We start from the raw sequence: 461,373 nt of genomic DNA, 5'->3' as shown, positions 1-461,373 counted from the left end.
TGCATCCATGACAAGATCAGGTATCGTATGAGGAAAGACTTCATTCACATAATGCAAAGCAAAATAGACCATCTTTTCAAAACCATACGCTTTCGTTCGACGGACAAACAGCTCCACATTCAATAGATCTTCTCTCATAAACATGCCATATATATCAAGCAGCTTATAAAGCAGTAAATCTTTCATTGACTCGACTTCATTTAAATAAATCGCCTCTTTGTAGAAATGAATACATAAGAAAATCAGCATATCCTCTTCTTTTAATGACCATACAAGGTGCTCGTCAACAGACGTTTGAATTCGTCTAGACAGCATTTCTTGGACAATTGAATCTGTCCGGTTTCCTGTCATGAGGTCAACTGAAAACTGAACATCGATTTTATGACAGTCAATAAAGCGGCATTCTGGTGTAGGTTTCATGTAGGTGTAGGTTTGATGTGAGTTCATGATGAGGTAAAGAATGTCTTTTCGTTTCGCAGGTGTGACTGTCTCCGTTTCATAATTCCAAGAACCTTGAATATAGCCTAATTCTTTTAATACATGTCCAGTTTCTTGCAGCTGATCTTGTGAGATAAAGAGATCGTTGTCCCCAAATAAGCGAAGCCCTACATCGCCGTATGCCCACTGACCAATCACACTTCCTTTTACAATGGCATACTCAATTCCTTTTTGATCTAGTGCTTGGAATAACTGATCGTTTAACGTGATATTGTCTCGTGCCGTTTCTATTTGCCCCTTATACATAATCTCTAATGACTTTAAAAAATAAGTTGCTTTAAAATCTTTTCTTAAATGAATGGCGTAACGTTTAATATTTTTCCATGCAATACCTGCTGTCCGATGAACATGCAGCATTCCGAGAATGACATTCCAGTCTTGCTGCTGATATAGAAGCTCCTGCATCTCTTCTATCTGGCTGTCTTCTAAAAAGGGATTAGATAAAATGAGGGCTGTGTGCTCTTCTTGAGTCAGATTACTTTGCAGCATATTGCCCCTCCTTTATATGAAACATTTCATCCGGCCAATTCTTTCGATTTCGACCGTAAGTTTGTAAAAACACTTGAACCCATCGATCGATACCAAATGCGGCACAACCTGAATAAAGCGGCATATCATCTTCTCCCTTGATTTGGAACCTTTCACAAAGCATCTCTCCACAATCGTTAAATGAAGCGATCGAAACGTCTTTCTTTTCTGTCACAGCTACTAACTCATATTTGCTGTTCGCCATTAATTGATAATTCGCTTTATCCATATCATCATAAAAGAAAAAGGGATCATTTGCGGTGGTAACCTTTCCACTAAGGCCAAGCTGATGAAAACATTGCCATGTGTGTTCAAGAAGTGTTTTTCTTGTTTCGTTGATGTACTCGTTATCACCGATAAAGACAATTTCACGCATACTAAATTCTAGTTTCCTTAGAGGATCTACTTTCCAAGAAATTTCATGTCTAAAACACTGCCCAGCTGCTGTCATCATTTGATTGTCTGTATAGGTCTTCCCTTCCCATTCCTCATAGCAGTGATAACAAATACATGGCTGTAAAAAACGACCTGCTTGCTGGAAGTGTTCAGGCAAAAAACCATGATGCTTTTCTCGAATGTCATCAATAACCTGGTAATCATGAGGTATTTCAAAGACAGAATAAATATTTTGTGGGAAATTCGTATGGTATTTACACTTTTCCATTAATTCTTTACTCATCGTAGAAGGGTATCTTCTTAATTTGGCTCCAAGTGAAGCCCCCAAACTTAAGAATAATTGATCAAAATAGTGTGCGAGCTCCATTTCAATTTCATCATAGAAGGTTCTCTTTTGGTCATCCCCGTTTAGTTTCGAATGAACAGGCTCACTTTTTAAATGAATATTTGATTTCATTTCCTTTTCACGAAATCTCCGCAGTTGAGCTACATTTGACGATAATTTTAAAAACGCAGCTGATATTGCCTCTGCATCTCCCGTATGATCGACTGTTACTTCAATAACAGATTCCTCTTCAAGAAGATCAACGTGCAAAATGTGGGCAGATAGAAAAGAAACTCTTTCCACAAAATCCGGTATCATTGTATCTTCTAGTGCATCTGGTAAAGGCAGCTGAAGGGTTCTCAACTAAATTCCTCCCTTTTCATTGATCACTTCTGGTACTTCTAATGGTTGTAAAACTTTATCAAGATATTCATAAATAGACTCCCCCAGATGTACATCACATAACTCAATCGCCGATGGATGGCTATCTTGAACTGCCAGCCCCCACTTGGCCTTCTTCAGCAGCAGTCTGTCATTATGACCATTTCCAAAAGCAATCACACGATTTAAATCATTTTCTCCAAAACAATCTAATAAATGGCGTTCAAGCATATCTGCCTTACAAATTCCTTTCGGGGATATCACTTGTGCATTTAAAAACTGGGCATCCGCAACATCACAATGACAATCTCTTAATTGATGAGCGATATCTATTTTTTCTTTCGGTAAAATAAATAATTTTGTCACACGTTCAAATTTAAATTCTTTCTGATGACCAACCTCTATTTTTTCTCGTGGAAATGTGTAGAGCATGCAATATTTCAACTTAGCGCTTTTACTTGATGCCACATGCTTCCCGTGTGATTCCATGACAAATTCAGCTTGACCATCAAGTGATGAGATGACCTGCCGGCATATAGCAGCATCTAGATATTGTATAACTTCAAATGTTTTCTTTTGATGGTGGCAAATCACATTTCCATCATTCAGTAAAACATCATGATGAAATAAATCGAGTAAAGATGGATCTAAGTTCAGAGAGAAAAAAGAATCATAGGTTCTGCCTGTGACAATTATTGAAATAATGCCTCTTTGGCGCAGCATGTTTACTGCGCCATGGACATCACCAACAAGCCTGCCTCTGTCATCAATTAATGTTCCATCCAAGTCAAAAGCGGCAAATTTTATCTCGCAAAGATTTAGTTCTGCTACCACTGATCACACCTTTTTCAGCTGAGCATTTGCTACATATTCATTGAATAAACGCAATGATTCTGAATCTACTTGTCCAATTGGAGGGCTTTTGAATAAGAACGGGCAAACGTCATGTATGACACCGCTGTGATTCAAGTCTTTAGCTGCTTTTGCTACACGCATTGCGTTAGCGATAACACCAGCTGAATTCGGAGAATCTTCTACTTGTAAACGGATTTCAAGCGAAATGTCTGAATCTAAAACAGAATTTCCTTCCAATCGCAGGAAGCAGACTTTATGATCCCCTAAGTAGCTGACATAGCCATTTGGACCTGCTGCCACTTCGCTGGCATCAATACCAGAGGCAAATAATGCTTTTCTCTTCGATTTTTGTTTACTCGTTGATCTCATTGGGTTAGCAAGGTTTAAAAAGTCTGTATTGCCTCCGACATTCAATTGGTACGTATTGGTAATATCAATTCCTCGGGATTTTAATAGCTCAATTAACGCTGTATGCAGTGTTGTGGCACCTAAATGACTTCTTAAATCATCTCCAAGGAGCGGGGTATTCGACTCTTCAAACATTTTGACAAATTCAGGATCGTTTGCCACCGGTTCAGGTGTCGCATTAATAAAGGCAGTTTGCGCGTGTGCACACGCCTCTGCGTATACTCGAACAGCTTCAAATGAACCAGTCGGTAAGAAGCAGACTAGTACATCTGCCTGAACGTCCTTTAATCTTTGCGTCACATCATGTGTGTTCATTTTTAATGATTGTTCATGCGGCTGAATGCAGTTGGACAAATCTCCTTCAAGACCATCACACAAAGGACCTGCTTCAACGGGTACTTGGAAAAACGGAACATCAATATGTTTTACTGCAGCCGTTGGTTTAGTAAAAATAGCCTCTGATAAGTCTTTTCCTACTTTATTTTGATCTACTTCAAAAGCTGCAACAAATTCCACATCAGACAAGTGATAACCTCCAATGACATCATGCATAACACCGGAGAGCGTATCCATCTTTTCCTTTGCCGATTCTACAAATTGAACGATACTTGAAGCGCATGATCCTACTCCTGCAATTGCTACGCGAACTTTTGTCATTTTCATAACCCCTTTTTTTAGAATTTATAGAGCCAATTTTCGCTTTTGACGAGATTGAAAGATATACCATTCCTCGTAACCTAATTCCTTCAGCGTCTGTTTTACTTTCAGCCAATCATCTGCTACTCGGGCTGGCTGATGTGCATCTGAGCCAAACGTGACATCCACACCATAAAATTTGGCTCGCTCTAATAGATCCAATGATGGATACCAGCCACCGCAGTCTTTTGTTTTGCCAGAGGTATTCACTTCAATGACAGAACCACTCTCCGCAATTGCTTGCAGTGCATCATCGACAGCTTCTGTTTTGACATGAGCAATCTCTGGATAAAAACCTTTTAAGGCGTCAATATGGCCTAAAACGTCGAACATTCGACTCTCAGCAGACATTTTAATTAACTCGTAATACGTTTCTTTTTCAATGATGGCTTGCTGCTCTGTGATTCGTTCCCACCGTTTCCGGTTAAATAGGTCATATCCATTACTGACATGAACCGAGCCAATGATATAATCAAATGGATAATGTCGATACACGTCTCGGTAAAGGGCCTCGTGTTCTGGAAAATAGTCAGATTCGACACCTAACAGCACGTGAATTTTTCCGTCATATTCCTTTTTCAACTGCAGGACTTCCTCTATATATGATTGAAATTCACTTTTAGCCATCGCTACCCAGGGTTTAAAGTGGTCAGCCTCTTCACCAAAGAACGGGGAGTGATCTGATATTCCAATAAAATCCAGACCTAATTTGACAGCCTCATCGATATATTCTCTGATGTTCCCTTCCGCATGACCACAGCGTTGATGATGTGTGTGCAGATCAAATTTCATGCAATTTTTACTCCTCTACATGGCAGTATAGCCGCCGTCAACCATCAAATTTTCTCCTGTAATAAAGCTCGCTTCATCTGAAAGAAGGAAGATGACAGCAGATGCGATCTCTTCTGGATCAGCGGTTCGTTTCAACATGTGCATCCCGCCAATATCAGGATGCTGATTTGCTTGCTCTCTTGTCAAACCAAGCTCTTCTAAATGGAACCGCTCGTTATTTTTGTTCCATACCGTGCCTGGATTCACTGCGTTTACACGAATACCCGCATCCGCCAAATCCATTGCCATGCACCGCGTCATATTGACAACAGCTGCTTTTGTCGCGTTATATGTTAAATATTTCGGCTGGGCAATGTGGCCTGAAATGGAGGCAATATTTACAATCGATCCTTTTCCTATTTTCTCCATGTAATGCGCAGTATGTTTGACACAAAGCGCTTGTCCCATAATATTCAAATCCATGATGCGCCGCCATTCTTCAACGGTTGCTTCAAGACCCCGCATGATAAACACGGCTGCACAATTCACCAGCATATCAATTTTCCCAAAATGATTGGCTATTTTTTCGATCATTGAAACAATTGATGCTTCATCAGCAATATCAGCCTCTATAAACAAAACATCATATCCATTTTCTTTGAGCTGTTTTTCTGCTGCAATTCCGTAATCTACATGGTGATCAGCAATGGCGACTTGTGCACCTTCTTGTGCGGCTCGTTCTGCGACCGCATATCCAATCCCCTGAGCTCCGCCTGTCACAATAACCGTCTTTCCTTTCATACCTCGCATGTAGCTGCCTCCTCTTACCACTGAAGTCTTTGCCCGTCTCTCAACAATTCTCCTGTTGGTCCATCTCGGGGCAGCTGTGCCGCCCACACGATTCCTGATGCACCTTCCTGTATGGTTTTAACAGCCTCAGATGTCCCCATGTCCGTTTGTACCCAGCCAGGACACACCGCATTCGCAAGGATAGAATAGGGTGCCCCTTCTAAAGCGGTGACTTTTGTGAGAACATGCAGTGCCGCTTTTGACATCCGGTAGTAAGGGCCGCTTTTTCCGTCACGCCTGATATCGCTTGAAGCGTAGATCGCAGAGAGCCTTCCCATACCGCTAGATACATTGACAATCCGTCCATATCCAGCCTCTTTCATGTAAGGGAAAACGGCCTTGGTCATTCTGACTGCACCATACACATTCACATTCATCGTTTCTTGGAGTGTCGATACAGGAAGATCTAGAAAGGATGGAAATGTGTGATCCTTTATGTTGTCATGAAAGACACCCGCATTATTAATGAGCACATCCACTCTCCCGAACGAATCTTTCATAAATATCGAAAAGCGTTCAACCGATTCTTCATTTGTTACATCCAGCTGAAATGGCACAACATGCTCAGTCATTTCAGACGCAGCGATTTTGGCACTTTCAAGCTGCCGTGCAGTTAAAATAACAAGCATTCCACACTGCGCAAGCTGTTTGCATACTTCTTTACCTATGCCCCTATTTCCGCCAGTGACAACAGCGACCTTCATATTCTCATCTCCTTTTGGAGATACCAATCTTCCTTCAGCTGGTTGGATGCAGATTCTAGTGCTTCGAAAGACCAATCAATATACCAGTTTAGTAAGTGAGGTGTAAAGGTATGCAGCAGTGTTAAATACCGCTCTGTTGGAATATATAAAAGTCTGATAAAAGCAGATATAGAACGCCATTCATATTCGGATAAGTCATCTGCATATGCCTTTAAAAATTGAATCGTTTTCACAATATCTAGTTGAAACGTTCCTCTCTTGATTCTCGTTAACAAAAAAGCAGATATGGCTGCATCATATACTCGCGGTCTATAGCCTGCTGTATCAAAGTCAAGAACCATGGCAAGCTTTTTGTTACGAATTAACAGGTTGCCAGAATGAAAGTCACCATGTGTAACAGCATGAGGTAATGCTTCATATATACTAGGGTTTAGCAGCGTGATGATATTCATTAGTTCCCGTTCATATACTTTGAGCAAAGCAGCAGCCTTTTTAGAAGAAACAACCTTTTTTAGGGCGTAAGCCGTCTTGCCGAGCGTTTCGTCCGGAGAAGTAATCCAGTTCTTCAATTCGCAGTTTGGATTCACAGGTCCTTTCGGTAAGTTCTTCAATGAATGGAGCTGTTTTAATACCCGGATGGCTTCTTGTTCATCTGAACGATTTCCCATTTCATATGGTCTTCCTTCGAAATAGGGCCGCAGCTGCCAAAAGTGGTCTTTGAATAAAATGGTCTTACGACGGTCTTCTGCCTCCATCATAGGTTGAATCGGGAAGCCATGATCAAGCAGAGCATCTGTTAATTCTTCTAAATATTGAAGCCACTCCGCATCATGATTTCTCGCACATTTTTTTAAGACAAAACGGTTTTTGATCGTTTCGACAAGCCATCCTTCATTAGGGCTTCTCCCGTTTAAAGGTGTTAAACGAATCGGCTGTTCCGAAAACCAATATTTCAGGACATTATTAGCATCATCTAATGTCGTCATGTCCTCACCCCTTTTTCTCAAGGTTTTGGATTTTCATAAGCACCTGATCTGCCTCGTCCCGTTTGTCTATGCGCAAGCATTTCACATGAGATTCTTCTTTTAATTTGTGAAAAAGCTTTTCGTTTTGATGAATCACCTCTGGATAGACTTGAAAGGCATATGAGAAAAATTGGAGCGCGTTCCCCATTCGCTCCTTATTTCCATTCCAAAGTTTCTCCCTTGTGATGAGCCGTTTGAATGTCCTTTTCATGAGGCGGGGGAATGTCTGTCTTCTCTTTATATCAAGCCAAATGATCGTATCAGCATATTCAGCCAATATGTGATGAACAGATGAATATTGACCATCAACGACCCATTTCTTTTCTTTGACAATTTCATGGACACTATCGATAAACACCGTCTTATCTGTTTTTTTCCAATTCGCTTGCCAGAATAGGGCATCGAGTTCATAGTGAGGTAACGTTAACTCCTGCTTCAATTGATGTGCAAGGGTTGTTTTTCCAGATCCAGGCGGACCGACAATCCAAATTCGCTGGCTAGCTCCGTTATTATTCAAGTTGTTCCCTCCGTTACAGAACACGTTGATGCTTTTGAATGTCGTTTCTCACTTTTACTAGCAGATCAAGTGCTTCATCCCAATTTAGGTTTTCTGTTAATTCAAATACGGGCGTTTCGCTTGAATGAATGGACACATCTTTACATAATAGATCTAATGCTTCCGCCGAAAAGCCATTTTTCTTTAACAGCTGGCCAAAAAGTGTATGCGCGGGAGTCAGTCTTGTATCAGGTGTACTAAAATAGTGAATCATTCCCGCCATTGCTTCTACAGGACCCGGTGATAGGTGAATGCCATTAAACCGAGTACACATGTTAGATAAACCAAACCGTTTTTGCTCCGACAGCAGCATGTGTTTAAAAGAACCCGCTTTAGCCTCTTTAGGGTCCGTTGCACCGATGAAATCTTCTCTCAACATCCTCATTGGCTGCTTTGAAAAACATTCAATGACGATAATAGACTTTGCAGGTGCAGTGAACCACTCGATTTGACAAGGGTGGAATGAATTGAGCAGAAGCATTTTTTCTCCATCCACCTCGGCCTCTATGGCGTATGTGCCCGCACCCAGCTTGTCTACCTTGACGTTTCGGGTTAAAAGCTCTAAACCATACGGCGTGAGCTCTTTGTACTTTTGTAAAAATTGATGGCCTCCATATATGAAATGTTCCTTCTTTTGAAACTCTGGGTATTTCAAAGCCAGCATCTTTTTTGCTGCATCTGACACTCCACTCAGACCGTTTTTAGAAATTTTATTTAGCATCCCATATTGATTTTCAATGATTTTCTTTTCTTTCAAATATAAGGATGATATAACGCGCACGGCTCCTATTTCTACCTCACGATCATCTAATCGGTGGAGAAGTTCCTCTAGTATTAGATCAAGCTGTACACCTTTATTGATGCTTGTTAATTCAGGCTTTAGCATCAACAGAAGATGGTGCTGGTTCAATTGTTGTTGTTTTTCAATTTCATATGGATGAATGGTCACTGCCATAGGTTCTTTTGTATGAATACATGCATGAACGGCATCAATGACTCTTTTTTTCATCCTTTTTACCACATTGTCACGCCTTTAAAAATTAAATCTGTTGTCACATCGCCCATTGAATGAACCGCATTCATGACGAGGTCTTCAATTCTTTTTCTATCCACTTCATTTCCATCCCACTGCTGAATACGGACGGAAATTTCATCCGGGTTGTGGAGCGGTGCCTCTTTTGAAGTAAAGATATGCACTTCTGTTGGCTTTTGAATGGTCTCAAAAATTTGATCTGCCAGCCGTTGTGCGAGCACCCCATATAATTTTCCTGTATGATCAAGCGGGTTTTTCCCAGCCGGCGCTTCAATACTCATAGACCGCATTGGGGTGATCAGTCCATTTAATCGATTTCCTCTTCCAACAACTCCTACATCGCCGGTATCTGCTACAGAACCTAGCGCTGTTAAGTACGGACGGCCATTGCGATCTGTAGCGTTCAGCATGAGATCAGGCGTGAGGCCTAACGTTTCATGGATATAGCGAGCGATTTGATCTTGGCATTCTTTTTTGCGGGCAAAATACTCCTCGAGACTATGAATATCTTTAGCTAGAAATGGCATGTTCACAATGAGTTTAAAATCTTCATGACGTCTGCTTCCAAATATTTTCACATCCCATCCGGTATCTGGATTGACCTTTTTAAATTCTGGTCCATTCACATAACGCTCTGTATAAAGAACCAGTTTCTCAAGACGGCTTAACGGGGCATGAGCATGCAGTAAGTTACAGTCGTTTGACACAAGCTTTGGATCACCGATTTCAATCATGTCCGTTTCAACCATCGGACGATATCGTGAATTTTTGCGGCCTGCCCCCTGATGATCAACGATTCGACAGTCGATGACGAGATGTTCTTCAGGATCAAATCCTGTTGTCACCTCTGATAACACATCCTTTGCCGCATCGAAGAGAATCTTTTTAAGAGGAATGGGCTCATCACCGTATGCGTATGCGCCTTTTCCAGCAAACACAACTTGATACGGTTTGACCATTGTCCCTTTCCCATACGAAACATCAGCATCTCCGCCAAGAAGCATGACTTTGTCAAACCAGTGGTGTGCCACTCTGCCGAAATGCTCCATGCAATATTGAGAATAGTATTGAGAAGCTCTTTCTGCTATAGCGTCACACATCGTATCTGGATGTCCTACACCTTTACGTTCCACAAGCTCATATGGAATTTGTTCGATATCTTGTCCATCACCTTTTAAAATATCAAGAATGGTTTTTTGAATTGTTTTCATTATCTATCGCCCGCTCTCTTTTAAAATATAAAAATATTAATCATTCATCTTAAAACAACATGAAACATTTGGTAATATATATATATTCTGTATGAAAGAGGTGTCTATTTTGATCAATGAATCGATCGTGCAGCGTCTGCAAGATACAACCACCGATATAAGGAAATTATTAGAACAACGTCAAATTCCCGGCTGTTCCATTTGTATTTCTCATGAAGATGAGCACATTTGGTCGTGGCATGAGGGTCTCGCTGATATTGAAAGCGGCACCCCTGTTACAAAAGACACAACCTTTCGAATTGGTTCTGTGACTAAGCCTTTTACTGCAATGGTTATGATGAAATTGCGAGAGGAAGGATCTATTCAACTCGATGCACCCATTCATACTTACGAACCACTACTTTCTTTCATAAAAAGTCACTTGTCTGAACCAATTCCACTCACTTTCCGAATGATTGCCTCTCATATCTCAGGCCTGCCCAAAGCACTCGACAAAGCCAATCATTTACGAGATATGACTCTAGCTCAGTGTATTGAAATACTCACTATTTTCACACCGCCTTGGTCTATCATCAATTATTCTAGTCTTGGCTACTCTATATTAAGTAAAGTGCTAGAAAAGGTGAGTCATCAGCCATATAGAGAATTAGTGCACACCCATATACTAAAACCGCTCGATTTGAAGCAAACTGGATTTATTGAAACAGCATCCACAGCTAAAGGGTATACAGCTTCTTCCTCAGACCTGTCCGGCGTATCCTATCCAAGTGCTGAAACACCATCTTGGGAGGATGGTTCAAGCGGACTAATCTCCACAGCAGATGATCTGATTCAATTCATTCAAGATCAATACGGTGCAAACAGCCTGCTTCAACAGCATTCACTAAAAGAAATGCAAAGCCCCGTTATGGTTGAAGAAGATTTCAGCAGAGGTGTTGGTCTTTCATGGTTTTTGAGACCTTTTAACGGATTCACCTTGGCTGAACATAGCGGAGAAATTAGAGGGTTCACCTCCTATATTGGATTCATTCCAAAGAGAAAATTAGGTGTTTGCGTTCTAATGAACTCTGACGAAAGGCTCGCACGGCCAATTGCCGAAATGCTCTTTCAAATTTTGCTGCCAGCAGATCACGAGCAAATGAAAAAACGTGAAGACCGGCTCAAACGAATGTTTAGACAATCGTCTCTTTAAATCGAACTGACTTTTTTGTTTAACAGATCTGGAATTGCTTCTTGCAGGTGACGCGGATCACCCTCTAAATAAAAGCATGGCATGTTAAACAAGTGATGGATAAGCACAGATGCCTTTTGCTCCAGAAAGGTATCTGACACATGCCGAAGTCCGAGCCAGCCTTTTAAATAGTCGGGATCTTCTGGTTCTCTTATATTTGCTGCCATAATGTCTTTTGCTCTTTGATCATCTCTTTTTACTGGCACAAGCCTAATCTCACCAGAACCTATTTTGAGTGAGGGGAAAATCACCATATCTACTTTCGTAGAGCTTCTAATCGTTGTTCCTGTCATTTCAGCAGCTTCTTTTGGTGTAATTTCAAACTTACAGCCGCTCGCCCATTTTTCTTTTGCCTCTTCCTCTGTTGATATGGTTTCATCCCATATTCTTTTATCTTGAGACCGGCTGAATTTTTTGTTTTTCAGTTCCTGTATATTTGTTGTGGCTTGGACAGTTCCTACTCCAAGCGCCAAACACATCGGCCATCCATACACAGTAAGTTCCTGATCTTCAAGCACTGAAATGGAACGATCGTTTGTGATAAAATCTGCTCCTCCATAATGCAAAAACTGCCACATAGTAGTTGACTTCCCAGCACCTTTATCGCCGATAATGAGCGCTCCTTTTTGGCCATCTTCAAAAGAGACAGCTGCTGCGTGCGTAAAACAGCCACCTTGATTTTCTAATGTTCTAAGGGCAATTTCTCGAACGATCCGCAGTGGACAGCGTATCGCAGACTCATTATTGTTTTTTCCAATCACAGCATAACGCCCTTTATTGACCGCCACACTGTGCGGTTCGTCACCTTCATGTGAGGCAAATAATACTTGATCGTCTAATTTTAATCGTTTGTAGGTAAACTTCCTTTTTGCTGTAATGGTTTCACCCTTTTGAAAGCAAGCACTGCGAACAGACTGTTCAAGCTCCGGATCAATGATAAACCGTATCTCAATCTGTGAAGGGATATCTCCCTCGCGGCGATCCAATTCTTTTGGGATATAATGTTCAATATCTTCAATCGCCTGCAATTCCATTGATAGAATATGAAAATGAATACCTGCAAACACAAATGATTTTTCATAAGGAAAATCGTTCTTCGGCTTTTCAAAAAACGCTTTTATATCCATATCGAATCCTCCTCTTCAATTTGCTATTGCCTTTCAGGAAATAGCTGTATCGCTGGTTCCTCTTCAAGCTCATCGCGATTATCCAAGCTGAAAAAGCGTTCAACAAAAGATTTTTTCCATATTTTCAAAGAACCGAAATCATTCTCTCCATAGGCTTCTAAAAATGATTGGTCACTCATGTCTAGCTGCTTCAATTGGTCAATATAGTTCGTTTGATACAATAAATCTAAAAACGTAAACGTGTAAAAAAGTGCTTTCTCGGCCCCTAATTCCTTCGCTCTTACTTGCAAAGCATGCCAATCAAGCTGATTTTGCTCTTCAACAAACATGACGTACTCCCTTACATCACAAAACTTAATCAAATTAAGATCTGCATGTAAGTAGACATACTGTACGTTTGTTGCCTCCTTATATAGATGAAAGGCAAGATGGATAAGAAAATCTAACGGCTGAAGCAAATAGACATCTGTTTGAAAGAAGGATTTTTCTTCAGCAGCATCCAGCAAAGCATTTGTTGCTTCGTAGTTTTTTTTCAGCTCAACATCATAAGAGAAATCGACTCGGTGTACCTTTAGAAAATCTTCTCCGCTTCGTTTAATATGTGAATAAAGATTCCCGGCATTCATTCTCCACATCATTTCTTCTTCTCTTTCAATCGGTATTTCCTGATCGGCTGCCCAGTCATATTTCCCGATGATAAACCCTTCTTTCTTGAGCAATGATGAGGCACTTTTCCGGTCATCTGGATGAATTAAGAAATCAAGGTCTGACATCATTCGCAGTCCATAATCTTTGTACACAAGCGGGGTTAAAATGGCGCCTTTAAGGGGGACCGCTTTCAGCTTTGCATTTCGGAATGTTTGTAACAGACGCTTGAATTCTTTGAATCTCTCCACATTTTTTTGCCGATTCCCTATATAGTGATAGTGAAGCAAAAATTTGTATGTTGTCGTCATGCTCTTTTCATCATCAAGGCGAATTAAATGAGGTGTCATCAGCTGAAGTACCTTATGTCTTGATGCCAGTCCAATTAATTTAGGCATATCGATGCCATCTTTCAATAGAGCTCTAATAGACTCTTCTTCTTGTTCATTCAATTGAATACGTGAGCTAAGTAATAACAGCCTCTGCTCGTTTGAGAGAGTGGATTGATCAAAAACAGACTGCATGTTTGACTACTCCTTCCCGTAAAACGATTGATATCTAGTGATAAATCGAGAGCGCTTTCCTTTTCGATTGACTGGCATGTCCAAATCATCAGTTAGTGTATGAAACAATTGTTCTGCCTCATATGCTTTTTCACTGTCATATTCAATTTCCAGTTCATAATCTGTAATGCCAAGATAGCTGCTTTGATCCAAATCCACTTTGATGCCTTTCTCAATGTAAAAGGTTGTTCGTTCAGTGACTAATAGTCCTAACAATTCTGGCTGTTGAGTGATTGTTATCGGTAAAGACGTCATGATGTTCTGTATATCTAGTTTTTGCGGTAGCTCCTCAATAGGTAATGACGTCTCTTCTCTTACTCTTTTATAGCCAGACGTTTGACTGGGGCGTTTGATTTCAAGTGTTAGTTTGCCGCTGATTTGACGGATACGTACGGTATAGCCAAATCGTTTTAATAAAAAATCTGGTGTGTCGTAATAGTAATTGAAATTAAGTACATAAGTAGGGGTATGACTTTGTATGAACATGTCATATATGTGCTGAAAATCTGCTTGTGACAACAAATATTTGTACTCCTGCTCAACCATAACTCACCTCCAAAAAGTCTTACACGACAATGTCGGATTGTTCAAGAAGCTCTTGAATGAGGACAGTACCTTTCTCTAAAGAAGTAAATGCCTGCTTTAATGAATAACAAGGCACCTTTTCCGCTAGTGCGTTAAGAAATGGTTCTAGCTCTTCGGGTGTCGGCAATGTGAAAAACGGTAATAAGAATTCATTATGTCTTCCAGGATTAATGACTGCATGCTCGTTCAGACGTTTCGCTGCTTCATGCGGAGTCATTTTAGATAGTTCTGCACCAGTTTGCCCGTGAGGTAAAAATTCAGGAAACACAATCACATCGATTTTCCCCATTGTTTTGACTTCACGTGAAAACCATTTTTCTAACTCCTCTGGATATACAAAATGATAGCTTTTATCATCCTCATTAAAAGGATGACTCGATGTTTGGAGTCTGTATGAGGTACCAAGCTTTTCAATGGCTTCAAACGAATCTTTCCGAATGCTCATAGATCTCGGCCAGCCAGTTCCTGTGTACTTCGTGTTCGTATATGAAACACCGATATCATCGTTTGTGATATACCGGGCATCGGTTAATGATAATAAGGATAAGATGGTGGACGTTTTCCCTGCCCTTGATCCGCCTACTAGGGCTATTCCCTTTTGATTCATCTCCAGCATGCCCCCATGCAAATAGATGAGTCCATCCTGATAACACAAAAGGCGGAGCAAAACTCTAATTAACCGTAGAGCATGCTGGGCTGCCCATCTGACATCTTTTGGTTCATCTATGACAATGACTTTTTTCTCTCCGTCATATAGGTAGCGGCAGCGGGGCTCCATCTTCGTTTCGTAAAAGACTTCTTCAAGTGGTATTTCTTTTTGAATTTCTTGTGCATATTTACTGGTGAAAATCGTCCAAACGTCACCTTCATGTTTTTCTGTTATTTTGCTGCAATCAATATAGGGATGCACTTTACTTATAACTAAATTCTGAACTGATTCATCTGCACCTAATACGACACGAACATCATTTTTTTGATAGCTTACATATGACAATGGATGCCACCCCTTATGATAGATTTATAAAAACAATTGCATTTTTTTCCTTCATCAACCAAAATGTAACATATATCAATCTCTTAGAAAGGAGCCGCGGCATGAATGAATTGACACTAACTGAAGTTGAAGAAAAAATCGTCCAGCTTGTCATGAATAAGTTGTCTCTCAATGAGCAGCCAGGCCGGGATGATAGTTTAAAAGCTTTAGGATTAAATTCTGTCCAAATCGTCTCTTTTGTTATTTCATTAGAGGACACCTTTCATATTGCCTTTGAAGACGAAGAATTACATCCCGACCACTTCCGCACCTTAGATCGACTCTTCACTTTGGTTAAAAACAAACTGACTAAGACGCTGTAATCACCTGTGCCATAAATAAAGAGCGGTAAAGCGAGGAGGCTTCCATCAGCTCCTCATGAGTACCGCAGCTTTGAACAGCACCGCCTTCAAGTACATAGATCATATCTGCATTTTGTATGGTCGATAATCTGTGTGCAATAACAAGCAAGGTGCCGCCCCCTTTGGCATCATCTATCCCTTGTTGAACCTTCCTTTCTGTCTGCCGATCTAGCGCGGAGGTCGCCTCATCTAATATAAGTAAATCAGCCTGTTTTAAAAGTGCTCTGGCGATAGCTAAACGCTGTCTTTGTCCTCCTGATAGGGAAATCCCCCTCTCTCCAATGACTGTATCAAAACCTTTTTCAAGCCCTTTGATGAAGGAGAGAATTTGTGCAACTTCACAAGCCTGTTCAAGTTGTTCCTCGCTCACATCATTTAATCCCATGATTAAATTCAGGCGTATGGTGTCTGGGAAAAAATAAGGTTCTTGCGGAACAACGGCTATTCGCCTTAATAAATGAGATGGATTTATCTCTGATAGATCAATCCCATTCACTAAAATTCCCCCGCTATCTGGCTGGTAAAGTCCAAGTGTGAGCTTTGAGATTGTCGATTTCCCGCTGCCGCTCGCTCCAACAATCGCCACTTTCTTTCCCTTTGGAATATGAAGATTCAAGCCGTCTAAAGCGCCTTTAGAGGTTTGTTCATAAGAAAAGCAAACATCTTCAAACACCACGTCTTCTACAGCATCTATTCGTTTTGTTCCTTTTTCTTCGTTTTCCATTTGCAGCACTTCTGCGATTCGATGAACAGATGCACGCTGCTGGAAAAATTCAAATACATACTGGAATAACTCTTGATAACTCTTCATTAATTGAGATGCATATTGGTAAATGACGACAAATAAACCGATGGACATATTTCCTGCTGCTACTTGATATGTGCCAAACACTAGAACTGATAGTATCCCAAACCATTTCAATGGCTCTGTTAAAAAAAGAAGCTTGTTTTGAAACTTACCTTCTTTCATGACACGATCCATCATTTTGTTAAATAGCTTTTCATACAAACCGATTTCCCACTTGCGTCGATCAAATGCGACAACTTCTCTTGTGGAAGAAATTCCCTCTTCTACATGCACGAATAGGTCTGATTTTCTCTCCTGCACATCTTTTGCTATGTTTGTTGCCGTTTTCGCCATTTTTTTACCGATAATGAAATAACAAGTGCTTGCAAAGAGAAGCAAGAAAAATAAGACATAACTCACAGATAGTAAAACGATAGATAAAACAACGGCCATAAAAATTGTTTGGACAATTTTCGGTATATGTAAAGCAGCCGTGACAGCAACTGTCTTTACATCTTGATTAAGCTTGTGTAAATAAAAACTAACTGGGTGAATTTTATATGATCTCATGGATACTTGCTGAAGCTGATCTAACATCATTTTCTGCAATGAATGGTGGATGGTCAGATAGTTTTTATGCATCACATACGGGCTCGCCACAAACATCACAACATAGACAAGAAATATAATGGCAAACAGCATCAAGATCTGGGAAAAATGTGGACTGATACCACTATGCAAAAGAACATCATCAATGAGCCACTTTTGCAGTCCTATCATGGCTAAATTAGCTGCTGCTTCAATCAAAACGAGTAAAAGAGCAAGGAAGAGCATCCATTTTTGCCTTGTGATTAAAAGAAACAGCCAATTTTTTCTCATGTTACACCTGCCTCCTTTTCTGAGCGGTCAGACGCTAATTGGTAAAAATGCCCCTTTTTCCTCATCAATTCATAAAAAGATCCAGTCTCTAACACACAACCATCTTTTATAAAAATAATTCTGTCAAAATGTCTGACCGTTGATAAACGGTGTGCAACTGCAATGACAGTAGAATCCTTCAATGTTTGGTGTAATGCCTGCTGGACTTTTTGCTCACTGACATTGTCAAGAGATGCTGTGGCTTCGTCGAGTAATACAACACTTGGATTTTTAGCAAATAGCCTGGCAATCGCTATTTTTTGTTTTTGCCCGCCGGAAAGTTTTAATCCCCTTTCCCCGAGTATGGTGTCGTATCCATTTTCTAATTCTCTTATAAATGAATCACAGTCTGCTTTTTTTGCGGCTTCAATGATCTGTTGATCTGAAAGACTTGTATCTCCAAAACGAATATTGTCCTTTACACTCATATTGAATAAGAACGTTTCTTGAAAAACAAATCCCATCGCACCTCTTATTTGACTAGTAGGTAAATGGCGCAAATCTACCCCATTCAGTGTAATCATCCCAGCTGAGGGATCATAAAAGCGTCCCATTAGCTTAAGAAGTGATGTTTTCCCTCCGCCGCTCGTACCGACAAGCGCTACTTTTTCACCCTTCCGAATATGTAGATTCATCCCTTTTAATAAAGGAGGATGATTTGGATAATGAAAACTGACGTCATGAAACTCGATATCGCCTTCTACATGATCAAGGTGCACCGGCTGCTGAGGCTCTCTAATATCAGGTGTTTTTTTCATAAAATGATATAAAGGCTCAATTTGAAAGGTTAATATTCGTTGTTCTGTTAAAAGTGTGACAATGGAAGTAAGCATATGCATCGCTGAAAAATAATATAGGATATATGCTACAAAACCACCTGTCGTCAGCTGTCCAGTCTTTACAAGGTGGATACCAATACCAAAAGTGGCAATAGCGCCAATATAATAAGTCAGCCTGCGATTGCTTCCTCGTAAATAGGCGAAAAACACATTTTTCTCATGATCTTGGCGCACTTTTTCATGCAGTCGTTGAATTCGTTCCATATCCCATTTCATATAGCCTAAAATTCTAAGCTCTTCCATCGAAGCAAGACTTTCGTATAATTTTGTTTGTAGCGTGCGAAAACCTTCTGCACTTTGTCTACCGTAGATTGTTGCCTTTTTTTCAAGCCATGGTCCAAAGACATAGTAGAGAATAAAACTTGGAATGATGATGAGTGTGAGAAAAATAGAAATGTTTATCATAAAGTAAAGTGAGATGGCGATAAATAATGTCTGATTGATAAATTGTGGGAAGTATCGTCTGTAAATTTCTTGTACAGCTCGTGTCTGTGTGTTAACAAAGGAGAGTGTTTCACTAACAGAATGTTGTTCGTAGTATGAGAAACCAAGTTGACGAATTTGCTGGAAGGCAGCAAATTGTGAATCTCTTGAGGCTTGTTCAATTAATTTTCTTTGCCATAAATTTCGTGCGGCGGTCAGTATAATGCCAAGTACAATTAAGCCAGTCAGTCCTAACAATAAACCATTCATTTTTGAAAAGTCTTTTGCTGGCAAAATGGTCTCAATAAAATATTGAATAAATTTAGGTATTATGAGCTCACTCAAAGTAATAACGAAACCACTCATAATAACTAGAATCACTTTACCTGTATAAGGCTTTAAGAATGAAAGTGTCCATAAATAAACACGCCATAACTGCTTTGAACCCTTGTCGATTTGTTTCAATCCATCACCAGCCTTTTGCTCTTTTTCAACAAAAAACGGAATTTTTTTACATCTTTTTCGATCCTTGTTTGGATTATATAAAATGTTTTTAGTCATGACAATGTGTAATTTGTATCATTATAACAAAAAAGACAGTGACTTCCATCACTGCCTAATCGTCCTATATTTCACTGTTATCTAGTGATACGCGTATACCACTCAGGCTCTATTTCATTAAAATAATGATGATCTTTTAGCACATTTTCTAGTCTTTCAATCATCTCATCCATTTGACCCGGATCGAATTTAATGACCCACATAATCGATGAAAAGATACTCATTGCGACATAAACAGAGTAAAGCAGCCAAAAGTCATCTGGAATGTTCCCATCAAAATATCCATTGATTTGACCAGCCGAAAAGGCTTCACTAGTTTCTCTGCTGAAAAGAGCTACTTTATAAAAATCGTGAATGGGATCTCCCCAATCAAAATTGTTAAAATCAATAACACCTGCATATTTATTATTGTTTACTATAATGTTCCCTAAATGAAAATCATCGTGCTGAAATTGATTAGGCCTGCCTTTCACAATATCTATGTGCTTTGCAATAAACTGAGCCACTTTTTCATCCCCTTCAAGGGAGATACCGCTTTCCCGATAAGCCGTTAAATATCGATGATGCTTTTTCATGACACGATCTTCCCAAGGTTCGATGTGTGATGGTGCCGGATATTTATGCATATTTCGTAAATCTTGACCTGCACTTACCCCGAGAGCATACTGCTTTTCTTCAGTTAACTGACTCATGATTTCTTTTGCTTCCTGGCCTTCTATAAACGATAAAATATAGTACACTTGCTGTTTTGCTTCTAGAACACCGATGTCCACTGGATCAGCACACTGAACACCGTGACGTCTTAATTCATATAGCAGTTCAAACTGCGTCTTTATTTTGTCATACTGGTCTTGATCTGTGAATCGAAGGACATATTTTTCACCTGATACCGTAGTCATGACCCATTTTTCATCCCGAGAATACCCTTTATCAATCTGGTCTATGCTGACCGCTTCTTTTAATAAGGGAATGTGCTGCATAAGGTCTGTTTTATTCATGGATTGATTCATCCTTCCCAGTCTCTTTTCTTCTCACTCTACCAAATATTTCATTTGAATAGAATGATCAACAATTCCTATTTATGTCGAAACTGCTTTACAATGTTTTTCCATTCTAATATAGTTAATTTATGTAAATGATAGAAAATTTGTAAAAGGGAGCGTTGCAGATGAAAGAAACGACGGATGTCCTTTCACTTTCAAGTCAAGTAAAAGATTTGGTTCTGCGTTCTTTGGATGATAGCAGCAAGGTTTCTATTGGTGCAGATGAAGAATTAACAAATCACGGTCTCGATTCGATTAAAGCAGTTTCACTCATTTTGGAATTAGAAGAGGTTTTTGATATTCAATTTGCAGATGAGGAGTTACTAACAGAGCACTTTTCGACAATCAATAAAATTGTTCATCAGCTGCAAAACAAGTTAGCTGATTAATCTTTTTTGCATGAAAAAAAGGCATCTCTTTAAAAGACATGCCTTTTTTGTTTAAGCAGAAGGTACATCACCCGTCGGACTAATAAGCGAGAGCGCATAATCTTCTGTAAAGATGCGTTTAGATAAATTATTCACGCCGTCTAATGTGACGTGGTTGATTTCGTCAATAATTTCATCGAGTGTCCGATGTTTACCAAGGAGCAGTTCATTTTTACCGTTTCTGCTCATCTTGCTGTTTGTGCTTTCAAGGCTGAGCATAAGGTTGCCTTTCATTTGCTCTTTAGAGTTCTCTAGTTCTTTCTGCGTGATTCCCTCACGCTTTAAGACGTCTAATGTTTGTAAGATGGTCTCAGAGAGCAGGTTTAGCTGCTTCGCTCCAGTTCCGCCATAAATCGTCAGCATTCCATTATCTGCAAACGAACTGTGATAGCTGAAGACGGAATAAGCAAGTCCTTTGTCCTCTCTTACATCTTGGAATAATCGGCTGCTCATGCTTCCGCCAAGAACATTATTTAAGACGATTAAGTCATAGATGCCTTTATCTCCCGCTGGAAGGCCATTAAAGCCCAGGCATAGGTGCGCTTGTTCCGTTTCCTTTTTGCGTGTGAGCTTGTCATAATGAAATGCTGGAGCTTCGACAGGCTGCTTTTTCCCTTTTCCTTCATAAGAGCCAAATAGCTTTTCAACCTCACGAATAAAGGTCTCATCTACATTCCCTGCAACTGAGATCACGACGCGGTCCGGGGTATAGAATTCATCCATATATTTTCTAAGTGAGTCTCCGTTAAAGGTTGAGAGTGTTTCCTCTGTTCCTAAAATCGGATATCCTAATGAATGATCACCATAAATGGCTTTGCTTAATAAATCATGAACGATGTCATCAGGTGTATCCTCATACATTTTAATTTCTTCGTACACCACATTTTTTTCTTTTTTCAGCTCTTCTTCATCAAAAGCAGAGTGAAAGAACATGTCGCTTAATACATCGAGGGCGTAGCCAGCATGTGAATCAAGCACCTTTGCATAGTAGCAAGTGTATTCTTTTGATGTAAAGGCATTCACCTGACCACCAATGCGGTCAAAGGATTCTGCGATATCACGTGCAGATCTTGTCTTTGTCCCTTTAAAGAACATATGCTCTAAAAAGTGTGAGATCCCATTAATTTCAGGTGTCTCATGTCTAGAGCCTGTTCCAATCCAGACGCCAATTGCGACAGACCTTACAGTGGGATTGTTTTCGAGTACAATTCTTACTCCGTTTTGGCAAGTATACGTTTTGACCAAGTTTTGCTCCTCCTATTCAACAAACAGATCGCATCACGGATGTCTTTTTTCACTTAGGAGGTCAGAAACCGTCCCTAATTCATATCCTCTTTCCTTGATTTGAGTGATAAGTGCGTCAAGACTTTTCGCCGTTGCATCTGTTGGATGCATTAATATCATCGCCCCATTGTGAATTTTCCCAAGCACCCGCTTTTGTAAAACAGCCGGGGATGGTTTTTGCCAGTCGATGGTGTCTACTGTCCACATAATGGTTTCCATGCCTTCTTGTTTGGCAAGCTTGACTGTTTCATCTTTAAAGCTGCCGCTTGGAGGCGCAAACCATTTTGGTTTCTTCCCAAGGGATTCTTCAATTTGGCGATTTGTTTTCGTTATCTGCTCTAATGCTCGTTCTCTTGTCAGTGTGCGCATATCTGGGTGATTGTATGAATGATTTCCAATTTCATGGCCATCTGCCACGATTTTTTTAGCAAGCTCTGTGCTTTTTTTCACCCATTTGCCCTCTAAGAAAAAGGTCGCCTTTACTTGATGCTTTTCCAGCGTCTTTAACATGTTGATTAAATGCTCGTCACCCCAAGCTACGTTGATGAGGAATGCATTCATTTTTTTATCTGGATGGCCTTTATAAATTGGCTCAGCACCAAGTTCATGTAAATGAATAGATGGTTTTGTTTCATTCAAAACAAGCAGCTTTTCATCGAATGACCCCTGTTTCTTCATTTTTTCATAAGAGGCATCGATATCAACTGTCTGTCCATTTAAGCCAGGTATCTTTTTCCACACTTTATCAATCTTAGCATTTTGCGCCTTTACTTCATAGTCAGAAGACTTCGATTCAATCTCCTGATATAAAATATCTTTGGAAACAGATGCTACCTCGGCATGCTCTTTCATTGATTCAATATATGTAACAGCAGCCGGCTGCTTCATCGTTTGATATGACACGAGCAGTAAAAATACAAACACAATGAATGGTAACGTTTTTTTCAATGGTTGTCCCTCCCCTTTACCACAAATTATGATGGGGAGAAACAAGCTAGAACTATTGTTAGCGCAAGAAAAGAAAGAAGCCTGGCACGGATACCTGGCTTCTAACACATTTTATTTGATCTCATTAAGACTGCTTTTCTTCTTTTTCCTTTTCTTCACGTAAAACAGCTTTCCGAGAAAGGTTCACACGGCCTTGTTTATCGATTTCAGTGACTTTGACAAGTAATTCATCGCCAAGTTTCACAACATCTTCTACTTTGCCCACACGCTCAAGCGCAAGCTCAGAAATATGAACAAGTCCATCTTTTCCGCTGAAGATTTCAAGGAAGGCACCGAATTTTTCAATGCGTTTGACTTTACCTAGGTAAAGCTGTCCTACTTCAACTTCTCTCACAAGATCTTCAATGATTTTCTTCGCTTTTTGGTTCATATCTTCTTCTGTAGAAGAAATAAAGATTGTACCATCTTGTTCAATATCGATTTTTACACCGGTATCTTCAATGATTTTATTGATTTGTTTACCGCTTGGTCCAATAACATCGCGAATTTTATCTGGATTGATTGTCATCGTTAAGATTTTTGGTGCATAACGAGACAATTCTCCTCTAGAAGCAGGAATCGTTGACAACATGCTGTCTAGGATTTCCATTCTTCCTTTTTTCGCTTGTTGAAGAGCCTCTTCTAAGATGTCTTTTGATAGACCATCGATTTTGATGTCCATTTGAAGGGCTGTGACACCTTTTGATGTACCTGCAACTTTAAAGTCCATATCTCCAAGTGCATCTTCCATTCCTTGAATGTCTGTCAGTACTGTGTAATATTCCCCTGATTTCACAAGTCCCATTGCAATCCCTGCAACTGGTGCTTTAATTGGAACACCCGCATCCATCATCGCAAGTGTGCTTGCGCAAATACTTGCTTGTGAAGTAGACCCGTTTGATTCTAATACCTCTGAAACAAGGCGAACCGTATAAGGGAAATCTTTTTCGGATGGAATCACAGGTTCTAGTGCACGTTCACCTAGTGCGCCATGTCCAATCTCACGGCGGCCTGGACCACGCATTGGACCTGTCTCACCAACACTGAATTGCGGGAAGTTGTAATGGTGCATGAAGCGTTTTGATTCTTCAACACCTAGACCATCAAGAATTTGCACATCGCCAAGTGCACCTAATGTACAAATACTGAGCGCCTGTGTTTGTCCTCTTGTAAATAAGCCTGAACCGTGCGTTCTTGGCAGGAGTCCTACTTCTGAAGAAAGTGGACGGATTTGATCTACACCGCGTCCATCTGGACGTACTTTCTCTTCAGTGATCAGACGGCGAACTTCGTTTTTGACAAGCTTATTTAATACATCTTTCGCTTGTTTAATCGTTGCTTCGTCACGTTCTTCTGCTTCAAACTTCTCGACTACAGCTTTTTTCACAGCACTGATTGCATCCTCACGCGCATGCTTCTCATGTACTTGAATCGCTTTCAGCAGGTCTGCTTCAGCAAGGGCTTTTACTTCGTCTGCTAACGTTTGATCTACTTCATATAAAGGAATGTCGATTTTTTCTTTACCGACTGCCTTCACAATTTCTTCTTGGAATTCAATTAAGCGTTTGATTTCTTGGTGACCGTACATGATCGCTTCAAGCATTGTTTCTTCCGGTACTTCATCAGCACCAGCTTCTACCATGTTGATCGCATCTTTTGTTCCAGCAACTACAAGATTGATGTCACTTTGCTCAAGCTGCTCCACATTTGGGTTAATGATCAGCTTTCCATCCACTCGTCCTACTGTAACGCCGGCGATTGGTCCCTCAAATGGAATGTCAGACACACATAAAGCTAAAGATGAGCCAAACATTGCAGCCATTTCAGATGAGCAATCTTGATCCACACTCATGACGATGCTAATAACTTGTACTTCGTTTCTAAATCCATCTGCAAACAGCGGACGAATTGGTCTGTCAATTAAGCGGCTCGCAAGGATAGCCTTTTCACTTGGGCGGCCTTCTCTTTTAATGAAGCCGCCAGGAATTTTACCTACTGCGTATAGTCTTTCTTCGTAGTTCACAGTGAGCGGGAAGAAATCAAGTGGTTTTGGTTCTTTAGAAGCTGTTGCTGAGCTAAGCACAGCCGTATCTCCGTAGCGTACGAGGACCGCTCCGTTTGCTTGCTTTGCAAGCTGGCCAGTTTCAACAGTCAGTTGACGTCCAGCCCAGTCTATGGTGAAGACATGTTTCTCTTGTCCCATTCTGAGATAAACTCCTCTCTTATCGTAAAGTTTTAGTTAGTTCTTATTATGAACAAAATGATTTTCACATATCAATGTGAAAGCTGTATGTAGAAGGGTTTTTGCCATTCTTTCAACATTTTAACCATAAAATATTAGTGATTATACGATAAAAAAGCGGGAATCCTCCCGCTTTTTACGATTATCGACGTAAGCCTAGTTTGTTAATTAACTCACGGTAACGAGTTACGTCTTTATTACGTAGATACGTAAGAAGATTACGACGTCTACCTACCATTTTCAAAAGACCGCGACGTGAGTGGTGATCTTTCTTATGAGTACGTAAATGCTCGTTCAAGTTGTTAATTGATTCTGTTAGGACAGCGATCTGAACTTCTGGAGATCCAGTATCAGATTCGTGTGTTTTGAACTCATTAATTAATTGCGTTTTACGCTCTTGAGTAATTGCCATCCTGTTTCACCTCCAAATCATGTTAGCCCCATCTACCTCGCAACCGTCGGTGAAGTCGGTTTGCCAAGTAAGTGGTTTTAAAGCTACAGGAATAATCATACTAAAAATATGCTGAATTTGCAAATGGTAGAGCAGTTTTTCTATGATTTTTTTGTTTGTTTGAGCTGATCTTGAAAAAACTGAATCGCTTCTTCTTTATCTTGACTGATTTGAGCCGTCAGCTCCTGGATTCCGTTAAATTTTCGTTCACTGCGAATGCGCTTGAACCATTGTAATTTAATCGGCTGGCCATAGATTTCTTCGTTAAAATCAAAAAGGTTTACTTCAATGGCAGGCTGATCAGGACGCTTTTCATAGAATGTTGGTTTATAGCCAACGTTGCAAACGCCGTCATATTCTTTGCCTTTCACTTCTGCTCTTACTGCATATACCCCTGTTGGCGGAATAATGTATTCAGCTGATAAGCCGACATTAGCTGTCGGAAAACCGATCGTCCGTCCGCGTTTGTCTCCATGGATGACAATACCGCGAAGCTGATAAGGTTTTCCTAATAGCTCGCTCACATATTCAACATCCCCATTTTTTAATGCGGAACGGATGAGAGTAGAGCTGACTTTTCGGTCTTGATTGGACAGCTTAGGTACAATAGTTGCCGTGATACGCCCTTTTCCGTATTCATCGAACGTTTCCATTGTGCCTGCACCAAAACGGCCAAACGTAAAATCAAACCCCGCTACTGCGTGCTTCACATTCAATTCATCCAAATATTGATCCACAAACTCTTGAGGAGATAGAGCTGCAAAGCTCTCGCTGAATTGTACGATGTATAAATAGTCAGCGCCCAGCTGCTTGATAAAATCAATTTTATCCTCAAGCGGTGTAATTAAGTCTTTTGGTTCCCGTGCCTTTTGCAAAACATGTGAAGGATGCGGGTGGAATGTCATGACCGCTAAGGCCAATCCTTCTTTTTTCGCAATGCTTTTTGCTTCGTCAATGACTTTTTGATGCCCGAGGTGAACACCGTCAAAGTACCCTAAAGCCATGACAGACGGGACTTGATCCTTTTGATTCAATGTATGTGGGTGTGAAATATGTATAGTCTTCACGAGATGTCACCTTTTCTTTAAGATTGCTTGTCCTGAGATAAGATCTTCGCCGGCTTCATCAGGTTCTGTTTGGTCGGGTGCTTCATATATATCGCCAGACAACGACCTGAAGGAGCAAATACAGCGACACGATCCTCCTCTGCGAAATGAGCAAATTCATCAGGCATTGGCAGGACTGCACCGTTTTCCACTTTACTTGCTAATGTATCATTTATCTCCCATTTCGGCAAATGATTGAGCGCACGCTCGATCGGGACAAGGTGCTCATCTACAGTTCCTTCCTCGCTTATCTCTCGCAGCTCATCCAGCGTGATACATTCATCAAGTGTAAAATCACCAGATCCTGTACGAATGAGATGTGACATGTGGGCTGGAAACCCTAGTTTCTTACCGATATCAACCGCTAAAGTTCTCACATATGTTCCCTTTGAGCATAGTACGGTGAATCTAAATGACACCCTGCCATCCTCATATGTGACAGGTGTAGTCCGCTCGATACGGTGAATGGTAATTTCACGGCTTGGCCGTTCAATTTCAATGCCTTCTCTAGCATATTCATAGAGCTTTTTCCCGCCAATTTTCACAGCAGAAAACATGGGAGGAATTTGTTCAATGGTTCCTTCAAACTGCTTCAGCGCTGCATCAATGTCTTTTTCTGAGATCGGTTTTTCCACTTTTTTTTCTTCTACGATCTCACCTGTCTGGTCTTCTGTTGTTGTAGAAAAACCAATCGTGATTTCTGCATCATATGTTTTCGATTTATCTGTTAAGTATTCTACAATCTTCGTTGCTCTTCCGATACAAATAGGCAGAACACCTGAAACCTCTGGGTCGAGGGTGCCTGTATGTCCGACTTTTTTTGTGTGCAAAATTTTTCTTACCTTAAACACACAGTCGTGGGAGGTCATACCTCTTTCTTTATGTAATAAAAGAACACCATTTATCATCTGCGTTCTCTCCTTTCATAAACGATGAAAAAGGACAGACGATCATCGCCTATCCTTATTTCAACGTCTTATTCGTGATCTTTTGTGTTTAATTCAGCAATCAGGCTTTCAATTCGGTTTCCGTAATCCACGGATTCATCGAATTCAAAATGCAGTTCTGGTGTTTTGCGAAGTCTAATTCGATTGCCAATTTCAGAGCGGATGTACCCTTTAGCCTTTGCAAGGCCTTTTAAGGTTTCCTCTCTTTTCTTCTCGTCGCCAAGAACAGAAATGTAGACTTTGGCAATTTGCAAATCACCGGATACTTCGACATCGGTTACAGTCAAAAAGCCGATTCTTGGATCTTTTAGCTTTCTGCCTAGAATGTCGCCCAATTCTTTTTTCATTTGCTCACCCACACGGGTTGCTCTCATACTCATGATCTTATCACCTCTAATTAAAACCACTCAGTTTTCGTGATCGTTCGTTCAATTTCTGGAAAAGAATCGATAAAGCTTAATACACGCTGAAGTTCCTTTTCCACTTGAACCCGAGATGAGGAAATCACGGCGATTCCAATTGATGTACGCTGCCATGTATCCTGGTAATCCATTTCAGCAATGGTTACATTGAATTTATGACGCGTTCTTGTCAATATACGCTGAAGAACCGCACGTTTTTCCTTCAGTGAGGATGCATCATAGATCATGCACTCACATTCGGTATAACCGATCATTTTCTTTCGATTTCTTGCATAACGAATGATTCCATAACATCACCTTCACGGATATCATTGTATTTCTTAATGGTAATACCACATTCATAGCCTTGTGAAACTTCTTTCACATCATCTTTAAATCGTTTTAATACGTCAACTTCGCCTTCGAAAATAACGACGCCGTCACGGATTAAGCGGATTCCGCTATCTCTTGTAATCGTTCCTTCAGTTACATAGCCACCCGCAATTGTACCGATTTTAGATACTTTGAACGTTTGACGAACTTCAACTTGACCGATGACTTTTTCTTCATATTCAGGGTCAAGCATTCCTTTCATCGCTGCTTCAATTTCATCGATGACTTTATAGATAATACGGTGCAAGCGAATATCAACGTTTTCAGTCTCAGCTGTGCTCTTCGCATTTCCATCAGGACGTACGTTAAAGCCGATCACGATGGCATTAGAAGCACTTGCTAAAATGATATCTGATTCTGTAATCGCTCCAACACCCGTATGGATGATTTTCACTTTTACGCCTTCGACTTCAATTTTTTGTAGAGCTGCCGTTAATGCTTCAGCAGAGCCTTGCACGTCTGCTTTCACGATCAAGTTAATATCTTTTACGTCACCTTGTTTGATTTGCTCAAATAGGTCGTCTAGAGATAATTTTGCTTTGTCTGAACGCTGTTCGTCCAGCTGTTTAGAAGCACGCGCCTCACCAACTTGACGAGCTGTTTTTTCATCTTTGAATACGAGGAACTGATCCCCTGCATTCGGTACATCGTTTAAACCAGTGATTTCAACAGGTGTAGATGGTCCTGCTGTTTTCACGCGGCGGCCGATATCATTGACCATTGCACGTACACGGCCAAATGTATTTCCGACAACGATTGGGTCACCTACTTGAAGGGTACCTGTTTGAACAAGAAGGGTTGCAACAGAACCTCTTCCTTTATCAAGCTCAGCCTCGATAACAGTCCCTTTTGCCGCACGATTTGGGTTGGCTTTCAATTCTGCTACTTCGCTGACAAGAAGGATCATTTCGATCAATTCGTCAATGCCTTCACCTGTTTTTGCAGATAGTGGCACGAAGATCGTTTCCCCGCCCCAAGCTTCTGGTACAAGACCATGCTCAGTTAATTCCTGCATCACGCGGTCAGGGTTTGCTGTTGGTTTGTCAATTTTATTGACAGCGACAATGATTGGCACTTCTGCCGCTTTCGCATGGTTAATCGCTTCAATTGTTTGCGGCATGACACCATCATCTGCTGCAACAACCAGAATTGTCGTATCGGTTACTTCGGCACCACGTGCACGCATCGTTGTAAATGCTGCGTGTCCAGGTGTATCAAGGAACGTAATTTTTTTGCCGTTTTCTTCGATTTGGTATGCACCGATATGCTGCGTAATTCCACCTGCTTCGCCTTCGACGACTTTTGTCTTACGAATGCTGTCAAGAAGAGTTGTTTTCCCGTGGTCAACGTGTCCCATGATCGTTACAACTGGAGGGCGTACTTGCATATCTTCTTCTTTATCTTCAACTTCATACTTTTCAAGTTCAGTTTCTTCTAAAATAATGACTTCCTCTACTGGAACACCATATTCAGAAGCGATTAATTCAACTGTATCTTTGTCAAGTTCTTGGTTGATCGTTGCCATAACACCAAGCATCATCAGCTTTTTGATGATTTCAGCTGTTTCTTTTCCAAGCTCATCAGCCAGCTGGCCGACGGTCATTGAATTTGTAAATTCAATTTTTTCAGGAAGCTCTTTTTTAGGCTTCACAGGTCTAGCTTGCTGATGCTGCGGTTTGTTATTTCCACCGCGTTTATTTTTGTTTTTATTTTGGTTGTTGTTTTTTTTGTTTTTATTAAATTGATTATTCTGCACGTCATTCTTCTTTCTATCATTGTTTTTGTTAGATGATTGTTTTTTTTGTTCTGCGGGTTTCTCGTTAGCTGTCTCTTTTGCTTTGGCTTTTTTATAGATAGCGTCTAGCTTTTTCACAGTGTCGTCTTCAAGCGTCGCCATGTGGTTGTTCACTTCCACATTCATATCCTTAAGCGCTGCTATAATATCTTTACTTGAAACATCTATGGCTTTTGCGTATTCATATACTCTCACTTTAGCCATTCGTTCACCCCCAAATAAATTAATCGAGCAAGCTTATGAGCTTCTTAGCGAAGCCTTGGTCAGTGACAGCGACAACTACGCGAGCTTCTTTCCCAATAGAACGTCCGAGAACGGAACGGTCTTCAACTTTTCTAACCGGAACATTATAAAATTTGCATTTGTCAGATACCTTTTTTTCTGTGTTAGGTGAGGCATCTGCTGCAAGAAGAACCAGCTTGGCACGCGCATGTCTAATTTCTTTGATCACCAGATCTTCTCCTGACACGACTTTACGAGCTCGATTTGCTAGACCAAGCAAAGGATACCATTCAGATTCATTCATTAGGTTTTTTCACCTTTTCAGCTAGTTCTAGTAATTCTTCAAATATGTGTTCGTCAATCTGTGTCTGAAATTGCTGCTGTAAACTGCGTTTGTTCTTTGCCGCAAGAATGGTTTCTTTATCGAGAGAAAGGTAAGCTCCGCGTCCGTTCATTTTTCCGGTAGCGTCAACAGACACTTCTCCTTCTTTCGAACGAACAACACGGATCAGTTCTTTCTTTGGTTTCATTTCTCCCGTCACGACGCATTTTCTAAGCGGGATTTTTTTTCGGCTTTTCACCTTTTATATCACCTCTTATTCGTCAGATTCCTCAGCTACTGGTTCAGCCTCTAAGAAAAGAGATTCAGAGTCTTCAGTTCTTGGGAAAATACCGAGTTCCCTTGCATCTGTTTCGCTTTTAATGTCAATTTTCCAGCTGGTCAGCTTTGCTGCAAGACGAGCATTTTGACCTCTTTTACCAATCGCTAATGACAGCTGATAATCAGGGACAATGACTGTTGTCGCCTTGTCTTCTTCATTCACAATGACATCAAGTACTTTTGATGGACTCAGCGCATTGGCAACAAATTCAACCGGGTCATTAGACCAATGGACAATGTCAATTTTTTCGCCTTTTAGCTCATTGACAATTGCTTGTACACGCTGACCTTTTGGTCCAACACAGGAGCCAACTGGATCAACATCAGGATCATCTGTACGAACAGATATTTTAGAACGGTCTCCAGCTTCTCTAGCAACCGATTTAAGCTCTACAGTACCATCATAAATTTCTGGTACTTCAATTTCAAATAAACGCTTTAAAAGACCTGGATGTGTTCTAGACACATAAATTTGTGGTCCTTTTGTTGTTTTTTCTACTTTTGTAATGAACACTTTAATGCGGTCATGTGGTTTGTATTCTTCATTTGGCATTTGTTCATTGACAGGAAGAAGGGCTTCGATTTTGCCAAGTGACACGTAAATGAATTTACTGTCAATTCGCTGAACGATTCCCGTCATAATGTCTTCCTCGCGGTCGATAAACTCAGTGTAGATCACACCACGCTCTGCTTCTCTCACTCGCTGCGTCACAACTTGTTTCGCTGTCTGAGCTGCAATGCGTCCGAAGTCTTTTGGTGTGACTTCAATCTCAACGACGTCACCCACCATGTAATTCGGGTTAATATTGGCTGCATCATCTACAGAGATTTCAAGGCGAGAATCATACACTTCATCTACAACATCTTTTCTTGCGAACACACGAATCGTTCCCGTTTCGCGGTTTAAATCAACACGAACATTTTGTGCTTGATTAAAATTACGCTTATATGCAGAAATGAGTGCAGCTTCTATCGCTTCAATTATAATTTCTTTACTAATACCCTTCTCTTTCTCAAGAACAGTCAGGGCATCTAACAACTCACTACTCATTTTTATGGTTCCCCCTTATATCAATGAAAAGGTTAATTGAACGAAACTGCTAATCTTGCGTTAGCTATTTTTTCGTATGGAATATTGATCTCTTTCTTTCTTGTCTTGATCTTCACTGTCACTGTTGCAATCTCACCATCAAAGCTTGTAAGCTCACCTTCAAATGCTTTTTCACCATCAATTGGTTCATATGTTTTCATGAAAACATTTTTTCCAAGTGCTTTTTCAAAATCAGCTTTTTTCTTTAATGGGCGCTCCGCTCCAGGAGAGGACACTTCAAGAAAGTAGTTTTGGCTAATCGGATCTGCCTCATCAAGCTTTTCGCTCAAGGCTTCGCTCACTTTGGCACACTCTTCGATATCGACACCTTTATCAGAGTCAATAAACACGCGAAGGAACCAGTTTTGACCCTCTTTGACAAATTCAACATCAACGAGTTCAAGCTGTAAGCCATCTAAAATTGGCTGCACCATTTCGCTTACGACATCCACTACTTTTTTGCTCATTCTCTTCCTCCTTGTGCTTTCGATAAACGCTCTTATCAATCATTCTGCATAAAAACCCTGCTTTATGTGAGCAGGGGGAGCAGAAAACGGATGAATAATGTCGAGACAAAAATTGCCTGTTCAATACAAAAGAGCGGGTTTCCCCACTCTTGTCTCGGTAATCGTTAGCATTTCCATAAAAACTATACCATATCCAATTTTTTTATGCAAATGAAGTTCCTTATTCAGCAAGCATTCATCATCGGTTTTTTTCATTCATTCTTTTCGCATGTTCACTGATAAGTGCTGCCTCCCTGCTCCCTTTTATGATGCGGAATCCGTCATAATCCGGATAGAGCGAGTCATCGTCCTGAATGCTTGTTAAAATCCAAAATTGACTGCCAGCACCTCCAAGCCGCTCTACCGCTGACAGCCAGCTTTGATATACGTCGGGACGAGCTGATTGATTTTGGTAGCCAAACTCTTCTAACACAACTGGTTTTCCGATTGAATTTCCGCGGGTGATATGGTCTTCGATCCATTTCACTCCCCAGACAGCCGACTTGTTCCAGTGATCTGGGTACAAATGATAGGTTCCATAATCGATATTAGGAAGAGATGTTAGACGGTCCCAATCGACGCCTTCCCCTCCTCCGTAAAACCAATCTTCATGTCCTGGAATACGAAAGAATCCTTCATCTCCTACTGCAACAAGATGGTGACGATCAAGCGATTTGATCCATGTACTCATTTCATCTGCCCATTTGACTAGTACATTTCCCGTTGGATCTGACTGCATCCGCGGCTCGTTGGCTAATTCCCACGTCATAATAGCTGGATCGTCTTTATATTGAACACCTGTATACGTATTGGTTCTTTCTAATACATAGCGGACATAATTTTTGTAAGCCTTTTGAATACGAGGATCTGTATAAAAGGCATCATGCGATCCTGCCCCGAACCACTTCACATATTGATTCATACCGCCGAAGTCATCCCAATTATTCACTAGTGGGATGACAAGCTTTATTCCTTCCTGGCCTGCTTTATAAATCGCATAATCTAGTTTTTGAAAACCCGATTCTTCATAGACGCCTGGACTAGATTGTAAGACTGAGTTTTCTTGAGGGACCCCGTCGTGAAAGCCCCAAATCCGTATGACCTTTAAATTCATTGCTTTCATATCATCGAACACAGCATCTACCATTTTTTTAGATTTGTAATGGAAATAGTAATTATTTGTGCCGGCGAAGTAAAATGGTTGATTGTTCAGCGTAAATTGTGTACCAGACGTCTGCACATAAGCGGCGGCCTTAATCGTAAGCGAAAACCAGCCAGACCATATAGCGGCTATAAGTATGAAGCAAGATACTCTTTGAGCCCACTTTTTCATTTACATTCTCCTCACAATCTATCTCTATCCTTCTTGAGGCAGGATCACGTCTAGTTGAAACGGTGTTTGTTCATTTGAATCAAGTTCAATCGTCTGCTGTTTCAACATTTTACTTTCTTTACCGATTCGAATCTCATATGTTCCATGAAATGCTGGGCATCTCACATGGCCATGATCATCTGTTTTTTCAACTCTTTGGGTCGTCCACTCATTTAGAAGCTTTTCATAACGTCTTCCTGCTTCATTTAAAGACCAATCATAATTCACGATGGCTGCATTTTCCCCTCTCCAATGGGCACCTGCCCAAAATCCCCACATCAGCACACCTTTTACGGCTGGATGACTAAATGCAACGCGATATAAAGCTTCCAGGTTATCCGCTCTTCTATTAGGGTCAGGGTGAACAGAGTCGTACTCTGTGACCCATATTGGAAGACCAAGCTCAGCAAGCACATCGAGTCTCTCTTTGACAATGACTGGATCAACCCGTTCTTCAAAATGGCCTTGAACTCCAATCGCCTCAATAGGTGCGCCTAACTGACGCAGTTCATTGATATGCGCTTTATAGGCATGGTGTTCACCATATGAGATGACATTATAATCATTTACAAACAATAGTGCTTGAGGGTCAATTTTTTTCGTTTCTTCATACATCCACTTCCAAATATTTTTCCCAAAGCGATCTTTAAAAAATGAACCATGCATCATTTCATTGTTTACATCCCAATGACGGAATTTTCCCTTAAAGTGATTGCCCGCATGCTCAAGCCGGTTTTTCATGGCTTCATATACTTCGTGATTTGGCAGTGACCTCAGCCAGCTTGGATTCGCATCCTCTACCTCCCAAAACAAAGCGTGCCCCCTCACTGGAAGCTGATGTCGATCTGCAAAATTCAGCATCGCATCTGCTTTTTCGTAGGTGATTCTCCCTCTTTGTGGCTCATTCGCATACCATTTCGCCTCATTTTCAAAAACAGCCCAATTAAAATACTTCACGAAAAAATCAGCATATTGTTGATTAAATAACACTTGGTCATTCATAGCTGAACCAAAAGCGAATTCATGCCTGATTTGCTTAATTTCAATCTCTATACCTGCTATTGGCTTTTTATCGCCGTTTGTTACGTTGATCACAAGATCTCTTTGTCTATGCTCTGAGATTCGATCATCCGCCTCTTTTTTCCACATCAGATTGTCCTGTCCATTTTCGCCTCTATTGAATGAATGATGAAGAAAACTTCTTTCTTTGACCATATAAACTCACCCTTATCTTCATTGGATTCTTGATATTTTCTATTCAAACTGCCGGCTAGAAGCCGACAGCTTGAATTTGACCTTTGATCTCTTAGTTGATCAGACGATGATATTCAGCATAGGCAGTGGCCATATCCACTTGAGACCAGAAGCGGTGATAAGTGAAAACTGGTGCGCCATTCTCCCATTTGCCTGTAGCTTCATTAAATGAAGACTGATATTTACTTTCGAGTGAAGACCACGCTGGATCTTGTTTAATCTTCGGACGAAGGTCAGCAAAACTCGTATAGACCCCATTCCCTCCTCGCTGCGGGTCAGAAGGAACGGTGCTGGCTCCAGGAATCTGATTTCCTTGACCAAATGTCCCATTCCATCCATTTGGGAAATACACTTCTTTTCTAAAGAAACGGTCATAGTCTTCTCTATCTTCCTCGGTCACTATGCCGACGCCATCATTGTAATTCCATGCAACCTCTAGGAGCTGCGCGGCTGCATCTTTCGCTCTTGCACCAAGCGCTGTATAATCACCTGTTTCCAGCTTGGTGGCTGCAGCAAAGAAAATCAAAGCTTTGGCAAGACTCCCTAATACGCCTGTATCCTGAGTTGGATCTTTTGTGACAGCTGTTAAATTTGGATTTCCTGTTGCAGACTGGAACCCATTCCAAGTATCAGGCTGTCCGCTCCAAGCAATATTTCCAGGAAGCCAAAACTCTCCAGGCGCACTTGTTGTAGCAACCGAAACATTTGTTCCTCCTAGAATTCTCTGTCCTTGCTCATCTAAGAAATAACCCTCTTCATCCGACACAGGACGGCTGCCGATAAAAATGTAATCTAATGCATAGTTGACCCATTTTGTTATGGCAGATTTGGCCATTTGGACATTTTCAGATGTTTTGTCGCCATCTTTGACAAAAATATAATAAAGCTCTGCTACGCGCTCCATTGGCCACGCCTGCATTCCAAACCAGTTATTTGATGGCGGATCAAGGTAAACAGGCGCATCTTCATATGCCATATCGTAAAAAGTACTTCTTCCCGCCGGATAAGCGCTATAGTCTCCATTCCAGCTATTGGTTGCGCCTCCTGCTATGGCTCCTTCTTTCGATTGAAGCCATACGTAAAATTCAAGCTGTCTCTTTAAAGTTTTTTCCCAATCGCTTGCTCCGGTAGCAGAAGATGGCTTTAAGCCTCCTTTATCTGAGGATAAAGCATAAGCGGCGACAGGATTTTGATATCCCTGATGACAATGGCTCGCTCCGATACGCCATGACCAGTTTGCATACTCCCCAAGTCCTCCGCCCCAAGAGGTATACCAAGCCATTAAGTAATGACAGGCACCCTTTCCGTTTCCAGGATACGGATTCCCCTGCTTCCCGCTTCCAATCGTTTGAAAATATTTATCGTACATACCGTAACGGAGGAAATCCCCCATTTTTTTCGCTTTATCAAGATAAGCTGACTGATTATAGCCGAGCTCCTTCGCCCAATACATCGCTTGTATCGCACGTGCATCAGCATCTGTTGCATTCGTATAACGCCACTGAGCAGCTGGAGCTTGATTTTCTTTTGTGAACAAGCTCATAAAGCCTTCATTCGGCTTACCAAAAGATTTATCGTCCTGTGATGGATGAGGGATGGACTCCCATACAGATTCCTGTGGACCACGCTGGAATGTGTTCACATATGCGGCTGTATGTGATGGGTTGAGCAAGTTCCCATAGCCATACCAGTTATCTACGTCAAGGAGCCAGTGCATTAAATACGTTTCATTCGAGCCATAGGTTGATTTTAATTCACCATCAATTGGATCTTGACCAGCAGGACGGGCACCGGTTAATTGGCTTGGGTATTGATCCGGAAATGGTTTCTCTGCTGCGTATGTGGCTGGACTGGACGGATTATAAGCATTCATATGCGGCTGCTCATCATGCCCATCTTCATTGACTGGGATGATGTACTTCTCCATATTGTCCCAAGCTGCCTCTAATTTGCTCCAATCCCCTGTGTAATGTCCGTACAGCACCTCAAGCCATAGCCAATAGCTATACGCTTCTGAAGTTGTCATATGTCCGTAATCAGGCGCTTCGCAAATGAGCGTCTCGATTGAATGATACGGAATTCCTTCTGGTGAAAAATATCCATTCGCATCGCTTTTGATTTGATGATAAAGCGTTAAAAACCGTTCTTTATTTGACAAGACCTTCACCCTTTCAATAAAATCGTTGATTTTTATTTATCTGGAAGTGTGCCAAATACTAAAGCACCATCGTCAAAGACAGGAATCTTCGTTGTTTTTTGCATAGTGGATGTTAATCCTTGATAGGAATAATCATTTGAGGCATCCCATATATTCGATCCATTTGGAGCAGATATTCGAAATTGTATTTCCTTCTTATGCTCAGATTCTCCTCTAGGAGAAATAGCTACTCCGGTAAAATCGATTTCTGCAAAATAGACGCGGGCTGATGCGTCATATACCTTTAAAGGCGATAAGGAAGCGCCTTCATTGTAGGCTGCTGTCACCTGAATATCCTTTTCAGTCAATCCCTTTGCAAAGACCTCGCTCAGATTAACGTAATATCTGAAGGAGAGTGTTTGACTGGTTCTTGCCGGCCAGCCGGACCTGTTGTACAGCACTGCTTTCACTTGAGTAGATGTTGTATCGTTATGCATCACAGCTGCCTCTACAAAAAACTCATCCTCCACCTGTTCTTTAGGCGGGAAATTTGGCAGCTTTGATTGGCCTTGACCAAAGAGCTGCACCATTTTGGCGATATTTCCAGTAAAGGCGGCATTATAATCAGTCGCCACTTCGTTAGATACATAATCAGAGATGTCATCGTCATATTGATCCTGTGCATTAGGGCCTCCAACAAGCGCTCCATAAAGTGTGTGCCGGTGATTTGGAGGGTTTGTCAGCTGGTTAGACCATGAGCCATGTGCAGTACGATGGTGCGGGTGCTTCGGCGGATTCTGGCCAAACCCAACGACGTAGCTTCTATTCAGCGGATTATCACCTAACATATAGTGAGTTTGCTTGATCGCAAACGATTGGTATCGATTCTTCTTGTCTTGATCAGATACCCAATCAGCATAAACAAAGGCTAAAAATGCTGCATTGGCGGCATAACGAAGTGAACCCCATTGATCTAGCCATGCCAAACCGCCAGGCGTATAGGTGATTCTTTCTACTTTTCCATTTTGAACAAGACCTGTGGTCCAGTAATCAAGATTGCGCTCAGTGGATTCTATAAATCTGTTCTCTTTCGTGATTCTTGCAAGTAAGATTTGTGAAGCAAAAAAAGTATTGTCCCATGACATGGTAAACGTATAATCCCAATCCTCCGGCCATTCCTCTACCGCTTTTAATGCTTGGTTTAAATAAGTTTCTTCATTTGTCGCCAAGTACAGCCAGATTCCGCCCCAAATAAGTTCGTCAACATAGCCGCTCCAGGAGTTGTAAAATGGCTGCGCATTTGTGACACAATCTGAATATTTGCCGCGATACCTGTCAGCAAATGCATATAGCTGTTTGGCGTGCGTCAAAAGCTTTGCTGCATAAGACGCATCTGTTTCTTTAAAAATGATAGAACCTGCTGCTAAAGCCGCAGCAGTTTGTGCAGCTACTTCTGTTCCAGGACAATGTTCATCAATTTTAAAAGCTGGCCGGTTCATCGGCATCACTTCTGCTGGTCCCCACCAAGCATGATCAGCGTTTCCATCACCTACTTGCGCCCAAAATTCATTCGGTCCTGTATGTGCTTTCAAGAAATAATCCGTTGCCCACTTGATTTGATCTAGTATCTCATCAAGCAGCTCCGCCTCTTCATAAGCTTCCCGATATTCATATACTGTCCATGCAAGCACGGCTGCTGAGTAAGCCATCGGAAGTCCAAATTTCACATGATCTCCTGCATCATACCAGCCGCCAGTTAAGTCATGCCCAACATCCTTCCCGTCCTCTAGTCCAGAATCTCCCCGCCAGTTAAGGCGATTACTTTCCGGAAGCCGGCCTGACCGCTGCGCTTCATAAAAAAGCATGGATTTTTGTAAAACCTCTACATAGTTGTAAGATGCCATTTCTCTATTGCTCACCCCTTCTTTTTAGTGAAACATTGATCAATAGACGCACCGCCTCCTTTTGATACTTCGTTTCGTGATCTGTACAGTTTTGAAAAGAATCAAATATGTTTCAAAAATAAGCATAGTAAACAGCAATCAGCCTTACGCTCATCGAAGTTTTCTCTTGATTCTCCTTCTGACTGTACCCAGAATGATCATATGTCGCTTGAGAACATTTCAGACGGCGAAATTCTCTTTTGAGCTCTATTTGGGTAGAAAGAATGACATACAATCTCTTCTCTTAAAACATCACGCTAAATCAAGATATATGAATGGATATGAAAATAATTCCATTTGGTGAAAAATCTTTATTAGTTAACATAATAATATTATTGTATATATAGAAAAGAACGCCCTTTTAAGGGCGCTCTTATTCATCATATTAAAATAAAGAAAGCTGATTTTGATCAGGAAGTGCTTCTAAACAGCCTTGGCGATCTAAATACTCAAGAATAGTCTTTGAGACTTTTCCACGCTTTTGTAAATCTTCTTTTGAAAGGAATTCCCCATCTTGCCGCGCGCGGACAATATTTAACGCAACGTTTGTGCCGAGTCCAGGGATCGAGTTGAATGGAGGAATTAATCCGTCTCCATCTATGATAAACTCTGTTGCACTTGAGCGGTAGAGGTCCACTTTTTTGAAGTGGTAGCCTCTTTCACACATTTCAAGCGCAAGCTCTAGCACAGTTAATAGGTTCTTTTCTTTCGGTGATGCATCTAAACCTTTTGAATTAATATCATCCATAACGGCTCGAATTGCATTCGATCCTTTTGTCATCGTTTCAATATCAAAGTCATCCGCACGAACGGTAAAGTAAGCCGCATAGTACAGGAGTGCATGATGCACCTTGAAATAAGCAATACGAACAGCCATCAATACATATGCAGCAGCGTGGGCTTTAGGGAACATGTATTTGATCTTTTTACAAGAATCAATATACCAGTTTGGTACATTATTATTCTTCATTTCTTCTTCCCATTCAGGAGGAAGTCCCTTTCCTTTACGAACAGATTCCATGATTTTAAAGGCAAGTGACGGCTCTAATCCTTGATAGATGAGATAGACCATAATATCATCACGACACCCAATGACTTCACTTAGTTCACACGTTTTATTGTGAATGAGCTCTTGTGCGTTTCCGAGCCATACATCCGTACCGTGTGATAGCCCAGAAATCTGAACAAGCTCTGAAAAGGTCGTTGGTTTTGTATCCTCTAGCATTTGCCGAACAAATCTTGTTCCAAATTCCGGGATACCGAGTGTACCTGTTTTACAACCTATTTGCTCTTCTGTTACACCTAGCGGCTCTGTCCCTTGGAAAATCTTCATGACTTCAGGGTCATCTGTTGGAATCGTTTTTGGATCGATTCCGCTCAAATCTTGAAGCATACGAATGACCGTTGGATCATCGTGCCCAAGAATATCCAGCTTGAGCAAGTTATCGTGAATCGAATGGAAATCAAAATGTGTCGTCTTCCAATCAGAACCTGTCGCATCTGCTGGGTATTGAATAGGTGAGAAATCGTAAATATCCATATAATCCGGCACAACGATAATCCCGCCTGGATGCTGGCCCGTTGTCCGTTTTACCCCTGTACAGCCTTGTACAAGCCGGTCGATTTCAGCGCCTCTCATATGAAGGTTATGATCACCTGCATAGCCTTTCACGTAACCGTATGCTGTTTTTTCTGCAACGGTACCAATCGTCCCTGCTCGGTATACATACTCTTCTCCGAACAACTCTTTCGTATAGTTATGTGCTATCGGCTGATATTCGCCTGAGAAGTTCAAATCAATATCAGGAACTTTGTCTCCTTTAAAACCTAGGAACGTTTCAAACGGAATATCATGTCCGTCTTTTTTATACGGCGTTCCGCATTCAGGACAGTCTTTATCTGGAAGGTCAAAGCCTGAACCAACAGATCCGTCATTAAAGAACTCAGAGTGCTTACAGTTTGGGCATACATAATGAGGTGCAAGTGGATTTACTTCAGTAATCTCTGTTAATGTCGCAACAAGAGATGATCCGACAGATCCCCTTGAACCAACAAGATATCCATCATCAAGTGATTTTTTTACGAGCTTATGAGAGATTAAGTAAATAACGGCGAAACCATGACCGATAATACTTTTTAATTCTTTCTCAATGCGGTCTTCTACGATTTTCGGCAGGTCATCTCCGTAGATACTGCGCGCCATTTGATAGCTCATTTCCCGTATTTCTTCATCTGCACCTTCAATTTTTGGTGTGTAAAGATCATCTTTGATAGGTTTAATGCTTTCGACCATCTCAGATACTTTTTGCGTATTTGTTACGACGATCTCTTTCGCTTTTTCGTCTCCTAGGAAGGAGAACGCTTCGAGCATTTCATCTGTCGTTCTAAAATGAACTTTTGGCAGTTCATGTCGGTTCAGCGGATTCGCTCCACCCTGTGATGAAATTAAGATTTTACGATAAATTTTGTCTTCTGGATGCAGGTAATGTACATTCCCAGTCGCCACAACTGGTTTATTCAGCTTTTCGCCAAGTTTGACAATGTTTGTGATGATTTCTTTTAACGCACGTTCATCTCGAACTAACTCTAGCTGCAGCAGGTGCTGATACACTTCTGGCGGATGTACTTCTAAATAGTCATAAAATGCTGCAATGTCTTCCACCTCATCAGGTGACTTTTGCATCATTCCTTCAAATACCTCACCCTTATCACAAGCAGACCCAACAATTAAACCTTCTCGATATTTCTCAAGCTGTGAGCGCGGAATACGCGGAACCCGGTAGAAATAATGAATATGAGAAAGTGAAACAAGCTTAAATAAATTCTTAAGACCTGTCTCATTTTGAGCAATCAAAGTTGCATGGTAAGGACGTGAGCGCTGGTAAGCATTCGACTGCCCCATGTTTTCATTCAATTGATCGTGATAGGCAATCTCTTTTTCAGCCACATCTTTTAGCATCTTCAGCATGAGATAGCCTGTCGCCTCTGCATCATAAATCGCCCGGTGATGCTGCGTTAGTTCTATATCAAACTTTTTACAGAGGGTGTTCAGCCGGTGATTTTTAAATTCTGGGTAAAGGAACCGGCCAAGTTCAAGTGTATCAATGACAGGGTTTGACGCTTTATCTGTTTTTAAGAGGCGTTTATACGCTGCATTTAAAAAGCCCATATCAAAGCTCGCATTGTGCGCAACAAGAATATCTTGTCCAATCCATTCTTTGAAATCCCGTACGACGTCGACGACATCTGGTGCATCTCTCACCATATCATCGGTGATACCTGTTAATTCGATGGTTGTCGCTGATAACGGGTGATGGGGATTTGCAAATGCCTCAAAGCGGTCAATGATTTCCCCGCCTTTGATTTTCACTGCTGCCAGCTCAATGATCGTGTCATAAACGGCTGAAAGTCCAGTTGTCTCTACGTCGAATACGACATATGTCGCATCCTCTAACAAGCGGTGCTCTGGATTATATGCAATCGGTACCCCGTCGTCTACTAAGTTGATTTCCACACCGTACATCATTTTGATGCCATGCTTTTTACTTGCTGCATACGCATCCGGGAAGGATTGTACAACGGCATGATCTGTCAGGGCAATGGCTTCATGTCCCCATTTTTTTGCTTGTTCAACAAGCCTGCCGATGCCAGTGACAGCATCCATTTGGCTCATAGGTGAATGTAAATGAAGCTCCACACGCTTTTCACCCTCAGGTGCTGTATCTTCTTTCAGCTGCGGTTTCATTTCATTGACATCATTAGCGATCATGACAAGATCTCTGACAAACGTATCATTTTGAATGCTTCCTCTTGCTTTCACCCACATGCCTTTTTTCAATGATTTCATCAGCTGAGCATCTTCTTTTTCTCTTGCAAACATTTTGATCAATATACTATTTGTATAATCAGTGATCTTAAAGATACAAAGCGTTCTCCCGCTTTTCAGCTCACGCGTTTCTGCATCGAATACGTAGCCTTGAACGGTGATTCTTCTTTCCTCGTCCATGATACTGTCAAGCGTACGAATTTCTTCATTGTCTTTGATTTGATAGCCAATCATGAGAGGGCCTGACGGAGCTTCATCCTGCTCCTCACTTTCTTTCTTCTCCATCTCAGTGAGGGCTTGCATGGCTCTTTCTTGATCTTCAGCAAGCTTTTGTTCTCTGAACTTCTGAATCTCTTGATCTGATACAAAAATTTCTGTATCGAATTGCAGCTCTGGAAAACCTACTTGTTTAAATGCGGCCTGGAGCATCGGGCTGTACTTCTTCTTAATAGCGAGTGCCTCTGTTTCGCTTTTCGTTTTAATGATGATTTTATGACCAGACAGCGATGGCTTTTGCTGCTGAAGCAAACTGATGATTGGGGGAGAAATTCCTTGAAGTTCTTCCACACAATGTGACCAGTACGAGTGTACGAGTTCTTCAGAGATGTGCGGATCACTCACTTCAATCGTACAAGTAATTTGTGCAATATGAGAAAATGCATTTGTCAGTCTGCTGAGAAACATGGCGTATACTTTGTAAGGCAAAAGAGCCTTAAATTTAAAAAGGAAATGCCATGTTTTCGTCGCTTTGTGCACCGTCAATTTGACGATTTCCCCTTCTTCAAAGTAACGACTGAGGTCATCATCTGTCATTTGAATCTGATTGAGTAATATATGAAATTGCCGCCGTGTGATCGGTAATTGTTCATCCAAGACAGGACCCTCCTTTTTTCAATCAGAAAGGTACCTCTTTTCTACAGGAGGTACCTTCATTTTTTTGTTCGTTTTATGCTTGGCGTATAAATGAAATCAGATCATCAACAGATACTTCATGTGATTCACCTGATTTTCTAAACTTCACTTCAACAATACCTTCTTCTGAACGTTTACCGCAGCTAATGCGAATTGGCAGTCCAATTAAATCACTGTCTGCAAATTTCACTCCTGCACGCTCCTGGCGGTCATCGAAAAGTACGTCAAAGCCTTCATCTTCTAAGCGCTCGTACAACGTTTCAGCTAGTTCTTTTTGTGCATCGTTTTTCATATTTAATGCAAGGAGGTGAAGGTCATATGGTGCCACTGTTTCTGGCCAAATGATTCCTTTCTCATCGTGATGCTGTTCAACAATCGCTGAAAGAGTTCTAGAGATGCCGATGCCATAGCAGCCCATTATCATTGGCTGTGCACGTCCATTCTCATCAAGGTACGTTGCATCCATTGACTCAGAATAACGAGTGCCAAGTTTAAAGACTTGTCCTACTTCAATCCCTTTTGCAAACTGGATGGTACCTTCCCCGTCTGGAGAAACATCTCCTTCTTGAATCAAGCGAAGATCTGTGAATTCTTTCACTGACACATCACGTGCAGGGTTGACATTGACATAGTGATAATCCGCTTCGTTTGCACCAGCGACTGCATTTGTCATTCCCTTCACAGCAAGGTCCGCATAAATATCGACTTCTGCTTCCAGTTTAACAGGTCCAACAAATCCAGGCTCAGTTCCAATGACTTCTAGCACTTCTTCGCGTGATGCTAGTTCGACAAGCTGTGCTCCTACTAAGTTTTTCACTTTCACATCATTTACTTCATGATCGCCTCTAGTAAGGATGAGAACATACGCATCATCTGCTTTAAACAAAACAGATTTAATGCATGCAGAAGGATCAACTTCTAAAAATCCAGCCACATCTTGAATTGTTTTCGCTTGCGGCGTGTGGACTTTTTCAAGCTCTTTGAAGTCCGCAGGATTTGCTTCATCTCCGTGATATACAGCCTCAGCCATTTCAATGTTCGCAGCATATGAGGAAGTATCAGAATAAGCGATGGTATCCTCTCCGACCTCTGAGAGTGCCATGAACTCATGTGTATCTTTTCCGCCCATTGCCCCAGAATCTGCAATGACTGGTCTAAAATTGAGACCTACTTTTGAGAACACATTAGAGTAAGCTGTAAACATTTTGTTGTATGTCTCGTCAAGGCTTTCTGGTGAAGAATGGAATGAGTATGCATCCTTCATAATAAATTCACGTCCGCGCAGCAGTCCAAAGCGTGGTCTCTGTTCATCACGGAATTTTGATTGAATTTGATATAGAGTTAAAGGTAGCTTCTTATACGATTTCACTTCGCTGCGTACTAGTGATGTAATCACTTCTTCGTGGGTTGGACCAAGCGCAAATTCGCGGCCATGGCGATCCTTCATACGCATCAGTTCTGGACCGTATGTATACCATCTTCCTGACTCTTGCCACATTTCTGCCTGCTGCAGCACTGGCATTAACAGTTCAGCTGCGCCTGCCTTTTCCATTTCCATGCGGACGATGGATTGAATATGCTGAATGACTTTATGCGCAAGCGGCAGATAATGATAGATTCCACTTGTATTTTGTCTAATAAATCCAGCTCTTACTAAGAGTTGATGACTTTTTGCCTCAGCATCTGCCGGCACCTCTCGAAGAGTTGGAATGAAAGTCAGGGATTGTCTCATGTCGTTACACCTCATTTATGAAATAGGACTTCTCACAAAAACTCTTGTTTCCCGGAATGAGAAACAAGAGAGAATGGTTTTTATAAAAATAACCGCTGGATGTCATTCCACGTTACCACTAACATTAACAGCATGAGGAAAGCAACACCAATAAAGACAACAAGTGCTTCTTTCTCACGATTAATTGGTTTACCGCGAATGGCTTCAACAAATAAGAATAGTAAACGTCCTCCGTCTAATGCAGGAATCGGTAACAAATTCACGATGCCTAGGTTGATACTGAGGAACGCCCCAAACTGCATTAATGTTAATACACCTTGTTTGGCTACTTCTCCTGTCATGTCATAAATTCCAACAGGACCTGCTAACATATCTAGTGAAAATTGTCCTGTGACAATTTTTTGCAAGTTCGTTAAGATCAGACCTGCCGTTGAAATGACGGTTGTGCCTGAAGATGAAATGACTTTCAAGAATCCATTTTCCGTTGGCGGATATGATCCGAAACGGCCAATGCTTTTTCCGTCAGCTTTCACAGCTTCTGGTACAACCTGCACAGTGCTTTCTTTGCCGTCTCGGTCAATGACGACATTCATTTTTTTCTCAGGGTTCTTTTGAACTGTTTGAACGACGTCTGTCCAAGAATTCATTTTCTCGCCGTTAATCGAAACGATGTGATCTCCCTGCATCAGTCCAGCTTCCGCCGCTCGGCCGTCTTTCGTGAGCTTACCGAGTACAGGGTCATCAACGGTTACCCCTTGGATAAAGCCTAAAGCAACCAAAATCACATACGCCAGGATAAAGTTCATAATTGGTCCAGCTGCGATGGCTTTAATTCGCTGCCAAACCGTTTTTGAACCAAATTGACGATTGTATGGTGCAATTTGAATCTCTTCACCATCTGCAATATAGAAGCTTGTTTGGCTGACATTGTAGCCAGTCAGAATATCTTCATTTCCAGCTTCATATCCCGAGATTCTCATGGCATGATCTAAATCGATCTGCTCAACTTCGATGACAAGTGCATCAGGATATTTTTCTTTATCATTTAAAATGATCTTTTCTACTTCATTTTGCTCATTGAATAAGAGCCCCACTGTATGACCTGGTTTAATTTCAATGACTTCAGGGTCTTCTCCAGCCATTTTCACAAATCCGCCAATAGGGAGGAGTCTAATGGTATAAACGGTTTCCTTTCGTTTAAAGGAGAAAATCTTCGGCCCAAAACCAATTGCGAACTCGCGGCATAAAATCCCCGCGCGCTGCGCCATAATTAAATGGCCAAGCTCGTGGAAAAAAACGAGCGTTCCAAAAATAATAATAAACGCAATCACTGTATTCACGAACATACCACCTTATGTGAGGATTGATTGAACAAAGTCTCGTGTATCTTTGTCCACTTCATGGATATCTTGCAAACTAGGCGTTGAAATCACATGATGTCTAATTAGTGCCTTTTCAATCAATTCTTCAATTTGCAGGAACGTTACTTTGCCTTTCAGAAATGCATCAACTGCTATTTCATTTGCTGCATTGAGTACAGCAGGCATTGTCCCTCCTATTTTACCTGATTCATAAGCAAAATGTAAGCAGCGATACCTGTCAAAATCCGCTTTTTGGAAATTCAATTGTCCAATCTCCCAAAGGTTCAATGATTTCGCTTCTTGTAACGGCGCCCTGTCAGGATATGTGAGTGCATATTGAATAGGTACTCTCATGTCAGGTGTCCCTAACTGAGCCATGACGCTTTTGTCGTGAAATTCCACCATCGAATGGATAATGCTCTCTTTATGTAGCAGCACATCAATTTGTTCATAAGGGATATCAAACAACCAATGTGCCTCAATCACCTCGAGCCCTTTATTCATCATCGTCGCTGAATCAATGGTGATTTTCGCTCCCATCGACCAGTTCGGGTGGTTCAGCGCTTCTTCAACCGTAACACCTTCAAGTTCAGTTCGTTTTTTATCTCGGAAACTACCACCTGAAGCTGTCACGATTAAGCGTTCAATATTTTTAGCTTGTTCACCTTGCAGGCATTGAAAAATAGCGGAATGCTCACTATCGACAGGAAGTAAAGGTACATTATATGTTTTGGCGTACTCTTTTACTATATGACCAGCTGTCACAAGTGTTTCCTTATTTGCGAGTGCAATTGTCTTTTTTTGTTCAATGGCCTTTAGTGTTGGAACAAGTCCAACACTTCCTACAAGTGCATTTACTACAACGTCTACTGCATCATAGGTCGCTGCCTCGATGTTGGCTTCATCACCAGCAGCCAGCTTCACATCGTATGCAAATGAATGATTCTTTAGTGTGTGATAGGTTTCTTCGTCTACACAGCCGACGAATTCAGGCTGAAAGCGCTCAATGATCGGAATCGCCTTTGCTATATTTCTGCCAAATGTCATGGCTTTCAGCTGAAACTTGTCCGGGTGCTGCCTGATCACATCTAACGTTTGTTCTCCAATTGATCCTGTTGCGCCTAATAGCGAAATATATTTCAAATTGCCACTCCTTCTCTCGTTCAATAAGTTTCTATGAGGTTAGCTGGCAAACGTTGCGAGCAGTAAGTATAAAAACGGCAGAACGAATAAAAAGCTGTCAAACCTGTCCAAAATTCCGCCATGGCCAGGGAGAATTGTCCCTGAATCCTTCACGTGATAATGACGCTTTAAAGCAGATTCCACTAGGTCGCCAAGCTGTCCAAAGATACTGAGTAAAAGAGTAATAAACATCACAAGCAGATATGATGGCAAAAATCCTGTAACCGCCTGAAACACAAGTGACAACACGACCGCTGTGACGATTCCGCCGATAAATCCTTCTACTGTTTTGTTTGGGCTGATTTCTGGCCAAAGCTTTCGTTTCCCCATAGATTTCCCAATAAAGTAGGCTCCTGAGTCAGTAGACCAAATAATCACTGCTGCGAAGAAAATCGCACTCATGCCATATAAGCCTCTAATTTGGATAAAATAATAGAAACTAACGCCAATATATAATGTGGCTAATACAACAAAAGCAACCTCATCGAATGTGAAAGAGTTTTTGCTCAAAACTGTATAAGTTAAAAGTATTAAGACTGCGAATAAAGCAATCTGCATTTTTGATGCGTCCACGTTTGGGAAGAAACTGTTGTCTCCGCCCATTAAAAGCCAAAGCAATATTAAGCTGACAATACCAGGAAAGCTGAAAATCGAGATTTTTTTCATTCTTAAAAGCTCAAAGAGAGCGACACTTCCCATTAAATAAATCAGCAGGGTAAATGGCATCTGTCCATATATAACAGCAAGTAAAAAGACTGCAGCTGCCAAAACACCCGTCAAAATTCTTTGTTTCATCTGCACCACCCTCTAAATTCCACCGAACCTCCGGCCGCGGCGCTGGTACTCTCCAATAGCGCCTATAAGGTGCTCATCAGAAAAGTCAGGCCAAAGCACATCCGTAAAGACAAACTCGCTGTAAGCAATTTGCCAAAGCATAAAGTTGCTTAATCTAATTTCTCCACTCGTGCGAATGAGCAAATCCGGATCTTGAAGAGATTCTGTCATTAAATAAGCTGAAAACATCTCTTCTGTGATGTCTTCTGCTTGAAGCTTACCTTCTTTGACCATTTCAGAAATTTGTCTGCATGCGGAGACGATTTCTGTGCGCCCCCCGTAGTTGAGCGCAAAATTCAAAACGAGTCCGTCGTTATTTGCCGTACTCTTTACTGCATTCTCTACCGCTTTTTTCGTATGCTGTGGGAGGCCGTCTGGATCACCTGTTAAACGCACACGGACATTTTCCTCGATGAGTTCAGGTAGGTAGATGTTTAAAAATTCTTCAGGAAGTTTCATTAAAAAGTCTACTTCTAGTTTTGGACGTTTCCAATTTTCCGTAGAGAAAGCATACAAAGTCAGCACTTTGACATTCAGCTCATTTGCAAGCTTTGTCATGCGCTTGACGACTTTCATTCCTTCATGATGACCTGCTACCCGTGGAAGAGCACGTTTTTTCGCCCATCTTCCGTTCCCATCCATGATAATGGCGATATGTTCAGGAATTTCTCCATTTAATATGTCTTCTTTTGTCAGGCTTTCTAAGTTGGAAGCTGCTGTTTGCTGATTCTTCCAATTTTTGAGTATATTGAGCATGAGATTCCTCCATCACCCAAAAAGGTTGCGTTCCCGCTAATAATATAGTCATCAACAGTATTAACAAAAAAACCCCCTGTAAACATGAAGAGGGTCTTTTCACTATTATCTATTGTACATAGTTTTTTCTTAAACTTCCATGATTTCTTTTTCTTTATCTTTCGTCACGTCATCAATTTTAGCGACATATTCATCTGTCAATTTTTGGACATCCTCTGTTGATGATCTTAATTCATCTTCAGTGATCTCCCCATTTTTCTCAAGCTTTTTCAAATCATCGTTTGCATCACGACGAACGTTACGAACAGCTACTTTTGCTTCTTCTGAGTATTTTTTCACTACTTTCACAAGCTCTTTACGTCTTTCTTCTGTCAGCGCAGGAATCGCAATGCGGATCACATTTCCGTCACTTGTTGGCGTAATGCCAAGATCAGACTTTTGGATCGCTTTTTCGATATCACCGATTGCTGTTTTATCGTAAGGTGTGATAATCAGCATACGTGCTTCTGGCACTGTGATTGACGCAATTTGGTTAAGAGGTGTTTGTGCACCGTAATAATCAACTGTCACTTTATCAAGCAGAGAAGCATTTGCACGGCCTGCACGAACAGTTGCAAGCTCACGTCCGTATGCTTGTACGGCTTTTTCCATTTTTTCTTTCGTTTGGTTCAACACTTCTTTTGACACGTTATTTCCCCCTCACGATCGTTCCGATTGATTCGCCATTTACGGCACGTTTAATATTTCCTTCTTCCATAATGGAGAAGACAATTAATGGAATGTCATTGTCCATACATAATGAGGACGCAGTAGAATCCATTACAGCAAGCCCTTCTTTAAGTACATCAAGATATGAAAGCTTATCATATTTTACTGCATCCGCATCTGTACGAGGATCAGCACTGTAGACACCATCTACATTATTTTTCGCCATTAAAATGACATCTGCTTCAATTTCTGCTGCTCGAAGTGCTGCCGTAGTATCTGTAGAGAAATAAGGGTTACCTGTTCCAGCAGCAAAAATGACGACACGTTTCTTCTCAAGATGACGGATCGCTTTTCTTCTTATGTATGGTTCTGCAACCTGTCTCATTTCGATAGAGGTTTGCACTCTAGACTGAATGCCAAGCGTTTCTAGGCTGTCCTGTAACGCCAGTGAGTTCATCACTGTTGCTAGCATCCCCATATAGTCTGCTGTTGCACGGTCCATTCCTAGATCACTGCCTGTCTTTCCGCGCCAAAGGTTTCCTCCGCCTACAACGACCGCAACTTCAACATCAAGCTCTGCAATTTCTTTTACTTGCTTAGCAATGGACTGAATGACAGTTGGGTTAATTCCATTTCCAGCATCACCCGCTAGTGCTTCGCCACTTAGCTTCAGTACAATGCGATTATATTTCGGTTTGCTCATGATAACCTCCAAGTGTAAACTATACCGTCTCTTATTATGCGTAAGAAACTGCCTTTTGTAAATCAATATCCTCTAAAAAATAGGGAACACAGTGCTTGTGCTCCCCTAAAAAAGCCCCAGAGAGCTTTTCAAACATTATTTTTTCACTTGGCTCATAACTTCTTCAGCAAAGTTGTCTTGACGTTTTTCGATACCTTCGCCCACTTCATAGCGAACATAAGTTTGAACAGTTGCGTTTTTCGCAGCTACAACTTGTTTCACTTTTTCATCTGGGTTTTTAACGAACGCTTGGTCAAGTAAGCAAATTTCTTCGAAGAATTTGTTTAGACGGCCTTCTACCATTTTAGCTACGATGTTTTCAGGCTTTCCTTCTTGAAGCGCTTGCTGAGTTAATACTTCACGCTCACGGTTTGCTTCTTCTTCTGACACTTGATCACGAGAAATGTATTTAGGGTTTACAGCTGCAACGTGCATTGCGATGTCTCTTGCAAGCTCTTCGTCAGTTGTTCCGTTAAGAACAGCTAACACACCGATACGTCCGCCCATGTGCAGGTAAGAACCGAATGCAGCATTATCTTCTTTTGTGATGACAGAGAAACGACGTAGAGTGATTTTCTCTCCGATTTTCGCAATTGCAGATGTGATATGCTCTTCAACTGTTGAACCGTTTTCCATTTTAGAAGCATGAGCTTCTTCAATTGTTGAAGGTTTAGCAGCTAGCAAATGATCAGCAAGTTCGTTAAGAAGTGCTTGGAATCCTTCGTTTTTCGCAACGAAATCAGTCTCAGAGTTCACTTCTAGGATGACGCCTGTGTTGCCGTCAGTTTTGATAAGAGTTAATCCTTCTGCCGCAATACGGTCTGCTTTTTTCGCAGCTTTTGCGATTCCTTTTTCTCTTAGAAGGTCGATTGCTTTCTCGATGTCACCATCAGTTTCTGTTAACGCTTTTTTACAGTCCATCATACCTGCACCAGTTTTTTGACGCAGTTCTTTAACTAATTGAGCAGTAATTGCCATTTTACATTTCCTCCTTCTATGTTAAAACACGGATTACTAGGTGAAAAAAAGGTGATAAAAGGCATTTCCCTCTTATCACCTTTTGAATAGGTTACGCAGTTGTTGTTTCAGTTTCTGTCGTTTCTTCTACAACAGCTTCTTCTTCGCCTTGTTTAGACTCAAGAATCGCATCTGCCATTTTAGCAGTTAGAAGTTTTACAGCACGGATTGCATCATCGTTTGCAGGGATCACAACATCAATTTCGTCTGGATCACAGTTTGTGTCAACGATACCGATGATTGGGATATTCAATTTACGAGCTTCTGCAACTGCAATACGCTCTTTACGAGGGTCGATAATGAAAAGTGCATCCGGAAGACCCTTCATGTCTTTGATTCCGCCTAGGAATTTTTCAAGACGTTCTAATTCTTTTTTCAGTTGAACGACTTCTTTCTTAGGAAGAACTTCGAAAGTACCGTTTTCTTGCATTTTTTCAATATCTTTTAAACGTTTGATACGTTTTTGGATTGTTTCAAAGTTTGTTAAAGTTCCACCAAGCCAGCGTTGGTTCACATAGAACATACCAGAACGGATTGCTTCTTCTTTCACTGAATCTTGTGCTTGCTTTTTCGTACCAACGAAAAGGATTTTTCCTCCGTCAGCAGCAAGGTTTTTCGTGAAGTTGTATGCTTCCTCTACTTTTTTCACCGTTTTTTGAAGGTCGATGATGTAGATACCGTTACGCTCTGTAAAGATGTAACGCTTCATTTTTGGGTTCCAACGGCGAGTTTGGTGACCGAAGTGAACACCAGCTTCTAGCAATTGTTTCATAGAAATAACTGACATTTTGTTGCCTCCTAATATAATGGTTTTTTTTCCTCCGCTTAAGTCATGTTCACATAAAACTGCGCCACGGCAGCACCTTCATACGAATCATTAAGCGTGTGTATTTAACACCAAGAAATAATATAACACATGATGGACTGACAATCAAGAATCCTTTACAGCTTTCCGCTAAATTTTAATAAAAGCTCGATTTCTGTCTTGCCAGTTTTCATTTCTTTCGCTATTTCTTCTAGTGATCGCCCTTCATCATATAAGGTCTTCACTTGATCTTCGAATGTTTCTTCTATTTCACTTTTAGAAGGCAGAGAAGCCTCTGTTTCAAGTTGTGGAACGGGTTCGTTTACCTTCTCTTCCTGCACCTCAACTTCGCTAAGAAGAGCCGACAGGTGCTCTGGTACGGGATCTTCACTTTCGACCGATTGCTGGGATTCAATTGGTGGTTGTGGCTGCTTTGGTGTCTGAAGATCCGATTTCAGCTCTTCAGCAGAAAAATCAGGGGAAGCGGCTGCCACTTTTGTTAGTTTGTCATTCTCTTCTTTGACTTCCATCAAAAATGCAGCCAGGGTATTTTCCGTTTCTTCTAGAAGTTCTCGCTGTTTTTGTTCTGTTGCCTTCAGCGAATTCATTCTCGTATATAAAATAATCACAAAATAAATAAGTGCAGCATGAAGCATGAAGCTAATCAGCCATAACATATTTTTTCACTCACTAACTCTTTAAGATTGAATGGCTTTATCAAGCAGATGCTTAAGCTTGAACAAGGCCTTTGAATGAATTTGCGAAATGCGCGAGGTAGATAAATTGAGCACTTGACCGATTTCCGTTAATGTCAGTTCTTCTTTATAGAAAAGACTGATCACGAGCTTTTCTTTTTCAGAAAGCTCAGTGATTTTTTCAGAAAGCTGTTCAATTAATTCATCTTTCAGCATTTTCTCTTCTGGAGTCACAGACTTCTCGTCGCGAATCATGACTTGGACGTTTTCTCCGTCTTCTTGATCATGCAGCTTCTCATCGATTGAGAGCAGATTTGCAAAGAATCCTTCATTCATCGTTGTGACAACATCTTGTTCACTCATGCCGAGTTCCTCAGCCACCTCTGTCGGCGTCACATTACGCAAATAACGCTGTTCAAGCTTTTCAATAGCCGCTTCTACTTTTTTTGTTTTTTCTCTTGATGTACGAGGCAGCCAGTCCTCTTTACGAAGACCGTCGATGATGGCCCCGCGGATTCTGAAGGATGCATATGTATCAAACTTCAGATCTCTTCCGGGATCAAATTTTTCAAGGGCATCATATAAACCGAGCATCCCTAGACTGATCAAGTCTTCTTTATGCACTGACTTCGGGAGACCGATGGAAATTCTTCCAACATGATATGTGACGAGCGGCATATAGCGGCGCATAAGATCATCTCCAGCAGCAGGGTCTTTCCACTCTTTCCATCTAGCCCATAGCGCCTGATCTTCGTAATTTAAGGATTGCATCTTTATCCCCCTATACTTCCTTAGTTATATCTTCATAATGCCTTGCTTCACAGTACGGATCTCAAGCTCTGCCGTAAGCGGATCGAATTCAATCGTACGGCCACTGTTTCCGCCTGTATCCTCACTAATAATCGGGATATGATGAAGAGACAAATGTTCTTTCACAGCTGAAACGTTTCTAGGTCCAATTCTCATAAGATCATTGGTTGACTTAAACTTAAACATTTCCGCCCCGCCAGCAAGTTTTGCCTTTAGCGCATGTTTGCGTGCGCCTGCTTTTAGGAGCAGATCAATTGTATGCTTGACACCTGTATCTGCATATTTAGCCAAGTTCTCCACCGTCCCTTTTGAAAGAGAGGAGTCTGGAAGCATAACATGGACAAGGCCTGCCAGCTTTTTCTCTTGATCAAACAAGACAAGCCCTACGCAAGAACCAAGACCGGATGTCCGAATGCGGTCCGGTGTTTTGACAAGCTGAACATCCGCAATACCAACCTTTACAACTGCCGGAATTTGCACGTTCATTATAGGTTACCTAATGCTTTGAATAGTTTTTCAAACGATTCAAAGTCTGGTAATAGAAACATATTTCCTTTCAGCTCTTGCTTATTTTGATCATCAAAAATAGATGTATCAATCACAATCGCCTGATCGCCAAGAGGACTGAATTGCATTAACCCTTCACTAATGACAGCCCCGAACATATCGAGCGTGACATCTGGAACACTTGGGTAAAGCTGCAATTTTGTTAAATCAGCAAGGGCTGATAAATAAGAGCCCGCTAAAATATTTCCCAGTTCATGAAGTGCTGACGTCCCCATCTCATGTTCATGAATCGTATCAATATCAAATGCCGGATCCTGGACAAGCTCTCTTACAAATTGCTCCGCTTGCTCAAACGGCATAATGAAAAAGATTGACCCGGTTAAATCTCCTTCCATCCGCAGGAAAATGCTTGCAACGGGAAGATCTGCACCGCCAAAGAAATCCATTAAATCTTCAAACGAGAGAACCTTGACAAAAGGAACAGCCATATCAATTTTGCGATCCAATAGGTTGGCAAGAGCAGACGCTGCGTGGCCTGCCCCGATATTCCCAACCTCTCCTAAAATATCTAGCTGTTCATCTTTAATTTCGTTGAAAATGCTCATTTCACATCCCCCTTAATGAACAGGTGCACCTTGAACGCTCTTGTCGAGGACAGCACCGGCATGAATGATATTGAAAAGACGCTGATCATGCTTAATAATACCTGTCACCCATGACTGTCCTTCTTTTTCAGCTGATTCAGGAGAAGATTCTACTTCTTCCTGATGGACGGTTATGACATCATTTGCTTCATCAACAATCCAGCCGACTTCAATGTCACCTACTTGTACAATGATCATTCTTGTTTCATCTGTAATCTCGTTGTCAGTAGAACCAAGTCTGACTCTCAGGTCAATGACAGGTGTCACGACACCGCGTAAATTAATAACACCGCATATATAAGGGGCAACGCCAGGAACTCTTGTCGGCTGCTGCCATTTTTCAATGGACTTTACTTCTGATACTGAAATGGCGTATTCTTTTTTGTTTACGATAAACACAATCATCTTTTCGCCAGTTTTGATATCTGTACTCATTTCAGACCGCTCCTCTATTGTTTTTTACTTGATCAGTGCATTACAGTCAACGATGAGTGCAACTTGACCGTCACCTAAGATCGTTGCGCCGGATATCGCAAATACGTTTGGCAGATAATCTCCTAGTGATTTCAATACAACCTCTTGCTGACCAATAAATGAATCGACCACAAATGCTGTCAGCTTGTCTCCTTTACGAACAACAATGATGTGCAGTTCTTCCTCTAATTCATTCGCATTTGGTACGTGGAATTGTTTCTTCAAGTACACGACCGGTACGATAAATCCGCGGAAATCAATCACTTCACGATCATGCGTTTGCAAGATGTCACTTTTCTTAATGACAGCCGTTTCAATAATAGAAGAAATCGGAATCGCAAATGTTTCCTCTTCCAGTTTTACAAGAAGAACGGAAATAATCGATAGTGTCAGCGGAAGCTGGATCGAGAATAGTGAGCCCTGACCTTCTGTTGAGTTAATACTCACAGATCCGCCAAGTGATTCCAGTTTGTTTTTCACAACGTCAAGACCTACACCGCGGCCTGAGATGTCAGAAATCGTGTCAGCTGTAGAGAATCCAGCTGCAAAGATCAATGAATCAATTTGATGATCTTCAAGCGTTTCTGCTTCTCTTTCTGTAATAACCCCGCGCTCTAATGCTTTTTCAAGCACCTTTTTACGGTTAATCCCGCCTCCATCATCCTCTACTTCAATGAAGACATGGTTTCCGCTATGATACGCTTTTAATAGAACCGTACCTTTTTCCGGCTTGCCTTTTTTCACACGTTCTTCTGGTGATTCAATCCCGTGATCTAGACTGTTTCTAAGTAAGTGCAAGAGCGGATCTCCAATCTCGTCGATCACTGTTCGATCAAGCTCTGTCTCAGCACCCTCAATAATAAGTTCAATTTTCTTATTAAGCTCTTTCGTCAATTGACGAATCATACGCGGGAATCTATTAAAGACAGTTTCCACAGGTACCATTCTCATGTTCAGGATGATTGATTGCAGGTCTCCAGAAATACGTGTCATTCTTTCGACTGTGTCTGTCAGTTCGTTATTTTCTAATTCTTTAGCAATCTGTTCTAATCGGCCTCTATCAATCACAAGTTCTTCAAATAGATTCATTAGAGAATCTAGACGGTCGATGTTGACACGAATTGTTTTTGTTCCGCCGGCAGCTGCACCGTTATTGCCATTTGCTTTTGGTGCATCATTTGCTGGCGCTTTCGCAGCAGGAACGGAGACTTCTTCTTTTTTCTGTTCAGGCTGCGCCTCTTGTTTTTCAGCCGGAGCTGCTTCATCAAATGCGGAGACTTCAGAGATCTCAACCTTCTCAACCTCTGAGATCGCCGTGACGATTTTCTGCACTTCGTCCATCGGCAGTTTAGAAAGATAAGAAATGCTGAATTCTGATTCGAAATCTTCTGATTCTAACAGCTCTGCATTCGGAACGGTTTTGACAACCTCGCCTGCTTCATTTAGTCTTTCAAAAATCATATAGACACGAACGGCTTTTAGTAAGCACGCTTCGCTTAATGTCACGTTGAGTTCATAGCATTTGAAGCCTTGCTCTCTCGCTTCATCAAGAACCGTCCGTTCAAATTCGTTATAATCTAAGTCATTAGCAGCTGCTGATGCATCTGCTGTTTCAACGCTAGAAGCTGCCTCAGCATGGCTTCCTGTCACATCTAGCTTTTTACTAATCTCTGTGACATCACGTTTCCCGTCTCCTCCTTCTGCAATCGATTGAACCATTGCTTCAAGATGATCGAGTGCTTCGAACATCGTATCCATTGACTCAGGAGTGACAATCATTTGTTCATTACGGATAGCATCAAACATGTTTTCTAAATGATGCGTTAAGTGAGCCATATCATCAAAGCCCATCGTTGCACTCATGCCTTTCAATGTATGAGCTGCTCTGAATATATCATTCACTAGCTGCAAGTCGGTTGGGTTCTTTTCTAAATCAAGAAGTTTTTCATTACAAGTTTGTAAGTGTTCTCTGCTTTCATCTAAAAAGATATCTAAGTATTGGTTTACATCCAACGTGTTCACGCCCTCTCTTTTTTCATGGAGCTTATAATTGCATGTGCGATGTCATCCACATGCCTTGTCTCATGTGCAAGGCCTGCTTTAATGACTGATTTAGGCATTCCGAAAACAACACATGATTCTTCTTTTTCTGCAATGACTTTCGTATGACCGCTTGCGACCATTTTTTTGACACCTTCCGTACCGTCACTGCCCATTCCTGTCATAATGACAGCGATTTTCTCGTAACCCTTTATGCTGCTGATGGATTCAAATAAATAGTTAACAGACGGTTTGTGCCGGCTTTCCGTGTCTTCAGGGGACAGCCTGATAACAAGTGATCCCCCTTGGTCATGAAGTGACATATTCATTCCACCAGGAGCTATGTAAGCCACTCCATTTTTCGCGATGTCTCCATCTTGTGCTTCTTTAATCGTAATTTGTGATAAATGGTCTAACCTAGCAGCAAGTGATGCCGTAAATCCTGCCGGCATATGCTGCACAATCAATATAGGTGCCTCTATGTCCTTAGGCAGCTTCGTTACGACTCGTTGAAGTGCCCTTGGCCCTCCTGTAGATGTTCCAATAGAAATAATCTTTCGGAGTGAGGCGCCTTTTACTGTTTGCAGACGGGGTGCAGCCACTGGACTTGGCGGCTTTATCACCGGTTTAGGAGACATCTTCTCTTCAGTGCGTTTCCTTGACAGTCCTGCCGCAAGTACCCGCTCAACAATTTGCCCCCTCACTTTGTGCAAATCGAGCGAAATACTTCCCGAAGGTTTTGTCACAAAGTCGAAAGCACCGAGTTCTAAGCAATGGATGGTTAAATCTTTTCCTTGCTTTGTCTGGCTTGACACCATAATTACGGCAAGGTCGTGTTCAGCCAGAATTTGTTTTAATGCTTCTGTTCCATTTAAAACAGGCATTTCCACATCTAATGTGACAACATCTGGATTCAGTTCCTTGATCCGTTTTAAGGCATCTTCCCCATTTCGCGCCGTTCCGACGACTTCAATTTCTTGCTCAGCACTTAGAAAATCACTAATGAGTTTTCTCATAAAGGCCGAGTCATCTACTACTAGCACTCTAATCATGAGTCCACCTTCCTCCTTTTAAAAAAAGAGGACAACTTATCTATAAACGTATGCTGTTCTCTCCGTGCCTCTCTTATCTGCTGATGATATAGTGTTTCTGCCAGCATCTTAATGGTTTTACTCAGCCTTGAATGAGGCTGCTTCATATAAAATGGAATTTGTTCTGATACTGCTTTAGGAACCGCAGGATCATCAGGCACAGCGCCAGCAAATACAAGTTTTCTGTGAAGAAAAGATGTGACCACTCCTGCTAATTTCCGGTAGGTTTCAGACCCTTCTGACGGAGTTTTGCACCGGTTGACAATGATTTGCACAGACCGTTCAAACTGATGAATGGCTAAGTGTTTAATCGCGCTGTAGGCATCCATGATGGATGTCGGCTCTGGCGTAGTCACAACGACTACTTCCCCTGCTGATAAGACAAATGGCAGCTGATCTTTTGACAGGCCGGCACCCATATCAAAGAAAATACAATCGAAGCCCTGCATCATTTTTTCCATCTCTTCCAAAAAGAACGACCATTGATCTTTATCTAAAGAAAACAGCTGTTCAAGTCCACTTCCACCAGAAATGTAATATAGGTTATCCGTTCCTTTTGTCATAGCTGCTTGGAAGGATTTTTTTCTAACGAGAACATCTAATATAGAGCTAGCCGATGTTTTCCCTAGTAAAATATCAATATTCCCCATCCCAAAATCAAGATCGATCACTAACACTCTTTTGCCTGTGCTTGCGATAGACAGTGCCATATTCAGTGTCAAATTCGATTTACCTACCCCGCCTTTGCCGCTCATAACGGCAATGGTTTTTGCCTGTCCGCTGACGTTAAGAGGAGCCGGTGTGATCATTTGACTCTGCTGAACTAGTTTTCTTAGCCCTTCTGCTTGGTCGGGCTTCATGATTGTAAAACCATCCTTGTAAGTTCACGAGGAGAACCTTCAAGAATATCTTCAGGCACATTTTGGCCATTTGTTAAAAAACCAAGTTTGATTTGAGAGTCAGCAATGATTTGAAAAATGGTTCCCATCGTGTCCGTTTCATCTACTTTTGTAAAAATGAATTGATCGATTGGAACGTGTTCAAAGCGCTTGACCATGGCTTTCATGTCTTGATACTTCGATGTAGCACTCATCACGAGAAAACTTTGAATGCTCTCATCAAATGGAATAATGTTGGTCAGCTCTTTGATATACGCTTCTTCTTTAAAGTTACGGCCTGCTGTATCGATGAAAATATGATCATACTCTTTAAAGGTCTCTTGAGCTTTTACAAAATCCTCTCTCGAATAACAAACCTCAAGAGGTGCATTCAGCAGTTCAGCATATGTTTTCAGCTGTTCGATCGCTGCAATCCGGTACGTATCGGTTGTAATAAAAGCGATCTTTTTTTGCTGCTGAATGGCCGTTTTAGCAGCCAGCTTTGCAATCGTTGTCGTTTTACCAGCTCCAGTTGAACCGAACAGTACAATGTATTTTGAAGAGATCATCGGCTCATCAGAGGTTTTAGCTGGCAGCATATCTGTCAGCAGTTGTTCAAGTTCTTTTTCTATGTGATCTTCTTTAACCGCGCCCTTTGTTAAAAGACCTTTCAGGCATTCGTCTCGAATGGCATCATCAAGACCTTGATCCTTTAGCTTTTGATCGATTGCTATGAGAGGTTCGGGTAGAATACCAGCATGCCGTTCATTCCTCACATATTCTAAAGGCTGAGTATGAGAAGGTGCTGGTTTCGCCGCTTTGGGAGCAAAGGATGGCTCTTCGGGCTGCTTTTGAACTTGTTCCTTTTTTGGTAACACTGGAAGAGGCGGCACAGGGCTTAACCCTTTACCAGCTCTTTCCTCGAAATCTTGATCCAGCACTGCAATCACTTCGACCATTTGCTGTTTCTTCAAACCGAACAGTTTGCGTTTAACAACGGTTTTGGAATTTAAAATAACGGCATCTTTCCCAAGCTGCTGCCTGATTTGAATCGTTGCCTCCTGCATAGAATTTGCTGTGATTTTTTTCATTTTCATTAGATATCCACCACTCCGATGCTCTGTACTTCCACATTCGCTTCTAGTTCGTTATAAGATAGTACCGGTAAATCTGGGAAATATCTTTCTAACAACTGCTTCACGTACATTCTTATAGGAGGTGAGCATAATAGAACCGGCGTTTCCTGACGAAGCGAAAGCTGTTCAATTTCTCTCGCCACTGATTGAATCACACTTTCCGAGGATTCTGGATCTAACGATAAGTAGTTGCCATGCTCTGTCTGCTGAACGCTGTCTGCAATCACTTTTTCTACTCGGCCTGAGCATGTCACGACTTTGAGTGATTCATCTTCTCTTGCATACTGTGCCGTAATCTGTCTTGCCAGCGCCTGTCTGACATACTCTGTTAATAAATCTGTATCAGTTGTTAATTTTCCGTAGTCTGCAAGCGTCTCAAAAATGGTGACAAGGTTTCGGATAGAGACCTTTTCTTTCAGCAGCTTCGCCAGTACTTTTTGAATATCACCGACTGCCAGCGGATTTGGCGTTACCTCATCCACTAAGACAGGATAACTTTCTTTCAGATGATCGATTAATTGCTTCGTTTCTTGGCGTCCGAGCAGTTCGTGTGTGTTTTGTCTAATCTTCTCTGTGATGTGAGTAGACACGACAGATGCTGGATCCACAACCGTATAGCCTAGCATCTCAGCCTGATCTTTTTCTGCTTCGGATATCCATTTAGCCGGCAGTCCAAAGGATGGTTCGATTGTTTCAATACCTTCAATTGGATCATCATCAGGCGTTGGGGACATCGCTAAGTAGTGATCAAGCAGCAGCTCCCCTTTTGCTACTTCGTTCCCTTTAATTTTCAATCGGTATTCATTTGGGTTCAGTGCAATATTGTCCCGGATCCGGACGACTGGAATGACAAGACCCAGTTCGAGGGCAAGCTGCCTTCGGATCATCACAATTCGGTCTAACAGGTCACCACCCTGGTTTGCATCAGCGAGTGGGATGAGGCCGTAGCCAAATTCAAATTCAATGGCATCCATTTGCAGAAGATGAATAACGCTTTCTGGACTTTTCATCTCTTCTACCTCTGCCTGTTCCTCCAGTACCTCTTCAATTTCTTCTTGGTCTTGTTTGTTTTTCGACATCATGTATGCGCCAAGTGCAAGTAAACCTGCGATCGGTCCTGTCAAAAGTATGCCGATTGGCGTAAACAGCCCAAGAAGGAAGATGGTGCCCGCTGTCACATAAAGCATGGCCGGGAATGCGAAGAGCTGACCTGTAATGTCTGACCCAAGGTTTCCATTAGAAGCTGCTCTAGTCACAACAATCCCTGTGGCCGTTGAAATGAGGAGTGCCGGAATTTGCGAAACGATTCCGTCTCCTACCGTTAATAAGGTAAAGTGTGAGGCTGATTCTTGAATCGACATGCCTTGCTGAAGCATCCCGATAATGATTCCAAATATAATATTGATGATGACGATGATAATACCTGCGATGGCGTCCCCTTTTACGAACTTACTGGCACCATCCATCGCTCCATAAAAGTCTGCTTCTCTCGCTACTTTTTCACGGCGATTTCTTGCTTCACTTTCTGTCAGCATTCCTGCATTTAAATCTGCGTCAATACTCATTTGTTTACCTGGCATCGCATCGAGTGTAAATCTTGCCGCAACCTCTGATACACGCTCTGCCCCTTTTGTGATAACAATAAACTGAATGATGATCAGGATAAGGAAAACAACAAGACCAACGAGGATATTTCCTCCAACAACAAATGAACCGAACGTTTCGACAACTTTCCCAGCATCTCCTGTTGAAAGAATAGAACGTGTTGTAGAGATGTTAAGCCCTAAACGAAACAGCGTTAAGAGCAAAAGCAATGATGGAAAAATTGAAAATTGCAGTGGTTCTTGCATGTTCATTGTGGTGAGAAGCACGATAAGCGCAAGAGAAATATTAATAATGATTAAAATACTTAATAAAACGGGCGGAAACGGTATGACCAGCATCGCCACAATTAAAATAACACTGAATAAAACAGATAAATCTCTTGCTGACATGCCTGTTCTCTCCTTTTAAAACCAAAAATTCATAAAATCTTTTGTTTCGTTTTATAGACATAAGCTAAAATTTCTGCGATGGCCTTAAAGTATTCTTCTGGCACTGCTTGGTCGATGTCAACCTGATCATAAAGCGCGCGGGCAAGCGGCCTGTTCTCTACAGTCATGACATCATGTTCTTTCGCAATCGTTCTAATTTTCAAAGCCAAAATATCCGTTCCCTTAGCTACAACATAGGGCGCGTCCATTTTTTCTTCGTCATACTTTAAAGCAATGGCATAGTGGGTTGGGTTAGTAATGATGACGTCCGCTTTTGGGACTTCCTGCATCATCCGTCTCATGGCCATTTCCCGCTGACGCTGTTTAATCTTCGATTTGATGAGCGGGTCACCCTCTGATTTTTTATACTCATCTTTGATGTCTTGTTTAGACATCCGCAAGTTTTTTTCATAATCAAATTTCTGATACATATAATCAAGCCCTGCCAAGATTAGAAGAGCACCCGCAGCATACAGCCCCATAATCAAGGTCATATTTGCGACGAAATGAAGGGTTTCCTCTGCTGTTAATAAAGGAAGCCGCAGAATTTCATCAAAGTGCATCCAAAGAGCAATAAATGTCGCAAAGCCAACAAAGCCAATTTTCAAAATAGATTTTAATAGCTCTACGAGGGCTCGAATACTGTATATTCGTTTAAATCCTTTGATTGGGTCAAGCTTTTCTAATTTCGGTTGAATTACTTCTGTCGAAAAGAGAAAGCCGACTTGTAAATAGTTACTGATAACGCCCGCCAGCATGCCAACACCAAGGATTGGCATGAGGAGGAGCCCTGTTTCCTGAAGCAATTCCAAGAATAATTGATGAATATTAGATGTGCTAACCTTCATTAGCATGGTTGTTGAATAAAAACGTTCAATGAGCGCGATAATCCGCTCTTTCATAAAAGGCCCAATAAAAAAGAATGATAAAAAGATTAATAGAAATGAGATGGCTGTATTGACGTCGGTACTTTTGGCAACCTGTCCTTTTTTACGTGAATCCCGTCTTTTTTTCGGCGTTGCTTTTTCTGTTTTTTCACCTGCAAAAAATTGCAAGTCTAGTCTAAGTCTTGTCATCATGACGAACCACCGACCAATGCTAAGAAATTCCTCATGGTGAGTACAATCGTTTCAAATGTATTTTGGACAACACCGAAGATGACGCCCATACAGATGATGATCATAATAAAACTCACACCCATTTTAATAGGAAGTCCGACCACAAATACGTTCATTTGTGGAACTGTACGTGCCACAATCCCCAGTGCCAAATCGACTAAAAACAGACTTGCCACTACAGGTGCCGAGATTTGAAAGGCAATGATAAACATTTGGTTGAAGCTCTTTGCGATAAAGTAAGCAAAGGATTCACTGCCGAAATTCAGCGCGTATTGATCAACTGCAATGTATTGAAAGCTGTAATAGATTCCATCAAGCAGCAGGTGATGTGCGTTTGTTGCCAGCATCAACAGCAATGTGACCGTATAAAAAAACTGTCCCATCAGCGGCGTCTGCGCCCCTGTTTGCGGATCGATAATATTGGCAATCGCAAAACCCATTTGAAAATCAATGAATGAGCCGGCAATTTGAACAGCGGACACCATGATGTATGCAATCAGCCCAAGCAGCAGACCGACCATTGCTTCTTTCACCGCAAGCATCATATAAAGACCGTCTATGTCGAGTGCTGGCGGTTCCTTTATGGTGCTAAAACTAATGACAGCTAAAAACAGCGAGAATCCAACTCTGTGTACAGCCGGGATCGTTCTATGCGCTAAAAGCGGTACTGTCACAAAAAAAGCGGTGATCCGAATAAAAACTAATAGAAAAGCAGGAAATAATTCTATGATTGACATCGCTGGTTAACCTGCAAATCGATCTAAATTCGAGAACAGCTCTGTCGTAAAGGACACGATTGTTGAAAGCATCCATGGACCAAACACAACAAGCCCAATGAGTACTGCAACAATCTTAGGAATAAACGCAAGCGTTTGTTCTTGAATTTGGGTTGTCGCCTGAAACACACTGACAATCAGTCCCACAATGAGCGCGAGCGCTAGAAGCGGCCCACTCACAAGCAATACTACATACACTGATCTTTCAGCCATCGTAATGACAAATTCTGAACTCATGTTTTAAGCACCTACTCTAAAAGCTTTGCAGCAAAGATTTAACTATCAAATACCATCCATCGACTAAAACAAATAACAATATTTTGAAAGGGAGTGATATCATCACCGGCGGAAGCATCATCATCCCCATTGACATCAGAACACTTGCGACCACCATGTCAATAATTAAAAATGGAATAAAGATCATAAAACCAATTTGAAATGCCGTCTTTAATTCTGAAATGGCAAAAGCGGGAACCATCGCCGTTAATGGAATATCTTTAATCGATTCAGGTGTATCCATTTTTGCGTAGCTAAGAAATAAAGCCAAATCTTTCTGTCTTGTATGTTTACTCATAAACTCTTTAATCGGCACTTCGGCTTTTTCATACGCCTGATTTAACGTGATGTCATCATTTAAAAGCGGCGTGAGCGCCTCTTTATTAATCTGTGAGAACGTGGGTGCCATGATAAAAAATGTGAGAAACAAAGCAAGTCCAACAAGCACTTGGTTTGGCGGCATTGAGTTGGTTGCAAGTGATGTTCTGACAAATGAAAGAACAATCACAATCCGTGTAAAACACGTCATTAAAATGAGAATGCCCGGTGCAACCGAAAATACAGTTAAAAGTAATAGAAGACGGACAGATGTGCTGATATTTCCTGCACCGCTGGAATTAAATAAATCGATAAACTCATTCATTTTGTTTCGGGCCTTTCTTTCTGACTTCTGATTGGGTCTTTTTCAATTCGGCTAGCTGCGCCTTTAAATTGGCTGAAAAAGAAGAAGTGGTCGGCAGATCATGTTTCTTTACCTGCGAGGTGAATTTTTTAACCATTTTTGGTAAATCGGTCTTACTCTCCATCGCTTCTTCATATTGTTTTACGATTGCTTCACATTCTTGTTCATCATCAATTTCTTTTAGCAGCTGGATTGAATCTGCTACGCCGACAACTAATACTCGTTTGCCCACCTTGATCAGCTGGACTGAACGGTTTTGTCCGACTGTCGTTCCCCCAATATTTTCAACATAGCGAAATGGTTTGAGTAAGCGGTTTTGCTTACCAACAAATCTCACCAATCCATAAATAAGCAGGATGACAAATAGTAAGGCACCAATCATTTTGACAAAATCCATAATGGAGACAGAAGAAGAGGGAACTTCTTCTGCCGGATTCGTTTGATTGTCAGTGGTTTTCTTCTCTGTATCCTTTTTGCTTTCTTTCTCATCTTTGATCCAGTCATTCACTGTGCCATTCTCAGGATCTTTCGTTTCAGCAAACAGTGAGGCAGGCTGCATCGTCAAGAAAAGCATAAAACTGATCATTGCTATACATATCAAACGTTTTTTCAACAAATCTTACACCCTTTTTTAGCCTAACGTTTTATTAATTGCTTCAAGTACACGGTCTGCCTGGAAGGGCTTCACGATAAAGTCTTTTGCGCCTGCTTGGATCGCGTCAATAACCATTGACTGCTGTCCCATTGCAGAACACATGATGATTTTTGCAGAAGCATCGATTTGTTTAATTTCTTTTAGTGCAGTGATTCCGTCCATTTCTGGCATTGTGATATCCATTGTGACAAGATCAGGAGATGTTTCTTTGTATTTTTCAACTGCTTGTGCGCCGTTTTCTGCTTCTCCTACTACATCAAATCCGTTTTTTACAAGAATATCCTTGATCATCATTCTCATGAATGCTGCATCATCTACGATTAATACCTTAGTAGCCATTTACTTATTCTCTCCCTGTATGTTTGTTTATTTTAAATTAGAAAGTCTTTCTGACTGGCTTAAAATGTCAGTCACACGAACACCAAAGTTCTCATCAATGACAACGACTTCCCCTTTGGCGACGATTCGTTTGTTAACTAGAATGTCTACTGGCTCACCAGCAAGTTTGTCCAGTTCAATGATACTTCCAGCTGAAAGCTCAAGAACTTCTTTCACACTGCGCTGAGTTCTTCCAAGTTCCACCGTAATGGAAAGCGGAATGTCCATCAGCATATCAAGATTTCCAAGCTGGCTTGTTGTATGCTGAGGCTCACTGAACGCTTCAAATTCGACTGGCGCCACATTTACAGGTGCTGCCGGCTTCGCCTGTCTTTTCGGCGGTGCTGCTTGTTGCGCTGGGGCAGACTGCGTTTGCGGTGCTGCCGGCTGAGGTTCAGGTATGCTCACTTGAGCTTCTTGAACAGGCTCTTCTTCATTCGCAGGGACTGTTAATTCTGCGATTAAATCCTTCGCAAATGTAATAGGATAAAGCTGCATAATATTTGAATCGATCAGTTCACCTATTGTTAATCTGAAGGATACTTTGACAAGCATTTCTTCAGCTGGAATGCGGTCTGTCCCTTCTCCTTCTTTCACATCAAGTAATTCGACGCGCGGCGGAGAAATATCAATCTTTTTATTAAAGACAGTCGACATAGACGTCGCAGCAGAACCCATCATTTGGTTCATCGCTTCTTGCACTGCACTTAAATGAATTTCGCTTAAAGAAGGGTCAGCATTTGTCCCTTCTCCGCCCATCATTAAGTCTGCAATGACTGCTGCATCTGTTTGCTGGATAACAAGCAGGTTACTTGCGCTGAAGCCCTCCGTATAATTCACTTCAATAGCGACATACGGATGAGGAAATTCCTCATTCAGCTTACTTTTTTGAATTACTGTAACCGTTGGAGTTGTAATCTCCACTTTTTGATTTAATAGGGTTGAAAGTGCTGTTGCAGAGCTGCCAAATGAAATATTACCGATTTCTCCAATGGCATCTTGCTCCATTGCAGAAAGGATTGTATCAGGCTCTATATCGTCATTGCTGCCTCCTTTAAGGAGCGCATCGATTTCGTCTTGTGATAATTTACTTCCGTTATTCTCCATCTTCTTCACCTCTTATGTCGTGATCTAGAATTTGAATCGCCTGTTTCCGATTCACGCGGCCGGCCTGTCCCAAGAATTTCGGTTTATTTCCGACCATAACAGTAAGAGGCGCATTTACTGGTTTGTCCAAGGCAATACAATCACCAATTTCCAAATTCAAAAACTCTTCCACCGTCATTTCCGATTGTCCCAGCTCTGCGACTACCGGTATTTTTGCCTTCATAATCCGTTTTTCAATGGCCTTTGTCTCTTGCTGTTTTGGTTCATTTCGTTCAGACTGCATCCAGTAGTGTACAGACAGCTTCGGAATAATAGGCTCTAATACAACGTGAGGAATACATAGGTTAATAACCCCGCTTACCTCGCCAATCTGTGTATTAAGAGAAATGACGACAACTGTTTCGTTTGGTGACACCATTTGAACAAACTGGGGATTTACCTCGAAATCTGCCATTTCAGGCTCGATGTCGGTTATGGACTGCCACGCTTCTCTGTAATTTTCCAAAGCTCCCTCAAACATGTTTGAGATAATCTTTGTTTCAATTTCTGTAAGTGATTCTGTCTTATTATGACTAATGCCAATCCCGCCCATCAGCCTGTCCATCATCGCATAGCCGATTGTTGGGTTCACTTCAAGCATGATTCTTCCTTCAAGCGGGCTGACATAAAATAAGTTTAATAATGTCATATTAGGAATCGAACGAATAAATTCTTCGTATGGTACTTGGTCAACCGAGCTGACAGTAATTTGAATATATGATCTTAGCTGCGCTGAAAAATGCGTGGTGAGCAGTCTAGCGAAGTTATCATGAATCCTTGTTAAACTTCGAATCTGGTCTTTTGAAAAGCGCAGTGCACGTTTAAAGTCGTACACTTTCACTTTTTTCGTCGTTTCTTCTTTTTTCAGCTCTTCTGCATCCATTTCGCCTGTTGAGATGGCGGATAATAATGCGTCGATCTCATTCTGGGAAAGCACTTCTCCTGACATTTCTTCACCTCCATCGCGTTAATTAATCGCCTCTATTGCAGATTAAAGGAGGTTATATATACTTCTTTCACCTTGCCATCTTGCAAATAGTTATTCACTTTGTTTTTGACTTGTGTTTTAAAATGTTCTCTGCCTTTTTTGCCATCAAGTTCATCTGCATTCGTGTCTGATAAAATGTCGATTACAGCATCTTTTACTTGGAAACTTCTTTTCTCAAGCTCTGATTTTGCTTTTTCAGAGTCCGTTTCAATATTCAGGACAAGTTTGACAGCATTTCCTTCAGACTTTAAATTGGTGATAATCTCAGGAATTTCAACAGAAGCTTTTACAACTTCATCTGCTGTTGGCTCTTTTTCAGCTTTTGCTTCTTCTGACCCATTCAGCAGAAAAACGATGCCTGCTCCAATTCCGACGATGGCAATAATCAAGATTAGCATTACTACGACTAATTTCTTCTTCATTCAAATTCCTCTATTCCTTGATTCAATGAAATGACTTGGATTTTTCTGTAGAAAGAAATGATTTTCTCTTGAAGCTGCTCTTCATCTTCTTTCACAACGAATTTCTTTCCATTGGCCAAAGTAATGGTCGTGTCTGGAAAACTTTCGATTTGCTCGATATGGAGAGCATTCAGCATAAATCCTTTGCCATTTAATCTTGTCACTTCAATCATATTGAGCAGAGAAGCGATCATCCGCTCCCCCTACCTCCTATCGTTTCAGATTCACAAGCTCTTGCAGAATTTCATCAGAAGTTGTGATCGTCTTTGCATTCGATTGGAATCCGCGCTGCGCGATAATCATTTCGGTAAACTCGTCTGTTAAATCAACGTTTGACATTTCAAGTTTACCTGTTTGAAGTTCACCTGTTCCTTGACTTCCAGGAGCGATGGCATTACTTGGCGCACCGGAACTGAGCGTTTGGCGGTATAGGTTATCCCCAATCTTATCTAATCCTCCTGCATTACTGAATGACACAAGTGATATTTGCCCAACAGTACGAGAAACGTTGTTCTCAACAACAGAAACGGTCCCATCTGGCCCTACACTAACACTTGACACATTGTCGCTTGGAACGTTGATTCTTTGCCCATCCATGCCAAGTAGATAGTTTCCATCAGGTGTTGCCAAATCCCCATTTGAATCAGGTTTGAAATTCCCTGTTCTTGTAAATAGGATTTCACCTTGCTTTTGAATACGGAAAAATCCATCTCCATTAATATAGAAATCAAATGGTTCGTCTGTATTTTGAGAAGAACCTGATTTCATGATTTTATCAATAGAAGATAAAGATGATCCTAAACCAATTTGTTTTGAGTTGATTGAGCCAGAGTTGTTCGTTGGTCCACCTGAGCTTGAAATGGTTTGACTGACCATATCTTTAAACGTGATACGGCTTTTTTTGTATCCGTGTGTATTGACGTTGGCTACGTTGTTGGCTACCACATCTAATTTTGATTGGAAGTTTTTCATTCCGCTAATTCCTGAGTAAAGTGAGCGTAACATTTATTTTCCTCCTCGAATTACTTCGTTTTTTCTCCAACTGCTGTAACATCCCAAGGGCTGATTTTCGTTCCATCTTCCAAAATAAGCAAGTATTCATTATCTATGTTTTTAACAGACTTCACAGTGCCCGATATCTCTTTATCATCCAGCTTGCCCGATACTTCTTTACCAATCCAGCCTACATACGTCGTAAACGGATCTTGGTGTGCAACAAATGTAGACATGAGCTGATTCAGCTTGGTGATCGAATCGTTCATATTGGTTTGCTGTTCTAAAGATGAAAAAGTGGCAAGCTGCGTGACAAACTCACGGTCATCAAGCGGATTTGTCGGATCTTGGTTTTGAAGCTGCGTGAGCAAAATCTTCAAGAATTGATCTTTGCCGAGCGTATCTGTTTTCTTTTCTGCTTTTGAAGAAGTGTCTGTTTGTGCGGCTGTTCTATTCGTAGCATCAACTGTTGCCATTAGATCTCCTCCTCTTCTTCATCTGACCCAACAAGAGCATCCAGAACATCTTGGAATTCTGCTTCCTGTTCATCAGTCTGCTGGAAATTCTGTCCTTTTGGCTGCTGCTGCTTGTTTTCTTCACTAAACTGTCCAAATAACGGCTGCTCATTTGATTGAAGCGGTATATGGAAACGGTCCACTTGAACCGACATATTCGGAAGCGCCTGCTTGAGCTGCGGAAGGTGATGCTCTAACAGCTCTTTTGCTGCTTGCGTTGAGGCTGTAATTTTACTCGCATACATACCGTTTTGTTTCGTTAGCTGAATGGTAATAAATCCAAGATTTTCAGGATTTAATCGAACGGTAAACCGTCCGCTTGAATTGCCAAACGGCGTGAATTTCATTTGCTTCCACGTGTTTAGAATTTGCTGATCAACTGTTCCTGGCTTTTCATCAGTCGTTTGTGTCTGCTGAACAGGAGCCGCTGACTGCAGTTGGAAAAACTGCTTATGACCTGGCAGAAGCGAGTGGGTCATTATTTTTTCAGAAGCTGGCGCAGCAGTGCTTTGTCCTTTTACAACTTCTTTTTTGATGAGCCACTCAAGAGATGCATTCCCTTTTGCCGGAGAAGCGAGAGTAGATTCTTGTTTTGGAGAGACCAGTTCCTTCAACTCTCCTAGTGAAATTTTCCACTCTTTGTCAGATCCTTTCGCACTCGCCATCATATGATCGATTAACTGATTAAAGTGCTTTAGCTCACTTTGAGTCATCGAATTCAACTTTGGTGCTGAACCCTGCGAAAAGAACTGCTCTTTTACTTGCTGAATGAGTTTCTCATCTACCCCGTTTTTCGAAAGAAAGTGGATGAAGTCTTGACCTTTTCCTTCAATATCCTGCACAAGTTTCGCATCAAAGCTGAGCGGCTGTTGATTGAGCAATTGATAGATGAAAAAGTGGACTTGTATGAGCTGTTCACTATGTTCAGAACCTGGCTTTTCAGCTTGATCACCGTAAATGGAAGATTCCATTTTTTGAAATAATTCTTCAAGTGACTTGAGATCAGTTGCTTCAAGTGTTTGACCTTGTAGTGTTTGACCTTGTAGTGTTTGAAGCGCACTTAGTAGATCTGCGCTCATTCCTTCTTCAGGTGATTGCATCCATTTTTCAATGATCTGCATCGCATCATTGATAGAAAGTGAGGCAGCAGCGGTTGTCTCAGCATGAACAGGACCGCTTTGGGCGCCTGCTCCGCTAAGTAATTGTCTAAACAAACCGCTGGCAGTTGCCGCGCCGCCTCCCTTTGTTCCCGAGAGACCTTGAGAAGATTGCTGTAAGGCTGCAATATCCAATAGCTTCACTTATTGTCCACCCCCATTTTCACGTTCTTCTTTTTTGGCAAGCTCTTTTGTAAACGTTGCTGCCTTCTGAGGTGTCAGTTTTGCTAATATGTCTGTCAGTTTATTTTTGCTCAGCTCTTCAAGGATTTTTAACGCCTCTTTATCACTTAGTTCTGATAAAATTTTGGCGGATTTCCCTGGGTCCATGCTTTCATAAATGCTGGCGATCTTTCCTTTTGTCTGCTGATTAGAGGATGCCGCTGCATCAGAGGACTCCGCTGATGCGTTATTACCTGACGTATTATTTGATGAGCTGTTATTCGATGAACTGTCATTCGATGAACTGTCATTGGCTGGCGTATTCTTTGCATCATTTTCAGATGTTTTTTCAAGTGAGTTGATTTTTTGATTCAGTCTTTTAATTTCTTCATCACTTGTTTTCAAATCTTTTTGTGCAATTTCGAGTTCATTTTTTTGCTCTTTAATGGTCTTTTTCAGTTCTTTCAACTCTGCATCGCTTTGATCATTAGGTGAAGATGACGTTTTTGAGGTGTCATCTGAACCAACTAAGCTGCTGATCACCGGAATGTTTTGGAGCGGTTTCTTTAGATCAAAACCTGCCATATAAAGGATCGTGCCAGTGACAATCACAAGCACAATCAATGGGATGATGACAATAAACAAGATCCATTGAAATTTCCCGCCGCCTGATTCCTTCGTTTTTTCCTTCTTAGGCATTCTTCTCGACTCCTAATGTCCTTGAAACATGAATTGGCTGATAGAGATATCATCCATTTCTTTCATTTCAATTGCCTTATGTTCAAGGGAAAACTTTTCAAATTGCTTTTCTTTCATTTTTTCAAACTTTTTAAACTCAATGTTTTTTTCAGTTAAATCAGATTGTTTTTCATTCATTTGATGACGTTTCATGATCACAAGCTGCTGATAATGCTGAATGGTGTTATCTAAGTTGGTCACAAATTGCTGGTAATGACGCATTTCTTGAACACTCATTCCACTTCTCAGCTTTTCTTCTTTGCTTTTTTCCATTAGCTCTTTTTTACTCATATTTTCATAGAGTTTTTCAGCGACTTGCTCAAATGCCGAAACGGATTGTTGGTACGCTGCAAGTGACTTGTCTTTTTCACTTTCTTTCAGTTCTAAGAGCTTTTGAAATTTGTATTGATATCTCACTGTTTTTGTCAATCCTCTCTATTCATCAAACTGAGCAATAAACTCACACTGTCTTCAATAGATACAGCCTCATCTACATCCTGCTTCAAAAATGAAATCAGATGAGGGTAAGCCTGCATGGCCTCATCAATATCTTTGGAGGAGCCTTTTTTATACGCTCCAATATTAATGAGGTCTTCAGCGTTTTGATAAGTGGATAAAAGCTGGCGGAACCGGTTAGCCGCTTCCTTGTGATCATGACTTGCGATATTGCTCATGACACGGCTGATACTTTTCAAAATATTAACAGCGGGAAATTGTCCTTTGTTGGCTAAAGCACGATCAAGTACAATGTGGCCGTCCAGGATCCCCCTCACCGTATCAGCAATCGGTTCATTCATATCGTCCCCATCAACAAGAACTGTGTAAAACGCTGTGATGGAACCAAGCTGATTTGTCCCAGTTCGTTCGAGCAATTTTGGCAGTATAGCGAACACTGATGGTGTATATCCTTTTGTTGTTGGCGGTTCGCCAGTTGCAAGACCTATTTCCCTTTGCGCCATGGCAACCCTCGTAACAGAATCCATCATGAACATGACATTTTTGCCTCTGTCTCTGAAATATTCCGCAATGGCTGTTGCAGTATAGGCAGCTTTCAGTCTCGTCAGTGCAGGCTGGTCAGAAGTTGCGACGACAACAATTGATCGCTTCAGTCCTTCAGCACCTAAATCCTTTTCAATAAACTCACGAACTTCACGGCCACGCTCTCCAACAAGGGCAATCACATTGAGGTCTGCTTCTGTCTGCTTTGCAATCATCCCCATTAAGGTACTTTTTCCAACACCACTTCCGGCAAAAATCCCGATCCTTTGACCAGTGCCAACTGTGAGCAGACTATCAATAACTCTAACGCCGACACCCATCTTTTCTCGAATAGGCGGTCTGTCCATCGGATTTGGGGGTGATTGATCTGTCGAAACAGGTGCAAGTCCTTTCGGAAGCATACTGCCATCAAGCGGATCACCGAAGGCATCAACGACTTCACCAATTAATCCAGTCCCTACTTTGACCTTCAGCGACTCACCCGTCGCTTCCACAAGACTTCCTGGTGAAATATTGGATGCTTCTACATAAGGCATGAGCAGAATGTTTTCATCTCTAAACCCTACGACCTCTGCTTTTATCGGATGGTGCTTGCTCCCTTTTTTATGAATGAGGCACACGTCACCGATCGAACTCTCCGGCCCCTTAGATTCAATCATCAGCCCAACCACTCGGTTGACTTTTCCAAATCGTTTATAAGGATCAGCGGTTTCAATCGTTTCTTTTAACACATCCATTTTCATTTGTGATCACCTGAATCAATGACTTCTAATAATTTTTCTTTCAGCTGATTCAATTGGGTATCAACACTCGCTTCCACTTTTCCAAAACTTGTTTCTACGTAACAAGTTCCTTTTGGCGCTTTTTCATCCGAGTAAATGGCAAGATGTGTATCCTTTTGAAGGATTCTAATCAATTCGTCTTTATATTCCATCACATGCTCGTAATGTTCAGGGTCAACATAGATGGAAATATCGTTATATTCTTTCACTTCTGAAATGACCTGCTTCACAAGAGCCAAAAATTGATCTTTCGTCTCCTCAGCTGCATTCCAAACGCGTTTAGCGAGTTCAAAAGCAAGTTCCACAATTTGCTCAGCAGAGCTTTCAATTTTTTCTTCGTAGTCCTGCCTTGCAAGACCGACGATGTCATTTGCTTGATCAAGAATAGCTTGGTACTGCAAATTCGCATCTGCTTCGCCCTTTTGAAAGCCGTCTTGATAACCTGCTTGTTTCGCTTCTTCAATGAGCTGTATTCTTTCTTCTTCAAAATCAGTTCTGCGCTGATTGATTTCAGCCATTGTTTTTTCCAGCTCACTGTTTGCTTGTTCTAATATGCGGCTCGCTTGATCTTCTGCATCACTAAGTACAAGCTGCGATGCTTCGGTTTCATTGACAAGCTCTTCTTCGTGATGTTCTCTTTTAAACTCCACTTGCTGTAAAGGAATCGTTTGCCGTCCTTGTTCAGGAATAACAGATGTTTCATGTTTGATAATCCTAGACAATGATATCGTCTCCTCCGCCTCGAGCTATGACGATTTCTCCAGCTTCCTCAAGTCGTCTTACGATGCTGACAATACGGGTTTGTGCTTCCTCGACATCTCTAAGCCGGACAGGCCCCATAAACTCCATTTCTTCTTTGAATGTTTCGACCATCCGCTGTGACATGTTGCGGAAGACAATTTCTTTGACCTCTTCGCTTGCCACTTTGAGTGCGAGCAATAAGTCATCATTTTCAACATCTCTGATGACGCGCTGAATCGCTCTGCTGTCAAGAGTGACAATATCTTCAAAGACAAACATACGTTTCTTAATTTCATCAGCAAGTTCAGGATCTTGAATTTCAAGTGTGTCTAAAATGGTCTTCTCCGTAGCACGGTCTACACCATTTAGCACTTCCACAACCGCTTCGACTCCGCCTGTTTGCGTGTAGTCCTGCGTAAAGGTTGAAGACAGCTTTTGTTCAAGAATGCGTTCCACCTCATTGATGATCTCTGGAGATGTGCGATCCATTAAGGCAATACGTCTTGCAACCTCAGTTTGTACTTCCTCGCCTAATTCAGATAAAATTTGCCCAGCCTGCACTGGATCCAGGTAGGAAAGGATGAGCGCAATCGTTTGTGGATGCTCATGCTGGATAAAGTTCAAAATTTGTTCTGGTTCAGCCTTTCGAGCAAAATCAAATGGTTTGACTTGAAGAGAGGATGTTAACCGGTTTAAGATGCTGTCCGCTTTTTCCTCACCAAGCGCTTTTTCAAGCACTTGTCTTGCGTACATAAGACCGCCCTGCGATATGTAGTCCTGCGCGATGGCAATGCTGTGAAACTCTTCGATGATTTCATCTTTTTTAGCAGTATCTACACTTCGTACATTGGAAATTTCTAATGTTAATTTTTCTATTTCGTCTTCAGACAGATGTTTGTATACAGATGCTGACACGTCTAGCCCTAAGGAAATCATTAGGATTGCTGCTTTTTGTCTGCCTGTTAGTCGATTTGGATCTTTTCTCGACATGTGTATTCCTCCTAATCCTCGGACAGCCAGCTGCGTAGCAATTTAGCAAAGTCTTCTGGTTTTTCTTTTGCCATTTTTTCAAGCTGATTTTTTCTCACCATTTCTTCTGTTTCTGGTTCAGTGTCGATATCAGGAACATCGATTGGTGTACGTTCATCAAACTCAAACTCTTCTTCCTCATCTCTTCTACGCTTGCGTACAAGAAGAATGATAAGAGCGATAATTGCAAGTAGGAGCACACCGCCTACAATATAAACCCAGATTGGAATATTGTTTGAAGGGTTATCTGCCGCAGTTTGCTGTTTACCGTCTAATTTTGATACAGATAAAACGATTTTGTTATCTAAGTCTGCTTGAGTGAGCGCTTGACCATTTGTGTATTCTTTATCAATCGATGTGCTAATGATCGTTGAAAGAATCTTTTTGATATCATCTTGTCTTTCAGCTGTTAAAGAGTTTGCATCGTTTGCAGTTGGTGGTTCGACCAACGCTTGAATGCCAACATCTCTAATTTTATAAGGGCTTTCTTTGATATCTTTATGAATGCGGTTGACTTCATAATTGATACGATCTTCACTCTTTTCGTAATCTCCGCTTCCATTCGCTCCATCGGCACCTTGATAATTTGTGACATCATCGTCACCAGTTCCAGCGGTGCCTCCAGCTGCTGCTCCATTGCCTGAATATGTTTCAGCAATCTTTTCAGCGCTGACAGCAATCCCCTGCATGTTTTCTTTATCAACAGGTTCTACAAGGTCTTCTTTTCTTTTTTCTTCAGTAAAATCAATGTCTGTTGTGACCGATACAGCCACTTTATCTTGACCCATCATTGTTCCGAGCAGCTGCTGAATTTTTCTTTGAAGATTCTTTTCGATTTCCTCTTTTTTCTGCTGCTGTGCATCCATTCCACTTGCATAAGAATCGGAACTGGTGTTTAAGTCGTAGTAGTTGGAATCTTGGTCCATAATGACAATGTTTTCTGTTTTTAAATTCGGCACACTTTTTGAAATAAGATGATAAAGGCCTTTTACTTGCTGCGGCGTAAGCGTGTAGCCAGGCTCAACTTGCAGCACAATGGATGCTGATGCATTACTTTGCTCTTCTCCAACAAAAACGGAATCTTTTGGCAGGTTAATCATCACTTTTGAATCTTTAATCCCATCAATTGTATTGATCAGATTGGATAGTTCTGTCTGAGTTGCGTCTACTTTCAGAACATCAAATTCATTATCTGTTAAACCGAAGCCTGAATTGTTTGCAAAGAAGGAATAATCAATGTTGCCTGTCTTAGGAAGCCCTTCAGATGCGAGTGTTACTTTTAAAGAGTCTGCTTGCTTTTCTGGAACGAGAATCGTTGTTCCATTGTTTGCAAGTTCCGATTTAACGTTTTTGCCATCTAGTTCCTGTTTGATTTGTCCAGCTTCTGCCTCAGACAAGTCTCTAAAGAGCGGAACCATTTTTTCAGAAGAAGCAAAGATGCTAACAACCGTAATAATGATTGCTAGGGCAGCAACGCCGCCAATCATGAGTATTTTTTGTAATTTTGATCGATTTCGCCAAAACTCAACTGTTTTTGTTCTTAATTGCATTAAAGTACGATTCATCTTAACCCCCGGTCATTCCATTCAGTCTTTTTTTGTCCACCAGCACCTCCTACATCTGCATTCTCATAATCTCTTGGTACGCTTCGACTGCTTTATTTCGAAACTCTGTCGCAGCTGTGAGTGTGACACTCGCTTTTTGTGAAGCAATCATGACTTCATCGAGATTGACATCTTTTCCTTGTGCAAGCGCATTTGTATACTGGTCTGATTTCAGCTGTGATTGATTTAATGCCTCAATGGAATTCTTCAGCACATCAGAGAAATTCGTTTGACTTTTAGGTGCAGCCGCCTGCAAGGACGATGCATTCGTCAATTCACTTGCTTGCTGAGCGGTTTGAAGCTGGAAAGGAGATATTGCATTAACCAATTGTTTTCACCTTACTTTCCTATTTCTAAAGCTTTCATCAGCATGCTTTTGTTCGCATTTAGAGCAGTCACGTTTGCTTCATATGATCTTGAGCTGCTGATGAGGTCGACCATTTCTTTTAATGGATCGACATTTGGTGTTTGAACATATCCATTTTCATTGGCATCGGGATTTGTAGGATCATATTGAAGGTTGAATGGAGTTTCGTCTTCTGTAATCTTTGTTACTTTGACGCCGTTTCCTAATTTGCCGCTTGAATTCATACTTGAGTTCAATATAGATGAAAATGATTCACCTGACGGCTGTAATGTGACAAGTTTACGTCTATAAGGCTCCCAGTTGCCATCAACCTGTTTAGCTCTTGTTGTATCCATATTTGCAAGGTTTGAGGATACAACGTCCATTCTGAGCCTCTGTGCCGTTAATGCTGAGGCCGAAGCGTTCACTCCTGAAAAAATCGACATCACTTACCTCCTGTCAAAACTGTTTTAAGAGAATTAAATTTCCCGCTCATTCTTTCCACCAAAGCATTATACTGAATTTGGTTTTTAGCGAGTTCACTCATCTCTTGATCAATATCGACATTATTTCCGTTTTCTTGATATGAAGTACGGTTGCTAGAAACAACTGAATAATTAGACCCTGTTTTCGAAAAATCAATGTGACCTTGGTATGTTTTTTTAGCATCTAATTTGTTCGATGCGTCATTTAGCATGTCATGGAATGCGACGTTTTTCGACTTGTAGTTCGGTGTGTCTATATTCGCGATATTATTGCTTATGACTTTTTGCTTAACATTCGCTCTGCCCAAGGCATTCTCAAGGTTGCTTATCGTTCCAGAAAATATATCCAAAACCATATACCTCCAATCATATGTATTTCATTCCATTTAATCATGTCGAGATTTGTAAAACCATATGTTCATTGTAAGAAATAATAGGATTAAAGTCTATGATGTATATGTAAAAAAAACTCGTAATATATATCTATTTTACGAATAGGTATAAAGACCTAGATTCAAAGCACTACAGATTTGTAAGGGGTTTCTTGGAAAAAAGAGTGACATTTTTCGGACAAATCCTCATTTTTTCACATAAAAAAACCCTTTTCAGCATTTATTTCGGCCAAAAAGGGTTTTTGATTAATGAGATTTTAAATTTTCGAGTTCAATTAAAAATTTGTTATTTAACACTTTGATGTACGTTCCCTTCATTCCAAGAGAACGAGATTCGATTACGCCTGCACTTTCTAACTTACGTAAAGCGTTTACGATCACTGAACGAGTGATCCCTACACGGTCTGCAATTTTACTTGCGACAAGAAGACCTTCGTTTCCATCAAGCTCTTCAAAAATGTGTTCAATCGCTTCAAGCTCACTGTATGAAAGAGAGCTAATCGCCATTTGGACAACCGCTTTACTTCTTGCTTCTTCTTCGATTTCCTCTGCTTTCTCGCGAAGAATCTCCATTCCAACAACTGTTGCCCCGTATTCAGCAAGAATTAAATCATCATCTGTGAATGTATCTTGTAAGCGGGACAGGATTAACGTACCTAAACGATCTCCTCCGCCGATAATTGGAACAATTGTTGTTAAACCTGATTGGAATAAGTCACGGTTCTCAATCGGGAAAGCTGTATATTCACTGTTAATATCAAGGTTTGAAGACGTTTCTGGGACATTGAATAGACTCTTTGTATATTCTTCAGGGAACTGACGATCTTCAAGCATTTTTTTCATACGTGCATTTTCGATCTGTTGATTAATGGAGTAACCAAGAAGCTTTCCCCTTCTGCTTAATACGAAAATGTTTGAATCAATGACATCTCTCAGTGTTTCTGCCATTTCTTTGAAATTAACTGGTTTCCCCGCTGCATCTTGCAGCATTGAGTTAATAATCCTTGTTTTTTGTAGTAACGCCATAATAATGATCCTCCTAGATTACTTTATTCATTTGTTAAAGTATAAATTGACTTAAATCTTTGTTATTTGCAATCTTTCCTAGCTTCTCTTCGACATACTGAGGGGTAATGGTCACTTTCTCCATCGTAATATCAGGCGCCTCAAATGAAAGCTCTTCAAGCAGCTTCTCAAGTATGGTATGAAGCCTTCTTGCACCGATGTTATCTGTCTCCTGATTGACATGATAAGCCACTTCGGCAATCTTATGAATAGCATCGTCAGAAAATTCAAGAGATATACCTTCTGTTTCAAGTAAAGCTTTATATTGCTTTAATAATGCATTATCTGGTTCCGTTAAGATTTTCACAAAGTCTTCTATACTTAATTTATCTAATTCTACACGAATTGGGAAGCGCCCCTGAAGCTCGGGAATCAAATCTGATGGCTTTGCCATATGAAATGCACCTGCTGCAACAAAAAGCACATGATCAGTTTTAACGGCACCATATTTCGTCATCACAGTTGAACCTTCTACAATCGGTAAAATATCACGCTGAACCCCTTCACGAGAAACATCTGCAGATGATGCACCGCCGCTTTTGGCGATTTTGTCGATTTCATCGATAAAAATAATTCCTTGCTGCTCTGCTTTGTAGACTGCTTCCTGACTGACTTCATCCATATCAATCAGTTTTGAAGCTTCCTCAGCCGTTAACGCCTTTCTTGCTTCTCTGACAGTCAGCTTTCTGCGTTTTTTCTTTTTAGGCATGAGATTGCCGAGCGCATCCTGCATGTTCATACCCATTTGCTCCATACCCGAGCCTTGAAGCATATCAAACATGGAAGGCTGCTGTTCTTCTACTTCGATCGTGACGTAATGATCTTCAAGTTCTCCCATCGCCAGCTGATGAGCAATTCGCTTTCTTGTCGATTCGAGTTCCACTTCTTCATTTGAATGATCTCGATCACGGTCATCTTCATCTGAACCGCCAAACAGCATCTCAAAAGGATTTTTTACAGACTGGCTTTTTTTCTTACCAGGAACAAGTAAATGAACAAGACGTTTATTTGCTTGTTTTTCTGCTTCTTCTTGAACATCTTTCATTTTTTCTTCTTTGACGAGTCTAATCGCTGTTTCAACTAAATCTCTCACCATTGACTCTACGTCACGGCCAACATAACCCACTTCAGTAAATTTCGTCGCTTCGACTTTAATAAAAGGCGCACCAGAAATTCGAGCAATTCTGCGGGCAATTTCTGTTTTCCCCACACCTGTAGGGCCGATCATTAAAATATTTTTAGGAACGACTTCATCCTTTAGCTTATCATGTAAAAGACTTCTTCTGTAACGGTTTCTTAAAGCCACCGCCACTGCTTTTTTCGCATCAAGCTGACCAATGATGTATTGATCGAGCTTTTCAACTATCTCTCTTGGGGTGAACGGCTTTTTCTCCATACGTCTCATGTCCTTTCTATTCAAGCTCTTCTAAAGTGATTTGATCGTTCGTGTAGACACAGATTTCTCCGGCCGTTTCAAGAGCGGCCTTTGCAATTTCTCTCGCTGAGAGATGATCGCCTGCATGGGTTTTGAGTGCTCTCCCGGCGCTAAGCGCATAGTTTCCGCCTGAGCCAATTGCCAAAATCCCATCATCTGGTTCGATGACCTCTCCAGTTCCAGAGACGAGCAGGATGCTTTCTTTGTTCATGACGATGAGCATGGCCTCAAGCTGCCTTAGCATCTTATCACTTCGCCATTCCTTCGCTAGTTCTACGGCTGCCCGCTTTAAGTTGCCACCATATTCTTCAAGCTTTGTTTCAAACTTTTCAAAGAGTGTAAAAGCATCTGCTACTGAACCTGCAAAACCTGCAAGCACCTTGCCTCCGAAAAGACGGCGCACTTTTTTTGCTGTGTGTTTCATTACGACAGCCTGCCCGAAAGTAACTTGACCGTCGCCAGCCATTGCACTTTTTCCTTTATGTTGAACGGCAAAGATGGTTGTTGCATGAAATGATGACATGAAAAAACCTCCTTTTAGGATCGTTTAAAAGCCCTTGGGTGATGAGACATGTACGTGTTTCTTAAAGAATCTTTTGATACATGCGTGTACACCTGTGTAGATGATAAATTTGAATGACCGAGAAGTTCTTGAACACTTCTCAAATCCGCCCCCTCGTTTAAGAGATGCGTGGCAAAGGTGTGCCTTAACATGTGAGGATGGATATGTAATGTACCTGACGCTTTTTTCATTAATTCAGTGAGAATGAATCGAACACCTCGGTCTGTAATAGGCGTCCCGCGCTGATTCAAAAACACATGTGCATCAGCGCGGTCTTTCCCCTTAGATTTCAGCTTCTGCCTTCCATCCTCTAAATAAGTAATGAGCGCTTCATGAGCATATGACCCGAAAGGAACATACCGCTGCTTGCTGCCTTTCCCATGAACAAGCACTGTATCCATCGATAAATCAAGATCAGATTCTTTTAATGAACATAACTCACTGACCCTCATACCTGTTGCATAAAGAAGTTCTAAAATGGCTTGATTTCTTTGCCCAAGCGGTGTGCTGACATCAGAAACTGTAAAAAGCTCTTTTAGTTCCTCCTCATACAAAAATGAAGGAATCCGCTTATCCTGTTTTGGTAAGCTAACGAGTAAAAAAGGATTTTCTTTCACAAGCTGTTCTCTTAATAAAAATTTATAAAAGCTGCGAAGCGCAGAGACTTTCTTACTAATCGTTCTTCTTGTCAGGCCTTTTTCATAAGCTTCTGTTAAATAAATTCTCGTATCTTGATAGGATACCTCTTCAAAACCGTCTATTCCTTGAATGTTCATAAATCTGACAAACTCTTCAATGGCTTCTGTATATCCTGAGATCGTTAAAGCTGAATAGTTTTTTTCAATTTGCAGATATTCAATGAATAAGTGGACAAGACGCTGTTTATTCGTCATTTTTACACCTCTTTAAGGCTTTTAAATGGTATCACATATCTTGCTTTCCGTGCAATGTTTTACTACAGAGATTTCGAAATAGTTTGAATAGTTTCGATTGCGCGCTTAGCGTACTCTGCATAACGTTCTTGTTTGTTTTTAATTCGAACACCTAGATCTTTCAGCAAACCAAAATTCGCATTCATCGGCTGGAAGCTTTTCTTGTTTGTCGATGTGATGTAATAAGCCATACTGCCAATCGCCGTTTCCTCAGGAAGTGTCACAAGCTCTTCTCCTTTGACAAAACGAGCGGCGTTAATGCCAGCCACAAGTCCGGAAGCTGCAGACTCGACATACCCTTCAACGCCTGTCATTTGTCCGGCAAAGAATAGATCATCTCTATTTTTAAACTGATAAGTCGGTCTTAAAAGGCTTGGCGAGTTAATAAATGTATTACGGTGCATCACCCCGTAACGAACAATCTCTGCTTCTTCAAGGCCTGGAATCAAACGGAATACTTCCTTTTGATCGCCCCACTTCAGATGTGTCTGGAAGCCAACGATGTTATATAAAGTACCTGCTGCATCATCCTGTCTTAATTGAACAACAGCGTAAGGTCTTTTTCCTGTTTTCGGATCTTCCAGTCCTACTGGTTTCATCGGGCCAAACAGCATCGTTTTCTTTCCTCTTTTCGCCATGACTTCAATTGGCATGCAGCCTTCAAAGAAGATTTCTTTTTCAAATTCTTTTAATGGCACAGTTTCAGCAGAAATGAGCGCCTCATAAAAACGATCGAATTCTTCTTCTGTCATTGGACAGTTTAAATAAGCGGCTTCTCCTTTGTCATAGCGTGATTTCAAATACACCTTATCCATATCAATGCTATCTTTCTCTAGAATAGGTGCCGCTGCATCGTAGAAATAGAGATATTCTTCTCCTGTTAACGATTTTAATTCTTTTGAAAGTGCTTCTGATGTCAGCGGGCCAGTTGCGATAATTGTCGGACCTTCTGGAATGCTTTGCACTTCTTCTTGAAAGACCGTAACATTCGGATGATTTTTCACGCGATCTGTCACGTTTGCTGCAAATTCATGACGATCTACTGCAAGCGCGCCGCCCGCAGGAACTGAGCTTTCATCTGCCGCTGCGATAATGGCTGAATCTAAATGACGCATTTCTTCCTTTAATACACCTACTGCATTCGTCAAAGCGTTCGCACGCAGTGAGTTGCTGCATACAAGCTCCGCAAATTTATCTGTGTGGTGAGCCGGCGTTTGTTTCACAGGTCTCATTTCATATAAATTGACTTTAATTCCTCGTTTAGCGATTTGCCATGCAGCTTCACTTCCAGCTAAACCGGCCCCGATCACATTTACAAATTGACTCATTGGACAACTCTCCTATTTCGTAAGTTCTGTTTGATGACATAAAAAAGCAGGTGAACAAGGCTGCTCACCGCTATTTTTGTTGTTCCTCTTTATAATCACAGTTCACACATTGAACTTGAACGCCTTTTTTCAGCTTTTTCTCTACAAGCATATTTTCGCATTTTGGACACTTTCTTTCAATTGGTTTGTCCCAAGAAACGAATTCACACTCTGGAAAACGATCACAGCCGTAAAAAATGCGGCGTTTCTTCGATTTTCGTTCAACAATGTTTCCTTCATGACATGACGGGCATTTGACACCGATATCTTTCACAATTGGTTTTGTGTTACGGCAGTCAGGAAAGTTCGAGCACGCCATGAACTTGCCGTATCTACCCATTTTGTACACCATCGGATGTCCGCACTCTTCACAATCAACACCTGCGTATTCCGGCTCAATCTCAACTTCTTGCATTTCTGCTTCAGCTTTTTCTACCCGTTTTGCAAAGTCTTGATAGAAGCTGTCGATAATACGAACCCATTCGATCGTACCTTCTTCAACACTATCAAGTTCCTTTTCCATTTTCGCTGTAAATTCAACGTTAATGATTTCAGGAAAGAATTCGATGATTAAGTTGAGTACAATCTCTCCGAGCTCTGTCGGAGTAAATCGTTTATTATCAAGTGCGACATAACCGCGCTTTTGAATCGTATCTAATGTTGGTGCATACGTAGATGGACGGCCTATACCGAGCTCTTCAAGTGTTTTGACCAATCTTGCCTCTGTGTAGCGAGGAGGCGGCTGTGTGAAGTGCTGTTCAGGTTCGATATCTTTTGAAAGAACTGTATCCCCTTCTTTCAGATCAGGAAGCATTTTGTCCTTTTCCTCGAGCTGGTCGTCCTTTCCTTCTACATAAACCTTCATAAACCCAGGGAATTTCACTTTACTTCCATTCGCACGGAAAGTAAGACCATTATGATCAAGATCCACACTCATTGTATCAAGAACAGCCGGCGCCATTTGGCTTGCCACGAATCGTTCCCAAATCAATTTGTACAGGCGAAGCTGATCACGGCTTAGCACATGCTTGACATCTGCCGGTTTTCTTAACGTAGAAGTCGGACGGATGGCTTCGTGAGCATCTTGGGCGTTTTCATTCTTTTTAGCCGTTCGTTTTGTTGTATTTAAGAAATTCTTACCGTACGTCTGATCAATAAAAGCAGATACTTCTTCAATCGCCGTATTTGAAATACGTGTTGAGTCCGTTCTCATATAAGTGATAAGACCGACTGTACCTTCTTTACCAAGATCAATTCCTTCATATAATTGCTGTGCAATCATCATCGTCTTTTTCGCACGGAAGTTTAATTTTCTTGCAGCCTCCTGCTGTAAAGTAGAAGTCGTAAACGGAACAGCTGGATTACGCTTTCGCTCTTTTTTCGTTACTTTCTCTACAGAGAATTTGCTTCCCTTTAATTTCGAAAGGATTTCTTTTACATCTTCTTTTGTTTTCAGTGGATGCTTTTTCCCGTTGAGGCCAAAGAAACTTGCTTCGAAGCTTTCTTTTCCTTTGAGGAATGTACCGTCAATTGTCCAGTATTCTTCTGGTTTAAATTCATTAATTTCATTCTCGCGATCAATAATGAGTCGGAGTGCAACTGATTGAACACGGCCAGCACTTAAACCCTTTTTCACTTTCTTCCATAAAATCGGACTGATTTTATACCCAACGAGACGATCTAAAATTCGTCTTGCCTGCTGTGCATCAACTAAATCCATATCGATCATACGAGGATGCTTAAAGGAATCTTTAATCGCATCTTTTGTAATCTCGTTAAAAACAACACGGCAGTCAGAAGAGAGGTCAAGGTCAAGGCTATGTGCTAAATGCCAAGCAATCGCTTCTCCCTCTCTATCGGGGTCAGCCGCGAGAAAGACTTTCTTTGCTTTTTTCGCCGCTGTTTTTAATTCCTTTAGAACTGGGCCTTTCCCGCGAATCGTAATATATCTCGGTTCGAAGTCATGCTCAGTGTCAACACCGAGCTGACTTTTCGGTAAATCCCTGACGTGTCCCATTGAAGCCTTTACTTTATACTTTTTTCCTAAATAACGCTCAATCGTTTTCGCCTTTGCTGGCGACTCAACGATGACTAAATAATCAGCCATACTCAAAATCCCCCTTAAGAGGTGTTCTCTCTTTATACATTTCACAATTCATATTTATGTTAATTGCACCTATCTAACAGGCAATCATTAAAAATTCTTTATGATGAACATCATTATAAACACGAAAAACAAAGTGTAAACTTAAATCCTCACTATTATTAAATATTCCGATGTCTTTTGTCAAACGATATTTTTATGAGAGTTCAGTATATTGAACGCTGCGGAAGGAGAATTCCTCTAAAATATCCTTTGTGGAATGAACAAGCTTTGCCCCCTGCTGAATGAGTCTTGCCGGCCCTGTGGAATTAGGATCAAAGATGGATCCAGCAACCGCAAATACTTCTTTTCCTTGCTCAAGTGCTTGATAGGCTGTAATAAGAGAACCGCTCTTTTCTTTGCACTGAATCACAATGGTTCCTCTCGTCAACGCACTAATTAAACGATTTCTCATTGGAAAATGCCACTTTTCTGGTTTGACATAAGGCGGATGCTCTGACAAAAGCAAATGATGCTCGCCCATGTATTGAGCCATTTGCGCATGCTCTTTTGGGTATAAATGCTGAAAGCCGCCGGCTATAATGCCAATCGTTTTCCCTTTTTTCCTGATGCACTCTTTATGTGCAAGTCCATCGATTCCTTTAGCTAGCCCACTAACAATCATCCACTCTTCTTTGACAAGCTCACCAACAATTTTTTTCACACATGCTTCTCCATAAGACGATGGAAGTCGCGTGCCGACTACACCTAAACTTTTTTCTTCATTTAAATATGATACGTTTCCTTTTAGGAATAACACAGGGGGAGGATCATAAATATTTTTTAGTGTGCTTGGATATAAGGGTGATGTGATGGGAATCATGTGAATGTTTTGCTTTAAATAGGCTTGAACGATGTGTTGAAAAATGGGGAATTCATTTTCTTCAGCTTGTTTTAAGCTGGTAAAGTCGATCGTTTGTAATGCTCGATCCTGTTTAAAATGATGTGTTTCTTCATTTATATATAGCTCAGGATCGACTTTCCACCATTTTGTAAGTAATGAGGGTGAGATGAGGCCTTTTAAGCGGTGAAAAATCATTCTTTCGGACACGTTGTACATACCATTCCTCCAGTTTAAGATAGAAAGAAGAAGACTTGTCAAAGAACAAGTCTTCTTGTGTCATTAATGCGTTTTACAAGCTTCGAAGAGATTCTTCTCTTTTAATACTTTAATCAACGTTTCTCCCATGACAGATGGTGTTTCTGCCACTTCAATTCCACATTCACGCATTGTCTTTACCTTTTCATCAGCTGTTCCTTTACCACCAGAAATAATGGCACCAGCATGTCCCATACGTTTTCCTGGAGGCGCCGTTTTACCGCCAATAAAGCCTACGACTGGTTTAGTCATATTTGCTTTTACCCATTCAGCTGCTTCTTCTTCAGCCGTACCGCCGATTTCACCGATCATAATCACAGCATGCGTTTCAGGATCTTCATTGAATGCTTTTAACACATCAATAAAGTTTGTCCCATTTACCGGGTCCCCCCCGATTCCTACAGCTGTCGATTGACCAACGCCAGCTTCTGAAAGCTGATGTACCGCTTCATATGTAAGCGTTCCAGAACGAGAAACAACACCCACATGACCTTTTTTATGAATGTAGCCAGGCATGATACCAATTTTACATTCTTCAGGTGTGATGACACCTGGGCAGTTTGGTCCAACTAGTCTTGTTTTCTTACCTTCCATGTAACGCTTCACTTTGACCATGTCCAGAACTGGAATATGTTCTGTGATACAAATGACGAGATCGACTTCTGCGTCAACAGCCTCTAAAATGGCATCTGCCGCAAATGGTGCTGGTACATAGATAACAGAAGCGTTCGCTCCAGTTGTCTGAACTGCTTCAGATACAGTATTAAATACAGGAACTCCTTCTACTTCAGTTCCACCTTTTCCAGGTGTGACACCGCCAACAATATTTGTTCCGTACTCAATCATTTGTTTTGTATGGAACAATGCGGTTGAACCGGTAATCCCCTGAACAATTACTCTCGTATTTTTATTAATAAATACACTCATTTAGGTTCCCTGCCTTTCTGCTCTACTTGACTAAAGATACAATCTTTTCTGCCCCGTCAGCCATAGACTCAGCAGAAGTGATATTTAAGCCTGAATCACTCAGGATTTTCTTCCCTAATTCAACGTTTGTTCCTTCCAGACGTACAACAAGTGGTAATGTTAAGCCGACTTGTTTCGTCGCTTCAACAACACCTTCTGCAATGACATCACATTTCATGATGCCGCCAAAAATGTTCACGAAAATCCCTTTTACATTTTGATCAGATAAGATGATTTTAAATGCTTCCGTTACTTTTTCAGCTGTTGCACCGCCGCCAACATCTAGGAAGTTTGCAGGGTCCCCGCCGTAATGCTTGATGATATCCATTGTAGACATCGCAAGACCTGCTCCATTGACCATACAGCCAATATTTCCATCTAGAGAAATGTAGCTTAAGTCATATTTAGATGCTTCAATTTCTTTTGGATCCTCTTCATCAAGGTCACGGTATTCTAATATATCTTTTTGTCTATATAAGGCATTGCTATCAAAGTTTAATTTTGCATCAAGTGCCATGACTTTTCCATCGCCTGTTACAACCAGTGGATTAATCTCAGCAATTGAACAATCTTTTTCAATAAACGCATTGTAAAGGCTTGTCATAAACTTAACAGCTTGGCCAACTAATTTTGTTGGAATATTAATTTTAAATGCTACTTCTCTCGCCTGATAGCCTTGCAGGCCAATCGCTGGGTCGATGACCACTTTGACGATTTTTTCTGGCGTTTTTTCTGCCACTTCTTCAATTTCAGTACCGCCTTCTTCAGATGCCATCAATACAATTCTTGATGTCGCTCTGTCCAAAACTAGTCCAACATAGTATTCCTTTTGAATATCGCAGCCTTCTTCAATAAGTAAGCGTTTTATTTCGCGCCCTTCAGGCCCTGTTTGATGTGTGACAAGTGTCTTGCCGAGCAATTCCTCTGCAAACCCTTTCACTTCATCTTTCGTTTTTGCAATTTTTACCCCGCCTGCTTTACCACGGCCGCCTGCATGAATCTGTGCTTTTACGACATATACAGAGCTCCCTAGCTCTTCTGATGCTTTCACTGCTTCATCAGGTGTAAATGCTACTTTACCATTTGGAACTGAAACCCCATATTTTCTTAGGATTTCTTTTCCTTGGTACTCATGGATATTCATTTCCCATCCTCCCAACATATGTAGAAACAAAAATTATAAAATAGACTGCGCTTTCATTTTAAAGAATAAAAAAGAGAATGTCTAGGGTTCTATGTAAAATCGTAAAATCCTTCTAAACATTCAAACTTTTATTTTATTAAAAATATAAATTTTTCAGCCAAATCACTTATTTTACCTTATTTTTTCATTTTTTGATCTAACTTGTAGATAAACGAAAAAATTTCTGCTACAGTATCGTATAATGCTTCAGGGATCTCCTCATCTAGTGTTAAGTGGCGCATGAGTTCGACTAAATTACGGTCTTCCTGGATAGGGACTCCCGACTTTTTTGCTTCTTCAATAATATGATCTGCCACATAGCCGCTGCCTGTTGCAACGACTTTTGGCGCCTTTTGTTTTTCTTCATCGTAATGCAGAGCGACCGCTCTTCTAAGCGGTTTTGAATCCTTCATACTCGTAAGTCCAGCCCTTTCTCGCTGATTTTATGAAAGTGTTCATCTAGAAATTGAGACGGATCTACTGGCTCTTGTCTCTTTTTTGCTGTAATTCCCGTTAAACTGTATCCTAGAGCATTTAAATTCTCCCGAACAGCCGGAATCATCGGATTAATGGTTCCTTGCAGTTCATGGGCTGTCTCGACAGTAATTGACATGACCTTTTGCTGAATCGTACAGTCTATTAAGGTTTCTTCAAGGTTTTCCATGTTTAAGTAAAACATGAGGCGGCACTGAGAAATATCAATGGAGCCATCCTTTTTCTTATGTCCTTTTAGAATAAAGGTTAAATCTTGAACACTATGTTTTGAGAAAAGCGGATAGGAAACCATCATTTGACTGACGGTTTGGTTCTCCTGCTGCACAAATAACTGTCCATTCAATCTATGAAATAATTGATCCACTTCTTTTTTAACGTGCTCTGGTAAATCAGCCTGTCTCACATCATTTAAGGTAAGCTTTAATTGGTGCAGCTCCTGACTTTTGACATCCTGGCTGCCTTTTTCAAGCAGTTTCAGCATACCAATTTCATCACGCACACCGATTGCCTTTTTCATCGTCATTAGTAAATCGAGCACATCAGTTTTATTGCTTAATGTTGGTTCAGTCTGCTGCACCGCCTGAGCTAATGCTTTCGCCTCTGGTTTCGAAAGGAATGGAAACTCTTTTTGAAGCACAGCTGCTTTTGCGTCAGGCTGAGTGCCTGCCTGCTGGAGTCCGTGCAGCAATGCTGTGAGCTGTTTTACGTTGGGTTCTTGCTGCCCATCTGCACCTTGTTTCATCAAGCTGGCCAGTATCCGCTCAATTTGCTGAAGCGGGATTTGCAGCTCTTTTGGACTTGTTGACTGCTGCTGCGCGTTTGTCTGAAGAACTTGGGACGGCTGACGCTCTTGAACGATTGGGGCTTGGCTATTTTCTTTTTGCTGAGACGAGTTGAGCTGAGTCGTTACTGGTATATTACCGCCTTGCTTCGCCTCGCCTTCTCTCGCTGCTAGAAGGACTGATAAGAGCTTTTCTGCATGGATGGCTGTCTCTGCATCTACAACTGACCGAACGGCTTGTGTAAGGGTCTGTGTAGCATCTGTGTGCTTCGGAAGCTGTGTTAATTGATTTAGCAGCGCTGTTATATCCTGATGAAGAGCAGAGGATGATTTCACGGCTAAAATAGATTGAAGTACCCCTTGCTGGATCGGTAAATCTTTCTTTAAAGCAAAGAGGAGTGCTTGGAGCCCTTTCTTCACATCAGCTCCTTGAAGCTGTTCGATCCATTTCACTGCCGTTCTTAACTCTCCTTCATTAATGACGGACTTTTCCTTTAAAAAAGCTGTAGCTGTCAGCATGTTTTCAAGCCCATTTTTAAGTGAAAGTCCTTCTAATAGTTTGGCTGCTGCATCCTTTAACGTCTTAGGATCTTGATCAAATTGCTGAACGGGTCTTAGTTTATTGAGGCTGCCTCCGCCCTCTTGTTCAAATTGGAACCAATAAAATGCGTCTGCTTTCAGCTGGGCCGCCAGCTGCGCTTTTATTTTCGTTGAGCCTATTTGAACAAGGGCTGTATCATCTCCAAGCATTTTTAGTACTTTACCGAGAATCAGCCGATGAACATTTTCCTTCCCTTCGGTGTTTAATGGAACAGATTCAGCCGTATTCAGCCGGCTATTCAGTGCTGTATGTATGTCCTCAACTCTTGTCATCACAGGCAGCCTCCTTAGATTAAAATTTTGATATAACAGATTTCACTGGCGCAAACGATAATCGGTGGATTGGGGCCGCACCATGTGTTTGAATCGCAGCCAAGTGCTCTTTCGTTCCGTACCCTTTATGTTTTTCAAATTGATACTCAGGATACTTACGCCCATACTCTTCCATCATCTGATCCCTTGTCACCTTCGCAATACATGCACCTGCTGCAATGGATGCACTTTTTGCATCTCCTTTGATGATATTCTCTTGGTGAGTTGAAAGCGGGAGTGTCATGGCATCTATGAGCAGATCAATCAGGTGGATGAGTTAACTGCTCCACAGCTCTCACCATCGCCAGTCTTGATGCTTCGTAAATATTGATTTCATCAATCATAGCCGCATCAACAATGCCGATTCCGATATCAAGTGCTTCTTTTTGAATGAGGTCATAATAAGCCAATCTTTTTTTCTCAGATAATTGCTTTGAGTCGTTTAAACCGAGCAGGACTGTATCTTCCTTTAAGATAACGGCTGCTGCGACAACTGGGCCGGCCAGCGGTCCTCTGCTTATTTTAATACATATATCGGGTGACTGGACAAAAACATTAGACACCATAAGATTTCTGCTTAACTATCTAATAAATTTTGTCTGGGTACGTTAGCTCGAATTTGTCTAAGTATAACAAAGTAAACTCAGGTAATATTAAACCGTTTTTATACTGATTATGTATGACTTTTTTTAAAATACATTGAAGAGAATGTTTATTCAACTTTATGATTTGGTCACATAAAACTCTATATTATTATCGGCTAAATCAACTTCATTTTTTATACACTCAATACAATTTTCAGTAACTTCGCTTGTGGGTAGCTCAGTGTAAAACAGCTATCTCTAAAAAACTTCTCGAATGGACTTATTTTCATTTGGATTACTTGCTTCATTTATATTTTTATTCCCTTCTATTCTATATAACTATTTCTGATTACAGCCAAAGAAATTTGCAACTACTGTCATCTTTTTTACCGATTGAACAGATTTTTTAATTTGAAAATAATAATAGATCAGAAAATCTTTTTAGGCGTTTTCCTTTCAATTTTTAAGATTAATTTTATCACCTCATATTAATCCTCATTAATAAATAAGCAGACTATTTTAACTTTTCAGTTAACAATTACAACAATCGGGCCCAGCCATTCACAATCTTTAAGATGTTATTCAAGAAAATGACCCTTAAATTGAGAAACGTATATAGAAAAAGGACTGCTATGACAGTTCTCTTCTACTCCGTAATCGGCCCGATTGCTGGTTAAATGAAATGAAATAAATTTTTCTGATTGACATTTCAATGAAGATTATAATAATATATGAACATATAATCATATATTGAAACTAATTGTATTATGGGGGTGTAAAAATGGTGAGTGAAGAGCAGAAACATGAAGAGAATTTTAATGAAGGAGCGCAGCATTTGGATGAAGAGACGCTGTTTGTCGTTTCGCAAACGTTCAAAGCGTTAAGCGACCCAACTAGAATTCGTATTTTGAATTTATTATGTACAGGGGAGCATTCCGTCAATGATATTGCGGAAACGTTAAATTTAAGCCAGTCGAGTATCTCCCACCAATTGCGTTTCTTGAAAAATTTAAGATTAGTCAAATATCGAAGAGCAGGGACAACTTTGTATTATTTGGAAGATGACGTTCACGTTATGAATTTACTGAATCAGTCAATTGAGCATGCTACACACCATTAATTTAGGGGGAATCTAAAATGGGACACGATCATGGACATGACCATACACATGGTGCAAATAAAAAGACGTTAATGATAAGTTTTATTATTATTACAGGTTATATGATTATTGAAGCAATTGGAGGATTCATTACCAACAGCCTTGCGTTATTATCTGATGCAGGACATATGTTAAGTGACTCGATATCTCTTGCAGTTGCATTATTGGCCTTTACATTTGGGGGAAAAGTCGCTAACTATAGTAAAACATATGGATATAAACGATTTGAAATATTAGCAGCTGTTCTAAACGGGGTGACACTCGTATTAATTGCAATTTATATTTTTTATGAAGCAATTCAGCGTTTTCTAAATCCACCCGAAGTTGCTTCAACTGGAATGTTAATCATCGCTACAATTGGTTTACTAGTCAATATTCTTGTTGCGTGGATTATGATGCGCGGCGGGGATGTAGAAGAGAACCTGAATATGCGTGGAGCATACTTACATGTAATGAGCGATATGCTTGGTTCCATTGGCGCCATTATTGCTGCACTGCTCATGATATTCTTCAACTGGGGCTGGGCAGACCCACTAGCAAGTGTCATTGTTGCCGCACTCGTATTACGCAGCGGTTACTATGTTACGAAATCCGGACTCCATGTCCTGATGGAAGGGACACCACAAAATGTTGATGTGGACGATGTAATTCAAACAATTCAAAATAAAAAAGGAATTCATAGTGTTCACGACTTTCACGTTTGGTCGATTACAAGCGGATTAAATGCGCTATCCTGTCATGCAGTTGTAGATAAACAAATGTCCATTGCTGAAAGTGAACGATTGCTCCATCAAATCGAACATGACCTTGAACACAAAAATATTCACCATATGACGATTCAATTAGAAACGACTTCTCATGAGCATGATAGTACCATTTTGTGTAACGTAAAGGCTAATTCATCTGGCCATCATCATCACTGATGGGCAATTAAATGAACGAAACACTTAATACAAAATAAAGGTTAGAAGCGGTTTAGGATAAATGACACTTTGACTAAATAATTTACATGTATTTTAAAACTTTCTACATTCAACCCGGATACACTTTTATATGTGAAAGTGTATCCGGGTTTTTTAATTCTTGGTTTATATCCCAAAAACCTTTCTTAGTACTCTTTAACAGAATAAGATTACTTACTATATTTGTTCAATACTATTTTTCTGTACAACTAGTCTGTCTTCTTTTACATTTAATTCTTTACTATGTTTTTTATACAATTCTTTGAAGTTTAATCCAATGTCTGTTCCTAGAACTTTAATCAGAGGTCTGATAATTTTTTTGGAAGCGATAGCTTATTTTCTTTAGAAGTAAACTTGTCGAATAAAATCATTTCCCCATCATGTTTTAGTACCCTTTCCATTTCCTGAAAACATTTATCCGCGTTAGGTACTACTGATAGAATTTGACTGCCGATAGCCAAGTCAAACTGATGATTGTCAAAACTCATATCTTGAGCATCCTTTTCTAAAAACTTAATAGTGGAAGTTTTGAATTTCTCTCTTGCATTCCTCAAGTACAAGGTTGGTACTTTCATCAGATATATAATGATCGATAGATCCTACGTCATTATGACTTAGGTCTTCACCTTATGGACTAATTCATAGATATCAACTTTTTTGGTAACCTCTTTTCCTCTGTCCTATACTAAATAATCATTTACATATGATACAGTAGGCAAATACTCTCTTGCAGCAGCCCTTGAAAAGAATGAACTCTTCAGAAACATCCAGTGTTAGAGAGCTGACATTCAATGGTTCTTCAGACTGCTTTACCACCGTTTTCTTTAACGTCACTTTTTTTGCCATTAAAACAACTCCAATTGTTTCTCTAATAACTTGCGAATGGGAGCATATGTTTTTCGATGGATAGGGCAAGGTCCATATTTCTGTAATGCCAACATATGATCTTTTGTTAGATAACCTTTGTGCTTGTCAAAACCATATTGGGGATAAATTTGATGTAACTCTCTTATTACTTTATCCCGTTCGACTTTAGCTAAAATAGAAGCTGCACTGATAGCTGGGATCAAATCATCACCCTTCACAATGGCCTCTGCTGGAATATCGATGTTAGGTAATTTATTCCCATCGACAAGTACTTTATTAGGTTTTATATGCAATCCTTCTATGGCCCTTTTCATGCCAAGAAGTGTTGCGTTCAGGACATTAAGTGTTTCTACTTCCTCAAGGGATGCTATTTCGATCCTCCAGCTAAGAGCTTTATGTTTAATTTCTTCAGCAAGCTCTTCCCGTCGTTTAGCGGAAAGTTTCTTCGAGTCTCTTAAACCCTCAATAGGTTTGTTGGGATCAAGAATACACGCTGAAACCCATACCCCTGAAATTGCCGATCCTCTACCTGTTTCATCCACTCCACATACGAACATCACTAATAACTCCTCTTTTAACAGCTTAACTAAAACTTGCTTTATATCCAATATGAATTTATGGATTTATTCTCTGTAGACTCTTTGATTTATCCAGTTATTACTTTCTATCTTTACTAATTACAAAACCACATTTCTTTCTAAGTTACTTTATTGCAGAAGGTACTAGGTAAGATCTACTCTTCTCCAATAAATAATAATGAATATATACAGAATCTACATCCTTCACTAATAATAGAACTTAGTTCTATTCCCCAGAACCCAATACTCCCCCACTAAATAACCCAAAAAAAAATCACCTCTTCAGGTGATATATAACTATATTCATTCTAGATAATAACCCATAGTTAGTCAAACAAATTATTGGTAATATATTTTTGAGTTAGACACTCTTCTCTAAAGTCATATAACTCTTCCCGCTTCGTCTATTCCCGCAATACATGTGTATCCCTGCGCCTTTGCTTTGTTTTTAAATTGCAGCATGTCATCCCATGCCACGCGAAGTGCTTGCTGCTTTTCTCTCTCTTTGTGCCACTTTTCTATGAGTTTTTGGACACTTTTTCTCGTATCATCTTTCACAAGCTCACGAATGTATGACTCATCGCCTGCATGCTTTTCAATTAGTTCTTTTATTTGTTTCACCGTGTACATAGGCTTTTTCGCAGCCTCCTTCTTTATATCGGCAGTTTTTCGCAAAAAATAAAGACCCGCATGAGCTGCGTGTCTTTTAGCTTTCAGGCTTCTCAAAAGTGAGGGGACCAAATTTTTCTGTTCGAATATCCCGAATAATGATTTCGGTGGTTTTGTCATAGTTTATGAATCCCCCGCTCATTAGACAGCCGCGCTTAGTGCCAATTGCATCAAACAGCTCAACCGTATCTTCAGGTATCTCCGCTAGGTCATAGCGTTTTTTTAATCGCTCTGGGTAGTTTTCTTCTAGAAAACGAAGTGCATACACAGCGACATCCTGTAAGTTGATGATCGAATCTTTGATCGCTCCAGTCACCGCAAGTCTAAGTCCTACTTGCTCATCTTCAAACTTCGGCCAGAGGATTCCAGGGGTATCGAGCAGCTCTAGTTCTTTCCCTACCTTTACCCATTGCTGTGATGTCGTAATACCAGGACGGTCTCCTGTTTTGGCAATATTCTTTTTCGCTAAACGATTGATTAAGGTCGATTTTCCGACATTGGGAATCCCGATAATCAGTGCTCGAATGGCACGTGGTTTGACGCCTTTTGCTTTCATGCGGTCGAACTTTTCTTTTAAAATTTCTTTTGAAGTTGTGATGATCTGATTTAACCCTTGTCCATCAACAGAGTTAATAGCCAGTGACCGAACGCCTTGCTGCTCAAAATGCGCCTGCCACTCCTTTGTCATACGAGGATCTGCTTTATCAGCTTTGTTTAATAGCATGATTTTGGGTTTATTTTGAAGGATTTCTTCGATCATTGGGTTTCTAGAGGACATCGGAATTCTTGCATCGGTTAATTCAAATACGATGTCGATGAGCTTTAATTTTTCTGTGACTTCACGTCTTGCTTTTGCCATATGGCCTGGAAACCATTGAATCGTCATATGTGCACCTTCTCTCTTCTACCTGTTATCTTTATACATTGTACAAAAAAAGAGCCTGTTACAGGTAACAAGCTCTTTCCTTTGATATCATTATCGTCTGATTTCTTTGATACGAGCCGCTTTACCGCGAAGTTCACGTAGGTAGTAAAGTTTCGCACGACGTACCTTACCGTGACGTACAACTTCGATCTTAGCGATTTTTGGTGTGTGTACAGGGAATGTACGCTCAACGCCTACACCGTAAGAGATCTTACGAACTGTGAAAGTTTCGCTGATTCCACCACCACGACGCTTAATTACAACACCTTCAAAGATCTGGATACGCTCACGAGTACCCTCGACAACTTTAACGTGTACACGTAAAGTGTCACCAGGACGGAACGCAGGAAGATCAGTGCGTAATTGTTCTTTTGTGATTTCTTCAATCAAATGTTGCATCGTTTTCAACTCCTTCCAACAGATGCTCATGTCCTCTTTCTTCATTGCAGCGGAACATCGTTTTCAAACTTGGATCAGCAAGCCGTCCAAGTCACAAGTAGTATCATACCATACCTCTATGCCGTGTGCAATACAATCTAGTCATTATGAAGCTGCCAAAGCCATCTTTTTTCTTCATTCGTTAACGTTTTGCAAGAATCGATCAAATCTGGCCGTCTTGTATAGGTTCGTTTCAATGATTCTTTGCGCCGCCACTCTTCTATTTTGGCATGATTTCCAGAGAGGAGCACATCCGGCACTTTTAGTCCTTTATAATCCGCTGGCCTTGTATAGTGCGGGTGCTCAAGCAGACCTGTACTGAATGAATCTTCGATGTGAGACGCTTCTTTTCCAAGCACATGAGGCAAAAGCCTGACCACACTGTCTGCAATCATCATCGCTGGCAGCTCTCCGCCTGTGAGGACGAAATCTCCGATTGAGATCTCATCTGTGACAAGATGCTCCCTGATGCGCTCATCGTAGCCTTCATAGTGGCCGCAAATGAACATAAGATGCTCTTCTTTTGCAAGTTCTTCTGCCTTCTTTTGTGTATATCTTTCCCCTTGAGGACAGACAAGAATAACTCGGGGCTTCGTGCTTGCTTTCTTCGTTAAATCTTCTACCGCATCAAATACGGGCTGTGCTTTCAGTACCATACCAGCACCGCCGCCATACGGATAGTCATCCACTGTTTTATGCTTATGATCTGAATACTCTCTAAAATTGACGACTTGAAATGAGACGGCATCTTTCTCCTGTGCTTTTTTTAAGATTGATGAGTGAAGCACACCTTCGAACATTTCAGGAAAAAGAGTTAAGAAATCGATTTTCATTCGTCAATGAGTCCTTCCATCACTTCTATGTGTACGGTTTTGGATGAGATATCGATGTTTTTGACGACAGATGGAATATATGGAATGAGGGCATCTTTTTTGCCTTTTCTTCCAATCACCCAAACATCATTTGCCCCTGGCGTAAGAATTTCTTTAATTTGACCGATCAGCTTGTCCTCTTCATCGTATACTTCACAGCCAATAATTTGGTGAAAATAAAATTCTCCTTCGTCTAATGACCCAAGATGTTCTTTTTCTACCTTTAAGATTGACTCTTTCAGAAGCTCTGCTTCATTTAATGAGTTGATTTCTTCAAATGTGAGCAAATCAAATTGTTTGTGCTGGCGGTGTGATGCGACAGTCACTTTCAGCGGCTCTTTTTGACCCTGTTTAAAAATATAGAGCACGCTTCCCTTTTTGTATCGCTCTTCTGGGAAATCCGTCTTTGACACGACGCGTACTTCTCCGCGCACTCCGTGTGTATTGACGATCTTTCCAACATTCAACCATTCTAGCTCCATGTTCTCAATCACCCCTGACGTATTTCCACAATGGTGCCGTCTTTCACGACGATGACATTATCTTGCATTTTGTCATCCCATTTATCACCTATTTTTACTTCAACCAGTGCATCCACTTCTGTTTCTTTCATCTCACTTCCAAGCGGCAAAATATGAAGCTGCTCTACTTGAAAATCAATCTGCCTGATCTTCTCTTGCCTTTTATCGATCGCTTTTTGAAATTGAGGGATGGCTTCTTGCTGATGTGGTTCTTTTTCATGTTTTTTTAGTTGAAAATATAATTGATTGCATTCACGTTCTAGTCTTTCTTTTTTCTCCAAAAAAGTCGTTAACAGTTTGTCCTTACTGCTTTCAGTTAATACTTGCATCACGGTGACATGTTGAATGATCTGCATCTTCCTTTTTGTCCCCCTATCCGAAGGCATTTGTCCTCTACAGTATAACGAAAAATAGATTTAAACGTGTAAAAAAAGGGGAGGTCCTAAGCCCTCTCCCTTTTTAGTCAGCAATCTCAAGTTGAACTTTCTTAGAAGACTCTGCACTTGCTGCAAAAATGACTGTTCGTATCGCTTTTGCTGTACGTCCCTGCTTTCCGATCACTTTTCCGCTATCTTCAGCATTGACAGACAGTGTGTAAATCACCTGCTCATCTTTTTCTAATGAAGATACGTGAATATCTTCAGGGAAATCAACAAGTGGCTCGACGATGGACACAATCAATTCTTCCAAGGACAGCTCATTCATTATTTGCTGTTTTTCGCATTATGAAATTTTTCAAGAATTCCTTGGCTTGAGAAAAGGTTGCGAACTGTATCAGATGGTTTCGCACCATTTTGAAGCCATTTAAGCGCTAATTCTTCGTTGATTTTCACCTCAGCTGGTGATACCACTGGGTTGTAAGTTCCAACTGTTTCGATGAAACGACCGTCACGTGGTGAACGAGAATCTGCTACAACAATACGATAGAAAGGAGATTTTTTTGCTCCCATACGTTTTAAACGAATTTTTACTGCCATTTTACTAGCACCTCCGAAAATATTTCAACAAGATAGTATATTAACAATGATAAAAGGGTTTGTAAAGTGTTTTTTCTTAACAACGGTTTTATCATGTATAACCAATTACATAAATGGTAATTTAAAGCCCTTTTTCTTTCCTTTGGACATGTTGGTCATTTGCTTCATCATCTTTTTCATTTCATCAAATTGCTTTAAAAGGCGATTGACTTCCTGTACAGATGTTCCGCTTCCTTTTGCAATCCGTTTTCTTCGGCTTGCATTGATGACCTCTGGCTGTTCTTTTTCCTGAGTCGTCATTGATTTAATGATCGCTTCAATGTGATTGAGCTGCTTTTCGTCCACTTGGACGTTTTTGAGCCCTTTCATTTTACCGGCTCCCGGCATCATTTGGATCAGTTCATCAAGAGGACCCATATTTCGAACTTGGCCAAGCTGCTCGAGGAAATCATCGAGCGTGAAGCTCATTGTCCGCATTTTTTGCTCAAGCTCTTTCGCTTTATCTTGGTCGACGTTTGCCTGTGCTTTTTCAATCAGCGTGAGCACATCTCCCATGCCAAGAATTCTTGATGCCATCCGCTCCGGATGGAATGGTTCAATCGCATCAAGCTTTTCTCCTAGTGCAGCGAATTTAATCGGCGTATTGGTAACAGCTCGAATAGAAAGTGCTGCACCGCCTCTTGTATCACCGTCTAGTTTTGTGAGAACGACACCTGTTAAACCAAGCTGTTCATTAAAGCTTTTTGCGACATTGACCGCATCTTGACCTGTCATAGAGTCAACAACTAGGAAAATTTCTTCTGGATTCGCTACTTCTTTTACTTTCTGAAGTTCATCCATTAATTCTTCATCGATATGAAGACGTCCTGCTGTATCTAAAATGACATAATCATGGTGTTCTTCTTTCGCTTTTTCAATTGCCTGTTTGGCAATTTCGACAGGGCTGACTTGGTCACCTAATGAAAACACCGGCATATCAAGCTGTTTCCCAAGCGTTTGAAGCTGCTGGATCGCTGCTGGTCTGTAAATATCAGCAGCCACCATCATCGGCTTGCGATTATGTTTTTTGCGAAGTAAATTGGCAAGCTTCCCAGTTGTGGTTGTTTTACCTGCCCCTTGAAGACCAACCATCATAATGACTGTTGGAGATTTTTTCGCTACAGCGATCTTACTCTCTTCTCCGCCCATTAATTCAGTGAGTTCTTCTTTTACAACTTTAATGACCTGTTGTCCAGGGGTAAGGCTTTTCATGACCTCTTGTCCAACTGCCCGCTCACTTACTTTTTTCACAAAGTCTTTGACTACTTTAAAATTGACGTCAGCTTCAAGAAGGGCAAGGCGTACCTCGCGCATCATTTCTTTTACATCTTGCTCTGACACTTTTCCTTTGCCGCGGATTTTTGAAATCGTCTGCTGCAGTCGGTCGGCTAATCCTTCAAATGCCATACTGTGCCGCCTCCTAATCTAATTTCTCAAGCGATTCAATTAAAGCTTCTGCTTCTTCCGTTTGCGCAGAATCAGCTACAAGCTCTCTCATTTTTTTGAGAAGTTCTTTACGCTCTTTAAATTTCTTAAACAAGAGCAGCTTTTCTTCATATTGTTCAAGCATCGCTTCAGTCCGTTTAATATTATCATAAACAGCCTGCCTTGATACTTCATATTCATCCGCAATTTCACCGAGGGAAAAATCGTCTAGGTAGTAAAGCGACATGTAGCTCTTTTGCTTTGCGGTCAACAACGATTGATAGAAGTCAAACAAGTAATTCATTCTCGTTGTTTTTTCAAGCGTCATGGGCTCTCTCCCCTTTGTTAAGTTCATTCCCTTTACATCAACTAAGTTTACACGGTTCTCTTCTGTGTGTCAAGTTTTTATCTTGTCACTTCATGAAGCTACGTATAAATAAAAATGCCAGCAGTTTTGCCGGCATTTTTTTGTTAGTCTTGTTGATCAATTACGTCTGAGAATAATCCATACACATACGATTCTGCATCAAACTCTTGCAGATCGTCCACCTTTTCACCTAAACCGACAAGCTTTACTGGGATGTTCAGCTCATTTCGAATCGCAAGAACAATTCCGCCTTTTGCAGTACCGTCAAGCTTTGTTAAAGCAATCCCTGTCACATTTGTCGCTTTAGAAAATTCCTTGGCTTGTGCCATGGCGTTTTGACCTGTTGTCGCATCAAGGGCGAGCAATACTTCATGAGGTGCATCTGGAACCTCGCGCTCAATGACTCTCTTGACTTTCTCCAGCTCTTTCATCAAGTTGACTTTGTTTTGAAGTCTTCCTGCTGTATCGCAGATGAGAACATCTGCATTTTTCGCTTTTGCTGATTGAACGGCATCATAGATCACCGCTGCTGGATCAGAGCCTGCTGTTTGTTTGACGACAGGAACACCTGAACGCTCTCCCCAAACTTCAAGCTGCTCGATCGCACCGGCACGGAACGTATCACCTGCTGCTAAAATGACGGATTTCCCTTCATTTTTCAGCTTGTTTGCAAGCTTGCCGATCGTCGTTGTTTTCCCAACACCGTTGACGCCTACAAACAAAATGATATTCAAACGCCCGTCTTCAATGTTCAGCGCAGAGATTTGTTCCTCTCCGCTATTGTAGATGTCAACCAGTTTTTCAGAAATCACCGCTTGTACTTCACTTGGGTCTTGAATATTTCTTAATTTCACTTCTTTTTTCAGCTCATCAATCAGTTCCATCACAGTTGTGAAACCGACATCAGCACCGATTAGAACCTCTTCCAGCTCTTCAAAAAAGTCTTCATCGACTTTGCGGTAGCGAGAAATCAGTTCATTTACTTTTCCTTGGAAGGAGTTTCTCGTTTTTTCGAGTCCATCTTTAAACTTTTCTGATACTGAATCGGTTTGCTGCGTAAATTTTTCTTTTAATTTCTTAAAAAAGCTCATTGGTTCAAAAACCTCCTTTAATTACTGGACAAGCTCTTTCGTTTCTTCTAGTTTGACAGATACAAGCTTAGAAACACCTGATTCCTGCATGGTCACACCGTAGAGCACATCGGCTTCTTCCATTGTTCCCTTGCGGTGCGTAATGACAATGAACTGTGTTTCCTCGCTGTATTTCTTTAAATATTGCGCAAAACGGAAAACATTTGCTTCATCAAGCGCCGCTTCTACCTCATCTAATACGCAGAATGGAACAGGTCTCACTTTTAAAATAGAGAATAGTAAAGCGATCGCTGTTAAGGCTCTCTCCCCGCCTGAAAGCAGGCTTAAGTTTTGCAGTTTTTTCCCTGGCGGCTGCGCGACAATATCAACGCCAGAGTTGAGCAAATCATTTGGATCTGTCAGCTTAAGATCAGCTCTTCCGCCGCCAAATAATGCTTGGAATACAGATTCAAAGTGCCCGCGAATTTGAGAGAATGTCTCAGAGAAGCGCTTTGTCATCTCTTGATCCATTTCTTCGATGACTTGGAATAATGTATTTTTCGCTTCTGTCAGATCATTTCGCTGCTCAGTTAAGAAGAGATATCGTTCATTGACACGTTCATACTCGTCAATGCTGCCTAAGTTTACTGTTCCAAGCTCTTCAATCGCTAGTTTGATCAGCTTCACTCGTTTTCTCGCTTCATCTGGCGATAACGTCAACTGATACATCTCTTTTGCTCCTTCAAACGAAAGAGCATATTCATCGTTCAAATAAGCAATCAGGTTATCGAGCTCGACTTCCATACGGCCTAGCTTAATCTCTTCATCTTTTAAGCTTGTAGTGAGCTGCTTGTATAAACGCTTTTGTTCTTTAAGTTCACGTTCAGCGAATTCTAATGTTTCAGAAAGAGCAAGACGCTGCTTACGCCGCTCTGAAATGAGTGCGGTTGTTTTGTTTTTGTTTTCCAGCTTCTCTTTCGCCGCTTCTTCCAGTTGTTCGGCTCCGCTTGAACTAGATGACATTTCACTTGTTAAGAGTGACAGATCTTCTTTTGTTTCCATCAGCGTCTGTTCAGCCTCTTCTAATTCAGCCATTAAGCTCGAAAGCTTTTCTTGTTCATTGGCTAAGGACTGATCTTTTTTGGCAAGCGAGATTTTCAGCTCTGTTAATTCGGCAGAAATGGTTTCTTTCGTTGAGCTTTGCGTCTGCTTACGCTTTGTTAATGTATTGATCTCTTGATCAAGAGCCGTCAATTTTTCACCTATAGAGGCTTCAAGAGTAACCTGCTTTTTGTCCTTATCCGCAAGTTCAGTAGAACGCTGCTGCAATTCTTCTTTTTCTTGATCATAGAGCTCAAGATGAGCATTGATATTTTTTTCTGCGACTTGCAGTTCGTATAATTTCCCTTTGAGTTCTTGCTGCTTTTCACGAAGCGTTTCGCCGCGCTGGCGCAGTTCGTTTAATTGGCTTTCGTTTGCTCCGATCAATTGCTTCGTTTCTTTTGTTTCTTTTTCAAGGATCGTTGTTTTCTCTTCCATTTCAACGAGCTGCTTTGTTAACGTTTCGATCTCCCGGTTTCTTGAAAGAAGAGAGTTGTTCTTTTTCTTTACGCCGCCACCGGTCATTGAACCGCCGGGGTTTACGACATCTCCATCAAGGGTCACGATACGGTAACGATGTCCAAGCATTTTTGCCAATTCATTGGCGCCTTTTAAGTCTCTAACGATCAGCACAGTTCCAAGTAAATTCTGAATCACCTTTTGATACTTTTCGTCAAAGGAAACGAGGTGACTCGCTACACCGATAAATGCAGCGTGCTGCTCTGCTGTTTGGACATCTCTGAGCTGAATGGTTCTTTCTTTGATGACGTTCATTGGCAGGAAGGTTGCACGTCCAAAGGAATGCTGCTTTAAGTATCCAATCGCTTGTCTCGCAGCAGCTTCATTTTCTGTGACGACGTGCTGCGTGGCTGCACCTAGCGCAATTTCAATTGCTGTCTCATACTGCTGATCCGTTTGAATCAGCTCTGCAATGGCACCGTGAATACCGCCTAACCGTTCTTTTGCCTTTAAGACCTCTTTCACTCCTTGGAAAAAGCCTGAGAAGTCTTCCTGCATGGATTCAAGCATCTCTTTTTTGGATTTTGCCTGCTGTACGTATTGATAGGCTTGGTAAAGAGCCGTTTCTTTTTTCTCGTATTGACGTTTCATTTGCTCAAGCTTTTGTTCTGCTTCTCTAAAACGTTTGACTTGAGCCAGAATGTCATCTTCCAGTGCTGAAAGCTGCTGCTCAGCCTCTGTTTTCTTTTCTTTGACAGACACTCGTTCTTCGATATGTTTTTGGTTATTTTGCGTCAGTCGCTCTAGCTGCATCGCCGCTTGGCGCTGCTGTTCTTCTAGTAATTTACGTTCATTACGGATGGAAGCCTGTTCATTGAGCAGATCAAAATAATCGCTTTTCAGCTGTTCAATTTGACCTTCCACATCTTCGCTATGAAGCGACAGTTGATGCTGCTTTGTGTTCACTTCATCTTTTAGCTGCTGCACTTCTTTTTGCAAGCTGTCCCGCGTAATTTTCTGCTGTTCAATCTTTTCGGTTAACAGTGCCTGCTTTTCAGTTAAGCGAACGAGCGTTTCTTCTAGCTGCCCTTGGTTTGCGGCGGCATTTTTTTTTCGTTCTTTTAGCACTTCTTTTTTTCCTTCAAGCTTTTCTAATTCTTCACTTGTGAAAAGAAGAACTTCTTGCAGGTCATTAATTGATTCGTCAAGCGCTTGAATGCGGTCTCTCGACTCTTCAATTTTGGCTTCTTTTGCTTGGATATCTGTAGACTGCTTCATTTCATCTTGTTTGAAGCGCTCGACTGCTTCACCAAGTGTTGTCCATTTTTCATGAAGTGCTTCGATGTCATGGACAGTGAGGGCGATTTCGACATTTTCAAGCTCTTCTTTTTTTTGCAAATAGTCTTTTGCAATAGAGGCTTGCATTCTTAATGGTTCTACTTGATCTTCTAGCTCATGCAGAATATCTTCTACTCGGTTTAAGTTGTCCTGCGTTTCAAACAGTTTATTCTCGGCTTTTTTCTTTCTTGTTTTATATTTCAAAACACCAGCCGCTTCTTCAAAGATGCTTCTTCTCTCTTCTGCCTTACTTGATAGAATTTCTTCTACTTTTCCTTGGCTGATGATTGAAAAAGCTTCTTTTCCAAGACCTGAATCCATGAAAAGATCAATAATATCCTTTAAGCGGACAGATTGATTGTTTATGAGAAATTCACTTTCGCCTGACCGATAAACCCTTCTTGTCACACTGACTTCGTGAAAATCGATCGGTAAAAAGTGGTCTTCGTTATCTAATGTTAAAGTCACTTCAGCTAGATTGACTCTTTTCCTTGAGTCACTGCCTGCAAAAATGATATCTTCCATTTTTCCTCCGCGGAGGCTTTTCGCTGATTGTTCTCCAAGTACCCAGCGGATGGCATCGGTAATATTGCTTTTGCCGCTTCCGTTTGGTCCAACAACAGCTGTGACCCCTTTGACAAAGTCCACGGTCACTCGCTGTGCAAATGATTTGAATCCTATCACGTCTAAACGTTTGAGGAACATGAGAGTGATCCTCCTTATGTATTTAAAGTACTATCATCTTACCATATGAAGTGAAAAAAGATGATGGAAAACAGAGTGAAATCCCCCTGAATAACGAGGGGGATTTTATTGGTTCATATGATGTTTCTGCAATTTAGCAAGTGCTTCCTGTGCAGCGTGCTGTTCTGCTTCTTTTTTAGAGCGTCCATTTCCGATTCCGAGCACTTCACCTCGAAGGGATACATTTGCTTCAAATTCCCGGTTATGTGCAGGCCCTTTTTCATGCAGGATGCGGTATTCAAGCACACCTTTTCCATCGCGCTGCACAAATTCTTGCAGTTGGCTTTTAAAGTCCATGACGTGCGAGAACGCTCCATCATTAATTTTCGGATAAACGTACGCTTCTAGGAACCGTTCAACTGGTTCCAGCCCCTGATCTAAATAAAGTGCACCGATAAACGCCTCGAATACGTCCGCTAAGAGTGCTGGGCGTTTTCTGCCGCCTGTCATTTCTTCGCCTTTTCCTAAGAGAACAAGGTCACCGAAGGACAGCTCATGTGCTAGTGATACAAGTGACGGTTCACATACGATCGCCGCTCTTAGTTTCGTTAAATCTCCCTCGCTCATCGCTGGATATTTTGCAAATAAGAATTGAGAGATGGTCAATTCTAAAACAGCATCTCCTAAAAATTCAAGTCTTTCATTATCCTCGTATGGTTTTTTCCGGTGTTCATTCACATACGAGGAATGGGTAAAGGCTTGATATAGAAGCTTTTCATTTTTGAAGTGTACAGAAATGCGCTGCTGGAATTCTCTAAATTGCTCTAGTTTTTTGCTCTGTTTCTGTTTGTCTTTATATTGTTTTGGCATAGCAACCTCCAGGTAGGCGTAATCGCCTTTAAGGATACTGATTATATGGAGTCTCTCTTTCTACATGCAGGGAAACAGTGCTCCCAGCATCTGAAAAAGGCTGACAATTGATCAGCTGAATGTGTTGAAACTAACATAAATTTTCAAAGTCCCGTCAAAAGTAGACGGGACTTTGTTACGCTTATTGCTGGTTATTTATGTAGTTCACAGCGTCACCGACTGTTGCAATTTTTTCAGCATCTTCGTCAGAAATTTCCATATCGAACTCATCTTCAAGTTCCATAACTAGCTCAACTACATCAAGGGAATCAGCGCCTAAATCTTCTTTAAATGAAGCTTCCATTTTCACGTCAGCCTCATCAACGCCAAGGCGGTCTACAATAATTTTTGATACACGCTCTAATACGTCTGCCATTGCCTTTCACCTCCCCTCAAAGTATTATAGTTGAATTGTTTTTAAAAAACTAGAGAAAACCTAATGAAATTTTGATATTTCTTAGGACATGACCATTCCGCCATCTACTTGGATGGTTTGGCCTGTAATATAACCTGCTCCTTCTGAAGCTAAAAAGACAACGACGTTGCTAATATCTTCAGGTGCACCAAAGCGTGCGAGCGGAATTTGCTTGAGCATTTCCGTCTGTACATTTTCATCAAGCTTGTCTGTCATATCTGTTGAAATAAAGCCTGGTGCTACTGCATTAACTGTAATATGACGGGTTGCCAGCTCTTTTGCTGTTGTTTTCGTTAATCCAATGACGCCAGCTTTTGCTGCAACATAGTTTGCTTGTCCAGGGTTTCCACACACACCAACGACTGAAGCCAAATTAATGATTCTTCCGCTTCTTTGCTTCATCATTTGACGTGTCACGGCTTTTGTACAGTTAAAGACACCCTTTAAGTTTATGTTAATGACATCATCCCATTCATTCTCTTTCATTCTCATGAGCAGGTTGTCCTTTGTGATGCCTGCATTATTCACAAGAATGTCAATTGAACCAAAGGTATCAATCGCTTGTTTCATCATAGCTTGTACTTCTTCAGCATTTGAGACATCAGCTTTCACAGCAAATGCCTGCTGGCCGAGTGCTTTGATTTCATCTACGACTTCATTTGCTTTTGCTTCGTTTCCAGAATAGTTCACGACAACATTTGCACCACTTTTCGCTAGATCGATCGCGATGGAACGGCCAATCCCGCGTGATGCTCCTGTTACAACGGCTGTTTTATTTGTAAGCATCAAGAATCCCCCTTGAGTGTTTGAATGGCTGCTTCAACTGTTTCTTGATCTGATACGGAAATCGTCGTCAGGCGGCGATTCACTTTTTTCACAAGACCTGAAAGCACTTTGCCAGGACCAATTTCAATAAATGTTGTGACGCCTAAATCAATAAGGCGTTCCACACTTTCTTCAAAACGAACTGGAGAATACAGTTGTTCAATGAGCTTTGTCTCAATGTCATCACGAGATGTCACGATGTCTGCTGTTACATTTGAGATGACCGGAGTTTTGGCATCCGCAATATCCAGCTTTGACAAAACATCTGTAAATTTTTCAGCGGCTGGTTTCATTAATGCAGAATGGAAAGGTCCACTTACTTCAAGGGCAATTGCACGTTTTGCGCCTTTTTCTTTGGCTTTCTCTGAAGCAAGTTCTACCCCTTTTGCTGTACCAGAGATGACGATTTGACCAGGACAGTTTAAGTTAGCGAGCTCTACAAGGTGACCGCTTTCTGTCACTTCTTTTGTCACTTCGACAAGTGCCGCTTTGTCTAAGCCGAGAATCGCTGCCATGGCGCCTTCTCCTGCTGGAACAGCTTCATTCATTAATTCTCCGCGCTTTCTGACTGCATAAACAGCATCTTTAAACGAAAGTGCACCTGCTGCAACGAGGGCAGTGTATTCACCAAGACTGTGTCCTGCTGCATAATCGGCTTTGATTCCGCTCTCTTCAAATTTCTTTAAGATGGCGATACTTGTCGTTAAAAGAGCTGGCTGCGCGTTATAAGTGAGCGTCAGTTCTTCTGCATCCCCTTCAAAAATCATAGAAGATAAATCAAACCCGAGGGTATTGTCTGCTTCTTCAAATACAGCTTTAGATACTGCTTCTTGGTCAAATAAATCTTTTCCCATGCCAATTTTTTGAGAGCCTTGGCCAGGGAATAAAAATGCAATTTTAGTCATGCTGCTTTACCTCCATTAAGACTCTTTCGTCGTTTCTTTTTGGACTTCTTGATGAATGATAGCTGAAACGTCTTTTTCTACGATATCACGCGCCTGACGAATTGCATGGAAAATGGCATTTTCATCAGAGGAGCCGTGCGCTTTAATAACAGGTGCCTTTAAACCAAATAAAGCGGCACCGCCATATTCGGAGTAATCCATTTTAGATTTCATCTGCATCAATTTCGGCTTCATCATGCCTGCTGCTATTTTTGCTGTAAAACTAGATGTTAATGTTTCTTTCAGCATTTTAAAGACAGAAAGGGCTGTGCCTTCAATTGTTTTAAGCGCAATATTTCCTGTGAAACCATCTGTGACAACAACGTCAGCAACACCTTCTAATAAGTCACGGGACTCTACATTTCCTACAAAATTCAAGTCTGATGCTTTTAATAATTCAAAGGTTTTTTTCGTTAAATCGTTGCCTTTTTTATCTTCTGTTCCTACATTTAACAGTCCAACACGCGGATTGCTCTTTGGGAAGACACGCTCTGCGTAGATGGATCCCATCATGGCATATTGCACGAGATGCTCTGGTTTTGCATCAACGTTGGCACCAACATCTAGTAATAAGAAGCCGCTGCCATCCAGTGTTGGCAAAGTTGGGGCAAGGGCTGGTCTGTCAATACCGTCAATTCTGCCTACGATAAACAGCCCAGCTGTCATGAGGGCACCGGTATTTCCTGCTGAGATGCAGGCATCGGCTCGTCCCTCGGAGACTTCCTGCGCCATTTTCACCATAGATGAATCCTTTTTACGTCTGACTGCACGCACTGGTTCATCCGTCGGTTCAATGACTTCTTTTGCATCTAAAATCGTGATGCGATCGTTGTTTGTTATGTATGGTTTGATTTTGTTTTCATCGCCGACAAGTGTAATCTCGATATCTGAAAATGCTGTTAAGCTTTTTTGCACACCGTCAATAATGGCTTTAGGGGCATGATCTCCCCCCATTGCATCGACTGCAATTCTCATATTACGTGCCACCTTTTACTTTTGTTTTGAGCGATACATGACGAAGTCACCTGAGAAGACAACTTCCTCACCAACATAGCTGTTTACTTCAACTACGGTTCTTCCTTTTTCTTTATCATGTGAGGCTACTTTGGCTTTAGAGACGACTCTTTCGCCTTGTTTCACCTGCCTTGTAAACCTGATATTCGCTTTTGCTGTCAAAGCCAATTCATCGTCAATGACGGCAACTGCCAGCGAATTTGCCTGGGCGAAGAGATGATGTCCCCTGGCAATTTGGTTTCGGCTGAATACATGCTCTTTTCTCACTTCTAAAATGGAAATGGCTTGGTCATCAAGTTCTACATCAATCATTTCTCCAATCACTTCATCCAGTGGAAGTGATTTTACTTCATCCTCTAATGTCTTTTCGGCCACATGCTTAATTCTTTCGCGTAATTCAGGGATCGACAGCTCTAAACGATCAAGACGAACCGTTTGTATGCTGACACCGAATTTACTTGCCAATTCTTCATCAGTAATGAATGGAGTCGAGCTGATCGTTTGCTGGAGGAGCTTTTGACGTTCTTTTTTATTTAGTTTCATATGCAGACACCATCCGTACATTTATGACTAGGTACTAATAGTAGTATATAATCTCATAGATGATAAATCAATCCTTGTTTCAAAAAGACAAGAAAATTCCTCCAGCGTTTAATCAGCTTAATTTATCTCCTCCCAGCACACCGCTGTCTATCAGCGTTTGCCGGAGTTCTTTGTATTCGGGATCAGTCCAAAAGACGTCCGATTGGACAAGGTCTGCCGCATCTTTTCTAGCCGTTTCCAGTGCTCTATAGTCGTGAACCATATCTGCTACCTTAAATTCGGGCATCCCGCTTTGTTTTTTACCGAAGAAGTCGCCGGGTCCTCTTAGTTCTAAGTCCTTTTCAGACAGCTCAAAGCCATCGGTTGTTTCGGACATGATCCGCATCCGCTCTTTTCCCGTTTCTGACTTTGGATCAGCCATTAAAATACAAAATGATTGATGCTCTCCTCTGCCGACCCGGCCTCTTAGCTGATGAAGCTGAGACAATCCGAAGCGGTCTGCATCATAAATAACCATGATGGTTGCATTCGGCACGTTGACCCCGACTTCAACGACTGTGGTTGAAACAAGGATTTGCACTTCATTTGCGGTAAAGGCTCTCATGACCTGATCTTTTTCATCACTTGCCAGTTTCCCATGCATTAAGCCGATCGACCATTTGCCGCGGTATGCTTCAGTCAGCATGCTATGGACATCAAGCGCATTTTGGACATCAAGCTTGTCTGATTCTTCAATGAGCGGACAAATAATATATGCCTGTCTGCCTTTTCTCAGCTCTTTATCCACAAAAGCAAGAATTCTCTCAAGCATGTCATGCTTCACCCAATACGTTTCGATTTGTTTTCTGCCAGCTGGCAATTCATCAATGACGGATACGTCCATTTCTCCAAAGACAGTAATCGCAAGTGTTCGCGGAATAGGTGTGGCAGTCATAAACAAGACATCCGGGTCCTGCCCTTTACTTCGCAGTTTTTTCCGCTGCTCTACGCCAAACCGGTGCTGCTCATCTGTGATGACAAGACCGAGCTGCTGAAATTCGACTTCGTCTTGGATGAGTGCGTGGGTACCGACTAAAATGTCAATCTCACCTTCTTTTAAACGTTCAAGCAATTCTCTGCGGCGCTTTCCTTTCACAGAGCTTGTCAAAAGGGCGATATTCAGTCCCCATTTTTCAAACAGCTGGTAAAGCGAATCCGCATGCTGTTCTGCCAAAATTTCTGTTGGGACCATTAATGCACCTTGAAAACCTGATAAATGAGCGGCATAAAGCGCAATGGCTGCCACAGCTGTTTTCCCTGATCCTACATCTCCTTGTAGCAGCCGGTTCATTCGATATGGAGACGCCATGTCTGACATGATTTCATCAAGCACTCTTGATTGTGCCTTTGTCAGTGGAAATGGCAGGCTGTGAACAAACTCAAAAACAGCTTCTTTGGAAAACGGATGCTGGATGCCTGACGTTCTCTCTCGTTCTTTCTTTCTAATCGCCTGCATCTTCAGCTGAAAGATGAGAAATTCCTCGTACACAAAACGTCGTCTTGCTTGCTTGAGCGAGTCTCTTGTCTCTGGGAGATGAATGGTTTTTAACGCTTCCTGATAGGACATGAGCTTATAAGCAGAGACAAGCTGCTTTGGCAATGGATCTTCAGCTTTGTCTGCATAAAGTGACAAAGCTTGTTTCACAAAGCGTCTCATCATTTTCACGGTCACATTTTCTTTTACTGAATAAACGGGTTCTATACTGCCATCTTGCTCGTGCGTCCCTTTTTTAAATTCCTGTACCATGATAGATTGGCGGTTTTTATCCCATTTTCCTGTGACGGAAACTGTATCACCTAACACAAGGCTTCGTTTTAAATATGGACGATTGAAACAAATCGCTGTAATGAGAAAACGCCCGACAAGCAGCCTGAATGTCAGCCTGCTTCGTTTTTTTCCATAATAGGTGAGAACGGGCTCACTATGTACTTTCCCTTCAACTGTGACACGTTCGTCATGCCTTACTTCTTCTAAGTTACGAAGCTCATAGTCGTCATATCGATAAGGAAAGTAGCCGAGTAAATCGGCTACTGTGTAGATTCCAAGTTCATTGAGTGTTTTTTCGGTTTCCTCTCCAATCCCCTTCAGGACAGAGACATTATCTTGCAGTTTCTGTATCACGAGATGAGGTCACACCTCCGAAAATCTTCTTTTCAAGCTCTCTTGCTGTCGGTGTCGCAGCGAGTCCGCCTTGGGCTGTTTCACGAAGAGCTGTTGGCATCGTTTGACCGATTTTGTACATCGCATCAATGACTTCATCACAAGGAATGCGGCTAGTGATGCCGGCAAGTGCCATGTCTGCTGCGATCATTGCGTTAGATGCACCCATTGCATTCCGTTTCACGCACGGCACTTCGACAAGTCCTGCTACTGGATCGCAAACAAGTCCAAGCATATTTTTGAGTGTAATCGCCATCGCTTCTGCAGATTGCTGCGGTGTACCGCCTGCCATTTCGACAATAGCTGCTGCTGCCATACCTGATGCAGAACCTACCTCTGCCTGACAGCCGCCTGCTGCACCAGAAATGCTGGCGTTATTCGCCACAACAAAACCAAATGCACCAGAAGTAAACAGGAATCTGACCATTTGTTCCTTTGTTGGCTTTAATGTTTCTTTTACTGCAAATAACGTACCTGGTACAACACCTGATGAGCCTGCTGTAGGCGTTGCACAAATGGTTCCCATTGCGGCATTGACTTCATTTGTTGCAACAGCCTTACTAACAGCATCTAATATCGTATGACCAGACAGCGTTTTGCCTGATGCGATATAGGCTTGAAGTTTGACTGCATCTCCGCCTGTTAACCCTGATAATGATTTCACACCCTTCAGCCCGTTTTCAACAGCCTGCTCCATCACTTCTAGGTTGCGGTACATCTGGGAGAAAATTTCTTCACGTGACTTCCCTGTCACTTCCATTTCTTGCACAATCATAATTTCTGAAATGGAGGTATTCCGTTCTTCTGTTAGCTGCACGAGTTCTTTGACGTTTTTAAACATCATTCATAACCTCCTTGTTGTTACTCTGCAATTTGTGTGACTTGAATAATGTTTGGAAGTGTTTCAAGCTCTGATAGGACCGCTGGGTCAATATTTTGATCCACTTCAATCGTCATCAGTGCCTCTTGCCCGACATCTTTACGTGCCACTTCCATATGACCGATGTTGATGGCGAATTTCGCTAAGACATTGGCAACTGCCGCAATCGTCCCGTAGCGATCGTTATGAACCACAAGAATGGCAGGATGATTCCCTGAAAGCCTGAGCTCAAAGCCATTTAATTCTGTGATTTCAATTTTACCTCCGCCGATGGAAATGCCAATTAATTCAAGGCTTCCGTTCGCATCTGAAATCTCTACTTTTGCTGTATTTGGATGCGCCGGCACTGCCTCTTCTTCTTTAAATTCAATATCGATCTCTTTGCTTTTAGCAATATCGATCGCTGTTTTGATTCGTTCATCAAATGTATCAAAATCAAGAACACCGCCGATAATGGCGACATCTGTACCGTGTCCTTTATACGTATCTTTAAAGGAACCATAAAATGAAACGACAATTCGTTTCGGCTCTCTTCCAAATAAGCTGCGAGCTACTCTCCCGATACGAGCCGCACCCGCTGTGTGCGAACTTGATGGCCCAATCATGACAGGTCCAATAATATCAAACACACTTCTAAATTTCATAGGTCTTCCCCTCTCATAACCACTCACGAATGGTTTGGTTCTTTCTTTAGACTAATGGATTCATTCGTTTCCCGCAACTCATTTCACCGTGGAATGGCTAGTAAAAAATTGCAAAAGAAGAAGAAGGGCTTTATTTGCCCTTCTTTCGTTATTCAACCGCCAAAATATATGAATAAAGCGGCTGTTTTCCATCGTGGACTTCAACTTCTACATCTTCAAATGTTTCTTCAATAAAGGCTTGTAACGCATCCAGCTCATCAGTTGATGCATCTTCCCCTTTAATGATGGTGACAATTTCATCATCTTCTGTCACCATTTTGGCGAGAAGTTCTTTTGCTGCATCTAATTGATTTTTCGATGTTAAGGTGATTTTCCCGTTGAACAGACCCATATAGTCACCTTTCGCAATGTCGATTCCATCAATTTGAGTATCTCTCACTGCAAAGGTAATTTGCCCGCTTTTCACATGGTCAATCGCTTCTAGCATCGCTCTTTCGTTATCTTCATTTGAAGCTGCTTCATTGAGAGAAAGAAGTGCCGACATTCCTTGAGGAACAGTCTTCGTCGGAATGACAACGACCTCACGGTTTGAGACAGTTGCCGCCTGTTTAGCTGCCATGACAATATTAGAATTATTAGGTAAGATAAAGACGGTTTCGGCATGTACGCTTTCTATTGCTGTGACAATGTCTTCTGTGCTCGGATTCATCGTCTGCCCGCCTTCAATGACGACGGAAGCTCCGATGCTTTTGAACAAGTCAGCAATTCCTTCTCCCATTGCGACACTTACGACGCCAAAGCGCTGTTTTTCAGCAGCAGGTGCTTTTGGTGCAGCAGGTGCATGTTCTCTTTCTTCGTTTACGATTGAGCTATGCTGCTCTCTCATGTTTTCAATTTTCATATTAATCAAGCTGCCGTAGCGCTGTGCATATGATAAAACATCTCCCGGCTGCTCTGCATGAATATGAACTTTCGCAAGTGTATCGTCAGACACCACAAGAAGTGAATCTCCGAATTCACTTAAATCTTCTCTGAAGGCATTCTCATCAAAGGACTGTTTGTCTTCTTCAAATTTCACCATAAATTCAGTACAGTAGCCAAATTCGATATCTTCTGTGTTCATATGGCTTTGCGCACTTTTATGATGCTCTGCACTGACAAGTTCTTTTAGCGTCGGTAAAGAAGCAGCTCTAGGAGGAAGCTCTTCTCCTCTTAATGAAGCAAGGAAACCTTCATATACGCATAGAAGTCCTTTACCTCCACTATCGACAACACCCACTTCTTTTAAGACAGGAAGCAGATCTGGCGTTCGATCAAGTGATGCTCTTGCTTCCTCAATCGTCAACTCTAGAACGCGGTCAATTTGATCTTCTGCCGCTGAAACAGCAACCGCTTTCTTTGCTGCATCCTTTGCAACCGTTAAGATGGTTCCTTCAATCGGTTTCATCACGGCTTTATATGCTGTATCAACACCCGCCTGTAAGGCAAGAGCAAATTCTTTTGCATCAATCGTTTCTTTTTGTTCAATATGTTTACTGAAACCTCTAAAGAGCTGTGACAGGATCACGCCTGAGTTTCCTCTTGCGCCCATCAATAACCCTTTCGAGAGAGCCACGCCGACCTTCCCAATATGATCGGTATTTGTTTCTTCAACTGCTTTTGCCCCTGAAGTCATCGACAAATTCATATTTGTCCCCGTGTCTCCGTCTGGCACTGGAAAAACATTTAACGCATCCACAATTTGTGCGTTTTGAGAAAGATGGTGAGCACCTGCAAGAATCATTTTTGCAAATGAGCGGCCATCAAGATTTCTAATAGACAATATATTTCCTCCTTACTACGGGTTCGTAACTTTTACTCCTTGTACATAAATGTTGACCGAGTCAACAGAAAGTCCAATTGTGTGATGAATCGTGTATTTGACTTTCGTTTGAACATTATGTGCGACTTCTGATATTTTTGTACCGTAGCTGACGATGATGTACATATCAATATGAATGCGGTCTTCTTTTTGACGCACAAGAACACCCCGGCTGAAGTTCTCTTTGCGGAGAATATCCGTCAAACCGTCCTTGATTTGATTTTTGGACGCCATGCCAACAATACCATAGCAATCGATCGCAGCGCCTCCTGCCACCATTGCAATGACTTCATTTGATATATCAATTTGTCCGTATTTCGTTCTAAGTTCAATGGACACATTGGTTCCCCCTTTTTGAGAAATTGCCCTGAGTTATCACTATTTTACTATAAGACCCTTCTTTTTAAAAGAAATCATTCAATCCGACCCAATCCTACTTATACTATAGCCTTGATTTTTTATCAAGATGTCAAGGTATTTTTCTTGAAAGAGGAGTAAACAATCCTTGCAAACCCCTTGAAGCTGTGGTAAATTATTAAAGTATCTTGAGGCATCTCTAAGTACGTATATGAAGAATATGATGATGTTTTCGCAGTTAGGAGGGAAACAAATGGCACGTAAATGCGTTATTACAGGCAGAAAAACAAAAGCTGGGAACAACCGTTCTCACGCAATGAACTCTACAAAACGTACATGGGGCGCGAACCTTCAAAAAGTTCGTATTCTAGTGGACGGTAAGCCTAAAAGAGTATATGTATCAGCTCGAGCTTTGAAATCTGGTAAAGTTGAGCGTGTATAAGCAAGAGTAAACGCCTGCTACAGTTTATTGTAGCAGGCGTTTTTATGTGGAAATAAAGGAGATTACTCATTAATCTTTTTTAAATGAACCAAGCATCGCACGGACAATGCCGCCAAGAAATCTAGGCAGTTTGATTGTATAAAATTTCATTTTGTCCCCCTCCTAAAAGTACCGCTTGCAGCACAATTGAGCTTAATCAGCCATCCACATTGATAGGTTGGTCAATCTTTGCTTCTTACCATTATTAATATGCCTTCATGAAAAGAAAAAGTACCATTTGAGTGGATGAGTTCGTTACTAATACATAGTGTGGAACCAGGCTCAATATGACAATTTTTCAGAGGATATTTGAAACCTTTTAATGTCAGCTTTTCAACCGATGTACCAAAGGGCAGAAACGACACATATTTTTTATCCGGGTCTTCTTTTATTTCGTATGTACCAGGCCCAAACATTTGAATGATATTTTGTTTATCTACAAGAGTAATGTTTTGCTTGTGCTGAATGCCTTGATATAGAAGGTGAATATTTCCTAGAAAATGATCAGCCCTTCCTCCTGTAATGCCGTAGATGTGAATATGCGCTGGGTGCTGGCGCATGGCCCAGTTCAGCGCAAGCTCTAAATCGGTTTCATCCTTTTCAGCCTGAAATACATTCAGGGCAGGCAATTTCTTTTTCAGCTCGCAAAGCTCTTCTTCTGTCACACTGTCAAAATCACCAAAAGCCTTGGCAGGCATGATGCCGCGCTCTAGTAAAAAAAGCGTCCCCCGATCTACACCAACCCAGAGAATATCATCCTGTGATGCTTCATGTTCAAGGGGCGGAATGTATTCAAAAGGACCGCCGGCTACGATATGTATGTGCATGATATACGCTCCTCTCCATGTAAAAAGAACCAAAGATCACAATGACTTTGGTTCCTTTTTTTACGCTTCGCGAATGGCCTGAATGGCTGCTGCGCGGTTGTCTTTACCGTATACCGCTGAACCGGCCACAAGTAAGTTAGCGCCTGCTTCTTTACAGCTTTTTGCAGTCTCTACATTGACACCGCCGTCTATTTCTATGAGTAAGTCTGATAAGCCCTTTTGTTCACTAAGGGACTTCACTTCTTTTACCTTCGTGAGGACAGATGGAATAAACGCCTGTCCGCCAAAACCAGGATTCACCGTCATGAATAAGACAAGGTCTACATCCTCTAATACATGCTCAATGTGGGAAACAGGTGTGTGCGGGTTTAAGACGATACCTGCTTTTACACCTTGTTCTTTTATGTGCTGTATCGTTCGGTGCAAGTGTGGACAAGCCTCTACATGGACAGAAATAATGTCAGCACCTGCTTTGGCGAATGCAGAGATATACCGGTCTGGCTGCTCAATCATTAAGTGAACATCGAGCGGCAGCTTTGTATGCGGTCTGATTGCTTCCACAACATTCGGCCCAAATGTGATATTCGGTACAAAATGGCCGTCCATCACATCGATATGGATGTAATCCGCTCCGCCTTGTTCCACATCACGGATATCTTTCTCCAAATTGGCGAAATCTGCTGATAAAATGGAAGGGGCAATATAAACCATGATTTAGTACCTCGGCTTTCTGTCTTTGATTTCAGTTAAAAACTCTAAATAATGCTGATAGCGATACTCTCTGATTTGCTCTTGTTCGACCGCATCTTTTACCGCACAGCCTGGCTCTTTCACGTGTAGGCAGCCTCTAAACTTACAATCCGCACTCCGCTCTTTGATTTCTAAAAAGTAAAGACCTAAATCTTCCGCTTCGATGCCGGTAAATTCGAGTGAGCTAAAGCCAGGTGTATCTGCAATAAGCCCTTCTGCTGTACGAATGAGCTCGACATGTCTTGTCGTATGCTTCCCTCTTCCAAGATGGGAGGAAATATCATTGGTTTTCAGCGCCAGGTCAGGACTCATCGCATTTAAAAGGGAGGACTTGCCTACACCAGACTGACCAGCAAATACAGTGATCTTATTGTGAAAATGCGGGGTCAGCTTTTCAATTCCGTCCCCCTCGATCGTGGATGTTAAATGAACATCATATCCAATTTGCCGATAGTCCTCTGCATAGCCTTGAATACTTTCACGCTCTTCATCTGTTTTCAATAAGTCCACTTTTGTGATACAGATAATCGGCTCAATATCATTTGCTTCTACAAGCACTAGAAATCTGTCTAAAAGCGATGTGCTAAAGGTTGGTTCTGTCGCAGAGAAAACGAGCACCGCTTGATCGACGTTACTAATAGGCGGACGAACAAGTTCGTTTGTCCGCTCTTTTACTTCTAATAAGTAGCCTTCTTTATCGTTGTCTGCTTGATACACGACATAATCTCCAACAAGAGGTGTGATTTTGTTTTTACGAAAAATACCTCTCGCTCTGCACTGAATCACTTTTCCAGCTTCTAAAGACTCATCGAGCACATAATAAAATCCGCTTAATGCTTTAATAATTTTGCCCTCAGGCATAAAGTCCCTCCTTTATTCATCTTCAGGGTATTCGATCGTTTTAGAGCTTACGACTTTATCATCAACCGTCACTTGATAGTATCCTTTTTGACCTGGTTCAATCTTAAATTTAATGGTCCGTTCAGTTGGTGCAGTGATGTTAAAGGTTTCATATGAATCAGAAATGCTATGCTCAGCATCGTCAATGGAAATCTGAACGGTCATCTCTTGCCCTTCTGTTACTGGTTCATACGGGATGGCAATCTTCTCAGTCACCGTTTTAGCCGGTTTTTTCTTCGGCCCGAGTGAGAATGTGATCTTAACCGTATCACCTGGTTTCACAGCAGTACCTGCTCCTGGCTCCTGTTTCATCACTTCACCTTTTGGCACATCATCAGAATACGCTTCTTTTTCATCAAGCTTTAATCCGTTATCCTCTAAATAATTCGATGCAGCCTGTTTACTATATGTCGTTAAATCTCGCAAAGTAATATCGGCAGGACCTATGCTGACCGTCAACGTCACTTCTTCATCTGCTGCCACAAGCTCAGTACTCGCTGAAGGTTTCTGTTCCATGACAACCCCAGATTCGGTGTCATTATCATTTACTTCCTCCACAACAACTTGCTTAAACCCTTTTTTCTCTAATAATTCTTTTGCTTTATCGACCTTTTCACCTGTTACATCGGGTAATTCGGTCTTTTCCTTGCCCGTACTTTGATAAAGCTGAATTTCGGTTCCTTCTTTTACCTTTGTGCCGATTTTCGGGTCTGTTTTGACGATAAGCCCTTTTTCAATTTTTTCATCAGCGATCTCAATTGGATCAGAGGCGACGGTAAAGCCGGCTTTCTTCAAGGTGTCCTCGGCTTTGTCAATCGTCATGCCAGATACATCAGTGACCTCCACATCTTTTGGAAAAAGCAGTCCCGGAAACACAGTGATGGCTAAAATGGTCGCAGCAGTCAGAATAAATAGGATGGATGCCACAATCCAAGGCCATTTTTTCCGTTTCTTTTTCGGCTTTTGTTTCTCTTTTTTCTTCGGTTTTTGCACTGGATGGACAGCTGTTTTTTCATTATCTTGATCGACTTGATGATCTTGAATGATTGGGATCGCTTTCGTTGCTTCATGATCTTCTTCAATCACAAAGCGTTTTTCTTTTAGTCTTGAAGGGTCGAAAGCAGTTTGTAAATCTTTTTGCATTTCAGATGCATCTTCATATCGATAAAAAGGATCTTTGGCCATCGCCTTTAAAATGATGTTTTCCACGCTTTGTGGAACAGAAGGGTTCCACCTTCTCACAGATGGCGGCTCTGATTGTAAATGCTTCAGCGCAACACTGACAGCTGATTCTCCTTCAAACGGCATGCGTCCAGAAATGAGTTCATAGAGCACAATGCCAAGTGAATAGATGTCTGATTTTTTCGTCGCAAGACCTCCGCGTGCTTGTTCTGGAGACAAATAGTGCACGGATCCTAGGACCGAATTTGTGTGGGTGATGGTCGCTGAGCTGAGTGCTATGGCAATCCCGAAATCAGTGACTTTAATATTCCCCATGTTGTCTATTAATATATTGTGAGGCTTAATGTCCCGGTGGACGAGCTGTTTCGCATGGGCTTCTTCCATCGCCGCAACGACTTGCTCCATAATGCGAACGGCTTCTTTCGGATGAAGCGGGCCATTGGCGTGTATGTATTCTTTTAGCGTCATCCCCTCGACATATTCCATGACAATATAATAAATGTCATCTTCTTCCCCTACATCGTAGATGCTGACAATATTTGAATGATCTAAGCTTGCGGCTGATTGCGCCTCGCGCCGGAAACGTCTAATAAAATCATCATCGCTTGCAAAATCAAAGCGCAAAATTTTAATCGCGACTTCGCGATCTAAAATCATATCCTCCGCCAAATAAACGTTTGCCATTCCGCCTCCGCCTATGACGCGAAGAATCTGATAACGGCCGCTGATCCGTTTTCCGATCAACACTTGCTGTCACCCTCCTCTGGCTGGGAGGAGATTTCTAACAATACTGCTGTAATGTTATCTTCACCGCCGTTGTCATTCGCTGTTTGGATTAATGCTGTTACTTTTTCATCTGGTGCGGTCGTTTGATTTAAAATATGAATCAAATTCTCTTCTTCTACTTTATTTGATAAACCATCTGAGCAAAGCAGGATTTGATCTCCTGGGTCCACTTCAAAAGTATGTGCATCGATTTGAACGTGTTTATCTGTTCCTAATGCTTTTGTGAGCACATTTTTTCTTGGATGATATTCTGCATCCTCTTTAGAAATTTCACCTGTTTTCACAAGCTCATTTACAAGTGAATGGTCATCCGTTAGCTGGGTCAGTGCTCCTTCTCTTAGCAAGTAGCAGCGGCTGTCTCCAATATGGGCAATTGTGACCGTTTGCAAATGAACGAGCGCACAAACAATGGTCGTCCCCATTCCTTGGCACTCCTCATTGTTTTTCGCATGTTCATATACTTGATCATTAATGTCACTAATTTTTGAGATTAACCAGCTTTCTTGCTCTGCTGGTTTTGCTGGGATTGAAGATGTTTCTTCCCAGTATTCTTTTAAAGAAGAGACGGCCATCCTGCTGGCGACATCACCAGCAAGATGACCTCCCATTCCATCAGCTACAACAGCTAGAAGGGTGTCTTCTTTTGCTTCAAAAATACCTGCATCATCTTCATTATGCTGACGGACTTTTCCTGTATCGGTTTGAAAGGCTGCCCTTATCAACATTCGTCACCTCGTCTCTTCCTGACGCTCCTTCGCTCTTAGCTGACCGCAAGCAGCATCAATGTCATGGCCTTGCTCTCGTCTAATCGTTACGTTTACGCCGCGTTCTTTCAGCGTTTTTTCAAATAGGAAGATTTGTTCTCTCGGTGTTCTTACATAATCCCTTTCCGGTACATAGTTCACCGGAATGAGGTTCACGTGGCACTTGATTCCTTTTAATAAGTCTGCAAGCTCTTCTGCATGATGAACTTGATCATTTACTCCGCCAAACAGGCCGTATTCAAAGCTGACACGTCTTCCTGTTTTTTGAATGTAATATTCAATGGCTTCCATTAATTTCGGCAGCTTATATGCCTTATTGATCGGCATTAGACGGCTTCTGATTTCTGTGTTTGGTGCATGTAGGGAGACAGCAAAATTGATTTGCATTTGCTCATCAGCGAATTGATAGATCTTTGGAATGATTCCGCTTGTCGACACTGTAATATGACGCGCGCCAATATTTAAGCCGTTGTCATGGTTGATGATTTTAAGGAAGGCAAGCATTTCGTCAAAGTTATCAAACGGTTCTCCAATTCCCATGATAACAACCGAGCTGACTCTCTCATCTGTTTCGTCAAGTGCCTGCTGCACTTTCAATACTTGAGCAACGATTTCTCCTGCTTCAAGGTTTCGTTTTAACCCGCCAAGTGTAGATGCACAGAATGTACAGCCAATTCGGCAGCCAACCTGAGTTGTGACACAGACAGAGTTTCCGTATTCGTGGCGCATCAACACTGTTTCAATGGTATAGCCATCATGTAATTCAAATAAAAACTTGATCGTTCCGTCTTGAGACGTTTGTTTGATCACGGTTTTTAATGTAGTGATCGCAAATTGATTTTTTAATTTTTCTCTTAAATCCTTTGAAAGGTTAGACATATCGTCAAAGGATGTCACACGTTTCTCATAAAGCCACTCGAAAATTTGAGCTGCGCGGAAAGGCTTTTCGCCTTGTTCTTTTAACCATTCTTTCATTTCGTGAAGCTCAAATGAGTAGATCGACGGCATTTCTGTCTTCAGTTCTTTTCTTACTTTTTGTTCTGTCATTTTTTATCCCTTCTTTCTCATGCTGCAAATAAAGAAACCATCTGTTCCGAAATAATGAGGAAGAATTTGTACACTTCCGTTTTGAACAAACGGAGCAACCTGCTCAGGCAGCCGTTCATTAAGAGATAGATCGGGTTCGAAGTCTTGGTGTTCTTGTAAAAACGCATGAATCACTTGTTGATTTTCTGTTGGGTCCATTGTACATGTACTGTATACAAGGGTTCCGCCCGGTTTTAAAAGCGGGGCCGCTTCCTTTAAAATGGCCTGCTGGATAGCTGCAAGCCTTGCTGAGTCTTCTTGTGACTTTGTATATTTCATATCTGGTTTTCGTCTAATGACGCCAAAACCGGAACACGGCGCATCAATGAGAATGCGGTCAAACGAAGCTTCGCTGTAATAGTCTGCTGCTTTCCTTGCATCAAGTGCTTTTGCCTCAATCTGAGTAAGATTCAGACGTTTTGCTGCTTGTTTGATGAGTTTTACTTTATGTTCATGTAAGTCGAGTGAAACAATTTTCCCCTCATCATTCATACGTTCTGCAATATGTGTTGATTTTCCGCCAGGAGCCGCACAGGCGTCAAGCACCGTTTCTCCCGGCTGAGGGTCAAGCGCTCTTGCAACAAGCATAGAGCTTTCGTCTTGTATCGTAACATAGCCTTCTTGAAAAGAAGGGGTTGAGACGATGGACCCTTTCATGAGCTTAAGTGCATCTTCAGATAAGTCGCCAAGCTCCGTTTCAATGCCTGCATCCATTAGTTTTTGCTGCAGTGCCGTGCGGTCAGTTTTCATTCGATTGACGCGAAGGGTTTGCTTTGGCGGGACTAAATGAATGCGGCACATGTTTTCTGCCGCTTCAAATCCGTACGCCTGAACCCATTCCTCCACAAGCCATAATGGGTGGCTTGTCTCAATGGACAGCCGCTTTACTTGATCTTTGATCGCATCAAATGACGGAATGCCTTCTCTTTGTACGGAACGAAGAACACCGTTCACAAGTGAAGAAATGCCTTTGTGCCCGCGCTTTTTCGTTAGCTCGACAGCTTCATGAATGGCTGCACGATCTGGGATTTTTTCAAGGTACACCATTTGATAAAGAGACATCCGTAAAAGCTGCATCACCCATGGAGCCACCTTTTGCGGTTTTTTCACAAAGGGCGCAAGCATATAATCTAATGCCAGCTTATTTTGCAGTGTACCATACACAAGCTCTGTTAACAGCGGTTTGTCCTGATCAGCTAAGTCTTTATCTTTCATGACTGACTGCAAAAGCAAATTACTGTAAGCTTGGTTTTGTTCGAGTTTGATTAAAGCGTCCAGCGCTACTTCTCTCACATTACTTTTCTTCATTCATTAACCCTAATTTCTGCCCAATTTCGATATTTGCGCCTCTTAAGAAGTCTTCGCCGCTCATTTTTTTCTTACCAGCTGGCTGCACACCTGTTAACAAGAGGCCTTGCTTATTCCCCGTTCCAATGACCGGGCCTTCTTTTTGAAGCTCAATCACTTTCCCAGGTTCTTCTTGCGCTTGTAGCGGAACCTTTTTCGCTTCCCATACTTTTAGATGAGCGCCGTTCCATTCAGTATAGGCAACTGGCCATGGATTTAGCCCGCGAACTTGGTTGTAAAGCTCTTCACCGGTTTTTGTCCAGTCTAACCTTTCTTGTTCCCGCTTAATATTTGGTGCGTACGTGGCCGCTTCTTCATTTTGCGGAATCGGAGAAATAGATCCGCTCAGAACATTTGGCACCGTATCTTTTAGCAGTGCGGCACCAGCTGTACTTAATTTGTCATGCAGTGTTCCAACATTGTCTAATTCATCGATTTCAACTTCTACTTTACTGATCATGTCACCTGCATCGAGCCTTTCCACCATGTACATGATCGTAACGCCTGTTTTCTTTTTGCCTTGAAGGATCGCATAATGAATCGGCGCGCCGCCTCTTAGTTCTGGCAGGAGCGAGGCATGAACATTGATACAGCCAAACTTAGGTTCATCAAGTAACCGTTTAGGTAGAATTTGTCCAAATGCCGCTGTGACGATTAAATCCGGCTGTAATGCAAGCACCTTATCAATTTCTTCATCTATGCGTACCTTTTCAGGCTGCAACACAGGAATGCCGTGTTTTAAGGCTTCCACTTTCACAGGAGGCGGTGTGAGCACTCGCTTTCTTCCTTTCGGGCGGTCTGGCTGCGTGACGACCCCTACCACTTCGTATCCTTCTGTTATCAGTGTTTGCAGCACAGGTACTGAGAAATCAGGGGTTCCCATAAATACGATACGTGCCATTTTCTTCACCCTTCCATTTCCGCAAGTTCTTTTTCCGTATAGGTTTCAATGATTTTTGACGTAAATAAAATGCCGTCTAAATGATCAATTTCGTGCAATAAGGCTCTTGCTAAAAATCCGTCTGCTTCTATTGTAAATGGTTTGCCTTTCTTATCAAAGGCTTTTACCTTCACATAGTTCGGTCTCTCTACAGTGCCGTATAAAGATGGAAAGCTCAGGCAGCCTTCAATATCTGTTTGGCTTCCTTCTACTTCAAGCACCTCGGGGTTCACTAAATCAATTCTGCCAGATTCTTCTCCAATATCTACAACAGCGATTCTTTTTGAAACACCAATTTGTGGTGCTGCTAGTCCAACTCCATCCAGCTCAAGCATTGTATCATACATATCATCCAGCAGTTTTTTAAGCTTTTTATCGAACGTATCGACACGCTCTGTCTTTTGTTCAAGCACTTCTGCCGGATGTATGACTATTGGTTTTACTGCCACTTATAGCCCTCCGTTTTACATCATCATATATGGATTCATATCTATTGAAATCATCAATTGTTTTTGTTCCATTTCCTTTTGATAATGGTCTTGTATTTTCCGTAGTAAACTTGCCAGTTCATTTTCCCTTTTGTATTTTATCACGCATTGATAGCGATATCTATCTTTGATCTTAGCGATTGGTGATGCAGCCGGACCAAGGATTCGAGTATTCGGTGCACAGTTCGTTTTTAGGAACTGGACAATTTGATCAGTGACATGTGCTGCCTTTGTCACTTCTTCGTGTGACACTGTCACCATCGCCAAAAAGTAATACGGCGGATAGGACTGGTGGCGGCGATGCAGCATCTCCTGTTCATAAAAGGCTTCGTAGTCATGCTGCTTCGTTAATTCAATACTATAGTGAGAAGGCGTATACGATTGAATAATAACCGAGCCCGCTTTTTCATGCCGCCCTGCCCTGCCGCTGACCTGTGTGAGAAGCTGAAATGTTTTTTCACTTGAACGGAAATCAGGGATGTGAAGGGATGTATCCGCACTGAGAACACCAACAAGTGTGACATCTGGGAAATCCAGTCCCTTTGCAATCATTTGCGTCCCGAGCAAAATGTCCGCTTCTTTATTGCCAAAAGAGGTAAGAAGCTTTTCGTGAGCACCCTTTCGAGACGTTGTATCTACATCCATTCGGATGACTCTTGCCTCTGGCAGTACTTTTGTCAGCTCTTCTTCTACACGCTGCGTACCCGTACCAAAATAGCGAATATGCTCACTGTGGCATTCTGGACATTCAGCAGGTACTGGTGCTTCGTGACCACAATAATGGCACTTCAGCCGTTTTTGATAGCGGTGATAGGTGAGAGAAATTTCGCAATGAGGACATTGCTCTACATATCCGCAATCACGGCACATGACAAAGGATGAATAGCCTCTTTTGTTCAGAAATAAAACAGCTTGTTCTTTTCTTTCAAGCACTTCCTTTAACCTAAGCATTAATTCCTCTGAAAACATGGAGCGGTTGCCATTTCTTAGTTCTTCTCTCATATCAATTAACGAAACGTGCGGCAGCTGCTGCTGGTTGACGCGGTGTTTTAGCGACAGCAATTTATAAACGCCTTTTTTCGCACGTGCATAGGTTTCAAGTGAAGGTGTTGCACTGCCTAATACGACTGGACATTGATGCCGACCTGCTCGTTCAATGGCGACATCCTTGGCATGGTAACGAGGCATTTCTTCTTGTTTATAAGAGGATTCATGCTCTTCATCTATAATAATCATGCCTAGATTTTCAAATGGAGCGAAAACAGCAGACCTTGCGCCAACGACAAGCTTGACTTCCTTGCGATGGATTTTCCGCCATTCATCATATTTTTCTCCTGTCGATAAGCCGCTGTGAAGAACAGCCACATTTGAGCCAAATCGTTCTTTAAATCGCTGCACCATTTGAGGGGTTAACGAGATTTCAGGAACTAAAACGATCGCTTCTTTTCCTTTTTGAAGAACATGATCGATTGTCTGCAAGTAAATCTCCGTTTTACCGCTTCCTGTCACTCCGTGCAAAAGAAAGGTTTCGTGCTGATCATCACTCACTGCTTGATGAATATGCTTGGCCGCCTCTCTTTGCTCTGGCGTAAGATCAAGTGGAGCAGATGGTGTAAACTCCCGGTCACGATAAGGATCTCGATAGACCTCTTCATAGCTTTCTGTTAACAACCCTTCTTGAATAAAGGTTTTAAGCGTTTGGGAACTTGCGCCTGTTTGCTGCTGCAAGTCTTTTGCTAAAAAGGTTGTCTCTCCCGCTTCAAGCAGATAGGAGATCAGTGCTTTTTGTTTCACCGCATTTTTCTTTAGCTGCTGCTGTTTTTCTGCAAGTTTTTCTTTCGATACAGCCATCTGGAGCATGCGGACCTTTTTCTTTCCAGATTTTTGCGAGACATGGTATCTCACCTCTAGATGACCTTTTTGGACATGCTTTTGAATTTGTTTTAATTGTTCAACCGGGATGTCAGCATAAAGAATGCTTTCTCGCTGACCGAAAAGCTCTTTCAATGACTGCGGAAGTTCTTCCTCTGAAAGCACCTGAATTTCTTTTTCATACTTTGCCTTCATGGCTGCGGGCAGCATCGATTGAAGTGCCGTGATATGATAGGACAATGTTTTTTCCGTCAGCCAGTGGGAAAGCTCCAATAGCTCATCTGTCAGAACAGGTGATAAATCAAATAAATCGACAATCTCTTTGATGTTTCCTGTCTTGATGTCTGTTTCATCTTTGACTTTTGTCACAAACCCTTGAATCTTCCTCGGGCCAAAGGGAACGACCACCCTCATTCCCGCTTTGACGAGATCTTTGAATCGATCTGGTACACGGTAATCAAATGGCCGGTCAATGGCTTTCGTTGTGACATCTACGATGACTTCAGCAATCATGCTCGATCACGCTCTTCTGGAAGCAGCTGTATTGCCTCCTTTAAAATTTCAAAAGCGAGGTCTTTTTTACTCATCATCGGCAGCTCTGTTTTTGTTCCATCTGCTTTGATCATCGCTACCACATTTGTATCTGTGCCAAAGCCTGCACCCTCTTTTGTAACGTTATTGGCGACAATCATATCTAGATGCTTGGATTCAATTTTCTTTTTCGCATAATATTCTACATCCTGCGTTTCAGCTGCAAAGCCGACCAGCACTTGATGCTCTTTTCTTTTCCCCAGCTCTTTTAAAATATCTTTTGTCCGGGTGAATTCTATGTCCAGAGTGCCGTCCTGTTTTTTCATTTTATGAGCATATGTCGTGACAGGGGTATAATCGGCGACAGCTGCTGATTTAATGACAAGATCAGCTTCCCCGTATACATTTAGTGCAGCTTGATACATCTCCTCAGCTGATTCAACATGCACTACATGTACATGGTCAGGTTCAGTTAAAGAAACAGGTCCAGAAATCAGCGTAACATCTGCCCCCATTTGCTGAGCAGCCTCTGCAATCGCATAGCCCATTTTTCCACTAGAACGATTTGTAAAGAACCGGACAGGATCGATGACTTCACGTGTAGGACCTGCTGTCACCACGACTTTCTTTCCTGAGAGCGGTAAGCTTTTTGGCTCTTCAAAAAAAGCACGGATGTGTTCAACAATTTTTTCAGGCTCTTCTAATCGCCCTTTTCCAATGTATCCGCAGGCTAAATAACCTTCACTTGGCTCAATAAACCGGTACCCGTCTTCATATAATCTGCGAATGTTCCGTTTCACAGCCGGGTGATCGTACATATGCACATTCATCGCTGGTGCGATCCATACAGGCGCTGTTGAAGCAAGCAAAGTCGTCGTGAGCATATCATCTGCAAGTCCAGCGGCCATTTTACCAATTGTATGTGCTGTTGCAGGGGCAACAAGAATGAGATCGGCCCAGTCAGCTACGTCAATATGCGCAATGACTCTTGGATTGTTTTCTTTGAATGTATCCACATATACCTCATGCCTAGACAGAGCTTGGAAGGTAAGCGGAGACACAAACTCACGAGCAGATTCCGTCATAATCACTCTGACATTTGCGCCTGCTTGTACAAGTTTACTAGTAAGTGCTGCTGCTTTATATACGGCGATTCCTCCGCTGACACCGAGCAAAATATTTTTTGACTGTAACATTTGTTTGTCCCCCTTAACGGCCTTTTTCACAAATTCGTCTACAATTCAAAAAAGTCAAAACCAATCATAGTTTTGACTTTTTTGAACGTATCGTATCTGCATAGCAGAAGCGATGTGTTATTCTTGATCCTCTTTTTCAAATGTCAAAAGACCAGCGTCGATTTCTTCTAGTGCTTTGCCTACGAATTTGTAAGACTTTGTGTTTTCAATTTGCTGATCTTGGTGGATCTGCATTTCACGTGCACGGCGTGCAGACACTGTTACAAGTGTATATTTTGAATCAAGTTTGTTCATCAATGAGTCAATTGAAGGATCTAACATGGTTTATTCTACCCCCAGCATTTTTTTATATCTTGGTGCGACTCTGTCTCTGCGCAGGTGTTCGGCAAGGACGATCGCTTTGATTCTTTCACAAGCAAGCTCGACATCATCGTTTTCAACGACATAGTCGTAAGCATCCATCATTTCAATTTCTTCTTTCGCAGCGGCCATTCGGTTTCGAATGAGCTCTTCAGATTCTGTACCGCGTGTAATGATGCGGTTTTGAAGTTCTGAAAGACTAGGCGGTGCAAGGAAAATAAAAAGACCTTCCGGGAATGCTTCTCTTACTTGAAGCGCACCTTGCACTTCAATTTCAAGGAAAACATCTTTTCCTTCGCTTAATGTCTGTTCAACATAGTCAACAGGCGTGCCGTAGTAATTCCCGACGTACTCTGCCCATTCTAACAGCTTTTTGTTTTCAATCATATGTTCAAATTCTTCCCTGGTTTTAAAGAAATAATCGACACCATTTCTTTCACCTTCACGCGGTTTGCGTGTCGTCACAGAAATAGAGTATTCAAATTTCGTATCTTCCTGGGAGAAAATGGCTTGTCTGACCGTTCCTTTTCCAACTCCCGAAGGTCCAGAGAGAACGATTAAAAGTCCTCTTTCTTTCATAATGGCGTATTACCCCTGCCCTTCATCTATGATTTCTTCTTTTACAGAAAGTCTTTGCGCGACAGTCTCAGGCTGAACGGCAGATAAGATGACATGGTCACTGTCCATAATGACAACAGCACGGGTTCTTCTTCCGTATGTAGCATCTATGAGCATGCCTCGATCTCTTGCGTCTTGTATCATTCGTTTAATCGGTGCTGATTCCGGACTGACGATCGAAATCATCCGATTCGCTGAAATGATGTTTCCAAATCCGATATTGATCAACTTTATGGTCATCTTCTTTCGTCCCCCTGTAATATAAACGTCTCTAGTCTCGCCGAAAGAGACGCACTGTAAACAGCATACACAATGACTATTCTATATTTTGCACTTGTTCTTTTATTTTTTCAATAGCACTTTTCATTTCAACCACCAGCTTTGTTAAATGGTGATGGTTCGCTTTTGATCCAATGGTGTTCACTTCACGGTTGAGCTCCTGTACAAGGAAGTCAAGTTTTCGGCCGGCAGCACCGCCTTGCAGCAAGATTTGCTGAAATTGCTGAAAGTGACTTTTTAATCTCGTAATCTCTTCTGTAATGTCGCAGCGGTCAGCAAAGATGGCAGCCTCTGTTGTCAGTCTGCTCTCGTCAAGCGCCTCTCCGATCCATTCTTGCAATCGCTGATTCAATCGTTCTTTGTACTGACTCACAACCTCTGGTGCAAAGACTTTGATTTCTTCTGTATAGGCTTCTAGTTCAGAAAGCCTCAGTTCACAGTCTTTTTGAAGTGACGCTCCCTCTTGCTCTCTCATGAAGCAAAGCTCCTTGACAGCATCCTCGCAAGCTTCCATCAGCAGCTGCTCTAGCTGTTCATTTCGGCTGGATGACTCTTCCACCTGAACGGCAAGCTCAAGCCCCAATAAGTCATGTGCATGCTGAATGCCTGAAATGTGATAGCGTTCCTCGAGATCTTTTGCGGCTTTCATGTATTCATCAAGCAGCGGCCAGTCGATCTGTAAGGACCGGCTTGCTAGTTTACCGCCTTCAATCGTGACAAACAGCTCAATTCTACCGCGCTGCACGTGACGAAGAATGATCTTTTTTAATGTATCTTCGAAATATAAAAGCGGCCTCGGCAAACGGGCATGAACCTCTTTAAAACGGTGATTGACCGATTTTAGCTCAACTGACACTGTCAGTTCTCCATCCGTTTTACTCGCTTGGCCGAATCCCGTCATACTGCGTATCATGTTAAAACACCCAATTCTTTCATATTAATAAAATGAAAAAGGTAATAGCAGACACTATTACCTCAAAATTATACCATAATGAATTATTTTTTTCTTGTCAAAAGTGATCCTGCCAGTAAAAAAGTTGGCAGTGCAGACATCCCGATGATCAGCAGCCAATCAATTGGTGAAATCGCGACCGTTTTAAAAATCGGCTGAAGGGGCGGATAATAAATGACCACAAGCATGAGTAAAAGCGATGACAAAACCGCACCGATCAAATAGAGGTTCCCAAATGGATTACGTTCAAAAATGGACCGTTCACTACGGCAGTCAAATACATGAATGAGCTGCGCCAAAACAAGCGTACTAAATGCGACAGTCTGCGCATATTGCAGGTTGTTTGGATCGCGGTGATATACAAATATAAAGGCTAAAAGGGTCGCAAGTCCAATGAGGAATCCTCGGGAGATGACCTTCCAGCCAAGCCCTCTAGCAAAAATACCCTCTTTCATATTCCGCGGCTTTCTCTTCATGACATCGCCTTCTGGCTTATCCATGCCAAGTGCCATAGCAGGTAGACCATCTGTAACAAGGTTTACCCATAAGATTTGTATAGGAACGAGCGGCAGCGGAAGCGCGAGGAGCATCGCAAACAGCATGACCAAAATTTCTCCGACATTTGATGCCAGCAAATAGCGGACAAACTTACGAATGTTTTCATAAATATTTCGGCCTTCTTTAATGGCGGATTTAATGGTCGCAAAGTTGTCGTCAAGTAAAATAAGAGAAGACGCTTCCTTGGCTACGTCTGTACCAGTGATGCCCATGGAGATACCGATATCTGCTTGTTTAATGGCAGGCGCATCATTGACCCCGTCACCTGTCATCGCCACAACGTGACCATTTTTTTGATAGGCTTTGACAATTCTCAGCTTATGCTCAGGGGAAACCCGGGCAAAGACGTATACATTTTCAGCTGTTTGCTCAAGCTCTTTGTCGCTCATCTGATCAAGCGCTTTTCCGTCGAGCACCTGTCCTTGCTTCGGTAAAAGGCTTAAGTCTTTTGCGATCGCTTTGGCCGTTTCCACGTGGTCCCCTGTAATCATGACCGTTTTAATGCCAGCATCCCGGCACTCTTTAATCGCTCGTCTGACTTCAGGACGCGGTGGATCAATCATGCCCTCTAACCCGATAAATGTTAAATCAGCTTCAGCCTGCTGTACAGAGGTGATTTTCTCTGTCAGACCGACTTTTTTATACGCAATGGCAATGGTTCTAAGCGCCTGTCTTGCTAAACCTTGAATCGCAGCTTCTGTTTCTTGCTTGTGAGTGGTTGAAAAAGAAGCTGTGCGTCCGCCGTGCATGATATGACTTGAACGATTCATTAGTACATCCGGCGCACCTTTTGCAATGACATACCGCTCTTTTTGATTTGTTTCAACGACGACTGACATCATCTTTCTTTCTGAGTCAAAAGGAAACTCCTCAATGACATGAAATCCAGCTTCGATGAATTGCTCTGTAAAACCCGCTTTACGTGCTGCGGTAAGGAGCGCTCCCTCTGTCGGATCCCCATCAAGCCTCATCTCCCCGTCTTTTTCAACGATGGTCGATGTATTACAAAGCGCCCCGTATAATAACACCTTTTGCAGGCTTGGATGCTTGTCGGCATGGACGATTTCCCCGTTTAAGGTAAAGTCACCGGATGGCTCGTAGCCTGTGCCAGAAATATTCCACGTTTTTCCCTCTGCCCACACATGGGTCACGGTCATTTTATTTTGCGTCATGGTTCCTGTTTTATCAGAGCAAATGATTGACGCGCAGCCGAGTGTTTCCACTGCCGGGAGCTTTCTGACAATCGATTTTTGTTTGATCATCCGCTGCACCCCTAGGGAAAGGGCGACAGTGACGATCGCCGGCAGTCCTTCTGGAATCGCCGCCACAGCAAGAGATACACCCGCTAGGAACATATGATACAATTCATGTCCTTGCACTACACCGAGAACAACAACGAGCACCGTTAAAAATAAAGCAGCCACAATCAGAATTTTCCCAAGCTGCTCGAGACGCCTTTGCAGCGGCGTTTCCATATTACCTGCTGCATCCAGCATGCCGGCAATTTGTCCCATTGCTGTATTCATTCCTGTACCAATGACAACCCCTACGCCGCTGCCTCTAGTGACAAGCGTCCCCATAAAGGCCATGTTCGTCAAATCACCGAGTGAAACATGGCCGCTTGAAAGTGGACTTGCGTGTTTGACTGCTGGGATTGACTCACCAGTGAGGGCGGACTCCTCAATTTCTAAGCTCTTTGTTTCTAGTAATCTAATATCTGCCCCAATCCGGTCTCCGCTTGAAAATTTCACAATATCCCCTGGCACGAGATGTTTAGACGGGATCTTGACCCATTCATTATTTCTCCTTGCATACACGTGAGGAGTTGATAATTCCTTTAACGCTTGAAGGGATTTTTCCGCCCGGCGTTCTTGATAAAAGCCGAGTACACCATTAATCAAAACAATGGCCACAATCGCAACAGCATCAATGTATTCTCCTAAAAAGGCAGAAATGATTGTTGCTGCAAGCAAGATTAACACCATGAAATCTTTAAACTGTGCTAAAAAAATGATCAGAGCCGACGCCTTTTTTCCTTCCTGCAATTCATTTGACCCGTGTTTTTCAAGCCGCTTTTGTACATCTTTTTCTGACAGTCCGTCACCTATCGATGTATTCATTGTTTTTAATAAATCGGTTTGGTTCAGTTCATGCCAATTCATTTGACCTCGTCCACTCCTCTTTTGTTCTCTCTCATATGCAGTGTTCTATAAGCCAGTTTATTCAGACTCGTCCTAAATCATGCTATAATAATAAGACTGCCTAAAGAACGAAAAAACGGAAGGTTCTTTCAGTAGATTTGTGTGAAAGAAGAGGGTGTATCCAACATGTCATTTGACGGCATTTTTACATATGGTATGACAAATGAATTGCAAAAGGCATTAACTGGCGGAAGGATTTCAAAAATCCATCAGCCATATAAACACGAGCTGATTTTTCATATTCGAGCAAACGGGAAAAATCATAAGCTCCTTTTATCGGCTCATCCGAGCTACGCGAGAGTGCAGCTCACAGAGCATCAATATGACAATCCAAGCGAACCGCCAATGTTTTGTATGCTTCTCAGAAAGCATCTTGAGGGCGGCTTCATTGAACGTTTTGAACAGATTGGATTTGACCGGGTGATCGTGCTTCATGTGCGAAGCCGAAATGAAATCGGCGATGAGCAGACGCGTAAGCTTTACATTGAAATCATGGGACGTCATAGCAACTTCATTCTTGTAGAGGATGGAACGCAGCAGATCATTGATGGTCTGAAACACCTTTCTCCATCTGTAAACAGCTATCGAACGGTGCTTCCTGGTTATGAATACCTACTGCCGCCTGCGCAGCAAAAATTGAATCCTTTTGACGTGACAAAGGATGATATTTTGAAGCATTTACGCTTTCAAGAAGGAAAGATCGCCAATCAAATTGTCGATACCTTCTCTGGGGTTTCCCCGCTGTTTGCAAAGGAAGCAGTACACCGGGCCGGTCTTGCCAATCAAGAAACGATTCCACATACACTGCTCGACATGTTCCAGCTCATTCGCATGCATTCTTTTACGCCGCAGCTTACAAGAAAAGACGGGAAAGAGTATTTCTATTTATTAGAGCTTCAGCATGTCCAAGGCGAGATGAAGACATTCGACTCACTCAGCCAGCTGCTTGACCGCTTTTATTTTGGAAAAGCTGAGAGAGACAGAGTCAAACAGCAGGCGGCTGACCTTGAACGGTTTGTCGTCAATGAAAAAAAGAAAAATGAAAACAAGCTGAAAAAGCTAAAAAGAACCCTTGAAGAATCTCAAGATGCACACAAATATCAGCTCTATGGCGAATTGTTAACAGCCAATTTATATGCGATCAAAAAAGGGGATAAAGAAGCGACTGTCATCAATTATTACGATGAAGACGGCGGAGAAATTACGATCCCGCTTAAAACAAACAAAACCCCTTCTGAAAATGCACAAGCATACTTTACAAAATATCAAAAGGCAAAAAATGCAGTAGAAGCTGTAAATGAACAAATTAAGCGAACACATGAAGAAATTGCTTATTTTGAAGAGCTGATTCAGCAGCTGTCCTCTGCTTCGCCGAAGGATTTAGAGGAAATGAGAGAAGAGCTTGTTGAAGGAAAATATTTGCGCGCCAAACAAAAGCGTCACGCCAAAAAGAAAAAACCGACGGCCATTCAGCTTGAAACGTACGAGTCTTCCGAAGGCATTCCAATTTTAGTCGGAAAAAACAACAAACAAAACGAGTATTTGACTACAAAGGCAGCTGCTCGTGATGATATTTGGCTGCATACAAAGGATATTCCTGGATCACATGTCGTCATTCGTCACCAAGCACCTGATGAACAAACGCTGCTTGAAGCGGCTCAAATCGCCGCCTACTTTTCGAAGGCAAAAGAGTCCAGCTCCGTTCCTGTCGACTATACAAAAATCCGGCATGTGAAAAAACCGAACGGAGCAAAGCCTGGCTTTGTTACGTATGATCAGCAGCAAACATTATTTGTCACGCCTGACGAAGATCTTGTGCTCAAGCTGAGAAAATAAATAAGAAAAGCCGATAAAATCCTGACATGAGGATTTATCGGCTTTTTCTTTGTCGCTTTTTTCTTTCGATGTAAAGGGCATCAAGTGCGTCAATATCCTCTTGTTCAAGCAAGGATTCAATTGCCGCCGCCAGCTGTTTTGTCCGGGCGGGGCTTGCACCGCTTGTAGAGACTGAAATCGTCACTTTTCCTGCTTTGACAACCTTCGGCACAATCACATTGCCTAGTTCTGATTGGCTCACACAATTCACGAGCTGGTGAGGCTGTACTGTTTGTGCAATCCATTCATTTACCGAAGGGTCATTTGTCGCAGCTACAATGAAAAATGCATCCTTCAAATCTTCAGCATCTACCTTCTTTTCCTTCCAATTCAATTGGTATGTATCAATGAAGTGTGCCATCTCTTCAGAAAGATTAGGACTGACAACGGTTATATGGCAAGGTTCCGTGCACAGCGCCTTTGCTCTTCTTAACGCCACAGATCCGCCGCCGGCAATGACCACTTGTTTATTGGTTAAATCAAGATGGACTGGAAGCATGGCTTTCTCCTCGGAAACGAAATGCATCGTCTTTGTTTAAAATGGTTTCTTGCACGCGTTCAATATAAGCTGCTTTAACATGCGGATGAAAGCCAATATACCGGCATACCCGGACATCTTTCAGCCGCTTTCTCGCCTGAGCGGCTTCACTTTCAATTTCTTTCATTAAAATTCCGGTAAACAGCAAGTAAGGAACGATATAGACAGGCCCATCGTCATCTGCTGATAACTGCGCGAGAACATCTCGATAATTGGGATCACATGCTGTAATAAAACACGGAAGAACCTCTGCATACGGAAGCAGACTTCGGACATCGTCTGCAATGCCAAACACATCTCGCTTCACATCCGGATCAGAGCTCCCGCGGCCAATTAAAAGAATCCGCGCCCGCTCGCCTTGATATCCTGCTTCTTCAATTCTTGCGGCAACCGATTTTGTTACTTCTTGATTCACCCCGATTGGCTTTCCATATGTGACCTTCACTTGCGGAAATCGCGCGCGCACTTTCTCAATTTCGACCGGTATATCCGATTTAGCATGCATGGCAGTTAAAAGGAGGAGCGGGACGATGGCAATGTGTGTCGCTCCTTTTTTCACACAGGCCTCAAATCCTTCTTCTATAGAAGGGTCCGTCAGCTCTAAAAAACAAATTTCTTGTATATCTGCTTTCACTAACGGCATACAGCTTTTCATAAAAGAAATGGCCTTATCTTGCGCCTCTTTTACTCGACTTCCATGCCCAACATAAAGGACAGCTTGTTTCATTCGGCTCCTCCCCCTCACTTATTTCATCAGACGAAAAGACACGATGTATGTACGTGTCTTTTCTCTATCATTCTCATTTCTCGATTAATGCGGGTTCAAACCAGTTCAGTTTTTGATGAAAATGAACGACATCTCCAACAACAATTAAACTTGGATGCTCGATCCCTTCTTTTTCAACGGTTTCAGACAGTGTCGCCACAGTGCAGCAAGTTGTCTTTTGCCTCGTCGTGGTTCCCCAGTGTATAAATGCAGCGGGTGTTTCTGGATCCCGTCCATTTTTTAAAAGCAGGCGCTGCACTCTTTCCACGTTTTTGACACCCATGTAAATCACAAGAGTATCAATCCCTGTAGCCAGCGCCTCCCACTTTTCTTCAAAATGTTCATCCTTTTGATAGTGACCCGTGACAAAAGCAACATTTGAGCTGAATTCACGGTGTGTCACAGGGATGCCCGCATAAGCAGCCGCTGCAATACCAGAAGTAATTCCTGGGACAACCTCATACGGAATTCCGTGCTCAGCTAAGCATTCGATTTCTTCACCGCCGCGGCCAAAGACAAAGGGGTCGCCGCCTTTCAGCCGAACGACAACGTTCCCTTCCTTTGCATGAGCCACAAGCGCTTCATTGATGGCTTCCTGTCTCATTGTATGATGATTTGGCAGCTTTCCGCAATAAATCAATTCCGCCTCTGGTTTGGCGTGGGCGAGAATGTCTTGATTGACAAGACGATCATATAAGATGACATCTGCCTGCTGTATCGCCTTATGGGCCTTTAATGTAATTAAATCTGGGTCTCCGGGTCCAGCACCCACAATGTATACTTTCCCCATCTTGCTTTTCTCCCCCTGCCATCAGGCGATTATTTCGTTGTTGCTTTTACATAATCAACAAGACGCTGTTTGGATTCCTCACGGGATAATTCCCCTGTATCTAAGACGAGCTCAGGCGCAGCTGGCTCTTCATATGGTGAATCGATTCCAGTGAAAAATGGAATTTCGCCGTTTCTCGCTTTTTTATATAACCCTTTTGGATCACGCTCTTCACACACGTTCAGATCACATTTGACAAACACTTCGTGAAATTCCCCATCTTCGACTAACTGTCTGACAATGTGGCGGTCTTCTTGAAATGGAGAAATAAAAGCAGTGATGACAATCGTACCTTGCTCCACAAATAATTTCGCCACTTCTCCGATTCGGCGGATGTTTTCTTTTCTGTCGTCATCTGAAAACCCTAGATCTTTATTGAGTCCGTGCCGCACGTTATCGCCATCAAGAACTGTGACTTGATAGCCTTGTTCAAACAGCTCTCTTGCAGCTGCATTTGCGATCGTTGATTTACCTGATCCGCTTAAACCTGTAAGCCAGATAATGCCGCTTTTATGATTGTTTTTCTGTTGATATTCTTTTTTTGTAATAGATGCATCATGCCACACGATATGTTCGTTGCTCATGTCATACCCTCCCTTTAAGATACCGTCGTTTTTAATCCTTCGATTAATGTTTCAATGACTTCTTTTCGGCTGAACGTGCTTGGTGGTAATTCACCGTTTCTCAGCATCGTTCGAACCTTTGTACCTGAAAGAATGACATGCTCGCTTTTGTCGTGAGGACACGTTTTTGGTGTGGCCATCGCTTCACATGTATTACAGTAGAAGCTGTGTTCAAATTTTAATGGAGTAATGCCGATTTCTTCGCTTGTAAATTGATCAAATAGTTCCTGCGCCTCGTATGTGCCGTAATAGTCACCAACACCTGCATGATCTCTTCCGACAATAAAATGGGTGCAGCCATAATTTTTACGAACAAGCGCGTGAAATATTGCTTCCTTTGGTCCAGCATAACGCATTGCAGCAGGAAAAACACCTAAAAAGACGCGGTCTTTTGGATAATAACCATTCAATAACACTTGATAGCTTTTCATTCTCACATCTGCCGGGATATCGTCAGATTTTGTTTCACCGACAAGCGGATTTAAGAATAAACCATCGACCGTTTCTAATGCTGTTTTTTGAATATATTCATGCGCACGATGAACCGGGTTTCTCGTTTGGAAACCAACAATGGTTTTCCAGCCGTTTTCTTTAAAATGACGTCTTGTTTCTTCTGGCTCATACGTAAATTGAGGGAATGGTTTTTCACTGCGTTTCGTCAGTGTAATTTTCCCGCCAATGTAAGTATCACCGCGTTCAAATAATTTTTTCACGCCTGGATGATTGCGGTCATCAGTTTTATAGATATTTACCGCTTCTTTTTCCTTATCTGGTGTATATTGATCCTCTACTTCAATGACACCATATACAGTTCCATTATAGGATAAACGTACGATATCGCCTTGATGGATTTCCGCCGCCTTTTCTTTTGTCACTGGCAGTGTAATAGGAAGAGACCAAACGACACCACTTGCTAGCCGCATACTGCTCACAACTGCTTCATAATCAGCTTTTGTTAAAAACCCTTCAATTGGACTATATCCGCCAATTGCAATGAGTTCAAGGTCTGCAAAGGAGATCGCATCTAGTTCAATTTCCTTTTCAGCTGTGCTGAGATCATATTCTTCATTTACTCGATTAATTAATACGCCACCATGTGGTGTTAAACTCATTTGTTCATCTTCCTCTCAATGTTCATATTTATTAGATGTTAATAGTAGGATTTGTAATTAAATCCCGCCGCCCTGTTCATGAATAGAGCTGCTCTCATTTTTGACTGCCTTCATTAGACTCAGTGCACCAAGTGAGGCAAGCAGTACACTCATCATGATAAAGATAGAGTAATAGTCTCCTTTTAAGAAAAGGCTCACCAGCAAATACGATAGGCTGAGTGATAAGAAGGGTGACACCACCCACACTTTCAGCATTTTTTTCACAACATGTTTGTGAAAAATGTTTGGCCCGCCTTTTGCCATTCCAAGCCCGATAATAGACGAGGAGGTGATTTGCGTAAGCGGAACAGGCAGCCCAAAAATAGAGCTGACGATGACAAGCCCGGCACCGGTACTCGAAAGTAAAATCCCTTCACCCGTTTGATAGCGGGTAATTTTCTTTCCGTTTGTTTCTAGTACCCTTCTCCCAAGCAAAAGCGCACCAAGTGCAACAAAGATCCCGCCGTAAAGAGTTCCTTGCCCGACTGACAAAACGCCTGACGCGACAAGCGGGCCGACCGCATTTGCGACATTGTTCATACCAGCTGAAAACGCCTCTAGAAATCCGCTGAGGATTAATACGACAGATAAAATAGCTGTGCCTTTTTTAGAGAGCTTCCGTTTAGGGAACATTCTGATGATTTTGACGACAGCAAAGGTAAAAAGAAAGGCGAAAATCGGGATGATCACCCAAAATGCCACAATCACTAAAATGGATTTCACAAACAATACTTTATACGCGACTGCCACACCAACCACAGCCCCTACTGTGACCTCACTTGTTGATAAAGGAATCGCCATCAGATTCGCTATGAAAAGTGATAGCGCAGCAGAACCAATGATAATACAAACGATTTCAAGTGTAATGACTGATTCTGGCATAATACCAGAGCTGATCGTTTTGACGACCTCACCGCCGCCAATCACTGAACCTGCTAAAATCCCAACTGCACAAACGCTGAGCGCATAAATGGGCTTTTGAATCGCACCTGACCCGTACGCAATGCCCATAGAAGCAGCTGCTCCGCTTGCGCCTATGTTTAAAGCAAAGAATAGACTAAATAAAATTGCGGCGATTTCCATACATTATGCTCCCTTACTCATGTAATCCGCACTCTGTCTTTGCTGTGCCTGACCATCTGCCAGAACGCAGATCATCTGCAGTAAATGCTGGTTGTGTACACGGTGCACAGCCGATACTTGGATATCCCTGGTCATGCAGCGGATTATAAGTAAGTTCCTCTCTTGATGCATATCTCCATATGTCCTTCCACGTCCAATGGATAAGCGGACATACTTTCACTGATTTGAATTTTTCATCCTTATTTAAGAAATTCGTCCCTGCTCGTTTTGGTGACTGCTCTCTTCTTAAACCGGAAAGCCATGCTGGATAACCAGATAGGGCTTCTTGCAAAGGAATGACCTTACGCATATGGCAGCAGCTTTGAGGATTTGTTTTCCATAATTGTTCACCGTGCTGCTCATTTTGCTGTTCAACCGTCAGCTCAGGCGTTTTCAGTTCAATGTCTAAACCCGGGTATCTTTCCTTTACCGCATCAATTGTGTCGTATGTTTCTTTAAAATGCAGACCTGTATCTAAAAAGACAATTTTCGCATCTTTTTTTACTTTTGCAATCAGATCAATCAGAACGATGCCCTCAATCCCAAAGCTGCACGCATATACGAGCTGGTCACCATAATGACCGTACGCCCATTTCAGTACAGACAGGGCACCTTTATACAAATCATCTTCTTGAAATGTAATGGACGGCTCTTGCCAATTTTCATAAGTTAACATGATTTCTCCCCTTCCGGAGTACAGCTCATATTGCTTTTTTCCGCACTACTTCAATCTAATTTTTTCGTTTTTTTCCACTTGAATCACTTTACCGTCCTGAACAATTAACGTAATTGAACCGAATTTCATATCCCCAATCAGTTCTTGCATATGCTTTACTAAGTCCTCATCCTGATTTTGTTTCACTTCCATCTCCTCTTCCTCCTCACCGTTAAAATAAAAAAACTTTCTTTCAGTCCGAAAGAAAGATGAGGAAGCTCACGATTTCCTTATCTTTCAAAATAGAATCATTTTGCAGGAAGTAGCACCTTGCGAATCGCAGGTTGCCGGGTTTCATCGGGCCAGTCCCTCCACCTCTCTGGATAAGAGTTTCAATTTGTCTTAAATATTAACACAATTCAAACAAAAGTCAACCCGACTTTATTGATAGGATTAGTTTTTATTAAAATTTGAGTCTATTTTACTATTTTTACCTAAATAAAAAACTGTGCGGGCAGGCACAGTTTTTGTTAACGATGGGCTTTAACTTTTCAGACCGTTTCTTCCATCCAAGATTCTGAGGAAGGATCTTGTCTCCAGCGTTTTAGTTTGTTCATCGCAGCAGGCTCAATCGCTTTCAGTTCAAGTGCCACGTCTGTCAATGTGTCATAGTCTGTTAGGGTGACATATGGAATATTTTTTTCTTGAAAGGCTGCCGCTGCTTTTGGCAGTCCGTATGTGAAGATCGCGGCAACTCCTAGTACCTCGCAGCCCTCATCTTGAAGAGCAGCGACCACTTCAAGCACACTGCCTCCTGTGGAAATAAGGTCTTCTACGACGACAACCTTTTGGCCTTTTGATACGGCCCCTTCAATTTGATTTCCTTTTCCATGTGCTTTCGGCTTACTTCTGACATAACACATCGGGATGTTCAAGCGGTCTGCTGCTAATGCCGCATGAGGAATGCCTGCTGTTGCAGTACCCGCGACAACCTCTGCTCCCTTGAAATGAGTGAGAATTAAATCTTTTAGACCTTCAGCAATGTCGTGTCTCACTTCTGGATATGACAATGTCAGGCGGTTATCACAATAGATCGGTGATTTTATACCGCTCGCCCATGTAAACGGTTCGTCTGGTTTTAATGAGACCGCTTTGATTTGTAATAGATGTTTCGCGATTTTTGATTTCATCTGGCAGTCACTCCCACTCTTTCAAAATTTGATGATAGGCTTCTATTGGTTTATCAGCTTTTGTGATTGATCTTCCGACAACGATTTGTGAAACACCTTGCTCTTTTGCATAGGCCGGTGTCGCCACGCGCTGTTGGTCATCGGTTTGATCATTCGGTAAGCGAATTCCTGGCGTTACAGTGAGAAAGGATGGTGAAATATGTTCATGAAGTGCTTTAGATTCATGAACAGAGCAAACAACCCCGTCTAGCCCACTTTCATATGCTAATTGTCCGTACCGGATAACAGTCTCTTGCAACGGATGGTCAATGAGTAATTCGTTTCTCATCATGTCTTCTGACGTACTAGTCAGCTGGGTCACTGCAATAATGCCCGGGCGGCTTTGTCCAGCAGGAGTCCCGCTTTCAAGTCCCTCTAACGCAGCCTGCATCATTCGTTTCCCGCCAGCAGCATGCACATTGACCAAATCAACACCAAGTGCAGCAAGCCGGTTCATCGCTTTTTGCACGGTTGTTGGAATATCATGAAGCTTCAGATCAAGGAAAATACGGCAATTTTTTTCTTTTAGTGCGTCAATGATGGCAGGACCTTCTTGGTAAAACAGCTCCATGCCTACCTTCACAAATAATGGTGTCCCTTCAAAAGGGTCTAAAAAGGCAAGCGCGTCCTTCCCTGATGGAAAATCAAGCGCGATGATGGGCAAGTGCTTCATGTTTCCAGCTCCTTCCGATGCATTCCTCTACAGATGAATAACCATATGCTGCTAACACATTTGGCAGCTCTTCAATGATTTCCGGGCAAATAAATGGATTCACAAAATTGGCTGTGCCGACAGCTACTGCACTTGCACCTGCTAGTAAAAATTCAAGTACATCTTCAGCACTTTGCACTCCGCCCATCCCGATAATCGGAATAGAAACCGCTTGACTCACCTCGTGTACCATGCGCACAGCGACCGGTTTGACAGCTGGTCCTGATAATCCGCCTGTTTTATTGGCAAGGATGGGTTTCCCCGTTTTTAAATCTAAACGCATACCGATTAATGTGTTAATCATGGTGAGTCCATCCGCTCCAGCAGCTTCAATCGCTTGAGCAATCTCCACAATATTGGCTACGTTAGGTGACAGCTTGACATAGACAGGTACAGAAGAGACTTCCTTGACCGCTTTTGTCAATGACGCCGCCATATTTGGATCTGTACCGAAGGCAATCCCGCCTGTTTTCACATTTGGGCAAGAAATATTCAGTTCAAGGGCATGAACATTTTTTGCTTGGCTGATTTGCTTGGCTACTTCCACATAATCATCAACCTGTGAGCCAGCAACATTCGCAATAATAGGTGTATCAAATTGTTCAAGCCAAGGCAGCTCATTTTCAAGCACGCCTTTTAGACCCGGATTTTGAAGGCCGATTGCATTAAGCATACCAGCTCCTGTCTCGGCTACCCTTGGCGTGGGATTGCCAAATCTCGGTTCAAGGGTTGTGGCTTTGATCATGATACCGCCTAGCAATGATAGGTCATATAAGGATGCAAATTCTCTCCCGAACCCGAAGCAGCCTGATGCAGGGATGATTGGATTTTTTAAAGATAATCCCGGTAACTCAACGTTTAGCATGACAACGCCACCTCCTCTGCTTTAAAAACAGGTCCATCAAGACAGACTTTGACGTAAGGTTTGTCGAGCTGATCGGTATGACAGACACATGCAAAGCACGCACCAATTCCGCAGCCCATTCGTTCTTCCATCGAAATATAAACGGGCTTATCAGGATACGTGTCTTTCAGCGCTTTTAGCATAGGTGTTGGACCGCAGGAAAGCAGCACATCAAAGCTCAGGTTTTGCTCTTTTATCACATCTGTTACAAAGCCTTTAGTACCGTATGTGCCATCAACCGTTGCAATAAACGTATCACCGAGTGCTTGAAATTTCTCCTCGTAAAATACATCCTTTTTCGATTGAAAGCCGAGGACATGCTTCACGATGACGCCTTTTTTCGTTAAACGCTTGGACAGTTCATATAGAGGCGGTACGCCAATTCCGCCGCCGACTAGTAATGCCGTCTCTCCGGGCTGGACGACTGAAGGATCATACCCGTTTCCAAGCGGCCCTAATACATCGACTGATTCTCCCTCCCGCTTTTGGGAGAGGAGCTTTGTGCCCTCTCCCTCTGCGCGGTAAATGATGGTTGCTTCTTTTTGCTCGGCATGAATGTTGGCAATACTGATCGGTCTTCTCAGCAGCGGTGTCATGGATTCACTGACCTTTAGATGAAGAAATTGTCCAGCCGTTTGAAAGGAGTCCACAAGGTCACCTTTTAATGTCATTTCGTAAATATGATCAGCGATCTCTCGGTTCGAGACGACCGTCAAGTATGCTTTTTTCATATCGTTACTGTCACCTCAGCATTCGTTTTCACTTCTGGCATTTCATCTGCTCTAAATGTCATGCTCTCAAGCACTCTTAAAATGGCTTCTGCTGTATCTAAGGACGTTAAGCAGGCCACTCCGTTTTCAACAGATTCACGTCTAATTCTAAAGCCGTCTCTTGCCGGCTGTTTTCCTTTTGTTAAGGTGTTGATGACAAATTGCGCTTCCCCGTTTCGAATGACATCGAGAAGATTTTTGCCTTCCTCTCCGATTTTGCCGACGACACTTGATGGAATGTAGGCTTGTTTTAAATAATTCGCCGTTCCTTCTGTCGCTAAAATATGATAGCCGATTGAATGGAATCTTCTTGCGATCTCAAGTCCTTCTTCTTTATCCTTATCAGCCACTGTCAGAAGTACTGTTCCGTCATTAGGAATTTGAATACCTGAGGCAATCAATCCTTTATATAGGGCTTTTTCGATCGTGACATCTTTCCCCATGACTTCACCTGTTGATTTCATTTCAGGTCCGAGTGTAATATCGACTCTTCTTAATTTAGCAAAAGAGAAGACTGGGACTTTAACGTACACTCCTTCTTGCTCTGTGTGAAGCCCTTCTTCGTAGCCATAATTTTTGAGCTTGTCTCCTAAGATGACTTTTGTCGCAAGGTTGGCCATCGGGATGCCTGTGATTTTACTTAAGAAAGGAACCGTCCGGCTTGATCGCGGGTTCACTTCAAGTACATACACTTCGCCTTTTGATAGGACAAATTGGATGTTTAAAAGCCCAATAATGTTGAGTGCTTTTGCAAGCTTGATCGTGTATTCTGCGATCTTCGCTTTGATGTCCTCAGACAATGTTTGTGGCGGATAGACTGCAATCGAGTCACCAGAGTGAACTCCGGCTCTTTCAATGTGTTCCATAATGCCTGGGATCACGACAGTTTCGCCATCAGACACGGCATCTACTTCAATTTCTTTTCCTGTCAAATACTTGTCAATTAACACTGGATGCTGCGGATTGACCTTCACCGCATTCTCCATGTAGTGAAGAAGCTCGGCTTCTTGATACACAATTTCCATCGCGCGGCCGCCTAATACATAGGAAGGACGGACAAGGACTGGGTAGCCAATTTGATTGGCAATCGCTACTGCTTCAGGCACAGACGTTGCTGTTTTCCCTTTAGGCTGGGGCACGCCAAGTGTTTCTAACGTTTGTTCAAACTTGTCCCGGTTTTCTGCGCGGTCTAGGTCTTCTAGAGAAGTTCCAAGAATTTTAACCCCTCTATTTGATAATTCATCTGCTAAGTTGATCGCTGTTTGCCCGCCGAACTGAACGACAACTCCTTCAGGCTGTTCAAGGTCGATAATATGCATTACGTCTTCTACAGTGAGTGGTTCAAAGTAGAGCTTATCTGAAATACTAAAGTCTGTTGAGACCGTTTCAGGGTTGTTGTTAATAATGATCGCTTCATAGCCTGCTTGTTTAATTGCCCACACAGAGTGAACGGTCGCATAATCAAATTCAACCCCTTGTCCAATTCGGATAGGACCTGAACCTAATACGATAACGCTTTTCTTGTCTGTACGTTCTGATTCATTTTCATCTTCATACGTGCTGTAGAAATAAGGTGTCTCTGATTCAAATTCTGCCGCACATGTATCTACCATTTTGTATACAGGTACAATGCCTGCTTCTTGTCTTAGCTTATAGACATCCGCTTCGTTCATATTCCACTCGCGGCTAATGTAGATATCTGAGAAGCCTTTTTCTTTCGCTTCTTTTAATACGTCTGTATTGCCTTTGTTTTCTTTTAATGTCTTCTCAAAGGCGATGATGCCTTCCAGTTTATGAAGGAAGAAGTAATCAATTTTTGAGAATTCGTGTATTTGTTCGACTGTATAGCCTCTTCTAAGCGCCTCAGCGATATAAAATAATCGTTCGTCTCCCGCTTTGATAATCCGTTTTTCAAGCACTTCATTTGTGATGTCTGCTTCATCTTTTAATTCAATGTGATGCACATCGGCTTCAAGTGAACGTACAGCCTTTAGAAGAGACTCTTCTAATGTGCGGCCGATCGCCATGACTTCACCAGTTGCCTTCATTTGCGTACCAAGACGTCTGTTGGCAGATTCAAATTTATCGAACGGCCAGCGCGGTATTTTTGAAACGATATAGTCAAGTGCCGGCTCGAAGGCTGCATAGGTTTTACCTGTGACTGGGTTCATCATTTCATCAAGCGTTAACCCGACTGCAATTTTCGCTGCCAATTTGGCAATTGGATAGCCTGTCGCTTTTGACGCAAGCGCAGAGGAACGGCTCACACGCGGGTTTACTTCGATGATATAGTATTGAAAGCTGTTTGGGTCAAGTGCCAACTGAACGTTACAGCCGCCTTCTATGCCAAGTGCGCGGATCAGCTTAAGCGACACATTGCGAAGCAGCTGATATTCACGATCACTTAACGTTTGGCTTGGTGCTACAACAATACTGTCACCTGTATGGATACCGACAGGGTCAAAGTTTTCCATGTTACAAACAACGATTGCATGGTCACCGCTGTCCCGCATGACTTCATATTCAATTTCTTTAAAGCCTGCAATGCTTTTTTCAAGTAAGCATTGTGTAACTGGGCTTAGCTTCAGGCCGTTTTCAACGATTTCCTTCAGTTCTTGCTCGTTTGTACAAATTCCGCCGCCCGTTCCACCTAATGTATAGGCTGGTCTGACGATGACAGGGAAACCGATTTGATCCGTAAACGCCATTGCTTCTTCCAGGTTATGAATGATTTCACTTTCTGGTACAGGCTCATTTAGTTCATTCATCAAATTACGGAATAAATCTCTATCCTCTGCTTTTTGGATGGCTGACAGCTTTGTACCGAGTACTTCAACGCCGCATTCAGCTAATACACCAAGGTCTGACAATTCAACAGCAAGGTTTAATCCAGTTTGCCCGCCAAGTGTTGGCAAGATCGCATCAGGGCGTTCTTTTCGAATGATTCGTGTTAAAAATTCTGGTGTCAGTGGTTCGATGTATACCTTATCAGCCATTTCTGTATCTGTCATGATGGTCGCAGGGTTAGAGTTCACAAGAACGACTTCATAGCCCTCTTCTTTTAGTGCTAAGCAAGCCTGTGTGCCTGCATAGTCAAACTCCGCTGCCTGACCGATGATGATAGGACCTGATCCGATTACTAAAATCTTTTTGATGTCTACGCGTTTTGGCATACTTCTTCCCCTTCTTTCTCAGTCGTATGAATCATTTCCATGAACTGGTCAAATAAGTAGTTTGCATCTTCTGGACCCGGTGATGCTTCTGGGTGGTACTGAACAGTGAACGCTGGTGCTTCTTTATGTTTTAATCCTTCAATCGTATTGTCGTTTAAGGCAATATGTGTGACTTCGAGCACGTCTTCGTTAATCTTGCTAACCGTGTAGCCATGGTTTTGAGACGTGAGTGTCACCTTGCCAGTTGCTAGTTCTTTCACCGGATGGTTCGACCCTCTGTGACCAAATTTCATTTTTTCTGTGCTTGCACCGCACGCTAGAGCAAATAACTGATGTCCGAGGCAAATACCAAAGAGCGGCACCTTTCCAATCAATTGCTGAATCATCTCAACGGCTTCTGGTACATCCACAGGATCTCCAGGTCCGTTTGAAAGCATGATGCCATCAGGCTTTAGCTGCAGCACTTCATCTGCAGTGATGTTGTATGGCACCACAATGACGTCGCAGTCACGTTTATTGAGCTCGCGCAAAATGCCGTGCTTCATGCCGAAATCAACAAGGACAATTCTTTTTCCTCTGCCTGGGCTTGGATACGCATTTTTCACAGATACTTGACTCACCTGATCAGTTGGCAGCTGCAATGTTTGAAGGCGGCGCACAACGTCTTCCACTTGTTCATCAGGTCCTGCAAACGCCCCTCTTAAAGTCCCTGCACTTCGAATCATTCTAGTCAGCTTCCGTGTATCGATTCCGCTCAGCCCCGGAATGTTTTTCATTTTTAAATATTCATCGAGTGAGTATGAAGAGCGCCAGTTTGAGGGCTTTTCACAAAGTTCTTTCACAATCAGCCCTTTCACAAACGGTGTGATCGATTCAAAATCGTCACGGTTAATGCCGTAGTTGCCGATAAGCGGGTAAGTGAGTGTGACAATTTGTCCGCAGTATGATGGATCAGATAAAATTTCTTGATAGCCCGTCATCCCTGTATTAAAGACGACTTCTCCGACTGATGGTTCTAAGCTGCCAAAGCCTGTTCCTTCGAATACTGTTCCGTTTTCTAGCACTAAACGTCTCTTCATTTTACTAGTCTCCCCTCTTCATAAACGACTTTCCCAGATGCAAGTGTCATGACTGACCATCCTGATACAGTCAATTTGTCAAACGGTGTATTTTGTCCTTTTGATAAGAAGCTTGTTTTATCGATTGCCATTTCTTTGTTTAAATCAATGAGTGTAATATCAGCTATGTGTCCTTCTTCAAGCTTTCCGTATGGAAGGGAAAAGGCTTCTGCTGGTTTGATTGTCATATAATCAACGAGTTCTTTTAATGTCCATTCGCCTGTTTTGACAAATCGTGTATACAGAAGCGGGAACGCTGTTTCAAGTCCCACAATTCCAAACGGGGCACGCTGCATGGTTTCGTTCTTTTCTTCTTCTGTATGCGGCGCATGGTCTGTTGCGATGAAATCAATCGTTCCATCTAACAGTCCCTCGATCAATGCCTCGCGATCCTCTTTTCCTCTGAGCGGCGGGTTCATTTTATAGTTTGTATCAAGACCTGGAATGTCCGTATCACACAACAGCAGGTGATGCGGTGACACCTCAGCCGTCACACGGATGCCTGCTTTTTTTGCATCGCGTACGACCCGTACAGATTCTTTCGTACTGATATGACATACATGATAATGACAGTTCGCTGCTTCTGCTAAAAGAACATCTCTTGCAATATGCACCGATTCACAGATTGACGGTATTCCGTTTAACCCATTTGCTTTTGAAAATTCTCCTTCATGAACGCACCCGCCGTAAATGAGCGAGTTATCTTCACAGTGCGCCACAATCGCTTGATCAAGACTTGCTGCCTGTTTCATCGCTTCGTACATCATGCCTGCTGTTTGGATACCGACACCGTCATCTGTAAAAGCAAAGGCTCCTGCTTCTTTTAGTGCTGCAAAATCCGTCATCTCTTCCCCAATTTGTCTCGTTGTGATGGAGGCGTATGGCAGTACTCTCACAGATGAGGTTTCTTCGATTCGATTCATGAGCCATTCCATTTGCTCTTTTGTATCTGGAACCGGTCTTGTATTCGGCATCGCTGCAATGGTCGTATATCCGCCTCTTGCGGCTGCTTTAGAGCCTGTTTCAATTGTTTCCTTTTTCTCTCCGCCTGGCTCTCTTAAATGCACATGCAGATCGATCAAGCCTGGTGACACAAATAGCCCTGCTGCATCAATAACCTCTTCTCCGTCTTCTCTTTCTAGGTGACCCATCGCTTGAATCACTTTTCCTTTTACCCTAATATCCTGCTGCACTCTTTCACCTGTGCTTGTTAAGATAAAACCGTTTTTAATGAGATATGACATAGACAGAATCTCTCCCTTTTTGATGTAGTGTGCTATTTTGAAAAGCTCTTTTTAATACGGCCATTCGGATATAAACACCATTTTCCATTTGCTTGAAAATCCTTGACTGCTTGGACTCTACTAATGAATCATCTATTTCAACACCTCTGTTTACTGGTGCTGGATGCATAATAATCGCGCGTTCTTTCATTTTGCTGGCTCTATCTACTGTTAATCCATAAGTTGATAAGTAATCATCACTGCCCATTTTTTCAGCGTGCCGTTCATGCTGGATTCTGAGCAGCATCACCACATCAGATTGTACGATGGCTTCATCTACTTGGACGTACGTTCCGTGAGGGTTTTGTTCATCCTGGAAGGAAGCAGGTCCTGAAAAGAGGACTGTCGCTCCCAGTCTTGAGAGAACCTCAGCATTTGACCTTGCTACCCTGCTATGTTTGATATCTCCATGAATCGAAATCGTTAAGCCTTCAAAGCCGCCAAACTCTTCAAATATGGTCATGAGGTCAAGCAGTGATTGGGTTGGATGCTGTCCGCAGCCATCTCCTGCATTGATGATGGGAATTCCAACCTTCCCAATCAGCTCGTTATAATATTCATCGGTGCTGTCTCTGATCACACATGCCTTTACTCCGATTGATTCCAGTGTTTTTACCGTATCGTAAAGTGTTTCGCCCTTTTGAACGGAGGTGCTTGCCGCATCTAAGCTCAGGACATTCATCCCTAGTTTCTTCTCGGCTACTTCAAAGCTAAAACGTGTTCTTGTGCTTGGTTCAAAGAAGAGGTTTGCCACAAATTCTCCGGCTAATCCATGTTCTTGTTTCCCCTTTTTGAGTGCAGCTGCTTCTTCAATCAGCTGTAAAATCTCTTCTTTAGACAAGCTGCTCATTGTCGATAAATCATTCATTTTTTCTTCCCCCTCTAGTTTTTCATCACTTTCAGGTTCAAAAAAACCCTAAGCCTCGGCAGCTTAGGGTTCTCCAAAAGAAGCAGCGGCACTTTCGTGCATTCTGCTTCATTTAGAACCCTTGTCAGCCTCACTGGACTTCTTTTAAAAGGTTTTCTGTATTTGATTCATTTAACTCGTCATCTTCCGCTTTTTGATGCGGCAGGATCAGGTTTAACAGGACACCCGTAATCGCAGCAAGTGCCATTCCAGATAGCGTGAGATTGATTTGTTTCACCTCAATGAATGCCCCGCCAATTCCGATGACTAGGATGACTGATGCGATAATGAGATTACGCTTTTCTTCAAAATTCACTTTATGATCAATCAGGATTCTCAGACCGCTTGAGGCAATGATTCCAAAGAGCAGGAACGAAACGCCTCCCATCACCGCGGACGGCACTGTACTGATTAATGCTGAAATTTTCCCTACAAAACCGAAGCAGATCGCAAACACTGCTGCTCCGCCGATGACGAAGATACTAAACACTCTTGTGATGGCAAGTACGCCAATGTTCTCTCCATAAGTTGTTGTTGGTGGTCCGCCAATAAGTGAAGCGAAGATGGTCGCCGCACTGTCTCCTAAAATGGAGCGGTGAAGACCTGGTTTTTTAATAAAATCTTGTCCTACGACCTTACTTAACACCACTTGATGACCGATATGCTCAGACATTGTGACAAAGGCAACCGGCACCATCACTGTGAGAATGCTTAAAGTCACAGCAGGTGTATAGTCGACAAATGGCACGACGAAGTCTGGTACAGCAAACCATTTTGCGGCAATAACCGGCTGAAAGTTCACAATGCCCTGTGTTAAGGCAAAGAGATAGCCGCTGATAATGCCGATTAATACTGGGATTAAGCTAAGGAATCCTCTTAGGAAAATCATACTGATAATCGTGACAGCCAGTGTGAAGCCAGCGACCATTAAGTGCTTGAGGCTGTAAACAAGCTCAGTTGCATTCGGATCAACATACATCGCCATGTTGACTGCTGTTCCAGCGAGTCCAAGTCCAATGACCATAATGACTGGTCCTACGACGACCGGCGGCAGAAGCTTCATCAGCCAGCCTGTGCCGAGCCATTTAATGAACAGGGCAATGAGCGCATAAGCGACACCCGCCATGAAGGCGCCAACCATTGCGGCTCCGGGGCCGCCCGTTGCTTTCACATTCAGTATGGGGGCGATGAAGGCAAAGGACGATCCAAGATACGCCGGAATTTGCCCTCTTGTGATGATTAAGTAAACAATCGTTCCCACACCGCTTGAGATGAGCGCGACGGCTGGACTCATATCAATGATTTTTGGTACAAGAATGGTTGCACCAAACATCGCAAACAAATGCTGCAGGCTAAGTGATAGCCATGTGAATGGTTTTGGGATATCTCGAATGCCTAAATTGGCTTTTTGCTGACTCATGATTTTCCTCCTAGATGTGTCCTTTTTCATTAAAAAAGCCTCTTTGCGAGTATGCGCAAAGAGGCCTAGAAAAACCAGACACGTCATGTTAGCCGTGTGCTCGGTGTCTCTGATATTGCCCTCTTTGCAAACTCTCTGGAATGCATTTAAAAAGGTTATTTTTCGTATATAGCGACAAGGTCGTTTTGATCTACTTCATTGAGCTGAACCATGACGGTCTCTGCTTTTGACGTCGGAATGTTTTTCCCGATATAATCCGCTCGAATTGGCAGCTCCCGGTGTCCTCGGTCGACGAGCACAGCCAGCTGAATGGAAGATGGTCTTCCTACATCCACAAGGGCATCCATAGCTGCTCTGACGGTTCTGCCTGTAAACAGAACATCGTCAACGACAATGAGTGTTTTGTCATTAATGTCAGCTGGAATGTCTGCACCCTTTACAAGCGGGTCTTGGTTGTCTGTCTTCTTTGTCAGGTCATCACGGTATAGCGTAATATCAAGTTCACCCACAGTGACTGGATTTCCTTCAATTTGCTCGATGCGCTCTGCAAGGCGCTTTGCAAGATGTATGCCTCTTGTCTTGATCCCAGCAAGGATGACATCCTTCATCCCTTTGTTGCGCTCAATCATTTCATGTGCAATGCGGGTAAGCGCTCGTCTGATCGCTTGTTCATCAAGAATGACTGCTTTTTGTTCCATCTTTTACACCTCTTTTTGACAAATAAAAAGCCCCTTCTGCAAAGGGCAGAGAGGGGCGTTCATTTGTGCATACTCGTGCACAAATTGATCCGTTATCCTTCTCAGCCTCTCTGGACTGTTTTAAAGAATCTCAATTTCTTCGTTTATTATTTCAGAAAAAGAACGGCCTGTCAATCGTTATTTCTTAATGAATCGATAAAGCCACGCATATCAGCTGGAATTGGTGCTGTGAACTCGATATATTCTCCTGTTCTAGGATGATCAAATCCTAAAACACCTGCATGCAGAAGCTGTCCATTAAAATCGACTGTTTTTCTCGGTCCATATTTCGGATCTCCTGCAAGAGGGTAACCGATATATTTCATATGAACACGAATTTGGTGTGTTCTTCCTGTTTCAAGACGGCACTCGACAACTGTGAAGTCTTTAAAGCGTTCAATCACATCAAAGTGAGTGACAGCCTGTTTTGCATTTTCTTTTGTGACCGTCATGCTTTGGCGGTCTTTTTTGTCTCTGCCAATTGGTGCATCAATTGTGCCTGTATCATGCTGGATAATACCGTGGACAACAGCCGTATACTTTCTTGTGACAGTTTTAGCCACCAGCTGATTGACGAGTGACTCATGTGCGATATCGTTTTTTGCGACCATTAACAGCCCAGACGTATCTTTATCGATTCGGTGGACAATTCCTGGACGCATCACACCGTTAATCCCTGATAAATCCGTACAATGTGCCATCAGGCCATTTACAAGTGTACCTGACACATGACCTGGCGCTGGATGAACGACCATTCCTCGTGGTTTATTTACGACTAACACATCTGCATCCTCATAATAAATATCAAGATCCATTGGTTCTGCTTCTACATCTAACGCTTCCGGATCTGGAATCTCCACTTTGATTTGATCCCCAGCTTGTACTTTGTAATTGGCCTTTACTTGTTTCCCGTTTACTTCGATCAGCCCATCTTTTACCCATTGCTGGACTTGGGTTCTTGACCATTCTGGTTCTGTTGTGCTTAGAAATTTATCTAGCCGTTCACTCGTTTGTTCTTCTGAAACGGCAATATTTACTTGATTCATGTAGTTGACTCCTTATTTTTCTTTCCATCTAACAGCATTTGAATGAAGAGCAGAATAACCCCTACACAGAGAGAAGAATCTGCAATATTAAAGATTGGGTAGTGATAATCCCCAAATACGAAATGAGCAAAATCAACCACTTCCTGACGGAAAATACGGTCGATAAAGTTTCCGATCGCTCCGCCAAGCATTAAGGCCAGCGCTACTCCAAGCAGCTTGTCCTTTTGTCCATGTTTTTGTAAGTAATAAACAATTCCCGCAATAACAACGAGTGTGATCATATAGAAAAACCACATTTGCCCTTGGAGAATTCCCCATGCGGCTCCTGAATTTCGGTGAGACGTGATATAAAAGAATCCATCAATAACTGGAACAGAATCTCCGAGCATCATATTTTTGACAATGAGCCATTTTGTTAATTGGTCTAAACAAATGATAACGAATGCGATTATGTAATAGAACACACACGTTCCTCCATCTTCATACTTTGATCTTTAAGCATTTTATCAAGAAAACAGGAAGGAGTAAAGAAACTTTAGTTGACAGACAAAAACCTCCCTACATGTGGAAGGCTTCAAAATGAGAATCATTTGATTCAAAAGGATAAGGAGTGAATGCTTTTTTCTCGTATTGCTTATGATATAAAAAGTCGTCAGCCGTGCGGGCGGTAGGAAGAATGCTCATTTGTTCAAGCGGAATCATATTACCTGTCGCCTCACATATGCCATAGGTCCCTTGTTCGATCTTTGCAATAGCGAGAGACACATCTTGCAGCTCTTCTTTGATGTGATAAAGAAGTGTGGTCGTTTTAACGTCATTCAACGAGACATGCTCAGCGGGTGAACGAAATGATGCGTATTCAAACAGTTTAGATTGCAGCTCTTCTTTTATTTGAAGGAGTTCCGTGTAAATCGTCTCTAGATCGCCATTCATGTCGCTATTTCAACTCCTGCCCTGTCGTGATAATCATATTGTTGCCCTGCCTGGTTACTTTAAAGCCATAAGATTTTTCCTTTCGTTCTAAACGCTGTCATTTTCTCAAAAAAGAAAACGCCCCGCATATGACGGGGCGCCAGCTTGTGATTATCGCACTGTTAATTTTGGTAATATTTCTCCACGATTTCAGCATTTTTCAGCGACAATGTTGGGTATTTCGGATTTGCACCAACATCTTTTGAAATAATGCGGGAACGTTCGCACAGTTCTCCTTCTGCTTTTTGAACCACAATTCTTCCTGATGTATATTCAGGCGCCGATGTATCTGCATGCTGCTTATCCTCTACCGTTAATTCAGAGATGATAAAGAGCTGCTTCACATCTTCTTTAATGGATGCAAGAAGGTTTTTCACTTCGTCTGTCGCATAAAGCGTCACACTTGCTTCAAGTGAACGTCCGATGACTTTCTCATTACGCGCAATCTCCAGCGCTTTCAGCACATCGTCACGTACCTCCATAAAGCGGTCAAACTTCGCTTCTGTCGCTTCAGCTTGAGGAACTGCCACACCTTCTGGCATATCTGTTAACTGAACACTTGGCTCTTCAACAAAGCTTAAGTGGCTCCATAATTCATCTGCTGTATGCGGAAGAATTGGTGCAGTCAGCTTCACTAATGTCATTAATGTTTCGTAGAAGACAGTCTGCATGCTGCGGCGGTCTGGGTGATCCGCATGCTCAATGTAGACGACATCCTTTGCAAAATCGAGATAGAAAGAGCTGAGCTCAATCGTACAGAAATTGTGAATCGCATGATAGACGACCGCAAATTCGTAATCATCATAAGCTTTTTTCACTTTATCAATCAATTTGTTTAATTTGATCAAGATGTATTGGTCCACTTCGCGAAGCTCTTCTACTGGCACAGCATTTACTGCTGGATCAAAGTCAAATAGGTTTCCATGCAGGAAGCGGAATGTGTTACGGATTTTACGATAGACTTCTGCTACTTGTTTCAAAATATCATCAGACACTGGATGATCGGCTTGATAGTTGACAGAAGATACCCAAAGTCTAAGAATTTCTGCACCGAGCTGCTTCGCAACCTTCGTTGGGTCAATCGTGTTGCCTAATGATTTACTCATCTTACGTCCTTCTTTATCAAGCGTAAAGCCGTGGCTTAGGACACCTTTATACGGTGCTTTTCCAGTGACAGCAACTGCTGTTGATAAAGAGGAGTTAAACCAGCCGCGATATTGGTCAGAGCCTTCAAGGTAAAGATCTGCCGGACGGACTAGGTCATCTCTTTCTTCTAAAACGGCTTGGTGAGAAGAACCGGAATCAAACCATACATCCATGATGTCCTGCTCTTTAGTGAATTCACCATTCGGGCTGCCTGGATGTGTAAAGCCTTCTGGCAATAGCTCTTTCGCTTCTTTTTCAAACCAAATATTCGAGCCATGCTCTCTAAATAATTGAGATACATGCTGGATGGTTTCGTCTGTGATGATCGGCTCACCATTTTCTGCATAAAACACCGGAATTGGAACGCCCCATACACGCTGTCTTGAAATGCACCAGTCACCTCTGTCACGCACCATATTGAACAGGCGTGTTTCACCCCATGCTGGAACCCATTTCGTTTCTTTAATATTGTCTAATAACGCTTCTCTAAAATCTTTAATGGATGCAAACCACTGAGCTGTCGCACGATAAATCGTTGGTTTTTTAGTTCTCCAGTCATGCGGATAGGAGTGCGTGATAAAGTCGAGCTTCTTCAGCGCGCCTTTTGCTTCAAGCTGTTCTGTGATGGCTTTATTGGCATCCTCGTAGAATAGTCCTTCAAAACCAGGTGCCTCATCTGTCATCACACCTTTTTCATCTACTGGACAGAGCACATCAAGACCGTATTTCATACCGACAATAAAGTCATCTTCCCCGTGGCCTGGTGCAGTGTGAACACAGCCTGTTCCTGCATCAGTTGTCACGTGATCGCCAAGCATCACAAGAGAATCTCTACCATAGATTGGATGCTCTGCAACGATGTTGTCTAATTCTTTTCCTTTTAGCGTTTTCACCACTTCATACTCTTCAAAGCCGAGTGTTTTTACTACTTGTTCAACAAGTTCAGATGCAACGACATAACGCTCATCACCGACTTGAAGAACACTGTACTCTAAGTTCGGATGAACACAAATGCCAAGGTTTGCTGGAAGCGTCCATGGTGTTGTTGTCCAGATAATGAATTGTTCGCCGTTTTCAAGAACGCCTTTGCCATCTTTTACTTTAAACGAAACGTAAATCGATGGTGAACGTTTGTCTTTATACTCAATTTCCGCTTCAGCAAGAGCTGATTCACTTGAAGGAGACCAGTTAACTGGCTTCAGTCCTTTGTAGATATAGCCTCTCTTCGCCATTTCACCAAAGACAAGAATTTGCTGCGCTTCGTATTCAGGCTTTAATGTGACATATGGATTGTCCCAGTCTGCTCTGACGCCTAAGCGCTTAAACTGATTGCGCTGACCTTCAATTTGCTTCCAAGCATACTCCTCGCATAGTTTGCGGAATTCTGCTGTAGACATTTCTTTGCGTTTTACTTTTTTATTTTTAGTAAGAGCTGTTTCAATTGGCAGCCCGTGTGTATCCCAGCCCGGTACGTACGGAGCATGGTACCCGTTCATTGATTTAAAACGGACGATAAAATCTTTTAGGATTTTATTGAGTGCATGCCCCATATGAATGTCACCATTCGCATATGGAGGCCCATCATGCAAAATAAACGTTGGGCGTCCTTTTGTCCGCTCTAAAACCATTTGATAGATGTCTTTCTCTGCCCACTCCTCTTGGATTTCAGGCTCTTTGTTCGGCAAGTTCCCTCTCATCGGGAATTCTGTTTTCGGCATTAATAAGGTGTCTTTGTAGTTCATACCCATTCCTCCACATGCAAATTCTGATTAAAAAACAATAAAAAAAGCCCTCTCATCCCATAAGGGACGAGAAGGCTTGTCTCGCGGTACCACCCTTTTAGACAAGCGCTATGAAACAGCCGCTTATCCACTCTAAAATCGTAACGTGATCAGACGCCTTTTCTTACTGCTTTTTTCAGAAAAGGAACTAAAGGGGTGATCTCATTGCAGCGTCTCGTAATGTCAGGCTTCCACCATCCCTGATTCGCTTAATTACGCATGTGACAGCTGCGAGTGTCCCTTTCAAACGTTTATCTCTTGTTAATTTATGATGGTATTATATGCAACATGAGCACGTCATGTCAAGATGATGCGCTTATTCTTTTTCGTCAAAGACAGCGTCCACTTCATATTCCAGTAAATGATCCCAATCGTCATTTTTCAGAAGATCAAGCTGCGCTTCGATGAGCATTTGGAAGCGAGTTCTAAAGACCTTCGATTGTTTCTTCAGTTCTTCGATTTCCATTGCAATCTTTCTTGATTTTGACAGCGCTTCGTTGATAATACGGTCTGCATTTTTCTCTGCTTCACGAATAATCAATTTTGCTTCTTTATCAGAATGACGCTTAACGTCTTCTGCTGCTTCCTGCGCCACAAGAATGGATTTGTTTAATGTCTCTTCAATTGTTGCAAAATGACCTAGTCTTTCGTCAAGCTCGTTTACTTTGTCTTCAAGCTCGTTCTTTTTACGGAGTACGATCTCGTAGTCTTTACGTACTTGGCTTAAAAACTCGTTTACTTCGTCTTCGTCATAGCCGCGAAAGCTTTTTGTGAACGTTTTATTATGAATATCATTAGGTGTTAATGGCAACCTCGCCACCTCCAGATTCAAGTTCGTTATGTCATAAGCTCAAATGTTACTTTGAATTTATCTTTTTTGGTTTTCCCATCAATCGATTTTAGGCTAAAGCGGCCAAATCCCCGAACAGAGAGCTGATCGCCTTCACCGATTGTAAAGGAAGGGTCCTCAGTGACTTTCCAATTGACTTTGACAAGTCCATTTTTGACTAAAAGCTGTGCTTTTTGCCGAGACTGACGGCTGACAGCAGCACATACAGCATCAAGCCGAAGTGAAGAAATGGTATCTTCTTTGATATCAGTCTTCGTCATCACTGGCTTTATATCTGCCTGCGTGATTTCCTCTAATGAAACGGATGCTCTGCCGACATGTGTCAGCTGCGCCCGCACAAAATCGGCGACATCACTTGTACAAATAAACTGCACATCTTCCTCTGAAAATAATAGATCTCCGAATTTTTGACGCTTCAAGCCTGTCCCAATCAATGAGCCGAGAAGCTTCGGGTGTTCTAAGGAAATAAACTTTTTCGCATAGTTCACCTGAAAATATGACAGCTCAACATCTTCAATAGAAGGTTCTAAATAATCAGGATAAATGAGAGCTCTTTTGCGCTCCGCTCCCTCATACCCGCCAAAAAACATGATCCCAAGTTCTTCAGCATGCTGGATGACGGACTCGGTAATAAATTGCTCACGCGGATCAAGGAAGTCTGTTAATTTCATTCGATATTGGTCGAGTGCGATTTTTTTCCAGCCTAACACTTGGTCGACAAATGGCTGTTCGTCTTTTCTAAAATGCTGATAAATATCGCTCATTTTGTTCCCCTCTTATGTAAAAGAGCCTGGCAGTGCCAAGCCCGGCAGCCTGTTTACATGAAGCGCAAAATCATATTGTAAAGACCAGTTAGTCCATATGATGATGCAAAACGAATTACAAGCAATGCCACAATCGGCGAGATGTCAATCATGCCGATTGGCGGAATAATTTTACGAAATGGTTCTAAATACGGTTCGCAAATATTTGTCAGAAAACGGCCAAACACAGTTTCTCTTGCAGATGGCACCCATGACATAAAGATGTAAATAATAATCGCGAATGAGTAAATCGTTAATACCGTTCCTAAAATATTAAAAATGAAATTTAGAATCACTATGATTTACCACCTCTGAGGTTCTTCCTCTGTCAATAGCTCTGATATTGTGCCAGATACATCTACATTATCAGGTGTGCAGAGGAATATATTCGAGCCAATACGCTGGATGTCTCCACCGATTGCATAAACGGTTCCGCTTAAGAAGTCAATGATTCGCTTTGCTTGATCATGCTGAATGCGCTGCAAATTCACGACGACTGCACGTCTGTTTTTAATATGGTCTGCAATCTCCTGCGCTTCTGCATAAACACGCGGCTCACTTAACACCACTTTAGAGGATTTCTGCACGCTTTGCAAGCTGACAACATTTTGTTTTCCTGTCTGCGGGCGCTCTTGAAATGCTGCTTTGTCCTTCGTTCCTTTTTCTTCTTGAAAGGGTTCTCTTTCTTCATCAATATATTCGTACTCATACTCTTCATCGTCGAGAGTGAAAAAGCTTTTAAATTTATTTTTTATGCTCATGTCACGCACCTCCTGTTTCATTTCCAACAAGTGAAGAGCCAATCCGAACGAATGTCGCACCTTCTTCAATTGCGATTTCAAAATCATTTGACATGCCCATCGATAAATGCTGACAAGGTGCATTCACTTGGTTAAGATGTTTTACTTCTTCTTGAAGGTTTTTTAATGCTTTAAAACAGTTTCGAATCACAGTGTGATCCTCTGTAAATGGAGCCATCGTCATCAGTCCTGCAATTTCAATCTGTTTGAAATCAGCGAGCTGTTTCACAAATGGAATGACGTCTTCACTTTTCAAGCCGTGTTTTGACTCCTCAAGTGATGTGTTCACTTGTACAAAACAGCGAACCGTGTGATCCGCTCTTTTTTCAATTTCATTCGCAAGAGACATCCTGTCGAGCGAATGTAAGTAGTCAATTGTCTGAATGACAGATTTCACTTTTCGTGTTTGTAAACTGCCGATAAAGTGCCAGCTAATGTTTTCATCGGTTATGGCCGCCTGCTTTTCCAGTAACCCTTGGTCACGATTTTCACCAAAGTGTAAAATTCCTGCTTCCTTGGCTTCTAGTGCTCGTTCAATCGAGACATACTTTGTCACAGCGACGACCGATACATCTGCTGGATGTCTACCTGCTCTTTTACATGCTTCGTATATTTGTTCATTTATTTGTCTGAGATTCTCTCGTACATTCAATTGCACTTATGCCTCCTTAAACCCGACAAAAGACATCATACGTCCTGTTTTCCCTTGATCACGCCGGTGTGAGAAGAAAAGCTGATCATTGCAGCTTGTGCACATCGAACTGACATGTATGTTTTCTTCTTTTATTCCTGCATGAAGCAATACTTTTTTGTTTAGTGTTTTCAAGTCAATTTTATATTGTCCTTGTGAAATCTCGGAATACACATCCTCTGTTGAAAAAGGAAGCCGTTTCACTTGATCCATGACGACGTCATCGACTATGTAGCAGCAGCTGCCAATGGATGGTCCAATGACGACTTGAATCTGATCGGCCTTGGCACCTTCTTGGCTGACCCATACATCAACCATCTTTGCACCAATTTGCTTGACGGTTCCTTTCCAGCCGGCATGAGCCGTTCCAATTAATCCGTTTTGCGGAGCTAGAAAATAAAGCGGAACACAATCAGCGAAACAAAGAGCGAGCATCATGTTCGTCTCAGACGTATATAAACCGTCTGTACCAGGCAGTGCCTCATCATAATGAAGACTTCCTCTTCCTCTTTGCTCCTTGGTGACTTTCAGGATGCGATCCTCGTGTGTTTGGTCTGCAAACACCCAATCAGAGAGCGGCACAGCAGCAGCATCTGCTATGACTTGACGATTCATTTGTACACTAGAAGCATCGTCTCCTACATGGAGTCCAGTGTTCAATGATTGATATGGAGTAAGGCTGAAGCCGCCATTTTTTGTTGTAAATCCGGCCAATACCTCTTTACCAGAACATGTCATGTTCGTCCAATCATGAATGGTCATTGCATATGGTGATTTCTGCTGAAAGGGGTCATATTTGTGTGTCAAAGCTGCCTCCCACCTTTCATTCATCTCTCTTTATTTCGCTCCTATTTTACCACAAGACATACATAGACAGTTAGTGGGATTCATTAAATATTACACTCAAATGTGCCCTTTCTGCAGGTTTTTTTTCAAATTGATATGAAAACGTAATCTTTTTACCCGAAAAAGACATTGTTTGCTAAGAATGAAGAGTTTATTTTAAGGAAAAATTGAATGATTCATTGAGGAGTTATACGAATTAAGAAGACAAGCGGACAAGTATCACATCTTCGCCAATTTTTACTATATTTCGCCATGGGACAATCATTTCCTCTTCTTTTCCGAAAAATCCCATCATTTTACCTGTGCCGCCAATAATAATCGCTTGGATTTTGCCGCTTGTGACATTAATATCAATGTCCCCAATGGTACCTAGTTTTTTCCCGCTGGATACATCGACGACATCCTTGATTTGGAATTCAGAAATGCTGATCATCTGTCCTTCCCCGCCTTTCGTTTTCTACTATAATATGTATGATGGAAAAGCAGGGACGCAGACCAATAGTTTCTATTATCTACAATTTACTTAAATGCGGACGGCCATTTCTCCACATGACATCTACCGGACATTCAAAAAAAGAAGAAAGTAGGCCGTTTGTCATCATCTCTTTTGTTTCTCCTTGATCAAAAACAGATCCATTTTTTAATAATAAGGTATGCTGAAAAACAGGCAGAATCTCCTCTGCATGATGGGTCGTATAGAGCAAAGTAGGCGCATCAGGTTTTGCTGCAATCAATGAGATGGTCTCCAGCACTTGCTCTCTTGCTAGAAAATCAAGACCCGTCACAGGTTCATCTAAAATCAAGAGCTGCGGATCATTCATTAAAGCCCTCGCAATCAAGACTTTTTGCTTCTCTCCCTGTGAGAGCGTTTCATAAGTTCTGTTGGCATATTTGAATGAACCGAATGCTTTTAATAGATCAATGGCTTTCTCTCTCATTTCATCTGTCGGGGTTTCATAAAGCCCGATAGAAGCAAATGCGCCGCTCAGCACAATTTCAAAAGCATTGTCGTCTCTGTGCAATTTCTTTTCAAGTCCTGCTGAGATGAGACCAATTTTCCTCCTGAGCTTTTCACCAAGAGCCTCCTTGCCAAAGACATGTCCCAGCACTGTCATCTCGCCTGACGTGGGGAAATAATAAGAGCAGAGCATATTTAATAATGCGGTTTTCCCCGCACCATTTAAACCGTAAAGTACCCAGTGTTCCTGCTTGTTCACCTGCCAGTCAATAGACTGCAGGAGCCATTTCCCATTTCGTTTTAATGAAACATTCTTCAATTCAAGTGACACGATAACTTCCTCCTGAGTAAAAATTCTGAATATACAAACAATGAATGTTTACAGCATATCGTAAATGCTCTTTCTGGTAAACCTCATGTAAAAAAGCTGCTCCTTTTTAGGAACAGCTTTTTTACATGGTTACGAAATTTCAATTCGTACGCCTTCTTTTATATCAGGAAACGTGTGCGGGGATGCAAATACAGCTCCTGGTAATACATCATCAAACGGCTCTTGGAAGTAGATCGAAATGTGGCCGAGCTCTTTAAAGTTGTCATTTGCTTTATTGCCGAGGGCTGTGATCGTGTATGTTTGATCGCCCACTTGAATGGTTCCGCCCAGCTTCAGCGGCTCTTCTTCTAGATGTTCGAACTCATGAATAACAGACATATCTCTTAATTCCTGCGGCGCTGCGGGTCCAAATAATACAATCAGCTTATCTTCTTTAAATTGCGGGACTAAGATCCCAATTTCTTTTACGACAGATTGTGTTACCATGTATCTCGATTCCTCCTTTAATACGTTTAATACATACCGAAGCTGGCAACGTATGCGATCACAACAGATAGAACCCCTGTAATGAGACGGCTATACAAAACAGCTGGTACCCCATATTGTACCGTTTCCGGCTTCGCTTCACCAAGTGACAGCCCCACTGGAATAAAATCACACCCTACTTGACCGTTGATGGCAAATAGTGCAGGAAGTGCAAATTGAGGCGGAATGTTTCCTAGTGCGATTTGACTACCAATCAGAACACCGATGACTTGGGCAATGACTGCTCCAGGTCCTAAGACAGGTGATAGGAACGGCAATGTACAGACCACTACGAGCAGTAAGAGCCCCCAAAGAGATCCTGCCAAAGGTGATAGAAAATGGGCAATCAGGTCACCAATTTTTGTATAATTGATAATTCCAATTAACATACTGACAAATGCCATGAATGGAATAATGTTTTTCAAAAGCATATCAACAGAATCACGGCCAGCCTGGTAGAACGTACCGGTGACTTTCCCGATTCCTCGTGAGAATCTCATCAGGAAATTGCCTTTTTCCTGCCGCTCGATATTTTCCTCTTTCAGCTTTGCATACGTCTCTTTGAAATTCTCTTTGTCAATCGACTCACTGTTTTCCTGACCTTCTGCTTTTGCCTCACCATCAGATGCTTCTGCATAGGAAATATCTTTTTCTGTTACGCCTGATACGAAGATATCTTCTGTAATATGTTTAGCAAGCGGTCCAGAAGGAGAGGATGCCAAAACGTCTACAGTAGGAATGCGTTTCATTGGATAAAGTCCGATTCGCGCTGTTCCTCCGCAGTCAATGACAACACACATCATTTCATCTTCTGGTATGGAGTTTTTAAAGCCGTCACATGCTTCTGTCCCTGTCATTTCTGCAATTTTACGTGCAACCGGGTGAATGCCTCCCCCTGTAATGGAAACAACCTTTCTTCTTTTACCAGTTGGTTCAAGCTCTAAACCTTCTCCCCATCCGCCAGCACCTTTTGCAACAAATACTTTGTGGTTTGTCATGTCTAACCCTCCCCTATTATGAATTCGCTTTCATTTTTCCTGCTAAATATTTTGTAATCCATTCAGTAATGATTCCGCGTAGTAAAATGACGACGATCCCGACTAAGAAGTAACGAACAGCAAGCTCTGACATTGAATATCCAGCTTCTTTAATCCCGTTCGCAATTCCTAAGTAGACAAATAGTTCTCCTGCGTTGGCATACGGGAACAGTGATGTCACCGGATGAACAAATGAAACAGCTGAATCATAGAATGCTGGTTTTTGTTTTTCAGGTAAGAAGCGGCCAAACGTATAAGCCATTGGGTTTGTCAAAATAAGAACGGATAAGATCGGCATTAACGTGTAGCGCAAAATGGTATACTTCGCTGCAAACTGAATGGCTCTATTCACTCGCTCTTCTCCAATAAATTTCATGACAGCATAAGTGAAAGTAAGTAACACAACAAGCGTTGGAACGATACCTGTAACAAGGCCCATGAATTGCTTTCCGCCGGCTTCAAACATTCCGATAAAGTGCTCTCCAAACCATTGAATCCATTCCATGTTTCATCTCCCCTTTCTTTAGTTCACATTTGTTATATTTTTTTTCGAAATCGAGACAAGTGCCTGCTCAGCCGCCATGGAAAGTGCTTGCATGACAGCTGGCGCCTTTTTACGTTTTTTCAACGTTTTCTTCATCATGTGGTGCTCGTCCAGCACAGCCCCTACATGCTTGCCTTCATATGAAGGAACTTCTTTAAATTTAGATAAGATCGACACGCCGCCAAGCACATGACATTTTTGAATAATATACGATTCATCCACAATGATGAGCGCAATGGCTCCAGGGCCAACTTTGCGCCGTTCCATTCCTGAAAATAAGTGATAGCCCTGTTTCCCTCTGTAGTCATCAATTAGTGAGTCCATGCTTTTGCGGTAATACTTGATTTGAATAAAAGATAATCCATACTGCACGATGAGAATGATACAAAGTACGATTGCTAATTTTTCCATAGCTTCACGTCCTTATGATTGAAATAAGTGATCTTGTAATGAACGCAGCTTCCAAACGGTTGTGTTTGAATCAAGCTCTACATCATCATGAGTGAGGAACTGTCCTAATTTGATGTCTTTTTTCGCTACGACTTTTCCGCTGATTAAGCCAATCGGAATATGACCGTTCGATTTCATGTCTTGATGCGTTTCAAGTACACCTCTTACGGAGTATCCGCCAATTCCGTCAAGTGATTCTCCTGCTTGAATATCTCTTTTCGCAACAGCGACTGTTTCTGACACTGGTACACCAATCGGGTGGATCGATGAGTCATGCTGTAAGACTGCTTTTGCGATGGTAACAGGTGTTTCAAGACTCGCTAAGTGGAAAGGACGGTAAAGCGTGTAGTGAGGACCTTTTCCAACTTTTAAGTAACGAAGCTCTTCATCTACTGGCTCAAGATCACTCTTGACGATAACGAATACGCCTGGTGCTAGCCCATTTACATATTCAACGACTCCGAAGTTATCGAGCACGCCACCTTGTTGTTTTTGATTCAATTTATCTGCTACATTCTCTAAATTTGCTTCAACCCCGTGCATACCGACTTTATCTGGCAAAAGCCCTGTCGCGTTACTTAATAAGTTCATTTCTGCCATTGTTTTTGTTCCGTCTTGGAAGGCAGCGAGCATATGTGCACTCATATGTTTACTATCTGCTTCTGCTTTACACGTATCTGGATTTGCTTCTGGGAAGAATGGGTTGTTCTTGCCTTTCCCAGCAACGAGCACCTCAAGTCCCATTGTTTTCGCAAATTCATATAATTCTAGTGTTGCTGCCGGTTCGTCACCAGCTGATCCAGAGTAAACAAGTCCTGCATTTGTGAATAATTTATGCATCACCAAACCGATGGTAATATCAACTTCTACATTTAAAAGAACGAGATGTTTTTTTGAATTAAGCGCTTCCAAAGAAATGTTTGCTCCGACTTCTGGAACTCCTGTTGCATCTACGACCACTTCCACAAAATCTGATTGAATCACTTCCCTATAATCATTTGTGACGACCATTTGATGCGGCTTCGCATGCTGCTTGTAAAAATTCGCTGCCTTCTCCGCTGCACTAAGGTGAATATCACAAACACCTGCTACAATCATGCCTGGAATTTTAGAAATTTGTGAAATGAGCCCAAAGCCCATCTGGCCTGCCCCAATAATTCCTACTTTGATTGGATCTCCACTGCGTTCTCGAGCTAACAACTGTTGATAGATTGACATCTAAATCATCCTTTCAGGTTTTCTTGCTTCTCGGGTAGATTGCTAGAAAAATAATCTGAAAATTTTAACAAATGTTATAAAAATTAACAAAAATCTGTTCAATGTAACATTTGTTATTTTATTTATCATTTGTTATGAATTTAGTTTATATGATGTGTCAACTTTGTGTCAAGCTAAAATCGATAAAATTTTCAATCTTTTTGAGTCTAAAGACTCAAAAAAACTACCTAATCATATTAGGTAGTTACTTTAATAAGGCATCTCCTGTTCGTTCATCCGTAATCAATACATGAATTAATCCACCTTCTAATGCTGCCCGGATCGCTTCAATTTTCTCTTCTCCTCCAGCGACACCAATGACTAGCGGGATTTCCTTCAGCTTTTGCGGGCTTATGCCCATTACCCGGTCGTTCCACGGGTGGGGATACACTTCCCCTTGATGATCAATAAAGTTATAGCAAATGTCACCCGCCACATCCTTCGCTTGAAGAATATCCTCCTCACCGCTTGTCATATAAGATTTCACCATCGTTGAATGCTGCGGAACCCCGCCAATTCCGACAACCGCAATATTTGATGATTCTCCTAGTTTAATCACTTTTTTGATTGATGGCTGCCGTATTAGTACGTCCTTCGCTTCTTTCGTATCAAGCATAACAGGCACATGTAAAAACTCACATTTAGATTTGAGTGCTTCTGTGCACCTTGCAATTATATAGTTGGCGTGGATATCAACATCTTCGTTACCCACACCCCCGACAAGCGGAACAAATGTCACGGACGGATAGTGCTGAACTGACGTAATCGCTTTCGCCATTTCATGCAAAGTGGTTCCTGATGAAAAACCGATGACTTGTCCATCCTTTATTACTTTTAACAAAAAGCCTGCCGCTGCAGCGCCAATTCGGCTTTTGGTTGTTTCTTGGCTGAGCGTTTCCACACAGACGACTTCACGCAGCCCATATTTCCGCTCTATTTTTCTTTCCAATGATCCATATTGTTGATTCACTTCATCATGAATAATGATTTCCACGATTCCTGCTTCACGTGCTTTTGCCAAATATTTCGATATGAGCGAACGGCTAACCCCAACAGCTTCTGCTATTTTAGATTGAGTGGCGCCTTCTTCATAGTACATATGCGCAACCTTTATGAGCAGCCTTCTTTCATCATGGAATGTCATAATAACCCTTCTTTCCGCTTAAGTGTTCCCTAACAAATGATATCTAAAATAACATTTGTTAAAAACAGATTAAATGAAAAAAATAACAGAGTCAATACTAGAGACGTGCTCTCTCACAAGAATGAAAAAAGCCGCACATGAAGCGGCGGCTTTAAAAGATATTTTTATTCATTTGTTTGATGGCTGCTTTTTCAAGTCTTGAGACTTGTGCTTGAGAAATCCCGATCTCTTCAGCGACTTCCATTTGCGTTTTTCCCTGGAAGAAACGTTTGCGGAGAATCATTTTTTCTCGATCATTCAATCGGCGCATTCCCTCTTTTAAGGCCAATTCCTCTACCCATTGTGTGTCTTTGTTCCGATCATCACTAATTTGATCCATCACATAAATCGGATCTCCTCCGTCATTATAAATCGGTTCAAACAAAGAAACAGGATCTTGAATCGCATCTAGGGCAAAGACAATTTCCTCATGAGGCACTTCCAGCACTTTGGCAATGTCTTCTGCCGTTGGCTCCTTGCTTGTCTCACTAATCAGCCTCTCACGGACCTGAAGCGCTTTATAGGCAATATCTCTTAGTGAACGAGACACCCGAATCGGGTTGTTATCACGCAAGTATCGTCGGATTTCTCCTATGATCATAGGGACCGCATAAGTTGAAAATCTGACATTGTGGCTTAAATCAAAATTATCAATTGATTTCATTAATCCGATACAGCCTACTTGGAAGAGATCATCCACATACTCGCCTCTGTTGTTAAAACGCTGAATCACACTTAAAACCAACCGCAAATTGCCATTGACTAGCTTTTCTCTTGCTGTATCGTCACCTTCATCTTGCAGCTGTCTGAACAATTTTCTCATCTCTTCGTTTTTCAGAACAGGCAGTTTGGAGGTGTCGACTCCGCAGATTTCCACTTTATTTCTGGACACTTTTTTCCCTCCCTACAGGAGCTGTTGTACAAAGTTCAGTATCTCCTTGGGATGGAAAAATATGCACGATGGATGACGAGAATCATGAGAAAAGAAGTTGATTCCTTTGACAGCAAAGGGACAGAGCTTTCAAAAAAATTTTTTAGACCATTTTGTTAAATTCTTTTTGTAATCGTTTAATAATTCTTTTTTCAAGCCTTGAAATATACGACTGAGAAATTCCTAGCATGTCAGCGACATCTTTTTGGGTTTTTTCTTCACCGCCTACCAAACCGAACCTGAGCTCCATGATCTGCTTTTCGCGGTCATTTAATTGCTCCAGCGCTTTTTTCAAAAGTTTTTTATCTACATTTGCTTCAATATCCCGCGTGATAATATCATCATCTGTTCCAAGTACGTCTGATAAAAGCAGTTCATTTCCGTCCCAATCAATGTTGAGCGGCTCATCAAACGACACTTCTGAACGAATTTTATTATTCCGGCGCAAATACATCAAAATCTCATTTTCAATACATCTCGAAGCATATGTGGCAAGCTTGATCTTTTTTTCTGGGTTAAATGTATTGACTGCCTTAATCAGGCCAATGGTTCCAATACTAATTAAATCCTCAATATTTATCCCTGTGTTTTCAAATTTTCTTGCGATGTAGACCACCAACCGTAAATTTCTTTCGATTAGGATGGCCCTTGCTGTTTGATCACCTTTTGGTAATTTGACAAGCAGTTCCTGCTCTTCATCCTTTGATAATGGCGGCGGCAGCGCCTCACTACCACCAATATAATAAATCTCATCACTCTTTAGACCTAGCTTCATGAGGAGTTTATACCAGTAGTAAGTGAGTTTAAATTTTAATTTTTTCATCTTCTTCTCCCTTCTAAATGTCAAGTTGACCTCGTAAGATAAAAGACATCACCAAAACTTAAGACACCCCTTGGATGATTTTTCCGTCTAACATATCTGGGTGAATGATGGATTGAAATTCCTGATCTGCTGATAAACCGCTTAGACTCATGCCTACAAAACACTTGGCTGGCTTGATCATATGTGTTTTTGAATAAATGATGACCGTATCTGGTTTTAAGCATAGAAGAAACCCGTGATCATGACCGACCGCTCGATATGGAACAAGTCTTAAACGATCAAGAAGCGGAAATTGATCATCGAGCTTTTGCATCACTTCAACAGGATGAGACTGCTTCATAAGCTCTATAAATGGCTCCCCGCAAATGGACATAAGCTGATCGGCCTGAACAATCATCACAGGTGTTTTCGTCATAGGATCATACAGCTGATTGCCAGAATCGACGAGTCCCTTTAGCCGGATGGTCTCTCCGTGAATGTGTATCTCCACAAGTACTTGTTCATCAAACTGTCTTTTTTTCGCACCGACCTCTCCTAATCTTTTCTTTGAGAAGAGCCAAATCGCAGGAAAGCCAGTTAAAACGAAAAGCCAGCTAATGGGATCACCAAAGCCATCATTTTGTGAAATCAGCAGCCCGTTTTGAATAACAGTATTGGTTTGTAAAAACGAATGAACCCCGATCATGCCTCCTCCCATCAAAAATGTGACAAAGTAAAAAGCAAACAGGTTTTGAAAAAAGGAACGAAATCTTTGAAATCCAAAAGTTGCAAGCACGATCAAGACAGAAAAAAGCAGTTTGCCTAGAGGGTGTGACACATACATTGCAAATGGTGTAAAGAGCAAGAAAACAATGCTCGATCCAATCAGAGCTCCTAACATATATCGCCTTTTTTTTACTTGTCGTTTGAGAATAAATGCAGTGAGTAAGAGAAGCAATAGATCAAAACAAAAGTTTAACAGCCAAATCACATCTAAATAAATGACCACCTTCTGCTCCTTTCATCTGAAACAAAGAATCAAAAGCAGTACTTGCACTTGTTTGTACCAGTATAAAACAGCCATGAGATGGAAGTCTGTCAATTCTTGTTGGGGATGATAGAGAACTTTTGGTGGATTGTTATTGTTTTTGTCGAGGAATGAGAGCGCAAAGCAAGGGAGTGTGCTCCTGGACAAGCCTTCAAACAATTGTTCGAAATGAAAAAGACACGCTCCTAGGAGTCGTGCCTTTTTTCAAGGGTCATTTTTCATTGATATTTAATGTGCCTGGAGCCTTTTGTCGTGTGATATTTCCATAATCATCCCGCACAATCACTTCAATGACTGCACCTTTTGCTTTGGCGGTAGAAGTAGCTGTCCAGTAGCCTTCATACGTTCCGTTAGCTACCTCGCGAAGCGGCAGCTCTGTTGTATTTTGCAGCTTTGATCTAACGTTTGTCAGCGGCATATGAATGACAAACGTTGCGTCTAACTTTTCTCTGCTTTTAAATGAAATTTTAACAGACTCACCTGATGATAGATTGACATTCTCTGCTGGTGTCAGCTTCGAAATTTCAGGTGCTTCGTATTGAACATCGATATCGACTTTTTTAGTCGTTTTGTTTCCTGCTGCATCTTTCGCTGTTACTTTGATCGTATTTTTCCCGTTTTCAAGCAGTATTCTTGCAGAATATTTCCCATCTTTTATTGCTGCCTTTTTTCCATTCACAGTGACTTGATCAAGATGATCATCCGTTACCTTTCCTTCTACAGTGAGAGATTCTTTGTTAGACTTTTCCCCTTTTTTCGGTGTATCTATCGTTAGCGATGGGGCTGTTTGATCAATGATCACCTTTACTGATTTGGATTTTTTCGTTGCACCTTTATCCGTAACAGTGGCAGCCGTGAATACATGCTCTCCGCTTGAAACTGTGACCTTCTCTTTGAAAACACCTGACTGGTCTGCTTTCACTTTGGCAATCTCTTCATCGTTTTGATAGATCGCTACATCCAGCCCTGGAGAGGCTTTTCCTTCAATCTCCAGTTCATCTTTGTTCGTGATCGTTCCTGCTTTTGGAGATGTTATTTCTGGTACATCTGCTTCATATTGGACAAGCGCACGAATCATATAATTTCCCTCTTCTTTTGGAGAAGGAGAAAAGGCACCGCTTGTCAGCTGCCAGCTTCTTTCTGCATTTGGTCCATCTTCATCTGTTGCAAGGCCTGGAGATTCCGTATTCTTTTTCGTTTGAATATAGACAAGGTAGAAATCTCCCTCCACCGTAATGGCTTGATCCTCTAAATTTACTTTTGTCCATTCACCATTGCGCAGCGCATTCGCTTTGAAAGGTCCAGCGATTTTCTCACCGGGAGCGCCGTCCTTTCCGGACGCATCATACACTTCAACCGCAAATTCATTTCCGCCAGGGGCTGGCCACTCTGCTGTCCAGAAACGGAAAAGTCCACCTGTAACTTGCGCTTGTTTCTTACCCTTTTCTAATGAAAATTTCACCGCCCAGCCATTGCCAGGATCATAGAACGCCCGCGCATTTTCAGCTGTTCCGTCATCGTAGCCAATTTCGCCAGCAAAACCGATGAAAGGTTCCAGCTTAATTGCTTTTTCAAGCGGCTTTTCTGTCACATCTGCTGTAAATGAATATCCTTTAAACCCTTTCGCAAATACTTTGACTGTATACACACCGCTCAATGCCTCTAGAGAAAACTCGCCAGATCCATCTGTTTTGACCGGCTCAATTTTCGCATCCTCTACAAGATAAACCGTGGCATCCTTGACTTTTTCACCCGTTGTTTCGTTTACAATTGTGCCGGAGATCGTTCGTTTCTCAAGTGGCTGCAAAGAGAAATTCGCCTCTGCCGTGTCATTTGAGGGAATATTGACTTTTTGGGTGCGTGATTCAAATCCATATGCTTCAGCTTTCACTGTAAACTCCCCTGCACCATGAGAAAGTTGATATCTCCCTGTCGCTTCATCTGTGTACGTGGATTTGCCGCTTTCAAGAACACTGATTTCTGCCTTCATCGGAAGAGCTTTGATAGACGGAGCATCTAAGCTTTTTTCCTTTTTCATCTGGACATGTTTTTCTTTTATTTTAGCAGGCTTTGCCCTTTTCGGATCAACGGGTTTCTTCTGCTCCTGTGCTGGCTTTTCTTTTTTGATGATGCCAAGTTGTTTCTTTGCCTTTTGAGGCAAGGCTTCATCTGTTATTTTCACATCATCTAAATAAAAACCGTCTTTTGTCACACTGCCATCCGTTCTGAGCTGAAAAATAACCCTCACATTTTGGCCTTTGTAGGCAGATAAATCAACTTCTCCTTTTGTCCATGCACTTGTTTTGCCTGTGTAGGCTGCCACCTGGACAGCATCTTCCCCCTCAGGCTGCACATGAATATGCACATAGTCATAATTTGCTTCAAGGTCATGCCAGTATTGATATTGTAAAAAGGAGGAGCCTGACTCAGGTACAGCAATCATCGGCATGGATAAATGAGCATCTGTTGAATTTTCATAAGGACTGTCTAGGTTTGTGGCGTAAACATGATCTCCAGTAAAGGCTTGATTCGGACCTGTGGTCGGCTTTCCCCACTGCCAAGGATCTTTTGTTCCACCACTGAACCATCCACTAGGCCATGCTTCAAAATCTTGCGAGTAGCCAGTCGTGATGGATGTTCTAATCGGAAGCGTATACGGTTCTGATGCGGCTTCATTTTCTCCAAAATCTTTCACAATCCATCGGTACGTGACATTTTCTCCCTCAAGTTCTGGTAGCTGGACAACATATGTCCCTTTTAAATGATTTCCATCCGTACGTTTTGCTTGCAGCGTCTCCCTTTTCCCTTGATCCACTTGATAGCTCAAGGAGACATTTGTCACAGCTACTTCATCTTCTGCTGTGATGCTTAGAGGAGTTGGCGTAGAGGCAAAAATTTCATTCGGTCCTTTATGAGAAAAAACAGGTGGTTCTGTATCTTCTCCTTCTTTTGTTACCTGTCCTTCAATCTTGCCAATTCCATCTGTTAATGCTGTGATCGCCTCTCTTGCATCAACTAATCCTGCCCCATAGCCATTGTTAGGGGATTCCGGGAATTGCTGATCTGTCAGCGCCTTTGCAGTATCAATGAGAATTTCTTCGATCTCTTCCACAGACAGATCTGCCTGTACTTGGCGAAGAAGAGCCACAACAGCTGAAACATGCGGACCTGCCATCGAGGTTCCATTCCAGCCATCCTCATACCCTTTTCCAGGTATAGAAGAACGAATGTTTACCCCTGGGGCCGCAATATCTGGTTTCATGACGCCATATGGAGAGGGACCTTGCAAAGAGAAAGAACCCAATTTATTGTTTTGATCTGTTGCACCCGTCGCAAAGGCTTCTGGATAGTTCGCAGGATTTGCAATAGATCCCTCACCGCCAGGGTTAAATAAATCCGTATTACCAGCTGAAAACTCTGGGAAGATATCTGCCGCTCTCCAAGCATTGACCACATCTTTATACCAATCATCAAGACCAGGCCCGCCGCCCCAAGAATTATTGACTACATCTGGTGCCTTTTCTGGATGAGGGTTTCCGTTTTCATCTTTTGGAGCTAAAATCCATTCACCTGCGTCAAGCAGATCAGCATCTGATCCACCATCTTCTGAGAAAGCTTTCACCGCAATCCATTTTGCACCTGGTGCGACGCCAATTTGATTCTCTCCATTTGGCTCAGAGCCAACCATCGTTCCCGTCACATGTGTACCATGCTCTAAATCATCGTATGGCGTTTCAGAACCTGTCGTTGCATCGTACCAATTGAATTCATGAGAAGGTTCATTCGGACGTGCAGGATCAAAACCGCGGTACTTTTCTTTTAATGCAGGATGATCCCATTCCACACCTGTATCAATACTTGCCACAACGGTACCAGTACCGTCATAGCCTAAAGCCCACGCTTCTGGGGCATGAACTTGAGAAATATTCCACTCGATTCCATCTGCTGCTTTGATTTGTTTGTTCGGCTTTGAAGTCTTCAAATCAACAGGACGATGAATTTGACGGATTTCATTTGGTAGCACTTGATCTACTTCTGGGAAGGAAGCCACCTTTTCCATGACTTCTTTCGTTCCCGTCACAGCGAGACCATTCACAATATAGTACGAATGAATAGCCTTCACTTGGTTTTTCTTTTGTGCCTTTTGTAAATAAGCAAGCAGCGTTTCCTGCGTCTCTTCAGATGTTGCTCTTAGTTCTGATACAACTGCTGATCTTTTTGTGTACTGCGTTTTAGCAGCTGTTAACTTCTGTTTTTTGGCTATTGACACAGCATCCTTCGCCACTTTTTTCACATTTGTTTGTTCCTTCATTTTGACTAAAAAGGTCACCTTGTCTTCTTGTTGAAACTGTTTCATTAATCTAGATGATATCTTTGCTTTTGTTTTTTTGGAGGAAACAGCTTCCTCTTGATATGAGGTAGAAGTCGATTTTGCTTGAACCATTCCAAAGCTTGTCATCGTTAAAGTACCAATCACCAAAAGACTCATCAAACGATAGCCGGCGGTTTTGCGAAACTTCACTTTCAATCAAATCCCTCCTCCTCAAATGGTCAAACAGAGTGTGGGTCTCACTCCTCCCTTTCCTTTGTTCATGACAAGATTCATGGTGTTCTATTTAATGTAGTCAAATAAAGATCATCATTTTGTCGCTTTTTGTAATAGGATTTAAAAATGATTCTTTTTACTTAATCACTCTAAGTCAAAATACATATGTTGAATGAAGTAATCCAGACACATTCAAGACTTTTTATTCAGAAGAGATGCTGGTTTGATTATATTTGAGACATGAAAAAAATCCCCTTCCAATGGAAGGGGATGAGTGATACTCGACTAGCGTTTATTACGATTGCGCAAGAACGTTGGGATATCCAGCGTATCATCGCTAGATTGTGTATTTTGTCTCGGCTGAGATGATGGCTGCTGATGTTCCTCACGTTTGACTTCACGCTTTTGAGGAATGGATTGATTTTGCTTTAATCCTTGTCCTAATGGATTTCTTTGTGGTTTTGTCACTTCTGGCTCTTGCTCAATAAATCCAGTTGCGATAACCGTTACCACAATTTCATCCTTCAAGTTATCATTAATGACAGACCCGAAAATCATGTTTACATCTTCGTCAGATGCAGAAGCAACAATATCCGCTGCTTCTTGTACCTCATAAAGACTTAGGTTCGTACCACCAGTAATATTCATGATGACACCTTGTGCACCATCGATTGCCGTTTCCAGAAGTGGTGAAGAAATAGCTTTCTTCGCAGCTTCAGCAGCACGATTTTCACCAGTTGCGACACCAATACCCATAAGAGCAGAACCTTTATTAGACATGATCGTTTTCACGTCAGCAAAGTCAAGGTTGATTAAACCTGGTGTAGCAATAAGATCTGAGATCCCTTGAACACCTTGTCGTAGTACGTTATCTGCTGCACGGAATGCTTCAAGCATTGGCGTGTTTTTATCAACAATTTCAAGCAAGCGATCGTTTGGAATCACAATTAATGTGTCAACTGCTTCTTTCATAGAAGCAATTCCTTCTACTGCTTGAAGCTGACGTTTTCTTCCTTCAAATGTGAAAGGACGAGTCACGACTCCAACTGTCAATGCACCAGAATCTTTTGCGATTTTTGCAATGACAGGTGCAGCACCCGTACCAGTTCCACCGCCCATACCAGCAGTTACAAAGACCATGTCAGCGCCTTTTAATACTTCTTCAATCTGTTCTTTGCTTTCTTCAGCAGCTTTTTTACCGACTTCAGGATTCGCACCTGCTCCAAGCCCTCTTGTCAGCTTAGCACCGATTTGCATTTTCGTTTCTGCTTTTGATAGATTTAACGCCTGTGCATCTGTATTGACTGCAATGAAATCGACACCTTGTACGTCATTTTCGATCATTCGGTTGACAGCGTTATTTCCGCCTCCACCTACTCCGATTACTTTAATTGATGCTAGGCCGTCTATATTTGTTTCAAACTCCAACATGCTGAATCCTCCTAATCCGTCGAAAATCTAATTCTATTCCCAGAACATATTAAATAGTTTTTTCATTTTGCCCGGTTTTTTATTTGTCTCTTCTTGTGCTTTTTGTTTTACTTTCGGTCTTGGCTGCGCTTCTTTCACTTGTGGTGCAGAAGAAACCGGCTCCATGGATGCGCCTACTTCATGAAACGCCTCATCCGGCATTTGGAATCCAACCTGTCTGCCCTGAATCTTTGCATTGCGATAAGCAAAGTGGATCAGACCCACTCCTGTCATATACTGAGGTTCTCTCACTCCAATATAATTCGGACTTGCAATTCTAACATTGTTTTGCAAGACCGTTTGTGCAAGAGAAAGGATACCTGGTATAGCTGCCTGTCCACCTGTTAGAACGAATCCGCCAGGCAAATCATGGACACCCATATTTCTTAATTCCTCTGCCACAAAGAGCAAGATTTCTTCCAGCCGAGCTTCGATGATATTAGCCGCTTCAAGCTGTGTATACGTCTGTTTCTGATCAGTACCGATGACAGAAACTTCAAATGTTTCCTCAGACGATGCCTCATCATAAAACGCATGTCCAAATTGTTTTTTGATTCGTTCAGCTTCTTCAGTAGAAGTTCTAAGTCCTATAGACAAATCTTTTGTAATGTTCTCTCCGCCCAAAGGGATACTGTGAGTAGAATAGAGATGCCCGTTTTCAAATACGGAAATCGTTGTAGATCCGCCGCCAATATCGACGAGAGCTACCCCTAGATTTTTTTCATCTTTCGATAATGCTGCTGAGCCTGATGCGAGCGGCTGCAAGCAAATATCCATAATTTCAATTCCAGCTCTCTCTACACATCGGAGCCAGTTATGTAGAATCGTTTTAGAACCTGTAATCAACGATCCATCCACCTCTAGCCGAACACCAAGCATTTTTTTCGGATCAGTGATCTCATCTCTTCCGTCGACGATAAATTGCCTCGGGATGACGTCTACGACGAGATGTTCTTGAGGAATAGATACTACCTGTGCAGCATCTAAGACACGTCTCACATCTTCAGCATGTATTTCTTTGTTTTCACTAGATACTGCGACCACGCCGCTCGTATTCTGAATATGAATGTGGTTTCCGTTAATTCCGACAATCGCCTTTTGTAAAGGAAAACCTACCATTCTTTCAGCCTGTTCAAATGCTTGTCTAATAGAATGAACTGTCTCATCTATATCAACAATCGATCCTTTTTTTAACCCTTCTGAAGGGACATTTCCAACACCTATAATGTTAAGCGAATCATCCGCCATTTCTCCGACGATGACTTTTATATTGGATGTACCGATGTCAAGGCTGACGTAAATTTCATTGTTGTTCATTCTATGGCACCTCCTCACATATCAATACTTTCTATTCTATTATTTGCTGAACAACAATACAATGAATGTGTTTTTACAAGTGTGTAACAAAACTTAAAAAATCAACATTTTTTATTAGGATTACTGAAAATATTCGTTACATCATATGTATATCCTTTTTTATGACTCACTTTTTTTCTTTTTTTCTCTAGAAATTGTCCATTTAGTTAGTAGAATTCTTCGAATAACTGCTATATTTTGAAACAATCTAACGCCGAAAGCAAACATTCCGACTAAGTACAAGTCTACACCAAGATGGACGCCCAGAAAAGCTAAACTTATTGCAAGTATAATATTAAAAAAGAAGCCTGATACAAACACTAGTTCATCGTATGCCCCTTGCAGATGTGCCCTGATTCCACCAATCAATGTATCAAGTGCAGCAAGTACAGCGAGGGAAAGATAATTAGAATACTCATTCGGTATCGTAAAATTTGTTAAGAAACCGATCGCAACTCCTATGATTAAGCCAAGTACAGGAAGCCACATTAAGATTTTCCCTCCTTTACATCGTCAAGAGGCTTCAACTCGTTTACCTGAATTGCACCGTCATATGCTTTTAGTTGAATTTGTTGCTTTGGCTGGCTAATACTCAAACCGAAATTTTCCTGAGCAAACAAATCACCAATATCTGATACATTTAAACGGCTGTATAATTTGTCGGCCTGGTCGCTGATCATCTTGATGGTCACTTCATCACCATCTAAGCTGTAGCCATCCATTTTCGTCGTGCCATTAATATCTCGAATCACACTTGTATTAATCACACGGTGGTCATTAATGGAAATATACTTTGCTCCATACATATTGGCTTCGTTGATTAGCTTTTTCAGAAGATCAGGCGGGATATTTTTCACTTCTTCTCCAGTCAGGTCCTTAGAGAAGAGCTGAGAGATGTCAACTTCTATTCCCTCCCCTGTCACTTCTGTAAAACCAGCCTTTTCTTTTAAATCTTTTAATGTTTTCGTTAGTTGAGCTTCTTTTGATTGATCACCTTGATGACCATACTTTTTCAGCATTTCATCGTATTTATCAATTTCTTTCAGTAAATCCAATTCTTTACTTTTAGATGCAGATAAATCCTCTCTTAGCTCCCACACATCGCGAGTATCACGAACTTTGGGCTTTTGCAATGAGTTAAATTGGATGGAGACCATGATGCCGAATATCACCATTAAGACTGTCAAACTAAGTAAAGGCTTCTTTTTCCTCAACACCACTCACCTTTTCACTTTTAATCTTTGTGTTTTAAAAGAGGATTCATACGAATATCCTTTTTTTCAATCGTCATCGAAATATGATCACTTGTCAGCTGATCGACCACTCCTCCTGCAATATTTAATGCAGGTATTAACACAGCCGGATCACCGATAGCAGAAATGACAAACGGCGCTGGATGCTGTACACCGTCAACTGTGACAACTGGGCCGTTACAATGTATGTATGATTGGTGTGTAATTCTCTGTCCATTAATAGATACGGCAGAAGCTCCTGATATAAATAGTTCGTTTATCACATGAAAAATGTGGCTCTCATGAACAATGTAATTATTGACATTTTGTCCACTCGGGATATAAGATGCATCTTCAAGGGATACTTTTACCCCTTTTCCTTTTACGCCGATCTCTCCTGTAAACATCCTGTATTTCTCAACATCTTCCAATACATTAAAATACTGCTCTTTTTCATTTTTCAAATTGGACTCAGTGGCTTGAACCTGTGATTGAAGGCTGTATAATTCTTTTTCAAGTTTCTGATTCGCCTTTTCTTGCTTTGTCAGCTGACTTTTCAAGGAGTATTCTTTTTTCCATTGCTCTGTGCGAATGACCTCTGCCTGATGCTGCTTAGTATATTGGTATGAAAAAGAAATCAGAAAACCAAGAACAAGCATTACAATTGAGAATATAACTGTTTTGCCTCTCAACGTTCATCTTCCTTTTTCTTAGATTTAAACGCTTCAAAATACGTCGCGACTTCCATATGGATTGTACCTTTTTCAGAAGGTGAAAGTTCTTTTACAATGGCAGGATAAGTTTTCATTTTATCAGCGAATGTTTTAATTGATGCAATCACAGTGTTCCCATCATTCATATAAAATTTAACGAGCCATTGGTTTGAGCTTGTCGGCACATAATATATTTCAGAGATGAGTTCCTGAATAGAGGCTGGCAGCTGATTCAAAGATCTTACAGTTAGCTTCAGCTTCTCTTTATTGTCCCAATCCACAAAAATAGGTCCTGCATGACTTGGTGTGACTTCTTCTGGTAATGCTGTCCCATTTTCAAGAAGCTCATAGTATAGATTTCCCTTTTGAAGATACGCAATATTGGCATATTCTTTGACAGCAATACTGACCTTATTCGGAAAATGTTTTTTGATACTAACACTTTTAATTAGTTTGTTTTGTTTAATATGATCTGCTGTTAAATCTTTATTTAAATTCCAAAACTCTGTTTCGCCTTCTTTAATTTGGGAAAGTTTCACAAGTTGTTTTGTAGGGACATGCTCGTTACCCGTAATAGTTAAAGAAGAAATTTTACTGATTGGTGTCTGCAAATAAATAATGATTAAAACCATGATAAAAAACAGTAGAATAAAAGAGATTAGTCTCCGGTTCGCTTTCTGCTTCCTTTGTTCTTTAATTTTAGGAATTCGTTCTTCTATATTGACGATCTTTTCATTTTCATGATCAGGCCGCATGTATATTCTTCACCCCATTCAAAGCTGCTTGTCCACACCTTTGGGTCATCATTTTGATGAGAAAACAAACGGCATTCTTTCATGCCGTTTGTTTTCCTGTGATGCCATCATTCATAAAAACTAGCTTTTAATTTGCTTCACCGATAATTTCTACTTCTGTATGCATATCTACATTGTAGTCATCTTTAATTTTCTTTTGGATGTATTGAATTAAGTCCAGCACGTCTTGAGCAGTAGCGCCACCAGCGTTCACAATAAAGTTGCCATGCATATCAGAGATTCTTGCTCCGCCAATTTGGTACCCTTTTAAATTCGCTTTTTCTACAAGCTGTCCTGCATATTCAGGCAGCGGATTTCGAAAAATACTTCCTGCACATGGTCGATTGTAAGGCTGTGTTTCCTTACGATAGTCTTTATTTTGCTGCATTTTCTTTGTGATTTTCTCTCGATCATCCTGTTTGAGCTTAAACACGGCCTCGAGAACAATACCTGGTCGTTCCTTTTGAAGGACAGATGTTCTATAGCTAAAGTTCATCTGCTCATTTGTTAGCCACTCGATACTTCCATCTTCAAATAAGATTCTCGCTTTCACAAGGATCTTACTGATATCAGATCCGTGCGCACCTGCGTTCATATAAACAGCGCCGCCAATAGATCCTGGAATACCAGCTGCAAACTCCAGCCCTGAAAGACCCTGCTTACTAAGAGACGTTGCAAGCCTTACAACAGAATAGCCCCCGCCAACTGTAATTTCTTCATCATTTATAGTTAAATGATCAAGTCCAGCGCCTAACTTCAGGACAACGCCACGTATTCCTTTATCAAGTACGAGTAAATTCGATCCTCTCCCAATAACCGTCCAGTCCGCGTGGTGTTTTTTTATCTGATCCATGATCGTTTTAACTGCATCGATATCTTTAGGAACGATCAATAGATCTGCCGGCCCACCTATTTTCATCGTCGTATGATTTGCAAGCGGCTCATTTTCAAGCACTTTACCGACTTGCGCTTCTAATAATTCATTCTTCAAGTTCTCCATATTACCCTCCGCCTTACCTAATATCATTCCATCATGTAGTCGTAATTTCTTTTAATACATTATATAAACGTCCAGCCGCATCCGGTACTCCAAGTTCTTTTGTTAAGCGGCTCATTTCGTTTAACTTTTCTTCATTACCAGCAATTTCATCAATGGCATGAAGAAGGCTCTCTCCAGAAAGCTCTGATTCTCTTAAAACGATTGCAGCGTCATGCTTTTCTAGTGATCTTGCATTAATTTCCTGGTGATTTGCTGTCACGTATGGGCTTGGAATAAAAATAGTTGGGATTCCAAGGGCTGTTACTTCAGCAATCGTTGTGGCACCCGCTCTTGCAACAATCACATCAATTGATTTCAAGTACTCCGGCATTTGATGCAAGAAAGGCTTTGTGATCATATTAGGTGCTGCATCTTTTTCCTTTAGTTCGTTCAGCACTTTTTCATAATGAACCTCACCTGTGATATATAAAAGCTGATAGTTCTTAGCCTTTAATTCATCTTGCATGTCAATGACTGCTCTATTAATCGGTGCAGCACCACGGCTCCCGCCAAAAATAAGAACTGTTTTTTTCTTTTCATCCAGCCCAAACTCTTTAAGAGATTTCCCCTCTTTTATAGAGACGACTTCAGAGGCTCTAGGGTTTCCCGTAAATACAACCTTTTCAGAAGGAAAATGTGCCTTTGCTTCTTCAAAGCAGATGGCTACCTTATCAACATATCTCGCCAGAAACTTATTTGTGATTCCAGGCAGACTGTTCTGTTCGTGAATAATAGTCGGGATTTTCAGCTTAGAAGCTGCATAAACAACTGGACCGCACACATAACCACCTGTTCCAATGACCGCATCTGGCTTGAATTCTTTTAAGTAAGATTTGCTTTTTTGAACGCCCTTTAGAAATCTCATCACCGTTTTTACGTTATCAAAGGAAAGCTTTCTTTTAAAACCTGAAATTTCTATGGACTTGAAAGGGATATTTTCTCTTTCTACAATTTTCTTTTCAAGTCCATTTTCAGTACCAATATATAAAAATTCTACATTAGGATGCAGTCTTTTCACTTCTTTAATAAAAGCTAAGGCCGGATAAATATGTCCGCCTGTTCCGCCTCCACTGATTACTATACGCATTATACCATTTCCCCTCAATTTTTTTCTGCTCTGAACAAAGTATAAACCCTGTTTTAAACAACAGGGCTCCGTTAAAACCTGTAAAGAAGAGTCAAAAAACATGCTTTCAATACTAAAGCTGTCTTTTTCACTCTTCAAATCATTTTTTTGTACTTTTGCAAAATAAATATCATCATGGTTTCATGAACTAGCAGCACATTAATATCTAGCGTATCTGCTTACATTCAAAAGTACGCCAATTGCCATCAGCATTAATGTCAGTGATGAGCCTCCATAACTTAGGAATGGGAGCGTGATACCTGTCACAGGGATGAGTCCAGTAACAACTGCGATATTTATCATCACTTGAATGGCAACCATTGAAATAATGCCAACTGCTAGGAAACTTCCGTATAAGTCTGGGGCTCCAAGTGCTATTCGTATGCCTCTCCATAATAGAACACTAAAGAGCAGCAAAATGAGTGATCCTCCTATAAAGCCAAGCTCTTCAGACAATATCGCAAAGATGAAGTCTGTTTGAGGCTCAGGTAAATAAAAGAATTTCTGTCTACTTTGACCGAGACCCATTCCGAACAGACCGCCTGGACCAACAGCGTATAAGGATTGAATAATTTGAAACCCACTGCCTAGTGGATCTTCCCAAGGATTTAAGTACGATGTAATTCGTTTTATGCGGTAGGGCGCTGATAAGACGAGTGCAGCAAATCCGCTGAGCCCTAAAAGACCGAGAAATATAAAGTGAGCAATTCTCGCACCTGAAACAAATATCATAATAATACAGGTTCCAACCATTACCGTCCCTGTTCCCAAATCTGGCTGCAGCATTATGATTGCAAATGCAGAAAACACAATGCCTAATGCTGGTGCGAAACCTTTACGAAAGGATGTGATATTTTTTTGTTTTTCAGATAAGAATTTTGCAAGAAACGCAATCATCGCAAGCTTCATAAATTCAGAGGGCTGAATACTAAACGCACCGACACCGATCCAGCTTCTTGATCCATTTCTCTCCATACCGATACCAGGAATAAGTACAAGCAGCAAAAGGAGAAAACAAACAGCAATCAATATCTTTGACCAAGTCCGCCACGTCCAATAATCGACTCGCATAATGAAAAACATCGCGATAACTCCGATTCCGGCAAACAAAAGCTGTCTTTTTGCAAAATAAAACGAATCATCAAATTTATACGATGCCCACACAGCACTAGCGCTGTACACCATAATTAAACCAATCGTCAATAAAAGTAACGTAATGACAACAAGCAAAAAGTCCGGAGAAGTTTTCTTATTCGTCAAGAGACCGACACCCCAAGCATAATTTCATTTGGGCTGTCAGTCATATGAGAGACAAGCCCTTATTTAAGCATATGCACGGCGTTTACAAACATGTCTCCACGTTCTTCAAATGTTTTATGTTGATCCCAGCTTGCACAAGCCGGGGATAATAAAATCACGTCTTCTTCTTCAGAAATGTTAAACGCCGCAGGTACTGCTTGTTCAACATTATCGACATGTTTCACGTGATGTATTCCCAGTTCTTCACCAAGCTTCACAAACTTAGGTGCCGTCTCACCAAATGTGATAATTCCTTTTACATTTTTCATAAAAGGCTTCAATTCATCAAATTCATTACCGCGATCAAGCCCGCCGGCTAGTAAAATGGTCGGCCGCTTAAAAGCTGACAATGCTTTACTTGTTGCCAGTATATTGGTGGCTTTACTATCGTTATAAAATTTTCTACTTTGAATTGTATCTACAAACTGGAGACGATGCTTCACTCCACTAAATGTCGTGAGAACGTGTGCGATTGCTTCATTTGAACAGCCTGTATTTTTCACGACACAAATAGCTGCCAAAATATTTTCTTGGTTATGCTCACCAGGAAGAACAACATCCTTTAAATCAATGATATGTTCATTCATGTAGTAAATCGCACCATGTTTAATATACGCACCATGTTCCACTTGCTCTTTTACCGAGAAAAACACTTTTTTTGCTTTTGAAGCTTCAGCCAGTTTTACGACTGATGGATCATCGAAATTAATGACAGCTATGTCATCTTCAAGTTGATGTGCGTATACTTTCTGCTTTGCTTTTTCATATTCATCACGAGTGTGGTGATAGTCTAAATGTGCATCAAAAATATTTAATATTAAGCTGATTTTAGGTCTAAAATCAACTGTTCCCATTAACTGAAAAGAAGACAGTTCAGTTACAATCCACTCATCGCCAGCTGCCTTTGCAGCGACTTCGCTGGCAACTGTGCCAATATTACCTGCCACTAAAGTTTTTTGACTATCGTGTTTCAGCATTTCATAAATCAAAGTCGTGGTAGTGGTTTTTCCATTTGATCCAGTAATCCCTATAAAAGGAGCTGAGGTTAAATGATAAGCTAATTCAATTTCCGTCCAAACTGGAATTTGGCGGCGAATCGCCTCTTGAACCATCACATTTTCATATGGAATTCCTGGATTTTTAATTAAAATCGTGATTTCATTATCATCGAACATACGAAGAGGATGGCTGCCACAAATGACATCAATCCCCTTTTCAGAAAGAAGCTGAGCAGGTTCATTTTCTTCAAACGGCTTTTGGTCATTTACTATGACATTTACTCCATGCTCATGAAGAATTGAAGCTGCCGCATATCCGCTTTTTGCAAGACCTAATACTAGTACATGTTCGTTTTTTAACATTTGCATCTTATTCAATTATAACCACACCTCGATGTAAATTCCTAAAACAGCAAGTAATAAACCAGCTGTCCAGAAGGTGACAACTACTCTCCACTCAGACCAGCCAACTAACTCATAGTGGTGGTGAAGCGGACTCATCTTAAAGATTCTTTTTCCAGTTGTTTTAAAGGAGATCACTTGAAGAATAACGGATAACGTTTCGACAACAAATACTCCTCCAATAATGACAAGTAAAATTTCAAGCTTTGTTAAAATGGCAATCGCTACAATCGCTCCGCCTAAAGCAAGCGACCCTGTATCACCCATAAATACTTTTGCAGGATGCGCGTTAAACACAAGAAACCCAAGAACGGCTCCAGCAACAGCTACTGAAAAGATCGCTACATCGTACTGTGATTGATTCCAAGCCAGTATAGCAAAGGCTCCAAAGGCAATAGCAGCGGTTCCAGATAATAGACCATCCAGTCCATCCGTTAAGTTCACAGCATTTGAACCTCCGACAAGCATGAAAACAACAAGAATAAAGTAAGCCCATCCTAAATCGAAGATGACATCTGTTCCTGGAATGCGAATCGTCGTTGCAAACTGATAATAATGGAAGACTGCATAAAAAATCACTGCGATCACAATTTGACCGATTAATTTCTGTTTCGATGTTAAACCTAGGTTTCGTTTCATCGCTACTTTAATATAATCATCTAAAAATCCTAATAGACCGTAGCCAAGCGTGACAAATAACAGTAAAAACATTTCTGGACTAATCTCAGAAAATTTGTTGATCATCACAATCGTCGTAATTGTGATAGAGAAGATAATCATAATTCCGCCCATTGTCGGAGTACCTGATTTCTTTTGGTGAGACTGTGGTCCTTCTTCTCTAATACTTTGACCAAATTTAAGTCTTCTTAAAAACGGAATAAAAATCGGGGATAAAAGAACACTGATTAAAAATCCCATTATGATTGTAAACAATATCACCTGTTCAAGCATCGTTCTTTACTCCTTCCGAATTTCCAAAGCCGTTTTCCATCAGAAAATTGCATTCATTATTAAGGTATTCATTCGTGTTCTTCGTATGTTGTTTTTGTACAAAATGCTTCATTTCATTACACTCTTTTCATCATTTTAAGATTTGTTTAGATCTAAAATAGCGTCCATAGCAACCTTTGCATCATCAAAATCGTAAACTTGATCGCCAACGATTTGATATGTCTCATGACCTTTACCCGCTATTAAGACTGTATCGCCCTTTTTCGCATTGGCAATTGCAAAAAAGATGGCTTGTTTGCGATTCACAAAGCTATGATAATATGCGTCTGGCACACCATTTTCCATATCCTTTAAGATAGCTGAAGGATCTTCGCTTCTTGGGTTGTCTGATGTAAATACAGGCTCATCTGCATACTTCACAGCGATTTGGGCCATTTGAGGACGCTTTGTTTTATCACGGTCGCCGCCGCAGCCTATCACACAGAAAATTTTGCCGTCTGTTAATTCTCTACACGTTGTCAGGACATTTTCTAAACTGTCAGGTGTATGGGCGTAATCGACGATCACAGGGAAATCTTGATCACAGTTCACAAGTTCAAATCGGCCTTTGACTCCCTCCAGCTCTTCAATAGCACTTACAATCGTTTCAAATGTCAAACCAGATACGATCCCTACTGATACAGCTGCTAGGATGTTGTACACATTAAACTTACCGATAAGGGCAACTGTCACATTTTTTGTGCCAATTGGAGTGATTAAATCAAATTGAGTTCCCTTCGGCTTGATTTGAATATTCTTTGCCATGACATCTGCTTTTTGCTCTAAGCCATATGTCATGACTTCAGCAGCTGTCACTTTTTCATAGTAACTCGAAGCATCATCATCCGCATTTAAAATCGCATGCTTTGGCTTATCGTGATGAAAGGCACTGCCAAGCTGTGAAAACAGCAAGCTTTTCGCATGTTTATATTCTTCCATTGTGTTGTGATAGTCAAGATGGTCCTGCGAAAGGTTTGTGAAAACGGCAATATCATAATCACATCCATGTACCCTGCCAAGATGCAGTGCATGTGATGATACTTCCATAATGGCTGTGTCTACATCTTGATCAAGCATCTGTTTAAAGGTCTTCTGAAGTGTGACACTTTCAGGTGTCGTGTTTTTCACATCGAGAATGTCATCATTCACCTTCATATACATCGTACCGATTAAGCCTGTTTTCTTTTCGGCTTTTCTCATCATTTGTTCAATCATGTGTGTTGTGGAAGTTTTTCCGTTTGTTCCTGTGATCCCGATGAGATTCAGCTTATGAGTTGGCTGTTCGTAAAACGCATCAGCTATTCTTGCAAGAGCTCTTTGAGAGTGTTTCACAATAATGACTGGTACATCTGTTATGTTAAGAGGGTATTCTGCTACAATTGCTGCAGCCCCGCTCTTCACCGCTTTTTCAGCATAATCGTGTCCATCTACTGTATAACCTTTTATACAGACAAAAAGGCTTCCTTTTTTCACCTCTCTAGAATCCATTTCGATGGAAGTGATATCAGGATTTTCGTTTATTAATTCGTTGTTTTCACTTTTAAAGTATGTAAGGAGTTCTTGTAATTTCATTTCATATCAAACCTCTCAAATTCGTTCACGTGCATGTCTTGCGAAAAAAACACACAGTCTATATTTTATCGTAAAAAAAAGGATACATCCAGCGTATTCCTTAAGTTTCTCTTGGAAAAAACACACTTTAGGTTCTTTTTTTCAAACAGACCTTCTCTTTCAACAAAAAGAGGCAGCCGAATGAGTGCGGCTACCCTCTGTTCATTCTTTATTATTCATCGTTTAAGTATAATCTGATGGTGGAGCCTTCTTTGACCTTCGTCCCAGCAGCAGGTGATTGCTTCACCACTTTACTGCCAGTTCCAGAAGCATCGATCCTAAGGTTAATCAAAAGTGATTCAAGATCTGAAACAGATCCCCCTACAAGATTCGGTACCTCAATGGTTTTTGTGTCCAGCCACTGGTACTTCTTTTCAATTTGTCCTTTTCTTTTTTTCACACCCATTTCAGGCAGGCTGTCCCGCATAATATGACCCACAATTGGTGCAGCAACTGTCCCGCCAAATTGAATGGTGCCTTTCGGGTTATCTACAGCCACATATACAACGATACTTGGATCATCAGCAGGCGCAAACCCGATAAACGACACAATGTGGTTATTTTCCATGTACTTGCCGTCTTTTACCTTCTGTGCTGTCCCTGTTTTTCCGCCAACACGATATCCTTCAACAAATGCATTGCGGCCAGTCCCTTGAGCGACTACACTTTCAAGCGCATATCTGATTTCTTTTGATGTTTCTGCTGAAATCACTTTCTTTTTGGCAATCGGTGATTGCTTTTTCACAACCTCTTTTGTGATTGGATCTATCCATTCTTTTGCAATGTACGGCGTGTAAAGTGTTCCGCCATTTACCGCTGCGGCTACGGCAGCTACTTGCTGTATCGGCGTAACAGATACACCTTGACCAAAGGCAGTTGTCGCCTGCTCTACAGGACCAACCCGGTCCAGCGGGAACAAAATGCCTCGCCCTTCCCCTTGAAGATCAATTCCTGTTTTTTGGCCAAACCCAAAATTTTTAATATAGGAAAATAATTTATCCTTTCCTAGACGGTCGCCTAGTTCAACAAAGCCAGGGTTACATGAGTTTTGAACCACTTCTAAAAATGACTGTGATCCGTGCCCGCCTTTTTTCCAGCACCTAAGCCTTGCACCATCTACTGTTACAGATCCGCTGTCAAAAAAATGATCGCGTTTTAAATTGACTTTTTTCTCTTCTAGTGCTGCTGCAAGTGTAATTATTTTAAACGTCGAACCTGGCTCATATGTGCTCCACACCGGTAGATTTCGGTTAAACACTTTCGAGTCAACTGATTGATAATCCGCTGGATCAAAATCCGGTCTGCTCGACATCCCCAGCACTTCACCGTTCTTCGGATTCATCGCAATTGCAATCATGCCGTCTGGGTTATATTTTGCCTGCGCGTTGTCTAATTCCCGTTCTATGATGGTTTGTACTTTCGCATCGACAGTTAACTTCATATCAAGGCCATCTTTAGGCGGTGTATAATCATCTGCTTCATCTGGCATTTTCTGCCCTTTTGCATCGGAATAGAACTTTACAGAGCCTTTTTCACCTTTCAGGTCATCATCATAATAGGCTTCCAGTCCAAGTAACCCTTGATTATCAATTCCAGCGAAGCCAAGCACATGAGAAAGAAAACTGCCGAACGGATAGTGTCTGATGCTGTCTTCCGCAACATAAACTCCATCTAAATCAAGCTCTCTGACTTCTTTTGCTTTTTCATGAGATACTTTTCTTCCCTCTGGAGAAATTCGTTCGATCGATGTTTTCTTTGTGACGTGCTTGTACGCTTTCTCCTCAGACATATTCAGTACTGCCGCCAGTTTCTTGCTTGTTTCTGCGGGATCTTTAATTTGACGCGGAACGACCAATATAGATGGGGCACTTTTGTTCGTCGCAAGCTCTACCCCATTTCGGTCCAAAATATCTCCCCTTTCTGGTTCGAACGGGAGGTTACGGCTCCATGAATCTTTTGCTAAACTTGTGAGCTTCTCACCCATAATAAACTGTACATATCCTAATCTAGTATCTATGATGAAAAAAATGATCACCCCAATCAGCAGCACGAAAAGCAATCGTTTTCTCACTGTTACACTTGATACTCGCACGCCCGGTTCACTCCTTACATACATATGGCTTGTTTCCATCATATGCAGGCCCGTCCTTATGTAGAACGTCCCGTCTATCCCGCTCGGCAAAAGAAAAAACCTAGCAAGTCGTTTGCTAGGTTTTGCAATTAATTCGGGCTTTTAAATGTCACTGTGACGACTTTATCTGAAATCTCCGCTCCACTTTTAACACTTTGTTTGACAGCATATCCTTGTCCCTTTGTTTCAATATGCACACCAGAAATGGATGCATATTGAAGGACTTCTCTTCTCGACCAGCCTGTCATATCAGGCATTTTGATGGTTTTCCCTGCTGTTTTCAAGAAAACTTTCTGACTTTCAGAGAATTCAGAGCCTGCACTTGGCCACTGTCGTTTAATGGAGAGGCCGTCGCCGATGACAACAGGCGTTAAGTTTTTGTTTTTGGCTTCTGTTTCCGCCTGCTTCACTTCTAAATCTAAGAGTGAAGGCATTGTTTCTTGCTTCACTTTTTGTTCGCCTGATTTTTTATCGTCTGTTTTTGTTGGTGCAATATTTAAATATAGCAGACTATTTTTCATCACTGGGTTAAAGATTTGTGCAACTGGGGCAGAGCCAGTTTCTGTGTCTGACAGCTGCGGCTGCTGTACAGCTACATAAACGAGCAGCTTTGGATCATCTTTTGGCGCCATTCCCATAAATGAAAAGACGTAATCGTTTCTTCCTTGGAGGTAACCGCCGGCACCGCCGATTTGTCCTGTTCCTGTTTTTCCAGCAACGTCAAAGCCTTTGATTTGGTAAGGCTGACCTGTTCCAATCTTCGAGGAAACAACCTCACCTAAAATGTCACGTACTTGCTTTGCTGTATCTGAGGAAATTGGTTTTCCAGCTACTGTTGGTTCGTGCTGTAAAATCGTTTTGTTTGTGTTCGGGTCTGTAATATGATCAATGACATATGGCTTCATCATCGTTCCACCGTTTGCTATCGCTGTCGCTGCTTCGATTTGTTGAATCGGTGTAATGGCAGACGCTTGACCGTAAGCTGTCGATGCTTTGTCATATTCGTATCTGTAATTGATTTTACTAGACGCTTCGTTCGGCAAGTCAATACCTGTTTTGTCATAGAAATGGAACTTCTGCAAATATTGTTCGTAGCGCGTGAAGCCTAATTTTTCTTTTGCCAGCTTTGCAAAGGCTACGTTTGACGAACGGAGAACACCTTCATGAAATTCAATTTTCCCCCAGCCATTTCCGTTGTTGTGGTCTCTTACAAGGCCGCCGCCTACTTTATAAGTACCAGATTGATATTTATCATTGCCTTGGTAGACCCCTTCTTGGATTGCCGCAGCAAGTGTAAAGATTTTCATCGTTGAACCTGGTTCAAACGCATATGAAATGACATCATTGTTATAATTCGTAATGTCTAATTCATTTAAATTAAAGCTTGGCCGCTGTCCCATCGCGAGCACCTTTCCCGTTTTTGGGTCAACGACTGTAGCAATGATTTTCTTCGGTTTATATTTTTTAGCAACCTGCGTCATACTTTCTTCAAGGAACGCTTGAATTTTTTGATCGATGGTCAGCGTGACATTTTTTCCATCCTTCGGAGCGACAATGTCTTCTTTACTATTTGGAAGAGCCCATCCACTTCTGTCACTGTTATATGTCACATAGCCGTCTTTTTCTTTTAAAAATTTGTTCAGCGCCTTCTCAAGTCCCATCGCGCCTGACATGTCCTTTGTCGCCTCATCTAATCTTGCATAACCGATCAGATTTGAAGCAAACATGCCGTTTGGATAATATCGCTTCGTGTCTTTTTCAAATGCGATCCCTGGAAGCTTTAGCTTTTCAATTTTTTCCTTTGTTGAAAAACTGATGTCTTTCCCAGCTTTACCAAACTCAACTTGGAACGCATCTTTTGTATTCAGACGCTTTAAAATTTCGCTTTCGCTCATATCAATTACTTTTGACAGCTCTTTTGCTGTCTTTTCTTTGTCAACGACATGCATTGGGTGCTTTGGATCGACCGTCATTTTCTTGCTCATGATCGCAATCAGCTTATAGACAGATGTATCCTCGGCAATCACATTCCCATTTCGGTCTAAAATAGATCCTCTTTTGGCTTCAAGTGTTTTCTTCGATTGATATTGTTCATTTGCCTTTGCGGCTAACACTTGACCATCGACCGTTCCTGTAATCTGAATATAAATAAAACGTGCAAGGATGATAAAGAAAAACAGGGCGAAGCAAATACTCGCAATTGCCGCGCCTCTGTTCATCATTTTATTCTTTTTAGGCATCGCCATCTTAATCGACCTTCTTAACATCTTTCGAAATGCTTAAGCCTGCTTTTTTCGCAGCTTCGATGATTCTTTCTGGTTCGCTCAGCAAGTCTTTTTCCTTTTGAAGCTCAGTGATCTTCTTCGATTCTAAAGATACTTGCTGCTCTAATTTCTGCACCTCGATATTGGCGTGATAGACAGCAAAGGCTTTAGAAATGATGAGAATGGAGCTGCACATAAGAGCCATGACAAACATGACAAGTAAGATTTTTTCACCAAGTGTGATAGAACCTCTTCTTTTAATAACAACCGATTGGCCTTGCTGCTCTGTTTGATATTGCTTTACTTCTCTTTGGTAAGCCAAATTACTCATAAGAAACCTCCTTTTTATCATCATCTATGGTGTCGTTTTACTTTTTTTCTGCAATTCGGAGCTTCGCTGAACGGGCACGGTTGTTATGTTCCAGCTCTTGTTCTGATGCAACGATTGGTTTTCTCGTGATCAGCTTTAGCTTTGGTTCAAGTCCTTCTGGAATCACTGGTAGTCCGTGCGGAAGTTCTGGAAGAGAAGACATTTCTTTAAATGTACTTTTACAAATCCGGTCTTCAAGTGAATGGAATGTAATGACAGAAATTCTCCCCTTCGGATTGAGTAACTCTATTGCTTGTTCTAGTGCTTCTTCAAAAACTTTCAATTCATCATTTACGGCAATTCGGATCGCTTGAAACACTCTTTTTGCTGGATGTCCGCCAGTTCGTCTTGCAGGTGCGGGAATTCCTTCTTTGATAATGTCGACAAGCTCACCTGTTGTTTCAATTGGCGCTTTTTTTCTAGCTTCTTCAATTTTGCGTGCGATTTGCTTGCTGAATTTTTCTTCCCCATATTTGTAGAAAATCCGAACTAGATCTTCAAATGGCCATTCATTCACCACTTGCTTTGCCGACAATGCGGCTGTTTGATCCATTCGCATGTCAAGAGGTGCATCATGGTGATAACTAAAGCCTCTCTCTGGTGTGTCGAGCTGAGGAGATGAAACCCCAAGATCAAAAATCACACCGTCTACGCTTGTAATGCCTTGTTCATTCAGACGTTCTTTTAAATATCGGAAGTTGCTTTTTATGAAAAGAATGTTCGCTTTAGAGTCCGCGAGCTTCTCTCGTGCATGATCCAGTGCAGCATCGTCTTGGTCAAATCCAATCAATGTACCTTTTTCTGATAGTTGAGATAGTAAATATGAGCTATGACCTGCTCCGCCCAGCGTGCAGTCTACATATGTACCGTCTTCTTTGACGTTTAAACCGTCAACTGTTTCTTTTAATAATACTGTCTCATGTTGAAACATGATGTTATGGTCCCACCTTTTTCAAATAGAAATGAATGTGTAGAAAGCTTGCTGCACAAGGGATTATTATATATCAAACCCAATCATGTTTTCAGCAATTTCAGCAAAAGAATCTTCTTGCTCTTCTGTATATTGTTCCCAGATCGACTTACTCCACAACTCAATTCGATTTGAAACGCCGATGACCACACATTCTTTTTCGAGTTTTGCATATTGGAGTAGGTTTGATGCGATGTTAATGCGCCCCTGCTTGTCCAGATCGCATTCTACTGCGCCGGAGAAGAAGAACCGGGTAAACGCACGTGCATCTTTTTTCGTTAGCGGCAGTGCTTTGAGTTTCTCTTCAATTAGTTTCCACTCACTCATAGGGTAGCCAAATAAACATTGATCAAGCCCTCTCGTCAGCACAAACTGTTCTCCGAGACCGTCTCTAAATTTAGCAGGGATGATCATGCGCCCTTTTGTATCAATCGTATGTTGGTATTCACCCATGAACATGATAATCAGAGCCCCACTTTCTCACCCTTACTCTCCACTATCCACCACTTCTCTCCACAAAACTTATTTTACACTGTTTCTACATAAAAAAAAACCCTGAACTAGTCAGGGTTCATTAAAACTTTATTTCAAAGTTTGACAATTTGTTGCTTGTTTTGAAATGAAAATGGCAGATTTTTGAACGTTTTGAAGAATTCTGGACCGTATTTGTTTAAAAAGTACATGATATTCCAAATTCTTTCTTGCGGGGCATCTAGTGGTTTTAAGCTGTTTTCAATCCGTTCAAAATCTCGAAGGATATATCCTTCCTTCTCTTCCACACGCTGCGCCACCTTTTGATAAACAAATTGAAGCTGTTCTTCGATAAATTTGGCATTTTTATCTAGCAGCTGCTCGAAGTTTGGTTCAACCTCCAGTGCTTCTTGCCTCAATACACCGTGAACATTCGCTAATTCACGTTTCGCATGATCAACGGCTTGAACAAAGCTGTCTGGAAGGCTTTGTTCAAAGTGAGCCTCTTTCTTTTCTTTTACTCCGCTTGTGAGCACTTCTTCTACAGAAAGTTCTCTGACCGGGAGCTTCTTATCGATATGCCTTTCAAGAATGGTCACATGCAGTCTTGGAAGAACAGGTGCCATCTTTAATTTAAAATGCTCAAAGATTCCTTTCAGCTCTCCCCAATAGTTGACTTCACCGTGTCCTGCCATAAAAGCAAGTGTCGGGAGAAGGGTTTCCTGCATTAAGGGACGCGTCACCACATTGTTGCTGAACCGTTCTGGGTGCTCCTCAATTTCCTGCAAAAGCTCTTCTTTTGTCCATGTAAGCCCCACTTCTGATATAGAAAACTGGCCGTTTTCTTTTTCAATAAGGAAACGCTCCTCATCATATTCGTAAAACAGGTTCGCCTGATTGTCACCAGCTTCAATGATCGGCTGATATCCCGCTCGTTTCATGGCAGCCTGCGTTTCATTCAAACGAGCTGTGACCGCATCATTTGTCTCGACAATGTGCTTGAACAACGTACGTTCAAGTGGTTTAACGCCTAAGTCTCCTGAATTAAATAGAAGAAGTCCATCTTCTTCAAAAAGGTCGCATACAATCCATTCAAAGAAATCCGTAAACGTTTGTGATTTGCGTAAACATCGAAGAAGCTGATCAAGCAAGTCATTTGTATATGCAGATTCCTCATACGTTGAAAACACGTCACGTAGCCATTTCTCTGTTTTTTCTTGATGCAGCGGTGTTCTTTTTGCAGCAGTTTTTTTAACGTTATGTAATGGCAGCTTTTGCTTGACTGGACCTTTTTCGCCAGATGTGTAGACAAAATTAATTTCATCTACGTCATGATCCTCACCTGCTACCCAAAAGACTGGAATCACAGGAACGCCAAGCGCTGATTCTTTTTCTTTTGCGAACTGAATAATGGATATGATTTTATGTATGGTATAAAGCGGTCCTGAAAGTAGGCCTGCCTGCTGCCCTCCAACCACCATGACACTCCGCTTGTCACGGATCTTTTCAATGTTCTGACGCATCGCTGCCGATTCAAACTTTGCGTGGTATGCGCTCATATAATCTGCTAAAGCCTCGCGCGGGAAGCTCATTTCCATGAGATCGTCATATCTCTTTTTCCATGTGTGCTCAGAATGTATATCATAATCAAAAAAAGCAGTCATCTCTTTTTTTTCTTCTATATAATCACGTATGAATAAATTCTGACTTCGGATGGAAAGTTCAGTCAATTGCATGTTTAGAACTTCCTTTCTTCAATAAATAGTTAGTTTCCCGAAAAAGTATAGCATGTAAATGAGCTCACTCAAAAGATTTTGTTTGCTTTTTTTCCAATACTTCCAAGCTTCGATTGAAGAAAGTAAGATGTGGCGCCAGAATCTCTTGAGCTTGAGCCTTTTTTAAAAGATAGCCAACGATGGCTTTTCTTTCGGTTTCACGGCCTTTGACGATATCTTGAAGCATCGACGATTGATTGGCGGCCGTTATCTTACAAATTGAAACGACGTGTGACCAGAGCTGCTCTTTTTCAGCCAGATCTAAAATGGACAATGCTTCTTCAAATGCACATTTCATCATGTATTCATATGAAGGATTTGAAATCAATTCCCCATTTTTCACATGCAATAAAGCCGTGAGCGGGTTAATGCATACATTGACTAGCAGTTTTTCCTCCAGCACTTTTTTCCATTCATCCGTATAAATCATCTGAAAATGAGCCGGCGTTTCGTTTAAAGCATTTCTCACATCAGCTGCATCCTCAGGATGAAAAGCCCCCCACTTGATGACACCAATCCCTGTATGGTTTACCGCATGATCTGATACCTTCATCGCCCCGTGCTCTACGACACCTATATATATTGTATGCGCCGTTTTCCAGTTTTCTAAATCTAATAAGTGGGCCATGCCATTTTGTAAAAATAAGATTCGCTGACGAGGTAATGTCGATAGGTCATCAAGCACCTCTTGCAAATGATGATATTTCACCGTCACAATCAGCAGTTCAAATCCTCCTGTAATCCCTGCCCGTGCCTCGGCAGACGACCAGAATGTCTCTCCTTTTACCGTTCGCTTAATTCCTGATGTTTTAATCTCCTCTGCCTGTTCTTTTCTTCTTGTCAAAACAGTGATGTCATGATGCTGTGATAAATAACTTGCACAAAGCAGACCAATCGCACCGCCGCCAATGATTCCAATGTTCAACTGCCGCACTTCCCTTTTTCTGTTTACTTCATCATATCAACCATTTTAACAGTTTCATGCCGCGATGCAAAAAGCAGATGGCGCGCCGCGATTGAATTTTTTTAATTTAAAAACTATAATAATAAGTGTAAAAACTTTTTGAGGCGGATGGGATGAAAACGCCTTCAACGACATCACTGTCAACATTATGTGTGTAAGGGGGAAGATCATATGACACAAGTAAAGCGACTTCTAATCAATTACAAAACTTTAGAGGAATTTAAACAATTTAAGGAATATGGCATACAAGAACTATCCATGCTTGAAGACCTTGAAAGTAATATGATAGAAAATGACAGCAACTCTCCATTTTACGGGATTTATTTTGGAGATAAGCTGGTTGCACGTATGAGCCTTTATCAAGTGGACGGCTCGACGACAACGTATTTTGACCACAATCATGATTATTTAGAGCTGTGGAAGCTGGAAGTGCTTCCTGGGTATCAGCGTAAAGGGTACGGCGAGGCACTTGTTGAATTCGCCAAATCTTTCGGGTTGCCTATCCGAACCAATCCACGCGTCAAATCTGCCGGTTTTTGGGATAAAATGGGCTTTGAAGCAGTGAAATATGATATGGAACGCGATAAAGGTGAAAATCCACTCATCTGGGAGCCCGCCCATATTCAAAAGAATACAGGTGAATCCGCTTAATACTGATGGCAAAACGCCCCTCCTTTCTCTGTGAGGGGCGTTTTCTTATTTAGCATATTCTTTTAAGTTGATATTCTGTTTGACTCTTTCAACAATCCCAATGAGTGCCCGGTAATCTTCTTCTGTCATTTTTAATTGCCTCTTCAAATGTTCATTTTCTTCCGTGAGCGACTTTAGTTGATGCTGTGCATCCGCTAGTTCTTCGCGTAAATAAGCAGAGCCAGCAGGTTCTTTTTCAAGCTGCTCTAAAAACTGAATCACTTCTCGCAAGGTTAATTCAGCCTGATTTGAAGATGTCTTCTCTTCTATCGTTAACGTATTTTGCGGTAAACCCGAGGAATGAATTCCAATCTTTTTACGCAGTTCTTTTCGCTGTTTTTTCGCCAGCTCAATGCCTGCCTGATATTGTTTTCTGACGTATGAGTTCCATCTGAATCCACATGCTGCAGCTGTTCTTGACAATGCTTTCCCAACTTCCTCAAATGCGGAAAGCTGCGTTCCTCCATCTCGAATATGCCTTAAGACGACTTCTGCTAAAAGTAAATCTTCATCTTGTGTCCATGCATCCTGCCTTGTAATCGTCAATTGATCATCCCCCCTGAATCTGAATACCACATCATATGCGCTTACTAGAGTAGATAGACTATTTGCAGGAGAGAAACCTAAAAAATAGACAAATAAAAAAACGCAAGGGAAGATTCCCTTACGCTTTTTTATCAAGCATTAGTTGCTTTTTACGTCTTTGCCTTTGTATGTTCCGCAAGATTTGCAGACACGATGAGAAATTTTCATTTCACCGCATTCTGGGCAAGCTACCATACCAGGTACTTGTAGTTTGAAATGCGTACGACGCAATCTTTTTTTCATTTTAGAAGTTCTTCTAAAAGGTACAGCCATTATTCCCACCTCCTTAAAGAGTTAAGATTCATTATTTTCTTCTAAGAGCTTCTTCAAGCCTTCCAGACGCGGATCAATTCGGTTTTGATGTGCATCTTCCGAAATGACCGCCCAGTCATTCCCTTCCTGTGGTGCAGCACCTTTTACGTCTGTTTGGTCGCAAAAGATTTGCATCGGCACTTCAAGAAGAATTTCTTCCATGACTATAGGCGTTAAGTCGATGATATCGTCTTCTACAACAGATACGTCTTCATCTTCTATATCGTCTGTCTTATGAAGTACAAATAGTTCTTTCGTTGAAATCGCAAATGGATAATTTACATCAACAAGCGTTCTTGAACAAGGCAATGTCATTTCACCTGTGATGGTTAAATCAAATGCGACTTGCTTTGATTCGATCACTCCAGTCCCTTTCACCTCTACTGGTGAAATGCGACGTATATCTGAATGAAGGCTAGTAAGTTCATTTAAGTCAACCGTCTCATGAAAATCGAAGCTGTTTTTAGCTTTTTGATGTAACTGATAAACTGTCCATTTCAATTGTATCACCTCTAAGAGCAACAAACATGATTATAGCTTTCATCATGCTATTTGTCAATATTTTTTCTTTACAGTCCTTTGTGATGTCAGAGCGTTGTTTGACATCAGTTCACGGAATGCCTACACTGAAAAAAATGGGTTTCATTTTTCCCTTATGCTACTGTAGCATAGACCATTTAACCATAGCAAGAAAGGCGGAACATCTATTGAAAGCAACAGGAGTCGTTGTCGAGTACAATCCATTTCATTATGGACATGCCTATCATGTTCGCCAGGCGAAAACACATACCTCCTCAGATGTAGCCATTGCCGTCATGAGCGGCTCCTTCCTCCAGCGCGGAGAGCCTGCTATCGTCTCCAAATGGGCACGTACTAAAATGGCATTACAAAACGGTGTAGACATCGTATGTGAGCTTCCATACATATATGCAGTGCAAAAGGCAGAAACCTTTGCAAACGGCGCAGTATCCATTCTAGATGCTTTGAAATGCCGCTCTCTTTTTTTCGGCAGTGAGAATGGGGACATCAAAGCATTTGAGCGAACAGCTCACGCTTGGCATGAGAAAAAAGAAGAAATTGATCTTTTCACAAACGCAAAAGTCAAAGAAGGGCTTAGTTATCCCGCTGCCTCTGCCGCTGCGTTTCAAGAGGTCATTGATCCTAAACATTTACTGGATCTGTCTAAGCCTAATAACATTTTAGGTTTCCATTATGTCAAAGCCATCTTAGAGAGATCTCCTCACATGCAGCCCTTTACATCTCAAAGAATTGCATCAGGTTATCATGATCAAGAGCTTCCTGAACATCAGAAAATTGCAAGCGCAACAAGTATCCGAAAAGCCTTAAAAGGGAATGAATCATTTGAGACTGTTGCCTCTTATCTCCCGGAAGCTTCGCTTAAGCAATTACATGACTATTATTCTTCTTATGATCTTTTACATACTCAAGAAGACTATTTCAGCTTCTTAAAACATGTGTTTCACACCATGGATACAGCAGAGCTAGAAGGCATCTATGAAATTGAAGAAGGCATTGAACACCGCATGCAAAAGGCGATCACACATGCGTCCTCCTACGAGGAATATCTATCACTTTTGAAAACAAAACGATATACGTGGACAAGGCTGCAGCGGATGAATACGCACCTTTTAATGAGGGTAAAGAAAACTGTCATGCATGAACTGCTAAAGGAGAAACACACGCCATACATTCGTTTACTTGGTATGTCAAAGAAAGGACAGCAATACTTATCACTTGTCAAAAAAGAATTGGACGTACCGCTCATCAGCAAGCTGTCTTCCTTTTCACACCCTGCCCTTGATCTTGACATTCGCGCTTCCCGTGTCTTCAGCCTTCCCCTCAGCGAACCAATGCAAACAAAGCTAACAGAAGCAGAATTTAAAACCTCACCGATCCGCTATGATGAAGAGACTGGTCTCTTCCAATCTCGATAAAAAGAGCAGCCTTTGATAAAGGCTGCTCTCTGATTGTTGACAAAAGGCTAAAATGATCTTTATTTTAGTCCTTTGTCTTCTTTTCAGCGTGATAGAAAACCTTTGAAGTCTAGGAAGGGCGAGCACCGGAACGGAGCGAATTTGACATTCGTGAGTACCGGCGCAGAGACCTGACACCGAATGCGAGGGTTTGTCTACACGCTGAGAGCAGCCTTGATAAGGGCTGCTCTTTTTTCACTTAAGATGCTTTCTCTTTTAACTTGTTTAAATAGTTCAGTGCGTCCTGCATTGTGTCTACAGGAACGATTTTCATATCACTTTTAATATCTTTCGCTGTTTTCACTGCATTTTTGTAGTCTGAATTTGGATCACCTTTATCGTTTGGTGCAAAGAAGATATCTTTTCCTGCTTTATCTGCTGCAACGACCTTTTGATCAATTCCGCCAATTGGCCCGACCGTACCATCAGCGTCAATCGTTCCAGTTCCTGCAATCGCATAGCCATGTGTTTCGTCTTCTTTTGTCAGCTGGTTATAAATTTCAAGTGACATCATTAAACCTGCCGACGGGCCGCCGATATTTTCAATATCGACCTTAATGGAAGGCGAGACTTTCACATTTCGATCTGTAAATAATGATACGCCAATCCCAACTCGATTCGGCTCTTCTTTAAAAGGTTTTAACTTCACTTGCTGCGTGATATCCTTGCCGTTTCGTTCGAGGACAAAACGGACAGATGTACCAGCTTTTTGACGGCTGATATACGAAACCATTTTATCAGCAGAATCATACGTCTTGCCATCAACGCTTTTAATCCGGTCGCCCACTTCAATTTTACCGTAAGCAGGCATGCCTTTCATGACGTAGCTCGCATATACCCCATTAAACGTATAATCTACTTTTTTGCCTGCTTTTGTATACGCTGCAATCATGGCATTCTCTTGAGAGCTTTTCATCAGCTGAAGCTGTCTTTTCATATAATCTTCATCCGACTCTCCGTCCGCTTTAATATTTTCTTCTGGGACGATCTCGTCATATTTATTCATTTTCGCAAGCAAATACGTATACGGATTTGCTGGACCTACTTTAATCGTCATAAGAGAGAAGCTGCCCTTCTCACCGTATCCACCGTCCACTTGAATGTGTGGGGCAATTTCTGTTGCATCACCCGGCTTTGTTACGTAATACGGCAGTTTGACAAAAGTTAAGCCAAATAAGACAAGAACAACGACAAAAAAGCTGAGCCAGCGAATATTCAATTTTTTCATTCGATTAACACTCCCATTTATCAATGACATCTTTCAGTTTACCTGTTAATTGGTCTGCGGCGAGCTCCCCAGCTTCAATCATCTCCTGAACCTGTGTGAACGAACTAGAGCTAAATGTTTCAAGCCTCGGCCGAATCATGAGATCTGCATGAATGGTTTGATGACGGACCAATTCATTTTGAAGGATGTCCAAACTTTGCATAATCACATCCGATAATCTCGTCGCCTTTTCTGTTTTTTTCACCCTTGATACATCAGAGGCGATGATAAGGTCTGCGCCCATTTCTTTTAACACAGACACAGGAATGCGGTCAACAACCGCTCCATCCACCAGCTGTCTGCCGCCCATTTCGTGAGGAACAAACACACCTGGAATGCTGATGCTTGCTCTGACTGCTTGTGAGACAGACCCTTCTTTAAACACAACCTTCTCCCCTGTTTCGAGGTCACAGGCGACCACCGCAAGAGGCATTCTTAATTCTTCGAATGTTTTCCCATATGTAAACGTGTGAATCAACTGCAAAATTCGATTTCCTTTTAAAAGACCGATTTTTGGCAGTGTATAGTCAGCATAATACTTTCTTCTGAAGACAAGTGCAAGTTTTTTCATTTTTTCTACGTCTTGTCCTGCCGCATAAAAGCTCCCAACAAGTGCGCCAATACTGCTTCCTGCGATCATATCTACCTGTATCCCTTCTTTCTCAAGACTAGACAAAACCCCGATATGCGCCATTCCCCTCGCACCCCCGGAGCCTAATGCAAGCCCGATGATCGGTCGCTTCATGAAAATCCACCCTCCTCTTTCTATGCATATATACGAATCTATAGGTCTAAACATGCCCCTACTGCTCGTATAGTAATAGAAGACAGGCTCGGCTAGTTTCATCACGAGCTCGCCAATAGATCATAACGGCAAGGGGCGAAATCTCCATGAAAAAATGGAACACTCTGTTCATCGCTGCTTTTTTTATTTTTTTAACAGCCACTGTGATTACACACCCACAAGCCTCTTTACAAGCGTCGAAAAATGGACTTGCAATGTGGTGGGAGGTTGTGTTTCCATCATTGCTTCCTTTTTTTATTTTGTCCGAGCTATTAATTAGTTTTGGGATTGTCAGATTTGTCGGTGTATTATTAGAGCCATTTATGCGTCCCATCTTCCGGGTGCCGGGTGTAGGCGGATTTGTCCTAGCAATGGGAATGGCTTCAGGGTTTCCTTCAGGTGCGAAATTAACGACAAGATTGAGGCAGGAAAGACAGCTGACGCGAATCGAAGCAGAGCGTCTCGTTTCCTTTACAAATTCATCGAATCCATTGTTTATTTTCGGTGCGGTGGCTGTTGGTTTTTTTCATCACCCAGCTTTAGGCATTGTATTAGCAAGCGCACATTATTTAGGGAACCTTGCTGTTGGTGTGACGATGCGGGGATATAAAGCGCGGCATGATGCGCATCTAAGAAGCCGTAAGAAATTTTTATTCCCGCCGTTTAAAGAGGCATTTCATGCTCTTCATACAGCAAGACTCGCAGAGAAAAGACCGCTCGGCCAAATTTTAAGTGATGCAGTCATGTCATCAGTCCAAACACTCTTTATGATCGGCGGCTTTATTATCTTATTTTCTGTGTTTAGCAAAATGCTGTCAGTTGTCCATGTGACAGACCTTTTATCCATAGGGCTCAGATATATGCTGCAAACGATGCACCTTCCGCCAGAATTAGACCTTGCCATGATTGCTGGTTTATTTGAAATCACATTAGGAAGCCAGATGACAGGGTCACAGGAAGTCACCCTTCTCGCTAAAACCATTGTCGTCAGCTTTATTTTAGGATTCAGCGGGTTTTCTGTTCAAGCCCAAGTCGCCGGCATTCTAGCGGCAACCGATATCCGCTTTAAACCATTTTTCTTCGCCCGTTTGCTTCACGGGATTTATGCAGCTGTTTTTGCCTTTTTATTATTCAAGCCTCTTTATGTCTCTCGATCAGACATCGCTCTCCCAGCGGGTGCCTTTGATGCAGGCCAGCAGGTCGTCATGTTCAGCAGCGTGCTTTGGAATCAGCTTGTGACAGCTGGTCCTTTGATCACACTTTGCAGCTTGATTGTGTATATCGCGCTCTACTATCGGAAATTAAAAAATGGATGAGTGCTGGGTGCACTCATCCATTAAATTTTTCCTTCAGCGCTGCTTCTACCTCTTTTGGTACAAGATCTTTGACTGCCCCATGATATTTCGCTACTTCTTTGACAATGCTGGAGCTTAAGAAGGAATATTGATTGTTGGTCATCATAAAAAACGTTTCAATTTCATCGTCTAACACTTTGTTCATTGAGGTGCCTTGCATCTCATATTCAAAGTCCGTCACAGCCCTTAGTCCGCGTAAAATAACTTTGGCTTCTTTTTGTTTCGCATAATCAACGAGTAGGCCGTGAAAGGATTCAACTTTGATATTTGGCAGCTCCTTCGTCGCTTGGCGAATAAGCTCACACCGTTCTTCAACAGTAAATAACGGTTTTTTAGATGAATTATTTAATACACATACATACACTTCATCAAAAATCTTTGCACCTCTTTTGATGATATCCAAATGCCCCAATGTGACTGGATCGAAGCTGCCCGGACAAACGGCTATGTTCCCCATATTAATTTCCCCGCTTTCTATAGATCGTAATACCAGTCAATCCGTACAGTTCCTGTCTTGTGATGTGAAGTTGTCCTGCTTCTTCTGGCAGCTTCACATCTTTGTCGTGCTCACATACGATCACGCCGTCATCTGTTAACAAGGCGTGCTCGTCAATCATTTCAAGAAGTGCTTTTAGCTGTTGATCTTTATACGGCGGATCAAGGAAGATGGCTTGAAAGGATTCCTCTCGTTTCACAATAGCTGCGAGTGCACGCTTTGCTTCATTTCGAAACACTTCACTTTGATCCATTAGCGACAATTGATTCAGATTGCCTTTAATCGTCTGAATCGCCTTCATATCTCGATCAACAAATATGCAATGATCGAATCCTCTAGAAAGCGCTTCAATTCCTAAACCACCGCTTCCTGCAAATAAATCAAGGGCCCATCCGCCATCGAAATACGGGCCGATCATATTAAATATCGATTCTTTTACTTTATCTGTCGTCGGTCTTGTTGATTGACCTGGTACCGCTTTAAGTGTGCGGCCTTTTCTCGTTCCAGAGATGACTCTCATTTTTCCACCACTTTTTCTGCTTGCTTCTATTGGTCATTGTTTATGACAAAAAATTCAACATTATCTTACCACATCACTCCTCAAGGAACAATGCGCGGATTTTCATTCATTTTCTATGTATAGATCAAGAAATCCGGGGTCATACTACTTATAACAGCATCTGATGTGGTGCTGTTGCCAACCGCGGAGAAGACTTACGTTTCCCCATAAGTTCTTCCTCCGGTTTCTCCTCTCCCTTTGCCTTCTCCTTAATGAATCATTAAGAATAGAAGGACCCCGCGGGTGATGCCGCGGGGATTTTTTTGTGTCTTTAAAAGCCCACCTTATAATCATACTCTTTTGCTTTGTCCAATTTGGATTCGTACTCTAATTTAATAAAAGGTTTATATGAAGGCTCAACACGTTTCACAAATGGTAACGAGCTGAGCTTAGCCATATGGCGCTCAAGATCATTCATATCACAATAGATCACCGCATATTTCATTTTCCTTGAAATATAGTGAACATTCCCGAATTTTCTTAGCGCTTTTGACTGCTTTAACGAATGCAGCCAGACGACCATCCCTTGACGTTTGGTTTCCATCTTTTCACCTGCCGCTTTTCAATTCTTTTCATTCATTATGTAAAAGACGAGACATTCAAGTCTCGTCAAGATACTTTACAGCCGCAGCTGCCACCTGATCCACAGCCACCGCCGCATGATGATAGACCATCAAAATATGGGTTCCCTGTTGGAACTTTAATATATGCTGATACAGCTTGACCGATTTCAATACTAATCTCATCTAAGATGGATTGAATCGCTGTTTCTGCTTTTTTGAAATCAACCACTGTATCGTGAAGATCTAGCTTTCTTTTGACCTCACGCATTTCCTTTGAGATCGTTCTATAGTCCGGATGGTATTTGCCGAACCGCTGCACATCCTCATATTGCTCTTTTACTTTTGTAAAATGGGCAATAATTTGTTGGGCTTCTTCGTCTTGCTGGAGACGCTTAAAGCAGTTGCGGTAATGTTCAGCCTCCTCCGACTGAAGAATCATAGCAGCCAATTGATTTGCTTCCTCTTGGAGCTCCACAGATTCGATTGTCGCATACATAAATGTTGCACCTCCAATTCATAGTTTACCACGAAACCTATGGATCAGAAAATGCTTTACGTGACAAATACATCCCATGTTTCTCTTTTCTGTTTATATTCTGGATGACGAGAATTCAGCACAACAGTCATTTTATGCTTTCCTTTTGAAAGGTGCTTGACCACAAATGCCGCAGTATACTCATTCCCTGCACGTTTCCCGTCTACATACACTGTGAAATATCCTGCCTTTTCGTTCTTTTTTAGACGCTCTGGCTGAAGATGAAAATCTTGAAGTGTACTTTCTATATAGACCGACGATCCCTGCACTTTGTATTTCAAAAAGCCTTGCTGCTTCATTTCGCTTTGGGCTTGCTGCATGACTGGTACTGCTGGGTCTTGCTTGATCACTTGCTCTTCTCCATGTTGACTTTGACACCCGGTAACAAGAAAAAGCAATGCGCCTATTGACAGCATCCATTTCATCATCTGATTCTCCTTTCATCTACTTTTATAGGATGCTCAGGAAATAGACATCTTAATCAACTCAAAAAAGCCTCAACCGGCTCCATTTTGATTGCGCATTGCTTGGAACATTTGAATCATCATTTCAGCCATTTGGACGCTATTGCTCAACTGACTTACACGATGAGGAATGGTTTTTTCGTAAAAGTTCATTTTATCTAATTCAAAGGACGATAGATTTTCAGGATGTCGCGTCAGCTGTCTGTACCAGAGAGGACGCTGCCTTATGAATTTGATTCGATCCTCTTCGGCCATGACAAATTCCTGTACTTCTTTTCGCACCAGAAGCATCCCCTTTCACTTAATCTTTCCTGAAGGAGAATGGGTGCTGACTGCCTCCAGATGAACCTTTCTTTGAACCATTGGATGAAAATTGGCCGAGTAAGCTTTGTAAAGAGGAAATAGACTGGCTCATTTTGTTAATCTGTTCATTCATTTGATCAGCGTCCATTTTTTTCACAGCAGAAACCATTTTAGACATAAAATCTGCTTTTCCTACTTCACTTGGCTTAGAGGCTTTTTCTTCTTTAGCGTCTTCAGATTTCGATTGCCGGTAAGGTGACCACATCTCATCTTCCTCACCAAACATGACCCAATTCTCGTATACACTTTGCCAGCTTTTTTCTTGCGTTTGCACTTCTTGAATTAACTTCGGATGGCGTCTGACGAATTGTTTAAATTCATCAATGGATGTTTGTTTTTGCTTATTTGTCATATCCTCACCCCCCCATACAAATGCCTACTATACTATATACACCGGCATCTATTTTGGTGAGCCTCTTTTTAAACATCAAAAAAACAGCTGCGACTTATGCAGCTGCTTTCGTTTAAGATGTTTTCTTGATGAAATTCTGAGTGTAATATTTTTCTTTCACCCCTACGCCAAGATGCGTGTAATCTTTATTTAATAACGCCTTCCTGTGACCTTCACTATTGAGCCAGCCCTCTACCGCTGCAGGTCCATCGACATAGTTATAGGCAATGTTTTCACCTGCGAGCTGAAAGCCCACCTCGCCTCTTTCTAACCGGTCTTTCAGCGTACCGTATTTTTTAGATTCATGGGAGAAATAATGATTCTCTTTCATGTCCTCACTATGCATAAAGGCCACTTCAGAGGTTTCATCATCCCACTTTAAGATCGGCAGGTTGTACTTATGGCGGATAATATTGGTCATATCAAAAATTTGTTTTTGACTGGATGTTTCGATATCTTTCCACTTTTCGCCCGATATCGGCTCAGGTTCTACCAATTGACCTCGGTAGACGACCTCATACGGCTTTTGTTTCACAAATGTATCTGCGTTGAAGGCCCTGATACTTGATAGGGTGCTTTCAAACTTATCCATGTAAAGCTGAACATACACATCATCTCCCACTTTCACAGTGGGTCTTGTATTCATATCATCTTCTGAGAATTCAAAGCGGTATGAATTTTGTTCATCCTCTACATGAATGTAAGGTGCAATTTGTGTTTTCTTAAATACTTCACTCGTGGCTTGACCGATTTTAAATGGTTCTACATTCAGTCCGTCTCCTGTTGCAAACAAGGTCACCACTTTACTATCCTTTACCCCTACTTGAATATAGTGCTTCTTCGATTGGTTGTAAATCCACCAGTCATAATCATATGCGGAAGGATCAATGCGATCTGGTTCTCCCAGCTGTTTAAGCACTTCGTTTGAAGATTTCCCCATAAAGGACATGAGCCCCTTCTTTGGGATGTTGATCGGCTTATCGCTAGATGTTTCTTCATTAGACACCTTCGGTTCATTGCTGTTTTCTTTTTCTGGTGAAGATCCATATTGAATAAACAGAACGTACGTTCCAGATATAATCAGGAGGATGAGGAGTGTTTTGAGCACAGTTTTCAAATAAACACCTCCGTTAAATTGGCAAGGTACAAAAAGTACCTTCTACTGTCATTTAAACAAAACTTGCTCCATTTATCAACGACAATACAGCCTATTTAACACGAATTTAAAATATGCCCTTCTTAATGAAGAAATCCTTGTCCATGATCTTGATCCTGTTGAGAGATTTCTGTCAGTGCATCTCCCGCGCGATCATTTGATAAATCTTCGACAGATAAATCTCCAAGAGCGACAATTCCTGTTAATGCGCCGTTTTTCACAACGGGAATGCGGCGGAGCTGATGCTCTGACATGAGCCGGACAATTTCTTCAAGCGTTGCATCTTCTTCAGCTGTTAGTACTTCCTTTGTCATCAGCGAGCCCACTTCCTGTGAATTTGGCTTTTTTTCTGCAATGCCTCTAAGCACAAGGTCACGGTCTGTCACTATTCCAACGAGCTGATCTCCGTCAACTACTGGAATGGCACCGATGTCAGCATCTCTCATTTTGACTGCTGCTTCATACGTATTGTCATCTTGCTGACATGTCACTACTTTTTTTGTCATAATATCTTTGATTTTTTTCGTTTTCACGTTGATTCCTCCATCCGTTATTTTCTTTATTACTGTAACCAGCTTATAAAAGAACATACCTTTCACAGTTGAAAGTTTAACGCTTTCATACTATGATTGTCAGTAAAGGGAAATTTTATAAGGAGGGGTTTTGGGTGAAGTTTGAAGGTACGGGGATTGAAGAGGTATCAGCTGACTTAAATAAATTAGATTTCATTATGGAAAGTGAAGGATTTGTACGAGCTGATCAATGGGATTATGAGCGTGTGACGTACGACAGAAAATACAGCATGGTAGAGGGAACCTTTTATTTACGAATTTCCGGCTACGCCACTGAAGGAGATGTCGGTTCCAAAAAGGCACACATCCAGCTTCTAACACCATTACTTGGAAAACACTATTATCCACATGGCGTTGAATATGGCGAAGGCGAAGAATTCCCTAAGTCTCTCATCCAATCAAGCAAAAAAACACTTGCACAGCTGAAGGAAAAACTAGAATCCATGACGGCTGAAGCATAAAACAAGGCTAAAATGATCTTTTAGCCATGAAAGAAAGCACAGCCAGTCGGCTGTGCTTTTTTATTCATATTTCGGAATAAGCGCATCTGGTACGGCATCTTTTGCTCTTTCTTTTCTTGCCCAGTCAAAGAAGACAACAGCAAGAATAGAGCCGTACACAATTTCTTGAATAATTTTCATCAAAATGGCACCTAGCTGCTGATCCTCTAGCAGCGGCAAGGTGTGGAACATATCAGGGCCAGTGAGAGCAAGGCCTGCAAGCATATCACTTGGCACACATAAATGCAGTGCTTGTATCCATGCACCTGCATCAGAATAGGTTGCATAGATCGGTGCCTCACTAAACATGATGAGTGCACAGGCCGGAGTCATCAATATCCCGTCTGCCATGATATATCCAAGCTTCAAAATGCCTGTGATCTGCGGCAGACTTTGAACTTTATGGACAAGCGGCCACCACATGAAAAAGGCAGCGATAAAAATAACAACTGTCATCAATGCATGGTAAAACGGATCTGTTTTTACAAAATCAAACACAAGTGGAATGTGATACAGCGAAAACAAGCCGTTAAACCCAAGCAGTGCAATTAAAGGTTTGGAAAACAAACGGAAAATGGCTTGAATACCTGGTGTTTGAATGATCCGCTCCCAAATGGCTGCAGGCAATCCTGTAATAAGGAGAGGCGGGATGACTAAATAGAGCACCGCCATTTGCGCCATATGTGCACTAAACATAATATGCCCCATTAAATCAATTGGGCTCCCTTTCACAGCATATAACAGAACAAGCCCAGTCAGAAATAACGTTTTCTCTCTCATCGTCGCACGATGCTTCCCCTTTGTCACAAGAAGCAGATAAAGAGCAGCTGCTATCACAATACAAGTCAAATAATAAGGGCTCCATAATGCCCGAAATCCGAATATTTCTAAGTTCTCCATTGCTGCGCCTCCTTCAAGGGCAAAGCGGGTTTACCACCATATAATGGTCAAAAAGGCTAATACGGTAATAAACGCAACAAACACACCTGAGTATAGAAACAAGGCGGGTGTTTCATGCCCTTTTTGGTTCATGTGCATAAAATAATAAAGCTGAAAAGCTACCTGAATGCCTGCAAGCAGTAAAATAAATGGTACTGCGAACCAATTTCCAACGTCTTCTGAGGCGATCGTTAAAAACGCAACAAATGTTAATCCAATCATCAAGCCGAAAGAAATGAGCTGATGCTTCATTTCTTCGGCATTTTTCTTTTTACGATATACAAGGTCGACTTTGGACTGATTTGTGTTTTTATTTCCCATTCTTATCCCACCATTCCCATTAAATATACAACGGTAAAGATGAAGACCCACACAACATCAATGAAGTGCCAATAGAGACTTGCCACATAATATTTCGGAGCATTGTATAAATCGAGTCCGCGTCTCATATTTCGAATCATGAGAGCGGTAATCCAGCAAAGTCCGAAGGCGACGTGAGCTCCGTGAGTTCCTACAAGTGTATAGAAGGAAGAACCAAGAGCTGAGCTGGTAATCGTAAATTCATACGCATGCACGTAGTGATAAAACTCATAAATCTCAACCCCTAAAAATCCAGCACCTAAAAGGACCGTGATACCAAGCCAAAGCTGCATCTTTTTAAAGGCAAAGTTTTTCATATGATACATGGCATACACACTCGTTAAACTGCTCGTTAATAGAAGCATTGTGGCAATAAAGACAAGTGTGAGGTCAAACATATCAGTTGTTTTTGCTCCGCCTGCATTTGAGTTTTTCAGCGCCAAATACGTGGCGAAAAGCGATGCAAACAGAACGGTTTCTCCTCCAAGAAACAGCCAGAACCCGACAAACTTATTCTTCCCTTCTAACGTGGCTTTCTCAGGAGATGCCGGAAAGGTTTCCGCCGTCATTTTTTGTGGTTCCATTATGCTTTCACCCCTTTATCATCGTCGTCGGTCAAATCTTCTTTGTGAATATGGTATCCATGATCATCTTTCAGAGACCTAACCAGCATGGTCGCAAACGTAATGCCAAGACCAATGAAGATCACTGGAAGCCCCCAGCTGTGCTCTTGGCGATACATGAAACCAAACGCTGACACAAATAGACCGAATGAGATAATGACAGGCAAAATGGAGTTATTCGGCATGTGAATATCATCGAGCGGTTCAGATGCTGTCATTCCTTTTTTACCATCCATTTTTTCAATCCATAATGGATCTAGTCCTCTCACAAGCGGAAGCTGTTTAAAGTTGTATTCTGGCGGAGGCGAAGACACTGCCCATTCAAGTGTTCTTCCATCTCCCCAAGGATCGCTCGATACACGCTCCCCTTTTGCTGTTGTCCAGATGATGTTAATCAGCATGATCACAACAGCTACAAACATAAACAGCGCACCAATCGTACTGATCAAGTTCCCAAGCTCAAGACCCTGACCTGGCAGGAATGTAAATACTCGGCGCGGCATGCCCCAAAGACCGAGAAAATGCTGGATAAAGAAAGTTAAATGGAAACCGATGAAAAACAGCACAAAGCCAATTTTTCCAAGTTTCTCATTCAGTATCTTTCCAAACATCTTCGGCCACCAGTAATGCACACCTGCTAAAATACCGAATACAACCCCGCCGATAATGACGTAATGGAAATGCGCCACAACAAAATACGTATCATGGAACTGATAATCCGCTGCAGCTGCCGCAAGCATAACCCCAGTTACCCCGCCAAGTAAGAACGACGGAATAAAGGCAACAGAATAAAGCATCGGCGTTGTAAACTTCACATTACCGCCCCATATCGTGAGCAGCCAGTTGAATACTTTAATTCCTGTTGGCACCGCAATTGCCATGGTCGCTACGGCAAAGATTGCATTGGCGATAGGTCCAAGCCCTGTTGTGAACATGTGATGCGCCCACACCATGAATCCAAGGAAACCAATCAATACAGTAGCGAACACCATGGACGAGTAGCCAAACAGTCTTTTTCTTGCAAACACTGGAATGATCTCAGAGAAGATTCCGAATGCCGGCAGGATCAAGATATATACTTCTGGGTGTCCGAAAATCCAGAACAAATGCTCCCAGATGATTGTATTTCCTCCTAGTTCTGGATTGAAAAAGCTCGTGTCAAACATTCTATCAAGCATCAGCATCGCAAGCCCTGCTGTCAGCGGCGGGAATGCGAATAAAATAAGTGCGGAGGCGACAAATGTCGTCCAAGTAAAGAGCGGCATTCTCATATACGTCATCCCAGGCGCTCTCATATTAATAATCGTTGCAAGAAAGTTAATCCCGGCAATCAGCGTACCAATACCCGCTATCTGCAAACCTAAAATATAGAAATCCATTCCATGCCCTTCTGAATTCAGCGTGAGCGAAGCGTATGCAGTCCAGCCTGCATCAGGTGCTCCGCCCATAAACCATCCAAGGTTTAAGAAAATTCCTCCGAAAAAGAATAACCAAAAACCAAGTGAATTCACAAACGGAAATGCTACGTCACGTGCACCAATTTGAATTGGTACAACCGCATTCATTAATGCAAATAACAGCGGCATAGCTGCAAGGAAAATCATTGTCGTTCCATGCATCGTCATGATTTCATTGTAAACCCCTGCACTGACAAAATCACTTTCAGGGATAGCTAGCTGAATACGGATAAACATCGCTTCGATTCCGCCAACCAAAAAGAAAAATCCCCCTGCCACTAAATATAATATGGCAATTTTTTTGTGGTCAACCGTTGTCAAGTAATCCCATAAGACAGCGCCAAACCCCCGCTTTTTAGCTATTGTACTCACCATGAAATCCCCCTCTTATCTCCCATTTGCCCCTTTTCATATAGATGTCTTTCTTAACGATCCTTTAAACAGACTATGTCTGACAGATGACGACTTCTCGGTTGTAGAGACATATTCGGGAGCTCTTAACAAAAACTTCACATCGATCACATACCCTCTTGCATATCTGCTCTAATTGTTACTCGATTTTAAGACCTTTTAAATACTCGTAAAGTGCATCTGCTTCTGAGTCATTTAATTTAGGGTACGTTCCTGTCATCTTATTACCTGGTTTAAAGCTTTCTGGATCTTTCAGCCATGCTTTCACATTTTCTTTGTTCATGTCTTTGATTCCAGCTACTTTCGTCCGCTCTCCGAAGGTCGCAAGGTTTGGTGCTGTCCTTGCTGCTTCCGGCCGTTCGTCACCAGGCTCTACTGCGTGACAGCTTAAGCAGTTCTTCTCTTTAAATAGCTTTTCACCCTCTAAAGCGAGATCTTTTGTGGATTCAGGCTTCTTGTAATCAGCCATTTTTTTCGTCCATCCTAAGAACTCATCTTGAGAAAGCGTTTTAACTTTAAAGTCCATTAAAGCATGTGACGGTCCGCAAAGCTCCGCACATTTCCCGTAGAAATATTCCCCTGCATCTTTCGTTCGTTTCGAGTCAAAGATTAAATAAAATTTGTTCTCATTATCTGTGTTTGTATCAATTTTACCGCCAGCCGATGGAACCCAGAATGAGTGTTTGACATCGGATGCTTTTAGCTTAAAGTACACCTTTTGATCTGTTGGTACGATCAATTCCTGACTTGTGACAATCCCATAATCAGGGTATTCAAATTCCCACCAATATAAGCTGGCCCTTACATTCACAACAAGTGTCTTTTCAGGATCTCGTTTTTTCTTATCCATAGCGCTTGTATCCCCTAGTTCAAGCGTGTATGCCACAACAGGTACAACGAGAATAATAAGTAGAAGAATCGGAATCGCTGTCCATGTGATTTCCAAGTTGCGGTTCCCTTCCACCTGCTTTGGAATCGTATCTTCTCCCACTTTAGAACGTTTGAATTTAATAATGACGTAAAAGAAAATGATCGATACAACAATGACGACAAGAACCATAATAAGTGTACTCAGTACCGTTAGGAAAAACTGTTTATCTGCTACTTCCCCAACTGGCTTGAGTGTTGATAAGTATGGTTCACCACAGCCCGCCAAAACGAGCGTCAGTAAGAGAAACAGTGAATAAACACGCCATTTTCTTATCATAATTTGTCCCAACCCCTTTTGCTTGATCTCCTTTGCCTTTCGCTTTTTACCTCTTATTTATAAAATCACTTCTCACCCATCTATAACCCCCGCCTCTTATAAAGCACTTACATTTCCTCTTTTCATAAAAAAATGATGTTTTTACTCAAAATACCATCTATGTATAAACAGAAAGCCGCCTAAATAGAACTGAATATCAGGCGGCTTTCATAGTTGTTAGAAAATGTTGTGTTATAAGATATAGCCATTGTTTTGATGTGATCAAAGTGTATTTCACTCTAGAATAGTGTAATAATAATCATCGCTACGAAAAAGATGGTTAAGTAGTTTAATGAATAAACGAACATGAGCGTTGACCACTTCATGACGTCTTTCATTTTAAAGCCCATAAGGCCAATAACAAGCCATCCAATATTAAGCAGTGTACCAAGTGCAACAATCGGCCATCCTAATCCACCTAAGAAAAATGGAAGTGGAAGAAGACATGCTGTCCAAATGATGATTTGGCGTTTTGTGACTTCAAAGCCGTAAACAACTGGCAGCATTGGAATGCCCGCCTTACGGTAATCTTCTGTTTTCTTAATCGCAAGTGATAGGAAGTGCGGGATTTGCCAAATGAACATAATCATAAACAAAACCCAAGCCGTTGTGTCGATTGTACCTGTGACAGCTGTCCAGCCGATTAATGGCGGAACCGCGCCAGATACACTTCCGATGACTGTATTGATGGTGTAATGGCGTTTAGACCACATAGTGTAAAGAACCGCATAAGTAAAGACCCCAATAAATCCAATCACTGCTGATGTAACGGTTGTCATCAGAAGCATAATGAGTCCTAATACAACAAGCAGAATACCAAATGCATACGCTTGCCCCGGCTGAATTTTACCTGTAACCGTCGGTCTTGTTTTTGTTCTTTCCATTAATATATCAATATCACGGTCAAACGCATTATTAATCGCGCATGAACCGGCAATAATAAGAGAAGAACCAATCATTGTTAACAGCACAATATCAAGATTTCCAAGAAAACTCATACCTGTAAAATAAAAAGCAAGCCACATTCCAGTAAATGTCGTAATGAAATTGGAATTGACGATGCCCATTTTAATCAGAGCAAGAAAATCTTTCCATGCTGTTGTTTCTTCTATTTGTCCATGAATAGCTGCTTCCGCGGCTGTTTTGGAATTTGCCAATGTGTATAACCTCCCTTGCCCAAACCTTCAAACGAACGAATGACACGTAAAATCATTACAACTCTATCATACAAGATAAACAGCTGTAAAAAAACATCCTATTAAATAATAAACGACAAACTTGAAGTTATTTGTGAACTTTTCGTGAATTTATTAGGATATATGTGTGTTTCAGAAGGCGGTGCAAAATGAAATATTCTCTCCTCTATTTCTATCAGACTGTCAAAGAAAGATCAAGCACTCTAAATCTGTAAACTTTGTGAACTAACATATCATTTTTTTGTGAACTTTGGTCATTATGAATTGCAACAGAACACGCATTTGGCTTAAACTTGAGAGCATGTGAGGTTTTCATTTACATCAGAAGTTTTTTAGAGAAGGTGAAATAATTTGATGAAATTTGCTTTAAGGCTATTGAGCGTGATCACAACGTTTGTGATGCTGATCGTACTGATTGGCGGTGCGCTTGTTACGAAAACCGGTTCGGGTCTTGGCTGCGGTAGACAGTGGCCCCTTTGCCACGGTCGTTTCTTTCCTGAAATGAACCCCGCTTCCATCATCGAATGGAGTCACCGCATGTCAACAGGGGTTTCCACCATTCTTGTTCTGGCACTAGCGGTCTTATGCTGGAAAAAAATTAGTCCAGTATTCCGTGAAACCAAATTTTTGGTCATCATGTCCATTATATTCTTAATGCTTCAAGCGCTGTTAGGAGCTCTTGCCGTTGTATTTGGTTCTAACGCACTTGTGATGGCACTGCACTTCGGTATTTCACTCATTTCATTTGCTTCAGTATTACTGCTTGCCCTTCTTGTCTTTGAAGCAACCAGATCTGAAACAAAGCTTGTGAAGCCGCTTCATATCGGCAAAAAGATGCAGTTCCATATTTATGGGTTGATCACGTATACGTATATCGTTGTCTATACGGGTGCTTATGTGAGACATACAAAGTCAAGCCTTGCTTGCTCTGTCTTCCCGTTTTGTTCAAAAGACGGTGCGCTTCCAACTTATTTTAATCAGTGGGTTCAAATGTCTCACCGAGCAGCAGCGCTTCTTTTATTCGTCTGGATATTTGTTGCTATGTTCCATGCCATGAAACATTATAAAGAACAGAAGCAGCTGTATTATGGATGGATCATCTCAGCCATTCTGATTACACTTCAAGCCATTTCAGGTGTGATGTCTGTTTATTCTCAGCTTGCACTTGGTTACGCGTTGGCTCATTCATTCTTTATTTCTTGTTTGTTTGGGGTACTATGCTACTTCTGCTTACTTATTGCCCGGTTTAAATATGAAAGCAAAGAACCCTTTAAATAAGATTTGTATCCCCCTATCATGCCGAGAGGGGGATTTTTTTATTGTTGTTTTGCTTCTTCGAATAGCGAGATGGCTTTTTTGCGTCTTTCCCCGTGATCAACTGTTGGCAACGGGTATGTATCCCCTAGTACACAGCTCGATTTTAGTTGTTCATCGATCGGCATTTTACTTGGTTCATGAATCCATTTTTCATCGACATGCTTAAGCTCTGGTACATATCTTCTAATATATTCCCCGCTCGGATCAAATCTCTTTGACTGAGTCGTTGGGTTAAAAATACGGAAGTATGGAACGGCGTCTGTCCCAACAGAAGCTGCCCACTGAAATCCTCCGATATTCGAAGCCTCATCATAATCCACAAGCTTTTTTGCAAAATACGCTTCTCCCTTTCTCCAATCAATCAAATAGTCCTTTGTTAAAAATGAGGCGGTGACCATTCTTAAACGGTTATGCATCCAGCCTTCCTCATTTAACTGCCGCATCCCTGCATCAACGAGGGGAAAGCCTGTCTCACCTTTACACCATGCGTTAAACAGCGTCTCATCTTCATTCCATTTCATTCCTTGAAACGCCGAATTGATTTCTTTTTCTTTCATCTCTGGATAATGAGCATAAATCATATGGTAAAAATCTCGCCATGCCAGCTCTTTGATAAAGGTTTCTCTGCCCTCGTCTTCAAACAGCACTTCCTCATGAACCGCATGAAAGATCGTTCGAATCGAAATAGCACCTGTTTTTAAGAAACGAGACAGCTTGCTCGTTCCAAAAACAGATGGAATATCCCGTTTCCCATGATAACGCGTTAGTCTTTTTTGGATAAAGTCATGCAGCGTGTTCATCGCTTTGTGTGAGCCGATTTGATCAAATTTCCTTGAGAATTTCTTGATCATGCTGCGTAGTTTGTCATTCCCTTCATGCGAAAGTGACTCATCACAAATCGTATGAGCGCTGCTGAGAAATGATTTGTCAACTTTTATCACAGGCTGCTTCTCTTGCTTTCGCCATGATTGATAGTATGGAGTAAACACTTGATAATGAGTGCCATCCGCTTTTAAAATATCATGCGCCCCGTGAAGGTGTGTATCTTGCCATTTTGACACATGAATGCCCATCTTTTCTAAAAAATCGGTTACGTGATGGTCACGCCTTTGTCCGATTCCCACTTGATCTTCATTAAAAAAGACAGCTTTGATGTCATACACATCGATAACTTGCTGAAAGGCACGCAAGACATCTCCATAGAGAAGGTGAACATACATTTGAGATTCTCTTGCTTCCTTGACGAAATGCGCCACGTTTTGAAAAAAATGTTCGTTGTTTAAATCGAGGTCCATTTCAGTAAAAAATGGATCTAGATGATAAAGAGCAAATAATTTGTACTCGTGTTTTTTTGCATATGTGATCGCTTTTGATAAGGCGATATGATCATCTAATCGCATATCCCGGCGAAACCAAATCACAACAATTTTGTCCAACCTTCTTCACCTCACTCTATAGTGTAATCACTCTCACTTGCTGCTGCACATTTTAATGCGCTCAAAAAAAGACACATCACGGTGGATGTGTCTCACTTCTTATTCAGGCTTTAATACAATGAGCAGATCACCTGTTTGAATCGGTTCTCCATTCGTCACATGTATTTCATCTACGACCGCAGAAAATGGGGCTTGTACAGTCGTTTCCATTTTCATGGCTTCATTGATCATCAAATGCTCGCCTTGTGAAATTTTTTGCCCTTTTTCCACGAGTACTTTAATGACAGTGCCTGGCATCGACGCGGCGATGTGATTTGGATTCGAGCGGTCCGCCTTCATTTTTTCTTGAACGGAGGATTTGATGCTTTCATCTTTAATCACCACTTCACGCGGCTGGCCATTTAACTCAAAGTAAAGAACTCTTGTGGCATCTGGATTCGGTTCGCCAATTGATACGAGTTTGACAATAAGGGTTTTTCCTTTTTCGATTTCTACCTCAATCTCTTCTCCAAGTCTCATCCCGTAGAAGAACGTTGGTGTATCAAGAACAGAGATGTCACCGTAGCTTTCTGCTGTTTGGACAAATTCAGAAAAGACTTTCGGATATAAGGCATACGCAATTGCGTCTTTCTCTGTTAATGTCAGGTCATGAGATTCTTTGAACTGCTTCTTAATGTCTTCAAAGTCCACTGGCTTCAGCTTCTCACCAGGTCTGACAGTAAGAGGCTCTTCCCCTTTTAAAATCAGCTTTTGTAGTTTTTCTGGGAATCCGCCATGCGGCTGGCCTAAATAGCCTTTAAATAATTCCACAACAGAATCCGGGAAGTCTAGTGTTGCTCCTTTTTCATAGACATCTTCTTCTGTTAGATCATTTTGCACCATATAAAGTGCCATATCTCCAACTACTTTAGAGGATGGTGTTACCTTTACAATATCACCAAACATGTCATTCACACGTCTGTACATTTCCTTTACTTCATTCCAGCGTTCGCCAAGCCCGACACCTTTCGCCTGCTGCTGCAAGTTACTATATTGACCGCCAGGCATTTCATGCTCATAAATTTCTGTATGAGGCGAATTCATGCCGCTTTCGAATTCATGATAGTATTTTCTGACAGAATCCCAGTATTGAGAAAGGCGTTCGACAGATTGGACGTTCATGTCTGGCTTTCTTTCATGTCCATCTAAAGCATAATAAAGTGAGCTTGCACTTGGCTGCGATGTGAGTCCTGCCATAGAGCTGACGGCAACATCCACAATATCAACACCCGCATCAATCGCTCTTGCATAGGTGAACAGTCCATTTCCACTCGTGTCATGCGTATGAAGATGGATAGGGATTGTAAGCTCATCTTTTAAAGCAGAGACTAGTTCATAGGCTGCCTGCGGTTTTAATAACCCCGCCATATCTTTAATACCTAAAATATGTGCGCCGGCAGATTCAAGCTCCTTCGCAAGAGACACATAGTACCCAAGATCATATTTTGGACGAGACGGATCAAGGATGTCCCCCGTATAACAAATGGCCGCCTCTGCCACTTTGCCTGATTCCCTAACAGAATCAATGGCAAGTGTCATGCCTTTGACCCAGTTTAAGCTATCGAAAATACGGAACACGTCAATGCCTGCCTCGGCAGATTCTTTTACAAATGCTTTGATCACATTATCCGGATAGTTTGTATATCCGACAGCGTTTGATGATCTTAATAGCATTTGGAACAGTGTGTTTGGCACTTCTTGACGAAGCTCTTTCAATCGTTCCCACGGATCTTCTTTTAAGAAACGGTACGCGACATCAAATGTAGCCCCGCCCCACATTTCCATACTAAACAGCTCTGGCCATAAACCTGCTGTTGGCTGGGCAACTTTCTTTAAATCATGAGTTCTGAAGCGTGTCGCAAGCAGAGACTGATGCGCATCTCTAAAGGTTGTATCAGTTAAAAGGACGTTATTTTGTTCTTTCACCCAGTTGGCAAGTCCTTCAGGTCCATGCGTATCTAACAATTGTTTTGTCCCAGACGGGATCTCTTGATTGAGAGGAAGCTTCGGTACGTCTGGCTTGTCAAAATGAGGCTTCTTTTTCTCAGCAATACCAGGGAACCCATTAATGGTAACGTCACCAATATAAGTTAACATCTTCGTTCCGCGGTCTTTTTGCTTAGGAAAATTAAATAGCTCTGGCGTTGAGTCGATAAACGATGTATCGTATTCTCCTTTTAAGAACTTCTTATGCTTAGCTACGTTTTCAAGAAATGGGATGTTTGTTTTAATCCCGCGAATCCTGAATTCTTGTAAATTTCGGACCATTTTAGCAGCCGCTTGATCAAATGTGAGCGCCCATGTGGACAGCTTGACCAATAGTGAATCGTAATAAGGTGTAATGACCGCACCTTGGAAACTGTTCCCTGTATCAAGACGTACACCAAATCCCCCACCTGAACGGTAGGCCATAATTTTTCCTGTGTCTGGCATAAAGTCATTGAGAGGATCTTCTGTTGTGACCCTTGATTGAATGGCAAAGCCGTGCGTAAAGATATCTTCCTGCTTTGGAATACCAACTTCTTTGCTGTGAAGGTTATGCCCCTTTGCAACAAGAATTTGGGTTTGGACGATATCGACACCTGTGATCATTTCTGTGATCGTGTGTTCTACCTGCACCCTTGGATTAACTTCAATAAAGTAAAACTCTCCATTTGCAACAAGGAATTCTACAGTCCCAGCATTAATGTACGATACATTCTGGGCCAGCTTGACAGCTGCTTCGCAAATGTCTTCACGCAATTGATCTGTTAGAGACACACTTGGCGCCACTTCAATGACCTTTTGATGCCGCCTTTGAACAGAGCAGTCACGCTCATATAAATGAATGATATTGCCGTGATTGTCACCAATCACCTGCACTTCAATATGTTTTGGATTCTCAATCAGCTTTTCAACGTATACTTCGTCATTTCCAAAAGCAGCTTTTGCCTCTGACTTCGCACGGTCATAGGCTTCCTTCAGCTCTTCTTTTGATCTGACAATCCGCATACCCCGGCCGCCGCCGCCTAGTGAAGCTTTAATAATAAAAGGGTAACCGTATTCTTCACCGAATTTTTCGACTTCTTCGACCGAATCAACTGGTCCGTCACTTCCTGGAATGACTGGAATACCAGCTTTTTTCGCTTCTTCTCTAGCCTTTACTTTATCTCCAAACATATCTAAATGCTGAGAAGTTGGACCGATAAATTGAATGCCTTCCTCTTCGCATCGTCTTGCAAAATGAATGTTTTCGGATAAAAATCCGTAGCCTGGATGAATCGCATCCACGTCATTTCGTTTTGCAATTTCGATGATCCCCTCGATATCAAGGTAGGCATCAATCGGTTTCTTTCCTTCTCCAACTAGATATGCTTCATCTGCTTTATAGCGATGATAAGAGCCAGAGTCTTCTTTGGAATAAATGGCCACTGTACGTAAGTTGAGCTCCGTACAGGCCCTGAAGACTCTGATAGCGATTTCCCCTCTGTTTGCAACTAGAACCTTTTGAATTGTTCTCTGTGACATTCTCACTCCTCCATATCCCTTAAAATTTTATATGTACTCTATAATAAAGGAAGAAATGAAAACTGTACACTTTTGTTTTCTAAAGATTCAAAGTTTTCTGCAATCCATTTTTTTCAACCGATGGTTTGCTCATTGATTTTTTCTTTTTGTAACGCTCTTTATATTCAGTAAACATGCTGATATTCAGCAGCATGCCCATACAGATGCTAAGTAAAATGATGGACGATCCCCCGTAGCTGATAAACGGAAGTGTTACCCCAGTGATCGGAATAAGACCTGAAACACCGCCTAAATTGATACAAGTTTGGATCGCAATCATGGAGGAAATTCCTATTGCAAGCAAACTTCCAAACGGATCTTCACACTTTCTCGCAATATAAAAACCTTTCACGACGATGAAACCAAGAAGAGCGATAACGAAAAACACGCCGAAAAAACCAAGCTCTTCTGAGATAATTGCCATGATAAAGTCTGTGTGCGGTTCTGGCAGATATCCGTACTTTTGAACGCTTTCTCCTAGACCGAGTCCAAAAAAGCCGCCTGATCCAATGGCATAATATGAATTAATCAATTGATGCCCAGTAGCCCCTGCATCTTTAAATGGATCTTGGAAACTCTCAAAACGTCCGAGACGATTTTGCGTGAAAATTTTATCCCAAAAAAGAATAATAAATGGGGTCACGACGACCATTACTGCACTAAATAGCGCGAGCAGCTTCGCTAGCGTTTTGCCGCTAAAACCTGAGCATAAAATCATCGCAAGGGCAATCATGCCAATGATAAAGGCTGTCCCATAGTCTGGCTGCAAAATGATAAATCCGCACAGGATAGAGACAATTACGATCGGAGGCGTAACACCTCTTAAAATATGATCAATATAATGCTGCTTTTTGGCATACACCGCAGCAAGATAGATGATGACGACAATCTTCACAAATTCAGCTGGCTGAAGACTAAAAGGTCCTAATTTGATCCAGCTTCTTGCGTTCCCTGCAATATGACCGCCAAAATATACATAGATGAGGGAAAAAACTGAAAGCAGCAGCATACCAATCTGGAATTTCTTATTTGAAAACAGCTGATATGGAACTAATGCTGTAAAGATCAAGATGGCTGCTCCAACAATCATAAATAAGAGCTGTTTCTTAAAAAAGTTATCTGGCGCGGCATCGTATCTGATAACAGATGTAATCATACTTGAGCTATACACCATAACCAAACCGAATGCGCTGATTAAGATAATGGCGAACAATAATGAGTAGTCATACGATTTTAGCATTCTCTTTAACATATAATCCTCTTCCTAACGTCTGTTTCTACTGCTTGATATCTTCTTAGCTGTTCTTATTCTACTACATTTTCTCCGTTTGATCCCGTTTTACCTCTTTTATATTGTTCGTCATTCATGAAAGAATCAAGTCCGTTTGCCGTCAATCCATCAAAAGAAAATAGAGGACAAAAAAACTCAAACTTAGTTATGGAAGTTTGAGTTTTCAATCGTTATTTTTTTGTGAACGCATCATGAAGTGCGGAAAGCTCTCTCTCAAGTTTATCGAGCAGTTTCTTGCCTTCATGTTGATCAACTAATCCAAGCCGGACAGCGAAATCAATTTCTCTCGATAATCCGAACATTTGAGTATCTAAAACCTCTTCATAAAGAGGACATTGCGGCATCGTTAAGTTGTCCATTTGCACTTGGATCAATTTTAAAATTTTATCTGCATCCAATTTTAATAAAGCCAGTGCTTTTTGCCGATGATCGACTAAAATTTCTGACGCCAAAAGTATCCCTCCGTTCCCCAGGCGAGTACCTAATTCTTCTATTTATCATAAAGCGAAACGCCCAAAATTGCAAGCAGATTTGTACAGTTCGCTTTGTAAAAATAAAAAGAAGACATTCATCATTAAAAGATACTCATCTCATATTTTTCACTCATGAGCTCAAGCAGCTTAATCCCAGCAATACTATTCCCTTTTTCATCCAGTGCAGGACCAAAAATTCCGATCCCAAAATCATATGGAGCCGCTCCCATAATCCCGCCTGAAACACCGCTTTTAGCGGGTATGCCGATATTAATGGCAAACTCCCCGCTTGCATTGTACATGCCGCACGTCACCATAAAGGTTTTACAAATTCTAGCGACATCTTTTGAAAGAATTTGCTGCCCCGTCTCTGGATGTCTGCCATCTAATGAAAAAACACAAGCAATTTTCGCCAAATCTAAGCTGTTCATCATGATGGCACATTGTTTCGTATACACGTCCATGACCTCTTCTACGTTCCCTCTAATAATATGATATTGCTTCATATAATAGCACATAGCCCGGTTAATCATTGATGTCTCAAATTCGGATGCGGCTGTTTCCTTGCAGTATGTAATGCTTTTGTCATTTGCAAGCTCTCTAATAAAGCCAAGCAGGCGGTTTAGCTGATCTTGCGGCGTCGCGCCTCTTATTAAGCTTGTGACTGCAAGCGCTCCTGCATTAATCATTGGATTCAGTGGCTTATTTGGACTTGCTGTTTCCAGCTTAATCATTGAATTAAACGGGTCACCTGTAGGCTCTTGTCCAACAAATTGAAAAACTTTTTTTGGCCCTTCTTCTGAGAGTACGAGCGCAAGGGCTAATACTTTTGAAATACTTTGCAGAGTAAAGCGTTTATCTACATCTCCTGCCGAGTGGCAAGTATTACTCACATGATACACAGCCACAGATAAATCCGTCTGATCCGCTTTGGCGAGAGCGGGAATATAGGATGCTACTTTGCCATCTTTGGCCACTTTTTTTGCTTCTTCTACAAATCGCTGAAGCTCTTCATTGTCGCGACATGCCATGCCCAATATCCTCCCTATCTTTCATGTAAGATTAGTGTGTACAAGGAGATGCATGTTTATGAAAGTGACAAAGCAGGCGAAAACTTCTATAATTTATGGTGGAAAGGGGTTGTCTTGAACATGAGCATCATTCAAATTAAGGGGAACGTAAAGTACAAGATCACCATTGATCCAAGTGTATGGATTTTTGATGACCGTAAATTTTTAATGGATTCATTTTTTGAAAAAAGTACAGCAAACGAAGAAAGTCAGCTGGATCAGGAGCTTGACCAAGAGCGGGTGATCAGAGAAGGGCAAACACTTCCACCCACTTTAAAAACAGAGAAGAAGTATGAAAAGGAAAGACTCGTCACAGGCAGCTTCGGAATGAAGCTTGGTGATATGCTGAAAAATGCAGAACCGCTTGAACATGCAGACACATGCGAATTTGTCACAGATACAGGGACAATTGCTGTTCCGCTTTCTCAGGCAATGGAAAGCATTGCACACTTCAGCCAAAATGGGAAGCCTATGACTGAAGAAGGACCAATCCACGTTTATTTCGCGGATCAGTCCAACCTCACTCAGCCGATAAAAGGTGTCAAAGAGCTCATCATTACATAAGACAGAGGGTCTGGACTATAGCAAATCAGCTGCAAGCTGTGCAAGTCCAGACCTTTCTCCTTTGACAAGCTTGACATGTCCAGATATTTGCTGTCCTTTGAACCGCTCAATGACATACGTAAGCCCATTATTTAAGCTGTCTAAATAAGGATGATCGATCTGCTCTGGGTCTCCCATTAGCACAATTTTACTTCCCTCTCCGACTCGCGTTAATAATGTTTTCACCTCGTGTTTCGTTAAATTCTGCGCCTCATCAATGATAATAAATTGATCAGGGATACTTCTTCCGCGGATATACGTTAAAGCTTCCACTTGAATCGAACCAATTCCCGCCAAAATCGCATCAAGTTCACCAGGTTTTTTTGTATTAAATAAAAATTCTAAATTGTCATAGATCGGCTGCATCCATGGTCTGAGTTTCTCTTCCTTTTCACCTGGCAAGTAGCCTAAGTCCTTGCCGACAGGAACAATTGAACGGGCGACGATCAGTTTTTTAAACATGCCGAGATCCTCTGTCTGCATTAATCCAGCAGCCAGTGCAAGGAGTGTTTTACCAGTTCCCGCTTTTCCGATCAATGTCACGAGCGGAATATCACGGCGCAATAGTAGCTCTAGTGCCATCGTCTGCTGAACATTTTTCGGACGAATTCCCCAAACATGCTCTTGATCATAAACGAGCCGTTTCACATTCTCTGCTTTTTGATCAAGCATTCCTAAAGCAGAGCCGCCTTCATTCCCCTTCATAATGACAAACTGATGAGGGTTTAATGGTACACTCGTGACTTCTTTTATCGGCAATTGGCTTTGCTTATAAAATGTATTCAATTGCTCCGTCGGAATATAGAGCTCATGATAGCCGTTATCAATGTCTTCGTTTTGCAGCACACGGTCACTTAAGAAGTCTTCAGCTTGGAGGCCTATAGCATCTGCCTTTACCCGGACTAAGACATCTTTACTGACCAAAATAACTGGCCGGCCGTGAGGCTTTGTTTCTTCCTCTAAGCTCAAATTTTTCGCGACAGCCAATATCCGATTATCGTTCGTTTTTTCAATAAAAATTTCTTGAAGTTCATGGAAAGAGCGATGATTCAGCTCGATGCGCAGCGTTCCTTTTGACTCTAGCGTAATTTTTTCATGGAGTTTCCCTTTCGATCTCAAACCGTCGATTAAACGTGAGACGCGCCGAGCGTTTTGCCCAACCTCGTCCATGTATCTCTTTTTCGAGTCTACTTCTTCTAACACAACGGCCGGAATGACGACCTCGTTGTCTTCAAATGAAAAGATTGAATTCGGATCCTGTAATAACACATTTGTGTCTAATACATAAATTTTACTCAGGTCCTTCGCCTCCTGATCGGGGTTTCATTCATCCTTGTCTTTCCCAAAACGATTGTTAAAATATATGTTTTCATGAATAAAGTTAGAAGGTTAATTCAACAATAAAATAAATCATGCAGTTTGTGAAGGAGGGAATATAGATGCGACTATTTTTAACATTATTCATGATTCAAACGATTATTCTGTTAGGCGCTTGCCAGCAGCAGGAAAAGCCAGAGGCGCTGGACAAGCAAGATGGACGCCAGCACTTAGTACGGGTATCAGACTCATCGAAGAAAAAGACAAATCAAGCCCGCCCATCCACAGATGTTGCGCAGCATCTTGTCAATGTGACAGAGCACGTAGCAGATGTCAATGATGCAACGGCAATCGTCATCGGACGCTATGCTGTTGTTGGTATTGATGTAAAAGATGATTTAGATAGAAGTAAAGTAGAAACCATTAAATATTCAGTTGCAAAAGCGCTGAGAAATGACCCGGAAGGTGCAAATGCTGTTGTGGTTGCTGATCCGGATACAGTCAGCCGTTTAAAAGAAATGGGCAAAGAAATTCAAGCAGGCCGTCCTGTAAGCGGTATTATGGATGAACTAGCTGCCATTGTCGGCCGCGTGATGCCAGAGATGCCGAAAAATGAGATCGACCGTAACGAAAAGGATCCGACAAATGATCCGAATAATCAGCTCAAAGAACAAGATCAAAAGCAGTTAGAAAAAAATCAAAACGACCAATCAAATCATCATATGAATCAAAAGAAATGATGAGAACGGCTTATATCTCCTGTGATATAAGCCTTTTTCTACGCTGATTTTAAGTGGCTGGAAAACATGCTATAATAAATGCAATAAAGTGAGGTGAAAATGATGAGAGTGAAGTGCTCATTATGTGAAAAGCTTGAAACCATTGATGATGATACACTCGTTGCGAAACGGTTAAGAAACCGGCCAATTCATACATATATGTGCGATGACTGCCAAGAACGCATTAAAATAAAGACAGAAGCTCGCATCAAAACCGGCAGATTCTCTCTTTATCAGGATCCTGCGACAAAAGAGAAAAAGAAGAAAAAAGGAAAGAAAGAACAAAAGACATAAAAAAAGACCTGACACATGTTCAGGTCTTTTTTTACGTATTGACTGTTCCTTCTTTTTTCGCACGATGCAGCCGTATTTTATAAATAATCAAAATGGCAGCTGCCACAACAAGGCCTTCCGCTACTGGCAGGAAGATTCCTAGAAATGTGAGAAACGTGCAGCCAAAAATCAAAAACAAATAAATCACGAGCGCTTTTAAAATCGGTAAACGTCTTGCAAAGCCGAGCTTAAAAACAATAATCGCTAAAACAAGGATGGTGCCATATAGGAGCCACATCCCTGTTTGCGGATTTTCATCGACACGAAACAGCATCGCGAAAAAGGATAGATTTTCACTTACTTCCTGATCATTCAAAAAGATTCCCTCCCCTTATCTTTCAGGGTTCTATCTTTTTAATTCTTCATGGAATTAAGATAATCCTGCTAGCTTTTTCTTCTTCGCTGCTTTCTCACGTTCGTTTTTGTCTAAAATTTTCTTTCTAAGACGAATGGATTCAGGTGTAACCTCACAGTATTCGTCTTCATTCAAGTACTCAAGAGATTCCTCAAGTGACATAATACGAGGTTTTTTCATGCTAACCGTTTGATCTTTCGTCGCTGAACGTACGTTTGTTTGTTGTTTCATACGGCTTACGTTCACAACAAGGTCGTTCTCACGGTTATGCTCCCCAACAATCATGCCTTGGTATACTTCAGTACCTGGCTCAACGAAGATCACACCGCGCTCTTCAACACCTTGGATTCCGTAAGCAGTCGCTTTACCTGTTTCCATTGAAACAAGTACACCTTGACGGCGTCCGCCGACTTGACCAGACTGCATTGGCTGGTAGCTGTCAAACGTATGGTTCAAAATACCAAAACCACGAGTTAATGAAAGAAATTCAGTTGTATATCCAATTAAACCACGTGATGGCACTGTAAAGATCAGGCGAACTTGACCGTTACCATTGTTGATCATGTCAATCATTTCACCTTTTCTTGCACCCATTGATTCCATAACAGAGCCAGTATGCTCTTCTGGTACATCAATTTGAACGCGCTCAACAGGCTCACATCGAACACCATCAACTTCTTTTACAATAACTTCTGGCTTCGATACTTGTAATTCAAATCCTTCACGTCTCATATTCTCAATGAGAATGGATAAGTGAAGTTCTCCGCGTCCAGAAACAACCCAAGCATCAGGTGAATCAGTTGGGTCCACACGAAGACTGACGTCTGTTTGAAGCTGCTGCTCTAAACGCTCTTCGATTTTACGTGATGTCACGTATTTTCCTTCACGGCCTGCAAATGGGCTGTTGTTTACAACAAACGTCATTTGAAGTGTCGGCTCATCAATACGAAGGATTGGAAGTGCCTCTTGGTGTTCTACCGGACAAACCGTTTCACCTACGTTGATGTCTTCCATTCCAGATACAGCGACAAGATCTCCCGCTTTCGCTTCGTTGATTTCCACTCGTTTTAACCCTTGGAAACCAAAGATCTTTGTTACACGGAATTGTTTCACAGTGCCGTCGACTTTCATCAAGGCTACCTGCTGTCCTACTTGCATTGTTCCTCTGAATACACGGCCAATTCCAATTCTGCCAACATAATCATTGTAATCAAGTAGCGCCACTTGGAATTGAAGCGGCTCTTCATGGTTATCAACCGGGCAAGGAATATGGTTCACAATAGCTTCAAACAAAGATTCCATGTTTTCATCTTGTTTGCTCGCATCGTTACTTGCTGTACCATTGATTGCTGATGCATAGACAACTGGGAACTCAAGCTGTTCTTCTGTTGCATCCAATTCAATGAACAAGTCAATCACTTCATCGACTACTTCAGCCGGACGAGCAAAGTCGCGGTCAATTTTATTGACGACAACGATTGGTGTTAAGTTTTGCTCAAGTGCTTTTTTCAGCACAAAGCGTGTTTGAGGCATACAGCCTTCATAAGCATCCACAACGAGGAGTACACCATCTACCATTTTCATGATACGCTCAACTTCACCACCGAAATCGGCGTGTCCTGGTGTATCTAAAATATTAATGCGTGTATCTTTATAATTTATCGCAGTATTTTTAGCTAAAATCGTAATACCGCGCTCTCGCTCTAAATCATTTGAATCCATGGCTCTCTCAGCGATATTTTCATTCGCACGGAAAGTACCAGCTTGATGGAGCAATTGGTCAACAAGCGTCGTTTTACCATGGTCAACGTGGGCAATAATTGCGATGTTGCGAAGGTCTTTTCGAAGTTTCACATTTTCATCTCCTAAAATAATTAGATAACTTTCATATTATATCACAATCCCCTTTAAATGCCGATCGTTTTTCTGTAAACTTATATTAACTCTAAAAAAAGGGATGGGGACATTATGAAACAAATCAAATGGCTTCTATTATTATGTGCATTACTTGCAGTTGTCAGTATGGCGTTTATTGGGGTAACTCTTGCAGAAAAAAACATACTGGGCATATGTCTAAGCATTGTATTCGCCATGATTTTCATGGGTACAGGATTTACATTAAAAAGAAAATTAAACGTGCAATCATAAAATTAGGTAAAAGCCTTTTACATTCTATATGTAGAAGGCTTTTTATTTTGAGTAAAAACAAGACAAATCACCTATGAAAGCTTGCGTCACATACAAAAACATCTATTGAGAATTGACAAAAGTAAGCAATCTGAACCTCTCCATAATTCGACAAGAACTTTTATAGTTCTCCAAAATCAAACAGAAAGTTACAATTTTCCTATTCTTCCACAAAGTTTCTCATGGTATGCTGTTCTTGCAACAAAATTTAACAGAAAAGGGAGAGAAAAGAAGCATGAAGAAGTTTTTGAGCAAATCGCTCAGCTCTGTTGTATTTTTCGCTTTAGCTATTATTCTTACTTTCACAACAGTAGCTCCTGGGCAAGCAAGCGCTGCAACTTTCAAAGGCATTCCTTTTGAACAGCAGCAAATCATTAAAGAATTATTGGAGAAAAACGAGCGTGTCATCAACATTCTCATCAATTCATTTGTTGAGGAAGACAACAACTACACATTTGATGTGAAAAAAGCTGTTGAGCTCGGACTAACTGAAGAAGAAGCGGCGACTGCTGAGAAATTCTTAGATCGCGCAGCTGTTCTTACAATCGTTTTCAGTGAAAGCATCACTAAAAACGAAAAAGGTAAATTGGTTTTTGATGCAGCAAAAGCTGTTGAACTTGGTCTTACAAAAGAAGAAGCGGCTAAATTCGAAAAGCTTTTCAAATCAGTGATCAGAATTGCTGATCTTGCTGGTGATGCCCTTGTTCTAGACAAAAAAGGAAACGTTGTGATTGATTCAAAAATCGCAAAAGGTCTTGGATTCAGCTCTACTGAATTACTTGTTTTCAACCAAATGCTTAAGAAAATTCCTCAAGAGCAATTAAAAACGTTTTATGATGCAGTTCAAATTGCGAAAGAAAAATTAAGCTAAGCTCAGAAAAACCCCCACCTGGTTTATCCAGATGGGGGTTTTTTATTTCAGCCAATAAAGAATGATCATCATGGCGTATCCTATACCAAATGCGATACTTGCTCGATATAACAGCTTGCCATAGTAGCGCTTTTCAAATTTTCTTCTTTCTTCCTTTTCATCTATATATGGCATGAGATCAGAAGTTTGTATAAGGGTTATTGGCTCTTTCATTTCGTGATAAAGGTGTTGGCAGCTCTCGCAGGATTGTAAGTGCTCTGCAACAATTTTATTTGTTTCTGCACTTGTGTCTCCCTCTATATAAAGTGGTAACAATTCTTCAATCAAATAACAGCTCATTTATTGAACTCCTCACAATGTAGCATTCGCTTCAGCTCTAATCTGGCTCGATGAAGGGTTGTTTTGACTTTAGATAAAGTCCAATTTAAAATTTCAGCTACTTCTTCATATGACAATTCTTGAATATCTCTTAAAATGAGGACCTCCCGGTAGGAATCCTTCAGCTGATAAATATGATGCCACAGCCTTTCTATATCAGCTTGTTTTTCAATGTGATCTTCTGGTGTCGTGAACGACTGCTGCTCTAAGAAATCCATTTCCTCTACGTTCGTAAAAGTCCATTTTACTTTTCGGCGATAATCATTCACAAATGTGTGATACGCAATGGTATAAAGCCATGTTTTTATACTTGAATGTCCCTTAAAGGAGGACAACCCATGCAGAGCCTTCATAAATACGTCCTGCGCAAGGTCCTTGGCCGTTTCCATATTTCCCGTCCGGCGATATAAATATTTGGTGATTTCCTGAAAATATTCTTCATAGATTTTTTCAATTTGGTCGGCTGGTCTGGACATCAAAAATAAAACCACACAGTCATCCAAATCGATAAAACGATAAAAAAGAAGTATAACGAGTAAATAAACCCTTTCATACGTTTTAACTCGTCATAGTCATTATGGCTTTCCATCGGCGCTGAAGACTGCTTTCTTCCCGCGGCCACATGCTGAAATTGCTGTTCGTGTGCCTTCATCCAGCTAGCTGCCTCGCCTCCCAGATCCCCTTCTTGATACAGTTCATATAAGTCTTGAAAGATGGCTTGTTTTTCTTTATCTGTCAAAACGATGCACCTCTTTTGTTCGTCCATTCACTTCATAGATTTTATGCTCATTTGATCCGAAGGTTTGTATGATGACAAGCCATGAAATGTCGATATTCCCTTCTTTGTCGATCATCTTCACAGGTTTTATTTGTTTTTTATAGATCCTATATGGTTTAAACCTTTTAAGTACTTGCTGATAGACGTCCTCCCGATCTTGATTAGATACTGCGTGCGGGATAGAAGAAGCTGATTGCGATTGCACTCTCAACTCAATTCCATCATCCCCTTTAAACAGATTGACGACATGAGAGGAGTGATTAAATGTAAATTGTTTGTTTTCACTAGTGCCTGTTTCTTTTCTTATGTCTTTTGGCTTTTTCCCTATGATCTTTAACAAATCTTCATCGCTGATGTTCCCTTTTTTCTGTTGAAGAATCGCTTTTGACAGCTTAAAGCTGATGACTTTTTTTGTTGAGCCATTAAACAGAAACTCCGATTGATCTTTAGTTGTGACCCTCACTTCATGCTGCCAATCAAAATAAAATTCATCAATGCCTGTGATTTGATAAGCTGGCGGCTTGAGGTTTAAATGTTTATAAATACTGTTGATCCTGTTTTTTATCTCCGTTTCTGTTAAATGGATTCCGTCAATATCCTTTAATTGAAAGATGGCGTTTACGTATTGCGCTTGTCGAATCGTCCCTTTTTTCCAGGTGGCAGACGCTAAACTGTCCTCTTCATTCTGAGACATTTTTGGCAGAAGAAGAACGTCCGTTTCTCCGCCCTCTTTTTGTACAGTCAATTGAATGCGATTGAGATCTATTGACCTTCCGCTTCTTTCGAAAAATTCAATGGTCTTTTGCCTATATTCTTTATCGGTCAGTTCCTTTCCCTCTACACGACCTCGATAAGAATATTCGCTTAATTCACCTGTAAACGGAGAAATATTCACTTCATACTGATCATCTGCAAACACGTAATGATAAGGGATAGGCTGATGACTAGCATTTAAATACAGCGATTGATTCTCCGGTACAAACTTTGAAGCGAATGCTTTTGCACTTGCTGCTGATAAAGGGCGATATTCTTCCGAGAAAGTATCTACCAGTTCCGTTTTGGTGAATTGGAACATGGTATGAGGGATATTGATAATCGGATTGAGTAATAGCAGAAAAAAGACAGCTATACAACCAGCGCCCCACTGCCTTAATCTCACCTTGTCCCGTAGTAAAGCAGATAACAAATAAATCGTCATAAAGCTTCCTGCTGCTGCAGCTAAAATGACAATCGATTTAAATGTAGATTGAAGTTCATACTTCGAAATAGAAGGATAAAATATATAAAGCAAGGCTGCGAAAATTAGGCCATAGAACAACAGCAATTCCTTCCACTTCCAGTGCCAAAACAAGCGAAAGAAAAGATGCAGTACTAAAGCAGCAAAGCCAGCCATAACCAAAATGGTGATCAGATCTCTCCATACTAGCCCCATATCACCGCTAAGAAAGAACTTTTTGCTTTCAGCAAACACAATAAACACAGTTTGACATAAAGGCAGAAGTAATACAGATAAATCAAAAGCAAAAAACATGCCTTTATTTTTTAAATAAGGAAGAGTAATCACATAGTATAGTGATGCGAGCAAAACATACCCATAGATGAGAAATTGCATGAAATCTGTCAGCACTTCAAATGTTTCGATCGTATACTGTCTAGCTAGGACTTGGTGGATCATTTCAACTGTCATTCCGCCAAGCAGAACAACTCTTAATACGATTCCAGCATAAAATACATAACCACTCTTCTTTTCTTTCCATAGCGGAAGTGTCATGAAAAGAACAAATAGTCCAAGTACACACCATTGAATGATGCGGATACTATACTCATTTAAAATAAAATACCTTTCAAAATGGAGCGATAAATCACTAAACAAATCCAACATTGATACACAATCCTTTACATAAAATTAAGGCCTCATTCATATAGACATTCGCCTTACCAAAAAGTTTCAGGAAAAACAAAAAATCACTTCATTCTCATGAAGTGATTCTGTTTATTTTTTATTTCCGCTTCCTTTTATGTAATCATGCAAGATTTTTTCACAAATGGATCGATTTCCGGCGACTATGCTGTTTTTATCTAGGAACGTAAGACGTTCTCCGTGAATATTTGAGTAAACAGCCCCTACTTCATCAAGCAGTACGCAGCCCGCTGCATAATCCCATGGCGCAAGCCTTAACGTGACATATGCGTCACTTCTGCCGCTTGCAATATAAGCAAGCTCAAGGGCAGCGGATCCAATCGTTCGTGTCCCTCTCACATCACGCACAAGACGGGCAAATGGTTTGGCGTCAAAATAAGGGCTTTCGATCGCCCATGTCGGATTAATACCCACAATGGCTTTTTCAACCTCCACATCTTTTAATCGAGGGAGCAGGGTATCGTTCATATAAGCTCCTTCTCCTTTGATGGCATGGTAGAGCTCGTCATGAATGACGTCATAAATAAGACCGATTTTCCCAACACCATTTTCAAATATCCCGATTGAAATGGCAAAGTTGCGTTTTTGATGGACAAAGTTCATTGTGCCATCGATCGGATCAATGATCCACACAATTCCATCGAGTGAGGTCACCTCTTCCCCTTGTCCCTCTTCTCCTAAAATGTGATGGTCTGAAAATGTCGACTGTATTTTTTCAATAAAAAAACGCTCTGTTTCTTTATCGATATTCGTGACAAGATCATTTGGATTTGATTTTGTTTCAATTGATAGACCTTCCTGCATGGACGCTTTAATACGGCTCCCTGCTTCTTTTACCCAGAGCTTTGCAAGACGGTCAATTTCCACCCAGTTTGTCATCAGATTGTAAACCTCTTTTCTATGTAGGACCTATTTGTAATAGCATACTGATATTATGTACGTAAAAGCAAGAAAAAAGCAGCTTCATACAAAAACGAACCGATGAATTGGTTCGTTTTTACCTCACGCTGTTTTACCCTTGAAGCTGCTCCCATTCTTTTCTTAGGCGCTCAAGCTTTCGTTTGCTGCGTTCGATTTGGATGTCATCTTTATGCTCGATGGCTTCATGAAGCGTAGAAAGCTCATAATCAACCTCTAATCTCCACACAGCGATGCGATTCTTCTTCTCCTGCCTATACCCCTGCTTCACGATTTGCTTCATTGGTCAACGCCCCTTCCAGAGAATGATTCATTCCTTGTCAGTTTTCATTGATAAAAAATTCAATCGATAAGAGAAATGGTTCTTGCTTATATCGTATGAAGCGATCGCATAACCGCAACGACATTCTGAAAATTGTGTCTTTACCTATTTATGATGTACCACAAAATGAAAGGTTTTAAACGCTGCACAACGTCCTTTACATTCTTTGATCTGACGGTGCATCTTTTTTTGAGCTTGACCCAAGCTATGATAAAATATGATCAGCGAAAAGATACAGGAGGCATAACATGAGTGAAATGCGTTTTAGAGATGAAGATTTTGAAACATTCACAGTTGATGGTTTAGATGAACGAATGACTGTATTAAAAGAAAGAGTCCGTCCAAAGCTTGAAGCACTTGGCGAACATTTTGCACCACTTCTTTCTTCTATTACAGGAGACGAAATGTTTGTACACGTCGCAAAGCATGCTAGAAGATCTGTTAACCCGCCAAATGATACGTGGGTTGCTTTTGCAAACAGTAAGCGCGGATATAAAAAACTCCCTCATTTTCAAATTGGGCTTTGGAAAACACATGTCTTTGTCTGGTTTGCACTCATTTATGAATCTCCAGTAAAAGGTGAGTACGGCCAGCTATTTGAAAAGGAGCTAGACACCATCCAGCAGAAAATACCGCAAGATTTTGTTTGGTCTAAAGATCATATGAAACCAGATGTCATGCGTCACAGCGAACTAAATTCCGAACAGCTGAAAACGCTGTTTGAACGTGTTCAAACAGTCAAGAAAGCCGAGCTTCTTTGCGGCATTCAGCTGCCTAGAGAAGAAGTCGTGCAAATGAATAATGAAGAATTCCTCTCGAAAATCGAAAATGCCTTCCGCACGCTGACGTATCTATACCGTTTTACACAGAAAGAATCTGTATAAAAAAACGAGCCTATATAGGCTCGTTTTTTACATACGTATAATAGCAGTCTCTTCTGCCTCTCTTGCGGTTTTTACTGCATGATAGGGGGAATACCCGCTTCCCTTTTCAAACGCCGCACAATGCGTTTTTTCCTCTGCTTTTGATGGCACAACCTCTTTAAATCGTTTATATGCGTCTAATAACTCCTGCTTCGCAATTCCTTTTTCGTAGGCTTTTTCAACAGCCTGAAAAAATGAAATGACCGCAATCTTTTCCTCTGTCGTCCAGTCGACATCCATTGGATATTGATATTCCATTTACTTGTCCCTCACTTTAATACTCATTCTGATTTGAACTTTTATTATAGCATCTGTTTGATCAGAAACCGATTGATTTTATGCTTTACATTCCGATCAGTTCATAATATAATTCTTTTGTTTTATGCAATGAAATCTGCTGTAATTGGCACAATAATAGCAGGTATTTCGATGAAGGTGGGAAAGCAATTGTCACAACATGATACACCCTTATACACTGGACTAAAAAAACACGCAGCAACCAATCCAGTCCAATTTCACATTCCAGGCCATAAAAAAGGAGCCGGAATGGATCCTGAATTTAGAGCATTCATTGGCGACAATGCATTAAGCATTGACCTCATTAATATAGAACCTCTCGATGATTTACATTCACCTCGAGGGATGATAAAAGAAGCACAGGAGCTTGCTGCTGAAGCCTTCGGTGCTGATCATACGTTTTTCTCTATTCAAGGAACAAGCGGCGCCATCATGACAATGGTGATGACAGTATGCGGACCTGGAGATAAAATTATCGTTCCTCGTAACGTTCATAAATCAATTATGTCCGCGATTGTATTTTCTGGCGCCATTCCTGTTTTTATTCACCCAGAAATAGACAAAGAGCTTGGCATCTCTCACGGTATTACACCTGAATCAGCCAAAAAGGCGCTCACTGAGCATCCAGATGCGAAAGGTTTACTTGTCATTAATCCAACGTATTTTGGTATTTCAGCAGACTTAAAATCAATCGTAGACATTGCCCATTCATTTGATGTGCCTGTCCTTGTCGATGAAGCACACGGTGTGCATATTCATTTTCATGATGAGCTTCCCCTCTCTGCGATGCAGGCAGGTGCCGACATGGCAGCAACAAGTGTCCATAAACTCGGCGGCTCTCTTACGCAAAGCTCTATTTTAAATATGAAGGAAGGGCTTGTTTCAAAAGACCGAGTGCAATCGATTTTGAGTATGCTGACGACAACATCCACTTCTTATTTGCTCTTAGCGTCACTTGATGTCGCTCGAAAACGATTAGCCACTGAAGGAAAGGCACTTGCAGACGAAGCCATTCGTTTGGCTGAATCAGCGAGAGACCGCTTGAATCAAATTGACGGCATTAGCTGCATCGGCAAGGAAATACTCGGTTCAGCTTCTACTTACGATTATGACCCAACGAAATTAATTATCTCCATTAAAGACCTTGGGTTAAACGGACATGATGTCGAAAAATGGCTGAGAGAAAGCTATCGAATTGAAGTAGAGCTCTCTGACCTTTACAATATCTTATGTATCGTAACCCCTGGCGATTCAGATGAGACAATTGATACGCTCGTGACGGCGATGCAGGAAATTGCCGCAGCCTCTACTCGTGACGGCGGCAAGCAAGCGGTAACAGAGGTACTGCTGCCTGATATCCCATCGCTTGCTATGACGCCGCGTGACGCCTTTTATGCCACAACAGAAGTCGTTCCTTTTAAGGAAGCAGTCGGCCGCATCACAGCAGAGTTTGTGATGGTGTATCCGCCAGGAATTCCAATTTTTATACCAGGTGAAATTATCACAGAAGAAAATATATCGTATATCTTTAAAAATATTGAAATTGGCCTCCCTGTCCAAGGACCTGAAGATTCAACGCTTGAAATGATCCGTGTGATTAAGGAACAAAAACCAATTTTATAAAAAAGAAACATGCAGCCCCAAATGGAGCTGCATGCTTTTTTTATTTATTCAGAGGCTTCATCACAGCAATGACAGTGACCGCACGTTCCGTATAGCGTTGTCACTTTTTCATTTTCAAATTGATCAATGGTTTCATTGCAATCTTGACAAATAATTGTACCCACGTACATTCCCCTTTTCTTCATTCATAGTTTGAAAGCGTTTGATCTATTTCTTATCTCTATAATATGATGTCACATTTAAGTTGTCAACGGTTAATTGTATGACACATTTAATCATTTTTTATAAATATGTGCTTTTTTCTCATCATATTGTGGGAACGTTTCAATTGTATTTTGCTTCATATCAATTCTGTAACAATTGAGTAACAATCGAAAATTGTCAAAAGGGACATGATACACTAGAGTGACTAACAGGGAACAAGCTCCTAAAAATGTTGGGACAACCCCAAATGATTTTGAGGTGAATAGATTGAATTTTATGAGGACACTTCTCATTATATTCCCCATGCTCTTTGTACTTAGTTCATGCTCATTTGCGTATATCATACCGACTCAGACCGACCAAGTCAGTCATATTCAAAAACCGAGAATTCTCTTTTTTACTGATGCAGAAAACCTTGATAAAGAAAGCCCTTATTATGATGCAGTCCTCGATTTAAAAAATGAATACCCTAAGGAAATGTCAAAAATGATTGTGAAAGAAGATCGTAAAGGCTGGAAAAATGAAGTGGACGAATTACCGGCTATTTTACTTGTCAATGATGAAAAAGTGATCGTGAAGGTGGAAGGAAACGTCCGCAGTAAACAGGAGATCTTATCGCCCTTATGCCATGCTTTAGACCGCGTCAATACAAACTAATGATATTTTCCTTGCACTTATATATAACCATATGAAAAAACCCCTCACCTCATGAGGGGTTTTTCATATGGTGTTCAGGGCGCAAAAAAACCCTCTCCAGCAAGGAGAGGGTTTCATAGGTTCATTATTTTACGATGTGGATTGGGCTTCCGATTGCTACTTCAGCCGTTTCCATTGTAATTTCACCTAATGTTGGGTGAGCGTGAATTGTCATAGCGATGTCTTCAGCAGTCACTCCAGCTTCGATTGCAAGGCTAAGCTCTGAAATCATATCAGAAGCGCCAACACCTGCGATTTGTGCACCGATAACTAGACCATCCTCTTTACGAGTGATCATTTTCATGAAGCCATCAGTTGCATCAAGAGAAAGTGCACGTCCGTTCGCTGCGAATGGGAATTTCGCTGCAACGATTTCGATTCCTTCTGCTTTTGCTTCTGCTTCAGTGTATCCAACAGTTGCAAGTTCTGGCTCAGAGAATACAACAGCAGGAATACCAAGGTAATCAATTTCAGCTGGCTCTCCAGCGATTGCTTCAGCTGCAATTTTACCTTCGTAAGAAGCTTTATGTGCAAGTGGTGGTCCATCAACGATGTCACCGATTGCATAGATGTTAGATACGCTTGTACGGCATTGTTTGTCTGTTTTGACAACTCCGCGGTCAGTCAATTCAACACCAACTTGCTCAAGACCAAGCTCATCAGTGTTTGGACGACGACCAACAGTCACAAGTACGTAATCAGCATCAACTGTTTTTTCTTCACCTTTTACTTCGAATGTAACAGTGACACCATCAGATTTTTCTTCAACGCCTTTTGCAAGAGCGTTTGTATGGATTTCAACGTTTCCTTTTTTCTTCAGGTTACGTTTAACCAATGAGCTCATTTGCTTTTCGAAACCTGGAAGGATTTCGTCTCCACCTTCAAGGATCACAACTTCTGTTCCAAAGTTTGCATAAGCAGTACCAAGCTCAGTACCGATGTATCCACCACCGATGACAACTAACTTTTTAGGTACTTCTTTAAGCGCTAAAGCACCAGTTGAGTTGATCACGCGGTCTGTGTATTTAAAAGTAGGCAATTCGATTGGACGAGATCCAGTAGCAAGAATTGCATTTTTGAAAGTGTAAGTCTGTGCTGAATTTTCATCCATTACACGTACAGAGTTGCTGTCTACGAAATAAGCTTCACCTTTAACGATGTCTACTTTATTTCCTTTAAGAAGACCTTGAACTCCACCTGTTAATTTGTTTACAACAGAAGCTTTCCACTCTTGAACTTTTGTGAAATCAACTGTTACGTTTTCAGCTTTGATACCCATGTCTTCAGAATGCTTAGCATTTTCGAAACGATGGCCAGCATTGATTAATGCTTTTGAAGGAATACAACCAACGTTTAGACATACACCGCCAAGTGTTCCTTTTTCAACGATTGTTACTTTTTGTCCAAGCTGTGCAGCACGAATAGCAGCTACATATCCACCAGGACCTGCACCGATGACAAGAGTATCTGTTTCGATTGGGAAATCTCCTACTACCATGACATTACGCCTCCATTAAAATTAATTGTGGATCATTCAATAAACGCTTGATGTGGTTAAGGGCATTTTGCGCAGTAGCTCCGTCAATCATACGGTGGTCAAAGCTTAGGGAAAGAGCTAAGACTGGAGCTGCAACGATTTCGCCATCACGAACAACCGCTTTTTCAGCGATACGGCCAATACCAAGGATCGCTACTTCTGGGTGGTTGATGACTGGAGTAAACCATTGTCCACCAGCAGAACCGATGTTTGTGATTGTGCAAGATGCACCTTTCATTTCAGCTGGAGCCAATTTACCATCACGTGCTTTTGTTGCAAGCTCGTTGATTTCGTTAGACACTTCGAAAATTGCTTTGCGATCTGCATTTTTCACAACTGGAACGAGCAAGCCTTTTTCAGTATCAGCTGCAATTCCGATGTTGTAGTAATGCTTTTGAACAACTTCATCCGTTTTATCATCGATAGAAGTGTTAAGTACTGGGTACTTTTTCAAAGCAGAAGTTAGAGCTTTTACAACGTAAGGCAAGTAAGTTAACTTGATTCCTTGATCAGCTGCAACTTGTTTGAATTGTTTACGATGAGCAACAAGGTTTGTTACATCAACTTCATCCATTAATGTTACGTGAGGAGCTGTATGCTTAGAGTTCACCATTGCTTTCGCGATTGCTTTGCGGATTCCGCTCATTTTCTCGCGAGTTTCTGGGAATTCTCCTTCAAGAACTGGAGCTGCTGCCGCTTTAGGAGCTGCTTCTTCTTTCACACTTTCAGCTGCTTGAGGTGCTGCTTCTTGAGCTGCAGAACCACCATTAACGAAGCTGTCGATATCTTCTTTTAAGACACGTCCGTTTTTACCAGAACCTGCAACTTTGTAAATTTCAACGCCTTTTTCACGAGCATATTTACGTACAGATGGCATAGCGATCACGCGTTTGTTTGGATCAGCATCTACTTGCTCTTGTGCGCCTGCACCAGTTGCTGCTGCCGCTTCTTCTTGTGCTACTTCTTTCTTCTCTGGCTCGTTACCAGCTTCAGCAGTACCTTGTACTTGAGCTTCAGTTTTTGCTTCGCCTTCTTCTTCGCTGCCTTTAAATTGAAGATTTTCGTAACCAGGTGCATCAAACGTAATGATTGTTTGTCCTACAGTTGCAACTGTTCCCTCTTCAACTTTTAATTCTAATACTTTTCCTTTAACAGGTGAAGGAATTTCTACAACTGCTTTATCATTTTGTACCTCTGCTAAAACGTCATCTTCATTGATTTCGTCGTTTGGTTTAACAAACCACTTAACGATCTCACCTTCGTGGATACCTTCTCCGATGTCCGGAAGTTTAAATTCAAATGCCACTGTTTTTCGCCTCCTAGATTTTGTTGAACCCTTGTTGTGTATGTTTACACGGTCATGTAATTGATAAAGGGGAAGAGAAATAAATTCTTTTCCCCTCTGTCATTTAATTAAAATTCAAGAACTTTTTTCGCTGTTTCAAGTACATCTTTATGGTTTGGAAGCCATACGCTCTCAGCTTGAGAGAAAGCAAATACAGTATCAGGTGCAGCTACACGAAGTACTGGTGCTTCCAGGCTAAGGATCGCTCTGTCATTGATTTCAGCTACTACGTTTGCAGCAATACCAGCTTGTTTTTGTGCTTCTTGAACAACGATCGCACGGCCTGTTTTTTCAACAGAAGCGATGATTGTTTCAATATCAAGCGGGCTTACTGTGCGAAGGTCGATAACTTCAGCAGAAACGCCTTCTTTTTCTAGCTCTTCAGCAGCTTTTAGTGATTCGTGAACCATTGCACCGTAAGTGATGATTGAAAGGTCAGTACCTTCACGTTTCACGTCAGCTTTACCGATTTCAATTGTGTACTCTTCTTCAGGAACTTCCTGACGGAAAGAACGATAAAGTTTCATATGCTCAAGGAACACTACAGGATCGTTGTCACGAATTGCAGAAATTAAAAGTCCTTTTGCATCATAAGGTGTTGAAGGAATGACAACCTTGATACCAGGCTGTTGTGCGATAAGACCTTCTAAGCTGTCAGCGTGAAGCTCAGGTGTGTGAACTCCCCCACCGAATGGAGAACGGATTGTCACTGGAGAATGCCAGCGTCCGCCAGAACGGTAACGCATACGAGCCATTTGTCCAGAAACAGAATCTAATACTTCGTAAACGAATCCGAAGAATTGAATTTCCATTACTGGGCGGAATTCTTGTAGTCCAAGGCCAATTGCAAGACCGCCAATACCAGATTCAGCAAGTGGAGTATCGAATACACGATCCTCACCAAACTCTTTTTGCAATCCTTCAGTCGCACGGAATACGCCGCCGTTTTTACCAACGTCTTCTCCGAAAACGAGAACGTTTTCGTCATTTTTCAGTTCTGTGCGTAACGCATCAGTGATCGCTTGAATCATTGTCATTTGCGCCATGGCTTACTTCGACTCCTTCTGTTTGTAAATTTCAAGCTGTTCAACTAAGTTGAATGGTTTCACATCGTACATGTTTTCAATCAAGTCAGTGACTTTTTGCTTAGGCTGTTCGTCAGCTTCTTTGATCGCTTGTTTGATTTGTTCTTTTGCATCTTCGATCACTTTATTCTCTTCTTCTTCAGACCATAGGCCTTTGTTTTCCAAGAATTTGCGGTAGCGTACCAATGGATCTTTTTGCTCCCACTCGTTTTCATCTTCTTTTGTACGATATCTTGTTGGATCGTCACCAGCCATTGTATGTGGGCCGTAACGGAATGTAAGAGTTTCGATTAATGTTGGACCTTCACCATTTACAGCGCGCTCACGAGCTTCAGCAGTTGCTGCATAAACAGCTAATGCATCCATACCGTCAACTTGTACGCCTACGATACCAGCTGCAGCTGCTTTTTGTGCAATTGTTTGTGCAGCAGACTGCTTTTCAACAGGTGTAGAGATCGCATATCTGTTGTTTTGGACAACAAAAATCGCTGGCGCTTTGTAAGCCCCTGCAAAGTTAATACCTTCGTAGAAATCACCTTGTGAAGCTCCACCGTCACCAGTGTAAGTGATTGCAACAGCTTTTTTACCGCGTTTTTTCAAACCAAGAGCTACACCAGCAGCTTGAATGATTTGTGCACCGATAATGATTTGCGGTGAAAGTGCATTCACATCTTCAGGCATTTGGTTACCAACAAAGTGTCCGCGAGAGAACAAGAATGCTTTTGTTAGCGGAAGACCATGCCAGATTAATTGTGGTACATCACGATATCCTGGAAGAATGAAATCTTCTTTCTCAAGTGCAAAGTGAGTTGCAAGCTGAGAAGCCTCTTGTCCAGCTGTTGGCGCATAGAAGCCAAGACGTCCTTGACGGTTCAATGAAATTGAACGTTGATCTAATACACGTGTAAACACCATACGGCGCATTAATTCTTTTAATTGGTCATCTGAAAGATCCGGCATTGCCGCTTCGTTTACGACTTCGCCTTTTTCGTTTAAAATTTGAAACGTTTCAAACTGCTTTTTGATGGCATCAAATTGCTTTTTGCTATCAACAATTGCTTTTTTTGTTTTTGCAGCCATTCTAAAGTCACCTCTTCCTTTCTTTTAACAGTCCATTTGTCGTGAATCCATTTATACATACAGATATAGGATAACCCAAAATACTCATATGACTCCTGTATATAATAGCCACTAAGATCGTTGTCGAAACATAGGTTGACCACTCTTTTTTGAGTCCTTCTAACTGTATTAACGATAGTTCACAAAAAACTAATACAACTTCTGTTAACAAGGAATAGTTTACAACAAGAAAAATAGTCCGTCAATTGATTTAACGGCTTTATTTAAATAAATGTATTCGCTTTACTTTTTATGGTGAACTGTATCAATCTGTTTAACAAACAACCTAATCTGTACTAGTATAGAGTGTACTACTGTACTACAATAGAAAATGTTTGTTTTTGTCGAAAAATAAAAAAAGAGCTGTTTTTCAGCTCTTTTTTGACTCTTGTTCTGCTGCTTCATACAAAGCCTTTTTATGATCATTCAATTGATCTGTATATCGATTGAACTTCTTACTTTCTTTTCTGACTTTGCTATATGAACGATTGACGGTCTTCAGCTTAGACTTCAGCTCTTCATATCCTAGATCCTTTTTCTTTAAAGATTGATACAAATGCTGATCTTGTTTCAGCGCCTTTTGATACTCCTTGTATAGCTGATCATATGATGCATATCGTTTCTCGATCGATTTGACTGTTTGATCTGCTTTCTCTTTTAACTCGGCATCTTGCAATCGTGCGGCAGATTCCTTTACCGTTTTCAATTCTTTTTTCGATTCATCCATGCTGTCTTTTTCTGTTTTTAAATGTTCTTCTCGTTTCGCTGCCGATGCTAACGCCTGATCAGAAAGGCTTGACACTGTTTTTGTATGGTCCTTTGTTGTTTGAATCATTTTTGTGTACAGCTTCTGTTCTTTTTTCTCATAGCTTTGCAGTGTACCTTGCTCTTTTTCAAAGGATGCTTCTTTTTCACTCATTTTCGTCATCGCATCCTGCATGTCATTGAATGGATTTTGACCTCCGCATCCTGTCAGCAAAAGGGTACATATCCCCGCCAAAGCAGCACCTGCTTTCATGCTTCTTTTCATCTGTCTCATCACAAGGTCCCCCTTTACATCTCCACATACCACTATAATTTTTATAGGCGTTTGTGACAAGGAAAGAGGTCAGTCAGATGAGGCGGAGAAGATTTTTTTCAAGCAATAGGCTCATGACTATACAAATAGTGCATTCATACATAGTTTATATTACACGCTTCGCCTTCAATTATGAGAGGCCGAGTGTATTTCCAAAGGAGGTCAAAAGTATGTCTAATTATAGTCATGGAAGTATGTATGGTGGATACGGTGGATACGGCGGTTACGGGTATGGATACGGCGGCGGCTGTTGTTACCCAAGTTATGGCGGTGGATACGGGTGCGGATACGGCGGCGGACGTACATTCGCTTTAATCGTTGTGCTTTTCATCCTATTAATCATCGTTGGCGCAGCATTCTTAGGCGGCGGTGGCTGCTGCTAAGGCGGTTTAAGCCTCTGACCGGTCTCAAAGGACCGGTCTTCTTTATTTCATTGCATATGTTGTGTATCATTTTATATACTTTACATACAAAGGAAATAGGAGTGAAGTTTTGTGATTACCATGGATGATATCGTAAGGGACGGACATCCCGTCTTAAGACAAACAGCTGAAGCGGTCGAGCTCCCGCCGACAGAAGAGGAAAAACAGCAATTAGCTGACATGATCGAATTCGTCAAAAACAGTCAAGATGCTGATATTGCTGAAAAATACGGACTAAGACCCGGCGTTGGATTAGCTGCCCCGCAGATCAATATTAGTAAACGGATGATCGCAGTTCACTGTGAGGATGAAGACGGAGAAGAATACAGCTATGCTCTGTTCAACCCGCGCATTGTCAGTCATTCAGTCAAAAGAGCTTATTTAGCTACTGGTGAAGGCTGCTTATCAGTTGATGAAGCCATCCCTGGATTTGTTCCTCGATATCAAAAAATCAGGGTCAAAGCCACAACGCTTGAAGGAGAGGACATTGATATCCGTCTAAAAGGATTCCCTGCTATTGTCTTTCAGCATGAAATTGACCATTTAAATGGCATTATGTTTTATGATCATATTCAAAAGGATCAGCCTTTCGCTGAGCCAGAAAACTCTGTTGCGATCGGCAGATCATAACATAAAAAAGAAGACCCTACATCTAAGGGTCTTCTTTTTTATTCTTCAATAAGGCCAAGATGGGTCACTGCATGGAATATGCCGTCCTCATCTACTGGCTTTGTCACAAAATCAGCCAATGCTTTCAGTTCACTCACAGCATTTCCCATCGCAACGCCTGTTCCAGCAAACGAAATCATTTCTCTATCGTTCAGTCCGTCTCCAAAGGCAATGGAATCCTTTTGATCGTAAGGAAGTCTTTCGATGACTCGTTTGATTCCTTCAGCTTTTGATCCGCCTTTTGGCAGAACATCTGTTGACAGCTCATGCCATCTGACAAGGTCAATCTCATCGTAAAATGCCTTATATTGCTCTTCCTCTTCTGCCTTACAAAATAACAGCATTTGAAAAATGTCGTTTTCTTTAAAGAAAGACAAATCGTGCTCAGGATGCTCTGTTTTTAAAGTACCGATTCCTTCATGGATAAACGGATGGTTCGGTACAGACGCCTTCATCGTTTCTTCTCCCATAAAAACAAGCGGATGATCATGACGATCCGCTGTCTCATAAATCCGCTCCATCAGCTCCTGCTTCAGCGGATTACCGTAAATAACGTCTCCCTCATACATGACATACTGACCGTTATAAGCAATGAATGAGTCAAGCCCTAATTCTTCTAAAATGGGCTGAATCAGAAAAGGAGAACGCCCAGATGCAATAAAGAGATGATGACCTTTTTCTTTTAATAAATGAACCGCTCGCTTCGTTGACTCAGGTATTTTTTTATCATGATCATATAAAGTACCATCGATATCAAAGAAGATGACTTTTTTATTCATATCTCGCCCTCCTGCCCTTTGTTATGTATATACACTCCCTTTCATCATACAGAAAGATTTCCGCTTTCGAAACCAATTCCTTTTGAAAACGCCTATTTTCCCACATATATCCATGTAACATTCATTGGAAACATCATATAATACAAGTATATAGAGAGATCGGAATACGCTGTTTAAGCTTACTTCAAACCGAAAGGAGGCGGCATGTGATGCTTCGTCGTCTGCGCAAGAAAATTCGAAGACAATGGAAGGACATGCTTCGTAAAAAATCGATTGCTTAAAGGGATCTTTCGCACATTTGCCGAAGGTCCTTTTTTCTCAGAGACTTTTCTTATGCGCGTTTTTTTAATATAATAGAATAAGCGAGTGTAACATACGGTATTTAAGGAGAGATTTGGATGATATATAAGGTATTTTTTCAGGCAAGTACTACTGAGGTACCTGTAAGAGAACACACAGATTCACTATACGTTGAAGCGGTTTCTGAAAGAGACGTACGCGATAAGTTGAAAAAACATAACTACAACATTGAATTCATTCAGCCTGTAGACGGTGCTTTTTTAGACTATGAACGAGAAAGTGAAAATTTTAAAGTATTGGAGCTATGAGAGGAATGAAATTTGTAAAAAACGATCAGGCGGCAGTTTTTGCGCTCGGCGGTTTAGGCGAGATCGGTAAAAACACGTATGGCGTTCAATTTCAAGATGAAATCATTTTAATTGATGCTGGTATTAAGTTTCCTGAAGATGAGCTTCTTGGAATTGACTACGTCATCCCTGACTATACGTACTTAGTTAAAAACGAAGATAAAATCAAAGGTCTTTTCATCACTCACGGACATGAAGACCACATCGGCGGTATCCCTTACCTTCTCAAGCAAGTGAATATTCCAGTTTACGGCGGCAAACTCGCAATCGGCCTACTTCGTAATAAATTGGAAGAGCATGGTCTCTTGAGACAAACAAAACTTCACATTTTTGAAGAAGAAGATACCATTAAATTTAGAAAAACAGCTGTGTCTTTCTTTAGAACGACACACAGTATTCCAGATTCTTATGGAATTGTCGTCAAGACACCTCCTGGTAACATCGTACATACAGGTGATTTCAAGTTTGACTTTACTCCTGTTGGCGAGCCTGCCAATTTAACCAAAATGGCTGAGATCGGAAAAGAAGGCGTACTTTGTCTTTTATCTGATAGTACAAACAGTGAAATCCCAGAATTTACGATGTCTGAAAGACGTGTAGGTGAAAGCATTGATGACATCTTTAGAAAAGTCGACGGACGAATCATCTTTGCCACGTTTGCTTCAAACATTCACAGACTTCAGCAAGTGATTGAGTCTGCTGTTGCCAACGGTAGAAAAGTCGCTGTATTTGGACGCAGTATGGAGTCTGCTATTGATATTGGACAAGATCTTGGCTATATTAAATGTCCAAAAAACACGTTTATCGAACATAATGAAATCAACCGCCTTCCAGCAAACAAAGTAACCATTCTTTGTACTGGTAGCCAGGGTGAACCGATGGCAGCTCTTTCTCGTATTGCGAACGGTACTCACCGCCAGATTTCGATTAACCCTGGAGACACTGTTGTCTTCTCATCTTCACCAATCCCAGGTAACAATATTAGCGTAAGCCGCACCATTAACCAGCTTTATCGTGCAGGCGCTGAGGTCATTCATGGCTCGCTTAATAATATTCATACATCTGGTCACGGCGGACAAGAAGAACAAAAACTGATGCTCCGTTTAATTAAACCAAAATTCTTTATGCCGATCCACGGTGAATACCGCATGCAAAAAACGCATATCAAGCTTGCGAATGACTGCGGCATCCCTGAGGAAAACTGTTTTATCATGGATAACGGTGAAGTTCTTGCACTGAAAGGTGACGAAGCAAGTGTCGCTGGCAAAATTCCATCAGGCAACGTGTATATCGATGGAAGCGGTATTGGCGATATCGGAAACATCGTTTTAAGAGACCGCCGCATTCTTTCTGAAGAGGGTCTTGTCATTGTAGTCGTCAGCATGGACATGAAAGAATTCAAAATCTCTGCTGGACCTGATTTGATCTCAAGAGGTTTTGTCTACATGAGAGAATCTGGAGACCTTATCAACGATGCACAGGATTTAATTTCAAAGCATCTTGAAAAAGTAATGGAACGTAAGACAACTCAGTGGTCTGAAATCAAGAACGAAATTACTGACACTCTTGCACCTTTCCTTTATGAAAAAACAAGACGCCGTCCAATGATCTTACCGATTATTATGGAAGTGTAATCACAAAAAAGAGACACAAGCCGCTTGGCTGTGTCTCTTTTTTTCACCATTCATTGAAAAAACCGCATATATACATATGCGGTTTCTCTTTTTTATGATTGAATTGGGAGGTGCTGAAAGCTTCTGACATCAAACAAACCCTTTGTCGTCATTTTCACATCAGGAATGACTGGGAGTGCCAAGAAGGACAGCGTCAAAAATGGATTAAAGTCTAAAGTAAAGCCTGTTTCTTTTAACGCTTCATGGAGCGCATGAAGGCTTTCATTTACAAGATGTGCCGGCTGATCTGAAAGTAAACCAGATATCGGTAATGGCAGCGTATGAAGAGACTCGCCATTTTTGACAACAGTCAAACCGCCGCCTGCTTCTTTTAACACGTCAATGGCTTTTAAGATATCAGCATCATTTGTGCCAACCGCAATTAAATTGTGAGAATCATGCGCAACCGTTGTTGCAATTGCGCCCTTTTCTAACCCAAAGCCACTGACAATCCCTATCCCCATTTCAGATAAGCCTTGATGGCGTTCGACAAGCACCATTTTTAATACATCTCTTTCTGTATCACTAGTGAATTGTCCGTTCGTTTCTGATGGAGAGACTTGTTCTAATTTTGTTTCTAGCTGATTCGGAATAATGCGGATCAAATTCATTTTTTGATGAGCTGTGATTGGAAGTGCCAGATCTTGCTCTTGAACGTCTATAGTATGAACAGATTGTAATAATGCTGGACTCGGTACAATTTTTTCGACACCTGGCTTGTACTCTCCATGCTGCGCCACCAATTCTCCTGCAATAAATACGCTGGTGATGTCGACTTGATGAAGATCAGAGACGAGCATAAAATCAGCATCAAAGCCTGGCGCAATGGCTCCCTTTGTTTTGAGGCCAAAACACTCTGCTGCGTTTAAACTTCCCATTTGATACGCTAAAAATGGGTCTAACCCTTCTTTTATAGACATACGTACTTGTTCGTCAATACTTCCCTCTGCCATTAAATCATCTAAATGTTTATCATCGGTACAAAAGAAAAAACGTCTCGCATTCTTTTCATTCACAGCTGGTAAAACGTTTTTCACGTTTTTGGCAACAGAGCCTTCTCTTAGCATGACATACATGCCTCGTTTTACACGTTCAAGGGCTTCGCTGGCTGTTGTTACCTCATGATCTGTTTGGACACTTGCTGTGCGGTAAACGTTTATTAATCGGTCTGTTAAGCCTGCTAGATGGCCATCAATCAGTTTATGTTCGTTTTGTGCATCAAGCAGCTTTTGAAGCATATCTTCTTCTGCCTGCTCTACACCGACGTAATCCATCACCTCAGCAAGACCAAGAACCTCTTTCTCTTGATACAAAGGCTTTAAATCTTTCGCTTTTAAAACAGCACCTGATCGTTCAAAACTGACTGCCGGTACGCAGGATGGCAGCATGAAATAAATATTTAAGGCAGCTTTTCTCGCTTCTTCCAGCATAAAACGGATGCCTGAGATCCCTGACACATTGGCAATTTCATGCGGGTCTGTTACGACAGTTGTCACGCCGTGAGGGACGACAGCTTTGGAGAATTCAGCAGGGGTCACCATAGAGGACTCGATATGAACGTGGCCATCAATAAAACCGGGTACAAGCATTTGACCTGCTGCATCCAGCTCCTGTTCTCCCTCGTACTCTCCAATCCCTACTATTTGTCCATTTTCAACAGCGACATCAGCGTCTATCCATTCCTGGTTAAACACGTCCATAACCTTCGCATGTTTAATCACTAGGGCTGCTCTTTTTCTCTTTGCAGCTACTTCAATTTGATGTCTGAAAAGCTCCTTATCCAACGACACTGCCTCCTCCAAGTAAACAATATAATGTTTCTTATCGTAAACGAATCTGTTTGCCCAGTCAATGACATTTAGAGAAAATCATCCAGATAAAAAGGCTGATTTTTATTTCTGAATAGTGATAATTGCACGAAAAATATGATGATTGACTTTTGCTGTTTATGCAGAACAAAACAACCCTTTTTTAGTGTCTTCTTCTCTCCTCACTGTCCGTCCTGTGTGTACACAATAATATAAAAAACACCCCGCTCCGGAGTGTTTAATAATCGTTCTGCATTTCTCGTTTTTCAAAGCGTCCAATATCGGCTACTGCCCCGATGACAATGAGAATATCTTCTTTTTGAATCATTTCATCTGCGAGTGGTGAAACAATCACTTCTTTCCCACGCTTTATCGCCACAATATTAATGCCATATCTCGCTCTAATATCGAGATCTAAAAGAGAATGCCCTGCAAGCCTGCTGTTGGCAACAATTTCAATGAGGCTGTACTCATCTGACAGCTCCAGATAATCTAATACGTTGTTGGAGATGATTTTATGTGCAATTCGTCTGCCCATGTCTCGCTCTGGATGAACGATGCGATCAGCCCCAATTTTATTTAGTACCTTTTCGTGATAGTCGTTTTGCGCCTTTACTGTGACCATTTTGACGCCAAGCTCTTTCAGCATAATCGTCGTTAAAATACTGGCCTGAATGTTTTCACCAATCGCAACGATGACATGATCAAAATTACGAATACCGAGATTTTTTAAAACCGATTCGTCTGTCGAATCGCCAATGACCGCATGTGAAGCAATTTTCGCGTATTCGTTCACTCGATCTTCATTCATATCCATGGCCATGACTTCAAGTCCTTCTTCGCTTAGCGCTTTGCAAATACTTCCGCCAAAGCGTCCAAGACCAATGACTGCATATTCCTTTTTCATGTTCAGACTCCTTTTATCTCACTTACCATGCATTTTACTACGGTTTGATTAATGAATCCATATGCGAGCGAATTTTTTTACGGAACGCTTCACTTAAGTAAAGGTCTGCTCCTTTTTCAATTTCACTGCGGTAATGACCTGGTGGAGCAATTTCTTCGCTCTTTTGAAGAACAAGAAAGGTTAAACAGTCCGCATATATTTGATCACCTATTTTGACATCGACAAAAGCTGGACGATATGTGCCCTCATATACGCCTTCTCGTTTGTACAAATATCGAATGGCATCAAAAGGAACCTCATATAAAACGCCCTCTGTTTCTCCGCCGTCTTCTACCATATCGGCTCTTGACCCATCAGGTCTCACCAATGTAAATCTAGTTGTAAAGCCTTTCAGAGCACCACCGCCGATGATTTGTTTAAAATAATGATCGACTTCTGCCAGTTTAAATCTTTCATCATCCATACAAGAGCCATAGGCAAAATAATAGAAGGATGCCGGCTTCTGCTGCCATAGTCTATATTCCTTCCAGCAGCCACTCTCGATTTCCTTCAGCGCTGATGCCTTCTGTTTTGGTAAAGTGTATGTAATAGCCGCCACCAGCCCCCGGTCTGTCATGACATCGACCACCTGCTTGTCATACCCTTCCTCAAGTAAATCTATCTTATTCAGCGTGCTTGCGGTTACCTCGTACAATTCTCCATATACTGTGCTTTTTTCTTCTGGAACGCACGCAGGGTATCCTTGACCTGTATCATAGATTCTGCCGCTGATCCAAGCTGATTTAGCTAATGGTCTGCTTTCTTTCATATACGTCTCGTGGTGTTCTTCATGCTGCAGAAGCGTCCCATATACAAATAAAGCTTTCGCCTTCATGAAATCACGTCCTCTCGCCTTGCTGCTGTCTGCTTTTTTGACACACAGGTAAATAGATATGAAAAGTTGTACCTTTTCCCAGCTCACTGACCACATCCATTCTCCCGTGATGATCTTTTAAAATCGTTGCACAGATGGTGAGGCCAAGTCCCGTCCCTTCTGTTTTCGTGGAGAAGAAAGGATCATAGATTTTCTGAATATCCTCTTCACACATCCCTTTTCCTTCATCTTGAATGGTAATTTTCCATTCGTTCATCACTTTTTCTGTTGATATGTATATACTGCCGCCTTCAGGCATTGCCTCAATGGCATTTTTGATTAAATTAATGAACAGCTGCTTCATTTGGTTAGCGTCTGCTAATATAGCACCGGCATCCTGCTTTTTAAATGGCTGTTTGAGATCAATATTCGAAAGGACTGCATTGGTTTTTAGCAATGTAATGACCTGCTCTAACAGTCCATGAAGCTGAACTTCTTGAAAATGGACCGACTGCGGCTTTGCCAGCACAAGCAGTTCACTTAAAACAAAATCAATCCGTTTAATTTCGGAAAAGATAATGTCAAAATAATCGGTTCTTTCAGGATATTGAGTTTTCATCAGCTGCAAAAAGCCGTTTACTGAGGTCAGCGGATTTCTGACTTCATGGGCGATTCCAGCGGCGATTTGTCCTGCAACGGCCAGCTTTTGCGCCTGCATTTGCAATTGTTGATTTGATCTTTCAAGCTCAAGCTTTGCCAGCTTTTGTTTTGTAATATCTGCAACTGTTCCAATACCTCCAGTAAACTGGTGCTCTTCATCAAAGTAGAGCTTATAATGAACGTCTCCCCATACTTTCTTTCCCTCTTTATGAAGAAGCTGGAGCTCGATCCGTCCTGAATCTTTATGCTCTTTGATGACAGATGACAAATGCTGAATAACTCTTTCTTCTTGATCAAAGTACTGATTGTACATCGTACCTAGACATTCATCTATGTCATAACCGGTCATTTGTTTCCATGCTTGATTTAAGAAAATGATTTGCCCTTTTTCATCTGTTTCAAAGACGATTTCTTGCAAGTTATCTGTAATTCGATTCAGCCGCTCTGTCAGTTCGTGTGCTTCTTTTTCTCTCTTATTTAGATCTGACACAAGCAAAGTCAAGCGGTCTACATATCCTGAGACAACCCAGATCCCTGCTAACACAACGACTGTAAAAGCTAAATCGAGCGGCCAATTAATTTGATAGCCGCCTAGATAATAAAAGAAATCCCAGCTTATGATTAAGATAAATGCAAGAACAGATAACACGATCCGCACTTGATATGTTTTGTTCAAATGATTCCACCTGCCGCCCTGAGATTCTTTGTCAATTGTACCATTTTCCACTTATTTTTTGAGGGAGATGGGGCATTTTTAAGGAACTTTTTTAAAGAAAAATAGCCTGTTCTCAACACAAAGGAAGAGAGCAGGCTATTTCGATTACTGCTGAAGAGCTTCTTGCAGCTCTTTTAACAGCAGTTCTGCGCCTTCAGCGCTTAATGTAATTTGACCATTTCCGTATTCATGGTTCTCTGATGTAATCTCACCAGTCATGAGACAAACACCCTCTGGCTGATATTTTTTCAAGACGATTTTATCTCCATCTATAAAAAATTCCATACTGTCTTTAATAGCGATATCAAGTGCTCTTCTCAATTCGATTGGCATGACAATACGCCCTAGTTCGTCTACTTTTCTTACGACTCCGATAGATTTCAATTTCGTTCCCTCTTTCTTTCATTAGCTCAAGATCAATCTGTTTTTCACCAATTGATATATCGTAGACGTAAGAGATTCTGAAAAGGTTTCTCCTCTATAAAAATTTTTTTCATAAAAGAAAAAACAAAGGGAAAATTTATTGTGATTGTCAAAATGATACTTGAATTTTACAGATTCATTTCAAGGTGATCACAAACCCCCACAAATGACATCAACCCTCTGAACTTTTAAATGTAAAATTGTTTAAAACAGCAAAAATAGAGATTGGGTGAAAACATGTTTCAAAATGCCGAAATTGGAATTGATTTAGGAACAGCTAACATATTGGTTTATAGTAAAAATAAGGGAATTATTTTAAATGAACCGTCCGTCGTGGCAGTCGATACAGAAACAAAGGCTGTACTTGCCGTCGGATCAGAAGCAAAAGAAATGATCGGGAAAACACCTGGAAAAATTGTTGCGATCCGTCCGATGAAAGACGGTGTTATCGCTGATTATGATATGACAACAGATTTACTTAAACAAATCATGAAAAAAGCAGGAAAAAATATCGGGTTTACCTTTAGAAAACCAACTGTCGTTGTATGTACACCTTCTGGATCAACAGCTGTTGAGCGCCGCGCCATCAGCGATGCTGTGAAAAACTGTGGAGCAAAACATGTGCATTTAATTGAAGAACCTGTTGCAGCTGCAATCGGTGCTGATCTTCCGGTAGACGAGCCTGTTGCGAACGTCGTAGTCGATATTGGCGGCGGAACAACAGAAGTTGCGATTATTTCATTTGGCGGTGTTGTCTCTTGTCATTCGATCCGAATTGGCGGCGATCAGCTGGATGAAGATATCATTACGTTTGTCAGAAAGAAATATAACCTATTAATCGGCGAACGGACTGCCGAGCAGGTAAAAATGGAAATTGGGTATGGTCTTATTGAGCATGAGCCAGAATCATTAGAAGTGCGTGGGCGCGACCTTGTGACAGGTCTGCCAAAAACGATCACACTTGTCTCTCATGAAATTCAAGGCGCCATGCGAGAATCACTTCTTCATATTTTAGAAGCGATTCGTGCCACATTAGAGGACAGCCCTCCAGAGCTAAGCGGAGATATTGTAGACCGCGGCGTCATTTTAACTGGCGGAGGCGCTCTTTTAAATGGAATTCAAGAATGGCTCTCTCAAGAGATTGTTGTTCCAGTTCATATTGCAGCTAATCCACTTGAGTCTGTTGCAATTGGAACAGGTCGTTCATTAGAAGTCATCGACAAATTGCAAAAAACTTTAAAATAATCTTCTTGTTCTACTTCTTTTTTCGTCATTTCGATCATATCGTGAGAAATGGATAAACGTGAAGGAGGAAGAACATGTTGCTTGATTTAGGTAAACGGGTCGTTGTCACAGTCATTTTAACGGGTATTATATTAGGAGGAATGAGCCTGTCGTTTTCACATATGCCGCCTTCTAATGCACAGCCTGTGAAACAACTGAACCGCTAAAAAAGCCGCACGAAAGCGGCTTTTTTATTTTGGCTTTAAGCGTGCTCCCCATTTTCCTTTTCGGTCATAAATCTGATATGATGAACATGACTAAAGGAGGGTTTTTTATGAGTTCTTTTGAAAAACAACTAGATCAATATGCCAAGACCATCGTCGAAGTCGGTGTGAATGTACAAAAGGGGCAGGAAGTGGTTGTATCCGCATTTACTGAATCTGCACACCTTGTTCGTCTTGTTGCGAAACACGCGTATGAGCGCGGGGCGAAAAACGTACATATCCGCTGGAGTGATGGTGTTCTCACCCGTTTAAAATTTGAACATGCGCCACAGGATGTCTTTGAGCAATTCCCAGAATGGGAAGCACAGATGATGGAAACCATCGCAAAACGCGGCGGTGCTTTTATTACCATCCTGTCAGAAAGCCCTGACCTTCTGCGAGGCATTGATTCGAAAAAAATCGCTTCACAGCAAAAAGCTGCTGGTTCAGCACTACATACATATCGTCAATACGTTCAATCTGACAAAGTCGCTTGGACGGTCGTAGGTGCTGCATCAAAAGAATGGGCGAAAAAGATTTTCCCTGATCATACAGATGAAGAAGCTGTCACTTTATTGTGGGATCAAATCTTTAAAGTCGCACGCGCTGATCAAGCAGATCCTGTTGAGGCTTGGAAAAAGCATGATGCGTCATTAAATGAAAAGGTTAAAATACTCAATGAACGCCACTACCACAAACTTCATTATGAAGCACCGGGCACAGACCTAACGATTGAGCTTCCAGAGCAGCATATTTGGGTAGGTGCTGGCAGCGTAAGTGAACGCGGCGTCTCCTTCATGGCCAACATGCCGACAGAAGAAGTCTTTACTGTACCGAAAAAAGACGGTGTAAACGGGACCGTCTCAAGCACAAAGCCGCTCAGCTATGCTGGAAACATCATTGATGAATTTTCATTAACCTTTGAAAATGGCCGAATTGTGGATGTGAAAGCAAAAGAAGGCGAAGATATTTTAAAATCTCTCGTTGAAACAGATGAAGGCTCTCATTATCTAGGCGAGGTTGCCCTCGTACCAGATGATTCACCAATTTCTAATTCCAACATTCTTTATTACAATACACTTTACGATGAAAATGCATCAAATCACCTTGCTATCGGCAGCGGATATGCGTTTAATATCGAAGGCGGAAAAGAAATGAAACGAGAAGAATTAGACGCAGCGGGTGTGAACAGCAGTATTACACACGTTGATTTCATGATTGGTTCAAAAGAAATGAATATTGACGGGATTACAAAAGACGGGAAACGCGAACCGATCTTCCGAAATGGAAACTGGGCGATTTAATCAAAAAAAGACATCCATAGGATGTCTTTTCTTTGTTATGCGTAAAGCTCTTGAAGTCTTTTTTGGATGTCTTGATCTGATAAGAACTCATCATATGTTGTTTGTTTATCGACGATGCCATTTGGCGTCACTTCGATAATTCGGTTTGCGACTGTTTCAACAAACTGATGGTCATGAGATGAGAAGAGCATTGCTCCTTTAAAGCTCATGAGGCCGTTATTCAGCGCTGTAATGGATTCTAGGTCTAAGTGGTTCGTTGGCTCATCCAACAGCAAAATATTCGCTCCAGACAGCATCATTTTTGATAACATACAACGAACCTTTTCTCCTCCTGATAAGACACTTGCTTTTTTCTTCACTTCTTCCCCAGAGAAAAGCATACGTCCTAAGAAACCACGCAGGAAGCTCTCACTTTGATCATTCGGAGAATATTGACGAAGCCAATCAACGAGATCAACATCGTTTCCTTCAAAATATTCACTATTGTCTTTCGGGAAAAAGGCTTGTGACGTTGTGACACCCCATTTAAATGATCCGCTGTCTGGCTCCATTTCACCAGCAAGGATCTTAAATAAAGTGGACACAGCAAGCTCATTACGGCTTAAGAACGCAATTTTATCTTCGCGGTTCATAATAAAGCTGACATTATCAAGTACTTTCACACCGTCAATTGTTTTTGATAGACCTTCTACTTGAAGGACATCATTTCCGATTTCGCGCTCTGGCGCAAAATGAACATACGGATATTTACGTGAAGACGGCTTAATGTCGTCTAAAGAGATTTTATCAAGCAATTTCTTTCTTGATGTCGCTTGCTTCGATTTAGAAGCGTTCGCACTAAACCGAGCAACGAATTCTTGAAGCTGCTTAATTTGTTCTTCTTTTTTCTTATTTGCTTCTTGGCTTAATTTCAGCGCTAACTGGCTGGACTCATACCAAAAATCATAGTTACCGACATATACTTGGATTTTTCCGAAATCAAGGTCCGCAATATGTGTACATACTTTGTTTAAGAAATGACGATCATGCGAAACGACGATGACGGTATTTTCAAAGTTAATAAGGAACTCTTCGAGCCACTGGATTGCTTGTAAGTCCAAGTGGTTCGTCGGCTCATCAAGAAGAAGAACGTCAGGCTTGCCAAATAAAGCTTGAGCTAAAAGTACTTTTACCTTTTCAGAACCGCCAAGCTCAGACATTTTCTTCGATTGAAGGCTTTCTGGAATGCCAAGACCCTTTAATAGGATCGCTGCTTCACTTTCAGCTTCCCATCCGTTTAATTCAGCAAACTCACCTTCAAGCTCGGCTGCACGAATCCCGTCTTCATCTGAGAAATCAGGTTTCATATAGATCGCATCTTTCTCCTGCATCACGTCATATAGACGTTTGTGACCCATGATGACGACTTTTAGTACTTCAAACTCTTCGTATTCAAAGTGGTTCTGTTTTAAAATCGCTAAACGCTCACCAGGGCTCATATGAACATCACCCGTTTGAGCCTCAATTTCTCCAGAAAGAATCTTTAGGAACGTTGATTTACCAGCTCCATTGGCACCAATTAATCCGTAGCAGTTGCCAGGAGTGAATTTAATATTTACTTCTTCAAATAGTTTACGATCAGCAAAGCGCAAACTAACATTATTTACTGCAATCATTTATTAATCCTCCATCACTCATTCATCATTATGAAGTATAACATGAATAACGTTTGATAGAAACGTCTCTCGCTAAGAACGAAGGCTTTTTATCCATTATGGTATAATAAACGGGAATGATTGATTGAAGGAGTTCGGGCGATTTGAGATTACTCACACTGATGGAATACTGTTTATTGATTTTCTTTATGGGCATTTATTTATCTGCAACAGGCTTTAATGCGAGGGACTTTGGCCTTTATATTGGACTTGTCCTCATTTACACACTGGTCCACATCTTTTCCAAACGCTTTTTACAAAAGCGGGGAAAAGAAAACCAAAAAATCGGATTGTTTCGATCCGTTTTAGCCATTACCGGATCTGTGTTCGCTTCGGTACTAGCCATTGTGATCATTGTTACGGTGCTCACGCCAAATTAAAAACGACCCTTCTGTAAGGGTCGCTCGTTCAAGCACCTTTCTCTTGCCTCTGAGAAGGTGCTTTTATTTTGTCTGTCGAATGTCGCCAAACGGGAAGAAAACAAATTCTGATGTCCCGACAACACGATCCTTTTCAATGAGGCCAAGTCCATTTCTGCTGTCCATGGAATTGAGTCTGTTGTCCCCCATCACAAAGTAATCGTTTTTCGGTACTTTCACTGGACCAAAATCTCCAGTTAAATGCACTTCATACTCTTTCGCATGCGCCTTGTTCTCTTTTAAATAAGGCTCATCTACTTTTTTACCATTAATGTAAAGCGTATCATCCTTCATTTCAATCGTATCACCTGGAAGGCCAATCAATCGTTTGACATAATGAATCTTCTGTCCATCTTTTCCATTAATAATCACGATGTCACCGCGTTTCACACCACCGAGATAGTTAATGGTTTTGTTGACAAACAGCTTTTCCCCGTCATGAAGTGTCGGTTCCATTGACTCTCCTTCCACCACATACGGTTCAAATATAAACGTACGGATGAGCAAGACGAGCGCAAGTGCAATTAAAATGGCTTTGATCCATTCAAACAGTGAACTTTTCTTCTCTGTTTTGGCTTTCTTCGCATCAGATTGAATTTCATTTTCGTTTTGTTTGTTTTCTTCGTTCAAAATACTGCTTCCTCCTAAGACTTTCTGCTAAAAGACTTGAAACGTGAATTGAATAACTTTACTTTATCATATGTCATTTAAAAATTCACAAGACAACCATCTAATTAGATATTTTTTCCTAATTCACTGATGATTAAACAAAAAGAAGCACCGTTTTTCACGATGCTTCTCTTCTGCATTACGCTTCTTGTTGAACCGGTTTTTTCAAAATACCCAGTAAAATCGCTGTCACAACAGCACCGATTAAGATGCTGATGATGTAAAGAACTGGATGATTTGTTACCCAGAAAACAAATAGTCCGCCATGCGGTGCAGGAAGCGTCACTCTAAAGAATTCCGTTAATCCGCCAGCAACTGCTGCACCAATAACAGCTGAAGGAATCACACGAAGAGGATCTGCCGCCGCAAACGGGATCGCCCCTTCAGTAATGAAGGCAGCTCCCATGAAATAGCATGTAATCCCTGCCTCACGGTCACGTTTTGAGAACTTATTTCTAAAGATCGTTGTTGCAAGTGCAATACCTAGTGGTGGAACCATTCCGCCTGCCATAATCGCAGCATGCGGTGCATAGTTGCCAGCAGCAATCATTGCAAGACCAAATGTGTAAGCCGCTTTGTTAATTGGGCCACCCATATCAATTGCCATCATACCAGCTAAAATAATACCCATTAAAACAAGGTTTCCAGTACCTAATGATTCAAGCCAATGTGTTAATCCGTCCATTACCATTTTCACTGGTGTGTTGACAATATAATGCATGATAATGCCTGTGAAGAAAATACCGAACAATGGATACAGCAGAACCGGTTTAATCCCGTCGAGTGTCTGCGGTACGAATGTGAATACTTTTTTGAGCAGCACAACAATGTAACCTGCTAGGAAACCAGCAATCAGTCCGCCTAAGAACCCTGCACCTGCTGCTGACGCCATAAATCCACCGACCATACCTGGCGCAAAACCTGGACGATCTGCAATACTCATGGCAATAAATCCAGCTAATACCGCAACGATTAAGGCAAGCGCATTATCGCCGCCAATTCCTTTTAAGACAGCTGCAAATGAATTAAATGAAGGGTCCTTAGGATCTGCTGAGTTAATACCCCAAAAGAATGAAATCGCAACTAAGATACCGCCTCCGACAACAAATGGAAGCATGTTACTTACACCACTCATTAAGTGCTTGTAAAATCCGCTTCTTCCTTTGCCAGATGATTCATTTTCGTCTTTAGAAGAACTGCCGCCTGAACCTTTATAAATCGGCGCATCTTGATTGATGGCTTTTTCAATTAATTCCTGCGGACGGCGTATACCAGCTGTTACAGGGACTTCAATGACATGTTTGCCTTTAAAGCGTTCCATTTCAACTTGCTTGTCCGCTGCCACAATGATGGCTGGTGCTTCTTCAATTTCTTTTGCTGTAAGGGCATGTTTAATACCGCCAGAGCCGTTTGTTTCAACTTTAATGTCAACGCCCATTTCTTTTGCCTTTTCTTTCAAAGCATCTGCTGCCATAAATGTATGTGCAATGCCGGTCGGGCAAGCTGTTACCGCTAAAATTTTAGCAGGTTTTCCTTCTGCAGCTGGCTCCTCTTTCACTTCCTCTTCTTCTTCATCATCTTGATCATGTGTATTGATGATCTCAATGATTTCATCTTCAGTCGCGGCTTCAAGGAGCTGCTTTCGAATTTCTTCACGCATAAGAAGTGTGGATAAACGAGAAAGTGCCTCTAAATGCGTGTTGTTTGCGCCTTCAGTTGCGGCAATCATAAAGACAAGATGACTCGGCTGAGCGTCCAGTGATTCATAATCTACACCAGCAGTGGAGCGGCCAAATGCAATGGCAGGCTCTTTTACACTTGCTGTTTTAGCGTGCGGGATGGCAATTCCTTCACCAATACCAGTAGAGCTCTGTTTTTCACGATTGATCACAGCTTCTTTATAGCCCTCTTTATCATTTAACTTGCCTGCTGTATCTAAAACAGTGACTAGCTCTTCAATGACTGCTTCTTTCTGCTGGCTGTCTAATTGAAGCTTAATGGTATGCTTCGTGAGTAGTTCTGTAATTTTCATGATGACTCCTCCTTTAAATACGTGTGACTTTTACTTGTGGTAATAGAGTGTCGACAAGCTCTTTTGTGCCAAGCTCCTCAGAAAAGGCTGTAGCGCTTCCTGATGTGACACCAAGCTTAAATGACTCTTCAATTGAAAGGCCTTTTGAAACACCGGCTAAAAACCCTGCAACGACTGAATCCCCTGCTCCAACTGAATTAACGAGCGTTCCTTTTGGAACATTGGACTGATAGATTCCTTCTTTACTGAATAAGAGGGCGCCATCACCAGCCATGGAGACGATGACATGTTCAGCACCTTGTTCTAACAGCTTTTTCCCATAAGGAATGGCTTCTGCTGCTGATGAAATACTCGTCTCAAACATTTCACCCAGTTCATGATGATTTGGCTTCATTAAGAACGGTTTCATGTCTGCTGCTTTTTTTAGCGCTTCGCCAGAAATATCAAGAACAACTCTTACACCTTGCTCCTGGCAAACTTCAGCAATACGCTCATATGTGTTATGAGGCAATGATGAAGGAATGCTGCCAGCTAAAACAACGACATCTCCTTGAGTCAATGAAGAAAATTGAGATAGAAACGACTCAAATTGCGCTTCAGTAATAGATGGGCCGAGTCCGTTAATTTCTGTCTCTTCACCTGTTTTTAGTTTCACATTGATCCTTGTATCTTCTGACACCTCGTGAAAGGCTGTTTGTAATTGTTCGTTCTGTAAAAAATCTTGAATATATTTGCCTGTAAATCCACCAATGAATCCAAGTGCTTTCGATTCAACACCATGACGTTTTAATAGCCTTGAGACATTGATTCCTTTACCACCTGGATATTTTTGATCATAGGTTGAACGATTTAAACCGCCTACTGCAAAATCCTCCACGTGTACGATGTAATCAACTGATGGGTTTAAAGTAACTGTATAAATCATGTTTTCACTACCTTTATAACCGTTTTTTCATGGTAATTATCGAATGAATCCTCTTTTGCGTCGTTAGTGATAATGGTGGCTTCCTGTAAACTAGCAAAGGTTGAAAACGATATTTCGCCAAACTTTGAGGCATCTGATAAGATATAGGTTTTTTTCGCCTGTTTCATAGCTCTTTTTTTCATGAGTGCTTCCTCTGGATCAGGTGTTGTAAAACCCGCCTCGGGATGAATACCGTTTGTCCCAACAAAGCTTTTGTCAAAACGATAATTTTCCATCGCTGTTAAAGCTGCGGCTCCAACCATGGCTCCTGTTCGATGTTTTACTGATCCGCCTATCAAGTAAAAGGTAATGCCTTTTCTCATGAGGGCTTCAATGTGCATTACACCGTTTGTCACCACGACAATATCTTGATCTGGATCGATATATTCAATCATTTGCTGTGTGGTTGTACCAGCATCTAAATAAATACAGTCGCCCTGTTTTAAAAGAGATGCCGCTGCCTCTGCTACCAATGACTTTTCTTGAAGGTTTTTGGCAGATTTCTCAAATACATCTGGTTCAAGGCGAATACTCGAAATCTTGGCTGCTCCTCCATGAACCCTTTTAAGAAATCCTTTTTCTTCAAGGGCTGATAAATCTCTTCTAATTGTAGATTCAGACGCATCCGTCATCATCGTTAAGTCCTGTATTTTAATGACATCATTTTCTTCTAAGCTGTCGATAATAAGTTGATGTCTTTCCGGTGTTAACATGCGAACACCCCTTTTGAAAACGTATTCATTTTGCGCGCACCTTTATTGTAATCGCTTTTTTCAACATTATCAATACAAAACAATCAAATACATTCAATAACTATCAAAATCTTTCACCATGGTCATCTTACCTTTATATGTACCATTTGTAAACTGAAAAATATGTGACAATAAGATGAAAGTCATGATATTAGCATTTCTATCATTTTTTATTTCATTCAATGGAACTAAAAAAAGCTTTTATGCGATTTGCATAAAAGCTTTTGATGGGTAATGAAGGCGAATGTAAACCGTTTGTATGCTTTTTTCTTCTCCAAATTATTCATACCTGAGCGATTCAATAGGATCTAGTCTCGCTGCTTTATTCGCAGGAATTAACCCAAAAACAATACCAATGAGCATACTAAACAGTACACCTCCAAATACTACTTGCCAAGATACAAGAGACGGCCAGCCGGCAAATAGTGATACTAATGAAGCACCGCCTAAGCCAAGTGCAATCCCCATCAACCCGCCAATGAGTGTTAAAACAACAGACTCAATTAAAAACTGAACGAGAATTTGAGCCCTTGTTGCGCCCATCGCCTTTCGAATACCGATTTCTCTTGTCCTCTCTGTCACAGAAACGAGCATAATATTCATCACACCGATTCCGCCCACAAGTAAAGAGATCCCAGCTATTGAGCCAATGATCGTTGTCATAACGGACGTTATTTGACCGATCCCTTCTGCGATTTCTTCCATATTGATCATTTCGTAAGCATCTTCTGTATGATGATTTTCATTTAATATGGCAGCCGCGCTCTTTCCTACTTCCTTCATTTGATCAGCATGTGCGACTTGAATAGACAACTTATCATATTCATTCATACCAAATGTGGAGGTAAGCATCGCAAACGGGACATAGATTTCATTCATATCAAATGAAAACATCCCTTTCTGTTTTGCTAGAACACCGATGACTTCAACTGGCTGTCCGTTCATCCAAATCAGTTCGCCTAATGCCTTTTGTCCGTTGAATAGTTCTTTTTGTAAGCCATCTGAGATAAGAGCAGCTCTTCTACCGCTTCTAAAATCAATATCTCTTAAATTCTGTCCTTCTGCGATTTGTAATGAATGTACATTCGTATACCCTTCATTTATACCGTTAACTGTCGCATCAACTGTCGTATCTTGAAACCTCAGCTGCATCCCTTGTGCAGTCGAGGAGGCGACCTGCTTCACCCCGTTGATTGTCCTAATGCTTTTTATGTCTTCCTCAGTAAATGATGCTTCGAATAAGGCATTTGGATTTGCATTTAATTCTTCGTCAGAAGGCGTATATGTCATATCAATGGTATTGTTTGGACCTGAAATCGATCCTTTTAACATTTGCTCACCGCCTTGACCGATCGCCACGACTGCAATGACTGATCCAACACCAATAATAATCCCAAGCATCGTTAAAATAGAACGTAATTTATGAGCTAAAACCGAATTCAGCGCTATTTTGATATTTTCAAAGAGTTTCATTCATAGCGTCCCCTTGTATCCATCTATCCTCAACAAGCCGTCCATCTCTCACAACGACAGTCCGATTTGTATACGTAGCTATTTCTTCTTCATGGGTGACAAGCACAATCGTTGTCCCTTCCTCATTCAGCTGTGTAAACTGTTCCATAATTGAGATGCTTGTTTTTGAGTCGAGAGCACCAGTCGGTTCATCTGCTAAAATCAGCTGAGGCTTATTGACAATCGCTCGTGCAATTGCCACCCTTTGCTTTTGTCCTCCTGACAACTCACTTGGCATATGTTTCATTCGATCTGCCAAACCAACCTTTTCAAGTGCCAATTCCGCACGTTCTTTTCTTTCCTTTTGACTGATCCCAGCGTAAATCATCGGCAGTTCCACATTGCGCCTCGCATTTAACCTTGGCAGCAGATGAAATTGCTGAAAAACAAACCCAATGGATTGATTTCGAATGACCGCAAGCTCTTGATCCTTTGCTGCTGACAGCTCTGTACCTTGAAAATGATATTGTCCTCTCGTTGGGCGGTCTAAACAGCCAATAATATTCATTAACGTTGATTTTCCAGAGCCGGACGGGCCCATAATGGACATATACTCGCCTTTTTCAATGACAAGATTCATGTCACTTAATACATCAAATGTTTCGTGTGCGACCTCATAGCTTTTTGTCACGTTGGAAAGCTGAATCATTCAGCATTCACTTCCATTCCGTCATACATGTCATCTGTTGGATGAGCAATGATTTGATCCTCTGCCTTGACACCTTTTGTCACTTCAAGATCATGACCTGACGTTTCCCCTATGACCACTTTTACTTTTTTCAGTTCATTTTTTTCAACAACATAAACGTATTGTCCATCAGTCTCTTTTTTTACCGCTGTTTCAGGAATTGTTTGCGCTTGGCGCTTATCTGTTTCAATTTCCATGATCATTTTAAAGCCGGGCTTTGCCTCAGGTTTCTTTCCCTTTATTTCTACTTCAACAGGATATTGAACCGTTTGATCGCTCGAAGTTGTTTCGGCTGCTGTCTGGACAGGAACAGCGCCTACTTTTTTCACGACTCCTTGCCAGCTCTTCCCGCGAATGACATCAGACGTTACCTTCACTTTTTGTTTCTTTTTGATTTTTATGGCATCATACTCTGAGATCAAACCTCGCACGATCATTTTTTTCTCATGACCAATATGGATGATCGGCTGCCTTTCTTCCGGTTTGCCTGCCCCTGCCTCTTGCTCAATGGAAATCACTGTTCCATCAATTTTACTATGTACGGTTAAATCTTCTATTTGCGCCTTTACTTTTTCTTGGCTGATCTCTGCTTGCTTTTGTTCTAATTCAGCCGCTTTCAGTTCTAATTGAAGCTGATCTCGCTCGCTTTTGTCATTAGCGCCTGCTTTTTTCTCATCTAATTCACTCAGCCGATTTTGCAATTGTTCCAGTTTTAATGTACTTGATTCAACGGCTAGTGCTTGCTGCTGCTCCTCAAGCTCCAGTTCCTTATTTTCATATGTAAGAAGCGGCGTTCCAGCCTTTACCTTTTCCCCTTCTTTCACAGCAATTCCCTTCAAATTCCCCTTTTCCTCTTCTTTATAGATGAACTGCTCTTCAGAGAATGAAAGTGTCCCCGGTGTCATCACGGTAGAGGTGATTTCTTTTGGCGTGAGTTTGACTGTTTTAATCGCTGCTGTAGAAGCAGGCTTTGCTTGGTTTTTCGCAATATTAAATCCAATAAATAGTCCAATCACAATAATTAAAATAGATCCAATGATGATTTTCTTTCTCATAAAAACCTTCTACCCCCAGCTTACTGATATGTTAATTGATGTTCCTACATATTGAAAAATTAACGATAAGATATAAAAAACGCCTATAATCACCCAAGAAATTCTCGGTGATATACGCCCAACTTGGATGAATAAAAAGCCAGTTAAAACAAGATTCCAGATCACAAATAGATCGATATTGGCTAACACCGCCTGCCATGGACCAGAAATTCGAATGAGCGCGTTTAACGAGGTAACCGTGATGTCTTTTGGAACATGAAAAAGGATGACTGCCAAATGAGAAATAATTGTCCCAATGATCGTAACGGGTGTAATGAACAGGACCGCTGAAAACAGCTCCCTAAATGATGCATCACCTTTCGCTAAAAAAACGATGAACTTATATATAGCCGCATTGATGACAATCCCAAATACGAGACCAATGAGCGTCACCACATAAACAACAGGTATCGGCAAACTTAAATCTGCCCACATTCCCTTATTTACGAGCTCAGACAAATAAGTCACAACAACTGTTAAAATAAGCACACAAGATAATGGCCACCAAACAACCGGATTTTCCCATACTCTTTTCAGGTGCTCTGATGGTCTTGTGCTCACTCCAATGATCGTAGGTTTTTCCATGTTTTCTTTCATCAAATGTCATCCTCTCTATGTCAAGCAAGTATGCAAACGCACAATAACGCTCTTTTTCTTTCTATTTTATCAAAAGATTGCCAATAAGTGATTAAACATTTGATTTTCTTATTTTCTTTGAGAAAAAATTTTATCTATTATTCTATTTTCATGAAAGAAACCCTTCAAATGACCTCATGATCCGACCATATTCATATCAAGAATCGTGCTTTTACTGACTTAAAAACATTTTATTAAGTAAACAATATGTCTTTCGGAATAAATATCCTTTTCTTTGGGATTCGCATGGTCTTAGATAGACACAACAATTTTTTGTTAAAATAATCCTAGTAATTTCGACAAATCCCGGCTTTATAGGACTATGATTGGTTTCTTTTACAGAACAAATAAGTCTTTAGTATCAATACTTTCATATTAAAAAATTAAAAATAAAGGGATTTTACTTGATCAAAAGTTATTTTTTCATATAATGTAAAATAGAGGTAGGTTAAATGATAGTGGAAATGGAGTCAAGTGAATGTTAAGAGAAAAATTGAAAATGCAATTGATTTTACTGTATGAAAAGGAACAAGAAGCATGGCAATACTTTCGAAAGGAAAGAGAATCGATTTATCATGAGCTCAAATTACTTGATATGAAAGAAAGCAGACCTTCTAATGACAAAATATACTACGCTGCAAGATGTGTAGATATTATTAAAGAGAAAAAGGGAAGCATTGTGAGCACAAAAGAATTAAAGGAACAGCTTCAAGCCCAAACAGATTTCAATGTGAGACGAATCAGCGAATTGTATGATCTCATTCAGCAGCTCGATCCTCACATTTCTAAAGCAAGAAGGGGATGTTTTATTTACGAAGATCACACCCAAGTACCTCTACAAACTTTTCACACATAAAAGATTGGTTACAGCCGGGTGGCCATAACCAAATCCTCTAATATCTATTATCCACCACTTACAGGAGGAATGAGTGCAACAGTGTCCCCGCTACGCACTTCAGCATTTTCCCTCGTATATAATTCGTTGACTGCAACCATTACGTTTTGTGCAGCATCAACACCATATACCTCCTGTAATTCTATTTTAATCTCATCAACCGTTGTTTGATCTTTTTGAATGATGATTTGTTGTTTACCGGCCTTCTCAGCAAGGCCGGCGAACAATAATACATTAATCATGCTGATCACCTTCTTTCTCTGCAAGTTGAAGATTGCTAGGTCTACCTTCTGGATATGAAACCGTTTCAAGCTGATCACCTATCCAGGCCTCTCCATCTTCCCAATATTCTTTTTTCCAAATGGGAACGATTTCCTTGATTCGTTCAATGGCATATTCATTGGCTTCGTAGGCAGCCTTCCTATGAGGAGACGAAACGGCGATCGCAACAGCAATATCCGTTATCTCAAGTGTTCCAATCCGGTGCACAATCGCTGCTTCAGTGTCAGGCCATCGATTCTTGATTTCTTGTCCAATCTGCCTTAGCATGCTTTCCGCCATTGGTATGTATGCTTCGTAGGTTAAACGCAATGTTTTCTTGCCGTTTGTCCATTCTCTGACCGTCCCGATAAACGTCGTAATCGCCCCTGCCTTTCGTCTTGTCACATGCTGAATCAATTCGTTTAATTCAATCGGGGTTTTTGTTATTTTAAAAAGTTCGCTCAAAACGTGCCGCCTCCCTTCAATAAGTGAAAAGCAAATGTCATCCCGCGCTTTTCAAAAGCTGAAAACACAGGAAACGGGTAATTTTCGGTTAATTGATCTTCTTGAGAAAAATAAATAGCTGCTTGTATATTGGAAAGAGTGGAAAGGTCAATAAGCTCCTCTTCATTCTTTACACAAACGATTTTGCGATAAGGCGCCTGTTTGTATCCCTCTATGAGAACAGCGTCTAACGGAAGATGCTGACACATGTTGAGCAGCTGTTCTAACGTGAAGTCCTGCATCGAAAAGTGAAATTCACCTTCTCCTTCCACACCTGCGGCATAGGCACCTGCCTGAATATATCGATCAGTATCTTTTTCTTTGAAAAGACGATCTGGTGTCCCGCCATGTCCATGGTGTTTAAAGCAGCCTAGCTTCAGTCCTTCACGTTCGGCCAGCTGACAAAGCTTTTCGATCAATGTGGTCTTGCCGCTATTTTGAAAACCGACCACCTGTAATATGCTTAATTTGTCATCCAGCATGGAGACCCACCGCCTTTGTGCTGAAACAGCAGAACATCAACTTGATCACCTGCTTGAAAACCTCTTGTTCCCCCAGGCAGCATAATGAAACAGTCAGCCTCTGCAATAGAGGTCACTGCACTTGATTTATCAAGACCTGTCGGAGTCACACTGATCTGACTCCCAGTGAATTGAAGTGCCGCCCTGACAAAACGAGTAAACGGATTGGCTTTTGGAAAATCATGTGTGAGTTTCGCCTCAACAAAAGCAGGAAACGGATTGTCTTTCATATACCATTTATAAATGATCGGTTTCACAAATAATTCAAAGCCCACAAAACAGGCAGCAGGGTTTCCAGACAGCCCAAACAGCAATTGACCATTCGGCATTGCCGCCACAGTCGTCACACTTCCAGGTCTCATGGCTACTTTATTAAACAGTACCTTGGCTCCCAGCTTTTCATAAATGGCAGGCAGAAAGTCAAAATCACCCACTGACACGCCGCCTGTTGTGATCAGAATGTCTACCTTGCTCATGGCTGCTTTTACTGCATGATAACTTTTGTCAAAATCATCGGAGACTCCGCCTAAATCTAGCGGCTCAGCTCCGGCCTCAAGTACCTGCGCATAGACCATACTCAGATTACTATTTCTAATCTTGCCGTCTACCATGGCATCACTTACTTGAAGAAGCTCTGTGCCCGTAGAGATAATGCCAATCACCGGTTTTTTGACAACTGGCACTACCGCATATCCAAATGTCGCCAAAAGAGCTGTGACGCCAGAAGTGACAGCTGTTCCTTTTTTGACCATCACGTTTCCTTTGAGAACCTCTTCTCCTCGACGAGAAATATTGTCTCCCTTTTTCAGCGGTCTTTTCAGTGACATGAATGATTTGCCGTCTTTTTCGAAAGTCTTCGTCAGCTCGATCATGATGACGACATTTGCTCCATTTGGAATTTTTGCCCCTGTCATAATACGGATGGCCTGAAAGGGACCGAGGGTTTTTGCTGAGACCATTCCTGCACCAATATGATCAATGACCTCGAATTCAACTGGATGCGCACTTGACGCTTCTTTTGTATCTTCTGCCCGAAGCGCAAATCCATCATACGGAGAACGATCAAATGCCGGAACATCATGGTCTGCCAAAATATCTTCTGCAATAAACCTTCCAAGGCTATCCTTTAAAGGGACCCATTCTATTTCTCCATGTTTTTCGTATTGGTGAACTTTCTTTATGGCCTCTTCTACTGGTATTGGCTGCCGTCTTTCCATCACACTTCACTCCTATATCCCTAGCAGTCTTGCTAGTAATGAATTGGCTTCTTTTTCATCATTTGTTCCATGGATTAATGCACGTCCTCCTTTGAAACAGACCATCCGGTAATTTTCGTAGCGTACATGGATTAAGAAGTCGTTTACTTCCACCTCACAAATAGATGAGAGCCGCTCTTTCATATGCTGAAATGAGAGTTTTGCTAAATCCTTTGAAACAATTTGAACGGTGTCACGTCCGCAAAGGACCGTCGATTTTTTACGCTGATCATGTAAATAAGGATAGGTTCTTGCGATGCCGCAAGTTGGACAGTTCTTCTCTTTAGTGCGAGATAAATCCATTTTAAATGATGTGGACTGCCAAAGATCAAACGTGACAAATTTCCGCTCGATTTGATCTTCATGCCCTGTTAAATATTTTAGTGCCTCTGTTTGCTGATAAGCAGAAACCATTTGAACAGCAGGTGAAATAATCCCCGCTGTATCACACGTCAAGCCGCCAACAGGCATTGCCGTGAACACACATGATAAACATGGCGTTTTATCCGGTAATATGGTCATATACATCCCCTGACTGCTCACACAAGCACCATATATCCACGGCGTCTTCGTTTCTAGTGATAAGTCATTCATCACCATTCTTGTCTCAAAATTATCTGTTGCGTCAATGACGATATCTGCTCTCTGGAATAACGGCCTTAACAGCTCCGCCCCTGCATCTTCAATCAGAGCGTGTATGGTCACTTCATGATTGATCTGCTCGAGACGTTTTTTTGCCGCCGCTGCTTTTGGTACATGTGCCTTTGCATCATGTTCCGTGTAGAGCTGCTGCCGCTGTAAATTTGAAAATTCCACATAATCACGATCGGCAATCGTAAGCGTACCGATGCCAGACCGGACAAGCCCTTCCGCAGAAGCGGTACCAAGTGCACCGGCTCCAACAATCAGAACATGACTTTCAGCCAGCGCATGCTGCCCTTTTTCCCCAACCGGAGGGAACAAGATTTGTCTTGAATATCGGTCATTCAATGCTGTTCTCTCCTCACCGTTTTTTTATGTATCATATCATACCGTTTTCAGGTAGATCGCTTCTTTTATTGATATTACGAAATTCGTTTGATGTCACGTTCAGTTCTTCCTCTGAAACGATACGCACATGAAGCTTTTGAAGCAAATCTTTAATAGCTAATTGATTCTCTGTTAAACACGCACGAATAAACGGCAGAGAGCGGCGGTGATAAAGTGCAAATAAAGGCTGTAATCTGCCCTGAACAAGCGGGATAATGGCATCTGCGTGCTCACTGCAATAGGACGATAATACTTCCGCCGTTTTCTTCCGTATGAAAGGCATGTCACACGCCGTCACTAAATACCATTGTGCTTCTTGCTTTTGCATCGCTGTATATATGCCGGCAAGCGGTCCGCATCCGCGCACCTCTTCATCATCTAACCACACACTTTGTTCACCTCTTTCTTTGAAAAAAGGAAGAAGCAATGGATGACTGATGATGACAGTCTGCCCGTCTAAAAGCTGCTCTTTCACATGCTCATATAATGGTTTCCCTTGAAACATATGGCTTGCCTTTGGCTCTCCAAAACGTCTGGAAGCACCTCCAGCTAAAATTACATTCACTACGTGCATCCTCTCATCCTCCTTTGATATGGTTGTTCTAATCGCACTCCTTTCGCATACTTTATTGGTAACATGAATAAGGAGGGTCTATCGATGAACAGGCGCCATACTTCTCCCCTATTCCATGATCTATCTCAAGAGAATTTATACTTAAAAGCTGAAACTGCCAAATATCAACAAATGATCTCTGATTTACAGTCCTCATATACGTATTCTAAAAATAAGAAGCTAACTCAAGAATATCATGAGATGAAAAAGGATTACACGCAATTAAAACAACAACTGGATGAAATAACCAATGATCAACATGATGCTGCCTCAAAAATACAGGATCTCTCCTACAGCAAATCAGAATTGTTACATAAAATGGTCCTTCTCCATGAGATGCTGCAAAAGGAAACCTATCATAGAAGAAAAGAAACCGAAGAAAAACACAAGCTGCATTTGAAAGTTGTCAAATATAAGGAAATCTCGCAACAATTAAATGAACGGATAGAAGATCAAGATAAACGACTTGCAAAAGAGGAGAAAAAAGGAAATGTTTTATCCACAGTGATTGAAAAGCTGCAGCAAACATTGGGCGATAAAAACGCAGAGCTCCATGTTTTACAGGAAGGCGTCAGACACCTTCAAGAGCGTTTTTATGAAACGCAGGAGAAATTACTGCAAATTGAAAAAGCAAAAGAAGCGATTTTTTATGAAACGCTCACGAGCTATCAAAAACAGTTAGCAGAAAGCGAAGAATGGATCGCATCTCATTTTGCTGATATTGACCAGTCAGCACAAACAAATTCACAGCCATTCTCACGAGACCGCATCCTGCAAACGACAGAAGAAATCGAACCGATCTTGAAGAAACTCAACGAACAAGTTCAAACACTTCAGGAACAAGTCGATGCTGTGCAGCGTAATGGAGAAGTCATGACAGTCAAAATCGACGGCTTTAAAAAACAGCGTGATCACCTGCCTAAGGAACGCAAAATTGTCTATACAGTTGATCAAAAGAAGTAATTCTCGAAATAAAAAACTGCTGGCTTGACGCCCAGCAGTTTTTTATTTATTCGTCTTCTGTTTGAATGTCGCCTTCTAAAATATACTGTCCGCGATAAGGCTTCTTCACTTCAGGATACATTTTAATTAAGCTTTGCATAAACGTTGTCATATTTGGGATTTCAAGACCACTCTCTTTTTCGATCTCTTTTTGAAGCTCTGAGCTTTTAATCGCTGCATTATGACGTTTTAACGTTTTAATCGCAGCTTCACGAAGCTTCGCTGCCTTTGAGCCAGGACGAGCTGTGCCTCTTCTGCGTCTTGTCGATCCTTCAGGAATACCTACAGGTGCACCGTTTAGCTGTCCTGTTCCTAAAGATGATGATTGTGGTTGTGCCGGCTGCTGGTAGCTTCTCATTTCTTGCGCAGCAAGCTCAGCTAATACAGGCAGTGAATCTGTCTTTCTTTCTGTACGTACTTCTTTTTTTGTATCTGACACTAGACCTGTTCCTTGACGGTCTAATTCTCTTAATTTTGCATAAATCGTATCGCGCTCAATTTGATATTCACGGATGACCTTTACTTCTGCCTCGTTTAATTGTTCCAATCGTAAACGTAACGCTTCCCTCTCATTAAACAATGGATTTCCCCCTCATCATATAAAAAATATTCTATAGTAAATATTAGATTAGAAAACTAATTTTATCAACTATTTTTTTATCATTTTACAGTTTGCTAACAGATAGGTATTTTCAACTAAAATTTTGCCAAAGAGGAAAAATCGGCACCCATTTCATTGCCACTATAGGCTTTTGACAAACCTTAAAATATTGTAAAAAAATTGAATAAACGCTTATACTACTTGATTTATATAGTTATTTACCTAACTGAAATTTCTTTTGTGCAAAAACGTTCTGAATAGTAAAAAGTTAAAATCTTTACAATTTCATTTCAAAACAAAAATGTAAATAGGTCGTTATACCTTTTTGTTTCAGGGATATTTTTTAATAAACTCCCTCATTTTCTCTTTTCTTAGGAATAATAAACTCGTCTAGTGCAATACGCCGCCTGTTTTTGCCCATGAAAAAACCCCCATTTATGGGGGAAAGCCTATTCTGCAGCCTTTTCAGACTCAGAAAGCACTCGATTGACACGTTTTTCAAGCATTTTCATTCCGCTTCCGCCGGCTTGGAAGTGACGCAAAGCACCTGTTTTATCAAATACATAATATGCAGGTACATATTCGTTTTCAAAGGCTTCTGTTAGGTGATGATCACTGTCCACAAAGATTGGCTGCGTGATTTCATGCTCTTTCGCAACTTCTTTGATTTTTTCTAGATCTAGGTCATCTTCTGAACGAGGCATATGAACTGCTACAACGTTTAGTTGATCCTTGTACTCATCACGGAATTGATTGACTTGAGGCATTGCCTCTTTACAAAGATGACAGCTGACTGACCAGAAATGAATCAATGTTGGTTTGTCACCAATCAAATCTTCTTTTGTTACTTCTCCATTTAACCACTCTTTTGCACCAGTTAGTTCTGGCATTGGTTGACGTAATTTCATTATGAAGCGCCTCCATCCATTGTATGTGTCGAAACAAAAAGGTCTAACATCAGTTAGACCCTCCTGTTTCTTCAGTTATCAATTAAAGTGTTTTTTGACCAGGTTTCCAGTTCGCTGGGCAAAGTCCACCAGTTTGTAATGCTTGAAGAACACGTAATGTCTCATCTACATCACGACCGATATTGTTGTGGAATACAGTTTGGTATTGAACTTCGCCTTCTGGGTTAATGATAAATAAACCGCGAAGAGCAATTCCTTCTTCTTCAATTAAAACGCCGTATTCTCTAGATACTGTGTGGTTAGTATCAGCAGCTAACGGGTATTTTAATTCACCTAGACCATTGTCTTTACGGTCTGTATTGATCCAAGCAAGATGCGTGTGGATTGTATCAGTAGATACACCGATGATTTCTGCATCTAAATCTTCGAACTCGTCATAACGATCGCTCATTGCTGTAATTTCAGTTGGGCAAACAAATGTGAAATCCATTGGATAGAAGAAAAGAACTGTCCATTTGTCATTCTTCATGTTTTCCTCTAAACTTACTTTACCAAATTCCTTGTTAGCAAGTACTGCTTCCATTTCAAAACGTGGAGCTTGTTTTCCTACAAAACGCTCTGCCATATGTAAATCCCTCCAAAAAATAATATCTTTATACAGTCTTCTTAGCTGTATATAAAATGAGAATCAAAACTTAAAATTCTCATTTAGTTAATAACTTCACAATTACAATTATAATACTTATGCGATTTTTAGTCAATATTAATTAATAATAAATTTAATTAACGATTTGTCACAATTCCTGCTTCACCTATCAAAAGTTTAACATGACTTGCATAAGGGAACAAATGATTAGCTTCTCTTTTAGAGCATACATAGAAAGGTTTTGAAGATCATGAGAGCATTTCAACAAGTAGATTGGGTTTCCATTATCCTCAATAGCAGTATGATTTTGCTAAAACTAGTCGCCATTTTTGCTATCTACTTTATCATCAGAGCCATAGGAAACAAAATGATTAAGCGCGCCTATTCCACATTCGCTGAAAAGCATGAAGTCTCATTATCAAGAGCTCAGACACTGCAAAGTCTGACGTTAAATATTTTCGCCTACTTATTGATTTTTATTCTAGTTGTGATGATCCTCGACTTATTTCATTATAACCCGACAGCTTTGCTGGCAGGTGCAGGCGTTGTAGGACTTGCGATTGGTTTTGGCGCTCAAGGGTTAGTGAGTGATATTGTGACCGGATTCTTTATACTATTGGAAAAACAATTTGATGTAGGAGAATATATAACGGTCGCTGGCTTTGATGGGATTGTCGAACAAATTGGACTAAGAACCACACAGCTTCGAAGCTTTGACGGCACCCTTCATTTCATTCCTAATCGCAGCATACTAAATGTGAGCAATCATTCAAGAGGGACGATGCAGGCACTCGTTGATATTGAGCTGTCTCCGGATGAAAATGTGGATCAGATGATCACAGCCCTTCAAGCTGCCTGTGATGAGGTGCGGAAGGAAACTCCTCAAATTATCGAAGGTCCTCAAGTTGTCGGCGTGGAGGCGTTCGGTTCTTCCTCCCTTGTGCTGCGCATCATAGCGAAAACCGAAACAATGGAGCAATGGCGGGTAGAACGAATCTTGCGCAAAAAAATGAAAGAAGTACTCGATATAGAAAAAGAGCAAAAAGAACCGGGATCATAATCTACCGGTTCTTTTCCTTGTTTTATTGAACTCGCTGTTCTACTTCTTGGCAAATTTCATCAGCCGTCATACCTGATGCTGTAATAACAGATGCCTTTGTTGTTGTGTCTGAAATGCCAAGAACATTTGAATCTAGTCCTGTGACTACATAACAGTCACACTGATCCATTTGCTGTTCATTTTGAATCCGTACGACATCATACCCTTTTTGCTTCAATAGTTCTTCTACATCGGATAAAGATTGTTCTACACCAATTCTTGTCATAATCAAGAACACCTCCTGTTCATAAGGTGTACAGGAGGCAGCTCGATTATTCATTCACCAGCTTGCTTTTTGAAATAAGCCGTCATGACATTCACAGCTGTTTCAATTGCGTTTTCATCCGGCTGGAGCTTTGCATGATGCAAGCCGTATTCTGAATCGACACCTAACCAAAACATGAAGCCGGGATATTTTTTCAGCATGTAGCCAAAATCTTCTCCTGTCATGGCTTCCCTGCATTCAATCACATTCGCAAGCCCTTCTTCGGCTACATATGACATAAATTCCTCTGTCAAATCCTTTGAATTGTCCACTTCGTAATAAGACGAAGGATAACGAACAGTTGCTTTGCATTCGTAGCCAATTTCAATTCCTTTTGCCAATGCTTCAATTCGCTTTCTCACCTTGTCCATAGACTCTGGCGAAAGTGTGCGAATGGTACCGTCAAGCTTTGCATGCTGCGCAATAATATTTTGAGCCGTTCCGCCGGTAATCGTGCCCACTGTAATGACCGCACTATCAAGCGGATCAACATTACGCGAAATCACCGATTGCAGCTGACCTACAAGAGCACTTGCAGCAACAACCATATCATTTGCTAAATGAGGATATGCAGCGTGTCCGCCTTTTCCTTCAAACTCAATCACAAGCTCACTCGTATTGGCAAATAGCAAACCAGGCTTTGTAGCAATTGTTCCAACAGGATATTCAGGTGCGATATGCAGCGCTGTAATAAAGTCTGGCGTCCATTTTTTGAGAACATCACTTGCAAGCATTGGTTCGGCACCGCCTGGACCTTCTTCTGCCGGCTGGAAGATAAATAATACGTCTTCTTTGATCGGTTCATGAACGAAATGATCGATGATACCAAGTGCAATGGTCATATGAAGGTCATGTCCACATGCATGCATCTTCCCTTCATGCACAGATTCAAATGGATACCCTGTTTCCTCGGGTATAGACAGGCCGTCCATATCTGCACGATAAGCAAATACGCGCGTTGGATTTGTCCCTTTCACTTTTACAAAAAGGCCTGTTCGCCACGTTTCAATCTCAACTCGATCTTTTGAATAGGTGTCCAAATGCTGAATGAGATACGCTTGTGTTTTAAATTCTTGGAAACCAAGCTCAGGGATTTGGTGTAAATCTCTTCGAATGGATATTAATTGCTCACGATTTAACAAGTGAACTCGCTTCCTTTCTTCTATACGAATAAGACGTGGATATCTCATCCACGTCTTTGGCTTCAGCTGCGAATTTTATGAATTAAAGCTGACGCAGTTCTTGTTTGATTTCTGTCTTACCTTTTGTTTTTTCATCGATGTCTTTAATTTTCTTAGCAGGTGTACCTGCTACAACTGTGTAAGGCTCTACATCGTTCACAACGATCGCACCAGCAGCTACTACTGCACCTTTACCAATTGTCACGCCTTCTAGAACAACAGCGTTAGCACCGATGACAACGTCATCTTCTACCACAACTGGTTTAGCAGACGGCGGCTCAATAACACCTGCAAGAACAGATCCAGCACCGATATGACAGTTCTTACCTACTGTCGCACGGCCGCCAAGCACCACGTTCATGTCAATCATCGTACCTTCGCCGATTACAGAACCGATATTAATAGAAGCACCCATCATAATGACTGCATTATCACCGATTTCAACTTGGTCACGAATGATTGCCCCTGGCTCAATACGGGCTTTAATGTTTTTCAAATCTAACATCGGAATTGCAGAGTTGCGGCGGTCATTTTCCACGACAACATCTTCAATTTTGTCTTTGTTTGATGCTAGCACTTCTTGAATTTCACTCCACTCACCGAAAACAACTCCAGTGTTTCCTGTGATGAATGTTTTTGCATGTTCACCAAACTCAATACCTTCTAAGTCACCTTTAATATAGACTTTGACAGGTGTTGATTTTGTACTATTTTGAATAAATGAAATAATTTCATTAGCGTCCATTTGTTTCATGTATGTATGTCCTCCTCTTAATTTATACTTCATTACTGTACCAAAGGAGTGTTTTAATGACAAGTGAAAGAGTCATCTCCGCAATGGAAAATAAAACAAGCGGGACCGATTATCCCGCTTCTTGCTGGTGAAGCTGAACAAATTGTTTACCAAAAGAAATTAATTCGTCTTCTTCCTCTCCTTCTGGATTCAGCTCAATTTTAACTGATGGGAGGACAATGTCACCGCCAAGCTCCTTCACTTTTTCTTCGATTAGGTCAACAGCTCCGCAAAAATGTTCGTAAGATGTATCGCCAGAACCGAATACTGCAAATGCTTTTCCCGTTAAATCAAGCTCTTCCATTTCTTCATATAAATCAATAAAATCATCCGGAAGATCGCCATCTCCCCATGTATACGCACCTAACATAATGTGCGAGTAATCATTAAGCAGCTCGGCATCAATATCCATCGCTTCATGCCGGTCCACGCTGGCTCCTGCTTCCGTAATACCTTTTTCAATTAAATCTGCCATCGCTTCTGTATTTCCAGACATCGTGGCATACACCAATAAAACCTTTTCTGTCACTTTTTCTTCCTCCTTATCAATGAATCAATGCAGGCTCCTCATACGGCCTGACAAACTTACTTTCATATAAACCCGCACAGAAAAAGTTTTCGTTTTGATTGGCTACACGAAAACCGTGCCCTTTGATCGTATCAAACCATTTGAGCTCTTTTTGCTCAATATCAAGCTGATACACTTTAGAAAATCCGTGTTCGTCTTGTGAGGTGGTCACATACACAATGCCATTATCCTCTGATACATCCAAAAATGATTCTTCTCTAGCAAAGGCCTGTGATTGAATATCATGCAGAATATTTGTATGTAAATCTAAAATTTGAACAGATCCTTTTTTGCCTTTTTTTGAACCTAATGCACAAACAAGAAGATGTTCATGACAAAGCAGCATAGAAGCTGTCATTCGGTGCTCCTCTCTGTTTAGAAGAAAAATCTGTTCACTCTGTAAGTCATACACCCATATTCCTCCGTGAACTTCATGAATCTGTGTTCCAATATAAAGGTGGTCACCTGCAGCACATAAAGAACGAATGACCGGCGGATGATTCACATGAGCAAATGGCTTCATAATTTCCCAGGAAATTCCGAAATCATTTGACACATAGATACTATGTTTTCCGTGCGCACATACAAACCCATCATTGCGTCCTGTAATAGACCAGACGACTGCGTTTGTTGGAAATGAAGATAAGGCCCATGTATTGCCTTCATCTCCTGATCTAATCACTGTGCCATTTTCACCAACACCGAATAAATAAGGACCAATATAGCTGATCGCATGAATTTTATGCTTGAGCTTAAACAGCTGCTGCCATCCGCTCTCCACACTATAGTGAAAAATACCTTCACGTTTTACAGCAACAAAGTATCCACCACTTTTAGATGCTGCAACAGCTGTTGCACCTTTATGAAACATGATTTTCAACTCGTTTCTCAGACAAAGCGGCCCACGTTAAAAAGCTCACAGCAAATTCCTGACAGCACGCCACATCTTCATCTGTATCCGGTGCAAGCTCCATTTTTAATGTTTCAGGAAAAACAGATGCACCCGTTGATTTCAGCATGTCATGGAATGTATGGACAGCCTCGCAAAACTTTGGATAGCTGTAATCACCCGATCCAAAGACAGCTGCTTTTATGTGACTAAGTTCAAGAGTAGAGACCTCTTCATAAAAATCCTCTGCTTCATATGGCAAATCTCCATCACCCCAAGTATAAGAACCAATGAATACGTAATCGTATGAGGATAGGTCCTCTGCGTTCGTATCATCAAATTCCATCATCTCTGTATCTATGCCTTTTCCTTCAAGTGTTTGCTTTAAGATCGCTGCCATATCTTCCGTATTTCCAGACATACTCGCAAATGCAATTAGTGCTTTCATCTATCGGTCACCTCATCTAAATGATAATCATTTTCAATTATTATATGTACACTTTAAATGATAATGATTTTCATTGTCAAATGATTTCATAAAAAAAAGTACCTCCCTATTCCAAGAAGGTACTTACACGGCATCATTTTCAAGCATTTCTTTAACCACACCAACAAATGCTTGTACCTGTTTTAACTGAAAAGACGCTTCATAGCCTAGCAGCCATGTGTCACGGCCGATTTGCTCTCCGTTCACATCAACAAGCGGTGTTTTATAAACACTTTTTTCGTGGTCATATAGAGTAACAGAAGGCAAAATGGCGTAACCGATGCCGTGGTAGGCCATTTGTTTACATGTTTCAATTTGGTCTACTAAAATCGTCTGCTTTGGAGATACTTTAAATTTTTGATGCCACCAGTGCTGGATTTCCTGATAATACGTGCTGTCGCTTTTAAATTGGATAAATGGCCGCTCAGTCTTGATTAATTCATCTACGTCCTTGATCACGGAATCGACTAAATATAAATGATCTGTCATTAAGTATTCCTTTGTCCCCTTCCAATCAGGGTTTCCGCGAATGATTCCTATGTGCACGTGGTCTTCATACAAGCTTTTGAGCATTTCACTGCTCCAGCCGGTAACGAGTGACACCTTGGCATTTGGATATTTTTCGACATACCGTTTTAACACCTTTGGCAGCCAGTGCTGTCCAATAATCGACGCCACCGCAAGCTTGAGTGTACCGTGAATGTCACCCTCAAGTTCATCAATTCGTTCTCTCACTCGATCCTGTTCAACCGTTACCTCTTTTGCAAATTGGATAATCTGTTCACCTGCTGAAGTCACGGTCAGCCCCTTTTGTGAACGAAAAAAGATTTTCGTTCCCCATTCCTTTTCGATCGTCTGCAATCTTTGAGATAATGCAGGCTGAGAGACAAAGAGCCGTTCCGAAGCCTTTCTCATATTCAATTCTTCACTTAGCACAACAAGCATATGTAACTCCTGAAGCTGCATGGGCGTCCCCTTTCTCTCTATAAGTTTTTCTTATTCTATATTCTCATTATATAAACTTTAACTTATGAAGGCAAAAAAAAATAAGCTGGGCTGCAGCTCATTTTTTTGCGGAATGAATGACCTCATTTAAGCGCTTTAATACAACTCGTCGAGTAAAAATGCCTTCAAAGACTTGCTCCTCATTTACTACACAAACAAATCCATTATTCGTCACAGCGTGAACGCCTTTTAGTACAGGATCTGTCGTTTTGAGTCTCGGAATATCCTTCAGCATAACCTCTTCGACCTTCAACTGGTCGAGCTTCTCGAATTCGATTCGTTCTAAACCGAAGATTTTATCCATAATCATATTCGTTCCAATTAACCCGTGTAAATGATAAGAAGCGTCTAATACCGGAATAGCTGTATATCCTGTTTTGGTTAGAACCAATAGGGCATGCTCAAGGTTATTTCCAATTTGAACATGTGCGACTTTATCTGCATCAATCATATGTTCGGCTACTGTGGACTCAAGCAATTGAGTCGGCTCTATCTCTATCATGTTTCTTCGACCCCTTTTCTCTCAATCATCAATCATACATTCCCCATTACGATTAAGCATAAACTAAAACGAATTTTGTCGAAAGATTTTTTCTGCATAAAAAAGATACTCAGCCCCCGAGTATCTAATAGAATGTTAAACCAATATTAATTCTCAAACCTTACTCTGTCATACAATGTGATCAATTGCTTATACGTATTGTCGTCGACATTTTTTGTTCCACATTCTATATCATTGATCTCACTGCTTAGTAATTCGACAGCATATTCCTGATTCAGCAATACGTTTAATAATAGCTTTTTCTCTTCTTCATTAAAACGATTTTCGATGACGCTCATTCAACATCAGGCCCCCTGTTTCATATATGCTTTTATATTGATTAGCAGGCTTTTGAATGTCTGCTTCCTCTCTATACAGCTAGAATAAGGAACTAGAATCGAATCGTCAACCGCACGTTTCGACAAGGTTTGGAGAAAAATGACGGAATTTATTTTGTGTATCGATTGGCATAGCAAAATGCTGCATATGAGTCGGGTTTTATTTTCGCTTCAATTCCCATAGCTGTGATCATTCCGGTCATTTCCTGGATCAGCTCTTTTGTACTTCCTTTTTTGCCAATATCTAGATGGGCTTCAAAACGAAGGTCTGCCCCTTCCTCAGCAAACGGAAGAAGCAAATCCATCAGTTCTGTTAAAGGCCCCTCAAGGATGTCTGCACATACCTTTTGGCTAAACGCTGTCTCTAATGAAATTTTTTCTCTAAGACTTTGCACGGGTCTTTCAATCACTTGTTGTGTGAGGCAGCCCCAAGCTCCTTTGCCAATCCGGTGGAGATGAATTGCAGTCATAAATGTTGTGACATTTTGATTGACCTGAGAGTCCGTACCAATTGATAACACATAGGCGGACCTAGGGTCTTTTCGAATAAAGTCTTTCATTCTCATGACGACATCAGAAAACGCTAAACGATCTTCAGAAAGATTGTAGAAAAAAGAATCACTCACAGAAAGGAACTCCTTTTTAATGGTCTCTTATCCGAAAAATGCGCTGATTGATCATCTTCCATTTGTACATATCATCTATGATGATCCATGTATGCTGCCGCAATAAACGAAGGAATCCTCAGAAAAAACATTTCATACGATTCAGCTTAGGATTGTAGAAGCTCAAAAATCTCAATCGAAATCATATCAATGTTGTCAAATGGGTAAGTGTTTGGCTTATCCCCTTGTTGAAAAACAGTCAATTCAAACGTTTGATTCTTTTCGAAATACTTAACACTACAGATTTTCTCACCGTTCACTTCGAAATAACGCTGTGCCGGCTCGTTTGCAGCTTCTGCTGTCTCTTGAAGACTTTGCAGCCTTGTAATGATACCCATTAATTGTGACATTCTAAAAAAAGACTCCTTTCAAAAAAACAACTCAAGATGAACCCGTATTGATTATACACAAGTCCTACAAAGCATCATACCATAAAGTGTTCTCAGATGATATTTTTCCTCTTGAATTCAAAAAAAGAAAAAGAATCTGTTTTTTTAGTTTGAGTCTTTTTTCTAATCTCATGCACCATGATTTTTATAAACCAGCAGATCTCATCAGCCGTTTCGCAATTTCATCAAAATCCTCTTTTGAAATGCCTGGAGCAAACTCTTCCGGTAGTTCTCTATAATCTGGCACAGGTGCACCTTGCGGGGTGCCCTCAATGACTGTCAGCGGCTTTCCATCAATCGGGTGGCTCCCTTTCCAAATTTTATTGATATCCTTGTAGTCCGTATCACTAAATGTATACAGCTTTGTATGAACATTCTGATCTTCAAATTTCCTCGCTGAATCAAAGTATTTGTTATCGAGATTTGGGATTGGGAGCATCTTCCCTACATCTACTCCTGTAGCAACTTCAAGTGCCTTTGCATATGCCACAACATGCACGCCACCCCTGACAAGTAAATAACCGATCATCTCTCTTGCTGTAGGGTGGTCCGTCATTTCATATACGCGCATTTTGTGCGTACGAGCCCCGCATTCAAGAAAGAAATTATGGAGAAGATCAAGAATCAGGTTGCCGCTTGAGAACACATTCTCTCCTGTCCAAGGTTTTGCCATTGAATCAAACGGATAGCCTGTTTGGGCTGTTTGAATGAAATGCTGTGTATTTCGTTTATCGACAGCTGCCTTCATCGGCGTCGTATCTGGGTCCCCGCCATGTGTGGTTCCTGTAATCATGAGATTGATGGCTGTGGTCACAAGCTCAACATGACCGAATTCTTCAGCCGTAATACTGGATACGAGATCATAAAACGGTTTGAGTTTTCGTTTTCCTCTAAAGTTAAAGGATTGAAACATATAATTATTTAATGTGGACATTTCACCGAATTTTCCGCCGAGTAATTCTTGCACAGCAGCGGCACCATTTGCATCTGGGTGATCTGGTCTTGGCAAATCAATGAGCAGCCGCGTGTCACGTTTGATCATGATGTTTCCCTCCTACTGTCTAACTATCATCACTTAAGATGTATGGAGGGTTTGGGCTGTCCTATGCATGAAGGGAAAGATTGAAGCACAAAAAAAACTTGGCGGGGGTAGCGCCAAGTTTTTTGGATCTTGATCTGATAGAGGGGTTGGGGAACAGAGAGTAGCTTCTCTCTATAACTAAATGATAATGATTATCAGTTTCATTGTCAACCATTTTTTAATTTTCTTTTTTCTATCAAAAAAAGCAGCCTACGTGGCTGCTCAGATTGATGACAAAAGGCTAAAATTCCTTTTGTTTATATTTCAGTGTGATAGAAAACCTTTGAAGTCTAGGAAGGGCGTGTACCGAGCGAATTGTACATTCGTGAGCACTGCCACGCAGGACTGACAAAGAATGCGAGGATTAGTCTTCACGCCGCGTCTTCAAATTAATCCATCTTGCTCATATAAATAGGCATACGGAAGGTCTATAAACAGATACATATCTCCCTCTAAAGGATAAGAAAACGTACGTATCCTCTCACCTGTTTCTAAATCACTATAAATATCGCTGAAAAATCCTTTTCCGCTAATTCTCATTTGAAGAATATTTGCTAGGAAATAAGGACGCCAGCTCCAATTTTTTTCTATATACTCCGGCTGAAACAACCATTCTTCTTCTTTTTTGAACACATTTCCAGTGATTTGAAAGCCTTCTTCATTACACATATAAATCCGAAAACTGCAATCTGTTAGTTCAAGTGCCAGTTTTTGAATGAGCTCATCATTTGTGCTGCACGATTTCTTTAAAGTCGTAACAGCTTGATGAATTCGTTTATAAAATGTTTCAGAATGTTCGTAGACAGCTTGCAGCTTCTTTTTCTCATGGGCAATAAATTGCTGGAATTCTTCTCTAAGCTGATCTTTTCGATGGCTTCGATCGATTAATTCTCCTGAAGGCTCATGAAGATAGAACCCTTGAAAATATCTCCCGCCATTTCTCCAAGCATACTGAAGCTGGAAATTTGCTTCAATGTCTTCATAAATTAGAGCAGCTCCTATTTTTCTTGCAAGCAATGAAATGCTGTACAAGACATATTCATAGGAAGGAGATGGAGCCGATGCCTTTAATGCCTGTAAATCTATTTTTAATAAATCAGGTGAAAGCAAGGCAATCCGGTCCAGATTACTGCTTTCTTTTCCTATATTTGAAACGGCGATTTTAATCCCATATGTACGATAATACGTTAACGTATGGTATAGCTGTTCAATGTCGCCGCTAAACGTATGCTCTGCAAACTCAATAACAAACCGGTTAAGCTGAATGCCCCTTGCTTCATATTCCTTTAAGAGTTCTAAAAAGCTTTCCCCGTGATCTAGCATGAGGATATTGGCATCATGATTAATAAAAATGAGCAAATCGTCATCTGCTGTTGTGAAAAGATCAAGTGCTTGAGTCAATACTTTGTGATCTACTTCCATTTTATATTCGTCAGGAATAGATGAATCCGTAAAGAAGGAGCCTAGGCTGACCGTTTCTGACTCAAGCTTCATTCTTCCTAGAATCTCATAGCCTATCACTTTTTGCTCTTCCGCACTGAATATTGCTTGATAGTGCGGGAAAACATCTTCAATATTCGTTAAAATATCCAATGGATCGACCATTTTCATCACCTGCTTCTCTCTTTGTGTGATTATACCACATCAAAAGCAGGTCTTACATCGTCAATCAAAATGGTGATTGGTTGAGCCATTGTCCCCCATCCATCGTAATACAATCTCCATTTATATAAGACGCATGTTCCGATAATAAAAAGCTAGCAAGCGCTGCAATTTCCTCAGGTGTGCCCAGTCTGCCAAGAGGAACGCTATCTAATGTTCTTTGCGCTGCTTCTTCAGATTCCCATAGTTTATCTGCACCGCCTGTTCTCTCAATTGGGCCTGGTGCGATGGCATTGACGCGAATTCGATATTGCTTCCCCCATTCAACAGCAAGCGTTCGAGTCAGGGACAACACGCCGGCCTTTGCTGCCGCCGAATGCGCCACGCCTACACCAGCACCCCATGCATAGGTGGCCACCATGTTAAGGATACTTCCCCTTTTCTTTTGCCGAATCCAGTAATTGCCCACTGCATGGCTGCAAAAGAATGTACCATTTAACACAATATCAATCACAGCTTTCCAGCCGTTAGGAGACAGCTTTTCTGCTGGCACTAAAAAATTTCCTGCTGCGTTGTTAATGAGGGCATCGACATCACCAAATGTATCCACCGCAAACTTGACCATTTGGTCAGCATCCTCTGGGTTTCTCACATCCATTTGGAAGTAAGCGACTGCTCCGCCCTTCTGCTTCATTTCTTTTGCCGTCTTTTCCAGCGTCTCTTCCGTTCTACCAGTAATCACGACATTCCAGCCTCCAGCTGCCAAATGGGCAGCCATTGCCTTCCCCATACCGCTTGATCCCCCTGTGACAATCACTGTTTGCTTCGTCATTTGTTCTCCCCCTCTGCATGATTTGAATGACTATTCATTCATTATTGTCTATCATATCATGATTGACCCTCGGTGCACCATATGGGAGATTATCCAAATATGATGCTATACTTAATTTTATTTATAAAGGAGTCTTATATGAAGCAGCTTTCCCGCAGACAATTTTTAAAAGGAGCAGCTGGTGCGAGTATTCTCGGTTTTTTGGCTACAAGTTGTGGATATGGATATGCCAGGTATATTGAGCCGCGCATGATCGATACGGTGTCACTGACGATTCAAGATGCTCAGCTTCCAGCTTCATTTGACCAGTTTAAAATAGCCCAATTTAGTGACGTTCATTTGAGTGATACATTTCCTGCGAAGGACCTAGAAGCCATCGTTCAGAAAATCAATGCTGCATCTCCAGACCTTATTGTGTTCACAGGTGATCTCGTTGATTTTCAAGCATCCACCCAAGAGCATGAAAAAGCGAAGGCTTATTTGAATAAGCTTCATGCTCCGTTCGGTAAACTCGCCATCTACGGAAATCATGACTACGGACCATTTGGCGTGGAGCTTTATGAGAAAACAATGGAGGCTTGTGGATTTACATTATGTAAAAATGATGTGTTTCTATTAGAAAAAGATCATGCACATATTCAGATTGCTGCACTGGATGATCTTATGATGAGCGTGCCTGATTACGATCTGATCAAACGGGAAGTATCATCTGATTTATTTACGTTGCTGCTCGTCCATGAGCCTGATGCAGCATTAGAGCTGAAAACAACACCTATTAACTTGCAGCTTTCCGGGCATACGCATGGCGGTCAAGTGCAGCTGCCTTTCTATGGACCAATTCTCACAGCACCTTACGGCCGTAAATATGTAGAAGGTTTATACGAAAGCGATCAGCAACGCATCTATGTCAACCGTGGACTTGGAACAACGCGGCTCCCGCTTCGGTTTTTAGCCAAGCCAGAGTTAACCTTTTTTACCTTTACATCTCGTGTATAAATAGAAGCCAAACCGCCCTCTCCTGCATATGTATAATCAAAGTTCTTTCTCATGACAAATGTTAGGAGAAACCTTACTGGGCCTGATTCCGTCCATATAGTATGTCAAGTGACGGCATCATGGCTTCTTTTATTTGAGTAAAAGGAGTGTACTTTGGTGCTGCGATATACAGTGAAAAGAGGAGAAACTCTTGCTTCTATAGCGCTTGATTTTCGAACAACAACAGATGCCTTAAAGGCTGCAAATCCGTCACTTCAAGCTCGCGAGCCCGAACAAAATGAGGTCATCATCATACCTGGTTTGCCAGATCCTAATACGATCCCATACCGCATCTTTGTTTCGATTTCAACGAAACGTCTCGTTTTGTTTTCTGGATCACAGCTTATTCGTTCGTATCCGATTGCAACAGGGAAAATTTTAAATATGACACCGACAGGTTCTTATTATATTGTCAACAGACAGCCAAACCCAGGAGGTCCCTTTGGCGCTTATTGGCTGAGCCTCTCAAAAATTCATTACGGCATTCACGGTACGAATAACCCGTCTTCAATTGGTAAAGCTGTTTCTAGAGGATGCATTCGCATGTATAATCAGAATGTCATCGAGCTTGCTTCACTCGTTCCAAACGGAACACCTGTGACCATTAGCCAGTAGATGAAATCAATTGTACGAATGGTTAAAATTTTATATGATATAAAGTGGGATCTTCAGGTTAAGGAGCGTATTTATGGATATTTTTAAAAACAGAAATTTTGTTCGTCTCTTTTTTGCGGCACTTGCTTCGCAAATGGGGACAACAGTAGGCAATATGGCGTTTGCCTTTTATTTGCTCGACCATTTTAGTCATCAGCCCGCATACGCCACATTGGCTGAACTTATGTATTCTCTTCCTACCGTCTTTGTCTTTTTTATGGTCGGTGTGGTCGCAGACCGTTTTGATCGTAAAAAAGTCGCAGAGAACTGTGATTGGATACGAGCTGGGCTGACGATTGTATTATTCATCGTTATTTATTTTAATTCACTGCCACTTATTTTCTTGATCTTGTTTATTCGAAGTGCCATTACGAAGTTCTTCTATCCAGCTGAAGCTTCTCTCGTTCAGGCGATTTTAAATAAAGATCAATATGCAAAAGCCGCTGGCTTAAATCAAATGCTGTTTAGTTTATTTATGGTATTTGGCGTTGGGCTCGGTGCCATTATGTATAAGACGATTGGACTTCACGGTGCCATTACAATTGATTTGGTCAGCTTTATTATTTCAGGCATCCTGATTCGTTCATGTAACATTCCAATTGAAGCGCGTCAGCCAAATGGACAAGCTGGCTGGAGAGGTATGACCATCAAAACGTCTCTGAAAGATTTTAAAGAAGGCATACTGTATATTTTAAAAAATAAATTATTGGCTTCTTTAATTTTTGGCTTTTTTGTTTTCGGTCTAGTCAATGGCGCATTTGCCGTTCTTCCGATGTTTACAATGAAATATGGACTTTCACCAGACCATTTTGAACTGCATACATCCTTCTTTACCATTGCGATCGGTGCAGGCTTGCTCGTTGGAAGCTTAATGGGTTCTGTCCTCGCTAAAAAGGTAAAGATGCAATATCTCATGTCGATTCCAATTTTGGTCGCAGGTATTTTGATTTTTGTCCTTGGTTCTACCCATACCTTATGGTTGTTTTACGTCACGTCATTTGTCATTGGTACATGCATTGGCCCAGTCAACATTGTCATTGGAGGCTGGCTGCCTAGAATCGTCCATCCTCGACTGATGGGCCGTGTGTCAGGATGGGTTGATCCGCTCACTATGTTTGCTCAATCGTTGACATTAGGCCTGATTGCGGTATTATTTCCAAAACTCATCACAAATGTTTCTTATATTTATTACGGAATGGGCTTTATTATTTTACTTGTCTTCCTTTTTTACTTCATTACACTGCCAAAGTTCAGCAGAGAAGCTGACGACTTAGACGTGCAGCGTGAACTAAAGGGGCAGGGAGTTCAATAAGTAAATAGCAAAAGGACTTTCTTTTCAGGAAAGTCCTTTTTTCATGGCTGAAACGTCCTTTATGTCATTTCCTCTGTTGATAGAAACTGCTTTTCTTTTATCACATATACCTTGCATTATTGATCCATTTTTTCTTGTTTTTCACAATAAAATCCCTTTACATCTTTAAACGTTTTATAGTAGGATAGTCAGGTTGGAGGTGAAAGAAATGCTAAAAAGTTACTATTTTATTCATACTAAAAATGAACAGGGGCAGTTTGTTGTACATACAGAAGATTGTGCATTTTTAGGTGATGCTGCAAGCCGTACGTTGATTGGCCTGCACATGGATGGTAAAGGCGCCATTGATGAAGCCAAACAAATGACGAATGAAACCGACTTTAATGGTTGTTTTTATTGCGCTTATTCTATTCATACAAAATAATTCATCTTGAGAAACTACCCATTTTGATAAATAGGTAGTTATCACGAACTAATAGTTCACTTTGTTTATATTTCATTCAGTCAATTCTTCTTATCATTCCTTCTATTGTTCATCACCCATCCCACTCATTTTTCGGCTGATACAATGCCAAGAATAAAATCATATAGACAATACAAGCTGTCCCTATCCATTGGAAAAGTCCGAATGGCTCTTTTAACCAGAAAACAGTCGTGACGACTGCTGCAAGGGGCTCAACACTTCCAATTAAGCTCGACTCTTTTGGTGATAAGTATTGCAAACTTTCTATGTAAAACCAAAAAGCGATCATCGTTCCAAATATGACCACAAACAATAAATAGACATACGCTTCAAAAGGTAAATGAGTGAGATTGACCTTCCATGGAGGATGGATCAAGCTAAGGGCGCCTCCTCCTATAAGCATCGCCCAGCCTACAACCACTAGAGAGTCGAATTGTTTTAACAGGCTGATCGGATATAACGTATAAAACGAGAGCGCCACAGCCGATAGTATTCCCCAAATCACTGCCACAAATGGAACGGTTAATGTTGAAATAGAACCATTCGTCAATAAGAAAAACATACCCGCTAAAGCCAATACCACTGTGACCAAATCTCTTCTAGTGAAGGTTGATTGCCTGCGAATGACCAAATACATGATAATCATGACAGGGGCTGTATACTGCAGCAGCGTTGCCACAGCAGCATTTCCATGTTGAATGGATGCCATATAAGTATATTGAACAGCCAGCATACCCATTAGCCCAAATAGAAGGACTTGCATCGCTGTCCTCTTCTTTTGCCACACACCGAACAGATGTGTTTTTTCTTTTGTCATCACATGAACAAATAAAAGCAATCCTCCTGAAATGAGCAGCCGAACCGTCACAAGCCAATTGACATCAATCCCATATTGCTGAAACAATTTTTGTGAAATTGTTCCTCCTACTCCCCAGCAGATAGCGCCTATGAGTACAAGTAAAATTCCCTTTCTCCTATTCATTTTCATTCTCCTCAATTCTCAACAAATCATGATAATATAGTTGATAGTAGTTCACTTTGTTACATATTGATATATCAATTGGACATAAAAATAAAAGAATATTGAGGAGAATTATGCACAATCATCATTTTCTGATTGACTACAACCTGAAAGAATTAACGGAGCATTCTACGACAACATGGCCTATTGCTATTTATCATACGAAAATTCGTCATCATAGAAGCGGCTATATCCCTCTTCACTGGCATGACGAGTTTCAATTTGTCTTTATTTTAGAGGGTGAAGCTGAATTTCATATCAATGAAGAGACATTATGTTTAAAGCAAGGAGATGGCATTTTCATCAATAGTGGCTGCCTGCACATGGCAAAAGATGCGAATGGGACGGCATGTACTTATGTTTGTTTAAATGTTTCTCCCTATTTCATCACAGCAAATGAATTATTCACAACATTTGTCCACCCTTATATGCATGCGAACCAGACACCTTATATTTTATTCAACCGAAAAGATCACTGGCCAAAGCAGATCTATCAATGCATTCAAACCATTCAACAATTAATTGATAAAACTCCGGTATATTATGAACTTGAACTCAATATTCAGCTTATCACCATTTGGAAAAGCTTATTACAAAATGGCTTCCAAATGAAACATGATGCGCGTAAACACGATAAAAATGAACGGATGAAACATATGCTGAATTGGATTCACCAGCATTATTATGAAAAGATCCTTCTCGAAGATATTGCTCGTGCAGGACAGTTAAGCCGCTCAGAATGCTGCAGATCCTTCAAAGACATTTTAAAGAAATCACCCATGCATTATGTAAATGAATATAGAATTCAGCAAAGCCTCATCCTGCTCCAAGAAACGGATTTCAATATCACAGAAATCGCTTACCAAGTAGGCTTCAACAGCACAAGTTATTTTATCAATTTGTTTAAAAGAATAAAAAATACGACACCTTTAGCATATAGAAAATTAAAACAGCTGGATTCTCTTCAGATAAAACGGATAGAAGAAAAATAATGCAGAAGGCGTCTTAAATGGCTTTTGTAAATACAAACGATGAGAATGGCTACATTTCAATCGCCCTCGACTAATGCAGACTAGGGCGTTTTTTATTGCTGTTTTTGTTCTTTTAGTTTCTTAAAAATCACAAATTGATATACTCCGAATAGTACGGTGAGGATCATAATTGCTGTAAATAATTGATCGGCTGGAAGCAAGAAATATACGACAACAAAAGATAAAAGCAACACAAGATAACCTATATTGAACGCTTTTTTGAATGTCATGATATTACCTCCTTTCATTAATAACTTATATACATACTATATAATCAACAGATATAGAATCAGTTGAAGTTTTTTGGGGGAGATTGGGGGGATTCGAACACACAAAATTTTTAACCCTCCATAATCCCTTTATACCAAAGGTTTTCTTTTTACAATATCTCTATTTGCAATTTACTAATAAAAACGTATAATTTATACTAAGCACAGGAAGACGAAAGACAAAGGAGAGAAAAAATGGACGATTATGCTCATACTAAAGACATAGAACCTACAGCAGAAAACATCGCAAAAGCCATTTATACTGTTAACCGCCATGCTAAAACCGCACCAAACCCCAAGTTTCTTTATCTTTTGAAAAAACGCGCGCTGCAAAAACTATTGCAAGAAGGTAAAGGAAGAAAAGTGGGCCTACATTTCTCTAACAATCCCAAGTATAGTCAACAACAGTCCGACGTGCTGATTGAAATTGGAGATTATTATTTTCACCTGCCACCAACGAAAGAAGACTTCGAATTTTTGCCACACTTAGGAAATTTAAATCAATCATATCGCAACCCGAAAGCGAATATGTCATTAAACCGAGCAAAGCAAATACTTCAAACGTATGTCGGTTTAAAAGAAAAACCTGCCGCCACAAAACAAAAATCACATTACACAAAGCCCGTCTTCAAACGACTCGGGGAAAGTTATTTTTAAACAGAAAAAACCACTCATGCCGAGTGGTTTTTTGTTTAAATAATAAAATGATCGACTTTTTCAATCAGCTGATGAATTTCTGGTTTACTGATTTGATCATCTGCACCGATCGTTTCCCCTTTATGACGCAAATCTTCAGTGATTAACGAAGAGAAAATAAGAATCGGAATGGAATTTGTTAAAGGATTGTCCTTCAGCAGTTTTGTTAGCCGATGGCCATCCATTTTAGGCATTTCAATATCCGTAATAATCATATCAATTTCTTCTGTCACACTGATTCCTTTGCTGACAAGATCCATGACATGATCATATGCCTGTTTGCCATCTTCAAAGGTCACAATGTTTTTATAGCCTGCTTCGGTTAGTTCATTTGTTAATAAACGCATGAGAAGCGGAGAATCTTCAACGACATACAGCTTCTTCCCTGTTCTTCTCTCGTCTTTCTCACCGTCAAACATATGATACGTATCAACACCTGAAGCGGATTCAATATCATAAATGATTTTTTCGTAATCTGGAAGGAAAATCATTTTTTCATCAAGCTTAATGATGCCCGTTAAATGACGGTCCAACCCTTGATTCAGTGCAGTCGGCTTTTCAATCTCTTCCCAGCTGACGCGGTGAATTTGTGATACTGTTCCTGTATGGAACACAAATTTCCGTTGGTTGAATTCAGTCACAATATATTTCTCTTGTTCCGACTGATCTGACTCGACATTAAAAAAGGAAAATAGATTGATGACTGGTAAAATCTCGCCTCGTAAACTAATCATCCCTTCTACATCTTGGTGAGAGTGCGGTACAACCGTCACCTCAACCGGCTGAATGATTTCTCTTACTTTCATGACGTTAATGCCGAATTGATTTGCACCAATTTCAAACTTCACAATTTCCAATTCATTGGTACCAGAGTCAAGTAAAATTTCTTGTTTGTTTAAAGCCACGGAAATCCCTCTATTCTTCAATATAAGATTGTACTTTTTATATCGGCAGCATAGGTAAAAAGTTGACGTTTCTTTACGCTTTCTCTCGAACGAATTGATGAATCACAAGTCCTATCGCTGCAAGGATGAGTAAAGACCCTAGTGCAAGGCGGCTTGCGAGGTTTCCGTGCTCTGCAAACAGCAGGGTAACTGAGCCATAAATGATGGGCCCGATAATGGAAGACACCTTCCCTGAGAATGCAAAGAGACCAAAAAACTGTCCTCGCTTTTCCTTCGGTGTCAGCTCAATAATCAAGATTCGTGATGCTCCCCAGCTTGCGCCAAATGAAATACCGAATAAACTGCCCGCTATCCAGAAAACCCATTCGGTTGTTGCTGTCACAGCCAGAATCAATGCAGCAATTAAAATGACATACACGACTGTAATCGATCGCTTTGCCCCTATCGCTTTTGTGATGTATCCAAACAGAAAAGAGCCAATGATACTTGAAATGGTCGACACAAGATAGAGCAAAATAAATTGCCCAGCTGTAAAGCCAATAATGATTTTGGCATAAACAGCCATCATCGCAATTGCTGTTTGTAAGGCATCATTCATAAAAAAGAAAGCGATCATAAAGATAAAAGCTGGCTTGTACCTTTTCATCTCTTTAAACGTGTGAATAATCTCTTTATACCCGCTGAAAAAAGATGTCTTTTTCTCTTGCTGAGGCAGCGGATGAGGATCTTTTACAAAAAAGAGAAAGGGTAGAAAAAAGAGAAGGAATAAAAGGGCTGTTGGGATAAATGCTTCATGAAACTGGTCATTGCCGACAAGTAAATAAACAGAGAGGCCCACAAGTGTTCCTAAATAGCCAACGGCGATACCAAATCCAGAAATAAGCGGGATTTCATCCTTCGTCCCAAGATCGGGCAAAATGGTGTCATAGAAAACAAGACTAGAATGATAGAAAAACTTTGCGACCACAAACAAGGTAACCACAACCAATAAAGAAACAGGCAGCCCAAACCATTCACTTGAGAAATCAATCCCAGCAAAAATCCCCATCAACACCGTACAAGCAATACATATGAACGTAAACACCGTAATGTAGCGTTTCTTTTTTCCTGTACGATCAATCAGCACTCCGTATAAAGGTGTAAAAATGACGAGGAAAAAGCTGGCTAATGCGTTTGCATAAGAAATAAAGGTACTTGCGATCTGGTCCATTCTCGCACTGTCCCCGATCGTTTCCTGCAAGTAAAACGGGAAGAAAATGGTGATCATATTTGATGAAAAGATCGTATTTGCAAAATCATACAACGCCCAGGCTAACACAGGTGCTGCCAAAAACAGCCCGAAGCCTGCCCCTTTTTTCTGTGCGGTCTTTTTTCCTGTTCTCAATCGATTGTCTCCCTTCCCTGCCTCATTTTTCACTATCATTCTATTTTATGTGCTGTTTCCCTCTTCCATACAAGCGATCTATGAAAAAAAACACGGGACTGACCCTCGTTTTTGAGACATGGATCAAAACACCTTTATACAGCCAATTGCCGAGAGTTGATCGGTGATTGGATTGGTGGTTTAGTTTCGTTTGAATACGAATGTTGTTACAATTCGTTGTACTTTTTTAAAACTTCATTCTGTTGACTCAGATAGCGATTTTCTGCCTGCAGTCTCTCTAATTCGGAAGAGTACTCGGAACCCTTTCCATAGGTATATTGTTTTCCAACAGAATGTTCGAACCGGTGTGTATCCCCAGCCTTATGCCACCTCACCCATGTCTGAACCTGCGTCTTATTCTTGATATTCAATTCCTGCATGATCTCTTTCATAGATACGCCTTCCAATCTCATGACTACAGCCTTCTGTTTGACTTCAACCGGATAACTGATTCTTGTCCCCAGAGAAAAAACACCTTTACGTTTTATTTCGGATTACAACGATCCGTTTTCAAACTTGAAGGTGTTTTTTATTTATCTCACTTTATGGGGTCAGTCCCAGCTAGAGACCTGTTTCTTTTTATTTTATGTTCTTATCCTTAGAGTAAAAGCGCATTTGTATCATTTCAATTTAACAAAAAGACAGACCCAAAAAGGTCTGCCATTTTTCATGTACCTAATCGAATAAGACTTATCATCATGTAGCCTTTCTTGAAGCAACTGACACATTTGAATCTTGCTGGGTGACAAAAGAAGACCCACTAACGATTAATAAACTAGCACAAACGATTGAAAGCAGTAAGACATTAAATTTCATACAAGAACTCTCCCCTTTCAACATCTCTTTTTATGTTAAATACTAGCATAATTTACAATATAAAAAATCCATACTCATTCCAAATTTTTGAAATTTTTCAGCATCTCGCAATCACTTTTGAATTTTCGACGGTATCTCGCCATCAAATTTTAGGAATCATTTAAAAGAACCTATATTGCGGACACCGCAACTGAAAAATAAATTTTCCATTATATTACCAATTAAAAAGAAATAAATGGTAGCATGGGAATATATCAAAGAAAGTGAGTGATTTTTATAAGTCCATGTCTCTTATGACTCTTTATGCAACCATTTTTTGGACTCTCTTATGATCCCCCAAAATAGGAACCTGTACAGAACTACAATCAAGAAAAAAGTATAAACAAACTCAAAGGGAGAGAATGGTTCATAATCAATTATGTATACATTAATAAACACTATTACCAAAGAAAACAATTCCATCAAAGAATCTATAAATCTGTTTTCTTTGAACACATCCCTTGTCTTTTTGAAATTAAAGATGTCTTTAATTTCCCCACTGGAAAGTCCTTTGATCAAACCTAGACCAATAAAATACACCCCAAAAGAAATCTCATAGGACAAATTAAAAATATGTGTGATTACACAGTAAATCAAAGTGAATAAGAATAAATACATTTTATTACTCTCCTTAACCTCTAAGTATTCCACCCCAATAGAAGGAAATATCATGTATGCGTTACCCCAAAAACAAATAGGAGTGGTACGTATGTTTAAAAAATTTCTAGTAGTGTTATGTGTGCTTACTATTACATTTGGTTTCTCTTCTCCAACGATTAGTTATGCCAGTCAAGGTAATAATGAGACCCATCCAGTCAGTATAGATAAAAAACAATTGGAATTAGCAGAGAAACTATCTAATTACTTCGAATTAGATAAGGATGGAAATATTCATTTTACAGCTGATAAAGAAACCCTTATGGAAATGGGAATTTCAGAACACGACAGTCTACTAATGACTTCAATGAAATCAGAAGAATTTAGCTTTGAAGAGAATGAGAAAAAAGGTGACATGCAGACATTAGGTTTTGTAGGTTTACACCTCAAATTAGGACCGAAAGTTAGAAGCATGAATGCCATAGTAGCAGGTGGATTTGCAGCCGGATATATCGGTTGGTACACAAGTCGAATTGCTGCTGCTGGACCATGGGGTGCTGGAGCCGCTGCGGCTATTACTGCTGGAACTTCTGGTGCTGTTGCATGGGCAGTTAAAAACAAATATAAGAAAGTTGATGTAGGCGTAAATATTATGTTTGTTGATTTAGCATATACTGTAAAAATACCTTAAAAATTACTGTTAAGCAACAATAAATAAAAAAGTAGGCTCCAGTGGGGGACTGACCCCCCGTTTTTGAGACAGGGATCAAAACACCTTTATACAGCCAATTGCCGAGAGTTGATCGGTAATTGGTTGTTTAGTTATCCATATCGATACTTGTGCTCTCGCACAACATGCCGATTTGTTCCTCTACTTGTTTTTTAGAATGATTTTGTCAGATTTTTTCCATCTATAGTACGAATCGCATGAGTTGTCTAAATGGACACAAATGTCCTGTACTGTTATCATTTTGCACAATTTTTCTACTAGTTTGATTGACGTTTCCTTATCAACTTCCTTTCCAATTCGTTGTACTTTTTTAAAACTTCATTCTGTTGACTCAGGTAGCGATTTTCTGCCTGCAGTCTCTCTAATTCGGAAGAGTACTCGGGATCCTTTCCATAGGTATATTGTTTTCCAACAGACTGTTCGAACCGGTGTGTATCCCCAGCCTTATGCCACCTCACCCATGTCTGAACCTGCGTCTTATTCTTCATATTCAATCCCTGCATGACCTCTTTCATAGATACGCCTGCCGATCTCATGGCTACATCCTTCTGTTTGACTTCAACCGGATAACTGATCCTTGTCCCCATAGAAAAAACACCTCCACGTTTTATTTCGGATTACAAAGATCCGTTTTCAAACTTGAAGGTGTTTTTTATTTATCTCACTTTATGGGGTCAGTCCCCGTATAGCAGAGGTGCTTTTTTCATTATCTCTTCACAACAATGGTACTTGCAATCAAATCGTGAAGTGCTTGTTTTTTTTCTGTGAAAAACGCAATGATGTAGCCAATACATAAGATTGGAGACAAAAAGCCTTTTGCAAAAAAGCGGCCTGTCGCGCGCCCGAATGTTATTTTTTCACCCGTTACTTTTGTCACTTTAATTCCAAGAGCCATCTTGCCAAGAGTTCCTTGCAGCTTTGATGATTCCATGATCGCATAATACAGCCAAGTCACCGCGATACCGACTAAGATCGTTACGCCATAGAAAAAGAAAAAGCCCATAATGACAGCCCATTCTTCATCCGTAATCACCGTTGAAGAATAGTAATAGCTATCATCATACATTAAAAATGCCGCCTCAGGGCTTGAGACAAAAAAGAGTGTTGCCAGAATAAATACAATGAATGAAAATGGTACACTAATAATGATACCGTCCAAAAGATGTGCAAGAAAACGATAGCCTACGCCTGCTAACTCAGGATGCTTCTTTTCTAGAATGTGTGGTTCTGTTATGTTGGTTTCCATCCTATTTCTCCTTTATTATGTATGTTTTCTATAAATTTCTTATAATCATTCGTTATTATATCCTATGAATATAGCAAGATCAATGCAGCTTTACACTTTTACATACATTTTAGATCAGTTTGATCTAAATGATTTATGTGAATAAATACTGAAAATTTGTGAAAATCATGGCACTTCTAGTTCTTTTACCTCCTGATTTTTTAACATTTTGTGATATTTTCGTCTTGTTTCCATTCTTCTGTTGACAATGATTCTTCAAATGGTACAATAGTCAAGGATTTTTTAAAGAAAGGTGTTCATGATGGGAACTGTCGTATTATTAAAGAACAACGAAATGACTGTAATTGAAGATATTTGCGAAGCTGATTATTTAGATATGAAGCATGGTTTGTCAAACGATGACACAGCTTATATCTCTTGGTACGAAGACTACGATACTGCTTATGGATATTGATTTCATTTCATAGATGAAGCGTAAAAAAAGGCGATACAACCAGAGAATAGGTTGATCGCCTTTTTTACGTTTGTAAACTTCTTTCACTTTCAGGTTCCACATGAATAAAGATTTGCGCATGCGTAAATTCGAGCTGAATCTTCTCTTCAATTCGATCACATAATTGGTGAACATCTTCAATGGTTGTCTTTCCATCTACAATCAAATGGAAATCAATATATTCCTCTGCACCAGACCGCCTTGTTCGAAAGTCATGATATTCAATGAATTCTTGACTGAATCCTTGAATGATCGCTTCAATTGATTGTTCTTCCTCTGGTGTTAAACGAGCATCAACAAGCGGCGGGAAGGCTTCCTTCATGAGTTTAAACGCTTCACGCATAATAAAGAGGGCCAGAATCATTCCAATGATCGGATCTAGGAAATACCAGTCGGTTAATGCTACAAGCAATAAACTGAATGCCACCCCTAGTGACGTATACACATCCGTTAAAAGGTGCAATGCATTTGATTTCATGGCGACTGAATGTACTCGCTCAGCCTCTTTGTTCACAATCCTCGATACAACAAAATTGATGAGCGCGCCTAGCAGCATGACCACAATGCCAAGCACGGGTAGCTTAACTGGCTCTGGATGCATTAATTTGTGAACACATTCGTATATAATCCAAATGCCAGCAACGAAAATCAGCAGGGTCTCAATCGTTCCAGAAATATTTTCGACTTTTCCATGTCCATAAGGATGTTTAGAATCTGCTGGCTTTCTTGAAATACGAACAGAAATAAATGCAATAAACGACGCCATTAAATCGAGAAACGAATGAATGGCTTCTGATAAAACCGCAACAGATCCGGTTAAGAGACCCACAATGATTTTTAAGATGACAACAAATGTGTTGCTCAGCACGGATAGAAACGCGATTTTCGATGTCTTCGCTGATTGTTCCATCTATCGTCCTCCTTTAGGAGATCGTATGTCTATGAAAGCAATTCCCATGACCATGATTCTCACGTTCTTTCAGTTTACGCAGTTTTGCCGTTTTCTAATCATCTTCATCACAGCCTGTATTTTCTCTTGAGGTTACGCTATAATAAATGTTGCTCTTTCTTTAATATATCACTCATGCGGTGATGGATAGGAGAATAGACTACATATAACGATATCCAGTGCCTTTCGCAGGTGACATTTATGCAGTGAATGGTAAAATAGGATAAAAACATAAATTTTTAAGGTGATGAGAAATGGAGCATTTGCTGAATCCAAGAGTAAAGGATATTGAAATTTCAGGCATTCGAACATTTTCAAATCTCGTATCGTCATATGAGGATGTCGTTTCATTGACGATAGGCCAGCCCGATTTTTATACGCCGCATCATGTCAAAACAGCTGCCAAAGCAGCCATTGACGAGAATTTCACCTCATACACTCACAATGCTGGTTTCCTAGAGCTAAGACAAGCGATTTCGCATTATATCAAGAAGAAAGTGAATCTTGATTATGATGCAGAGTCAGAAATCATTGTGACAACAGGTGCAAGTCAAGCAATTGATGCTGCGTTTCGAACCATTTTAACAGAAGGCGACGAGGTCATTTTACCTGGACCTGTATACCCCGGATATGAACCGATCATTCGAATGTGTGGTGCCATGCCCGTACATATTGACACAACGAATGCCGGCTTTAAATTGAATGCCAAGCTGATTGAGGATGCATTAACGGAAAAGACAAAGTGTGTGGTTCTTCCTTACCCTTCAAACCCGACTGGTGTCACGCTTTCAGAAGAAGAATTGAAAGAAATTGCCCAGCTCCTTGAAGGAAAAGACATCTTTATTTTATCCGATGAAATTTACAGTGAGCTGACATTTGACCGGCCGCATCATTCAATTGCCTCTTTCTTAAAAGAACAGACCATTGTCATCAATGGACTGTCTAAATCTCATAGCATGACTGGATGGAGAATTGGCTTTTTATTTGCTTCAGCTCCAATTGCTAAACATGTATTAAAAGTACATCAATATAACGTGTCTTGTGCCTCGGCTGTCTCACAAAAGGCGGCACTTGAAGCTGTGACAAATGGTGTGGATGATGCACTGATCATGAGAGAGCAATATAAGAAAAGACTCGATTATGTATATGATCGGCTCATTTCTATGGGGCTTCCGGTGATTAAACCTTCTGGCGCTTTTTATATTTTTCCATCCATTGAATCGTTTGGGATGAGTTCCTTTGATTTTTGCATGGAGCTGTTAGAAAGTACAAGACTTGCGGTCGTCCCAGGCTCTGCTTTCTCTCCACTCGGCGAAGGGTATGTGCGCCTGTCTTATGCTTATTCACTTGAAACGCTGAAAGAAGGACTTGACCGGCTAGAACAATTTGTACTTGAAAAACGTTCCATTCATTCGCTAGATTGAAACAACGGCTCTCTTGCCGTTGTTTTTATTTTGCAGGAAACGTGATGTGAAATACGGTGCCCTTTTCAGGCTGACTATCCACACGGATCGTCCCGTTATGATTTTCTAAAATATTAAATGTGACCATAAGGCCAAGTCCAGTTCCTTTTTCCTTTGTGGTTAAAAAGGGCTCTCCAATCCGTTTCATCACCGCTTCTGGAATGCCGACTCCTTCATCACGAATGGTGACAAGTATTCCATCACTTTCTGCTTTGGCCGTGATGTCTACCTTTCCTCCGTCCGGCATGGATTCTACGGCATTTTTGATTAAATTGATAAACACTTGCTTGAGCTGATTTTGATCCCCGTTCATCAGGAGACCTTCCTCTATCTCACTTGTGTTCATTAAAATGCCATTTAAGTTCGCTTGTGTTTCTAACAAAGCCGTGACTTCGCTGATGATTTTTTTCAAATCAAGCGTCTGCATTGAGGACGTTTGCTGCGGTTTCGCCAGCATTAGCAATTCACTCAAAATAATTTCTATTCGGCTCAGCTCAGAGAAAACAATCTCGAAGTATTGATCGCGATCCTTTGTTTTCGGTTTAATGAGCTGTAAAAAGCCTTTGATGGCGGTCAATGGATTTCTGATTTCATGTGCAATGCCAGCCGCCAATTGACCTGCGATCGATAATTTTTCTGAGCGGAGCATGAGCTCTTCTGTCTGCTTACGTTCGGATATATCTCTTAAAATAATTTGAACCGCTGTTTCTCCAAAGAATGTAGTTGGGATACATACCATTTCTGTATAAATCAGCTTATGCTTAAACGTATGACAGCTCATCGTGACAATCTCGGAATCTGATGCTCTTTCAATAATACGAGATAAGCTCTTTTTGACCTTCTGCTGATCACAGGAATGAATTTGATGAAAGATATCCTTTCCTATTAATTTATCGTAATGCTCGGCTTCAAATAATTTAATACCTGATTCATTCATAAACACCCATTTGTGATCATGGATGACTGCAATCGTGTCAATGGAGTTTTGAATGAGCAGCTGATACCTTTCCCGGCTTTTTTGAAGAACAGTTTGGAATTTTTTACGGGATGAGATGTCCACGAGCAGCAAAAGCTCTGCCCGTTGATTTTGATAAATCGTCGGTGATGACTTTACCTCAATATGAATACTGCTCCCATCTTTACGCTTCCATATCTGTTCAATCATTCCGACTGGAAGACCTTGCTGCAGCCTTGTTATGCGGCTTCTGACAATATCATGGTACTCTTCAGCAATAAAATCAAACGCGGACTTGCCGATCATGTCATCTCTTGCACTTACCCCCATTAATTGCAGCATCGCATCATTCGCATACACAATTTTCCCTAAAGTCGTAATACATAACGGATTTGGCAGCATGGCAATCAATTGTTCAGCTTCACTGACATTTTGGAAAGCCGGCAGACTGCCTAGCGACTGTTCTACTACTTTTGATGCTTCTTGAAATGCTGCTTTTTGGGGCTTAGTATCCAGCACCCTCATTTTCAGGATCATTTCTCTACTTACTTCGTTGTCTAACCCATCACAAGCAACAAAATCAATGCTTGCTTCGACCCATACAGCTGTCAGATCACTTCTTAGCAGTCTAAAGTGGCAAACCTCTAGCATGTGCTGATTGTAAAAATAACTTTCGACGAGAAATTGATCTTCGGTATGAACAAAGTCTTTCAAAAAACACCCTAGTAAATCCTTTTGTTCATAGAGCAAAAGCTGCTTACAGTTGGAAGAAATGTAGAGAAAGCGGCCATTAGAAGAAAGAACGGCATGTAAATCGATGTTCGAATACAATTGATTCGAATCTTTCATTTGTTGTTCCATCGTCGTCCGACCCTCCTTTTCATTTTTTAGGGTTGTCCTTAGATTGATGTATAAAAAAGATTCGCTAGAAAACCCGTATTTTCCTTCTGTCATCGAGGGAAACGTCCATATTTTCAGCAAAAAGGGAGCACTTTCTGCTGCTGTGCTCCCTGCGGTTTATTGTTTTTCATATTTCTTTTGTAATTCAACGTACTTATCCACAATTTTACTTGGGATGTTTTTAATGACAGGATCTTTATCTGAAACATAAGGTGTCACGACACTAAACGCCACCTCTGGATTAGAAGAAGGATAATATCCTCCAAAGGTTAAATTGTACGTGGCATTCCCCCACCAGCTGCGGTTGGCGCCATAGTAGAAGGTTTGCGCTGTACCCGTTTTTCCTGCGACATCATGCTGACCAAACCGGCCAGCGGCAGTTCCGCCTGTTGATGTGACCATTTTCAGTCCTGTTTTTACGCGGTCAATATCCGCTTTCGAGTTGTTAATCGTATTCAGCACCTTCGGCTCATATTTTTTTACGACTGGGCCTACTTCATCCTTCTTCGTTGGAAGGTGTACGCTTTTCACTACTCTTGGCTGAATACGGCTGCCTCCGTTGGCGATCGTCGACATATATTGCGCAACTTGAAGCGGGGTATACGTGTCATACTGACCAATTGCTTCATCAAGCAAAAGTCCGCCGACCGTCTTAGGATGCGTCTGCATCCCGCTTGATTCCTGCGGCAGATCGATCCCTGTTTTCACACCAAGACCGAATTGCGCATAATAGTTTCTCATTTTTTGTAAGTGCTCAGGCCTTGCAGGTAACGGACCATCCTTTTGATAGGTGATGCCCGCCATTCTCATCGCTACTTGGAACATGTAGACGTTGGAACTTTTTTGGAGTGCCTGAATGTCGTTAACCCATCCAAGAACTTTGTAGGACCTCTTCGGTTTCCCCCCACTCCCTGCAAAATAGAGCGGTGTATCCATATAAGCTTGGTTGTGTGACATGCCGTCTTGATAACCGCCAAGTACTGTGGCTCCTTTGACAACAGAGCCCATTTCATACTGAGTCGTAAATGTTCCGATCGCATAATCTGTGACGTCTCTGCCGTCCATTTTCTTGCCCGACATGGCGAGAACATCCCCTGTGTGTGGATCCATCATGACGACAAAGGCACGATCCATCATATAGTTTCTCGCGCTGGCCGATCTAAGCTCTGATTCAACGATTTTGTCGACTTCCTTTTGCAGCTCCATATCAAATGTCAGCGCAAGATCAAGTCCTCTTCGCCCTTCTGTCCGCTTGATTTCATCGAGCAGCTTCCCGCCAACCTGTGTATATTGAACGGTTGCTTTCTCAGGGTTTAGAAAATCCTCATATTGATATTCTAAATAGCTCTTCCCTACACGGTCATTTCGCGAGTAGCCTCTTGCCATATAGTAATCTTCACGTTCTTTAATAATTCCTTGCTCTGGTGTGGTCACACCGCCAAGTACATTATAAAGGGTCTTTTCATACGGATATTTTCTTGTCCAGTCGTTGATGACGTTCACACCAGGAAGTTCATCAAGATGCTCTGAGACAAGTGAAATCTCTTCATATGTCAAGCTCACGGATGAAGTCTGTTTTGATTCTTTCGTTTCATCGAGTAAAGCAACTTTTTCGTCCCCTTTTTTCTCTTCGTTTGGGTCCATTGCCTTTACGATTTGAGGTTCAAAGGCATATCCGCCTGTAAATCTACGGTAGATCGCTGCAACAGCTTTTTCCTCCGCATCCTTTTCGATCGCTTTGACTTCTTTCTTTGGGACACGCTCTACTTGAAGCGGATAGACATCCTTTGCATCGATATCCTTTTTCTCCGCTTTTGAAATGAGCTTATCCGCTTCTTTCGGATGGCTCGCCAGCCAAAAATCCCGAATGTCACGCTCTCTCAAAAAATCAGTATCCATTTTTATATAAGTCGCAAGTTTTCTTGCTACCTTAATCTTATCCTCCGCTTTCACACCGCTTTCTGATGTATAAACGATGGCAGGTACACTTTCGTTATCAACGACGACTCTTCCTCTCGCGTCATACATTTTTCCTCTTGGAGACGGGTATGATGCCGTTTTGACCTCTGTTCGGTTGGCTTGCTTTTTATAATCTTCACCATTGACGATTTGCAGCACACCAAGCTTGATCACAAGTCCAGCAAATAAACTAAATACAGCGAAGAAAAAGAGATTAATCCTCCAGGCGTTCCGGCGCTTGATTCTTTTCTGCTCGGCAGCACCTTGATGCTGTTTCTCTCCCACTTATGTAGCTCCTCTCATCCTTTTCAATCTTTTACAATTACCACTCATTATTGTAACACTTTTGTAATAGTTGTTACAGCGAAACGAGTGAAAAAAAGCTGTCAATCCCTAATCTGCAAAAAAATATACTAACACTTTAAAATATTGGTATGTTTATGTCGTTTTCTTTAAATGGAAGGATACCCCATCCTTTGATATGAAGAGGCTCTTACTATGACTTTAACAAAAATGACAAACTGGCATTGTCAATGGAGGATGCTGGTACGTTTATAACAAAAAGTCCATGGTATGATTTTTTGTGAGAAAACAAAACAAAGATTTTAGGAGGAGTTACAATATGAAGAAGAAATCATTCTTTTTTTCAGCGCTGACAGCTGCTGCACTCATCACATTCACTGGGGGACATTCAGCTGATGCGAAGGAGCTTAACCTGAAACAAGTGATAAACGTACAGCATCAAGCCATTGATCTTCATACATTAGCAGCAAAATTACATATCTCTTCAGATGTAAACAAGCTAAGCAAGTCAAATCAAAAAGAGATCGAAGCTCTATTAAACAAGCTGATCAAAAGCGGTCAACCTGTTACTGGAACAAAAGTAGTAAAAGAAGTAAACAAAGCAAAACAAGAACAAAAACAAGAATCAGTGAAAAAACCAACTGCTTCTAAACCAAGCACTCCAGCAAAAGAAAACACAAACAGCAATAGCAACACAAAAGCTGACCAAAAAGACACAAATGCATCAAAAGTAGACAGCAGCTTAAATGCATTTGAAAAAGAAGTGGTCGAGCTTACAAATAAAGAGCGTGCAAAGCAAGGCTTAAAGGCACTTTCTGTTGATTCTAAATTAAGCAAATCTGCTCGCGCAAAATCTCAAGATATGAAAGATAAAAACTATTTCTCTCATACAAGCCCAACTTATGGATCTCCATTTGATCAAATGAAGCAATTCGGTATCACTTACAAATCAGCAGGTGAAAACATTGCCCAAGGTCAAAGATCTCCTCAAGAAGTTGTGACAGCATGGATGAACAGTGAAGGCCACAGAGCGAACATTTTAAACAAAAGCTATACACATATCGGTGTTGGTTATGTGAAATCTGGCAACTACTGGACGCAGCAATTCATCGGAAAATAATATCAAAAAAACCTGTCCTTATTTGGGACAGGTTTTTAATTTGTCTACTTTTTCAGCAATGCGAGGGCTTGTTTACACGCTGCAAACTGTTCCACATAGGCGGGGCAGTTTTTTATTTGACCCATAATTTATAGATACTTTGGGTCCCGCTGTTTTCTTCGCCCTGTTCGCTCAGCTTTTCATAAAGTGACTTCGCAAGTGAGAGCCCTGGCATTTCTTCCCCCATCAGCTCTGCTTCTTCAAGTGCAATGCCCATATCCTTGATAAAATGCTTTACATAAAACCCTGGCGCGAAATCGCCTTTCAGCATTCTTGGTGCAAGGTTTGACAAAGACCAGCTGCCAGCTGCACCTGTTGTGATGCTTTTGAGCACCTGCTCTGGATCAAGCCCTGATTTTTCGGCATAAGCCATTGCCTCTGCGACACCGACCATCCCCGCTGCAATGGCAATTTGGTTACACATTTTTGTATGCTGACCGCTTCCTGCCGGTCCTTGATATTGAATGTTTTCACCCATTTGCTCAAATACCGGCAGGCAGGCTTCATAGGCAGACCTTTCTCCGCCGATCATAATGGCCAGCGTGCCATTTTGAGCGCCTATGTCTCCGCCTGATACAGGTGCATCTAATGCAAATACACCTCTTTCCTTCGCTTTCAACTCAATTTCTTTTGCAAGCTGAGGCTTCGAGGTCGTCATATCAATGAGATATGTTCCAGGCGCGGCATGTGCCACAAGCCCATCTTCACCTAAATAGATCTCTTCTACATCCGATGGATATCCCACCATTGTGATGACGGCATCTGCACTTTCTGCAATGTCCCTTACTGCCGGCTTCCATGACGCCCCTTTTTGAATCAATGCGTCTGCTTTTGCTTTCGTTCTTGTATAAACGAGAACTTCATAGCCTGCATCCATTAAATGTCCTGCCATACTGCGCCCCATTACACCGATTCCTATAAAACCAACCGTTTTGATTTGTGCCATCACTTGTTCCTCCTTAAAGAGACTTTGTCAAGCCACCATCAATGATCAGTGTTTGACCTGTCATATATGTATTGGCTTCAGATAAAAGAAAAGCTGCATATGCTGCAAATTCCTCTGGCTGTCCATAGCGGCCAAGCGGGATGGCTTGTTCAGCCTGTGCTTTGATTTCTTCAACCGTTCGATTCTCTCTTTGTGCGCGGTGCTTTTCCAGCTGTTTGACGCGGTCTGTTTCAATTTTTCCCGGTGCTAACGTATTGATCAAAATACCATCCTTTGCAAGCTCCTGAGCGGCTGTTTTTGTCCAGCCGGCTATAGCTGGTCTAAATGTATTCGACAGCATCAAGCCTGGGATCGGTTCTTTCACTGACATTGACGCAATGTTTAACACACGTGCACCGCGTTTTTTCAAATACGGTAATGCCTCTTTTAATAACCGAATATAGCTGAGTAAATGAAGTTGAAATGATTCGATCCAATCTTCATCTGTTAAGGTGTCAAGCGTTCCTGTTTTAGGCCCGCCTGTATTGTTCACAAGAATGTCTAGACGCTGCTCATCGCCAGCCGCCGCTTGAACAAGCGCCTTGATTTGACTGGCGTCAGATACGTCACATACTTGATAAGTCAGCTTTCCTTTGGCAAATGGAGACAGCTCGTTGACTGTTTCTTTCAGCGTTTGTTCATGTCTTCCCGAGAGCATTACATCCGCTCCCTCTTTTGCTAGAGCAAAGGCAATCGCTTTTCCGATACCTTGACTGCTTGCAGCGACCAATGCTTTTTTTCCAGTTAGTTTGACATCCATGTCAGCACCTCCTCTAGTTTTTATTTTATCATACAAAAAGAACCTTGCTCACGTCGCAAGGTTCCTTTCCGCGAATCACACCTTAAATCGGTCAACCGCCTGACGCAGTGCCTGGCTTGATTCGTTTAGCATTTCAGTTGAGGTTTTCGTTCTTTCTAACGCTTGAACTTGTTCATCTGTAGACGCATGCACTTCCTCAGCTGAGGCAGCAGATTCTTCTGAAATAGCAGCAATACTTTGAATGGATTCACTCATCTTCTGCTGTTCTTCTGTCATTTCATTGATCTGTGTATGAATGCTGTCGATTGAACCGACAAGTGCCTGCATTTCCATTGTGATGCTGCTTAGTGCCTCACCTGTTGCATTGATGGCGGCACCTTGTTCCTCATTCATTTTACTTGCTGTTGTCATTGCTTCCGCCGCTTTCTTCGATTCATCTTGAATGAGTTTGACGGTTTCGCTAATGTGTTTTGTTGACTGTGCAGATTGTTCAGCAAGCTTTCTGACTTCTTCTGCAACTACAGCAAATCCTCGTCCGCTTTCTCCTGCTCTCGCCGCTTCAATGCTTGCATTCAGTGCAAGTAAATTCGTTTGATCAGAGATTTCAGAGATAGCAGTCACGACGTTTTCAATATTTTTCGTTTTATGCTCAAGATCTAGCAGCATTTGCTCAACCTTTTTCGATTCATCGCTCGCTTGTGTTGATTTTTGGACGAGCACACCAAGTGCATCAAGCCCTTTATAGCTTGCATCTTCAGATGATTTTGAGTTGGTTTGCATTTGTGTGGCGAGCTCACCCATATGGCGCACTTTCTCATACAATTGCTCTGATTTCTCATTAATCGTTTCTGCATCCGATGCCTGCTTAGTCGCCCCTGTTGCCACCTCTTGAATCGCCGTTGCAATCTGTTCGCTAGACAGCAAGGTCTCATTAGAAATTTGGGTCACTTCATCCGCTGATTCCACAACTTGATCTGAAGCCCCTTTCACTTTTTCAATTAACTCCCTGATGTCCTCGGTCATTTGATTAAAGCTTTTCGTAAGGAAACCAATTTCATCTTGTGACTTCGTTTCAAGCGTGCTTGTTAAATCGCCTTCTGACACCTTACGAGCATGCTCTATTAGACGCTTGATTGGCGTTGTAATACTTCTTGCCAATAAGAAGCTGAGAATCATCGCAAGAATAATGGCAATGACGGATATAATGATGCTAGTCTGATTCATTTTTTCTGTAATCCAAAGCAGTTTACTCTTCTCAAAGCTGACACCAACCGTCCAACCGGCTTCTTTGATTTTAGATATGACCGTCAGTTCTTTGCTGTCATCAATACCTGAGTTGTCAAGCGCTTTTTTCACAGAAGCGACCTTTGATATATTTTTTCCTTGCTCTGTTGGATGCGCCAAAAGGGTGCCTGTGCCATCAACTAAGAAAGCGGTCCCCTTATAAGGAATCTCTTGTTCATTTATATAGGACTGAATCGAGGACAGCTTCAAATCAAGTCCAGCGACCCCAATGACCTTTCCATCTTTGACAATCGCCTTCGTGGCTGAGACAATCACTTTTTTCGTTGCTTCATCAACATATGGATCTGTCCAAACAACCTGATCAGGCTTTTCGGCTGCTTGTTTAAACCAGCCTTGTTTAGATGGATCATAGCCTTCGCCAAGATCGAACTCTGGGAAGCCGAGCATTTTGCCATCAATTGTTCCAATATAGGTAAACGAAATGAGTTTATCCTGTTCCTGCAATTTTTTTAGTGCATCTGTTTCATAAGCTAATGTTTGTTTTGTTTGTTTTTGCGCAAATTCTTCAGTCATTGTACTTGTTGCCACTTTGTTAATGGTATTGCCGTAATTATCAAGCTTTTCTGTAATGATATCTTTCATGCTTTCTGCCGTTGCTGCTGCGGTGGTCTTTGCATCTCGTTCAATAAGTGGTCTTAACACTAAGTTAGAACCCACTTGAACAGCCACGACGGTTAAAATTAAAATAACTGAGATGAAAACAGCTATTCTCACTTGAAGTTTCTTAAACATCTCCTCACACCCCTACATCTACTTCACACCTTATTTTATATATCGGCAAAATGGATAAAGCATTCAATAGTTGTAAGAAAATTTAAATAGAAAAAAACAAGCCCTATAGGCTTGCTTTAAGTAAAATATTCAATCTTTGCAGACGGAAAGTACTGATCAATATATGATTCTAACGTCTCTCTTAGTTCTTGTTCCTCATCTTTTTGGTAGATATATTTCCCAATCCCATATCTCCCCCACTTGTATCGTCTTTTTTCTTCATCCAATTCTAATTTAGATTTCGGGTAGTTTTTTTGAATCACACGCTTTGCTGGTTTTGTAAAGCGATGCTGAATCATCTCAAAGGTGATATCGTCTCTCACATCATCAGGAAGGGCTGCATCGAGCTTTTCAAAAAGAACTTTATAGCCTTCCTGCCAGCCTTCGTGGATGTAGATGGGGGCAATAATAAAGCCAAGAGGATAGCCTGCCTTTGCGACCTTAACAGCCGCTTCAATCCGCTGATCAAGCGGTGATGTACCAGGCTCGAAATATTTAATGACATAATCGGCATTGATACTAAAACGGAATCTTGTCCGGCCATTATGCTTTGCATCTAAAAGATGATCAACATGATGGAATTTCGTGACAAAGCGAAGCTTTCCTAGGTCGGTCTGCCCAAAGTATTCAATCGCTCGTTTGAGTGTATGTGTCAAATGGTCAATTCCTACGATGTCTGAAGTACATGATGCTTCAAATCTTGTGATATCTGGCGCTCGCTCGTTCATGTACTGCTCAGCCTGATCTAATATTTCTTCTACATTGACGTACGTTCGAATGTAAGGCTTACTTCCCATTGTTGTTTGCAAATAGCAATAATGACAATGTCCCATACATCCTGTTGCAAATGGGATCGCATACTCTGCAGATGGTTTAGAGGAGTCAAACTTCAATGTCTTTCTCACACCAATGACAAGCGTTGACTTTGCGTTACGATACTTTTGCAGGTCATTTTTTCCCGGAATATTTCTTACCTGGTTGTGTGAGGTCGTTTCTCTTATTTCGATTCCCATACCCTCGAACTTTTCCTTCAGCTCTCGTCCTAACGGGTACTCTAACGCCCGGGGTTCAATGTAAACAAGCTGGGGGACGAAAGGTTTGATCATATTAAGCACATCCTTACCTTTAACGTTTTTATACCGTTACTTTAACCGCACAGGATGGCTTTTATCCTTTCTAAAATCTCCCTTATTCAAACAAGTCTTGATAAAGTGCTTCTGCTTCTTCATATGTTGGAAAAACAGCATCATCAGGTGCTAGTGGATGATACGTTTCAAGTAAAAAGAGGGCAAGCTCTTCTTCGTTGTAAGGATGTGAAACAATTTCAGCTTCTTTAATTTGTGCTACGTTTGCAGCATGTGGATTTCGATAAATGACATATACTTGATCACCTGGTTTATAGTCTGAGAAAGGCAATCTGGTCACCTCCATTTTTTAATAATAGGGTGCCCTTCTCACTGCCCAATATGACTCAATATGATAAAATTCGACAAAAAAACCAGACAGTTTCACCTGTCTGGTTTTCATTCACTTAGTTCTGTTGAAATGTTTCCTTGACGAAATCAACCACTTCTTCTGTTGTGCTAAGTGATAAAATATGCTCTTTAAATGATGCAGCTTCTTCCTTAGATAGCTTGCTTAGCTGTGTTCTAGCTGGAAGAATGGATGTTGCACTCATTGAGAATTCATCTAATCCTAATCCAAGTAGAAGCGGGATTGCGATTTCATCTCCTGCCATCTCACCGCACATGCCGACCCATTTACCCTCTTTATGCGCTGCTTCAATCACAAGCGTAATGAGACGTAAAATTGCTGGGTTGTAAGGCTGGTAAAGATAAGACACTCGTTCGTTCATTCGATCAGCAGCCATTGTGTATTGAATCAAATCATTCGTTCCAATACTGAAGAAATCTACTTCTTTTGCAAATTGGTCTGCGATGACAGCCGTTGATGGAATTTCTACCATCATTCCGATTTCAATGGAATCCGAAACGTCTGTACCGGCGGCAACCAATGCTTCTTTTTCTTCAAGTAAAATGGCTTTTGCTTCTCTAAATTCTGATAATGTCGCGATCATAGGGAACATGATTTTCAAGTTTCCATATGTACTTGCACGAAGTAAGGCGCGTAGTTGAGTTCTGAAAATCTCCTGCTCTTCCAGGCAAAGGCGAATAGCTCTATAGCCAAGGAACGGGTTCATTTCTTTTGGAAGCTGCAAGTAAGGAAGTTCTTTATCGCCACCAATATCTAGTGTGCGAACAACCACTGCTTTCCCTTCCATCTTCTCTAGAACGGTTTTATACGCATCGAACTGCTCTTCTTCTGTAGGAAGCTGGTCTCTGCCCATGTATAAAAATTCAGTACGGTACAATCCGACTGCTTCGCCGCCATTTTCAAGTACACCTTTTACATCTTCAGGTGTTCCGATATTTGCAGCAAGCTCTACGTGAACGCCGTCTTTTGTAACCGTTGGCTGGTCAACAAGTTTCGCCCATTCCGCTTTTTGAGCTAAGTAGTCTTCATGCTTTTTTTGATACGCTTTCACTTCATCTTCAGAAGGCTGAATGATGACGTCTCCAGTAATACCATCCACAATGATTAGATCATCGTTTTTCACCGTTTTTGTTGCTTCTTTTGTCCCAACAACTGCTGGAATCTCCATAGATCTTGCCATGATCGCTGAGTGAGAAGTACGACCGCCGATATCTGTCGCAAAGCCTTTAACAAATTGTCTGTTCAGCTGAGCAGTATCAGAAGGTGTTAAATCTTCAGCTATAATGATGACTTCTTCAGAAATCATGCTTGGATTTGGAATGTCAACGCCTAGCAAATGTCCAATAACACGTTTTGTGACGTCGCGAATATCCGCTGCACGTTCCTTCATGTATTCGTTGTCCATTGCTTCGAACATTGTGACAAACATCGTCGCTGTTTCTTTTAAAGCAAATTCAGCATTTACTTTGTCAGCACTAATTTTATCCTTTACTGGGTTAAGCAGTTCAGGATCACTTAACACAAGAAGGTGGGCAGAAAAGATATCTGCTTTGTCTTGGCCAAGTTCTTTTAGCGCATGTTCTTTAATTGCTTCAAGTTCTTGTTTAGAAACATGAATTGCTTCTTCAAAACGCTTCACTTCTGTCTCTGGATCGTTGATGTCTTTTTGGTGAACTGTTAAATCTGGTTCTTCCAGACGATATGCTTTTGCAATTGCAACGCCTGCTGAAGCACCGATTCCTTTCAGTTGTTGCATTACTCGCCTAGGCCTTCACTTTTCATTGTGTCTTTAAGCGCAGCAAGTGCATCATTTTCATCAGAACCAGAAGCAGAGATTGTGATTGTAGCACCTTTCGCAATTCCTAGAGACATTACACCCATAATAGATTTCAGGTTCACTGTTTTACCATTATATTCTAAGTTGATATCAGCATCATATTTACTAGCAGTTTGTACAAGAACTGTTGCAGGACGTGCGTGAATTCCAGAATCTGCAGTTACTTTGAATGTTTGTTGAGCCATTTTTATCAATCTCCTTTTTATACAATTAATACATCCACAATATTATATCATACTGCCGAGCTTGTCATCTAACAAGAACGGCAGTTATGAAAATTATTTTGAAATTTTCATGATGTTTTCTTGTCCAGCTTTGATTTCACCGGATTCTTGAAGGTCAATAAATTGTCCTTCACTTAAGTTGGTAAATACAATTGGTGTCATCAAAGATGGTACTTCAGACTTAATTTTATCAATATCAACCTCTAAAAGTTTTTGACCGATTTCTACTTGATCTCCCTCTTGTACAAATGCTTCAAATCCTTCTCCTTTGAGGCCGACCGTATCAATTCCGAAGTGGATTAAAATTTCAAGTCCACCGTCAGATTGCAGGCCAATGGCGTGTTTCGTCGGGAACACATTTAAGATCTTCCCTCTTACCGGTGAAACAACCGTTCCATCTGTTGGCAAGATAGCGAAACCGTCACCCATCATTTTCCCTGAGAATACTTGATCTGGTACATCTGTAATTGGATGAAGCTCCCCTGTAATTGGTGAAGCAAAAATTTCTTCCCCTTGTTCATTTTGAAGCGGCTTTGCAATGACTTCTTCGACCTGCTGGCTGACTTCTTCTTTTGCAGAAGGGTCTTTCGCTGGACGAGGCGTGCGGCCTGCAATGATATCCTGCATTTGTGTTTTTAAATTATCAGAACGCGGGCCGAAAATTGCCTGGATGTTGTTCCCTACTTCGAGAACACCAGAAGCGCCAAGCTTTTTCAAGCGGTCTTTGTCCACTTTCTTCTGATCATTGACAGTAACACGTAAACGCGTGATACAAGCATCAAGGTGCTTAATGTTTTCTTGATCACCCATTGCTTCAAGGATTTCATAAGGCAAGTCATTCCCTTTTTCAGACTTTGCCTCACTTGCTCCGTCTGCTGCTTCATCCTCGCGGCCTGGCGTTTTCAGATTAAATTTGCGAATGGCGAATCTAAATCCGAAGTAGTAAATGACAGCAAGTACGAGACCTACTGGAATGACAAGCCACCAAGCGGTTCTATTCGGAAGGATACCAAATAGGAAGAAGTCGATTAACCCTCCTGAGAAGGTCATCCCGATTTTCACGTTTAGAATATCCATTATCATAAAGGATAATCCAGCAAATACACAGTGAATCGCAAATAATATCGGTGCTACAAACAAGAATGAGAATTCAAGCGGTTCAGTGATCCCTGTTAGGAAAGAAGTAAGGGCCGCTGATCCCATAATTCCTGCTACAAGCTTTTTATTCTTTGGTTTTGCTTCATGGTAAATCGCAAGAGCTGCTGCTGGAAGACCGAACATCATGAATGGATATTTCCCTGTCATGAATGTACCAGCTGTCAGCTGAACACCATCTTTGATTTGCGCCATGAAAATACGCTGGTCACCACGGATAATATCTCCTGATAAGCTCTTATAGCTAAAAAATTCATACCAGAATGGTGCGTAGAATATGTGATGCAGACCAAACGGAATTAATGAGCGTTCAATGACTCCGAATACAAAGGCAGCCAGCGGCTCATTCGCTGCAAGCAGTCCTGTTGAAAATGAGTTTAATGCACCTTGGATTGGCGGCCAAATGACTAGCATCAAAAGCCCTAAAATAAGTGCTGAAATAGAAGTGACGATTGGAACAAAACGCTTACCAGCAAAGAAACCAAGATATTGCGGGAGCTCAATTTTGTAAAATTTATTAAACATATAAGCGGCTAATACCCCGACGATAATCCCGCCAAAAACGCCGGTAGACAAGGTCGGTATACCGAGCATATTCACATATGCTGGATGGCTTTCCTTAAAGAACTTAGCCAATTTGATTGAATCGGATGGAATAGATCCGTTAGCCATTAATACGGCACTCATCGTTACGTTCATGACAAGGTAACCGATGATAGCGGCAATCCCTGCCACTCCGTCTCCATTGGCAAGACCGATGGCAACCCCTACAGCAAATAATAGCGGAAGATTCGAGAAGACGATGTTCCCCGCATTCTCCATGACACTTGCAACAAGCTGAATTGTATCATTGCTTAAAAATTGAGCTACATCAATCAGCTGCGGATTTTGCATCGCATTCCCAAGTGCTAGTAAAATACCGGCAGCAGGAAGGATCGCAACTGGAAGCATAAGAGCTCGTCCAATTTTTTGCAACACACCAAAAAGTGATTTAAACACTGGTTGAACCTCCTTTTGTTTTCGCTTACAACATACATTTGGGCTGCTCCCTGACGTACATTTCATAATTAACCGTTTACATTTCACTTTCAAACGCAAAAAAGGCATGGTGATATAAGGTTGCGCAAATAACAGGATCTTATCCTGTATTTACCTTAAGTCACTCATGCCTGATCGAATCAGTTACACGTTTCAAGGAAACTATGAAATTTTATTTGTCAATCTGTACAGATGAAGTGTCAAGTAGACAGCCTCAGCATCCTGTACAGGCTTTTTCAATGCATGCTGCAAAATTTTGATCATTTTCCAAGCAGTATTGTAGCATAAAGGATATTCATTTTTCAATAGATGAAGCAATTTTTCTGGCTCCTCTAAAGATTCTCCCCGTTTAATACGTTCAATTGAAAACGTAATATGGCGTAATAAGCGTAAATAATGAATACTTTCTCTGTCTACTTTCATATGAAATGAATCTTCTATGACTTGGACCATTTGTGTAATCAGCTGCGAATGACGGTTCACCTCAGATAAAGGCCGATTCGTCAAAGCTGAATGGATATGGAGCGCTATAAAGCCAATTTCCCCTTCTGGCAGCTTCGTTTTGACATCTGGCCGCTCGTTAATCAGTTCAACGACTTCCTTTGCGACCTCGTATTCTTTCGGGTATAGCGATTGCGTCTCAAGCATAAAAGGGTTCGTGATATCATAGCCTTGCTGCACCCGCTTAAAACTAAACGCAATATGGTCGGTCAGTGCAACATGAATATGCTCATTCAAGCGTTGTCCCATTTTTTCTCGTATATGATAAATGACGTCATTGGCAAGCTCGATCATGTTCTCATCAATATGATGAAGCAGTTGTTTATATTCTGTTTGTTCCTTCGTGTTTTTTAACACAAACATTTTTTCAAACACGTCTTGATCGAGAGCATCCCCCGATTTTTTACCGAAGCCAATTCCTTTCCCAATCAGAACCACTTCGCCCAAAGAAGGGTGCCTTGCGATGATGACATTATTATTTAACGCTTTATCAACGGTGAAGGATTCCATGAACATCCCCACCTCCTTCTTTTTCAATCCCTCTTATCGTACAAAACAGATGAAACGTGCGTCAACGATTGTTTTTCAAAACGGTTGTTGTTCGCTCAATCAGGCGAAATGGCAGCATTCTTTTTTCTGATTTCTCTCCCTTTAATGACCGGTCAAACAAGTCAAACGCTTCCTGCCCCATTTGTTTGAGGGGAATATGAATGCTGGAAATCCCTAGCGCCTCACTCAATTGGTTATTTTGAAAGCTGAGTATGGCTGGTGATTCTCCTACTTTTATGTCATGACGCTGCGCCTCTAATAAAAAGCCTGCAGAGACTTCGTCATTTGTAATGAATAAAGCTGTAGGACGATTTTTCATTTTCTGCCATTCTGCAAATAAGTGCTTCCCATCAAGCAGAGATAACTTCCCTTCGATGATCCATTCCTCATCAATGGCCTGCCCGAGGGATTGCATCATGTCTTGATAAGCTTGAAGGCGCGACTCGCTATTTGCTCCTTCTGTTCTCGCAAGAACGATCGCAATTCGTTGATGTCCGCATGCCGCCAAATGATGCAGGCCCTCCTTAAATGCTTGATCATGTGCAATCGACACGGTTGAGCACTTACCGTGCGGCGCAGGATGACAAAATATAATCGGTCCAGATTCCTGCCATTTTAAAATGTGCCTATCACTTAACGCATTTGAACAAAATATTAAACCATCCACACGGCGCTCTTTTAAACTCATTAACGCTTCTTTTTCTTTTAATGGATCATATCCTGTTTGAAATAAAGCAAAATGCATGCCGCGCTCCTGTGCTTTTTCTGCAATACCTGTGACGAGTGCGCTGAAATAAGAATGTTCAATGTTTGGAAGGACGATGCCAAGCATATTCGAATAGCCCTTTGCTAAATGGACCGCCTGGATGTTTCTCGTATATTTGAGCTCTTTCATCGCTTGTAGAACACGTTCCCTTTTTTCTTCTTTAACATAAGGATGCTCATTCAACACACGTGATACGGTTGTCACAGATACACCCGCTCTTTTCGCAATCTCCCTTATGTTTGCCATTTTTTCTCCTACTTTCTCTTGATATGGTAAGCGTTTCATACTTTAAGATGTATGTGAGCTGAACAAATCACTGGATGGAAAGGGGAATTCAAGATGGGTTTCATCATATGGATTATATTATGTATGACTGTTTTGTTTTCTGCTCGTTTTGCATTACATCCTTTAGGAAAAGAACATAAAATCAAACCGTTTCAATCAATTGATGATTTTTTTGTTGATAAGGATCGAGAAGAGTGATAAAAAATCACGATGACGCTTCCAAGACCTGGACGTTCATCGTGATTTTTTTCATTATTTGATGATCGTCAGCTCTTTCGGATAATTGGTTAAAGTGACTGGACCATCTGCCGTAATGAGAACATCATCTTCAATTCTTACGCCGCCGACTCCCGGGACATAAATTCCTGGTTCAATCGTATACACCATACCTTCTTGCAGAAGGTCGTCATTTGCCTGACTCATAGAAGGAAACTCATGAACAGAAACCCCTAACCCATGTCCGAGGCGATGCGGGAAATATTCACCATATCCCGCTTCAGTGATCAGCCCGCGGGCTTTTAAGTCAAGATCACCGATTCTCACGCCGGACTTACTCATTTCAAGTGCTGCCATTTCTGCATTTAAGACCGTTTGATAAATGTCCTTTTGTTTTTCAGAAGCTTCCTGATAGATGAATGTTCTTGTGATGTCTGAGCAATATCCATCCACAATGACGCCAAGGTCAAATAAAACAAAATCGCCTTTTTTCAAGGCTGCCTGCCCCGGATTTCCATGAGGCTCGCCTGATTTTTCACCAAAGAGAACCATGGTAGAAAAGGACATGCCTTGAATGCCTTTTTTCTTTAGTTCATATTCAATGACAGCGAGAACTTCTGTTTCCGTGATTCCTTCTTTTAAGGCGTTAACCCCAATTTTTACACCTTCATCTGCTAATTGTGCCGCTTTTTTGAGTGTAGCAATTTCAGATTCATCTTTAATCAGTCTGAGCTGATTGAGCTCATCTTCAGCTCGGACGAAAGTTTCTGCCCCGGTGACAGCTTGGAGCTGCTCTGCTCTTTGAAGCGGTATCGATTCTTTTTCAATCGCAAGACGCGCGGCATGAACACCTCGTTTTTCTATCGCTGATTGAATGAAATCAAATGGATTCTCATGATCTTCATATCCAATGATATCGCCGGACCATCCTGCATTTTTTGCCTGCTCGACTTCCATTTTAGGCAAAATAAAAAATGGTTCTGCCTCTTGAAACACAAACAGCCCCATCACTCTTTCATGCGGCTCTGTGAAGTATCCAGATAGATAAAACACATTTTCCTTTGTATGTATAAATGCACCTTGAATGTCTTCTTTCTTAAGCCAAGAAGACAAGCTCTTCATTCGGTTCATCATGATCCTCCTCACACGTTTTACTACTGGTCTATTGTATCAGTTTTTGCTGTATTTCGCACAAAAGCGCACTGGCATAGATCCAGTGCGCCTTGATGATTAATTAAGATGCACGAAGCAGACGCAGACCATTTAAAATGACCAAAATCGTACTTCCTTCATGCCCAATGACGCCAAAAGGCAAATCAAGCACTTGTAAGAAATTCGCACAAATTAACAGACAGATCACCGTTAATGAGAAAATAATATTTTGCTTAATGATTCGATTCATTTTTCTTGAAAGACGGATCATCTTTGTTAGGTTATTTAAATTGTTCTTCATTAAGATGAGATCCGCAGTCTCTAAAGCAACGTCTGTGCCTCCGCCCATCGCAACCCCAACATCTGCTGTGGCGAGTGCTGGCGCATCATTGATTCCGTCTCCTACCATGATGATTGAATTACCTTGTTTTTTTAATTGATTGACCTCATGTACCTTTTCATCTGGAAGACATTCAGCCACGACAGTTTGGATACCAGCTTCCTGCCCAATCGCTTCAGCCGTTTTTTGCTGATCTCCTGTCAGCATGACGGTTTGGATGCATAAATCATTTAGTTCTTGAATCATTTTTTTAGCTTCAGGTCTGATTTGATCCTTAAGACCAAGACAGCCAACAACTTCTTCACCCTTTTGAACGTAGACCACTGTGTATCCTTGCGCTGAAAGGTCATCACCGGTCTCTTCCATCTCGCGGTCGATTGACGCCTTACCAGCGAAGTCTTTCTTCCCAATCCGCCACGTTTCCCCATTTAATTGTGCTTTCACACCAAATCCAGAGGTTTCTTCAATGGTGACATGGACTGATCTTTCTGTTTGATGCTCTTTTGCCATATCAGAAATTGCTTTCGCTAATGGGTGGTTTGATTGGCTCTCAATTTGATAGAGTGCCTGATAAAAAGCAGATTCATCCTGCCCTTTAGCGATGACGACTTGTTCTACGGCTGGCTTCCCGCTTGTAATTGTCCCCGTTTTATCAAAAGCAATCATGCTGCTTGTGCCTAGTTTTTCTAAAAAGACACTACCTTTGACAAGCATTCCATTTCTCGCGCCATTTGAGATCAATGACAGTGCTGCTGGCATTATGGATGCAACTAGAGCACAAGGTGAAGCAACGACCATAAACACCATTGCTCGGTAGAAGGTTTCACTCATACTCCAGCCGAGTACAAAATGAGGCAGAACCATTAAAATCGCAACGGTGATCAGCACACCTTTTACATAGGCACCCTCGAATTTTTCAATAAATGCCTGGCTTGGCGAAACACTTTCTTGAGCGGATTCGACAAGTTTAATAATTTTATGGAAAAGCGTTTCTTCATTATGTTTAGTGACTTCCACTGTTAAGGAACCATTTAAGTTCACTGTTCCTGCAAAGACGTCTTCCCCCTGCCCTTTTTCCTGTGGAACAGATTCGCCTGTAAGTGCAGATTCGTCCACACTTGTTCTCCCGCTTAAAATCACACCATCTGCCGCAATGCGTTCCCCGGCTTTGATCATAATACGGTCACCTGGTGTTAATGATGAAGCGGCGATTTGAATGGTCGTACCATCTTCTTCAATTAAAGTTGCTTCATCTGGTGCAATGCTCATTAATGCTGTTAAATCTTTCTTGCTTTTATTTGACGTATACGTTTCTAGCGCACCACTCAGTGAGAAAATAAAAATTAAAATAGCGCCTTCTGCCCAATAGCCGATCAGAGCTGAGCCTATTGCTGCGAAAATCATTAAAAGTTCCACATTCAAGGTCTTAGACGAAATCGTTTCTTCAATTCCTTCTTTAGCCTTTGCAAAACCACCAATGACAAATGCCAGGATGAAAAGAGGAATGCTCCACATGCTCTCATCCTTTAGAATCCATCCAATTAAAATGAGAATCCCCGATATCCCTGCTGCAATTAATTCTCCGTGCTGTGCCCATTTATGTAAGGACCATTTCGATTCCTTTTGATTTGTCGTTTGGTAAAGTGCTGTATTCTCATTCATGATTGTTTTCTCCTCTCTAATTGATAATCGTTTTCATATTATCAATCGTTGCCCGTTTCTTATTCCATCTATATTTTCTGCTATTTCAAGCTTTTTATTGGTCTGCAACTCATTATAACAGGTTCTGAACAATTTTCAATTAATAATTATTATAATTTCTTTTTGATAATAATTATCATTATTGATATAGACCGTTCCTTCTTCTTCTGAGCACAGTGTATTCAGATGAAAAGCAAATGAACACAAAAAAGAACCAACAGAATTGGTTCTTTCACAGAAAGGATTTGTTCTACGAATTCGTCCACTCTTTGATTTGTTTTTTCGTCAGTGGACCTACATGATTTTTCACCACTTCTCCTTTTTCATTAATCAAAAAGGTCGTTGGAATGGTGATAATTTGATATTTCTTCATCATTTCTCCGTGTTCATCTAGTATGATCGGGAATGTAAACCTTCTGTCTTTCACAAATTGGGCAACAGCATGTTTACTTTGTTCAGCACCTAGTAAATTCACGGTCAATATGTCAACATCACTCTGATTTTCTTTCACAATCTGTTCAAATTCGGGCAGCTCCATTTTGCAGGACGGACACCATGTGGTCCAAAAATGCAAAATGGTCTTTTTCCCTTTTGCGGGAACCATCTGCATTTCACCAGTTAATGTCGGTGCCTCTATTCTTGGCGCCATCACAGGCTCTTTTGCTTCCGCTGCTGCGCTTATTAGAAATAGCAGCATGGTCATCATTAGAAGACTGGCGGGTAGATGTTTACGATTCATCAGGATCTTCCTTCCCAGTTTTCTTATAGCTTGCCCTCTCGATGGCGATGACATTCAAGCTTTTTTCAATGTAAGAAACATTGAAACGCCGAGCTCCTTACAAATCGTCGCATAATGCAGGGCAGTCAAAAGCAGCATGCCTGTGTTCATCCCTAAAATAACCCCCATCATATTCAAGCTTTCCATTGAACCGAGGAAATACACCATAGAAAAAGAGACGACATGCACCCATATATTATGTAGGAACACATCTTTGATGAGCCCCATACCGATTAAACACGCTTGAAACGGCATCACAAACAGGTGGCATAAAAAGTATGGCCAAAGCAGCTGTAAATAGACAGCAGCTTGCGGTGAATCAAAAAAGAGCTGTGTGAGCGGGTAAGCAAAATAATACATGACCATCACTGCCGGCACCCCGTATCCAAATGTTATGAGAATTGCCTGTCTGACACGTTTTTTCACAAGATCATACTGACCTAAAGCATAGGCTTCAGAGACACTCGGAATCATCACAATCATGATGGAATGAGCGATAAACGCTGGGAAAAAACCGATCGACATTGCGACACCAGCCAGCATGCCGTAATGATCAACAGCAAGTGTTCCAGAGATGCCTGCTGCAACGAGCGCTCCTTTGATTAAAAATGGTTCAACCGCATTAGCGATCGCATGAAAGATGCGCATGCCCGTTGTCGGTATGGAAACGGCTAATAGGCGCTTTCGCACATCAATCCCTCTTAATTCAACAGACCTGACATTCACAGCATTTTTCGCCATGACGTATTGGGAGTATAAATAAATAAAGACGACAAGATCACTCGCAACAATGACACCGATGGCGATGAGAACTGCTGTTTCAATATCAAACGAATACCAATGAAAAAACAAAAACAAGCAGATCAGCTGGATCGTTTTCTTCATCATATTGGCTAGAGCGATTCTGCCCATTTGCTGCTTTCCCATAAAGTAGCCGCGGGCAATGGAGGTAAACGCAATAATTGGGATAAGTGACAGCACTAGGCCCTTCATAAGCGGATGATACGACTGAAACACTGGAATGAAAGGCAGTACAATGGCTGCTATACCTGTTGTTGTACTTGTCACCACAAGCGTCATTTTAAAGGCATGACGGAGCATACTTTTGTGGAGACGCTCATGTGATTCTGCAATGAATTTAGAAATGGAGACTGGCAGCTCTAAGCTGGCGATCACAAGGACAAGCATGATGATTGGAAGGATACTCATATATAAACCCATTCCATGTTCTCCAAGCTCTCTCGCTAAAATCATATTGACTAAAAACTCGATACACTCCGCAATAAAAGCTGCGACAGATAGCAGAATGACCCCTTTTACAAATCGATTCATGTAGCCTCCCCTTGTCTAAAGCAAATTCTTTTCACATTCTATGAGACAAGTCCAAAAAATATTTTAATAATTGAAGACAAAAAAAGAGCAATCTCATTGATCGCTCTATGCATGTAAACAAACCCTCGCTATTGGTGTCAGTCCCACGTGCTAGTGTTCACGAATGTCAAACTTGCTCCGCGCCAATACTCGTCCTTTCTAAAATTTAGGGATTTTCATATCACGATTAAGAAGACAAGGGGCTAAAATAAACAACATTTTAGTCCTTTGTCAACAATCTGAAGCAGGCTCTTACTGGAGCCTGCTTCTTTTTTAATATTTTTTTCCGAGTCGTGTTTGATGGCTAACCTTTTTTAGAAGTTTTTTGCGCTTTGAATCTTTGTAGACATATAAGACAAATTTGTTGTTCCAGTAGCCGTTTTTCGGACTGTAGTACGTTTTGAATGTGTAATGAAAGACTTTTTGACCTGTTGATCCTGAAGCGGATGTTACTGCTGTAGCAATTATGGCTACTGCTTTCAGTGTCAAAACTGCGCCAGCTATAGCACCGGTCCCCGTTGGTAATGCTAAAATAGCACCTGTCACAAGAGCGACAATAGCAACAGTGATGTTGAATTTGTTTTTATAGTTTTTTTACAAGTCTCCATTGGTAATCTTTGTTTGACTTTGTGCTAATCTCGCTGTCTTCATTGATTAATTCTTTTCCAGCTTCTTTAAATTCCTCTAACTCAACTAATTCATTGTTGATACGAAGTTCTTTTTTTTCTCGGTCAAAAGAGACGGTATCAACTCGTTCGCCATTATCAATCGTTATAGTTTGAGTGCTGCCTTTGGTCACAGAATTGAAAGTATGTACCTTACCTTCAATTTCGGTTTGATAAGATTCTTTAATTTCTTGAGGTTGATGGGTTACTGCGGCTACGGTTTGTAATGGAACTGTTAAAAATAGCGTCAGGCCTAAAAGCACGATTATGAACTTTTTCAATTTGGATATTTCCCCCTTGTTTTTTGTGCGATAATATACATATGGATAAAAAATGCTTTTCTTTTAAAAAAAGGTAATTAGGGAGTGGTTGATGTGTTTTGGAATTGGGTAGTAGGCATGATCGGGATAATCATAGGAGCTTGTATTTTTGCAACGGAGTTCGAAGATGCTACTTTCTTCACTCGCTTTATTTTCAAGCTTATTGCGATTTTACTTATTGTGTTTTCAGTGACTTTTATTAAGTGGCGGCGGAAAAAAATAAAACAGCATAAGTCATAGTTCTCCCTCCTTTTTTGACATGTTTTCATCCTATCATTGATTGATTCACATTTGGGAATTCATTGGAAAATTTCTTTTTGGGTTGCGGTGACCGCAATATAGGTTCTTTTATTTTGGGGGAGAATTTATGATGACTGTAGTACCAGTATTGATGATGTTAATCGGTGCTTCTTATTTTGCTGTTTATATGAAAAAACGTAAAAATTATAAAGAAAAAGAGATGGGGTATAAAGTTCTTTTTGCCGTTGTATTCTTTTTACTGAGTGTCCCTTTCATCAATATGGTCATCACTGGATAATAAAGAACAGGCTCTTCAGCCTGTTTTTTTGTTTCTTAAAATACATGGCGCCTATTTCAAAAACACCACCAATAGCGTTTATATTCGATTCTAAGCACGTTTATTTTTTTATAGTGTGACGCTTTAAGTGCGCTTATATGGGATTTAAAAACGTTTGCCATTTTAACTGCTACGATAGCATCTAAAAACAGATATGCCTTGTGTCCTACTTGCTTAAAAAGTTATTGCGACATGCCGAAAATTTACACATAAATGGTTAAAAAGGGTTTAATTATTATGCTAACATTTATTAAAAATTGGTTTTCTAGGGGGGATTGTAGATGGCGTCTATACCGTCTCCAGTTGTAGCGATCAAGATCAATGATTGGTATAAGCATATAAAAAGATTCAATGTGAAAGAGGCCCATATGCTAAGAGAAGAGGTTAGAAAAGATATCGATGTCATGGAAGAAGATGAACAGGCGGTTCTTTATTTTCAGTTGATGGAATTCCGTCATCATTTGATGACAGACTATGTGCAGCCTTCTAAAGAACCACTTGAAAAGTCGGATTACTTGAAAGCTGTAGAAGGACAAGGAAAGAAAATGTCAGCCATTCTTGAATACTATTTTAATTTTTTTCAAGGAATGTATGAATTCAAAAATGGTGAGTTTATTAGAGCTATTGTGTTCTATAAGCGCGCGGAAAAGCGCTTGGAGCAAGTAGGAGATGAGTTAGAAAGAGCGGAATTTTATTACAAATTATCAGAAGTGTTTTATCACATGAAACAGACCCACGTGTCTATGTATTACGTTGGTCTTTCTTATGATACTTATAAGGCACATAAGAGCAATTCACTTTATATGATTCGAGAAATTAATTGTCTAACTGTTATGGCAGGTAATTTCATTGATTTTGAATGCAGAGAAAAGGCGCTTCCTCATTTATTGTCAGCTTTAGAAAAATCTAAAGCAATTTCTAATAAGCCAATGATTGTGAAGTCATTATTTAATATTGGTTGTTGTTATAAAGGATTAGGTGATTTTAATAGGGCACTAGCTTATTTTAATCAGGTGATTCTTGAAGGAGAGCCTATTCATGCTACAGAGTTGCTTTTGGTTTATTATGAATTATCGTTATTTCATTTGAGTCAAAAGGAATTTATTGAGGGAGAAAGATTTTTCAAAAGAGGCTTGGAAGAAGCGAAGAATAGAAAAAATGATCTGTTTTTATCGTTACTAATGGTATTGGAAATTTTATTTTTAAAAACAGCAAACCTAAGTGAGGTCTTGAGCTCGTTGGAAAAATTAGAGAATGAGAGGGGTTATCCATACATGGAAGACCTAGCGCTCGAAGCGGCTCGGTACTATAATGAGAATGGGCGTATGGATGAATCTGTAAAAATGTATGAAAAAGTGATGTACGCCCGAAAACAAATCCAAAGGGGCGACTGTTCATATGAATTTTAAAACGGTTCTTACTGGTTTTTTGAGTGCTTCAGCATTGCTAGGTGTGATCTCTTTATCATCTGTCAATTTTGATGTGAATTCAAGAAATGCTACTTCTCCAGAATCAACTGATCTGACTGTAAGAAATGCTACAGGCAGTAGCGTTACTACTCAAGATTTTCCTCTTATAACTTTATCTCAACATGATAACGATTTTTCTGTAAGAAATGGAACACGTTCTAGTGTAAATCCGGATATTCGTTTTGGAACACGTGATTCTAGGTTATCTACTTGATGAATCAAACAGATCTTTAGGGTCTAAGACCGTAGTTAAGCCCCACCTTTACTTCGAGTAAAAGTGGGGTTTTCACTAATTTTGATTTCATGGCCGCGAAAGTAAGCATCGCTTGCATTGAAACTTTTTTCAGTCCTCGAAGTTTCGTCCATCGCATACCATGCTTTTTCTATTGCATCTGCAAAAACACGTTCTATTGTCTCTTTCCTTTTGCATAGATGTCCTTATTCATTTGTGTGAGTCTCAGATGGTCTGCTTCATCTAGATTGTCCTGCAAATAGATATTAGATCAAAACCATTTTAATGAGGACAACAATATCCACACTTGATCTGCCATTGTCTGAACTATAATGATCCTTTGACAAGATCATAAACGAAATCAAAATGAGCTTCAGGCACTAATTCATCTAAGGCGACTACTTCTAATTGATTTCTTCTTCACGTTTCGATAGCATATTCATCCCCCACAGAAATATGTTATTGCCCATATTATACAAAAAAGCGTGTAGGCTTTGTCTACACGCTGAGAGCAATCTCATTGATCGCTCTTTTTCTTTATACGGCAAATACGTGACGTCCGATGCGTTCTACAATTTTGCGGGAACGAATCCAATGATCTGTTGCCGTTTTTGGGTTATAAAAATAGATAGCCTTTGTTGTTCTGTCATGCTCTTTTACTACCTGCTTCACAGCTTTAATGGAATCTTGATCTGCCTTATCATGAATACTTCCATTCGATACTGGCTGGAAAGCATTTCGCTGATAAATCACACCTTTCACGCTGTCAGGAAAAGAACGATGCTCCACCCTGTTTAAGACAACGCTTGCCACCGCTTTTTTCCCTTCGTAAGATTCACCTTTCGCTTCAGCGTGTACCAATCGAGAAAGCAAGTCCATTTCTTCATTAGAATACTGTTTGCCGCTTGCCTTATTCGTCGTTTCAGATTTTACTCTTTTCTTTTGCTTCGGTTTTGAAGACTTTTCTTCTGTTGACGTACTTAGCATTTTCACTTTTGGCTGACGCTTCTCTTCAGAAAATGCTGGGATGACTTGATCGTGACCTTGATCTATATATGAAAGCTGATGTTTAACAGGTGCTTGTGAAAGTTCGTGACTTAATGTGCCTTGATGCTCTTGTATATTGTCCATCTTCATTGCTGCAACGAGCATAAGGATGACAAAAAGAGCTGTATGAATTTTAATCATTCGCCTTTTTCCTCCTTTAATCAAAGTAGGCTGTAAGATACTTGTCCACTCTAACAAGACCTCATTCTATTTTCATGCACAAAGATTTACATGCCTGTCCAAATTCCGTCATTAAATGGCATGTCCTAGTTTTGCGCACATAAAATGGAATTGTTAGCGCTTAAAAAGGTCCCTTTTTCACCTATCATCATCCTTATGCTCCTGTTTATGGGTTATTACATTTTCTTTTCATATGTATCAAAGTGGTTTGAAGTGTGACAAAAGAACGAAAATAAAAAAGCTTTCTCTCATCAATGAGAAAAAGCTTTAGCTTCTTGCTTCTGTAAGATATTCAAAAATAACATCTCCACCATGTTTGGCGATTCCGCGAAAATGTTTAAAATCATCTTGATTCACCAAAACAGAACGAAACGTTAAAAAGTCATCTTTTTGGATGGTCACCTGTTTTTCCGTCCCATTCCGTAAAGATTCGATGATTGTGAGGATTTGTTCTTCAGTCAAAAAAACCGCTCCTTTTCAGCCATGATCAAATATTAAATATACCATTCGTTAGAAGAGCATACAACGAAAACAAAACAAAAACGTCTTTATCCTTTACATTGGTATGAAAATATTGCAAAATACTTTTTAATAGGGAATGAAATCTGTTTTTAAAGGAGAGGGATCGGTTGAAGATTGCAAAAATTGGAAATGTGATCGAATTTAGAAATGGTTTAACAGGTGTAGTTGAAAAAGTGAATGAAAACTCTGTCATTGTGGATGTCACCATTATGGACAACTATAGAGATTTAGAACTGGATTCACTAACAGTCGTTAATCATAAAAACTATAAAATCATCAAAGACTCCGTACATTAATTTGCAATCCTCAATACAGACGATCGGTACATACGTATATATAAAGCAAAGTTAATCACGATTTGACCAAATGGTGATTTCTATTTCAATACCCTTCTTTTTCATTTTAAAAAAATGATAAGATGCCGTATTAGCTCTAGACAGGAGAAACTAATATGCAAAATTCCAATGATATCATTGTACGTTTTGGAAAAATGGAAGATGCTGAAATGACTTTAGAAATACAGAAATCAGTTATTGCTGAATCAGATTATCTACTTACATCACCTGAAGAAAACAAAAAAACCCTCATAGAACACAGGAAATGGATACAGAAAAGAATTGAAAATGAAAACGAGACGTACATAGTTGCTCAAACTGATGAGAAAGTCATTGGATGGTTAGCCTTTGAACATTCATCAAATAGAAAAAGAACTTCTCATACGGGATCATTCGGGCTGATGGTGCATAAGAGCTATAGAGGTTTAGGCGTAGGGGAAAAGTTACTAACAGCTTTATTACATTGGGCAGAAAAGAATCCTTCAATTGAAAAGGTTAGTTTAGCCGTTTTCTCTACAAATCAAAAGGCCATTTCTTTGTACAAAAAGATGGGGTTTATAGAAGAAGGACGTAAAATAAAAGAATTTAAAATAAATGATCATGAATACTGGGATGATGTTTTAATGTATAAGCTGGTTTAATGCTGTGAAAACGAATTGCAGAAGTAAGGACATAATATCAATTGAGTCATCAATTTGTTATGTCCTTTTCTTTTTCTCACCATACATCATATCAGTAAGCATCAGTCTTTTTGCGTATGAAAGGTTTGCATTTCCGCCTTCGTCTTGTACATCTCGACTTCCTCAGGGGTGATCACTCCTTTATCAATCAAGAGGGCAATCACTCCAAGCAATGTGGAGGCACTCCATTTATACCGTTCTTTGTTTTGATGTTCAAGCATTTGAAGCTCTTCTCTAAGCTCCATTAGCAGCTGCTCTGCCCGCTCTTCTTTGTTTGCCAAATCCAACGCCTCCATTTACCATTCAATACCCCTATTTTATCTTAAATCAAATGTGATAAGCAAAAAAAGCATGATTCACCTTTACAAACATACGTTCTGTCATGTATAATATATTTACGAGCTGGTAGCCCCCAGCCGTCCTAGCAAGTTCTATTCCCATTCGTATGAGAAGAGTGACATGACTCTTCTCTTTTTTTATGATTGAATCGCTACAATCCCATAAAAAAAAGACATGCATCCGTCATGTCTCAGATTGTTGACAAAGGGCTAAAATGCTTGATTTTAGCCCTTTGTCTTCATTTCAGCGTGATAGAAAACCTTTGCAGTCTAGGAAGGACGAGAACCGGAGCGGAGCGAATTTGACATTCGTGAGCACCGGAGCGCAGGACTGACAACGAATGCGAGGGTTTGTCTACACGCTGAAACATGCATCCGGCATGTCTTTTCCTATTTATTAGCGATTATCAATCGTTTCTGGATACATATCATGGTTCATCATACGGTACGATGCCATTTCTTCATACTTTGTCCCAGGTTTCCCATAGTTCGTATACGGATCAATTGAAATACCGCCTCTTGGCGTAAATTTGCCCCAAACTTCAATATACCTTGGGTCCATCAATTCGATTAAGTCGTTCATAATAATGTTCATACAATCCTCATGGAAGTCACCATGGTTACGGAAGCTGAACAAATATAATTTTAGGGATTTACTTTCGACCATGATTTCATTTGGGATATAGCTGATATAAACTGTTGCAAAATCCGGTTGTCCTGTTTGCGGACAAAGGGATGTAAATTCTGGGCAGTTGAATTTCACAAAGTAATCTCTATTTGTATGTTTATTTGGGAACGTTTCAAGCACTTGTGGTGCGTAATCAAACAAATAATTGGTTCCTTGGTTTCCTAGTAACGTGACACCTTCTAATTCTTCCGGTTTTCTTGTCGTCATGACATCTCTTCCTTTCTATACGCCTCGTTTATTTCCCCACAATAACGTGTGCAGCTGCGGCAGCACTCTTACGCGGTTTAAGTCTGGATCTTGTGCGACTTGATCTACAAGCGCTTCATATTTCTTTAATAAATGCGTCAATAAGTACGCATCATCACCTGTCGTCGTGTCGTCATTTCCTACCTGCAAATAAAAAGGAAGCTCAGGGTATTTCGCATGAACATCCTTCGCATAGGCTAGATCACGATCATCAAAGATCACGACCTTCAGGCTTGCATGCTGCAATCTATTTCCGTTTTTCAGCTCATCTATGATACGTGTTAGTTTCGTAAAATCTGTTTTCATATTCGAGCTTGGCGGCTTAGGGGAAATGGTTAAATCATCAATTTTCAAAAACCATTCCTGATACATCGTCCCTTGTGTTTCAAGCGCTGTATCAATCCCCTCTTCATGCAGTAAATCAATGAGGGATTCCATTTGTTTTAAAAGCGCCGGGTTTCCTCCTGAAATGGTGACATGAGAAAAAGCCTGTCCGCCTATTCTTTTTAATTCTTTGACAATGTCTTCTGCCTCAAGCCACTGAATATCATGCTTCGCTGAGCCGTCCCATGTAAAGGAGGAATCACACCAGCTGCAAGAGTAGTCACAGCCAGCCGTTCTGACAAACATCGTTTTTTGTCCAATCACCATTCCTTCTCCTTGAATGGTTGGACCAAAAATTTCTAATACAGGAATCGCTTTAGCCATTGATCTCAACTCGTTTCGGACGGTAAATGCAGTAGCTTGTTGGTGTTTCTCTGACAAAGACTTGAACACATGTTGGCTTGTTCGCTAAAGTCGATAAATACGCTGCGACTTTGTCATATATGGTCTTTGCCACCACCTCAGTGGTTGGCATCGCGTATCGATCGTTTGATGAGAATTCCTCGTGATCATTGAGCAGCGTGTGATCGTACTGCCCATGAATGAGCTTCTTCAATGTACTAAAATTGACAAGGAAACCCGATTCATCTAGGTCGTCGCCCGCAATTGTGATGTTGATGGTGTACGTATGACCATGAACACGGCTGCATGCGCCCGCATCTTCTCGTGGGATGAAATGGGCAGCCGATACATGCATGTCTTTATTCAATTCAAATGAAAATGGATGATCGGTTTGTGGATAGATTTGAGAAAGCATTTATTTTGCCTCCTTCATTTCCATATAAGTGTCATAGCCGTTTTTCCGCAGCTTACACGCAGGACATTCCCCGCAGCCATCAGAAATAATGCCGTTATAGCAAGTGAGCGTTTCATTTTTCACAAATTCCAGTGCATTGAGCTCATCTGCAAGCTTCCATGTTTCTGCTTTATTCAGCCACATCAGTGGCGTATGAATCACAAATGGTTTTTCCATTGCTAAATTCACTGTGACGTTGCAAGATTTCACAAACTCGTCACGGCAATCTGGATAGCCGCTAAAGTCTGTCTCACAAACACCCGTGATAATATGTCTTGCTCCAATTTGATACGCCAAAATAGAGGCAAAGGATAAGAACACTAAGTTTCTTCCTGGCACAAATGTGGAAGGAAGCTCTCCTTCTTTTTCCTCAATGTCAATGTCATCTCTTGTTAAAGCATTAGGTGCCAGCTGATTCAAAAGAGACATATCTAATAGATGATTCTTCACACCTAACTTGTCAGCGATTCTTTTGGCGACATCAATTTCTTCTTGATGACGTTGATTATAATGAAAGGTCACTGTTTCTACCTCTTCAAATTGTTGAAGTGCCCATAATAAACATGTCGTACTGTCCTGTCCCCCACTGAAGACAACGACTGCTTTTTCATTTTTCATTTTCTGTTCTCCTCCTTTTGCAGATGCGTACAACCGTACAACACTGCATCTGAAAGGCTCCTGAAAACCCCTATTTTTCTCAAAAGAAAAGACACCTTTACATGTGTATGAGGTGTCCCAGCCATAAAAAATAAAAAATGCCACATCCAAGGATACGGCAAGTCCTTAGTTTTTTATAGAGGGTTTTGCTAGAACCTCTCCCGTCTTCACGGATTTTTGTTCAATTTTCACAGATGATAGTGTACCACATATTTTTCATGTAGGCTATCCTTTCTTTACTTACCTAGCGGTTCAGGCACTTTTTTTAGACAAAGAAAGAGAATAAAAAAGATGCTGACATAGCCAAAAACCGGGTAAACCGTTGAAATCAGTGTACCGTAACCAATTTTACTAATCACATAGCAGCATATGAGAATTAGGGATATCGTAAAGATGCTGTTCATTCGGATATATGCCCTTACTTGTCTCTCCAGCCCGTATAAATTGCCTATGACGGATGTAAAAACTTCACCGAAGATGACAAATAAATAAATGAGATGAATGGAGTTTGCAACTTGATACACCACCTGCGCCATTGGAATATCAAACGCCTCCAGCATATCTAATGAAGAAAGAGATAAAAAGCAAGCAAGCAAAATGAGTGTCAGCATGACGCCCCCAAGCACCGCTCCCTTTTTAATGACTGCTTCAGAGGTCATTTCATTTGCAACGGGTACTAACACTGCCTGTGACAGTGCTAAATTAAAGGCACCATAGGACACTGCTGATAATATCCACTCGCCCTCACCCATTTGCAGCGCAAGAACATAACTTTCACTGCTGCTAAAAACAAATGAATCAAGAAACACAATCAATGAAAAGAAAATCAGCATTGGAACGACAAGGACGTTAACACCAAATAGTCCTTTTGAACCTTTAAAGAGTACAATGACGCTCAGAATGATCGTCAAAAAGATCCCATACTCCTTGGATATGCCAAGCTGTTCTTCAAAAATAGCCCCTGCACCTGAAATCATGACTGAGGTAACACCGAGTAAAATAAAAAACATCACAATATTAATATATCGACTCGCAGCTGCGCCAAATAAAAACCGGTTCATATCTTGATAAGATTCTGCTTTGATTCGTTTCGAAATCAGCATCATTTTTGCACCAAGGCCAGTAAAAATAACACCGCTAATCAGAATCCCTAATAGTCCAATCCAGCCAAAACGAACAAAAAACTCTACGATTTCTTTTCCTGTCGCAAACCCAGCTCCAACCACTGTTCCTACATATACAAAGGCAAGCTGAAAAGCGGATTCATTTGAACGTTTCATGTGACCCCTCCGCACCCATCACTTTCGATTGTCTCTTTTTTATCCTATGAGACAAGTTCCTTGAAAAGAAGGACAAACCATGATTAAATGCAAAAAAGGATTTTTATCCGTCTTTGAGCAAAACAGTTGAAAGTCAAAATAGGTCAGAGTATACTATAGTCAAAGATGGTCAAACAACAGACCATTTTCTTTAACATTCATTGGTCAAATAAAGTCAAACTTTATTTTAAGGAGGTCATGGCAAATGCGTTGTCAACATTGTCAAGTAAATGAAGCAACTATTCGCCTGAATATGCAAGTAAATTCGTCCCGGAGCCAAATGGTTTTATGTGAAGACTGCTATACCTCTTTGATGGAGCAGTCAAAAATGAAAATGGGACCTCAGCTTTTTGGAGGAAGTTCATTCTTCTCTCAGCAGGCAGGTCATGCCCCAAACATGGAGCAGCCAAAACAAAAAGGCTTACTCGATGAGCTTGGCCGTAACTTAACAGATGGAGCAAATGCTGGCTTAATTGATCCAGTCATTGGCCGTGATGAAGAAGTCGCAAGAGTCATTGAGATTTTAAATAGAAGAAATAAAAATAACCCTGTTCTTATTGGTGAACCAGGTGTTGGAAAAACAGCGATCGCAGAAGGACTCGCACTGAAAATTGCGAGCGGTGATGTGCCAAGTAAATTAAAGAACAAACAAATCTATTTATTAGATGTTTCTTCACTTGTCGCAAACACAGGTGTACGCGGTCAATTTGAGGAAAGAATGAAGCAGTTAATTAAAGAACTGCAGAGCCGTAAAAATATCATCTTATTTGTAGATGAAATCCATCTTCTTGTGGGCGCAGGATCTGCAGAAGGATCAATGGATGCTGGAAACATTTTAAAACCAGCCCTTGCAAGAGGCGAACTGCAGCTAGTAGGTGCGACGACATTAAAAGAATATCGCCAAATTGAAAAAGATGCTGCACTCGAACGACGCTTCCAGCCCGTTATCGTGGATGAGCCAACACCAGATGAAGCGATCGACATCTTAAAAGGTATTCAAGAGAAGTACGAGGCCTATCATGGTGTCACCTATTCAGATGAAGCCATCAAAGCGTGCGTTCAATTATCTTCCCGGTATATTCAAGACCGACATTTGCCGGATAAAGCCATTGATCTAATGGATGAAGCTGGTTCAAAAGCGAACCTCTCCATTGATGCAGCAAGTGAAGATGAACTGACAAACCGACTTGCGCAAATTGCCGCAGAAAAACAGGCTGCGCTAAAAGAAGAACAATATGAAAAAGCAGCGAAGCTTCGCGATGAAGAAGAAGCCATTGAAGCAAGACTTCAAAACAAAACAACTGACAAAGAGCATATCGTCACAGCAGAGGACATTCAGGCCATTGTGGAACAAAAAACAGGCATACCTGTCGGCAAACTGCAAGCAGACGAACAAACCAAAATGAAAGAAATTGATGTCCGTCTAAAAGCACGAGTAATTGGACAGGAGCATGCGGTTGATAAAGTGGCGAAAGCCGTGAAAAGAAGCAGAGCTGGATTAAAATCGAAACATAGACCGACAGGCTCCTTCCTTTTCGTTGGACCAACAGGTGTCGGGAAAACCGAATTGTCTAAAACGCTGGCTGAAGAATTATTCGGTTCCAGAGATGCGATCATTCGTTTAGATATGAGTGAGTACATGGAAAAACACTCTGTGTCCAAACTCATCGGTTCTCCTCCTGGTTATGTTGGACATGATGAAGCTGGCCAGCTGACTGAAAAAGTGCGCAGAAAACCTTACAGCATCATTTTGCTGGATGAAATCGAAAAAGCACACCCAGATGTACAGCACATGTTCCTTCAAATCATGGAAGATGGCCGCTTAACAGACAGTCAAGGCAGAACGGTCAGCTTTAAAGATACAGTCATCATCATGACAAGTAACGCAGGCAGCGCAGATAAAACGGTCAAGGTCGGCTTCCAGTCTGATCAGGAAGAAGCAATTGAGGAACAATCACTCATTGATTCACTCAGCAGCTACTTCAAACCAGAATTTTTGAACCGCTTTGACAGCATTATTCAATTTGATTCACTAGACAGAGAGGACTTAGTGAAGATTGTTGATCTTCTGCTCAATGAGCTGTCAGAGCAATTAAAAGAACAGAATTTAACAGTCCATGTCACAAATGAAGCGAAAGAAAAAATCGCAGAGCTTGGATATCACCCTGCATTTGGTGCTCGTCCACTTCGAAGAACCATCCAAGAGCACGTTGAAGATCAAATGACAGAGATCCTGCTTGAAGAGGAGCAGCTTTCTGGATTTACTGTGGATGTTGAACATGACGAAATCGTCGTAAAAAAAGGATAACTACATCTTCAGGATGATATGTACCTCCATCATGTTGCGGCGGCTAAGTTCCATCTGAACGCTGACGCTCCCCCGCCTCTTTTCCTATACGATAAAAGAAAAAGAGGTGGATCACATGATGAATTGGAGCTACGATCTTGTCAAAATTATGTATGAAGAAAAATTAAAAGAGCTGCTTCATTTAGATGAACCAGCACAAAACGATTAAATGGAGACTCCCTTTATATGAGAGGGAGTTTCTTCTTTTTACATATATAGAAAGCGCTTTCGTCAAAAATTCTTCACAGAAACTGTCTTAATTTTATATTCTGACTAAAACCCTTCTAGAACACACCGATATTAACTATAGAAAAAGATAGTTAAAGGATTTGGTGAGATAATGGACAAAACATCGTTAATTGGTATTATTTTAGCATTTATAGCACTAGGTGTCGGTATGGTTTTGAAAGGTGTGAGTCTAACTGCTCTTCTCAACCCGGCGGCTATATTAATCATCATTGTTGGGACGGTTGCAGCTGTTGTCATCGCATTCCCTTCTAGTGAAATTAAGAAAACACCAAAATTGTTCGGCAAAATTTTCAAAGACAGCCAGCTTCCAACGATTCAAGAAATGATCCCTCTATTTTCAAACTGGGCACAAATTGCGCGTCGTGAAGGTCTTTTGGCATTAGAAGCAAGTCTTGAGGAAGTCGATGATGATTTTCTAAAGAACGGGTTAAGCATGGCAGTTGACGGCCAAAGTGCTGAATTTATTCGAGACGTCTTAACAGAAGAAGTTGACGCCATGTCTGAACGACATCAGTCAGGCGCATTAATCTTTACACAAGCTGGTACATACGCTCCGACGCTAGGGGTACTTGGCGCCGTTGTCGGACTTATTGCCGCACTTGCCAACATGGGAGATATTGAAGCACTTGGACATGCAATCAGTGCTGCCTTCGTCGCCACACTGCTTGGGATTTTTACCGGGTATGTATTATGGCACCCATTTGCCAACAAATTGAAGCGTAAATCAAAGGAAGAAGTAAAGCTTCGTCTGATTATGATCGAAGGCATTCTTTCTGTTCTTGAAGGTCAATCTCCAAAAGTCATTGAACAAAAACTTCTTATGTACTTACCAGCAAAAGAACGTGCAAATCTTGTCATTGAAGAAGGAGAAAATCAAAATGGCTAGGAAACGTAAAAACCATGATCATGAAGACCATGTAGATGAATCTTGGCTTATCCCTTATGCCGATCTTCTGACGCTCCTTCTCGCCCTCTTCATTGTGCTTTTTGCATCTAGTTCGATTGATGCGGCGAAATATGAACAGATGGCTAAGTCATTTAATGTAGTTTTTACTGGCGGTACTGGTGTTATGGATCAATCCAGCATGCAAAGCACGGAAGAAACTGAACACAGCAACCAAGTCAAGAAAGCAGCCGAGGAAGAGAAAGATGAAGAAGCCAAAGCAAAGGCTCGAGACCAAGCGGTTCTCACAAAGGTCAAACAGCAGGTCGATTCATTCATTGCAAATAAAAAACTTGGTTCCAAGCTCGAAACAAAGCTTACGGATGAAGGACTTCTCATTACGATTGAGGACAGTATCTTCTTTGATTCCGGGCGGGCAGTTATTCGCTCTCAGGATGTCCCGTTAGCAAAAGAAATCTCAAAGCTGCTCGTTATTAATCCCGCTCGTGACATTGTCATTAGCGGACATACAGATAATGTACCGATCAGAAATTCAGAATTTGAATCAAACTGGTATTTAAGCGCCATTCGTGCTGTGAACTTTTTAAATATTCTTCTTGAAAACAGCAATCTAAACCAAGAGAACTTTAGTACAAAAGGATACGGCGAATTCAAACCGATTGCCTCAAACGATACAGCAGAAGGCAGAAGTAAAAACCGGCGTGTAGAAGTACTCATTTTACCGATTGAGAAAAAAGCGAAATAAAAAAGGAAGCCAGCGGCTTCCTTTCAGATTGTTGACAAAGGACTAAAATGATCTTTATTTTAGTCCTTTGTCTTCTTTTCAGCGTGATAGAAAACCTTTGCAGCCCTAGGAAGGACAGCTATCTTTGCGGAGCGAATTTGACATTCGTGAGCACCGGAGCGCAGGACTGACACCGAATGCGAGGGTTTGCCTGCACGCTGAAAAGGAAGCCAGCGGCTTCCTTTTTATTTATTCTTGATGATCATATAAATGCTTTGCACGCAGCCCTACATGTTTGAGCATATCGATGCAGGCATCTTTCTCTTCTTCGCTCAGGACACTGATCATCTCATGAATTTCTTTCGCATGATCTGGGAAGATGTCATCAAGCAAAGCTCGTCCCTGCTTAGTAATATGCGCAAATGTCACCCTGCGGTCTTCTGCACAAGCCTTCCGGCTGAGGAGTTCTTTCTTCTCCAATTTATCGACCACATACGTGATGCTGCCGCTTGCAAGTAAGATCTTATCACCGATTTGCTGAAGCGGCTGATCACCTTTATGATACAGCAATTCTAGCACAGCAAATTCAGTTGGATTCAGCCCGTGCTTCACAATATGTTTGTTCATGTGATGATTAATTGAGCGATAGGCACGTGATAATACAATAAATAATTTCAATGATTTTTCAACATTATGATTTTCCATTTTTTATCATCCTTTATGAAATGCAACCCACTAATGTGACATTAATAAACAATAAGTAAAATGTCAACATTTTGATCCATCTTTAGCACGAAAATGAGACCAGAACGAATCACCTAATTTTTTAAAAATCACACAAGTCATCGTAATAAAGATAGGTTCAATGCTATAATAAGTCTATTAGGTAATACGTTGGAGCGATGAATGATGAGTATACTCAAAGGGTTTTGGAAGAAGATCAGGCTTTACCTTATTTTGGTCATGCTTCCAACCCTAATCATTAGTTATTTTATCTACGAAAAAGAAACTGAAAAAATCGATTTAAAGAACAAACAAACCGCTACACTTATGTTAAATATTCACAAAAACCAAATGAATTATTTAATAAGTGAAACAGAAGCGAGATTAACTTCCCTTGCCATGGGATTTGACCAGCCGGTTGAGACGAAAAAAGTACAAAACATCCTAGAGAAAATCTATAAACAAGAACCTCGTTTTTCAGGTCTGTATCTCCTAGACAAAAAAGGAAATGTAACAGCAAGCACCACCCCGTTAAAGGAAAAAATCAACCTATCATTCAGAGATTACTTTAAACGCATTCAAGTGACCAAGCAGACCGTGATCACAGACAACTATGTGAGCCGAATTACAAAACAGCGGATCCTCTCCATTTGTGTGCCTGTTCTCGATGAAAATGAAGAGGTCACCAATGTGCTGATTGCCGCCATTCAAATTGATTATTTAAGAAATATTATGAATGTATTGAATCCTGATCTTCATTTTAAGATGCTGAATCAAAATGGACATGTCGTGTTTACAAGCGGTCCACAGCCAGTACCTGAGGGCGACAGCACCGTGTCTACATATTTAGATGAAAACAGCTGGAAGCTGGAGGTCTTTCCGCAGCGTGCTTCAACAAGTGAAGTGCTGTCTGTGATGCTCATCCCTTTATCCAGTGCGTTTATTTTATTAAATATTTTATTCACACTAGTCCAATATATCGTGTTAAGGCGGCAAACTCAGCAGGAGCGTCATCAAAATGAAGCGCAAAAGCTTGAATTGATCGGAACACTCGCAGCAAGTACAGCACACGAAATTCGTAACCCATTAACAGGGATTAGCGGCTTTATCCAGCTATTGCAAAAAAAGTATCATTCAGAAGAAGATCAGCTCTATTTTTCTGTCATCGAGGAAGAAATTAAACGGATCAACCAAATCGTCAGTGAATTTCTTGTATTAGGAAAACCAACGGCAGAAAAATGGCAGAATAACTCTGTTAAAGAAATTGTAAGTGAGATCATGCCGATCGTTTTCTCTGAGGCAAACCTTTATAATGTCGAAGTGGACTTGCAAATCAATACGATTCAAGATGTGGGCGTGTATTGCACGAAGGATCATATTAAACAAGTGGTTTTAAATGTAGCAAAGAACTCTTTAGAAGCAATGCCAAACGGCGGTCATTTGAAGATTGTGATCGAAGCTGAAAAAGAACATGTCATCATTAAAGTAGCTGATACAGGTGAAGGCATACCAGAAGAGATGTTAAAGCACATCTTCCTCCCCTTTATTACGTCGAAGGAAAAAGGCACGGGTCTTGGACTTGTCGTGTGTAAACGAATCATTTCGATGTATGGCGGAACAATTGATATTCATAGCGAAGTGAATAAAGGAACGACTGTTATGATCATGCTTCCTTCTGCTCACTCAGCATAGCTGAAGATGTCAGCCGGTTTTGCTTATGCAAGACCGGTTTTTCATGTCAATAAGAGGGGCGGTTCACAGATAAAAGACTCATTTGAGACACAAGATCATGAAAGGAGGGGGCAGATTGTTTCTCATGAAAAAGAAGATGCTGATACTCATTCATCAGGTTGTCCAGTTCTTGACTATATTTAATTGTCATCTCACCAGTGTACCCTTCCACTTGAGCAGCTTCTACCATCTGTTTTCTCTTCTCATCAATGGACATCAGCAATTGTTCTTTCCTTACATAAATATTCATGATCTCAGCTCCCGCAATGATTTCGACTGTCTATGCTCAAAATGATCCGACACCAAAATTATACTTTATTTGTAAATTAAATTAAATATGCTTATTTTATTTAATTTTTTACAGCCTAAAGACCTTTTACCCAATCAAATTTGGGGGTAAACTTCAAATTTGGACAGGACTGTCACATTGATTAAACAGAATTTTATCCTATACAGAAGATCAAAATCAACTATTTTCTTTCACATTTTATGTCTAATTTCCTAAAAAAAAGCTGATCTTCCGCCTCATGCGGAATGATCAGCTCTATCATTAAACCGTTTCTTCCTCGTAAATTGGCACCCAGCCCTCAGTTGTGACAAATATGCGAACTGCGACCACTTTGCGATCCTCTTGAAGTGTAAAGTAATGACGGATGTTTGGCGGAACAGAAATTAAATCACCTGGGTTCAATCTCACATCAAAAAAGACGCCATCCTTGCCTTGAATAGCAAAGATTCCGTGCCCGCTCACAATAAAGCGTACTTCATCATCTGTATGGTGATGCTCACGTTTAAAGTTTTGGAGCAGCTCATCAAGATTTGGCGTGGCATCAGATAATGAAATCACATCCTGCGCTTTGTACCCTCTTTTTTCAGAAATACTTTGGATTTCCTTTTGGAAAACAGTCAAAATCTCTTCCTTTTCCTCATCGGTTAAATCATACTTTTCTGATAAACGGTTTGGCAGCTTTTCAATATCCCAATGCTCATAAATAACCCCTTGGTTTTCTAAATATGATGCAACCTCTTGCTCGTTCTCAAGTAATGTGTTCTCTTCATTGTGAATCAAAATCGTCGCCATGTGCTTTTCCTCCTTTTTATCTTACCAGCTGCTGTTGATACAGCGCTAATTTTAAGTGATAGCTAAATAAAAATTCATATGCTTCTAATACTCGTTTTGCTTCAAAGGCTGTTTTTCCCCAGACCGTGATGCCATGATTGCGAATGAGTACAGCACCAGATGACGCCTCTAGTGTCAGATGTTTTGCAAATTGCTCTGCAAGATGCGGAATATGAGCTGGATTTTCAATAATCGGAATCGACACTTCTGCATCCTCTTCCCAATAACCAAGCGCTTTGATGATTTCGTTGCCTTTAAAACGAATCTCTCCCTTATCCCCATACAGCTCTGACATCACATTATTATCAATGGTGTGGACATGGAGGCAGCAGCCTGCTTTCGTCCGTTCATACACGTACGTATGAAGCAGTGTTTCAGCTGATGGTCTAAGCGTCTCGTTCGGATCATGTGGCTGGCCTGCCGCGTTTACTAGCACAAAATCTTCGTTTGTTTCTTTTCGTTTATCTTTGCCGCTTGCCGTCACCAAAAACGTGATTGGATCATCCGACACCTTGATCGATAAATTACCGCTTGTTCCGAAAAACCAGTCTCTTTGGGCCAGTTCACGTTTAACGTCTGCTAGCTCCTGCCAGCATTTGCTCTTTGCGTCTGCCATTCCTTCACTTCCTTTATTTGAACAAATTGCGCGTGTAGATCAATAAATGTGTCAAACTCCTTATGTACGAGCCCGAGCTCTTGACATTCATTGAGCAAGTAGTCGCGCGCAAACGTAAGATCTGCATGTTTCGCCGCCTCCACATCAGTCACTGAATCTCCGATCATGATGATGAAATCATCCTCATGAGTCAGGTTTCGAATGATTGAGGGCTTACAGCATCCGCACCCATTTTGACATTGCGTATCGCAGGCATGCGGCCATTCAATCTGAATATGGTCTTCCCCAAATGATGCATGATTGCAATAAATATCGTCTCGATCGACAATGCCTTCGAGGATGGGGTAGACAAAAAAGTCCATCCCCCCACTAAGTACATAGAAAGGAATGTCCGCTTTTTTTACCTCATCCACAAATTGCTTAAATCCTTCACGAATCTCTGTATCCTCTAAAATAAATGATTGAATGGCTTCCTTTTGATCACTTGTCAGTAATTGAAACATCTGCCCGACGCCTTCTTGAATGGTAATTTCCTTTGACAGGACACCATCCTTCAGCTTCGTCCATTCACTTGGTGCAAACTGTTTCATGATGCGGATGATATTATCATTTTTTGTAATTGTTCCATCAAAATCACAACACACAATTGGTTTTTTCATTATTCTGCTACCCTTCCCCAAAGATCAAGTGCCGCTTTTAAGTCTTGGCAGGAAGCCGCCTTATCTTGGATAGACTCTTCATGTATCACGGCATCAATGATCGAACGAAATGCCTTCCCTCCGCCGATGGCTCCCCGCGGATGTCCGTGAATGCCTCCGCCTGCGTTAATCACATGATCAATTCCAAAATCTTTGATCAATACTGGAACCATTCCTGGGTGAATGCCTGCTGACGGGACAGGGAATGTTTTTTGAACCGTATCCTCTTTCACGCAAGCTTCATAGATTCCAAGGGCATCCTTTTTCGGAAGTGCAACCGACCCATAAGGTGAGGGAAAGAGGCTCAAATCAGCGCCAGCATATCGATTTAATTTGCCTAAAAGAAGAGAATGCGAGAATCCATATTCAGGAGAGGATGTCAATGCACCGCTCACTGCGGGATGCGCCATAATAGGCAGTGGAATATCTGGATCCTCAGCTAAGCTTTGCATGACATCAAGGCCGTAAGCAAAGACATTGAATAAGAGCGCATCTGCTCCAAGTTCAGCGGCCTTTCTCGCTCGATCCCTCAGGTCAAAGGTTCTGCCCGTTAAATTGACAGCATACAGCGTGCGGTGTCCTGTCTCTTCATAGGTTTCTTTTAAAATCTCTTTTCCTTCTTTGATTCGCTCTTCAAAAGGAGCTAATGGACTTTCAAATAAAATTTCATCGTCTTTGATGAGGTCAACCCCGCCTAATGCCTGTAAACGGAGCTGCTCTTTTAAATCCTGCATATCACGGCCGATAACACCTTTAAAAATACTCATCAATAATGGACGATCAAATACATTTACCTTATTTCGTATGCCATCAATTCCAAATACCGGTCCTGGCAGGCTTTTTTTAAATTCTTCAGAAAATTGGATATCGACTAGCTTCACTTTTCCGTCTAGTGAAAGCTTTCCAAAAATCGTCGTGAAAACAGCAGGTAAATCTGCTGAAAAGTTTGCCTCAGGATAAGCAATGGTCACCTCTGATTGATAAAGGCCATTTTCGACTGGAGCAGCCTTTTCTAATACTTTTTCAACTCGGCCTTTATGCTTTTGAAGCTGCTCCTTTTTGAGCTGCGGCAAATCCGTCCATGATCCAACTGTTAAACCAAGCGCGATCTGCTCCGCTTTTCGATTTATTTGTTCATCCTCTCGATGTGTTAATACGTATGTTGCCAGTAATTCACTCACTAGGAATCCCCTTTCGATTGCGTCATGCATATGTTCAATAAAAAAACCTCTTCAAGTGCTTCTTGAGCGCCTTAAAGAGGTTGTTTCGTGTCATTCATCCGAATCTTATCTCTCAGCGCTTGCTGCAAGAATTAGCACCGTGCTTCATGGAAGTCGGTTGCCGGGCTTCATTGGGCTAGTCCCTCTGCCTACTCTTGATAAGAATATTCAATTTTCTTAAATATTGCCTGAATTATCGCACCATTTTTTTATGTTGTCAATGGCTTTTTTTCAAACAGCTTCAAGGCAGCGATGCGCTGAGCAGCTTCTTGTAACCGCTCCTCGCTTGTTAGAAGCCCTACTCTCACGTACCCTTCACCGTGAGCACCAAAACCATTACCTGGCGCTACAACAACATGCGCTTTTTCTAATAATAAATCAGAAAAGGCTTCAGATGAATATCCTTCTGGCACCTTTAACCAAGCAAAAAATGATCCCTTTGGTGCACTGACTTCCCAGCCAATTTCTTTGCAGGCAGCTATCCACACATTCCGCCTTTTCTCATATCGGTCATTTTGCACCCGTACGCACGTTTGATCGCTTAATAGGGCTTCCGCTGCTGCATCCTGCGTGGCTTTAAACAACGACACAAACAAATGATCCTGATAAAGCTCAATCGCTTCAATAACAGACGGATTCCCTGCCGCAAATCCTACTCTCCACCCTGCCATATTGTACGTTTTAGACAATGTGTAAATTTCTATTCCCGTCTCTTTCGCTCCATCTACTTGCAGAAAGCTGATCGGCTTTTCCCCATCAAATCCAATGCCGCCATATGCAAAATCATGAACAACACATAGGTTGTGATCTTTCGCAAATGTAACGGTTTCTTGAAAAAATGAACGGCTTGCCGTAGCCCCCGTCGGATTGTTGGGGTAATTTAAATACATTAATTTTGCCTTTTTCTTATCATCCTCAGGCAGCAAATCGTAGTCAGGTAAAAAATCATTTTTTTCAAGAAGTGGCATGGTCACCATATGCGCTCCAGCAAGTACAGCACCTGACCAATAATCAGGATAACCAGGGTCAGGGACTAAAAGCGTATCACCCGGATTCAGCAGGCATTGCGGCAGTTCAACAAGCCCTGCTTTCCCGCCAAATAAAATCGCAATTTCCGTCTTTGGATCAAGCGTAACGCCATATTCTCTTTCATAAAAAGCGGCAGCGGCCTTTTTTAATTTCGCTGTTCCACGGAATGAGGAGTATCGATGATTTTCAGGTTTTGCTACCGCTTCCTGCATGGCTTTTACAATGTGCGGAGGAGTTGGCTGATCAGGATTTCCCTGCCCCAAATTAATGATATCTGCCCCTTCCTGCACTTTTTTCTGCACCTTTTGGACAAGAGACGCAAAAAATTGTTTCGGTAATTGTTTCAACACATCTGATTGCTGGAATTCCATTTCTTCACCTTCTATTCAAGTTACGTGACAATACAATCACTGTAATGGATTGTTTTATGAATTGTAAAGCAATTTTGAAAAAAGATTGACATGTAAAGCGCAGCTCTGATAATATCTTGAATTAAGAAATGCAAACAGACACGAAACAATTACATATTGATTTCTCTTATCGAGAGTTGGGCGAGGGATTTGGCCTTTTGACCCCAACAGCAACCGACCGTTAATACCACTGTGAAGTGGGGCGCAGCAAGTAACGCGCCAAGACAATTGTCTTATAGGGCACGGTGCTAATTCCATCAGACGTATGTGCTGAGAGATAAGAGAGGCTTTGAGCATACACACCATCAAGCCTCTTTCTCTCAGGAGAAAGAGGCTTTTTTATATGATTTGGAGGGGAAGCAATTGGTTACACTTACGGCATCATATGAAGAACTAACAGAAAGCTCGGCAGTTGCACTCGCAATTAGACTTGGCTTAATCCAAGAAAGCAGTCATTTGACTTGTACTGAAATCGGCGACGGGAATTTAAATTACGTCTTTCATATTTATGATCACAAACAAGAAAAAGGATTGATCATCAAGCAGGCGCTACCTTATGCAAAGGTGGTTGGTGAGAGCTGGCCTCTTACATTAGACCGGGCAAGAATTGAAAGTGCTGCCCTGATCAAACAGTCAGAATATGCTCCGCATCTCGTACCAGCGGTCTATTACTCGGATACAGCTCTTGCAGTGACAGCCATGGAGGATCTCTCACACTTAGAAATCGTCAGAAAAGGGCTAATTGCCGGAAAACAATATCCGCATTTATCTGATCATGTTGGAGAATTTTTAGGAAAAACACTTTTTTACACATCTGACTTTGCGACAAATCCTAAAATCAAAAAACAATTTGTGAAGCAATTTACGAACCCTGACCTGTGTGATATCACAGAAAAACTCGTCTTCACAGACCCTTTCTTTGATAGTGAAACAAATGACTTCGAAGAAGAATTAAGAGAATCAGCAGAAGCGCTTTGGGCAGATCTTGAAGTGCAGGCCAAAGCAGCAGAATTGAAGCGTATATTCCTGACATCAGCTGAAACATTGGTTCATGGAGATCTTCATACAGGCAGTATTTTTGCAAATGAGACTGAAACGAAAATCATTGATCCAGAATTCGCGTTTTACGGTCCCTTTGGATTCGATATCGGCCACTTTATCGCCAATCTGTTCCTGAATGCTTTATCTCGCGAGAATGAACACGAGCAGCAGCACCTTTTTGACCATGTCGTCAATGTATGGGCAACATTCAAAGAAGTGTTCACAAAAGCTTGGAAAGAGGACAGCATTGAAGCATTTAGTGTATCGGACAGCTTTTTAGAAACAACGTTTGACCGGATTTTAAAAGAAGCGACAGGCTTTGCCGGCTGTGAGCTTGTCCGCCGAACAATTGGCCTTGCTCATGCCGCTGATCTTGATGCGATTCCATCACCAACTAGACGGATTCAGCAGAAAAAAGCAGCACTGACACTTGGAAAAACATTTATCAAACAATATCATGCAGTGGAAACAGCGTCTGACCTCGTCGCATTATTCCAGCCATCTGTAAAGGAGTGACGGGTTTTGTCAAAAGAATTTGAAGTCCCCCGTTCTGTCGAATGGGAAGAAAACCGTATTAACATTTTAAATCAGCAAAAATTACCGACCGAAACCGTCTTTGAGCATTTATATACGAAAGAAGATGTGTATGATGCAATTGTGACATTAAAAGTACGCGGAGCACCTGCGATTGGCATTACAGCAGCATTTGGATTGGCGCTTAGTGCGCAAGCCATTGAGACAGAAGAAATCGATGTTTTTAAACAAGAAGTGATTCGAATCAAAGAATATTTAAACAGTGCTCGTCCAACCGCTGTGAACCTTGCCTGGGCTTTAGACCGGCTGCTGCAGCGCATTCAGCGTGCAGCGTCAGTGAATGCAGCTAAAACAGATCTTGTCCATGAAGCCATTCAAATTCAAATAGAAGATGAAGAAACATGCAGACAAATCGGTCAAAATGCACTTCAGCTCTTTAAATCAGGTGACCGTATCATGACCATTTGTAATGCAGGCTCCATCGCAACGAGCCGGTACGGAACAGCCCTTGCTCCCTTTTATTTAGCCAAAAAGAAAAATCTTGACCTTCACATTTATGCATGTGAAACACGCCCTGTTCTTCAAGGCGCTCGTCTGACAACATGGGAGCTTATGCAAGGCGGCGTGGATGTGACACTCATTACAGATAACATGGCGGCCCATACGATGAAAGAAAAGCAAATTTCTGCTGTCATTGTTGGAGCAGACCGTATCGCTCGTAATGGAGATACAGCGAATAAGATTGGAACGTTGGGTCTTGCCGTTCTAGCCAAGCATTTTCACATTCCGTTTTTTGTAGCAGCACCGCTTTCCACTTTTGATGTATCCACCCATGACGGGTCAGATATCCCAATTGAAGAGCGCGACCCGCTGGAAGTAAAGGAATTAAACGGTGTCCCCATTGCACCGCCCGATGTTCAAGTATTCAATCCCGCCTTTGATGTCACTCCTCATCATCTCATTTCAGGCATCATTACAGAAAAGGGAATTATCACATCGAACTATGCAGAAGAGATTGATGCTCTTTTCGCCGAAAGCATCTCCCAATGATCGCAAAAAAGCGCCGTGTTCTTGTCATTTAAGAGCACCGCGCTTTTTTGTTTCTTGATTCGTTTTTGTTAAGATTTCTTCTTTCTGTTCTTCCGTCAAAACGTTCATTTTGACACATAGTGACGTAACGGCATACATTTTACCTTTTTTGCCCCAAAACATGCCAGCGCCCTCCTTTTTCCCTCGACCAACTTTTTTAGCTTAATAAAAGGATATGTCGCTTAGGAAAAATTCGGAACAGGTCAATCGATTTATTTTTGAACAAATGGGATGCCTTCTAATTCAAGGAGGACCGCTTTCATGTCTGTCTTCGATCCTGCATAGCCAGTCAGAGACCGGTCTTTTCCAATCACTCTGTGACAAGGAATAAAAATAGGTAATGCATTTCGTCTGTTAGCTTGTCCGATGGCTCTTACAGCCTTGGGATTGCCAATCGCTTCTGCAATGTCTGCATAGCTTTTTGATTCACCATATGGAATGGCCGACAATGCTCCCCACACCTGCTCTTGGAACGGAGAACCTGTTTGCTTGAGCGGGAGATCGAATACTTGACGCTCTCCCTTGAAATATTCATCCAGCTGCTTTTTCGCTTCTTGTAAGACAGGCGTATCTTCTTGGTTTAGATTCATTGCCTGCTTTTTTGCTAAAAACGGCTCATCATCAAACATTACCTCGATGATGGCACCGTCCTTTTCTAGTATGTATAATGCCCCGATGGGTGCGTGATAGACGGTATAATACACGTTACTGCTCTCCTTCTTGTTTCTGCTGCCTTAGTGGAAGCGTGAGATGGAAGACGGTTCCTACGCCTTCCTCACTTTCTACTTCAATGGTTCCTTGATGCTCTTCAATAATTTTATAACTAACCATTAAACCAAGTCCAGTTCCTCTTTCTTTCGTTGTATAAAAAGGCTCACCTAGACGCTTTAGCTTATCCTCCGCCATTCCGCAGCCTTCATCACGCAAGGAAATGACAATATGCTCCTCGCCCTTCCGCTGAATGCTCACATAGACATTTCCTTTGCGCGGCATGACTTCAATTGCATTTTTTAAAATGTTAATAAAGACCTGCTTTAATTGGTTTTGTTCACAATATATCAGTGGTATCTCGTCCAGCACATTGAGATGCATTTGAACATTGCCAAGATTCGCCTGTGCGTGCAGAAGATCCATCGTGTCTTTCACAATTTGCACCACATTTTTTTCTTCATATACAATGGCTTGCGGTTTCGCTAAAATCAAAAATTCAGTGATGATGGATTCTATTCTTTTCAGCTCTGATGTGATGACATTAAAATAGAGCGAATACTCCCCTTCAATATTTCCTTTTAATAGCTGAATGAAGCCTTTTAATGCTGTCATCGGGTTTCTAATCTCATGAGCAATTCCAGCAGCAAGCTCTCCGACCACATGAAGGGTATCTGATTTTCTCACCCGCTCTTCTAATTCCTTCCGCTCTGTCACATCTCTAAAGATGGCCAAATTCATATTATGGATAATGTTACGTTTAAAAGAGAATTCCAGTATACGCTGATCTGGATGGTTCAGTACAAACGGAACCTCATTGTCCATTTCATCTAATGACATCGCCTCGGCTGGTTGAGCCAAATTTTCAATTTGATAAGGGGCAAGGATGTGGAAAAGATTCATTTCTGTTAAATGATCGTCCTTCAATTGAAGCAGCTCGCTTGCAGATGGATTGACTTCAATGATTCGGTATTGATTATCAAAAAGAACAATGCCGTCCATTGACCCATTAAATACTTTACGGAATTTGAGCTCACTTTCGCGTAGCTCCTGCTCCATTCTTTTTCGATCACTTACATTACGTAAAATGGTTAGGTGCTGTCCTTCTAATACCGCATGTTTTGATGTAAACTCAAGCTCTTTATACTGCCCATTTGCCATTTTGAACAATAGCTCTTCCCTTATTTCATGATTGCGGATATAGCGTCTTCTTGTTGGTCTATATCTCTTATCAGATTTGACGAGAAAGTCGGTAAGTTTTTTGCCAATCAGCGAGTGCATCGGTAATTCAAAAATTCGACAGGCTGATTCATTGGCTCTCACAATCTCTCCATCATCCGCCCATATGATGATGGCATCCATTGCATTTTCGAAAATTTCTCTAAAGCGTTCTTCACTTTTTAACAGTTTCTCTTCCATCAGTCTTTTTTCTGTAATATCCCGCATGATGGACATATAAAAACCACTCATCACATTTGATGTAATGGTGAGTTCGAATAATTTTTGCTGGCCAGATTGAAGGGTAACAGGAAGCTCCCCTTTTGCTTTCCCTGTTTCTTTAAGTGACGTTAAAAGATGCTGCAAAGCTGGAAGATTATCTCCTTCAACAAATTCATGCAAATACCGATCGGTTAAATCAGTCTTTTGCAGCTCAAAGCTCTGACAAAAAGAATGATTCGCATCAATCATGCAGCCATCCTGATCAAATATGACCATCCCGTCAATGGCCCGGTCAAACAAATCTTTGAACAGCTGCTCATTCATGGAGCGTTCTCGTTCTAATATTTTCTTTGAAGAAATGTCTCGCATGACCACTATATATTGCTGATTCATGGTGTCATGCTCTGCGACAAATTCAATGTATTTTGTTTCACCACTTTCAAGCTGAATGGAGATTTCTCTTTTTAACGTACCTTTTCGAAAAAATAGATCGAGTGAGCATTCAACTTTATCTTTCGGGATGCCGTATAGGAAATCTAGAACGGATTTATTGAGGAGGTCTTCTTTCGGTGTCTGTACAAGCCTGCATGTTGCTTCGTTGGCTTGGATGATGTTGAGGTGTTGATCAAATATAAAAATGGCATCTAGCGTCTTATTTAACAGCATTTTTTGCTGCATCAACTCAGTTCGCAAATATTCGTTCTCTTTTTCTAATTTTCTGATATCTCCTGCAGGGGTTAATCTATTGCCATCGAGCGTTTCAGTCATTCTCTTACACTCCTTTTCCAGCCTCATTCCTCTACAATATTTCTACAATATTTTCATTGTTCCTTCATTCGACTCATAAAAAAAGATAACTTTTTACACGAAGACTGTCTCATTTATTTCATTTGGATGACAGGATTGTACAACAATTCACTTTTCTTACGCTTCTTTTACAACCGTTCTACAATTTCACATCAAATAGCGAATTAAGCGAAAATGTATTTTAGAATGGGGCAAATAAGGGAACAGTGCACTTAGAACATTTATGTTTGAAATCGAGCAGGAAAGGTGATGTTATGGCATCTTCACGAGATAGTTATTTTGATAATGCAAAATTCCTTCTGATTTTTCTAGTTGTTTTTGGTCATTTGTTACGATCATTCATTCACGATAATGACTGGATGCTCTATTTATACAAGTTTATCTATACCTTTCACATGCCCGCCTTTATTTTAGTTTCTGGCTTTTTTGCAAAAGGGTTTAGAAAACCGGGCTTTATGAAAAAAGTCGCCGTTAAGCTGATCATCCCATATTTAATCTTTCAGGTGATCTATTCGGTTTACTATTACCTATTACAGGATCAAAGCATAACCAATTTAAATCCAATTGATCCGCAATGGTCCTTATGGTTTTTAATTAGTTTATTCTTTTGGAATTTGCTGCTTATTCCTTTTTCAAAACTACCGTTCCACTGGGCGATGATCGTCAGTTTATCGATTGCATTACTTGTCGGTTATGTGGACAGCATCAGCAATACACTCAGCTTATCACGTACGTTTGTCTTTTTGCCTATGTTTTTAGCTGGATTTTATTTAAAAAAGCAGCATTTTGAATTCATTCGTACAAGCAAAGGAAAACTGGCAGCACTTTTTGTATTAATGGCTGTCTTCCTGTTTTGCTACTTCTATGAATTTGATTATTCCTTCTTATTTGGCTCAAAGTCGTATGCTTCTCTAGGAGATGAAGGAATGATTGCGGCGATGAAACGAATGGCTTGGTATTTGCTTGCATTTGGTGCTACATTCAGCTTCTTTGCATTAGTTCCAACACGCCGTTTCTTCTTTACAAAATGGGGAACAAGAACGTTATATGTTTATTTATTACATGGCTTTGTGATCAAGCTGCTAAGAACCACTTGGTTTGATGACTGGGCGCTAAATGCAGCAAGTGTACTCATTTTATTGCTGCTGACCATTCTGTTAACCTTTACCCTTTCTAGCACTTTTGTCAAAACCGTTGCTCAGCCAGTGATTGAACTCAAAATGAACAACTTCATGCGAACGATCACCGGCAGGCAAGGGAGTTATATCAAATAAAAAACGATCCTTATTGGATCGTTTCAGATTGTTGACAAAGGGCTAAAATAATCTTTATTTTAGCCCTTTGTCTTCCTTTCAGCTCAGCGTGATAGAAAACCTTTGCATTCTAGGAAGGGCGAGTACCGGAGCGGAGCGAATTTGACATTCGTGAGCACCGGAGCGCAGAACTGACAAAGAATGCGAGGGTTTGTCTACATGCTGAAAACGATCCTTATTGGATCGTTTTTTCTATTTCTTATTCTGCTTACATGCAACATCTTTCTTTGGCTTCATCAACGTATCAATCCATTTGCTGCTGTTGATATCTCCAAGCTCACTGCCAAATTCCTCTTCTAAAATATCTGGGTCCATTGGCTTTTTATGGTCCTTCATCTCTTTGCTCTTCACATGCTTCTTAGTCACGAGATGCCCCCCCTTGTTTCCCTTTATGAGAATTTCGGTTTGCCTGACGATCTCTTGATTGTTCGTCAAATTGGGTTTGTCCTTGATCATGCGCCATGCTTTCTGTCGGCGTCATATTATTTGTTAATGCTTCATTTTTCGCTGCTTTTCTTTTCATCTGAATTCAGTCCTTTTTTGACATGTTTAGTTCTTCTCTTAATTGGTCAAGGAGTTCCTTCATTTGCTTGACCGTCACTGGCTTTTCCTCAGGTTTTAACTCATAGCCAATTTGTCCATTGGCTTCTAGCGTGGCTTTTTTGAGACAACTGATGTCAGTGATGCCTTGCTGCTTTAAACGCATTTTAAATTGATCCCTTGTGAGCCTTGTTTTCTTCAGCTTATGATCAAGCATTTCGCCATCCTGTAAAATCACGACCGATTTGCCTGAAAGCAATTTTTCAAAGAAATCAGATTGAATCGACAGCTTTTCCATTATGACAAGTGCCACAATAAAGATGGTAGCTGCATAAATGGTTTCAAGTAAATTATGCTCAATAAAGGGTTGGATAATAATCGATCCGATTGAAATCATAATCACTGTTTGTTGTACAGTTAATTGACTAATGGATTTAGGCCCTGCTATTCTCAGCAGCAAGGTACCAACTAGCAGCATGACAATTGCTTTCCATAACACATCCAGCACGTCTCGTTCACCTCTTACCTATAGATTGCGAACATCCCATGTGATTTAGCCAGTTAGATATTGGAAATAAAAAAACAGCATTCAAATTGAATGCTGTTTAGCCAATGATGACGCGCTCTTTCGGATAATGATAATTCGCTTCGCTTTCTCTTCGGCCGATTAAATATAAAAAGCTTGGAATACCGATCCGTCCAATAAACATGACAATCATGATGATACATTTACCAAACACAGTGAGATCTGATGTAATCCCAAGCGACAGTCCCGTTGTTCCGAAAGCAGAGCAAACTTCAAATAAATTTTCAAGAAGTGTATTATGCTCTGTTAAGGATAACAGGAACGTAGCGCCAAAAACCAAAATAAAGGCCATCATGGTCACCATAAGGGATTTATTAATATCCGCTTGATGAAGCTCCCTCTTGAAGATTTTGATGGACTTATTTCCCCTAGCATAATGAAACAATGCGAGTAAATTAAGGGCAAACGTAGTTGTCCGAATTCCGCCCCCCACAGAGCTTGGGGAAGCCCCGATAAACATGAGCATACATAAAAATAAAAGCGTCGGTTCGGTCAGCTGCGTAATATCTAACGTTGTCAGCCCCCCGCTTCTTGTTGCAGTCGATTGAAACAAAGAGTAAAACAAGATTTCGTGCCAGCTTTTCCCTACGAAGCTAAACCCGGCTTCAAGTGCATAGATTCCAATCGCTCCAACAACGACAAGACCGCCAAACGTGAGCGTTGTGATTTTTGTAAACAATGAGAACGATGCGTGCTTTCGGTCCTGATTGAACAAATAATCCTTCACTTCCACGAGCACAGGAAAACCAATCGCTCCAAAGATGATCAGCAGCATCGTAATAAACTGGACGAAATAATCATCTTTGTAAGGGATAAGAGAGCTCCCCGTAATATCGAAGCCCCCATTGGTTGTCGCACTAATACTCGAGAAGAAGCCATGTAAGAAAGCTCCTTGCACATCATAATATTTGAGAAAATACATGCTTAAAATGAGCCCGCCGACAAACTCAATCAGTAAAATTAAATATAAGACATGCTTCATTAGTTTCACAATTCCAGATAAATTGCTCTGGTTTTGATCTGCCATGATAAGTTTTCTTTCTTTAATTCCAATTCTTTTTCGCATGACAAGCCATACGAAGGTACCGAGCGTCATAATGCCAATGCCTCCGATTTGCAAAACAAACGCAAGGATCCACATCCCTGTGACACTAAATGTTTGTGAGGTGTCGACAACAGTCAGTCCTGTGACACTTACAGCACTCACCGCTGTAAACAAAGCATCAATGAATGTCCATTTGACTCCCTCTTGATGAGCCACTGGAAGGCTGAGAAGAATAAGCGACACGGTTACAGCAAGAAAATAATAAAGGGCAATCAACTGAAACGCTGACAGCCGGTCAATTAGCTTTTTTATAGGATTCATTGTCATTCCTTCTTTTATCTATCTTTTCGAATACCTTTATCATTTTAATGAAAAGAGACATGATTTTAAAGCTATTTTATGCTTTATTTTCTTTTTCATCAAAAAGAAAAAGACATCCTGTAAAAGAATGTCTTTTCGTCCTTCTTATTTTGCTTCTAGTCTTCTGATTCTTTCGTTTAAATCAGGGTGTGTTGAGAAAAGAGAAGCTTTTCGTTTACCGCTGATTTTTAGCGTAGCGACTGCTGTTTGGTCATCATCTTTGATTCTTGACGTGTACGCCTCAAGTGAACGAAGCGCATGAATCATTTTATCTTTACCTGCAAGGTCGGCTCCGCCGCGGTCTGCATGGAATTCACGGTGTCTAGAATATGCAAACACGACAAGGCTTCCTAGGACAGAGAAAATGATTTGAAAAACAATCACAGCGATAAAGTGAACAATCGGCACAAGCTCTTCACGTGAAACAAAACGGCTTGCGATCCATGCCGCAATTCTTGAAAGGAAGACAACGAACGTGTTGACGATTCCTTGAAGCAGCGTCATTGTCACCATGTCACCATTTGCAACGTGAGCGACTTCGTGGGCGATTACACCTTCAACTGCTGCATCATCCATTTCATGAAGCAATCCAGTTGATACCGCAACAAGTGATCTTCTCTTAGAAGGACCTGTTGCAAATGCATTTACTTCAGATGATTGATAAATACCAACCTCAGGCATTTTAGAAAGGCCTGCTGCTCTTGAAAGTCTGTGCACGCGGTCAACAAGCTGCTGCTCATCATATGTTAATGAATCCTTTTCTGGATTTAACACACGTACACCCATCATCATTTTTGCCATCCAACGAGACATTGCAAGTGACATAAACGAGCCAACAAAACCAACAACTGCACTGAATACAAGAAGATAAAGGATATTAAGTCTTCCGCCTGCTCCTATATAAGAACCAACACCAGTTGCTGCACTAATAACCGACAGTACAATACCAATCGTAGTGATAACAAGAATGTTCGTTAATATAAACAGAAATATTCTCTTACCCATACATAACCTCCGCTGTCATATTAAGTTCAAATGAACTTATTAATAAAATTATAAAAATAAACGTCTCAAATTGCAAGGAAAAAGGAATCAACTTCTCTGTTTATCATAACGGCTAAAGCCCCGTCACATCAATATTTACGACATTTGCTCCAGCTTAAAAGTGAACAAATTGTGACGCGCCGGCATTGATTTTGAGTTTATTTTGCATTTTCATCAAAAAGAGACTATGATGTTGAATTAGATCAATAATCACGTTTTGACGTACAAATGAGGTGGAACATGGTTACTTTTAAATTAACGAGAATTGACATGACAAGACTTCTGTATTCTCTAAAAGGAGAGGGAGATCTGACTCCGCTTCAGCTTTTGAAACTATCTGTAAAAAATGGCAAGGATCATGACTATGATGAATTAAAGATCCCGTCTTTTTTTGAGAAGCTTGAACGGCGGAAGCAAAAATCAGAGCATGGTCTGTCTACAAATGAAATTGTTGAGCTTGGCAACTTGTGTGAGCTGACTTCTCTTAAATCGACGGCGATTCAAAATTGGATCAAACGTGATATTAAAGATATGATTGGCCATCCAGAGCTTGGCAAAAAATACTCTATTGATCAGGTCGTTATTTTATTAATTGTCAGGGATTTAAAATCAGTTTTTGACTTCGATACCATTCGTGTGATCTTATCTGCCTTATTTAACACCATCACAGATCGAACAGATGATATTATTAGTCCAATCCGTTTTTATGAAGCATATGCGCACGTCCTTGATTTTATTTATCACCATACACAATTTCCATTAAAGGAAACAAATTTACGAGAAATAACCGAGGAGCAGACAGACAAGCTCCATGACGAGTTTACAGAATTGACGAAGAGCCAATGGCATTTGATTAAAGGCATTATCAGTTCTACCGTCTTCTCTGTCTTTACTTCTCATTTGCAAAGCACAGCTCAAGAAATGATGTATAATACGCTGCAGCTGAATAAGGGATAAATAAGAACCGAGGTGACTTCCATCACCTCGGCTTTTTTGTACAGCAATTGCCAGCATAATTGCACGCCGTTTTTTTCAAAATAAGAAGGCGCAACAAACATGAGGTGAAAGGAGGAATATGACATGGCAAATCGAAATCAACTTCTTGTTCCTGGAGTAGAACAAGCTTTAGATCAATTTAAATACGAGATCGCGCAAGAATTTGGCGTCACTCTCGGTTCAGATACAGTCTCACGTGCTAACGGTTCTGTTGGTGGTGAAATCACAAAAAGACTCGTTCAACAAGCTCAATCACAAATGGGCAATCAATCTAAATAAAGACATGGTGAAATACGCCGGAGCTATTCTGGCGTTTTTTTATTGTTCATATGTGTGCTCATGCCGGTTCTCGCGATAAGGAAACGGTGCACCTTTCCCTTTTTGCTTTGCATGTTCTCTTTTTTGTTCAGCGGAAGGATTGTTCAGATCCCTGCCGTTTTTTTTTGCGTGTTTTTCCGCATCACCACGTGATGGTCCGTTCCAGTGTCTTCTTTCATCACGATCAGTTGAGTGATTTTTTTTTTGCTCTTTATCGAAAGAAGGAACCTTTTCTTCCTTTATTTTGTTGTCTTTGCTTTCATCCTCAGGTTTTTGAGGCTTTTGAACAGATCCTTGCTCTTCCCTCTCTGCTTCCTTCTGCTCTTTGTCCTCAGCTTCTGGAGCCTCTTGATCTGGCTGCATCTCTTTGCTATCGTCTGTTTTTACGTCTTCTTGTTTGTCTTTATCTGCTTGTTCTTCATCATGTTTCTTAGGATCTTCTTCCTTCACAGCATCGTTCTCTGCTGCGTCTTCATCCTTTTTGATATCTTCATGTTCTTTGTCTTGCATTTCTTGATTTCTAATATATGTTCCTGTTGAAATGCCTGCCTTTTGAGCTTTTTCTCTTGTTTCCAGGTCACTTTCCACAGCTTCCAGCTTATAATTGCGTTTTTGATATTCACCAGAAATGGTATTAATTTTGCTTTTTACGTTTGTTTTATATGTATTGTCCTGCTTGTTTTCATAAACGGTTGAAATATAAATACTTTTAGAGTCGTTCACATATCCTTTTTTGTCACAGTCATCTATAATTTCCTGCACGACTTTGGTCATGTCGTTTTTTTCTAAATCCTTCATACTCGCCAGTACTTGCTTCGCATCTTTATTCAGCGGTGTGACACCGATCACTTGATAATTGTGATCAAGCTTCAGCTCAAAGCTTGGGTTAATGTCAATTGTCATATACGCATATGCTTTTTGACTTGAGAAAGATGGCATCATAGTAAAAATTACGACAATAATCGCTGCTATTGATAGAATTCCTGCATTTAACGGACGTAAACGAAGCAGGTCAAAAAAACCGGCTCTTTTTCTTTCAAGACGTGATTCATTTGGAAATGTCACTTCTTGGCCGATTTCATAGTTTTGCTCTTCATATTTTGTCCGCAGAAATTGTCCATCAGGGGTCAGCAGCGTGACATATTTTTTGTTTTTCTCTACTATAATGCCTCTTCTCATGAATTAAGCACCCCTTTAAGGTAATCTTTCAAATACACATAATCACCTGTCATAATGATCGCCATCGCAATGATATATTTTCTATTTCTCTCAATCGTTTTGCGGCTGACTTCCACTAGCTTTTCCAGCTGCTTGACCGGCAATTGTTTTTTCTGAAATAAAATCGTTCTCAGCTCATCGTGTTCAACGAGTGTATGGGCTACTTTAATGGCATTTTGCCTGGCATCTGCATGCTTTGGTGAATGCTCAAGCAGCTCTTGAAACGTGAGACCGTATACTTTCAGTCGTTCTTTAAAATGTTCAATCTCTTCTCTTCTATGTTCTTGTTCAATTAAACGCCTATATTCATTTGCCGAGAGCTCTGCTTCAATCATGCTTTGAGAGTATTCGCCATTCTCACTTTCTTGCAGGTCCATTTGAACCGTTGGCGCATTCCTTGCTTCTTTTCGAATATAGTCAATCACTTTTCTTTTAATAATTAATTCTGCGAAAGCAAGCAGTGAGTTTCCTTTTTCGGCAGAGTATTTTTCTATCGCTTCATTAAAGGCAATTAAGCCTATGCTAAATTCATCATCTTTTTCATCTATATATCGTTTACAAACGGATGAAACCGTCTTAGCGACAAATGGTTTGTATTGCTCTATTAATGCATTTTGCAGTTCGCTATCACCTTGTTGAATACTGATAGCCGACTGCTCTAATGTTTGCTTTTTCTTTCCTTTTTTAAACAAAAGGCTAAGCAATGGTTTCACCTCAGTTCTCCCTATATTACTCATTTATGATAGCTAATTTATGAGGGAAGCGCAAAGGAAGAAATGAGGAATTCATTTCCTGTTACTCAATTATGACATGTATGTCATCATCTACTTTACAATGTTTCGTCTAAAAGCAAAGAAATAAGGGGGTAACTCCCCCTTATTTGTAATATACGTGTTATGAAAATGAAATGATATTTCTTTCAAAAAACCTACTCTCCCAGTCGTGCCTCTTGTTTCTCCTCGTTTTCCTGCCCGCCTTTTCTTGATGGATTTGATAAAAACCAGCCAAATGCTGCAATTGCGAGAAGCACTGTCCAGAAAATCACTTTCCATAATGCTGAATGGATAAAATGAGACGATACGACCCCAATGGCTGGATGTGACAGTGTATAAAGCGTGAGCTTCACACCCACCCATCCGACAATGACAAATGCTGCTGTTTCTAGGCTCGGTCTTGTTTTGAGCAGTTTCACAAAGACCGTTGCTGCAAATCGCATAATGACAAGACCAATAATACCGCCTAAAAGAATGACAATAAATTGACCGCCATCGAGTCCACCGATTTGCGGAAGACTTGTTTTCGGCAGTGTCACAGCTAAAGCGACGGCTGCTAAAATAGAATCAACAGCAAAAGCAATGTCGGCAAGCTCTACTTTCACGACTGTTGCCCAGAAACCGCTTTGTTTCATATTTGTTTCAGTTTCCTTTTTCTTAAATACGTGCGATTTTAAAATATGGTGAATGGAAATATAAAGAAGATAAATTGCGCCAATGGCTTGAACTTGCCACACATCCACTAAAAACGAAATAAGAAACAGAGAACCAAACCGCATGACAAACGCACCTGCAAGTCCGTAAAACAGTGCCTTTTTTCTTTGTTTTTCAGGAAGGTGTTTGACCATCACGGCCATGACCAGCGCGTTATCAGCTGCTAAAATCCCTTCTAATCCAATCAGTACGAGTAGAACCCACCCGTACTCTAAAATAATGGCTGCATCCATCATCATTCCTCCTTGTTTTTTTATCTATTGTCCCACAACAGACAAAGGCTTATGAATGCAAAAAAGACCTTTGCCTGTAATGGCAAAGGTCTTGCTAGACATGTGATATGTAGAATCATGCCAACAAAGCCGATGAACATCAGTCCATGTAATGACGACTTTGTTTCCGGTAAAAACCGGACGCTACTCCCCTTTGGCGGGATTTAGAATATTTAGATTACTTATATCTTAATCAATAGACACTGGATTGTCAACAGGTGAAATTCACTTCGATCCATTGATTAGGCAGTTGGCGTTTCTGTTTTTCTTTTTCTTCGTTTTAGCAATAAGTAGAGAACAAACAATAACACCACACCGATCCCAATTGGTAAAAGATATGGATCTAAGATGGCGCCAACCTCTTTCCAGTTCTCTCCGAGCATAAATCCAAGATACACATACACAAATGTAATTGGTGTAATTGCCAAAAACGTATACAGGCAAAAGACCCACACATTCATCTTGGCAATGCCACACGGGATGGAGATAAGTGTTCTGACCCCTGGTATGAACCGGCCGCTGAATGCGACGAATCCACCATGCTTTTCAAAGAAAGCATCCGATTTATCAAGCGACTCAGGTTTTATAAAAAAGTACTTTCCATATTTATTTAAAAAGGGTCTGCCGCCGTAACGTCCTAACCAGTACAAGGTCAAAGGACCAGCCACGCCGCCAATGGAGCCGGCCGCCACAACACCGATAAAAGCCATGTCCCCTTCTGAGACCCAGTAACCCGCAAGAGGCAAAACCACTTCAGCAGGTACAAATTCAATGCATAATGCGAGGAAGATGCCAAAGTATGACAAGTTCTTAAAGGCATCAGCTAAAGAAATAATAAAATCTTCGATGTTTATCAATCCCTTTCAAACATAATCATTTGACTGATTCTATCTCTTTTAGAATCACACCATATATTAAACGAATAAAACCAAAGAAACGATTCGCTTTTCGTCGTTTTTTTACATTAAATTTGATTTTACTATAAAAAAAGGGTGAAAAAAACGTTGATTATTGTATTTAAGTGAAGGAAAGGTGAACACAGAAGCCATTCGATCCGATATATTAAGTATATGTCTGTTTTAAAGTACTGGAGGTTTTCTTACATGACCCATTTAACAGGAAGCTACAATGGATGGCTTGTCTTTCTGTCAATCGCTGTCGCCGCTGTTGCCTCCTACTCAGCTCTTCATATAGCCAGCAGGGTAGCACAATCAAGCGGTGCAAAGAAAAAGGTATGGCTTCTCATTGGTGCAATGATCATGGGAATGGGGATATGGTCGATGCATTTTATTGGCATGATGGCATTTCAAATGCGTGTTGGCATCACATATGATACATACTTACTGATTTTATCGATTTTGGCCTCATTTATCGGATCCTTGATCGCTTTTTCAATATGCATTCAAAAGCAGCTCTCTAGAAGACGGCTGCTCATTAGTTCAATCACCATGGGTTCAGCTATTTGTAGCATGCATTATCTTGGAATGGAATCAATGGCCAATGTCTCAATCAGCTATGATCCAGTCCTCTTTTTTCTTTCGTTTTTCATTGCTGCCATTACCTCCTACTTCTCATTGAAGCTCTTCTTTCGTGTTGACCGCACTAAAAGTAAACGGGAGAATTATCTTTTAAAGGGTCTTGGTTCAATGTTGATGGGCGGTGCTATAGCAGGTATGCATTATACTGGTATGGCTGCCTCTACCATGTTTTATCATACAAATGGACAGGCCGCTGATGGTGGTTTTTTTGAAATGTCGCCATTCAGTCTGTCGCTTTTCATCGGATTGATGACACTGATTGTCCAAACGCTGATGATCTTTGGTGCCTATATCGATCACCGGATCATGACACAGTCAGATCAGCTGAAGGAAAATGAACAGCGGTTTCAATCGCTGATCAAGCATAATATAGACGGTATTATCGTGTTATCTGTCCATCGAAAGGTGCTTTCTGCAAATGACTCAGGTAAACAAATCTTAGAGTTGTGCAATTCTAAGATTGGTGATGATGTCAGCCAATATGTGATGCCTACTGAATTGTGGGAAGAATTTATTTCTCAGTCAAAAAAAGCCATTACACGCGAAGCAGAACTGAAAGCAGCAGATCGTTTTTATTATTATCATGTCACTTACATACCTGTCCATGTAAACAATTCACTCGACAGCATTTATCTTGTTTTAAAAGATTTAACGCAGCAGCGGATAGCAGAAAAAGAAATTCATGTGATGGCACATTATGATGCATTAACAGAGCTTCCTAACCGCCGCCACGGCATTAATCATTTAAATGATGTTCTCTCCGCTCAAGAAAAGTCAAAAACATCAACAGCGGTTCTGTTTCTTGACTTAAATCGTTTTAAAATTATTAATGATGCACTTGGGCATAACATCGGAGACTTACTGCTGAAAGCTGCCGCAAATAGACTGACGCAATGTTTACCGGACAATGGCTTTATCGCAAGACTTGGCGGCGATGAATTTTTAATGATCTTTCCTCACATGGATCATGATACATATAAAGTCGAACAATTTTCTAAAAATATCATCCATCAATTTGAACGTCCTTTTTTCATCCAGAACCATCAACTCATTACATCGATCAGCATTGGGATCGCTATCTCTCCGCAAAATGGCAAAGACGGAATGGAGCTGATGAGAAAAGCCGATATGGCCATGTATTTATCCAAAAAACATAAGCAAAGCCGTTATGAGTTCTTTACCGAATCCATGGAAAGATTGAGTGAGGACAGGTTAAACCGAGAGCTAGAGCTGAGGGATGCCATTCAAAGAGAACAATTTGTCCTTCACTACCAGCCGCAAGTCAGTGCCAAAACAAGAAAGATGACTGGGGTTGAAGCCCTTTTAAGAATGAAGGCACCAGATGGTTCCTTAAAGTCACCTGAGGCTTTTATTGAGCTGGCAGAGGAATCAGGACTGATCATCGATATTGGCAGATGGGTCATTGACACGGCTGGTAAGCAGGCAAAAAGGTGGTATGACGATGGGCTAAAGATCCCTGTGGCTGTGAATTTATCTGCGAAACAATTCAATTCTGAAGACTTAATTGATTTGATCAAGCTGACACTGAAAAAATACGACCTGAAACCGTCCCTCTTGGAGCTTGAAGTCACAGAAAGTATGACAATGGACAATATCAAGCAATCAAAACAAGTGCTAACATCGCTAAAACAACTTGGCGTCCGCATTAGTATTGATGATTTCGGTACAGGCCACAGCTCATTAAGCTATTTAAAGGATTTACCTATTCATCGACTGAAAATTGATAAATCCTTTATTGAGGATATTTTAAGTGATTCAAAGTCAGAACAGATTACAGGGGCTATTATAGCGATGGGACACCAATTATCTCTCGAAGTGATAGCAGAAGGTGTTGAAACATTTGCACAGGCCCAGCTATTATCTGCCCAGGGCTGTGACGACCTGCAAGGGTTCTATTATGCCAAGCCGCTGCCAGCAAGCGATATTGAAAAATTCATCGCCTATCCGGCGCATCTTGATACATAAAAAAGGTACCAATCATGGCACCTTCCAGCGTGCAGACAAACCCTCGCATTCGGTGTCAGTCCTGCGTGCCGGTGTTCACGAATGCTCAATTCGCTCCGCTCCGGTACTCGTCCTTCCTAGACTTCAAAGGTTTTCTGTCACGCTGAGCTAAGAAGAAGACAAAGGGCTAAAATAAAGATCACTTTAGCCCTTTATCAACAATCGAAAAGGTGCCAATCATGGCACCTTTTCGTTTTATCTAAATAATAAATGCTGACTGTGAATACCTGCTTTTTTCAATAGACTAATCAATTGCTCTTGTTCTTCACGCGTCAGACCAGAGAATGCACGCGCAATCCGAAGAGAGTGGATCGGATAAATCTTGTCAAGATAACTTCGCCCTTTATCCGTTAAATGGGCATAAACCGAACGTTTATCCTTAGGGTCCTGTTCTCTTTCAATGAAACCATTTCGTTCTAATTTGTCAATTACGTACGTCACATTCCCGCTGACAAGCAGGAGTCTTGAGCCGATTTGCTGAAGCTTTTGAGCACCTCTCGTGTACAGTAATTCAAGTACGGCAAATTCAGTTGGATTAAACCCATGCTCTTTGCTGTCTCTAATACTGTGTTCTGAAACGCTTTTAAATGCTCTTGCAAAAACCTTGTAAAGCGTCATTGAGCGTTCTACTTCTTCTTCATTAAACGATAGTCTCATCACATATCTACCTCTTATAATATTTTTTTAACTTCAAGGCTGTCTTGCGGTGCAGTTGGAGCCTTTCGTAAAAAATAGAAGTACGTTTTTGAAAACCCTTTCAACCACATAAGTGACTCCATTCGTGTTATGTATAAGTTTTCGATATAAACTTTTAAAATCCTTCTTATTTTTCACAATCATCTCGAAAAAAAGCTTTTTCAGCAAACCATCAAGATGCGACACACTTTAACATAATCTGTAAAGAATCTATGGTTTCTTGCACTTCATTCGCCAAATTTCTACAAAATTCAATATTGCTATAATATTAAACAAAAAAAGAACCCTTTATGTGACATACGCACATTTCAAGGGATTTTTACAAACAGCGCTCTGTTTTGTTGAAAAAGAAATGATACTCTTTTTTTAAGTCACTAATTGTCATGTTCTTGGCCGCATCAGGGCTGTAAACCCCCAATGAACATAGCTGCTTCGTATAATAATGTCTTTCTTTTGCTAAAGCTTCTTTTAATATACGCCGCACCGATTATCCCCTCCTATCAAGTGATTTGGATCGGGTGCTTATGAAGACCTCTTATACAAATCATTTTGCATGGCTCTTAGAAGCGCATGTGCATTCTGACCCGCAGCCTGCATGAATTGCTCGAGCAATTCATCCCTCTTCACATCTAATGCGATGATTTCTTTTGCCATACGAATGATCTGTGCTTGCTCCATTATATGCTCCTCCTCCTATGTCAACTCACCATGATTATATGCCGACGTAAGATGCATTGCACATTACCTGTTATCTTTCCTTCCATAGTTTTTTCATTTTTTTCGTTTTTGTGTTATATTTTCTAACAAACGATAGGTTTTTTTACTTCTCGTTCTATATAATATGAAGAAAAGACTTGCAGGGGTGAGTATATGACGCAGGAAGATGTATCTTATAAAGATAAAAAAGTCATTTCAATCGGGATTGTCAGTGAGTTAACAGGGCTTTCCGTCAGGCAAATCCGATATTATGAGGAACGTAAACTCATTTACCCCCAGCGCTCAACAAGAGGCACACGGAAATATTCTTTTGCAGATGTTGAACGTTTAATGGACATCGCCAATAAACGGGAAGACGGTGTGCAGACAGCTGAAATTTTAAAAGACATGAAGAAAAAAGAACAAGCGCTAAAAAGCGGACAATTTAAGAAAAAAATGCTTGAAGGCCAGATTAATGCACACTTTCGGTATAAAAATCGTTAAACAAAAAAGAATCGCTTACTCTTTAAAATCAAAGCTTTGTTCGTATTGATTGTTGCAATTGCTGAATGAAAAAGAGACAGCGATTGCTGCCTCTTTTTTAACTAACGCGCCTGTTAAGTGCAACGAGTTAGTGTTCATCGATTCGTTCAGGAATCGAAACGGTTCGTTCATTGACCACATTCCCAGTGTTTAGAGTCGTTTTAGGTTCAATTAATAGCAAATGAACTTCTTCTTCAGCAATTGGCTGATGTTCAATTCCTTTAGGAATCACAATAAACTCCCCTTCATTAAGAGCTATTTCTTTATCCCTGAAACGGATGACCAGCTTCCCTTTACATACAAAAAACATTTCATCCTCGTCATCATGGTGATGCCAAATGAATTCACCTTTAACTTTTACCATTTTAATGTATGAATCGTTCAATTCTCCGCTTATTCTAGGATTCCAATAATCATTTATTTGCAAAAATTTCTCTTGGATATTCGTCTTAGAAATCAATAGATTCCCTCCTCATTCATTGGAAACGTCTGTTTATCTTTTTCCAGATAAAATTCCCTACCTCACCATCCTCCTCATGATCAAATACCAAGGGACACAATTAGCATCAACCTCTTATATCATTAAGTTTACTTATTCCGTTGGATCACGTAAAATCAAAAAATAACGTATAGTTAATCACAATTTGTGATGCAAAAAGGAGAGTTATTTTGGATATTAAATCTTTGGAAGTTTTTAAAGCCGTTGCAATTGAACAAAGCATCACAAAAGCGGCACAGAAATTGAATTATGTGCAGTCCAATGTTACTGCACGAATCCAACGTCTTGAACAAGAATTAGGAGTTCCTCTTCTCTATCGATATCATAAGAAGATATCTTTAACACCTGCAGGACGCGAACTATTGCCCTATGTAAACAAATTACTCTACGATTTCGAAGAAGCGATAGAGGCAGTAAAGCTTTCCTCTACTCCGCGGGGAACTTTACACATTGGATCTATAGAGTCAACCGCTTCTACAAGATTGCCAAAAATTTTTGCCGAATATCATAAGAATTTTCCACAAGTAGAATTGAGTATGTATATGGCACCTACAGTAGATCAAGTTAACGCTATTCTCAACTACAAGGTAGACGGCGCATTGGTAGATGGGCCCATTCTTCATCCGGAAATTATGGAGTATCCTGTATTGGACGAATCCCTGGTCCTGATTACAAGCTACTCCTCGGAGAAATTCCAGGTAGAATCAATTTTACACGAACCATTGCTCTCGTCATTCGCTCATTGCATCTATTTAGGCCGTTGGCAGCAATGGCTAGAGAGCAGCGGTTATCCTCCTATGAAGGTAATGGAATATGGTACTTTAGAGGGCGTGCTTAAATGCGTTGAAAACGGACTGGGAGTTACCGTATTACCAAAATCTATGGTTGAATCCCGGGTGCAAGGCGGCTTTACCTGTCATCCATTACCGGAGCCACATAGAATAGTACCCACTGTGTTTATAAGGCGCCGCGATTCTTACATGACCAGTGCCCTCTCACACTTTATGGAGTTAATGGGTATAACTGATTTGTGATAAAAAAGAGGATAGGAGAGCTAATTTTTGTCGGCTCTTCTATCCTTTTAAATATACCTTGACTTTTATTTAGAGGATGCCTCAGACCCTTCAACAACCCCTACAAAGTCAATTAGCACACCGCCTCTTTCTGGATCTTCTTTCACCCGGAGGGCAAGTGCCTTTTTCTTCCCGGTTTTTGCATCTTCATAATTCGCATGGAACACATGAATGCTGGCTTCTTCCAATTGAAAGTCCTCATAAGAAAGTGTGTCTATGCCCCATTCTTTTTTCAATTTCAGAATGTCATTTGGGCTCGGGAACGCACCTTCGACGTAGACGTCTTCCATTTTTCTTTTATTTCCTTCAGTGATGGCTTCAAGCATATGCTCTGCAGCCACTAGCCTCCGATCTTTCCCCTCGTCTTCCCTTTGACATGCATTCAGCAAAAGCAAACACATCAAAATGAATAAAAACTTCTTCATGTTTCTCTCCCACCTTCTCCTTAAAATGTAAAGGATGGAAGCGCTATATGCAATCTTTATACAAAAAAAGACTGTAAAACGTCATGTTTTACAGTCTTAGATTGTGGACAAAGGATGGTCCTTTGTCTACCGTTCAGCGCGATCTGAAAACCTTTGAAGTCTAGGAAGGACGAGTACCGGAGCGGAGCGAATTGAACATTCGTGAGCACCGGCACGCAAGGACTGACACCGAATGCAAGGGTTTGTCAGCGCGCTGAGACTGTAAAACGTCATGTTTTACAGTCTTCTTGCTACATAAGTGTATGGAGGAATGCTGTCGCAATTCCAAAATAGATGAGCAGTGATAAAATATCATTCAATGTTGTAATGAGCGGCCCAGATGCAATAGCAGGGTCGACGTTTAATCTGTGTAAAATAATAGGCACGATCGTACCTGCCATCGTTCCAATAATCAGTGTGGCAAGTAGTGAGGACCCGACAACAAAACCTAAAATCATATTGCCCTGCCACACCATTGCGACGACTGTAATAATGATGGAACAGACAATCCCAATGTAAATACTGGTTCGGAGCTCTCTAAAAATCAGGCGCATAATGGTTTTTTTCGTTAATTCCTCTTTTGAAAGTCCTCTAATGACGACCGCTAGCGACTGTGTCCCTGTATTCCCTGTCATCCCAGCAATCATTGGCATGAAGAAGGCTAAGGCGACGACTTGCTGAAGGGTATCTTCAAAGTAATTTAAAATACTGCCTGAAATCAGCCCAATGAATAAAAGTAAAATGAGCCACGGGAGACGGCGGTATGCTGCAACAAAAGCGGGCGTGTCGAATGTAATATCTTTACCGGAGGCTGCGAACTTCTCATAGTCTTCTCCTGCCTCTTGGATGACGACATCAATGATATCATCGACTGTGACGATTCCGACCAGGACATTGTTCTCTTCCACAACAGGAATGGCAAGAAAATCATACCGTTCAATCAGCTTGGCGATTTCTTCCTGATCCTGAAAGGCTCCAACGGCAATGACTCTTGTAAACATAAGATCCTGCACTTTTTCATCTGGTTCACCTAAAATGAGATCGCGGTACGACAGAACCCCTACAAGCTGCTTTTGATCGTTAATAACATATAAATAGTTGATCGATTCTGCAATTTCAGCAAAGCTTTTCAGCTTCACAACTGCGTCCTGAACCGTATAGTGCTGAGGAATCCATACGTACCGGTTGGTCATGATCCGGCCTGCTGTCTCAGCTGGATAATTCATGAGAAGCTGGACGGCCTTTGATTCCTCTGCCTCCATGTTTGATAAAAGCTGATCTTTCAGCTCATCATCCATTTCATCAAACAAGTTGGCTAGGTCATCGTTATCCATTTTGTTTGTGACGAAGGTGGCTTTGTCTTTCCCTACTTTTTCAAGCACAATTTCTTGGTACTCGCGCTCAAGCTCACCCATCATTTCCGTCACATCATCGACTGTTAAAAAGCTGAGAAAGCGGCCGCGGTGTTTTTCTGGAAGTTCTTTAAATAAATAGGCCATGTCATATGGCTGAAGTTCTTCCATAATGTTTTTGAATTCTTTGCGTTTGCCATCTCTTAACAAAATAATGATTCTTAAAATGAGTTCATCGTACGTAATGTTCTGTATCATCGCTGTTACCTCCCCAAAGTCAGGAGATACCCGAATCCCTTAGAATGTGCGGGGGGTCAGGATCTCCTCTGTCTGATGCGTCAATCTGATCTTTTGACATACTCTCTATGTGTCTCGAATCGGGATGATCCATCCCCACACCTCCTTTTCTCATAAAAAAGCACCTTCAACCGAATGAAGGCGCTTTGTAAGCATGACAAAATAAACACTTGCTCCTTCAATCGTAGAGCTTTAGCACTGTATGGCATAGGATAAAATCCAGCTGCATTAAAAATCACCTTATGTCGATGATTTCTGTTGACCCATTGGCGTCTTTGGACATTTTTGGGCAGCAGCGTATCTCCATACAGGAGCCTCACCTAACGAAGTCTCATATTGTTAACACACTGAGATTACAGAAAAAGCGGAATGATGTCAATAAGCAAGATGCCAAGTATTCTTATGTATTCGCTTACTTTTAAAAAAAAAAGCGATGGACAGCTCTTGCCATCGCCCTTTCCTGTCTTTTTATTCCTCTTCCGGCTGATTCATATCCTCTTGGGAGAGGAGATGAAAGGAATCATGCAAAAACAAAGCATATCCTTCTCCATCAGGATGCGGAACGTATTCCGCATAATCCATTGTCTGCTCTTCTTCTTTTTTCTTCATATTCTCTCGCCTCCTTTCCCGTAGTTTGTCCCAATGAAAAAACCTTACACATGAAAGTGTAAGGTTTGGTGATGGCTTAATCATCCCATTCTTGCTTCAGGATTTTGCCCGTTTTAGCGGAAATCTCAAAATCAACTTCTTCGCCGCTTGGTGTTGTGATTTCAACTTCATAGATGTACACACCATTTTCTTTATCTAGATCAGAATCGGTGACTGTGCCTTTTACTTTTGCAAGAGCAATTTTTTCAGCTTGTTTTTTCGTGATCTTCACATTCTGTTTCTTTTCTTTGACTGGATCATTCAGCGCTTTTCCAGTTTTTGCATCGACATATACTTTATATTCAAAGCCGCCTTTTTTAATCTCGACCTCATACACCCATTTTCCTTTTTTACGCTCAAGATCCACATCGTCTACATAGCCTTTCACCACTTTTAAGGCTGCTTTTTCAGCTTGTTTCTTTGAAACAAAAGACGATTTCTTTTGCACGACTTGCTCGGCGTTTGCTGTTTGATTTGTATTTTGTGCTTGAAGTGTGAAACCACCTGCGACAAGAGTTCCCGTTAATGCTGTAGCTACTAGTACTTTTTTCATCATGTTTATTTCCTCCTCTTTTTGATTTCTTCTATATCTTAAGAAAACAAGATGATAAAGGAAGGAAAGAAACATGAGAATATCATGAGAAAAGGATTAGTTTTCGTACGTAATGCCCTCAATGTCTCCTGTATAGGCGTTCACAAGCACCTCTGCCTCTCTGCCGTCAGGCAAATCCAGCTCCACCTCAAATACGAGCATACCGCTGAATGTTTCAAGATCGGCATCATCCACTGTTCCGCCAACTTCTTTGACGGCAATTTGGATCGCTTCCTCGACAGTGATTTTTGTGAGCTTCTTTTCTTTAGAGGTTGGTTTTTTCTTTTCTGCTTCAAGCACCTTGAATGACTGTTTGTCGACCTCAACTTGATATAATTCTTTTTTTGATTGGATGGTAAAAATAAAACGATCTGACGTCTCTTTTTTTTGAATGACGGTTCCGCTCACCTTTTTAACAGCCGCCTCTTCTGCCTGGAGCTCAGCATTTTTTTCATTCGGCTTCTGATAGCTTTTTAACTGTCTAATTTCTTTCATTTGACCGCTTGCAGAAGATGCAATGATTTGGTAAATGCCATTTGCATTTTCCAGCGTCAATGTATAGTCCTGTTTATGGTTGATTAAATCAATATGAGTAATGTTTCCATTGTAGTCTTTTGCGATCATTTTTTTCATTTCTGCTTCACTTAATATTTTATGATCAATGGTTTGGATCATGAGCATTGCAAAGGCCGCAAGAATTGCAAGACATCCTGCGAGCGCAAGCACCATTTTCGTTTTTCTAGACATGCAGCGCCTCCTTCCTATTTCCTATTTTATAAGGAGGAAATGAGAAATTGATGAGAAAAGACCCATTCATTTCTGAAAAAGAATGGTCATGGCTGTCCCTTCGCCGATACGGCTGTCTACCTTCAGCTCGGCCCCATGTTCTTCTGCAATTTGCTTCGCAATTGAAAGACCAAGTCCGGTTCCACCCGTCTCGCTATTTCTCGCTTCATCCACACGGAAAAAGCGGTCAAAGATTTTCGGCAGATCCTCTTCTTTTATACCGATTCCTTGATCAATCACTGAAATAAATGGCTTGTCTCCTGCCCATCCGCAGGTCACATCAACTGGCTCTCTACTATATTTGACCGCATTATCAATTAAGATGGTCAAAAGCTGTTTGATTTTCTCTTCGTCTCCTTCTGCGATCAGCGGCTGATCTGCCTGCACATGGAATTGAATCGTTCGATTGGTGGCCACTTCAAGTGTATGACATAGCTGCTTGCACAAATGACCAAGATCAACCGGCTTCATATCCAAGTATAACGGCTGACCGTTTTTCGCCAATGTCAGTAATTGATCTGTCAGTCTTTTCATTTTTTTCGCTTCATCATGAATCGCTTGGGAAGATTCTTCTACAACCTCTGGACGTGTTTGCCCCCAGCGTTTTAGTAAATTGCTGTAGCTCATAATGACGGTAATCGGAGTCTTTAATTCATGAGAGGCATCATGCAAAAATTGCTGTTCTTTTTCATAATGCTTCTCGAGAATCTCGGACATTTCATTAAAGGTTTGTCCCATTTGATATAGTTCATCCTTTGAATCGCCTGTTAATTCAATTCGTTTAAACGCCTTCTCTTTCATACTTGCCTTCATGGTACTCGTTATTCTGCTAATCGGCCGTACAATTTGCTTTGTTAACACGTGGCCTGCAAAATAGGAAAGCACAATAAACAAAACGCCGGTTGTGATTAAAATCATTTTTAATAACGCTAAGTTCTCTTCCGTATTTTCGATTTCTTCATATACTTGAAGCGACATAATCTCACCATTTGTCCAAATGACCGGAATAGCAGCGAACGCAACCATATGCTTATTGTATTCTTTGATTTCAGCCGTCTGGCCAGATTCGTATGTAAAAGGCAGTGAGCTAAACGTTGATTCCTTTGTGACAGTCAGTTTTGACTCTCCCGATTCTGTCACGACACGGATCATGCCATTTTGAGGCAGGTACGCCTTCAGCAGCTCCGAGGACGGAAGACCCTCTTCCTCTGATTTTTTTAAAGCAATGGCAATATTTTCAGCCACCTCAGACAAACGGGACATATCTTTTTGCGTCAAGGTCATCGAAAAAATAAAATAAATGGCTGTATGAAACAAGAGCACCATTAAAAACAAAGACAACGACGTATAAAGCTGAATCTTATTTTTTAATCTCATTCTTTATCCTTTCATCACATAACCCACACCTCTCACTGTGTGAATCAGCTGTTTTTCGAATGGGTAATCGATTTTTTTCCTTAAATAACGGATATAGACATCAACCACGTTTGTATCACCGAAATAATCAAAACCCCAAACCGCTGTTAAAAGCTGATCTCTTGTGAGCACTTGCTGCTGATGGTTCAGTAAGTGGACAAGCAGATCATATTCTCTCGGCGTGAGTTCAAGCATTTGCCCAGCCCTTTGTATTTCTCTTGTTTTCTCGTTGACCGTTAAATCTGCTATGCTCAGCTCTGTCTCCTTTTCTTCTTGTGCATGTATATTCAACCTTAGCTGCGCGCGAATTCGTGCTAATAATTCTTCTATGTCAAAAGGTTTTGTTATATAATCATTCGCCCCAAGATCGAGCCCGCTTACCTTATCAGGGACACTCCCCCTTGCTGTAATCAAAATAATAGGTGTCGCTGTATTTGTCTTTCGAACCCTTCTCAGCACTTCAAGACCACTTAACTCTGGAAGCATGACGTCAAGTAGCACCAAATCGAAGCTGTCTTCTTCAAGAGCCTGAAGGCCGGCCATTCCTGTCTCTTTGACTGTCACCTCATATCCTTCATATTCAAGTTCAAGTGACAGCACCCTTGCGATTTTCTTTTCATCTTCGACTACGAGTATCTTCCCTTTGTTCATCTCTATCTCTCCTATCTGAAAGGCAAGCTTGTCTTTCCATTATTATATGTTGCCTTTCTCATTTGGAACAGTCACAATCTTCACATCTATTTTTTCATAAAAGAAGAAATATATTGAATGAAGTTTTTTTAACACAGTAACCGCACATCAATTGAAAGGAAATAAACCGGCTAACCACTCAAAAAAAGACCTCATCTTGAGGCCTGTTTACTTTTTTATAGGTCTGCTGACAAAGAGCTGATCTACTGAAGTTCCTAAAACAAAAGCTATGTCAAAAGCTAATTGCAAAGTGGGGTCATATTTATCATTTTCGATCGCATTAATGGTTTGTCTCGACACCTTACAAAGTTTAGCTAATTCTTCTTGAGACAATTTATTAGATTTTCTTAGCTCTCTAATATGATTCTGCATTTAATCACCATATTTTTTTCTGTAAATGAGGAATGTGAATACATATATTATTGAAACCACAGACAGGAACGCGATAGGTGAAATCCCAATACCCTGATTTGAGTTCCCTTGAATCGTTAGAAAAATATTTTGTGCGACTTCTAATAAAAGCATACCGAAAACCACAATAAACGCATAAGATTGAGCTTTCGAGTAAATAAATCTCTTTCGTTCATCACCCTTTTGAATCATCGAAGTGATCAAAATGAACAATCCGATCAATAATATTATAACTGAATAGACAACCTTTACGTAATCCAATCTTTAGTCCCCTCCCAAATAAAATGTCAAATACTCTTTACATTTATAATCATAGCATTAGTCCCTTAAATGTCAAATACTTTTTACATTTCTTATTCTTTATAAAATTATCATTGAAAAGCAATAATCTACTCTCATGGTTTATCTATTTTCTTCTCTTCTTTCATCTATTGATTCTTTTTCAATCTGCCTATTTTAGTTCTATTCACCCATTTTCATCTGTACAGGTGCAACCTCACTATGCAGCATTTCCTTCTTTTTCATATGATATCAAGAGTTTTCTTCAAAAGGTGAGCTCTTTCGTCAATAAGTGAGGAGAAATGCACTTTTGATAATAGATTGTTTATTTGAAAAATTATTACAATTGACCCTTTCCGATCAAAAGTTTCTTTTATACAATAACATTACGCAGCCTGAATCTACTTTGAAAACAAAATAAGGAGGGCTTTCTTATGAAAGGTGAAATTCGCTTAATTCCGTATGAAGTAAAAGCCAATGTGATGGAAGCGAAAGAGACGCCGGAAAGTATTCAGGAGATAAAAGCACCCGAACTTTGGTCAAGTGGCTTCAAAGGAAAAGGCATAACCATTGCTGTCCTTGATACAGGCTGTGACACAGAGCATCCCGACTTAAAAGATCAGATTATCGGAGGAAAGAACTTTACCGATGATGACGATGGAGATGCTGAAAATGTCAAAGACTACAATGGGCATGGTACCCATGTAGCAGGAACGATTGCCGCAACAGATCAAAATGGCGGAATTTTAGGGGTTGCCCCTGAAGCCAAGCTGCTCATCGTGAAAGTTCTTGGCGGTGAAAATGGCAGCGGAAAATACGAATGGATCATTGATGGCATCAACTATGCTGCAGAGCAGAAGGTTGATATTATCTCTATGTCTCTCGGTGGTCCAAGCAATGAGCCAGCCCTGCAGGAAGCCATTCAAAATGCGGTAAAAAGCGGTGTGCTTGTTGTATGCGCAGCAGGAAATGAAGGGGACGGGGACGAGCGTACGGAAGAGTTCTCCTACCCAGCAGCATACAATGAGGTCATTGCCGTCGGTTCTGTTTCCCTTGCTAGAGAATCCTCTGAATTTTCTAATGCCAATAAAGAAATCGACCTCGTCGCTCCAGGAGAAGACATTTTATCCACTCTCCCTAATCATAAATATGGCAGGCTCACAGGGACTTCAATGGCTGCCCCTCACGTAAGCGGTGCACTAGCCATTATTAAAAATGCCGAAGAAGAAGCGTTCCAGCGCAAGCTGACAGAACCTGAGATCTATGCTCAGCTTGTCAGAAGAACTCTTCCATTAAAACAGTCGAAAGCCCTTGTAGGGAATGGATTTTTATATTTAACTGCGCCTGATGTCCTTTTAGAAAAAACATTGGAAGCAGATCTTTTATCTCTATAGCTTAAATAGAGGTCCTGAGAAAAGTAAGAATTTTCTCAGGATTTTTTTAATTAAAATTATTCAAAATTTACTTTGACGAAATGAAGTGAACGTTATATAATCGAACACAATAAATTCATAGTTTGAGAGTCGGTAATTCGATTACACGTCGAATTTTAATTGGGAAGACCGGTGAAAATCCGGCGCGGTCCCGCCACTGTGAGTGAGGAGAGCTTTTCTCATGAATCCACTGTCATTAGGATGGGAAGGATGAAAAGCTTGCAGATTCACCAGCCAGGATACCAGCCGCTCTATCACATCAAACCCCCTACGGTTGATAGGAGATGTCGGAAAAGCGTCAGTGATACTCACGCCTTATTTCGCACACACATTTTGTCTTTTAAACCAGACATTTACCTCATCAATCTTGATCATGAGCGTAAATGTCTTTTTATATTTAGAGGAGGAATTGGAATTGACAATTGTTAAAACAAGTAATCTAGGCTTTCCGCGAATTGGTTTAAACAGAGAATGGAAAAAAGCACTTGAGTCTTACTGGAAAGGTCAAACAGACCGCGAAACCCTCTTAGGCACACTGGATGAACAATTTTTAACTGCCATTAAAACACAAATCGATCAACAAATTGATGTTGTTCCTTCTGGAGACTTTACCTTCTATGATCACGTGCTGGATACTGCTGTTATGTTCAATTGGATTCCAGAGCGCTTCCGCAGCTTAAAAGACCCGCTAGATACATACTTCGCGATGGCAAGAGGAACAAAAGATGCCGTCTCAAGTGAAATGACAAAATGGTTTAATACAAACTATCACTACATCGTTCCAGAATACGAAAAAAGCACAGAATTTAAACTCACACACAACAAACCGCTTGAAGCTTACGAAAAGGTGAAAAAGGCATTTGGTGTTGAAACAAAACCAGTTGTACTCGGTCTTTATACATTTGTCTCACTTTCTAAAGGTTATGAAGCAAATGAAGTGAAAGAAATTCAGCAGCGTCTAGTACCGCTTTATACGCAGCTTTTAAAAGAACTTGAAGAAGCCGGCGTCAAATGGGTTCAAATTGATGAACCTGCACTTGTCACAGCTTCAAGTGAAGACGTAAAATCTGTAAAAGAAATTTATCAAACGATCAAAGAAGCCGTACCTGGCTTGAACATTCTTCTTCAAACCTACTTTGATTCAGTAGATGCGTATGAAGAGCTTGTCACATATCCTGTTGAAGCAATCGGTCTTGATTTTGTCCATGATCAAGGGCGCAACCTGGATCAAGTGAAAAAGCACGGCTTCCCGAAAGATAAAATTTTAGCAGCTGGCATCATTGATGGAAGAAATATTTGGAGATCAGATCTTGGGGAAAGATTATCCTTTATTTCTGAAGTCATTGCTGACGTTCAGCCGAAAGAAGTGTGGCTGCAGCCATCAAGCAGCTTACTGCATGTACCAGTTGCCAAACACCCAAGTGAACAGCTTGAAGAAAAACTATTAAACGGACTATCTTATGCCACTGAAAAGCTGGGTGAATTGACATTATTAAAAGAAGGTTTAACAAAAGGAGCAGCTGCCATTGATGCCGACATTAACGAAGCAGCACAAGCACTTCTTACCTTAAAAGAGTTCGCAAAAGGAACAAATGCGGATCTAACAGCGGAACGCAACAATCTTTCATCGAAAGATTTTAAACGTCCAGTTGCCTTTGAAGAACGCCTGCGTATCCAAAACGAATCTCTTGAGCTCCCGCTTCTTCCAACCACAACGATTGGCAGCTTCCCGCAGTCTGCCGAAGTGCGCAGTGCTCGTCAAAAGTGGCGCAAAAATGAGTGGACAGATGCAGAGTATGATGAATTTATTAAGAAAGAAACAAAACGATGGATTGATATTCAAGAAGAAATTGGCCTGGATGTGCTCGTACATGGAGAATTTGAACGGACAGACATGGTTGAATACTTCGGTGAAAAGCTAGCCGGATTTGCCTTTACAAAATTTGCTTGGGTACAATCCTATGGATCACGCTGCGTGAAACCGCCAATCATTTATGGAGATGTAGAGTTTACAGAGCCAATGACAGTGAAAGAGACAGTTTACGCACAAAGTTTAACAGAGAAAAAAGTTAAAGGAATGCTGACAGGACCTGTTACCATCTTAAACTGGTCTTTCCCAAGAACGGATATCTCTCGTAAAGACATTGCTTTCCAAATCGCTTTCGCTTTGCGTAAAGAGGTAGAAGCTTTAGAGGCAGCTGGTATTCAAGTGATCCAAGTGGATGAGCCTGCGCTAAGAGAAGGACTTCCGCTCAAAGAAAGTGATTGGGCAGAATATTTAAACTGGGCAGCAGAGTCATTCCGTTTATCCACATCATCCGTTCAAAATGACACACAAATTCATACACATATGTGCTACAGTAACTTCGAAGATATTGTCGATACGATCGAAGACTTGGATGCTGACGTGATTACAATTGAACATTCACGCAGTCATGGCGGATTCCTCGATTACTTAGAAAAGCACCCATATTTGAAAGGGCTTGGACTAGGCGTTTATGACATCCATAGCCCGCGCGTTCCATCTGTTGAAGAAATGAGCGAAATCATTGATGATGCGCTGAACGTTTGTCCAACTGATCGGTTCTGGGTGAATCCGGATTGTGGGCTAAAAACTAGACAAGAGCCTGAAACCATTGCTGCTTTGAAAAACATGGTCACAGCTGCTGAAGTCGCTCGTAAAAAGCTGGCGCAGCACGCATAATCGAATGCCTCTCCCCTGCTGAACGTGGCAGGGGTTTTTTATGTGCAAATTGGCCTGTTCGATCTTCTACTATGACGATTTCTTTTCTAGCATGATTCGTTTATACTAGAGAAGTCAGTCGAACAAAGGGAGGAAGACAATGAATCACGAAGATTTTTTACAACGCGCAATTGATCTTGCAGTAGAAGGAGTCAATAGTGGTACTGGCGGCCCTTTTGGAGCAGTCATTGTCAAGGATGGTCAGATTATTGCAGAGGGAAGCAACAATGTGACAACGAGTAATGACCCTACCGCACATGCAGAAGTCACAGCCATTCGCAAAGCGTGCCAAACTCTACATACATACCAATTAGAAGATTGCACTCTATACACAAGCTGCGAGCCTTGTCCGATGTGCCTTGGCGCTATTTACTGGGCTAGACCAAAAGCTGTGTATTTCGCTGCTGGACATCAGGATGCAGCGGATGCTGGTTTTGATGACTCGTTTATTTATGAAGAAATCAACAAAGAATACGAATCAAGAAATATACCATTTTACAAGCTGACACCTCAAAAAACCCTTGCGCCATTTGAAGCATGGGAAACATACGATAAAAAGAAAGAATATTAAAAAAAGACACCTGCTCGTAAGCAGGTGTCTTCTACTATTACTCCGCCACTTCAAGCTCTACTTCAATGTTCCCTCTTGTTGCTTTTGAATATGGACAGAATTCATGTGCAGCATGGACAAGCTCTTTCACTTTGTCATGATCATAACCTTTCGCAGACACAATCAGCTTTACGCCAAGCTTAAAGCCGCCGTCGCTTTCATCTTTTAAAAGACTGACATGTCCTTCTACTTCCGATTCAATTTCTATCCCTTGCTTCTTGGCTACCTGTTCAAGTGCTCCTCCGAAACAAGCTGCATAGCCTGCTGCAAATAATTGCTCTGGGTTTGTACCAGTCTCTCCATCTTTCTTTGCGTTAGGCATGACAATATTATGATCGAGCACACCATCTTCTGAACGAACATGTCCAGCTCTTCCATGCTGCGCCTTTACTTTTGCTGTGAATAATGGTTTCATCTTCATCTCCTCCTTTATCTATTGATCCTTTTCACGTTCTATTCATTTCTCAAACATTTATCGCACATTGAAGAATTTTTCATTTTTCGTCTGTATTTATTTTAAAAAGGAAGAAAATCTTATACAATGATAAGTATGACAAAAAATAGTTGGTGACTGACATGACAAATGAATTTGAACATATGAAGCTGGAAAATCAGCTTTGTTTCTTGTTATATGCAAGCTCACGAGAGATGACGAAGCAGTATAAACCGTTATTAGAAGAATTAAACATTACGTATCCGCAATATTTGGCACTGCTTTTATTGTGGGAGCATGGAACATTAAATGTGAAAGCGATGGGAGAGCTTCTCTATTTAGACTCCGGTACACTCACACCCATGCTGAAACGAATGGAGCAAAACGGACTCATTATCCGAGAACGCTCGAAAGAGGATGAGCGGTCTGTGCAAATTCGTTTAACGGAATATGGAGAACAGCTAAAAGAAAAGGCCACTGCGATTCCGTTTCACATGCTGACTGGGACAGGCAGATCAGAAGAAGAGCTAAAAATACTGCGCGCCTCTTTACATGAGCTTTTGCAAAATTTAACACAACCAAAAGGCTGAGGGAACATTCCCTCAGCCTTTTATTGATGTCTAATTATTGTGCGACAGCTACTAGTTCTACTTCGATATTTCCTTGAGTTGCTTTTGAATATGGACATACACCGTGTGCTTTATGAACAAGTTCTTCTAATGCTGACTGCTCAATGCCAGTTCCCTTTACTTCTAATTGAACGCCTAGTTTGAAGCCGCCATCTGAACTGTCTTTTAATAAACTGACATGTGCTGTTACTTCACTTTCAAAACGGATACGCTCTTGTCTTGCTACCATTTGAAGGGCTGAATCAAAACATGCAGAGTAGCCTGCTGCGAATAATTGCTCTGGATTTGTTGCTTTTTCAAGTTTTTTTGCTCTTGGTGTTCCAGGCATTGCTACATCATGCTCAAGTACACCATCTGTTGAAACAACCTTTCCTTCTCTTCCTCCGACAGCTGATACCGTTGCTGTAAATAAAACGTCTGACATGAATATAACCCTCTTTCTCTCCAATAATATTTTCTACAATTAAATTGTACACAATTTAAATTGCAGAGTCAATCAATAAATACTCTTTTTTAAGTTTTCCTCCCTGAACCCTTTTTATGAGCATGTCCCAAAATTTTTAGACATGAAAAAAAGCCCTTTAACAAGGGCTTTTAGATCGTGTCATGCTGCGGATTCGGTTGTTCTAGCGTATGGTTTCTGTTATCTGGATCGGCATTTGCTGCTGCCAGCCACAATGCCATGATGGTGATGCTTGTACAGACGACTGCCCATTTTTTAAAATTCATATAAACAATCCCCTCTCTGAATATAGATTCGAGCATGTTCCGCTTCCCCATAGAACATGGAAGATTTTTCATAATCCCCCATTTCATTATAATACTTTGCGGTATCTAATGCCAGCTCCTCTATATCAGGATATGCATAGGCAGACTCTAAAAAATGGAAAATTCGTTTAATATGCTCAGCATCTTGTCTTAAATACAATGCTTCTAGAAATATGGTTTTCTGAATATGAATGTCATCTTGAAGAGCTTCTGCTCGCTTCATACATTCTTCTCTGTAGTGTAATGCTTCTTCGTGTTTTCCTTGTTTGTATAATATCTGAGCGGCTGTATAAAGAGGGTCTATAGATCGACGAAGATGATCGGATTGATTTTGATCAAATAACGAGATGGATTCTTTCATTAATTCGAGTGCGCGGCCCAAGTCTCCCATTCGGTAATAACTGTTGCCCATATTAAATAAAGAGGAGGCAATAAAACGCACATTCTGAAACTCTCTTGATCTCGCAAGTGCTCTTTCGAGATGTGGTAATGCTTTTTCATGCCTTCTCATATCATCGTAGTTACCGGCCACAATAAATTGACACTGAATGGTACGAAGCGCATACAGTTCATGCTGAACATAAACATCCAGCGCTAGTTTAGCATGGTGCATCGAGATATGTGTTTGTTTCATGTGATAATATATTTCTGACATTTTAAAATGAAATTCTGCACGTTCAATATCATCTGATACAAAAGAAAGCTTATGCTCTGCCTTTTGATAAGACGATATGGCAGCAATATACTCCCTCCGTCCGAATTCATACATGCCTCTGAAAAAATGATAGTAGTATTCAAGCATGCCTGTGACATGCGTTTGATGCTCATCTATTTCTTTCGAAAGCTCGGAAAAGTTGGCGCGAAGCTTTCCTTCCTTTAATGGCTTTAAATAATCGAGCATGACCTCATGCCGAAATTCCATTAAAGAAAAATAGAGAAGCAAATTCTGATCTTCTTCCATTGAATCAAGAGAGGTGCGAATTTCCTGTTTTAACTGTTCTGCTTGTTCTGAATCAAATCTGCGGATTAATTCATACCACTTGTTGATTTTCACTCCAATATCCGAAGAGGGAATGATTTTCGCCATACGTTGCCTTCTCCAATCTTCTCAAAATATAAAACATTACCATATTTTATCATACTTGACCGGAGAAATACAAAAATGAAAGGAAAAAGAGAGCCTGTTGTCACAAGACTCTCTTTTGAATTCGTTATTCTCTTATTTGTCCTTGACCACGAATGACAAATTTTTCAGACGTTAAGGCCGGCAGCCCCATTGGCCCTCTTGCATGAAGTTTTTGTGTACTAATACCTATTTCTGCTCCATAGCCAAATTCAAAGCCATCTGTGAAACGAGTAGAGGCATTATGATAAACAGCGGCAGCATCGACCGCTGTTAAGAAAAGGGCTGCATGCTCATCATTTTCCGTAATGATCGCTTCAGAGTGCTTTGAGCTATATGTTTGAATATGCTGAATCGCTTCTTCTATGTTTTTTACGATTTTAATACTGACAATCGGTGCTAAAAACTCCGTTGCATAATCCTCCGTTGTCGCTAAGGCAGCACTAGGAGCAAGCGCGCAAACGGCTCCATCACCGCGTATTTCTACCCCATTTGATTGAAGGGCTTCAAATAACGAAGCACCGTATGTTTTTGCCCAAGTTTCATGAATGACAATGCTCTCAATCGCATTACAAACAGATGGTCTTTGGGTTTTGGCATTCAGCACAATCCGCTCAGCCATTTCGTTTTTCGCTGTTTCATCAATGTAGATATGACAATTTCCTGCACCTGTCTCAAGCACCGGCACAGTAGACTCTCTCACTACAAGATCAATTAAATTCTTCCCTCCGCGCGGAATGAGGACATCCAGGTATTCATTTAAGGTGAACAGCGTTTTCGCCGTTTCACGGCCAGTATCTTCAATCAATTGCACACTGTCTACTGGAATATCCGTCGTATGAAGCGCTTCATGAATCACCTTTACAATCGCTTTATTACTATGAATAGCAGATGAGCTTCCGCGCAGAATAACAGCATTCCCAGTTTTCAAGCAAAGGGTCGCAGCATCGACTGTCACATTTGGTCTTGCTTCATAAATCATACCAACCGTTCCAAGCGGTACACGGACCTTTTCAATGAATAGACCGTTTTCTTTTTGAATGGTTTCTAACGTTTCACCAATTGGGTCTTTTAGCTGAATGAGTTGAAGAGTCGCGTCTGCAATGGCTTCAATTCTCTCTTCCGTGAGTGTGATCCGGTCAATGACAGATGGCGTGAACTGCTTTTCCTCAGCCGCTTGAACATCCTTTTGGTTCTCCTCTATTAAATAAGCTGAAGATGCTTTTAGTGCACTCGCAATGGCGTGCAGGGCAGCATTTTTTTGTTCCGTCGTTTTTAGAAGCAACTGATCTTTAGCTACACTTGCTTTTTTTGCTTTTTCAAGAACTTCATTCATCATATTCCCTCCTCAGTTTTGTACATGCTGTACCCAGTGATCTCGGTGTATGACCTCAGGCTTCTCTTTTGAAAGCTCGTCACTTCGCATTCCTTTAATGCCAAGAAGCTCATCGGATGCGTACAAGGTTTGTCCCTTACCAACTAATCCATTTGGCCCGACGACTTCTACAACCTCTCCTTTAGAAAAGTCACCAGCGACATCAATGACTCCTGCCGGAAGAAGGCTTCTGCCATTATGCAAAATCGCCGCTTCCGCTCCTGCATCAATCATGATCTTTCCAGAGACCGGTGAGTGGAATTGAATCCATTGACGGCGGTTGTTCACGGCTGATAAATCCTGTTCACCGATATACGTTCCGTCACCTTGACCCGCAAGAATGCGAAGCAGCTTGTCTTCCCCAGTGCCTGTGCCAATGAATACTTTCACACCAAGTGAAAGTGCCGTTTGTGCAGCAGACAGCTTCGATTTCATTCCGCCTGTGCCAACCTTTGAACCAGTGCTCTTTGCATATGAAAACAATTCTTCTGAAATGTGAGTCAGGACATCAAACCGCTTCGCCTCAGGATGCTCATTTGGATTTGCATCATAAATGCCATTGATGTCTGTTAATATGATCAATTGGTCTGCATGGATTAATCCACTGACAAGAGCTGACAGCATGTCATTATCCCCAAAGGTAAGCTCCTCGATGGAAACTGAATCATTTTCGTTTATGATCGGCAAAATCTTTCTTTCCAGCAGCTCCATCATCGTTGCGTAAGCATTTCGATATCTCGTTCGATCTGAAAAGTCATTACGTGTTAAAAGCATTTGAGCAGGTGTCATGTGAAACTGTGAAAAAAGCTCTGTATATTTTTGCATTAACAAGCCCTGACCAACGGCAGCGGCTGCCTGTTTCCCCTTTAAGGTCACAGGTCTTGATGGATAGCCTAGGCTTCCAAATCCTGCCGCAACGGCTCCTGATGAAATTAAAATGATTTCATGCCCTGCTTCTTTGAGCTTTGCTATGGCTCTTACATGATCCTGCATCTTTTGTTCATCAATGGCTCCTTTTTGCTCTGTTAATGAACTGCTGCCAATTTTTATGACGATCCTTTGCTTTTTCATCCTTGATTCCCTCCGCTATACCTTTAGGCACAAAAAAATCCCTTTTTCTCCTTATGTAAAGGACGAAAAGGGATTTTCCGTGGTACCACCTTCATTGAATAAGCATGCGAAATGCTTATTCCACTCAACTCCTGTAACGCCAGGCACGCGCTTAGATTTTTCCTCTAAGGCTCAAAGGGCAGGTTCAGCAGCTGTCTGCGGCAAATGTTTCAGCATATCATTTGCTCTCTTTACGCATCAGTTCCTGCTTACTATTCCTTTTCAACGCTCGTTAATTTTTTTATATTATCACCAATTGCTAAAGAAAAGTCAAGCGGTCAATTAAAGACAATCGTTTTATTCTCATGAACAATAATTCGATCTTCCAAGTGCCATTTGACAGCACGTGCAAGCACACTGCGCTCAATTGTCCGGCCAATATTTTTTAGGGCTTCCGCATCATCCCGGTGATCTACACGCTCAATATCTTGTTCAATGATCGGTCCTTCGTCTAAATCATTGGTCACATAATGAGAAGTCGCACCAATTAATTTGACGCCTCGTTCATATGCCCGCTTGTATGGGTTTGCACCAATAAACGCTGGCAGGAAGGAATGATGAATATTAATGATTTTATTCGGATGCTCTTCAATAAATTTAGGCGTTAAAATTTGCATGTATCGAGCAAGCACAACGGCATCAATGTCGTACTTTTCTAATAGAGCAAGTTGCTGTTTTTCTGCCTCTTGACGAATGTCTTTATTCGCCTTCACAAAATGGAATGGGATGCCGAGTGCTTCGACCGTATCCTTTGCCGTTTCATGATTGCTGATCACAACTGCGATTTCAGCCATTAAATTTCCGCTTTGCCATTCCCATAGAAGTTCATTTAAACAATGAAGCTCTTTCGATACAAAGATCGCCAGCTTTTTCAGATCACTTGCACGTGACATACTCCATGTCATTTGAAATGATGCGGCAATTGGCTCAAAACTATTTTTCAACTGATCTAAGTTGGCCGAAATGTCTTTCCAATCAAATTCAATTCTTAAAAAGAAACGGCCGCTTTCATGATCTGTTGTGTATTGGCTGGATTCAATGATGTTCGCTCCGTGCTCAAATAAAAAGGAAGAAACAGCTGATACAATACCAGGCTGATCCGGGCAGCTGACAAGCAGTCTGCCTTTTTGCTCGTGCTTTTGTCTGTGTAATTCAAGTTTCTCTGTAATCAATGTTCTCATGTATCATGACCTCATTTACGTTTTCATTCTAATGAAATATTATACTGGACTGGAAAGAGAAAAAGCAATGAAGAGTCCATTTTTTATTGAATATTCATTCAATTCTGCACCTAGCGTGATATAATGTGAGTAGACCTTTTATCACAAAAGGAGTGATGGAGATGAAAAGCATGACTTTGTTTGGTAAAGTGAGCTTTTGGCTCGGCATCGTATGTCTAATCACAGGTATTTATCTATTTATGACCGGTGAGAGACTCATTCCTTTGCTCACATTTGGTATCTGTTTTCTGCTTGTGAGTCAGCTTTACCGAAAAAATGAAAACGATTCCAATCATCATTCGATGTAATAAAAAAGGCTGGCAGACAGATGCCAGCCCTTTTCTTATTCAATAATCTTTAAACCGACCGCCGCAGATAAAATCAATGCGATAAAGAAAATACGTTTTGCGTCTTTCGACTCACCATAAAACAGCATGCCGACAATGGCTCCTCCAGCAGCTCCAATACCTGTCCAAATGGCGTACGCCGTTCCCATCGGAATTGTATTCATCGCAAGAGAGAGCATGAGAAAGGACAGCGAAAATCCAGCTGCAATAAATAAAATCCATTTGACATGCCGGTCTTTCTGGAATTGATTCATCATGGTGACACAAAGCATTTCTAAAATGCCTGCCCCAATGAGTAAAAGCCAGCTCATGATTCAGTCTCTCCTTTCTTTTCTCCTGTGGTCAGTTTGAGCCCTAATACACCGCTTAAAAGCACCATGATTAAAAGTAATTTCACTAGCTGTACCGGCTCCCCCATGACCATACCTACTATGACAGTACCTGCTGTCCCAAGTCCGGTAAAAACGGCATAAAGTGTGCCAACTGGCAGTACAGTCGTAGCTTTCAGGAGTAAATAAAAGCTGACGACAATACAAACGATGGTTGCGGCCCATTCCAATAAAGAGTCAGCATATTTCAATCCCATCACCCAGCCGACTTCAAAGATCGCCGCAATCAAGACATTTCCCCATTTCATTAGATCCCTTCCTTTCTGAACGATTCCAACCAACAAAAAAAAAGCCTGGAAATCGATCGTTTGATCAAATCTCCCGGGCTTTTATCCCTCCGTGTCATACGGTCTATTGTCTAGACCCTATGTGTTTTCTCTCGGTCCAGACTGCGCCACCCGCACGGAACCCTAGAAAACCAATTCATGATAAGCAGATCTGACTTAGAGCAGATTCTGTGTCAAAATTGTATCACACCCCTAAATACTGGTCTATCACTTTGCTTTACTCTACCAAATATACTTGTTCATTTTTCGAAAGAATTTTTATGGGACCGCCGTATACTAAGTGTTAGAAACAGGTTAACTGATCAAGAAGATTTACGGGCTGTTTCGCGTGCTGCGGACTGAAGGGAAATGAGCATATATGACAATCCATTTATTTTTTATCACATTGACGATCAAGCGTAAATACAAGGACATGGAGACCATACTTTACGAACAAGAAGTTGAAGCATTTTATGAAGAAATGAAACAGAAGCAGCTAAAGTATATGAACTAAAACAGGAGGAGATCGACATATTTATCATGCTTTCATACGAGAAAGAAGATTCATTCCGCCTTCCTTAAAGCGCGGGTACGGGTACGGCAACGATCACATCGCTGATATAATGAAATAAGATTGATGTGATGAACGTTCAACTTTAAAATACTGAAAAACATTTTATAGAAAATCAAGAGGTGGATTCATATGATGATGACCGATGAACAAAAACATGAATTTTATCAAGCACTTGTTGACAAGAATCCGCAATATGACGGCACATTCTTTGCCTGTATTAAGACAACCGGCATCTTCTGTCATGCCACATGTACGGCCAGAAAGCCCAAATATGAAAACTGTGAGTTTTTCTTTACAGCGGAGGAGGCACTGCTGGCAGGGTATCGCCCATGCAAACGCTGCACACCATTAACATACCCTAACAGTATTCCTGAAGAAGTCAAAACACTCGTTTCAGCAGTAGAAAAAAATCCTGAGAAACGCTGGAAGGAAGAGGACTTCCGTCAATTAGGGATTCACTCTGCCACAGCTCGAAGAAAGTTTAAAGACATTTACGGCATGACCTTTGTTCAATATGCAAGATCACGCCGAATGGGACTTGCCTTTAAAGAAATTTTGAACGGAAAAAAAGTAATCGATCAGCAGGTCACCTTCGGCTATGAATCTTCAAGCGCCTTCAATGATGCATTTACGAAAATCATGGGAAATCCCCCTAAAAAAGCGCAGATTCACATTCTCTATGCTAATTTTATTTCCACACCGATCGGGCGGATGATCAGCGTGACAGATGCCACACATGTGTATTTACTGGAGTTTATGGACAGGCGGGGACTCGAAAAAGAAATTGAAACATTAAGAAAGAAGCATCATGCCCGTATTTTAGTTGGAGAAACAAACGTCCATCAGCAATTAGCAAAGGAATTGGCCTTATATTTTGAGAAAAAGCTGACCAAGTTTACTGTACCCCTTTCCTTACATGGCACCCCTTTTCAAATGAAGGTGTGGGAGCAGCTCTCACTCATTCCATCAGGGGAAACGAGATCCTATCGTGATCTAGCCACGAGACTTGGCGATCCGCATTTGGTTCGTGCCGTTGGTAATGCAAATGGTGCGAATCAATTGGCGATTATCATTCCTTGCCACCGCGTGATTCAAACAAATGGTGAACTTGGAGGCTACGGCGGGGGAATTGAACGAAAGAAATATTTGCTTCAGTTAGAACAACGTGCATAAAAGAAAAAAACGGCTCTGCTTATTCAGTAAGCGAGCCATTTTCTCCGTCACGGGTGATGCTGTATACATCAATGATTTGGTCCCATTTTGAAATGGTTTTTTCTTTTTTCATGCCCATTTTTAAAGCAACCTTCACCGACGCTTCATTCTCAGGACGTATTAAGCTGATCATCCGTCTGACCTTCATTTCTTCAAATCCATAAGTAAGGCAGCCTTTGGCAGCCTCAGCAGCATAGCCATTCCCCCACGCCGCTTTCTTTAGCATATAGCCGATCTCAAGTTCGGTTTGCCCTTCAATGTTTTGCAGAACAATTCCGCTTTGTCCAAGTCGTTCATTTGTTTCTTTATCTTCAATGATCCATAGCGAGGTGTGGTACGTGCGGTCATTTTTTTGATTCCATGCAATCCACTCTTTTGTCTGCTGTTCATCCTTCAAAGAAGGATAATACTTCATCACTTCTTCGTCTTGAAACAGCTCGTCATATAAAAATGACGCATCATGTTCATTCATCGTTCTCAGTTTCAGGCGCTCTGTTTCTAGTACTGTTCTTGTTTGATATGACATTGATGATCCTCCCTTTTTTTACTTGCTAAAAATATCTCCGAACAACCCATTTGAATCTGGGGCAAAGTAATGGAAGCCCGCACCAGTTAAACTAGCAGCCAGCGCTGTCCACATCATTAAGCTGACGGTCATCCACACAGCGACTTGCTTTCTTTTCGTTCCAAAGCTCATGCACATCAGGGCCGCTAAATGACTGCCGATGATAAAAGGACCAATGAGCGCTAATCCAGGCAGACCGTATCGTTCCCAAATTTTTCTCGCCCGCAGCTGCTTTTTCTCTCCTTTTTCATCACCTTTCTCTTCCTTTCTCTTTAACCACCATGCTTTAAACCGGTCCACAAACACAATGAGGAACAAGACTGTGAGAAAGTTGCCGATGAATCCAATCACAGCTGTTGTCACAGGATGCAGTCCACTTAAGATTGCGAATGGAACGACACCAATCACTTCAAAAAAAGGCAAAGCAGCCAATACAAAAACGAGTACATACCCCCATACGATATCCAAAAACAGAACCCCTTTTCATTTTTGTCCTCTCCCCATTGTAATGAAAAACACAATTCTATTTCTACATTTTTTTAGAAAAAGAAAAGCACATCTGATCGGATGTGCTCAGTTTACATTCGTATTTTCATTTTTCTTATTTGCCCGGCGCAGGACAATGAGCATAAGCCCTATTAAAACCACAATAGACAGCAGACTTTGCAGTAAAATCACACTTGGTGACGTCCAGCCAATCCATTCGAATATGAGCTGCGGTCCGAAAAAGATGAGCGGAATCAATGAAACGACATTCGCCTTTAAGATTGCATTGAATACAACGATACATAGCAACATAAGCAGAATGACGCCCCATCTTTGTCCTGAAGTAAGTACAAGTAATGGCGTGCCAAGTTTTTGATCCAAAAGTTTGATTGTCACCATTGCTGTCAGCTGAAAAATTCCTAATATCCAAAAGTAGAGAAATATCCGGCTGCTTGTTTGAAAGGTGGTCGCTCTAAACATCACAATGATCATGATAACATTGGCCACTAAAACGATTGGATATCCAATCAAAGCAAACCAAGAATACGATAAACTTTGACTGATTGCATCTGCTAACATCATGTAAAAAAGTGACCCAATTAAAAAAGCACTGACAAACGGCACCCAGTCTTTATGATTTCCTGACAGCTCTTTTGAGAGTTCATCAGCATAGCTCCGCGGATCTCCGCCGAACACATCCTCTCCTGTTTTGCCGTCTTTTTCAGCCTCAACTGCATGTGTGGTCAATTCGTCCATCAGCTCATCAATCTCATCCTGATTTTTTCCCTTTGATATGAGATAAAGTTGCAGCTCTAGTAGAATGTGTCGTGTTTCTTTTGATACCATAATCTCACTTCCCTTTTAGTAATAAGCAGTTTACATTTTTCGAAAGCTCATTCCAGCGGGCAATAAACTGTGTGAGCGCTTGTTCCCCCGCTTGTGTGAGCGTATAGTATTTCCTTTTCGGCCCGCTTGCTGACGCTTTTGTGACAGTGGTCACCAGCTGTTCCTTTTGCATTCGTAGCAAAATTGGATAGATACTGCCTTCACTTATTTGATCAAACCCATAATGCGCGAGCTTCTTCGTCATTTCATACCCATAAATTTCACCCTCAGAAATAATCGACAGCAGACAGCCTTCTAAAATCCCTTTTAGCATTTGTGTGGATGTTGTCATGATAGTTCCTCCGATTCCAGTACCTTGCATCACAAGATAGCTTCATCTTACCATACACTATCTTGCCATGCAAGATACCGTACTAGAAAAAAATCACCGCTTAAAGGGTGATTTTTACGCCCAAGGTTTATCTGTCCCAAGTGCGTCAGCAAGCGCCTTACTATGTTTTCGGCGGCTTTTTCTTTCCTCTGCCCGCTGCTTCGCTGTTTGATGAAGCATGATCTCTTCTTCTGTTTCCGGCATCACCTGCGGGACTCGTTTAGGCTTTCCGTTTTCATCTAATGAGACAAATGTCAGAAATGAAGTCGCTGCGAGCCTGCGTTCTCCAGACATCAAGTTTTCTTTAATGACTTTGACGAACACTTCCATAGAAGACGTGCCGACCCATGTGACATAGGATTCCAAGCATACGGACTCCTTTTGTCCAATCGGCTCTAAAAAGTCAACAGAATCCATTGAAGCTGTGACCGTTTCACTGCGGCTGTGTCTTGCTGCCGAGATAGAGGCAATGTCATCTATATAGCTCATTAATTTCCCGCCAAATAACGTTTGGTGGTTATTCGTATCGAGAGGGAATACCCTGCTGGTTTTAACAACTTTCGATTCCTTGCAGTATTTGAAATTCTCTTCACTCATCATCATAGCTCCTTCTTGCTGTTTTCGTAGATGCGGAACGACTTTTATTAAACACTATTCTTTTAGGTTTGTCTAAACTTTTTGCTTTAGTCTTATGTGAGAGATTTTCTTTCGGAAATGTTTCAACCATGACAAGAAGAAGGAATAATAGAACTATGAACGAACAAGGAGGCCATTTGATGGATTCGATGAGAGCAGAGCAATTATACAAAATGCCGCAATGCATGAGTGAATACGACGATTTAGAAGAAGTTCTTTTATGCAGTCCTATTTATATGGAAATCAAACAAATTATCAACGAAACACAGAAACATTTTGCGAAAGAAAATATTTCTCAAATGAAAGCAGTCGCTCAGCATAAGCAATTGATCCAAACACTTAAAGATCATCAAGTACGGCCCATCCTGCTCCCAGCGAATGACCGCTTCCCTGAGCAAGTCTTCACTCGGGATATTGGGTTTACGATTGGACATACACTGTTTGTTTCAAAGATGGCCGCTCCGGTTCGGCAAGGGGAAGAACAATGTCTAAAAGAGTGGGCACAGGCAAACGGGTTATCAGCTGTCACCTTGACAGACGGAACGATTGAAGGCGGCGATGTGCTTGTGGATCAGAACCGTGTGTTTGTTGGCACGAGCAAAAGAACTAGTCCAGCCGCTATCTACCAGCTCAAAAAGGAACTGCCGGATCACGACATCATTCCAATTCACCTTCCTCCTCACATTTTGCATCTCGATTGTGTGATGAATATTCTGTCTCATGACGAGATATTCATTTATCCTGAAGCGTTCAAGCAAAAGGATCTCCAGCTGCTCAAAACGTATTATCATTTTGTTGAAATCAGTGAACAAGAGCAATTCACACTTGGACCAAATGTTTTATCCATTGGGCAGAAAAAAGTGATCAGCTTGCCAAGCAACCAAGAAACAAATGCTGCATTAATCGCTCACGGGTACACCGTTATTGAAGTGGACTTTTCTGAAATTATTAAATCTGGCGGCTCGTTCAGATGCTGCACATTACCTATTCGGCGTTCATCTATTAAAAAAGCCAGCGTGTAGAACAGCTTGTCTACTTGCTGGCTTTTTATCTGGCTTGTCCTATTTTCTATTATATAAATGACAGGCGACTTCATGTCCTTCTTCCACTGCTTGTAATACTGGCTTTTTTTCAGCACACACATCCATCGCGGCAGGACATCTTGTTCGAAATACACAGCCGCTTGGCGGGTTCACTGGACTTGGAATTTCTCCTTTTAGAATAAACCTTTTGCGCTTGTCCTCTACGTCAGGATCTGGAATGGGGATGGCAGACAGTAAGGCTTGTGTATATGGGTGAAGCGGTGTTTGATATAATGCATCACTCGTCGTCAATTCAACGAGATGGCCTAAATACATGACACCGATTCGGTCGCTAATATATTTCACCATCGACAAGTCATGTGCGATAAAAAGAAAAGTTAATCCTTCGTCTTTTTGCAGTTTCTTCAGCAGATTCACGACCTGCGCTTGAACGGAGACGTCTAATGCAGAAATCGGCTCATCTGCCACAATAAACTTTGGCGCTAACGCAAGTGCTCTTGCAATGCCGATTCTCTGCCTCTGTCCTCCGCTAAATTCGTGCGGATAGCGGGTGGCAAAATCATAGCTTAACCCTACCGCTTCGAGCAGTTCTTTTACGCGGGCAATCCTTTTCTTTTGACTGCCATAAAGCTGATGAATCTCCATTGGCTCCAGCATAATATCTTTTACTGACAGCCTCGGATTTAAGGAGGAATACGGATCTTGAAAGACCATTTGCATTTGCCGGTTGAAATCAAATGATTCTTTTTTAGAAAGGTGGTGAAGACTTTTCCCTTCATATAAGGCTTCACCATCTGTTGGTTCATAAAGACGCATGAGCACTTTCCCAAGTGTGGATTTGCCGCAGCCAGATTCACCAACGAGACCAAAGGTTTCACCTTGTTTCAGCTGAAAAGAGACACCATCCAGCGCTTTTAACGTTCTCCCTTTTGATAGGTGAAAATGTTTTTTGAGGTTGTTTACTTGTAAAAGTGGTTCAACTGTCATGATCGCTCCTCCTCTAGCTTGGTAAATACCGCCTTGCACCTGCCCATTCCTTTTCATACGAAGTACCAAAAAGGGAAAGAAGCTCAATTTGTCTGCCCGTTTTAGGCGAATGAAGCATCTTCCCGTCCCCAGCGTATATCCCTACATGGCGGACCGCTCCCTTTCCGTTTTCATTTGCAAAAAACAGCAAGTCGCCTGGTTCTAAATGGCTTGATGTCACCGGAGTTCCCTGAACTGCTTGGTCACTTGCGTCTCTCGGTAAAAGATATCCACATGCTTTGTACATGCTGTAAGCAAACCCTGAACAATCATATCCAAAACTGCTCATGCCTCCCCATAAATACGAAAGACCAATAAATTGCTTTCCTGCGTCTACGACATCTTTGCCAGTTGCAGAGAAAGCTTGCGAAACCGGGCGCACATCCGCTTTGTTGATTTCTCTCATACCTACTGGGGTCACAACTTGAAATTGATCATCTGTTTCTTTGGCTGCTGCCAGCTCTGTTAAAAAACTAATCTCCATATCGGGTTCCCCGTTTTGATAGAGCGTGGCTTTTTTCTGACAAACGATCAGAGATGCTGCTGACGCACTTCCCTCTGTTACTTGGATTAATTGCTCAGCAGGTATATAGCCTGGATAGCCTTGCGGATGTTTCCGGCTGGCCTGCTGCGGTATGACAACTTTCATCCAGCCATCTATCTCTTCTAATCCAATCACTCGCCCGCCGAGCAGTACTTGAGATTGAATCAAATTTTCTTCACATAAAGCCAACTTTTCTTCATATGTTTGCTGGTCAATCCACTCTTTGATATTGATGGAGTCCTGAAGTACCTTTTGATCGATTTCTCTCGGAGACTGCGGCGCTGTCCATACGTTAGCGACTGGAACCTTCGATTCATATATCATCACGAGACTCCTTTCACCCCTTGAATGCCTAACCCATGATCGATCGGTAAAAATATGTCTTTTCCTTTGTACACGATTCCTCCGTCTATCATGTCTTCTTTCAGCATAAGCGGGGCATCAAAATCGCAGCGGGTGATATTTGGCTGACTTGCGGCGAAATGTGCCGCTGCTGTAATGCCAAGCTTTGACTCAATCATACTGCCAACCATGCAATGAACACCGTAAGCTTCAGCGAGTGCATTGATTTTTAGTGCTTCTTTTATGCCGCCGGATTTCATTAGTTTTAAGTTGATGAGATCACAGCTTCTCGTTTCAAGCACCTTGATTGCATCATGAAAACTAAAAATGCTTTCGTCCGCCATAATCAATGTATCAGTTGCTTCTGTCACTCGGCGCAGACCTTCGATATCTTCTTTCGGCACTGGCTGTTCTACTAATTCAATATTCAGTGCTTCCATTTTTCGAATGGCTGTGATCGCTTCCTTCCACGTCCATCCTTGGTTTGCGTCGAGCCTGATCTGAATGTCCGGCCCGATTTTTTCTCGAATCCGCTTGATCCTCTGAATATCCGTGTGTATGTCATCTTTCCCCACTTTCACCTTTAACGTCTGAAAGCCTTCGGCTGCGTATTGTTTCGCATCTTCTGCCATCTCGAGCGGACGGTTTACACTGACCGTATAGTCGGTTTCGAGCTGATGACGATATCCGCCAAGGTATTGATAAAGCGGAAGTCCTGCCTGCTTTGCTAACCCATCATAAATGGCCATATCGATTGCTGCCTTTGCGCTTGTGTTGCTTGCGAGCACACGGTTCATAGCAGAAAAGATTTGTTCATACTCTACCAAGGAAGCCCCGAGCAAAATGGGTCTGATCACTTCACAGATGGCATAGTCGATGCTTTCCAGCGTTTCTCCTGTAATCACTGACGTGGGAACTGCCTCTCCGTAGCTGACGTCACCTTGATCATATATGATGATGACGATCAGAGATGCTGCGTCATACACCGTTCTTAAAGCGGTTTTGAAAGGCTTTTTTAGCGGTACACTCGTTCTGCATGTACGAACATCGACGATTTTCATTTGATCGCCTCTTTCGCTGCGACGCCTGGAGAAATGTGCAGTTTTTTCCCCGCCGCATCTAGTGCAGCCTGCACGCCCATTGGAATGGCAAAGTTCGGTGATGAATGACCGATCCGAAAGCCGCCGAGTGCAGGTTTCTTTTGCGACACAATATAGGTTTCCCACAGCTGTTCCAAGGTTAAGGATTGGTCTTTCTTTTTTGGTTCACATTGATGAAAATCTCCAATGATAAATCCAGCCGCATCATCCAATTTTCCAGCAGAGGTGAGGTGCTGCATCATGCGATCGATTTTATACGGCTCTTCGTCAATATCTTCAATGAACAACAGCTTTCCCTTCGTATCAATTTCAAAAGGTGTACCAAGTGTTGTCACGATGAGGGCAAGATTCCCTCCTATGATGTCACCTGAAGCGGTGCCAGGGTAGAAGGTATGAAGAGGTGACAAGTGATGCGTATACGTAAAGGCCTTCGGCGTGAACAGCTGCAAAAAGGTATCCTTCGTATACGGATGAACCTCTTTAAGTCCTACATCAGAAGAAAGCATTGGTCCATGAAAGGTCACAAGGCCGGTCTGCTGCTGGATGGCCGTATGTAAAAACGTAATGTCACTATAACCCCAAAAGATTTTCGGATTCCGGCGAATGAGATCATAGTCAATGGCTTCCGCAAGTCTTCCAGTTCCGTACCCTCCGCAAGCACAAATAACTGCTTTGACTTCTGGATCTTGAAACATGCCATGAAGATCTTCCACTCTTTCATGATCACGCCCCGCTAAATACCCGTACCGAGAATCGAGAAACTTCCCTTTTTTCACCTTCAGCCCGAGGCTTTCTAAAAAGGCAATTCCTTTTGCTAATTTCAATTCATCAGGCGGGCTTGCTGGTGCAATAATCCCCACCGTATCCCCTGTTTGAAGTGCCGCTGGCAGCTGGTTCATGCCAATCCCCTCTTTCTCTTTGTTTCTTTCAATCTATGGGCATCTTCTCCATAACATGAACGAATAAAGGAACAGACGCTTTTGTTCAAAGCGTCCGTGTTCCTCATTCCCTTCAATTACTCTCCATCTACTTGCGCCCATTTCAAATCGATATACCCAACAGGATGGCGGACAATCCCCTTCACGCCCTCTTTTTGTAAATGGACTTGGTTATAAAAATGAATTGGAATGATCGGTGCTTCTTCCATGAGAAGTGCCTCTGCCTCATGAAGGGTGCTATTTCTCTTTTGTTCATCTGCTTCCTGGCTCGCCTTTTTAATCAGCTGATCATAGGTGTCGTTTGACCATCCCGTCCGGTTCATCGCATTCCCTGTTTGGAAGCTCTCTAGGAAATTGATCGGATCTGCATAGTCTGCTAAAAATGAACTTTGCGAGAATTGGAATTTCAGCGCCTTTTGATCTTCTGCAAATACATTGGCTTCCATGTTTGCAAGCTTCACATCTACACCCAGCGCTTCTTTTAATTGCTGCTGGATGGCTTCAGCTTTTTTCTTGTTCTCAGGCTTTGTGCTATATGTTAATGTGACGGGCGGCAGCTTCGAATAGTTCTCTTCTTTCAGCCCTTTTTCTAATAGCTTCGCAGCTTCACTCGTATCTTGTTTGACAAGATCGCCGCCAGCTTCTCTGAAATCTTCACCCTTTGAATCTAGAATTCCCGGTGAAACGAAGGCGCGGGCAGGCTTCTCTTTATTCTTTGTTACATAATCCACGATATCTTGCGGATTGGTCGCCATTTGAAAGGCTTTGCGAATGTTCTTATTTTGAAAAGGTTCCATGTTCACATTCAGACGATAAAAGAACAGTCCTGCCTGATCTTCAATGTGCACATCTTTATTTTTCAGCAAATTTTCACTTTGTTCTGCTGGGACGAAGGCAGTATCTAAATCTCCCGATTGATACATTTGATAATCAGTGTTGCGATCACTGATCATCAGCCACTTCACCTGGTCCAGCTTAACTGATTTTTTGTCCCAATATGTCTCACTTTTTTCCATAGTGAAGCTCTCATCATGCTTCCATTCTGTCAGCTGAAACGGTCCATTCCCAACAAAAGTTTTGGCATCCTTTGCCCAATTTGGGTCCTTCTCAGCTACCTTCTCATTAACAGGGAAAAAGGCAGGGTTTGCGGTCATATTTAAGAATGACTTCTGCGGGTATGCCAGTGTGACTTTTAGCGTTTTGTCATTTTCAGCACTGACTTTTACGTCCTCTTTCTTTCCCTTTCCGCTGTTAAATGCCTCTCCGCCTTCAATCATGTAAGCTAAGAACGATGCAGAGGAGCCTGTTTTCGGATCGAGCAGACGCTTCCACGCATATTCAAAATCACTCGCTTTCACTGGATCACCATTCGACCACTTGATACCATCTCTTAAATGAAACGTGTACGTTTTTCCATCCTCTGAAATCTCCCATTTTTCAGCCATTGCAGGAGATGGTTCGTGCTTTTCATTCAGTCTCGTTAATCCTTCCATTAAGTTATTCAGCCCTTGCCACGATACATTATTAAAACCAATCGGCGGGTCAAATGACGTCGGTTCGTTTTCGTTATTTAAGGTTAATATTTTCTTTTCACCCTTGTTACTTGATGATCCTTTACCTGCTTGCTCATTCGCTGTACATCCTGCGAGCAGCATGATGATGAACAAACAAACACTGATGATCCACCCTTTTTTCCTCATCAAAAACTCCCCCTTTGTGTTGAAGATAAAATCGCTTGGTTCGCTCGCTCATCCTGGAGCCAGCAATGCACTGTATGAGTAGGTGACCGCTGCGTTTCATGCGGCATGATATGATCACACACTTTCATGGCCACCGGGCAGCGATCGGTATACGGACAGCCCTTTGGCGGAGCAAATAAATCAGGCGGGCTTCCCTCAATCGGAATCAGTTCATCTTTCATATCAAGTCTTGGAACGGATTGCAGAAGCCCTTTAGTATAAGGATGCTGCGGACTGTAAAAAATATCTCGCCTTGTTCCTACTTCAACCATTTTCCCTCCGTACATGACCGCTACCCGGTCAGCAACTTGGGCTACGACCCCTAAGTCGTGTGTGATTAAAATAATGGTGACACCTGTTTTCCTCTGAATCTCTTTAAACAGTTCTAAAATTTGTGCCTGTATGGTCACATCCAGCGCGGTCGTCGGTTCATCTGCGATCAGCACCTTTGGCTCACAAATCAGTGCCATTGCAATCATAAGCCGCTGCCTCATTCCCCCGCTGAATTGGTGCGGGTATTGCTTTAATCTCTCCTTCGGCTGCGGAATACCAACCAAATCAAGCATCTGTACGGCGGCTTCTTTCACTTCTTTTTTCGTCAGCTTTTGATGTTCCTTCGCTGCTTCCATCAGCTGATCTCCTATTGTCAAGGTTGGGTTGAGTGCCGTCATCGGATCTTGGAAGATCATCGAGATATCGACACCTCTTATGGCGCGCATTTCTTTTTCAGATAATGACAGCAAGTTGCGGTCTTGAAACCAGATTTCTCCCTGATCAACATGCGCGCTGTATGCAGGCAGAAGCCTCATAATACTTTGTGATGTCACACTTTTTCCGCAGCCTGATTCTCCTACAATGGCTAAGGTTTCTTTTTCATAAACATCGACATTCACTCCGCGCACTGCTTGAACTGAACCGCCGTATGTCCGAAAGCTGACGTGCAGATTGATAATTTGCAGAACTTTTTTCACAGCACCATCACCTCTTCATCTTTGGATCAAGCGCATCTTGCAAGCCATCACCTAAATTGTTAAAGCAAAACATCGTGAGTGAAATAAAAAATGCCGGGAAAAATAAACGCCACCAATGTCCATTGTCTGACAGCACAGTCGGCAAAGCATCATTAGCCATCACGCCCCAGCTTGCAAACGGCGCTTGAATACCTAAACCGAGAAAGCTTAGGAACGCTTCAGCAAATATCGCGGTCGGCACAGTCAGGGTCATCTGGACGATAATCGGCCCCATCGTATTCGGCAGAAGGTTGCGGCGAATGATCCGCAGGCTTTTGGCACCAAAGGTTTTTGAGGCAAGGACATATTCCTGGCCTTTCAGCTGAAGAACCTGACCTCTCACAATTCTTGCCATTCCAATCCATCCGGTGACAGTGAGCGCTACAATAATGGTGACAAGCCCTGGTCCCATGAGCACCATCAATAAAATGACGACAAGTAAATAAGGAAGTCCGTAGAGCACCTCGACAATCCGCATCATGATATGGTCATAGCGTCCGCCTTTATAGCCGGCTATGCCCCCATAAATCACACCGATGGCAAAATCAATCAGGGCTGCCATGACACCCACAAATAACGAAATGCGTGCTCCGTACCAAGTACGTGTAAACACATCTCGCCCAAGCTCATCTGTTCCGAACCAGTGAGCAGCAGAGGGCGGCAGATTTTGCATCGAAAGACGCTGCTCTGTCACACTATTTGGCGCAAGCAATGGGCCTAAGATTGCCATGACAAAAAGAAAAATCAGGACCGATAGACTAAACATCGCAAGCTTATTTTGCTTCAGCCGCCTCCATGTATCAGCCCAATAGGAAAGAGAGGGTCTTTTAATGGCATGGGCTTCCGTTTTCTTTTGCTCTCGAGGAGAAAACCATTCGTCCGGGACTTCAGGATGCCTGTTCGGTGGATCATGCTGAAGGTGTATACTCATGCCTTTCCTCCTTTCTGATGCAGCTGAATCCTCGGATCAAGGAGACGATACGCCACATCAACAATGAAGAGAAGTGTGATTAAAATAATGCTGTAAAAAACAGTGGTTCCCATGATGACAGGATAATCACGGTTGTTAATGCTCTCGACAAAGTATTTTCCCATTCCAGGAATGGCAAATATTTTTTCAATGACAAAACTTCCTGTTAAAATACTTGCGACAAGTGTTCCAAGAATGGTCACAACGGGTAAAAGTGCATTCCGAAGCGCATGCTTAAATACAATTTTTAAGGGAGAAAGTCCTTTTGCTTTGGCGGTACGGATATAGTCTTGCGACAGCACTTCAATCATGCTCGATCTCGTTAACCTGGCGATAATGGCCATTGGCCCGACAGCAAGGGCGATTGTAGGCAGCACCATATGCATTGGACTTGTCCACATCGCTGTAGGAAAGAGCTTCAAATTGACAGCAAGCTGCTGAATTAATAAGGTAGCAAAGATAAAGTTTGGAATGGATATACCGAAAACAGCAATGGTCATAGCGATGTAATCAATCAAACCATTATGCCGGAGGGCAGCCATGACCCCTAGCAGAATGCCAGAGATGACAGCAATCAATATTGAGATAAGACCAAGTTCTAATGAGACTGGGAAGCCTCTCGCCAATAGATCATTGACACTTTCAGAAGGCTTTTTAATGGAAGGACCAAAATCAAAGGTAACAATGGATTTTAAATAGATGACATATTGAACATAGAGTGGTTCGTCTAAGTGATAGTAGCTTTCGAGGTTTCGCTGGACGGTTTCGTTTGTATTTCGTTCTTCATTGAAAGGCGATCCTGGGATGACCTTCATTAAAATAAACGTTAAAGTCGTAATCGTTAAGATCGTGGCAATCATCGCAATAAAACGCTTGAGCAAAAAGCTGGCCATCTACTGTCTCCCCCTCGCTTAACAAAATGTTGTACGTGCGGCAAGCTCTGTCATGACAAGCATCGCTTGATAGGCTTCTAATATATTCTCTGCTTGGTACGTTACCATTGTTGTTCCTTCTATGATGGCAGTACCCGGCATTAAATTCGCCCATTCAGCTTGTCCATAGTTGGCAAACTCAATCTTAAGCAGCGGCTGATCAGGAGGCGTCAGCGGCTTCATTTGATCAATCTGTTTCATCGCGGCTTCCACTTGCTGCGAGATTTGTTTATTGACTTTGGCAGGAGGTAAGCATTTCACAGCAGATCTTGAGATGGTCTCTTTCACCGCTACTGTTTTCACACCAGGCATCAGCTTTTCTGCCTCTAGTGCTGCTTGATCATCCCCGCAAACAAGAATCACTGGAACACCATAGTAGCCTGCAACATACGCATTAAAGCCCATTTCACCAATTGGATGATCATTTATGTAAAAATGTCTGACCCCAAAAATCATACTGTGCGACATCACACCTTTCATTGATGCTCTTGCATGATAGCCTAAAAAAACAGCTGCATCATAGGTTTGATCCAACCCTTGCACCATTGAATAAGGCTTTACATCACCTGATATGAGAACTACCTCTTCATGCAGTTCTTCGATCAAAAGATTATTCATTTTAGAATGACTGTCATTCACCAAAATGTCGGTGGCACCATGCTGGATAAGCGCCTCTACACAGGCGTTCACTTCACCTGTCATAATGCGTCTGCCCCGCTCATAGTTATGCTGGCGTGAATCAACAAATGTATGATCAGCTAGACCAGTAATTCCCTCCATATCGACAGATAGATAGAGCTTCATTCCCATCCCCCTTTAATTAAACATAAAATTTGTGTATATTTTTCTAAATTTTCTAAAAAATTATATGAGAACTTGATTGATTTTTCAATACAATGTCTGAAAATAAGGAATTTAGACTCAGATAATACAGGTCAAAAGACTATTTCAGAAAGGATTTTTTTAACAAATAAAACACCACTAACTATGTCTTTAGTGGTGTTTATCCGCTTCATTAATCTGCGATTTCAGCTGTTCATATTTCTTCATGGTTTGTGTAAATAAATCATCAAACATCTGAGGTGCCTGCTGTTGAATGACCTCAGCACCTTCTCCTGTAATTCCCCCTTTTGTCGCCACTCTATCGACAGTTTCAGCAAAGGTGAGACCTCGTTCTACAAGGATCTGGCCTGTCCCTAAAAGGGCATACGTTAAAAACTCATTCGCTTCCTCTAAGGAAAGATCACTATTTCTCACAGCGGCTTTCGCCATTTCTTCAAACAGAGCAGCAATAAAACCAGGAGATGAGCTTGTCAAATTGCTTGCCGCATCAAACCGGTCTTCCTCTACCTCCCTGACGATGCTAAAAGCTGAAAGCAGACGGTGTAAACGTTCTTTGTTCTCACGCCCTGCGGCTACACCATGTGCAACAAGGGATACGCCTGTGCCAACAGCTGACGTGAGTGTTGGGATGTATCTAGACACTGGCTGTGTTGTATGTGCTTGTAACTTTTCTAATGTCACAGCTGCTGCTACTGACACAATATGTACCGCTTTCGCTTTAGATGGTAGCTGATCTAGAACATCTAATACAGCAAGCGGCGGCACGCAGACAAACAATGTATCACATGACGCAGAAAGTTCGTCTAATGAACAAATGTTGATTTCTTGGTGCTTTTCTTTAAGCTGATGCAGGCGTTCCGTTTCACTTCTTGTATGGATCATGATTTGATGAGCATCAAGTATCCCATTTTCAAGCCACTTTTGCACCATCATATCAGCCATACTTCCATATCCAATAATTCCGATTGTCTCCACAGTTTAAACTCCTCTATTTGCTAAGATTCACTACTTATTTTAACAATTTCCCACAATGTTTTCATTTTTATCCCACACTTTTTTCTTACGATAAAATCAGTCACCACCACATACGGTAAAACACCTTGAACACATACATGAAAAAATCAATGAAAGAGAGTGATTCGGATGACTCACAAAGATGACAAAGAAACTATTGAACAACCTCAAAAACAGAAGAAGCCAAATGGCTGGTTTAAACCATTCGTCAGCGGTGTTGTGGGCGGTATATTAGCGTTAGGTGTCTACGTTCTTACGCCGTATGCTCAGCATTCATCAGACAGCACTGCAAATGATTCGGCAGCGAAAACAGAAGCAGTATCGACAAATCACACGAATTCGTCAAAAACAACAGCCGTCCAAACATCAAATTCATCAAACAGCATTTCCAGCATGGTCGAAAATGTATCACCAGCAATTGTCGGCATTACAAACTACCAAGCACAAACTCAAACAGACACGAGCTTTGGCGATTTCAGTAACCCTTTCGATGAATCACAGCAAAACAAAAGCAGTCAAGAGGAAAAAACCGGTACAGGCTCAGGAGTGATTTTCAAAAAATCAGGCAATAAAGCCTATATCTTAACAAACAACCACGTCATTGAAGGGGCAAATAAACTAACTGTATCCTTACATGATGGCAAAACCATTGAAGGAAAACTGGTCGGAGCTGATCCGCTCACTGACTTAGCCGTTGTGGAAATTAGCAGCAGTCATGTGACAAAGGTTGCGGCATTAGGCAATTCCTCCTCACTGCGTGCTGGAGAAACTGTCATCGCAATCGGAAACCCGCTTGGTGAAGATCTTTCAAGAACGGTGACACAAGGAATTGTCAGCGGTGTCGACCGAACAGTCTCTATGAACACATCAGCAGGCGAAAGCAGCATTAATGTCATTCAAACAGATGCAGCCATTAACCCAGGTAACAGCGGCGGCCCGCTTCTGACGACAGACGGAAAGGTTGTGGGGATCACGAGTATGAAAATCTCTGAAACAGGTGTGGAAGGCATTGGGTTCGCGCTGCCAATCAATGATGTCAAACCAATCGCTGATCAGCTTCTCGCAAAAGGAAAAATTGAACGTCCATATATCGGCATCAGCATGCTGGATCTCGAACAAGTTCCAGATGTGTATCAGAAAGAAACACTCGGACTTAAAAGCAGTCAGCTCGATCAAGGCGTGTATGTCAAAGAAATCGCCGCTGGCTCACCTGCCGCCAAAGCAGGCTTAAAGTCAGAGGATGTCATTACCGCCATCAATGGGAAACAAATCAAAACTGGTAGCGAATTACGTCATGAGCTATACACGAATGCAAAAGTAGGAGACACTGTAAGCATCACCCTCATTCGAAACGGAAAACAAGAAACGAAACAGGTCACATTAACACAATCTGAATCTAAGCAAGTCAGTTCCTAATGAAAAAACAGCTCAGTTATGAGCTGTTTTTTTTATGACGATTGAATTGGCGTTAATCTTTTTTCAATTTCTGCTCGTTTATGCTCTAGGAATGGTGGAAGGGCTAATTGATCGCCAAGTACATCCACCCCTTCATCGACTGTAAATCCAGGACCATCTGTTGAAATTTCAAATAAAATACCATTTGGCTCTCTAAAGTAAAGAGCTTTAAAATAGAAGCGTTCCACAACACCAGAGTTTGTGAAGCCTGCTTTTGATATTTTTTCATACCATTTTTCAAGCTCCTCTGCATCCTTCACGCGAAATGCGACGTGATGCACACTTCCTCTTCCCGAACGCTCAGAAGGCCCTTCTGTTTTTTCGATCACATGAATTTCTGTTCCAGCGCCGCCATTTCCTGACTCAAAAATGGTCACGATCTCACCATCATTTGATTGTTCACGGGCTCTTTCAGTGAATCCAAGGATGTCCGTTAAAACACGGATCGTTTTGTCGGCTTCTGCAACGGTTAATTCAACTGGACCTAAACCTCTAATCGCAAACTCTGCCGGAATATCGTCATGCACTGGCGGTGAGCCTTCCTCTTGTGCGTTCGGTTCTACTGTTAAAAACAGCTGCTGCCCTTCTGGGTCTTTAAAACGCAAAGCAGGTCTTCCGCCTCTCAAGGAAGCTGTTTCTTGCTGCACGCCTTTATCTTCAAACCGCTTTTCCCAAAACGTGAGTGCTTCTTCAGAAGAAACGAGAAGGCCTGTGCTTGTGATCGCATTTGTCCCTTCCAAACGGCGGGCAAGCATTGGAATTTCAAAGAATGTTAGCTCCGTTCCTGGTGAAGCGACCTCATCTCCATAAAATAAGTGGTACATAGACGGGTCATCCTGATTGACTGTTTTTTTTACAAGTTTTAAGCCAAGGATTTGGCGGTAGAAATCAACATTTTTCTGAGCATTGGCTGTTAACGCAGATACGTGGTGAATCCCATTGATTTTCATTATTTTCACTCCTATTTTAAAATATCTTGAATTCGAGATAATATCCTTATGAATAAAATAGTTCATTTTTCAAGAAAAGTCAACCATTTGATCGCACGTTTACTGGATGCTCGGTTTCCGGTCATTAAATTAACATTAAATCAAAAATAAACTTTAATTGTTCGTTTTTAAAACAACATTCACCCTAATATCTCCAATAAATGAACACTTTCAATCACAAATACGAAAATCAGAAAATTTTTTTAATTCTTGTTTTCCTAAAATCGTATTACAATGAACAAAATACATGTCACAGTAACGTACGAAAGTGATGCAGGAGGTCGTGTGTAATGAACAAAGAACAACCAGCGTTAAAACAAGACATCGGCTTATTTTTCGCCCTATCTCTTGTCATCGGGACCATTATCGGGTCAGGCGTCTTTATGAAGCCAGGCAACGTCCTTTCCTATTCAGGGAGCTCAGACATCGCATTATTCGCTTGGCTGTTAGGTGGAATCTTAACCCTTGCAGGCGGACTGACTGTCGCTGAAATTGGTACACAAATCCCGAGAACCGGTGGTTTATACGCCTATCTTGAAGAAGTGTATGGTGAATTTTGGGGCTACTTATGCGGCTGGGTGCAGATTATTATTTACGGACCCGCCATCATTGGTGCACTTGGTCTTTATTTTGGTTCATTATTAGCCAATTTATTTTCGCTTTCGACTTTATGGTCTACAACGATCGGCATTATCACCGTTTTATTTTTATGTATCATCAACATCATGGGAACAAAATATGGCGGATTTGTTCAGGGGCTGACCACTATTGGAAAGCTTGTCCCGATTGCCGCTATTATTGTGTTTGGCATATGGAAGGGTAACGAAAACATCTTCATGGCTGTCAACGACAGCATCGCTCAAATGAACTTCGGTGCAGCGATTTTGGCTACGTTATTTGCTTATGATGGCTGGATTTTACTTGCTGCGCTTGGTGGAGAAATGAAAAACCCTGAGAAACTGCTTCCTCGCGCGATGGCAGGCGGAATTTTAATTGTGACGGCTTGTTATCTCTTTATTAATGTCGCACTTTTGCACGTGCTGCCAGCTGATCAAATCGTCCAGCTAGGTGAAAATGCGACGAGCACTGCTGCTACCATGCTCTTTGGACCAATTGGCGGGAAAATCATTAGTATTGGGATCATCATCAGCATCTTTGGCTGTTTGAACGGAAAGGTTCTTTCATTCCCACGTGTGATTTTTGCGATGGCAGAACGAAAGCAGATTCCTTTCGCCAACGCGATTTCCCGTATTCACCCAACGTTTAAAACACCTTGGATCGCTGTATTTGTGCAAATTTTGATCGCCATTGTGTTTATGATCGTCAGTAATCCCGAGAAGCTGTCTGAAGTATCGATTTTCATGATCTACATCTTTTATGTCATGGCCTTTTTCGCCGTCTTTAAGCTGAGAAAACAAAACAGCGGAATGAAGCGTGCGTACAGTGTACCACTTTACCCGCTGACACCAATCATTGCGATTATCGGTTCATTATTCGTCTTAATCAGCACCATGATCACCGATTGGAAAAGCTGCCTGATCTCCATGCTGATCGGGATGGCTGGACTGCCTATTTATTATTATATGAAAAAAATACAAAATAAAGCAGAGCACTAAACAGTGCTCTGCTTTATTTTTTATATTGTTTGATTACTTTGTATGATTCGTTTAAATATCTCATGAGCCGGTATGGCTTACTAAGCACGCGGATTGGGAGCCTTGAGATAAATCCATTCAGGTTCGACTTATATTCCTGCGTGATCCGCTTTGGCTTTGTCGCTATTTTCTCATATACTTCTTTGTAAAATTCCTTCATGATGTCGACTTGCACACTGATCTTTTGATGACACTCTGTACACTCAACGCTTTTCATCTGATCATTCACATAAACGATGCTGTGGAGGGTCTCTTCTTGGCACCGAGTACAATGTAGGTTTGCTTCCATTTCGGTTTTCTTCAAGATACACAGCTCCTTTCTCGTTTGATGTTGCTCTTGTTATACCATTCGAACGCTGCAAGCCTTTTATTGCACGGATGCTTCCTTTAAAATGGCTGCCGCCGTTAGTTCGTCTGTCACCAGTACTTGGATGAAGCCGCCATTTAAAGCCCCTAAAATACTTTCAGCTTTATGGGTTCCTTCTACAACAGCGATGACCGTTTTGACGCTCTTTAATTGTTCCAGCGATAAGCCTATGACCTTTTGATTCAGTTCATCTTGGACAGGCTTTCCTTCTCCATCAAAGAAACGAAAACCAATATCACCAACAGCGCCTGATTGCCTTAAACCAGATAAATCCTCTTCTTTTAAATAACCGACTGTTTTTAAAGTCGACCCTTTATGCGGGTTGCCAATACCGATGAGGGCAATATCCACATTTCTGCCTTCTTCAAGCACAGCTTCTATGTCCTGCATCGCCATAAGCCGTTCTTTTAATTCTTCTGTTTCTAAAATCGCAGGGGCGTATAAATAGGAACACGTGCCGTTCATTTTCTTTGCCAGCTCATATGCCAGCTGATTAGCATGAATATCGACTGCCTGCCTGCCCATTCCGCCCTCTAAAGGAATGACCTTCACATCGTTTCTTCGTTCAAACGGATATTCTTTGACAAGCTCAGCAAGCGTTGTCCCCCATGAAATCCCGATTTTCTCCGCATTTTTCATGTTTTTAGACAAATAATAGGCACCTGCTTGACCGACTGCCCGCTTCACCATCTCAGACATTGTCCCAACACTTGGGACAACGACCGCATCTGTTAATCGAAAGGTTGTTTCCAGCTGCTTCTCAAGTTCCACTGTATGAATGCTTTCATCTTTAATGTACACTTCAACGATTCCCACATCTTTTGCTTTTTGTAAGAGCTTTGAAATGACTGGTCTTGAGACATTGAGCTTTTTTGCAATTTCTTGCTGCGTCCACCCGTCTGTATAATAAAGATGAGCAACTTTGACGAGCTGTCGTCTTTCTTCCCAATTCAGCATGTGACATCATCCTTTTAATATACTATACTTACCAGTATATCAAACATTCGTTTCCAATTGGAACAATTGTTATGAAAATGAAAAAAGAGCGATTAACTCTCCGCTCTTTTTCCCTCAGTATATTTCGGCTGATATGTTCTCCCACCGTCTAACAGGATAATTTGTCCGTGCAAATAACTCCCCTCATCACGTGTGAGAAATAAAGTGAGTCCTGCAATATCCTCAGGCTTTCCTAACCTTCCGATGGGAATGAGTGATTGCAGCTGCCGTTTCTCCTCAACAGTCGGATAGAGTGTATCAAGCATTTGAGATTCAATCACGCGGGGAGCAATCACATTGATGCGTATATGATGGGAGCCTAGTTCCTTTACGAGCGATCGCATCAATCCAAAAGCACCTGCTTTTGATGCATAATATTGAATACCGCCGCCTGAGCCGGTGATGGCCGATCCCGATCCAATAATGACAACACTGCCTTCCTGCCGCTCACACATATAGGGTGCCAACGCTTTGATGCAATAGTAAAGACCATATAAGTTCACAGCCAGTGTCTTTTTCCAAAGTGAAAAATCGACTTCTAAAAAAGGCAGAGATTTTGTCATTCCTGCTGAATACACAAGATGAGCAATACCGCCCAGCTCCCTTTCAGCTGCTGATATCATTTGCTGAACACTTTCCCACGATGAAACGTCAGCTTGAAATATAAGCAGCTGAGGATACTGTGTCTTTAAGAGCGAAAGTCCCTTTTCATCTATATCTGACACAGCAACTGGCTGTCCTTCTTTTAAAAAACGCTCAGCTATTTCTTTTCCGATCCCTTGTGCTCCGCCAACGATGAGAACTGGTTTTTGATCATTAGCCAGCGCTCTCACCCCCATCAAGCATAATCGCCACGCCATCTGTAAATGCACCATAGGATGTACTGAGGAACACCGTCATATGGGCCACAGTCTCCTTGATTTGCTCTGTATCAGGAACCAAATCGAGAGGCGGAGGCAGCAGCGCAAGCACCCGAATGCCTTTGTCTTTAAATTCTCTCGCTAACCCTTTTGTCATGGCATTCAGCATAGAATTCGAAGTAGCATGCGAGATCCCGCCATCTCCTGTGATACTGCCTGATGACGATATATTAATGATGCAGCCTTGCTTCTGATCAACCATATGCCATACGGCAGCCTGACTGGAAAGAAAGACGGTATTCACAGCCGATTCCACTTCATCTACCCATCCATCAGGGCTCACGTCATCAAGCTCTGCGCACGCTCCTTGCTCTGCTTGATTGACCAGAATATCCAGTTTACCGCATGTATCAATCACTTGCCTCAGCATCCGTGTCGCATCACGTGGCGTTTCCAGCGGGTTCTGAATAATACTCGCTTGACCGCCCATTTTTTGAATGTCTTCACGAATGGTTTTAGCCTTTGATTCATCATGAAACGTGTGTAAAAAAACATGTGCACCTGCCCGGGCTAAAGCCAGGCAGATGGCTTCTCCAAATCCATCTGTGCTACCTGTCACAAGTGCCGCTTTCTGATGAAGCTGGACGTGCACACGTATCTCCTCCCTATCCCTTGTTTGGCCATTATTTTCTCAGCTTACTCACGATATCAAGTGCTGCTTCATAAAAACCTTCTGAGATGGTCGGATGCGGGTGAATCATTTTCGCCATCTCTTCTGCTGTTCCTTCTAAGTACATAAAGGAGGAAGCTTCTGAAATCATTTCTGTGACGTGCGGGCCAACCATCGTCGCGCCAATCACTTCACCATAGGCTGTATCGTATACCAATTTAATAAAGCCTGTTTGCTCACCTGCCGCTAGTGCTTTACCGCTTGCCGCTAAATCAAATCGTTCTGCCCGCACGTCAAGTCCTTTGGCTTTTGCCTCTTTCTCAGTCAGACCGACACTTGCTACCTCTGGTAATGTATAAATACATCTAGGCATGATATCAGCATTCATTTTTTCAGACACACCGCAAATATTACTGACCGCAACAGCGGCCTCTGCCATCGCTGCATGAGCCAGTTGATAGCCGCCCGCAACATCCCCAACTGCATAGACACCTTCAACGCTTGTCTGCATCTTGTCGTTCACCTTGATAAAAGGACCATCCAGCTGAAGATCAAGCTGGCTGACAGCAGAAACAGTAGGTCTTCTTCCTACACAAACAAGCAGTCTTTCAGCCGTAAAGATATGCGTCTCCCCTTTATCGTCTGATGCATGAACCGCTTTGACCCCTTCGCTTTCCGTTACCTCTGTCACAGTGGTTTTCTTCGCGATATGGATGCCTTTTTTCTTTAATTCTCTTTCTAGCAGCTTAGATGCTTCCTCGTCCTCTTGCGGAATAATGGACGGAGCTGCTTCAATAATCGTGACTTTTGATTGAAGGCTCTGGAAGATACAAGCCAGCTCAAGTCCAATGACACCGCCGCCAATGATGACGACAGAAGCAGGAATATCTGGGATGTCAAAGATCGTATCACTTGTGTCAAATTGAATGTCTTTAAGGCCCAGTATTGGCGGAATGGCAGGTGAAGATCCAGTGGCAATCATGAGCTCTTTCGTTTCAATCGATTCTGAACCGTCTTGTTTTTCAATCTCAATCTGGTGTCTTGTCACAGCTGTACCTCTGCCGTTATATACATCAATCTTTCCTTGCTTTAATAAAAAGGCAATTCCGCCTCTGAGCTTTTCAATGACGTCATCTTTGCGCTTTCTCATTTTATCGAAGGAAAGGACCAAATCACCTGTTTCAATTCCCCAGCTTTTCGCCTTCTCAATTGATTCAATGACTTCTGCATGTTTGAGCAGTGTCTTTGAAGGAATGCAGCCCCGATTTAAACAAGTACCGCCAAGAAAATCCTCTTCAATCAATGCGACCTTCCGTCCACGCTCAGCTGCTTGAAGGGCGGCAGTATATCCGCCAGGCCCTCCGCCAATGACTGTCAGATCATACGTTTTCGTCATCCGATTCATCTCCTACATTAGCAATTCAAATGGTTGTTCAAGCACTTTTTTAAGGTCTGTTAAAAAGGCAGCCGCTGGTGCGCCATCTACCACTCGGTGATCAAACGATAAACTAACGCCCATCATCGGCCGCACCTGAATTTCTCCATCTACCACAACAGGTTTTTCTTGAATGCGCCCAACGCCTAAGATCGCCACTTCTGGCTGATTAATAATCGGGGTAAAGGTATCAATGGCATACATACCTAAGTTACTAATGGTAAAAGTGGACCCTTTCAGCTGGTCTGGCAGCAGTTTTTGGTCACGTGCATTTCGGCCGATTTCTTTCGCCTCTTTTGTCAGCTGTTTTAATCCTTTTTGGTTCGCATGAGAAATGACTGGAACCATTAAGCCATCTTTTACAGCGACAGCGAGACCAATGTGCACATCATCATGGAAATGGAGCTCATTTTGTTCAAACGTCATATTGATATGCGGGTGGCTCGTGAGTACATTGCTAACCGCATGAATGATAATTTCTGTGAACGACAGTCTGTAGCCTGTCTCTTTTTCAATCGCTGGCAATAGCTGTTTGCGTACTTCTTTTGCTTTTGTCATATCGATTTCACTTGTTAATGTCACGTGCGGTGCTGTAAAGGCACTTTGTGACATGCGATCAGCAATCACTTTTCTCATGCCAGCTAGTTTTTGTGTTTTCACTGGAGAAGACTCAGCTGTTTTTACAGCTGCTGCCGTTACATCACTCTTCATAATTTTTCCGTGCGCACCAGATCCAGCAACATTCGCTAAATCGATTCCTTCACGAGCAGCCACTTTCTCTGCTAGAGGTGACACGCGCTGATCTTTCTCATTAGAGTGGACAGCCGCCTCGACGTCCCGCTTTTGAACTCTGCCTTTAGGTCCTGTACCAGATACCTCATGAATCGCTACATGATGATCCTTTGCCGTTTTTCTCGCCGCAGGAGTGGCACGCACTTTTTCATTAGGTGTTTTTGGGGCTTCAGTAGAACTGGATGAAGCCGTGTCTGATGAAGCCGATTCGCTGCTGCCGGATGAATCTTCATCTGATTGTGCTGGCGGTTCGCTTGGCACTTGTTCATTTGCCTCTCCGATGTATCCAATGACAGCATTGACTGGAATTTGATCATCGGCTTCATAATATTTCTTTAGAAAAATACCATCATCATAGGCTTCCACTTCGATATTGATCTTGTCTGTCATAATTTCAAAAAGAGGCTCACCGATTTCAACCGAATCTCCTTCTTCTTTAAACCATTGAAGCAAGGTGCCGACTTCCATCGTACTGCTTAGCTTCGGCATAAATATCTCTTTTGGCATGATCTTCTCCCCTTTACTTAAGAGCGCACAAGCTCTTTTGCTGCTTCAATAATATCTGGAACTTGTGGAATGACCGCTTTTTCCAACGTCGGATTGTATGGTATTGGAACCGCAAGACCGCCAAGTCGTTTAATTGGGGCATCTAAGTAGTCAAAGGCTTCACTTTCCGCTATCATACTTGCAATCTCTCCGCCATAGCCGCCTCGTTTTACCGCTTCATGAACCACGATACATTTACCTGTTTTCTTCACAGATTCGATAATCGTTTCTTCATCTAATGGGACAAGTGTTCTTGGGTCAATGATTTCAACATCGATTCCCTCTGCTTCTAGTTCCTTCGCCGCCTCTAACGCTTTGTGTACCATAATCGCTGTTGCTACAATCGTGACGTCCTTCCCGCTTCTTTTCACATCTGCTTTTCCTAGAGGAATTGAATATTGCTCTTCAGGCACTTCACCGATTGTTTTATATAAAAGCTTGTGCTCGTAGAAAATGACAGGGTTGTCATCATCCATCGCTGCTTTTAAAAGACCTTTTGCATCATAGGCTGTTGAAGGCTGAACCACTTTGAGTCCTGGAATATGTGCCATCCACGCTTCTAAGCTTTGGGAGTGCTGCGCCGCTGCACCTGTTCCTGATCCTGCTGGTGTTCTTACAACGAGCGGCACCTTCCCTTTTCCGCCAAACATGTATCGTGTTTTGGCTGCTTGGTTCACAAGCTGATCCATTGCGATTGTAATAAAGTCAGAGAATTGAAGTTCTAAAATCGGACGCATACCTGTTAAAGCCGCTCCGACTGCCCCACCTGCGATGGCAGCCTCTGAGATAGGTGTATTGCGAACGCGCTCTGGCCCGAATTCTTCAATCATGCCGCGCGTGACCCCAAAAGCACCTCCATATACGCCAATATCTTCACCTAAAATGAAGACATCTTGGTTTTCTCTCATTTCCTGACTCATAGCCTCTCGAACGGCTTCTAAATATGAAATCTCTCTCACTGTTGTTTTTGTCACGTGATTCCCCTCCTAATTAGGCGTATACATCCTCTAATAGTGTGTCGATTGACGGTTCTTTACTGTTTTTGGCGAATTCTACAGACGCTTCAATTTCCTGCTTCGCTTCTTCCTGTAAGCTTGCTGCCTGCTCTTCTGTCAAAACATTCAGTTCAATCAAGAGAGACTTAAAGCGTTTGATGCCGTCTTTTTGTCTCCACTCTGTCTCTTCTTCACGTGTACGGTATTTTTTCGCATCACTCTTAGAGTGACCCTTCCAGCGGTACGTTTTCATTTCAATAAGTGATGGGCCTTCTCCCGCTCTCGCACGGTTGACTGCTTCATCAACTGTGTTCATAATTTCAACCATGTCATTTCCATCAACTGTTTTCCCTGGCATTCCATAGCTTTCTGCTCTTGTTGAAATATCTTCAATGTTGATCATTTCTTTCACAGGACCAGACATACCGTACTGGTTGTTTTCACAAATAAACACAACCGGTAAATCCCAAATGGATGCGAGGTTTAAAGCTTCATGGAAGCTGCCTTCATTTGTGGCACCATCTCCGAAGAAACAAAGAACAACAAAGCCTTCCTGCTTCATTTTAGATGTGAGCGCTGCACCTGTTGCCAGCGGGATACCGCCGCCAACGATTCCATTTGCCCCAAGATTTCCTTTTTCTAAGTCCGCGATATGCATGGAGCCGCCTTTTCCTTTACAATAACCGGTTTCACGTCCAAACAATTCAGCCATCATTTTATTGACCTCGGCCCCTTTTGCAATACAGTGACCATGTCCTCGGTGTGTGCTGACGATCTTATCTTTATCCTTTAACACGGCAATCGATCCAACAGCTGACGCTTCCTGTCCAACACATAAATGAGTGGTGCCATGGATAAGTCCTTTTGCAAAGAATTGATCGACCTTTTCATCAAAATATCTCACTAACCACATTTGTTTATATAAATCTGCTAACTTCTCATGACTAATCTGTTCAGGCAAAGTGATTTGTTTTTGCATTTCTTCTCTCCCCTTTACATTTGTTCTTGTATGTTACATTTGTAATTATCATACGTTTAAGTGTCAACGAAGTCAAGCAATTCTCTCTCATTTTTAAGCGTTTTCATCTTTTGTCAGAAAAAAAGAGAAAGGCAAAGCCCTTTTCCAAAGAACTTCTCTTTCTCTTTTAATCTCCTACACTCATTCATCTGGATACATCATGATTTTGACGCTCTCACCCTCAGGATTCCTTGCGCATTCTATCGCCTGAAACAGCTGGCTTAACGGATAACGGTGCGTCACCATCTTTTCAGTGTTGACCACTTTTGCTTTCAGAAGCTCAAGAGCTTCACGATAATGATATGGATGCGATGAATAGGCACCTACTACCTTCACTTCATCATTGAAAAATCGTTCAGCAGGAATGGCCACATCTCCCTTTGGAAAATGAGCAAATACCAAAATTGTCCCGCCTCGCGCTACAGCCTGAAACGCCTCTTTTAAAAGCGCACTGCTTCCAACAGAAATAATAACGAGGTCTGCTCCCTTTCCATTTGTTTCTTTCATCACCCGGTTTTCCACTGGTTCAGCTGCTGGATGAAAAGCGGCATCTGCACCTAAACTTCTCGCACGCAGCAGCCTGTTCTCATTCACATCTGTTATCATCACTTTTCCAGCTAAATAATATTTGGCAATTTGCAATTGAATACAGCCAATTTGCCCCGCTCCAAGGATCAAGACGGAATCTCCTGGATGAACAGGTGCTCGTTCAAACCCGTGCAGGCAGCAGGCAACCGGTTCAACCATCGCTCCTTGCTCATACGATACGTCTTTAGGAAGCTTGCCCATCGTGTGCTTGACATGCAAAGCAGGTATACGGATATATTCTGAAAACCCGCCTGGCTCTACATTTGTGGCTGTAAACTGCGGACACATCGTATAAAACCCCTTTTGACAAAAGTCACAGGTGAAACAAGGCACATGATGCGCCACATAGACCCTGTCTCCGGTCTGGACATTTGTCACCCGCTTGCCGGTCTCGACAATATCACCAGCGATTTCATGTCCCAGCACGGTCCCAGGAGGTACTGTCTCATGCGTTGCTTTATAAATATCCGTTCCGCATAAGCCGCAGGCTCGTAGCTTTAACAGAACTTCATCATCACCGATGGCTGGCCGGTTCCGCTCCTCATACCGAATGTCCTCTGAAGAATAAAAGACAGCTGATTTCATGTAGCGGCATCCTCCTTTTCATCACCCGTCGCAAAATCCTGTAACGTTTGAACAAGCTGCTTATACTCACTCATCTCACTTGATATCCAGTAGCGCCCTCCGAATATCCGGGCTGGTCCCACCCTGACATAGACTTTCCCAATATGAGGATATGGCTTTAAAAAAAGCTTTCCTTTAATATCAGACACTGCATATGTGTGCCATCTGCCAAAAGCCCCTATCTTCAGTTGATCTTCACTAATGACGACATTTGTCGGCTGGTTCAGTCCTGTGATACTAGACAGCATGAGAATCGGCAGTGTATAAACGCCCAGCACAGCTAACGGCTCAGGTCCTGCTGACCATAACGTATAAAGAGACCAGAGAAAAAACAGACAGATGAGCACAGCCGGAAGAAAAATAGACAACACTGCAGACGTTCGGCTATAAGCATGATGCTGCATGAGACTTCCTCCTTTCAAATCACTAGAAGGAGCCGCGAAAGCTCCCTCAGAAAATAGCCCTCTACTTGATATGCTCTATGATTTTCTCGATATCATCTTCAATACCAAATCCAGTTAAAAAGGATAATGTTTGAATCACAGGCGTTCCTTTTGTATCACTAACAGGCGTTGTCGTCACAATTAAATCAGCACCCTCTGCTTTTTGCGGGACTTCAGATGCCTTACATTGTTCCACCACGACATCATATCCTTTTTCCTTTAATGTCTCTTCTACCTTTTTAGCCACAACCGTTGATGTTGCAACTGCCGTTCCGCATGATACTAATATTTTCTTCGCCATTAGAATCCCTCCAGCTCATTTATTGTTCTTTCTGATCTAAGCCCATTTCTTTTGCATACTGCTTTTTAATATCATTTCGCACCCAGTACCATAGAAGCGCATAAGCCAGAGCACAGATGATCGCTGCAATAAAGTAAGGGTTGCTCGGATCAAGAAGTCTCACCATGATCCAAGGAATGACGTGAGAACCAAGGTCAATACCTGAAATCATGTTTGCCCCTTCTGGGAAATCAAAGCCGACGGCTTTCCCCATGGTTGTTGCAAGCGGTGCAAGGTTCGTTGCGATAAAGAAGACAATCATTAATGTAAAAACACTGTTAATAAGGCCGCGAATAATATTTCCACGAGCGGCTGCTACTGCCCAGACAACTGTAAATGGCAGAACCGATAAGTCAGCAAACGGAAGCATGCCATTGTAAGGCAGAACAACAGCGAGCAAAATCGTAATCGGCACCATTAAAAGGGCTACCGCCATATTCGCTGGATGACCAATGACAATTGCTGTATCTAAACCAATATAGACATTTTTCCCTGGGAAACGCTTTTGAATATAAGAACGAGCGCCCTCAGAGATTGGAATCAGTCCTTCCATTAATAACGCAACCATTCTTGGCATTAAGACAAGAACTGCTGCCATTTGAATCCCGAGTGTCATCACGCCTTTTGCATCATAGCCACCAAGAAGACCAATAATGATACCAAGTATGAGACCCATCACAAGCGGTTCGCCAAAAATGCCAAAGCGTTTCTTTAATGTTTCTGGATCAGCATGAATTTTGTTTAAACCAGGAATTTTATCAATGACGCGGTTGGACGCATACATCAGCGGTGCGAAGTTGACCGTTTCAGCATGAGCCATCGATACGCCTTTTAATCCAAAATGGTGTTCAATTGTCGGTGCTGTCCAATCGGCTAATTTAAGCGTGATCGCAGAAACGATCAAGCCAACAGCAAGAGCCAAGAACATATTATGATAAGCGTAGTAAGTAACAGAGGCTGCGAAAATCAAATGCCAGAAATTCCAAATATCCACATTCAGCGTTTTCGTAAAGTTCACGGACAATAAGATGACATTTAATAAAAGCACAAGAGGAATCATGAGCGGGGCAACGGGTGTACCAAAGGATATGGCAGCTCCAATCGGCCATCCAACATCCAAAATATCGAGCTTTAGCCCAAGGGAATTAACCATGGCTTTCGCTGCTGGCCCAAGACCGCTCACGAGCAAATTAATGACAAGATTGACACCGACAAATCCAATTCCGATCGTAATACCGGCCCTGAAGGATTTCTTAAAGCCCTGTCTTAAAATCATACCGAAAAGCGTCATAATAATCGGGAGCATAATAGTTGGCCCAAGATCTAATATAAAATCGACGGCTTGCTTGATCATACATCCACCTCCTGAATTTTTCAGATAAAGCGCTTACATATTTTCGTGAATGGCTATTGGTTTAGTTCTTGTTGAAGCACGTCAACCGCTTCTTCATAAGATGTCATGTGAGACAGCTTTGTCATCACTTCTTCTTTTCTAAAAAGTGTCATGAGCTTCTCGAGCATCACAAGCTGCTTACTAGGCTCAGAGATTGCTAGGACAAACACAATTTTGGCTTGCACTGTTTCATCAGGGCTTCCCATCTTATGAAAAATAACAGGTTCCTTTAAAGTAGCTACACTAATCGCCGGTTTGTTCACATGCTCAGGATCTGTATGCGGAATTGCTACCCCAAAAGTTGCAAGCGGGAGACCTGTCGGATATGTTTTTTCTCTTTCAAGCACTGCAGGTAAATAGCTCGATTTAATGTACCCTCCAGCTTCTAACCTATCTGCTAAGTATGTCGTCACCTCCTCTCTCGAAGATGCTTCGAACTGCAGCGTAATCAGTTGTTCATTTAACTCAAACAAGTTATTCAAACAACCACCCCTTTCATTTGGTATAAATGTGAACACATGTAACAAAAAGAAAGAACATTTTAGAATAGAACCTTTTATAAAGCGCTTACAATATTAATTTATTAAAAATGTTCAATATTGTTACCTTTGTAAAGATATTATAATATTCGAAATTATAAGTCAATGTTCCTAGGGAAATTTTTATAAAAAAAAGACGCAGTGATCGCTGCGTCTTTCCCTACTCACCTTCTATACTTCTTGTTAAATGTGGCTTCCTATATCTAAAAATTCAGATACAAATAGATTGTCAGTCTGTACTGCCATTTCTTCCTTTGTGCCAATTTTTTCGATTCTTCCTTCATTCATCACCACGACACGATCAGCAATATCGAATGCTTCTTCTTGATCATGTGTCACAAAAATAGTGGTCATTTGAAAGTCACGATGAACTTTTTTCAGCCAATGCCTTAATTCTTTCCTTACCTTTGTATCAAGAGCACCAAAGGGTTCATCTAAGAGGAGTGCCTTCGGCTGAACGGCAAGTGCGCGCGCCAGTGCTACACGCTGCTTTTGCCCGCCTGACAGCTGATCTGGATACCGCTGCTCATACTGTGTGAGCTGAACAACCTCTAAAAGCTCATGCACCCGCTCTTTGATATCTTTTTTAGGCAGTCTTTCTCCTCTAGGTTTAATTTTCAGCCCATATGCCACATTATCAAAAACCGTCATATTTCGAAAAAGCGCATATTGCTGAAACACAAATCCAATCTGCCGCTTTCGTACTGGAACGTGTGTATAATCCTGATCTCCGAATAAAATCTGCCCGTAATTGGCGTAATCAAGACCTGCAATGATTCTTAATAACGTCGTCTTTCCAGAGCCAGATGGTCCTAGTAAAGAGATCAATTCACCATTTCTTATCGATAAATCCACGTTTTGCAAAACCTTTGTCTGACCAAATTGTTTTGAAATTTGTTTTGCTGTAATCCCCACGGCCGATCCCTCCATTTATGTTGAACGCTTGCCAAGCCGGTGATCCCTCTGCTGAATGATTTGTTTAATAATTAATGTAATGACTGCCACAAACGCCATGAGAGACGCCACAGCAAAAGCGGCTTGAAATTGGTACTCATTGTATAAAATCTCAATATGAAGTGGCATCGTATTGGTCATCCCTCGAATATGACCTGATACAACCGACACAGCGCCAAATTCACCAATCGCTCTTGCCCCAGCTAAAATAACGCCGTAAAAAAGAGCCCATTTGATATTTGGGAGTGTCACAAGGAAAAAAGTCTTCCATCCGTTTGCACCAAGTGTGAGCGATGCTTCCTCCTCATGAATGCCTTCATGCTGCATAAACGGGATTAATTCTCTAGCAATAAACGGAAATGTAACGAATATGGTGGCTAGAATCATGCCTGGTACAGAATAAATGACTTTCCATCCATTCTCCATAAGCCAAGGTCCTAAAAGCCCGTTTGAACCAAATAAAAGCACAAATACAAGTCCAGCAATCACAGGCGAAACGGCAAACGGGAGGTCAATCACAGTCGTTAACAAACGTTTGCCGCGGAAGTTAAATTTTGTGATAAGCCATGCAGCACTCACCCCGAAGATCATTTGAAGCGGCAAGGTAACGACGACAATGAAAACGGTCAATTTGATCGCCGCTAGTGTATCTGGATGTGAGATGGCCAGAAGGTATGAACTCCACCCTTTCTCAAAGGCCTTTGAAAACACGGCGATCAGCGGTATGAGTAAAAATAAAATCAAAAAAGCATACACAACCGTAATTAATAGGATTTTCACCGCTTTAGATTCGGTTACAGGACTTTTATACTGAACATGATGCCGATGACTAAGCTCTCTCTTCAATGGTTTCACCTCACGTATACTTGTTTTTTCCGCTCAACATACCACTGAATGCCGTGAATCAATAACAGGATGAAAAACGAAAGAAGCAGCATCAAGCATGCAATCGCTGCTGCACCATGATAATCATATTGTTCAAGCTTGGACATGATCATCAGCGGTGTAATTTCTGTTTTAAACGGAATATTTCCAGCAATAAACACAACAGAGCCATATTCTCCTAGTGCTCTTGCAAACGCAAGTGAAAATCCAGTCATCACCGCAGGAAACAAGGCTGGTAGCAGCACGTGAAAAAAGGTCTGTCTCCTTGTCGCACCAAGAATCGCCGCAGCCTCTTCCACTTCCTGCTGCATCCCTTCTATCACAGGCTGAACGGTTCGGATAACGAATGGTATGCCGATAAAAATAAGTGCCAAAATAATCCCAATCGGTGTGTATGCCACCTTTAAATGCAGAAATTGACCAATCCACCCATTTGGAGAATAAAGGGTGGTGAGAGCGATACCCGCAACAGCCGTTGGGAGCGCAAAAGGCAAATCGATGAGAGCATCTAAAATTTTCTTTCCTGGAAATGTGTACCTGGCGAGAACCCAGGCAATCAGTACACCAAACCCTGCATTGATGAGAGCAGCTGCAAAGGAAGTCGTCACGGTCAGCTGGAGCGACTTCAATACTCTTGCATCGGTAAACACCTTCCAAATCCCCTCTGCTCCTAATGAAGCCGTCCAAATAAATACCATGGATAAAGGAATGACGACAATCGCACTTACATAAACGAGCGTCACCCCAAGGCTCAGCCCAAATCCAGGCAATATACGTTTTCTTTTATTGGCGGCTGCATGTGTTTTCTTCATCACATCGCCCCCTATTTTTGTCCGCTGTATATTTGATCAAATAAGCCGCCATCATCAAAAAATCTTTTCTGCGCCTTTCTCCACCCGCCAAATGCTTGATCAATCGTCACCATATCAATCTTTTTAAACTGGTCTTTATATTTGTTTAAGACTTCTTGATTTCTAGGACGATAATAGTTTTTCGCCGCAATTTCCTGCCCTTTTTTAGAATATAAATAATCTAAATAAGCCTTTGCCACTTTCTCTGTTCCTTTACGTTTCACATTTTGATCGACGACCGCAACAGGCGGCTCTGCTAGAATACTGATTGATGGGGTGACAATCTCAAATTTGTCTTTGCCTAGTTCGTGCTGTGTTAAATAGGCTTCATTTTCCCATGCAATTAACACATCTCCAAGACCGCGTTCAACAAAGGTCGTTGTGGCCCCGCGTGCACCTGAATCAAGGACTTCGACATGTTCATATAGCTTTTTGACAAAATCCTTTGTTTTGTCTTCATTCCCATGAAATGTTTTATCGGCATATGCCCATGCAGCTAAGTAATTCCATCTCGCACCGCCGGACGTTTTCGGATTTGGTGTAATGATGGACACACCTGGTTTAATCAAGTCGTCCCAGTCTTTAATATTTTTGGGGTTCCCTTTCTTCACAAGAAACACAATGGTCGATGTATACGGAGTTGACTGATTTGGAAATTCTTTTTGCCAATCTTTCGAAAGCAGTCCGCGATCTGCAATCGCATCAATGTCATATCCTAAAGCCAGTGTTGCCACATCTGCCTCGAGTCCATCAATAATCGACCTTCCCTGCTTTCCTGATCCACCGTGAGACTGCTTGATCGTGACATCCTCACCTGTTTTGTCTTTCCAATACGTCTGAAAGGCTTGATTGTATTCCTGATACAATTCACGTGTAGGATCATACGAAACATTTAACAGCTCAACCTTCCCCTTTTGCTTTGATGCTTCGTTTGCGTTTGAGCACGCAGCACTCGTCACAGCCAAGACCACTACGATGGTTACAACCGAGACCCATTTCCACTTTTTCACGTTATCCCGCTCCCCTGTTATCAAATAATAGTGACACCAACCTTGCCGTTTCATACGCAAAAAAGACCCTTAGCCACTTGAAATACATTACAGTCCTGTACTTCAAATTGCCAAGAGCCTTCGGTTGTCCGATCAGCTATGTATGATTGATGTTAGTCTATATATTATTCAAACTATTCACAGGTGTCAACTCTGTTTTTTATTTAAACAAAAAAAGAAACGCCATCTTGCAGAGGCGCTTCTTTTCCCGGGAAATGGTTTTAATCGGCAGATAGCTTTAAATTGACACCAACAGCGGTTCCATTTCTCGAGGAGTCAGCTACTCCAGTAAATGTCCCTGCTTTTCGATCAATGAGTAAAGCTTGCACATTTCCTATATCAATAGGCGAACTGCCAAAACGGTGACCCATGTCATTTAGCTTCGTTCTCACATCAAGGGGAACTCCTACTTCGTAACGGTAAGAAGTTGGACTGTTTGTATATATCCGCGGCTCTTCCACGGCATCTTGAAGCTCCATATCGTATTCAAGCAAGTTTAGGATGGTTTGTGAAACAGAAGCAATAATGGTCGTTCCTCCAGGTGAGCCAACAGTCATGACCGGCTCGTTATCTTTGAATATGATCGTCGGGGTCATACTGGATAATGGACGTTTATTCGGCTGGACTTCATTTGCTCCGCCTGGTCTTGCGTCAAAATCTGTTAGTTCATTGTTTAAGAAAAATCCATATTCTGGAACAAGAATCCCTGTACCAAATAACTGTTCAATGGTTGTTGTGAATGACACGACATTTCCCCACTGATCGGCAACAGTAAAATGAGTGGTCTCGCCAATGGTTTTATCTTCTGGCTGCGGGACAATCGGGGATGGATTTTTTTCATCCTCATAAGCCCATGGATCTCCTTCTTTCGGATTTTTATTCATTTGATCTAATTGAATGAGAGAAGCTCTTTTTGAAATGTAATCATCGTCTAGTAGTCCTTTTAGTGGAACATCTACGAATTCGGGGTCGCCTGCATATGCAGCACGGTCAGCATAGGAGAGATGCATTGTTTCAGCAAGCAGCTGATATTTTTCGAATGATTTGGGGTCATATTGTGATAGATTGAAGTGATCTAGTATTTTGAGTATTTGCAGCATAAACACACCGCCTGAGCTTGGTGGAGGCATACTTGCAAGCTGGTATCCTTTATAGTCCCCCCAGATAGGCTTGTCAGTCTTGACCTCATAACGACCAATGTCATCAGTTGTCATCGTTCCGCCAAAATCTTGGACTGTATTTGCAAGTGCCTTTGCTACTTTTCCTTCATAAAATGCTTTACTTCCTTTTTTCGCAATGAGCTTAAATGTTTTGGCAAGACCTGGCTGTACAAGCAGATCGCCTTCTTTGAGAGGCTGATCATCTGGAAGAAAGATTGGCGCTGCAGCCGTTTTTTTCAGCTTTCCTTGATGATCTTCAATGGCTTGTGCCAGAACAGAATCGATTTCAAATCCATCCTCTGCAAGCTGGATGGAAGGCTCAATCAATTCCTTCATCGAACGGGTCCCCCACTTATCCAATGCTGCCTCGAGACCTTTTACTGTCCCTGGAACACCAACCGCATTACCGTGTGTAGACCGCTCAGCAAATGGGATGACTTTTCCCTCGTCCGTTAAAAACATGTCAGGTGTTGCGCCCTGTGGTGCTCGTTCTCTACTATTGATGATGGATGTTTCTTTTGTCTTTCCATCATAAACCATCATAAAACCACCGCCGCCAATTCCAGACATCATTGGCTCTGTCACATTCAGTGCGTACTGGATGGCAACAGCAGCATCCACTGCGTTTCCACCTTTCTTCAATACATCAGCACCTACTTCTGATGCCAGCGGGTGAGCAGTAGCCACCATGCCATCTTTACCAACAGCTACTTTACTCCCATGAGATTCGTTCGCATTGACTTGGCTGACAGGCAGAAAAAACGAGAAAACAAACAGACATATGGACAAAACAGTTAGAGAAATGCGTTTCATGAACAACACCCCTTCCATATTCTTACTTTGACCTTACCGACTTCTTGACCAGAATACAATAGATTATTCTAAAATTTCAAAAATTTTCATCCTATCATCCTACATTTCCCAAATTAAACATTGATTTTCAAAACATATGACGCACTCGATCATTAGGAATAAAGACACATCATTTCCAACGATTCGGCTTCAAGGTATAATAAATACAACAAAGAGGGGGAAAAACGGTGAACAACAAAAGCAAATTATTTTGGGAAGACTATTGGAAAGAGAAATCAGAACAAGCACCTGCTGACGCATTTGTATCGGCGTGGGCATTCGGATCAGATCCAGATCATTTACTTGATCTTGTCAAGCAAGGAAAGAAAACAGCCACTTGTTCTGGACACCTGTTTTATGAAAAGGAACAGGAGCCGCTTCCACAACCTGGACAATATGCGGTCATTTTGGATAGCCAGGAAAAGCCAAAAGCCATCATTGAAATCACACAAGTAGATGTCATGCCAATGAATGAAGTCCCCGAATCATTTGCAAAAGCAGAAGGTGAAGGCGATTTATCTTATGACTATTGGTATAGAGAACATAAAGAATTTTTCACAGAAGCACTCCAATCATACGGATTAGATTTCAAAGAGGATATGCTTCTTGTTTGTGAACGGTTTAAGCTGATTCATTCGGCTTCTTAGCCTATAAGCGGTGCCAAAAATGGCCCGCTTTTTTCGTTGCTTTTCCCCTTTTATAAAAAGGTGTGTTGAGATCACATCTTTAGGTCAGAATAAGATCAAATAGAAAAAGTGAAGAAATTTTCGACTACACCTGTTTTTTTTCGACAAAAGAATATATAATTATTTGATGTGTGCATTGTCTCATTTATACAATGGAGGGTTTTTACATGTTAAAAAGGAAAAAAGACAAGTTTTCCGTCTTGTTAACGGAAATTGCTAAAAATTTAGATGAAACTGCTGAGTATTTTGTTAGCTATAAAGTAACAAATCAAACCACTCTGAAAGAATTTTCTGACACATTGAAGGAATATGAGACAAAAGGTGATAATCATGTTCATACCATGATTAAAGAGCTGAACAAAGCCTTTATTACACCGATTGAACGTGAAGACATTCTTCAATTAACGAATAGCCTCGATGATGTTTTAGATGGAATTGAGCATTTTTCCGCAACATTAGAAATTTACTCAATCACAAGCTCTGACGAACATATCGACAAATTCAGCCACTACATCAGAGAGTGTGCGAAAGAAATTTTAATCACAATTGATTTACTAGCTGAAAATCGCTTGAAAGATATTCATCCGCACGCAATTAAGATTAAAGAGATTGAACATAATTGTGACAATCTTCATCGTAAATCATTAAAGAACTTGTTTGGAAAAGAAACAGATCCAATTAAGGTGATTCAATACAAAGAAATTTACGAAACACTTGAAGAAATCGCTGATTCCTGTCAAAGTGTTGCCAACAATCTAGAAACAATCATTATGAAGAATGCGTAACGGGGTTAGTTAAACATGGACACATTACTCATCCTTACCATACTTATTGTCATTTGTGCACTTGCTTTTGATTTCATTAACGGGTTCCACGATACAGCAAATGCCATTGCGACTTCAGTTTCAACGAAGGCATTAAAGCCTAGACATGCGATTATCATGGCAGCGTTCATGAACTTCTTAGGAGCAATGACATTTACAGGTGTGGCAAAATCCATTACAAAAGACATCGCAGATCCATTTACACTTCAAAACGGCTCTGTTGTGATCTTGGCTGCTTTAATTGCCGCCATCACATGGAACTTGCTTACTTGGTATTACGGGATTCCGAGTAGTTCTTCACATGCACTAATCGGATCAATTGCAGGAGCTGTTATTGCCTCTGCCGGTTTTGGCGCATTAAACTATTCGGGATTCATTAAAATCATTCAAGCCCTTTTGCTTTCACCTATCCTAGCTTTCGTATTGGGATATATCGTGTATACCATTATCAAAATTATATTTAGAAACAACAATCTCGCAAAAACAAATAAACAATTCCGACGTGTTCAAATCTTAACGGCTGCACTGCAATCGTATACCCATGGAACAAACGATGCGCAAAAAGCGATGGGAATTATTACGATGGCTTTAATTGCAGGTAATTTGCATACAACAGACGACATTCCTTTCTGGGTACAATTCTCTTGTGCGCTTGCAATGGGGCTAGGTACTTCTATTGGCGGCTGGAAGATTATCAAAACAGTCGGCGGTAAAATTATGAAAATTCGTCCAGTAAACGGAGTATCTGCCGACTTAACGGGTGCAGCTATTATCTTCGGTGCGACGTTTATTCACTTACCTGTTAGTACCACTCACGTGATCTCATCTTCTATTCTAGGTGTAGGTTCTGCACACAGAGTCAAAGGAGTAAACTGGGGTACGGCAAAACGTATGCTTGTCACTTGGGTGATTACATTACCGATTTCAGGAACTCTAGGAGCTCTTATATACTTTGTGTTAAATGCGATTCTTTAATTTCAAAGACCTGTCTGACAGGTCTTTTTTTATTTGTCTGCACACTTAAATATCCTTTCCTGCAGGACATTTTTTCATGAAGCAGGGTTTCCAATCATATCCATAGAAATAAACAAGTATTCATCTGTCTATGGGAGAGAAGAACATGCTATTATTTTTTCAATTGACTGTATGGTTATTGCTAGGTGCTCTTGCTGTGTATGTATTTGCGGTATGGCGCTTTGAACAAAAAGTAAAAGAAAAGATGTTTGCCATTCGTAAAACGTGGTATTGGATTTATGTAGCAGGTGCTGTCGTGTACTGGACAAATGACCCTTCTTCTATCTTCACTGATTGGATGCACTACTTGATCATTGCCGTTTTTTTCGCATTAACTGATGCTTTCATCTTTCTTAGCTCCTATATTAAGAAACTCGGAAATCATGAGCTTGAAACCGACACCCATCAACTCCTTGAACAAAATAACGATCTGCTTCATTCTTACCTCAATAAACTAAAAACGTACCAATACCTATTGAAAAATGAACCGATCCATGTATATTATGGAAGTGTAGAGGCATATATAGAGGGAATTGAGCGGCTGATTTATTCTTTTGCTGACAAGATGAATATTCAAGCGGTGCTTTGTCCATACGATACGCAGGAACAAAAAGATGACCTGCTTCGGACACTTGACCAGCGGGCTCTCATTCAGGCGAAGCTTGACAGGCAGGAAGTATATTATGATGATTTCGGTCATTTGGTGCTCATCCCATTTTCTGTAGCAGATGCTCATTTTGTCATTAAGCTCACCTCCGATGAGATTGTCACGGAGTTCGACTATTTGTTAATGACATCACTTACAACAATTTATGACCTAATCTTGCCTGACGAAGAGGAAGGTGATGAAGATGGACCACGCACTTCAAGGGGATAACAACAATCCTAAGAAAAACCCTTTTAAGATTTTAAAGAAAAAACGCCATATCAGTATGGCCGATTATAAGGTAAGCCCCCATACTGAACGAATTTTTAAAAAGAATGAACAGCTTCTGGATGAGTATAAAAATAAAAAGGCTTGATTACACTAAAGGACGCGGAACGAAATCCGCGTCCTGATTCCATTTTTACATAGACTTGCATACAATACACTATACGCTGCAACGATTGAGGTGCCAAAATGAAAAAGAAAATCAAACAACTAAGATATGTTCAGTTTGCCGAATATCAGCCATCCCCATATACTAGGCGATTAATTGAAAAAAGTGAAACAGCCATCCAATCATACAAACAGAAACACTCACTGATTTAACAGTTTAAGCAGCTTCTCCTTCGTTTTAGGACCGTATACCCCATCACTTGTCAGACCGTTCACCAGCTGAAAGCGTGCCACGGCATTCGCCGTTTTTTCCCCGTAAACACCATCGATGCCTTTATCTGCAGCCGATTTATCAGGATAAAAATAAACGGCAGCAAGTGCTTTTTGGACGAGGCGAACGTGCTCTCCCTTCGTTAGAGGCGAAGTCACCTTTAAAATCCCATCTGGCAGCTCATACATCATTTTTCCATCATTTCGATAAATTTTGAGAACCTGTCCAATTTGAATCTTGTTGGGGTCGCTAATGTTATTCCACTTCTGTAGATCTTGTACTGTGACGTCATGAGCTTTAGCAATACTCGTTAACGTATCCCCGCTTTTGACGACATACGTGATGACCGTCTCCGGATCTCCTGCCGTTTCAATTCCTTTTTTAAATTCATCCCATGTAGCGAGAAGCAGGCGCGGACATGCTTTTCCAGACCAGTGCTGATGTGTAACCACATTAGCTAGTGGAATATTATGTTCTTTCAGCAGCTTTTGGATAAGCCATTGCGCATGTTTGACCGCTTGCTGGAAATTCCCATCTTCATTTTCACAAATTTCAATGCCGATCGACTTTCTATTACCATTTCCATGTCCGTCCCCTGCATGCCAGCCATTTTCATTTAACGGCAGATGCTGAAAGATTTCACGATCATCCACTGTAAAGTGCCAGCTTTCCGCTGTCGTTGAGCGTTTCACATATGCTGCATGACTTTTCGCATCCGCTCCTTTTGACGTGTTTGCTGTGTTATGCACCGTCACATACATCGGTGTCATGGCGTATCCTGGGCGGTTACCGTTTCCAACTGGAATAAAATCTTGATAAATTTCTACCATGTTCTGCACTCCCTTTTGCTAGATTGAATTGATCTTTCTCATCAATTGGTGGCGTTCGTAAGACAACATGAGTTTGTTTTAGTGATAAGACTATGGTAAAATTTGAATTCAATCACTCATTTTAGTAGTGGAAAACGTAAAAATGAAGAAAAAAACAGGAATTAATTCCATTTTTCCTTGATTTTATGTTAAAATTGTTAAAAATAAGCCGATATTAAAAGTAAGCAATAGCTCAATTAGCTATTTAGTCCTATATGGACTTTTCTTTTACGCCAAAAACAGAACATACGTTTGCTTGGAGGTTTTTAAATGACTGGATTTTTAACCCATTTAGAAGAAGAGATTAAGCGGTTATATGCCAAATTACAAATAAGCGGTCCTGCTTATAGAGACATGCAAAGGATCGCTTCTGAATTTCATGTATGGGTCCACTATGAGGATACTGGCAGCATGATGATCAAACATCAAGGTCTTTACAGTATTATATTAAACAGATCTCTATCATCAGAGGAACAATGGCAGGATTTTGCCCACGAGCTTTGTCATGTGCTCAAGCATGCAGGCAATCATTTCAAGATGCACAAACTCTTTCGAGAACTGCAAGAGTTTCAGGCTAAACAATTCATGTATCACTTTTGTGTGCCAACCTTTATGCTGATGCAAATGAAGCTTCCAAACTTTCGGCAGCAAGCCATTTTACACATTGCGCAAACATTTCATGTCACCTGGGCTTTCGCTGAAAAGCGGCTTGCCTTATTCGAACAGCGGAAAGCAGGCATTCGCTTTCAACAAGAGTTTACATCTTATTTAATGAAAGCTGAAAAGGTCGCGGAAAAAGAAGCTGTTTACCAAACGTAAGCCTCTCTGCATGGAGAGCAGGCGTTTATTCATACAGGTTTAATACTTGCTTGAGTACATTTGTGTACCGATAAAATTGCTCATTTTGCGTTTCACGGCGATAGCGCCGTCTGAAGTCTTGAAAGAATGCTCTTCTTTGCGCCTGACTGATTTCAAGTTGTACACTTTTTCCCGTCAGACATTGATTATTAATATTGTGAGGATGTGTTCCAGAATAACGATCAGATTCAGATAGCAGCACTGCTTGGAAGCCATTAAGCGTTAAACGTTTCACTGTTTCCGCCGCTCTTTCTCTGTCTGTCCCGCCCACTAATGTTTGAAGCATCTCCGTTTCCCCGTAGCCATGGAGCGCAAACGTGTAATGATGGGTATGCACTAGAGAAAGGCAGACCGGCTCATCGAAACGTGTGCTTGTAATGTGAAGCACATGATTGCCTTTCACCTTAAGGCCTTCAAATAAATACATAGAATGATTACTTGCGATTTCATGAATGAGCTCACTTACGCCAGATTCAATACCTCCAGCATGAGGGGATAAAACCAAAAGCTGGTCACCTTTCCGCTCGTGAAGAATTTGATAATCGATTCCTTCTCTTTCATGAGCGGAAAGCTCTTCATAACTTTGATATGTATCAATGATTTGCGTCATTCCATCTTCCCCATTTCTCTATATGAGCATAAGTCTACTGATCTTAAATTCTTTTGTAAAGGGATTTCGAATGACTTATCGACATGAAACATCCTTAAATTTTCCTTATCTTTACGGCTATCTGTTGAATTTTGAGAAAAAATGACCGATAATTGAAATGAATAGAACTTTTGGACTATATGAATCTTTTTGCATTCTCTCTCATAAATTAGAAATATTGTGATCTACATCTGGAGGAATTCATGTTAAAAAAGAAAACCACCATCACCCTTGTCATCTTATTCCTTAGCTTCGCTGGCATCATTTACTGGAAATGCTTTTCTCTTCAAGGCGTATCTCACGGAACCTTTATCCGCTCGATGACATCACCTGACGGAACATATATCATCAACACCTATCGACATAGCGGAGGGAAACTAAAGGAGAACGCAGTTAGAGCAGAAATTGAAAACAAACTCACCCACCGAAAAAAAACGATTTACTGGAAATACCCTGATAAAGACCCCCTCATCAAATGGAAAAATGGACAGCTTGTTCAAATCGGGCATGAATTTCTAAATGTGGTAAAGGGTGAAACATACGATTACCGCTTTGATCGGAACAAAAGAAAATAGCGTATTAAAAAAACGAATCCCTCTTGGATTCGTTTTTTACGTTGACATCACATGCTGCATAAATTCTTTCATTTCTTTACTTACGATCGTCAGTCGTTCCACAATTTCACTAAACTCTGTAACAAGTAAAGCCTGCTCTGCTGATGAACCTTTCATATGTCCCATACTCTCAAGTAATGTATGTATATTGGAGGAAATTCCTTGCAAAGAGCTTTCGATATTTTCTGTTGCACGTGAAGTTTCACTTGAAAGCTTTTGAACCTCACTGGCTACAACACTAAAACCAGCCCCTTCTTTTCCTGCCCTGGCTGCTTCGATTGACGCATTCAATCCTAGCAAACTCGTTTGTTTCGAAATCCCTTTAATCATCTTTGTAATATCGGATGTTTTTTTCGAGCTTTCAAGTGTTTGCTGCGTTTGTAAGGTCATTTCCTCACTTGTCGCAGAAAGCTCTTCTGAATGCGCCGCCACCACATGCACCTTTTCTTGAATACTATGAATGATGTCATTTAATGACTCCATATATGCTTCAAGCTCTAATTGATTTTTAAGTGGAAAACCTAAAGCGAGTGCGCCGATCACTTGTTGATTTTCATCAAAAATTGGCAGACCCATGGCGTTTAACGGTATTCCGTAAACCGATTCAGGCACAAACATACTTGATGTCTCACCTCTAAGCGCTTTTTTCATATTTAAATCATCTGGTTTAATAAGTTCTCCAGCACGAATTTGAAAATCTACATCTTTCGATGGCAAATACAGCAAGAATTTCTCTCGATCAATGACACCCATCGTTACTTCATTTTTTAAAATCTGCATCATATAAGGTGCTGCTGTTACAATACTCTGTAGTATATCCAATTTCTCTACCCCCTTATATAGTTTATCGGTCGTTCTTCTTAAATTAATAGTTACTTTTTAAAAATAATAATAATGATTGAAGAAATTCTTCATATTTACGAGTAAAAAGAAGTACGTTTCCTTTCTATATTCAAGCGTAAATTTGCTATAATTAATGAATCAACATATGATGAAATGGTCATGTAACCATTTTGTGTATTCAATGGAGGCGCATGTTGTGACACAACCCATGAAATATGAGCGGGCAATCGTCATTGGCGGAGGTATCACCGGAATGCTCGCTGCAAAAGTTTTATCAACGTTTTATCATCAAGTATTGATTATTGAAAAGGATGAACTGCCAGACTCTCCTGAGAATCGTCTCGGCACTCCTCAAGCCTTTCACCCACATAGAATGCTGCCACTTGGCAAGCAAATTGTTGAACGTCTATTTCCTGGTTATACAAAAGAATTACTGGAAATGGGCGGATTTAATACGATGCATCAAACCTCTCGATTTATTACAAAAGATGGCGAATTAACGCTCACTGATAGAGAAGAAACCGCCGTCACAAGACGCGCAATGCTAGAGTGGGTATTGATGCAAAGAATGGTAACAGAGGAACGTGTGCAGTTTTTAGAAAAACATGAAGCCATCTCCCTTCAGTTTAAAGAGGGAACTAATCAAGTCATGGGGCTTATCATGAAGGACCGGCAAGTAAAACCTGGCAGCATTCATGAAATGAAAGCAGACTTAGTGATCGATACGTCTGGAAGAATGTCTAAGTTGCCAAAATGGTTGAAAGACGCTGGATTAACCTTGCCACAGACTGATGAGTTAAGTGTGTTTCTAGGCTACAGCACAAGATATTATCAAATACCATCAGGTGCGCCACCCCTGCAATCAATGGTTGTAGTTGGCCAGCCAGACAAGCAAATCCCAACAGGACTGTTTGAACGGGTAGATCATGATTTAGTAGCTGTTCTTCTTTCTGCAGCTGGCGGTTCACATTATCCAACAACGGATGCTGATCAATTTGCTTCAGAAACCGCTGCTCTGAGCGATCCCGCGATAGCAGAAGCCATCACCCATTTAACGCCCTTTACAAAACCAAAAGGATTTAGAGTTCCTTCTTGCGTAAGACATCACTATGAACACATGCAGGATTGGCCAAGTGGATTATTGGTGATGGGCGATTCCTTGTGTACGTTAGACCCCATTCATGGTCAAGGTATGACCAAAGCAGCTCTTGAAGCACAAACACTTGACCGTATGCTCAAACAAGCACAAAAAAATGAGCGAGTCTCTTTTGAAAAGGACACATTACAACAAATGCAGCAAGCGAGTGAACTTGGCTGGTGGCTTTGTGCGATTGCTGATATGGCATGGGACGGTGTTGAGTTAAAAGGAGAAACAACCATCCCCCACTTGACGTTCGTACAAGAATTTTTAAATCGCTACGTACAATACGCCATTGTCACAAAACAGCCTGAACGTCTTGAGGTGTATCACCGGATGCATTCTTTCTTAACAGAACCGAGAGACATCATCAACTTAGAACAGCTGCACGACATGATTCAAGCTGACACCTCAGGAGAAACCGCCGAATGGTGGAAGCAATGGGATCAAAAGAACGATGAAGGCAACCGAGCTTTTTTCCATGAAGCGGTTCCTGACTTTCGTCTAGAGCACATGCTGTCATTTGATTGAACTAAAAAAAGCCCCTTTATTGGGGCTTTTTCATTAACGTAATAATTGAAGTACGTTTTGCGGCTGTTGGTTTGCTTGAGCTAACATTGCTTGAGATGCTTGAGAAAGAATGTTGTTCTTTGTGAACTCACTCATTTCTTTCGCCATGTCAACGTCACGAATACGAGACTCAGCAGCTGTTAAGTTTTCAGCAGACGCACCAAGGTTGTTGATTGTGTGCTCTAGACGGTTTTGAACTGCACCAAGTTTAGCACGTTGAGCAGATACTTGGTTGATAGCTGCATCAACAATTTTTAGTTGAGTATCAAAACCAACATCTTCTGCTTTTGCATCATTGTCAGCAAATTTTCTTACATCGATGTCTTTAACAGCTTGATTTTCTACAATTTCCCCATCAGTTTTAACTCCTAATGCATCAGTACTCATTTTTTCAATATTAACTGAAATTTGTTGAGTTGCGTTAGCACCGATTTGGAATACTAAAGCATTACCAGTAGCTGGAGTTGGAGTTGCATCTGGATCATCTGGATCTGGAGCTGCTGCATCCTCTCCTGCTTTAAACGTACCATCTAACAATTTTTTACCGTTAAACTCTGTACGATTTGAGATACCATCTACTTCTTCTTGTAATGCTTGAATCTCATCTTGAATAGATTGAAGATCCGTATCTTTGTCTTGTGTACCAGTGTTTCCAGCTTGAATAACTAGTTCACGAACACGTTGAAGGATTGAGTGAGTTTCAGTCAATGCACCTTCAGCTGTTTGAATAAGAGAGATACCGTCTTGTGCGTTTTTAGATGCCATTTCTAAACCGCGGATTTGTCCACGCATTTTTTCAGAAATTGCTAGACCTGCAGCGTCATCTCCTGCACGGTTGATTTTAAGACCAGAAGAAAGTTTCTCCATGTTCTTTTGCCCTGCTCCATTGTTTGCAGACAAACGGTTCAGAGTGTTAAGTGCTGCGATATTGTGGTTAATTCTCATTTCCTATTACCTCCATGTGTTTGAACCAATTAGACATCCATGTCCAAAAGTTCTAAAACAGATTTTTTTGTAAGCCTTACATTCCCTTTATCGAACCATAATAGAGAATGTTTAACAAAAAAGGATCAAATAAGGAAAAAGACTTATTCATTATGATCATTTCGCTAGAGAACACTTGAATTTTAGGTCTTTTTTCACATTTTACAAAAATGACTTAAGAATCATAAAAAGAGAAATTCGAAGAACAAGACATAAAAAAAAGCCCCATAAAGGGGCTTTTCATTAACGTAGTAATTGAAGTACGTTTTGTGGCTGTTGGTTCGCTTGTGCAAGCATTGCTTGAGATGCTTGAGAAAGAATGTTGTTCTTTGTGAACTCACTCATTTCTTTCGCCATGTCAACGTCACGGATACGAGACTCAGCAGCTGTTAAGTTTTCAGAAGATGCACCAAGGTTATTGATTGTGTGCTCTAGGCGGTTTTGAACCGCACCAAGTTTAGCACGCTGAGATGAAACTTGGTTGATAGCTGAATCAACAATTTTTAGTTGTGTGTCAAAACCAACATCTGTAGCATCTGCTGCATTAGTTGCAAAGGCTGTTACATCTAAATCTTTAATGGATTGGTTTGCAACGATACCACCAGTTCCATTATCGACACCTAAAGCATCTGCACCCATATCTTGGATGTTCACTTTGATTTGTTGGGTTGCATTAGCTCCAATTTGGAAAACTAAAGATGGGTCAGTATTTACTGGTGGGGTAGAAGCTTTAAAATCACCATTTAAAAGTTTTTTACCATTGAATTCTGTGCGATCAGAAATACCATCAATCTCTTCAATTAAAGCATCCATTTCGTCTTTAATTGCAGTTAAATCCTCACCTTGCTGTGTACCAGTATTTCCAGCTTGAACGACTAGTTCACGTACACGTTGAAGGATTGAATGAGTTTCAGTTAAAGCACCTTCAGCTGTTTGGATAAGAGAGATACCGTCTTGTGCGTTTTTAGACGCCATTTCTAATCCGCGGATTTGTCCACGCATTTTTTCAGAAATTGCTAGACCTGCTGCGTCATCTCCTGCACGGTTGATTTTAAGACCAGAAGAAAGTTTCTCCATGTTCTTTTGGCTTGCACCGTTGTTTGCAGATAAACGGTTTAATGTGTTAAGTGCTGCGATATTGTGGTTAATTCTCATTTCCTATTACCTCCATGTATGTGGGACCTGACAGACGTCCTTGTCTGAAAAAAGTCCGTTATTCTAGGGCTTATCAACCCTAACAATTAAAATATCGGTTTATTTAAAAGGATGTTTAGCTTGTTTTAAGATTAATTTATGAATTTATATGTCTAAATTCATAATTTTGTTTAATACCTTACTTCTAAATTTTATTAAAAAATTAAATTTTACCATATTTTTCAATTAAAAAAGCCCCATAAAGGGGCCCGTTATTAACGTAGTAATTGAAGTACGTTTTGTGGCTGTTGGTTCGCTTGTGCAAGCATTGCTTGAGACGCTTGAGAAAGAATGTTGTTCTTCGTGAACTCACTCATTTCTTTCGCCATGTCAACGTCACGGATACGAGACTCAGCAGCTGTTAAGTTTTCACCAGAAGCACCAAGGTTGTTGATTGTGTGCTCTAAACGGTTTTGAACTGCTCCAAGTTTAGCACGTTGAGCAGATACTTGGTTGATTGCAGAATCAACAATATTTAATTGCTCATCAAAACCGCCCGCAGCAGTAGCAGCTACATCTGCAAATTTAGTCACATCAATGTCTTTAACACTTTGACCAGTAACAATTACTCCAGCATTTTTTGCACCAATTGCATCCGCACCCATATCTTCGATATTAACATCAATTTGTTGAGTTGCGTTAGCACCAATTTGGAAAGTCAAACTTTTTGTAGTTGCAGGATCACCAGTATCTTTAAACGTACCATCCAACAATTTTTTACCGTTAAACTCTGTACGGTTTGAGATACCGTCTACTTCTTCTTGTAGAGCTTTAATCTCATCTTGGATAGATTGAAGGTCAGTACCTTTATCTTGTGTACCAGTGTTTCCAGCTTGTACAACTAGTTCACGTACACGTTGAAGGATTGAATGAGTTTCAGTCAATGCACCCTCAGCTGTTTGGATAAGAGAGATACCGTCTTGTGCGTTTTTAGAAGCCATTTCTAATCCGCGGATTTGTCCACGCATTTTTTCAGAGATGGCAAGTCCTGCAGCGTCATCTCCTGCACGGTTGATTTTAAGACCAGAAGAAAGTTTCTCCATGTTCTTTTGGCTCGCACCGTTGTTTGCAGACAAACGGTTCAATGTGTTAAGTGCTGCGATATTGTGGTTAATTCTCATTTCCTATTACCTCCATGTATGTGGGACCTGACAGACGTCCTTGTCTGAAAAAAGTCCGTTATTCTAGGGCTTATCAACCCTGACAATTCTATTATCGGACGTGGTTATAGGATGTTTAGCATATTTTTTAAAAGATATCACATTTCCCATGACTTCAATCCTGATTTTAACAATTATATAAAAACAAAAGCTGCTGATCTATAATCAGCAGCTCTATCATTTTATAAATATCAATATTGCTTTATATCAAACATTAAGATATTTTGGTACACCACGTAATCCTTCTTACTTGTGAAAGGTCCTTTATTATGTTCATCATTGATTTCATAGAAGTTCATCCCAATTCCAAAACTTCTTTCTTAATACCAGTTAAGAAAATCGTTGATTTCTTTCATTGAAAGCAAATAATCCTTTTGCAGCCCGTTTATCATCGTAATGGAAAGTATACCTTTTGTTGCTTCTTCGCCTGGCTTTGTCCCGGTCGGATCTTTTGGTTCTTCGGTTGTATCGTCATCTGACTTTACTTCTTCTTCAGTTATTTGCAAGTCACTTAATAGAATAGAAATCACTGATTTGTAATCACTTTCGCAGAAAAGTTCCATATGAAATGAGTAGTTACGTCCGCCAATAACATACAATTGATCATCAACCATTGCTGCGACAGCTGATACTCTACCTTCTGGTAAATCATACGCTGAATTTTTAAATTGACCATCTTTCGGATTGAAAATTTGGACTTTATTCAGCATTTCACTTGAACGATCACCAGTCTGTTGTCCACCAATAACAAAAGAATTTCTCATTATATGTTTCGTAAGCTGGTTCAAATACATATGAAGTTAAGTCACTATCTTTTAATTTACTCCATTTATCTGATGAAATATCATACTGGAACAAAGATCTTTCTCTACTATGCCCAATCGAATTTTCTCCACCTGCAACATATATTTTGCCGTCAATTGCAGAAATGGCTCTCCCATTTCGAGATGGTAAAGCCGATGAGTCCAAGCTCTTCCATTCACCAGTGGCAGTATTGAATTGATAGACATTATTCTTATAAGAGTTTTTTGAAGAGACAATATATATTCTCTTTCACTGCAACTACTTTAAAACTCAAATGAAATAAAAAGTCATTCATTCAATCATCTAACTATGTTGTGTGATGAAGATATGTTCTAAGCATTACGTTTTAATAATCGGTTCATCGCCATTCAGCTCAATCATGAGTGAGGACTGATTATATAATAAATTGATAATGCGGCGTGCCATTTCAGAGGGGGACGCATTGTAGTCATTTCTAATCCATTCAATGATAAAACCAAAGATGCCGTATGAACGATATTGGATAAAATAACTGTCGTTGATTTCTGCATACTGATCACTCACAAACGACATTCTATTTTGGAAGATGTATTGTATTTTCTTAAACAATTGTTCTTGTATTTGCGGGATGCGGTCTTCCATCACTAATAAATCATAGTAGTCGCGATTTTCGACGATATATTGAAATACATAGGTGCCCTCTGGTTTCATGCGAGTTAAGTCTAACAGGGGATTTTCACGAGTCGGCTTACAAAATTCATATTCGAAATCTTCCATTTCTCGATAAATAAAATCTGCTGCTAGTTCATCTTTACTTTCATAATGCACATAAAACGTCGTCCGATTATAGTTTGCATTTTCCACAATATCCTTTACTTTTACGTGCGAATATCCTTTTTCTTTTACTAGTATTTTGAATGTTTGCCGAAGTGTTTCTTTTGTTCGCTCAACACGGCGATCCTCTTTTTTGATCATTGGCCCCTCCTTTAGACACTTTAAAAAAAATGTTGATTAGAGATACATAATTACCTGTATGTTGAAAACCTATACAAAAAATTTTTTTTGCTGATTGAAACGAAAAATCTTTCGTCCTACAATCAACTTAGTCATAAAGAAATGAATTTTTTGTGACATTTGATCTAACTTTATTGAATATTATACTATACAAAGTGAGGGCACATGATATGGAAATTCAAGCGATGGTCACAACAAATGAAAAAGATTTCGAAAAACAAACGTTATTACTAGATGACCCTAAAGCAGATGAAGTGCTTGTCAAAATTGTTGCATCTGGCGTCTGTCATACTGATGCGACAGTATTAGATGGAACGCTTCCTGTCCCACGTCCTGCTGTATTAGGACATGAAGGCTCTGGCATTGTAGTCAAAGCAGGTTCTAATGTCACAACCGTTCAAGAAGGAGACCACGTTGTACTAGGCTTCGCTTATTGTGGTCATTGTCATAATTGTCTAGATGGGAACGCAGGTGGATGTGAGAACATGATGCCTTTGAATTTCTCTGGTCGTAATAAGCATAATGAAACGCCACTTCATACACATGATCACCAAGATGTATCGCAATTTTTTGGTCAATCGTCATTTGGTACATATGCCACGGTTGATGAGAAAAATGTGGTGAAAGTAGATAAAGAAACCGATTTACGTTATTTAGGCCCATTCGGATGCGGCTTAATGACCGGGAGCGGTACTGTCTTAAATTCACTTGCTCCAGCACCAGGTACAAGCTTTGTAGTGTTCGGTACAGGGGCTGTTGGTTTAAGTGGGTTAATGGCAGCAAAAATCGCTGGCTGTGATCCGATTATTGCCGTTGATATTCATGATAGCCGCCTTGAGTTAGCAAAAGAATTAGGTGCAACACATATCATCAACAGTAAGCATGAGAATCCAGCTGAAAAAATTAAGGAGATAACAGAAGGCAAAGGTGCACATTACTCATTTGAAACAACTGGTGTACCAGAAGTCACTCTAGCTGCCCTTCATTGCCTGCGTGTCAAAGGGACTTGTGCAACAGTAGCAGTAGGAAAGCGCGATTTAACATTTAATGTAACAAATGACCTAATGATCAATGCTCTCACGTTAAAAGGTGTGATAGAAGGGGATGCCGTTCCACAACTACTTATTCCTAAACTAGTGAAGTTCTTTAAAAATGGACAATTCCCAGTTGAGAAACTAACAAAATTCTACGAATTAGAAGATATTGAACAAGCCTTTGAAGATTCTAAAAATGGATCTACGATAAAACCAATTCTTATTTTAGATAAAGAGTATCGTGCTTAAGTCGTGAAAGTTAGCCCCCTTGCCATGTAAAGGGGGCTAATCGAATTTTGCAGTCTGCTTAAATTGAACTCACACATACATCACCGGTGTCGATATTTTAATAATCTTCCCGCCGCGACGGTAAAATCTTGGAACGCGGCGGCTTAAAGTGGCAACAACCTCGTAGTTGATCGTATTGAGCATTTCGGCGATTTCGTCGACAGAAATTTCTCCGCCCTTTTGACGGCCGTAAATAACGACTTCCTCGCCTTGCTTTGCTTTCATTTCTCCTAAACTGATCATGGTCATATCCATTGTGACTCTGCCAGCAATCGGCATTCGTTTTCCGCGGAAAAGCATAAATCCTCGATTTGATAAGGCTCGTGAGTACCCATCTGCATAACCAATTGGTATGGTTGCTATAACTTCATCAGGTTTTGCTACATAGGTTGCCCCATAACTGACGGTTCTTGGCTTTGTCACCATTTCTTTCACGAACGCAATCCTTGCTTTTAAACTGAGAGCGGGCTCTAGCTTAACAGCGTCTAAACTCTCAATGTATTGCGAGGGGTACAGTCCATATAGCCCGATGCCGAGCCGAATCATATCTGCACTAAATTCAGGAAACGCGATGGCAGCTGCTGTATTGTTCATATGTACCGTAGGCAATGTAATGCCTTGTTTTTTTAAGAAACGAAGAAAATCAATAAAAATGCTGTGCTGAAGCAGTGTGAAATCAGGGTCAGGCTCATCCGCCGTGGAGAAATGCGTAAATATTCCATCCCATCTCAGGTTTTCACTTTTTTCAAGCGCCTCCACTACTGCTAACAGCTCTTCCTTTGTCCGTACACCTAATCGTCCCATCCCCGTATCGACATTGACATGAATTCCAAGCCGGGGCAGACTTTCTTCTTCCGCTAAGATCTCATTTGCTTGAACAATCCAGTCTTCTCGAAGGCCGGAGAGATCAATTTTCCAGGTTGCAGCCCTTTTCACACAGTCAAGCGGGGTAAATCCAAGGACGAGAATCGGTGCTTCAATTTTTGCTCTCCGCAATACAATGCCTTCTTCCAAGCTGGCAACTGCAAGCTCTGTCGCACCGCTTTCTAATGCCTGCCGCGCAACCTCCACGGAACCGTGCCCATAAGCATTCGCCTTCACGACAGCCATGATCTTACTTTTCTTTGGAATATGCGCTTGAATGGCTTCGATATTTCTTTTAATCGCGTCAAGATTGACCTCGATCCAGACTTCCCTGCAAAGCTTTTGCATGTATGTTTCCTCCTCATCACATGAGTCATTTCGATATCAATGTTCGTTTTCGTGTCTAGTCTATCTTTATTCATTTTTGAGAAAAACATTCAACCGCAATGACTGAACCAGCCTTGTCTTGATTGACATAAAAAAAGAAACCACCTCAAATGGTGATTTCTTCTTTATGAACAGTCATTTCATTAATCCGCAGATTTCATCATTGAATCAATTTCATGATAAATCTCCTCCAGATTTTCTCGTTCAATCAAATATTCTGCGGTGCTCTTACTAACAGGCACATCAAATGTCAGAAAGGTGAGCGTGATCGTTGATGATTCCTGATCATTCATAGTTAATCTCAATTCAAGTGTCGAGATCTCTTCATTATTATCACTCTCAACAGATTGTTCAACCGGCACACCATCTTCTAACATGTCAACTTGTTTCAACTCTTTTAAGGAAAGCTCAGTAACATCAAACCTGAATTTTCGAGATGAGCCGCCAGGTTGATGTGTAATAAACCGCATGACCTTTCGTACATCATCAATCGCAAAGCCTTTATCCACATTTTGCGAAAAGATGTATGTTGAAGCCTGAAATCCGTCTTCTTGAAAAAGCATCATCATCTTATCTAATAATATGTTTGGCTCATTCTTTTCTTTTTGTCTTTGTAATCTACCAGCTATGAATAAAATGACCATTCCCCCGATGATGCTCAGAGCCGTCCCCAACCCATTCCCTACATCTCCGAAAACAGTAAAGCCTAAAATAGCAACAATATAAGCGATTACAATACCTATGATGAATACCACACCAAGCTCCTCCTGTCATGAATCTTCATTGTTATATTGGTTTAGCCATAGTATAGCATCTGGATTTTGATTGAAAAAAAATCTACTATAGACTAAACAGATACTACATTCATTTCACTTTTTAAATAGAAAGGATTTTTATGATGAACCTCTACACGACAGACGAAATCATTGATGCTCTTTATAAAGCATGGTCTTCTCAATCTAGTTCAAAATGGAGTAAAGACAACCCGGCAAACGGACAATGTGGCGTCACTTCTTTAGTCGTACATGATCTTTTAGGCGGAAAAATAAACAAAACCGCATTACCCAACGGATGGCACTTTTACAACGTAGTGAATGGAACAAGAATCGACTTTACTTCTTCACAATTCTCTGAGGAAATCGTTTATATCGATGTACCTTCAAATCGAGAAGAAGCATTTCAAGATACGAATGAGGATCAGTATCGTTATTTAAAAGAACGAGTCGTAGAATATTTAAACATTTCATATTCATGAAAACAGACCATAAGAGGTCTGTTTTCATTGCAGTTTGATAAAGTGTTTAAAAGATAGGTAGTAAGAACTCACACACGCCTTCTTCTTCTCTATATCGCTCTATAATAGGTGCCTGACGCATGTTCAATTGATTGTTTTGGATCATTTGAGGAAATTGTCTCCAAAATAAATTCACTTTTTCGGTTGTATGTGTCACTGTAAACACAGCATACGTTCCCCCTTCAAAATGACCAGTCTGAACCATTTGGTCATTTGAGAAATCTCTATTTGTCATAAGCATGAGGTCGTATCTGCATTTTTCTGATGGAATTTTTCCAGGATCATCTTGAGGAACACCATATATACCATATTCCTTTAATTCATCATTTAATTGATGTTGCTTGATCCATTTCTTAAATCTCTTCATCATCTCAAGATTCTCTTTGCTGCCATATGATCCTATATTTCTCATATACACCATTTTCATATTCGTTATCATTTCAATTTTGTAATTCATGATTTCCCTCCAACTCGTATTGGAAGACTGGCCAATCATTCCTTACAAACAACGGTAACATCCTTTAAAATAGAATGCAGTAGGATATTAAAAATAATGTAATGTGCGATCTAGATCATACATGTTCTCTGTCATTTTTAAAATAAAAAAGAACGGACTTTAGCCGCCCGCTCGTTATTGATTTTCTTTTGAAGATTTAGCACCGAGAAAGACGACAATCAAATAGATGATTGTTCCGAAAAACAGACCATTTAACAAACTGATAAACAACATCTTACAAACCAGGCCAATATAATAAGACGCTGGCGTTCCTGGAAACACAGCCATGTTGAACAGGCTAATCATAAAGGTTAAAGCAAAAAATATAATAAAAATCCTTCTAAATAATGTTGATTTTAACATTGTCATTTTTACTTCCTCCTCAATATCTTTTCTATGGAAAAAATATTCTTTATTCATAGCATATATTCCGTCTTAAAATAAAAAGCCCTTAAGGGGCTTTTTATTTAAGCAGTATAACCGATACTTGCAGTATGGCCTCTCCTAGCTTCATCATGACTTGCTGTCACTTCAGATGTAAAATAACCAACAATACTAATAACGCTGATCATCACGAATACAACTGATAACGTTTTAAATTTCATACTGACAGTCCCCCCGCTTCACTTGAGTTTGGAAATAAAGAATTTTCTCATAAAAAAGCATCGCATTGTCTTTATCTCCCATTTCATTATAATATTTTGCAGCATCTTTTGCTAAATCTTCTAGATCAGGATACATTGACTTTATTTCTAGCAATTCCATTATTTTTTCCAACTGCTCAAAATTGTTGTCAACGTATAGTGATCTTAAAAATTTGAATATCAATAACAGCACATGGTCTTTCAGTTTTTCAGATAGTTCTATACCGTTATTTAAAGCATATATACCTAAATCCTGTTCTTTCTTTTTGAAGTAGGCTTTTGACAACATAATAAGCGGGTCTAAGATTCTATTTAAATGTTCGTATCCCTGTTCTCTAAATGCTCGAATTGAGTCATTAAAGTGAATTATTGCTTGGGCTATTTCTTTGTTATGAAAATAACTCAACCCTAAATTATAGAGTGCTGATCCTTTTAATCGTTTTGTTGAGTTGTCGGCGGCTTTTTCTAGTGCGTGTTGAAAATGGGGTATTGCTTTTTCGGGGCAGCCCATATCTATGTAGTTTAATCCAATCACAAAAGAACATTGTATTTCTCTTACTGTGTATGTATCTTTTTCTCGATAACATTCTATCGCCTGTGCGATATGGTGCATGGACATGTGGGTTTGTTTCATGTGGTAATAGATTTCAGCCATCTTGTAATTGAACTCGGCCCGTTCAATATCGTCACTGACAAGAGACAGCTTTTTTTCTGCCCGTTTATAGAAGGTAATCGCATTTAGGTATTCATAGTTTTCGAATTCATACATGCCGTAGAAAAAATTGAAGTAATACTCGAGCAATCCTGTTAATTTCTCTTGGTCCCTTTTGATCTTCATTGCGAGTTCCTTGAAGTTGGCCCGCTCTTTCCCATTTTCTAAAGGATTCAAGTAATCAAGCATTAATTTATGTCTGAACTCCATGAGTGAGAAATACAATAATAAATCTTGATTTTCTTCCATATGATCAAGCATTGATTTGATTTCCTCTTTATATGCTTCGGCGTCCGGTACGTGAAATCTTTGAATATGATAATACCATTCATTGATTTTCAAACCGACGTGAGAAGAAAGCACTTTCTCCATCAGCCCTTACCCCTTCCTCTATATTCCCTATAATGACATATATTATCATTTTATGAACCATTCGACACCGAAAAGAAACCGCAAAAAAGCCCTATAAAGGGCCGTGTGAATGATAAGATAAAATGACTTCTATTCATAAACAAGCACCCAGTATTCTGCCCCAGGTTCTCCTTCTTCTACAACAGCCTTCCAGCCTCTTTTTTGATAAAAAGATAAAGCTTTGTGATTTTCGGAGACACATTTGAGGGTGACCGGTGTTCCCAAAACTTTTATCGCTTGTTTGAGCAGCAGATCTCCAGCCCCTTGGCCCGCAGCTTCTGGATGTACAAACAAGAGGTGAATAAATCGATCGGGTACATATAGAGAAATGAATCCGAGGATTTTATTGTTCTCCTCAGCTAAGAAAATTTGCTCTTCCTGCGTATCTTGATCAAAATCTTGCAGATTGAGTTCTTCTGAATTGAGCCAGTGAAAGCTTTGGCGCCGGGATTCTAAATAGATTTGTCTTAATTCTGGATAATCTTCTATGCTTGCTTCTCTAATCACCATCGCAACATCCCCTGTGTTTTTTATTTGAATGTTAATTCGCCTCTAAAACGCGTTTTGCCTGTATTATGCCTGCCAGTAACAATTGATCACTGAACTGCGAATCATTGACAGCACGTGCAAGAGCAATTGTACCAATCATGCTGCTTACTAGTGCGTAACTCGTAGAGAGATCTATGTTTCCAGCATCAGCTATAAACTCCATAAATCGTTTCAATTCATCGGTATAAGCATTCCGTACCTCTTGCGATAATTGAGCAATTTCTCCTGCCAGCGCAGGCAGTATACAGCCGACCTCCGTCTGATCACGGTGAACCGAACTTAAATAGAATTCAATGATCGTCTGAATTCGAGGCTGGTCTGCTTTCTTGTCTGCAACACTTTGCAGCAGCTTGATCGTATCAGTGATAGCAAAATGAAAAGTCTCTATCACCAACTGATCCTTGTTCTTAAAGTGAGCATAAAACCCTCCATGAGTTAGGCCTGCTCCTTTCATAATGAATGGCAAACTGATATTACGAACGCCATTTGTTCGAAATGCTCGTGCAGCACTTGCAATGATCTGCTCTCTCACTTTTGACTTATGACCTTTCGGATAAGGCATCCCTCTACCTAACCTCCTTCTTATCAAAATATTATATTCATCATATTATCTTGTGTCAATTGACTGAAATCCATCTTTCCTCTCTCAGATGGGATTGACTTCATTAAAATATGATGACTATAATATATTATGATCATCATATTTTAAAGTTGGAGGTGCAAGAAATGATTCATTTAGACACAGTAGATACATTAGTAATTGGATCAGGTCCGGGAGGCTATGTGGCGGCATTACGGTCAGCTCATCTCGGCATGAAGACAGCGATTGTAGAGCGTGATCAGTTAGGTGGAGTATGCACCCATGTAGGCTGTATCCCTTCTAAGGCGCTAATAGCAGAAGCAGAGCGGTTCAAGCTCCGCACTCAATGGGGTGGTTTTCAATCAGGCGGCTCTTTCAAGGAAGCTCAAGCGTTCAAAAAAGCGGTTGTGGACAAACAAGCGGGAGGCGTACAATTTTTGTTAAAGTCAGCGGGAGTTACCATACTGGAAGGCGATGCAAGCTTGATCGATCAGCATACAGCGGTCATTCAACATGCAGAAAAAGGTGAAAAGCAAATCAACTTCAAACACCTTATACTAGCAACCGGCTCCCGTCCAATTGAAATTAAATCACTCCCTTTCGGCGGTCGTATTTTGTCTTCCACTGAAGCACTATCCCTTCCCGAGATCCCTAAAAGCCTTGTTGTAGTTGGGGGTGGTTATATTGGGGTTGAATTAGGACAGATGTTTGCTAGGTTTGGAACAAATGTCACCATCTTGGAAGGCGGCAATCATGTATTACCTGGCTTTGAAAGTGAACTTGTCTCGCCTGTCGTTCGTCAATTGAAAGAAGATAAAATCACACTGATTACAGGAGCAAACGTCACAGATACCGAGCAGCATATGAGCGGAATTGACCTTCATTATGAGAAACAGAAAGAAAGCTACACGGTGAAAGCGGAATATGCACTGATTACTGTCGGAAGAAAACCGAATACAGATGGAACATTAGGTCTTGATTCTATCGGGTTGTCTATTCCTTCTCACGGACGAATCGAAATTGATGAACAATGCAAAACATCCATCCCGCACATATATGCGATTGGTGATATCACAGAGGGGCCTGCTTTGGCTCATAAAGCTTCCTATGAAGCAAAAGTTGCAGCAGAAGCAATCGCTGGTAAACCTTCGATGATAGACTATAAAGCGATCCCACTTGTTGTTTTTTCCAGCCCAGAATTGACGAGTGTTGGACTAAGCGAAACGGATTGCAAGCAAAAATCCATTCCGACTGTCATTGGGAAAGCAATGTTCTCCATTAATGGCCGAGCGCTTGCATTAAAAGAACCAGAAGGTTTTGTGAAGATTGTAGCCCATGCTGAATCTGGTCTTATTCTAGGGGCACAAATCGTAGGGACTGAAGCATCTACTCTTATATCAGAACTAGCTCTCTCTATTGAAGTTGGCGCTACAGCAGAAGATTTAGCAATGACGATTCATCCTCACCCAACATTAGGTGAAATGATCATGGAAGCTGCAGAAATGGCCACCCGTAAAGTTGAAAAATATCTTGCACGATAAATGGTTCAAGTGCAGCTTCTAAAAAAATAATCGCCATAGCCTATTTATTTAGGAATAGGCTATGGCGATTTCAATTTATCTTTAATTGGATCCCACTTCGCGTTTTTTACCGAGATTCATGGATAACTGAACGCCAATCATCAGCATGACGATGACAAGCATTGCCACAATGGAAGCATAAAAATGTCCGCTTAGATCGAAAACCAAGCCAATGAAAAACGGACCGAATCCACCCACGATGTACCCGCCCATTTGCGACATCGCTGACCAGGTTCCGGCTTCCTCTGGAGTATTCGTCTCCATAATCGGGAGCATAAGCGCTAAAGGAAATAATCCACCTGCACCCATCCCTAGGAAAATGACGGCTGGCAAGATCGGCATTGGCAGAAGAAGAAAGATAAGACCAATGAGTTCAGACAGACTGCATAAGATGAGAAATAATTTCGGTTTTCCTAATCGAGTAACGACCGCTGGAACGAGTAGTGCCACCGGAATCTGAATGAGTGTAAATATGGTCAAGAGCATGGCAGCATATTGCGGACTGTTTCCAAAGCTAAGAGCAATCGGTGAAATCCATGCCGTCAAAGAATAAAACATACTGGACATAAAGCCAAAGAACAAGGTGAATTGAATCGCCTTTTTGTTTCTCAGCGGCAATTTTAACGGTAAGGTTACATGATCACTTTGCTCATTTTTGCGAACTAAACCGACCCATAGAATAAGGGCAATCACCCCTAGAATCGCCCAGCAGGACAAAGCTAACGTAAGGTGATGCTGACTGCGTAGATAAATCGGAATGGTGAAGCCGGAAGCGAGCGCTGCACCTATTGTCATCGAAATTGAATACACACTAACAATACCAGGATTTCTCGGGAAATATTTTTTAATAAAACTAGACAATAAAGGACCCGCAAAGCTAATCCCTACCCCTCCTGCAAACGCAGTCATGAGCAGGATAGCAACCGATTGGCTTGTACCACGCAGTGCGGTGGCAATCGTGATAAGAAGAATTGAGAAAAACAGCGTTCTTTCTAAACCAAAACGCCGACTGAGTATCGTCGCAACAGGAGCAAATACCCCCATACAAAGGACAGGCAAAGTGGTCAAAAGACTTGCTGTCAGTGCGTTTACACCAAGCTCTGATTGAATCATGCTCATCATGGAAGCCACGGACGTAATGATTGGACGTAAGTTTAATGCTGCTAAAAATAAAGCGGCTAAATAATATATTTTTTTCATCAATACCCTTCTTTCATCTCGTTAAGGTTACTTTGAGTATAAAACTGCTGCATCCATTGATCAATACAATAAATCGTATTATGATGATAGGAAAAGGCTATCATTTATGAAAGGAGGACAAATGGATACCCGGCATATTACCTATTTTATGGCTGTATATCATCATTTACATTTTACAAAGGCCGCTGAGCAGCTAGGCATATCACAGCCGACACTTAGCCAGCAAATTCGACTGCTTGAAGCAGAAGTTGGAATGCCGCTCTTTGATCGAATCGGTAAAAAAGTCGTGGCTACCGAAGCTGGTTCGCTGCTTTATCAATATGGCATGAAAATGCTTCAAGCTGAAAGAGATGCAAAAAATGCGATGAAAGAACTATTATCGGAAAAACGAGGAACCGTTCGTCTCGCAGTACTCCCCTCCGATCTTGATTTTCAGCTGGTGCCACTTTTTGTAGAATTTAAAACACTTTACCCCGAAACCAATTTGAAGGCATATTCAAATATCTTCGTGCGTGAAGAAGTCCTTTCGCATAAAGTGGATCTCGGCATCGGGCTGCGAGGGCCTGCAGATAAGCGTCTCGTTCAAATTCCACTTGGAAGTGAGCCGTACGAATTATTTGTTCATTCAAAAAGTGATTTAGCCCAAAAGAGTGAAGTGACATTAGAAGAGCTGACTCAGCATGCGTTGGTCATGTATCCGAAGGGATATCTAGGAAGAGATTTAGTAGATAACGTATGTAAAGAACAGGGTGTTGAACTAGACACTGCCATGGAGGTTGGATCCGCATTTTCGCTATTGCAGCTGGTTGAAGCCGGGATCGGTGCAACCATTCAGCCAAGAGGATTACTAAAACAACATTCGACGTGGTCTAATATTGTTTCGATTCCTATTGCTGAGCCAGCACCTGTCCGGCACTTGGAATTAATTTATTATGCAGATCGATTTGTCAGCAAAGCACAACAGCAGCTATCTGAATGGCTGATAGACTTTTTCAAATCAAGAACAAACTAAAAAGTGAGGTTAACACATGAAGAATGCAAACAGCATATTTACAAGAACAAACCGGGTTGTTATTCGCCAATTTGACAGGCAGGATATTGAAGCATTTTATCAATACCGAGCAAATCCCTCTATTGCAAAATTTCAATCTTGGGAAAACTACACGTACGAAGATGCTGAATCATTTGTTCAACATCAAATGACACAAAAACCTAATCAACCGGGGACGTGGTTTCAATATGCTATTGCCTTATCTGAATCCAATCAGCTGATAGGAGATTGCGCCATTCATACACTTGACAGTGAGCCGAGAATTGTTGAAATAGGTTTTACACTCGCCCCTGAATACCAAGGAATGGGCTATATTCATGAAGCTCTAAGTGCAATTTTCGAATATATTTTTATGACACTAAACAAACATAAAATCATTGCCTTTACAGATGTGCGCAACGAAAAATCCATTCGAGTGCTGGAACGTTTAGAAATGAGACGCGAAGGACATTTGCTGCAAAATTATATGTCGAAGGGACATTGGGTCGATGAATATCAATATGCCATGCTTCAATCTGAGTGGGCCGCCAAGCACCATTAAACATTTATTTCCTATTCAAAATCCCTAAATAAGCGCTCCACGGGCCCACATCGGTTCGATATCGTTCCGCCATGACTCGAACAATCTGGGACATATGTGTGAAGTCATGGACAACCCACGCAGAAAGTAATTCGCTCACTTTCACGACTCCAAACTCCGGGTGAACGCCCTTTTTTTCTAAATCAAAGCCTGAATGTGTCATACGCTGAATGTATGCCACATTCTCCATCCGCATATGATGAAACTCAGATAATGCTTGTTCTATCTGTCTTTCAGATTGGTTCAAATGAGAGTAGCGGTCAAACGCAGGAAATGGTGTATTCTCTCCATCAGCTAGAATCACATTTAATCGAGGAATCCAGTTGAATTTCTCTGCTTCAATCAAATGTTCAATGACTTCAACTGGATTCCACGTCCCCTCTCCTTCACGGCTGTGAAGCCAATCCTTCGATAAACCCGACAAAAGACTTTCTAACGTGTGAGGAGTTCGACTCAACATATCCAAAGCTTCATTTAAATTAAAATTCATGTGGTTGCTCCTTTATCAGTTTTTCTTTATTTTAATGGATTTTGGATAGATTGTAACTTATACCTCAAGACAGATAAAAAAATTCAAAGCCGCTCTTAATCAACCTTCTATATAAAAAAAGAACTTTTCTATAATGCTCTCAATACTTTCCGTAAGATGGCTAATTGCATTACTTACAGACTGACTACAAGTACGATGATCACTGTAGCTAGGTAAGGAGAGTTCAAGATCATTAGATAATAAGTTTATCAATACATTCCATATTAATACATAAATGTTATCAATAATGTTATGATATAAATCATTAAGTTATTTCTCATGCAATTAAACTCAAAATCCCCGACATATAGGAGAAATCCGCATGAGTTTTTTTAGAGATATAGAATGATTTAAGTAATCTAAAGGGAGAATTGATATGACTCATTTAGAATTCGCATTCGGCTTGCTTCCAATAAGTATTATCGTCGTTTCATTTATCGGCACATTATTTATACAAAAGATTTATTTCATGCCAGTTTTGAGCTTTATGATATTGTTCATCCTGACATTTACACTTTTTAATGCCTCCTTTTTAGGCTGGGCCATTGTTTACACTTTATTCTCATTCATTACTTCATTTATTGCATTATTCATCATCAACACTTTACATAAAAAGAAATCACAAACTAAAATCAAAAAGCCCTTTTAAGGGCTTTTATTCTCTTACTATGGCTTTTTCACTGGATGAATGTCTTCTCCCAAAAGGACGGTAAGAGACTCTCCACTCTTTTCTAGAAACTCAGCAATTTCTTGCAGCTCTTGATTGATACGGTCATTCCTCGGCATATCTGGATTTAACAAAAGAATGGAGTGAACCGTCGTGGCTGCTTCGTACAAGACATTTTGATCTTTTATCTGTTTGATGCATTTTTTCATACGATCGAAAAACCATTCAATCTCTTCAATGTCTTCCATTGGATAATGTGCCATTTTAAAGAGGTTCTGCTGACAAAGGTCTCCTCTCTCAAATATGAGTTCAAGTTCTTCTCTACTTATATATAATTCAGAAGATTCCTCATCAATCTCTACAACCTCGATCATCGCATCTTCAGCTGTATATAACTGCTCAATAAAATCTTCGAAAGTATCCGCCAGTTTAAAATCGACTCCCATCTCTAAATCAAAATAGTGAATAGACGGGTGTTCTTTCGTTTCTCGATAATCCATTGCGATCCATGTATCTTCTTCTCCGCTGATGAAAACAAGTCCCTGAGGCAGCTCCAATTCATCATTTAACTGAGGGCTAGTCATAATTCCATCACCTATGGCAATTCCTCTTAGATGATCAAATTGAACATGATCATCTGCCCAAGAATTCGGATTTTCGGTTGGAAAAGCATTACGAACTGTAAAACCACCGTTCCATTCTAAAACGAGCTTTTTATATGTATCAGGTAAAGTGACACCAAGTCTCGCCTCTGCTTCACGAATTTTTTTCTCATCTATCTTTTCTAAAGTGAAAGGACTTTCTTCTTCTTTCTCCCAAAATGGCTTCAAAGTGGATGCCTCCCTATATCTATTGAGGTTAGTATAACATTGACCAACTGATCATTTACCATTTTAAAACCTCAAATTACAAACCTGTTCAATCCTTTACTCCAATAAAGAATTTATTAGTAGATATAAAAAAGATCTGACTGAAGTGCCAGCTAAGTACAAGGCACTTAAAGTGCTCAATGCCAGCATCCTCAGGTTATTCCTTCTGGACAAAATATTCACGTTCGATTTGTTTATCTATATCATACGATGATCCACGTAGAAAAAGATCCTCTTTTTCTCGGTTTGTTTACCAATAGAGACAAAAAAACCTTGAAAGGCATTAGCCAATCAAGGTTCATTTTGTTACTTCATTTTCACTGCTTCTTTCATTTCCTCTATTATTTTATTAAACCACTGTAAAGGGTTTAATGAGATCGCCGGAAAGTAGATTTCTGCATTGTTTTCGATAAAGCTTTCTTTTTCCTGTATTGTTAAAGTACTATTCAAAAAATCCTGACAATCCTTTATAGTAGACACCAGACATTCTTTGCTTGCTTCATGAATAAACTCATCCATCGCTTCTTCTGGTGAATCGATATCTTGATGAAATGTGCCACCTAAAAAATCTTCTAACTCTTCTAAATATCTGTAACTCTCATTCATTTTATCATCCTTCTACTATCCCACATCTAATATCAATATTAATTTAAATTTGGCATCTTCCAATATGAAGTTCAAAATGTTTTTCTTCTGAATATATTTGAGCGATTTTACCAGTTACTTTATCTGCTACAATTACGTTGTGATTCTCTGAAAATAGCCAAATCTCTTCAATTGCCTTATCAAAATCGAGAGCTTTTACATTAGCCCAAACAGGAAAAGGGTCATTCACTACCAAAATAAACCATTCTTTTTTCTCTTTCAGAAAATCTAAAGAATTTTTTAACCAAGCCATAACAGATTCACTGTCTGTAATTGTTAAAATGTCGGAAGGCGTGGAGTTTATTTGACGAAATTGCTTTAGTACTGCTTCACATAATTTCAGCCATTGAGAAGAATCATCTTCAAAATCAATTACTTCAAGATACGCTAATTGATTTATTTTCTTCTTAGCATTCATTAAAGCTATTTTCTTTTGTATTTTTTCATTTTGATATACCATATTTTCATGCCCCGCTATTCATTGTAATAGATATGATGATCACCATTTGGTCCATAAATATTTGAATATCTTTCTTTTTTAAAATCATAATTAAATGGATTAGCACCCTCTTTTGGTTTCCCTGCATGAGTGTGTAATTTTCCGTCATTAGTATGTTGTACTATAACTCTTTTTCCTTTTGGGGTATCAAACTCATAGTATCGCCCGTGATGAGTATGGTTAGAACTGTACTCATAATTACTATGTTCTTGCCCCTTCTTAAAAACATTATCTCCTACTTGCCATTGACGAGTAGGCTGTTGCGATCTAGGTATCCTACCTAAATCTTTTGCATGCCGCAATGCCAATTTTCGATTAAATCCTTCTGGACTTTGAAGGTTTACCCCCAGCTTCCCATGAAACCCTTTCGCTCCAAACGGCAAAAGCATTCCCAGCGCCGCATTCATACTTGCTTCCTGCTGTTCTTTTGAGATCTTGTTTCCAAACATATCTCGGCCTGTGATCGCTTCGCTGAAGCCGTTGGTGGCGGTGAGGCCATATAAACCTTTTTGAGATGTTTTCAGGGCGTCAAAGGATTTTTGTGATGTCTTGTAGATGTCGACTGCTCTGACTGCGGCTGATG

477 protein-coding genes, 6 pseudogenes, 8 riboswitches and 2 other annotated features (1 of these 493 only partly in view) are annotated in these 461,373 nt (G+C 41.2%); of the genes and pseudogenes, 83 read left to right on the top strand and 400 right to left on the bottom strand.

The features are described from left to right. The 11 genes in view from C9414_RS11825 to C9414_RS11775 are tightly spaced (at most 24 nt apart) and all read right to left on the bottom strand, a layout consistent with a single transcriptional unit that may run on beyond the window. On the bottom strand, positions 1-987 hold the 5' portion of the coding sequence (locus C9414_RS11825) for a nucleotidyltransferase family protein (RefSeq protein ID WP_107163692.1). 144 nt of this gene lie to the left of the window's left edge; the window shows 987 of its 1,131 coding nt (coding positions 1-987); it begins with the start codon at positions 985-987; its stop codon lies off the left edge, out of view. Beyond that, positions 974-2,110: an aminoacyl--tRNA ligase-related protein gene (locus C9414_RS11820; RefSeq protein ID WP_107163691.1), complete on the bottom strand. Its 1,137-nt coding sequence runs from the start codon at positions 2,108-2,110 to the stop codon at positions 974-976. The genes C9414_RS11825 and C9414_RS11820 overlap by 14 nt, the downstream gene beginning before the upstream one ends. Then, entirely contained in the window at positions 2,111-2,962 is an 852-nt protein-coding gene (locus C9414_RS11815; protein WP_107163690.1) for an HAD hydrolase family protein, read from the bottom strand. Between the two features lie 3 nt (positions 2,963-2,965). Next, the gene (locus C9414_RS11810; RefSeq protein ID WP_224928314.1) at positions 2,966-4,048 is read right to left on the bottom strand and encodes an inositol-3-phosphate synthase; all 1,083 of its coding nucleotides are present in this window, start codon (positions 4,046-4,048) and stop codon (positions 2,966-2,968) included. A 24-nt stretch (positions 4,049-4,072) separates the two neighbouring features. Next, positions 4,073-4,879, bottom strand: coding sequence for a histidinol-phosphatase (locus tag C9414_RS11805; RefSeq protein WP_048239777.1), 807 nt, complete (start codon positions 4,877-4,879; stop codon positions 4,073-4,075). 15 nt (positions 4,880-4,894) lie between these two features. Beyond that, entirely contained in the window at positions 4,895-5,668 is a 774-nt protein-coding gene (locus tag C9414_RS11800) for an SDR family NAD(P)-dependent oxidoreductase (RefSeq protein WP_107163688.1), read from the bottom strand. A 14-nt stretch (positions 5,669-5,682) separates the two neighbouring features. Further along, positions 5,683-6,411, bottom strand: coding sequence for an SDR family NAD(P)-dependent oxidoreductase (locus C9414_RS11795; RefSeq protein ID WP_107163687.1), 729 nt, complete (start codon positions 6,409-6,411; stop codon positions 5,683-5,685). After that, positions 6,408-7,397: a phosphotransferase enzyme family protein gene (locus C9414_RS11790; RefSeq protein WP_107163686.1), complete on the bottom strand. Its 990-nt coding sequence runs from the start codon at positions 7,395-7,397 to the stop codon at positions 6,408-6,410. Before C9414_RS11790 ends, C9414_RS11795 begins: the two co-directional genes overlap by 4 nt. Before the next feature lie 4 nt (positions 7,398-7,401). Further along, complete coding sequence (locus C9414_RS11785; RefSeq protein WP_181286140.1) at positions 7,402-7,953, bottom strand: AAA family ATPase; 552 nt, start codon at positions 7,951-7,953, stop codon at positions 7,402-7,404. A gap of 13 nt (positions 7,954-7,966) precedes the next feature. Next, a complete protein-coding gene (locus C9414_RS11780) occupies positions 7,967-9,001 on the bottom strand; it encodes a hypothetical protein (protein ID WP_107163684.1) in 1,035 nt (344 codons plus the stop codon). A 5-nt stretch (positions 9,002-9,006) separates the two neighbouring features. Then, positions 9,007-10,236, bottom strand: coding sequence for a methionine adenosyltransferase (locus tag C9414_RS11775; protein WP_048239769.1), 1,230 nt, complete (start codon positions 10,234-10,236; stop codon positions 9,007-9,009). A gap of 109 nt (positions 10,237-10,345) precedes the next feature. On the opposite strand from C9414_RS11775, the gene C9414_RS11770 reads away from it, so the two are divergent. Next, positions 10,346-11,428 carry a serine hydrolase domain-containing protein gene (locus C9414_RS11770; protein WP_181286139.1) on the top strand — a complete coding sequence of 361 codons (1,083 nt, stop codon included), beginning with the start codon at positions 10,346-10,348 and terminating at the stop codon, positions 11,426-11,428. On the opposite strand, the gene C9414_RS11765 is transcribed toward C9414_RS11770, so the two are convergent. Genes C9414_RS11765 through C9414_RS11750 form a run of 4 tightly spaced genes read right to left on the bottom strand, consistent with a single transcriptional unit; the run spans position 11,425 to position 15,381 of the window. Next, positions 11,425-12,594, bottom strand: a complete 1,170-nt coding sequence (locus C9414_RS11765) for a hypothetical protein (RefSeq protein ID WP_107163682.1) — start codon at positions 12,592-12,594, stop codon at positions 11,425-11,427. The two genes, C9414_RS11770 and C9414_RS11765, sit on opposite strands and share 4 nt — an antisense overlap. Positions 12,595-12,617: 23 nt before the next feature. Continuing rightward, on the bottom strand, positions 12,618-13,763 hold the full coding sequence (locus C9414_RS11760; protein WP_107163681.1) for a nucleotidyltransferase domain-containing protein: 1,146 nt from the start codon (positions 13,761-13,763) through the stop codon (positions 12,618-12,620). A 6-nt stretch (positions 13,764-13,769) separates the two neighbouring features. Next, positions 13,770-14,348, bottom strand: a complete 579-nt coding sequence (locus tag C9414_RS11755; RefSeq protein WP_107163680.1) for a CYTH domain-containing protein — start codon at positions 14,346-14,348, stop codon at positions 13,770-13,772. A 19-nt stretch (positions 14,349-14,367) separates the two neighbouring features. After that, on the bottom strand, positions 14,368-15,381 hold the full coding sequence (locus tag C9414_RS11750) for a hypothetical protein (RefSeq protein ID WP_107163679.1): 1,014 nt from the start codon (positions 15,379-15,381) through the stop codon (positions 14,368-14,370). 101 nt (positions 15,382-15,482) lie between these two features. On the opposite strand from C9414_RS11750, the gene C9414_RS11745 reads away from it, so the two are divergent. Next, entirely contained in the window at positions 15,483-15,743 is a 261-nt protein-coding gene (locus C9414_RS11745; RefSeq protein ID WP_165585039.1) for an acyl carrier protein, read from the top strand. Here the strand turns inward: C9414_RS11745 and C9414_RS11740 are convergent. The 3 genes from C9414_RS11740 to C9414_RS11730 form a co-directional block, all read right to left on the bottom strand. Continuing rightward, on the bottom strand, positions 15,730-17,448 hold the full coding sequence (locus C9414_RS11740) for an ABC transporter ATP-binding protein (protein WP_107163677.1): 1,719 nt from the start codon (positions 17,446-17,448) through the stop codon (positions 15,730-15,732). The genes C9414_RS11745 and C9414_RS11740 overlap by 14 nt on opposite strands. Further along, entirely contained in the window at positions 17,445-19,214 is a 1,770-nt protein-coding gene (locus C9414_RS11735) for an ABC transporter ATP-binding protein (RefSeq protein WP_181286138.1), read from the bottom strand. Before C9414_RS11735 ends, C9414_RS11740 begins: the two co-directional genes overlap by 4 nt. Positions 19,215-19,387: 173 nt before the next feature. Then, positions 19,388-20,308 (bottom strand): aminoglycoside phosphotransferase family protein, encoded by a 921-nt coding sequence (locus C9414_RS11730; RefSeq protein WP_224928287.1) that lies wholly within the window; start codon positions 20,306-20,308, stop codon positions 19,388-19,390. Between the two features lie 170 nt (positions 20,309-20,478). On the opposite strand from C9414_RS11730, the gene C9414_RS11725 reads away from it, so the two are divergent. Then, positions 20,479-20,742, top strand: coding sequence for an acyl carrier protein (locus C9414_RS11725; RefSeq protein WP_048654556.1), 264 nt, complete (start codon positions 20,479-20,481; stop codon positions 20,740-20,742). Positions 20,743-20,793: 51 nt separating this feature from the next. On the opposite strand, the gene C9414_RS11720 is transcribed toward C9414_RS11725, so the two are convergent. The 71 genes and pseudogenes from C9414_RS11720 to C9414_RS11365 form a co-directional block, all read right to left on the bottom strand. Next, positions 20,794-22,026: a M16 family metallopeptidase gene (locus tag C9414_RS11720; RefSeq protein ID WP_107163675.1), complete on the bottom strand. Its 1,233-nt coding sequence runs from the start codon at positions 22,024-22,026 to the stop codon at positions 20,794-20,796. Between the two features lie 33 nt (positions 22,027-22,059). Next, entirely contained in the window at positions 22,060-23,013 is a 954-nt protein-coding gene (locus C9414_RS11715) for a polysaccharide deacetylase family protein (RefSeq protein ID WP_047202193.1), read from the bottom strand. A 124-nt stretch (positions 23,014-23,137) separates the two neighbouring features. Continuing rightward, complete coding sequence (gene pnp, locus C9414_RS11710) at positions 23,138-25,255, bottom strand: polyribonucleotide nucleotidyltransferase (RefSeq protein WP_024424134.1); 2,118 nt, start codon at positions 25,253-25,255, stop codon at positions 23,138-23,140. A 181-nt stretch (positions 25,256-25,436) separates the two neighbouring features. After that, entirely contained in the window at positions 25,437-25,706 is a 270-nt protein-coding gene (gene rpsO, locus C9414_RS11705; RefSeq protein WP_008354438.1) for a 30S ribosomal protein S15, read from the bottom strand. A 140-nt stretch (positions 25,707-25,846) separates the two neighbouring features. After that, complete coding sequence (gene ribF / locus C9414_RS11700; RefSeq protein WP_047202192.1) at positions 25,847-26,812, bottom strand: bifunctional riboflavin kinase/FAD synthetase; 966 nt, start codon at positions 26,810-26,812, stop codon at positions 25,847-25,849. Positions 26,813-26,829: 17 nt separating this feature from the next. Then, positions 26,830-27,759, bottom strand: coding sequence for a tRNA pseudouridine(55) synthase TruB (truB, locus tag C9414_RS11695; protein WP_107163674.1), 930 nt, complete (start codon positions 27,757-27,759; stop codon positions 26,830-26,832). Positions 27,760-27,827: 68 nt separating this feature from the next. After that, a complete protein-coding gene (gene rbfA / locus C9414_RS11690) occupies positions 27,828-28,178 on the bottom strand; it encodes a 30S ribosome-binding factor RbfA (RefSeq protein ID WP_007499525.1) in 351 nt (116 codons plus the stop codon). A 17-nt stretch (positions 28,179-28,195) separates the two neighbouring features. Further along, positions 28,196-28,474 (bottom strand): DUF503 domain-containing protein, encoded by a 279-nt coding sequence (locus tag C9414_RS11685; protein WP_024424137.1) that lies wholly within the window; start codon positions 28,472-28,474, stop codon positions 28,196-28,198. After that, positions 28,471-30,591 (bottom strand): translation initiation factor IF-2, encoded by a 2,121-nt coding sequence (gene infB / locus C9414_RS11680; protein WP_047202190.1) that lies wholly within the window; start codon positions 30,589-30,591, stop codon positions 28,471-28,473. The genes C9414_RS11685 and infB overlap by 4 nt, the downstream gene beginning before the upstream one ends. A 19-nt stretch (positions 30,592-30,610) precedes the next feature. Next, positions 30,611-30,913, bottom strand: coding sequence for a YlxQ family RNA-binding protein (locus C9414_RS11675; RefSeq protein ID WP_039178647.1), 303 nt, complete (start codon positions 30,911-30,913; stop codon positions 30,611-30,613). Continuing rightward, the gene (rnpM, locus tag C9414_RS11670) at positions 30,906-31,190 is read right to left on the bottom strand and encodes an RNase P modulator RnpM (RefSeq protein WP_024424139.1); all 285 of its coding nucleotides are present in this window, start codon (positions 31,188-31,190) and stop codon (positions 30,906-30,908) included. The genes C9414_RS11675 and rnpM overlap by 8 nt, the downstream gene beginning before the upstream one ends. Before the next feature lie 15 nt (positions 31,191-31,205). Beyond that, a complete protein-coding gene (gene nusA, locus C9414_RS11665; protein WP_024424140.1) occupies positions 31,206-32,321 on the bottom strand; it encodes a transcription termination factor NusA in 1,116 nt (371 codons plus the stop codon). Positions 32,322-32,353: 32 nt separating this feature from the next. Next, positions 32,354-32,827: a ribosome maturation factor RimP gene (gene rimP / locus C9414_RS11660; protein ID WP_003211398.1), complete on the bottom strand. Its 474-nt coding sequence runs from the start codon at positions 32,825-32,827 to the stop codon at positions 32,354-32,356. A 238-nt stretch (positions 32,828-33,065) separates the two neighbouring features. Then, positions 33,066-34,199 (bottom strand): glycoside hydrolase 5 family protein, encoded by a 1,134-nt coding sequence (locus tag C9414_RS11650; RefSeq protein ID WP_047202178.1) that lies wholly within the window; start codon positions 34,197-34,199, stop codon positions 33,066-33,068. A gap of 24 nt (positions 34,200-34,223) precedes the next feature. Continuing rightward, positions 34,224-35,453 (bottom strand): endo-1,4-beta-xylanase, encoded by a 1,230-nt coding sequence (locus C9414_RS11645; protein ID WP_107163673.1) that lies wholly within the window; start codon positions 35,451-35,453, stop codon positions 34,224-34,226. A 91-nt stretch (positions 35,454-35,544) separates the two neighbouring features. After that, a complete protein-coding gene (locus C9414_RS11640; protein WP_047202176.1) occupies positions 35,545-37,650 on the bottom strand; it encodes a glycoside hydrolase family 48 protein in 2,106 nt (701 codons plus the stop codon). A gap of 32 nt (positions 37,651-37,682) precedes the next feature. Continuing rightward, positions 37,683-39,533: a glycoside hydrolase family 9 protein gene (locus C9414_RS11635; protein WP_107163672.1), complete on the bottom strand. Its 1,851-nt coding sequence runs from the start codon at positions 39,531-39,533 to the stop codon at positions 37,683-37,685. A gap of 424 nt (positions 39,534-39,957) precedes the next feature. Further along, positions 39,958-44,271, bottom strand: coding sequence for a PolC-type DNA polymerase III (locus C9414_RS11630; protein WP_107163671.1), 4,314 nt, complete (start codon positions 44,269-44,271; stop codon positions 39,958-39,960). 73 nt (positions 44,272-44,344) lie between these two features. After that, on the bottom strand, positions 44,345-46,042 hold the full coding sequence (locus C9414_RS11625; RefSeq protein ID WP_107163670.1) for a proline--tRNA ligase: 1,698 nt from the start codon (positions 46,040-46,042) through the stop codon (positions 44,345-44,347). A gap of 80 nt (positions 46,043-46,122) precedes the next feature. Then, positions 46,123-47,388 (bottom strand): RIP metalloprotease RseP, encoded by a 1,266-nt coding sequence (rseP, locus tag C9414_RS11620; protein ID WP_107163669.1) that lies wholly within the window; start codon positions 47,386-47,388, stop codon positions 46,123-46,125. 6 nt (positions 47,389-47,394) lie between these two features. Continuing rightward, positions 47,395-48,546 carry a 1-deoxy-D-xylulose-5-phosphate reductoisomerase gene (dxr, locus tag C9414_RS11615; RefSeq protein WP_107163668.1) on the bottom strand — a complete coding sequence of 384 codons (1,152 nt, stop codon included), beginning with the start codon at positions 48,544-48,546 and terminating at the stop codon, positions 47,395-47,397. A gap of 39 nt (positions 48,547-48,585) precedes the next feature. Next, complete coding sequence (locus C9414_RS11610) at positions 48,586-49,380, bottom strand: phosphatidate cytidylyltransferase (protein ID WP_024424148.1); 795 nt, start codon at positions 49,378-49,380, stop codon at positions 48,586-48,588. 12 nt (positions 49,381-49,392) lie between these two features. Then, complete coding sequence (locus C9414_RS11605; protein WP_039178577.1) at positions 49,393-50,175, bottom strand: undecaprenyl pyrophosphate synthase; 783 nt, start codon at positions 50,173-50,175, stop codon at positions 49,393-49,395. 129 nt (positions 50,176-50,304) lie between these two features. Then, positions 50,305-50,862, bottom strand: coding sequence for a ribosome recycling factor (gene frr / locus C9414_RS11600; RefSeq protein ID WP_024424150.1), 558 nt, complete (start codon positions 50,860-50,862; stop codon positions 50,305-50,307). 1 nt (position 50,863) lies between these two features. Further along, a complete protein-coding gene (gene pyrH, locus C9414_RS11595) occupies positions 50,864-51,586 on the bottom strand; it encodes a UMP kinase (RefSeq protein WP_008344767.1) in 723 nt (240 codons plus the stop codon). Between the two features lie 135 nt (positions 51,587-51,721). Beyond that, complete coding sequence (gene tsf / locus C9414_RS11590; RefSeq protein WP_107163667.1) at positions 51,722-52,603, bottom strand: translation elongation factor Ts; 882 nt, start codon at positions 52,601-52,603, stop codon at positions 51,722-51,724. 91 nt (positions 52,604-52,694) lie between these two features. Then, positions 52,695-53,429 (bottom strand): 30S ribosomal protein S2, encoded by a 735-nt coding sequence (gene rpsB / locus C9414_RS11585; RefSeq protein WP_007499561.1) that lies wholly within the window; start codon positions 53,427-53,429, stop codon positions 52,695-52,697. Between the two features lie 155 nt (positions 53,430-53,584). Further along, on the bottom strand, positions 53,585-54,124 hold the full coding sequence (locus C9414_RS11580; protein WP_039178571.1) for a hypothetical protein: 540 nt from the start codon (positions 54,122-54,124) through the stop codon (positions 53,585-53,587). Between the two features lie 21 nt (positions 54,125-54,145). Continuing rightward, complete coding sequence (locus tag C9414_RS11575; RefSeq protein WP_024424154.1) at positions 54,146-54,913, bottom strand: FliA/WhiG family RNA polymerase sigma factor; 768 nt, start codon at positions 54,911-54,913, stop codon at positions 54,146-54,148. 24 nt (positions 54,914-54,937) lie between these two features. Continuing rightward, positions 54,938-55,438 carry a chemotaxis protein CheD gene (locus C9414_RS11570; RefSeq protein ID WP_039178568.1) on the bottom strand — a complete coding sequence of 167 codons (501 nt, stop codon included), beginning with the start codon at positions 55,436-55,438 and terminating at the stop codon, positions 54,938-54,940. After that, a complete protein-coding gene (locus tag C9414_RS11565) occupies positions 55,438-56,064 on the bottom strand; it encodes a chemotaxis protein CheC (RefSeq protein WP_024424156.1) in 627 nt (208 codons plus the stop codon). Before C9414_RS11565 ends, C9414_RS11570 begins: the two co-directional genes overlap by 1 nt. 12 nt (positions 56,065-56,076) lie before the next feature. Next, entirely contained in the window at positions 56,077-56,538 is a 462-nt protein-coding gene (locus tag C9414_RS11560; protein ID WP_024424157.1) for a chemotaxis protein CheW, read from the bottom strand. A gap of 24 nt (positions 56,539-56,562) precedes the next feature. Further along, entirely contained in the window at positions 56,563-58,590 is a 2,028-nt protein-coding gene (locus tag C9414_RS11555; protein ID WP_039178565.1) for a chemotaxis protein CheA, read from the bottom strand. 5 nt (positions 58,591-58,595) lie between these two features. Beyond that, positions 58,596-59,669 carry a protein-glutamate methylesterase/protein-glutamine glutaminase gene (locus C9414_RS11550; protein WP_107163666.1) on the bottom strand — a complete coding sequence of 358 codons (1,074 nt, stop codon included), beginning with the start codon at positions 59,667-59,669 and terminating at the stop codon, positions 58,596-58,598. Next, the gene (locus tag C9414_RS11545) at positions 59,666-60,571 is read right to left on the bottom strand and encodes a MinD/ParA family protein (protein ID WP_107163665.1); all 906 of its coding nucleotides are present in this window, start codon (positions 60,569-60,571) and stop codon (positions 59,666-59,668) included. The genes C9414_RS11550 and C9414_RS11545 overlap by 4 nt, the downstream gene beginning before the upstream one ends. After that, complete coding sequence (gene flhF / locus C9414_RS11540) at positions 60,565-61,683, bottom strand: flagellar biosynthesis GTPase FlhF (protein ID WP_107163664.1); 1,119 nt, start codon at positions 61,681-61,683, stop codon at positions 60,565-60,567. Before flhF ends, C9414_RS11545 begins: the two co-directional genes overlap by 7 nt. Further along, positions 61,683-63,716 carry a flagellar biosynthesis protein FlhA gene (gene flhA, locus C9414_RS11535; RefSeq protein WP_039178556.1) on the bottom strand — a complete coding sequence of 678 codons (2,034 nt, stop codon included), beginning with the start codon at positions 63,714-63,716 and terminating at the stop codon, positions 61,683-61,685. Before flhA ends, flhF begins: the two co-directional genes overlap by 1 nt. Before the next feature lie 29 nt (positions 63,717-63,745). Continuing rightward, positions 63,746-64,834, bottom strand: coding sequence for a flagellar biosynthesis protein FlhB (gene flhB / locus C9414_RS11530; RefSeq protein ID WP_107163663.1), 1,089 nt, complete (start codon positions 64,832-64,834; stop codon positions 63,746-63,748). Further along, positions 64,831-65,610 carry a flagellar biosynthetic protein FliR gene (fliR, locus tag C9414_RS11525; RefSeq protein WP_024426982.1) on the bottom strand — a complete coding sequence of 260 codons (780 nt, stop codon included), beginning with the start codon at positions 65,608-65,610 and terminating at the stop codon, positions 64,831-64,833. Before fliR ends, flhB begins: the two co-directional genes overlap by 4 nt. A gap of 6 nt (positions 65,611-65,616) precedes the next feature. Further along, entirely contained in the window at positions 65,617-65,886 is a 270-nt protein-coding gene (gene fliQ, locus C9414_RS11520; protein WP_003211206.1) for a flagellar biosynthesis protein FliQ, read from the bottom strand. 16 nt (positions 65,887-65,902) lie between these two features. Further along, positions 65,903-66,568 carry a flagellar type III secretion system pore protein FliP gene (gene fliP / locus C9414_RS11515; RefSeq protein WP_008354479.1) on the bottom strand — a complete coding sequence of 222 codons (666 nt, stop codon included), beginning with the start codon at positions 66,566-66,568 and terminating at the stop codon, positions 65,903-65,905. After that, positions 66,561-67,220 carry a flagella biosynthesis regulatory protein FliZ gene (gene fliZ / locus C9414_RS11510; RefSeq protein WP_047202166.1) on the bottom strand — a complete coding sequence of 220 codons (660 nt, stop codon included), beginning with the start codon at positions 67,218-67,220 and terminating at the stop codon, positions 66,561-66,563. The genes fliP and fliZ overlap by 8 nt, the downstream gene beginning before the upstream one ends. Before the next feature lie 18 nt (positions 67,221-67,238). Next, on the bottom strand, positions 67,239-67,601 hold the full coding sequence (locus C9414_RS11505) for a chemotaxis protein CheY (protein WP_007499584.1): 363 nt from the start codon (positions 67,599-67,601) through the stop codon (positions 67,239-67,241). 27 nt (positions 67,602-67,628) lie between these two features. Then, on the bottom strand, positions 67,629-68,747 hold the full coding sequence (gene fliY, locus C9414_RS11500) for a flagellar motor switch phosphatase FliY (RefSeq protein WP_107163662.1): 1,119 nt from the start codon (positions 68,745-68,747) through the stop codon (positions 67,629-67,631). After that, positions 68,737-69,735, bottom strand: coding sequence for a flagellar motor switch protein FliM (gene fliM / locus C9414_RS11495; RefSeq protein WP_024424167.1), 999 nt, complete (start codon positions 69,733-69,735; stop codon positions 68,737-68,739). Before fliM ends, fliY begins: the two co-directional genes overlap by 11 nt. Positions 69,736-69,767: 32 nt before the next feature. Continuing rightward, positions 69,768-70,196, bottom strand: a complete 429-nt coding sequence (gene fliL, locus C9414_RS11490) for a flagellar basal body-associated protein FliL (protein WP_107163661.1) — start codon at positions 70,194-70,196, stop codon at positions 69,768-69,770. Then, positions 70,193-70,408 (bottom strand): swarming motility protein SwrD, encoded by a 216-nt coding sequence (gene swrD, locus C9414_RS11485; protein ID WP_008344794.1) that lies wholly within the window; start codon positions 70,406-70,408, stop codon positions 70,193-70,195. The genes fliL and swrD overlap by 4 nt, the downstream gene beginning before the upstream one ends. A 37-nt stretch (positions 70,409-70,445) precedes the next feature. Then, positions 70,446-71,240, bottom strand: coding sequence for a flagellar basal body rod protein FlgG (gene flgG / locus C9414_RS11480; RefSeq protein WP_107163660.1), 795 nt, complete (start codon positions 71,238-71,240; stop codon positions 70,446-70,448). A 17-nt stretch (positions 71,241-71,257) separates the two neighbouring features. Then, entirely contained in the window at positions 71,258-71,704 is a 447-nt protein-coding gene (flgD, locus tag C9414_RS11475) for a flagellar hook assembly protein FlgD (protein WP_039178531.1), read from the bottom strand. Continuing rightward, entirely contained in the window at positions 71,704-73,044 is a 1,341-nt protein-coding gene (locus C9414_RS11470) for a flagellar hook-length control protein FliK (protein WP_107163659.1), read from the bottom strand. The genes flgD and C9414_RS11470 overlap by 1 nt, the downstream gene beginning before the upstream one ends. Further along, entirely contained in the window at positions 73,045-73,761 is a 717-nt protein-coding gene (locus C9414_RS11465) for a MotE family protein (protein ID WP_107163658.1), read from the bottom strand. It lies immediately after the preceding gene. A 12-nt stretch (positions 73,762-73,773) separates the two neighbouring features. Next, positions 73,774-74,217 carry a flagellar export protein FliJ gene (gene fliJ / locus C9414_RS11460; protein ID WP_024424173.1) on the bottom strand — a complete coding sequence of 148 codons (444 nt, stop codon included), beginning with the start codon at positions 74,215-74,217 and terminating at the stop codon, positions 73,774-73,776. A gap of 8 nt (positions 74,218-74,225) precedes the next feature. After that, positions 74,226-75,542, bottom strand: a complete 1,317-nt coding sequence (gene fliI, locus C9414_RS11455; protein ID WP_047202160.1) for a flagellar protein export ATPase FliI — start codon at positions 75,540-75,542, stop codon at positions 74,226-74,228. Next, positions 75,539-76,303 carry a flagellar assembly protein FliH gene (fliH, locus tag C9414_RS11450; protein WP_047202159.1) on the bottom strand — a complete coding sequence of 255 codons (765 nt, stop codon included), beginning with the start codon at positions 76,301-76,303 and terminating at the stop codon, positions 75,539-75,541. Before fliH ends, fliI begins: the two co-directional genes overlap by 4 nt. Then, a complete protein-coding gene (gene fliG / locus C9414_RS11445) occupies positions 76,296-77,312 on the bottom strand; it encodes a flagellar motor switch protein FliG (protein WP_107163657.1) in 1,017 nt (338 codons plus the stop codon). The genes fliH and fliG overlap by 8 nt, the downstream gene beginning before the upstream one ends. 11 nt (positions 77,313-77,323) lie before the next feature. Then, complete coding sequence (gene fliF / locus C9414_RS11440; protein ID WP_039178517.1) at positions 77,324-78,916, bottom strand: flagellar basal-body MS-ring/collar protein FliF; 1,593 nt, start codon at positions 78,914-78,916, stop codon at positions 77,324-77,326. A gap of 49 nt (positions 78,917-78,965) precedes the next feature. After that, positions 78,966-79,283, bottom strand: coding sequence for a flagellar hook-basal body complex protein FliE (fliE, locus tag C9414_RS11435; protein ID WP_039178515.1), 318 nt, complete (start codon positions 79,281-79,283; stop codon positions 78,966-78,968). Positions 79,284-79,294: 11 nt separating this feature from the next. Next, entirely contained in the window at positions 79,295-79,747 is a 453-nt protein-coding gene (flgC, locus tag C9414_RS11430) for a flagellar basal body rod protein FlgC (protein WP_024424179.1), read from the bottom strand. After that, a complete protein-coding gene (gene flgB, locus C9414_RS11425; RefSeq protein ID WP_039178512.1) occupies positions 79,747-80,136 on the bottom strand; it encodes a flagellar basal body rod protein FlgB in 390 nt (129 codons plus the stop codon). Before flgB ends, flgC begins: the two co-directional genes overlap by 1 nt. A gap of 288 nt (positions 80,137-80,424) precedes the next feature. Beyond that, positions 80,425-81,204, bottom strand: coding sequence for a GTP-sensing pleiotropic transcriptional regulator CodY (gene codY, locus C9414_RS11420; RefSeq protein ID WP_007499612.1), 780 nt, complete (start codon positions 81,202-81,204; stop codon positions 80,425-80,427). 34 nt (positions 81,205-81,238) lie between these two features. After that, on the bottom strand, positions 81,239-82,639 hold the full coding sequence (gene hslU / locus C9414_RS11415) for an ATP-dependent protease ATPase subunit HslU (protein WP_047202158.1): 1,401 nt from the start codon (positions 82,637-82,639) through the stop codon (positions 81,239-81,241). Between the two features lie 16 nt (positions 82,640-82,655). Further along, entirely contained in the window at positions 82,656-83,201 is a 546-nt protein-coding gene (hslV, locus tag C9414_RS11410; protein ID WP_024424181.1) for an ATP-dependent protease subunit HslV, read from the bottom strand. Between the two features lie 14 nt (positions 83,202-83,215). Continuing rightward, entirely contained in the window at positions 83,216-84,133 is a 918-nt protein-coding gene (xerC, locus tag C9414_RS11405) for a tyrosine recombinase XerC (protein ID WP_107163656.1), read from the bottom strand. A gap of 62 nt (positions 84,134-84,195) precedes the next feature. Next, a complete protein-coding gene (trmFO, locus tag C9414_RS11400; RefSeq protein WP_034317774.1) occupies positions 84,196-85,500 on the bottom strand; it encodes an FADH(2)-oxidizing methylenetetrahydrofolate--tRNA-(uracil(54)-C(5))-methyltransferase TrmFO in 1,305 nt (434 codons plus the stop codon). 70 nt (positions 85,501-85,570) lie between these two features. After that, complete coding sequence (topA, locus tag C9414_RS11395; protein WP_107163655.1) at positions 85,571-87,646, bottom strand: type I DNA topoisomerase; 2,076 nt, start codon at positions 87,644-87,646, stop codon at positions 85,571-85,573. Between the two features lie 193 nt (positions 87,647-87,839). Further along, positions 87,840-88,742: a DNA-processing protein DprA gene (gene dprA / locus C9414_RS11390; RefSeq protein WP_047202156.1), complete on the bottom strand. Its 903-nt coding sequence runs from the start codon at positions 88,740-88,742 to the stop codon at positions 87,840-87,842. A gap of 63 nt (positions 88,743-88,805) precedes the next feature. Continuing rightward, a complete protein-coding gene (sucD, locus tag C9414_RS11385) occupies positions 88,806-89,708 on the bottom strand; it encodes a succinate--CoA ligase subunit alpha (RefSeq protein WP_007499624.1) in 903 nt (300 codons plus the stop codon). 22 nt (positions 89,709-89,730) lie between these two features. Further along, positions 89,731-90,891 carry an ADP-forming succinate--CoA ligase subunit beta gene (gene sucC, locus C9414_RS11380; protein ID WP_024426972.1) on the bottom strand — a complete coding sequence of 387 codons (1,161 nt, stop codon included), beginning with the start codon at positions 90,889-90,891 and terminating at the stop codon, positions 89,731-89,733. A gap of 176 nt (positions 90,892-91,067) precedes the next feature. Then, positions 91,068-91,343 carry a FlhB-like flagellar biosynthesis protein gene (locus C9414_RS11375; RefSeq protein ID WP_047202155.1) on the bottom strand — a complete coding sequence of 92 codons (276 nt, stop codon included), beginning with the start codon at positions 91,341-91,343 and terminating at the stop codon, positions 91,068-91,070. Continuing rightward, complete coding sequence (locus C9414_RS11370) at positions 91,340-93,079, bottom strand: hypothetical protein (protein ID WP_039178501.1); 1,740 nt, start codon at positions 93,077-93,079, stop codon at positions 91,340-91,342. Before C9414_RS11370 ends, C9414_RS11375 begins: the two co-directional genes overlap by 4 nt. Before the next feature lie 19 nt (positions 93,080-93,098). Next, a pseudogene (locus C9414_RS11365) lies at positions 93,099-93,633 on the bottom strand (ribonuclease HII); the annotation flags it as partial. 853 nt (positions 93,634-94,486) lie between these two features. Between C9414_RS11365 and C9414_RS11360 the strand changes: the two are divergent. Next, positions 94,487-94,822: an ArsR/SmtB family transcription factor gene (locus C9414_RS11360; protein ID WP_181286137.1), complete on the top strand. Its 336-nt coding sequence runs from the start codon at positions 94,487-94,489 to the stop codon at positions 94,820-94,822. 17 nt (positions 94,823-94,839) lie between these two features. After that, a complete protein-coding gene (locus tag C9414_RS11355; protein WP_107163653.1) occupies positions 94,840-95,784 on the top strand; it encodes a cation diffusion facilitator family transporter in 945 nt (314 codons plus the stop codon). 338 nt (positions 95,785-96,122) lie between these two features. Here C9414_RS11355 and C9414_RS11350 read toward each other — a convergent pair whose 3' ends face one another. The 25 genes from C9414_RS11350 to C9414_RS11230 all read right to left on the bottom strand — a co-directional run bounded on the left by C9414_RS11350 (position 96,123) and on the right by C9414_RS11230 (position 118,727). Next, entirely contained in the window at positions 96,123-96,398 is a 276-nt protein-coding gene (locus C9414_RS11350; RefSeq protein ID WP_224928223.1) for a class I SAM-dependent methyltransferase, read from the bottom strand. 270 nt (positions 96,399-96,668) lie between these two features. Further along, positions 96,669-97,247, bottom strand: a complete 579-nt coding sequence (gene rnhB, locus C9414_RS11345) for a ribonuclease HII (RefSeq protein WP_107163652.1) — start codon at positions 97,245-97,247, stop codon at positions 96,669-96,671. Positions 97,248-97,649: 402 nt separating this feature from the next. Continuing rightward, positions 97,650-97,898, bottom strand: a complete 249-nt coding sequence (locus C9414_RS11340; RefSeq protein WP_249117669.1) for a hypothetical protein — start codon at positions 97,896-97,898, stop codon at positions 97,650-97,652. A gap of 76 nt (positions 97,899-97,974) precedes the next feature. Beyond that, positions 97,975-98,823, bottom strand: coding sequence for a ribosome biogenesis GTPase YlqF (ylqF, locus tag C9414_RS11335; protein WP_024424188.1), 849 nt, complete (start codon positions 98,821-98,823; stop codon positions 97,975-97,977). Between the two features lie 90 nt (positions 98,824-98,913). Then, positions 98,914-99,261, bottom strand: a complete 348-nt coding sequence (gene rplS, locus C9414_RS11330) for a 50S ribosomal protein L19 (protein ID WP_008354510.1) — start codon at positions 99,259-99,261, stop codon at positions 98,914-98,916. Between the two features lie 137 nt (positions 99,262-99,398). Then, positions 99,399-100,133, bottom strand: a complete 735-nt coding sequence (gene trmD, locus C9414_RS11325) for a tRNA (guanosine(37)-N1)-methyltransferase TrmD (protein ID WP_047202152.1) — start codon at positions 100,131-100,133, stop codon at positions 99,399-99,401. Beyond that, positions 100,130-100,654: a ribosome maturation factor RimM gene (rimM, locus tag C9414_RS11320; protein WP_047202151.1), complete on the bottom strand. Its 525-nt coding sequence runs from the start codon at positions 100,652-100,654 to the stop codon at positions 100,130-100,132. The genes trmD and rimM overlap by 4 nt, the downstream gene beginning before the upstream one ends. A gap of 8 nt (positions 100,655-100,662) precedes the next feature. Then, positions 100,663-101,049, bottom strand: coding sequence for a YlqD family protein (locus C9414_RS11315; RefSeq protein WP_024424191.1), 387 nt, complete (start codon positions 101,047-101,049; stop codon positions 100,663-100,665). A 103-nt stretch (positions 101,050-101,152) separates the two neighbouring features. Further along, on the bottom strand, positions 101,153-101,398 hold the full coding sequence (locus C9414_RS11310) for a KH domain-containing protein (protein ID WP_107163651.1): 246 nt from the start codon (positions 101,396-101,398) through the stop codon (positions 101,153-101,155). Continuing rightward, complete coding sequence (gene rpsP, locus C9414_RS11305; protein WP_008344841.1) at positions 101,398-101,670, bottom strand: 30S ribosomal protein S16; 273 nt, start codon at positions 101,668-101,670, stop codon at positions 101,398-101,400. The genes C9414_RS11310 and rpsP overlap by 1 nt, the downstream gene beginning before the upstream one ends. Positions 101,671-101,775: 105 nt before the next feature. Beyond that, complete coding sequence (ffh, locus tag C9414_RS11300; RefSeq protein ID WP_024426967.1) at positions 101,776-103,116, bottom strand: signal recognition particle protein; 1,341 nt, start codon at positions 103,114-103,116, stop codon at positions 101,776-101,778. Between the two features lie 13 nt (positions 103,117-103,129). Beyond that, a complete protein-coding gene (locus tag C9414_RS11295; protein ID WP_012009935.1) occupies positions 103,130-103,462 on the bottom strand; it encodes a putative DNA-binding protein in 333 nt (110 codons plus the stop codon). Positions 103,463-103,605: 143 nt separating this feature from the next. Further along, on the bottom strand, positions 103,606-104,592 hold the full coding sequence (ftsY, locus tag C9414_RS11290; protein WP_024424194.1) for a signal recognition particle-docking protein FtsY: 987 nt from the start codon (positions 104,590-104,592) through the stop codon (positions 103,606-103,608). A 21-nt stretch (positions 104,593-104,613) separates the two neighbouring features. After that, positions 104,614-108,174, bottom strand: a complete 3,561-nt coding sequence (smc, locus tag C9414_RS11285) for a chromosome segregation protein SMC (RefSeq protein ID WP_107163650.1) — start codon at positions 108,172-108,174, stop codon at positions 104,614-104,616. A gap of 105 nt (positions 108,175-108,279) precedes the next feature. After that, positions 108,280-109,023, bottom strand: coding sequence for a ribonuclease III (rnc, locus tag C9414_RS11280; RefSeq protein WP_008344850.1), 744 nt, complete (start codon positions 109,021-109,023; stop codon positions 108,280-108,282). A gap of 181 nt (positions 109,024-109,204) precedes the next feature. Then, entirely contained in the window at positions 109,205-109,438 is a 234-nt protein-coding gene (gene acpP / locus C9414_RS11275) for an acyl carrier protein (RefSeq protein ID WP_008344853.1), read from the bottom strand. A gap of 81 nt (positions 109,439-109,519) precedes the next feature. Beyond that, positions 109,520-110,263: a 3-oxoacyl-[acyl-carrier-protein] reductase gene (fabG, locus tag C9414_RS11270; RefSeq protein WP_024424196.1), complete on the bottom strand. Its 744-nt coding sequence runs from the start codon at positions 110,261-110,263 to the stop codon at positions 109,520-109,522. Then, positions 110,263-111,207, bottom strand: coding sequence for an ACP S-malonyltransferase (fabD, locus tag C9414_RS11265; RefSeq protein WP_107163649.1), 945 nt, complete (start codon positions 111,205-111,207; stop codon positions 110,263-110,265). Before fabD ends, fabG begins: the two co-directional genes overlap by 1 nt. Before the next feature lie 15 nt (positions 111,208-111,222). After that, the gene (gene plsX, locus C9414_RS11260) at positions 111,223-112,221 is read right to left on the bottom strand and encodes a phosphate acyltransferase PlsX (RefSeq protein ID WP_024426965.1); all 999 of its coding nucleotides are present in this window, start codon (positions 112,219-112,221) and stop codon (positions 111,223-111,225) included. A 15-nt stretch (positions 112,222-112,236) separates the two neighbouring features. Further along, positions 112,237-112,803: a transcription factor FapR gene (gene fapR / locus C9414_RS11255; RefSeq protein ID WP_024424199.1), complete on the bottom strand. Its 567-nt coding sequence runs from the start codon at positions 112,801-112,803 to the stop codon at positions 112,237-112,239. Between the two features lie 112 nt (positions 112,804-112,915). Continuing rightward, on the bottom strand, positions 112,916-114,964 hold the full coding sequence (recG, locus tag C9414_RS11250) for an ATP-dependent DNA helicase RecG (protein ID WP_041084874.1): 2,049 nt from the start codon (positions 114,962-114,964) through the stop codon (positions 112,916-112,918). Then, positions 114,942-115,844 carry an L-serine ammonia-lyase, iron-sulfur-dependent, subunit alpha gene (gene sdaAA / locus C9414_RS11245; protein ID WP_107163648.1) on the bottom strand — a complete coding sequence of 301 codons (903 nt, stop codon included), beginning with the start codon at positions 115,842-115,844 and terminating at the stop codon, positions 114,942-114,944. The genes recG and sdaAA overlap by 23 nt, the downstream gene beginning before the upstream one ends. A gap of 20 nt (positions 115,845-115,864) precedes the next feature. Then, complete coding sequence (gene sdaAB / locus C9414_RS11240) at positions 115,865-116,527, bottom strand: L-serine ammonia-lyase, iron-sulfur-dependent subunit beta (RefSeq protein WP_024424201.1); 663 nt, start codon at positions 116,525-116,527, stop codon at positions 115,865-115,867. Positions 116,528-116,675: 148 nt separating this feature from the next. Further along, on the bottom strand, positions 116,676-118,349 hold the full coding sequence (locus C9414_RS11235) for a DAK2 domain-containing protein (protein ID WP_107163647.1): 1,674 nt from the start codon (positions 118,347-118,349) through the stop codon (positions 116,676-116,678). 15 nt (positions 118,350-118,364) lie between these two features. After that, positions 118,365-118,727, bottom strand: a complete 363-nt coding sequence (locus C9414_RS11230) for an Asp23/Gls24 family envelope stress response protein (RefSeq protein WP_008344871.1) — start codon at positions 118,725-118,727, stop codon at positions 118,365-118,367. 271 nt (positions 118,728-118,998) lie between these two features. On the opposite strand from C9414_RS11230, the gene rpmB reads away from it, so the two are divergent. After that, the gene (rpmB, locus tag C9414_RS11225; protein ID WP_003212514.1) at positions 118,999-119,187 is read left to right on the top strand and encodes a 50S ribosomal protein L28; all 189 of its coding nucleotides are present in this window, start codon (positions 118,999-119,001) and stop codon (positions 119,185-119,187) included. A 69-nt stretch (positions 119,188-119,256) separates the two neighbouring features. On the opposite strand, the gene spoVM is transcribed toward rpmB, so the two are convergent. From spoVM to C9414_RS11140, 17 genes are all read right to left on the bottom strand, one after another. Next, positions 119,257-119,337, bottom strand: a complete 81-nt coding sequence (gene spoVM / locus C9414_RS11220; protein ID WP_008354550.1) for a stage V sporulation protein SpoVM — start codon at positions 119,335-119,337, stop codon at positions 119,257-119,259. 71 nt (positions 119,338-119,408) lie between these two features. Beyond that, on the bottom strand, positions 119,409-120,053 hold the full coding sequence (locus tag C9414_RS11215) for a thiamine diphosphokinase (protein ID WP_047202145.1): 645 nt from the start codon (positions 120,051-120,053) through the stop codon (positions 119,409-119,411). A gap of 60 nt (positions 120,054-120,113) precedes the next feature. Further along, entirely contained in the window at positions 120,114-120,764 is a 651-nt protein-coding gene (gene rpe / locus C9414_RS11210) for a ribulose-phosphate 3-epimerase (RefSeq protein WP_047202144.1), read from the bottom strand. Positions 120,765-120,767: 3 nt separating this feature from the next. After that, positions 120,768-121,664 carry a ribosome small subunit-dependent GTPase A gene (gene rsgA, locus C9414_RS11205; RefSeq protein WP_107163646.1) on the bottom strand — a complete coding sequence of 299 codons (897 nt, stop codon included), beginning with the start codon at positions 121,662-121,664 and terminating at the stop codon, positions 120,768-120,770. 12 nt (positions 121,665-121,676) lie between these two features. Next, on the bottom strand, positions 121,677-123,632 hold the full coding sequence (pknB, locus tag C9414_RS11200; protein ID WP_107163645.1) for a Stk1 family PASTA domain-containing Ser/Thr kinase: 1,956 nt from the start codon (positions 123,630-123,632) through the stop codon (positions 121,677-121,679). Further along, positions 123,626-124,396, bottom strand: coding sequence for a Stp1/IreP family PP2C-type Ser/Thr phosphatase (locus C9414_RS11195; RefSeq protein ID WP_029706534.1), 771 nt, complete (start codon positions 124,394-124,396; stop codon positions 123,626-123,628). The genes pknB and C9414_RS11195 overlap by 7 nt, the downstream gene beginning before the upstream one ends. Positions 124,397-124,399: 3 nt before the next feature. Further along, on the bottom strand, positions 124,400-125,482 hold the full coding sequence (gene rlmN / locus C9414_RS11190; protein WP_024424208.1) for a dual-specificity RNA methyltransferase RlmN: 1,083 nt from the start codon (positions 125,480-125,482) through the stop codon (positions 124,400-124,402). 3 nt (positions 125,483-125,485) lie between these two features. Next, positions 125,486-126,829 (bottom strand): 16S rRNA (cytosine(967)-C(5))-methyltransferase RsmB, encoded by a 1,344-nt coding sequence (gene rsmB, locus C9414_RS11185; protein ID WP_107163644.1) that lies wholly within the window; start codon positions 126,827-126,829, stop codon positions 125,486-125,488. Beyond that, positions 126,816-127,769 (bottom strand): methionyl-tRNA formyltransferase, encoded by a 954-nt coding sequence (gene fmt / locus C9414_RS11180; RefSeq protein WP_107163643.1) that lies wholly within the window; start codon positions 127,767-127,769, stop codon positions 126,816-126,818. The genes rsmB and fmt overlap by 14 nt, the downstream gene beginning before the upstream one ends. Positions 127,770-127,774: 5 nt before the next feature. After that, complete coding sequence (def, locus tag C9414_RS11175; RefSeq protein WP_039178446.1) at positions 127,775-128,257, bottom strand: peptide deformylase; 483 nt, start codon at positions 128,255-128,257, stop codon at positions 127,775-127,777. Between the two features lie 15 nt (positions 128,258-128,272). Then, complete coding sequence (priA, locus tag C9414_RS11170; protein ID WP_107163642.1) at positions 128,273-130,681, bottom strand: primosomal protein N'; 2,409 nt, start codon at positions 130,679-130,681, stop codon at positions 128,273-128,275. Further along, on the bottom strand, positions 130,678-131,895 hold the full coding sequence (gene coaBC, locus C9414_RS11165) for a bifunctional phosphopantothenoylcysteine decarboxylase/phosphopantothenate--cysteine ligase CoaBC (RefSeq protein ID WP_107163641.1): 1,218 nt from the start codon (positions 131,893-131,895) through the stop codon (positions 130,678-130,680). The genes priA and coaBC overlap by 4 nt, the downstream gene beginning before the upstream one ends. Before the next feature lie 117 nt (positions 131,896-132,012). Then, positions 132,013-132,216, bottom strand: coding sequence for a DNA-directed RNA polymerase subunit omega (gene rpoZ / locus C9414_RS11160; RefSeq protein ID WP_003211647.1), 204 nt, complete (start codon positions 132,214-132,216; stop codon positions 132,013-132,015). Between the two features lie 3 nt (positions 132,217-132,219). Beyond that, entirely contained in the window at positions 132,220-132,834 is a 615-nt protein-coding gene (gene gmk, locus C9414_RS11155; protein WP_024424214.1) for a guanylate kinase, read from the bottom strand. 9 nt (positions 132,835-132,843) lie between these two features. Beyond that, complete coding sequence (gene remA, locus C9414_RS11150; protein ID WP_008344898.1) at positions 132,844-133,113, bottom strand: extracellular matrix/biofilm regulator RemA; 270 nt, start codon at positions 133,111-133,113, stop codon at positions 132,844-132,846. A 76-nt stretch (positions 133,114-133,189) separates the two neighbouring features. After that, positions 133,190-134,065, bottom strand: coding sequence for a YicC/YloC family endoribonuclease (locus C9414_RS11145; RefSeq protein ID WP_107163640.1), 876 nt, complete (start codon positions 134,063-134,065; stop codon positions 133,190-133,192). An 83-nt stretch (positions 134,066-134,148) separates the two neighbouring features. Continuing rightward, positions 134,149-136,824 (bottom strand): calcium-translocating P-type ATPase, SERCA-type, encoded by a 2,676-nt coding sequence (locus C9414_RS11140; protein ID WP_047202136.1) that lies wholly within the window; start codon positions 136,822-136,824, stop codon positions 134,149-134,151. 165 nt (positions 136,825-136,989) lie between these two features. On the opposite strand from C9414_RS11140, the gene C9414_RS11135 reads away from it, so the two are divergent. Next, on the top strand, positions 136,990-138,699 hold the full coding sequence (locus tag C9414_RS11135) for an Rqc2 family fibronectin-binding protein (protein ID WP_047202135.1): 1,710 nt from the start codon (positions 136,990-136,992) through the stop codon (positions 138,697-138,699). Positions 138,700-138,733: 34 nt separating this feature from the next. Here C9414_RS11135 and C9414_RS11130 read toward each other — a convergent pair whose 3' ends face one another. The 59 genes from C9414_RS11130 to C9414_RS10840 all read right to left on the bottom strand — a co-directional run bounded on the left by C9414_RS11130 (position 138,734) and on the right by C9414_RS10840 (position 201,167). Continuing rightward, entirely contained in the window at positions 138,734-139,237 is a 504-nt protein-coding gene (locus tag C9414_RS11130) for a precorrin-2 dehydrogenase/sirohydrochlorin ferrochelatase family protein (RefSeq protein ID WP_107163639.1), read from the bottom strand. Next, entirely contained in the window at positions 139,218-140,003 is a 786-nt protein-coding gene (locus C9414_RS11125) for a sirohydrochlorin chelatase (RefSeq protein ID WP_107163638.1), read from the bottom strand. Before C9414_RS11125 ends, C9414_RS11130 begins: the two co-directional genes overlap by 20 nt. 73 nt (positions 140,004-140,076) lie before the next feature. Further along, the gene (gene cobA / locus C9414_RS11120) at positions 140,077-140,832 is read right to left on the bottom strand and encodes a uroporphyrinogen-III C-methyltransferase (RefSeq protein ID WP_047202132.1); all 756 of its coding nucleotides are present in this window, start codon (positions 140,830-140,832) and stop codon (positions 140,077-140,079) included. A gap of 29 nt (positions 140,833-140,861) precedes the next feature. Continuing rightward, positions 140,862-141,455 carry an adenylyl-sulfate kinase gene (gene cysC, locus C9414_RS11115; protein ID WP_107163637.1) on the bottom strand — a complete coding sequence of 198 codons (594 nt, stop codon included), beginning with the start codon at positions 141,453-141,455 and terminating at the stop codon, positions 140,862-140,864. A gap of 14 nt (positions 141,456-141,469) precedes the next feature. After that, the gene (sat, locus tag C9414_RS11110; protein WP_107163636.1) at positions 141,470-142,606 is read right to left on the bottom strand and encodes a sulfate adenylyltransferase; all 1,137 of its coding nucleotides are present in this window, start codon (positions 142,604-142,606) and stop codon (positions 141,470-141,472) included. A gap of 57 nt (positions 142,607-142,663) precedes the next feature. Further along, positions 142,664-143,728: a sulfate permease gene (locus C9414_RS11105; RefSeq protein WP_047202130.1), complete on the bottom strand. Its 1,065-nt coding sequence runs from the start codon at positions 143,726-143,728 to the stop codon at positions 142,664-142,666. Positions 143,729-143,741: 13 nt separating this feature from the next. After that, positions 143,742-144,443 (bottom strand): phosphoadenylyl-sulfate reductase, encoded by a 702-nt coding sequence (locus tag C9414_RS11100; RefSeq protein ID WP_047202129.1) that lies wholly within the window; start codon positions 144,441-144,443, stop codon positions 143,742-143,744. A 45-nt stretch (positions 144,444-144,488) separates the two neighbouring features. Further along, positions 144,489-144,593 (bottom strand): DUF2292 domain-containing protein, encoded by a 105-nt coding sequence (locus tag C9414_RS11095; RefSeq protein WP_404841314.1) that lies wholly within the window; start codon positions 144,591-144,593, stop codon positions 144,489-144,491. 116 nt (positions 144,594-144,709) lie between these two features. After that, positions 144,710-144,812, bottom strand: a riboswitch (SAM riboswitch). Between the two features lie 161 nt (positions 144,813-144,973). Further along, complete coding sequence (gene pyrE / locus C9414_RS11090; protein ID WP_039178408.1) at positions 144,974-145,612, bottom strand: orotate phosphoribosyltransferase; 639 nt, start codon at positions 145,610-145,612, stop codon at positions 144,974-144,976. A 7-nt stretch (positions 145,613-145,619) separates the two neighbouring features. Beyond that, positions 145,620-146,324 carry an orotidine-5'-phosphate decarboxylase gene (pyrF, locus tag C9414_RS11085; RefSeq protein ID WP_107163634.1) on the bottom strand — a complete coding sequence of 235 codons (705 nt, stop codon included), beginning with the start codon at positions 146,322-146,324 and terminating at the stop codon, positions 145,620-145,622. Beyond that, positions 146,296-147,228: a dihydroorotate dehydrogenase gene (locus C9414_RS11080; RefSeq protein WP_047202127.1), complete on the bottom strand. Its 933-nt coding sequence runs from the start codon at positions 147,226-147,228 to the stop codon at positions 146,296-146,298. Before C9414_RS11080 ends, pyrF begins: the two co-directional genes overlap by 29 nt. Next, positions 147,222-147,998 (bottom strand): dihydroorotate dehydrogenase electron transfer subunit, encoded by a 777-nt coding sequence (locus C9414_RS11075; protein ID WP_107163633.1) that lies wholly within the window; start codon positions 147,996-147,998, stop codon positions 147,222-147,224. The genes C9414_RS11080 and C9414_RS11075 overlap by 7 nt, the downstream gene beginning before the upstream one ends. After that, positions 147,995-151,210 (bottom strand): carbamoyl-phosphate synthase (glutamine-hydrolyzing) large subunit, encoded by a 3,216-nt coding sequence (gene carB / locus C9414_RS11070; protein WP_107163632.1) that lies wholly within the window; start codon positions 151,208-151,210, stop codon positions 147,995-147,997. Before carB ends, C9414_RS11075 begins: the two co-directional genes overlap by 4 nt. Then, positions 151,195-152,289 carry a carbamoyl phosphate synthase small subunit gene (locus C9414_RS11065; protein WP_047202124.1) on the bottom strand — a complete coding sequence of 365 codons (1,095 nt, stop codon included), beginning with the start codon at positions 152,287-152,289 and terminating at the stop codon, positions 151,195-151,197. The genes carB and C9414_RS11065 overlap by 16 nt, the downstream gene beginning before the upstream one ends. Further along, the gene (locus tag C9414_RS11060) at positions 152,286-153,572 is read right to left on the bottom strand and encodes a dihydroorotase (protein WP_107163631.1); all 1,287 of its coding nucleotides are present in this window, start codon (positions 153,570-153,572) and stop codon (positions 152,286-152,288) included. The genes C9414_RS11065 and C9414_RS11060 overlap by 4 nt, the downstream gene beginning before the upstream one ends. Beyond that, positions 153,556-154,479, bottom strand: coding sequence for an aspartate carbamoyltransferase catalytic subunit (locus C9414_RS11055; RefSeq protein WP_107163630.1), 924 nt, complete (start codon positions 154,477-154,479; stop codon positions 153,556-153,558). The genes C9414_RS11060 and C9414_RS11055 overlap by 17 nt, the downstream gene beginning before the upstream one ends. A gap of 130 nt (positions 154,480-154,609) precedes the next feature. After that, positions 154,610-155,938: a solute carrier family 23 protein gene (locus C9414_RS11050; RefSeq protein WP_047202121.1), complete on the bottom strand. Its 1,329-nt coding sequence runs from the start codon at positions 155,936-155,938 to the stop codon at positions 154,610-154,612. 155 nt (positions 155,939-156,093) lie between these two features. After that, on the bottom strand, positions 156,094-156,636 hold the full coding sequence (gene pyrR, locus C9414_RS11045) for a bifunctional pyr operon transcriptional regulator/uracil phosphoribosyltransferase PyrR (protein WP_024424234.1): 543 nt from the start codon (positions 156,634-156,636) through the stop codon (positions 156,094-156,096). Positions 156,637-156,806: 170 nt separating this feature from the next. After that, positions 156,807-157,721 (bottom strand): RluA family pseudouridine synthase, encoded by a 915-nt coding sequence (locus C9414_RS11040; RefSeq protein WP_039178386.1) that lies wholly within the window; start codon positions 157,719-157,721, stop codon positions 156,807-156,809. After that, positions 157,718-158,185: a signal peptidase II gene (gene lspA, locus C9414_RS11035; RefSeq protein ID WP_107163629.1), complete on the bottom strand. Its 468-nt coding sequence runs from the start codon at positions 158,183-158,185 to the stop codon at positions 157,718-157,720. Before lspA ends, C9414_RS11040 begins: the two co-directional genes overlap by 4 nt. A gap of 94 nt (positions 158,186-158,279) precedes the next feature. Further along, a complete protein-coding gene (locus tag C9414_RS11030) occupies positions 158,280-158,654 on the bottom strand; it encodes a TraR/DksA family transcriptional regulator (RefSeq protein WP_107163628.1) in 375 nt (124 codons plus the stop codon). A 161-nt stretch (positions 158,655-158,815) separates the two neighbouring features. Continuing rightward, positions 158,816-161,581, bottom strand: coding sequence for an isoleucine--tRNA ligase (gene ileS, locus C9414_RS11025; protein ID WP_107163627.1), 2,766 nt, complete (start codon positions 161,579-161,581; stop codon positions 158,816-158,818). A gap of 59 nt (positions 161,582-161,640) precedes the next feature. Beyond that, positions 161,641-161,877 (bottom strand) — a binding site (T-box leader). 59 nt (positions 161,878-161,936) lie between these two features. Next, positions 161,937-162,431 (bottom strand): DivIVA domain-containing protein, encoded by a 495-nt coding sequence (locus C9414_RS11020; RefSeq protein WP_008344947.1) that lies wholly within the window; start codon positions 162,429-162,431, stop codon positions 161,937-161,939. 26 nt (positions 162,432-162,457) lie between these two features. After that, positions 162,458-163,234 carry a YlmH family RNA-binding protein gene (locus C9414_RS11015; RefSeq protein ID WP_107163626.1) on the bottom strand — a complete coding sequence of 259 codons (777 nt, stop codon included), beginning with the start codon at positions 163,232-163,234 and terminating at the stop codon, positions 162,458-162,460. 53 nt (positions 163,235-163,287) lie between these two features. Beyond that, positions 163,288-163,569 carry a YggT family protein gene (locus C9414_RS11010; protein ID WP_107163625.1) on the bottom strand — a complete coding sequence of 94 codons (282 nt, stop codon included), beginning with the start codon at positions 163,567-163,569 and terminating at the stop codon, positions 163,288-163,290. A gap of 6 nt (positions 163,570-163,575) precedes the next feature. Beyond that, positions 163,576-164,034: a cell division protein SepF gene (locus C9414_RS11005; protein WP_107163624.1), complete on the bottom strand. Its 459-nt coding sequence runs from the start codon at positions 164,032-164,034 to the stop codon at positions 163,576-163,578. Position 164,035: 1 nt separating this feature from the next. Continuing rightward, positions 164,036-164,725 (bottom strand): YggS family pyridoxal phosphate-dependent enzyme, encoded by a 690-nt coding sequence (locus C9414_RS11000; protein WP_258182623.1) that lies wholly within the window; start codon positions 164,723-164,725, stop codon positions 164,036-164,038. Positions 164,726-164,731: 6 nt separating this feature from the next. Further along, entirely contained in the window at positions 164,732-165,595 is an 864-nt protein-coding gene (pgeF, locus tag C9414_RS10995; protein WP_107163622.1) for a peptidoglycan editing factor PgeF, read from the bottom strand. A gap of 211 nt (positions 165,596-165,806) precedes the next feature. Then, positions 165,807-166,043, bottom strand: coding sequence for a YlmC/YmxH family sporulation protein (locus tag C9414_RS10990; protein ID WP_008344958.1), 237 nt, complete (start codon positions 166,041-166,043; stop codon positions 165,807-165,809). Positions 166,044-166,122: 79 nt separating this feature from the next. Next, the gene (locus C9414_RS10985; RefSeq protein ID WP_107163621.1) at positions 166,123-166,899 is read right to left on the bottom strand and encodes an ABC transporter ATP-binding protein; all 777 of its coding nucleotides are present in this window, start codon (positions 166,897-166,899) and stop codon (positions 166,123-166,125) included. 129 nt (positions 166,900-167,028) lie between these two features. Beyond that, positions 167,029-167,385, bottom strand: a complete 357-nt coding sequence (locus tag C9414_RS10980; RefSeq protein WP_007499733.1) for a PTS glucitol/sorbitol transporter subunit IIA — start codon at positions 167,383-167,385, stop codon at positions 167,029-167,031. A 26-nt stretch (positions 167,386-167,411) separates the two neighbouring features. After that, positions 167,412-168,422, bottom strand: a complete 1,011-nt coding sequence (gene srlE, locus C9414_RS10975; RefSeq protein ID WP_024426936.1) for a PTS glucitol/sorbitol transporter subunit IIB — start codon at positions 168,420-168,422, stop codon at positions 167,412-167,414. 16 nt (positions 168,423-168,438) lie between these two features. After that, entirely contained in the window at positions 168,439-168,966 is a 528-nt protein-coding gene (srlA, locus tag C9414_RS10970) for a PTS glucitol/sorbitol transporter subunit IIC (protein ID WP_047202115.1), read from the bottom strand. A gap of 18 nt (positions 168,967-168,984) precedes the next feature. After that, positions 168,985-169,416, bottom strand: coding sequence for a transcriptional regulator GutM (locus tag C9414_RS10965; RefSeq protein ID WP_041084924.1), 432 nt, complete (start codon positions 169,414-169,416; stop codon positions 168,985-168,987). Between the two features lie 12 nt (positions 169,417-169,428). After that, positions 169,429-170,673, bottom strand: a complete 1,245-nt coding sequence (locus C9414_RS10960; RefSeq protein WP_039178366.1) for an NAD(P)H-dependent oxidoreductase — start codon at positions 170,671-170,673, stop codon at positions 169,429-169,431. A gap of 244 nt (positions 170,674-170,917) precedes the next feature. Further along, complete coding sequence (locus tag C9414_RS10955; protein WP_047202113.1) at positions 170,918-171,856, bottom strand: sugar-binding transcriptional regulator; 939 nt, start codon at positions 171,854-171,856, stop codon at positions 170,918-170,920. A 151-nt stretch (positions 171,857-172,007) separates the two neighbouring features. Next, a complete protein-coding gene (sigG, locus tag C9414_RS10950) occupies positions 172,008-172,787 on the bottom strand; it encodes an RNA polymerase sporulation sigma factor SigG (RefSeq protein WP_024424250.1) in 780 nt (259 codons plus the stop codon). Between the two features lie 142 nt (positions 172,788-172,929). Then, entirely contained in the window at positions 172,930-173,649 is a 720-nt protein-coding gene (gene sigE, locus C9414_RS10945) for an RNA polymerase sporulation sigma factor SigE (protein WP_007499746.1), read from the bottom strand. Between the two features lie 58 nt (positions 173,650-173,707). Next, on the bottom strand, positions 173,708-174,637 hold the full coding sequence (gene spoIIGA / locus C9414_RS10940; RefSeq protein WP_107163620.1) for a sigma-E processing peptidase SpoIIGA: 930 nt from the start codon (positions 174,635-174,637) through the stop codon (positions 173,708-173,710). Positions 174,638-174,887: 250 nt separating this feature from the next. Beyond that, positions 174,888-179,204 carry a S8 family peptidase gene (locus C9414_RS10935; RefSeq protein ID WP_107163619.1) on the bottom strand — a complete coding sequence of 1,439 codons (4,317 nt, stop codon included), beginning with the start codon at positions 179,202-179,204 and terminating at the stop codon, positions 174,888-174,890. 303 nt (positions 179,205-179,507) lie between these two features. Beyond that, positions 179,508-180,653 (bottom strand): cell division protein FtsZ, encoded by a 1,146-nt coding sequence (gene ftsZ / locus C9414_RS10930; protein WP_024424252.1) that lies wholly within the window; start codon positions 180,651-180,653, stop codon positions 179,508-179,510. Between the two features lie 33 nt (positions 180,654-180,686). After that, the gene (gene ftsA / locus C9414_RS10925) at positions 180,687-182,009 is read right to left on the bottom strand and encodes a cell division protein FtsA (protein WP_024424253.1); all 1,323 of its coding nucleotides are present in this window, start codon (positions 182,007-182,009) and stop codon (positions 180,687-180,689) included. Between the two features lie 159 nt (positions 182,010-182,168). Then, entirely contained in the window at positions 182,169-182,537 is a 369-nt protein-coding gene (locus C9414_RS10920) for a small basic family protein (protein WP_003210988.1), read from the bottom strand. Beyond that, the gene (locus C9414_RS10915) at positions 182,537-183,262 is read right to left on the bottom strand and encodes a DUF881 domain-containing protein (protein ID WP_107163618.1); all 726 of its coding nucleotides are present in this window, start codon (positions 183,260-183,262) and stop codon (positions 182,537-182,539) included. The genes C9414_RS10920 and C9414_RS10915 overlap by 1 nt, the downstream gene beginning before the upstream one ends. A gap of 20 nt (positions 183,263-183,282) precedes the next feature. Beyond that, a complete protein-coding gene (locus C9414_RS10910; protein WP_039178348.1) occupies positions 183,283-183,972 on the bottom strand; it encodes a DUF881 domain-containing protein in 690 nt (229 codons plus the stop codon). After that, positions 183,969-184,748 carry a cell division protein FtsQ/DivIB gene (locus C9414_RS10905; RefSeq protein ID WP_107163617.1) on the bottom strand — a complete coding sequence of 260 codons (780 nt, stop codon included), beginning with the start codon at positions 184,746-184,748 and terminating at the stop codon, positions 183,969-183,971. Before C9414_RS10905 ends, C9414_RS10910 begins: the two co-directional genes overlap by 4 nt. A gap of 127 nt (positions 184,749-184,875) precedes the next feature. After that, positions 184,876-185,787 (bottom strand): UDP-N-acetylmuramate dehydrogenase, encoded by a 912-nt coding sequence (murB, locus tag C9414_RS10900; RefSeq protein WP_047202109.1) that lies wholly within the window; start codon positions 185,785-185,787, stop codon positions 184,876-184,878. A 31-nt stretch (positions 185,788-185,818) separates the two neighbouring features. After that, on the bottom strand, positions 185,819-186,913 hold the full coding sequence (murG, locus tag C9414_RS10895; RefSeq protein WP_047202108.1) for an undecaprenyldiphospho-muramoylpentapeptide beta-N-acetylglucosaminyltransferase: 1,095 nt from the start codon (positions 186,911-186,913) through the stop codon (positions 185,819-185,821). A 198-nt stretch (positions 186,914-187,111) separates the two neighbouring features. Then, positions 187,112-188,212 carry a stage V sporulation protein E gene (spoVE, locus tag C9414_RS10890; RefSeq protein WP_024424259.1) on the bottom strand — a complete coding sequence of 367 codons (1,101 nt, stop codon included), beginning with the start codon at positions 188,210-188,212 and terminating at the stop codon, positions 187,112-187,114. Between the two features lie 59 nt (positions 188,213-188,271). Then, positions 188,272-189,618, bottom strand: coding sequence for a UDP-N-acetylmuramoyl-L-alanine--D-glutamate ligase (murD, locus tag C9414_RS10885; RefSeq protein ID WP_404841313.1), 1,347 nt, complete (start codon positions 189,616-189,618; stop codon positions 188,272-188,274). A 9-nt stretch (positions 189,619-189,627) separates the two neighbouring features. Beyond that, on the bottom strand, positions 189,628-190,602 hold the full coding sequence (gene mraY, locus C9414_RS10880) for a phospho-N-acetylmuramoyl-pentapeptide-transferase (protein ID WP_107163615.1): 975 nt from the start codon (positions 190,600-190,602) through the stop codon (positions 189,628-189,630). Between the two features lie 135 nt (positions 190,603-190,737). Then, on the bottom strand, positions 190,738-192,213 hold the full coding sequence (locus C9414_RS10875; RefSeq protein ID WP_047202107.1) for a UDP-N-acetylmuramoyl-L-alanyl-D-glutamate--2,6-diaminopimelate ligase: 1,476 nt from the start codon (positions 192,211-192,213) through the stop codon (positions 190,738-190,740). A gap of 211 nt (positions 192,214-192,424) precedes the next feature. Continuing rightward, positions 192,425-194,344 carry a stage V sporulation protein D gene (locus tag C9414_RS10870; RefSeq protein WP_047202106.1) on the bottom strand — a complete coding sequence of 640 codons (1,920 nt, stop codon included), beginning with the start codon at positions 194,342-194,344 and terminating at the stop codon, positions 192,425-192,427. Positions 194,345-194,472: 128 nt separating this feature from the next. Further along, complete coding sequence (locus tag C9414_RS10865; protein ID WP_047202229.1) at positions 194,473-196,623, bottom strand: penicillin-binding protein; 2,151 nt, start codon at positions 196,621-196,623, stop codon at positions 194,473-194,475. A gap of 7 nt (positions 196,624-196,630) precedes the next feature. Beyond that, positions 196,631-196,978, bottom strand: coding sequence for a cell division protein FtsL (ftsL, locus tag C9414_RS10860; RefSeq protein ID WP_039178324.1), 348 nt, complete (start codon positions 196,976-196,978; stop codon positions 196,631-196,633). Between the two features lie 37 nt (positions 196,979-197,015). Next, positions 197,016-197,948 (bottom strand): 16S rRNA (cytosine(1402)-N(4))-methyltransferase RsmH, encoded by a 933-nt coding sequence (gene rsmH, locus C9414_RS10855; protein ID WP_024426925.1) that lies wholly within the window; start codon positions 197,946-197,948, stop codon positions 197,016-197,018. A gap of 66 nt (positions 197,949-198,014) precedes the next feature. Beyond that, entirely contained in the window at positions 198,015-198,446 is a 432-nt protein-coding gene (gene mraZ / locus C9414_RS10850; protein WP_003211163.1) for a division/cell wall cluster transcriptional repressor MraZ, read from the bottom strand. A gap of 128 nt (positions 198,447-198,574) precedes the next feature. Further along, positions 198,575-200,194: a bacillithiol biosynthesis cysteine-adding enzyme BshC gene (gene bshC, locus C9414_RS10845; RefSeq protein WP_107163614.1), complete on the bottom strand. Its 1,620-nt coding sequence runs from the start codon at positions 200,192-200,194 to the stop codon at positions 198,575-198,577. Between the two features lie 64 nt (positions 200,195-200,258). Beyond that, positions 200,259-201,167 carry a 2-dehydropantoate 2-reductase gene (locus C9414_RS10840; RefSeq protein WP_258182622.1) on the bottom strand — a complete coding sequence of 303 codons (909 nt, stop codon included), beginning with the start codon at positions 201,165-201,167 and terminating at the stop codon, positions 200,259-200,261. A gap of 201 nt (positions 201,168-201,368) precedes the next feature. On the opposite strand from C9414_RS10840, the gene C9414_RS10835 reads away from it, so the two are divergent. After that, the gene (locus tag C9414_RS10835; protein ID WP_047202103.1) at positions 201,369-201,848 is read left to right on the top strand and encodes an N-acetyltransferase; all 480 of its coding nucleotides are present in this window, start codon (positions 201,369-201,371) and stop codon (positions 201,846-201,848) included. Between the two features lie 45 nt (positions 201,849-201,893). On the opposite strand, the gene gerR is transcribed toward C9414_RS10835, so the two are convergent. The 3 genes from gerR to C9414_RS10820 all read right to left on the bottom strand — a co-directional run bounded on the left by gerR (position 201,894) and on the right by C9414_RS10820 (position 203,285). Then, complete coding sequence (gene gerR, locus C9414_RS10830; RefSeq protein ID WP_047202102.1) at positions 201,894-202,433, bottom strand: sporulation-specific transcriptional regulator GerR; 540 nt, start codon at positions 202,431-202,433, stop codon at positions 201,894-201,896. A 138-nt stretch (positions 202,434-202,571) separates the two neighbouring features. Beyond that, positions 202,572-202,745, bottom strand: a complete 174-nt coding sequence (gene rpmF, locus C9414_RS10825) for a 50S ribosomal protein L32 (RefSeq protein WP_008354700.1) — start codon at positions 202,743-202,745, stop codon at positions 202,572-202,574. Between the two features lie 21 nt (positions 202,746-202,766). Then, positions 202,767-203,285, bottom strand: a complete 519-nt coding sequence (locus tag C9414_RS10820) for a YceD family protein (protein ID WP_107163612.1) — start codon at positions 203,283-203,285, stop codon at positions 202,767-202,769. A gap of 206 nt (positions 203,286-203,491) precedes the next feature. On the opposite strand from C9414_RS10820, the gene C9414_RS10815 reads away from it, so the two are divergent. Further along, the gene (locus C9414_RS10815; protein ID WP_181286135.1) at positions 203,492-204,739 is read left to right on the top strand and encodes a nucleotidyltransferase; all 1,248 of its coding nucleotides are present in this window, start codon (positions 203,492-203,494) and stop codon (positions 204,737-204,739) included. Positions 204,740-204,977: 238 nt separating this feature from the next. On the opposite strand, the gene C9414_RS10805 is transcribed toward C9414_RS10815, so the two are convergent. Then, positions 204,978-206,006 carry a SepM family pheromone-processing serine protease gene (locus C9414_RS10805; protein ID WP_039178313.1) on the bottom strand — a complete coding sequence of 343 codons (1,029 nt, stop codon included), beginning with the start codon at positions 206,004-206,006 and terminating at the stop codon, positions 204,978-204,980. A gap of 4 nt (positions 206,007-206,010) precedes the next feature. Beyond that, positions 206,011-206,790 (bottom strand): patatin-like phospholipase family protein, encoded by a 780-nt coding sequence (locus C9414_RS10800; protein WP_107163609.1) that lies wholly within the window; start codon positions 206,788-206,790, stop codon positions 206,011-206,013. Between the two features lie 146 nt (positions 206,791-206,936). Here C9414_RS10800 and ylbJ point away from each other — a divergent pair, with 146 nt between their 5' ends. After that, entirely contained in the window at positions 206,937-208,145 is a 1,209-nt protein-coding gene (ylbJ, locus tag C9414_RS10795; RefSeq protein ID WP_047201770.1) for a sporulation integral membrane protein YlbJ, read from the top strand. Positions 208,146-208,158: 13 nt separating this feature from the next. On the opposite strand, the gene coaD is transcribed toward ylbJ, so the two are convergent. From coaD to C9414_RS10750, 9 genes are all read right to left on the bottom strand, one after another. Then, positions 208,159-208,641: a pantetheine-phosphate adenylyltransferase gene (gene coaD, locus C9414_RS10790; protein ID WP_024426917.1), complete on the bottom strand. Its 483-nt coding sequence runs from the start codon at positions 208,639-208,641 to the stop codon at positions 208,159-208,161. Position 208,642: 1 nt separating this feature from the next. Then, positions 208,643-209,200, bottom strand: coding sequence for a 16S rRNA (guanine(966)-N(2))-methyltransferase RsmD (rsmD, locus tag C9414_RS10785; protein WP_047201769.1), 558 nt, complete (start codon positions 209,198-209,200; stop codon positions 208,643-208,645). 310 nt (positions 209,201-209,510) lie between these two features. Beyond that, positions 209,511-209,783, bottom strand: coding sequence for a YlbG family protein (locus tag C9414_RS10780; protein WP_003212137.1), 273 nt, complete (start codon positions 209,781-209,783; stop codon positions 209,511-209,513). A 65-nt stretch (positions 209,784-209,848) separates the two neighbouring features. Continuing rightward, entirely contained in the window at positions 209,849-210,298 is a 450-nt protein-coding gene (gene ricF / locus C9414_RS10775) for a regulatory iron-sulfur-containing complex subunit RicF (RefSeq protein WP_007499807.1), read from the bottom strand. 56 nt (positions 210,299-210,354) lie between these two features. Then, positions 210,355-210,762 (bottom strand): hypothetical protein, encoded by a 408-nt coding sequence (locus tag C9414_RS10770; RefSeq protein ID WP_024426915.1) that lies wholly within the window; start codon positions 210,760-210,762, stop codon positions 210,355-210,357. 72 nt (positions 210,763-210,834) lie between these two features. Next, positions 210,835-211,083 (bottom strand): YlbE-like family protein, encoded by a 249-nt coding sequence (locus C9414_RS10765; protein ID WP_039178297.1) that lies wholly within the window; start codon positions 211,081-211,083, stop codon positions 210,835-210,837. A gap of 19 nt (positions 211,084-211,102) precedes the next feature. Next, a complete protein-coding gene (locus C9414_RS10760; protein ID WP_047201768.1) occupies positions 211,103-211,516 on the bottom strand; it encodes a YlbD family protein in 414 nt (137 codons plus the stop codon). 112 nt (positions 211,517-211,628) lie between these two features. Beyond that, a complete protein-coding gene (locus C9414_RS10755) occupies positions 211,629-212,672 on the bottom strand; it encodes a CAP domain-containing protein (RefSeq protein WP_047201767.1) in 1,044 nt (347 codons plus the stop codon). 122 nt (positions 212,673-212,794) lie between these two features. Continuing rightward, positions 212,795-213,217 (bottom strand): CBS domain-containing protein, encoded by a 423-nt coding sequence (locus C9414_RS10750; RefSeq protein WP_034663862.1) that lies wholly within the window; start codon positions 213,215-213,217, stop codon positions 212,795-212,797. Between the two features lie 161 nt (positions 213,218-213,378). Here C9414_RS10750 and C9414_RS10745 point away from each other — a divergent pair, with 161 nt between their 5' ends. After that, a complete protein-coding gene (locus tag C9414_RS10745) occupies positions 213,379-213,744 on the top strand; it encodes a YugN family protein (RefSeq protein ID WP_107163608.1) in 366 nt (121 codons plus the stop codon). Positions 213,745-213,804: 60 nt separating this feature from the next. On the opposite strand, the gene ctaG is transcribed toward C9414_RS10745, so the two are convergent. The 6 genes from ctaG to cyoE all read right to left on the bottom strand — a co-directional run bounded on the left by ctaG (position 213,805) and on the right by cyoE (position 219,976). Further along, positions 213,805-214,683: a cytochrome c oxidase assembly factor CtaG gene (gene ctaG / locus C9414_RS10740; protein ID WP_107163607.1), complete on the bottom strand. Its 879-nt coding sequence runs from the start codon at positions 214,681-214,683 to the stop codon at positions 213,805-213,807. Positions 214,684-214,713: 30 nt separating this feature from the next. Beyond that, positions 214,714-215,043 (bottom strand): cytochrome c oxidase subunit IVB, encoded by a 330-nt coding sequence (ctaF, locus tag C9414_RS10735; protein WP_024426910.1) that lies wholly within the window; start codon positions 215,041-215,043, stop codon positions 214,714-214,716. Between the two features lie 2 nt (positions 215,044-215,045). After that, complete coding sequence (ctaE, locus tag C9414_RS10730) at positions 215,046-215,666, bottom strand: cytochrome c oxidase subunit III (protein WP_024424780.1); 621 nt, start codon at positions 215,664-215,666, stop codon at positions 215,046-215,048. Then, on the bottom strand, positions 215,666-217,537 hold the full coding sequence (ctaD, locus tag C9414_RS10725) for a cytochrome c oxidase subunit I (RefSeq protein ID WP_034281664.1): 1,872 nt from the start codon (positions 217,535-217,537) through the stop codon (positions 215,666-215,668). Before ctaD ends, ctaE begins: the two co-directional genes overlap by 1 nt. Positions 217,538-217,712: 175 nt before the next feature. Continuing rightward, positions 217,713-218,780: a cytochrome c oxidase subunit II gene (coxB, locus tag C9414_RS10720; RefSeq protein WP_107163606.1), complete on the bottom strand. Its 1,068-nt coding sequence runs from the start codon at positions 218,778-218,780 to the stop codon at positions 217,713-217,715. 278 nt (positions 218,781-219,058) lie between these two features. Beyond that, positions 219,059-219,976, bottom strand: a complete 918-nt coding sequence (cyoE, locus tag C9414_RS10715; protein WP_047201764.1) for a heme o synthase — start codon at positions 219,974-219,976, stop codon at positions 219,059-219,061. A gap of 393 nt (positions 219,977-220,369) precedes the next feature. On the opposite strand from cyoE, the gene C9414_RS10710 reads away from it, so the two are divergent. After that, positions 220,370-221,293: a COX15/CtaA family protein gene (locus tag C9414_RS10710; RefSeq protein ID WP_041084950.1), complete on the top strand. Its 924-nt coding sequence runs from the start codon at positions 220,370-220,372 to the stop codon at positions 221,291-221,293. A gap of 38 nt (positions 221,294-221,331) precedes the next feature. On the opposite strand, the gene C9414_RS10705 is transcribed toward C9414_RS10710, so the two are convergent. From C9414_RS10705 to glsA, 5 genes are all read right to left on the bottom strand, one after another. Continuing rightward, positions 221,332-222,768: a cryptochrome/photolyase family protein gene (locus tag C9414_RS10705; RefSeq protein WP_258182621.1), complete on the bottom strand. Its 1,437-nt coding sequence runs from the start codon at positions 222,766-222,768 to the stop codon at positions 221,332-221,334. Between the two features lie 99 nt (positions 222,769-222,867). Next, the gene (gene pyc, locus C9414_RS10700; RefSeq protein WP_107163605.1) at positions 222,868-226,314 is read right to left on the bottom strand and encodes a pyruvate carboxylase; all 3,447 of its coding nucleotides are present in this window, start codon (positions 226,312-226,314) and stop codon (positions 222,868-222,870) included. Between the two features lie 79 nt (positions 226,315-226,393). Continuing rightward, entirely contained in the window at positions 226,394-227,605 is a 1,212-nt protein-coding gene (gene ftsW, locus C9414_RS10695) for a putative lipid II flippase FtsW (RefSeq protein ID WP_039178273.1), read from the bottom strand. Positions 227,606-227,814: 209 nt separating this feature from the next. Then, positions 227,815-228,096 (bottom strand): Fpa/YlaN family protein, encoded by a 282-nt coding sequence (locus C9414_RS10690; RefSeq protein WP_003212509.1) that lies wholly within the window; start codon positions 228,094-228,096, stop codon positions 227,815-227,817. Positions 228,097-228,218: 122 nt separating this feature from the next. Further along, positions 228,219-229,148, bottom strand: coding sequence for a glutaminase A (glsA, locus tag C9414_RS10685; RefSeq protein ID WP_034281651.1), 930 nt, complete (start codon positions 229,146-229,148; stop codon positions 228,219-228,221). 120 nt (positions 229,149-229,268) lie between these two features. Between glsA and C9414_RS10680 the strand changes: the two genes are divergently transcribed. After that, a complete protein-coding gene (locus C9414_RS10680) occupies positions 229,269-229,751 on the top strand; it encodes a hypothetical protein (protein ID WP_047201826.1) in 483 nt (160 codons plus the stop codon). A 15-nt stretch (positions 229,752-229,766) separates the two neighbouring features. Here the strand turns inward: C9414_RS10680 and C9414_RS10675 are convergent, their stop codons facing one another. Further along, a complete protein-coding gene (locus C9414_RS10675; RefSeq protein WP_107163604.1) occupies positions 229,767-231,089 on the bottom strand; it encodes a PhoH family protein in 1,323 nt (440 codons plus the stop codon). A gap of 140 nt (positions 231,090-231,229) precedes the next feature. Between C9414_RS10675 and C9414_RS10670 the strand changes: the two genes are divergently transcribed. Both C9414_RS10670 and C9414_RS10665 read left to right on the top strand, forming a co-directional pair. Further along, positions 231,230-231,847 (top strand): YhcN/YlaJ family sporulation lipoprotein, encoded by a 618-nt coding sequence (locus C9414_RS10670; protein WP_107163603.1) that lies wholly within the window; start codon positions 231,230-231,232, stop codon positions 231,845-231,847. Between the two features lie 102 nt (positions 231,848-231,949). Then, positions 231,950-232,180 carry a YlaI family protein gene (locus C9414_RS10665; protein WP_024424769.1) on the top strand — a complete coding sequence of 77 codons (231 nt, stop codon included), beginning with the start codon at positions 231,950-231,952 and terminating at the stop codon, positions 232,178-232,180. Between the two features lie 31 nt (positions 232,181-232,211). Here C9414_RS10665 and C9414_RS10660 read toward each other — a convergent pair whose 3' ends face one another. Both C9414_RS10660 and typA read right to left on the bottom strand, forming a co-directional pair. Beyond that, positions 232,212-232,493, bottom strand: coding sequence for a YlaH-like family protein (locus C9414_RS10660; protein WP_044334035.1), 282 nt, complete (start codon positions 232,491-232,493; stop codon positions 232,212-232,214). Between the two features lie 96 nt (positions 232,494-232,589). Next, on the bottom strand, positions 232,590-234,428 hold the full coding sequence (gene typA, locus C9414_RS10655) for a translational GTPase TypA (protein ID WP_024424768.1): 1,839 nt from the start codon (positions 234,426-234,428) through the stop codon (positions 232,590-232,592). Positions 234,429-234,542: 114 nt separating this feature from the next. Between typA and C9414_RS10650 the strand changes: the two genes are divergently transcribed. Together C9414_RS10650 and C9414_RS10645 are read left to right on the top strand one after the other, a co-directional pair. Continuing rightward, positions 234,543-234,722 carry a DUF5325 family protein gene (locus tag C9414_RS10650; RefSeq protein WP_024426900.1) on the top strand — a complete coding sequence of 60 codons (180 nt, stop codon included), beginning with the start codon at positions 234,543-234,545 and terminating at the stop codon, positions 234,720-234,722. A gap of 274 nt (positions 234,723-234,996) precedes the next feature. Then, entirely contained in the window at positions 234,997-235,632 is a 636-nt protein-coding gene (locus C9414_RS10645; protein ID WP_024424766.1) for a hypothetical protein, read from the top strand. Between the two features lie 42 nt (positions 235,633-235,674). Here the strand turns inward: C9414_RS10645 and C9414_RS10640 are convergent, their stop codons facing one another. From C9414_RS10640 to C9414_RS10615, 6 genes are all read right to left on the bottom strand, one after another. After that, entirely contained in the window at positions 235,675-235,971 is a 297-nt protein-coding gene (locus C9414_RS10640) for an anti-sigma factor family protein (RefSeq protein ID WP_107163602.1), read from the bottom strand. Continuing rightward, positions 235,968-236,486: a sigma-70 family RNA polymerase sigma factor gene (locus C9414_RS10635; protein ID WP_212039786.1), complete on the bottom strand. Its 519-nt coding sequence runs from the start codon at positions 236,484-236,486 to the stop codon at positions 235,968-235,970. The genes C9414_RS10640 and C9414_RS10635 overlap by 4 nt, the downstream gene beginning before the upstream one ends. Next, positions 236,486-236,749, bottom strand: a complete 264-nt coding sequence (locus C9414_RS10630) for a hypothetical protein (protein WP_107163600.1) — start codon at positions 236,747-236,749, stop codon at positions 236,486-236,488. The genes C9414_RS10635 and C9414_RS10630 overlap by 1 nt, the downstream gene beginning before the upstream one ends. Then, on the bottom strand, positions 236,739-238,670 hold the full coding sequence (locus tag C9414_RS10625) for a DMT family transporter (protein WP_107163599.1): 1,932 nt from the start codon (positions 238,668-238,670) through the stop codon (positions 236,739-236,741). Before C9414_RS10625 ends, C9414_RS10630 begins: the two co-directional genes overlap by 11 nt. A gap of 111 nt (positions 238,671-238,781) precedes the next feature. Then, positions 238,782-239,588 (bottom strand): inositol monophosphatase family protein, encoded by an 807-nt coding sequence (locus C9414_RS10620; RefSeq protein WP_107163598.1) that lies wholly within the window; start codon positions 239,586-239,588, stop codon positions 238,782-238,784. Positions 239,589-239,721: 133 nt separating this feature from the next. Beyond that, complete coding sequence (locus C9414_RS10615) at positions 239,722-239,910, bottom strand: hypothetical protein (protein WP_039178243.1); 189 nt, start codon at positions 239,908-239,910, stop codon at positions 239,722-239,724. A 287-nt stretch (positions 239,911-240,197) separates the two neighbouring features. On the opposite strand from C9414_RS10615, the gene C9414_RS10610 reads away from it, so the two are divergent. Beyond that, the gene (locus C9414_RS10610; RefSeq protein ID WP_107163597.1) at positions 240,198-240,833 is read left to right on the top strand and encodes a DUF1054 domain-containing protein; all 636 of its coding nucleotides are present in this window, start codon (positions 240,198-240,200) and stop codon (positions 240,831-240,833) included. Positions 240,834-240,860: 27 nt separating this feature from the next. On the opposite strand, the gene C9414_RS10605 is transcribed toward C9414_RS10610, so the two are convergent. After that, on the bottom strand, positions 240,861-241,130 hold the full coding sequence (locus tag C9414_RS10605; protein WP_039178240.1) for a UPF0223 family protein: 270 nt from the start codon (positions 241,128-241,130) through the stop codon (positions 240,861-240,863). Positions 241,131-241,319: 189 nt separating this feature from the next. Here C9414_RS10605 and C9414_RS10600 point away from each other — a divergent pair, with 189 nt between their 5' ends. Next, on the top strand, positions 241,320-242,792 hold the full coding sequence (locus C9414_RS10600) for an aminotransferase class I/II-fold pyridoxal phosphate-dependent enzyme (RefSeq protein ID WP_107163781.1): 1,473 nt from the start codon (positions 241,320-241,322) through the stop codon (positions 242,790-242,792). A 44-nt stretch (positions 242,793-242,836) separates the two neighbouring features. Here the strand turns inward: C9414_RS10600 and C9414_RS10595 are convergent, their stop codons facing one another. After that, positions 242,837-242,956, bottom strand: coding sequence for a GapA-binding peptide SR1P (locus C9414_RS10595; protein ID WP_003212464.1), 120 nt, complete (start codon positions 242,954-242,956; stop codon positions 242,837-242,839). A 316-nt stretch (positions 242,957-243,272) separates the two neighbouring features. Here C9414_RS10595 and C9414_RS10585 point away from each other — a divergent pair, with 316 nt between their 5' ends. Beyond that, positions 243,273-243,653, top strand: coding sequence for a hypothetical protein (locus C9414_RS10585; RefSeq protein WP_224929246.1), 381 nt, complete (start codon positions 243,273-243,275; stop codon positions 243,651-243,653). A gap of 124 nt (positions 243,654-243,777) precedes the next feature. On the opposite strand, the gene lpdA (C9414_RS10580) is transcribed toward C9414_RS10585, so the two are convergent. The 5 genes from lpdA (C9414_RS10580) to C9414_RS10560 form a co-directional block, all read right to left on the bottom strand. After that, on the bottom strand, positions 243,778-245,190 hold the full coding sequence (gene lpdA / locus C9414_RS10580; protein ID WP_039178233.1) for a dihydrolipoyl dehydrogenase: 1,413 nt from the start codon (positions 245,188-245,190) through the stop codon (positions 243,778-243,780). 4 nt (positions 245,191-245,194) lie between these two features. Then, entirely contained in the window at positions 245,195-246,535 is a 1,341-nt protein-coding gene (locus C9414_RS10575) for a dihydrolipoamide acetyltransferase family protein (RefSeq protein ID WP_041084964.1), read from the bottom strand. A gap of 107 nt (positions 246,536-246,642) precedes the next feature. Further along, a complete protein-coding gene (gene pdhB / locus C9414_RS10570) occupies positions 246,643-247,620 on the bottom strand; it encodes a pyruvate dehydrogenase complex E1 component subunit beta (RefSeq protein WP_039178226.1) in 978 nt (325 codons plus the stop codon). 3 nt (positions 247,621-247,623) lie between these two features. Continuing rightward, entirely contained in the window at positions 247,624-248,739 is a 1,116-nt protein-coding gene (gene pdhA, locus C9414_RS10565; RefSeq protein WP_024424754.1) for a pyruvate dehydrogenase (acetyl-transferring) E1 component subunit alpha, read from the bottom strand. A gap of 409 nt (positions 248,740-249,148) precedes the next feature. Then, complete coding sequence (locus tag C9414_RS10560; protein ID WP_047203705.1) at positions 249,149-249,817, bottom strand: YkyA family protein; 669 nt, start codon at positions 249,815-249,817, stop codon at positions 249,149-249,151. 233 nt (positions 249,818-250,050) lie between these two features. Between C9414_RS10560 and C9414_RS10555 the strand changes: the two genes are divergently transcribed. Together C9414_RS10555 and def (C9414_RS10550) are read left to right on the top strand one after the other, a co-directional pair. Further along, positions 250,051-250,239 (top strand): YjcZ family sporulation protein, encoded by a 189-nt coding sequence (locus tag C9414_RS10555; protein ID WP_181286150.1) that lies wholly within the window; start codon positions 250,051-250,053, stop codon positions 250,237-250,239. A gap of 111 nt (positions 250,240-250,350) precedes the next feature. After that, positions 250,351-250,908 carry a peptide deformylase gene (gene def / locus C9414_RS10550; RefSeq protein ID WP_024424751.1) on the top strand — a complete coding sequence of 186 codons (558 nt, stop codon included), beginning with the start codon at positions 250,351-250,353 and terminating at the stop codon, positions 250,906-250,908. Between the two features lie 38 nt (positions 250,909-250,946). Here def (C9414_RS10550) and C9414_RS10545 read toward each other — a convergent pair whose 3' ends face one another. Further along, positions 250,947-251,726, bottom strand: a complete 780-nt coding sequence (locus tag C9414_RS10545; RefSeq protein ID WP_107163596.1) for a Cof-type HAD-IIB family hydrolase — start codon at positions 251,724-251,726, stop codon at positions 250,947-250,949. 398 nt (positions 251,727-252,124) lie between these two features. Here C9414_RS10545 and C9414_RS10540 point away from each other — a divergent pair, with 398 nt between their 5' ends. Together C9414_RS10540 and rnjA are read left to right on the top strand one after the other, a co-directional pair. Next, entirely contained in the window at positions 252,125-252,334 is a 210-nt protein-coding gene (locus C9414_RS10540) for a DNA-dependent RNA polymerase subunit epsilon (protein WP_008345114.1), read from the top strand. Positions 252,335-252,339: 5 nt separating this feature from the next. Then, positions 252,340-254,007, top strand: a complete 1,668-nt coding sequence (gene rnjA, locus C9414_RS10535) for a ribonuclease J1 (protein ID WP_012009818.1) — start codon at positions 252,340-252,342, stop codon at positions 254,005-254,007. Positions 254,008-254,099: 92 nt separating this feature from the next. Here the strand turns inward: rnjA and ade are convergent, their stop codons facing one another. The 5 genes from ade to C9414_RS10510 all read right to left on the bottom strand — a co-directional run bounded on the left by ade (position 254,100) and on the right by C9414_RS10510 (position 259,373). Beyond that, positions 254,100-255,830 (bottom strand): adenine deaminase, encoded by a 1,731-nt coding sequence (gene ade, locus C9414_RS10530; RefSeq protein ID WP_107163595.1) that lies wholly within the window; start codon positions 255,828-255,830, stop codon positions 254,100-254,102. Between the two features lie 262 nt (positions 255,831-256,092). Then, positions 256,093-256,761, bottom strand: coding sequence for a potassium channel family protein (locus tag C9414_RS10525; RefSeq protein ID WP_008345123.1), 669 nt, complete (start codon positions 256,759-256,761; stop codon positions 256,093-256,095). 37 nt (positions 256,762-256,798) lie between these two features. Further along, positions 256,799-257,635, bottom strand: a complete 837-nt coding sequence (locus C9414_RS10520; protein WP_107163594.1) for a gamma-glutamylcyclotransferase family protein — start codon at positions 257,633-257,635, stop codon at positions 256,799-256,801. Positions 257,636-257,639: 4 nt separating this feature from the next. Beyond that, positions 257,640-258,950 carry an ATP-binding protein gene (locus tag C9414_RS10515; protein WP_107163593.1) on the bottom strand — a complete coding sequence of 437 codons (1,311 nt, stop codon included), beginning with the start codon at positions 258,948-258,950 and terminating at the stop codon, positions 257,640-257,642. Between the two features lie 144 nt (positions 258,951-259,094). Beyond that, positions 259,095-259,373, bottom strand: coding sequence for a transcriptional regulator AbhA (locus C9414_RS10510; protein WP_017359400.1), 279 nt, complete (start codon positions 259,371-259,373; stop codon positions 259,095-259,097). A gap of 276 nt (positions 259,374-259,649) precedes the next feature. Here C9414_RS10510 and mreBH point away from each other — a divergent pair, with 276 nt between their 5' ends. From mreBH to C9414_RS10500, 3 genes are all read left to right on the top strand, one after another. Beyond that, complete coding sequence (gene mreBH / locus C9414_RS10505) at positions 259,650-260,657, top strand: rod-share determining protein MreBH (RefSeq protein ID WP_107163592.1); 1,008 nt, start codon at positions 259,650-259,652, stop codon at positions 260,655-260,657. A gap of 74 nt (positions 260,658-260,731) precedes the next feature. After that, complete coding sequence (locus C9414_RS20235) at positions 260,732-260,863, top strand: protein YkpC (RefSeq protein ID WP_003210922.1); 132 nt, start codon at positions 260,732-260,734, stop codon at positions 260,861-260,863. Between the two features lie 107 nt (positions 260,864-260,970). Further along, positions 260,971-262,203: an aminopeptidase gene (locus C9414_RS10500; RefSeq protein WP_107163591.1), complete on the top strand. Its 1,233-nt coding sequence runs from the start codon at positions 260,971-260,973 to the stop codon at positions 262,201-262,203. 35 nt (positions 262,204-262,238) lie between these two features. Here C9414_RS10500 and C9414_RS10495 read toward each other — a convergent pair whose 3' ends face one another. After that, positions 262,239-263,858: an ABC-F family ATP-binding cassette domain-containing protein gene (locus C9414_RS10495; protein WP_039178203.1), complete on the bottom strand. Its 1,620-nt coding sequence runs from the start codon at positions 263,856-263,858 to the stop codon at positions 262,239-262,241. Between the two features lie 143 nt (positions 263,859-264,001). Here C9414_RS10495 and C9414_RS10490 point away from each other — a divergent pair, with 143 nt between their 5' ends. Continuing rightward, positions 264,002-264,277: a hypothetical protein gene (locus C9414_RS10490; RefSeq protein WP_024424743.1), complete on the top strand. Its 276-nt coding sequence runs from the start codon at positions 264,002-264,004 to the stop codon at positions 264,275-264,277. A 63-nt stretch (positions 264,278-264,340) separates the two neighbouring features. Here the strand turns inward: C9414_RS10490 and lepB are convergent, their stop codons facing one another. From lepB to yknW, 8 genes are all read right to left on the bottom strand, one after another. Further along, positions 264,341-264,913 carry a signal peptidase I gene (lepB, locus tag C9414_RS10485; protein WP_029707639.1) on the bottom strand — a complete coding sequence of 191 codons (573 nt, stop codon included), beginning with the start codon at positions 264,911-264,913 and terminating at the stop codon, positions 264,341-264,343. 211 nt (positions 264,914-265,124) lie between these two features. Continuing rightward, the gene (locus C9414_RS10480; RefSeq protein WP_107163590.1) at positions 265,125-267,017 is read right to left on the bottom strand and encodes a PTS fructose transporter subunit IIABC; all 1,893 of its coding nucleotides are present in this window, start codon (positions 267,015-267,017) and stop codon (positions 265,125-265,127) included. A gap of 13 nt (positions 267,018-267,030) precedes the next feature. After that, entirely contained in the window at positions 267,031-267,942 is a 912-nt protein-coding gene (gene pfkB / locus C9414_RS10475) for a 1-phosphofructokinase (protein ID WP_047203697.1), read from the bottom strand. Beyond that, positions 267,939-268,694, bottom strand: coding sequence for a DeoR/GlpR family DNA-binding transcription regulator (locus C9414_RS10470; protein ID WP_039178192.1), 756 nt, complete (start codon positions 268,692-268,694; stop codon positions 267,939-267,941). The genes pfkB and C9414_RS10470 overlap by 4 nt, the downstream gene beginning before the upstream one ends. Positions 268,695-269,012: 318 nt before the next feature. Further along, positions 269,013-270,206: an ABC transporter permease gene (locus tag C9414_RS10465; RefSeq protein ID WP_047203696.1), complete on the bottom strand. Its 1,194-nt coding sequence runs from the start codon at positions 270,204-270,206 to the stop codon at positions 269,013-269,015. Next, a complete protein-coding gene (locus C9414_RS10460) occupies positions 270,193-270,894 on the bottom strand; it encodes an ABC transporter ATP-binding protein (protein WP_107163589.1) in 702 nt (233 codons plus the stop codon). Before C9414_RS10460 ends, C9414_RS10465 begins: the two co-directional genes overlap by 14 nt. Next, entirely contained in the window at positions 270,891-271,988 is a 1,098-nt protein-coding gene (locus C9414_RS10455) for an efflux RND transporter periplasmic adaptor subunit (RefSeq protein WP_107163588.1), read from the bottom strand. The genes C9414_RS10460 and C9414_RS10455 overlap by 4 nt, the downstream gene beginning before the upstream one ends. A 9-nt stretch (positions 271,989-271,997) precedes the next feature. Continuing rightward, positions 271,998-272,624: a YknW family membrane protein gene (gene yknW, locus C9414_RS10450; protein ID WP_107163587.1), complete on the bottom strand. Its 627-nt coding sequence runs from the start codon at positions 272,622-272,624 to the stop codon at positions 271,998-272,000. A 517-nt stretch (positions 272,625-273,141) separates the two neighbouring features. Between yknW and C9414_RS10445 the strand changes: the two genes are divergently transcribed. After that, a complete protein-coding gene (locus tag C9414_RS10445) occupies positions 273,142-273,519 on the top strand; it encodes a Rok-like winged helix domain-containing protein (RefSeq protein ID WP_034281609.1) in 378 nt (125 codons plus the stop codon). 47 nt (positions 273,520-273,566) lie between these two features. On the opposite strand, the gene moaD is transcribed toward C9414_RS10445, so the two are convergent. The 6 genes from moaD to C9414_RS10415 are packed head-to-tail and all read right to left on the bottom strand — an operon-like array spanning position 273,567 to position 277,703. Then, positions 273,567-273,800 carry a molybdopterin converting factor subunit 1 gene (gene moaD / locus C9414_RS10440; protein WP_107163586.1) on the bottom strand — a complete coding sequence of 78 codons (234 nt, stop codon included), beginning with the start codon at positions 273,798-273,800 and terminating at the stop codon, positions 273,567-273,569. Then, complete coding sequence (locus C9414_RS10435; protein WP_107163585.1) at positions 273,793-274,284, bottom strand: molybdenum cofactor biosynthesis protein MoaE; 492 nt, start codon at positions 274,282-274,284, stop codon at positions 273,793-273,795. The genes moaD and C9414_RS10435 overlap by 8 nt, the downstream gene beginning before the upstream one ends. Beyond that, positions 274,281-274,805: a molybdopterin-guanine dinucleotide biosynthesis protein B gene (gene mobB, locus C9414_RS10430; protein WP_107163780.1), complete on the bottom strand. Its 525-nt coding sequence runs from the start codon at positions 274,803-274,805 to the stop codon at positions 274,281-274,283. Before mobB ends, C9414_RS10435 begins: the two co-directional genes overlap by 4 nt. After that, positions 274,787-276,064, bottom strand: a complete 1,278-nt coding sequence (locus C9414_RS10425; protein WP_181286134.1) for a molybdopterin molybdotransferase MoeA — start codon at positions 276,062-276,064, stop codon at positions 274,787-274,789. The genes mobB and C9414_RS10425 overlap by 19 nt, the downstream gene beginning before the upstream one ends. Positions 276,065-276,073: 9 nt before the next feature. Then, the gene (locus C9414_RS10420; RefSeq protein WP_107163583.1) at positions 276,074-277,090 is read right to left on the bottom strand and encodes a thiazole biosynthesis adenylyltransferase ThiF; all 1,017 of its coding nucleotides are present in this window, start codon (positions 277,088-277,090) and stop codon (positions 276,074-276,076) included. A gap of 31 nt (positions 277,091-277,121) precedes the next feature. After that, positions 277,122-277,703 (bottom strand): molybdenum cofactor guanylyltransferase, encoded by a 582-nt coding sequence (locus tag C9414_RS10415; protein ID WP_107163582.1) that lies wholly within the window; start codon positions 277,701-277,703, stop codon positions 277,122-277,124. Positions 277,704-277,787: 84 nt separating this feature from the next. Here C9414_RS10415 and C9414_RS10410 point away from each other — a divergent pair, with 84 nt between their 5' ends. After that, positions 277,788-278,705 carry a coiled-coil domain-containing protein gene (locus C9414_RS10410; protein ID WP_107163581.1) on the top strand — a complete coding sequence of 306 codons (918 nt, stop codon included), beginning with the start codon at positions 277,788-277,790 and terminating at the stop codon, positions 278,703-278,705. 46 nt (positions 278,706-278,751) lie between these two features. On the opposite strand, the gene rok is transcribed toward C9414_RS10410, so the two are convergent. From rok to ahpA, 3 genes are all read right to left on the bottom strand, one after another. Beyond that, on the bottom strand, positions 278,752-279,324 hold the full coding sequence (rok, locus tag C9414_RS10405) for a transcriptional regulator Rok (RefSeq protein ID WP_047203687.1): 573 nt from the start codon (positions 279,322-279,324) through the stop codon (positions 278,752-278,754). 470 nt (positions 279,325-279,794) lie between these two features. Further along, complete coding sequence (locus tag C9414_RS10400; RefSeq protein WP_024424727.1) at positions 279,795-280,253, bottom strand: TlpA family protein disulfide reductase; 459 nt, start codon at positions 280,251-280,253, stop codon at positions 279,795-279,797. Positions 280,254-280,335: 82 nt separating this feature from the next. Next, on the bottom strand, positions 280,336-280,878 hold the full coding sequence (gene ahpA, locus C9414_RS10395) for a biofilm-specific peroxidase AhpA (RefSeq protein WP_047203686.1): 543 nt from the start codon (positions 280,876-280,878) through the stop codon (positions 280,336-280,338). 271 nt (positions 280,879-281,149) lie between these two features. Here ahpA and C9414_RS10390 point away from each other — a divergent pair, with 271 nt between their 5' ends. Next, a complete protein-coding gene (locus C9414_RS10390) occupies positions 281,150-281,959 on the top strand; it encodes a mechanosensitive ion channel family protein (protein WP_047203685.1) in 810 nt (269 codons plus the stop codon). Positions 281,960-281,981: 22 nt separating this feature from the next. Here C9414_RS10390 and C9414_RS10385 read toward each other — a convergent pair whose 3' ends face one another. From C9414_RS10385 to fadH, 14 genes are all read right to left on the bottom strand, one after another. Continuing rightward, positions 281,982-282,224, bottom strand: a complete 243-nt coding sequence (locus tag C9414_RS10385; RefSeq protein ID WP_024424725.1) for a YkuS family protein — start codon at positions 282,222-282,224, stop codon at positions 281,982-281,984. Between the two features lie 50 nt (positions 282,225-282,274). After that, positions 282,275-283,453: an N-acetyldiaminopimelate deacetylase gene (locus C9414_RS10380; RefSeq protein WP_107163580.1), complete on the bottom strand. Its 1,179-nt coding sequence runs from the start codon at positions 283,451-283,453 to the stop codon at positions 282,275-282,277. A 34-nt stretch (positions 283,454-283,487) separates the two neighbouring features. After that, positions 283,488-284,198, bottom strand: a complete 711-nt coding sequence (gene dapD, locus C9414_RS10375; protein WP_039178160.1) for a 2,3,4,5-tetrahydropyridine-2,6-dicarboxylate N-acetyltransferase — start codon at positions 284,196-284,198, stop codon at positions 283,488-283,490. Positions 284,199-284,307: 109 nt separating this feature from the next. Continuing rightward, positions 284,308-284,766, bottom strand: coding sequence for a flavodoxin (locus C9414_RS10370; RefSeq protein ID WP_039178158.1), 459 nt, complete (start codon positions 284,764-284,766; stop codon positions 284,308-284,310). A gap of 16 nt (positions 284,767-284,782) precedes the next feature. After that, the gene (locus C9414_RS10365; protein ID WP_047203683.1) at positions 284,783-285,676 is read right to left on the bottom strand and encodes a WD40/YVTN/BNR-like repeat-containing protein; all 894 of its coding nucleotides are present in this window, start codon (positions 285,674-285,676) and stop codon (positions 284,783-284,785) included. Beyond that, the gene (locus C9414_RS10360; protein WP_039178153.1) at positions 285,666-286,142 is read right to left on the bottom strand and encodes a flavodoxin; all 477 of its coding nucleotides are present in this window, start codon (positions 286,140-286,142) and stop codon (positions 285,666-285,668) included. The genes C9414_RS10365 and C9414_RS10360 overlap by 11 nt, the downstream gene beginning before the upstream one ends. A 123-nt stretch (positions 286,143-286,265) precedes the next feature. Then, positions 286,266-287,147, bottom strand: a complete 882-nt coding sequence (locus tag C9414_RS10355; protein ID WP_024424721.1) for a transcriptional regulator CcpC — start codon at positions 287,145-287,147, stop codon at positions 286,266-286,268. Positions 287,148-287,244: 97 nt separating this feature from the next. Continuing rightward, positions 287,245-287,688 carry a cyclic-di-AMP-binding protein CbpB gene (gene cbpB, locus C9414_RS10350; protein ID WP_047203681.1) on the bottom strand — a complete coding sequence of 148 codons (444 nt, stop codon included), beginning with the start codon at positions 287,686-287,688 and terminating at the stop codon, positions 287,245-287,247. Positions 287,689-287,834: 146 nt separating this feature from the next. Then, a complete protein-coding gene (gene abbA, locus C9414_RS10345; RefSeq protein WP_003210802.1) occupies positions 287,835-288,026 on the bottom strand; it encodes an antirepressor AbbA in 192 nt (63 codons plus the stop codon). 149 nt (positions 288,027-288,175) lie between these two features. Continuing rightward, positions 288,176-288,691 carry a ribonuclease H-like YkuK family protein gene (locus C9414_RS10340; RefSeq protein ID WP_039178147.1) on the bottom strand — a complete coding sequence of 172 codons (516 nt, stop codon included), beginning with the start codon at positions 288,689-288,691 and terminating at the stop codon, positions 288,176-288,178. Positions 288,692-288,837: 146 nt separating this feature from the next. After that, a complete protein-coding gene (locus C9414_RS10335; RefSeq protein WP_107163579.1) occupies positions 288,838-289,080 on the bottom strand; it encodes a YkuJ family protein in 243 nt (80 codons plus the stop codon). A gap of 184 nt (positions 289,081-289,264) precedes the next feature. Further along, entirely contained in the window at positions 289,265-290,161 is an 897-nt protein-coding gene (locus tag C9414_RS10330) for a manganese catalase family protein (protein WP_041084994.1), read from the bottom strand. 423 nt (positions 290,162-290,584) lie between these two features. Then, complete coding sequence (locus C9414_RS10320; protein WP_107163779.1) at positions 290,585-291,805, bottom strand: EAL domain-containing protein; 1,221 nt, start codon at positions 291,803-291,805, stop codon at positions 290,585-290,587. A 64-nt stretch (positions 291,806-291,869) separates the two neighbouring features. Beyond that, positions 291,870-292,634, bottom strand: a complete 765-nt coding sequence (fadH, locus tag C9414_RS10315) for a 2,4-dienoyl-CoA reductase (protein WP_047203678.1) — start codon at positions 292,632-292,634, stop codon at positions 291,870-291,872. A gap of 138 nt (positions 292,635-292,772) precedes the next feature. Between fadH and C9414_RS10310 the strand changes: the two genes are divergently transcribed. The 4 genes from C9414_RS10310 to C9414_RS10295 all read left to right on the top strand — a co-directional run bounded on the left by C9414_RS10310 (position 292,773) and on the right by C9414_RS10295 (position 296,059). Next, entirely contained in the window at positions 292,773-293,630 is an 858-nt protein-coding gene (locus tag C9414_RS10310) for a metallophosphoesterase (protein WP_106025226.1), read from the top strand. 156 nt (positions 293,631-293,786) lie between these two features. Then, complete coding sequence (locus tag C9414_RS10305; protein WP_039178139.1) at positions 293,787-294,284, top strand: L,D-transpeptidase family protein; 498 nt, start codon at positions 293,787-293,789, stop codon at positions 294,282-294,284. 73 nt (positions 294,285-294,357) lie between these two features. Next, positions 294,358-295,635: an MFS transporter gene (locus tag C9414_RS10300; RefSeq protein ID WP_047203676.1), complete on the top strand. Its 1,278-nt coding sequence runs from the start codon at positions 294,358-294,360 to the stop codon at positions 295,633-295,635. 208 nt (positions 295,636-295,843) lie between these two features. Next, positions 295,844-296,059, top strand: coding sequence for a hypothetical protein (locus C9414_RS10295; protein WP_047203675.1), 216 nt, complete (start codon positions 295,844-295,846; stop codon positions 296,057-296,059). A 112-nt stretch (positions 296,060-296,171) separates the two neighbouring features. On the opposite strand, the gene C9414_RS10290 is transcribed toward C9414_RS10295, so the two are convergent. Then, positions 296,172-297,080 (bottom strand): DMT family transporter, encoded by a 909-nt coding sequence (locus C9414_RS10290; RefSeq protein ID WP_107163578.1) that lies wholly within the window; start codon positions 297,078-297,080, stop codon positions 296,172-296,174. Positions 297,081-297,193: 113 nt separating this feature from the next. Between C9414_RS10290 and C9414_RS10285 the strand changes: the two genes are divergently transcribed. Beyond that, entirely contained in the window at positions 297,194-298,111 is a 918-nt protein-coding gene (locus C9414_RS10285; RefSeq protein WP_107163577.1) for an AraC family transcriptional regulator, read from the top strand. Positions 298,112-298,203: 92 nt separating this feature from the next. Here the strand turns inward: C9414_RS10285 and C9414_RS20230 are convergent, their stop codons facing one another. After that, a complete protein-coding gene (locus C9414_RS20230; protein ID WP_180272404.1) occupies positions 298,204-298,380 on the bottom strand; it encodes a hypothetical protein in 177 nt (58 codons plus the stop codon). Between the two features lie 234 nt (positions 298,381-298,614). On the opposite strand from C9414_RS20230, the gene C9414_RS10280 reads away from it, so the two are divergent. Continuing rightward, positions 298,615-299,076 carry a YkyB family protein gene (locus C9414_RS10280; protein WP_008356877.1) on the top strand — a complete coding sequence of 154 codons (462 nt, stop codon included), beginning with the start codon at positions 298,615-298,617 and terminating at the stop codon, positions 299,074-299,076. A gap of 35 nt (positions 299,077-299,111) precedes the next feature. Here C9414_RS10280 and C9414_RS10275 read toward each other — a convergent pair whose 3' ends face one another. The 3 genes and pseudogenes from C9414_RS10275 to C9414_RS20525 all read right to left on the bottom strand — a co-directional run. Beyond that, positions 299,112-300,020 (bottom strand): chemotaxis protein, encoded by a 909-nt coding sequence (locus C9414_RS10275; RefSeq protein WP_107163576.1) that lies wholly within the window; start codon positions 300,018-300,020, stop codon positions 299,112-299,114. 73 nt (positions 300,021-300,093) lie between these two features. After that, a complete protein-coding gene (locus C9414_RS10270; RefSeq protein WP_107163778.1) occupies positions 300,094-301,404 on the bottom strand; it encodes an MFS transporter in 1,311 nt (436 codons plus the stop codon). A 209-nt stretch (positions 301,405-301,613) separates the two neighbouring features. After that, positions 301,614-301,907 (bottom strand): annotated as a pseudogene (locus tag C9414_RS20525) (IS3 family transposase); the annotation flags it as partial. A 1,100-nt stretch (positions 301,908-303,007) separates the two neighbouring features. Between C9414_RS20525 and C9414_RS10255 the strand changes: the two are divergent. Further along, positions 303,008-303,586: a hypothetical protein gene (locus C9414_RS10255; RefSeq protein WP_142398057.1), complete on the top strand. Its 579-nt coding sequence runs from the start codon at positions 303,008-303,010 to the stop codon at positions 303,584-303,586. A gap of 134 nt (positions 303,587-303,720) precedes the next feature. On the opposite strand, the pseudogene C9414_RS10250 reads toward C9414_RS10255, so the two are convergent. Both C9414_RS10250 and C9414_RS10245 read right to left on the bottom strand, forming a co-directional pair. Further along, positions 303,721-304,212: pseudogene (locus C9414_RS10250) on the bottom strand (IS3 family transposase); the annotation flags it as partial. 119 nt (positions 304,213-304,331) lie between these two features. After that, on the bottom strand, positions 304,332-304,871 hold the full coding sequence (locus tag C9414_RS10245; protein ID WP_047203070.1) for an RDD family protein: 540 nt from the start codon (positions 304,869-304,871) through the stop codon (positions 304,332-304,334). A 301-nt stretch (positions 304,872-305,172) separates the two neighbouring features. On the opposite strand from C9414_RS10245, the gene C9414_RS20225 reads away from it, so the two are divergent. Next, on the top strand, positions 305,173-305,325 hold the full coding sequence (locus tag C9414_RS20225) for a hypothetical protein (protein ID WP_180272403.1): 153 nt from the start codon (positions 305,173-305,175) through the stop codon (positions 305,323-305,325). A 64-nt stretch (positions 305,326-305,389) separates the two neighbouring features. Here C9414_RS20225 and C9414_RS10240 read toward each other — a convergent pair whose 3' ends face one another. Further along, a complete protein-coding gene (locus C9414_RS10240) occupies positions 305,390-306,274 on the bottom strand; it encodes a cation diffusion facilitator family transporter (RefSeq protein WP_047203069.1) in 885 nt (294 codons plus the stop codon). 293 nt (positions 306,275-306,567) lie between these two features. On the opposite strand from C9414_RS10240, the gene C9414_RS10235 reads away from it, so the two are divergent. Continuing rightward, positions 306,568-307,737, top strand: a complete 1,170-nt coding sequence (locus tag C9414_RS10235) for an aminotransferase A (protein ID WP_047203068.1) — start codon at positions 306,568-306,570, stop codon at positions 307,735-307,737. Between the two features lie 25 nt (positions 307,738-307,762). On the opposite strand, the gene C9414_RS10230 is transcribed toward C9414_RS10235, so the two are convergent. Continuing rightward, positions 307,763-309,592: a PAS domain-containing sensor histidine kinase gene (locus C9414_RS10230; protein WP_107163573.1), complete on the bottom strand. Its 1,830-nt coding sequence runs from the start codon at positions 309,590-309,592 to the stop codon at positions 307,763-307,765. A gap of 156 nt (positions 309,593-309,748) precedes the next feature. Then, on the bottom strand, positions 309,749-311,875 hold the full coding sequence (locus tag C9414_RS10225; RefSeq protein WP_107163572.1) for a peptidoglycan D,D-transpeptidase FtsI family protein: 2,127 nt from the start codon (positions 311,873-311,875) through the stop codon (positions 309,749-309,751). A gap of 337 nt (positions 311,876-312,212) precedes the next feature. On the opposite strand from C9414_RS10225, the gene C9414_RS10220 reads away from it, so the two are divergent. Next, positions 312,213-313,013 carry a CAP domain-containing protein gene (locus C9414_RS10220; protein WP_107163571.1) on the top strand — a complete coding sequence of 267 codons (801 nt, stop codon included), beginning with the start codon at positions 312,213-312,215 and terminating at the stop codon, positions 313,011-313,013. A gap of 112 nt (positions 313,014-313,125) precedes the next feature. Here C9414_RS10220 and C9414_RS10215 read toward each other — a convergent pair whose 3' ends face one another. The 11 genes and pseudogenes from C9414_RS10215 to C9414_RS10170 form a co-directional block, all read right to left on the bottom strand. Then, entirely contained in the window at positions 313,126-313,998 is an 873-nt protein-coding gene (locus C9414_RS10215) for an NAD(P)-dependent oxidoreductase (protein WP_047203064.1), read from the bottom strand. 13 nt (positions 313,999-314,011) lie between these two features. Then, entirely contained in the window at positions 314,012-314,797 is a 786-nt protein-coding gene (locus tag C9414_RS10210) for an SDR family oxidoreductase (RefSeq protein WP_047203063.1), read from the bottom strand. Positions 314,798-314,872: 75 nt separating this feature from the next. Continuing rightward, on the bottom strand, positions 314,873-315,820 hold the full coding sequence (locus tag C9414_RS21320) for a methyl-accepting chemotaxis protein (RefSeq protein ID WP_390274548.1): 948 nt from the start codon (positions 315,818-315,820) through the stop codon (positions 314,873-314,875). Beyond that, a pseudogene (locus tag C9414_RS21315) lies at positions 315,812-316,834 on the bottom strand (cache domain-containing protein); the annotation flags it as partial. The pseudogene C9414_RS21315 and the gene C9414_RS21320, both read right to left, overlap by 9 nt. 116 nt (positions 316,835-316,950) lie before the next feature. Further along, positions 316,951-317,979 carry a spore photoproduct lyase gene (gene splB, locus C9414_RS10200; RefSeq protein WP_047203061.1) on the bottom strand — a complete coding sequence of 343 codons (1,029 nt, stop codon included), beginning with the start codon at positions 317,977-317,979 and terminating at the stop codon, positions 316,951-316,953. Positions 317,980-318,061: 82 nt separating this feature from the next. Continuing rightward, on the bottom strand, positions 318,062-318,304 hold the full coding sequence (locus C9414_RS10195) for a transcriptional regulator SplA domain-containing protein (RefSeq protein WP_044331928.1): 243 nt from the start codon (positions 318,302-318,304) through the stop codon (positions 318,062-318,064). A 100-nt stretch (positions 318,305-318,404) separates the two neighbouring features. Further along, positions 318,405-320,123 carry a phosphoenolpyruvate--protein phosphotransferase gene (gene ptsP, locus C9414_RS10190; RefSeq protein ID WP_107163569.1) on the bottom strand — a complete coding sequence of 573 codons (1,719 nt, stop codon included), beginning with the start codon at positions 320,121-320,123 and terminating at the stop codon, positions 318,405-318,407. Next, entirely contained in the window at positions 320,123-320,389 is a 267-nt protein-coding gene (locus tag C9414_RS10185) for a phosphocarrier protein HPr (protein WP_003211078.1), read from the bottom strand. The genes ptsP and C9414_RS10185 overlap by 1 nt, the downstream gene beginning before the upstream one ends. Before the next feature lie 93 nt (positions 320,390-320,482). Further along, positions 320,483-322,582, bottom strand: coding sequence for a glucose-specific PTS transporter subunit IIBC (gene ptsG / locus C9414_RS10180; RefSeq protein ID WP_039178107.1), 2,100 nt, complete (start codon positions 322,580-322,582; stop codon positions 320,483-320,485). Positions 322,583-322,783: 201 nt separating this feature from the next. Beyond that, a complete protein-coding gene (gene glcT / locus C9414_RS10175) occupies positions 322,784-323,638 on the bottom strand; it encodes a glucose PTS transporter transcription antiterminator GlcT (protein ID WP_047203060.1) in 855 nt (284 codons plus the stop codon). A 55-nt stretch (positions 323,639-323,693) separates the two neighbouring features. Further along, entirely contained in the window at positions 323,694-324,683 is a 990-nt protein-coding gene (locus tag C9414_RS10170; RefSeq protein ID WP_107163568.1) for a LacI family DNA-binding transcriptional regulator, read from the bottom strand. Positions 324,684-324,776: 93 nt separating this feature from the next. On the opposite strand from C9414_RS10170, the gene C9414_RS20220 reads away from it, so the two are divergent. Next, on the top strand, positions 324,777-324,920 hold the full coding sequence (locus tag C9414_RS20220) for a hypothetical protein (protein WP_162842493.1): 144 nt from the start codon (positions 324,777-324,779) through the stop codon (positions 324,918-324,920). A gap of 54 nt (positions 324,921-324,974) precedes the next feature. Here the strand turns inward: C9414_RS20220 and C9414_RS10165 are convergent, their stop codons facing one another. The 5 genes from C9414_RS10165 to C9414_RS20520 form a co-directional block, all read right to left on the bottom strand. Beyond that, the gene (locus C9414_RS10165; RefSeq protein ID WP_107163567.1) at positions 324,975-326,069 is read right to left on the bottom strand and encodes a M24 family metallopeptidase; all 1,095 of its coding nucleotides are present in this window, start codon (positions 326,067-326,069) and stop codon (positions 324,975-324,977) included. 103 nt (positions 326,070-326,172) lie between these two features. Then, positions 326,173-328,092, bottom strand: coding sequence for a heavy metal translocating P-type ATPase (locus tag C9414_RS10160; RefSeq protein WP_107163566.1), 1,920 nt, complete (start codon positions 328,090-328,092; stop codon positions 326,173-326,175). A 289-nt stretch (positions 328,093-328,381) separates the two neighbouring features. Continuing rightward, complete coding sequence (gene stoA / locus C9414_RS10155; RefSeq protein WP_107163565.1) at positions 328,382-328,870, bottom strand: endospore biogenesis thiol-disulfide oxidoreductase StoA; 489 nt, start codon at positions 328,868-328,870, stop codon at positions 328,382-328,384. A gap of 54 nt (positions 328,871-328,924) precedes the next feature. After that, a complete protein-coding gene (locus C9414_RS10150) occupies positions 328,925-330,241 on the bottom strand; it encodes a polysaccharide biosynthesis protein (protein WP_039178095.1) in 1,317 nt (438 codons plus the stop codon). A gap of 622 nt (positions 330,242-330,863) precedes the next feature. Next, on the bottom strand, positions 330,864-331,226 hold the full coding sequence (locus C9414_RS20520; protein WP_258182614.1) for a hypothetical protein: 363 nt from the start codon (positions 331,224-331,226) through the stop codon (positions 330,864-330,866). Positions 331,227-331,635: 409 nt separating this feature from the next. Here C9414_RS20520 and C9414_RS20215 point away from each other — a divergent pair, with 409 nt between their 5' ends. The 3 genes from C9414_RS20215 (at position 331,636) to C9414_RS10130 (ending at position 333,525) form a co-directional block, all read left to right on the top strand. After that, entirely contained in the window at positions 331,636-331,803 is a 168-nt protein-coding gene (locus tag C9414_RS20215) for a hypothetical protein (protein ID WP_181286133.1), read from the top strand. A gap of 320 nt (positions 331,804-332,123) precedes the next feature. Beyond that, a complete protein-coding gene (locus C9414_RS10135; protein ID WP_107163564.1) occupies positions 332,124-333,251 on the top strand; it encodes a response regulator aspartate phosphatase in 1,128 nt (375 codons plus the stop codon). Beyond that, positions 333,241-333,525 (top strand): hypothetical protein, encoded by a 285-nt coding sequence (locus C9414_RS10130; RefSeq protein ID WP_047203052.1) that lies wholly within the window; start codon positions 333,241-333,243, stop codon positions 333,523-333,525. The genes C9414_RS10135 and C9414_RS10130 overlap by 11 nt, the downstream gene beginning before the upstream one ends. A 16-nt stretch (positions 333,526-333,541) precedes the next feature. Here C9414_RS10130 and C9414_RS10125 read toward each other — a convergent pair. The 3 genes and pseudogenes from C9414_RS10125 to C9414_RS10115 form a co-directional block, all read right to left on the bottom strand. After that, a pseudogene (locus tag C9414_RS10125) lies at positions 333,542-333,799 on the bottom strand (transposase); the annotation flags it as partial. 281 nt (positions 333,800-334,080) lie between these two features. Further along, positions 334,081-334,731, bottom strand: coding sequence for a cell wall hydrolase (locus C9414_RS10120; RefSeq protein WP_047203051.1), 651 nt, complete (start codon positions 334,729-334,731; stop codon positions 334,081-334,083). Positions 334,732-335,037: 306 nt separating this feature from the next. After that, a complete protein-coding gene (locus C9414_RS10115; RefSeq protein ID WP_039178090.1) occupies positions 335,038-335,232 on the bottom strand; it encodes a hypothetical protein in 195 nt (64 codons plus the stop codon). Positions 335,233-335,399: 167 nt separating this feature from the next. Between C9414_RS10115 and C9414_RS10110 the strand changes: the two genes are divergently transcribed. Both C9414_RS10110 and C9414_RS10105 read left to right on the top strand, forming a co-directional pair. Continuing rightward, on the top strand, positions 335,400-335,588 hold the full coding sequence (locus C9414_RS10110) for a YkvS family protein (protein WP_003211747.1): 189 nt from the start codon (positions 335,400-335,402) through the stop codon (positions 335,586-335,588). A gap of 155 nt (positions 335,589-335,743) precedes the next feature. Next, a complete protein-coding gene (locus tag C9414_RS10105; protein ID WP_047203050.1) occupies positions 335,744-336,268 on the top strand; it encodes a GNAT family N-acetyltransferase in 525 nt (174 codons plus the stop codon). Positions 336,269-336,369: 101 nt separating this feature from the next. Here the strand turns inward: C9414_RS10105 and C9414_RS10100 are convergent, their stop codons facing one another. The 6 genes from C9414_RS10100 to C9414_RS10070 form a co-directional block, all read right to left on the bottom strand. Further along, on the bottom strand, positions 336,370-336,588 hold the full coding sequence (locus C9414_RS10100; protein ID WP_039178087.1) for a hypothetical protein: 219 nt from the start codon (positions 336,586-336,588) through the stop codon (positions 336,370-336,372). Between the two features lie 454 nt (positions 336,589-337,042). Next, on the bottom strand, positions 337,043-337,540 hold the full coding sequence (gene queF, locus C9414_RS10090; protein ID WP_003211403.1) for a preQ(1) synthase: 498 nt from the start codon (positions 337,538-337,540) through the stop codon (positions 337,043-337,045). Positions 337,541-337,555: 15 nt separating this feature from the next. Next, positions 337,556-338,287, bottom strand: a complete 732-nt coding sequence (gene queE / locus C9414_RS10085; RefSeq protein WP_047202223.1) for a 7-carboxy-7-deazaguanine synthase QueE — start codon at positions 338,285-338,287, stop codon at positions 337,556-337,558. Next, complete coding sequence (gene queD / locus C9414_RS10080; RefSeq protein WP_107163563.1) at positions 338,280-338,720, bottom strand: 6-carboxytetrahydropterin synthase QueD; 441 nt, start codon at positions 338,718-338,720, stop codon at positions 338,280-338,282. Before queD ends, queE begins: the two co-directional genes overlap by 8 nt. Continuing rightward, positions 338,721-339,377 (bottom strand): 7-cyano-7-deazaguanine synthase QueC, encoded by a 657-nt coding sequence (gene queC, locus C9414_RS10075; RefSeq protein WP_059376926.1) that lies wholly within the window; start codon positions 339,375-339,377, stop codon positions 338,721-338,723. It lies immediately after the preceding gene. 159 nt (positions 339,378-339,536) lie between these two features. After that, positions 339,537-339,581, bottom strand: a riboswitch (PreQ1 riboswitch). A 71-nt stretch (positions 339,582-339,652) separates the two neighbouring features. Beyond that, on the bottom strand, positions 339,653-340,696 hold the full coding sequence (locus tag C9414_RS10070) for a YkvI family membrane protein (protein ID WP_041085022.1): 1,044 nt from the start codon (positions 340,694-340,696) through the stop codon (positions 339,653-339,655). Between the two features lie 244 nt (positions 340,697-340,940). On the opposite strand from C9414_RS10070, the gene C9414_RS10065 reads away from it, so the two are divergent. The 3 genes from C9414_RS10065 to motB all read left to right on the top strand — a co-directional run bounded on the left by C9414_RS10065 (position 340,941) and on the right by motB (position 344,980). Further along, a complete protein-coding gene (locus C9414_RS10065; protein WP_107163562.1) occupies positions 340,941-343,043 on the top strand; it encodes an ATP-dependent Clp protease ATP-binding subunit in 2,103 nt (700 codons plus the stop codon). Between the two features lie 379 nt (positions 343,044-343,422). Then, positions 343,423-344,217: a flagellar motor stator protein MotA gene (motA, locus tag C9414_RS10060; RefSeq protein WP_024424680.1), complete on the top strand. Its 795-nt coding sequence runs from the start codon at positions 343,423-343,425 to the stop codon at positions 344,215-344,217. Further along, on the top strand, positions 344,210-344,980 hold the full coding sequence (gene motB / locus C9414_RS10055; protein WP_047202219.1) for a flagellar motor protein MotB: 771 nt from the start codon (positions 344,210-344,212) through the stop codon (positions 344,978-344,980). Before motA ends, motB begins: the two co-directional genes overlap by 8 nt. Positions 344,981-345,208: 228 nt before the next feature. Here motB and mhqR read toward each other — a convergent pair whose 3' ends face one another. Further along, positions 345,209-345,664 carry a MarR family transcriptional regulator MhqR gene (mhqR, locus tag C9414_RS10045; RefSeq protein WP_034281539.1) on the bottom strand — a complete coding sequence of 152 codons (456 nt, stop codon included), beginning with the start codon at positions 345,662-345,664 and terminating at the stop codon, positions 345,209-345,211. 204 nt (positions 345,665-345,868) lie between these two features. Here mhqR and C9414_RS10040 point away from each other — a divergent pair, with 204 nt between their 5' ends. Further along, on the top strand, positions 345,869-347,374 hold the full coding sequence (locus C9414_RS10040) for a sporulation kinase KinD (protein ID WP_047202787.1): 1,506 nt from the start codon (positions 345,869-345,871) through the stop codon (positions 347,372-347,374). A gap of 46 nt (positions 347,375-347,420) precedes the next feature. Here the strand turns inward: C9414_RS10040 and C9414_RS10035 are convergent, their stop codons facing one another. The 6 genes from C9414_RS10035 to C9414_RS10010 form a co-directional block, all read right to left on the bottom strand. Beyond that, positions 347,421-347,663 carry an aspartyl-phosphate phosphatase Spo0E family protein gene (locus tag C9414_RS10035; RefSeq protein WP_039178071.1) on the bottom strand — a complete coding sequence of 81 codons (243 nt, stop codon included), beginning with the start codon at positions 347,661-347,663 and terminating at the stop codon, positions 347,421-347,423. Between the two features lie 300 nt (positions 347,664-347,963). Beyond that, positions 347,964-348,494, bottom strand: a complete 531-nt coding sequence (locus C9414_RS10030; RefSeq protein ID WP_024426834.1) for a 1,2-dihydroxy-3-keto-5-methylthiopentene dioxygenase — start codon at positions 348,492-348,494, stop codon at positions 347,964-347,966. A gap of 16 nt (positions 348,495-348,510) precedes the next feature. Then, positions 348,511-349,149 carry a methylthioribulose 1-phosphate dehydratase gene (locus tag C9414_RS20515; RefSeq protein WP_047202786.1) on the bottom strand — a complete coding sequence of 213 codons (639 nt, stop codon included), beginning with the start codon at positions 349,147-349,149 and terminating at the stop codon, positions 348,511-348,513. Next, positions 349,113-349,808 carry a 2-hydroxy-3-keto-5-methylthiopentenyl-1-phosphate phosphatase gene (locus C9414_RS20510; protein ID WP_047202785.1) on the bottom strand — a complete coding sequence of 232 codons (696 nt, stop codon included), beginning with the start codon at positions 349,806-349,808 and terminating at the stop codon, positions 349,113-349,115. The genes C9414_RS20515 and C9414_RS20510 overlap by 37 nt, the downstream gene beginning before the upstream one ends. Then, the gene (mtnW, locus tag C9414_RS10015; protein ID WP_107163561.1) at positions 349,808-351,028 is read right to left on the bottom strand and encodes a 2,3-diketo-5-methylthiopentyl-1-phosphate enolase; all 1,221 of its coding nucleotides are present in this window, start codon (positions 351,026-351,028) and stop codon (positions 349,808-349,810) included. The genes C9414_RS20510 and mtnW overlap by 1 nt, the downstream gene beginning before the upstream one ends. 102 nt (positions 351,029-351,130) lie before the next feature. Then, positions 351,131-351,232: riboswitch (SAM riboswitch) on the bottom strand. A gap of 44 nt (positions 351,233-351,276) precedes the next feature. Next, positions 351,277-352,467 carry a pyridoxal phosphate-dependent aminotransferase gene (locus tag C9414_RS10010; RefSeq protein ID WP_107163560.1) on the bottom strand — a complete coding sequence of 397 codons (1,191 nt, stop codon included), beginning with the start codon at positions 352,465-352,467 and terminating at the stop codon, positions 351,277-351,279. A gap of 164 nt (positions 352,468-352,631) precedes the next feature. After that, positions 352,632-352,789: riboswitch (SAM riboswitch) on the top strand. Positions 352,790-352,869: 80 nt separating this feature from the next. On the opposite strand from C9414_RS10010, the gene mtnK reads away from it, so the two are divergent. Both mtnK and mtnA read left to right on the top strand, forming a co-directional pair. Then, the gene (gene mtnK / locus C9414_RS10005; RefSeq protein WP_039178063.1) at positions 352,870-354,063 is read left to right on the top strand and encodes an S-methyl-5-thioribose kinase; all 1,194 of its coding nucleotides are present in this window, start codon (positions 352,870-352,872) and stop codon (positions 354,061-354,063) included. 6 nt (positions 354,064-354,069) lie between these two features. After that, positions 354,070-355,131: an S-methyl-5-thioribose-1-phosphate isomerase gene (gene mtnA / locus C9414_RS10000; protein ID WP_047202782.1), complete on the top strand. Its 1,062-nt coding sequence runs from the start codon at positions 354,070-354,072 to the stop codon at positions 355,129-355,131. A 24-nt stretch (positions 355,132-355,155) separates the two neighbouring features. Here mtnA and C9414_RS20205 read toward each other — a convergent pair whose 3' ends face one another. The 3 genes from C9414_RS20205 to C9414_RS09990 all read right to left on the bottom strand — a co-directional run bounded on the left by C9414_RS20205 (position 355,156) and on the right by C9414_RS09990 (position 358,086). After that, the gene (locus tag C9414_RS20205) at positions 355,156-355,293 is read right to left on the bottom strand and encodes a hypothetical protein (protein ID WP_181286132.1); all 138 of its coding nucleotides are present in this window, start codon (positions 355,291-355,293) and stop codon (positions 355,156-355,158) included. Between the two features lie 89 nt (positions 355,294-355,382). Beyond that, positions 355,383-355,874, bottom strand: a complete 492-nt coding sequence (locus C9414_RS09995) for a methylated-DNA--[protein]-cysteine S-methyltransferase (protein ID WP_107163559.1) — start codon at positions 355,872-355,874, stop codon at positions 355,383-355,385. 1 nt (position 355,875) lies between these two features. Beyond that, on the bottom strand, positions 355,876-358,086 hold the full coding sequence (locus tag C9414_RS09990) for a PAS domain-containing sensor histidine kinase (protein WP_039178058.1): 2,211 nt from the start codon (positions 358,084-358,086) through the stop codon (positions 355,876-355,878). A gap of 293 nt (positions 358,087-358,379) precedes the next feature. On the opposite strand from C9414_RS09990, the gene C9414_RS09985 reads away from it, so the two are divergent. Beyond that, positions 358,380-359,399, top strand: coding sequence for an acyltransferase family protein (locus tag C9414_RS09985; RefSeq protein ID WP_039178056.1), 1,020 nt, complete (start codon positions 358,380-358,382; stop codon positions 359,397-359,399). A gap of 231 nt (positions 359,400-359,630) precedes the next feature. Here the strand turns inward: C9414_RS09985 and C9414_RS20200 are convergent, their stop codons facing one another. From C9414_RS20200 to htpX, 5 genes are all read right to left on the bottom strand, one after another. Then, positions 359,631-359,804 (bottom strand): hypothetical protein, encoded by a 174-nt coding sequence (locus C9414_RS20200; RefSeq protein WP_181286131.1) that lies wholly within the window; start codon positions 359,802-359,804, stop codon positions 359,631-359,633. Continuing rightward, positions 359,797-359,961, bottom strand: a complete 165-nt coding sequence (locus tag C9414_RS20195) for a hypothetical protein (protein ID WP_087975542.1) — start codon at positions 359,959-359,961, stop codon at positions 359,797-359,799. Before C9414_RS20195 ends, C9414_RS20200 begins: the two co-directional genes overlap by 8 nt. A 6-nt stretch (positions 359,962-359,967) precedes the next feature. Continuing rightward, positions 359,968-360,486, bottom strand: a complete 519-nt coding sequence (locus C9414_RS09980; RefSeq protein WP_047202745.1) for a DUF421 domain-containing protein — start codon at positions 360,484-360,486, stop codon at positions 359,968-359,970. Between the two features lie 97 nt (positions 360,487-360,583). Then, positions 360,584-361,930 carry a TrkH family potassium uptake protein gene (locus tag C9414_RS09975; protein WP_080967163.1) on the bottom strand — a complete coding sequence of 449 codons (1,347 nt, stop codon included), beginning with the start codon at positions 361,928-361,930 and terminating at the stop codon, positions 360,584-360,586. 144 nt (positions 361,931-362,074) lie between these two features. Further along, positions 362,075-362,974, bottom strand: a complete 900-nt coding sequence (htpX, locus tag C9414_RS09970; RefSeq protein ID WP_107163558.1) for a protease HtpX — start codon at positions 362,972-362,974, stop codon at positions 362,075-362,077. A gap of 279 nt (positions 362,975-363,253) precedes the next feature. On the opposite strand from htpX, the gene C9414_RS09965 reads away from it, so the two are divergent. Both C9414_RS09965 and C9414_RS09960 read left to right on the top strand, forming a co-directional pair. Beyond that, the gene (locus C9414_RS09965; protein WP_039178049.1) at positions 363,254-363,970 is read left to right on the top strand and encodes a DUF1836 domain-containing protein; all 717 of its coding nucleotides are present in this window, start codon (positions 363,254-363,256) and stop codon (positions 363,968-363,970) included. Between the two features lie 123 nt (positions 363,971-364,093). Continuing rightward, the gene (locus C9414_RS09960; RefSeq protein WP_024424662.1) at positions 364,094-364,288 is read left to right on the top strand and encodes an alpha/beta-type small acid-soluble spore protein; all 195 of its coding nucleotides are present in this window, start codon (positions 364,094-364,096) and stop codon (positions 364,286-364,288) included. A 39-nt stretch (positions 364,289-364,327) separates the two neighbouring features. Here C9414_RS09960 and C9414_RS09955 read toward each other — a convergent pair whose 3' ends face one another. The 4 genes from C9414_RS09955 to C9414_RS09940 form a co-directional block, all read right to left on the bottom strand. Beyond that, entirely contained in the window at positions 364,328-365,506 is a 1,179-nt protein-coding gene (locus C9414_RS09955; protein WP_107163557.1) for an anti-sigma factor domain-containing protein, read from the bottom strand. Beyond that, entirely contained in the window at positions 365,503-366,258 is a 756-nt protein-coding gene (sigI, locus tag C9414_RS09950) for an RNA polymerase sigma factor SigI (protein WP_039178045.1), read from the bottom strand. Before sigI ends, C9414_RS09955 begins: the two co-directional genes overlap by 4 nt. Before the next feature lie 215 nt (positions 366,259-366,473). Beyond that, positions 366,474-367,265, bottom strand: a complete 792-nt coding sequence (locus tag C9414_RS09945) for a TerC family protein (protein WP_039178043.1) — start codon at positions 367,263-367,265, stop codon at positions 366,474-366,476. A 33-nt stretch (positions 367,266-367,298) separates the two neighbouring features. Beyond that, positions 367,299-367,469: riboswitch (yybP-ykoY riboswitch) on the bottom strand. 77 nt (positions 367,470-367,546) lie between these two features. Beyond that, positions 367,547-368,161 (bottom strand): DedA family protein, encoded by a 615-nt coding sequence (locus C9414_RS09940; RefSeq protein WP_039178042.1) that lies wholly within the window; start codon positions 368,159-368,161, stop codon positions 367,547-367,549. A 246-nt stretch (positions 368,162-368,407) separates the two neighbouring features. Between C9414_RS09940 and C9414_RS09935 the strand changes: the two genes are divergently transcribed. Further along, positions 368,408-370,828: a bifunctional diguanylate cyclase/phosphodiesterase gene (locus C9414_RS09935; RefSeq protein ID WP_047202742.1), complete on the top strand. Its 2,421-nt coding sequence runs from the start codon at positions 368,408-368,410 to the stop codon at positions 370,826-370,828. Between the two features lie 234 nt (positions 370,829-371,062). On the opposite strand, the gene C9414_RS09925 is transcribed toward C9414_RS09935, so the two are convergent. From C9414_RS09925 to C9414_RS20190, 3 genes are all read right to left on the bottom strand, one after another. Continuing rightward, positions 371,063-371,527 (bottom strand): MarR family winged helix-turn-helix transcriptional regulator, encoded by a 465-nt coding sequence (locus C9414_RS09925; RefSeq protein WP_095408317.1) that lies wholly within the window; start codon positions 371,525-371,527, stop codon positions 371,063-371,065. 355 nt (positions 371,528-371,882) lie between these two features. Beyond that, on the bottom strand, positions 371,883-372,047 hold the full coding sequence (locus C9414_RS09920; protein WP_024426818.1) for a hypothetical protein: 165 nt from the start codon (positions 372,045-372,047) through the stop codon (positions 371,883-371,885). 38 nt (positions 372,048-372,085) lie between these two features. Continuing rightward, positions 372,086-372,241 carry a hypothetical protein gene (locus C9414_RS20190; protein ID WP_099663201.1) on the bottom strand — a complete coding sequence of 52 codons (156 nt, stop codon included), beginning with the start codon at positions 372,239-372,241 and terminating at the stop codon, positions 372,086-372,088. A 192-nt stretch (positions 372,242-372,433) separates the two neighbouring features. Here C9414_RS20190 and C9414_RS09915 point away from each other — a divergent pair, with 192 nt between their 5' ends. After that, positions 372,434-372,763, top strand: coding sequence for a MerR family transcriptional regulator (locus tag C9414_RS09915; protein WP_024424656.1), 330 nt, complete (start codon positions 372,434-372,436; stop codon positions 372,761-372,763). Positions 372,764-372,890: 127 nt separating this feature from the next. On the opposite strand, the gene C9414_RS09910 is transcribed toward C9414_RS09915, so the two are convergent. Next, positions 372,891-373,262: a cupin domain-containing protein gene (locus C9414_RS09910; protein WP_082672266.1), complete on the bottom strand. Its 372-nt coding sequence runs from the start codon at positions 373,260-373,262 to the stop codon at positions 372,891-372,893. A gap of 209 nt (positions 373,263-373,471) precedes the next feature. On the opposite strand from C9414_RS09910, the gene C9414_RS09905 reads away from it, so the two are divergent. Next, positions 373,472-374,335 (top strand): LysR family transcriptional regulator, encoded by an 864-nt coding sequence (locus C9414_RS09905; protein ID WP_107163556.1) that lies wholly within the window; start codon positions 373,472-373,474, stop codon positions 374,333-374,335. A gap of 65 nt (positions 374,336-374,400) precedes the next feature. Here the strand turns inward: C9414_RS09905 and C9414_RS09900 are convergent, their stop codons facing one another. The 8 genes from C9414_RS09900 to C9414_RS09865 form a co-directional block, all read right to left on the bottom strand. Beyond that, positions 374,401-374,799, bottom strand: a complete 399-nt coding sequence (locus C9414_RS09900; protein ID WP_047202740.1) for a hypothetical protein — start codon at positions 374,797-374,799, stop codon at positions 374,401-374,403. Between the two features lie 290 nt (positions 374,800-375,089). Continuing rightward, positions 375,090-376,448 carry a magnesium transporter gene (mgtE, locus tag C9414_RS09895; RefSeq protein ID WP_039178033.1) on the bottom strand — a complete coding sequence of 453 codons (1,359 nt, stop codon included), beginning with the start codon at positions 376,446-376,448 and terminating at the stop codon, positions 375,090-375,092. A gap of 209 nt (positions 376,449-376,657) precedes the next feature. Next, a riboswitch (M-box (ykoK) riboswitch) is annotated at positions 376,658-376,822 on the bottom strand. A 133-nt stretch (positions 376,823-376,955) separates the two neighbouring features. Beyond that, entirely contained in the window at positions 376,956-377,096 is a 141-nt protein-coding gene (locus C9414_RS20185) for a hypothetical protein (protein ID WP_180272400.1), read from the bottom strand. A gap of 76 nt (positions 377,097-377,172) precedes the next feature. Continuing rightward, positions 377,173-377,691: a PepSY domain-containing protein gene (locus C9414_RS09885; protein WP_039178030.1), complete on the bottom strand. Its 519-nt coding sequence runs from the start codon at positions 377,689-377,691 to the stop codon at positions 377,173-377,175. A 93-nt stretch (positions 377,692-377,784) separates the two neighbouring features. Beyond that, positions 377,785-378,474 (bottom strand): PepSY domain-containing protein, encoded by a 690-nt coding sequence (locus C9414_RS09880; RefSeq protein WP_047203018.1) that lies wholly within the window; start codon positions 378,472-378,474, stop codon positions 377,785-377,787. A gap of 66 nt (positions 378,475-378,540) precedes the next feature. Then, entirely contained in the window at positions 378,541-379,890 is a 1,350-nt protein-coding gene (locus tag C9414_RS09875) for an ATP-binding protein (protein WP_099663197.1), read from the bottom strand. A 3-nt stretch (positions 379,891-379,893) separates the two neighbouring features. Beyond that, positions 379,894-380,580, bottom strand: a complete 687-nt coding sequence (locus tag C9414_RS09870) for a response regulator transcription factor (RefSeq protein WP_039178024.1) — start codon at positions 380,578-380,580, stop codon at positions 379,894-379,896. Between the two features lie 207 nt (positions 380,581-380,787). Next, positions 380,788-380,991: a helix-turn-helix transcriptional regulator gene (locus tag C9414_RS09865; protein ID WP_039178022.1), complete on the bottom strand. Its 204-nt coding sequence runs from the start codon at positions 380,989-380,991 to the stop codon at positions 380,788-380,790. A gap of 752 nt (positions 380,992-381,743) precedes the next feature. On the opposite strand from C9414_RS09865, the gene C9414_RS09855 reads away from it, so the two are divergent. The 3 genes from C9414_RS09855 to guaD all read left to right on the top strand — a co-directional run bounded on the left by C9414_RS09855 (position 381,744) and on the right by guaD (position 386,056). Further along, entirely contained in the window at positions 381,744-382,703 is a 960-nt protein-coding gene (locus C9414_RS09855) for a S8 family peptidase (RefSeq protein ID WP_039178019.1), read from the top strand. Positions 382,704-382,815: 112 nt separating this feature from the next. Then, positions 382,816-383,007, top strand: a riboswitch (cobalamin riboswitch). Positions 383,008-383,157: 150 nt separating this feature from the next. Next, positions 383,158-385,446, top strand: coding sequence for a 5-methyltetrahydropteroyltriglutamate--homocysteine S-methyltransferase (metE, locus tag C9414_RS09850; RefSeq protein WP_107163554.1), 2,289 nt, complete (start codon positions 383,158-383,160; stop codon positions 385,444-385,446). 139 nt (positions 385,447-385,585) lie between these two features. After that, positions 385,586-386,056 carry a guanine deaminase gene (gene guaD / locus C9414_RS09845; RefSeq protein ID WP_047203021.1) on the top strand — a complete coding sequence of 157 codons (471 nt, stop codon included), beginning with the start codon at positions 385,586-385,588 and terminating at the stop codon, positions 386,054-386,056. A 37-nt stretch (positions 386,057-386,093) separates the two neighbouring features. On the opposite strand, the gene ohrB is transcribed toward guaD, so the two are convergent. Next, complete coding sequence (gene ohrB / locus C9414_RS09840) at positions 386,094-386,510, bottom strand: organic hydroperoxide resistance protein OhrB (RefSeq protein ID WP_107163553.1); 417 nt, start codon at positions 386,508-386,510, stop codon at positions 386,094-386,096. A 161-nt stretch (positions 386,511-386,671) separates the two neighbouring features. On the opposite strand from ohrB, the gene C9414_RS09835 reads away from it, so the two are divergent. Next, positions 386,672-387,118, top strand: a complete 447-nt coding sequence (locus tag C9414_RS09835; RefSeq protein ID WP_107163552.1) for a MarR family winged helix-turn-helix transcriptional regulator — start codon at positions 386,672-386,674, stop codon at positions 387,116-387,118. 34 nt (positions 387,119-387,152) lie between these two features. Here the strand turns inward: C9414_RS09835 and C9414_RS09830 are convergent, their stop codons facing one another. The 6 genes from C9414_RS09830 to purU form a co-directional block, all read right to left on the bottom strand. Next, a complete protein-coding gene (locus C9414_RS09830; RefSeq protein ID WP_024424643.1) occupies positions 387,153-387,581 on the bottom strand; it encodes an organic hydroperoxide resistance protein in 429 nt (142 codons plus the stop codon). Between the two features lie 170 nt (positions 387,582-387,751). Continuing rightward, positions 387,752-387,886: a hypothetical protein gene (locus C9414_RS09825; RefSeq protein WP_024424642.1), complete on the bottom strand. Its 135-nt coding sequence runs from the start codon at positions 387,884-387,886 to the stop codon at positions 387,752-387,754. After that, entirely contained in the window at positions 387,876-389,012 is a 1,137-nt protein-coding gene (locus C9414_RS09820) for a Rap family tetratricopeptide repeat protein (protein WP_107163551.1), read from the bottom strand. The genes C9414_RS09825 and C9414_RS09820 overlap by 11 nt, the downstream gene beginning before the upstream one ends. Before the next feature lie 124 nt (positions 389,013-389,136). Next, a complete protein-coding gene (locus C9414_RS09815) occupies positions 389,137-390,384 on the bottom strand; it encodes a glutamate-5-semialdehyde dehydrogenase (RefSeq protein ID WP_107163550.1) in 1,248 nt (415 codons plus the stop codon). A 12-nt stretch (positions 390,385-390,396) separates the two neighbouring features. After that, the gene (gene proB / locus C9414_RS09810; RefSeq protein WP_041085058.1) at positions 390,397-391,494 is read right to left on the bottom strand and encodes a glutamate 5-kinase; all 1,098 of its coding nucleotides are present in this window, start codon (positions 391,492-391,494) and stop codon (positions 390,397-390,399) included. Positions 391,495-391,549: 55 nt separating this feature from the next. Beyond that, positions 391,550-391,768, bottom strand: a binding site (T-box leader). 43 nt (positions 391,769-391,811) lie between these two features. Continuing rightward, positions 391,812-392,714: a formyltetrahydrofolate deformylase gene (purU, locus tag C9414_RS09805; RefSeq protein WP_039178002.1), complete on the bottom strand. Its 903-nt coding sequence runs from the start codon at positions 392,712-392,714 to the stop codon at positions 391,812-391,814. Positions 392,715-392,875: 161 nt separating this feature from the next. On the opposite strand from purU, the gene C9414_RS09800 reads away from it, so the two are divergent. Beyond that, positions 392,876-393,061, top strand: coding sequence for a hypothetical protein (locus C9414_RS09800; RefSeq protein WP_107163549.1), 186 nt, complete (start codon positions 392,876-392,878; stop codon positions 393,059-393,061). 35 nt (positions 393,062-393,096) lie between these two features. Here C9414_RS09800 and C9414_RS09795 read toward each other — a convergent pair whose 3' ends face one another. Further along, the gene (locus tag C9414_RS09795) at positions 393,097-393,411 is read right to left on the bottom strand and encodes a DMT family transporter (protein WP_024424636.1); all 315 of its coding nucleotides are present in this window, start codon (positions 393,409-393,411) and stop codon (positions 393,097-393,099) included. Further along, a complete protein-coding gene (locus tag C9414_RS09790; RefSeq protein WP_047203028.1) occupies positions 393,408-393,737 on the bottom strand; it encodes a DMT family transporter in 330 nt (109 codons plus the stop codon). Before C9414_RS09790 ends, C9414_RS09795 begins: the two co-directional genes overlap by 4 nt. A 68-nt stretch (positions 393,738-393,805) precedes the next feature. Next, a riboswitch (guanidine-I (ykkC/yxkD leader) is annotated at positions 393,806-393,914 on the bottom strand. Between the two features lie 220 nt (positions 393,915-394,134). On the opposite strand from C9414_RS09790, the gene C9414_RS09785 reads away from it, so the two are divergent. Next, positions 394,135-394,269: a YrzI family small protein gene (locus C9414_RS09785; RefSeq protein WP_107163548.1), complete on the top strand. Its 135-nt coding sequence runs from the start codon at positions 394,135-394,137 to the stop codon at positions 394,267-394,269. A gap of 189 nt (positions 394,270-394,458) precedes the next feature. Beyond that, positions 394,459-395,502, top strand: a complete 1,044-nt coding sequence (locus tag C9414_RS09780) for a bifunctional transcriptional activator/DNA repair enzyme AdaA (protein WP_107163547.1) — start codon at positions 394,459-394,461, stop codon at positions 395,500-395,502. 19 nt (positions 395,503-395,521) lie between these two features. Here the strand turns inward: C9414_RS09780 and C9414_RS09775 are convergent, their stop codons facing one another. The 5 genes from C9414_RS09775 to C9414_RS09755 all read right to left on the bottom strand — a co-directional run bounded on the left by C9414_RS09775 (position 395,522) and on the right by C9414_RS09755 (position 398,405). After that, complete coding sequence (locus C9414_RS09775) at positions 395,522-396,067, bottom strand: GNAT family N-acetyltransferase (RefSeq protein WP_107163546.1); 546 nt, start codon at positions 396,065-396,067, stop codon at positions 395,522-395,524. 18 nt (positions 396,068-396,085) lie between these two features. Beyond that, positions 396,086-396,574 carry a small multi-drug export protein gene (locus C9414_RS09770; RefSeq protein ID WP_039177994.1) on the bottom strand — a complete coding sequence of 163 codons (489 nt, stop codon included), beginning with the start codon at positions 396,572-396,574 and terminating at the stop codon, positions 396,086-396,088. A gap of 105 nt (positions 396,575-396,679) precedes the next feature. Continuing rightward, complete coding sequence (locus tag C9414_RS09765; RefSeq protein ID WP_107163545.1) at positions 396,680-397,438, bottom strand: HAAS domain-containing protein; 759 nt, start codon at positions 397,436-397,438, stop codon at positions 396,680-396,682. A gap of 4 nt (positions 397,439-397,442) precedes the next feature. After that, positions 397,443-397,769 carry a PadR family transcriptional regulator gene (locus C9414_RS09760; RefSeq protein WP_047203033.1) on the bottom strand — a complete coding sequence of 109 codons (327 nt, stop codon included), beginning with the start codon at positions 397,767-397,769 and terminating at the stop codon, positions 397,443-397,445. A 114-nt stretch (positions 397,770-397,883) separates the two neighbouring features. Continuing rightward, positions 397,884-398,405, bottom strand: a complete 522-nt coding sequence (locus C9414_RS09755; protein WP_008346212.1) for an acyl-CoA thioesterase — start codon at positions 398,403-398,405, stop codon at positions 397,884-397,886. Positions 398,406-398,584: 179 nt separating this feature from the next. Between C9414_RS09755 and C9414_RS09750 the strand changes: the two genes are divergently transcribed. Continuing rightward, positions 398,585-399,466, top strand: a complete 882-nt coding sequence (locus C9414_RS09750) for a dimethylarginine dimethylaminohydrolase family protein (protein ID WP_107163544.1) — start codon at positions 398,585-398,587, stop codon at positions 399,464-399,466. Between the two features lie 39 nt (positions 399,467-399,505). Here the strand turns inward: C9414_RS09750 and C9414_RS09745 are convergent, their stop codons facing one another. From C9414_RS09745 to proG, 10 genes are all read right to left on the bottom strand, one after another. After that, positions 399,506-400,474: an ABC transporter ATP-binding protein gene (locus C9414_RS09745; RefSeq protein ID WP_039177986.1), complete on the bottom strand. Its 969-nt coding sequence runs from the start codon at positions 400,472-400,474 to the stop codon at positions 399,506-399,508. Between the two features lie 13 nt (positions 400,475-400,487). Next, on the bottom strand, positions 400,488-401,381 hold the full coding sequence (locus C9414_RS09740; protein ID WP_107163543.1) for a C40 family peptidase: 894 nt from the start codon (positions 401,379-401,381) through the stop codon (positions 400,488-400,490). After that, entirely contained in the window at positions 401,381-402,460 is a 1,080-nt protein-coding gene (locus C9414_RS09735) for a mandelate racemase/muconate lactonizing enzyme family protein (RefSeq protein WP_107163542.1), read from the bottom strand. The genes C9414_RS09740 and C9414_RS09735 overlap by 1 nt, the downstream gene beginning before the upstream one ends. After that, positions 402,457-403,398: a S66 peptidase family protein gene (locus tag C9414_RS09730; protein WP_107163541.1), complete on the bottom strand. Its 942-nt coding sequence runs from the start codon at positions 403,396-403,398 to the stop codon at positions 402,457-402,459. The genes C9414_RS09735 and C9414_RS09730 overlap by 4 nt, the downstream gene beginning before the upstream one ends. A gap of 116 nt (positions 403,399-403,514) precedes the next feature. After that, entirely contained in the window at positions 403,515-405,137 is a 1,623-nt protein-coding gene (locus C9414_RS09725; RefSeq protein ID WP_107163540.1) for a peptide ABC transporter substrate-binding protein, read from the bottom strand. Continuing rightward, positions 405,137-406,147, bottom strand: coding sequence for an ABC transporter ATP-binding protein (locus C9414_RS09720; RefSeq protein WP_047203040.1), 1,011 nt, complete (start codon positions 406,145-406,147; stop codon positions 405,137-405,139). Before C9414_RS09720 ends, C9414_RS09725 begins: the two co-directional genes overlap by 1 nt. Before the next feature lie 7 nt (positions 406,148-406,154). Further along, positions 406,155-407,117, bottom strand: coding sequence for an ABC transporter permease (locus tag C9414_RS09715; protein ID WP_058838943.1), 963 nt, complete (start codon positions 407,115-407,117; stop codon positions 406,155-406,157). Next, positions 407,114-408,049, bottom strand: a complete 936-nt coding sequence (locus tag C9414_RS09710) for an ABC transporter permease (protein WP_039177974.1) — start codon at positions 408,047-408,049, stop codon at positions 407,114-407,116. Before C9414_RS09710 ends, C9414_RS09715 begins: the two co-directional genes overlap by 4 nt. Positions 408,050-408,067: 18 nt before the next feature. Beyond that, entirely contained in the window at positions 408,068-408,892 is an 825-nt protein-coding gene (locus tag C9414_RS09705) for a M55 family metallopeptidase (RefSeq protein WP_107163539.1), read from the bottom strand. 189 nt (positions 408,893-409,081) lie between these two features. Next, on the bottom strand, positions 409,082-409,906 hold the full coding sequence (gene proG, locus C9414_RS09700) for a pyrroline-5-carboxylate reductase ProG (RefSeq protein WP_107163538.1): 825 nt from the start codon (positions 409,904-409,906) through the stop codon (positions 409,082-409,084). Positions 409,907-410,074: 168 nt separating this feature from the next. Here proG and C9414_RS09695 point away from each other — a divergent pair, with 168 nt between their 5' ends. Then, positions 410,075-411,361: a S1C family serine protease gene (locus C9414_RS09695; RefSeq protein ID WP_107163537.1), complete on the top strand. Its 1,287-nt coding sequence runs from the start codon at positions 410,075-410,077 to the stop codon at positions 411,359-411,361. Between the two features lie 32 nt (positions 411,362-411,393). Here the strand turns inward: C9414_RS09695 and C9414_RS09690 are convergent, their stop codons facing one another. After that, the gene (locus tag C9414_RS09690; RefSeq protein ID WP_107163536.1) at positions 411,394-412,350 is read right to left on the bottom strand and encodes a ring-cleaving dioxygenase; all 957 of its coding nucleotides are present in this window, start codon (positions 412,348-412,350) and stop codon (positions 411,394-411,396) included. A gap of 329 nt (positions 412,351-412,679) precedes the next feature. Here C9414_RS09690 and C9414_RS09685 point away from each other — a divergent pair, with 329 nt between their 5' ends. Beyond that, complete coding sequence (locus C9414_RS09685; protein WP_107163535.1) at positions 412,680-414,005, top strand: APC family permease; 1,326 nt, start codon at positions 412,680-412,682, stop codon at positions 414,003-414,005. Between the two features lie 13 nt (positions 414,006-414,018). Here C9414_RS09685 and C9414_RS09680 read toward each other — a convergent pair whose 3' ends face one another. The 18 genes from C9414_RS09680 to ggt form a co-directional block, all read right to left on the bottom strand. Then, the gene (locus tag C9414_RS09680; RefSeq protein ID WP_024426788.1) at positions 414,019-414,348 is read right to left on the bottom strand and encodes a hypothetical protein; all 330 of its coding nucleotides are present in this window, start codon (positions 414,346-414,348) and stop codon (positions 414,019-414,021) included. A gap of 63 nt (positions 414,349-414,411) precedes the next feature. Further along, positions 414,412-415,368 carry a sugar-binding transcriptional regulator gene (locus C9414_RS09675; RefSeq protein WP_107163534.1) on the bottom strand — a complete coding sequence of 319 codons (957 nt, stop codon included), beginning with the start codon at positions 415,366-415,368 and terminating at the stop codon, positions 414,412-414,414. Between the two features lie 92 nt (positions 415,369-415,460). After that, positions 415,461-416,246, bottom strand: a complete 786-nt coding sequence (locus C9414_RS09670) for an SDR family NAD(P)-dependent oxidoreductase (RefSeq protein ID WP_047203570.1) — start codon at positions 416,244-416,246, stop codon at positions 415,461-415,463. Then, positions 416,224-416,919 carry an SDR family NAD(P)-dependent oxidoreductase gene (locus C9414_RS09665; RefSeq protein ID WP_064498344.1) on the bottom strand — a complete coding sequence of 232 codons (696 nt, stop codon included), beginning with the start codon at positions 416,917-416,919 and terminating at the stop codon, positions 416,224-416,226. The genes C9414_RS09670 and C9414_RS09665 overlap by 23 nt, the downstream gene beginning before the upstream one ends. Before the next feature lie 31 nt (positions 416,920-416,950). Continuing rightward, entirely contained in the window at positions 416,951-418,333 is a 1,383-nt protein-coding gene (gene lpdA, locus C9414_RS09660) for a dihydrolipoyl dehydrogenase (protein ID WP_107163533.1), read from the bottom strand. A gap of 12 nt (positions 418,334-418,345) precedes the next feature. Then, entirely contained in the window at positions 418,346-419,671 is a 1,326-nt protein-coding gene (locus tag C9414_RS09655) for a dihydrolipoamide acetyltransferase family protein (protein WP_107163532.1), read from the bottom strand. Between the two features lie 17 nt (positions 419,672-419,688). After that, positions 419,689-420,669: an alpha-ketoacid dehydrogenase subunit beta gene (locus tag C9414_RS09650; RefSeq protein ID WP_034281944.1), complete on the bottom strand. Its 981-nt coding sequence runs from the start codon at positions 420,667-420,669 to the stop codon at positions 419,689-419,691. 31 nt (positions 420,670-420,700) lie between these two features. Next, positions 420,701-421,684: a pyruvate dehydrogenase (acetyl-transferring) E1 component subunit alpha gene (gene pdhA / locus C9414_RS09645; RefSeq protein WP_047203574.1), complete on the bottom strand. Its 984-nt coding sequence runs from the start codon at positions 421,682-421,684 to the stop codon at positions 420,701-420,703. Between the two features lie 180 nt (positions 421,685-421,864). Continuing rightward, entirely contained in the window at positions 421,865-422,896 is a 1,032-nt protein-coding gene (locus C9414_RS09640; protein WP_107163531.1) for an alcohol dehydrogenase catalytic domain-containing protein, read from the bottom strand. After that, positions 422,893-423,339: a hypothetical protein gene (locus tag C9414_RS09635; protein WP_039177951.1), complete on the bottom strand. Its 447-nt coding sequence runs from the start codon at positions 423,337-423,339 to the stop codon at positions 422,893-422,895. Before C9414_RS09635 ends, C9414_RS09640 begins: the two co-directional genes overlap by 4 nt. Before the next feature lie 61 nt (positions 423,340-423,400). Then, a complete protein-coding gene (locus tag C9414_RS09630) occupies positions 423,401-423,679 on the bottom strand; it encodes a PTS sugar transporter subunit IIB (RefSeq protein ID WP_047203576.1) in 279 nt (92 codons plus the stop codon). 19 nt (positions 423,680-423,698) lie between these two features. Then, entirely contained in the window at positions 423,699-425,072 is a 1,374-nt protein-coding gene (locus C9414_RS09625) for a PTS galactitol transporter subunit IIC (RefSeq protein WP_047203577.1), read from the bottom strand. Positions 425,073-425,125: 53 nt separating this feature from the next. Then, entirely contained in the window at positions 425,126-425,593 is a 468-nt protein-coding gene (locus C9414_RS09620) for a PTS sugar transporter subunit IIA (RefSeq protein ID WP_107163530.1), read from the bottom strand. Between the two features lie 240 nt (positions 425,594-425,833). Further along, positions 425,834-426,565 (bottom strand): sulfate/molybdate ABC transporter ATP-binding protein, encoded by a 732-nt coding sequence (locus C9414_RS09615; RefSeq protein ID WP_181286130.1) that lies wholly within the window; start codon positions 426,563-426,565, stop codon positions 425,834-425,836. Positions 426,566-426,580: 15 nt separating this feature from the next. Continuing rightward, entirely contained in the window at positions 426,581-427,450 is an 870-nt protein-coding gene (cysW, locus tag C9414_RS09610; RefSeq protein ID WP_107163528.1) for a sulfate ABC transporter permease subunit CysW, read from the bottom strand. A 5-nt stretch (positions 427,451-427,455) separates the two neighbouring features. Beyond that, positions 427,456-428,301, bottom strand: coding sequence for a sulfate ABC transporter permease subunit CysT (gene cysT / locus C9414_RS09605; protein ID WP_107163527.1), 846 nt, complete (start codon positions 428,299-428,301; stop codon positions 427,456-427,458). A gap of 11 nt (positions 428,302-428,312) precedes the next feature. Beyond that, positions 428,313-429,350 (bottom strand): sulfate ABC transporter substrate-binding protein, encoded by a 1,038-nt coding sequence (locus C9414_RS09600; protein WP_099663181.1) that lies wholly within the window; start codon positions 429,348-429,350, stop codon positions 428,313-428,315. 260 nt (positions 429,351-429,610) lie between these two features. Continuing rightward, complete coding sequence (gene ggt / locus C9414_RS09595) at positions 429,611-431,362, bottom strand: gamma-glutamyltransferase (protein ID WP_058838928.1); 1,752 nt, start codon at positions 431,360-431,362, stop codon at positions 429,611-429,613. 227 nt (positions 431,363-431,589) lie between these two features. Here ggt and C9414_RS09590 point away from each other — a divergent pair, with 227 nt between their 5' ends. From C9414_RS09590 to C9414_RS09570, 5 genes are all read left to right on the top strand, one after another. Beyond that, complete coding sequence (locus C9414_RS09590; RefSeq protein WP_107163526.1) at positions 431,590-432,048, top strand: ASCH domain-containing protein; 459 nt, start codon at positions 431,590-431,592, stop codon at positions 432,046-432,048. 206 nt (positions 432,049-432,254) lie between these two features. Then, complete coding sequence (locus tag C9414_RS09585) at positions 432,255-432,872, top strand: DUF47 domain-containing protein (protein WP_024426775.1); 618 nt, start codon at positions 432,255-432,257, stop codon at positions 432,870-432,872. Between the two features lie 15 nt (positions 432,873-432,887). Next, positions 432,888-433,886 (top strand): inorganic phosphate transporter, encoded by a 999-nt coding sequence (locus C9414_RS09580; protein WP_017359158.1) that lies wholly within the window; start codon positions 432,888-432,890, stop codon positions 433,884-433,886. Between the two features lie 145 nt (positions 433,887-434,031). Then, positions 434,032-434,802 (top strand): type II toxin-antitoxin system SpoIISA family toxin, encoded by a 771-nt coding sequence (locus C9414_RS09575; protein WP_039177934.1) that lies wholly within the window; start codon positions 434,032-434,034, stop codon positions 434,800-434,802. Next, entirely contained in the window at positions 434,777-434,947 is a 171-nt protein-coding gene (locus C9414_RS09570; protein WP_024424961.1) for a type II toxin-antitoxin system SpoIISB family antitoxin, read from the top strand. Before C9414_RS09575 ends, C9414_RS09570 begins: the two co-directional genes overlap by 26 nt. Positions 434,948-435,165: 218 nt before the next feature. Here C9414_RS09570 and C9414_RS09565 read toward each other — a convergent pair whose 3' ends face one another. After that, positions 435,166-436,065, bottom strand: coding sequence for an N-acetylmuramoyl-L-alanine amidase (locus C9414_RS09565; protein ID WP_107163525.1), 900 nt, complete (start codon positions 436,063-436,065; stop codon positions 435,166-435,168). A 309-nt stretch (positions 436,066-436,374) separates the two neighbouring features. Here C9414_RS09565 and C9414_RS09560 point away from each other — a divergent pair, with 309 nt between their 5' ends. After that, on the top strand, positions 436,375-436,923 hold the full coding sequence (locus C9414_RS09560) for an ImmA/IrrE family metallo-endopeptidase (protein ID WP_107163524.1): 549 nt from the start codon (positions 436,375-436,377) through the stop codon (positions 436,921-436,923). Between the two features lie 25 nt (positions 436,924-436,948). Here the strand turns inward: C9414_RS09560 and C9414_RS09555 are convergent, their stop codons facing one another. Further along, on the bottom strand, positions 436,949-437,572 hold the full coding sequence (locus tag C9414_RS09555; RefSeq protein WP_047203584.1) for a poly-gamma-glutamate hydrolase family protein: 624 nt from the start codon (positions 437,570-437,572) through the stop codon (positions 436,949-436,951). Between the two features lie 242 nt (positions 437,573-437,814). Between C9414_RS09555 and C9414_RS09550 the strand changes: the two genes are divergently transcribed. Continuing rightward, on the top strand, positions 437,815-438,186 hold the full coding sequence (locus tag C9414_RS09550; RefSeq protein WP_039177928.1) for a DUF5412 domain-containing protein: 372 nt from the start codon (positions 437,815-437,817) through the stop codon (positions 438,184-438,186). A 36-nt stretch (positions 438,187-438,222) separates the two neighbouring features. On the opposite strand, the gene C9414_RS09545 is transcribed toward C9414_RS09550, so the two are convergent. Continuing rightward, positions 438,223-439,047, bottom strand: a complete 825-nt coding sequence (locus C9414_RS09545) for a methyl-accepting chemotaxis protein (RefSeq protein ID WP_047203586.1) — start codon at positions 439,045-439,047, stop codon at positions 438,223-438,225. Positions 439,048-439,264: 217 nt separating this feature from the next. Between C9414_RS09545 and C9414_RS09540 the strand changes: the two genes are divergently transcribed. Beyond that, positions 439,265-440,737 carry an NAD(P)/FAD-dependent oxidoreductase gene (locus C9414_RS09540; protein WP_107163523.1) on the top strand — a complete coding sequence of 491 codons (1,473 nt, stop codon included), beginning with the start codon at positions 439,265-439,267 and terminating at the stop codon, positions 440,735-440,737. Between the two features lie 33 nt (positions 440,738-440,770). Here C9414_RS09540 and hag (C9414_RS09535) read toward each other — a convergent pair whose 3' ends face one another. The 5 genes and pseudogenes from hag (C9414_RS09535) to C9414_RS09515 all read right to left on the bottom strand — a co-directional run bounded on the left by hag (C9414_RS09535) (position 440,771) and on the right by C9414_RS09515 (position 445,872). After that, positions 440,771-441,721 (bottom strand): flagellin Hag, encoded by a 951-nt coding sequence (gene hag, locus C9414_RS09535; protein ID WP_107163522.1) that lies wholly within the window; start codon positions 441,719-441,721, stop codon positions 440,771-440,773. A 282-nt stretch (positions 441,722-442,003) separates the two neighbouring features. Continuing rightward, complete coding sequence (gene hag / locus C9414_RS09530; protein WP_041116353.1) at positions 442,004-442,915, bottom strand: flagellin Hag; 912 nt, start codon at positions 442,913-442,915, stop codon at positions 442,004-442,006. Positions 442,916-443,169: 254 nt separating this feature from the next. Then, positions 443,170-444,075: a flagellin Hag gene (hag, locus tag C9414_RS09525; RefSeq protein WP_107163521.1), complete on the bottom strand. Its 906-nt coding sequence runs from the start codon at positions 444,073-444,075 to the stop codon at positions 443,170-443,172. 230 nt (positions 444,076-444,305) lie between these two features. Beyond that, positions 444,306-445,167 (bottom strand): annotated as a pseudogene (locus tag C9414_RS21310) (Kelch repeat-containing protein); the annotation flags it as partial. 90 nt (positions 445,168-445,257) lie between these two features. Continuing rightward, positions 445,258-445,872 carry a TetR/AcrR family transcriptional regulator gene (locus C9414_RS09515; RefSeq protein WP_107163520.1) on the bottom strand — a complete coding sequence of 205 codons (615 nt, stop codon included), beginning with the start codon at positions 445,870-445,872 and terminating at the stop codon, positions 445,258-445,260. A 209-nt stretch (positions 445,873-446,081) separates the two neighbouring features. On the opposite strand from C9414_RS09515, the gene C9414_RS09510 reads away from it, so the two are divergent. Continuing rightward, positions 446,082-447,194, top strand: a complete 1,113-nt coding sequence (locus tag C9414_RS09510) for an NAD(P)-dependent alcohol dehydrogenase (RefSeq protein ID WP_107163519.1) — start codon at positions 446,082-446,084, stop codon at positions 447,192-447,194. A 69-nt stretch (positions 447,195-447,263) separates the two neighbouring features. Here the strand turns inward: C9414_RS09510 and alr are convergent, their stop codons facing one another. Together alr and C9414_RS09500 are read right to left on the bottom strand one after the other, a co-directional pair. Next, positions 447,264-448,445, bottom strand: coding sequence for an alanine racemase (gene alr / locus C9414_RS09505; RefSeq protein ID WP_107163518.1), 1,182 nt, complete (start codon positions 448,443-448,445; stop codon positions 447,264-447,266). Between the two features lie 182 nt (positions 448,446-448,627). Then, positions 448,628-449,239, bottom strand: a complete 612-nt coding sequence (locus C9414_RS09500; RefSeq protein WP_047202750.1) for a hypothetical protein — start codon at positions 449,237-449,239, stop codon at positions 448,628-448,630. Positions 449,240-449,382: 143 nt separating this feature from the next. On the opposite strand from C9414_RS09500, the gene C9414_RS09495 reads away from it, so the two are divergent. Beyond that, complete coding sequence (locus C9414_RS09495; RefSeq protein ID WP_107163777.1) at positions 449,383-449,739, top strand: YunG family protein; 357 nt, start codon at positions 449,383-449,385, stop codon at positions 449,737-449,739. Positions 449,740-449,785: 46 nt separating this feature from the next. Here the strand turns inward: C9414_RS09495 and C9414_RS09490 are convergent, their stop codons facing one another. The 6 genes from C9414_RS09490 to C9414_RS09465 form a co-directional block, all read right to left on the bottom strand. Further along, positions 449,786-450,235, bottom strand: a complete 450-nt coding sequence (locus tag C9414_RS09490) for a GyrI-like domain-containing protein (protein ID WP_107163517.1) — start codon at positions 450,233-450,235, stop codon at positions 449,786-449,788. Positions 450,236-450,409: 174 nt separating this feature from the next. Then, positions 450,410-450,643, bottom strand: a complete 234-nt coding sequence (locus C9414_RS09485; RefSeq protein ID WP_107163516.1) for a hypothetical protein — start codon at positions 450,641-450,643, stop codon at positions 450,410-450,412. A 98-nt stretch (positions 450,644-450,741) separates the two neighbouring features. After that, positions 450,742-450,879 (bottom strand): aspartate phosphatase, encoded by a 138-nt coding sequence (locus tag C9414_RS09480; protein ID WP_095408252.1) that lies wholly within the window; start codon positions 450,877-450,879, stop codon positions 450,742-450,744. Next, positions 450,869-452,002 carry a Rap family tetratricopeptide repeat protein gene (locus C9414_RS09475; protein WP_107163515.1) on the bottom strand — a complete coding sequence of 378 codons (1,134 nt, stop codon included), beginning with the start codon at positions 452,000-452,002 and terminating at the stop codon, positions 450,869-450,871. The genes C9414_RS09480 and C9414_RS09475 overlap by 11 nt, the downstream gene beginning before the upstream one ends. 129 nt (positions 452,003-452,131) lie before the next feature. Beyond that, the gene (locus tag C9414_RS09470) at positions 452,132-452,551 is read right to left on the bottom strand and encodes a GNAT family N-acetyltransferase (RefSeq protein ID WP_107163514.1); all 420 of its coding nucleotides are present in this window, start codon (positions 452,549-452,551) and stop codon (positions 452,132-452,134) included. A gap of 31 nt (positions 452,552-452,582) precedes the next feature. Then, positions 452,583-453,152, bottom strand: coding sequence for a TetR/AcrR family transcriptional regulator (locus C9414_RS09465; RefSeq protein WP_047202756.1), 570 nt, complete (start codon positions 453,150-453,152; stop codon positions 452,583-452,585). A 164-nt stretch (positions 453,153-453,316) separates the two neighbouring features. Between C9414_RS09465 and lpdA (C9414_RS09460) the strand changes: the two genes are divergently transcribed. Beyond that, positions 453,317-454,711, top strand: a complete 1,395-nt coding sequence (lpdA, locus tag C9414_RS09460) for a dihydrolipoyl dehydrogenase (protein WP_107163513.1) — start codon at positions 453,317-453,319, stop codon at positions 454,709-454,711. 81 nt (positions 454,712-454,792) lie between these two features. Here lpdA (C9414_RS09460) and C9414_RS09455 read toward each other — a convergent pair whose 3' ends face one another. Beyond that, positions 454,793-455,950, bottom strand: coding sequence for an MFS transporter (locus tag C9414_RS09455; protein WP_099663168.1), 1,158 nt, complete (start codon positions 455,948-455,950; stop codon positions 454,793-454,795). 121 nt (positions 455,951-456,071) lie between these two features. On the opposite strand from C9414_RS09455, the gene C9414_RS09450 reads away from it, so the two are divergent. Then, positions 456,072-456,962 carry a LysR family transcriptional regulator gene (locus C9414_RS09450; RefSeq protein WP_257218360.1) on the top strand — a complete coding sequence of 297 codons (891 nt, stop codon included), beginning with the start codon at positions 456,072-456,074 and terminating at the stop codon, positions 456,960-456,962. A 16-nt stretch (positions 456,963-456,978) separates the two neighbouring features. After that, positions 456,979-457,542 carry a GNAT family N-acetyltransferase gene (locus C9414_RS09445; RefSeq protein ID WP_047202760.1) on the top strand — a complete coding sequence of 188 codons (564 nt, stop codon included), beginning with the start codon at positions 456,979-456,981 and terminating at the stop codon, positions 457,540-457,542. 4 nt (positions 457,543-457,546) lie between these two features. Here the strand turns inward: C9414_RS09445 and C9414_RS09440 are convergent, their stop codons facing one another. Further along, the gene (locus C9414_RS09440) at positions 457,547-458,071 is read right to left on the bottom strand and encodes a DinB family protein (protein ID WP_107163512.1); all 525 of its coding nucleotides are present in this window, start codon (positions 458,069-458,071) and stop codon (positions 457,547-457,549) included. Between the two features lie 415 nt (positions 458,072-458,486). On the opposite strand from C9414_RS09440, the gene C9414_RS09435 reads away from it, so the two are divergent. After that, the gene (locus tag C9414_RS09435) at positions 458,487-458,759 is read left to right on the top strand and encodes a DUF2651 family protein (RefSeq protein ID WP_047202761.1); all 273 of its coding nucleotides are present in this window, start codon (positions 458,487-458,489) and stop codon (positions 458,757-458,759) included. A 17-nt stretch (positions 458,760-458,776) separates the two neighbouring features. Here the strand turns inward: C9414_RS09435 and C9414_RS09430 are convergent, their stop codons facing one another. The 4 genes from C9414_RS09430 to C9414_RS09415 form a co-directional block, all read right to left on the bottom strand. After that, the gene (locus tag C9414_RS09430; protein WP_107163511.1) at positions 458,777-459,607 is read right to left on the bottom strand and encodes an SMI1/KNR4 family protein; all 831 of its coding nucleotides are present in this window, start codon (positions 459,605-459,607) and stop codon (positions 458,777-458,779) included. A gap of 345 nt (positions 459,608-459,952) precedes the next feature. After that, positions 459,953-460,252, bottom strand: coding sequence for a contact-dependent growth inhibition system immunity protein (locus tag C9414_RS09425; protein ID WP_107163510.1), 300 nt, complete (start codon positions 460,250-460,252; stop codon positions 459,953-459,955). A 43-nt stretch (positions 460,253-460,295) separates the two neighbouring features. Beyond that, positions 460,296-460,751, bottom strand: a complete 456-nt coding sequence (locus C9414_RS09420; protein WP_107163509.1) for a hypothetical protein — start codon at positions 460,749-460,751, stop codon at positions 460,296-460,298. Positions 460,752-460,765: 14 nt separating this feature from the next. Beyond that, positions 460,766-461,373: HNH/endonuclease VII fold putative polymorphic toxin (locus C9414_RS09415; RefSeq protein WP_258182602.1), on the bottom strand; the 608-nt coding region annotated here is incomplete at its 5' end.

Origin of the sequence: Bacillus sp. Nf3 (assembly GCF_003028545.1) — a bacterium.
GTDB classification, from domain to species: Bacteria; Bacillota; Bacilli; order Bacillales; family Bacillaceae; genus Bacillus; species Bacillus safensis.
Note: the sequence above shows the minus strand (reverse complement) of the source record. Positions and strands in the feature narration are given on the sequence as shown.

What these genes read in the sequence shown, in the direction of transcription:
- fliY (WP_107163662.1), bottom strand. Translation starts at nt 68,747, where the DNA reads ATGGAGAATAACGGAAGTAAATTATCACAAGACGAAATCGATGCGCTC.
- hslU (WP_047202158.1), bottom strand. Translation starts at nt 82,639, where the DNA reads ATGGAGAAAAAGCCGTTCACCCCAAGAGAGATAGTTGAAAAGCTCGAT.
- C9414_RS10365 (WP_047203683.1), bottom strand. Translation starts at nt 285,676, where the DNA reads ATGTTTCATAAAGGTGCAACAGCTGTTGCAGCATCTAAAAGTGGTGGA.
- C9414_RS10965 (WP_041084924.1), bottom strand. Translation starts at nt 169,416, where the DNA reads ATGGAAAAATTAGCAATCGTACTTTGTATCATTCTCATCGTGCAGTAT.
- C9414_RS11575 (WP_024424154.1), bottom strand. Translation starts at nt 54,913, where the DNA reads ATGCAATCCTTAAATTACGAAGATCAGGCGCTATGGGCTAGATGGAAA.
- tsf (WP_107163667.1), bottom strand. Translation starts at nt 52,603, where the DNA reads ATGGCAATTACTGCTCAATTAGTTAAAGAACTGCGTCAAAAAACTGGT.
- C9414_RS09880 (WP_047203018.1), bottom strand. Translation starts at nt 378,474, where the DNA reads ATGTCTAGAAAAACGAAAATGGTGCTTGCGCTCGCAGGATGTCTTGCA.
- C9414_RS09825 (WP_024424642.1), bottom strand. Translation starts at nt 387,886, where the DNA reads ATGAATTTTAAAAAATGGGCAGTCGTCTGTACAAGCATCACCATCATG.
- C9414_RS20235 (WP_003210922.1), top strand. Translation starts at nt 260,732, where the DNA reads ATGTTGCTTGATTTAGGTAAACGGGTCGTTGTCACAGTCATTTTAACG.
- murB (WP_047202109.1), bottom strand. Translation starts at nt 185,787, where the DNA reads ATGGAGAACTTGAAGAATGAATTATTAGAAGCGCAAGTCGGTAAAGTG.
- fabG (WP_024424196.1), bottom strand. Translation starts at nt 110,263, where the DNA reads ATGCTTACAAATAAAACAGCCGTTGTAACAGGAGCATCACGCGGGATT.
- C9414_RS11790 (WP_107163686.1), bottom strand. Translation starts at nt 7,397, where the DNA reads ATGACGACATTAGATGATGCTAATAATGTCCTGAAATATTGGTTTTCG.
- flhA (WP_039178556.1), bottom strand. Translation starts at nt 63,716, where the DNA reads ATGTCAGCAAGAGATTTATCTGTTTTATTCAGTGTTATTTTAATTGTG.
- C9414_RS10120 (WP_047203051.1), bottom strand. Translation starts at nt 334,731, where the DNA reads ATGATTAAAATTCATACAGCTCTTTTTGTCATCCTTATGCTCGTTGCA.
- C9414_RS09625 (WP_047203577.1), bottom strand. Translation starts at nt 425,072, where the DNA reads ATGATCAAGCAAGCCGTCGATTTTATATTAGATCTTGGGCCAACTATT.
- hag (WP_107163522.1), bottom strand. Translation starts at nt 441,721, where the DNA reads ATGAGAATTAACCACAATATCGCAGCACTTAACACTCTGAACCGTTTG.
- C9414_RS11055 (WP_107163630.1), bottom strand. Translation starts at nt 154,479, where the DNA reads ATGAATGATTTATCGACAATGAGCAGCTTGTCTAAAGAAGAGATTTTA.
- C9414_RS09675 (WP_107163534.1), bottom strand. Translation starts at nt 415,368, where the DNA reads ATGCTGAATTGGGAAGAAAGACGACAGCTCGTCAAAGTTGCTCATCTT.
- pyrF (WP_107163634.1), bottom strand. Translation starts at nt 146,324, where the DNA reads ATGAAGCACTTGCCCATCATCGCGCTTGATTTTCCATCAGGGAAGGAC.
- ctaF (WP_024426910.1), bottom strand. Translation starts at nt 215,043, where the DNA reads ATGGGAAATAAAAACACAAATCAGTCCAAAGTCGACCTTGTATATCGT.
- C9414_RS10610 (WP_107163597.1), top strand. Translation starts at nt 240,198, where the DNA reads ATGAGTGAAATGCGTTTTAGAGATGAAGATTTTGAAACATTCACAGTT.
- C9414_RS10665 (WP_024424769.1), top strand. Translation starts at nt 231,950, where the DNA reads ATGAGAGTGAAGTGCTCATTATGTGAAAAGCTTGAAACCATTGATGAT.
- C9414_RS10615 (WP_039178243.1), bottom strand. Translation starts at nt 239,910, where the DNA reads ATGAAGCAAATCGTGAAGCAGGGGTATAGGCAGGAGAAGAAGAATCGC.
- C9414_RS10635 (WP_212039786.1), bottom strand. Translation starts at nt 236,486, where the DNA reads ATGTCCAGACCAGCCGACCAAATTGAAAAAATCTATGAAGAATATTTT.
- C9414_RS10875 (WP_047202107.1), bottom strand. Translation starts at nt 192,213, where the DNA reads ATGAAATTACAAGAACTCCTTACATACTTTAAAAGTGAAAACAACGAA.
- C9414_RS09425 (WP_107163510.1), bottom strand. Translation starts at nt 460,252, where the DNA reads ATGAATGAGAGTTACAGATATTTAGAAGAGTTAGAAGATTTTTTAGGT.
- C9414_RS11570 (WP_039178568.1), bottom strand. Translation starts at nt 55,438, where the DNA reads ATGAACGTGCAAATTCCGGCAGTTGTAAAGGTTGGTATTGCGGATGTT.
- fliP (WP_008354479.1), bottom strand. Translation starts at nt 66,568, where the DNA reads ATGAATGAGTTTATCGATTTATTTAATTCCAGCGGTGCAGGAAATATC.
- murG (WP_047202108.1), bottom strand. Translation starts at nt 186,913, where the DNA reads ATGCGTATAGTAATCAGTGGAGGCGGAACAGGCGGACATATTTATCCG.
- C9414_RS10400 (WP_024424727.1), bottom strand. Translation starts at nt 280,253, where the DNA reads ATGAAATTACGTCAACCAATGCCAGAACTAACTGGTGCAAAAGAGTGG.
- C9414_RS09760 (WP_047203033.1), bottom strand. Translation starts at nt 397,769, where the DNA reads ATGACAACATCCACACAAATGCTAAAAGGGATTTTAGAAGGCTGTCTG.
- C9414_RS09585 (WP_024426775.1), top strand. Translation starts at nt 432,255, where the DNA reads ATGTTAAAAAGGAAAAAAGACAAGTTTTCCGTCTTGTTAACGGAAATT.
- rplS (WP_008354510.1), bottom strand. Translation starts at nt 99,261, where the DNA reads ATGCAACATTTGATTGAAGAAATCACAAAAGAACAATTACGCACTGAT.
- C9414_RS11810 (WP_224928314.1), bottom strand. Translation starts at nt 4,048, where the DNA reads ATGACAAAAGTTCGCGTAGCAATTGCAGGAGTAGGATCATGCGCTTCA.
- C9414_RS09955 (WP_107163557.1), bottom strand. Translation starts at nt 365,506, where the DNA reads ATGAGAAGAGGCATTATAGTAGAGAAAAACAAAAAATATGTCACGCTG.
- pdhA (WP_047203574.1), bottom strand. Translation starts at nt 421,684, where the DNA reads ATGCAAAAACAAATCACTTTGCCTGAACAGATTAGTCATGAGAAGTTA.
- C9414_RS10235 (WP_047203068.1), top strand. Translation starts at nt 306,568, where the DNA reads ATGGAGCATTTGCTGAATCCAAGAGTAAAGGATATTGAAATTTCAGGC.
- C9414_RS10800 (WP_107163609.1), bottom strand. Translation starts at nt 206,790, where the DNA reads ATGAAGCGACCGATCATCGGGCTTGCATTAGGCTCCGGGGGTGCGAGG.
- C9414_RS09655 (WP_107163532.1), bottom strand. Translation starts at nt 419,671, where the DNA reads ATGCCAAAAGAGATATTTATGCCGAAGCTAAGCAGTACGATGGAAGTC.
- C9414_RS11005 (WP_107163624.1), bottom strand. Translation starts at nt 164,034, where the DNA reads ATGAGCATAAAAAATAAATTTAAAAGCTTTTTCACTCTCGACGATGAA.
- queC (WP_059376926.1), bottom strand. Translation starts at nt 339,377, where the DNA reads ATGAAAAATGAAAAAGCAGTCGTTGTCTTCAGTGGGGGACAGGACAGT.
- C9414_RS10210 (WP_047203063.1), bottom strand. Translation starts at nt 314,797, where the DNA reads ATGGATGTCAAACTAACTGGAAAAAAAGCATTGGTCGCTGCAAGCAGT.
- C9414_RS10150 (WP_039178095.1), bottom strand. Translation starts at nt 330,241, where the DNA reads ATGAATCGATTTGTAAAAGGGGTCATTCTGCTATCTGTCGCAGCTTTT.
- C9414_RS10445 (WP_034281609.1), top strand. Translation starts at nt 273,142, where the DNA reads ATGTTAAGAGAAAAATTGAAAATGCAATTGATTTTACTGTATGAAAAG.
- sdaAA (WP_107163648.1), bottom strand. Translation starts at nt 115,844, where the DNA reads ATGTTTAAAAACGTCAAAGAACTCGTGCAGCTAACAGAAGAACGGAAT.
- C9414_RS09435 (WP_047202761.1), top strand. Translation starts at nt 458,487, where the DNA reads ATGACTCATTTAGAATTCGCATTCGGCTTGCTTCCAATAAGTATTATC.
- C9414_RS10215 (WP_047203064.1), bottom strand. Translation starts at nt 313,998, where the DNA reads ATGGCACAAATCAAAACGGTTGGTTTTATAGGAATCGGTGTAATGGGG.
- ftsW (WP_039178273.1), bottom strand. Translation starts at nt 227,605, where the DNA reads ATGTTAAAGAGAATGCTAAAATCGTATGACTACTCATTATTGTTCGCC.
- guaD (WP_047203021.1), top strand. Translation starts at nt 385,586, where the DNA reads ATGAATCACGAAGATTTTTTACAACGCGCAATTGATCTTGCAGTAGAA.
- C9414_RS10770 (WP_024426915.1), bottom strand. Translation starts at nt 210,762, where the DNA reads ATGAAATGGATGCTGTCAATAGGCGCATTGCTTTTTCTTGTTACCGGG.
- motA (WP_024424680.1), top strand. Translation starts at nt 343,423, where the DNA reads ATGGACAAAACATCGTTAATTGGTATTATTTTAGCATTTATAGCACTA.
- C9414_RS10455 (WP_107163588.1), bottom strand. Translation starts at nt 271,988, where the DNA reads ATGAGAAAGAAAATCATCATTGGATCTATTTTAATTATTGTGATTGGA.
- rsmB (WP_107163644.1), bottom strand. Translation starts at nt 126,829, where the DNA reads ATGAAGAAAAGTAATGTGAGAGAAGTAGCGCTGGACGCTTTAATCAAA.
- C9414_RS09975 (WP_080967163.1), bottom strand. Translation starts at nt 361,930, where the DNA reads ATGAATCCTATAAAAAAGCTAATTGACCGGCTGTCAGCGTTTCAGTTG.
- mraZ (WP_003211163.1), bottom strand. Translation starts at nt 198,446, where the DNA reads ATGTTCATGGGTGAATACCAACATACGATTGATACAAAAGGGCGCATG.
- hag (WP_107163521.1), bottom strand. Translation starts at nt 444,075, where the DNA reads ATGAGAATTAACCACAATATCGCAGCACTTAACACATTGAACCGTTTG.
- C9414_RS10310 (WP_106025226.1), top strand. Translation starts at nt 292,773, where the DNA reads ATGAAGCAGCTTTCCCGCAGACAATTTTTAAAAGGAGCAGCTGGTGCG.
- C9414_RS10835 (WP_047202103.1), top strand. Translation starts at nt 201,369, where the DNA reads ATGACACAAGTAAAGCGACTTCTAATCAATTACAAAACTTTAGAGGAA.
- flhF (WP_107163664.1), bottom strand. Translation starts at nt 61,683, where the DNA reads ATGAAAATGAAAAAAATCACAGCAAATTCTATGCAGGAGGCAACGATT.
- C9414_RS10245 (WP_047203070.1), bottom strand. Translation starts at nt 304,871, where the DNA reads ATGGAAACCAACATAACAGAACCACACATTCTAGAAAAGAAGCATCCT.
- ftsY (WP_024424194.1), bottom strand. Translation starts at nt 104,592, where the DNA reads ATGAGCTTTTTTAAGAAATTAAAAGAAAAATTTACGCAGCAAACCGAT.
- fliR (WP_024426982.1), bottom strand. Translation starts at nt 65,610, where the DNA reads ATGTCAATCATAGAATTATTTCCTGCTTTTCTATTAGTTTTTATTCGG.
- C9414_RS09495 (WP_107163777.1), top strand. Translation starts at nt 449,383, where the DNA reads ATGAACCTCTACACGACAGACGAAATCATTGATGCTCTTTATAAAGCA.
- motB (WP_047202219.1), top strand. Translation starts at nt 344,210, where the DNA reads ATGGCTAGGAAACGTAAAAACCATGATCATGAAGACCATGTAGATGAA.
- C9414_RS10240 (WP_047203069.1), bottom strand. Translation starts at nt 306,274, where the DNA reads ATGGAACAATCAGCGAAGACATCGAAAATCGCGTTTCTATCCGTGCTG.
- C9414_RS11805 (WP_048239777.1), bottom strand. Translation starts at nt 4,879, where the DNA reads ATGAAATTTGATCTGCACACACATCATCAACGCTGTGGTCATGCGGAA.
- C9414_RS10130 (WP_047203052.1), top strand. Translation starts at nt 333,241, where the DNA reads ATGAATTTTAAAACGGTTCTTACTGGTTTTTTGAGTGCTTCAGCATTG.
- C9414_RS10320 (WP_107163779.1), bottom strand. Translation starts at nt 291,805, where the DNA reads ATGGTCGATCCATTGGATATTTTAACGAATATTGAAGATGTTTTCCCG.
- C9414_RS10385 (WP_024424725.1), bottom strand. Translation starts at nt 282,224, where the DNA reads ATGACAAGAATTGGTGTAGAACAATCTTTATCCGATGTAGAAGAACTA.
- C9414_RS11745 (WP_165585039.1), top strand. Translation starts at nt 15,483, where the DNA reads ATGAATGAATTGACACTAACTGAAGTTGAAGAAAAAATCGTCCAGCTT.
- C9414_RS09580 (WP_017359158.1), top strand. Translation starts at nt 432,888, where the DNA reads ATGGACACATTACTCATCCTTACCATACTTATTGTCATTTGTGCACTT.
- alr (WP_107163518.1), bottom strand. Translation starts at nt 448,445, where the DNA reads ATGCAAAAGCTTTGCAGGGAAGTCTGGATCGAGGTCAATCTTGACGCG.
- C9414_RS11030 (WP_107163628.1), bottom strand. Translation starts at nt 158,654, where the DNA reads ATGAATGGCGATCTAGAGACGATTTACACGGAACTCCTTCAAATAAAA.
- murD (WP_404841313.1), bottom strand. Translation starts at nt 189,618, where the DNA reads ATGCAAATGTTAAAAAACGAACATGTACTAGTATTAGGTCTTGCAAAA.
- lpdA (WP_107163533.1), bottom strand. Translation starts at nt 418,333, where the DNA reads ATGACGAAAACGTATGATCTGACAGTCATTGGCGGAGGGCCTGGCGGA.
- C9414_RS10300 (WP_047203676.1), top strand. Translation starts at nt 294,358, where the DNA reads ATGGATATTTTTAAAAACAGAAATTTTGTTCGTCTCTTTTTTGCGGCA.
- mhqR (WP_034281539.1), bottom strand. Translation starts at nt 345,664, where the DNA reads ATGGAAAATCATAATGTTGAAAAATCATTGAAATTATTTATTGTATTA.
- pfkB (WP_047203697.1), bottom strand. Translation starts at nt 267,942, where the DNA reads ATGATTTATACAGTTACTTTAAACCCATCAGTTGATTACATCGTACAC.
- flgD (WP_039178531.1), bottom strand. Translation starts at nt 71,704, where the DNA reads ATGGCAACAGTTGATGCTACGAATAGAACAGCCGCACAAACAGACACT.
- flhB (WP_107163663.1), bottom strand. Translation starts at nt 64,834, where the DNA reads ATGATGACAAGACTTAGACTAGACTTGCAATTTTTTGCAGGTGAAAAA.
- ahpA (WP_047203686.1), bottom strand. Translation starts at nt 280,878, where the DNA reads ATGGCAGAGCGTTTTGTAGGAAAACAAGCTCCACGTTTTGAAATGGAA.
- C9414_RS10605 (WP_039178240.1), bottom strand. Translation starts at nt 241,130, where the DNA reads ATGGAATATCAATATCCAATGGATGTCGACTGGACGACAGAGGAAAAG.
- C9414_RS10160 (WP_107163566.1), bottom strand. Translation starts at nt 328,092, where the DNA reads ATGAATGAGAATACAGCACTTTACCAAACGACAAATCAAAAGGAATCG.
- C9414_RS09450 (WP_257218360.1), top strand. Translation starts at nt 456,072, where the DNA reads ATGGATACCCGGCATATTACCTATTTTATGGCTGTATATCATCATTTA.
- pdhB (WP_039178226.1), bottom strand. Translation starts at nt 247,620, where the DNA reads ATGGCGCAAATGACAATGATTCAAGCGATCACTGATGCGTTACGCACA.
- C9414_RS11050 (WP_047202121.1), bottom strand. Translation starts at nt 155,938, where the DNA reads ATGAGTCAGCAAAAAGCCAATTTAGGCATTCGAGATATCCCAAAACCA.
- lpdA (WP_039178233.1), bottom strand. Translation starts at nt 245,190, where the DNA reads ATGGTAGTAGGAGATTTCCCAATCGAAACAGATACTCTTGTCATCGGT.
- C9414_RS20190 (WP_099663201.1), bottom strand. Translation starts at nt 372,241, where the DNA reads ATGGAGCAAGCACAGATCATTCGTATGGCAAAAGAAATCATCGCATTA.
- trmD (WP_047202152.1), bottom strand. Translation starts at nt 100,133, where the DNA reads ATGAAAATCGATTTCTTAACTCTTTTTCCTGAAATGTTCGAAGGTGTG.
- smc (WP_107163650.1), bottom strand. Translation starts at nt 108,174, where the DNA reads ATGTTCCTCAAACGTTTAGACGTGATAGGATTCAAATCATTTGCACAG.
- sat (WP_107163636.1), bottom strand. Translation starts at nt 142,606, where the DNA reads ATGAGTTTAACACCACATGGTGGCGTATTAATTAATCGAGTAAATGAA.
- glsA (WP_034281651.1), bottom strand. Translation starts at nt 229,148, where the DNA reads ATGGCATGTCGCGACAATGAAGAGCTTCAGCGATTTGTAGAAGAAGCA.
- C9414_RS10165 (WP_107163567.1), bottom strand. Translation starts at nt 326,069, where the DNA reads ATGAACCGAATGAAGAGCTTGTCTTCTTGGCTTAAGAAAGAAGACATT.
- C9414_RS09790 (WP_047203028.1), bottom strand. Translation starts at nt 393,737, where the DNA reads ATGAAATGGGGAAATGTCTTGATTGCGGCGATCTTTGAAGTCGGCTGG.
- rpoZ (WP_003211647.1), bottom strand. Translation starts at nt 132,216, where the DNA reads ATGTTAGATCCTTCAATTGACTCATTGATGAACAAACTTGATTCAAAA.
- C9414_RS20230 (WP_180272404.1), bottom strand. Translation starts at nt 298,380, where the DNA reads ATGACATTCAAAAAAGCGTTCAATATAGGTTATCTTGTGTTGCTTTTA.
- C9414_RS09885 (WP_039178030.1), bottom strand. Translation starts at nt 377,691, where the DNA reads ATGATGAAAAAAGTACTAGTAGCTACAGCATTAACGGGAACTCTTGTC.
- C9414_RS10660 (WP_044334035.1), bottom strand. Translation starts at nt 232,493, where the DNA reads ATGCTGTTTCGTGTCGATGAAAATCCGCAAACAGGGATGTGGCTCCTA.
- C9414_RS09570 (WP_024424961.1), top strand. Translation starts at nt 434,777, where the DNA reads ATGGACCACGCACTTCAAGGGGATAACAACAATCCTAAGAAAAACCCT.
- rnc (WP_008344850.1), bottom strand. Translation starts at nt 109,023, where the DNA reads ATGCCAAAACAATATAAAGACAAACAGAAACAGAGCAAAAAACTAGAG.
- C9414_RS11080 (WP_047202127.1), bottom strand. Translation starts at nt 147,228, where the DNA reads ATGCTAAACGTTGAGTTACCGGGATTATCTTTAAAAAATCCAATCATC.
- C9414_RS10560 (WP_047203705.1), bottom strand. Translation starts at nt 249,817, where the DNA reads ATGAGACAGATGAAAAGAAGCATGAAAGCAGGTGCTGCTTTGGCGGGG.
- C9414_RS10650 (WP_024426900.1), top strand. Translation starts at nt 234,543, where the DNA reads ATGAAACAAATCAAATGGCTTCTATTATTATGTGCATTACTTGCAGTT.
- C9414_RS11340 (WP_249117669.1), bottom strand. Translation starts at nt 97,898, where the DNA reads ATGTACACGGTGAAACAAATAAAAGAACTAATTGAAAAGCATGCAGGC.
- C9414_RS10010 (WP_107163560.1), bottom strand. Translation starts at nt 352,467, where the DNA reads ATGGAATTCCAGCAATCAGATGTGTTGAAACAATTACCGAAACAATTT.
- C9414_RS10480 (WP_107163590.1), bottom strand. Translation starts at nt 267,017, where the DNA reads ATGAAAATTACAGAACTACTCACGAAGCATACCATTAAGCTTCAATTA.
- C9414_RS11105 (WP_047202130.1), bottom strand. Translation starts at nt 143,728, where the DNA reads ATGGAAATCGCCGCAATTTTATTTAGTCTATTCTTTGCTTTAAACATA.
- C9414_RS09715 (WP_058838943.1), bottom strand. Translation starts at nt 407,117, where the DNA reads ATGAGTATACACCTTCAGCATGATCCACCGAACAGGCATCCTGAAGTC.
- fadH (WP_047203678.1), bottom strand. Translation starts at nt 292,634, where the DNA reads ATGACGAAGCAAACAGTGATTGTCACAGGGGGATCAAGCGGTATGGGG.
- C9414_RS11725 (WP_048654556.1), top strand. Translation starts at nt 20,479, where the DNA reads ATGAAAGAAACGACGGATGTCCTTTCACTTTCAAGTCAAGTAAAAGAT.
- C9414_RS10030 (WP_024426834.1), bottom strand. Translation starts at nt 348,494, where the DNA reads ATGGCGACGATTTTGATTCACAATGAAGAGAACACATTACTTGAGAAC.
- C9414_RS10255 (WP_142398057.1), top strand. Translation starts at nt 303,008, where the DNA reads ATGTTTAAAAAATTTCTAGTAGTGTTATGTGTGCTTACTATTACATTT.
- ylqF (WP_024424188.1), bottom strand. Translation starts at nt 98,823, where the DNA reads ATGACGATTCAATGGTTTCCAGGCCATATGGCAAAAGCAAGACGTGAA.
- nusA (WP_024424140.1), bottom strand. Translation starts at nt 32,321, where the DNA reads ATGAGTAGTGAGTTGTTAGATGCCCTGACTGTTCTTGAGAAAGAGAAG.
- C9414_RS10355 (WP_024424721.1), bottom strand. Translation starts at nt 287,147, where the DNA reads ATGCAGCTTCAGGAGTTACATATGCTTGTTGTGCTAAGTGAAGAATTG.
- C9414_RS09900 (WP_047202740.1), bottom strand. Translation starts at nt 374,799, where the DNA reads ATGAAGAAGTTTTTATTCATTTTGATGTGTTTGCTTTTGCTGAATGCA.
- pgeF (WP_107163622.1), bottom strand. Translation starts at nt 165,595, where the DNA reads ATGAATGAAAGGTGGGAGGCAGCTTTGACACACAAATATGACCCCTTT.
- C9414_RS10290 (WP_107163578.1), bottom strand. Translation starts at nt 297,080, where the DNA reads ATGAATAGGAGAAAGGGAATTTTACTTGTACTCATAGGCGCTATCTGC.
- C9414_RS10625 (WP_107163599.1), bottom strand. Translation starts at nt 238,670, where the DNA reads ATGTTGGATTTGTTTAGTGATTTATCGCTCCATTTTGAAAGGTATTTT.
- C9414_RS11375 (WP_047202155.1), bottom strand. Translation starts at nt 91,343, where the DNA reads ATGAAGGATTCAAAACCGCTTAGAAGAGCGGTCGCTCTGCATTACGAT.
- lpdA (WP_107163513.1), top strand. Translation starts at nt 453,317, where the DNA reads ATGATTCATTTAGACACAGTAGATACATTAGTAATTGGATCAGGTCCG.
- C9414_RS09780 (WP_107163547.1), top strand. Translation starts at nt 394,459, where the DNA reads ATGATGATGACCGATGAACAAAAACATGAATTTTATCAAGCACTTGTT.
- C9414_RS09915 (WP_024424656.1), top strand. Translation starts at nt 372,434, where the DNA reads ATGACGCAGGAAGATGTATCTTATAAAGATAAAAAAGTCATTTCAATC.
- ftsA (WP_024424253.1), bottom strand. Translation starts at nt 182,009, where the DNA reads ATGAACAACAATGAAATTTACGTCAGCCTTGACATCGGTACATCCAAT.
- C9414_RS10920 (WP_003210988.1), bottom strand. Translation starts at nt 182,537, where the DNA reads ATGTGGCTTCCTGTACTTGGCTTAATCATAGGAGTTGCGATCGGTTTC.
- C9414_RS10230 (WP_107163573.1), bottom strand. Translation starts at nt 309,592, where the DNA reads ATGGAACAACAAATGAAAGATTCGAATCAATTGTATTCGAACATCGAT.
- ctaG (WP_107163607.1), bottom strand. Translation starts at nt 214,683, where the DNA reads ATGGAGAACTTAGAAATATTCGGATTTCGGGCATTATGGAGCCCTTAT.
- pnp (WP_024424134.1), bottom strand. Translation starts at nt 25,255, where the DNA reads ATGGGACAAGAGAAACATGTCTTCACCATAGACTGGGCTGGACGTCAA.
- C9414_RS09785 (WP_107163548.1), top strand. Translation starts at nt 394,135, where the DNA reads ATGACAATCCATTTATTTTTTATCACATTGACGATCAAGCGTAAATAC.
- C9414_RS21320 (WP_390274548.1), bottom strand. Translation starts at nt 315,820, where the DNA reads ATGACCGAGGACATCAGGGAGTTAATTGAAAAAGTGAAAGGGGCTTCA.
- C9414_RS10960 (WP_039178366.1), bottom strand. Translation starts at nt 170,673, where the DNA reads ATGTCAATCTATCAACAGTTGTTAGCTCGAGAACGCAGTGGAGATCCA.
- splB (WP_047203061.1), bottom strand. Translation starts at nt 317,979, where the DNA reads ATGATCAAACCTTTCGTCCCCCAGCTTGTTTACATTGAACCCCGGGCG.
- C9414_RS11130 (WP_107163639.1), bottom strand. Translation starts at nt 139,237, where the DNA reads ATGCTTCCAGTCCATCTTGATTTAACCAATAAACAAGTGGTCATTGCC.
- pyrR (WP_024424234.1), bottom strand. Translation starts at nt 156,636, where the DNA reads ATGGAACAAAAAGCAGTCATTCTTGATGAACAAGCGATCAGACGAGCG.
- C9414_RS09490 (WP_107163517.1), bottom strand. Translation starts at nt 450,235, where the DNA reads ATGAATTACAAAATTGAAATGATAACGAATATGAAAATGGTGTATATG.
- topA (WP_107163655.1), bottom strand. Translation starts at nt 87,646, where the DNA reads ATGGCTGATTATTTAGTCATCGTTGAGTCGCCAGCAAAGGCGAAAACG.
- C9414_RS11635 (WP_107163672.1), bottom strand. Translation starts at nt 39,533, where the DNA reads ATGGCATCTTACAACTATGTAGAGGTTTTACAAAAATCCATGCTTTTT.
- C9414_RS10390 (WP_047203685.1), top strand. Translation starts at nt 281,150, where the DNA reads ATGAGAGCATTTCAACAAGTAGATTGGGTTTCCATTATCCTCAATAGC.
- srlA (WP_047202115.1), bottom strand. Translation starts at nt 168,966, where the DNA reads ATGGAATGGATTCAATGGTTTGGAGAGCACTTTATCGGAATGTTTGAA.
- C9414_RS10330 (WP_041084994.1), bottom strand. Translation starts at nt 290,161, where the DNA reads ATGATCAAACGTGACACGCGGCTGCTCATTGATTTGCCAAGACCAGAT.
- C9414_RS09465 (WP_047202756.1), bottom strand. Translation starts at nt 453,152, where the DNA reads ATGCCTTATCCGAAAGGTCATAAGTCAAAAGTGAGAGAGCAGATCATT.
- C9414_RS20510 (WP_047202785.1), bottom strand. Translation starts at nt 349,808, where the DNA reads ATGAAAAAACCAATTGTGTGTTGTGATTTTGATGGAACAATTACAAAA.
- abbA (WP_003210802.1), bottom strand. Translation starts at nt 288,026, where the DNA reads ATGAGCGTCATCGAAAATCGTTTTAATGAAGAAGAGAAAAAGCTATTA.
- C9414_RS11125 (WP_107163638.1), bottom strand. Translation starts at nt 140,003, where the DNA reads ATGAAACAAGCTGTCCTTTATGTTGGGCATGGAAGTCGAGTAAAAGAG.
- C9414_RS10040 (WP_047202787.1), top strand. Translation starts at nt 345,869, where the DNA reads ATGAGTATACTCAAAGGGTTTTGGAAGAAGATCAGGCTTTACCTTATT.
- carB (WP_107163632.1), bottom strand. Translation starts at nt 151,210, where the DNA reads ATGCCAAAACGCGTAGACATCAAAAAGATTTTAGTAATCGGATCAGGT.
- C9414_RS10500 (WP_107163591.1), top strand. Translation starts at nt 260,971, where the DNA reads ATGAGTTCTTTTGAAAAACAACTAGATCAATATGCCAAGACCATCGTC.
- rpe (WP_047202144.1), bottom strand. Translation starts at nt 120,764, where the DNA reads ATGGTTTATATTGCCCCTTCCATTTTATCAGCAGATTTCGCCAATTTG.
- rbfA (WP_007499525.1), bottom strand. Translation starts at nt 28,178, where the DNA reads ATGAGTATGAGAGCAACCCGTGTGGGTGAGCAAATGAAAAAAGAATTG.
- C9414_RS09725 (WP_107163540.1), bottom strand. Translation starts at nt 405,137, where the DNA reads ATGAGGAAAAAAGGGTGGATCATCAGTGTTTGTTTGTTCATCATCATG.
- C9414_RS09750 (WP_107163544.1), top strand. Translation starts at nt 398,585, where the DNA reads ATGGATTCGATGAGAGCAGAGCAATTATACAAAATGCCGCAATGCATG.
- C9414_RS09630 (WP_047203576.1), bottom strand. Translation starts at nt 423,679, where the DNA reads ATGGCGAAGAAAATATTAGTATCATGCGGAACGGCAGTTGCAACATCA.
- C9414_RS20515 (WP_047202786.1), bottom strand. Translation starts at nt 349,149, where the DNA reads ATGGCAGACGCAAAGAGCAAATGCTGGCAGGAGCTAGCAGACGTTAAA.
- C9414_RS20215 (WP_181286133.1), top strand. Translation starts at nt 331,636, where the DNA reads ATGACTGTAGTACCAGTATTGATGATGTTAATCGGTGCTTCTTATTTT.
- C9414_RS09635 (WP_039177951.1), bottom strand. Translation starts at nt 423,339, where the DNA reads ATGCAGCATCATGCTTATAGCCGAACGTCTGCAGTGTTGTCTATTTTT.
- C9414_RS11565 (WP_024424156.1), bottom strand. Translation starts at nt 56,064, where the DNA reads ATGAGCATTTTCAACGAAATTAAAGATGAACAGCTAGATATTTTAGGA.
- C9414_RS09515 (WP_107163520.1), bottom strand. Translation starts at nt 445,872, where the DNA reads ATGATCAAAAAAGAGGATCGCCGTGTTGAGCGAACAAAAGAAACACTT.
- C9414_RS09470 (WP_107163514.1), bottom strand. Translation starts at nt 452,551, where the DNA reads ATGGTGATTAGAGAAGCAAGCATAGAAGATTATCCAGAATTAAGACAA.
- C9414_RS10380 (WP_107163580.1), bottom strand. Translation starts at nt 283,453, where the DNA reads ATGAGATATCCACGTCTTATTCGTATAGAAGAAAGGAAGCGAGTTCAC.
- C9414_RS10470 (WP_039178192.1), bottom strand. Translation starts at nt 268,694, where the DNA reads ATGTTAACACCGGAAAGACATCAACTTATTATCGACAGCTTAGAAGAA.
- C9414_RS09730 (WP_107163541.1), bottom strand. Translation starts at nt 403,398, where the DNA reads ATGAACCAGCTGCCAGCGGCACTTCAAACAGGGGATACGGTGGGGATT.
- C9414_RS10955 (WP_047202113.1), bottom strand. Translation starts at nt 171,856, where the DNA reads ATGACATTCCATGATGAAAGAAGGCTGCTCATAAAGGTTGCGCATATG.
- C9414_RS10220 (WP_107163571.1), top strand. Translation starts at nt 312,213, where the DNA reads ATGAAGAAGAAATCATTCTTTTTTTCAGCGCTGACAGCTGCTGCACTC.
- C9414_RS09800 (WP_107163549.1), top strand. Translation starts at nt 392,876, where the DNA reads ATGAAAAGCATGACTTTGTTTGGTAAAGTGAGCTTTTGGCTCGGCATC.
- mraY (WP_107163615.1), bottom strand. Translation starts at nt 190,602, where the DNA reads ATGCTTGAACAGGTGATATTGTTTACAATCATAATGGGATTTTTAATC.
- ohrB (WP_107163553.1), bottom strand. Translation starts at nt 386,510, where the DNA reads ATGAAACCATTATTCACAGCAAAAGTAAAGGCGCAGCATGGAAGAGCT.
- C9414_RS11675 (WP_039178647.1), bottom strand. Translation starts at nt 30,913, where the DNA reads ATGAATGAATCTGAATGGTATCCTTTGCTTGGTCTAGCAAATCGAGCT.
- cbpB (WP_047203681.1), bottom strand. Translation starts at nt 287,688, where the DNA reads ATGATAGAGATAGAGCCGACTCAATTGCTTGAGTCCACAGTAGCCGAA.
- C9414_RS11015 (WP_107163626.1), bottom strand. Translation starts at nt 163,234, where the DNA reads ATGAGCGATATTTATCAGCATTTTAGAAAAGACGAACAGCCATTTGTC.
- srlE (WP_024426936.1), bottom strand. Translation starts at nt 168,422, where the DNA reads ATGACAAACCACAAAGTATTTGTTGCAAAAGGTGCTGGCGGATGGGGA.
- C9414_RS11580 (WP_039178571.1), bottom strand. Translation starts at nt 54,124, where the DNA reads ATGTTATGGCTGATTAGCTTCATGCTTCATGCTGCACTTATTTATTTT.
- coaBC (WP_107163641.1), bottom strand. Translation starts at nt 131,895, where the DNA reads ATGTTACAGTCAAAAAATATTTTGCTCGGTGTCAGCGGAGGAATCGCC.
- C9414_RS09565 (WP_107163525.1), bottom strand. Translation starts at nt 436,065, where the DNA reads ATGGTAGAAATTTATCAAGATTTTATTCCAGTTGGAAACGGTAACCGC.
- C9414_RS09640 (WP_107163531.1), bottom strand. Translation starts at nt 422,896, where the DNA reads ATGAAATCAGCTGTCTTTTATTCTTCAGAGGACATTCGGTATGAGGAG.
- C9414_RS11625 (WP_107163670.1), bottom strand. Translation starts at nt 46,042, where the DNA reads ATGAGACAATCCCTGACTTTCATTCCAACTCTTCGAGAGGTGCCGGCA.
- rsmD (WP_047201769.1), bottom strand. Translation starts at nt 209,200, where the DNA reads ATGAGAGTCATCTCTGGAACGAGAAAAGGCCGCACACTTAAAGCGGTA.
- C9414_RS11650 (WP_047202178.1), bottom strand. Translation starts at nt 34,199, where the DNA reads ATGAAAAAGTGGGCTCAAAGAGTATCTTGCTTCATACTTATAGCCGCT.
- C9414_RS11795 (WP_107163687.1), bottom strand. Translation starts at nt 6,411, where the DNA reads ATGAAGGTCGCTGTTGTCACTGGCGGAAATAGGGGCATAGGTAAAGAA.
- C9414_RS11195 (WP_029706534.1), bottom strand. Translation starts at nt 124,396, where the DNA reads ATGTTGATAAGGGCAGCCTTTCAAACCGATACAGGAAAAGTCCGTCAG.
- C9414_RS09670 (WP_047203570.1), bottom strand. Translation starts at nt 416,246, where the DNA reads ATGGGGGTGAGAGCGCTGGCTAATGATCAAAAACCAGTTCTCATCGTT.
- C9414_RS11760 (WP_107163681.1), bottom strand. Translation starts at nt 13,763, where the DNA reads ATGCAGTCTGTTTTTGATCAATCCACTCTCTCAAACGAGCAGAGGCTG.
- pyc (WP_107163605.1), bottom strand. Translation starts at nt 226,314, where the DNA reads ATGTCACAGAGAACAATTCAAAAGGTTCTAGTTGCAAACAGAGGGGAA.
- C9414_RS10335 (WP_107163579.1), bottom strand. Translation starts at nt 289,080, where the DNA reads ATGTCACAATTAATGGGTATCATTACAAGGCTGCAAAGTCTTCAAGAG.
- trmFO (WP_034317774.1), bottom strand. Translation starts at nt 85,500, where the DNA reads ATGAGTCAATTTGTAAATGTGATCGGGGCCGGTTTAGCTGGAAGTGAA.
- sigE (WP_007499746.1), bottom strand. Translation starts at nt 173,649, where the DNA reads ATGAAAAAATTAAAATTTAAACTCACTTACTACTGGTATAAACTCCTC.
- C9414_RS10195 (WP_044331928.1), bottom strand. Translation starts at nt 318,304, where the DNA reads ATGGAGGTGACCAGATTGCCTTTCTCAGACTATAAACCAGGTGATCAA.
- C9414_RS10805 (WP_039178313.1), bottom strand. Translation starts at nt 206,006, where the DNA reads ATGAAAAAATTGAATATTCGCTGGCTCAGCTTTTTTGTCGTTGTTCTT.
- rsgA (WP_107163646.1), bottom strand. Translation starts at nt 121,664, where the DNA reads ATGCCTGAGGGCAAAATTATTAAAGCATTAAGCGGATTTTATTATGTG.
- rnhB (WP_107163652.1), bottom strand. Translation starts at nt 97,247, where the DNA reads ATGTTCGTATGTGGAGTGGATGAAACAGGTAGAGGATCGGCAATTTCA.
- rpmF (WP_008354700.1), bottom strand. Translation starts at nt 202,745, where the DNA reads ATGGCTGTACCTTTTAGAAGAACTTCTAAAATGAAAAAAAGATTGCGT.
- C9414_RS09765 (WP_107163545.1), bottom strand. Translation starts at nt 397,438, where the DNA reads ATGGTATCAAAAGAAACACGACACATTCTACTAGAGCTGCAACTTTAT.
- fapR (WP_024424199.1), bottom strand. Translation starts at nt 112,803, where the DNA reads ATGAAACTAAATAAAAAAGAACGTCAAAAGCTCCTCCAGCAAACGATC.
- ileS (WP_107163627.1), bottom strand. Translation starts at nt 161,581, where the DNA reads ATGAACTACAAAGACACCTTATTAATGCCGAAAACAGAATTCCCGATG.
- C9414_RS11310 (WP_107163651.1), bottom strand. Translation starts at nt 101,398, where the DNA reads ATGAATGAGCTGTCCTTGGAAGAATTGATTGTGTCCATCGTCGAGCCA.
- acpP (WP_008344853.1), bottom strand. Translation starts at nt 109,438, where the DNA reads ATGGCAGACGTATTAGAGCGTGTATCAAAAATTATTGTAGACCGCCTT.
- rlmN (WP_024424208.1), bottom strand. Translation starts at nt 125,482, where the DNA reads ATGACAGAACAAAAAGTAAGAAAAGAACTGAAGACAGAAATGCCGTCG.
- C9414_RS09935 (WP_047202742.1), top strand. Translation starts at nt 368,408, where the DNA reads ATGACCCATTTAACAGGAAGCTACAATGGATGGCTTGTCTTTCTGTCA.
- C9414_RS11355 (WP_107163653.1), top strand. Translation starts at nt 94,840, where the DNA reads ATGGGACACGATCATGGACATGACCATACACATGGTGCAAATAAAAAG.
- C9414_RS09865 (WP_039178022.1), bottom strand. Translation starts at nt 380,991, where the DNA reads ATGCAGAATCATATTAGAGAGCTAAGAAAATCTAATAAATTGTCTCAA.
- C9414_RS09485 (WP_107163516.1), bottom strand. Translation starts at nt 450,643, where the DNA reads ATGACAATGTTAAAATCAACATTATTTAGAAGGATTTTTATTATATTT.
- spoVM (WP_008354550.1), bottom strand. Translation starts at nt 119,337, where the DNA reads ATGAAATTTTATACAATCAAACTGCCTAGATTTCTTGGCGGCATTGTC.
- C9414_RS20195 (WP_087975542.1), bottom strand. Translation starts at nt 359,961, where the DNA reads ATGAAAAGAAAAGCAGCGAAAAATGAAGCATTAACAAATAATATGACG.
- C9414_RS11135 (WP_047202135.1), top strand. Translation starts at nt 136,990, where the DNA reads ATGTCATTTGACGGCATTTTTACATATGGTATGACAAATGAATTGCAA.
- rpsP (WP_008344841.1), bottom strand. Translation starts at nt 101,670, where the DNA reads ATGGCAGTAAAAATTCGTTTAAAACGTATGGGAGCAAAAAAATCTCCT.
- moaD (WP_107163586.1), bottom strand. Translation starts at nt 273,800, where the DNA reads ATGATTAATGTATTATTGTTCGCCGGCCTTGCTGAGAAGGCCGGTAAA.
- rimM (WP_047202151.1), bottom strand. Translation starts at nt 100,654, where the DNA reads ATGGAGCTAGAATGGTTGAATGTTGGAAAGATCGTCAATACACACGGA.
- gmk (WP_024424214.1), bottom strand. Translation starts at nt 132,834, where the DNA reads ATGAAAGAAAGAGGACTTTTAATCGTTCTCTCTGGACCTTCGGGAGTT.
- sucC (WP_024426972.1), bottom strand. Translation starts at nt 90,891, where the DNA reads ATGAATATCCATGAGTACCAAGGAAAAGAAATCCTAAGAAAATATGGG.
- xerC (WP_107163656.1), bottom strand. Translation starts at nt 84,133, where the DNA reads ATGACGAATAAACAGCGTCTTGTCCACTTATTCATTGAATATCTGCAA.
- C9414_RS09440 (WP_107163512.1), bottom strand. Translation starts at nt 458,071, where the DNA reads ATGAATTTTAATTTAAATGAAGCTTTGGATATGTTGAGTCGAACTCCT.
- C9414_RS09815 (WP_107163550.1), bottom strand. Translation starts at nt 390,384, where the DNA reads ATGAATGAAGTTCTTGAAAAAGCAAAAAAAGCAAGTGTAGCTAAAGAT.
- C9414_RS09985 (WP_039178056.1), top strand. Translation starts at nt 358,380, where the DNA reads ATGGCATCTTCACGAGATAGTTATTTTGATAATGCAAAATTCCTTCTG.
- C9414_RS09695 (WP_107163537.1), top strand. Translation starts at nt 410,075, where the DNA reads ATGACTCACAAAGATGACAAAGAAACTATTGAACAACCTCAAAAACAG.
- C9414_RS10905 (WP_107163617.1), bottom strand. Translation starts at nt 184,748, where the DNA reads ATGCGGCCTGATCATGAAAATGAAAAGATCGTCAATATAGAAGAACGA.
- C9414_RS11800 (WP_107163688.1), bottom strand. Translation starts at nt 5,668, where the DNA reads ATGCGAGGTATGAAAGGAAAGACGGTTATTGTGACAGGCGGAGCTCAG.
- C9414_RS09555 (WP_047203584.1), bottom strand. Translation starts at nt 437,572, where the DNA reads ATGACGCAAATCATTGATACATATCAAAGTTATGAAGAGCTTTCCGCT.
- ptsP (WP_107163569.1), bottom strand. Translation starts at nt 320,123, where the DNA reads ATGCAACAACTGAAAGGAATCGGTGCTTCAGCAGGCGTTGCAATTGCA.
- C9414_RS11765 (WP_107163682.1), bottom strand. Translation starts at nt 12,594, where the DNA reads ATGGATATAAAAGCGTTTTTTGAAAAGCCGAAGAACGATTTTCCTTAT.
- C9414_RS11315 (WP_024424191.1), bottom strand. Translation starts at nt 101,049, where the DNA reads ATGCAGATCATTCAACATGTCACCGTGATGCAAGTATTAACTGAAAGC.
- fmt (WP_107163643.1), bottom strand. Translation starts at nt 127,769, where the DNA reads ATGGCACGTATCGTATTTATGGGAACCCCTGATTTCTCAGTACCTGTG.
- rpmB (WP_003212514.1), top strand. Translation starts at nt 118,999, where the DNA reads ATGGCACGTAAATGCGTTATTACAGGCAGAAAAACAAAAGCTGGGAAC.
- C9414_RS11780 (WP_107163684.1), bottom strand. Translation starts at nt 9,001, where the DNA reads ATGAAAAAAAGAGTCATTGATGCCGTTCATGCATGTATTCATACAAAA.
- mreBH (WP_107163592.1), top strand. Translation starts at nt 259,650, where the DNA reads ATGTTTCAAAATGCCGAAATTGGAATTGATTTAGGAACAGCTAACATA.
- mobB (WP_107163780.1), bottom strand. Translation starts at nt 274,805, where the DNA reads ATGCTGGATGACAAATTAAGCATATTACAGGTGGTCGGTTTTCAAAAT.
- C9414_RS10680 (WP_047201826.1), top strand. Translation starts at nt 229,269, where the DNA reads ATGAGCATCATTCAAATTAAGGGGAACGTAAAGTACAAGATCACCATT.
- yknW (WP_107163587.1), bottom strand. Translation starts at nt 272,624, where the DNA reads ATGAAAGAAAACATGGAAAAACCTACGATCATTGGAGTGAGCACAAGA.
- queE (WP_047202223.1), bottom strand. Translation starts at nt 338,287, where the DNA reads ATGGCTAAAGCGATTCCTGTATTAGAAATTTTTGGTCCAACCATTCAA.
- C9414_RS10170 (WP_107163568.1), bottom strand. Translation starts at nt 324,683, where the DNA reads ATGGCAAACATAAGGGAGATTGCGAAAAGAGCGGGTGTATCTGTGACA.
- fabD (WP_107163649.1), bottom strand. Translation starts at nt 111,207, where the DNA reads ATGACTAAAATTGCATTTTTATTCCCTGGCCAAGGCTCTCAAAAAATT.
- C9414_RS11550 (WP_107163666.1), bottom strand. Translation starts at nt 59,669, where the DNA reads ATGATTAGAGTGCTAGTAGTAGATGACTCGGCCTTTATGAGAAAACTC.
- C9414_RS10460 (WP_107163589.1), bottom strand. Translation starts at nt 270,894, where the DNA reads ATGATTCAGCTTTCCAACGTGACAAAAAGCTATGAGGTCGCACACGAA.
- coaD (WP_024426917.1), bottom strand. Translation starts at nt 208,641, where the DNA reads ATGGGGAACATAGCCGTTTGTCCGGGCAGCTTCGATCCAGTCACATTG.
- purU (WP_039178002.1), bottom strand. Translation starts at nt 392,714, where the DNA reads ATGAGAACATTGATTACAGAGAAACTTGAATTACACAGACAAAAGCAC.
- C9414_RS10035 (WP_039178071.1), bottom strand. Translation starts at nt 347,663, where the DNA reads ATGAATATTTATGTAAGGAAAGAACAATTGCTGATGTCCATTGATGAG.
- C9414_RS10525 (WP_008345123.1), bottom strand. Translation starts at nt 256,761, where the DNA reads ATGAAAAAGGAATATGCAGTCATTGGTCTTGGACGCTTTGGCGGAAGT.
- C9414_RS10185 (WP_003211078.1), bottom strand. Translation starts at nt 320,389, where the DNA reads ATGGCTCAACAAACATTCAAAGTAACTGCAGATTCTGGAATTCACGCA.
- hag (WP_041116353.1), bottom strand. Translation starts at nt 442,915, where the DNA reads ATGAGAATTAACCACAATATCGCAGCACTTAACACATTAAACCGTTTA.
- C9414_RS11040 (WP_039178386.1), bottom strand. Translation starts at nt 157,721, where the DNA reads ATGAATCAAGTAAATATTGCCGTTTCAGAAGAACAAACGAGTGAACGG.
- sdaAB (WP_024424201.1), bottom strand. Translation starts at nt 116,527, where the DNA reads ATGAAATTTAGAAGTGTGTTTGATATTATTGGACCTGTCATGATTGGG.
- ctaD (WP_034281664.1), bottom strand. Translation starts at nt 217,537, where the DNA reads ATGGTGAGTACAATAGCTAAAAAGCGGGGGTTTGGCGCTGTCTTATGG.
- C9414_RS10780 (WP_003212137.1), bottom strand. Translation starts at nt 209,783, where the DNA reads ATGGAAACCAAACGTCAAGGGATGGTCGTCTGGCTGCATTCGTTAAAG.
- C9414_RS09875 (WP_099663197.1), bottom strand. Translation starts at nt 379,890, where the DNA reads ATGAGATTAAAAAATAAGATTCAGCTTTATACGTCGTTGTCTTTGTTT.
- C9414_RS11075 (WP_107163633.1), bottom strand. Translation starts at nt 147,998, where the DNA reads ATGAAAAAAGCATACTTGACGGTCGTCTCGAACCGAGAGATCGCTGAT.
- C9414_RS11775 (WP_048239769.1), bottom strand. Translation starts at nt 10,236, where the DNA reads ATGAAAACAATTCAAAAAACCATTCTTGATATTTTAAAAGGTGATGGA.
- C9414_RS20185 (WP_180272400.1), bottom strand. Translation starts at nt 377,096, where the DNA reads ATGAAGAAAAAAGAAGAAGAGCAGACAATGGATTATGCGGAATACGTT.
- C9414_RS09870 (WP_039178024.1), bottom strand. Translation starts at nt 380,580, where the DNA reads ATGAACAAAGGGAAGATACTCGTAGTCGAAGATGAAAAGAAAATCGCA.
- rpsO (WP_008354438.1), bottom strand. Translation starts at nt 25,706, where the DNA reads ATGGCAATTACTCAAGAGCGTAAAACGCAATTAATTAATGAGTTCAAA.
- C9414_RS10585 (WP_224929246.1), top strand. Translation starts at nt 243,273, where the DNA reads ATGAGGACACTTCTCATTATATTCCCCATGCTCTTTGTACTTAGTTCA.
- C9414_RS09795 (WP_024424636.1), bottom strand. Translation starts at nt 393,411, where the DNA reads ATGAGCTGGCTTTTACTCATTGGGGCAGGCATTTTAGAAATGCTTTGT.
- rsmH (WP_024426925.1), bottom strand. Translation starts at nt 197,948, where the DNA reads ATGTTTCAACATGAGACAGTATTATTAAAAGAAACAGTTGACGGTTTA.
- ctaE (WP_024424780.1), bottom strand. Translation starts at nt 215,666, where the DNA reads ATGGAACCACAAAAAATGACGGCGGAAACCTTTCCGGCATCTCCTGAG.
- C9414_RS09755 (WP_008346212.1), bottom strand. Translation starts at nt 398,405, where the DNA reads ATGAGTGAAGAGAATTTCAAATACTGCAAGGAATCGAAAGTTGTTAAA.
- C9414_RS11755 (WP_107163680.1), bottom strand. Translation starts at nt 14,348, where the DNA reads ATGGTTGAGCAGGAGTACAAATATTTGTTGTCACAAGCAGATTTTCAG.
- C9414_RS09480 (WP_095408252.1), bottom strand. Translation starts at nt 450,879, where the DNA reads ATGAAATTTAAAACGTTATCAGTTGTATTCGTGATGATCAGCGTTATT.
- C9414_RS09965 (WP_039178049.1), top strand. Translation starts at nt 363,254, where the DNA reads ATGGTTACTTTTAAATTAACGAGAATTGACATGACAAGACTTCTGTAT.
- rseP (WP_107163669.1), bottom strand. Translation starts at nt 47,388, where the DNA reads ATGTTCGTGAATACAGTGATTGCGTTTATTATTATTTTTGGAACGCTC.
- C9414_RS11465 (WP_107163658.1), bottom strand. Translation starts at nt 73,761, where the DNA reads ATGCCTAAGAAGGAAAAAACGAAGGAATCAGGCGGCGGGAAATTTCAA.
- infB (WP_047202190.1), bottom strand. Translation starts at nt 30,591, where the DNA reads ATGGCTAAAGTGAGAGTATATGAATACGCAAAAGCCATAGATGTTTCA.
- cysT (WP_107163527.1), bottom strand. Translation starts at nt 428,301, where the DNA reads ATGAAGAAAACACATGCAGCCGCCAATAAAAGAAAACGTATATTGCCT.
- C9414_RS09705 (WP_107163539.1), bottom strand. Translation starts at nt 408,892, where the DNA reads ATGAAGCTCTATCTATCTGTCGATATGGAGGGAATTACTGGTCTAGCT.
- sucD (WP_007499624.1), bottom strand. Translation starts at nt 89,708, where the DNA reads ATGAGTGTATTTATTAATAAAAATACGAGAGTAATTGTTCAGGGGATT.
- coxB (WP_107163606.1), bottom strand. Translation starts at nt 218,780, where the DNA reads ATGATAAGAAAATGGCGTGTTTATTCACTGTTTCTCTTACTGACGCTC.
- C9414_RS11060 (WP_107163631.1), bottom strand. Translation starts at nt 153,572, where the DNA reads ATGTCATATCTCATTAAAAACGGTTTTATCTTAACAAGCACAGGTGAA.
- C9414_RS09690 (WP_107163536.1), bottom strand. Translation starts at nt 412,350, where the DNA reads ATGAAAATCAATGGGATTCACCACGTATCTGCGTTAACAGCCAATGCT.
- C9414_RS09820 (WP_107163551.1), bottom strand. Translation starts at nt 389,012, where the DNA reads ATGGCGAAAATCATTCCCTCTTCGGATATTGGAGTGAAAATCAACAAG.
- rpsB (WP_007499561.1), bottom strand. Translation starts at nt 53,429, where the DNA reads ATGTCAGTTATTTCTATGAAACAATTGCTAGAAGCTGGTGTTCACTTC.
- proB (WP_041085058.1), bottom strand. Translation starts at nt 391,494, where the DNA reads ATGAAAAAGCAAAGGATCGTCATAAAAATTGGCAGCAGTTCATTAACA.
- dapD (WP_039178160.1), bottom strand. Translation starts at nt 284,198, where the DNA reads ATGAAACAAATGGACGCTAATGAAATTATTTCATTTATTCAAAATAGT.
- fliL (WP_107163661.1), bottom strand. Translation starts at nt 70,196, where the DNA reads ATGAAGAAGAAATTAGTCGTAGTAATGCTAATCTTGATTATTGCCATC.
- C9414_RS11065 (WP_047202124.1), bottom strand. Translation starts at nt 152,289, where the DNA reads ATGAAGAGACGTTTAGTGCTAGAAAACGGAACAGTATTCGAAGGAACA.
- C9414_RS11095 (WP_404841314.1), bottom strand. Translation starts at nt 144,593, where the DNA reads ATGCAAGAACTGATTGGGGATATGAAATTCGGTTCAATTACGTTAATT.
- C9414_RS11100 (WP_047202129.1), bottom strand. Translation starts at nt 144,443, where the DNA reads ATGTTAACTTATGAAAATTGGCAAGAGCCGTCCATTACATTTCAAGAA.
- C9414_RS11610 (WP_024424148.1), bottom strand. Translation starts at nt 49,380, where the DNA reads ATGAAACAAAGAATTTTGACGGGTGTTTTGGCAGCTGCAGTCTTTTTA.
- C9414_RS09550 (WP_039177928.1), top strand. Translation starts at nt 437,815, where the DNA reads ATGTTAAAAAAGAAAACCACCATCACCCTTGTCATCTTATTCCTTAGC.
- C9414_RS10415 (WP_107163582.1), bottom strand. Translation starts at nt 277,703, where the DNA reads ATGCACGTAGTGAATGTAATTTTAGCTGGAGGTGCTTCCAGACGTTTT.
- C9414_RS10990 (WP_008344958.1), bottom strand. Translation starts at nt 166,043, where the DNA reads ATGATCAGCATTTCTGAATTCCAAATCAAGGATGTCGTCGATGTATCC.
- C9414_RS09775 (WP_107163546.1), bottom strand. Translation starts at nt 396,067, where the DNA reads ATGTCATATCAAACAAGAACAGTACTAGAAACAGAGCGCCTGAAACTG.
- C9414_RS09745 (WP_039177986.1), bottom strand. Translation starts at nt 400,474, where the DNA reads ATGACAGTTGAACCACTTTTACAAGTAAACAACCTCAAAAAACATTTT.
- C9414_RS10670 (WP_107163603.1), top strand. Translation starts at nt 231,230, where the DNA reads ATGCGACTATTTTTAACATTATTCATGATTCAAACGATTATTCTGTTA.
- C9414_RS09710 (WP_039177974.1), bottom strand. Translation starts at nt 408,049, where the DNA reads ATGGCCAGCTTTTTGCTCAAGCGTTTTATTGCGATGATTGCCACGATC.
- C9414_RS09830 (WP_024424643.1), bottom strand. Translation starts at nt 387,581, where the DNA reads ATGTCAGACGTTTTATTTACAGCAACGGTATCAGCTGTCGGAGGAAGA.
- priA (WP_107163642.1), bottom strand. Translation starts at nt 130,681, where the DNA reads ATGATTGCTGAAGTCATCGTAGATGTCACAACGAAAGCCATTGACCGG.
- C9414_RS09510 (WP_107163519.1), top strand. Translation starts at nt 446,082, where the DNA reads ATGGAAATTCAAGCGATGGTCACAACAAATGAAAAAGATTTCGAAAAA.
- C9414_RS09990 (WP_039178058.1), bottom strand. Translation starts at nt 358,086, where the DNA reads ATGACTGAAACGCTCGATGGCAATAGATTAACCCCTGCAGGAGATATC.
- pyrE (WP_039178408.1), bottom strand. Translation starts at nt 145,612, where the DNA reads ATGAAATCAAAAATCGCGAAACATCTATTACAAATCAAAGCGGTCTCA.
- ffh (WP_024426967.1), bottom strand. Translation starts at nt 103,116, where the DNA reads ATGGCATTTGAAGGATTAGCCGACCGACTGCAGCAGACGATTTCAAAA.
- C9414_RS10295 (WP_047203675.1), top strand. Translation starts at nt 295,844, where the DNA reads ATGCTAAAAAGTTACTATTTTATTCATACTAAAAATGAACAGGGGCAG.
- C9414_RS10285 (WP_107163577.1), top strand. Translation starts at nt 297,194, where the DNA reads ATGCACAATCATCATTTTCTGATTGACTACAACCTGAAAGAATTAACG.
- C9414_RS11350 (WP_224928223.1), bottom strand. Translation starts at nt 96,398, where the DNA reads ATGAAAGTACCAACCTTGTACTTGAGGAATGCAAGAGAGAAATTCAAA.
- hslV (WP_024424181.1), bottom strand. Translation starts at nt 83,201, where the DNA reads ATGTCATCATTTCATGCAACAACCATCTTTGCCGTTCAACATAAAGGA.
- flgC (WP_024424179.1), bottom strand. Translation starts at nt 79,747, where the DNA reads ATGTCGATTTTTTCAGGAGTGAACGCTTCGGCCTCAGCATTAACGGCA.
- truB (WP_107163674.1), bottom strand. Translation starts at nt 27,759, where the DNA reads ATGATAAATGGTGTTCTTTTATTACATAAAGAAAGAGGTATGACCTCC.
- ylbJ (WP_047201770.1), top strand. Translation starts at nt 206,937, where the DNA reads ATGAAAAAATGGAACACTCTGTTCATCGCTGCTTTTTTTATTTTTTTA.
- C9414_RS09835 (WP_107163552.1), top strand. Translation starts at nt 386,672, where the DNA reads ATGACAAATGAATTTGAACATATGAAGCTGGAAAATCAGCTTTGTTTC.
- C9414_RS09575 (WP_039177934.1), top strand. Translation starts at nt 434,032, where the DNA reads ATGCTATTATTTTTTCAATTGACTGTATGGTTATTGCTAGGTGCTCTT.
- plsX (WP_024426965.1), bottom strand. Translation starts at nt 112,221, where the DNA reads ATGAGAATTGCAGTCGATGCAATGGGGGGAGATCATGCCCCTAAAGCC.
- C9414_RS09475 (WP_107163515.1), bottom strand. Translation starts at nt 452,002, where the DNA reads ATGGAGAAAGTGCTTTCTTCTCACGTCGGTTTGAAAATCAATGAATGG.
- ggt (WP_058838928.1), bottom strand. Translation starts at nt 431,362, where the DNA reads ATGAAACGCATTTCTCTAACTGTTTTGTCCATATGTCTGTTTGTTTTC.
- C9414_RS09740 (WP_107163543.1), bottom strand. Translation starts at nt 401,381, where the DNA reads ATGATATATGAATCGAAGGTTCCAGTCGCTAACGTATGGACAGCGCCG.
- C9414_RS09685 (WP_107163535.1), top strand. Translation starts at nt 412,680, where the DNA reads ATGAACAAAGAACAACCAGCGTTAAAACAAGACATCGGCTTATTTTTC.
- rimP (WP_003211398.1), bottom strand. Translation starts at nt 32,827, where the DNA reads ATGAGCAAAAAAGTAGTGGATGTCGTAAGCGAAATGGTGCAGCCAATT.
- C9414_RS10865 (WP_047202229.1), bottom strand. Translation starts at nt 196,623, where the DNA reads ATGCCTAAAAAGAATAAAATGATGAACAGAGGCGCGGCAATTGCGAGT.
- C9414_RS10135 (WP_107163564.1), top strand. Translation starts at nt 332,124, where the DNA reads ATGGCGTCTATACCGTCTCCAGTTGTAGCGATCAAGATCAATGATTGG.
- C9414_RS11295 (WP_012009935.1), bottom strand. Translation starts at nt 103,462, where the DNA reads ATGACGCTTGAAAAAACAACGAGAATGAATTACTTGTTTGACTTCTAT.
- mgtE (WP_039178033.1), bottom strand. Translation starts at nt 376,448, where the DNA reads ATGATACAGAACATTACGTACGATGAACTCATTTTAAGAATCATTATT.
- C9414_RS10105 (WP_047203050.1), top strand. Translation starts at nt 335,744, where the DNA reads ATGCAAAATTCCAATGATATCATTGTACGTTTTGGAAAAATGGAAGAT.
- cysC (WP_107163637.1), bottom strand. Translation starts at nt 141,455, where the DNA reads ATGAGCAACGAACATATCGTGTGGCATGATGCATCTATTACAAAAAAA.
- C9414_RS10520 (WP_107163594.1), bottom strand. Translation starts at nt 257,635, where the DNA reads ATGAAGGCGAAAGCTTTATTTGTATATGGGACGCTTCTGCAGCATGAA.
- C9414_RS10760 (WP_047201768.1), bottom strand. Translation starts at nt 211,516, where the DNA reads ATGACAAATAAGCAAAAACAAACATCCATTGATGAATTTAAACAATTC.
- C9414_RS09960 (WP_024424662.1), top strand. Translation starts at nt 364,094, where the DNA reads ATGGCAAATCGAAATCAACTTCTTGTTCCTGGAGTAGAACAAGCTTTA.
- fliI (WP_047202160.1), bottom strand. Translation starts at nt 75,542, where the DNA reads ATGAAAATGGATGTGTTAAAAGAAACGATTGAAACCGCTGATCCTTAT.
- C9414_RS10495 (WP_039178203.1), bottom strand. Translation starts at nt 263,858, where the DNA reads ATGATTGCAGTAAATAATGTTAGTTTGCGCTTTGCTGATCGTAAACTA.
- C9414_RS11645 (WP_107163673.1), bottom strand. Translation starts at nt 35,453, where the DNA reads ATGGTCAAAGAAAGAAGTTTTCTTCATCATTCATTCAATAGAGGCGAA.
- dprA (WP_047202156.1), bottom strand. Translation starts at nt 88,742, where the DNA reads ATGTACAACGTGTCCGAAAGAATGATTTTTCACCGCTTAAAAGGCCTC.
- C9414_RS10750 (WP_034663862.1), bottom strand. Translation starts at nt 213,217, where the DNA reads ATGACAAAAAAAGTAGTGACATGTCAGCAAGATGACAATACGTATGAA.
- C9414_RS20205 (WP_181286132.1), bottom strand. Translation starts at nt 355,293, where the DNA reads ATGTTTTGGGGCAAAAAAGGTAAAATGTATGCCGTTACGTCACTATGT.
- remA (WP_008344898.1), bottom strand. Translation starts at nt 133,113, where the DNA reads ATGACCATAAAGTTGATCAATATCGGATTTGGAAACATCATTTCAGCG.
- queD (WP_107163563.1), bottom strand. Translation starts at nt 338,720, where the DNA reads ATGCTTTCTCAAATCTATCCACAAACCGATCATCCATTTTCATTTGAA.
- C9414_RS10070 (WP_041085022.1), bottom strand. Translation starts at nt 340,696, where the DNA reads ATGAAACGTTCAAATGAATCCGCTTTTCAGCTTGCCTTTGTATATGTA.
- htpX (WP_107163558.1), bottom strand. Translation starts at nt 362,974, where the DNA reads ATGGGTAAGAGAATATTTCTGTTTATATTAACGAACATTCTTGTTATC.
- C9414_RS09855 (WP_039178019.1), top strand. Translation starts at nt 381,744, where the DNA reads ATGAAAGGTGAAATTCGCTTAATTCCGTATGAAGTAAAAGCCAATGTG.
- C9414_RS09945 (WP_039178043.1), bottom strand. Translation starts at nt 367,265, where the DNA reads ATGGATGCAGCCATTATTTTAGAGTACGGGTGGGTTCTACTCGTACTG.
- stoA (WP_107163565.1), bottom strand. Translation starts at nt 328,870, where the DNA reads ATGAATCGTAAACATCTACCCGCCAGTCTTCTAATGATGACCATGCTG.
- flgG (WP_107163660.1), bottom strand. Translation starts at nt 71,240, where the DNA reads ATGTTACGCTCACTTTACTCAGGAATTAGCGGAATGAAAAACTTCCAA.
- ftsZ (WP_024424252.1), bottom strand. Translation starts at nt 180,653, where the DNA reads ATGTTGGAGTTTGAAACAAATATAGACGGCCTAGCATCAATTAAAGTA.
- C9414_RS11505 (WP_007499584.1), bottom strand. Translation starts at nt 67,601, where the DNA reads ATGGCTACTAAGGTATTAATCGTAGATGATGCAGCATTCATGAGAATG.
- glcT (WP_047203060.1), bottom strand. Translation starts at nt 323,638, where the DNA reads ATGTTCATGGAATCCTTCACCGTTGATAAAGCGTTAAATAATAATGTC.
- ftsL (WP_039178324.1), bottom strand. Translation starts at nt 196,978, where the DNA reads ATGAGTAATTTGGCTTACCAAAGAGAAGTAAAGCAATATCAAACAGAG.
- C9414_RS10640 (WP_107163602.1), bottom strand. Translation starts at nt 235,971, where the DNA reads ATGAGCTGTTATTTGATTGAAGAATTGTTACCACTTTATATAGAGGGA.
- bshC (WP_107163614.1), bottom strand. Translation starts at nt 200,194, where the DNA reads ATGCAATTGACTGAACTTTCCATCCGAAGTCAGAATTTATTCATACGT.
- C9414_RS11145 (WP_107163640.1), bottom strand. Translation starts at nt 134,065, where the DNA reads ATGATACGCAGTATGACGGGATTCGGCCAAGCGAGTAAAACGGATGGA.
- C9414_RS11140 (WP_047202136.1), bottom strand. Translation starts at nt 136,824, where the DNA reads ATGAATTGGCATGAACTGAACCAAACCGATTTATTAAAAACAATGAAT.
- C9414_RS11560 (WP_024424157.1), bottom strand. Translation starts at nt 56,538, where the DNA reads ATGAGTACAGATATCAAAACTGGCGAAAAGATGATTGTGTTTATCGTA.
- C9414_RS10645 (WP_024424766.1), top strand. Translation starts at nt 234,997, where the DNA reads ATGAAGAAGTTTTTGAGCAAATCGCTCAGCTCTGTTGTATTTTTCGCT.
- C9414_RS11605 (WP_039178577.1), bottom strand. Translation starts at nt 50,175, where the DNA reads ATGCTCAATATACTCAAAAATTGGAAGAATCAGCAAACAGCAGCTTCC.
- C9414_RS10980 (WP_007499733.1), bottom strand. Translation starts at nt 167,385, where the DNA reads ATGGTAACACAATCTGTCGTAAAAGAAATTGGGATCTTAGTCCCGCAA.
- C9414_RS10065 (WP_107163562.1), top strand. Translation starts at nt 340,941, where the DNA reads ATGCGTTGTCAACATTGTCAAGTAAATGAAGCAACTATTCGCCTGAAT.
- C9414_RS09420 (WP_107163509.1), bottom strand. Translation starts at nt 460,751, where the DNA reads ATGGTATATCAAAATGAAAAAATACAAAAGAAAATAGCTTTAATGAAT.
- C9414_RS20225 (WP_180272403.1), top strand. Translation starts at nt 305,173, where the DNA reads ATGGGAACTGTCGTATTATTAAAGAACAACGAAATGACTGTAATTGAA.
- C9414_RS09455 (WP_099663168.1), bottom strand. Translation starts at nt 455,950, where the DNA reads ATGAAAAAAATATATTATTTAGCCGCTTTATTTTTAGCAGCATTAAAC.
- pdhA (WP_024424754.1), bottom strand. Translation starts at nt 248,739, where the DNA reads ATGGCTGCAAAAACAAAAAAAGCAATTGTTGATAGCAAAAAGCAATTT.
- C9414_RS11685 (WP_024424137.1), bottom strand. Translation starts at nt 28,474, where the DNA reads ATGATCGGTTATACCGAATGTGAGTGCATGATCTATGATGCATCCTCA.
- queF (WP_003211403.1), bottom strand. Translation starts at nt 337,540, where the DNA reads ATGACGACAAGAAAACCGGAAGAATTAGAAGGTGTCACGTTACTAGGA.
- C9414_RS09560 (WP_107163524.1), top strand. Translation starts at nt 436,375, where the DNA reads ATGACTGGATTTTTAACCCATTTAGAAGAAGAGATTAAGCGGTTATAT.
- C9414_RS11215 (WP_047202145.1), bottom strand. Translation starts at nt 120,053, where the DNA reads ATGCACATACATATCGTAGCCGGCGGTCCTTTTGAATACATTCCGCCC.
- pyrH (WP_008344767.1), bottom strand. Translation starts at nt 51,586, where the DNA reads ATGAGCAAACCGAAATATAATCGCATTGTACTGAAGCTAAGTGGCGAA.
- C9414_RS10540 (WP_008345114.1), top strand. Translation starts at nt 252,125, where the DNA reads ATGATATATAAGGTATTTTTTCAGGCAAGTACTACTGAGGTACCTGTA.
- fliQ (WP_003211206.1), bottom strand. Translation starts at nt 65,886, where the DNA reads ATGAGTTCAGAATTTGTCATTACGATGGCTGAAAGATCAGTGTATGTA.
- C9414_RS11740 (WP_107163677.1), bottom strand. Translation starts at nt 17,448, where the DNA reads ATGAGAAAAAATTGGCTGTTTCTTTTAATCACAAGGCAAAAATGGATG.
- C9414_RS11370 (WP_039178501.1), bottom strand. Translation starts at nt 93,079, where the DNA reads ATGACAAGAGTTGAGGACATACATACAGCACTGAATAGCCGGCTGAAT.
- ricF (WP_007499807.1), bottom strand. Translation starts at nt 210,298, where the DNA reads ATGTATGCGACAATCGAATCTGTGGAGCTCCAAGAGGAAGCAAATCAA.
- C9414_RS09735 (WP_107163542.1), bottom strand. Translation starts at nt 402,460, where the DNA reads ATGAAAATCGTCGATGTTCGTACATGCAGAACGAGTGTACCGCTAAAA.
- C9414_RS10360 (WP_039178153.1), bottom strand. Translation starts at nt 286,142, where the DNA reads ATGAAAGCACTAATTGCATTTGCGAGTATGTCTGGAAATACGGAAGAT.
- C9414_RS10410 (WP_107163581.1), top strand. Translation starts at nt 277,788, where the DNA reads ATGAACAGGCGCCATACTTCTCCCCTATTCCATGATCTATCTCAAGAG.
- fliM (WP_024424167.1), bottom strand. Translation starts at nt 69,735, where the DNA reads ATGTCAGGAGAAGTGCTTTCCCAGAATGAGATCGACGCATTATTATCC.
- fliG (WP_107163657.1), bottom strand. Translation starts at nt 77,312, where the DNA reads ATGTCGAGAAAAGATCCAAATCGACTAACAGGCAGACAAAAAGCAGCA.
- C9414_RS09445 (WP_047202760.1), top strand. Translation starts at nt 456,979, where the DNA reads ATGAAGAATGCAAACAGCATATTTACAAGAACAAACCGGGTTGTTATT.
- C9414_RS10465 (WP_047203696.1), bottom strand. Translation starts at nt 270,206, where the DNA reads ATGAAACTCTTTGAAAATATCAAAATAGCGCTGAATTCGGTTTTAGCT.
- cobA (WP_047202132.1), bottom strand. Translation starts at nt 140,832, where the DNA reads ATGGGGAAAGTATACATTGTGGGTGCTGGACCCGGAGACCCAGATTTA.
- C9414_RS10545 (WP_107163596.1), bottom strand. Translation starts at nt 251,726, where the DNA reads ATGAATAAAAAAGTCATCTTCTTTGATATCGATGGTACTTTATATGAT.
- swrD (WP_008344794.1), bottom strand. Translation starts at nt 70,408, where the DNA reads ATGATTGAAGTGACAAGATTAAATGGCAAAGGATTTATGCTGAATGCT.
- C9414_RS20220 (WP_162842493.1), top strand. Translation starts at nt 324,777, where the DNA reads ATGGGTTTCATCATATGGATTATATTATGTATGACTGTTTTGTTTTCT.
- C9414_RS10620 (WP_107163598.1), bottom strand. Translation starts at nt 239,588, where the DNA reads ATGACAAACTGGGTGGAAATTGACCGTCTTGCAAAGCTCTGGGTAAAA.
- codY (WP_007499612.1), bottom strand. Translation starts at nt 81,204, where the DNA reads ATGGCGTTACTACAAAAAACAAGGATTATTAACTCAATGCTGCAAGAT.
- C9414_RS10280 (WP_008356877.1), top strand. Translation starts at nt 298,615, where the DNA reads ATGGACGATTATGCTCATACTAAAGACATAGAACCTACAGCAGAAAAC.
- fliF (WP_039178517.1), bottom strand. Translation starts at nt 78,916, where the DNA reads ATGAATCGTACTTTAATGCAATTAAGAACAAAAACAGTTGAGTTTTGG.
- rnjA (WP_012009818.1), top strand. Translation starts at nt 252,340, where the DNA reads ATGAAATTTGTAAAAAACGATCAGGCGGCAGTTTTTGCGCTCGGCGGT.
- C9414_RS10555 (WP_181286150.1), top strand. Translation starts at nt 250,051, where the DNA reads ATGTATGGTGGATACGGTGGATACGGCGGTTACGGGTATGGATACGGC.
- C9414_RS10710 (WP_041084950.1), top strand. Translation starts at nt 220,370, where the DNA reads ATGAAATTTGCTTTAAGGCTATTGAGCGTGATCACAACGTTTGTGATG.
- C9414_RS11730 (WP_224928287.1), bottom strand. Translation starts at nt 20,308, where the DNA reads ATGAATAAAACAGACCTTATGCAGCACATTCCCTTATTAAAAGAAGCG.